Raw genomic sequence first — 352,179 nt, 5'->3', positions numbered from 1 at the left:
ATGGAGTACTGCGAGGCAGACACACTGCGGGTGCTAAGGTCCGTAGTGAAGAGGGAAACAGCCCTGACCGCCAGCTAAGGTCCCTAAGTTATCACTAAGTGGGAAACGATGTGGGAGTGCTTAGACAACCAGGAGGTTGGCTTAGAAGCAGCCATCCTTTAAAGAAAGCGTAACAGCTCACTGGTCAAGCGCTCCTGCGCGGAAAATGTAACGGGGCTTAAGTGATACACCGAAGCTGCGGATTCGATCTTTGATCGAGTGGTAGCGGAGCGTTCCGTAGGCCGATGAAGGTGGACCCGCGAGGGCCGCTGGAGGTATCGGAAGTGAGAATGCTGACATGAGTAGCGATAAAGAGTGTGAGAGACACTCTCGCCGAAAGTCCAAGGGTTCCTGCGCAATGCTAATCAGCGCAGGGTTAGTCGGCCCCTAAGGCGAGGCAGAAATGCGTAGTCGATGGGAAGCAGGTTAATATTCCTGCACCAGTGGGTAGTGACGGATCTCGTGTGTCGTCAGTCCTTATCGGATTGAACTGGCGGCGAAGAGGTCCCTGGAAATAGCTCCCACATTAGACCGTACCCCAAACCGACACAGGTGGACTGGTAGAGCATACCAAGGCGCTTGAGAGAACTATGCTGAAGGAACTCGGCAAATTGCTCCCGTAAGTTCGCGAGAAGGGAGCCTCTGCATTGGGCAACCAGTGTGGAGGGGCACAGACCAGGGGGTGGCGACTGTTTACTAAAAACACAGGGCTCTGCGAAGTCGCAAGACGACGTATAGGGTCTGACGCCTGCCCGGTGCCGGAAGGTTAAAAGGAGGAGTGAGAGCTCCGAATTGAAGCCCCGGTAAACGGCGGCCGTAACTATAACGGTCCTAAGGTAGCGAAATTCCTTGTCGGGTAAGTTCCGACCTGCACGAATGGCGTAACGACTTCCCCGCTGTCTCCAGCATAGACTCAGCGAAATTGAATTCTCCGTGAAGATGCGGAGTTCCCGCGGTCAGACGGAAAGACCCCGTGCACCTTTACTACAGCTTGACAGTGGTATTAGCGATTATTTGTGTAGGATAGGCGGGAGTCTATGAAACCAGGGCGCCAGTTCTGGTGGAGACATCCTTGAAATACCGCCCTGATGATTGTTGATATCTAACCGCGGCCCATGAACCTGGGTCCGGGACCCTGTCTGGTGGGTAGTTTGACTGGGGCGGTCGCCTCCCAAAGAGTAACGGAGGCGCGCGATGGTGGGCTCAGAGCGGTCGGAAATCGCTCGTTGAGTGCAATGGCATAAGCCCGCCTGACTGTGAGACTGACAGGTCGAGCAGAGTCGAAAGACGGCCATAGTGATCCGGTGGTCCCGCATGGAAGGGCCATCGCTCAACGGATAAAAGGTACGCCGGGGATAACAGGCTGATGATGCCCAAGAGTCCATATCGACGGCATTGTTTGGCACCTCGATGTCGGCTCATCGCATCCTGGGGCTGGAGCAGGTCCCAAGGGTTTGGCTGTTCGCCAATTAAAGCGGTACGTGAGCTGGGTTTAGAACGTCGTGAGACAGTTCGGTCCCTATCTGCCGTGGGTGTCGGAAAATTGAGAGGAGCTGCCCCTAGTACGAGAGGACCGGGGTGGACGTATCTCTGGTGGACCTGTTGTTGCGCCAGCAGCATAGCAGGGTAGCTATATACGGAAGGGATAACCGCTGAATGCATCTAAGCGGGAAGCCCCCCTCAAAACCAGTTTTCCCTTGAGAGTCGTGGAAGACCACCACGTTGATAGGCCAGATGTGGAAGTGCGGTGACGCATGAAGCTGACTGGTACTAATTACTCGATTGTCTTGATCTTGAAGATGCTCATGTCCGGCGAACGCTTCGTCGAACAAAGCAACACCTCAATAAATCAGAATGTCTCTTCTTTCCTCGGATCTGTCGCGCTGACCGGGTGGTTATTGCAGGGGGACCGCACACGTTCCCATCCCGAACACGACCGTTAAGACCCCGAGCGCCGATGGTACTGCATCTTAAGGTGTGGGAGAGTAGGTCGCTGCCCGGTCTGCACGATAGATCCAACAGGAAATCCTCCACAAATCTCAAATACAAAACGCCCCCGAGCCAACCAGGCCGGGGGCGTCTTGCTGTCTGAAACTGGCCGGGCGCCGGCCTGTCCGGCACCCCGAACAAGAGCAACCCAATCCGCGCAAAGCCCGGCCCGCCCTAATGGAAATCCCGTGAACGCTGCAGGGCCACGGCACGGCGGGCGGCCGTGTCGGCTTGTCGATTGTGACCGAGGGGCCGCGGATCGGCTTCGGTCCCGGCCCGGAAGTCGTCGCCATGCAACAGGCTGCGGTCGTTCCAGCCATCACCGTCATCCTGAAGCGAGTCGATCCGCCAGCTTTCATCGATCAGGGTCTCGGCGATGATGTGGATCACCCGGCCTTCGCGTTGCAGCCGGCCCTTTACGCGCAGCAGGCGGGCGCCGATGACGGTGCGACGAAAGCGTTCGAAGACCTTGCCCCAGACGATCAGGTTGGCCACCCCGGTTTCGTCTTCCAGGGTGACGAAGACGATTCCGCTCGCCGAGCCGGGCCGCTGACGGATCAGGACCAGGCCGGCGAGATCGATCTGGCTGCCATTGGGCAGGGTCTTCAGGGCGCGTGCCTCAACCAGGCCGCGTTCGGACAGCGCCTGCCGGAAGAAGCCCAGCGGATGGCCTTTCAGGCTGAGGCCGAGGCTGCGATAGTCGCGATAGACCTGTTCGCTGGCCGGCATGTCGGGCAAGGGCGGAGGGGTTTCGCCGTTGGCGGTTTCGGCGCCTTCGCCGGCCGCGAAAAGAGGCAGGGCGGACGTTGCCAGACCGGCCGCTTGCCAGCTCGCCGCCCGTCGGTCCTGTCCGAGCGAGCGCATGGCGTCAGCATTGGCGAGCTGGTCGAGGGCGCGGCGCGACAGGGCGGCCCGCCGCATCAGGCTTTCCACGCAGATGAAGTGTCCGCCCGCCTGGCGCGCCACGACGATGCGCGCGGCGGCGGCGTCGGCAAGGCCCTTTACCTGACGCAGGCCCAGGCGCACCGCATACTGGTGTGCGCCCTTCCGGTTTGGTCTGACATCCGGCCCCGGCTCCGATCCCGCTTCCAGCGTACAGTCCCAGGCAGAGTGGTTGATATCGGGCGGGCGTATGTCGACGCCATGTTCGCGGGCATCGCGGACCAGCTGGGCCGGGGCGTAAAACCCCATGGGCTGGGCGTTCAGGATGGCGGTACAGAAGACGTCCGGGTAATGGCACTTCAGCCAGGCCGAGACATAGACGAGGAGGGCGAAGCTGGCAGCGTGGCTTTCCGGGAATCCGTATTCGCCAAATCCTTCGATCTGCTTGAAACAACGTTCGGCAAATTCCGGGGCATAACCGTTTTTGATCATGCCCTCCAGGAAGCGGTGACGGAATTCGTGGATAATGCCGGCATGACGGAAAGTTGCCATGGCCCGGCGCAACCCGTCCGCCTCGGCCGGCGTGAAGCCGGCCGCGACCACGGCAATCTTCATGGCCTGTTCCTGGAACAGGGGGACGCCCAGCGTGCGCCCGAGAACGGCCTTCAATTCGGGTGACGGGTAGTCGATTCTCTCGCGGCCCTCGCGGCGACGCAGATAGGGGTGGACCATGTCACCCTGGATCGGGCCGGGCCGGACGATGGCGACCTCGATGACCAGATCATAGAATTGGCGCGGTTTCAGCCGCGGCAGCATCGACATCTGGGCCCGGCTTTCGATCTGGAAAACGCCGACCGTGTCGGCCTCGCAGATCATGTCATAGACACGCGGATCCTCGTCCTGCAGGCTGGCCAGGCTTTCGCGACGGCCATAGGCCTCGCGCAGGAGCGCCAATGCCTTGGCGATGACGCTGAGCATGCCGAGGCCCAGCACATCGACCTTCATCAGGCCGAGGGTTTCGATATCGTCCTTGTCCCATTCGATCATGGTACGGTCGGCCATGGCGGCATTCATCACGGGAACGATGTCGTCGAGCCGGTCGCGGGTGATGACGAAGCCGCCGGGATGCTGGGACAGGTGGCGCGGAAAGCCGATCAGTTCGCGCACCAGACGCATGGCCAGCGCCAGGCGCTGCTCGTCCGGATCGAGGGCCATGGCCCGGATATCCGCCTCCGGCACGCCAGCGCTTGACCCGTGCCAGACGGCACGCGCCAGCGCATCGATCAGGTCCGGCGATAGCCCCATTGCCTTGCCGATGTCGCGGATTGCCCCCTTGCTGCGATAGGTGGTCACGGTGGCCGTCATGCCGGCTCGGTGGCGACCGTATTTGCCGTAAATGTACTGGATCACCTCCTCGCGACGTTCATGCTCGAAATCAACGTCGATATCAGGCGGTTCATTGCGTTCGGCCGAGACAAAGCGCTCGAACAGAAGGTCGATCCGGGCTGGATCCACCGAGGTGATGCCGAGGCAGTAGCAGATGGTGGAATTGGCCGCCGACCCGCGTCCCTGACAGAGAATGCCGCGGCTGCGGGCATGGCGGACGATGTCGTAGACGGTGAGAAAATAGGGCGCGTAGTCGAGTTGCCTGATCAGGGTGAGTTCATACTCGATCGCCGCGGCGACCTTGTCGGGAATGCCGTCGGGATAGCGCCAGACCGCCTTTTCCCGGCTCAGCCGGGTCAGGGTCTGCATGGCTGTCTCGCCGGGCTCCATGATTTCGTCGGGATATTGGTAGGCGATCTCGTCGAGGGAAAAGCGCAGGCGTCGGGCCAGATGCATTGTATTGGCCACGGCTTCGGGATGGGCGGCAAACAGCCGCGCCATTTCGGCCGGCGGTTTGAGATGGCGTTCGGCATGGGCCTCCAGCCTGAAACCGGCGGTGTCGATCGTGGTTTTTTCGCGAATGCAGGTCAGGGCATCCTGCAGGGCCCGTCTCTCCGGCGTGTGGTAGAGCGCGTCCGTTGTGGCGATGAGCGGCAGGCCGGTCTGTCCGGCAAACCCGGTCAGCCGGAAGACACGCGCCCCGTCCTGCCCGTCGAACCGTTGTGCCAGGGCCAGATGGCAGGCCCCGTCCGGGGCCGCGGCGCAGAAATGGCGGGCCGTGTCCTGCCAGTCCGGACCCGGATCGGCCGGGGGCAGGAGAATGAAGACCTGGCCTTCGGCATGGTCAAGAACATCCTCGAGGCCCAGATCGCACTTGCCTTTCACGGTCCGGCGCTTGCCCAGGGTCAGCAGGCGGGACAGGCGTGCATAGGCGGCCCGGTCGCGGGGATAGGTCGCGAGTTCGAACCCGCAGCGTGTGACCAGGCGTGTGCCGATGCACAGCGTCATGCCGGCTTTCTTTGCTGCCTTGTGCGCCCGGACCACGCCGGCAAGGGAGTTGCGGTCGCAAAGACCGATGGCTGCAAGACCCAGCGCCTTGGCAGCCAGCACCATTTCATCGGGATGGGATGCGCCGCGCAGGAAGGAAAAATTGCTGGCGGCGACAAGCTCGGCATAGGTTTCGCTCATCTTGCCCTCCTCATGACACGCCGTGGACGAACCAGCAGGGAACGTCCGTCTCCCGCCCGTACAGTCCGGCGCGATAGAGCCAGAAGCGGTGGCCTTCGGCTGTCTCGACATGGAAATAGTCGCGGCTCAGCAATGGCTGACCCGACCGGGCGGGGCGCCACCATTCCGGTGCGATGCGTTCGGGGCCTTCCGCGTGGGCGATGCGATGCCGGACCCGGCGCCAGACGAAGACCCGCGGTGGTCCGTCCGGCACTTCCGCCAACGCTTCGACCGGTTCGGGCCGGTCGAGCAGGAGGAGGGGGCGTTTGAGGGGCAGGCCCGGGCTGGTTGTCACATATATGTCCTGTGCATGATCGGCCGTGCGCCAGCCGCTGGCCCGTTCGGGGGACCAGCTTTCCCGGCTGGCCGCTCGGCGCACACCGGTTTCGCCCAGTCGCAAGCGCAGCCGGTCGACAAGGTGACTGGTTGCTTCCTCACCCGGCGTGCCGTCGAGGCGGGCCTGACGGGCCGTGAACGCGGCGGTGGAGGGAGCGGTAAGGTGCAAGGCTTCGACACCGAGGCCGAAATCGGCTTCCAGCCGGTCGAGGCTTTCACCGAGCAGGCGGATGATGTGGCCGCTGTCCCGTTCCGCCGCAGCCGTACCGATGGCCACCCGGACGGCTCGCCCGTTGCTGCCGACGAGGCTCAGGACCAGGCGCCTTGCCCCCCGCCCGGCGTTGGTAAGCTGGTCGCAGACAGGGCCGACAAGATGGGGCAGGGCGGTTTTTATGGGATCAAGACCCGGGACTGGCTCGGCGAAGCGCAGGCTGGAGCGAAAGGCGCGGGCCGGTCGAATGGGGTCGAGCGGTTCGCTTTCCTGCCCGCGTGCCTGGTCGAGCCGACGCGGCAGGTCGAGGCCGAAACGGCGAGCCAGGGCCGCGCGTGGCTGTTGCAGGAGCAGGCCGGCACGGGTGAGACCCAGCGCCCGCAGGCGCGAACTGACCCCTTCGGCCAGACGCAAGGCTTCCACCGGCAGGGCGGCCAGGCGATCGGCGGCCGTATCGGGATCGATACACAGCGGCCGGTTGCGGCTGTCCGGGTCGAAACGGGCCGCTCCCCAGGCCAGACCGATTGTCGGTGCTGCGGCGAGCCGCACGCTGAACCCCAGCTCGGCAAACCCCTCCATCATGGCATCCAGCAGGGCCGTCTCGCCGCCGAACAGGCGGGTGCAGCCGGTGATGTCGAGGATGAGGCCGTCCAGGCCCGGCCCTGCCGGATCAGGTGCAACGACCGGTGACCAACGGCCCGACCACCGGGCCAGCGCGGTGAGTGCCCGGATGTCCCCCCGGTCATCGGCCGGAGCGGTGACCAGGGCGGGCACGCGGGCGCGGGCATCGGTCAGGGTCAGGCCCGGCGTCAGGCCAAGGCGGGCGGCGGTGCGGTTGACGGCATGCAGCCGCTGTCCGCCGGCGCCGCGGATGACAAGTGCCAGGGCGTCGTCATCCGGCGATCCGCTCTGCCCCTGCCGGCGTGTGTTGCGGTCGTGACGTTGGCTCGGCCACCAGGGCAGGCAGGCGGAAACATAGCGCTTCATCATTCCACTCGATCGTAAAACCGGCCTCCCGGCCGTTTCGCCCCCGTTCCCGACAGACCTGCCAGCGCCGGGCTCCCGGTGCAGGCAGGCCGCGAGCCCCGGTCCAGGGCGCGGCCGGTCCGGGCGCGGCGGCAATGCGCCAGCGCTGCCGGGCGGCACTGGGGGCGATATCGTCGAAAGGGCGCAGGAGCAGCACGGCGGTGTCGTGTTTCTCCGCTGCCAGTTGCAGCCGGCGACTGGGCGTGAGGCCGTAGGCATGACCACTGCCGGTCTCGCCGACAATCGCGGCCAGTTCCGGCGCCCGGGCGCCTTCCTCCATGGCCCAGAGCACGCCAGCCTGATCGCGGGCCAGGGCCAGCAGGATGCGGGAGGGATCGATGCCCCATTGCTGCAGGCCGTGCGGGTAGGGATCGCCGAAATCCTGCCGTGGATCGGCCCGGCGACGGCACCACAGGATCGGCCCCTGTCGCTGATGGCTGGCCATCACCGACATGCCGGCCAGAATGCACAGCGAGGCCGGCGTGTCGAAATAGGTTTGCGGGCGCAGCTCGACGACCTGGCCCGGCCGGGCGCAGGGCAGGTTCGGCCCGTCTTCCGCGCCGGCCTGGCCCGGGTGGCCGGGCTTGGCCGGATCAAGGGTCGCCAGACGCTGGCGCAGGGCGCTGAGAGAGAGGGTTTCAGGACGGGGGGGAGACATCATGTTCTCATTTTGTTCTCACAAAATGAGGGAGTCAAGCGACGCTATCGCCGGGTGACAGGACGCAAGACGACCTTCTGTCTGCCGCTCGACACGGGCCATGACGGCAGCGCCGAGGCTGTACCGGGCAAGGCCCCTGGCGCAGGCGAGATGATGTAAGTGAAAATCCTGGTGCCGGCTGAGGGACTCGAACCCCCGACCCCCTGATTACAAATCAGGTGCTCTACCAGCTGAGCTAAGCCGGCATCCAGAAACGGTCTGATACGCGGGCGGGCGCGTTGCGACAAGTGTTTGCTGCAATTGCGCCCGCCTCAATGTCGGTTGGGCTGGTCAGTCCTTGACGGCGACCTTGTCCAGGGCGGTCAGGATGAGGGCCATGACGATAAAGCCGACCAGGTTGTGTGAGGCGTCCAGCAACAGAAGCATGATGGGTTGCAGGGCATAGATGATGTCATAGGCCATGGTTGTGACCACGAAGCCGGCCCACAGGAAGAGCGCCCATTTGACCGCACTCGTCATGCCGTCCGCCTTGAGCGCTTTCAGCGCGTAACTGAGGAAACCGGCAAATATGATCGACAGCGCGAAGCCTGCTGCCATGGCCGGGCCGGCCACGGCCTCGGCCGCCGCCAGGTCGGCATCGGTGAAGCCCCAAAGACCGATCCACAACTGGGCGAAAAGGACCCCATAGAAAACAAATCCAACCATCCACAACGCAAATCCGGCCACCAGCACGGCAAGCGGATTCAATCCCAAAATTCGCGGCATTTCCTGTTTCCTCCCCAAGGCAGGGCTTGTATGTCTCGCCCTGCAAGGCGATGCCTTGAAGACTCGCCTTTCACGCGAACACATTACTCCGAAATCCGCGCAAGAGAAGAATTCCGATTATGGCCCGTATACTGATCACCAGCGCTCTGCCCTACATCAATGGCGTCAAGCATCTGGGCAATCTGGCCGGGTCGATGCTGCCGGCTGATGTCTATGCGCGCTTTCAGCGCCTGCGTGGCCATGACGTGCTCTATGTCTGTGCCACGGACGAGCACGGTACGCCGGCCGAGCTGGCGGCCGATGCGGCGGGCATGGATGTGCGCGCCTATTGCGACGAGCAGCACGATATCCAGAAGCGCTCCGGTGAAGGGTTTTCGCTGAGCTATGATTATTTCGGTCGCACCTCGAACGCGCCCAATATCCGCCTGACCCAGCATTTTGCCCAGGTGCTGGAAGAGAAGGGGCTGATTGCCGAGCGGGTCGAGGAGCAGGTTTTCTCGATCGATGATGATCGTTTCCTGCCGGATCGCTATGTCGAGGGGACGTGCCCGCATTGCGGCTTCGAGCGCGCGCGCGGCGACCAGTGCGACAATTGCGGGCGCCTGCTCGAGCCGACCGATCTGAAGGAGCCTTATTCCAAAATCTCCGGATCCAAGAATCTGGAAGTGCGTGAGACCAAGCACCTGCACCTGGTGCAGACGCAGATGGAAACAAAGATCCGCGACTGGGTCGATGCCTCGACTGAATGGCCGAGCCTGGCCAAGTCGATCGCCTATAAATGGCTCGATGAGGGACTACGCGACCGTTCGATCACGCGCGACCTGAAATGGGGCGTGCCGGTGGCGCAGGACGGCACCCCGCGTGAGGGCTTCGAAGGCAAGGTCTTCTATGTCTGGTTCGATGCGCCGATCGGCTATATCGGCGCCACTGTCGAGTGGGCCGAAGCCGGCGGCGGTGACTGGGAGAGCTGGTGGCGCACCGACAAGGGCGCCGACGACGTCACCTATGTCCAGTTCATGGGCAAGGACAATGTCGCCTTCCACACCGTTTCCTTCCCGGCCACCATCCTTGGCTCGGAAGAACCCTGGAAGACGGTCGACAAGCTGAAGGCCTTCAACTGGCTGACCTGGTATGGCGGCAAGTTTTCGACCTCGGAAAAGCGCGGCGTTTTCATGGACCAGGCGCTCGACATTCTGCCGGGCGACTACTGGCGCTGGTATCTCACCGCGAACGCGCCGGAAGGCTCGGACGCGGCTTTCACCTGGGAGCATTTCCAGGGGCTGATCAATTCGGACCTCGCCAATGTGCTGGGCAATTTCGTCAACCGGATCACCAAATACACCGTCTCCAAATTTGACGGCACGCTACCGTCGGCGGGAACGCCCGGCGAAAACGAGGCCTGGATGGCCGCCGAGCTGGACCAGCGCCTGCCGGCGCTCGTCGCCAATATGGAAGCAATGGAGTTCCGCAAGGCGGCTGCCGAAGTCCGCGCCATCTGGGCTGCCGGCAATGAGTATCTCACCAAGGCCGAGCCTTGGGTGAAGTACAAGTCGGACGTCGATGCGGCCGCAGTCGGGGTGCGGACCGGGCTCAATCTGGTCGCCCTGTTCGGCATTCTCGCCCAGCCTTTCATCCCGGAAGCGGCGAGCAAGATTCTTGACGCGCTCGGTGTGCCGGACGACCGCCGCAGCTGGGAATTCGACGGCCCGGCCAGCGCGCTGCTTGACGCCTTGCCACATGGCATGGCGATCACGCCGCCGGCCGTTCTCTTTGCCAAGATCGAAGATGCCCAGGTCGCGGAATGGACCGAGCGTTTTGGCGGCGCGCCGGAAGCTTAGGTGACCGTGGTCCCTATTCGCCTGCTGCAGGCGGAAAAGTCCATTGATGTCTTGCCGGGACTTCGCCTCGGTCCATCCGGTTCGTCAAGGCGCCAGCCCGCTTCGCGGCACCGAAGGTGGCCTTGACGAACCGGATGGACCGAGGCCCACTGGCTGACAAGAAAACAATGAGGGAGAGGGCGCGTTTGCGCCCTCGGTGGACGCGATGAAGCTGATGGTTTCGGTAATGGCCTGCCTCGTAGCCTGTACGGCGTGTGACAGCACGACATCCGAGCAGGTTGATGGTATCGTGGAGTATTTTGATGCCGGCAGCATCGTGCCGGTTCAGACCGAGATCCCCGATTTCACCGGCATTCCCGACTGGCGCCCGGTTAATCCTGCTGACCTCCTTCTGCTTGAAGTCGGGGACGGCCTCATCGCCATCGAGCTTGCCGACTGGGTCGCGCCCAACCACGCCAATCGCATGCGCCAGGCCGCTCGCGACGGCTTCTTCGACGGGCGCAGCTTCTATCGCGTGATCGATGGTTTCGTTGCCCAGGGCGGGCGCGGTGAGGAAGCGGACTCGGTCGAGCTGCCGCAATACCCGACGCTGGCCGGTGAATTCACGGTCGCGGCTTCGTCGGTGACCTTCACGCCCATGATCGATGACGACCTCTACGCACCGCAAGTTGGTCATGTCGCCGGTTTCCCGGCCGCCACGAATGAGGCGGGTGATGAAGTCTGGCCGATCCATTGTCCCGGCACGGTGGCCATGGCCCGCGACAATGATCCCGACAGCGGCGACGTGGAATTTTACATCGTGATCGGGCAGGGACCCCGCCATCTCGACCGCATCATGACGGTCTTTGGCCGGGTGATTGACGGGATGGAGCATGTCCAGGCGTTGCGCCGCGGCGACCCGGCGGTGAATTCCGGTGTGATCGCCGACACGGGAGCTCGTGACATCATTGTGTCAGCAAGGATCGCCTCGGACCTTCCCGAGGATGACAGACCGGCTTATGAGGTCATGCGAACGGACGGTCAGGCCTTTCACGACGCCAAGGAAGGCCGCCGCAACCGGACGCATGACTTCTTTTTCGAAACGCCACCGCCGGTGATCGAGGCCTGTCACTTGCCCGGCCCGGTGCGCATCGCTCAAACGCAACTGGATGATTGAATTGCCGACCCGCTACGCCCCTGCCGACATTGTGAAGATCGCGATGGATTGTGAAGACCTGGACGCGCTGGCCGCGCCGCTCGAATTTGCGTCGACTGCCAATGACCCGTGGATGGTCAATGCCGGCATTCTGGCCATCGGCCATGCGGCGCGGCGGTTCAAGGCCTATCCGGCGGCGCTGAAAGACACGCTGTGGGCCCGCATCCATGACTTCCCGCAGGCTGAACAATTGCGTCCGGCCTGCCTGGCCGCCCAGGAAGACATCCGTCACTTCAAGGCGAAACCGGTCTGATCAGCCCCAGTCGCGACGGCTGAGCCAGACAATGGCGAGGGCGAAGACGATCACGCCGCCAATCCCGCCCATCAGGATGGCGAGGTCTCCGCGTCCGCTCTCCGAGGCCAGCACATTGACCGGCATCAGCCAGGGGAAATAGAGGCCCTTCTCGGCGCTTGTCGCGGCCACGGCCACGAAAGTCCCGCCGATGCCGACCGAGACCGGCGCGGCAAAGCTGCGAAACCGCATCGCCATCGTCCACTGGATCGCCATCACCAGAAGTCCGGCAATGAACATCTTGCCGTAGAGCTCGAAGGCGAGGGCCGGGTCGAACCCGCCTTCCATCACGGCATCCTCGCCCAATTGCAGGCCGATCATGGCGCTGGCATAGCCGGCCGCGGCGACGGCAGCGGACACAATCGCCATCAAGCCGAGGCTGACCAGTGCCTTGGCGAGGAAGACCTGCCAGCGCGGGACCGGCAGCGCCAGCGTGTGCGACCAGGTGCCCGGGCCGTGTTCCAGTTGTGCGATCAGGGCGGTGATACCGATGACGCTCATCGGCAGCAGGAAAAAGGCCCAGATGGCCGAGCCGGCCATGGTGTGCATGGCCCAGTTTTCCGGCGCATTGCCGCTGGCCACGACAAGCACGCCCAGGGCGAAGACCATGACCGGTGGGGTGGCCGCGACCAGCAGCACCAGCGAGCGACGCAATTTGGTGGCTTCGGCTATCAGGATATTGATCATGTCCGGGCCTCCCCGTGGCCGGTGAGGGTCATGAAGGTCGTCTCCAGGTCGGCACGGTCGAGGGTCAGTTGGCTGACCTGGCATCCAGCAGCGTGCAGCGCCGCATTGAGCGCGGCGACCCGCTCGGCGGTGATCGCTTCCGGGTCGGTCAGGGTGAATTGGTCCTTGTCGCGGATGACGCCGGCAAAGCCGCTCGCGGTCATCACCTCGTGTGCCGTGTCGGCGGGAGTGGCGGTGACCAGCAGGCGGGGGGCCTGTTGTTCGGACAGGGCAGCAAGAGTGCCGTCAAAGACGACGCGCCCTTGCTGCAGAAGGCCGACATGGCTGGCCAGTTGTTCGACTTCCGACAGCAAGTGGCTCGACATGAAAATGGTGGCGCCTGTCCGTTCGGGCAGGGCGCGGATAAGGGCGCGCATGTCGCGAATTCCGGCCGGGTCGAGCCCGTTGGTCGGTTCATCCAGGATCAAGAGGCGAGGCTCGGCGAGAAGCGCGCGAGCCAGACCCATGCGCTGTTTCATGCCCAGTGAGTATTGGCCAACCCGGCGATCGGCCGCGTCGCGCATGTCGACCAGCTCCAGCGCCCGGTCGATCAGGGCAGGCGGGGCATCGAGCATGCGCCGTGTGATGTCGAGATTTTCCCGACCGGTCAGATTGGGAAACAGCGCCGGTGTCTCAATCACGGCGCCAACACTCGCTAGCGCCTTGCGGCGACTTTGCCTGAGATCATGACCGTCGATCAGCACACGCCCGGACTGCGGCGTCAGAAGTCCCATGGCGCAGCGGATCGCGGTCGTCTTGCCCGCCCCGTTCGGGCCAAGAAAGCCATAGATCGCACCGGCGGGAATCGCCAGGTCGACGGCATCGAGCGCGGTCAGTTTGCCGTAGCGCAGGGTCACGCCCTGCAGGGAGAGAACGGTGTCTGTCATGCCGGACAGTAGACGGTCTGGCGCACGACAGAGGCAAGGCTGCGCTGCCGTCAGGCGTACGGGATTGTGGATATCGCCGTCCCCCGTCTGGCGCCGGAGCGGGTATCCATTGACCTTTGCTCGCGAGCTGGGTCGAATGGCGTCAACTCAATGAGGGGAACTCGATCATGAAACGCCAATTGATGACGGCCGCCGCCGCTCTTGCGCTCACCCTGTCTGCTCAGCCTGCTGCGCTGGCATACCAGGACGTGGCGGGTGATGACGCCCTGCGCACCGCGATCGCTGCCGACTATGAAACCCACCTGGAAGATCTCTACCAGCACTTCCATGCCAATCCGGAACTGTCCTTCCGGGAGGTCGAAACGGCCGCCCGCCTCGCCAGCGAGCTGAGGACATTGGGTTTCGAGGTGACAGAAGGCGTCGGCCAGACCGGCATTGTTGCCGTGATGGAGAATGGCGACGGGCCAACCCTCATGCTGCGCGCCGACATGGATGGTCTGCCCGTGCCCGAACAGACCGGGCTGGACTACGCCTCCCAGGTTACCGGAACGGATCTTCGCGGTGTCGAGAACCCGGTCATGCATGCCTGCGCGCACGATACCCACATGACCGCCCTGGTGGGTGCCGCACGTCAGCTGGTCGAGCGGACCGATGAGTGGTCCGGCACACTGGTGCTGATCGGCCAGCCGGCCGAGGAGTTGGGCGAGGGCGCCGTGGCAATGATCGAGGACGGCCTGTTCGAACGCTTTCCGCTGCCCGACTTCAATGTCTCCTTCCACACCTTCTCTGCCATCCCGACCGGCACCATCACCTATGTGCCGGGCTTTGCCATGGCCAATGTCGATTCGGTCGACATCCATGTGCAGGGACGTGGTGGCCACGGTGCCTATCCGCACACCACGAAGGATCCGATCTATCTGGCCTCGCAGATTGTCGTGTCGTTGCAGTCCCTGGTCTCGCGGGAAGTCTCCCCGCTCGAACCGGCCGTTGTGACGGTCGGTGCCTTCAATGCCGGCACCAAGCACAACATCATCTCCGACGGTGCACACCTGCAGCTGACAGTCCGTTCCTATACCGACGAGGTGCGTGAGCAGCTCCTCACCGGGATCCAGCGCATCGCGGCGAACCAGGCGGCCTCCTACGGTTTGACACCGGAGGAATATCCGCGCGTCGAGATCGAGGAGACCTACACGCCGGCCCTGTTCAACAATCCGGATCTGGCGGCCCGCGCCGTTGAAACCATGCGCGGCCGATTCGGCGCCGAGGCCGTCGTCGAGGCCTCGCCTGTGATGGGCGGCGAGGATTTCTCGCGCTATCATCGCACCGAGCACAATATCCCGACCTTCATGTTCTGGGTCGGCGGCACGACCCAGGCAACGCTGGACGATTACACTGCCCGTGGTCTGGTTCCGCCGTCCAACCACTCGCCCTTCTTTGCGCCGGACGACCCGGAAGGTTCGATCACGCAGGCCACCGAGGCGATGGCCGCGGTCGCGCTCGACATTCTCGCGCCGAGTGGCTCTGAATAGGGTCATGGGCACGGGGACGCAGCGCAGCTTTACCGGCGCCAGCTGGGAAAAACAGGTCGGATATTGCCGCGCGATCCGGCGTGGCGATCTGGTCTGGGTTACCGGCACGGTGTCGCTTGACGACGACGGTCAGCCCTTTGCGGTCGGCGATCCGGAAGGCCAGGCGCGCCGTTGCCTGGACATCATCGCCAAGGCCCTGGCCGAAGTCGGCGCTTCGATGAGCGATGTCGTGCGGACGCGGATGTTCGTCACCGATATCGACCATTGGGAGGCCTTCGGCCGGGCCCATGGTGACGTGTTCCGCGATCACCCGCCCGCAACCACCATGGTCGAGATATCGCGCTTCATCGGTCCGCAATTCCTGATCGAGATTGAGGCGGACGCGTGTGTGGAAGCCGGATGACATTCGCATAGCCTGACCGGGAGCAGGACAGACATGACCGAACTGACACTCTATCACTGCCCGAAAACGCGCGGCTTTCACGCTTTGTGGATGCTGGAGGAGATCGGCGAACCCTTCGAAGTCCGCATCGTCAATATCCGCGATGACATCCAGTCCGAGGCCTATGGTGCGGTCAATCCGATGCGCAAGGTGCCAGCGCTCGATGTCGGCGGTGAGCTGATTACCGAAAGCCCGGCCATCTGCGCCTGGCTGGCCGACCGCTACCCGGAAAAGGGGCTGGCCCCCGCCATCGATGCAACCGGTCGCGGCAGCTATCTGCGATGGCTGTTTTTCACCGGATCGGTGATCGAGCCGTCCTTCATCGACAAGGCCATGTCACGCGAGACACCGCGCCAGATGGCTGGTTGGGGCGACCTGGCTTCGGTCAAGGCGACACTGGCGGATGCGCTGGACGGTCGCGATTTCCTGGTCGGTGACAAGTTCACTGCCGCCGACCTGATGATCGGGTCGACGCTGAACTTCATGATGAATTTCAACCTGCTCGAGCGGGTCGAGCCGTTCGCCGGCTATGTCGGCCAGCTGGTCGAACGCCCGGCCTACAAGCGCGCCATGGCGCGTGAGGCCGCCTTTGCGGGGTGACCTGTTTGCGCGCCGATCATCGCACGGGTAGGTTCGCGGCAATAATTGAGGGGAAGTTTCATGTCATTGATTTCAGCGGATAATCATTTGGCGGTCATGGCGAGCCTTTTCGCCATTGCGGCGGCTGGCTTCCTGATTGAAAAAACTCGTATCGGCGCGCTGCTGACCGGTGCCGTCTGGGCGATTTTTCTGGCGATCATTGCGTCGAATATCGGCCTGATACCGTCCACCGCGCCAGCCTATGATTTTGTCTGGACCTATTTCGTTCCCGTATTGATTCCGCTCTTCCTGATGAAGGCTGACCTCAAGAAGATCTTTTTCGAGACAACGCGAATGGCGGGGGCCTTCCTGCTGGCTGCGGTTGGAACCGTAGTCGGCGCGATCATCGCGTTTTCGCTGATCGATATCGGGGACTATGCGGCCGGTACCGAAGCGGCGACGCTGGGCACACGGCAAGCTGCGGCGGTAGGGGCCTTTACGGCCACCTATATCGGCGGCTCCGTCAATTACGGTGCGTTGATGTCATCTACCGGTCTGGGTGCCGCAGACCCAAGTTGGGCTTCGGCGATGACAGCGGTCGACAATCTGTATTCCGGTTTCTTCCTGGCGCTGCTCGCCTTGATGCCTGGATGGGCTTGGTTGGCCAAGCGTTTCAAGCCTATCGATCATAGCGAGGGCGATGACGAGGTCGAGGAGGCCCGGCCAATCACTGCGGCGTCGCTTTGTTTGTCGGCTGCCTATGCGTTGATTGTCGTCGCGATTGGTTCGGCCCTGGCGGATCAGCTCGACGCCATTTGGGACGACGCTGGCCGGAAGTGGAAATTTGCTATCATTTCCGTCCTGGCGCTCATTCCGGCCACAGCCTTTCCAAAGACAATTGGTGGGCTTCGTGGCGGCTATGAGATGGGAATTGCCTTGAGCTTTGTGTTCTTCGCCATGATTGCGGCGGGCGCGGACGTGATTTCTCTGCTCCAGCAGGCGCCAGTCCTGTTTGGGCTGATCGGGATCATGTTGGCGGTTCATGCGGTGATTGTGTTCGGCGTCGGCAGCGTGCTTCGCTTGTCACTGCCGGAATTAATCACGGCGTCCAATGCCGCAATTTTGGGAGCGACAACCGCGCCTGCGCTGGCTGCCGCGAAAGGTTGGAAGGATCTTGTCACGCCTGGCGTATTGGTCGGCGTTCTGGGCTATGCGATCGGAACGCCGATAGCCACCCTGGTTTTCGAGCTTTGGCCGGGCTGATCGGTTCGCCGAGAATCGCCCTGCATTTTGCCGAACTTACGGACCTGTCATGTTCCGGACAGTGCCCGGCATGTCCGGGGTGCCTATCGTCCGGTCAATCATGCATCCGATCAGGCCGCGACCTGCATCAAGGGATGAAGCCACCAGGAGGGACGCCCCATGACCAAACCGATCTTGCTTGCTACCAGCGCCGCAATTGCCGGCATCGCCCTGTTCTCGATGACAGCCGGCGCCAGCCTGCAGGCCAATGACGTTGGCAACTATGACGCAGAGCGTCTGGAGATCGAGAATTTCGTGGGCCGGATTGAAATCCGCACGGGTTCGTCGGACGCCATTTCGGTTTCGATGACCAATACCGGCGGTCTTGTCGACGATCCGTCCGTGTCGCATTCCGGTTCGACCGTGCGCATCGATGGCGGGCTGCGCCTGCGCAATACCAATTGCAGCACCCGCAACAACACGATGAGCATCGGCCTCAATCGCGGCCGTCGTCACAGCATTGATGAGTATCCCAGCCTTGTGATCACCGCGCCGGCTTCGCTGGCGCTTGGCCTGGACGACAGTGCCTATGTGGGCACGGCGGGTGATCTGGGCAGTGCGGACCTGTCAATGAACAGCTGTGGGCGTCTTGATGTCGGCGATATTGCCGGCGAGGCGCGTATGGCGATCAATGGTTCCGGCGACATCACCACCGGTGCCATCGGCGCAGCCGCGCATATCAGTATCAATGGGTCCGGCGATATCGAGACCGGCACGATCGGTCGCGAAGTCAGTGTTTCCATCAATGGTTCAGGAGATGTGCTGACCGACGATGTGAACGGCGATGCCGACGTCAGCATCAATGGGTCCGGCGATGTCGAATTCGGTCAGGTGGCCGGGCTCGCGGTCGGTATTTCCGGTTCCGGTGATGTCGAGGCCGCCAGCATGAATGGCGCCTTCTCGGCCCGCATCAATGGGTCTGGCGATATTGCGGTTCGTGATGGCCGCGCCCAGCCTTTCGAGGCCTATATCGGTGGCTCCGGTGATATTTCCTTCGGTGGCACGGCCGTCGACCTGGTCGTGCGCGAGAATGGCGGCGGCGACGTGTCGATTTCCGAGATCGAAGGCAGCGTCAACTGGACCCGCAATGGCCGGACCGTCCTGCGCGTCGGCGACGCCAACTAGCCAAGACACTGAAAGCATCCGGCCCCACAGCCTCCCGCAGGAGGGTCGGATCAAGCGGATGGCGTCTCGTCTCTGACGGGGCGCCATTTTGCTGCCTCGTAAAGCGCAATGGCCGCTGCGTTGGAGACGTTCAGGCTTTCGACGGTATCGGTCATCGGGATGCGCACGAGCTGGTCGCAGCACTCGGCCACGCGCTGGCGCAAGCCCTTGTCCTCCGACCCCATCACCAGGACCAGGCCGGGCCCCCAGCCCTTGCCGTCCGGGGCGGCGAGGGCCGTTGCGAGGTCGAGTTCGGCCTCTCCGGCCAGTCCCAGCACATGCCGGCCGGCCTTGCTGAACTCCAGCAGCGTGTCGGCGATATTGGTCACCCGCACATGGGCGACGCGCTCGGCCGCGCCGACCGCGCTCTTGCACACCGTACCGAACAGCGGCGGGGCCTTGCGGTCCTGCATGATGACGGCACGGATCCCGAACGCCGCCGCCGAGCGCAGCACGGCGCCGACATTGTGTGGATCGGTGATCTGGTCGAGCACCAGAAGGGCACCATGGGTCGGGTCGATCACGCCATTGACGGATTCGGAGGGCAGGGCCCGGGCCCGGGCAGCGAAGCCCTGGTGCACGGCGCCTTCCGGCAGCGCATTGTCGATGACCTTGGGTTCGACCTGTTGGTGATCGGTACCGTCGGGCAGGTCCCGAGCGGCATTGCGGGTGACCTTCAGTTCGAGGATTTCGCGGCGCTTGTTGGCCACTGCGGCGAGCACTGCGTGGCGGCCCCAGATCCAGCCTGAATCCCCTGTGCCAGCAGGCTTGGAGCGGCGGCTGTAATCGGGGCGTTTGGAGGTGTTGCGCATGGGAGTCTTCGTCACTATAGTCCGCGCTCCTGTTTTGGGGCGGTCGCTTGATTTGCCGAGGCATAACATGCCTCTCCGCAAGCTGAGACTGTTTCTTGCAGGTTTCCGAAAGGCCGGTTAAGTCGCGGCCTGAAGGCACCCTGTGGAGGGGTGGTCGAGTGGTTAAAGGCACCAGACTGTAAATCTGGCCGCGAGAGCGTACGTTGGTTCGAATCCAACCCCCTCCACCACCCTTCGCCCTGCGGGCTTCGGGTGGCACGCCACCCGCAGCGCGCACCCGGGGCGAAGAGGTGCTCTCCGAAGCCTTGGCGAAGGATAGCGAATACGCCGCCGCGAGCTTTTCCCGAACTTTCATGCCGTGAATTCCGGACGTCCTCCTCGTGCAAGCTCAGTCTATGGTGGCAGACCGCAGTTTATCGCTACGAACACCTTTATGGTTTGCCGTCTGGATTTGCTCGTTGTAATTGTGTGCAATGCGAACGAGGCATCGCCGTGCACGACGTCTACCTCATTGAAAGCTCGGTGGCGGGCGAACGTTATACGGGTTGCACGTCGGACTTGAAGGCACGACTGGCTCGACACAATGCTGGCGGATCGCCACATACCGCGAAATTTCGACCCTGGAAGCTGGTGAGCTATCTCGCATTTCAAAGCAAAGGTGCTGCCTACGCGTTCGAGCGGTACCTCAAGACCGGCTCCGGTAAGGCGTTCGCGAACAAGCGGTTGTGGTAGTCTCACGGCAGTCCGCTTCGCAGACGCTCCGATGGACCGGCCCGCGACCGCGCGGGCAAGCCCGTATGGTTCGACGTTGGTTCGTCCCTTCCGCTAGACCTTTGTCTTGATCGTCCAGAAGATTATTGGGATCGCGTCGATCGGCCTCGCCTTCAGACGCTTTAAACAAATTTGCGCTAGGCTTTCCTTTCGAGTTGGGAGGGAAATCCGTCATGCTGCGACGGTACTGGCCGGCAGATAGCACCGATCAGCACATGGACATCGCGTCGCGTCGATCATTGTCGGCGTTTTGCGTGCTGCCCGGAATCGCAGGTATGACGGTCACCTTGGTCAGCTTGGAATTCCTGGAAGACCAGCCCGGCCTGTTGGTGACGGGGGCGATCGCGTCGCTGATCTGCCTTGTGGCGCCGATCTGGGTCAATGCAGCCAATGACTACAAGATCCGTGCGCGATTGCTCGGGTCGCTCTTGCTGGTCATGCTGGTCGGCATGGCGGCCATGGGCAAGGCCTTGATATCGCCTGCCAATATCATGATGCTCCCGGGTATCATGACGTTTACGTTGGCCGTCGGGTGGCGGACCGGTCTTGCCTATTTGCTGGCGGCGTTGTCGATCTATGTGGGGTGTGTCGTCCAATCTCCCGAAACCGCCGGTTATTCGGTCACCAGCAGCAATGTGACCTTGCTCACGGCGTTGGGTGGGGCCGCCATTTTCATTTTCATCGGGGCGACGATTTTCCGACGTGAGATGGTCAACGCGGCCCATCGCCTTGAGACGGCCAGGAAGGCGGCCGAGATTTCAATGGCCCATTTCCGCGAACGGGCCGCGACGGATGCCCTGACCGGTGCCGCCAATCGCGCGGCAATTGACCAGATCCTGGCCGCGGAAACCGACCGCCATCGCGAAACCGGGATACCGTTCGCTGTTGTTGTCTTCGATCTCGATCATTTCAAGCGGGTCAATGACACATTCGGGCACCTCGCCGGCGACCGGGTCCTGATCGAAACCGTGCGGGTGGTAAAGCAGGCCTTACGGACGTCAGACATGCTCGGCCGTATCGGCGGTGAAGAGTTCGTCGTCGTCCTGCCTGGTGTGTCGGGGCAGCAGGCGCGGCTGATGGCGGAACGCATGCGCAAGATGATCGCCGCGATTTCTATACAAGTGGACGGGCGCGGTTCGGTCTCGCCGACAGCCAGTTTCGGCGTAACCGAGTGCGATGTGAATGCGAGCGCGACAGACCTCCTCGCGCGCGCCGACGAGTATCTTTACCGCGCCAAGCGCGGTGGGCGGAATCGTGTCGAACCCGAGCTCTGCTCGTCTGACAAGACAGTGTCGGCCAGCCGCGCCGGCTGATCGGCTCACCTGTCAGCGCTGCCGGATTGCCCACTTGCAGGCTTCAATGTATCCGCCCCCTCGACGCACCGAAGTGAATTCGCTAAACACATCGCCCGTCCCTTGGGACATGCGGGTATAGCACAATGGTAGTGCAGCAGCCTTCCAAGCTGAGGATGCCGGTTCGATCCCGACTACCCGCTCCATTTTCTTCTCATTGAAAACCTGAGCCTGACGTTTTCGTCGCCCTGTGTTGACGGTCTGCCCATCTGCAGCCGAAACACCCGATCCGCGCTTCGGACTTGCCTTCCACGGCGAGCGACGCTATCCCGCGCCGGTCTGACGGGTATGGCCTCGCCGTATCCAATGAAATCAATACATCCAAGTCTATAGCCCATCTTCTCGATCAAGATCGGCGTTCAAGAGGTAAGATCATGGCGAAGGAAAAGTTTGAGCGCACCAAGCCGCACGCGAACATCGGCACGATTGGTCACGTTGACCACGGCAAGACGACGCTGACGGCTGCGATCACGATGGTACTGGCGGAAGCGTCCGGCGGTACCGCGAAGGGTTATGACGAGATTGACAGTGCGCCTGAAGAGAAGGCACGCGGCATCACGATTTCGACGGCTCACGTTGAGTATGAGACGGCCAACCGTCACTACGCCCACGTTGATTGCCCGGGCCACGCTGACTATGTGAAGAACATGATCACGGGTGCGGCGCAGATGGACGGCGCGATCCTGGTTGTGAACGCCGCTGACGGCCCGATGCCGCAGACGCGCGAGCACATCCTGCTGGCCCGCCAGGTTGGCGTTCCGGCACTGGTGGTTTTCCTGAACAAGGTTGACCAGGTTGACGATGAAGAGCTGCTCGAGCTGGTCGAGATGGAAGTTCGCGAACTTCTGTCCTCCTACGAGTTCCCGGGCGACGATCTGCCGATCGTTGCGGGTTCGGCTCTGGCGGCTGTTGAGGGTCGTGACGATCATATCGGCAAGGACAAGATCCTTGAGCTGATGGCGGCTGTGGATGAGTACATCCCGACGCCTGAGCGTCCGATCGACCAGCCTTTCCTGATGCCGATCGAGGACGTGTTCTCGATCTCGGGCCGCGGCACGGTTGTGACCGGCCGTATCGAGCGCGGTGTCGTCAAGGTTGGTGAAGAAATCGAAATCGTCGGTGTCCGTGACACCACGAAGACGACCTGCACCGGCGTCGAGATGTTCCGCAAGCTGCTCGATCAGGGCCAGGCTGGCGACAATGTCGGCGTGCTGCTTCGCGGCGTGGACCGTGAAGGTGTCGAGCGTGGCCAGGTTCTGGCCAAGCCGGGCTCCATCACGCCGCACCACAAGTTCGTGGCTGAAGCCTACATCCTGACCAAGGAAGAAGGCGGCCGTCATACTCCGTTCTTCACCAATTACCGCCCGCAGTTCTACTTCCGCACCACCGACGTTACCGGTGTTGTGACGCTGAACGAAGGTACGGAAATGGTGATGCCGGGCGACAATATCGAAATGAATGTCGAGCTGATCGTGCCGATCGCCATGGAAGAGAAGCTCCGCTTCGCAATCCGTGAAGGTGGCCGCACCGTCGGCGCCGGCGTCGTCTCGAAGATTATTGAATAGTCTTTGAGACAAACCGGCCGGCCCAACCGTCAACCAGAACGGGCGGCGCCGGCGTCGTCTCGAAAATCATCGAGTAGTCGCACGCGACATCGACACGTGAATGCGGCGCGCTCCATCCGGGGCGCGCCGTTTTCTTTGCGACATCCCCGGGCGCGGCGCTGACCGCTCATCTGGACAGGGTGGGGTGGTCTGGATAGGTGTTTTCGGTCTGTTTGTTGCCGCTGGTGCCCGCCCATGTCCGAATCGCTCAACCTCCGTCTCAATCCGGCCCTGGACGCGGCCCATTGGGCGAGTCTCTACGCGCAAGAGAAGCTGGTCCAGATACCGGACGTATTCGAACCCGAACTGGCCGACCAGATCAGCGCCATCCTGCGTGATACGCTTAACTGGCGCATCGTCTTTCCCGAGCCGACTCCCGGCGGTGACGGCGAGATTGTCGTCCAGCTGACCCAGCAGGATGTGCAGCGCATGGGCCGTGACGCGATCTCGGCCCAGATCGGGGCTGTGATGCAGCGGGCCCAGAAGAATTACGGCTATCTCTACGACGCCTATCCGATGATCCAGGCCTACACTTCGCATTGGGATCCGGGGCATCCTGTCCACCGCATCACCGAGTTCTTGAACTCTCCCGAATTCCTGCAGTTCGGCCGGACCGTCACTGGTGCACCTGTGGTTACCAAGGCAGACGCCCAGGCGACCCGCTATGCCCGGGGGCATTTCCTGACCCGCCATGTTGATGAAGGTCACGACCAGGAACGCGTCGCCGCCTACACGCTCGGTTTCACCCGCAACTGGCAGACCGACTGGGGGGGCTTGCTGATGCTGGTCGAAGACGGGCTGGACGTGTCGCGGGCCTTCCTGCCACGCTTCAACATGTTGTCGATCTTCGATGGCCGCCGCATGCATGCGGTCAGTCCCGTGTCGCCCTTTGCCGGCGAAGGGCGCTACCAGATCACAGGCTGGTTCCGCAATGATGCGCCTGCAGGAGCTGCGGGATGACCCTGGACCCACGCCTGGCCCAGGCGCGAGACCTGCGCCTTCAGGATGCATTCGATCAAGCCCGAGCGCTCTGCCATACGGTTCTGGAGACGCGCCCGGATGACGCTGAAGCGATGGGTCTTTTGGGGATATGTGACATCGAATGCGGCAATGTAGCGGGCGGTCGGGCCTGGCTCGACCGGGCGGAGGCCGCGGATGCCGACAATGCATCGGTCCACCTCTACCGGTCGATCCAGCTGGAAGCCGAAGGCAATGCGGCGGCGGCACTGGATGCTGCGCGTCGCGCCAGTGAGTGCGACACAGGTCGTTTTGATATCTGGGGCCGCCTGGGCGACCTCGCCGGAATTGGCGGCAATCTGCCCTTGGCGGCGTCCTGTTTCAGCAAGGCGCTGAAGGCCGAGGGCAAACACCCCGCCCGTGCCAGCGTGGCGATCCGTCTGGCCGGGCTGGAAATGCAACTTGGTCGCGCTGACGACGCCGAGGCCGCACTGGATATCGCGCAAGCGGCGCTGGGGGGAGGGATGCCGCCTGAGGGCTATGCGATCAAGGCTGCTATCGCGCGAAATCGCGCCGATTGGAGTCTCCTTCGCGAGGTTGCCCAGGCGTGGCTGGATGTTGTCCCGAACGACAATGACGCGCGCGGCGCCCTGGCCCAGGCGCTGTCCCAACTGGGTTATTATCGTCGTGCGATCGAGATTTTCCGGCCGGTTGTGGCGGAGCGCGGGCGCGACCCGGGCTCCCTGGCGGCGCTGGGGCGTTTGTATCTTGGCGCTCGTGACACCGAGACCGCGCGACAGACCTTTGAAGCGGCACTGGAAATCGACCCGAATTCGGCAGACGCCCTGTTCGGGCTGGCCCGGATTGGCAATTTCGCCGGTCGTGTCGAGGAAGTGGAGACCTATTGCCGTCGAATCCTCGCGGCCCATCCCGATCATCTCGACGCCTGCGCTTTCCTCGCCGAGACGACCGGCGGCCGGATCGAGGATAGCGAGCTGGCTGTGCTTGAAACCGCGCGCGACGCCACCGATCTGCCGGCAGATCGGCAGTCGGTCTCATTATTCGCGCTGGGTGATACCTATCATCGCCGCAAGCGTCGCGCTGACGCCTTCGCGACCTGGGAACGGGCCAATAAGGTGAAGTGGCTGCAGCATAATGGCAAGCTGGAGTCGGGCTATGACCGGGACGCCCAGCACCAGCGGGTCGACCGTCTGATGGGCCAGTTCGACGGGCGCGAACCGGCCGGCATTCCCGTGTCCGGGCCGGTCCCCATCTTCATTGTCGGCATGCCGCGCTCGGGCACGACGCTGTTGGAGGCCGCGGTGTCAGCCCATGCCGATATCGAGCCCTCCGGCGAGCTTCCGGCGCTGCCCTATATTTTCGAGCAGTTCGAGCGCTGGGCCGCCGCCAATGGCTGGCGCGGTGGGCCGATACCCGAGGGAGTGCTGGCCGAGTGGCGGGAAATCTATTTCCGCCAGCTGCGTGAATACGGGCTCGATGGTGCCAAATGGGTGACCGACAAGCAGCCCAGCAATTTCCAGGCGGTTGGTCTTATCCGCCAACTCTTCCCGCAATCGCCGGTCATCCATATCCGTCGCCGACCGCTGGAAACGGCCTTTTCCATTTTCCGGCGCAACTTTACCCGGCAGTGGCCCTTCGCCCATTCACTCGACGACATCCGACACTATTATGCCGAGCAGGCGCGCCTGTGCGATTACTGGCAGCGGACCTATCCGCAAACGGTGACGCCGGTTCAGTACGAGACACTGGTTGTCGAGTTCGAGGCGACCTTGCGGTCCCTGTTCGATCGCATGGGGCTTTCTTGGGATGACAACTGCCTGGAGTTCTACAAGCTGGAACGCCAGATCATGACTTTCAGCGCCATGCAGGTCCGCCGTCCCCCGTCCGCGGACCATCTGGACTCCACAACACCCTATCTGGAGTGGCTTGGCGATTTTGATGAGGCTATCGGCGCTTGTGGTGTCGATGCCAAGACCGGTGAGTGGCTGGGCACCGATAATGCCGGGGATGGCGCGGCTCCTGACGTGAAGACAGCAGCGCCTGAAACCGCCCGGGTGCCTGTCGCCAGCGGTGGATTCTGGCAACGCCTGTTTGGTGGTGGCGGAAAGTCCCGCTCATGATGGAGACGCTGCAGCGCGCCGCGGGCCTGCTGCAGGCCGGACGTTTTGGCGAGGCGCTCACGCTCCTCGACGGGGTCCTCAATACGCAGCCTGACCAGCCCGATGCCCTGATGCTTCGGGCCATGGCCCGAAGCCGGACCGGAGATGACAGCGGCGCGGTCAGCGATTTCCTGGCGGCAGGTCTTTGTCACCCCCAGCCGCATGCGGTCCACAATAATCTCGGCAACCATCATCAGCGAGCCGGTCGGCTGGACGCTGCGGTGGCGGCGTATCGTGAGGCTTTGCGATTGGCACCAGGGTTTGCCGATGCCCGCATGAATCTGGCGATTACCCTGTCTCAAGGTGAGGATTTCGAGGCCGCGCGGACGGCGATCAATGCGGTTCTCGATCAGGCTCCCAATCACGCGTTGCTGCTCAACGCACTTGGCAATGTCGAGCGGCGCGCCGGGAATCCGGATGCAGCGAGGCGTGCCTATGACGGCGCGATCGCGGCTGATCCGCAAGCGGTGCAGCCGCGCATCAATCGCGGCGCATTGCGGCGTGAAACGGGGGAGATCGAGGCGTCCTGTGCGGATTTGCGTGACGCTTGTGGCATGGCACCAGGTCTGGCCGAGGCCCATGCCCAGCTGGCACACAGCCTTCGCACCAGTCTCGATATCACCGGGGCCGAGCAGGCCTATCGGCAGGCCCTGGCGCTGGCCCCTGATGACCCGGGATATCACGCTGACCTGGCCGGCCTTTTGGCGGAGGCAGGGCAGGGCGACAAGGCTCTGACCACCTTGCAGGGACGAATCGCGGTGAGCGGCGATCCGCGCCTCTATGAAGTCCTGGCCCGGCTGCAGATGCGCTCAGGGCGGCCGGAAGCGGCACGGGCGGCGGCGGATGCGGCACTGGCCCGTGACGCCAGCGCGGTGAAGGCGGCCATGGTCCGCAGCGAGTTGGGGCTTCGTTGTGGCGATTTGCGAGGTGCGCTGGAGGATGCCCGGTTGGCGTTTGATGCCAGCGGAGGTGAGGACTGGGGCGCCCGCCATGTCCTTGCTGAAGCCCTTCTTGTAAACGCGGATTGGGAAGGCGCGACCGATGTACTGGTTGGCGATCCGCCGGCCGCTCACCTGCAAAAACACCTGGCCCTGCAGTCGGTGGCCTGGCGTCAGACGGGCAATCCTCGCTACGCCGCCCTTTGCGATTATGACCGGTTCGCTCGCAAGATGTGGATTGAGACGCCGCCCGGATATGAGTCTCTGGCTGCCTTCAACGCGGCGCTGTCCGACCGGATCGAGCGACTGCATGCCGATGGCGCAGCGCCTCTCGAGCAGACCCTGTTTGGCGGGACCCAGTCCGCGGGGCGGTTGTGGAACAATGATGACCCGGTGATTCGGGCCCTCGCGACGGCGCTGGAGGGTCTGGCGGCCCGATATCTGGCAGAACTGCCTGTGGATCCGTCTCACCCTTTCCTGGCGCGAAATACCGGCCGTTCCAGATTGGCCGGGGCCTGGTCGGTTCGCCTGAGGTCCGGGGGCGGTCATGTCGACCATGTCCATCCGGCGGGGTGGGTCAGTGCCAGTTACTATGTCAGTGTTCCGGCATCCGTGATGGCCGGCGAGCGGGCCGGCTGGCTGCGCATCGGGGCTCCGGGCCTTCCTGGGCTGGACCTCCCAGTCGAACGATATATTCAGCCAGAACCTGGCTGCGCCATTGTCTTCCCGTCTTATTTTTGGCACGGCGTCGAGCCATTTGAGAGTGACGAGGTTCGGGTGACCGCACCGTTCGATCTGCTCCCGGTCTGACCCTGCCGTTCAATTCACGCACGGCTGGTTCGGCTCTGCCACCGGATAGCGGTATTCGTCTGCGGCAAACCTGCAACAGTGTATCGCAAACACCGTTTGTGACGGTGAGATGTCATTGACCCCCCCGAAATCGCAGACGTACCTTGCAAATATGGAAAGCTTTCGGGCGATCCGATCTGAGGGGGGGCTCGCCAGCTCATTGAGGCGGGGGGGCCGTTCCGTTCCGTATACCTTACTCGGAGGGATTAAGAGTGAGATCCAAGTCCTTGAAGACTTGCCTGATGGCAAGCACGCTTATCAGCGGTATGGCCTTTGCGGCTCCTGCTGTGGCGCAAGACGATGACGTCGTCGTCGTAACCGGTTCGCGCATCCAGCGCACCGATACGGTGGCGCCGAGCCCGATCACGAACGTGTCTGCTGAGCAGCTCGCGGTTGTGAACACGGTCAACACCGAAGACTTCATCAACACGCTGCCGCAAGTTGTTCCGGCGTTCGACTCGACCTCGAACAACCCGGGTAACGGTACGGCAACGGTCAGCCTTCGTGGCCTCGGCACGACTCGTACGCTCGTCCTCGTTGACGGCATGCGCTTCGTCGGCTCTGGTCCGGCTCAGGTCGTCGACCTCAACAGCATCCCGTCCGCGCTTGTCGAGTCTATCGACATCGTCACCGGTGGTGCATCGGCCGTTTACGGTTCGGACGCTGTTGCCGGCGTCGTCAACTTCATGATGAAGGACGACTTCGAAGGCGTCGAGATCAACGCGTCGCACGAGACCACCCTGGGTGACCTCGACGGCGAGATCACGACCCTGTCCATCACGATGGGCGGCAATTTCGACGATGGTCGCGGTAACGCTGTCATCTCGATGGGTTACACCGACCGTCAGGCCGTCTTCCAGGGCGACCGTGACTTCTCGTCCCTGAGCAACTGGGATCCGGGCCCCGGCAATGCCGCCAACGGCTTCATCTCCGGTGGTTCCTCGAACATCCCGGGCACCCGCTTCCGCGGTGCGACGTCGTCGAACTTCGGTGCCTATGGCGCTGGTCTCGTCGCCGCCGATCCTAGCTGTGCAAGCAACATCTGCTCCGGTTTCTTCAACACCGGCAGCAGCATCAACCCGATGCGCTTTGGTTCGCCGAACGACACGTATAACTACGCGCCGTCGAACTACCTGCAGCTCCCGCAAGAGCGTTACAACATCGCGGCTTTCGCCACGTATGATGTCAACGAGCACCTCGAGCTGTACGGTCGCGGCATCTACGCGAACAACGTGGTCGACTCCCAGCTGGCTCCGACGCCGGCCGGTGTGACCCTGAACGTCAACCTGGACAACCCGACGCTCCCGGCTGACCTTCTGGCTCTGTTCACCAACGATCCGGCTTCCAACAATGGCGACGGCACGGCCACGATCCGTACCTCCCGTCGTTACCAGGAAATCGGCACGCGTAACTCGCTCCGCGACACGAGCTCTTTCCAGCTCGTCTTCGGTGCCCGTGGTGACATCAACGAAAACTGGTCGTACGACGTGTTCGCGAACTTCTCGCGTTCGTCGATCTCGCAGATCCAGACTGGTAACATCTCCGTTTCCGCCCTGCAGGCCGGTGTGCTCTGCGACGGTGGCCCGACGGCGATCGCCAGCGGTTGCTCGGCGCCTTACGTTGATATCTTCAACGGCCCGAACTCCATGTCTGCAGCCGGCGCGGAGTCGATCTCTCGTACCGGTGCTCAGATCGACAATGTCGAGATGTTCCAGACGGTTGCTACGGTGAGCGGCGAACTGCCTGCTTTCCAGCTGCCGACGGCAGAATATGCTCCGGCTCTGGTGATGGGTGTCGAGTATCGTGAAGCTTCCGCTGAATCGATCCCTGACTCCGTGCTTGGCCCGGACGTTCGTGGCTTCAACTCCTCCCTGCCTGTTTCGGGTGTGGTTGACGTCTACGAGTTCTTCGCAGAAGCCGAAATTCCGCTCATCACCGGCAAGGCGATGGTGGAATCTCTCAGCGCGAACCTCGCCTTCCGTACGTCTGAGTACAACACGGTCGGCAACACCGAGACCTTCGCTGTTGGTCTTGGCTGGCAGATCAACGATCAGATCCGTCTGCGTGGTAACTTCAACCGCGCTGTTCGTGCTCCGAACGTCAACGATCTGTTCGCACCGTTCACCAACGGCTTCCCGGGCGCAGGCGATCCTTGCTCCGGCGGCGCCAATGGTAGCTACTCGGCCGCCACGATCGATGCCACCTGTCTTGCCGCCGGCGTGCCGGCTGGCCAGCTGGGCGCTCCGTTCCAGGGCAATGCCCAGATGGAAGCCCTGTTCGGTGGTAACACCGGTCTCGGTGCCGAAACGGCTGACACCTACACCATCGGTGCGGTGTTCGAGCCGGCGATGATCGAAGGTCTGACCATCCAGCTCGATTACTACAACATCGAGATCCAGGATGCGATTTCCACGGTTCCGCTTCAGACGCTGCTGAACGAATGTCACCTGACCGGCATTCAGGCATCGTGTGACACGCTGTATCCGGCTGGCGCGGCAACCCCGTCGCGTAACCCGGCTACGGGTGAAATGGGCGCCAACGGCTTCCTGCCGAACCTGTCGCCGATCAACGTGGCAACCCTGACGGCTGTCGGTGTTGACCTCCGCGTCGATTACGGTTTCTCCGCTGACATCATCGGTCTGCCGGGCGACATGGCCATCACCTACTACGGTGGTTTTGTCTCTGAAGCTGACTTCACGACGTCGGCTTCGTCGCCGGTCATCGAATGTGCGGGCCTTTATGGTCTGGACTGTGGTGAGCCGACGCCGGAGTACAAGCACTCCATGCAGACGTCTTGGTACACGGGGCCGTTCACGACCTCGCTGCGCTGGCGTCACATTGGTGCGCTCGATGCGGACCCGACCACGGCTGCGACCGTTTCGGACCTGTCCGACGACATCACCGCGAAGAACTACTTCGACATCACGTTCAACTATGACGTGAACGAAGCCTTCACGGCGACGATCGGTGTGACCAACTTCACCGACACGGCCGTTCCGGAACTCGGTTCGACCGCTTCGGAGCAGGCCAACACCTGGCCGGCAACGTACGACACGCTCGGCCGTCGCCTCTTCGTGGGTGGTCGCCTGCGCTTCTAAGCCTCTGGCTTGATCGCAATTGAGAAGGGCGGGTCTTCGGACCCGCCCTTTTTCTTTGGAATGAGCATTGATCGACGGGCCATGGAATTTCAGTCGAATGACACAAAACGGCTTGCGACTGGGTGACATCACCGCAAAATGCCATGATGACGAGGCAAGCAAATACCGAACGTGATGCTGTCGCTTGGGCGCAGTTCTGGGAGGACGAGGGCAGCGACGCCCATGTCGTCAATTCCGAGGCGGACGCGCAGGCGCTTCGCGCTGTATGGCGTCCCTTCCTTGAAGGCGGCCTGTCGAGCGGCGGCCGCTGTCGCATCCTCGATGTGGCGTGTGGGAATGCAGTTGTTGCAGAGCAGGCTGTCTCGATTGCCGCTGAACATGGGGGCGCTCAGCACGCAATCTGTTGCGACTATTCGGAGGCTGCCGTCCGAGCTGCAGTCAGGCGATTGGACGGCGCTTCGGTGAGTGGAATCGTCGCTGACGCTGCGAGGCTGCCAGTTCCCGATCAGTCCCTGGATATCGTCGTCAGCCAGTATGGTGTCGAATATGCCGGTGCCACGGCATTCGCGGAACTGGCGCGTGTAGTGGCACCTGGCGGCGCTGTACAAGCTATTGTTCACCGGGTGGGGGGCGTCATCGACAGGCGCTGCCAGGATGACGAGGCCCTGTTGCTCGCGACGCTTGATTCCGGCGTGTTCAAGTCATTCATGACGCTGTTGAAGATCAGACACAAGGCGGCACAAGCCGGATTGGAGCCGGCCGCCGCCAAGCCTGCCAGCGCCCGCTTTGCCCGCTCGGTTGAACGGGTAGAAACGGCTCGGGATGCGGCGGGTTTGGGTGCTGCCCGCTCGCATGTCGCCCGCTTGTTGACGGACCTTGGCCGCGTGGCAACAAATCCTTTGGCCTATCGGCTCGATGAAATGGAGCAGTGGGTTGAAGGGCAGCGCCATGCCCTGCGCGGATTTGCCAATCGCATGCAGTCGATGAGCCGTGCAGCCCGGGACGAGGGCCAGGTCGCCATCCTGGCAGATTTTTTCCGTGAGGGTGGTCTGAGCGGGGTTTCGGTCGCGTCATTTGACCCGGCTCACCATCGTTTGAGTGCCGGTTGGATTCTGCGGGGCCACCGTTAATCCGGCCTTTGGGCCAGGGTGAGCGGCACAAATCTGCGTTTAGCCTGTTTTCTTATCACGCTGCCCATTGTAGACACCTGCGCTCTGGATATGACGGCGCGTTGTCCGTTGTGATATCCCGCGCGTGGTCCTAGGGGTGTAGCTCAGTTGGTAGAGCATCGGTCTCCAAAACCGAGGGTCGGGGGTTCGAGTCCCTCCGCCCCTGCCAGGCCATAAGGAATTTCAGGTGGATGTGCATCGTGCCAGCCACCTCTTGAATAGAGGGCCCATGCGGGCCAGATGGACTTGAATGACGCGGAACGCGAAGAATACGACGCCTTCGACGGCCAAGGCTGATACGGCTGCACCCAAGAAAAAGGGTGTCGGTCCGTTCAAATACCTGTCGCAGGTACGCCAGGAAGCACGCAAGGTGACGTGGACGACGCGTCAGGAGACCCTGGTCTCCACCGTTCTTGTGCTGATCCTGAGCGTGATCGCCATGCTGTTCTTCTGGGGGGTCGATTCTCTCATCAGCTGGACCATCCAAACCATTCTGTCCCTGGGCTAAGGAGCGGCTGTATGTCTGCCAAGTGGTATATCGTGCATGCCTATTCGAACTTCGAGAAGAAGGTCGCCGACGCGATCCGTATCGAAGCATCGATCAAGGGCCTTGAGGACAAGTTCGAGGAAATCCTCGTTCCGACCGAAGACGTCGTGGAAGTTCGCAAGGGTCGAAAGATCAATGCCGAGCGCAAGTATTTCCCGGGCTATGTCCTGGTGAAGATGGACATGACCGACCAAGCCTACCACCTCGTCACCTCGACCCCGAAAGTCACCGGCTTTCTCGGTTCGGGGAAGAAGCCGATTCCGGTTTCCGAGAACGAGGTCAAGCGGATCCTCGGCCAGATGGAAGAGGATGCGGAGCGCCCGCGTCCGACCGTCAGCTACGAGATCGGCGAAACCGTCAATGTCATCGACGGCCACTTCCAGAGCTTCAACGGTGTTGTCGAGGAAGTGGACGACGAAAATGGCCGCCTGAAGGTTGCCATCAATATTTTCGGCCGGGCGACCCCGGTCGAGCTCGAATACGCTCAGGTAGAGAAGATCGCCTAGCGTTTATCTTGCGGGAGGTGCCGGCGCCAAGTCCATGCCGGGCCGTACCGCAAACCCCTGAAGGCGCGAGTGGCGCGCCTTTCTAACGGAGTGGGAACATGGCGAAGAAAATTGCCGGTTATATCAAGCTGCAAGTGCCTGCGGGCGCAGCTAACCCGTCCCCGCCGATCGGCCCGGCCCTGGGTCAGCGCGGCGTGAACATCATGGAATTCTGCAAGGCCTTCAACGCGAAGACCCAGGAGATGGAAAAAGGGATGCCGATCCCGACGACCATCACGGTCTTCTCGGACAAATCCTTCACCTTTGCCATCGCGACGCCGCCGGCCAGCTTCTTCCTGAAGAAGGCTGCGAAGATCGCGAAGGGCTCCAGCACGCCGAGCCAGACGACGGCCGGAACTGTCTCGATGGCCCAGTGCCGCGAGATTGCTGAAGCAAAGTTCAACGACCTCAATGCGAACGACCTCGACCAGGCGACCAAGATCATCGCCGGTTCCGCGCGTTCCATGGGCCTGCAGGTGACGGAGTAAGATCATGGCGAATATCGGAAAACGCCTCTCGGCGGCTCGCGAGACCTTTGATCGCGACACGCTGTACACGATCGACGACGCCGTCGCTCATGTGAAATCCAATGCCAAGGCCAAGTTCGATGAGACCATCGAGCTTGCCATCAATCTGGGTGTCGACCCGCGCCACGCTGACCAGATGGTCCGTGGTGTCTGCAACCTCCCGAATGGCACCGGCCGTTCGGTCCGCGTTGCTGTCTTCGCCAAGGGCCCGAAGGCTGAAGAAGCCACCAAGGCCGGCGCCGACGTTGTCGGTGCGGAAGACCTGATGGAGCAGATCCAGGGCGGCAACATCAATTTCGACAAGGTCATCGCGACCCCGGACATGATGCCGCTGGTCGGTCGTCTCGGTAAGGTGCTCGGCCCGCGCGGCATGATGCCGAACCCGAAAGTCGGCACGGTCACGATGGGCGTCACCAAGGCGGTGAATGATTCCAAGGGCGGTGCTGTCGAGTTCCGTGTCGAAAAAGCCGGCATCATCCACGCCGGTGTCGGCAAGGCCAGCTTCACCGAAGCAGCCCTGGCTGAAAACGTTCGCGCGCTTGTCGATGCGATCGTCAAGGCCAAGCCGTCAGGCGCCAAGGGTCTGTATGTACGCCGGATTGCCCTGTCTTCGACGATGGGCCCCGGTGTCAAAATCGATACGTCTGCCGCCGTTTCGGCGTAAAAGACTTGAGTTTCAGCCCGGACCGGATTATCCGGCCGGGCTGATCCGGTCTGATTCACGCGTTTTGTGGGTCCGGCCGACCTGTCCGAGATCACAGGGGGTGGCCCGCAAGGCGTCACCTTAATCCAATCTGGGCCCTGCGTGAGACAGAGCGAGATCGATCTGGCCTTGTTTGAGGTCTGTCGGTTCAAGCCCTGGGACAGGACGCGTCATGATGGCGTCCAACCCGAAAGGGGAAGGTGTCGTGATGGCGTTTTCACCGAGCCATCCACGGTGGATGGCTCAAACAGGGAGTCCGCAAAATGGATCGCATTCAAAAAGAAGCGTCCGTTGAAGAGCTGAATGGCATCTTCTCGGAAGCTGGATCCGTGGTCATGGCCCACTACAATGGCATGACTGTTGCGGAAATGACGGAACTGCGCGCCAAGCTCCGCGAGCTGGGTGGCACGTTCAAGGTGGTGCGTAACCGCCTCGCCAAAATCGCACTGCAAGGCAAGCCGGGTGAGGGCGCTGCCGACCTGTTCACAGGTCCGGTCGCAATCGCTTACTCGGAAGACTTTGTGGCCGCGCCGAAGGTGCTGGTCGAGTACGCCAAAAGCAACGACAAGCTCGTCATTCTCGGCGGCTTCATGGAAGAAGACGTGTTCGACGCCGCCGGCATCGACGCTCTCTCCAAGATGCCGTCCCGTGAAGAGCTTATTGCCACCATCTCTGCCCGCCTCATGGGGCAGGCTTCGCAGGTGGCCCAGCGCCTCATGGCTCCGGCTCAAGGTCTTGCGGGGGCGATCGACGTCATCCGCGAGAAGGCCGACGCCTGATCCCGTCATTCTCCGCTTTCGAACTGACACATTGAACACCGACAAGGAATTGAACAAATGGCTGATGTAGCTAAACTCTGCGACGAACTTCTCGCCCTCACCATCCTTGAAGCCAAGGAACTGAACGATCTTCTGGAAGAAAAAGGCATCAAGGCTGCTGCAGCCGTTGCCGTTGCTGGCCCGGCCGGCGGTGGCGATGCTCCGGCTGCTGAAGAGAAAGACGAGTTTGACGTCGTTCTCACCGGCGCTGGTGACAAGAAGATCAACGTCATCAAGGAAGTCCGTGCCATCACCGGTCTTGGCCTGAAAGAAGCCAAGGACCTGGTCGAAGGTGCGCCGAAGGCCGTCAAGGAAGCTGCTTCGAAGACCGAAGCAGAAGAAATCAAGGCCAAGCTGGAAGCCGCAGGCGCCAGCGTTGAGCTGAAATAGTCTCGCTTCGGCGTGACTTGAAGCGGTGCTACGGGCGCGCGGGGTGATCCTGCGCGTCCGTTAGCCCGTCTTTGGAATACCCGATCCCGCCGCTGTCGTTCCAGGCGGGATTGTCGAACGGTCCGGGGGCTTGCCCCAGGATCAACCGGAGCGGCGCCGCGGGGGCGATCCCCGCATATAATTGCGCAGTGCTGTCTGCGAAGGGAGCCGACATGGGTCTGTCGTTCACCGGCAAAAAGCGGATTCGCAAATCTTTCGGACGTATTCCGGAAACCGTTGCGATGCCGAATCTCATCGAAGTCCAGAAGAGCTCATACGAGCACTTCCTGATGAAAGAGGTGCCTGCCGCCGAGCGCGACGACACCGGCATGCAGGCGGTCTTCAAGTCCGTCTTCCCGGTCAAGGATTTCGCCGAACGGGCTGTCCTCGACTTCGTGTCCTACGAATTCGAGCCCCCCAAGTTCGACGTTGAAGAGTGCCAGCAGCGCGACATGACGTTCGCCGCGCCACTCAAGGTCAAAATGCGTCTCATCGTGTTTGATGTGGACGAGGAAACCGGCGCCCGTTCGGTCAAGGACATCAAGGAGCAGGACGTCTACATGGGCGATATCCCGCTCATGACGGACAAGGGCACCTTCGTCGTCAACGGCACCGAGCGCGTGATCGTTTCCCAGATGCACCGTTCGCCGGGCGTCTTCTTCGATCATGACCGCGGCAAGACCCATGCCTCGGGCAAGTATCTGTTCGCCGCTCGCATCATTCCTTACCGCGGCTCCTGGCTCGACTTCGAGTTTGATGCCAAGGACGTGGTCCACATGCGCCTCGACCGCCGCCGCAAGCTGCCGGCGACGACGCTGCTTTATGCGCTGGGTCTGGACAAGGAAGAGATCCTCTCGACCTTCTACGACACGGTCACCTACAAGGCGTCCAAGAAGGGCTGGACCGTTCCTTACGTGAAGGAACGCTGGCGTGGCGTGAAGCCTGCGCGTGATCTCGTTGATGCCAAGACGGGCGACATCATCGCGCCGGCTGGCAAGAAGATCTCCGCCCGTGCCGCCAACAAGTTTGCCGATGACGGCCTGGCCGCTCTGCTGGTTTCCGACGAGCACCTGCTCGGCGGCTATCTGGCCGACGATATGGTCAATCTGGAAACCGGTGAGATCTTTGCCGAAGCCGGCGACGAGATGAGCGAAGAGATTCTCGAGACGCTGAAGGATACCGGCGTCAAGGAACTCAACCTGCTCGACATCGACCCGGCGACCGGCGTCGGTCCCTACATCCGTGCGACCCTGGCTGCCGACAAGAATGACAGCCGTGAGCAGGCGTTGGTGGACATCTATCGCGTCATGCGTCCCGGTGAGCCGCCGACCCCGGAAACCGCTGAAGCGATGTTCCAGGGCCTGTTCTTCGATTCCGAGCGCTATGACCTCTCGGCTGTCGGCCGGGTGAAAATGAACATGCGCCTGGACCTCGATGCTCCGGACGACATGCGCACCCTGCGCAAGGAAGACATCCTGGCAGTCCTCAAGACGCTGGTCGGCCTGCGTGATGGTCGCGGCGAAATCGACGACATCGACAATCTCGGCAACCGCCGTGTGCGTTCGGTCGGCGAGCTGATGGAAAACCAGTACCGCATCGGCCTGCTGCGCATGGAACGTGCGATCAAGGAGCGGATGTCTTCGGTCGATATCGAGACCGTGATGCCGCACGACCTGGTCAACGCCAAGCCGGCTGCCGCTGCCGTGCGTGAATTCTTCGGCTCCTCGCAGCTGTCGCAATTCATGGACCAGACCAACCCGCTGTCGGAAGTCACCCACAAGCGTCGTCTCTCGGCGCTTGGCCCGGGTGGCCTGACCCGCGAGCGTGCCGGTTTTGAAGTTCGCGACGTGCACCCGACCCATTACGGCCGGATCTGCCCGATTGAGACACCGGAAGGCCCGAATATCGGCCTGATCAACTCGCTGTCGACTTTCGCCCGCGTCAACAAGTACGGTTTCATCGAGAGCCCCTACCGCAAGGTCGAGAATGGCAAGCTGACCGACCAGGTCGACTACCTCTCCGCCATGCAGGAGTCGCGCTACTCGATCGCCCAGGCGAACGCCCATGTCACCGAAAGCGGTGAGCTGGACAATGAGTTCGTCAACTGCCGGGTTGCCGGTGATGTGACGCTCGTGCCGCGCGAAGACGTGGAATATATCGACGTGTCGCCGAAACAGGTTGTTTCGGTCGCCGCGGCGCTCATTCCCTTCCTCGAAAACGATGACGCCAACCGCGCCCTGATGGGCTCGAACATGCAACGCCAGGCCGTTCCGCTCGTGAAGGCGGAAGCGCCGCTCGTCGGCACCGGCATGGAAAGCATTGTGGCGCGCGATTCCGGTGCGGCGATTGCTGCCCGCCGGACCGGTGTGATCGAACAGGTCGACGCGACCCGTATCGTTATCCGTGCAACGGAAGATCTTGATGCCGCCAAGTCAGGCGTCGACATCTACCGCCTGTCCAAATTCCAGCGGTCGAACCAGTCGACCTGTATCAACCAGCGCCCGATCGTGCGCGTGGGTGACCAGGTCCATGCCGGTGACATCATTGCAGATGGCCCGTCCACCGATCTCGGCGAGCTCGCGCTCGGCCGTAATGTTGTCGTCGCCTTCATGCCGTGGAATGGCTACAACTTCGAGGACTCGATCCTGATTTCCGAGCGCATCGTGCGCGACGACGTCTTCACCTCGATCCACCTCGAAGAGTTCGAGATCGCGGCCCGCGACACCAAGCTGGGACCGGAAGAGATCACACGCGATATTCCGAATGTCGGCGAGGAAGCCCTGCGCAATCTCGACGAAGCCGGTATTGTTGCGGTTGGTGCTGAAGTCGCCGCTGGCGATATCCTGGTCGGCAAGGTCACACCGAAGGGCGAGAGCCCGATGACGCCGGAAGAAAAGCTTCTGCGCGCCATCTTCGGTGAGAAAGCCTCCGACGTTCGTGACACCTCGCTTCGCATGCCGTCCGGTGCCACCGGCACGGTGGTCGAAGTCCGCGTCTTCAACCGTCATGGTGTCGACAAGGATGAGCGCGCGATTTCCATCGAGCGTGAAGAGATCGAACGTCTCGGCAAGGACCGGGATGACGAGCTCGCCATCCTCGAGCGCAACATCTATCAGCGTCTCGGCGATCTCCTGCTTGGCAAGACGGCGGTCTCCGGCCCGCGCGGCTTTGCCAAGGGCAAGGTTTCGCAGGACGCGCTGGACGAAACCCCGCGCAGCGGCTGGTGGCGTATCGGCCTCGACGACGAGAAGGCCATGGCCGAAGTCGAAGCCCTGCAAAAGCAGTATGACGACTCGAAGGCTCGCCTCGACCGTCGCTTTGAAGACAAGGTCGACAAGCTCCAGCGCGGCGATGAAATGCCGCCGGGCGTGATGAAGATGGTCAAGGTCTTCGTCGCCGTGAAGCGCAAGCTTCAGCCGGGTGACAAGATGGCCGGCCGTCACGGCAACAAGGGTGTCATCTCCAAGATCAACCCGATCGAGGACATGCCCTTCCTGGCCAATGGCGAAGCGGTGGACATCGTCCTCAACCCGCTCGGCGTGCCGTCGCGAATGAATGTCGGTCAGATCCTGGAAACCCATCTGGGTTGGGCCTGCCGCGGTCTCGGCAAACAGCTCGGCGAAGCCTATGACGCCTACAAGCGTGATGGCAGCACCGCGACGCTGAGATCCGAGCTGGACCGGGTCTATGAAGGAGATGAGCTTCCGGAAACGGATAGCGATATCGCCGAACTGGGCCTGAACCTGTCCAATGGCGTGCCGATCGCGACCCCGGTCTTCGACGGTGCCCGTGAGCCCGATGTGGCGCATTGGCTGACCAAGGCGGGCTTCGATCCGTCCGGCCAGTCGACGCTCTATGACGGTCAGACCGGTGAACCCTTCCGTCGCAAGGTGACGGTCGGTGTGAAGCACCTGCTGAAACTGCACCACCTGGTGGATGACAAGATCCACGCCCGTTCGATCGGACCGTACAGCCTTGTGACCCAGCAGCCGCTGGGTGGTAAGGCCCAGTTCGGTGGTCAGCGCTTCGGTGAGATGGAAGTGTGGGCGCTTGAAGCTTACGGCGCGGCGTACACGCTGCAGGAAATGCTGACGGTGAAGTCGGATGACGTGGCCGGCCGGACCAAGGTCTATGAGGCCATTGTCCGCGGTGACGACACCTTCGAAGCCGGCGTTCCGGAAAGCTTCAACGTGCTGGTCAAGGAAATGCGTTCTCTCGGCCTCAACGTCGAACTGAAGAACGGCTAAGGCTGAACCATATTTTGCGGGGCAGGGCCAACCCTGTCCCGCTTGCCCCTTTTGGGAGACGGCGACATGAATCACGACGTCATGAACATCTTCAATCCGGCTGCCGAAGGCCCGTCCTTCGACCGGATCCGCATTGCCCTGGCCAGCCCGGAGAAAATCCACTCCTGGTCCTTCGGCGAAGTGAAAAAGCCCGAGACGATCAATTACCGGACCTTCAAGCCCGAGCGCGACGGCCTGTTCTGCGCCCGCATCTTCGGACCGGTAAAGGATTACGAGTGCCTGTGCGGCAAGTACAAGCGCATCAAGTACAAGGGTATCGTCTGCGAGAAGTGCGGCGTTGAAGTGACCCTGGCCCGCGTCCGTCGCGAGCGCATGGGTCACATCGAGCTGGCTGCTCCGGTCGCCCACATCTGGTTCCTGAAGTCGCTGCCGTCCCGGATCGCCATGATCCTCGACATGGCGCTGAAGGATGTGGAGCGGGTGCTCTACTTCGAGAACTACGTCGTCATCGAGCCGGGTCTGACCCCGCTCCAGCCGTTCCAGCTGCTCTCTGAAGAAGAGTATATGGAAGCGCAGGACGAATACGGCGAAGACGCCTTCACGGCCGGCATCGGCGCTGAAGCGGTCCGCGAAATCCTCATCAACATGGATCTGGAAGCCGAGTGCGCCAAGGTCCGTGAGGACATGAAGGAAACCGGGTCCGAGCTGAAGCTGAAGAAGTACGCCAAGCGTCTCAAGCTGATGGAAAACTTCCTCACCTCGGGCAACCGCCCGGAGTGGATGATCATGACGGTCATTCCGGTCATTCCGCCGGAACTGCGTCCGCTCGTGCCGCTCGATGGTGGCCGTTTCGCGACGTCGGATCTCAACGATCTCTACCGCCGCGTCATCAACCGCAACAACCGCCTCAAGCGCCTCATCGAGCTGCGCGCGCCGGACATCATCATCCGGAACGAAAAGCGGATGCTGCAGGAATCCGTCGACGCCCTGTTCGACAATGGCCGTCGTGGCCGCGTCATCACCGGTGCCAACAAGCGCCCGCTGAAGTCGCTGTCCGACATGCTGAAGGGCAAGCAGGGCCGGTTCCGCCAGAACCTGCTCGGCAAGCGCGTCGACTATTCGGGCCGTTCGGTCATCGTGGTCGGTCCGGATCTCAAACTGCACGAGTGCGGCCTGCCCAAGAAGATGGCGCTCGAACTGTTCAAGCCCTTCATCTATGCGCGTCTCGACGCCAAGGGTCTGTCCGGCACGGTCAAGCAGTCCAAGAAGCTGGTCGAGAAAGAGCGTCCGGAAGTCTGGGACGTGCTCGACGAGGTCATTCGCGAACATCCGGTCATGCTGAACCGGGCGCCGACCCTGCACCGTCTGGGTATCCAGGCGTTCGAGCCGAAGCTGATCGAGGGCAAGGCCATCCAGCTTCACCCGCTGGTCTGTGCCGCCTTCAACGCCGACTTTGACGGTGACCAGATGGCTGTTCACGTTCCGCTCTCGCTGGAAGCCCAGCTGGAAGCGCGGACGTTGATGATGTCCACCAACAACATCCTCTCGCCGGCCAATGGCAAGCCGATCATCGTGCCGTCGCAGGATATCGTGCTGGGCCTCTACTACCTGTCGATCGAGAAGGATAACGAGCCGGGCGAGGGCATGGCCTTCGGTAGCCGTGCCGAGCTGGAAGCGGCGCTCGAGTCCGATGTCATCACCTTGCACACCAAGATCAAGGCGCGCTGGGAAGGCATTGATGTCGACGGCAACAAGATCACCAAGGTGATCGAGACCACGCCGGGCCGCAAGATGCTGGTCGATCTCCTGCCCAAGCACGCCAAGATGCAGCCGGAAATGATCGGTGAGCTGCTCACAAAGAAAGCCATCGGCGCCCTGATTGATCAGGTCTATCGCCACTGTGGCCAGAAGGCGACGGTCATCTTCTGTGACCAGATCATGGGGCTCGGCTTCAAGGAAGCGGCCAAGGCCGGCATTTCCTTCGGCAAGGACGACATGCTGATCCCGGACGCCAAGGCCGATCTGGTCGGTGCGACCCGCGACATGGTGTCGGATTACGAGCAGCAATATGTCGACGGTCTGATCACCAAGGGTGAGAAGTACAACAAGGTCGTTGATGCCTGGGCCAAGTGTACCGACAACGTCGCTGACGCCATGATGGACGAGATCTCCAAGACCTCGGTCGGCGAAGACGGCCGGACGTCGGAAGTGAACTCGGTCTACATGATGGCCCACTCCGGTGCTCGTGGTTCGAAGAACCAGATGAAGCAGCTGGCCGGCATGCGCGGCCTGATGGCCAAGCCATCGGGCGAGATCATCGAGACGCCGATCATCTCGAACTTCAAGGAGGGCCTGACCGTCCTTGAATACTTCAACTCCACGCACGGTGCCCGTAAGGGTCTGGCCGACACCGCCCTGAAGACGGCCAACTCGGGTTACCTGACCCGTCGTCTCGTCGATGTCGCCCAGGACTGCATCATCACCGAAGAAGACTGTGGCACGTCCGAAGGCTTCGAGATCCAGGCGGTTGTCGATGGCGGTGATGTTGTCGTCTCGCTGGAACAGCGCATTCTCGGCCGCACCCTGGCCGCGGAAGTGAAGGATCCGGCGTCCGGCGAAGTGATCTGCCCGGCCGACACCTATGTCGACGAAGACCTCGCCATGGCGATCGAAATGGCCGGCGTCCAGAGCGTCATCGCACGCTCGCCGCTGACCTGTGAGACCCGTGTCGGTGTCTGTGCGACCTGTTATGGCCGTGATCTGGCGCGCGGTACGCGCGTCAATATCGGTGAGGCTGTCGGCGTCATCGCGGCACAGTCGATCGGTGAGCCGGGTACCCAGCTGACCATGCGGACCTTCCACATTGGTGGTACCGCCCAGGTCTCCGAGCAATCCTTCATCGAGGCCGGTTCGGAAGGCAAGGTGACCTTCAAGAACCCGTCTACCGTGACCAATTCCGACGGCGATCTGATCGCCCTGTCGCGCAATATGCAGCTCGTTATCGTCGATACCGAGGGCAAGGAGCGCGAGAGCTACAAGCTGGGTTACGGCACCAAGCTGAAGGTCAAGGAAGGCGACAAGACCACCCGCGGCCAACGCCTCGGCGAGTGGGACCCGTATACGGCTCCGGTCGTGTCGGAAGTCGGCGGCAAGGTGAAATTCGTCGACATCGCCGAAGGCGTGTCGGTGAAGGAAGAGACAGACGAAGCCACGGGTATCGCCTCCAAGGTGGTCATCGACTGGCGGGGTTCGGCCAAGGCCAATGCGCTGCAGCCGACGATCGTCGTGCAGGACGAGAATGGTGAGCCGATCAAGCTCTCCTCCGGTTCCACCGCCAGCTACATGCTGGCCGTTGGCGCCATTCTCTCGGTTGCCGATGGCGACACGGTCCGTCCGGGTGACATTGTCGCCCGTATCCCGACGGAAGGCGCCAAGACGCGCGACATCACCGGTGGTCTGCCGCGTGTTGCCGAGCTGTTCGAAGCCCGTCGTCCCAAGGATCACGCGGTCATCGCCGAGATCACCGGTCGGGTCGAGTTCGGCCGCGACTACAAGAACAAGCGCCGTATCGCGATTGTTCCGGAAGGTGACGAGGCCGAGAAGGTCGAATACCTGGTGCCGAAGGGCAAACACCTGACCTGTCAGGAAGGCGATGTGATCCAGAAGGGCGAATACCTGCTCGACGGTCACCCGGCGCCGCACGATATCCTGGCGATCCTGGGTGTTCCGGCCCTGGCCAATTACCTGATCGACGAGATCCAGGAGGTCTATCGACTGCAGGGCGTGCCGATCAACGACAAGCACATCGAGACGATCGTTCGTCAGATGCTGCAGAAGATCGAGGTCAAGGATCCGGGCGAGAGCACGTATCTGGCCGCCGAACAGGTCGACAAGATCGAGTTCATCGAGACCAATGAACGGCTCGAGGCCGAAGGCAAGCGCATGGCGACCGGTGACCCGGTCCTGCTGGGCATCACCAAGGCGTCGCTGCAGACGCGCTCCTTCATCTCGGCCGCCTCCTTCCAGGAGACCACCCGCGTCCTCACCGAGGCGGCAGTCCAGGGCAAGGAAGACACGCTCGAGGGCCTGAAGGAAAACGTCATCGTGGGCCGACTGATTCCCGCCGGCACGGGCGCCATCATGCGCCAGTACCAGGTGATCGCTGATGATCTGGATGCGGACATGCTCGCCGAGCGCGAAGCCGCTGTTGAGGCCGAAGGTCTTCCGACCGAGATTGCCGAGGCAGCTGCAGAGGAAATGGCCGCAGAAGAGGGCGCCAGCTAGCCCAATTCGGGGTCGATATCCCTGTAATGACTGAGAAAAGGCCGTCGGGTAACCGGCGGCCTTTTTGTATCGGCTGTTACCGGGCCGGGGCGCCTCAGAAAACCTCTGAACAAGCGCTTGACGAATGCGAGTCGCGTGCGTAGTTTCCGCGCTCGTTTGAAGGACGGGCCGTAACCCACGCGGTTAGACGTCGTCCACGGTAACGGAAAAACCCCAGATGCCGCCGTGCGGGCCTCGTGCCTGAGCGTCGGGATCTTTCTTTGCGTCCATCAGCATTTCAACATGCTGGGGGGCGTGGTTGTTGAGATTAGGAACGGATTAGAGCGGGATGCCAACAATCAACCAGCTCATTCGCAAGCCGCGAAAAGACAAGCCGAAGCGCAACAAGGTGCCGGCCCTACAGGCTTGCCCGCAGCGCCGAGGCGTTTGCACGCGCGTCTATACCACGACCCCGAAAAAGCCGAACTCGGCCTTGCGGAAAGTCGCCAAAGTGCGTCTGACCAACGGGCATGAAGTTGTGAGCTACATCCCGGGTGAGGGTCACAATCTGCAGGAGCACTCAGTTGTCCTTATCCGCGGTGGCCGCGTGAAGGACCTTCCGGGTGTCCGCTATCATATTCTTCGCGGCGTTCTGGATACCCAGGGCGTCAAGGACCGTAAGCAACGCCGTTCCAAGTACGGCGCCAAGCGTCCTAAGTAAGGGAGACGTCCATGTCGCGTCGTCACCGCGCAGAGAAACGCGAGATCTTTCCGGACCCCAAGTTCGGAGATCGCGATCTCACCAAGTTCATGAACTACATCATGCTCGACGGCAAAAAATCCGTCGCCGAGCGCATTGTCTATGGCGCTCTCGAAATTGTCGAAGAGAAGCTGAAGCGCGAGCCGATCCGTGTCTTCCACGATGCCTTGGACAATGTGGCCCCTGAGGTCGAGGTCCGCTCCCGCCGTGTTGGTGGTGCAACCTATCAGGTGCCGGTTGAAGTCCGCGCCGAGCGCAAGAAAGCCCTGGCCATTCGCTGGCTGACGGGTGCTGCGCGCGGTCGCAACGAAAACACCATGCGCGAGCGTCTCGCCGCTGAAATGATGGATGCCTCCGCCAATCGCGGGACCGCCGTCAAGAAGCGCGAAGACACGCACCGGATGGCGGAAGCCAACCGCGCTTTCTCGCACTACCGCTGGTAACCCCTTACAGGCACTGACCCGTACCAAGGACCCTGACAAATGGCCCGCGACTACAAAATCGAGGACTACCGCAATTTCGGCATCATGGCTCACATCGATGCTGGCAAGACGACGACGACCGAGCGGATCCTCTATTACACCGGCAAGTCCCACAAGATTGGTGAAGTGCACGATGGTGCCGCCACCATGGACTGGATGGAGCAGGAGCAGGAGCGTGGCATCACGATCACCTCGGCTGCGACAACCTGTTTCTGGAATGGCAAGCGCCTGAACATCATCGACACGCCCGGCCACGTCGACTTCACCATTGAAGTCGAGCGTTCGCTGCGTGTGCTCGACGGTGCCGTGTGCTGCCTGGATGCCAATGCCGGTGTCGAGCCGCAGACCGAAACGGTCTGGCGTCAGGCTGACCGCTACAAGGTTCCGCGCATGGTGTTCATCAACAAGATGGACAAGCTGGGCGCTGACTTCTTCAACTGTGTCAAAATGATCGAAGATCGCCTGGGCGCCACACCGCTTTGCGTTCAGCTCCCGATCGGCTCGGAAACCGAGTTCGAGGGCGTGATCGACCTGATCAAGATGAAGGAGCTCGTCTGGAAGGGTGAGGGCCTGGGCGCCGAGTGGGAAGAGCGCGACATCCGCGCCGACCTCGCCGACAAGGCTGCCGAGTATCGTGAAGCGCTGGTCGAAACAGCTGTCGAGCAGGACGAGGCGGCGATGGAAGCCTATCTGGAAGGCGAAGAGCCTTCCGAAGAGCTGCTCAAGTCGCTGATCCGCAAGGGCTGCATCGCGCTGGCCTTCAATCCGATCCTGTGTGGCACGGCCTTCAAGAACAAAGGCGTTCAGCCCCTGCTTGACGCGGTTGTCGATTTCCTGCCGAACCCGACCGAGGTTCCGGCCATCAAGGGCATCGATTTCAAGACCGAGGAAGAAGTCGTCCGTCGCGCCAGCGATGACGAGCCGACCTCGCTGCTCGCCTTCAAGATCATGAACGACCCGTTTGTCGGATCGCTCACCTTTGCGCGCATGTATTCCGGTCACCTCGAGACGGGTATTTCCCTGCTCAACACGGTGAAGGACAAGAAAGAGCGTATCGGCCGCATGTTGCTGATGCACTCCAACTCGCGTGAAGACATCAAGGAATGCTTTGCCGGCGACATTGTTGCCATTGCGGGCCTCAAGGACACGACCACGGGCGACACGCTGTGTGACCCGATGAAGCCGGTCATTCTCGAGCGCATGGAGTTCCCGGATCCGGTCATCGAACTGGCTATCGAGCCGAAGTCGAAGGCCGACCAGGAGAAGCTCGGCGTCGCCCTGCAGCGCTTGGCCGCCGAGGATCCGTCCTTCCGCATGAAGACTGACGAAGAATCCGGTCAGACCATCATTGCCGGCATGGGCGAGCTTCACCTCGACATTCTCGTCGATCGGATGAAGCGCGAGTTCAAGGTTGAAGCGAATGTCGGTGCGCCGCAGGTGGCCTATCGTGAATCGCTGAGCCAGAAGGGCCTCGTCGACTACACGCACAAGAAGCAGTCCGGTGGTTCGGGTCAGTTTGCCCGCGTCAAGATCGAATTCGGTCCGGGCGAGCCGGGGTCGGGCTTCGTGTTCGAATCCAAGATCGTCGGCGGTAACGTCCCGAAAGAATACATTCCGGGCGTCGAGAAGGGCCTCAAATCCGTCATGGATGGCGGCCTGATTGCCGGTTTCCCGGTGATCGACGTGCACGCCATGCTGGTTGACGGCGCCTATCACGACGTTGACTCCAGCGTCCTCGCCTTCGAGATCGCGGCTCGCGCCGCCTTCCGTGAAGCCAAGTCGCATTGTGCGCCGAAGCTTCTGGAGCCGATCATGAAGGTCGAAGTGGTGACGCCGGACGAGTACACCGGTGGTGTCATTGGTGACCTGAACTCCCGTCGGGGTCAGATCGCCGGTCAGGAAATGCGCGGCAATGCAACCGTCGTGAATGCGATGGTGCCGCTGGCGAACATGTTCGGCTACGTCAACAACCTGCGGTCTGCGACCCAGGGCCGGGCACAGTTCACCATGCTTTTCGATCACTACGAGGCGGTTCCCAAGGCCGTCGAACAAGAAGTCATCGCCAAGTCCGCCTAAGCGGACCTCTGGTCACAGTATAACAACGAACACACGGATTTCGGAGCGAGATCATGGCGAAGGAAAAGTTTGAGCGCACCAAGCCGCACGCGAACATCGGCACGATTGGTCACGTTGACCACGGCAAGACGACGCTGACGGCTGCGATCACGATGGTACTGGCGGAAGCGTCCGGCGGTACTGCGAAGGGTTATGACGAGATTGACAGTGCGCCTGAAGAAAAGGCACGCGGCATCACCATCTCGACGGCTCACGTTGAGTATGAGACGGCCAACCGTCACTACGCCCACGTTGATTGCCCGGGCCACGCTGACTATGTGAAGAACATGATCACGGGTGCGGCGCAGATGGACGGCGCGATCCTGGTTGTGAACGCCGCTGACGGCCCGATGCCGCAGACGCGCGAGCACATCCTGCTGGCCCGCCAGGTTGGCGTTCCGGCGCTGGTGGTTTTCCTGAACAAGGTTGACCAGGTTGACGATGAAGAGCTGCTCGAGCTGGTCGAGATGGAAGTTCGCGAACTTCTGTCCTCCTACGAGTTCCCGGGCGACGATCTGCCGATCGTTGCGGGTTCGGCTCTGGCGGCTGTTGAAGGTCGTGACGATCATATCGGCAAGGACAAGATCCTTGAGCTGATGGCGGCTGTGGATGAGTACATCCCGACGCCTGAGCGTCCGATCGACCAGCCTTTCCTGATGCCGATCGAGGACGTGTTCTCGATCTCGGGCCGCGGCACGGTCGTGACCGGCCGTATCGAGCGCGGTGTCGTCAAGGTTGGTGAAGAGATCGAAATCGTCGGTGTCCGTGACACCACGAAGACGACCTGCACCGGCGTCGAGATGTTCCGCAAGCTGCTCGATCAGGGCCAGGCTGGCGACAATGTCGGCGTGCTGCTTCGCGGCGTGGACCGTGAAGGTGTCGAGCGTGGCCAGGTCCTGGCCAAGCCGGGCTCCATCACGCCGCACCACAAGTTCGTGGCAGAAGCCTATATCCTGACCAAGGAAGAGGGTGGCCGTCACACGCCGTTCTTCACCAATTACCGCCCGCAGTTCTACTTCCGCACCACCGACGTTACCGGTGTTGTGACGCTGAACGAAGGTACGGAAATGGTGATGCCGGGCGACAATATCGAAATGAATGTCGAGCTGATCGTGCCGATCGCCATGGAAGAGAAGCTCCGCTTCGCAATCCGTGAAGGTGGCCGCACCGTCGGCGCCGGCGTCGTCTCGAAAATCATCGAGTAGACTACCCCATCCGATCGGGGCGGTGCCTGAGGTATCCGCCCCGGTTTGCTCTTTTTGAAAGTTAAGAAACGGGATCGGTTTGATGGAACGTCAAAACATCCGCATTCGCCTGAAGGCGTTCGATCACCGGGTTCTGGATAATTCCACCCGGGAGATCGTTTCGACAGCCAAGCGCACGGGCGCCAACGTCCGTGGTCCGATTCCGCTGCCGACACGCATCGAGAAATTCACGGTGCTGCGTTCGCCGCACATCGACAAGAAGTCGCGCGAGCAGTTCGAAATCCGGACTCACAAACGCCTTCTCGACATCGTCGACCCCACCCCGCAAACCGTGGACGCGCTGATGAAGCTCGACCTGTCGGCCGGCGTGGACGTCGAGATCAAGCTGGGAGCGTAGGATTATGCGCCAGGAAGATCGCAGAACAGGCGTGGTTGCCCGCAAGCTGGGCATGACACGCATTTTCGCCGAAGACGGTTCGCACGTGCCCTGCACGGTGCTGCACATGGACAATGTCCAGGTCGTGTCTCACAAGACCGCCGATCGGGATGGCTATGTTGCACTCCAGCTGGGTGCCGGTGAAGCCAAGGCCAAGCGCACGCCGAAGGCGATGCGCGGTCACTTCGCCAAGGCCAAGGTTGCGCCCAAGCGCAAGCTGGTCGAATTCCGCGTTGCTGAAGACGCGCTGATCGAAGTCGGCTCCGAGCTGACCGCGGACCACTTCGTCCCCGGTCAGAAAGTGGATGTCGCCGGCATCTCGATCGGTAAGGGTTTTGCAGGGGCCATGAAGCGCCACGGTTTTGGCGGCCTTCGTGCCACGCACGGTGTGTCAATCTCGCACCGTTCGCATGGTTCGACCGGTCAGTGTCAAGATCCGGGCAAGGTCTTCAAGGGCAAGAAAATGGCCGGTCACATGGGCGCTGTCCGCGTGACCACGCAGAACATCGAAGTTGTTCGTGTTGACGTCGAGCGCGGCATTGTCCTGGTCAAGGGCGCTGTTCCGGGTTCAGCCGGTGGCTGGGTCGAACTGCGCGACGCGATCAAGGGTCATGGCGGCACCGAGCTTCCCCTGCCGGGCAAGTTCCGCACGCTGGACGAGCTGAACGCGCCGGTCACGGCTGAAGTGGTTGAGAACGAGGCTGCTCCGGCGGACGCTGACAACGCGGCTCCGGAAGCTGCGGCTGACGGTGAAGAAGGAACGCAAGCATGAAGATCGAGGTCAAAACCCTCGCGGCGAAAGACGCCGGTGCGATCGATCTCGACGATGCCGTTTTCGGCATTGAAGAGGTGCGCTCCGACCTCCTGCAGCGCGTTGTGAAGTGGCAGCTGGCAGCTCGCCAGCAAGGCACGCACAAGACGCTCGGCCGCTCTGAAATCAACCGCACCAAGAAGCGCTTCGGCCGCCAAAAGGGCGGTGGTACGGCGCGTCACGGTGCCCGGTCGGCTCCGCAATTCGTCGGTGGTGGCAAGGCGCACGGTCCCCGTGTCCGCAGCCACGCCCACGAATTGCCGAAGAAGGTCCGTGCGCTTGGCCTGCGCCATGCGCTGTCGGCCAAGCTTGGCGCCAAGTCGCTGGTCATCATCGATGACGCGGCACTGGATGCCCCGCAAACCAAGGCACTGCGGACGTCGTTTGAAGGTCTGGGCATTTCCAATGCCCTGGTCATCTCCGGCGCCGAAGTGAACGAGAATTTCGCCAAGGCGGCTCGCAACCTGCCCTGCATCGACGTTCTGCCCGCACAGGGCCTGAATGTTTATGACGTGCTGCGTCGCGACACCCTGGTGCTGACCAAGGCGGCCGTGGAACAGATCCACGCACGCCTCAGCGCGAAGGAGGCTTAAGATGTCGGCTGCTGCGCGCCATTACGACACGATCCTGAGCCCGGTGATCACCGAGAAGTCGACGCTGCTTTCGGAAGAAAGCAAGGTTGTCTTCTTCGTGCCGCTCTCAGCCAACAAGGGTGAGATCGCGGAAGCGGTCGAGGCACTCTTCAAGGTGAAGGTGACGGCTGTGAACACCATCAAGGTTCACGGAAAGACCAAGCGCTTCCGGGGTATTCCCGGTCGCCGCAATGACCAGAAGAAAGCGGTCGTGACTCTCGCAGAGGGTCACTCGATCGACGTGACGACGGGTCTGTAAGATGGCTTTGAAAACATTCAAACCGACTTCTCCGGGCCGTCGCGCCCTGGTGCTGGTGGATCGCTCCGCCCTGCACAAGGGACGTCCCGAGAAGACACTGGTTGAGGGCCTCACCAAAAAGGGTGGCCGCAACAATATGGGTCGGATCACGGCCCGCCGGCGTGGTGGTGGCGCAAAGCGTCTCTATCGCCTGGTGGACTTCAAGCGCCGCAAGTGGGACATGCCCGCAACGGTCGAGCGTCTTGAGTATGACCCGAACCGGACGGCTTTCATCGCCCTCATCAAGTATGAGGACGGCGAGAAGGCCTATATCCTGGCTCCGCAGCGTCTTTCCGAAGGCGATACGGTCATCGCGTCCGCAAAGTGCGACGTGAAGCCGGGCAATGCGATGCCGCTGAAGGCGGTGCCGGTCGGCACCATCCTTCACAATGTCGAGATGAAGCCGGAGAAGGGTGGTCAGATCGCCCGTTCCGCCGGTGCCTATGTCCAGCTTGTCGGCCGTGATGCCGGCTACGCCCAGATCCGTCTGGCTTCGGGCGAGCTGCGCATGGTCTCGGACAAGTGCATGGCGACGGTCGGTGCGGTGTCAAACCCGGACCACCTCAACATCAATCTCGGCAAGGCCGGTCGCAATCGCCATCTCGGCAAGCGTCCGTCTGTTCGCGGTGTTGTCATGAACCCGGTTGATCACCCGCATGGTGGTGGTGAAGGCCGTACCTCTGGTGGTCGCCATCCGGTGACGCCTTGGGGCAAGCCGACCAAGGGTGCCAAGACACGCAAGAACAAGTCGACCGACAAGTTCATCATCCGCTCGCGCCACGAGCGCAAGAAGCGATAGGGAGCAGACGATGCCTCGCTCTGTCTGGAAAGGTCCGTTCGTCGACGGCTATCTGCTGAAAAAAGCGGAGAAGTCGCACGAGGGTGGACGCAAGCAAGCGATCAAGACCTGGTCGCGCCGTTCAACCATCATGCCGCAATTCGTGGGCCTGACATTCCAGGTTCACAACGGCAATAAATTCGTACCGGTGCTGGTGACCGAAGACATGGTCGGCCACAAGCTCGGTGAATTTTCTCCGTCGCGGACCTATTACGGTCACGCTGCGGACAAAAAAGCCAAGCGGAGATAAGCGATGGGACAGTCTACAAATCCCCGTCGCGTCGCCGACAATGAAGCGCGCGCCAAGCTGCGGATGATCCGCACCAGCCCGCAAAAGCTGAACCTTGTTGCCGCGCTCATCCGTGGCAAGAAGGTAGAGCGGGCCCTGGCCGATCTGGAATTCTCGCGCAAGCGGATCTCCAAGGAAGTCAAGAAGACGCTCGAATCCGCGATCGCCAACGCCGAGAACAATCATGGCCTCGACATTGACAGCCTTGTCGTGTCGGAAGCCTTTGTCGGCAAAAACCTGGTCATGAAACGGTTCCGGGCTCGTGCACGCGGTCGCGGCGCAAAGATCCTGAAGCCGTTTTCCGAGCTCACCATCGTGGTGCGCGAAGTCGAGGAGGCCGCCTGATGGGTCAGAAAGTAAATCCGATCGGTCTGCGCCTTGGCGTCAACCGCACCTGGGAATCGCGTTGGTATGCAGGCGCTGGCGAATACGCCAAGCTGCTGCACGAAGACATCAAGATCCGGAAGATGCTCAAAGAGCGTCTGAAGAATGCCAGTGTCTCGAAGATCGTGATCGAGCGCCCGCACAAGAAGTGCCGCGTCACTGTCCACACGGCCCGTCCGGGTGTGGTGATTGGCAAGAAGGGTTCTGACATCGAGACGCTCCGCAAGGAGCTGTCGAAGATGATCGATGGTGAAGTTCACCTGAACCTGGTTGAAGTGCGTAAGCCGGAGATCGACGCGGCCCTGGTGGCCGAGTCCATCGCTCAGCAGCTCGAGCGCCGTGTGGCTTTCCGCCGCGCGATGAAGCGTTCGATGCAGTCGGCCATGCGCATGGGCGCCAAGGGCTGCAAGATCGTCTGCGGCGGTCGTCTCGGTGGTGCGGAAATCGCCCGTACCGAGCAGTATAATGAGGGCTCCGTCCCGCTGCATACGCTGCGCGCCGACATCGATTACGGCACCTGCGAAGCCAAGACCGCGATGGGTATCATCGGTATCAAGGTCTGGATCTACAAGGGTGAGATCATGGAACACGATCCGAACGCCCAGGAGCGCCGTCTCCAGGAGTCCGGTGAACAGCGCGCCCGCTCGGGCCGCCAAGCCGCGTAAGGAATTCAGCCATGCTGCAACCGAAACGCACGAAATTCCGCAAGGCGCACAAAGGCCGTATCAAGGGCGCAGCGAAGGGTGGCTTCACGCTGAACTTCGGCTCCTACGGTCTCAAGGCGCTCCAGCCGGAACGCGTTACCGCGCGCCAGATCGAAGCCACGCGTCGGGCGATCACTCGCCACATGAAGCGTGCAGGTCGCGTGTGGATCCGCATCTTCCCGGATGTGCCGGTTTCCAAGAAACCGACCGAAGTCCGGATGGGTAAAGGTAAGGGCTCGCCCGAGTTTTGGGCGTGCAAGGTCAAGCCCGGCCGCATCATGTTCGAGATCGACGGTGTTCCCGAAAATGTTGCGCGCGAAGCCCTGGAACTGGGCGCCGCGAAGCTGCCGGTGAAAACCAAAATCGTCGCCCGTTTGGGCGAATAGGGAGAACACAACGATGAAACCCGTTGACGTTCGCGCCATGACAGAAGATCAGCTCAAGGATTCACTCCTGAAGCTGAAGGAAGAACAATTCAAACTGCGGTTCCAGCAGGCTTCGGGCCAGATGGAAAACACCGCTCGCTACGGCCAGATTCGCCGCGATATCGCGCGCATTCAGACGGTCCAGACCGAGCGGAATTCGCAAGAAGAGCAAGGGAGCTGACGATGCCGAAGCGTATCCTTCAAGGCGTCGTAGTGAGTGACAAGGGTGCCAAGACCATCGTGGTGCGTGTGGAACGGACTTTCCTCCACCCGCTGCTGCGCAAGACGGTCCGCCGTACCAAGCGTTACCACGCACATGACGAAGCCAATGCTTACAAGGTGGGTGACCAGGTCCAGATCCAGGAATGTGCACCCAAGTCGAAACTGAAGCGGTGGGAGGTGGTCACCGTCGCGGCCTAGGCCCGATGTGAGACCCCACCTTTCCTAAGGAGGATCTGCGATGATCCAGATGCAAACCAATCTGGACGTGGCTGACAATTCTGGCGCCCGCCGTGTGCAGTGCATCAAGGTGCTCGGCGGTGCCAAGCGTCGCTATGCCCACGTCGGCGACATCATTGTCGTCTCGGTCAAGGAAGCCATTCCGCGTGGTCGCGTGAAGAAGGGTGACGTCCGCAAGGCCGTCGTCGTTCGCGTGGCCAAGGACATCCAGCGCAAGGACGGTTCCGTCATTCGCTTCGATGGCAACGCGGCTGTGATTATCAACAACAATAACGAGCCGCTCGGCACGCGTATCTTCGGACCGGTTCCGCGCGAACTTCGCGCCAAGAACCACATGAAGATCGTCTCGCTGGCGCCGGAGGTGCTGTAATGGCTGCCAAGATCAAGAAGGGCGACAAGGTCGTCATTCTCGCCGGCCGTGACAAGGGCAAGACCGGTGAAGTCACCAAAGTGCTGCCGACCGAAGATCGGGTCGTTGTGGCGGGCGTGAATGTGGTCAAGCGCCACACGCGTGCGACGCAGACCGAACAGGGCGGCATCATCGAAAAGGAAGCCTCGATCCACGTTTCCAACGTGGCCGTGGCTGATCCGAAAACCGGCGAGGCAACTCGTGTCGGCTTCAAGACTGAAGACGGCAAGAAAGTCCGCGTCGCCAAGAGCTCGGGCGAGGTTATCGATGTCTGATACCGCCACATACACACCGCGTCTTCGCGCCAAGTACACGGAAACCATCCGTGCGGCGATGAAGGAAAAGTTCGGCTATGCCAATGACATGATGATCCCGCGTCTGGACAAGATCGTGATCAATATGGGCGTCGGCGAGGCCTCCCAGGACTCCAAGAAGATCAAGGGTGCCCTGGAAGACCTGGAAGCCATTACCGGCCAGAAGCCGGTCAAGACGGTCGCCAAGAAGTCCATCGCGGGCTTCAAGCTCCGTGAGGAGCAGGTGATCGGTGCGAAAGTGACCCTGCGCCAGGACCGTATGTACGAATTCCTGGACCGCCTGATCACCATCGCCCTGCCACGCGTGCGTGACTTCCGTGGGCTCAATGGTAAGAGCTTCGACGGTCGCGGAAATTACGCGATGGGTATGAAAGAACATATCGTGTTCCCGGAGATCGACTACGACAAGGTCGAGAAGATCCGGGGTATGGATATCGTTGTCTGCACGACTGCCGGCAATGATGAGGAAGCGAAGGCCCTGCTGGCCGAGTTCGATTTCCCCTTTACGAACTGACGCAGCAGGAACGCAAGGCCACTCGGGCTTTGCACGCAGGAGGACTTAAATGGCGAAAACTTCCGCAATCGAGCGCAATTTGAAGCGTGCTCGCCTGGCCAAGCGTTATGCGGCCAAGCGTGAGCAGCTCAAGGCAATCGCTCGTAATCAGGAGCTTCCGGTCGAGGAGCGTTTTGCTGCTCAGCTGAAGCTGGCTGAATTGCCCCGTAATTCTGCGGTTACCCGCATCCGGAACCGGTGTGAAATCACCGGGCGTCCGCGTGCGTTCTACCGCAAGTTCCGTATGTCGCGTATCGCGATGCGTGACTATGCCAGCCAGGGTATGATCCCGGGCATGGTCAAGTCGAGCTGGTAAGAGAGGAGCCCTAGACATGTCTGTGAATGATCCTCTCGGCGATATGCTGACCCGTATCCGCAATGCGCTCATGCGCAACAAGCGGGCCGTCAACACGCCGGCATCGGCCCTGCGCCGCCGCGTGCTCGACGTTCTCAAGTCGGAAGGCTACATCCGCGATTACGCAGAAGTAGAGCATGCTTCCGGCCTGAAAGAGTTCGAAATCGAACTGAAGTATTTCGAAGGTGACTCGGTCATTTCGGAGATCAAACGTATCTCCAAGCCGGGCCGCCGTGTTTATTCCGGCGTCAAGGACCTTCCGCTCGTCCAAAACGGTCTCGGCATCGCAATCCTGTCCACGCCCAAGGGTGTGATGTCGGATTCGACGGCTCGCGAGTCCAATGTGGGCGGCGAGATCCTGTGTCACGTCAGCTAAGGGAGCGAACCAATGTCACGTATCGGTAAACTCCCGGTAGCCATTCCTGGCGGCGTCACGGCGACGCTTTCCAAGACCGCGCTGACCGTCAAGGGTCCCAAGGGCGAATTGTCCATGACCTTCGTCGATGAAGTGAGCGCCGAGCAGGGTGAAGACGGTATCGTCATCTCCCCGCGCGATGAGACCAAGAAGGCTCGCGCGATGTGGGGCATGCAACGTGCTCTCGTCGCCAACCTGGTCCAGGGTGTCACGGCTGGTTACGAAAAGAATCTCGAGCTGGTCGGTGTTGGTTACCGGGCACAGATGCAGGGCACGTCCCTGAAACTGTCGCTCGGCCTGTCCCATGACGTCGTTTACGACGCGCCTGAGGGCATCACCATCGCCGTCGGCAAGCCGACCGAAGTGAAGATCACGGGCGCTGACAAGCAGCGCGTTGGCCAGGTGGCCGCCGAGATTCGTCGCTTCCGTCCGCCGGAGCCCTACAAGGGCAAGGGCATCAAATATGTCGGCGAGTATATCCGCCGCAAAGAAGGCAAGAAGAAGTAGGGCGAGCGATGAAAACTCAACGCGAAAAATCGGTCCGCCGCGCCCAGCGCAACCGGATCCGTCTGCGCAAGTTCGCCAATGGCCGTCCGCGGCTGTCGGTCTACCGGTCTTCGAAGAACATCTATGCCCAGATCATCGACGATGCATCTGGCAAGACGGTCGTCGCAGCCTCTTCCCTCGAGGAAGCCGCTCAAAAAGAGCATGGCAAGGGCTGGGACACGAAGGCTGCCGAGCTTGTCGGCAAGCTGATCGCCGAGCGCGCAGTCAAGGAAGGCGTCAAGGACGTCGTCTTCGACCGTGGCGGTTACATCTTTCACGGGCGTGTCAAAGCGCTCGCAGAGGCGGCCCGCGAGGGCGGCCTGAACTTCTAAGGGAGCGGACGTATGGCTCATCAGAACGAGCAACGTGGTGGCGGTGACCGTGGCCGGGGCCGCGGCCGTGGCCGGGACCGCGACCAGGAACGCGATGACGAACTTGTCGACAAGCTCGTCCACATCAACCGCGTCGCCAAGACGGTGAAGGGTGGCCGGAACTTCCAGTTCGCAGCCCTCGTCGTTGTCGGTGACACCAAGGGCCGCGTCGGCTTCGGACAGGGCAAGGCACGCGAAGTGCCGGAAGCCATCCGCAAGGCTACCGACGAAGCCAAGAAGAACATGATCCGCGTTCCGCTGCGCGAAGGCCGCACCCTGCACCATGATGGCAAAGGCCGTCACGGCGCCGGCAAGGTCGTCCTGCGGGCGGCGCCTCCGGGTACCGGCGTCATCGCCGGCGGTCCGATGCGCGCCGTGCTGGAAACCCTCGGTATCCAGGACGTGGTCGCAAAGTCGGTTGGCACGTCCAACCCGTACAACATGATCCGCGCCACCATGGATGCGCTGAAACTGCAGTCGAGCCCGCGCTCGGTTGCCGCCAAGCGTGGTCTCAAGGTCGGTGATCTGGTGAACCGCCGCGATGACGGCGCGTCCTCACCGGAAGCGATCGAAGCGTAAGGACCGGATATAATGGCCAAAAAGACCATCCGCGTGCGCCAGACGGGTAGCGCCATCCGCCGCCCGAAAGATCAGCGTGCCACGCTCGTCGGCCTCGGTCTGAACAAGATCGGTCGCGAGCGCGAGCTTGAAGATACACCGTCTGTCCGGGGCATGATTGCCAAGGTCAGCCATATGGTGGAAATCGTCGAGGAGTAGGTCCCGACAAGGGAAACCGCTCCATCGAATGGAGAACGACATGCGTCTCAATGAATTGCGTGACAATGACGGTGCGACCAAGATCCGCACCCGCGTCGGCCGTGGTATCGGTTCCGGCAAGGGCAAGACCGGTGGTCGTGGCGTCAAGGGCCAGAAATCCCGCTCGGGTGTGGCCATCAAGGGTTTCGAAGGCGGGCAGATGCCGCTTCACATGCGTTTGCCGAAGCGGGGCTTCAACAAGCCGAACCGCAAGGCCTGGGCAGAAGTGAATCTCGGCCGTCTTGAGAAGGCCATTGCCGAAGGCAAGATCGACGCGAAAAAGCCGATTGATGCCGACGTCCTGATCGCAGCGGGCCTGGTCCGCCGCGCCCTGGACGGCGTCCGCCTCCTTGCGAAGGGCGAGCTGAAGTCCAAAGTAGAGATCACCCTTGCCGGTGCTTCCAAGGCCGCGATTGCCGCTGTCGAGAAGGCTGGTGGCAAGGTGACCCTCACCGCCGTGGCCGACGACGCCGCGGAATAAGCGACTTTTTGCTGACCTCGTAAGGACGTCTTCATGGCTTCTGCTGCCGAACAGCTTGCCCAGAACATGAATTTCAGTTCCTTCGCGAAAGCGAAGGAACTGCATCAGCGTATTCTGTTCACGATCGGGATCCTGATCGTGTACCGGATCGGTACTTTCGTGCCGATCCCGGGCATCAATCCGGTTCAATATGCTGAGCTTTTCCGCAATCTTGGCGGAGAAGGTCAGGGTATCCTGTCGATGTTCAACATGCTCGGCGGCGGTGCTGTCGAGCGCATGGCGATCTTCGTGCTCAACGTGATGCCGTACATCTCGGCCTCGATCATCATGCAGTTGATGTCTGCCACCATTCCCAGCCTTGAAAAGCTGAAGAAGGAAGGGGGCGAGCAGGGCCGTCAGCAGATCAACCAGTATACCCGTTATCTGACCGTGCTCCTGGCAACCGGTCAGGCCTTCGCCATCGCCATCGGCATGAATACGCCGAACAGTGAAGGCGTGGCGCTGGCTCTCAATCCGGGACCCTTCTTCCTTGCCTCGACCGTGATCACCCTTGTCGGTGCCACCATGCTGTTGTTGTGGCTGGGTGAGCAGATCACCGCTCGCGGCGTTGGTAATGGTGTCTCGCTGATCATTTTCGCCGGCATTATTTCGGCGGTTCCGGGCGTCATCGGTGGCGCCTTGTCGCAAGCCTCCTCGACCGGTGACGGTACCGTTCTGGTTGTCGGTGGTGTGCTGATCCTGGTCGGATTGCTTCTGGTGGTGTTTGTCGAGCGCTCGCAGCGTCGTCTGCTCGTCCAGTACCCCAAGCGTCAGCAGGGCAATCGCATGGTGGGTGGTGATACCTCCTTCCTGCCGCTCAAGCTGAACACGGCCGGTGTGATCCCGCCGATTTTCGCCTCATCCTTGCTGCTCTTGCCGGCGACTGCTGCGAGTTTCCAGGCCCAGTCGGGCCCGGGCTGGCTGCAAAGCGCGGTCGCCATTCTCGGACCGGGATCGCCCTGGTTCATGATGGCCTATGCGGCAATGATCATCTTTTTCTGCTTCTTCTACACCTCGGTCGTCTCCAATCCGGACGACATGGCCGAGAACCTGCGGAAGTATGGCGGTTTCCTGCCGGGCATCCGCCCGGGCAAGCGGACCGCGGAATATATCGACTTCGTCATGTCTCGCCTGACCTTCATCGGTGCCCTCTACCTGGTGCTGATCTGTATGGTGCCGATGATGATGAATCCGAATACGGCTCTCGGCGGTACATCCCTGCTCATCGTGGTTTCGGTGACCATGGACACGGTTTCCCAGATCCAGTCCCATCTGCTGGCACACCAGTATGAAGGCCTGATCAAGAAGTCGAAGCTGCGGGGACGCAAACGATGAATATTGTCCTGTTCGGACCGCCTGGCTGCGGCAAGGGCACCCAGTCCAAGCGTCTCGTAGCCGAGCGCGGATGGGTGCAACTCTCCACTGGAGACATGTTGCGTCACGCCCGTGCGGCGGGAACAGAACTGGGCCGGCGCGTGGCCGCGATCATGGACGGGGGAAATCTGGTCTCCGACGCGATCGTGATCGAGCTGATCGAGGAACGCCTGCCGGAAGCAAAGGCTGCCGGCGGTGCCATCTTCGACGGTTTCCCGCGCACCGTGGCCCAGGCACAGGCACTCGATCAGCTTCTGCTGGATCGCGGAACCCAGGTTGATTCCGTGATCGAGCTGAAGGTGAACGACGAAGAACTGGTTCAGCGGCTGGTAAAGCGCGCTGAGGAGGAAGGTCGCCCGGATGACACAGAAGACGTCATTCGCAAGCGCCTGGAAGTCTACTATGGGCAGACCGCGCCCCTGATCCCTTTCTTTGCCCAACAAGGCAAGGTGAAGGCGGTCGACGGCATGGGTTCCATGGATGAGGTTGCAGCCGGAATAGCTGCAGCACTCGAAGAGAAGTGACACGCACCTGTTGCAACCCCATTGACGGGGTGGCAACGCTGACTGTAGATAGCGCCCTTCGCGAAACGGGCGAGCTGATGCGGCGACCGAAAGGTTGCCTGTTGGGTCGTCCGTGAATGGCGTTCAGAATTTGGGAGATGGAAAGTGGCCCGTATTGCCGGCGTCAATATTCCGACGAATAAGCGCGTAGAGATCGCGCTTCGCTACATCCACGGCATTGGCCCGGCCAAGGCGAAGGAGATCTGCGAGCAGGTTTCCATTTTGCCCGAGCGCCGCGTCAGTGAACTGACGGATGCAGAAGTCCTGCAAATCCGCGAGGTGATCGATCGTGATCATCAAGTGGAGGGGGATCTGCGCCGTGAGGTGGCTGTGAACATCAAGCGTCTCATGGACCTGGGCAACTACCGTGGCCTGCGCCACCGTCGTGGCCTGCCTGTCCGTGGCCAGCGCACTCACACCAATGCGCGTACGCGCAAAGGTCCCGCCAAGCCGATTGCCGGCAAGAAAAAGTAGGGCCCTGACCGATGGCTAAAGATACTGGCCGCGTTAAGCGGCGTGAACGCAAGAACATCACGTCGGGCGTTGCTCACGTGAGTGCTAGCTTCAACAACACCATGGTGACCATCACGGACGCCCAGGGAAATGCAATTTCCTGGTCGTCTGCCGGTCACATGGGCTTCAAGGGGTCGCGCAAGTCGACCCCTTATGCGGCCCAGATGGCGGCTGAAGATGCTGGCAAGAAGGCGATGGAACACGGCATGAAGACCATCGAAGTGAAGGTCTCCGGTCCGGGTTCGGGGCGCGAGAGCGCGCTGCGTGCGTTGCAGTCGGTGGGTTTCACCATCACCACCATCCAGGACGTCACACCGATCCCGCACAACGGTTGTCGTCCGCCGAAGCGCCGCCGCGTCTAGTACGCTGCGCGCATTTCGCCTGTTGAACGCGCCGACGGTGCAAGCCGTACGGCTGATGAAGGGGCAGTAAGAACGTGATCGAGAAGAACTGGCAAGAACTCATCCGCCCGATGAAGCCGGAAATCGAGCCGGGACATGATCCCGCGCGCCAAGCCAAGATCGTCGCCGAGCCGCTGGAGCGTGGCTTCGGCATGACGCTGGGCAATGCGCTGCGTCGTGTCCTGCTGTCCTCGCTTCAGGGTGCAGCAGTGACGAATGTCCACATTGACGGCGTCGTCCACGAGTTTTCGTCGATCGACGGCGTTCGTGAAGACGTCACCGACATTGTGCTGAACATCAAGCAGATCGCCCTGCGCATGCATGGCGAAGGTCCCAAGCGCGTCGTTCTCAAGAAGTCCGGCCCCGGTATCGTCACCGCTGGTGATATCGAGGAAACGGCTGACGTCGAGATCGTCAACAAGGACCTGGCGCTGTGCACGCTGGACGAGGGTGCGGAAATCCGCATGGAGTTCACCATCAACACCGGCAAGGGCTATGTCCCGTCCGAGCGCAACCGCCCGGAAGATGCCCCGATCGGCCTGATCGGCGTTGATGCACTCTACAGCCCGGTCAAGCGCGTCTCCTACAAGGTCGAGAACACCCGTGAGGGCCAGGTTCTGGACTATGACAAGCTGACGCTTGAAGTTGAAACGGACGGAACCGTCACCCCGGAAGATTCCGTGGCTTTTGCCGCGCGCATCCTTCAGGACCAGTTCCAGATCTTCATCAACTTCGAAGAAGCTGTCGAAGCGCGTCCGGCCGAGGACGACAAGCCCGAGCTCGACTTCAACCCGGCGCTGCTGCGCAAGGTTGATGAGCTGGAGCTCTCTGTGCGTTCGGCCAACTGCCTGAAGAACGACAACATCGTCTACATCGGCGACCTGATCCAGAAATCCGAGGCGGAAATGCTCCGCACCCCGAATTTCGGACGCAAGTCGCTTAATGAGATCAAGGAAGTTCTCGCCCAGATGGGTCTGCATCTTGGCATGGAAGCGCCGAACTGGCCGCCGGAGAACATCGAAGATCTCGCCAAACGTTTTGAGGATCACGTCTAGGCAGCCGCCGAGAGGCGCCTGAACCGGACCTGAGGAGATAAAGCCATGCGTCACGGCATCGCACACCGCAAGCTTAACCGCACCCACTCGCACCGCAAGGCGATGCTGGCCAATATGGCTGCCTCGCTGATCGAGCACGAACAAATCGTCACCACCTTGCCGAAAGCCAAGGAATTGGGGCCGTTCGTCGACAAGCTCATCACGCTCGCCAAGCGCGGCGACGTCCATGGGCGCCGTCAGGCGATGTCCAAGGTCCGCAATGAGGACCAGGTCAAGAAGCTGTTCGACACGCTCGGCGGCCGTTATTCCGAGCGCGATGGTGGTTACACCCGCGTTCTCAAGGCCGGCTTCCGTCACGGCGACAATGCGCCGATGGCTGTCATCGAGCTTGTCGATCGCGACCCGTCTGCCAAGGGCGCGGCCGACCGTGCCCGCCTCGAAGAAGAAGGCGGCATGACTGAGGAGTAAGCTTCCAGTCAGCACAAGTTCAGGAAAAGGCGGCTTTGCTTCAGCAGGGCCGCCTTTTTCGTGCCCGCAATCCAGCCTATATGGGTGCCATGATCAGATACGCTTTTATCGCTGTCCTCCTCGCGAGCGCGCCTGCGTTCGCCCAGGAGATCGACCTCGCCGGTTCCGCCGATGACCGGGTCGTTCCGGAGAGCCGGATGGAGATGCAGATGTCCTTCGCGCCGATCGTGCGTGAAGCGACACCGGCCGTGGTGAATGTCTACACACGGCGCGTGGTCCAGAACCGCAGCCCCTTCGCCAATGACCCGATCTTCTCGCGCATGTTCCGCAGTCAGCCACAGGAACAGAACTCGCTCGGGTCCGGGGTCATCGTGGACCCGTCCGGCGTCATCGTGACCAATAACCATGTGGTCGCCGGCGCCACCGAGTTGCGGGTGGTCCTGGCCGACCGCCGCGAGTTCTCTGCCGAGATCCTGCTGACCGACGAGGCCACCGATCTGGCAGTCCTGCGGGTTGAGACCGATGAACCCCTGCCGGTCCTGGCCTTTGACATGAGCGGCGATGTCGAGGTCGGTGATCTTGTCCTGGCGATCGGCAACCCCTTCGGTGTCGGCCAGACCGTGACCTCCGGCATTGTGTCGGCGCTGGCTCGCACCGATGTCGGCCAGACTGATTTTGCCTCCTTCATCCAGACCGACGCGGCCATCAATCCGGGCAATTCCGGCGGCGCGCTGGTCGATATGGACGGAGAGCTGGTCGGTGTGAACACCATGATTTTCTCGCGCTCGGGAGGATCGAACGGGATCGGTTTCGCCATCCCGGTGGAGATGGTCGCCCGGGTCGTCGATACGGCGATGAGCGAGGGCGAACTGATCCGGCCCTGGCTGGGTGCCCGTCTGCAGCCGGTCGACAGTGACATTGCCGATGCATTCGGTCTGGACCGTCCGCGCGGTGCGCTGGTCAATGAGGTCTATCCGCTCGCAGCGGCTGACGATGCTGGTCTGATGCAAGGTGATATCGTGCTGGCGATCGACGGTCAGGCCATCAACAATGAAGCGGGCGCCCGCTTCCGTCTGGCTACCCGCGCTGCGGGAGATGATGCCCGCTTCACGGTCCTCCGGGACGGGGAGGAGTTGTCGCTGGATGTGGCCGTACAGCCGGCCCCCGGCCTCTCCGAACCGGATCCGTTTGCCGTCGATGGCCGAAATCCGCTGGTCGGTGCCGCCCTTGTCACGCTTTCACCGGCCTTCAATGAACGCGTCGGCCTTGACCCGTTCCGCGGCGGCGTGATCATCAGCGCGGTCGGGCGGCGGTCTGTCGCCGCGCGTTTTGGCTTCAGGCCCGGCGACCAGCTGGTCGAACTGATGGGCGAGCCGATCTACTCGCTCGATGATCTTGCTGACGTGCTTGCTGCCCATGATGGCGCCCAGGTCTGGCCGCTGATCGTCGAGCGTCGCGGCCAGCGCTTCGATACCTCGGTCCGCCTCTACTAGGGCGGGCCAGGCATCAAACGGTGTGGGGTTTCAGCGCGACGAAGCTCCACACATGCCCGAACGGGTCGCGAACCTTGCCGTGGCGGCCGAAGAACTCGTCAGTGCAGGGGCGGACCACGTCGGATCCAGCCTTTACCGCCTTGTCGAACCAGGCGTCGGCATCGGTAACATAGAGATTGAGGGTGAATGTGGTGCGGTTGCCGAGGCTGGCCGGCGCGACATTGCCGATCATCGCCTCATGCTGGGGAAACTCGTCCGCCAGCATCACAATGCCTTCATTGATGCGCAGTGTGGCGTGGCCCAGCTTGTCCTCGAAATCATAGCGCTCGAGCAGTTCGGCATCGAAGGCGCGGACATAGAAATCGATAGCGGCGGCACCGTCGCGAACACTGAGATAGGGCGCGACACCGGAGGTCGGCGGCGCGTGGGCGTCCTCGGCCGGGGCTGAACTGCCGGATGTATCACTCATCTCACTCCCCCGTGACTGCGAGCTGCTAGTCTAACATGACCTGCCTTCTACGAAACCGCGAACACGCCTAGGCTTGACCGTGATGACAAGCCTGTTTGAAGCCGCCGGCCTTGATGCCGAAGCCCCGCGACCGCTGGCCGACCGTTTGCGCCCGCAAACGCTGGACGAGGTCGTCGGTCAGGATCATCTGCTGGCCGGCAAGGGCCCGATCGCCCGGATGCGGTCGCAGGGACGGCTCGCCTCGCTGATCCTGTGGGGACCGCCGGGTGTCGGGAAGACCACGATTGCCCGCCTTCTCGCCGAGGACAGCGATCTGGAGTTTGAACCGCTCTCTGCGGTCTTTTCCGGTGTGGCCGACCTCAAGAAGGCCTTCGAACGGGCCCGCGCGCGGCGCCAGCAAGGCCGCGGCACGCTGCTCTTCGTCGACGAAATCCATCGCTTCAACCGGGCCCAGCAGGATGGATTCCTGCCGGTGGTGGAGGAGGGGACGGTGACCCTGGTCGGTGCCACCACCGAAAATCCGTCCTTCGAGCTCAATGCCGCCTTGCTGTCGCGCTGTCAGGTCCTGGTGCTCAAGCGACTCGATGATGACGGGCTCGACCTGCTCATGCAGCGCGCCGAGGCCGAGATGGGCAGGCCCCTGCCACTTGATGCCGCCGCTCGCATCGCCCTGCGCTCGATGGCCGATGGTGACGGCCGCTACATGCTCAACCTGGTCGAGGAGGTTTTTACCTTCGATCAGGATTTCAAGGTGAGCGCCGATGACCTCGCCACGCTGCTCAACAAGCGCGCCACCGCCTACGACAAGGATCGCGACGAGCACTACAATCTCATCTCGGCGCTGCACAAGTCGATCCGGGGATCCGACCCCGATGCGGCGCTATACTGGTTTGCCCGCATGCTGGAAGGCGGAGAGGATCCGCTCTTTCTGGCACGACGGCTGGTCCGGATGGCGTCGGAAGATATCGGCCTCGCCGACCCGACCGGTCTGATGATCGCCAATGAAGCCGCGCGCACCTATGAACGCCTGGGCTCACCCGAAGGTGAGCTGGCACTGGCCCACGCCGTTGTCCACCTGGCCACCGCTGCCAAGTCCAATGCCGTTTACGTCGCCTTCAAGCGGGCCCAGAGAGCCGCGAAAGCAACCGGCTCCCTGATGCCGCCCGCGCACATCCTCAACGCGCCGACGGCCCTGATGAAGGATCAGGGCTATGGCAAGGGCTATGAATACGATCATGACGCCGTCGGCGGCGTCTCCGGGCAGGACTATTTCCCCGACGAGATGCCCGACCGCCCGGTCTTCTACGAGCCGACGGGCAATGGCCGCGAGGCGGCGATCGGCGAGCGACTGGCACGCTGGCGCAAGGTGCGGGACGACCGACGCTCATAACGCTTCTCTTGCCAAATTCGCGCCTTTGCCGAATTCTGGTCCCTCAACCACTCTGGGGGGAGTTTTCATGAAACCGGAACGCATTCACCTGACACTGGGTCTCATCTGGCTGATCGCCGGCATGTTGCTGGGCGAACACATGGGGCGATCGGGCGATCACGGGCAATTGCCGACACATGCGCACATGATGTTGCTGGGCGGGGTGTTGTCGGTGCTCTGGGCCGTGCTCTATCGCGTGTTCGGGCTGGGCGGCGGATTTCTGGCCTGGATCCAGGTCGGGCTGCATCACATCGCCGTTCTGATAATGATCCCGTCGCTCTATCTGATGTTCGGCGCACTGGCCGACGAGGCGACGGTGGGACCCTTGCTGGGTATCAGTGCCATCATGGCAATCGTGTCGGTCGCCCTGATGCTGCTGTTGAGCCTGCGCGCCAAGGACTGACACTCACTCGCTGCAGCTGGATCCGTAAAACTGGTTGGTCCGTGCCTGGTAGACCGCGAGCGGTTCGAGACCCAGTGTCGCCCGCCTCTCATCGACCATGTCCGGGTCCTCGATCGGCGGGTAGACCTGTTCGCCATTCTCGCAGCGAAATTGCGAGCCGTAGCGCTGTGGCCGGTCCTCAGCCACGGCCACGCGGTCATAGAGCAGGGCGTAGCGCCCGCCGTTGAAGCCTCCGGCAAGCGCGAAGGGTTCTACAAGGTCGAGCAAGCGGCGCTGGGCTGAGATGTCGCCATGCTGGATCAGCGCGGCAATGTCAGCGGCGAGTGTGGGCTGTTCGCTGACCAGGGCAGCAAAATCGAACTCATCGAGCAGGCTGATCGCCCACGCGGTATTGCCCTCGTCAACCGCGTTGAAGGTATCGCCAGTGGCCTCGATGATCTCTGTACGGGCGCCGGGGTCAAGATCGGCCCGTGAAATGCGCGACAGCAGCAAGTCGCGGATATAGCGGTCGCGCGCCTTTCGGGCGGCCATTTCGGCAATGAGGTCGCCCCACTGTGCGTAGGCGGTGTCGAACTCTGTGATCAGGGTCGCGGCGTCGGTTGCCAAAGGTGCCGGTGTGACGTCGGCCACAGCCTCTTCGACTAGTGGGATGTCAGTGTCCGCAGTGGCGGGCGGGGCCTCTGCATCCTGCAGGACAAGCATGGCGGCCAGAATGAATACGGACATGACGCGACTCCTGAGGTTGCAGGCAGTCTAACGCGCTGTGTGGCGTATCCAAGGTATGCGTTCAAACAAAAGCGGCAGTCCTTGGGGAGACTGCCGCTTTCGCTTGGGGTCGGGATCGATCGGGACGGGGGACTGTGAGGCCGGTCGCCGGTCCGGATCGTTGGTCGCCTGGTTGAGCCCTTGGGGGCAGCTCAACCTAGGCGAATGCGCCGCCGAGGGCGATCGTCATGGCACCAAACACACCGGCCACGAAAAGTACGTTCACGAGCGTCGAGAGGGAGGTCGAAACACGGTTCATCATTGGTCTTGTCCTTGCGGTCTTGGCGAGCCGGGCCTTCCCGGTTCGCACGTTGGTAAATAAGGACTTAGCGGCGTCACACAATCGTCATTTCACCAAACCACCATTGCGAAAATGCATAGCTAATTCAATATGAAATGAAATTAAGGATTGGTTAGTGTACCGTTAATGTGGCGAGCCCGGATGCGGGAGTGCTTGCCAATTCGGTCGCGGGACCCTATCGAGCCGCCATGATCAATTATCTTCTTGTTGGCGCCGGTGGTGCCTTGGGCGCGGTGTCCCGCTACCAGGTCGGTCGCCTGACGTTTCGTTGGTTCGGACCGGAACAGGTCTGGGGCACATTTGCCGTCAACGTCGCGGGCGGCCTGCTGATGGGCCTTTTGATCGGCTGGTTGGCGGCCACCGGTCGCGCTGACCAGCAATATGTCCGCTTGTTCGGCGCCGTTGGCTTCCTCGGTGGATTCACGACCTTCTCGGCCTTCTCTCTCGAAATCGCCAACATGGTCGAGCGCAAGGCCTTCCTGCCGGCCTTCACCTATGCGGCCAGCTCGGTCGTTGTGGCCCTGGCGGCTGTATTTGTGGGCCTCTGGCTCATGCGAAAGGCTTACTCATGAGCGGTGTCCAGACCATCAAGGTAGAGGCGACCGAAGACGGTTCGCGCGTTGATCGCTGGTTCAAGCGCCGCTTTCCGCATGTCTCGGCGATCATGGTCCAGAAGCTGTGCCGCAAGGGCCAGATCCGGGTTGATGGCGGGCGCGTGAAGGGCGACAGCCGGGTCCATGAGGGCCAGGAAATCCGCATCCCGCCGCTGCCCGAACCCGGTGAACGGCCGCCGGTCAACCGGATGTCGGATGAGGATATTGCCTATGTGAAGTCGCTGGTCATCTATCAGGATGACGAGCTGATCGCCTTCAACAAACCCGCCGGCCTGGCCGTCCAGGGCGGGTCGAAGACGACCCGGCATCTCGACGGCATGCTGGACGCCTTCGGTGAGGGGCTCGACCGTCCCCGCCTCGTCCATCGCCTCGACAAGGACACCTCCGGCATCCTGATTGTCGGCAAGGGACCCAAGGCGACAGCGCGACTGGCCAAGGCCTTCCAGTCGCACAAGACCCGCAAGACCTATTGGGCGATCGCCATCGGCGTACCCAAGCCCAAAATGGGCGAGATCAAGGGCTTCATGCGCAAGGCCGCGGCGTCGGGAGTTGATAGCGAACGCGAGACCATGGTCGCTGCCGGGCATGGCGATGAGGGTGCCCAGCATGCGCTGACCCGCTATGTGGTGATCGGTGAAGCGGGGCAGAAAGCCTCCTGGGTGGCGCTACGTCCGGTGACCGGGCGGACCCATCAGCTGCGCGTTCATCTGGCGGCCATGGGGACGGCGATCCTGGGCGACAAGAAATATACCTGCCACCGCCCGGCGCCGGAAGATCTGGGCCGCCGCCTGTGCCTGCACGCCCGCCGCCTCGAAATCCCGCGTCCGGGCGGCAAGCCGCTGGTACTGACCGCCGACCTGCCGCCGGCCTTGAAGAAGATCTACGACACGCTGGGTTTCTCGGTGAAAGAGATCAGCGAGACGGATATCGAGGAGGATCTGGCCTAGGTCGATCCGGCACGTTCACGCCCTCTCACAACTACGTCAAACCGGGCGAAGGTCTGTCGACAGACCCGACATCCGGTGATGTCCTGCGATAAACGGGGGACATCATATGATGGCACATTTCAACAGAATTCTGGTCGCGGGTCTGGCCCTCGGCCTGACGGGTTTTTCAGCAACGCAGGCGCAGTCAATCGGCGAGCGTGCCAACCGCGCCGAGCTGGTCGGGGGCGGTTTCAATCTCGGCCTCTTCGTCGACGGTGAACGCGACGGTTTCATGCGGTATGGCTGGTATACCGACGAGGAAGGCGTGCATCTGTGGGATCGCTCGATGATCGTCTCACGCAGCGATTATGAGAGCTTCTCGGCCCTGCTGGATCCGGCCGACCTGACGCCTCGCCGGGTCGATCTGCGTTATCACAGCGGCACCCGCTATTATCTGGTCGATGCTGTTTTCGAAGACGGGCAGGTTTCCGGATCACGCAATCTGCATGGTCCGGCCGAACCGACCCAGAGCCAACCAATTGATCATCCGGTCCGCGAGGGCGCGGTGGTGCGCGGCGCTGTATTCATGCTGGTGCCCGTGCTCGACCTGGAACCCGGTGACAGTATCAGTTTCGACTGGTGGATACCGATGCGAGACAGCTTCGAAACGGTGACGCTGACGGCCTTCGAGCCGGAGAGCGTCGAGACCCCGGCAGGCCTGTTCGACGCCGTTCGTATCGAGCTGCGCGGCACCACGCCGGGCAATGATCTTTTCGTCGCTGTCGACAGTGGTCGCTTGGTGCGCCTCGATGTCGTTGGTCAACCAGTCCAGTATCTGGCCCTGCCGGACCAGGACGGGGCCGGTTAGCCTCAGCCTGCGCTTGCGGCCTTCGCCGCCTGCTTGACCTTGAAGGCCTCGATTTTCTCGGCGCTTGCTTCGCCTTGGTATTGCGCTTTCCACTCGGCCGGCGGCATGCCGTAAACGCGCTCGCGAGCCTGGTCCCTTGTCACCTCGATCCCGCGCTCGGCAGCGGCTTCGCGCCACCAGTCACCCAGGCAGTTGCGGCAGAAATCGGCCAGCAGCATGAGGTCGATGTTCTGAACTTCCTTGTGGGCATCCAGATGCGCGACCAGGCGGCGGAAGGCGGCGGCGTCCAGCGCCGTGCGCTCGGTTTCGGTGATGTTTTCAGGCAGGGTCATGGCGTTGGCGCTCCGGCTTTCTTGTCCGGCATGGGTAGCATGAGGCGGGGCGTGCTTGCCAAGCGCAACGCAGCCGCCTATGTCGCGGCCAAGCAGACGGAGCCTTGTGGCGTGAGCACCCCCCTCAAACTTGCCATCTGGGATGTAGACGGCACCATCGTCGACAGTCGCCAGGTGATCCAGAAGGCCATGGACCGTGCCTTCCGCCGCGCCGGGCTGGGCGGGATCGACTATGATCGTACGCGAACGATCGTGGGTCTGGAGCTGACTGAAGCCGTGACCCGCCTCGCGCCGCCGGATTTCGGGCCCGAGCGCGCCGTGCAACTGGCCGGTTTCTACAAGGAAGCTTTCGTCGAGCAGCGTGCCGAAGCCGGCTTCGAAGAGCCGCTCTATGAGGGAGTCCGCGACACGCTGGAGCGTCTGGTCGAACAGGGCTGGCTGATGGGCGTGGCAACCGGCAAGGCCCGCCGCGGTCTGGACATCGTTTTCGAGCATCACGATCTGCACCGCTATTTCGACACGCTGCAGACTGTCGATGGCGGAGCCGGCAAACCGAACCCCCGCATGGTGCTGGACGCTTTGCGCGAGACCGGAACCGAAGCGGCCCATGCGGTGATGATCGGCGATACCGGCTTCGACATGGCGATGGGCCGCAATGCCGGCGTCCATACGCTGGGTGTCAGCTGGGGTTTTCACACCGCCGACGAGATCGCCGACGCCGGCGCGCACAGCATCCATGATGATTTTGACGCCCTTGATCGGGCGCTGGACAGTTTCGCCGAGTCCGTCGGCACAGCTGCGACGCCGGGAGAAAAAGCATGAGCGAGCCCTATCAGACCAAGCCCGGGGTCAAGATCCCCAGTCATGAAAGCTCACTGCCCAAGCGTTTTTACAAGGCCGTTGATGTCGTCGCACTGGATGAGAGCTTTGCCGTCCATCTCGATGGTCGACCCGTGAAGTCTCCTGCCAAGCGGACCCTGGCCCTGCCGACGCGGGCTCTGGCCGAGCTGGTCGCGTCGGAGTGGGAGGCGCAGGGCGAGCGCATCAATGCGCCGACCATGCCGGCCACCCGCCTGTGCTTTGTGGCCCTCGACCTGATCCCGGATGCCCGGTCAGCGACGGTGGCCGAAGTGACCAAATATGCCTCAACCGACCTGGTCTGCTTCCGGGCGCCGGAACCGCCGGAGTTGACCGCTTCGCAGGCGGCGGCCTGGGATCCGGTCCTGGCCTGGGCGGAGGACAGCCTTGGCGCCCATTTCGTGGCCGCCACGGGACTGATGCCGATCCATCAGGACCCGGTCGCCCTGCAACGTGTCATGCAGCGCGCCGGAGAGCTGGATGACTGGCGTCTGACGACACTCGCCCATGTCACTGCGGTCTGTGGTTCGGCGCTGTTGGCGCTGCAGCTGCTGGACGGGGAGATCGATGGCGAACAGGCGTTTGCGTTGTCGACCCTGGACGAGCATTTCCAGATCAGCCAGTGGGGCGAGGATCATGAGGCGGCGGACCGTCTCGCGCGACTGCGCACCGAACTGGTGACCATGGGCGAAGTCCTGCGTGCATTGGACGCGGCGCCGGCGGCTTGATGCCGGGCGCCATGCGGGTAACCTGCGACGCGATACTCTTTCGGAGACTGGATCATGGCTGACACCGCCCCCCAAAAGGATGGATCGACGCAAAGCGGGAAAACCGGCCCCGGCGGTTTGCTGGATTTTGGCGCCCTGCGCCAGGCGAGAGTCCGGACCGAGCCCTATTCCTATTTCGTCGCGGACGGTGCCCTGAGCGGTGATGAGGCGGCGGATGTGCGCCGTGATTATCCGTCCATCGACAAGCCCGGCTACCTGCCGCTTTCCAAGCTGGAAGCTTCCGGCGAGTTCAAGCGCCTGATGGACGATCTCAATTCGGCCGAGCTGGCACAGGTCCTGACCGACAAGTTCGGCGCCGATTTCACCGAGAAACCCCGCATGATCACCGTGCGCAAGGTGTCGCAGCTGTCGGACGGTCCGATCCACAACGACTCCAAGTCGAAAATCCTGACCATGCTGACCTATCTCAATGCCGAGTGGGACGGCACCGGTGCCGGTTGCATCCGGGTGCTCAACGGGCCCAAGGATTTCGAGGACTTTACCGAGGAAGTCCCGCCGCTGGCCGGCTATGTCTTTGCCTTCCTGCGGGCCGACAATTCCTGGCACGGCCATCTGCCCTTCGAGGGCGAGCGCTATGTCGTGCAGACCACCTTCCTGACCTCCCAGCAAGAGCTCGACCGCAAGGAAAACCGCGGTGGGTTGCAGTATTTCCTCAAGAAGCTGAACCCGTTCCAGTAGAGACCAAGGCCGGTCGTCGGTCGCAATCGGGGCGAGCGTCATGACGGTCGATGTCGTTGATTATGATCCAGGCTGGCCGGCACGCTTTACCGACGAGCGGAAACGGTTGCAGCGCGCGCTGGGCGATGCGGCGGCCCGTATCGAACATGTTGGCAGCACCTCGGTGCCGGGCCTGGCCGCCAAACCGGTGATCGACATACTGGTCGGTACGCATGACCTCTCCAGGCTCGATGGCCGGAATGCCGAGATGATCGCTGCCGGTTTTCAGGTTCGAGGTGAGAACGGCATTTGCGGGCGGCGTTACTACCGCCGTCACGCGCCCGACGGGACGCGTCTTGTCCATGTGCATGCCTATCTGGAGGGCAGCGAGGACTTCCGCCGACACCTGGTGTTTCGCGATTATTTGCACGCCCATCCGGTCAGCGCGGCAATCTACGGGCAACACAAGGCTGCAATTGTTGCAGCCGGACCACTTGGCCGGGAAGACTATTCGGCGGCCAAGGCCGGCCTGGTGGCGCAAATCGAGCGTGACGCCCTGGCCTGGGCTGCCGGGCGCCGGAAGGTGCCGTCGTCCTAGATCGCTGCCAGCGCACGCAAGGGCCGGGCGCGAAATTCCAGCCGCCCTTCGTCGAGCCGGTTCCAGATCAGGAAACCGGTGGTGATGACGGCCAGCTCGGCCAGTTCCTGAAAGATGTGGTGGCACATCAGCAAACCGCTCAGCACCAGCAGGGCGCGGAGTGGCAAGAGGGCAGTGTCGCCATTGCGCGCTTCGATCAGCGAGCCGAGACGGGCGCCGGTCACCAGTAGTGCCAGCCCCGCCAGATAGTAGGCGAGCTCCATTGTCCCAGGCGTTATGTAGTTATGCAGGTTGAACTCTTCCTGCAGATTGCTGCTGGCTATCGCTTCCGGCGGCGTGAAGCCGAACCAGTGCTGGCCCCAGCTGATCTCTTCGCCGAATGCCACTACCAGCACAACCGCAACCAGGGTCAGGGCAACCGGGCCGAAGGCGCTGTATTGGCGCCTTTGGCCGATGCGCCCCACCGCCAGGGCGACCGGGAAAAGCATCACGCAGATTGTGAGGTTTTCAACCAATCCACCATCGCCGACCTCGGGCCGGAAGACGCCGTCGAGGCGCTGAACGGCATGATCGAACAGGTTGAGGGGGATCAGCAGGCCCAACGCCAGGATTGCCAGCACGTCAGGGCTGGCACATTGCCGCACGAGGCCGCCGACTCCGCTGGCGGCGACGGTCCGGATGATGACCTTTAGAGCAATCGCGACACCGAGCCCTGCCGCCACCAGAAAGCCCAGCGCCTGGAGTGGCGCGTCGATGCTTCCGTCGGGAGAGAAGAGGGATTCCATGTCAATCTCGCTTTTGCTCAGAAGGCGTGCACGGCCGCCCATTTGTCGAGGCGACGGAAGGCCTTGGCAGGCCAGTTGGAAACCCGGCCAAGCGGCAGGGCCTGGGCAAGCCCGTCAATCATCTGGCCGGTCTGTACCAGTGCATGGGCGATGGAGGGGCGCTCCAGGCGTCCGGTCACCACGCCGAAGCCGGCATTCGACAGGCGGCGTTTGAAGTCATAATCGCCCGGTCCGAGATGGATCTGGTCGACGCCCTGCGTCTCGAGATGACGGGCGATCTCCAGATACAGGGTCAGGCCCGGACCCAGCTTGGAAAATTCCGGCCAATAGACCGGGAACCAGTAGTGCAGCACCCGTTCCGAGCGCATGCCGAAATGGGCGGCGGCGAGGCGGCCATTGATCTCGACCGTGGACAGCATGCCCGACAGCTCGGGCATGTCGCTGTCGAACAGGTCCTCGATGGCCTGCCGGGCCCAACCGGCCGCAAAGACATCAAGGGCCTTGGTCCGGCGGTATTGCTCGCGCTTGGTCTCGATCACCGCGCGGAAGGCGTCCGGCCGACGGTCATCGATGCGGAAGACGACATCATCACCCATCTCGGCGAGCTTGCGTTGACGGGCGCGGATATTGCGCATGGCCTTGGCGTCTTCGCGGGCGCAATCGTCGAGGAAGCTTTCATAGCCGCCAGACAGGTCGGAGACCCAGGAGATCTCCGCCGGTCCGGAACTGGAACGAGCGAAACTGGCCTGGTCGGCAAGGGCGCCATGATAGGCGAACAGGCCGAAACCGGTGCCGGCAAGGGCGGCTTCGACGTCGAGGTCCGGAGTGCTGGTGATCAGCCCGTGATGGTCGCCCAGCGGGCCGCCGATCGGCCGTGCGACACCTGAACGGGACAGGTGCAGCGGCAAAAAGCCGTCAATTGTGCCGTTACGGTGCAGGATGGCGATGCGGGTGTCGCTGCGCCGCCGGGCCATCACTTCGGTGAAGGCCAGGCTGAAATAGGGGGAGGCGAGGGAGGGGGTTTGCGAACGAAAATCGTTCCAGGCCTGGCGTTCCGGGGCGCCAATGCCATCAATCGTCACGATGTCGGTTTGCATGCCATGGCTGCCCATGCGCCAATCCTTGTCCAGGTTCACCGCAAAACCTTGCAATCCCCGCGCCGTCACAGCCGCGATCCGGGTCAAGCTGGCGCACCGGCTTGATTGCACAAGCGTTCGCGGGTCTGCTATCTGGCGCATAACAAGAATCCCGTGGGGAAGGACCTGCCATGAAAGACGTGCTCGAGCAGCTGGAAGCCAAACGCGCAGCGGCCCGTATGGGCGGCGGAGAAGCGCGTATCGCCGCACAGCATGGCAAGGGAAAGCTCTCGGCTCGCGAACGCATCGAACTCCTGCTGGATGACGGCTCGTTTGAAGAGTGGGACATGTTCGTCGAGCATCGCTGCGTCGATTTCGGCATGGCCGAGAAGAAAATCCCCGGCGATGGCGTGGTCACCGGTCACGGCACCATCAATGGCCGCCTGGTCTATCTCTTCTCCAAGGACTTCACCGTCTTCGGCGGCTCCCTGTCCGAGACCCATGCCCAGAAGATCGTCAAGATCCAGAAGGCCGCGATCCAGAATGGCGCGCCGATCATCGGGATTTTCGATGCCGGCGGGGCCCGCATCCAGGAAGGCGTCGCCTCGCTGGGGGGCTATGCTGATATCTTCCTGCAGAACACGCTGGCTTCAGGCGTGGTGCCGCAAATCTCGATGATCATGGGGCCGTGTGCCGGCGGTGATGTCTATTCGCCGGCCATCACCGACTTCATCTTCATGGTGAAGGACACCTCCTACATGTATGTGACCGGCCCGGACGTGGTGAAGACCGTCACCAATGAGACCGTCACCCATGAAGAACTGGGCGGAGCCTCCATCCACGCCAAGAAGTCCGGCGTTGCCGATGGCGCGTTCGAGAATGATATCGAGGCCCTGGTGCAGCTGCGCCGCCTGATCGACTTCCTGCCGCTGTCCAATCGCGAGACCCCGCCCAAGCGTCCCAGCCATGATGTGGCTGACCGTCAGGAGCCCAGCCTCGACACGCTGGTCCCGTCCAATCCGAACAAGCCCTATGACATCAAGGAGCTGATCGAGAAGGTGGCGGATGAGGGTGATTTCTTCGAGATCGCGCCGGACTATGCCGCCAATATCGTCACCGGGTTCGGCCGTCTCGACGGGCAGCCGGTCGGCTTTGTCGCCAACCAGCCGATGTCACTGGCTGGCGTGCTCGACAGCGATGCCAGCCGCAAGGCCGGGCGTTTCGTGCGCTTTTGCGACGCCTTCAACATCCCGATTGTCACCTTCGTCGACGTGCCCGGCTTCCTGCCCGGCACCAAGCAGGAATATGGCGGCCTGATCAAACATGGCGCCAAACTCCTCTTTGCCTATGCCGAGGCGACCGTGCCCAAGCTCACCGTCATCACCCGCAAGGCCTATGGCGGCGCCTATGACGTGATGAGCTCGAAGCATCTGCGCGGCGACGTCAACTACGCCTGGCCGACCGCCGAGATCGCCGTGATGGGCGCCAAGGGCGCCGCCGAGATCATCCACCGCAAGGATGCCGCCGACCCCGACAAAATGGCCGCCCACGCGAAGGAATACGAAGACCGCTTCGCCAACCCCTTCGTCGCCGCCGGCCGCGGCTATATCGACGACGTCATCATGCCCCACAACACCCGCAAACGCCTGATCTCGGCACTAAGAACGCTAAAGAACAAGAAGGCGGAGAACCCGTGGAAAAAGCACGATAATATTCCGCTTTAGGGGTAATCGGCGCCTGGGGCGCCGCCCCTCCGTCTCGCCGCTTTGCGGCGATCCACCTCCCCACGCGGTGGGGAGGAAAAGTTAGACTGTCTTGCTTCCCCACTTGTGGGGAAGTGGGCCGCAGTGCAGCTGCGGGTCGATGGTGTGGCGAAGGCCATATTACCTCAATAATGCCGCCGACACTGCACCACCTCCACCCGCTGCCCATCCCCGGCCCCCACAACCCGATAGACCAGCCTGTGCTTGCTATCGATGCGGCGCGACCACCAGCCTGACAATTCGCCCTTGAGGGGTTCCGGTTTGCCCAGGCCGTCGAACGGGTTGCGGCGGATGTCTTCGATGAGCTGGAGGGCGCGTTTGGCGAGGCGGGTTTCATGGCGGACCAGCCAGGCAAGATCGTCGAGTGCCTGAGGCGTCAGCTCGACATTCATGATGTCCCGTCGGTACCGGTTTCGTCGTCGGCCCAGCCGACGAAGGCGGCCGGATCCTCGGCGAGGCGGCGCAATGTGTCTGGCGTCAGGGAGCGGGTCTCACCGGCCTCGGCGGCGGCGATGCTGTCGCGCAGGCGGCGGGCATTGGCCGGGCTCTCCAGCAGGTAATTAGTTTCCTGCAAGGCTTCCCATTCCGACAGCGCCACCATCACCACCGGCTCACCGCCCTGACGGGTGATGATCGCCGGCGCCTTGTCAGCGGTGACGCGCTCGACCAAGTCTTTCAACGCCGCGCGCGCTTCGGAAATGGAGAGGATGCGGGGAAGTTTGGTCATGGGTTTATTGTACACATATCTGTACATTTATCAAGGTGGCGCCGCGCGCCCACCCAACCATAATTCGCTTGCCGAAAGAAACGGATACGGCCTGCTGGCTGACAAGCGATGTATGGACCGGCCCGCACGCACTCACGCTCACACACCATTTTTCCCGGGCGAAGACCCGGGACCAACCGAACCCGCTTTGAAGCGCTGAGCCGCCTGTTGGTCCCGGATAGCGCTGGCGCGCTTCCGGGAAAAATCTCGTGGAATTGGGTCGAGGCAAGCGCTGTTACGCTGCCCGCACCGCCTTGCCCAGCATCGCCGGATAGCCCTGCGTCACGCAGGCATGGCCGTCATAATAGCCCCGGCTCGCCAGCAGCCTGTGCAGGCGGGGCAGGTTATAGGGCGGGACGGCGGCGAAGATGTGGTGCTCGAGGTGGAAGTTGACATTGTTGGGCGCCACCAGAAGGCGTTCCGGCCAGCTGGCAATTGTGGTGTGGGTGTTGCGGCGCGGCTCGGTGTCGTAGCGATCGGCGGCGACGCCATGCTCGCCGATATTCCGCAGCCGCATGATCGCCGGATAGATGAAGACACGGGCAGCCCACCACAGGGCGATCGCCCAGGGCGCGCCGGCGGCGGTGAGGGTTGTAAGCAGGACCAGCTGGAACACCAGAAAGGGTGTTTTCTGGCGCCAGTCCGGCGTCTTCCAGGCCATGATCAGATCGCGGATGGCGGTCTGTCCGGTCAGGTCGCGGATGAATTTGCGGCGCAGGCTGTCGCGTGTGACCGGATAGGCCTTCACCAGGCCCTGGTCGGGATCCTTGTCGGTACCGGCATGGCGGTGATGGTTGAGATGATAGTCGCGATAGAGCTGCAGCGGCACATCCACCGCCGCGCCGCCGATCCACTGGCCGGTCAATTCATTGAGCCAGGGCGTGCGGAAGAGGGATTTGTGGGCGCAGTCGTGCAGCACGATGGACAGGGCCAGCTGGCGCCCGGCAATCAGCAGGATGGCGGCCAGGAAGGTCAGCGGATTGGGCCAGGCAATGGCGAGCGCGAAGGCGGCGGCCAGCAGGCCGAGATTGCCGGCCAGCATCAACGCGCCCTGCCAGTTCGTGGTGCGCGACAGCTCGCGCAACTCGTCGCGGTTCACGCAATCGGAGAGCTTGCGCGCGGCTTTGCTCTGCGCGGCGCTATCCTGATCGGGTTGGCAGGTGTCGGTCATGTCCGCTCCATCCACAGCCTGATATCCAGTGTCCCGCATTTGGTGCCGGTGGGAAAGGGTGGTCAGTCGGCGGGCCTGCCCGGCCGCGTCGGAATGAAGCCGACGATGAAGGTGACAAGCAGCACACCGCCGAGCGGGTAGAGCGCATGGGCCAGTGCATTGCCCTCGGCCATGCCGACGAGCAGGGCCAGGGAAATCACCAGGCGGCCTCCTCGAACGCGGGCATGGCTCAACGGCTCTCCGCGGGCATCGCAGACACTGGTGGGGCGCGGGCAGAGCAGGGAGCTCAACAGGCCGATCAAGACCAGCCCGCCGATCAGGGCCATCAGGTGCATCGAGGCTGCCTCAGGCCACAACAGGGCCGCAAAATCACCCTCCAGCTCGATCAACTGCCAGACCGTCAGCCCCAGCGCTGCGAGGGCGGCAATGAGGGCCAGGGTGCGCGAGCGGTCCAGATTGACGTCGATGGCGATGGCGATCGCGGCAACCAGGCCCATCAGGGCATAACCGTCGGCAAATACCGAGAAGCCGGCCAGGATCAGCACCATGACCAGATCGCCCGGCTTGGCCGGCTGGCCGACCGTGCGGTTCACCGTTCGCGCCGCCATCAGGACAAAGGCCAGCGTCCATACCGCGACTGGCAGGCCCATGACCAAAGCGTAGATGACCAGCGCGGCCGCCACGAAGGCGGTCAGGTTGCGATCGGGATCAGCCTCGCGGCCCAGCGCCCAGACCAGGAAGGTGACCACCATGGCTTCCAGCCCGGTGATCACGGCATTCACCGCACCGCCACCGGCCGAGAGATAGGCATAGAGGCCGAGGCCCAGTCCGACCAGGGGCAGGGCGATGAGCACGGCACGATTGGTCGGATATTTGGCTTCCAGCGGGCGTGCGATGGAGGACAGGCGGTAAACGGCTTTGCTCATTGATCGATTCCCCTTTGCCATCGACACTAAGCCGAATCGTGCCCGGTGCCAGCTCTGGAGATTGCCGATGACCGCTGCGCTGCTTGTTTCGACCGCCATGGCCGTCTGGACCGTGCTGGTCCACATGGTCGGCCTGGGCTCGCTCCTGGTGCTGGCGCGCGTGCGCTCGACGCGCATCAGCCCGCATGGATCAACCTTGCGGCAGGCCCTGTTCATTCTCTTGATCGTGCTGGGCCTGTTCGTGGTCCACGCTGTGGAGATCTGGAGTTTCGCGATCCTGTACATGGTACTCGACGCCTTTCCCGATTTCGAGACGGCGCTCTATTTTTCCACCTCGACCTTCACCACGCTGGGCTATGGCGAGGTGGTGATGAGCGGCCCCTGGCGGATGGTCTCGGCCATGGAAGGCTTCACCGGCTTCTTGATGATTGGCTGGTCGACCGCCTTCCTGGTGTCGATCGTCGGCAAATTGCGAGCGCTGGAAGCCGATTGGCTGGAGCCACCGCAAACGCGCGACTGAGCCGGGCCGTCGCCACCGCTTGCCGCCCGGCCACAAGCCACGCTAAACCCGTGACAATCGAGCGGTAATCAACCGCTGCCGGATCAAGGGGCCCGCATGTTCAAGAAGATCCTGATCGCCAATCGCGGCGAGATCGCCGTTCGCGTCATCAAGACCTGCAAACGGCTGGGTATTGCCACCGTCGCTGTCTATTCCGAGGCCGATGCCGACAGCCTGGCTGTCGAGATGGCAGACGAAGCCATCTTCATCGGCGCATCGGCACCAGGCGAAAGCTATCTTGTGCTCGACAAGATCCTTGATGCGGTCAAGCAGACCGGCGCCGATGCGGTCCATCCGGGCTTCGGCTTCCTGTCGGAGAATCCGGCCCTGCCCAAGGCGCTGGAAAAGGCTGGCATCGGCTGGATCGGTCCGAATATTCACGCCATCGACGCGATGGGTGACAAGATCCGCTCCAAGCAATTGGCGGCCAAGGCCGGCGTGTCGACCATTCCCGGCGCTGACGGCGAGATCGCCGATGCCGAGACCGCGCTCGCGGCCGCCAAGGCGATCGGCTATCCGGTCATGCTCAAGGCCTCGGCCGGCGGTGGCGGCAAGGGCATGCGGATCGCCCGCAGCGATAGCGAGGTCAAGGAAGGCTTCAAGGCGGCCCGCAACGAGGCCAAGTCCTCCTTTGGTGACGACCGCATCCTGATCGAGAAATTCATCGAGGAGCCGCGCCATATCGAGATCCAGGTGATGGGCGACAAGCACGGCCATGTCATCCATCTCAATGAACGCGAATGCTCGATCCAGCGCCGCAACCAGAAAGTCCTGGAAGAAGCGCCGTCTCCCTTCCTCGACAAGAAGACCCGCGAGGCCATGGGCGCCCAGGCCGTCTCGCTGGCCGCTGCGGTTGATTATGACAGCGCCGGCACGGTTGAATTCATCGTCGACAAGGACAAGAAATTCTACTTCCTCGAGATGAATACCCGCTTGCAGGTGGAGCATCCCGTCACCGAGCTGACGACCGATGTCGACCTGGTCGAGCTGATGATCCGTTCCGCCTTTGGTGAGGAGCTCGGCCTGGCCCAGCGCGATGTGCCGATCAAGGGCTGGGCTGTCGAGGCCCGCCTCTACGCCGAAGACCCCTATCGCGGTTTCCTGCCGTCGATCGGCCGCCTGAAGCGCTTTCAGGAACCGGCCGAGGGCAAGCTGGGTGAGGGGACGCTGCGCATCGATGCCGGTGTGCGCGAGGGCGACGAAATCTCGCTCTTCTATGATCCGATGATCGCCAAGGTGATCGGCTATGGCAAAACCCGCGAGATCGCGATCGACACGCTGTCCGCGGCGCTGGACCGCCTCCATGTCGAAGGCCTGCAATCCAATGCGCCCTTCCTGTCGGCCGTCCTCGACGAGGCCGACTTCCGCGCCGGTCGCATCCATACCGGTTATATCGGCGAACATTATCCGGACGGCTTTCACGGGACCGCGCCGCGCGAGGAGCAATTGGTTGCCATGACCTGCGCCGCGGCCTTCGTCCACGAAACCTTCGTGCGCCGCGCCAGTCAGATCGAGGGGCGGCTGCGCCCGGCAGACGAGCCCACCGTGCGCGAATGGGTGGTCCTGCTCGACAAGCGCCGCATCCCAGTCGAAATCGAAATGACCGGCAATGGCCAGGCGACGATCTGGGCCCCGTCGCTGGCGTCCGAGCGGCTCCAGGTCGAAACAGCCTGGCGTGCCGGCCAGCACCTGTTCGAGGCCCGCATCAATGGCGAGACCATTGCTCTGGAGTTTGCCGACCGGACTGAAGGCTACCAGATGCGTCACCGCGGCTTCTCCGCCGTCGCGCTGGTTTGCACGGCCCGCGCCGCCGAACTGCATGCGCTGCTGCCGGAAAAGGAAAAGCCGGACATGGCCAAGCTGGTCGTCTCGCCGATGCCGGGCCTCGTTGTCTCGCTCGAGGTTGAAGAGGGGCAGGCCGTCAAGACCGGGGAGCCACTCGTCATCGTCGAGGCCATGAAGATGGAAAATGTCCTGCGGGCCGAAACCGATGGCACGATCAAGGCGGTCAAGGTCGAGGCCGGCGCTTCGGTCGCGGCGGATGAATTGCTGGTCGAATTCGAGTGACGACCGACTGAAAGATGCCGGGTCCCGCGACACCGTGCCCGGACAGGCTGCGATTCCCGCCAGAGGCGAAAGAGTCGTGGCCAATTCGCTGAATTCGCGTAGTCTCGTCCTGTCACAAACCGGGGAGGGTCCAACTCATGTCAGTTGACGCATTCATTCTCAAACCTGCTGACGCCACGCGCATCCTGTTCGGCGCCACCGGCAAATTGTCGCCGATGGAGTTCGCGCAGGGCATCATCGCCATCATCGTCGTCAATCTGGTCCTGCAAATCCTGTCGCTCATGCCAGGCTTGGGCGGATTGTTCAGCCTGCTCGGCATCCTTGTTGTCCTGGCCTCGATTTTCGCCTGGGTCTGCGTCTATTCGAAACGCTTTCATGATGCCGGGAGATCCGGGTGGCTGACCCTGGCCGCCATTCTCGCGGTGGTCGTGGTCTCTGTGGTCGTCAACCTGGTGCTGGGACCGGTTCTGGGGGCCAGCCTGACGTCGACCGCTGGCGGCATGCCGGTGGCAACGCCCGCCACAGTGCTGACGTCGAGCCTGACGACGATCATTGCCAATGGGGTGGTCGGTTATTTCGTCTACAAGATGTAGCGCGGCACCCAACTGACCCGGCGCGCGCCTGCCGGTTCGAATCCTGCTTGAATGTGACCGGTTCCCGGGTAGATACGGGGCCGGTCATGTTTTTGACTGCGCCGCTTTGCCCGCTCTTCGTTCCATTGCCGACAGGACAGCTGCCATGAACCCGATTGCCCTTATCCTGCCCAATCACCGCGCCTCGGTTTCGGCCTTTGTGTTGGGGCTTGTCATCCTGATGTCCCTGGACGCCTTGCGGCTGGCTTTCGGGTCAGCTCCGGTTCCGGGCTTTGTACCGCTGTTGGCGATCTGGTTCGTTTGCTACTCGTTGTTCGCCAATCGGCGGCGGCATGCTGGCCGGGATGTTGGGCTGGCCTTCCTGCCGCCTGTTCTGGCCATTCTGGCCAAGGGGGTTGGCGCCGCAGTGGGGTTCGGCATGCAGATTTTCGATGCCATGTTGGAATTCGCGGCAGACCAGGGCGTTGATACATCGGATCAGATCGCGTTCAACGAAGCCTTGGCTGATCCGGGTTTCCAGCCGGCCTTCCAGTCCTGGCTTGAAGCGGACCAGGAACGCCTTATGGCGATGATGCAGGCCGGGGCCTGGCCATCCTTTATCGGTTTCTGGCTGGTGTTGGGCGTGTTCGCCATCTGGTTCGCGACCCTGCAGCGCAACGGGTCCGCTGCCGCTCAGTCCTGAGCAGCATAGGGGCTCAATCCGGCACAAGTTCCGGCGCATCAGCGCGTCTGACCGGGCCGAAAGCCTCTGTCCAGGCCAGATGTAGCGCCGTGTCAAAATCGGCCATGTCGACGGTGTGGCCAAGGTCGGCCAGTGACGTTACGCCAAAACGCGGATCCGATATGCCGCACGGGGTGATGCCGCCAAAATGGCTCAGATCCGGATCGACATTGAAGGCGATGCCGTGAAAGGACACCCAGCGGCGCAGGCGCACACCGATCGCCGCAATCTTGTCCTCGCGCCCGCCTGACCGGTCGACCCAGACCCCGACCCGGCCATCGCGAATGCCGGCTTTGATACCGAATTGGGCCGCCGCGCCGATCAGCCAGTTTTCCAGCGACTGGATGAATTTGCGCACATCGCGACCACGTCGGGTCAGGTCGAGCATGACATAGGCCACACGCTGGCCCGGCCCGTGATAGGTGTATTCGCCGCCGCGCCCGGTCTCGTAGACCGGAAAGCGGTCCGGGGACAGGAGGTCGCCGGCCTTGGCGCTGGTCCCGGCAGTATAAAGTGGCGGATGCTCGAGCAGCCAGACCAGCTCGTTCGCTTCACCCGCTGCAATGGCTGCAGCCCGCGCTTCCATGAAGGCGAGGGCGGGCTGATAAGGCGTCAGACCGGGAGAAACAGCCCATTCGACGTTTGGTAATGTCATATCGTGAGGTCTTAACGCTGCGGAAACCGTATTGGCCAAACATCAGGCCCGCGATGATGATCCGCAAGTCCTGGAGTGCGACGTGAGTCAGATCAGTTCGGTGGAAGTGGAAATTTCAGTCCTGTTGGGCCGGTCGAAGATGCCGATCCAGCAATTCCTCCGCATGGGACGCGGAGCTGTGATCCCGCTTGATTCGGGTGAGGACGACCAGGTGTGGATCCTGGCCAACAACCATCCCATCGCCCGTGGCGACGTCGTCATCCAGGGAGATCGCATTGCCGTGTCCATTACAGGACCGGCCGATGCCAATGAATTCTTCGCAGCTGCATAAACCGTTGCAATACCCTCTTCACAAGGTGCGGGGATGTTGCTATCTCCCGCGCCTCCATGACGTGCGGTCGTGGCGGAATTGGTAGACGCGCAGCGTTGAGGTCGCTGTGGGGTAAAACCCGTGGAAGTTCGAGTCTTCTCGACCGCACCATGTCTCTCCTGGCGAGAGATCCTGTTTTGCGAACATTGTTGGCCTAATGGCCCTGCTCCGGCGCGGTCGGGGGCAGGACGGTGAGCCTGTAGGCTGCCGAAACGCAGGCAATGCTGGCCAGTGAGTAGGCGACCAGCAACAGGTTGAGCGGCAATTCCTCCATCACCAGCCTGAGCCAGAACAGCGGCGTGCCGATATCGTCGGGCAGGTCCCCCGGTGCTGCGGGCAGGGTCGTCGCGATCGACATCACCAGCGCGTCCGACCAGATTGCCAGCGGAATAATGAGCGCGATGGAGGCAAGGGCGACGAGCCACAGGCTGGCGCTGAGCCCCAGGGCGACCGGCGCCGAGCGACCAAGTGCCGTGCCAAACCAGTCGCGACCTCCCAGCACGCTGGAGGGATAGATGAAGGTCAGGCGTGCAAACAGCGTGCTCAGCCAGATCGCGGCGACACCGGCGCCGACACCGGTCACCAGGCGCGGCGCGTCCCCGTCCAGCCCGGCCATTGCAGCCAGAGCCACCAGCAGGGCCGCGAGCACGAAGACCAGGCCGGCTGTCACAAGCACAATCGCTCCGAGCGCGAGGGACCTGAGCAGGATGCGCCAATAGCCGGTCTGGGGCACCTCGATGCCGGCGGCCGACGCCTGGCGCTCCAGCATTGTCTTGTGACCGAGAAAGACCAGCGCCGCTGCCATGGCCGTTTCGAACAGGGTGGTTGTGCGTCCGATCAGGAGGGAAAACAGGGTGACGGTCGTGTAAGCGAGACTGACGCCGATCCACAGAAGGATCAGGGTGCCGGCGCGTCCAGCCAGTGTCGACAGGGCCTCGCCCAGAACCCGTGCCGCCGTGACGCGCTCGGCCCCGCCGATGCGGAAAAACCCGAGCACAAAAAGGACCAGCAGCGACAGTCCGCCGCCAATCGCAAGGCCAACCAGGACCGGCAGGTTTTGCTCGCCTGTTATGCTGAACACATCATTGCCCCCATTTCTCCCGATAAACGTCTTAAAGCGTCGCTATTTCAGGTCAATGCGATTGAGGTTGGCAGGCTGGGCAGCTAAGACATCTGCATCAGTCGTGTCCTCATTTCAAACCCGCACTGATCCCAACCATTTCCCTGCCAGGAGGCCAGCATGGGCGAAGCTGCTTTTGATGACGATGTCCTGATCGATTCGCCTGCACGCGCGGATACCGACCCGGAATTCGTCGCCAATCTGCGGCAAGCCATCGCTGACGCCGATGGCGACCTGGTGCGCCGCATGCTGGTGCCGCTGCACGAGGCTGACATTGCCGACGTGCTCGAACAGCTCTCAGCCAGTCAGCAGGGGGCGTTGGCCGAGCTGGCGCCAGACATCATCACCGGCGAAGTGCTGGCCGAACTCGAACCGGATTCGCGCGAAGTCGTGATGGAATACCTGGACACCGCGCATCTGGCCGCGGCGATCCAGGAACTCGATTCCGATGACGCTACCGAAGTCGTCGAGGAGATGGATGACGCGACTCGCGCCGCCGTTCTCGCCGAATTCTCCGATGTCGACCGTGAAGCGGTCGAGCAGAGCCTGTCCTTCGAGGATGAGACGGCCGGTCGTCTCATGCAGCGCGAATTCGTCGCCGCGCCGGAATTCTGGACCGTCGGGCATGCGCTGGATCACATGCGCGATGCAGCCGACGGCCTGCCTGACAAATTCCACGACCTGTTCGTAATCGACACGGGTTTCCGCCCGGTCGGTGAAATCCCGGTTTGCCGGCTGCTGAGCGCGCGGCGGGACGTGGCGCTGAGCGATCTGATGGAGGCGCCGCGTATTCTGGTCGCGCCGGAGACCGACCAGGAAGAGGTCGCCTACCTGTTCCAGAAATACCACCTCGTGTCCGCTCCGGTGGTCGATGATGCCGGGCGCCTGACGGGTATGCTGACCCTGGACGACATCGTCCACGTCATCCAGGACGAGAACAAGGAAGACCTTCTCGCCCTGGCCGGCGTCAATGAGGCTGGCCTAGCCGACACCGTCTATCGCTCGGTGCGCTCGCGTGCGCCTTGGCTATTGGTCAATCTTGCAACGGCCGTTCTGGCTTCGGGCGTGATTGCCCTGTTCGAGGGGGCCATCTCGCAGATTGTTGCGCTCGCCGTTCTGATGCCGATTGTCGCCTCGATGGGCGGCAATGCCGGGACCCAATCGCTTGCCGTTGCCGTGCGCTCGATCGCCGAGCGTGACCTGACCGCGGCGAATGCGGTCCGGGTGGTCTGGCGCGAGCTTGCGACCGGTCTTGTGAACGGGGTGATCTTTGCAATCGTGATGGGCCTTGTGACCGTGTTGTGGTTCCAGGACTGGAGTCTGGCGGCTGTGATCGCGATCGCCATGGTGCTCAACCTGGCTTGCGCCGGCTTGTCCGGGATTCTGATCCCGCTGGCGATGGTTCGCTCGGGTGCTGACCCGGCGGTGGCATCGTCCGTTTTTGTGACCACAGTGACCGATGTGGTCGGCTTCCTCGCATTTCTGGGGCTGGCGACAATCGTCTTGTTGTGATGATATCGCGGACCGGATTGGCAAGGCCGGGTAATCAAGTGGTGAGAGCGTGCGTTTATCTGTCTTTATCGTGAGCCTGGTGGCAATGCTCGGCAGTCCGGCGGCCGGTCAGGGTGCATGGGAGAGCGCGGCCCGTCTGGACGCCTCCCGCGCCGGTCTGTCGGTTGTGGTCTATGACGGCCGGATTTATGCCGCCGGCGGTTCGGGGCTGACCGATCCGCGCGATGAATTCGAGAGCTATGACCGGGAGCTGGATCGCTGGTTTCCGGAAACACCCTTGCCGCGCGGCCTCGAGCGCTTCGGCATGGCGATGATCAATGACCGCATTTATGTCGCTGGCGGCTATGCCCGGGGTGAAGACGGTGTCGCGCCCAGCGCCGGCGTCTGGTCGTGGTCCTTTGCCGGCAATATCTGGCAAAGTGAAGCCGCCATGCCGGCTGCCAAGGCCGACATGGCCTTGCTGACTGTCGGCACCTCACTCTACGCCTTTGGCGGCCTGACCGATGATGGCAGCGCTTTCGTCTTCGATCCCGAGGAGCGGAGTTGGGAGACCTTGGATGTGCCGGGCGGTGTTACCCGGCGTGGCATGTCTGCCGCCGTCGTGAACGGCCTTATTTACCTGGCCGGCGGACGCCTTGAGAGCGAAACGTCCGCGCGGCTCGATATCTTTGATCCGGTCAGCGGTGCTTGGTCGCGCGGTCCGGACATGCCGGCGCCCCGCTCTGGTGCAGCAGTCGCTGTTCTGGACGGACGTATCCACCTGCTTGGCGGCCGGGGGGCGGACGGCCGGGAGACCCTGCAGACCCATATGTCCTGGCGGCCCGGTGACGACGCCTGGCGTGACGAGACCGCGCTGCCGGCGCCTCGCACCGGCGGCGGGGCTGCGGTCCTGGACGGCGAGATCTACCTGATTGGCGGCGGAGCCGGTGGCGGTTTTCTCGCCCCGTTCACTGCGCTGGATACTACCGATGTCTTTGATCCGGAGCAGGGCTAGGGCCGCGGCGTCAGGCTTGCAGGGGTGGCCGGTATATCTGGCGCGCCGTCCTAAAACGGAACACGCATGAAACCGCGATTGAAAACTTCTCCGGCTGCCCGCGAACTCATCAAGCGGTTTGAGCCATTTCGACCTCAGGCCGTAAAGGGCGATGATGGCCGTTGGGTGGTGGGCTATGGCCACCGCGCCGCAGCCAAGCCCGGCGTGCGCGTCAATGAAGATGAAGCGGCATTGCTGCTGATCTATGACGTCATGCGCGCAGAAGAAGTGGTGGACGACAGCATTACCGGCCCGCTGTCGCGCGGTCAGCGTGATGCCCTGACATCCTTTGTCCATGATGTGGGCGTTGACAGTTTTCGCGGCTCTGAAGTGGCCCGCTACCTGTTCGAGGGACGGGCCCGCGCGGCTGGTGAGGCCCTGGCGGCTTTCGGCGACGGTGTTTCGTCGCGCCGTGAAGCCGAGAGCCGGCTCTTTCTGGACGCTCTGCTGCCGGCCCAGCCCGGCAAGGCACGCAAGTCCGAGCCGGTAGAACTTGTCATCAAGATCGAGCACCCGAGCGAGGAAAGGGTCCTGGAAGGGGCCATTGCGGGCGAGAACGCGTCGCCGCCACCAGCCGGAGCTGACCTGCCGCCGCCACCGCCACCCTTCGACGCCGGCCTGGCCCGGCGCCGGGAGGCGGAAGACGAGATCGCCCGCATCCTGGCGACGGTGGAAGCCTTGCCGCCGGAAGTCCGCCGCGAGTTGGGCGAGACCGAAATGGCACCGGTCGCCGACGCGGTCTCCGAAATGCGGGACGACCCGATCGAGGCGAGCTATCACGCGGTGGACGATGCCGCGGACGTTGACGATGCGAATGATGCTGCACCCGAACTCGTCGACGAGGCGGCGCAGGATGCGCCTTCCGATGCCGCGGACGACGCGCAAGCCGAGATCAAGTCCGCGGACGAAACGGATCCCGAGGCTGCGGCCGACCGGGTGATCGCCCGCATGGCCGAGGATATCGCCGACGTTGGTGGCGAGGACGGGGCGGTTGTCGCGGAAGAGGCACCGACGGAGAACGCGCGGGAGTCGCACGGGACCGCAAGCGATACGCCTGCGACTGCGCCCCTGGCGGCATTTGACCTGCCGGAGAGCATGGGGTTGGGCTTTGTGCTCACAGACAACCAGCCGGTTCAGTCCTCCGAAGCTGAGCAACAGGCAGAACCCGTTGACCAAGCAGTGGCGCCGGCCATTGCCGAGAATTCGCAGGCGGCCAAGGCCGTGCCCGAACACTACGCCCTGGACCTGCCTGCCGGCATGGGGCTGGGATATGCCCTGACCAGTGTGATGCAGGGCAGCTTTCAGATCGATCCTGCCGAAATCGCACCCGAACAGACGGTTGCGGTTGATGACGGTTCAGGCGAGGCCGAGCCCGACGAAACCGCCGAGCCCGACGAAATAGACGATGTGACCGACATGGAGGTCCAGCCGGCCTTGGACGCAGAGGCCGAGGTCGTCGAGCGCGCAATCACCGTGACCGGTGACGACACCCCGCCGCCGCATCCGGCAGAAACACCGGCGGAAGCCGAGGGGGCGGTTGGTGATGTCGAAGGCGAGCCAGTCGCTGGCGAAGACACCGGTTATGTGTCGGCAGATGATGATCTGGGCGATGACCCGATGATGGCCGAACAGGATCCCATGGCTGACGCAGCCGACGATTTCACACCGCGCGATCTGGCTGCCGACATGCATGCAGCCGAGCCGAAACCCGGCCCTCGATCCGATGATGGCATGTGGACTTTCCTCGCCGTGCTGATCGCCGGAGGCCTGTTGGCCGGTATCGGCTCAGTGCTGGCCGCGTCGGAATGGGACTACATCATGGCGCAGCGTGAAATGACGCTGAACTTCGGCATGGCGCTCGCCGGATTTTTCCTCGTCATCGTTGCCGGATGGCAACTCGCGTCCATTTGGCTGTCCAAGTTGAAACAAAAGGGTTCTGACTAACCCTTTTCACGCCAATATGTTCCACGGCCCGCACCGGTCTGACTTGACCCGGTCGCGGGCCGTGTTACATCGCGCGGCATGATACCGAACCAATACCCCTCGCTTGATTTCAATCTCGGTGACACGGCGGAAATGATCCGCGACACCGTCCGTTCCTTTGCCTCCGACGAGATCGCGCCACGCGCTGCCGAGATCGACAAGACCGACGTCTTTCCTGCCGACCTGTGGCAGAAGATGGGGGAGCTTGGCCTGCTTGGCATTACGGTCAGCGAAGACGATGGTGGCACCGGCCTTGGCTATCTCGAGCATGTGATCGCGATGGAGGAAATCTCCCGCGCGTCGGCCTCGGTCGGTCTGTCCTACGGCGCCCACTCGAATCTGTGTGTCAATCAGATGCGGCGCTGGGGCAATGCGGAACAGAAAACGAAATACCTGCCCAAGCTGATCTCCGGCGAACATGTTGGATCGCTGGCCATGTCCGAACCGGGCGCCGGATCCGATGTCGTTTCGATGAAGCTCAAGGCGGAACGCAAGGGCGATCATTTCGTGCTCAATGGCTCGAAAATGTGGATCACCAATGCGCCGGCTGCCAACACGCTGATCGTCTACGCCAAGACCGATACCAGCGCCGGCTCACGCGGTATCTCTGCCTTCATCATCGAGCGCGGCATGAAGGGTTTCTCGGTCGCCCAGAAGCTCGACAAGCTGGGCATGCGCGGCTCGGAGACCGGCGAGCTGGTTTTCGAGGATTGCGAAGTGCCGGTCGAGAACATGATGGGCGACGAGGGCAAGGGGGTCGAAATCCTGATGTCCGGCCTCGACTATGAGCGCGCCGTTCTGGCCTCCGGCCCGGTCGGCATCATGCAGTCCTGCATGGATGTGGTGATGCCCTATATCCGCGAGCGCAAACAGTTCGGAAAATCGATCGGCGAGTTTCAGCTGGTCCAGGGCAAGCTGGCCGACATGTATGTGCGCATGAATGCCACGCGCGCCTATGTCTATGCCGTCGCCCAGGCCTGCGATCGCGGCCAGACCACACGCAAGGACGCCGCCGGCGCCATCCTCTATGCTGCCGAGGGCGCAACCCAGATGGCGCTGGACGCGATCCAGCTGCTGGGCGGCAATGGCTATATCAATGAATTCCCGGCAGGCCGCCTGTTGCGCGATGCCAAGCTCTACGAGATTGGCGCCGGCACGTCGGAAATCCGGCGCTGGCTGATCGGCCGCGAATTGTTCGACGAAACGAACTAGACGCGGATCGACACGGCTGTTTTGATAGAGGCCCCGGCATGTCTGTCGGGGCCTTTTTCACGACCGGATCTCGGTCAGCCCGTCATCTCACCCTGCAGGAGCTTCATATGGTCATCCGCACCATGATCCCCTCGATGGCGGCCCTTGCGATCCTGGTGCTGGCCGGGTGCAACAATGCGTCTGCCGGCGCCCAATCCGGGGCGATGGATCGCTTGTCGGCCTATGACACCATCGACGCCTGCCTCTACCGCAACCCGGCCGCGACAGACCGGACGGCGTGTATCGGCGAGTATGCACAAGCTTGTGAACAATTGGCGGCCGAGGGCGAGACCACGGCCGGCATGCTGGCTTGCCGGGGCGATGAGTATGAGGCTTGGGATCGCTGGCTGAATGAGAGCTATCGCGATTTGCGCGAGAGCCTGTCAGACGAATCCGTGGTCGCACTGCGTGAAGCCCAGCGAAGCTGGATCGCCCATCGTGATCAGGATTGCCTGTTTCTGGCCAGCCTTTATGCCGGTGGCACGCTGGAGCGGGTCGAGCAGGCGAGCTGTCTCACCCGAAAGACAGCCGAACGAGCCATCGAACTCCTGCACTGGCACGCAGACTATCCGCCCTTCTGAGGTGCCGCTTTCAGGCCCAGTCTTACCCGCATAGCGTCATCAATACCGGCCAGCATGCCCTGGGCGGCGTCGTATCCGGCATCGCGCACTTCCTCGAACCGGTCCCAGGAGCGGATATCGACGGAGGTTTCCGGCAGGATCAGCAGGTCCGCCGCTTCCCGGCCCACATCGCGATGGTCAGCGACGCCGATTGTCGCCGCCCGCATCAGCAGCGAGGCGATCGGCGGCGGTGATTTCAGGCCATTCTTGCGAACCCATTCGATAAATCCGGGAGGGTCCTCGAAATCGGACGGATTGAGGCCCTGGGCACGCGTGACATCGACCCCGACTACCGGTCCGCGATGGAAAGCGCGCATTTCGCGGGCCGGGAAATTCGTGAAAACAGCGCCATCGACCAGGATCTGGCCATTCACCACGACCGGTGGCAAAAGGCCCGGAATGGCGATGGAGGCCCGCAGGGCATGCCGGAGCAGGCCGGTTCGGTGGACCTGGGGCCGACCGCTGGCCAGGTTTGATGACAGGCAGAAGAAGGGGCGGACCATTTCCGCGATCTCGACTTCGCCGAAATGCTCCTTCAGACGCGCATCGACTTTCTCACCCTTGGCCAGCGAGACGACGGGCAAGGTCCAGTCATCGAGCGGGTTTGAGTCGACGAAAGCCTTGCGGATCCGCTGCTCCAGCTCGTCATCGGACCAGTCCAGCGCAATCCCGGCCGCGATGATCGCGCCCATGGAGGCACCGCCGACAAAGTCAAACGGCATGCCGGCTTCGCGCAGGGCCCGGATCGCGCCCATATGGGCATAGGCGCGGGCACCGCCGCCGGACACGACCATCCCGACCGAGCGACCGGAGAGGGTGCGGGCCAGCCGGGCGGTATCGGCGACGTGATGGTCCTGGCGCCAGTGGAACACGCGCGATGCCTCGGCCGCATTGGCCCAGTCCTGTGGCCGTGACGCGGCCGTGACCCCACCGGGATGCAGCAAGACCACGTCGAGGAGTTTCAGCTTCATGGCCGGCGACGGGTCATCCGGCAGGAGCGGCGTGGAAGGGCGGGCATCGGCGCGGGCGAATAGCCACATCCGGTCAGCCCGTCCCATGGCCCGCCGGGCCCAGGCCGGGTCCGAAAACCGGGCGGTCAACAGGACAATGTCATGGCCGGCCTCGAACGCGTCGAGTTTCTGGCCACTCCAATCGGAACAGCTTTCGTCGGCGATCCCGCAATTGACGCCCATTCCGGCCAGGGTCGAGGCGATCTCCTTGGACCGATAGTCCAAATCGATCGTCGGCGATGTACTGATCAGGGCGAACACCTTGGGCTCCGACCCGGATGCTCGACGCGGTCCGCGCAAACGAGCCAGCATCATCCGCGATAATTCCCGCATCAGGCTGGCATGCTTGTTGGTGAGGCGTTCGAAACTCGCCTTGGGCAGGCGCACCAGCTCGCTGTCTCGCAGGGCATAGACGCTGGCCGAGTGCGGTGTCTCGTCGAGCATCGACATTTCGCCGACGGGTTCGCCAGTGCGGATGTAGCCGATCAGGTCCGGCCGACCGAGCGCACCACTGCGGAAGGCGGCGAGGGCGCCCGAGCGGACCAGATAGATGGCATCGGCGTCATCACCCTCACGAAACAGCAACTGCCCCGCTGGCAGGCAGAACCATTCAACCTCATGTTCGACCGCGTCGAGCACGGATTTCTCGACCCGGTTGAGGAAGGGCAGGAAGGAGAGGTTGAGGGGCATGGGTCCGCCAGCGATTTGAATCGTCAGGCAGTCTAGGGCCGCAAGTGATGCTTATGAAGGGGGATGGGCGGTTGTTCCGATCCCGTCGTCACGCCGATCAGAACCGTCGGCGCAGGACGAGGTGGGCGACGGGGCGGACCGAACGTGACTGGGTCTCGCCGATGGCGTCGGCGTCAACACGGTCGAGGTCTTCCAGAAGCTGCGTGCGCTCGCCGGTTTCCGGGTCAAACATGATCAGCTGATCCTCGCTTGAGTCCTGGAAATAGGCACCGCCTTCCATGGTGACGCTCCAGGCGTCGACGGTGCGGACGGTGATCCCGGCACCGAAATATCGTGTCAGCGCGTCGATGTTCGAACGGGTCAGCTCTTCCGACAGTTCTGCGTGCGGAAAGGCGTCCGAGGCTGCGCTGCTGGCCTGCCGCATCCAGGTGGGTATGGCGCGGTCACCGCGCGGCGAGATGGTGCCGGCGGACAGGAAGAACTCATCGCCAAACGGGTGAATGTCCACCTGGCCGGAAACCGCTGAAATATCAGACAGGTCTTCGCGACCGTCGGCGAACAGAATCGGCACCGACGAAGCGCTGGAAGTATTAACCCGCCAACGCAACAAAGCGGCGTCCTCGGAGTGGTCGAGTTCGGTCACACCCTCCAGCCAGGCCGTCGAATCGGACACGGGCTGGGCGTCTGAATGCGCCGCACTGCTCGCAAAAAGTGCGGCGGTAACAAATACTTGTACGCGCATATACACCTCCGAAAAGAGACCGGGTCGAGTCTAGCGCAATCCGGCTTCATTCCCTATCAGCCTGCGAGGGAGGACTGAATCATGTCTTAACGGAAAGCCGGACTCATTAAGAATCCGGTGCCCGGTTCAACAATGCAACCTTACGCGGTCGCTTCCTCCCTGCCAAGCACGATAGGGCCTGTTTTGGGCTATTGCGTGGCCGTATCGGCGTCCGTCACGAGATAATCGAGAGGGTCCACCCAGGTGATATTCGGGGCTCCCTGGAAATAATCATCCAGCAGGGCCTTGTGGCCGGAGCCGTACAGGACAAGGACGCGTTCGCCTGGTTCTGCGATGCGAGCCACATTCGCGAAGATATGAATGTTGCGCCCCCACCAATTGGTCATCTCGCGCGCGCCGGCCGGATCCTCCGCGCCGCCCATCTGGGCCAGGAGCAAGTAGAGATTGTGCATCTCCTGCATCTCTTCGGAATTACCCGAAACAAGTCGTTCGAGAACGCTCTTATCCAATGAGTCCGTTTCGGCGATATGTGCCTGGACTTCACCGATATAGCTCTGCCACTCGGCCATGAGCGCCGATTGCCCGGCGGCCTCGGCCGCAGACATCATGGCGTCGAAATCCATGCCGCCCTCGGCGTCGACGGCGTAGAGCCGGTCATGGCCGAGGCGGGCGGCGAGCCGCATGCCGATCTGCTGGCGTTCATTCACGCCAAGCTCGCGTTCGCCAGCAAGGAATTCCGCGTAGCGCGCATTGAAGCCAGCCTCGTGCTCGGGCATCAGCTCGACGGCAATTCGCGTCGGCGCGAAGGCTTCGAGCCGGTCCAGCACCGTGGCGATCTCGGCCTGCCGTGCCGGCGCGAGGAAGTCGTCAACTTCCGGATTGATCATGTCCTCGCCACCACCCGTGAAGTGGAAGGTCCCAAGCACCATGACTTCGGCGGGCGATGGAGCGTCCGAAACCTGGGCGTGGCCAAACGGGGCCAGGCTGAGCCCGGCGGCGATGCTGATGGCTGTCATGATTGCGCGCATGGTTTTCTCCCCTGCATGTGCGTTCAGGGCATCAGGATGCGACCATGGCCCGGTTTGGATGCATGATTGTTTGCTTTCACCGCCATGCGCGGGTTAATCACCCACAACGATTGCTGCTTTCGGGGCCTCCATGACCAAGATCGTTTCCGCGCTCGACACTTCATCCGCGACCTTCCGGGAAAATGCCGCCGCGATGGATGCGCTGGTGGACGATCTCCAGCTGCGCACCGCCGCAGCCGCGGTCGGCGGATCGGAGCGGTCCCGTGAAAAACACCTGTCCCGCGGCAAGTTGCTGCCCCGCGACCGGGTCGAACGCCTCCTCGATCCGGGCTCGCCTTTCCTCGAGATCGGCGCCTTGGCGGCAAACGGCATGTATGAGGGCAATGTCCACGGTGCCGGCATGATCGCCGGCATTGGCCGGGTTTCCGGGCGCGAAGTGATGGTCGTCTGCAATGACCCGACCATCAAGGGCGGTGCCTATTATCCGATGACGGTGAAAAAGCATCTGCGGGCGCAGGAAATTGCCATGCAGAACCGGCTGCCTTGCGTCTATCTGGTCGATAGCGGCGGCGCCAACCTGCCGCACCAGGCCGAGGTCTTCCCGGATCGCGACCATTTCGGCCGCATCTTCTACAATCAGGCCAACATGTCGGCCGAGGGGATTCCCCAGGTCGCGGTCGTGATGGGCTCTTGTACGGCGGGCGGTGCCTATGTGCCGGCCATGTCCGACGAGACCGTGATCGTGCGCAAGCAGGGGACGATCTTCCTGGCCGGCCCGCCCTTGGTAAAGGCCGCGACCGGCGAGGTGATTTCGGCCGAGGACCTGGGCGGGGCCGATGTCCATGCCCGCACCTCCGGCGTTGCGGACCATTATGCCGCCAATGACGAGCATGCCCTGCACACGGCGCGCCGCATCGTCGGCACACTCAACACGGTCAAGCAGACCGATCTCGACATCACCGAGCCGCGCGAGCCGGCCCATGACCCGGCCGAGCTGGGCGGGGTGATTCCAGCCGATATCCGTGCGCCCTATGATGTCCGTGAAGTCATTGCCCGCCTGGTCGACGGTTCCGAATTCGATGAGTTCAAGAAGCTCTATGGCGAGACGCTCGTTACAGGTTTTGCCCGGCTTTACGGCATGCCGGTCGGCATCATCGCCAATAATGGCATCCTGTTTTCCGAGAGTGCCCAGAAGGGTGCCCATTTCATCCAGCTCTGTGCCCAGCGCGGCATTCCGCTGGTTTTCCTGCAGAACATCACCGGCTTCATGGTCGGTTCGAAATATGAGGCAGGCGGTATCGCCAAGGATGGCGCCAAGCTGGTCACGGCCGTGTCGACCTATCGCGGGCCGAAATTCACCGTCATCATCGGTGGCTCCTATGGGGCCGGCAATTACGGCATGTGTGGCCGCGCCTATTCCCCGCGCTTCCTCTTCATGTGGCCCAATGCCCGTATCTCGGTGATGGGCGGCGAACAGGCCGCGGCCGTTCTGGCCACGGTCAAGCGCGACGGCATGGAAGCGCGCGGCGAGGACTGGTCGCTGGAAGACGAGGCGGCCTTCAAGGCGCCGGTGCGCGAGGCCTATGAGGCCGAGGGCAATCCCTATTACTCGACCGCCCGCCTGTGGGATGACGGCATCATCGCGCCGGAAGATACGCGGCGTGTTTTGGGCCTGTCACTTTCGGCGGCTCTGAACGCGCCAATCGAGAAGACCAAGTTCGGCATTTTCAGAATGTAGGTGAGGGCCCGGCCGGGTCTGTGACGCGCTGCCGCGGTGTGCCGGGCCAGACGGCATGGTAAACCACACTGGGAGTGTGGTCATGGCTAGATCTATCTGCATTATTAACGGGCACCCTGACGGCGAGCCGGAACGTTTTGTGGCGGCGCTGTGCGAGGCCTATGCCCATGGCGCGGTCGCGGGCGGGCATGCGGTGTCCCGCATCGATATCGCAGGCCTGCCGATCGACTTCCTGTCGAGCGAGGCTGAATTTGCCGTAGCGCCCGGCGCCGAGATCGTTGCGGCGCAGGAGGCAATCCTCGCGGCGGACCATCTCGTCCTCGCCTATCCCTTGTGGCTGGGCACAATCCCGGCCCGGCTCAAGGCATTTCTGGAGCAGATCGGCCGGGCAGGCTTCCTGCTCGATACCGGCGGCGACAGCCATAAATGGCCGGTACGGCGCATGCGCGGCAAATCGGTCCGCATCATTGTCACCATGGGCATGCCGGGTTTCGCCTACCGCCTCCTGTTCGGCGCCCACAGCCTGAAAGGGCTCGAGGCGGGCATCTTTCGCATGTCGGGTTTCAGCCCGGTCCGCCACACCATTTTTGGCGGTGTCGGCGCCTGCGGGCCGGACGGGCGGCAGGCCATGCTCGACCGGGTCGAGCGGTTGGGACGTCAGGCGCGTTGACCTGGATGCGTGGCCGGGCCCGCCATTTGGTGGCGCTGAACGCCTCGATCCAGCCGTCGAAGTTCGGCATATTCCGCCTGTAGCGCGCGGACAGATCCGGGAGCGGGGCGGCGGCGTATGACTCTCCACAAAGGAGTTTCATCATGGCCCTACGCTTTGCTTTCCTCGCCGCCGTCATTGGCCTCGCCAGCACAATATCGTCACCATCCGGCGCGGCCGACGAGCCGCCGCACGAGGTCGTGTTTCGGGACGGGGCTATCGAGTATCGGGACTATGCACCGCAGATAGCCGCCAGCGTCGAAGTGGATGGCTCAATGGCGCGAGCCGGAAATGCCGGATTCCGGCCGCTTGCGGGCTATATCTTTGGCGGCAACACGGCGCGCAGCGGCGCGGGCTCGGCGGAGATCGCCATGACCACGCCGGTCACCCAGGCGCGGTCCCGGGAAATCGCCATGACGACACCGGTTACACAGTCGAACAGCGGTGATGGTCGTTGGCAGGTTTCCTTTATCATGCCGTCCAGCTGGACGATGGACACCTTGCCGATACCTGATGACCCGCGCGTTGCCCTGGTGGAGGTGCCGGCGCGGCGGCTCGCCGTGATCCGCTTTTCGGGCGGGCCCTCGGATGCCCGTTTCGAAGCCAAGGCAGCCGAGTTGATGGCCTACCTTGCCGATGCGGGACAGGTCGTGATCGGGGCGCCGGTCTATGCCCGATATGATCCGCCATGGGTGCCAACCCCGTTTCGCCGCAATGAAGTGATGATCGAGATCCGGTCCGAACAGCCGGTGGTGCGATAAGACACGAGGCGTGGCACCGTAAAACTCATTTACCGACCGGGGTGACAAAAGGTTAATTCCTGTTAATGCTCCTGTTATCAACCCGCGTTTTCGTGCGGGGAGGAGTGTGTATGCCGGAGTTTCTGGAGCAGGGGCTGAGCTTTGCCCGAGAGGGTTTTGCCGAGGTCAATGCAGTGCTGGGCCTGTTGGTGGCCTTTGTGTCGACTTTTCTGCTCGGAAGTTGGGCGCGATTGCCATTCGTGGCGGTCGGTGCCGTGATCGCGCATATCATCCTGGAACGTCTCGCACCCGTGATTGCAGAGGTCGGAGGCTTTCACCTGCCACCGCTTCTGGAAGCACATTTCTGGCGCGAGGCCGGCGTTCTTTTTGTCGGCTATCTCGTGGTGATCGGAATTTTGTTCGCGATCAAGCGGGTTGTCGTAAAAAGTTGATAAAACTCGCCTCTCAGGAGAACCCGCTTTCCAAGACGAAAAATTCATCAGAACGTTAACACTGCGCACTTGTCTTGGGGTAAGGTGAGCGTGGCGTTAGTGGCGGAAGGGGACCGCGTAATGGAATTTCTCGATCAGATCATGGGCTATATCCAGCCCGCTATTGATTTCTTCATGCCGGGCCTTGTGGCCTATGCCGGCGATGGTGTCGCGGCAGTAAACTGGATGCCGTTGGGAATTCAGCTGGGCGTGATAGCGCTTGTGCTGGCACTTCTGATGCGTGAGTTCGGGGCCATCCTGATCTTCACGGTCGTCGGTGTGATCATTCATGTCATCGTCGATGTGGTGATGCCGATGGTCCGCGGCGGTGGTGCCGGTGATTTCGACATTGCGGCCTTCTTGCAGCAATTCACGACAACACCTTATCTGCTCTATCTCGGCGCTTTGGCGATTGGCTATTTTGTTGCCATCATCATTCTGTCGATGGTCAAGGGCCTGGTTTTCCGCGGCGATTGATCGCCACGGTTGCTCTGGCGCCGTAGGGGCTGCGCCAGGCTGGGGGAAAGAGCGGGCTGCCGGGAAACCGGCAGCCCGTTTTTCTTTGCCGGGTCGGGACAGAGTGTCGCGTTGCCGCTCATTTGTGGTGGCATGGCTTGTTGCGGGGCATTGGGGGGATTAAGCCTAGGGGATTGATTTCATGTGCCCGATGGTTTGGAGACCGCCATGTCCGACGCCCCCGTCCTGCTCGATGTCAGCCCGGCCGGAGTGGCCGTTGTCACATTGAACCGCCCCGACAAGCACAATGCCTTCAACGCTGAGGTCATCAGCCAGCTATCCGATACCTTCGAGACCTTGCGCGCTAATGGCGATGAGGTCCGCATCGTATTCCTGCGCGGCAATGGCGGCAGTTTCTCAGCTGGCGCCGATCTCGACTGGATGAAGGCGGCGGCGCACTACACCGAAGCCGACAATGAAGAGGATGCGTTGGCGCTCGCCACCATGCTCAAGCGTCTTTACGACCTGCCGCAGATGACGGTGGCGCTGGTCCAGGGTGCGGCCATGGGCGGCGGCGCCGGGCTGCTGGCGGCCTGTGATGTCGGTATCGTTATGAAAGATGCCAAGATCCGCTTCTCCGAAGTCCGCCTCGGTCTGACGCCGGCGACCATTTCGCCCTTCGTCATTCGTGCCATCGGCCCGCGTTGGGCTCGGGCCCTGTTCGCATCGGGTGAAGGCTTTGACGGCAATTTCGCTCACCAGATCGGTCTCGCCCAATACGTGGTCGAGAATGAGGATGAGATGGCATTGATGGAAGAGCATCTCGCCAAGCTGGCCTTCTCTGCGGCACCCGGCGCTGTCGCCGAAGCCAAGAAGCTGGTCGATGATGTCACCGGTCGCGAGATCGACCACGGGCTGGCTGTGCATACCGCCAAGGCCATTGCTCGTCGCCGCGCCTCTGACGAGGGCAAGGAAGGCCTGAGCGCCTTCCTGGAGCGCCGCAAACCGGTCTGGGCGGAGTAGCGGACCCTGTCTGCGTCCAACGACCCGCGCGCCTTCCTGCATGCCCGCCGCGCGGCGCTGCGCGCCTGGTTCGTGCGCGGGCCGTGGACATTGGGCGTGTTCGAGTTCATCAGCTTCGGCATCAAGCAGGCCTGGGCCTGCCTGTTTGGCGGGCTGATGCTGGCCATGCTGGTGGTGACCTTTCTCTGGTATCCGGGCGATGCGGCGCTGAGTCGCTATGACGCGATCACGATCTTTGCTGTCGCGATACAGCTGACCCTAATCCTGACCCGCCTGGAAACACTGGAGGAAGCGAAGGTCATCGCCATTTTCCATGTCGTCGGAACGGTGATGGAAATTTTCAAGACCCAGGCCGGCAGCTGGGTCTATCCGGAGGACAGCCTGCTGCGTATTGCGGGTGTGCCGCTATTCTCCGGCTTCATGTATGCAGCGGTCGGGTCCTATATCGCGCGGGTCTGGCGCATTTTCGATTTCCGATTCGACCGATTCCCGAACTTGTGGCTGCAATTCGCTTTGGCAGCAGCGGTTTATATCAATTTCTTCACCCATCACTATGGGCCGGACATCCGGGTATTTCTCTTCCTTGCAACCATGCTGATCTATGGCCGCTGCGTGGTCTGGTTCCGCCCGGACGAGGCGCATCGCCCGATGCCGCTGGTGATTGGCTTCCTGCTGGTCGCGCTTTTCATCTGGTTTGCCGAGAACCTGGGAACCTTCGCGCGTGCCTGGTCATATCCGGGGCAGGAGGTCAGCTGGCACATGGTGTCGCTGGCCAAGCTCGGCTCATGGTATCTTCTGATGATCATCAGTTTCGTGCTGGTCGCCGCTGTGCAATACCGGCGCGAAGATCCTTTACGGGACGATGACTGATTTCGGGACCACACCACGGGGATGACAGGCTCATGATCAAGACCCTTCTGATCGCCAATCGCGGCGAGATTGCCCGCCGCGTCATGCGCACCGCCAAGCGCATGGGTATCCGCACGGTCGCCGTCTATTCCGAAGCCGATGCCGACGCGCCGCATGTGCGCGAGGCGGATGAGTCGATTCTTCTGGGGCCGGCACCGGCGGCTGAAAGCTATCTTCTGGGTGAGAAGATCATCGAGGCGGCCATCGTCACCGGCGCCGACGCCATCCATCCCGGCTATGGTTTCCTGTCGGAGAACGCGGCTTTCGCCGACGCCTGCGCCACCAACAACATCATCTTTGTCGGACCGTCTGCCGATGCGATTCGGGCGATGGGTCTGAAGGACCGCGCCAAGGCCTTGATGGAAGAAGCCGGCGTGCCGGTCACGCCAGGCTATCACGGCGAAAACCAGGACCCGGACCATCTCGCCGCCGAAGCCGGCCGGATCGGTTATCCGGTTCTGATCAAGGCGGTCGCCGGTGGTGGCGGCAAGGGCATGCGCAAGGTCGAGGCGGCTGCGGACTTTCTCGCGGCGCTGGACAGCTGCAAGCGCGAGAGCTCGAAAAGCTTCGGCGATGATCGCGTCCTGATCGAGAAATTCATCACTAATCCGCGTCATATCGAGGTCCAGGTGTTCGGCGACAGCCGCGGCCGGGTGATCCATCTTTACGAGCGCGACTGCTCGCTGCAGCGCCGCCACCAGAAGGTGATCGAGGAAGCGCCGGCGCCGGGCATGACCCCGAATGTGCGCCAGGCCATGTGTTCCGCAGCCATCAATGCCGCCAAGGCCGTCGACTATGTCGGCGCCGGCACGGTCGAATTCATCGTCGACGGCTCCGGCGAGCTGCGCGAGGACGGTTTCTTCTTCATGGAGATGAATACCCGTCTCCAGGTCGAACACCCCGTCACCGAAATGGTCACCGGCCTCGATCTTGTCGAGCTGCAGCTCAAGGTCGCCGCCGGTGGTTCTGTTCCCGAACAGGACACCATCCGTCTCAATGGCCATGCCATGGAAGCGCGCCTTTATGCCGAGGACCCGGTCGCAGGCTTCCTGCCGTCAACGGGGCCGCTGGAACGGCTGGAATTCCCCCAGACCGGCAGCGGGCGTCGTGTCGACACCGGTGTTGAGGAAGGCGGAGAGGTGTCGCTGCATTACGACCCCATGATCGCCAAATTGATCGTGCATGCGGATACGCGCGGCAATGCGGCACAGAGCCTGGCGGCGATGATTGATGAGCTTGTCGTCTATCCGGTTCGCACCAATGCGGCTTTCCTGCGCCGCGCGACGCTGCATGAGGATTTCCTGGCGGCGCGGCTGTCGACCGGCTTTATCGAGGCCAATCTGGAGGCACTCATTCCCGCCACCGTGCATCCTGTGGACGGGGCGTTTGCCCTTTTGGGCGCACTCGACCTGCGACCGATCCTTGGTGGTGCGCTGGATCCGTTCGAAGCGGCTGATGGCTGGCGCCTGAATGCACAGCCCCGGGTCGAGCACCGGTTTGAGGTGGCAGATGAGATCGTCGCGGTCACGCTGTCGAAGACAGGCCGAAGCCTTGTCGTCCGCGTGGGTGACGGGATTGCCGACATCAAGGACCTCGCCATCGAGGACAGCGCGCGGGGGTATGCCTTTGCTGCGCGCGCAGAAGGCGAGGATTTGCGCGCTGTCTGCGAGCCGGTTGGGGAGGGCGTTCTGGTCGCCTGTCAGGGACGGGCCACGGTCTTTGCCTTCGAGAACCCTGAAGCCGCTGCCGACGCGCTGGAAGCAGGCAATGTGATCAAGGCGCCGATGCCGGGCAAGGTCCTGGCCGTCAACGTCAAGGCGGGTGATCGCGTGACCAAGGGCCAGGCGCTGGTCGTGCTGGAAGCCATGAAAATGGAGCATGCCCTGGCGGCGCCACGTGACGGGGTGATCGGCGAGCTGAGCGTCGAAGTGGGCGGTCAGGTCGGCGAAGGCGACGTGCTTGTGGCACTTGAGGCGCTGGAAGACGTGCCGGCCTGATCATCCTTGCAGGGCCTCGCGTGGAAAGAGTGCGTGAGCGCTTTGATCCATTGATGGCTTGTCAGTCAGCCGGCCGGATCGACGCTCGCCACTGACCGATCGTCGACGGGACAGGATGGTTCATAGCCGCACTTATCCCCCCACAGGCGAAAGCGGCACGCGTTTTGCTCTTTCCCGGGTGACATGACGGGAGATGGATCAATGCGTGACACCTATATGGATCAGTTCGGGTCGACATGGTCGGATGACGGCAAGCGGAAATTCCGCCGCGAACCCATAACCGTGCGTCACAACTATCACGAACATCATGCTTTTTCCGATGTGGCCCTGGCGGCCCTGATCGAGCGCCATCCGCGCGACATGATCGATTTTTGCACAATGGGCGACGACGCCACCGATCATGACAGCTGGCGGGCAGGGGATCCCGGCGCTCTGACCGGGCTGGAGCTGATCGAGGCCGTGCGCAAGGGCCGTCTCTGGATCAACCTGCGTCACGCCATGGACCGGGATCCCGAGTATCGCCCGATTTATGCCGCGATGCTGGCCGACATGAAAAAGGCCGACCCGTCCTTCCGGCCGCTGGTGGCCGAGGCCGGCATCCTGATTTCCTCGCCTTCGGCTCAGGTCTTCCTGCACTCCGATGTGTCCGAGACCATGCTGTGGCACATGCGTGGCGTGAAGCGTTTCCGGACTTATCCGCCGCGGCAGCCCTATCTCAACACCGATGATGTCGAGGCAGTGCTGCATCACGACAAGACCGAGGACATTCCCTTTGATCCGGCCTGGGACAAGGACGCCTTCACGGTCGACCTGCATCCCGGCATGGCGGCCAACTGGCCGCTGCACGGACCGCACCGGATCGAGAACCAGTCCGGCGTCAATGTGTCGGTCCCGTTCGAGATTTCGACGCCGCAATCGCGGTTGCAGAACTCCGTTCTCTTCGCCAATGGCATCCTGCGGCGGCAATTCGGCTACGCACCGAAGGAGACGCGGACTGATGGCCTTGGCGCCCTTTTGAAACAGGCGCTGAGTTTTGCCTTCAAGTTGAAGCTTCGCATTTTCGGAGAGCCGGCCAGACCGATGCCGAAATCCGAGCGCACTTTCGACATCGACCCGGATGCTCCGGACGGTCTGGTCAATCGCCAGGCGGCCTGACGGGCCCTTTGCCGGTACCGTTCATCGACGTGACAATGCTGTAAAGCGAAAGGATTCGGGTCCCTTCGCTGTCGCGTTTATGGCAATGTTGAAGCGGGGGTTGATCGTTGAAACATCCAATCTGCCTGGACGCGAAGCCATGATCCGTATTGTCACCCTGTTGTCGGCCGTCACACTGTTTGCCGTGCCACTCGCCCATGCCCAGAACGCAAGCTCACTCCATCCGGTGCTGGAGACGGCCCTGTCGCGGCCGTCCATCACGGTCGATGAGCGCGACTGGCGCTTTATTGTCACCATGACCAATGAGGACGGGGCCATGGTCGGCCAGTTCGACGGGACCCGTCCGGAGGGCGCGCGCTGGGAGCTGGTATCGCCAACGCTGGACGAGCTGTCGGATATGCAGGCGGGCATGTGGACCGGCTTGCAGGAGCCGGACGATGATGATGAAGACAGCGGCCTTTTCTTTTCGGCGGACGATAGCGATATCGCACCGGGCAGCCTGGAACTGGCCGAGGAGACCGCTGACCATCTGGTGTTCAGTTTTCGTCCCGACTTCGAGGGCGAAGAGGCTGCCATGGCCGAGCATGTTCGCGGCGCGCTGACCGTGGCCCGCGAGGACGCTTCGGTTACCCGTTTGCGGATGTGGGCGCCGGAGAGTTTCAAGCCACACTTTGCTGTGCGGCTGACGCAATTCGACATGGTCCAGGAGTACACGGCCATAGATGGCCTGCCGGCACCGGTCCTGACACACCTGCGCCAGTCGATCAGTGGTCGGGCGGCTTTCCAGTCATTCGACCAGAGTTTTGAACTGGCCTTCAGTGAGATTGAATTTCTCGGCGGTGCTGTCGATGTCGAGGTGGACTGAGGTGTCAGGCCCCGGACGTCTTACCGTTGACGGTCGGCGCGCGTAATTCGGGGTAGCGAACAAGCAGGTAGATGCCGCCCGCCTCGAGCGCCAGGGTCAGATAGCCGGTTGGCAGGGTGAAATAGGCATTCGAAAGAATGCTCATCCAGCTGACCAGGTGGATGAGTGTCGCGAGGGCAAAACTGATGCTCGCCCAGCGCGACCGGCGCACCAGAAACAGCAAGGTGAGAATCAGCAGCGGCGCCCTCAGGAAGGGCGCCACAAGCGAGACCGTCGGGGTGTTCTGCAAGACATTCGCGCCGTCAGCCCCGAATGCGTTGAGCTGGTCGAGCCCGAATACAGCGAAGGCCAGCTGGCTGATGAAAAAGAGCGGTGTGACTATCAGCAGGCCGCACACCACGATCATCACGGTTCGAGCGTGTGTCCACGCGCGCGGAGACGGTAGTTGCGACATGCGCCTGATTAGGGGTGGCTTCGGCGCTTCTGTCCAGCCCGCAGGCAGACAGACAGGCAGGCAGGCAGACAGGCAGGCAGGCAGGTCGGCAGGTTGGCCTCGCCAGCGTCGATCCTTTGACCTCATGCCGGAGTCGGCCTAACTGCAGGGGATGGCCATTCATATCGTCAAACTCTGCGTCGGCGTGTCCTCGGTGGACGAGCTGGAAGCGCATCGGGATCGCGAGATGGCCGCGCGCCGGGCTGCCGGTGAGCCGGAAGTCGCCATGCATGTGACCCGCATGTCACCGGCCCGCAAGGACGAGGTCGAAGCTGGCGGCTCGCTGTACTGGGTGATGTCGGGCGCGATCCAGTGCCGCTCGGAAATCATTGCCCTGGAACCGGTTACCGGCGCTGACGGCATCAAGCGGTGCGCCATCATCATGTCACCGCAGATCATCCGCACGGCAGCAGCGCCGCGGCGCCCCTTCCAGGGCTGGCGATATCTCAAACCGGAAGACGCGCCGCGTGACCTGACCGGTGGCGGTGATGGCGGTGATGACATGCCCGGTGAATTGCGCGCGAAACTGCTGGAGCTTGGCGCCTGGTAGCATCCGCTCCCGAGCTGGATCAGCGCCGCCACCGCCAACGCCACCGACACCGACACCGCCACCGCCACCGCGACCCTGACCCAGGGGAATTATCCACCGGGGCTTCACCGGGTTCGGTCGGGACAGGTTTGGGCCCTGGTTTGACTTGCGGGTCAGTCACTCGGTTCGGGAAGCCGGATCTCATACAGGGTCGGCCAAAGTTTGCCGGTGACATAGATCTGACCGGTCCGGGCATTCCAGGCGATGCCGTTGGCGACGGCATCGCGGCGCCCGGCCACCTCGGGCGGCACAAGTGCGGACAGGTCGATCATCGCGTCCACAGCGCCGGTCTCCGGATCAATCCTGACAATGGACCGCGTCTCCCAGATATTGGCCCAGATCATTCCGTCAATCCATTCCAGCTCGTTGAGCCGCCGGATCGGGCGCCCGTTCATCGTGACGTTGATCGTATGGGATAGAGTCATGGTCGCCGGATCGAGAAAGCGCAGCTCCGGTGTGCCATCGGACAGGATCAGGTGCGTTCCGTCGAAAGTCAGGCCCCAGCCTTCGCCGGGATAGGAAAAACTGTTGATCTGCTCGAAGGTTTCCGCATTGAAGATGAAGCCGCGCTCGGACACCCAGCTGAGCATGAAGATCTCATCGCCGATGCGGGCCGAGCCTTCGCCGAAAACCGGCGGGGCAATGGCGACGCTCTGCTCGACCTGACCGGTTTCCAGATCGACCCGGCGCAGGCTCGACTGACCGACACGGCCTGTGCTCTCGAACAGCTCGCCCTCATGGATGAAAAGGCCTTGTGTGAACGCCGCTGGGTCATGTGGATATTCCGCGACCACCTCCGGACGGATGATCTGCGGCGCTTGCGCACAGGCCGCCAGGGGCAGGCCGATCCACAGGGCAGTCAGGGTGAGGATGCGGACGATCATGAGGCGGGCACTCCCGGTAGGCCTGTTCGGCGAGCTTAACCGGAATTCCGGCATCAGGCAGGTGGATTTGCGGCCATGTTATCGATCAGGCGAGTTGAACCCAGCCTGACTGCGGCCAGCACCCGGACGGGCCGGTCGATCGGCCCGTCGCCCAGTTCAGCCAGTGTTGCTGCGCATCGGGCCTCGACATAGTCAACGGCATCAAAGGCGTCACTGGCGGCGGCGAGCGCTGTCGCGGTGGCGTCGGATGTGCTCGCCCCGCCGCTCAATGCCGCGGCAAAGGCCTTGAGGATGAGGTTGAGTTGACCCGCCCGGGTCCGCTGATCGCTGTCCAGATAGGCATTGCGCGAGGACAGGGCCAGGCCATCCCGGTCCCGACCGGTCTCGCCGGCCAGCACATTGATCGGGAAATCGAGGTCTTTCACAAGCTGCCGGATCACCAGCAATTGCTGGTAGTCCTTCTCGCCAAAGAAGGCCATGTCGGGCCGGACCTGGTTGAACAGCTTGGTGACCACGGTGGCGACACCATCGAAAAAGTGCGGGCGGATCGCTGATTCCAGACCGAGAGCCGGGCCCTTCAGGGTCACACCGGCGCTGTAGCCGTCAGGATACATCGCCTCGGGCGTCGGCAGGTAGATCAGGTCGCACTTGGCGTCGGTGAGCTTTTCCGCATCATCGATCAGCGTGCGCGGATAGGCGTCCAGGTCCTCACCGGGCGCAAACTGCTTCGGATTGACGAATACGCTGGCCACCACCCGGTCACATTGGGCCTTGGCCAGCCGGACCAGCGAGACATGTCCGTCATGCAATGCGCCCATGGTCGGTACGAAACCGACGCTCAGCCGGTCCTCCCGCCAGCTGCGGACCCGCGTCCGAAGTGCGGAAATCGTTGTGGCATGCGGTATTTGCTGTGTGATCATGAGGGGGTCCACAAAACGGGTCTCTTGGGGATAATCATAAGCGATGATACAGGCAATTGATGCGATGCCGTCTACAGACAATGACATGAAACGACTGACTGTTTTTATGGCCGCCCTGGCCGTGGCCGGATGTGCGACAACGGCGCCCGAGCCGGCGGCGCAGGATATGGCTGTTGCCGCCGTCGCGCCGACGCGCAATGCCCTGCTGGCCGATGCCATCTCGCGTGAACTGGCACACCTGGCGCGGTTTGATCCGGATGCTGTCGATACCGTTGCGCCGGAACTGCACGCCCTGGCCAATGCGGTTATGGCGCTCAATGCGCCGGGCGATGCGGTCGAATTGCCGGTTGCGCCGGAGCCTGTCCTGACAGACCTGCCGCCGCCGCCGGCGGCCATGGCTGATGCACCCAGCCTCTATCATGGCGTTCACCTGGCCTCTTATCGGCGAGCCGAGACGGCGCAGCGCGGCTGGGACGAATTGGTGCTCGAACATGGCGAAATGCTTGCCGGCCTGCAGGCGCGGCTCAGCGAAACTGACATTGCCGGGCAGGGTACCTATCTGCGCCTGAAGGCCGGCCCCTTCGACAGCGCCGCCGAGGCGCGGGCTGTCTGTCAGCAGCTGATGGCGACCGGTGACTACTGTGCCGTGGTTGACTTCTCCGGGCAGCCCATGGCGGATATGGCAAGGACTGCGGGCGAATAGAATCGCCAAGGGCGCGCCATATGCTGGCGGCTTCGGACGTGGTCGAGATTGGGACGAGATGAGTAGTCAGACCGGTTTTCGCTTGCCTGCCAGACCCTTGGGTCGTGTTCGCGATGGCGTTCAGGCCGCCCATGTCATCGTTGTGGGCAATGAGAAGGGCGGCGCCGGCAAGTCCACCGTCGCCATGCATCTGGCCGTCGCCCTGCTGCGCATGGGCAAGACCGTCGGGGCCATTGACCTTGATCTGCGCCAGCGCAGCTTTGGTCGCTACTTGTCCAATCGTCAGCGCTGGTGCGAGCGCCATGGGGCCTCCCTGCCGCGCCCGGAGGAGATTGTTCTGGCACCGAGCGCCCAGCGCGATCTCGACCTGGTCGAGGAAGAGGAGACCGAGCGTTTTTCCGAGGCCCTGACCCGACTGAAAACCAGTTGCGAATTCATCATTATCGACGCGCCAGGCGCCGACACCCTTTATTCCCGTCTCGCGCACTCCAGCGCCGACACGGTCATCACGCCGGTCAATGACAGCTTTGTCGACTTTGACCTGCTCGCCGAAATCGACCCGGACAGCTATGAGGTTGGCAAGCCAAGCGTCTATTCCGAGATGCTGTGGGAGTGCCGCAAACGCAAGGCCCAGCTGGAGAAACGGTCGATCGACTGGGTCGTGATGCGCAACCGCATCTCGATGCTGGACGCGCGCAACAAGCGACGCGTCGGTGACGGCCTCAAAATGCTGTCGCAACGGATCGGCTTCCGGCTGGCTCCCGGCTTTGCCGAGCGGGTCATCTATCGTGAGCTCTTCCCGCTGGGGCTGACCCTGCTCGATCTGACCGAAAGCGGCTCGACGGTGACGTTCACCATGAGCCATGTCGCCGCCCGCCAGGAACTGCGCGACCTGTTGATCATCCTCAAACTGCCCGGTCTCCAGGGCGCAACCATTCCCTTCTGACATGACGCCATTCGCGCTCGGAATCCTGGCCCTGATGGCCCTGCTGGGCGCGGCCTGGTGGTTTTCCCGGCAAAAGACCGCCAGTGCGGCGCGGATGGTCCGTATCATCCTGGGCGGTGGCGCCCTGCTGGCCGGTGCGATTATCAGCCTGCGTGGTGGGGTCATACTGGGTGGGCCGATCGGCCTGTTCGGGCTGGGCCTGTTGGGCGATGTCCTTCGCCCTGGCCGGTCGGGGTCGGGAGGCGGACGCACCGCTTCCCCGCCATCGGCTAGCCAGTCGATGAGCGTGGCCGAGGCCCGGGAGATACTCGGGGTGGACGCGGATGCCGACGCGGCGGCGATCCGGGCCGCCCACCGCCGTTTGATGAAGAAGCTTCATCCAGATACCGGCGAAGGATCGGCCGCACTGGCGCGTCAGGTGCAAGAGGCGCGCGACCTTTTGCTTGCCAATTTGCCAGGCTGATTACTCAAGGTTGTATTTTGTAGGCTTGTAATTTATCATGGCTTCGACCGTGGAGGGCGATATGCGTCGCAAGCTCAGGCCCGGGCATGATCTGTTCGGGCATCCCTTGCCCGGCGTCCTGCCGCTGACTGAAGAGTCAGACCGCCTGTCCCGCGAGCTCCGTCGCCTGAGCGAAGACGCCTTCCATCACGGTTATGGCCAGAGCGCCTGCCTGATCGAGCTGGCCGCCAATTACATCGAAATGGAATCACACCGGCTCAATCAGCTCTGGCGCCGGCGTTGAACCAGCCCGTCGGGCAGGGTCGCGATCTCTCCACTCATCTCCATCTCCATCAGCATCGCCTGGACTTCGCCGATGGGCAGGTCGGCGGCGCGGGCCAGTTCATCACCCGATACCGGAGCTGGCGACAGGAGGGCGCGCAGGCGTTCCAGGGGGGACAGGGCAGAGGTGTTCGACAAGCCTTCATCAGTCGACAGGCCCGCCTCCTCGTCATCGAACAGGTCCGGCAGGCTCATTGCCGGCAGATCCTCCAGCCCGTGCCCGGGCGGTTCGGGACGGCGGGCCTTCGACAGGATGTCCAGCACATCATCGACGGATTCGATCAGATGGGCGCCATCGCGCAGGAGCTGGTTGGAGCCGCGGGCACGTGGATCGAGCGGCGATCCGGGAACCGCCATCACTTCGCGTCCCTGCTCGGCGGCATAGCGCGCGGTGATGAGGGAGCCCGAGCGAAGCGCGGCCTCGACCACCAGCGTGCCCAGTGCCAGCCCGGAGATGAGGCGGTTGCGGCGCGGAAAATCGCGCGCGGTCGGGGACTGGCCCAACGGGACTTCGGACAGCAGTAGCCCGTCCTCGCCCAGGCGGGCGTGCAGCTCGCCATGTTCGGGCGGATAGATGTGATCAATCCCGCCGGCGAGCACGGCGATGGTTCCGCTTTCCAGAGCGCCGGAATGGGCCGCCCCATCAATACCGCGTGCGAGGCCGGACACGACCACGATATCCTCGCGGCCCAGTCCATTGGCCAGCTCACGGGCAAATCTCAGCCCGACCGCCGAGGCGTTGCGGGCCCCGACCATGGCGCAGGCCGGGCGGTCCAGCAGGGACAGATTGCCGCGCACGATCAGGGTTGGCGGCGGCCCCGGTATCGCGGCGAGCAGGGCGGGATAGTCCGGATCCAGACCGGTGATCAGACGCGCGCCGACACGCTCGATCTGTTCCATTTCGGCTTCGACCGTCTCCGGGCTGGGGATGTCGAGCACCCGCCGACCGGCAGACCGGGCCCGCGCGGGCAGGTCGTCAATGGCGTCGGCGGCATTGCCGTAATGGGCGATCGCCCGGGCAAATCCGATCGCGCCCAACCCTCTTGTCCGCGCGAGGCGCAACCACATCACCCTTTCGGTGTGGCTGGGCCCCGGCTGCGTCATGTCGCCGGAGTGTCGGGGTCGTCCCCGTCGCTGACATCGGCCGACGTTTCGCTCTTCTTGCCACCGATACGGGGCTCTTCGCCCTTGAGCAGGCGGCTGATATTGGCGCGGTGCAGCCAGTAGATCAGCACCGTCAGCAGGCCGGCCATGATCGCCACATCGGGGCGTCCCCAGGCGAGGGCGGCGAACGGCGCGGCGAGCGCTGCAGCCAGCGCGGCGAGGGAGGAGATGCGGAAAATGGCGGCCATGGCCAGCCAGGTGGCGATGACAGTCAGGCCGACCGGCCAGAAGACCACCAGCATGGTGCCGACAAAGGTCGCCACACCCTTGCCGCCCTTGAAGCCGAGCCAGACCGGAAAGCAATGGCCGGCGAAGGCGAAGGCGCCGGCGACCAGCCCGGCGGTGGTGCCGAGGAAATAGCCGAACACCGCCGCCGCGATACCAGCCTTGCCGGCATCGAGAATGAGGGTGAGGGCGGCGAGGTCCTTGCGGCCGGTGCGCAACACATTGGTGGCGCCGATATTGCCGGACCCGATGGCGCGGATATCGCCCAGACCGGCCATGCGCGTCAGCACCAGTCCGAAGGGGATGGAGCCGAAGAGATAGCCACCGGCGGCGGCAGCGAGCGCGATCAGAAGACTGGTCATGTCAATTTGCACCTAAGGGTTGTATAATGTGTCTCCGGCGACGATGGTTTGCAAGACCCGTCCCTGGAAACGACGGCCGGCCCAGGCCGAATTGCCACGCGCCGAGGCGAAGCCATCCGGCTGGCACACCCAGGGCTTGTCGCCATCGATGAGAATGAGATCGGCCGGCGCGCCGACCGCGATACGTCCCTGGGGCAGGCCGAGCAGGTCGGCCGGGCCACAGGTCATGACCCGCAAGGCGTCGATCAGCTCCAGCTCGCCGTCATGAACCAGGCCCAGCATGGCGCCGAGCATGGTCTCGAGACTCAGCGTCCCGGCCATGGCCAGGGCGAACGGGTCGGCCTTGTCGTCGAACGGGGTGGGTCGATGGTCGGAGACCACGGCATCGATCTCGCCCGCAATGACCGCCTCGACCAGCGCCTGGCGGTCCGCTTCGCTGCGCAGGGGCGGGTCCATGCGAAAGGCGCTGTCCAGACCACCGGCATCCACCTCGTTGAGGGTCAGGTGGGCGATGGCCACCGTGGCCGCGATCTCGAGGTCGCGGCTGCGGACATGGCGCAGGGCGTCGAGCCCGGCCGCGGTCGAGAGGCGGTCGATCATCAACTTGCCGCCGGACAATTCAGCCAGGGCAGCATCCCGCTCGATGGCAATCCGTTCGGACACGGTCGGTTCCGACGGCAGTCCCATACGGGCCGACCAGTCGCTTTCCGTGACCACGCTGCCGCTGGACAGGCCGGCATCGGCCGGACGACAGGCCAGCCAGATATCGAACTGGCTGGTGTAGGAGAGGAGGCGGCGCATCAGGCGCGTATCGGCGATCGGTCGATCCCCCTGGCCGGCATAAACAGCCCCGCCGCGCACCATCAGGCCGATCTCGGCCATTTGTTCGCCCGCCAGGCCCTGGGTCGCGCCGCAAGCCGAGAGGATGCGGACGCTGCGCTGGCCAAGCCCCCGCGACATGCCGGCAAAGCCATCGGCCTTGTCCAGCGGCGAACGGGCATTGGGTGCCAGCACGATAGTGCCGAAGCCGCCGCTCATCGCGGCCGCACACAGCGTATCGACGGTTTCGCCGTCGGGCGTCAGGGCTGCTTCCTTGGCACAGCGAAGATCAATCAGGGCGGGGGCGAGTATGCGGCCCTTGGCGTCGATGACCTCGTCAGCGGCATCAAGATCCAGCTCACTGCCCATCTGGGCGATCACGCCGTCCTCGATCAGCACGCCGCCGGGGCCGTCATGGGCGGAGGCCGGGTCGACAAGGCGGGCATTGGTGATGGCCAGGCTCGTACTCATGCCGAGGCCTCCTTGCGGATATTGGCGCCGATCAGTTCAAGGATCGCCATGCGCACCGCAACGCCGCTCTCCACCTGTTCCAGGATCACGCTGCGCTCGGGATCATCGGCCAGCTTGGTATGGATTTCGACGCCGCGATTCATCGGCCCGGGATGCATGACCAGAACGTCCGGCGACGCCACTTCAAGGCGCTCATGGGTGAGGCCGAACAGGTGGAAGAATTCCCGTTCGGACGGCACGAAGCCGCCGGACATGCGCTCGCGCTGCTGGCGCAGGGCCATGACGGCGTCGCAGCCCTTCAACGCCTCGTCGAGATCGTGGAAGACGTCGCAGCCCCACTGGTCGACATCGGAGGGAAGCAGGGTGGGCGGCGCACACAGGCGGATCTCGGCGCCGAGAATGTTCAACAGGCCGATATTCGAGCGGGCCACCCGCGAATGCAGGATGTCGCCGACAATCAGGATGCGGCGGCCACCGACCGAGCCCCAGTGTTGCGACAGGGTGAAGCTGTCGAGCAGGGCCTGGGTCGGGTGTTCATGCATGCCGTCGCCGGCATTGACCACAGCCAGGCCGGTGTGATCGGCGAGGAATTGCGGCGCGCCGGTTGCCGAGTGGCGTACGACCATGATGTCGGGCTTCATGGCCGCGAGAGTCCGCGCCGTGTCCGACAGACTCTCGCCTTTGGAGGCGGAAGAATGGGCCACGGCAAAGTTGACCACATCAGCGCCGAGCCGCTTGCCCGCCATCTCGAACGAGCCTTGCGTTCGCGTCGAGGCCTCGAAGAAGAGGTTGAGCACGGTCAGGCCGCGCAGCACGTCAGAGCGCTTGTCCGGCGTCCGGTTGGTCGCCAGATGATGCGCGGCGCGCTCGAAAATGATCTGGATATCAACGGGGTTGAGGTCGGCCACCGATAAAAGGTGGCGGTGGGGGAAGTCGTAGGAAAATTCCGCGCGGCTCATCCCGTCTCCTGGGTCGCCAAGGGCACACAGATACGTCGTGCGGCGGTATAGGGGGTGTTGGGGGCAGGAGCAAGTGAGGGGTGAATTCTGTGCCGGCCCGGGCGCCTCGGCGCACACCCGCCCATACATCACTTGCCGAGATGGCGCCGCATCCGGGTTTTCAGGTCAAGGGGCGTGCCCGCTCCGCGGCCCTTTGGGCCCTTGACCTGAAAACCCGGATGCGGCCTGCTGGCTGACAAGTGATCTATGGATCAGTCTGCTGGCGCGGCCTCTCGACAGGAAACCATGACCAAACTCCGCCCCATGACGCCAACCGACGCGCCCGCCGTCCTCGCCATCTACGCCGAGGGCATCGCTACCGGTCACGCGACCTTCGAGAGCGCCGCGCCGGACTGGGTTCATTTCGACGAGGGCAAGCTTGCCGCACCGCGGCTGGTCTCACTGGACGGTGAAGGCGGGGTGACCGGCTGGGCCGCGCTCAGCCCGGTTTCTTCGCGCTGCGTCTATGGCGGGGTGGGCGAGGTCTCGGTCTATGTCGCGGAGGCTGCGCGCGGGAAGGGGCTGGGCCGCATCCTGTTGCAGGCCCTGGTTGATGGCTCGGAAGCGGAAGGCCTGTGGACGCTCACCGCCGGGATCTTCGCCGAGAACACGGCGTCCATCCGCATGCATGAGCAATGCGGCTTCGAGCGGCTTGGCGTCAGGTGCGGGCTTGGCAAGATGGGGCATGGCCCCATGGCCGGGCGATGGCGCGATGTGGTCCAGATGGAGCGGCGCAGCACAGTGGTCGGGATTGATTAGCGCTTGACGCCCGCGGCGGGTTCCAGTCTCGTTCTTGGCCATGAAAACACATGCAATAGCGCTCGCCGGCCTGGCATTCGGCGTGACGGTGCCCGCCATCGCGCAACCGGAAAACCCGACATGCTCCATCGAACTCATCGTCCTCGGCGTCGGCCAGGATGGCGGCGCGCCGCAGTTGGGCAATAGCGCGGATCCCGCATGGGAAGATCCGTCGCTGCGACGGCTGGCGACCTCGATCGCGCTGGTCGATCATCAGCTGGACGAGCGCTACCTGTTCGAGGCTACGCCGGACATCCGTGAACAGCTCTACCGCCTCGACCAGATTGCACCGACCGAACGGCGTCCCGGGCTGGACGGTATCTTCCTTACCCATGGCCATATGGGCCATTACACCGGGCTGATGTTCCTCGGGCATGAGAGCATGGGGGCGCAGGGCGTGCCGGTCTTCGCCATGCCGCGTATGGCCGACTATCTGACGAGCAACGGGCCCTGGAGCCAGCTGGTCCGCTATGAGAACATTGCGCTTCAACCCATGCACGATGGCGTTGCGGTCGAGGTTGGCCGCCTGTCCGTGACACCGATCGCCGTGCCGCACCGGCAGGAATTCACCGAGGTTGTCGGCTATCGCATCGACACGCCGGGTCTGAGCGCCTTCTTCCTGCCCGACATCGACAGCTGGGAGGAATGGGAGACCTGGCAAGACGGCACCGCCCTGCGCATCGAGGACGTTATCGCCAGCGTGGATGTCGCCTATCTCGACGCCACCTTCTTCGCCAATGGCGAGATCCTGGGGCGTGACATGTCGGGCTTCCCGCATCCAATGATCTCGCACTCGATGGCACGGTTCGCCGATCTGCCCGCCAGCGAGCGGGCCAAGATCCGCTTCATCCATTTCAACCACACCAACCCGGTCCGCTATCCCGATGCGCCGGAGCGGGATGTGGTGACAGAGGCCGGCTTCAACCTGGCTGACGAGGGCGAGCGGGTCTGTCTGGGGGATTGACCGTCAGGCACCGGGATTCCCCCTCATCCCCCCTTCGGGGACCTTCTCCCGCGAGGGGAGAAGGCGTATGAGCCGGCCGCTGGCAAGAACGCCCTCTCCCCTTGCGGGAGAGGGTGGCCCGAAGGGCCGGGTGAGGGGTCTGTTTGGCCAGAACCCAGGTCGAGGCGACGCGCCGGTGAGAAGCAGGGTGGTGAGCGGGATGCCTTAAATACCCGGCAGGCGCCCAATCCCGAAAAAGACCAGCGGTCCGATCATCAACTGGATAAAGACTGACAGGACCAACAAACGCGGCCGCGCCTTCACGGCGTTGACGTTGAGCCCGGCACCGGCAGCTAGCAGCGGGGGTTGCAGGCCCGCGCCATCCCGTTGTTACGCTGGACTTCGCTTTCGACCGGGCCGTCCGGCTGAGCCGGGCGCGGGGCTGCCGGTCCGCGCCCTCGACCGGCCGGATCTGCCGTCGCCCCGCTGTCGGTGTCGGTATAGCCGGATGCGCCCGTGCCGGAGCGTCCCCCCCGGCCACGTCCTGCCGGGTCCGCCGTAGCACCACTGTCCTGGTCGGTAACGCCCTGTGCGCCGGTGCCGCCTGATCCGCGGCCATTCCCGGCCGGATCAGCGGCGGCGCCGCTGTCACTATCGGTCAAGCCGGAGCTGCCTGCGCGCGCGCCGCCGCTGCGTCCATACCCGGCCGGATCCGCATAGGCCCCGCCATCCGAGTCCGATACGCCGGTATAGGTTTGTGCGGTCGCGCTACCGCTGACCAGTGCGCCGGCACCCGCCGCCAATGCGGTACCGGTCACCTGCATCAGAAACGAGCGGCGAGAGAGTGCGCCCTTGTGTGCCATGATAGTACCCCCGGACGACAAGATCCCGCTCGCCTGAGCAAGCCTGGTCCTTATTCGTAATTCGACCGGGCGAGACCGGCAAGCGGCGTCGATCCGGTCGCCTGGCGCAGTGCCTGCCTAGCCCAGCAACCACAGCCAGAACGGGATCGTGATGAAGCAGAACAGCGCGCTTGCTGTGATGTCACCGGCGGAATAGGGCGCGTCACCGCCCAATTGCTGGGCCAGCACATAGGCCGACGCCGCACCCGGTGAGGCACCGGTGAGGAGCAGGACGGTCAGGGGAATGCCGTCAATGCCGAAGGCGCGGCCGATGCCGTAGAAGACCAGCGGGCCGATCATCAGCTTGACGAAGACTGACAGGCCGAGCAGGCGTGGCCGGGCCCGCATGGCGGTGAAGTTCAGTCCCGCGCCGACCGCCAGCAGGATCAGCGGCAGCGCCGCCTGACCGGTCAGCGCAATGGTGTCGGCCAGCATCGTCGGAACCGGAATGTTGGCCAGGTTGACCACACCACCGGCAGCCGAGCCGAGGATCAGCGGATTGGTCAGAATGCGGTAGAGGATGGAGCGCCACTGCGGCGCTGCGCCGGTGCCCCAAACCGACAGGACGGCGACGCATTCCATATTCACCAGCGGGATCGAGGCGACCATCACCAGGGCTACCAGAACCTCGCCCTCGGCCCCGAACAGGGCGATGGCGATGGCGAGGATCAGCAGGCCATTCCAGCGACTGGTCGCCTGGAACAGCGAGGTGAAGGTCGGGTCGGGAACGCGCAGCACCGGCTTCAACGCCAGTGTCAGCGCCGCCATGGCGACAAAACCCAGCATCGCCGCGGCCATGAAACCGCCGAGCTCGATCTCGGACAGGTCGGCAAAGGCGATCGAGGAAAATAGGAGGGCCGGGGACAGTCCAAGATAGGCCAGCCGCGAAATCGGCCCCCAGCTCGTTTCCGGCAACAGGTTGGAGCGTCGCAATACCCATCCGAGAAAGATCACGCCGAAGACGGGGACGAGGGCGGTGATGATGGGGGTCATGGGCGCAGCATCTCCAGGCGGTCGAGCGCGGATTGCAATATGTTGGCGGCGGCGTGGGCGTCGATGATGTCCTTGCGCTTGTCACGGCGCACGCCCGCGGAAATCAGCTTCTCTTCGGCCTCGAAGGTCGAGAGGCGTTCGTCCTGGAAGGCGATGGGCAGGTCGCGCAGCCGCATCAGATTGCGGGCCATGGCACGCACCGACTGCACGCGCGGGCCTTCCGACCCGTCCATATTGACCGGCAGGCCCATCACGATGGCGACGGCCTGGCGCTCGTCCAGCAGGGCAAAGACACGCTCCGCATCGGCTGTGAACTTGGTCCGCTTGATGGTTTCCACCGGTGTCGAGAGGCCCCGCGAGGCACCGCAGGCCGCCACCCCGATGGTCTTGCTCCCCGGATCAAGGGCGATCAGGGGGCCATCGGGCAGGTCTTCCAGGGTCACAATCGGCATGATGGCGGGATGCGCTTTGCACGCGCGACCGTCAAGCTTTCTTGCACCTGCGAAAGGCGATTGCTACTCAGTCAGCTTCGAATTTCCGGAGTGATTTCCCATGTCCGTCACCGCTGATGATGTGCGCCGCATTGCGCGCCTCGCCCGCATCGCCGAACCAACCGATCGTATCGACACGCTGGTCGGCGAGCTCAATGGCATTCTGAGCTGGATCGAACAGCTCAATGAAGTGGATGTCGACGGCGTCGAGCCGATGACCACGCCGGTGAAATTCCCGCTGCCGCAGCGCGCGGACGAAGTCACCGACGGCAATTGCCGCGACAAGGTCCTGGCCAACGCGCCCAAGTCCGACGAAGGCTTCTTCGTTGTCCCGAAATCGGTGGAGTAGGTCATGAGCGAGCTTTTCAAACTCACCCTGTCCGACATCACCGCCAAGCTGAAGGCGCGTGAGGTCTCTGCTGTTGAACTGGCGACGGAAGGCCTGGCCCTGTGCGAAGCAGCCCAGCCCAAGCTGAATGCCTTCACCGCCTTTGACGCCGACAAGACGCTGGCCATGGCCAAGGCCTCCGACGAGAAACTCGCGCGCGGCGAGGGTGGTCTCATCGAAGGCGCACCGCTGGCGATCAAGGATTTGTTCGCGGTTGAAGGTGTCGAGACGGCAGCCTCCTCGAACATTCTCAAGGGCTTCAAGCCGACTTACGAGTCCAGCGTCACGGCCAAGCTGTGGGAAAACGGCGGCGTCTTCCTGTGCAAGACCTCGATGGACGAATTCGCGATGGGCTCGTCGAACGAGACCTCGAATACCGGTCCGGTCAATAATCCCTGGAAGGGCGCTAACGGCGAAATGCTGACGCCGGGCGGCTCCTCGGGCGGATCTGCGGCGGCTGTGGCGGCCGATCTCTGCTTTGGCGCCACGGGCACGGATACCGGCGGTTCGATCCGCCAGCCGGCCGCCTTTACCGGCACGGTCGGCGTGAAAGCCACCTATGGCCGAACCTCGCGCTGGGGCGCGGTGGCCTTTGCCTCCTCGCTTGATCATCCGGGTCCCTTCGCCAAGACGGTGAAGGATTCGGCGTTGATGCTGCAGGCCATGTCGGGTCATGACCCCAAGGATTCGACCTCGCTGCCGAACGATGTACCGGACTTCGTCGCGGCGGTCGGTCAGTCGGTGAAGGGTTTGCGCATTGGCGTTCCCAAGGAGTACCGGGTCGATGGCATGCCGGCCGAGATCGATGAGGCCTGGCAAAAGGGCATTGACTGGCTCAAGGCCGCCGGCTGCGAGATCGTCGACATCTCCCTGCCGCACACGAAATACGCCCTGCCAGCCTATTACATCGTCGCGCCGGCGGAGGCTTCCTCCAACCTCGCCCGCTATGACGGCATGCGCTATGGCAATCGCGTCGAGGGGACAAACCTCAATGCGACCTATGAAAACACCCGCGGTGCCGGTTTCGGCCATGAGGTCCAGCGCCGCATCATGATCGGCACCTATGTGCTCTCGGCCGGCTATTACGACGCCTATTACCTGCGCGCCCAGAAAGTGCGCACGCGCATCCTGCAGGATTTCGAACAGGCGTTTGAGAAGGTCGACGCCGTGCTGACCCCGTCCGCCCCGTCGGCCGCCTTCGCGCTGGGGTCGAAGTCGGATGATCCGATCGCCATGTATCTCAATGACGTCTTCACCGTCACCGCCAACCTGGCCGGCCTGCCGGCCATGTCGGTGCCGGCCGGTGTCGACAAGGACGGCCTGCCGCTGGGACTTCAGATCATCACCCCGGCGCTGGACGAGGAAACCATGTTCAAGGTCGGCGCGGCGATCGAGGATTCGGCCGGCTTCGTCGCCAAGCCGGAGAATTGGTGGGCGTGATGGACGCGGTGGGGCTTTGACACATGGGGATGCTCGGGCGCTTCATCTTGATTCTGGCTGGCGCAGCATTGGTGCTGGCGCTGATGATCGGATCGATGGCGCTGCTCGGGATCGGTGTCGGTTTCGGCGCCATTTTTGGTATCTGGGCCGTACGGACCGGGTTCGGTACGGCGGCAGGCGGCTCGATAGCCTCGACGCGACTCACCGGGCGGGTCGCAGAGGCCAGGCGGCGCCAGCGCTGGCGCCAGAAAGAGGAAGCGGCGGATGACTGACGAAGAGCGCAAGACCCCGGCCCCGCAAACACCGCCGGCCAAGCCCAATCGTGGCTTCATGATCCTGCTGGCCATACTCGGCCTCGCCTTCGGCCTGCCGACGGTCTATTCCGGCGGCGTGATGGTTGGCGGTGCATTCGGGGCGGGTGAGTTCCCGACCTTCGGTTTCATCGTCCAGCTGGCGCTGGGGCTGATGCTGGCCGGTTTCGGGCTGGCGGCGATGATCGCCGTGGTGAAGTCTTTCATGGGGCCGCGTGATGGCCAAGGCTGAACCTGCCCACCCGGCCATGAAGCTGGCGCGACCGAGTTTTCTGGTCGGCGCGCTCTTGCTGCTGGCCGGGGCGGTGGTGTTTCGCGGCATCGTGCCGCTTGAGCCGGCTGCTCTCTGGACCATCTTTCTGGTGGTGCCGGGGGTTGGCTTTTTGTTTTTCGGCCTGACCGTCACCATGGCGGGTCGGGTTCTGGTTGCGGCGATGAATACGCCGGAAGACGAACGTCCCGGATGGGATGACGACGAGGAAGATCGAGATGAGTGATCACAGCTACATCCTGCCGGGCGCGACCGGTGACTGGGAAGTCGTCATGGGCCTGGAGATCCACGCCCAGGTGGTCTCCAATGCCAAGCTCTTCTCCGGCGCGGCGACAGCCTTTGGCGCGGCGCCCAATACGCAGGTCTCGCTGGTCGATGCGGCGATGCCGGGCATGCTGCCGGTCATCAACAGCCATGTTGTCGAACAGGCGGTGAGGACGGGCCTCGGTCTCAATGCCCAGATCAATCTGATGTCGCGCTTTGACCGCAAGAATTATTTCTATCCCGACCTGCCGCAGGGCTATCAGATCAGCCAGTTCCAATTCCCGATCGTGGGTGAGGGCGAGATCGAGTGCGAACGCGATGATGGCTCGCGCTTCACGGTCGGTATCGAACGCCTGCACCTGGAACAGGATGCCGGCAAGTCGATCCATGATCTCGATCCCAATTCGACCTATGTCGATCTCAACCGCTCCGGCGTGGCGCTGATGGAAATCGTCTCCCGCCCGCATATCCGCTCGCCCGAGGAAGCCTCGGCCTATGTCGCCAAGCTGCGCACAATTTTGCGCTATCTGGGCACGTGTGGCGGTGACATGGAGAAGGGCCAGCTGCGCGCCGATGTGAACGTGTCGGTCTGTCGTCCCGGCCAGTATGAGAAATTCCGTGAGACGGGTGATTTCTCGCATCTGGGCACGCGCTGCGAGATCAAGAATGTCAATTCGCTGCGCTTCATCCGCCAAGCCATCGAATACGAGGCCCAGCGCCAGATCGACATCATCGAGGATGGCGGCAAGATCGACCAGGAAACCCGCCTGTTCGACGCCAATACCGGTGTGACCCGCTCCATGCGCTCGAAGGAAGAAGCCCACGATTATCGCTACTTCCCCGATCCCGACCTGCTGCCGCTTGAACTGCAGCAGTCTTTCGTCGACGAGATCAAGGCCGGCCTGCCCGAACTGCCGGACCAGAAGCGCGCCCGGCTCGTCTCCGAGCTCGGCCTGTCAGATTATGACGCCGCTGTCCTGTCGGCCGACAAGGATCGCGCCGATTACTACGAGATCGTCGCCGAAGGCCGCGACGCCAAGCTGGCCTCCTCCTGGGTCAATAACGAGCTTTATGGCCGCCTCAACAAGGAAGGCCTCGACATCACCGACAGCCCGGTCTCGGCGACACAGCTCGGTGGTCTGATCGCGCTCATCTCCGACGACACCATCTCCGGCAAGATCGCCAAGGACGTGTTCGAGATCCTGTGGAGTGAAGGCGGCGACCCGGCCAAGATCGTCGACGAGAAGGGCCTCAAACAGGTCACCGACACAGGCGCCATCGAAGCCGTCATCGACCAGCTCATCGCCGACAATCCCGACCAGGCCGCCCAAGTGAAAGAAAAGCCCAAGACCATGGGCTGGTTCGTCGGCCAGGTGATGAAAGCCATGCAGGGCAAGGCCAACCCGCAAGCCGTGAACGAGATATTGCGGAAGAAATTGCTGGGGTAGGTTTGCAGGACATGTCGCTGGAAGACGCGATCATGGAGGTCGATCCGACGGTCTTCGTGGATTGCTTGCGGTACGACCAGAACGGTTGCGAGGACATTATATCCTCGGTCGCGGTGCCCCGCGCGGAGCGCGAGGCAGTCATCAAGGCTGTGTCAGGTCATTTCCGTCACCTCGACCTGGCTGAACTCGACGTCCTGCCGCCCGAAACCAGGGGTGAGATTCGTTCAAAGTCTTCGGGTGCGGTGTTCGCCAGCGTGCGGATTTTGAGCTATCCCACGCACACCAATCGCGAACTCACGCTCATGCTGGCCGGGGAAAAACCCTTCGCCACGTTTCATCTCGGTCCCGGAGAGGTGCTGGATGACGCCATGTTCCAGCCACAGCACTTTGAGCAGCACGTCGAGGTCGGGAGAATTGTGCGGTTTGAAAGCCTATTGGGACGTGAGACCAGCGAGCAGGGCCGCTGTATCATGTTCGCGCTCCCCGGCGAGGAGTGGCGCTTCAAAGCCTATGAAATGCTCTACCTCCATGGCTGTCGGTACGGGTTTTCCGTCTATATGGAACCTCTCTTCGGGGCGCTCTATGGCTATACCGAAGCGCAGAACAATGAGTTCGCTCGCCTGGATGCCTGCCTCCGTGGCAGCGACTGGCGGCCTTAGGGGCGTGATTGCCTGGAGGGATCAGGCTGTGAGTGCCGCCGCTTACCCCCTCATCCTCCCTTCGGGGACCTTCTCCCGCGAGGGGAGAAGGCCTATGCGCCCGCCGCTGGCAAGAACGCCCTCTCCCCTTGCGGGAGAGGGTGGCCCGGAGGGCCGGGTGAGGGGTTGGTTCAGCCAGGCTGGCTGTCCTTGTCCGGATGCGTCACCCAGTGCAGCGTCTCGCCAATGACCTCCATCACCGCATCCGTGCGTTTGAGAATGTGCCGGTTCCAGAACCGCAAGACCGTGAAACCTTGCGCTTCCAGCCAAGCGGTTCGCTCGGCGTCTTCCGGCTCAAGGTCGGCATGCTGGCCGCCATCGGCCTCGATGATCAGCCGGGCCTCGAAGCAGACGAAGTCGACGATATAGGGTCCGATCGGAATCTGTCGGCGAAACTTGGCGCCGGTCAGTTTGCGATTGCGCAAGCGTGACCACAGCCGGGCCTCGGCCGGGGTCTGGGCGGTGCGCATGCGGCGCGCAAAACTGCCGAGCCGGTAGTTCATGACTGTGGATTAGCAAATTCTGGCCGGGACCTCGCGTGACCGGCCTCACGCGCCCCCTCATCCTCCCTTCGGGGACCTTCTCCCGCGAGGGGAGAAGGCCTATGCGCCCGCCGCTGGCAAGAACGCCCTCTCCCCTTGCGGGAGAGGGTGGCCCGAAGGGCCGGGTGAGGGGGAAGGGGACTCGCTCCCATCCCCCCAATAATGCTACCTCTTTGAAATCAGGGGGAGGGAGCGTCAGATGACCACACCGCAGGATGACAGTGCGCTGGATGAACTTCTGCCGATGGAAGTTCTCGAGGGCCGCGCGCGTGAGGCCTGGGACTGGCTGTTGGCCAGCCTGCTCAATCTCGATGTCGCCATCCAGATGGGTCTTGTCCTGGCGGCCTTTGTCCCGGCGCTGATTTTCGGGCCGCGCTTGCGTCATGTCGTCGAGGGGCTGGCGGGCGCGCGTATCAAGACCGGTCTGGCGCGGCGCCTTCTGACCGCTGCCATATCGCTGGCGACACCGCTCGCCCTGGTCGCGGTTCTGGCCATTATCCGCATTGTCCTGGGGGCGATCGACCAACCCTTCGCCCTGATCGACGCTGCCATGAGCCTGATGACCGCCTGGCTGGTCATCCGCGCCGTAACCCTGATCATTCGTTCGCGTTTCTGGTCCAAGGTCGCCTTCTATGTCGCCTGGCCGGTGGCGGCGCTGGACGTGTTCGGCCTGCTCGATGATGTCGTGATGCAATTGCAGGCCCTGGCCATTCCGCTCGGCGAAACCGAGGATGGCGAGCCGGTCGACCTGTCCCTGTTCGATGTCCTGCGGACGCTGATCTATTTCGGCGTCCTGTTCTGGCTGGCCTCGCTGGCCGGGCGGACGGTCAATGCGCAGCTCCAGCGCGCCGACGAGATTTCACCGGCCTTGCGGGCGCTCATTGCCAAGATACTGGGCTTCGCCCTGCCGATCATTGCCTTGCTGATCGCGCTGCAGCTGACCGGGTTCAACCTCGCCACGCTGGCGATTTTCTCGGGCGCTGTCGGTATCGGTGTCGGTCTCGGCCTGCAAAAGACCGTCGCCAATTTTGCCGCCGGTTTCACCCTGCTGGCCGACAAGTCGATCAAGCCCGGCGATGCGCTGGAAGTCGACGGCCAGTTCGGCTGGGTGACCGGGATGGAGTCGCGCTATGTCTCGCTGCGCACCCGCGATGGCACCGAGCACCTGATCCCGAACGAGCACTTCATTGCCAATGGCGTGATCAACTGGTCCAAGTCGGACAAGGTCGTGCGCCAGCATGCGCCTTTCGGCGTCTCCTATGACACGCTCGATCTGGAGCGCGTCCAGGCCATTGCCATCGAGGCGGCCAAGACGGTGCCGCGGGTGGTCTCGGACAAGGAACCGGTCTGCAATCTGATGGATTTCGGCGACAGCTCGGTCAATTTCGACCTGCGCTTCTGGATTTCCGACCCGGAGAACGGGCTGGCCAATGTGCGCAGCGACGTCAATGTCGCCGTCTGGAAGGCTTTCCACGAGCACGGTGTGGAATTCCCCTATCCGCAGATCGACATCCATGTCCGCGACATGCCGGCCGGGATGAAAAAGCCGGGCGCGACGAAGGCGGACTGACCGGATCGATCTCTGCGTGCATGATCCACATTCAAATATGTTGGATTAAAAAATCGTCATGGGTGCACGGTCTTAGGGAATGGGTAATGCAACCTGTGGATATTTTTGCAGGTCGAAACGTTGGCGGGGCACAGACCGACCAGCGACCGGCGGATCAGACCTGAAGGGGCACGGTCATGGGGAGCGTGCCCCTTTTTCTTGCCGGGCCCCTTCGCCCCGCACGCCTGGTCTGACAGCTGCCCTGTCCTGGGCGTCGGAGCCGAAGCCTATTTCAACAGGCCGATCTCGCGAAGGCGCTGGTTGAGGAAATCATTGGCGCGCATCGGCTCGGGATATTTGTCCGGATTGTCCGGCCCGGCACAGCCCGGCAGCGTCTCGATCATGTAGTCGGGACGGTAGTGCAGGAAAAACGGCAGGGAATAGCGCGAAAAGCCGGTACGGGCACCGGCCGGATTGATCACCCGGTGCTGGGTCGAGGGCAGGACATCATTGGTCGAGCGCGCCAGCATGTCGCCCATATTGACGACCAGGCAGCCGGGCGGCGGGTTCATGTCGATCCACTCGCCATCCCGGGTCATCACCTGCAGGCCCGGCTCCTCGGCGCCCAGAAGCAGGGTGATGGTGTTGATGTCGCCATGCGCCTCGGCCCGGATTGATCCGCCCGGATCGCCGGTGACCGGCGGATAGTGCAGCAGGCGCATCACCGAATTGCCGTCCTTGACCGTGTCGTCGAAAAAGGTCTCCTCAAGCCCGAGATCCAGTGCGATGGCGCGCAACACCTGGACGCCAAGCGCATCGAACGCGCCGTAAAGACCGTGCACGGTCTCGCGCCAGCCCTCGACTTCGGCCGGAACCAGATTGGGGGCCATGTCGGCCTCATATTTGTGACCGGCGGGCAGGTCGCGACCGACATGCCAGAATTCCTTCAGGTCGACATGTTTGGCGTCCTTGGCGATCTCCTTGCCGAACGGCGTATAACCGCGAGCGCCGCCACCGCCTTCGACCAGATAGGCCAGCTTGGTCTCTTCCGGCAGGGCGAAGAATTGCGCCGCCTTGTCATAGGCCGCCTGGATCAGGGCCGGGTCGAGGCCGTGATCGGAGATCGCGGCAAAGCCGAATTCGCGAAAGCTGCGACCCAGCTCGGCGGCAAAGCGGGCCTTGTCGGTATGGGCCAGCGCCATCGAAACGGGCGCAAAGCGGGAGAGGGTATCGGACGGCATGGTGAGCGGGCTCCTGGCGACGGTTCGATGGAAATAAGCCGCACGGCCCCGCCTGCCAACTCTCCTTTCATTATGACCGCCCCGATCCGGGCCGGCGATGGCGGGGCGTTTTTCTCGCGCCTCACGCGCATATGGTTGCAAGCCTGCGCCTGCTCGGCATAACTGATGCCGGGAACAGGGGGGCATCATGACGGATACCGTCGATGCTGGTGACACGAACCAACCGGGCGCGGACGCCTGGCAGCGGGCCGGTTTGACCCGGGGCGAGGCGATCCGGCGCGAGCGCGTTGATCGCTGGCGCGGCGAGACCCAGTCTCCGTGGGAGGCAGGCCCTGTCGGTCTTACTGTGTGGTTGTTGTGGCGGGCCGTGTTCAAGGGGTTTCAACCGGCCTGGTTGATTGGATCGCTGGTCGTGGCGGCCTGGTTTGCGCTGCAATGGCTGGCGCAGACCGGCGGTATTGCCGGGCATGTGATGCCGCAGCCCGGCGAGAGCGAGCGGCTGTCCCAACTTGTCCGTGAAGCGGTACCGTCGGGGGCAGATGCCCGGACCTTATGGCTCGACCGGCTGAATGATGCCTTGCGCGGGGATCGCCGCCGCCGCGCCGACATGGACCGGTTTCGCAGCTGGGCTGCCCTGGGTCCTGATCTGATCGGCCGTGACCGGCTGGCGCTGGAGCTGCTGGCCGGGGCTGCCGGACCACAGGCGCTGGACGCACGATTGAGGGCCGGTCCGGCCTGGCAGAGACAGGCCCGTCTCGATGCGGCCTATCGGCGCGAGCTGGCCCGGGGCGAGGCGCTCGGGCTCTCGCCGCCGGCGCTGGTCTTTGCACCCGACGCGCTGCAACGTGGCCAGGCTCAGCGTCAGTTTGCCTGGGCGGTCGCCAATACCAGTGCCGACGGTTTTTTCCGGGGAGCCTATCGGGGCCAGTTCGAAATGCGATCGGTTCCGGCGCTGGTTGCGACCGACGCCGGTGATACGCGGCTCTATGGCGGTGTCCGGCATCTGGTGATCCAGTTGTGCGCTGATCCGCGAACGCGCCGGCCGGGCTGTGACAGTGCAATCATTCCTCCCGCAACGGCCGATGATCTGGCCCTGGCGCTCGCCGCAATTGAGGCGGGCATGGTCAGCCTGCCGGGGCGGCAGCACGCCCTGGGTTCTGGAGCCGAAATCCTCACGGCCGCGCGGCGGGCGGGGCGACTTCACCCGCAAATGGAGGCGTGGTTGGCGATAGAGCTTGTGCGCCTGCTGCCCCCTGACCAGATCGGCAATGCCTTCGCCAGTGCCGGGATACGGCCTGATATCGCCTTTGCCGCGCCGTCACGGGCCGAACCGATGATTGCCGCGCGCATCGAGGCGAGCACGGCACCGGGGGCGGTCGGCCTTGCGACCGTCTTCCAGTCAGTCGCCCGATTGCGCACCCGAACGTCGAGCTTTGAGTCTATCCGGCTGATGCAGTTTGCCGGGTCTCCGGACGCCCTGACCGATCTGCAGCGGCTGGCCGAACTGTCCGGACCGGCCACACTCGCGGTTTTCGAATGGTTGGGTGCAGACGCCTTCGCGGCCTTGCAGCCGCTCCCGGATACGCCTGAGGCCGAGCCGCGCGTCCGGCAGGCGCTGATGCTGGCCTTGATATCAGTCGCATTGGTCTTGCTGCTCACGCTGATCCGCCTGGCAACGCCGGACCGCTTGCGCCGGGCCAGCCACACAAGTCTTACCGATGCGTGGATATCGCGTTCACTACTCGGCAAGAAAATCTAACCGATATAAAGACTTAAGGCGCATTTTTTCTGATTCGCCTTAACCTTAATGCAAGTCTCTTTGCTCACTATCCTCCGTGTTCGAAGGCATTCGGACTGGATGGTGGTCGCGGGTCACAGGTCAAAAAGACAGGACCCGCCAGTGTAGAGTAAGGGGAAAGACCCATGGCGTTCACGGACGTAGAAACGGCCCAAGCGCATCAAGCGGCATTTGCTGACCCGACGGGTGAGGATCTGTGCAAGCTTGGTATCTTGTATTCAACTGGCCAGGGTGGCGAGATCGACTATGTCGAAGCGCACAAATGGTTCAACCTGGCAGCCCTGATGGGCTCGGAACCGGCCAAATACTACCGCGCCGAAATTTCCGACCAGATGTCGACCCTCGAAGTGGCCAGCGCCCAGCGCGCCGCCCGCGAATGGCTGTCGACGCGCCACTAGGCGAAACCGACTGACATGATGACAGCCGGCGGATGGGGGCATCTGCCGGCTCCAATACCCACGCGCCCGCATTCCGCAAGGATGGCGGGCGTTTCTTTGGGCAAGGCGTTGGTCTGTGCTGAATCAACCGGTCGCAAAGCGATCTCGCCGCGGATTGACGGGCCAGCCCTAGCTTCCGCGAAGCACGGTCGCCGGACTCACGCGTGAAACCAGCACAAAACTGACCAGAGCGACCAGCAATGCCGGCAGGACGCAAAATGCTGATGCCTTGGCGATGGCCAGGAAGCTGACCATTGGGTCAATTTCGGAAAGCCCGCCCCAGCTCGACCAGGCGCGGTTTATGAACACCGCCAGGAGTGTCGTCGCAATGACACTTGTACTGGCAGACAGAATGACCGGATACAGAAGTCGCGAAACGAGCCGGACTGGCCGGGTCCCGAGTGCCAGGCGAATGGCAATCTGAGCTCGCCCGGCCGCGAGCGCCTGCAGCGACAAGGCAAGCGAAACGGCAAAGAAAACAACCATCAACACATAGGCGGCCAGATTCAGGATGCTCGCGACCCGGCGCTCCCGCTCATAGGCGGCTTGCCCGGTCTCAGCGAGGGACAGAATTTGCGACTCCAGGCCGGCAAGGACCGCCCCGTCAAAAATGTCTGCCGGCATGATCCCGGGTTTGAGGCGCATCAGGAAGATCAGATAGGGATCCCCCGCTCGATTGATGAGTGTTGCCTGGTCTGACCCCACGAGGTGTACGACCGGGTCGCCGTGAGCGGCGAGCTTTCCACGGCGTACTGGCTGCATGATGGCGACTATACGGCAGGCTTCCTGTCCATTTCCCAGCACGAGGGTACGCCCGATCTGGGCCTGGTAATCCAGGGATGAAACCTGATCCGCCGCAGTGCTTTCCAGTACGGCCTCGCAATGTCGGGCCGCTCCCCACAAGCGCTCGGTGACCGAGCCGGCAAGGATGTTTGCATCAACGAAATGCGGCCAACTCGTTTCCCCGGTCAGGACGCTGGATTGAACAAGCGGCCCGCCTTCCAATGCAACAGGCATATTGAGGCTGGTGTCCGAAAAGGGATGCCAGTTCAGCACGGCATATCCCTCAACAAACGGCGAGCGTTCGGCGGCTTCGACAACGCGTCCGATCACTGTCCTGTCATAGCTTCCTATGCGCCATGTGCGATCGTCGTCGAGATCCAGTGCGGCGCCGCGATGCGCCTCCAGGGAAAATTGCGCCGCGACAAAGCCCAGCGATGCTGACCCCGTTGATAGCACGGCAAGACCGATCATCAGGATGATCGTGCTGTCGCGTCGGCGGGTTTGGCCTGACAGCGCCAATCGGGCCGGCGCGTCGGTCGCGAGCGGGATCAGCGAGACCCCGGCAAAAACCGCAATCAGCACCAGTCCCGCACCGAAAGCCGCGGCGATCGGCCTGAGAAGCTCGGCCGGGGCGGGTTTGTTGAGGGCCGCCAGTATCGGCTCTCCGAGCAGGATCGAGATCAGGAAGGCCCCGGCTGCGAGGAGCGTCGCTGCCACACACAACAAAAACAGTATTTTGACGGCGAGTCGCTTCGGTGCCGCTCCCAGCATGACAAGAATGCCGAGCTTTTGCCGGTTTGTTGCGATTGAGCCGGATGTCAGCAGGCTGATCGCCAGGGCGGAGCCCAGGAGTGCCGAAAGCCCACAAAACAGCGCAACGGCAAGTTCCAGCCCCTGACCCGTGACGATAAAGCTCGCATCACCCAATGCGGGGCGGGTGCCCAGTCTCAGCCTCGTTACGGGTTCGAGCCGCGCAGCAATCGCTATCGGGGGGAGTCCGATATCTCCGGCGACATATCCGGAAAGCTGACGCTCCACATTCTCAGGGGATGAGGATTGAACATAGATCACGCCGTCCTGCTCTGGCCTGAACGGCGCACCAACCAGGAGCGCTTCATATTGCAAATGAGAGCCGGCTGGCGGATCCGCCATCACGCCGAGAACCGGATAGTATTGATCAGCGATGACGGCTTCCGCCGGCATGGCGCCGGTCTGGCGTCTGAGGCGATCAACACCGGATTGCGTCAGCCAGACGCCCACTTCATCGCTCTGCATCTCGAGACCGAAAAAGTCAAAAAAGCGGGTGGAGCTCGCGATTGTCCTCAGCTGTACGGCGTGCTCCAGAGCACCGGGAGCCTGCGTGTTCGCACTCTCGGCAACCAGCAAGGCGTCTTCGACGCCGACGACATCCGCGTGGATCCGTTCGAATGTCCGGTTGCTGAACTGATAGACGCTGAAGTCGGGAAGCGTGGTTGAGTTCGCAAAGCCTGGTTCGAAACCCGCACTCAAACGGTAGGTGCTGAAAGCCGCTCGATAGCCGCTGTCGCCCCTGACGTCCGTCCACGCACTGGCGAGCAGGACAGACGAGACACTCAAACCACCCAGCAAGGTGATGATACCTGATATGATCAACACGACGGGTTGCAGGCGAAACGGCATCAACCGGACCATTCTTTGAAGCGCAGTTGCGCAGAGCTTACGCCGAGATCAACCCCGCATTGACCGGGATATCCCGACTGAGACCTATCCGGACTGCGAATCCAGCTCCAGACCTTTCGAAACATATTCCTGCAGGGTCACTTCACCATCGCCACTGACGTCAAACATGTCGAACCAGGCATCGCCGGCGGCCTCGCCGGTCAGGGATTCTCCCGTGTCCTGATTTTGGAACGACATGGATTCCGTAACCAATTCGTCTCTCTCGATCCTGCCATCGCCATTGGCGTCAAGCATGCCGAAGAAGCTCTCCAACTGCCCTTCGAGGTCATCACCGGACCCAGCTTGCGATTCCGCCTGATCGGAGCATGCCGTTGCGAGGACAAGAGAAAATAGCGGGAGAACGACGGACAGTGAGTTTTTCATAGAATTTACCCCTAGGTTGTGCGCGCTTTGCATGTTCTAATTGTTACGTCGACTCGAAGTTGCGCGCAAGCGCATTCATACTAAGGTACTAAAACAGAAGGGGAATAGCGTGATGTCTAAGTTGAAGTATGCAGCCTCAGCGTTGGTGTTTGGGAGCGTGGTTCTATTCGGAACAGCGTCCGCGTACGCGGAAGTTGTGTGCAAACAAGTACAGGTTTGCATCACAACTGGTGGCGTCACCAGTTGCCATGTTCAAGTGGTTTGCTGGGAACAAGATGCATCAATCGGCTAATATTCCTGATTGAACGGGTGCGGTGCGACTTGGACGTCTAGGTCGCGCCGCCCTTTTTTCTTTGGAAGTTTTATTCGTCACGCCTTGCGTTATCCGGCTGAAACCATACTTTGTTTGTCATGAAAAATATCGACCAATCAGGCAGTTAAGATTTGTCATGACGTCCAGCGGACCCGTATCGACCGACAGGGAAACTCGTGCATTTCCCTGGGCAGTTGTCGCCATCATCGCGGCGGTTGGCTTGGTTCTCGCAGGCGCCTTGATCATTTGGCGGTCAGGCCTGTTTGTCGCCACGCTTGATGCGGATCGTGTCGTCCTGGGGCAAGCCAGGAGCGAACTCTTTGCTCCGGAAGTGACAGTGCCTGGCGTCGTCATTGACATGACCAACACGGCGCTGCCTTCGTCGGAGTCCGGTTCAGTATCCGAAATACATTTCCGAAATGGCGATCCGGTCACGTCCGGTGAGGTCGTACTGTTGCTGAGAAATCCGGCTCTGGAACGTGAAATCGCGGACAGTCTTGTTCGGCTTGGCCGGGATTCGCTGGCAATTGAAGCGCAGATCGCCGACCTCAATCGACGCGTCAGTGATGCCAGGTCCCAATTGCGTGAGATCAGCTTCCGCAAACGTCAGGCCGAGACCGAGCTTGAACGAAATCTTGTTCTCGAGCAGAGAGGCTTTGCCTCACCCGCGCGCATGGCACGTTTAAGAGATGAAGTCGCCTTCTATGCGGCCGAGGAATTGGACGCGAGCAATGTGCTGAATGCCGCCCGGCTTGATGCAGATCGACGCTCGGAACGCCTGAATGCGGCTCAGGCGCGCCTCGAACGACTTTCGCAGAGTATCGCAGACCGACTGGACGGGCTCGCCATCCGCGCTCCCGGCGACGGACAGATATCCGGCCTCGCATTGAGTGTCGGCGAGCCGGTAGTGGCAGGGGATGTCCTTTTCACCCTTACCGAGGGGCGGCCGGACCGGGTTACCGCGCAAGTGATGGAGAGCGCGGTGCATAATCTGTCCGTCGGACTCAATGCCAGGCTGCGCGAGCCTCACTCCGGTGAGCTCAGGATCGAAGCCATCGACCCGCAAGCCCGCGACGGCATCGTTGATGTGCGGCTAATCTTCGTCTCTGCCGTGCCCGGCAACCTTCGGGCCGGTCAGATGGTGCAGGTTGCCATTGAGACAGAAGAGCCCCGCATGGCCATTACGGTGCCGTTCGGCGAGCTTGTCGGGCCTGATACCGTTTGGGTCTACAATGATCAAAGCGGTGAGGCGGTGCCGCGAGCCGTCCGGGTGGGCCGGCGAGCCGGGTCCAGGATCGAGATCGTGGACGGCTTGTCCGGTGACGAAACGATACTTGTCAGCGCACCCAGGCCTGTGGACGGGTTGAGCTCGGTACGTATCAGGGCGCGCGCGAACCCATGAGTTACGCGCTCGAGCTCAGCAAGGTTTCAAAGCGTTTTCGGACCAGGAAGGTCGAAACCCTGGCGCTCGATCAAATCGATCTGTCGGTTGAAAGAGGCGAGTTCCTGTCGATCGTGGGCTCGTCCGGCTCTGGCAAGTCCACACTGGTCGCCATCATGGGCCTGCTTGAAAATCCGAGCGAAGGGTCTGTGGTTTTCTTTGGTGAAACGGTCACTCGCGCGGGATCGGGTCGACTTGCCGATTTGAGGCGAAACCATATCGGCTTTGTATTTCAGTCGTTTCAACTCATCAGCGATATGTCAGTCGTCGAGAATGTGATGGCAGGGCTCGACGGGATTGAGCGATCGAAACGTCTGCGCCGGGCGCGGGCATTGGAGACACTGGACGCCTTGGGCATTGCTCACAGGGCAGATCATTTGCCTTCCCAACTCTCCGGCGGCCAACAACAGCGTGCCGCCGTGGCCCGCGCCATGGTTCGCAAACCTCTCCTGCTGATCTGTGATGAACCAACGGGGAATCTGGATCCGGAGTCGGCAGACATTGTCATGGCTCATATCGAAGCGTTTCGTGACGCCGGTGCCACCGTGGTCCTCGTCACCCATGATCCGGCCATTGCCAGACGGGCGGACAGAATCGTCACGCTTGAACACGGGCAGCTGCAGCCCGGGCCTGTCGCGTCTTCCTGACGGGGGATTGCTTCGGGTCAGTTCGTGATGGCGTCGGCGATGGCGTAGGAGAAGGCCTGGTCCAGTGGCAGGATTCCGGAGACATATTGCTCCATGAACACGCTCAGCTCGGCGACCGTGGAGCGCGGTACGAAGATGATGTCGTGACGGCGGATCTGGATGTTGTCGGCACCGGAGCGCCCCCGGAGGGCATCGTGCAGGTTGACCGTCCGCATCATCAGGCCGCCGCCGGGCTGGCGGCGCAGGACGACGACATCGCCACGCGCGGCGGTGTTCTGGAAGCCGCCGGCCATCATCACTGCCTCCAGCGCGCCGACCGGACCGGTCAGCTCAACCAGTCCCGGCGCATTCACCTCGCCACCGACAATTATGTTCTGTGGGCCCAGTGCCGAGCGGCGCACTTCGATGATGGGCGAGACCAGAACATCGCGGGCGTAGGCGTCTGCGAGGGTGTTGGCGATCTCGAAATCGGTCTTCGCGGCGACCATTACATTGCCCAGAAGGGGCAGGGAGACGCGGCCATCCGGGCCGATCAGGGCCGTGCGCGACAATTCGGGCGCCGAGTGGACCGTCACGTCGATGCTGTCGCCCGGGTAGAAACGGTAGGCGGGGTCGCTGTCCTGCCAGGCGGCAAAACGCGGCTGTCCCCAGTCGGCCGTGGCCGGGGCGGACGCCGTGCTGGCACAGGCGCCGACAGCGAGGGGGGCCAGGACGAGGGCGGCGGTGCAAAGCCCGTGTCGGATCGCGCGCATGAATTATCTTTCCGGTCGATTGCTCGGCGCCATTCTCAACGCTGCATGGATAACAAATTTTTAAGCGCGAGCGGGGTCTTATTGGCCCATGACGCGCGCATATCATGAAACAGGCCCCGCTTACCCGGCGGCCGCCCGGCCGGCTGGCGCCCCGAGAGGGGAGTTGGACCTGTTCGACGTGATCGCGCTGGCGTGGTCTCAGAAAGGCTTTATCGCGTTGATTTTCGCGCTTATTTTCGCCGTTGGCGTGGGCGCGTCACTGACCTTGCTGAAGCCGAGTTATACATCCGATACGCGGCTTCTCGTTCTGCTTGATTCGAATCCCACTCCGACAGCGGCCGGTGTCGGTGACGCCTTCATGCTTGATCAGGTCATGCAGTCGGAGAGCGAATTGCTCAGTTCCGAGGCGGTGCGCCGGCTGGCGCTGGAGACGCTGGGCGCCGATGTGGTGCTGGGCGAGCAAGCCGGCCTCAATGCGGACGGGCTGGCATTGCGGGAGTTGCGCGCGAATTTCAGCCTGTCGCGGGAGCCCAATTCATCGGCCATCAATGCCAGCTTCAAATCCCCGTCGGCGGAAAGGTCGGCGCTGATCCTGAACAGTATTGTCGATGCCTATCTGGCCTATCGCGAGCAGGTCCTGTTCGAGACCGGCATTACCGGACTGGAAGTCCGGCGCGCCCAGGCTGATGAAGCGGTCGCGGCGGCCCGGGCGGAATTGAATACCTTCCTGCAAGCCAATGATCTCGCCAATTTCGAGGCCGAACGCCTGACCGCCGACAATCTGGTTGGCAATCTCTCCGAGCGCGCGGCCCAGGCCCGGGCTGAACGGGATTCGGCGATGGCCGGTGCCGCGGCCCTGCGTGAACGACTGGGCCAGATCCCCGAGAGCATCGAGCTCTATGTGGAAAACGGCGTGTCCGGTGTCCTGCTCGACCGCCGGGCCGAGCGGGCGAGCCTGCTGGCGCGCTACCAACCCGCCGCTCCGGCTGTGCAGGCCGTCGAGCGCGAGATCGAGGCCATCGAGGAATTCATCCAGTCCGGCGCCACGGTCGGCGAGGGGCAGCGACGTACCGGTGCCAATCCGGTGCGGCAAGCGCTGGAATCAGAGCTGGCAACCCGTGAGGCCAATGCCGAGGCACAGGCCTCGCTGGCGACGGCCCTGGAGGGCCAGGCGCGCAGCAATCGTGCGCTCGTCTCCCGCCTGCGCCAGTTGGAACCGGAATATACCCGACTGGCCCAGAACATCACCGCTGCCGAAGAAGCTGCCGGCGCCGTTGCCGCGCTTGAGGCCACCGCTTCGGCCCGCCGTTCGCCGAGCCTGGGCGCGGCCGACGCCGTCCGCCTGATCGACCGGGCTGCCGCGCCCATGGAAGGCAGCTCGATGAAGAAGCTCGGCCTGATCGGGTCCTTCGTCGCGGCTGCGGGGATCGCGCTCTTTCTGGGATTGTTGCGCGGCTACTGGCTGACCTATGTGCGTGCCGCTGCCCTGCCACGTTCGCGCCCGGCGGCCCCGGTCGTTGCGGCCCAACCGGCCGGGCCGGTTCAGGACGCGCGGCAGCCTGTTGCCGCCAATGATCCCTTCGACGGACTGCCGATCCTCGCTCATGTCGCGGACCGGTCAATGTAAGCGGGGCGTTAACCTCGTTTCTTGCATCTTCAGGGCAGTCTCGAATCAAATTGGCTGATCCTGCCCCATGAACCTCACTGCTGACCTCTCCCAGCTGATCGACGAACTCGAACCGATTGCCCGTCCGGGCGGTCAGGGTCGGGTATTGATGATCATGGGCGCCAGCCGCGGTGCCGGGGCCTCAACGGTGGCTCGGGAGCTGGCCCGCCTGGCGGCCCGCCGCTCGACGCGCGGGGTCTGGCTGTTTGATCTGGATTTCAACAAGAATGCCCAGGCCGAGGCCGCCCATGTCCAGGGACAGGCCTTCGATGCCGGTTTCGGTCGCGATCCGTTTTGGTCCCTGACGACCCAAGGCAGCGAGCAGGCCCGGATCATTGCCCGCCAGTCCGTCGTGCCCAATCTCTACGTCACCCAATTGCAGGCCCGACCCGGTGCCGTGCGTCAGGCTGGATTGCGCGCTGCGCCGGACTACTGGTCCGCGGTTCGGGGCTCTATCGACCTGGCCATCATCGACGCCCCAGGCGACTCGCGGGCACCGCTGTCGCTGGTCGCCGATGCAGACGGCGTCATCCTCGTCGCCGATTCCCGGTTGAGCCGGGTGGATGGTATCCAGGCCCGAAGGTCAGCCATTGAAGCCCGCGGCGGAGTGGTCGCCGGATTGATCCTGAACCGGATGCGGAGCGGTGCCCGGAGCGCGGCATGAGCCTCGCCGCGCACCATGATCCGGCTTTCCTCGCTGCCTGGCGCCGCGCACCGGCACTACCTTTCACCGGACTGGTTGAAGGTGGGCTGACGCTTCTTTGCCTCTTCCTGTTCTCGCAAGGCCTGATCGGCCCGCTCTTCGCCGATCCCGCTGACCCGGACAGCTCAGTTGTGCTGCGCCTCATCTGGCTGCCAGTCTATGCCATCACGCTGGCGCTCGCGGTGACGCGGCCGGGGGCCGTGATGCGGACGCTGACAGGCAATTGGTTGATGGTGGCGCTGGTCCTGTTGACTGCGGTCTCCGTCATCTGGTCGATCGCGCCAGAGACGACCCTGCGCCGTTCCTTCGCCCTGATCATGACCACCCTGTTCGGCTTCTGGATGGCCGCGCGCTGGTCCTGGCGCGGCCTGATCCTTCTGACTGCGACAACCTTTGTCGGCCTCGCTGTTGTGTCGACACTGATGGCGCTGGCCATGCCGTCCCTGGGTGTTGACCACGAAGTCCATGCCGGCGCCTGGAAGGGCGTGTGGTGGGAGAAGAATACGCTGGGCGCCATGATGGCCTGGGGGGCGGTGGCCTGTTTTGCGGCGCTGCATGTCGATCCCCGACGGCGCTGGATCTGGATGGGCGGGGCGATCCTGTGTTGCGCCCTGGTCCTGCTGTCGACCTCCAAGACCGCGCTTCTCGCGCTGCTACTCGGGATTGGCGGCGCTGTCGGGATCGCGCTGTGCCGGCGCGGCTTCGGCTTTGCCAGCCTGATGCTGTTTCTCGGCCTGACCGGCGCGGTTGGTGGTGCCCTGATCCTGTTAATAGCACCCGTTGAGTTCCTGGAGCTCCTTGGTCGCGATGCCACGTTGACCGGCCGGACGGATATCTGGGCCATCCTGTCGCGCCAGGCCGCGGAAGTTCCGTGGACGGGCTATGGCTATATGGCCTTCTGGGCCGATGAGACAGGGCCGGTTTACTGGGTCAGGCAGGGCACGGACTGGCCGGTCCCGACTGCCCATAATGGCTGGATCGAGACGGCGCTGGCGATCGGCCTGCCGGGTGTCGTGCTGTTGGGTCTGGTCTATGGGCGCGCAGTAATGCGGTCCCTTGGACGTTTGTTCCATGGGCCGGAAACCTATTGGACACTGACTTTTCTGGCCATGCTGGGCCTGGTCAGCATCTCTGAATCCAACTTCCTTCAGCAGAATTCGATCGGCTGGGTCCTGCTCGTCGCGACGGCTGCCAAGTTGGCAGACCGACGGGCCGGCGACTAGTCGGCCGGCGCCGCCTCGCCGTAGAAACGGGGCTCGAACGCTTCAACCCAGAACAGCTTTCCGGCTCCCTGGACAGCGCGGTCAAGCCAGCCGGCTGCGGAGCTTGAGCCGATCAGGCTGGTCACGATCGCCGCTGTGCCGAACACGAACATCTGGCCGAGGCCGACCGCCATCCAGAATGCAATCCCGGCGAGACGGCGCGGTTTGGCATTGGCTGCCGCCTGGGTGGCGCCCTGACCGAATGCAAAACTGCGGGCCAGCAGATATCGCCAGCTTGTGCGACGGGCGTCGACCGTCTCGACCGCGTGGGCCCTGGCGGACCAGCCAAAGACGGCACCCTGGCGGGCCAGTTCGGCGAAGAACAGATCGTCTTCACCGCCGCAGGCATTCATGCGTGGGTCAAACGGGGCATCCGACAGGTCGAACGCCTGCCGGTCGACGAGTGAGTTTCCGCAGCCATAGGGACCATCGAGGATTTCGTCCTCAGGGTTTCCGGGCCGGGAGTAGAGCCGTTGGGCAAGGCTGCCGCGCAGCCCGGTGGCCGCATCCAGCGCCTCACCGCGCAAGGGCCCGAACACCACGCTGGCACCGAGCTTCCCGGCACTGGCCAGGAGTGCTTCGAGCCAGCCGGCCGAGGCGATCTCGTCATCGTCCAGGAAGGCGACATGGCGACCGGTGGCGGCGGCCCAGCCGGCATTGCGGGCATTGGCAACGCCCGGCCGTTCGGCGTGGACATAGACGACCGCGCAGCGGGCAACGGCCTTGGCATTGGCGACGCCGGTACGGGCCGAGCCATCGGGATCATTGTCGACCACGATGATTTCATCCGGCTGGCGGCTCTGGGCCATCAGGCTGGCGAGCGCCGCGCGCAATCCGTCCGGACGGCGAAATGTGGGAAGGATGACAGAGACGCTCATGTGCCGGTCTCCATCTGGTGGACAGCGTCGCGCATGGTGAGAACCTCCGCGCCGCTGTCGGCGATGGCCTGGCAGACGCGCTCCAGCTGGTCCGGCGTGCAACCCCATTGGGTCGGGTTTTCCTGGACGTCATGGGCGTAGAAGGTCAGCCAGCCGGTATGGCGTGAGAGGCTTGCGGCAGCCTCGATGGCGCGTTCGATACCGGCCTCGCCGCCGTCGATGGGCACAGATTTGAGCAAGTTTCGGTCGGCGCCACCGCGATTGATGTCGGCGTGGACGCCGCGCAGGGTTGAGAAACGTTCCGACAGGGCCCGCTTGCTGGCCGGTGTGGCCTCGCCATAGGGAAAGGCGAAGCTGTCGAGCGCGGTTTCCAGGCCCATGGCCCGCAGGGCCCGCTCATTGCGTTCGATATCGGCCAGAAAATCGGCGGTGCGAACCTGCCTGGCATCGAAATGACTATAGGTGTGGCAGGCGATCTCATGGCCGGCAGCGGTCAGGCGTTGCAGGTCGCCGCAATCGAACATCGGGCCGTGATGGGTCACTCCGCCGGCAAAACCGGCCGAGGCGTAATAGGTGCCACGCCAGCCGTGCTGTTCGAGAATTTCGGCGCCGATCCCGGCGGCCGATTTGGGAAAGTCGTCGAAGGTGATCGACACGATTGCCCGGTCCGACGGCAGGTTCAGCGGCTGGCGCGCGGCAAAGCGGGCCCAGCGACGATTGAGACCGGCAAGCAGGCCGGAAGAGGGTATGTAGGGTGCGTTCATCAAATCACCTCCGATGCCCAGCTGGCGCGCCAGAGCTTGAGGGCCAGTGTGCGTGCGCGCACTGGCAGGACCTGGCTGGCCGCCATCCGGGACCACAAGCCCCGCAGCCGGTGCTGGCCCGGTACCGTTTTCAACCAGCGTGCGGCGCGGGCACCGGGCAGATCGACGAGTTCCGGGTGACGGTCCAGAAGGCGCTTGAAATTGGCCGCGCCAGCGCGAAACTTGTCGAGCAGGACCCCGGAGGTCTGCAAACCGCCATGCCGGGCCGGATTGTCGATATGGCGAAGGGTGAAGTCCCTGGCGGCGCTGACGGCCCAGTCGACATCCTCCCACCCCCAGCCGGTATAGCCGTTGTCGTAGGGGCAGGCTTTCATGACCGACGAGCGAACCAGCAGATTGGACGAACAAAAAGCTGTCGCGCCGATCCCGTTCCGGGTCGCTGCGTCGTTCTGGTCGCTGGCGTGGGACAGGGCGGCATGCAGCTGCAGCTCGTGATCCTCCGGCCAGTCAGTCTCATAGCCCCCAAACACCGCATCACAGGCGTCAGCGTTGATCACCTCGCGATAGCGGTTCAGGAAGCCGGAATCGCGCGGGGTCATGTCCGCGTCGAGGTAGAGCAGCCAGGCCCCGTGTGCCTGTTGTGCCAACAAGTTCCGGCCGGCCGCCCGGCCGCGGTTGCGGGCACTGCTCAGGAGCCGGATGGCGATGTCGAGATGGTCGATATGGGCGCTGACCTGGCGGTTGAGGGCCGGGTCCGGTTCGCCGTCATCATAAAGGATCAGCTCGATGTCATCATGGGGTCGGACCAGGGGCGCCAGAGCGTCCAGAAGCGCACCGGGATCATCGCGATAGAAGGGAACGAGGATCGACAGTAGCGGCGCATTCAGCCGGGCCTTGGTCGCGGCATTGGCGTGTTCACGGATCGGAATTTCGCTTATTGCATTCATCGTCATGCCCCCGCCGGTCGAAACAGGAGGCGCGCGTCGCGCAGCCAGCTCCGACAACCGGCAATATCCAGGCAATAGGCTGAAATCACGTAAACAAGCCCGCCGATTCCGGCCTGCAGGATCAGGTCGAGCCAGCTCGTGCCTGTGACCGGAAGGGCAAAAACCGAGGCAGCCATGATCGCGGTCGCGGCACCGGCCTTGATCCAGTCGGACCAGGGCAGGGGCAGGGTGAAGTAGCGTCGGCCGAGCAGGGCACAGGCCAGGAGGGCCAGCGCATAGGCAATCACGGTCGCCATGGCGGCGCCGGCGATGCCGAAGGCCGGGATCAGCAGCAGGTTCAGGGCGAGATTGAGGCCTGCCGAAGCGGCCATCACCAGGGCCATGACACCGGTCCGGCGCATCAGGGTGAAAGCCTCGTGGAAATAATAGGTCATCATGCCCTTCATCAGGCCGGACAGGGCAATCCAGGGCAGGATAGTGGCGGCCTCGGCGCGAACCGACTCGCCGATTATCAGGGTCGTCAATGGACCGGCGACCAGTGCCAGACCGGCGGCAGCGGGAAAGCAGATCAGGCCCATCAGGGCGGCGGCCTTGCCGGCCATGGCCTGGGCCGCGGCGACGCCGTCCTTCTCGAAGGCCTTGATGGTCAACGGCCAGACAGCAGCGCCGAACCAGATGAATATGACGTCCAGCAGCCGGTCAGCCAGACCATAACCGGCAGCATACATGCCGACAGCGCCCTGGCTGATCAGGGCGGCAATCAGGAAGCGGTCGCCAACCGAGAGCAGGTGCTCGAAAATCAGCGACATCGAGACGGGTGCGCCGTAGCGGGCAAAACTGGCAGCGCGGACTTTCTGGCGCCGGCCATTGGCGGCGCGGCGCAGCATGACCGGCAGATCAAAGACCAGCATGATCAGGGCCGCGACCGCGGTGCCGATGAAGACGCCTGCGGCGCCCAGATCGGTGGTCAGGATGACGCCGATGCCGACCATGAAGCCGATCATCAGATAGCTGGCTTCCAGTGCCGAATAGCGACTGACATCGCCGCCGGCCCGGTGTGTTTCCATCCCGATCTGGAGCAGGGCGCGCAGCAGCAGCGAAATCACCGCGAAGCTGAGCGCCGCCTGGAGCTTGGGGTCGAGGGGCAATATGTTCACACCCAGCACAAGCAAGGCACCGGCGCCGGCCGCGATGACCAGATAGAGGCCATAGGCGGTCGCCAGGTGGTCGCGCAGGCGGCCCCGTTGTTCAGCCCTTGCATGGAAGCGCGCGACGGCAGCCTCCAGCCACGTGAATGTGACGATGTGGATCAGGGAAAGCGTTGCGATGGCAATGGCATAGCGGCCATACTCGTCGGCTGGCATTATGCGCGTGAATACGGCGACACCGCCAAACCCGACCAGCATCTGGGCCAGTTGTACGGGCAGATAGCCCAAAAGGTGTCGTCCAAGCATGAAACGCTCCGTTCGCCTGAAAGGGGAAGCTTGCAAGAGCGGTGCCGCTTTTCGGGCGAGGGCGGTTTCGTAAACGGCCTGCTAAGGCGTTGGGCCTAATCTGGGATTCCTGGCGGGGGAAGCGGACGGGACGATGCAGGTCGATCTACGCAAGCCGAGTGAACTGACAGACGCAGAGCGCGGCGCCTGGCGGGCCTTTCTGGCTGCCGAGCCGACCTTGGCGAGTCCCTATTTTGCACTGGAATTTGCCGAGTGTTGTGAAGAGGCACGTGACGATACGCGGGTCCTGGTGGTGCGCGAAGCCGGCGTCATTTCCGGATTCCTGCCGTTTCAGGCCGGGCGGCTGGGCTTTGCCCGGCCGCTGGCCGGGCCGCTGGGAGATGTCCAGGGTGTGATTGCGCCGCGGGTCCAGACCCCCGATCCGGCTCGCTGGCTGGCGCTGGCGCGGGTACCGGTCTTCGAGTTTCACAATGCCCTGGCCAGTCAGGCAGGCTTTGCGCGCGCTGGCGGCATCCCCGACGGCTCCTGGATCATCGATGTCGCGGACGGGTTTGACGCCTGGCAGGCGTCCCGTAAATCGATCAATGCCAAAGCCATGCGCAATATCGCGACCCGGCTGCGACGCCTCGAAGAGGTGGATGGCGGCTATTCCTTCAAGATGGCCGATTACCGTCCTGAAGTCTTCGAAACCATGATCCGTCTCAAGCGCGACCAGTATCGGCGTACCGGCGTGTTTGATGTGTTTTCGGTCGACTGGACGGGCAAACTTCTCAAGGCAATCCTGCGCCGCCAGACCGACCAATTTTCCGGCGTCTGTTCCAGCCTGTCAGTGGGCGGGCAGATCGTCGCCGTCCATGTCGGTATGGCCAGCGACCGGATGTGCCATTACTGGTTCCCCGCCTATGAACCCGATCACAGCCGCCTCAGCCCGGGCGTCCTTCTTCTCGTTGAAATGGCCCGCACGGCCTGCGCTTTCGGACATCTCGGCGTGGAATTGGGAACCGGGGATTATGGCTTCAAGAAAGATCTCGCGACGAGCCAGACCGGGCTCGTGAGCGGGCGTTTCACGACGGGCGGACTGCGCGGCAATCTGGTGCGGGCCGCCCAGGGCCTGTCCCGCGCCTGTCGCAAGGCGCCGATCGGACCGGCCCGGCACTGGCCGGAAAAGGCCCTGCGCAAGGTCGGCCGGTTGACCGGATTCATGGCAATATGACTGGCCTGACCCGCAGGCAGGGCTTGCTCGCCGCAGGCGCTGGCCTGTTGGGCCCCGGCATTGCCTGCGCCCAGCCGGCGCGTCGGGATTTGTGGGACAATACCGCCGGAGTGCGGCTGCGCGGCGCAGTGGTGGCACAGCGGCGGGTCTATCCGGAGATCGACGGGCCGGAATTTCTCGGACCAGGTCCGGTCGGTGCGCCAGTGACCGAGGCCTCTCTGGCGCGATTGTCAGCGCTGGGTGCCAACCTGGTCGTCCTGTCAGTTCCGGGGCCGGTCAGTGAAGCGCCGCCCTATGCGGCGGACCCCGCGATTGAGCGCCATTTGCACGGGCTGGTCCGACAGTGCGGGCGTCATGGCCTCTTCGTCGTGATCGGGTTTCGCAGTGGCCCCGGGCGCAGCGAGTTTACCTTCCACCGCGACCAGGCCGGCAGCTGGTTTCCGGCCAACAAAATTGATGAAAGCGTCTGGGTCTCGCGTGAGGCACAGGATGGTTGGGAGGCGATGTGGCGGCTCACCGCGAGCCGCTTCCGGCATTACGCGAACCTGGCTGGCTACCTCCTGATGGTCGAGCCCAATGCCAACCAGACCGCGCCAGGGCCTGATGGGGGGGATCTGGATATCTGGCAGGCCGACCGGTTGGCGGAGCGCGTCGCCGGGACACCGGCCGATTGGCCGGCCCTTGCTTCCCGACTGGCCCGGGCAGTGCGGGAGGAAGATCCCGAAACGGCCATCCTTGTCAGCCCTGACGGCTATGCGGCAAGCAATTTCGCCGGTCTTCTCGACCTGGACGCTGTGCCCGGACAGGTTCTGGCGGTGCATGATTACGCGCCGCGCGGCTATACGCATCAGGACCGGAATGTCGGCATTGGCTTCAATCCGGACCTGGCCGATTTCGAGCAACCGGTCGCTGGGCCCTGGATGCTGGGGGAGTTTGGTGTATCGCGCTGGGCGCCGGCAGCGGACCGCTTCCTGGCCAGCCGCATAGCCGCTGCCGAAGCGGCGGGTGCGGCCTGGTCGGTCTTTCGCTGGGATAGTGGTTGGCGTGTCTATGAGAATGCCGAGAACCGGTTCAACCCGCTCTATGGAGCGGATCCGCAAGCGCAGCGGCCTGACGCCAACTCGATCCTGCTCGCCCCGCTTTCATGCGCCTGGTCGGCCAATATCGTGCGACCAGCGCCTTTGCTGCGACGCTAGTCCGGCTCAGCGAATATTGGCCTTGTCACCGAGCAGGGCCGGCAGGGTGCGGGCCATGATCCACAGATCGAACCAGAAATTGGCCTTGGCGATATAGGCGACGTCATAGGCCACCCGCTCGCGGGCGGCTTCCGGTGAGTGCAAGGGGCCGCGCGATCCGTTGATCTGGGCCCAGCCTGTGATGCCCGGCTTGACGCGATGGCGATGGGCATATTCGGCAACCAGCTTGGCTGTTTCGGTGCCACCTGTCCGCATGCCCGGCGCGTGTGGGCGCGGACCGACCAGCGACATCTCACCGACCAGGACATTCCACAATTGCGGCAGCTCATCGAGGCTTGTCTTGCGCAGGAAACCGCCGATTCGTGTCACGCGCGGATCATCGAGTTCGACCTGACGCATCGGCTTGGCGGCCGACGCCGGGTCGTGACGCATGGTCCGGAATTTCAGGACCTTGATCGGGCGGCCGTTGAAGCCTTCACGGACCTGGCGGAACAGGACCGGACCGGGGCTGCCCAGACGGACCGCCAGGGCGATCAGTGCCATGACGGGCAGGGCGACGAGGCTCAATCCGAGGGCCAGGACGATATCCTGTGTTCGCTTGGCCAGATCATGTCCGAAGCGTTCCTCGACGCCGCTCATCCGCGCCGCCTGGACGCCGATAATATCATCGAGCGTGGTTTCGGCCGGATCGAAACTGTCGAGGTCAAGCAGGAGACAGACCGTGTGCGGCAGGGCGCGCAGCTTGCCCAGCAGCAAGCGGACACGGTCTTCTGCCTTCGGTGTTACCGTCAGGATGATGCGGTCGACCTCGTGCAGCAGCGACCAGCTCAAAAGGTCGTCGGTTGTTCCCAGATAGGGCGCTCCAGCCAGTGCCTGGGGGCTGCGGGCGGCGCGGTCGTCGAAAATGCCGACAACATTGACGGTCCCAGACCCGGCATTGGCCTTGATCAGCTTGCTGGCATTGGCCGTTGCTCCGACGAGAACAACATTGCGGGCCAGCCGGCCCGACCGGGCCCAGTGCTGGACAAAGCCGGCATAGATGACATGCAGGAGGGTCAGTGCACCCACGGCCGTGAGGGCGAATGTGGCGATCTGCGGTGCCATGTCGGGCGCTGTAATGAGGGACAATGCAGTAATCGCGCTGCCGGTCAGCGCGGTCGCAATGACGGCGCGCAACATGCGAAAGGCGGCGCTTTCTCGCGCTTCCACCTTGTACAACCCCATCAACAGGGTGAAAGCCGGGCAAAGGGCCGCGAAGGCGAGAAGGGGAAACAACTCCCCGGCGGCCACGGCGATGACGTCCCCCCCTGACAGCGCATAGGCGCCGGTCGTGGTCAGGAGCAGCACGGCGAATATGTCGATGCTCTGCCAGATGTGACCGAGCGCCTTTCGATTGACCCGGTTGCGGGGGGCGCGCGCGTCTGCTTTCAGATGGGCGCGCGTCAGGCTGGCTGTGTCCGGATTGGCCGGGCGCAGCGTGTCGGGCATGTCATTGGCCGGCCCCGACGCTTTGCGGGGCGCGTGCTCGGTCTGGCTTGGCTGGTTGGAATAATCCACGGCAGTCCCCATCGGTCTCGCCGACATTGAACCAGCCTGAACGAAATATTTCGTTGAGAAGCGTGGTTAGCAAAGGGTTTCATTTGGCCGCCAGGCAAGGGGCGCTCCCGCCGGGGTGATCCGACCCCCGTGGAAAAGCCCCGACCGGCCGGTCGGCCCGTTTCCTGAAATGTTACAAACTGGTCAGTTTGTGGTGGCGCAGGTTGCGCCCTAGTGTCGAGCCCAAGAATCCATTTTTGGGGGAAAACATGACCAGATTTGTCGCCGTTTTGGCTGCCACCACAATGCTCACCGGCATGCCGGCCTTCGCTGCACAGGACGCAGAATCAGAAGGTTGGGATGTTGCCAATCCACCGCTCGAGACGCGCGCGATCGATATCAATGTCACCGAGGGCACCTGGATGTCGCTGGATGTCAGTCCGGACGGCCAGACCATCGCCTTCGACATGCTGGGCGATATCTACACCATGCCGGTCAGCGGCGGCGCGGCGACTAATGTCTCGTCCGGCCTGCCGTGGGAAATCCAGCCTCGCTTCTCGCCCGATGGCAGCCAGATTGCCTTCACCTCCGACCGTGCCGGTGGTGACAATATCTGGATCATGGATGTCGATGGCGGCAATGTCCGCCAGCTGACCGAGGAGAGCTTCCGCCTGCTCAACAATGCCGCCTGGCACCCGTCCGGGCGCTATATCGCGGCCCGCAAGCACTTCACCACGACCCGTTCGGCCGGCACCGGAGAAATCTGGTTTTACCATGTATTGGGAGGTGGCGGCGTGCAGCTGGTCGAACGTCCCAATGAGAACTTCCAGAAGGAGTTGGGCGAACCGGTTTTCTCGCCGGATGGTCGCTATCTCTACTACACGATGAACGTGACCTCCGGGAATTCCTTCATCTACGCCCAGGACTCCAACACCAACCTGTTCGACATCCGTCGCTACGACATGGAAACCGGTGAAACCGATACCGCCGTGTCCGGGGCGGGCGGGGCTGTGCGCCCGGCGCCGTCACCGGATGGCCGCTACATGGCCTTCATCCGTCGTGACCGCATCCGCTCGGGCCTGTGGATCAAGGACCTCGATACCGGCGAGGAGCGTCGCCTGGTCGAGACCGTCGATCAGGACATGCAGGAAACCTGGGGCGTGACCGGCATGTATCCGAACATGGACTGGATGCCCGACAGCGGCTCTCTGGTCTATTGGGCCGATGGTGGCATCCAGCGTGTCGATATCGAGACCGGTGCGGTCACCAATATTCCGTTCAGCATCACCGATACCCGCGACGTGATCGATCCGCCGCGCCCGTCTGTCGAGGTGGCACCGGACACATTCCAGACCCGCATGCCGCGATTTGCAACCGCATCGCCGGACGGCAGCCAGATCGTCTATGAGACACTCGGGCAATTGTGGGTGAGGGCGGCGGACGGCGGCGAGCCGCGCCGGCTGACCCGCGATGATGGCACGCGCCGCGAAATGATGCCGACCTGGTCGGCTGATGGCCGTACCATTGCCTTTGCGACCTGGGATGATGATGCGCTGGGTTCAATCCGCACGATTTCTGTCCGCGGCGGCCGCGAGCGGGTCCTGACGAGCCAGCCCGGTCACTACCGCAATCCGCGCTTCTCGCCGGACGGCGAGACCGTCGTGTTCGAGAAAGGCTCGGGTGGCTATCTGACGGCACCGGAATGGTCGGAGAATGAAGGTGTCTACCGTGTAGCGGCCGATGGCGGCGACATGGTTCGCGTTACAGACAGCGGCTCTGATCCGCATTTCGGAGCCTCCAATGACCGCATTTTCGTGACCCGCGGCGGTGGCGGTGCGCGACTTGTCTCCATAGACCTGAATGGCAATCAGGAACGCACCCATGTGACGGGCGATCTGGTGACCGGTTATCAGGTGTCGCCGGATGGCAGTCATGTTGCCTTCCGCCAGAATTACGACGTCTTCGTGCAACCGCTCCTGCCCGGACCGCAATCGGTTTCCGGTGGCCGTGGCAGCTCGGCCCTGCCGACGGTCGAGATCTCCGGCAATGGCGGGAACTATTTCCACTGGAGCGGGGCTGGCGACGCCGTTCACTGGTCGATGGGCCCGACCTTCTTTACCGCTACGGTCGACGAGTTCCGCCCCGATCCGAGCGGCGAGCGCGAATACACCCCGCCGACGACAGGCGTTGACCTGTCGATGGCTGCTACCGCAGACCGTCCGACCGGTGTGGTGGCCCTGACCAATGCCCGCATCATCACCATGGCCGGCGAAGACGGCGGTGTGATCGAGAGTGGAACCATCATCATCGACGGCAATCGTATCGCTGCCATTGGTGCCGATGTGGCGGTGCCGGACGGCGCCCGTACGGTCGACATGTCCGGCCGGACGATCACGCCGGGCTTCATCGATGCTCATGCGCACGGACCACAGGGCACGGGCGATATCATCCCCGAGCAGAACTGGTCGGTCATCGCCCATCTGGCGCTTGGTGTGACCACCATCCATGACCCGTCGAGCCGGGCCAGCATGATTTTCCCGGCCTCCGAATACCAGCGTGCCGGCAATCTTCTGGCGCCGCGCATCTATTCGACCGGCGAGATCGTCTACGGCGCTCGCGCGGCGTCGGTCTATGCCCAGATCGACAATTACGAAGACGCGCAGGAGCATGTCTTCCGCCTTGCCTCGCAGGGTGCCCACTCGATCAAGAACTACAATCAGCCGCGGCGCGAGCAGCGCCAGCAGGTGGTGGCGGCGGCCATTGAGGCCGGTGTCGAAGTGGTCGCGGAGGGTGGCTCCAACTATCATATGGACATGGCCATGGTGGCCGACGGCAATACCTCGATCGAGCACAATCTGCCGCTCTCTGCCATCTATGAGGACGTCCTCCAGATGTATGAGCAGACCGAGGTCGCCTATACGCCGACCCTGGTGGTGACGTATGGCGGGCTTGCCGGTGACCCTTATTGGCGCCAGGCGACCGATGTCTGGCTGCATCCGATCCTGTCGCAACATGTGCCGCCGCGCATCCTGCAGGCCGGCACGGTGCGCCGGACCACGGCACCGGAGGAAGACTTCGTCGATGATGACAGTGCCCGAACGGCCCTTCTTCTGCGCAATCGTGGCGTTGAAGTGTCCATCGGCGCCCATGGCCAGCAGGAAGGCCTCGCCGCCCATTGGGAGATGTGGTCTTTCGTCCGCGGTGGCTTTACGCCGCTCCAAGCGCTGGAAACGGCGACCATCGCACCGGCCCGCCATCTGGGCTTCGACAGTGATCTTGGTTCGCTGGAAGTCGGCAAGCTGGCGGACCTGGTCGTCATGACCGCCAACCCGCTGGACGATATCGGCAATACCGACGAGATCGAATACGTCATGCTCAATGGTCGTCTCTATGACGCCGCGACGATGAACGAGACGGTCACCGGTGATCGTCAGCGCCAGCCCTATTTCTGGGAATAGCTGTGTCACGGACCTGAACCCGGGACCGGGAATGAAAAAGAGGGCGCCCCGTCGGGGCGCCCTCAGTCTTTCGGGGGGATCAGTTGTTACCTTGATGCCCGACCGTGCCGAAAAATGCAGCGAATAAAAAAAGCCCCGGGTTTGTACCCGGGGCTTTTCAAGTCTTAACCTTTGTTGTGACGGCCTAGTTCAGGCTGGCACGGAAGGAAGCGCCAACAATGCGCGGCTCGTTGACGAAACCGGTATTGTTATTGAAGTCGATGCCGCCGACGAGGTTTTCCTCATCCGTGATATTGCGGGCGAACAGGGCGATCTCGTAGTCCTGGCCACCGGACAGCTCACCGGCATAACCGACACGCAGGCCGCCTTCGAAATTGCCGTCCGAGTAGAATTCTTCCGACTCATAGAGGAAGAGGTTGGTGCGGCCCTGATAATACCAGTCGGTATAGGCGAACCACTCACCGCCATTGCCGGCCGGGATCGAATAGCGGGCCGTGAAGGACAGGATGTAGTCGGGGGCCTGCGGGAAGGGATTACCATCAACTTCGTGGAAGCCGTCGATATCGGCATCCGGATCCAGCACGGTGCACTGGGCGCAAACGCCGACTTCCAGGTCATTGTCCTGCAGTTCGGTTTCGTTCCAGGAGAAGCCGGCCGTGACGAATAGGTTGTCGGTCACGAAGATTTCGCTGTCGATCTCGAAGCCATAGCCGACGCCGCGATCGGCATTGATCAGCTGGACCAGATTGCCGGCACCGCCGACGGCAGAGAGCTGCAAGTCGTCGACCTGGTAGTAGAAGGCCGTGGCATTGAAACGCGCGCGACCATCCAGCGGTTCGGACTTGTAGCCGAGTTCGAAAGACGTCGAGGTCTCGCTGTCAGCCACTGATGGCTGGCTGAAGAAGGCAACGTCACGGGCCTGGATCGACGGGCCACGGAAGCCGCGGGCAAGGCGGGCAAAGACCGCCTGGCGGTCGTCCAGGTCGTAATAGGCCGACAGGTCCCAGCTGATCTGGTCGTCGGAAACGGACACTGGCGTCACCGGGATCGAGGTCACCACACCGATGAGATCCTTGGCGTCATGCGTGAAGCGGATACCGCCCGACAGTTCCAGATTGTCATTCAGCTGGTGGCTGACCTGACCGAAGGCTGACCACAGCGTGTTGTCGTGACGGACCGTTGTCGACGGCGGGAAACCACCATTCGGGCCGACCGTCGTGATGTCGAACTCGCTCTCGAAATAATAGGCACCGACCTGCCAGGTGGTGGCTTGGCTGTCGTCAGACGCCAGGCGGAATTCCTGGGTGAACTGCTCCAGCGTGTCGATGCCGTCCTGGGTCTCGGACGGGAAGGGGATGAAGCCCGGGCCGGTGACCAGATTGCCGCCGTCAATATCGCCGAGGCTGTAGCCGTCGGCGGACTCGAATGCGGTGATCGAGGTCAGGGTGAGGCCGGAGCCGGTGTAAAAGTTCAACGTCGCCGAGGTGCCCCAATTGTCATAGGCCTGCGGGTTGTTGAACGTGCTGTCATAGTAGACTTCATCGCGCACGAAATTGCCGTTGAGCGAATTGCTGCCAGGCGACAGGATATTGGCGCGGAACACGGCCGAGGTGCCGGTCAGAGAACGGGCATGCACGTTCAGCAGGGCGTCGAAACTGTCATTCGGCGTGAAGAAAAGCTGGGCGCGGCCGGCCATTTCATCATGGCCGCCGAGCGCATTGTTCTCGCCGGTGAAGCCATTGTCGATCCAGTCATCGCGATGCTGCGACAGCAGGGACAGGCGGGCGCTGAGCACGTCTTCGAGGATGGCACCGCCCATGGCGGCTTCCAGGTTCATCGTGCCGTAGGAGCCGGCGGTGACGCTGACATAGCCATCGGTTTCCTGGCTCGGGCGGACACTGTCGAACTTGATCGTGCCGGCTGTGGTGTTGCGACCAAACAGCGTGCCCTGCGGGCCGCGGGCGATCTCGACCTGGGCGACATCAAACAGCGGGAAGGATTTCAGGATCACGTTCTCCATCACCACATTGTCCATGATCACGGACACGGGCTGGGAGGCGGCAAGGTCAAAGTCGGTATTGCCAAGGCCGCGGATGTAGAAACGCGGGGCAACGCGACCATTGGAGCTTTCGGCATAGACCGACGGGATGCGGGCGCCGAGGCTCAGGATGTCGGCGCCACCTTCAGTGAAGGGCGCCAGGGCTTCGCCGGACGAGGCAGTCACCGAGTTGGCGACGTCCTGGATATTCTCTTCCCGGCGGGTCGTCGTCACGATGATGGTTTCGACGGTCGCGCTGGACGGCGCCGTGTCCTGGGCCATCGCGGCTGTGGGAGCCAGGCAGGCAGCCGAGAGCGCAATGGCGCTGGCGCCGGCGAGCTGGAGACGCTTGCGGGTGGAGAGTGTCTTGATCATGAGGGTGTCTTTCGAGCCAATCAAAAGTGGCTGCGACGGGCGAATTGGGGATACTTCGCGCCGCTGCAGCAAGAATGGACGCTCCGATAACGGATATTTCGTTTCTGTGACACAGAAATGTTGCGGCGCAGCAAGAAATGCTCGTGAAGTGTGGGATTGACGCATCACCTCCGGACGACCCGTTGATGGGTGAAATCAACCGGTCCCGGACCAGAGGGGGTGTTTTTCCATGATCCTGGCAAAACGTTCCGATCCGAGGTGGCGGGCCAACCAGGACTTCAGCGCGGCCCATGATTGCGCGTCAAACCAGTCGCGATCGGTGTTGGCGAACTGGCGGATGAAGGGGAAAATTCCGTAATCGGCCAATCGGTCGCGGTCACCGGTGAGGCAGCGATGTTGCTGCAGGCGCTTGTCCAGCACTGTCACAAACTCGCTCGCGGCGGCGCGGTGTTCGAGCGGATCGGCGCCTTCATACCGGGTCGCATACTTGTATCGGTCGAGATGGGGTTTGAACTGGTCGTCACAGGCGGCGATGAGGTCCAGTGATCTCTCCCGCCCTTCCAGCCAGTTCTCGGGGTCATTCTGGCCCAGCGCCCACAACATGACCTCCAGGCTTTCCTCTATGACACGGCCATCATCCAGGACAAGGACCGGAACCGTGCCTTTCGGAGAGGCGTCGAGCATGGCTTGAGGCTTGTCGCGCAGCAGGATTTCCCTGTGCTCGACCCCAAGACCACTGACGTCCAGGGCGAGGCGGCCGCGCATCGCATAGGGACATCGACGGAAGGAGTAGAGGATGGGCAGGCCGGTGCTCATCCATCGGTCTCCCGGACGGCTCCCGGCTGGCCCAGATGCCATTCACCGCGGGCCCGCGCCATTTCCTCCTGGCGATGGCGTTCGGCATAGCGCTCCCTTTGCTCGGGTGTGCGACCCTCTACACAGTGGGGGCAGGAGACGCCGACAACATGGTCCGGCGAGCGCAGGTCTTCCGGGCCCAACGGCTCGCGACAGGCATGGCAGAGCGTGTGCGAGCCCAGCTCCAGCCCGTGTTTCACTGCCACGCGGCGATCGAAAACGAAGCACTCACCGCGCCAGCGGCTCTGCGCTTCCGGTACGGTCTCGAGATATTTCAGGATACCGCCCTTGAGGTGAAAGACATCGTCGACGCCTTCCATGCGGGCAAACGCGGTCGCCTTCTCGCAGCGGATGCCGCCGGTGCAGTACATGGCGATACGGGCATCGGGGCGGGTTTCCCTGAACTGGCGGAACCAGTCGGGAAACTCGCGGAAGGAGACGGTATGCGGATTGATCGCGCCTTCGAACTGGCCGATGCGGACTTCATAGTCATTGCGCGTATCGATGGTGACCACATCCGGTGCGGAGATCAGATCGTTCCAGTCTTCCGGCTCGACATAGGTTCCAACATCATCCACCGGGTCGATATCGGTCACGCCCATGGTCACGATTTCACGCTTCAAGCGCACCTTCATCCGCAAGAAGGGCTGTGTGTCGGCATGGCTTTCCTTGTGCTCGAGCGTGTCGAAGCCAGGCAAGGCGCGCAGCTCTGCCAGAATGACGTGCACACCCGCACTGGGACCAGCAATCGTGCCATTGATTCCTTCCGGCGCCAGCAACAGGGTGCCGAAAACATTATGGTGCTCACAGGCTGACTTCAGATCAGCTTGCAGTTTTCCGTCGGCATCGAGCGGGGCGAATTTGTAGAGGGCGGCGACCAGAAAGCGGGGCATGGGTATCCGTGGATGACAATCTGCCCCGCCTATATCAGCCAAACCGGGGCGTTGTCAGGTCAGCCAACTGTGCGCGTTCGCAAAAACCAGGGGACCTGTCGGTCGTTCCAGGCGGTCCTGTCCTGCTCGCCATCTCTGCCGGCTCACCGCATGGCGTCGGCGCCCCGGCGGATATCGGCGGCCATTGCCGTCAGTGCGGCGCTATCGCCCGCAAGCTCTGCGGGACGTGTCGCGGTCGGGAAGACGCGCCCGATAGCGGAGATCGTCCGGCCCAGGTCAAGCGCCATGTCGGCATCCGCTTCGGCGATCTGTTCCAGATGGTTTCCAGCATAGCGCTGCGCGGCCCGGCTGAATCCATAGCCATCGAGATAGGGTTCCTGTGCATCGGGATTGGTGGCGAGGACTTCGTATTGCAGGACGGCGCGCTCGATCAGGTCGCTCAGGACGCGCGCATGCACACCGGCGGGGGAGATCTGCCCGCGAGGTGCGAATGCCGACGCGGCATCAATCGAGTCGATGACGTTTGTGACGTAGGCGGCAATGGCCTCGTCACTTTCGCCGCTATACGGGGCGACCGAGGCGTCGGTCATGGCGTCGCCGAACAGAGGAGCCCCTTGCGCCTCGAGCACCGGCTCGAAGTCGATGTAGATCTCGGCGATCGGATGGGCGAACATCTCGGCGCCGGCAGTCCGTTCGCCGGCTTCGAGCGCGTCAATCCCGGCGAGATAGTGAGCCCGCATCACTTCCAGAGCGATCAGGTAAACGACCGGATTGCGTTCGGCCTCGGCCGGATCAATGCCAAACTCACCACCAGAGCCGCCGCCTTGGCCTTCACCTTCACCCTCGGAAAACGTCGGGGCCGGGGCGTGGTTGGCGGCCAGATCCTGGTGCCCTTCGGGGCTCGCAGGCGTTTCGGCAGGATTGCTGCACCCGGCCAGCCCGCCCAGCAATGCCGCTGTGCCGACCGACGTCCAGATACGAGTGCGCCGCTTGATGCCCATGATACTTCCCTTCACAGATGGTTTTTGTGCATTTCGATGGCATAAACGGGTATCCGCTTTTTGAGTACATGACAATCAATCGCAGGAACGGCCATGCTCATTCATCTGCAAAAAGTCTGTCCGTCCGAACAGGTAGATCATTTACGCGACCTGATCGGGCAGGGTGGTTTCGTCGATGGGGGCACGACGGCGGGGCAGGTGGCGCGAGCCGTTAAGGCCAATGAACAGCTCGAGGCCGGAGCGCGGGTCGATACGGTCCGCAGCGAGGTCCGCAAGGCTTTGATGGCTCATGCCGGGTTTGTCAGCTTCGCCCGGCCCAAGACCCTGTCGAGGATACTCGTCTCGCGTTACCGGGACGGCATGGCCTACGGACCGCATATCGATGACGCGCTGATGGGCGGACGTCGAGCCGACCTGTCCTTCACACTCTTTCTCAGTGATCCGGACAGCTATGACGGCGGCGAACTGGTCATGGACGGACCCGATGGCGAAACCGAGATCAAGCTCGCGGCTGGCGATGCAGTCGTCTATGCGACATCGGCGATCCATCAGGTCGCGCCGGTGACACGTGGTGAGCGCGTGGCTGTTGTGGGCTGGGTGCGCAGTCTGGTCCGGCGACCGGATCAGCGCGAAATCCTGTTTGACCTCGATCAGGTCTCCGCCGCGCTGTTTGCACGTGATGGCAAGACCCGCGAGCTGGACCTGGTCCTCAAGACGAAGGCCAATCTCTTGCGGCAGTGGGCAGAAGACTGAGGACCTCGCTCCGTCAGTCGAACACCGGGGCCCGCTTTTCCAAATGTGCCATGACCGCTTCGACCTGATCGGCATTGCCCATCAGGGCTGATTGCTCGCGCGACTCGGCCATGAGGACCGTGGCCGGGTCGGCGCTGGCGGCAATGGTCAGCAGTCGTTTCGCCGCCCGCATGGCAGACGGGCTTTGTCCCGCAATACGGGTCGCCAGGGTGAAGGCCTCGGCGACCGGATCATCGGCAATCCGGGTCGCCAACCCAAGCAAGACGGCTTCGCTGCCCGCCACGTCGCGTCCGGTATAGGTCAGCTCCCGGATCTGGTCCTCGCGCATCAGTCCGGGCAGGACAACACATCCGCCCATATCGGGTACCAGGCCCCACCGGATCTCGGCGATCGACAATCGGGCATCCTTTGTCACCAGCCGAATATCGGCGCCCAGGGCGATCTGGAGTCCGCCGCCAAGGGCGCCGCCCTGGATAGCAGCGATGACCGGAACCGGCAGGTCTCGCCATTGCAGGCAGGCCTGTTGTGGCATGTTGGCGAGGCCGTGGGTGCGCTTCTCCAGCGGGTCCAGCGCGCCGGTGTCACCAGCCATGGCGGCGAAACTGCCGAAATCGAGCCCGGCGCAGAACATTCGTCCGCGCCCGCTCAGGACAACGGCCCGCACATCATCGCGCGCGGCGAGGAACTGCCCGGCCTCGTGAAGGCCTTCAAACATGGCTGGGTCGATGGCGTTGAGCTTGTCAGGACGGTCCAGTTCGACATGCGCGACCCGGTCCGTGACTGCGACGGTCACGCGGTCGGAAAATCGTTCGTGCTGCGTCATGTCAGTCTCCCTGTCTGACGGGTGTCTTGGTGCTTGTTGGCCCTGCTTCCCGAATCAATCCGGTCGGGGCGCGGTCAGGCGAGTGGCGATCCAGTCGGCGACGGGCCCGGGCGCTTCCATTGGCGCGAGATGGCCGGCGCCGGCCAGGAGGTCGATGCCGATTCCGCGCCCGGTTAGCGCCCGGCGATTGATAATGGTGGACGCGTGTTCGGCTTTGAGAACATGGATCGGTCCGGAGGCCTGATCCAGCGATGCGCCGATATCATGACCCTGAGCCTCGTAATTGGCGGCCTCCCACATCGGATTGCAGGACAGGCGCACACCGCCCTCACCATCGGACATCAGCCCGTCTTCCAGATAATCATCGAGCACGCCGTCGGCCCAGTTTCGAAAGGTCTTGTGGCGGGCATAGCGTTTGGCGGCGTCGCTGCGGGCGGGCCAGCCGTCATAGCGTTTGCGGGCCGCATTGGCGATTGCGATCCGTCCGCGCATGATGCCGCGAAACGGGCTTCGTGCGGTCAGATAGACGATCGAAGGCATGACCACCGGCTCCACCAGTGCCAGCGATGTCGGCTGGTCCTGGCGTGCAGCGCTCATCATCGCGATGATGGCACCCATGGAATGACCGGCCAGCGCATCGGCCGGACGATCGAGTGCGCCGAGCCAGGCACAAATGTCGCGGACATAAATGTGCCAGTTGTGATGCCGGTCCGGATCAACGGGCAGGCGCGATGTGCCATGACCGCGCAGGTCAGGAGCCAGAATATCGAAATCGGCCGCCAGGCGGGACAGGACCGAGCGGTAGGCGCTGGCGCAGAACCCGTTGGCATGGATGAAGACCAGTCGCGGCTTGTCGGGGGCGGGCCAGGCCAGCCCGGCCAGGTGGCCGTCGGGAAGCGCATGCCGGAAACGTTGGGGCGCTGGTCCGTCCGGTGTTGGGTTCATGGTGACCGGTCCTTTGCTGTGGTCGTCGGCGAGGCTAGCGGCAGGGACTGGCGGGCACGAGGGCGGATGACACTTGTGGCCGCATGGCGGTCATTCGGGCCTGTCGAGATACACCTTCTGCGTGCGAGGGGTTTTGCGCTATACTGGGCATCATGCCTGACCGTATTGGCCTGAACGGATTGGCCGGAACGCATTGGAGAGATACATGTTGAGCCGCAATTTCAAGCTGGACGAGTTTACCCGGTCCGACACGGCCGATGAGCTCGGTGACCCCAATACCCCCGACGAGCCGCACATGAGGGCCCTGCACGGCCTGGCCTGTGGCATGGAGCAGGTTCGACGGATTTTGGGCGACCGGGCCATCACCATCACATCGGGATACCGAAATCCCGTGGTCAACAAGGCGGTGGGCGGCGTCAGCAATTCCGCCCATGCCCTGGGCTATGCTGCGGACTTCTCGGTCAAGGGCATGGAGCCGGTTGATGTGGCGCGCGCGCTTGAGGCCTCGCCCCTGGCCTTTGACCAGCTGATCTATGAGGCCTCGCGCCGTATCAATCATATCAGCTTTGACCCCCGCATGCGGCGGGAGGTAAAAACCCAGAAGGGTGGCGCCGGGACGGCAGTTGTCTGGGGCATTGTTGACTAGTTCGTCGCGTCCCCGATCGTGGCGTCCGGTGCCTCGAAGACGGTAATGCCGTCACGGGCCAGGCCGGACGTCCATAACTCGCCCTGCCAGACCAAGGCCGTTGTCGTACCTTCGGCGCCGTCGGATGGCCCGGTCAGGCCGAAGACTGCCTGGCCGTCAGTATCAACGGCGATCGCCATGGCGGGGGTATCGGGCAATGGCGGCAGACCGGCCAGCTGCAGCCAGCGCCAGACCAGGCGTTTGACCAGGGGGCGGGCATGCAAAGCTTCCAGGTCGACGGCACGCGGCGAAGGCATGGCGGTCCAGATCAGGCCGGTCTCGGCGTCAAATTCCAGATTGTCTGGATAGCCGGGCAGGCCTTCGATCAGAATGTCCAGATCGCCACTGTCCGGATCGAGCTGCCAGATACGGCCGGTCCAGGTTTCATTGATATAGACCAGGCCCGTCAGAGGGTCGTGATCGACCCCGTTGATAAAGCCCAGGCCGCCAACCAGTTCGGACATGTCGTCGGGGCCGGTGACCATCAGGATGCGTCCCGTCTGCTCGCCTTCCAGGAAGGATGTCAGATGGGCGCCATAGCCATGGCGTAGCGAGGCATCGGTGAGGATGATGCGGCCATCGTCCAGCACGGTGAGGTCGTCAGCAAAGACCAGTTCGCCGCCATCCCGGGCTGAAGCGATCCAGGTTTCCCAGCCATCGGGTGTCTGGCGCAACAAGCCACGCAGCGCATCCGCGACAAACAAGGTGCCATCGGGAGCAAAGCTCAGACCCAGCGGCCGCCCGCCGGTGTCGGCGACCTGGGTCCAGTGCCCCTCGACATCCCGCGCCATGATGCGGCCATCGGCCAGCGAAGCGTAAAGTCGGCCATCCGGGCCCGGCTCGAGATCCTCGGCGCCGTGAAGCTCCGGCATTTCCGTCCGCGTCACAGGTCGGGTGGTTTCGAACAGCCCGTCCAGGCGTGGGTCGGGCGGGGGCACGACCATCCGCATGGCGTCGATCGAGCCGGGGCCATAGGTCGCCAGACCCATCACGATGACCAGGCCCGCCAGGACCATCAGGACTATCCGCATTCAACCCTCCTGAAACAGTGCCACAGCTAAACCCATCTTGTCGGCCAGGCCCAGTGTTATCGTAGGGCGTCAGGTCGTCATCACGGCCATCGCTCTTGCACCGGACGCGGGCGTTCGCCGTCGCGGCCATAGAGATTGACCTCAAGCGAAGAGATGGCGTGGACCAGCGTATTCGGCGCGATGGTCTGTCGGCCTGTCCAGGCAATCTTCGGGAAGCGTTCGAAAATCTTGCGGAAAGCCGATTGCAATTGCATCTGGGCAATCCGGCTACCGAGGCATTTGTGGGCGCCATGGCCAAAAGCCAGGTGCTTGTCGCCATTCTCCCGGGTCATGTCGAAACGGTCCGGGTCGGGAAAGACCGACGGGTCCCGATTGGCAGCCGGATACCAAAGGACAACCTTCTCGTCCCTGGCGATGCGCTGACCGTTGAGCTCGGTGTCTTCCATGGCCGTGCGACGCATGTGCTGAACCGGAGAAATCATGCGCAGGGCTTCATTGGTCATCGCCGGGATCAGGGATGGGTCTGACAGGATCGCCTCACGCTGGTCTTCGAATTGGGTCATCAGGCGGATGGTCCCGGACAGCGAGTTTCGCGAGGTGTCATTGCCGGCGAAGATGATGAGCAGCCAGGACCCGTCCAGATACTCCTGGGGCAGGGGCTTGCCGGCCATCTCGGTATTGGCAATCGCGGTCATCAGGTCGCGGCGCGGATTGGCCCGTCGCTCGGCCATGACGCGCTCGCCATAGGCAAACATCGCGTTGACATGGTGATAGAATTTGATCGGGAACCAGGGACGTCGAGACAGCAGGGACCAGGGATTGACGAAATACTGGTTGGCCAGTTCGAGATAATGCATCCACTCAATGATCTTCGGCCGGTCCGCCTCATCGACACCGAGCATCTCGCACAGCGTGAAGAGCGGCAGTTCCTGCGAGAACAGTTTCACGAAATCCACGACCGGGCCGCGTCTTTCCATCTCGTCGAGCAGGTCATCAATCTTCGCATCGACACGCTCTTGCAGTTCAGAGACAAAGCGCGGGATGAAGAAGTCCTTTTGCTGGATCCGCATCTGCATGTGATGCGGCTGATCCAGGTTGATGATCGAGTTGAAGGCGGCGGGGATCAGCTTCTTGGGCTTCCATTCCTTCCGCGGCATCACGAACATGTTGATGCTGCCGCGTTCCGAGGAATAGATCTCTGGTGCCAGTTCGACCGTCTTGATGTCGTCATAGCGTGTAACCGACCAATAGCCGGCCTTCGACTTGTCGGCGCTCTGCCACATCACCGGCGCCTGTTCGCGCATCTTCCTGAAGAAGTCGTGCGGATGGCCCGATGTCCAGGCAGCCGGATCCCACAGTTTGAAGTCGTCAAAGCCCGGATAGGTCGCACCGAAGCCGGGCTCGGTCTGTGGGCGGTCTTCCAGAATGACATCGCTGACGAGTTGCATGAGGTCCAAGCTTTCCTGCGCTCAAGTGAACAGTGTTCGTTTTTTCAGGCTAAGGCGGTGTGGCCGGCCTTGGCAAGCGGCAAACGGGCCAGGCAGAGGAAACCGTCGGGCCTCATGGCCCTGGCTGTTCCATGGCCCTGACCGGTCCGTGGAACGACTTGTCACGTCGTTGAAACGGCGACACCGTGCTCCCGCGTCGATTTCGACCCCACTTCCCGATCCGCTCCAAGGAGGCCGACATGGCTGTTTCCGATCAAATTCCGACTGCCTCGGGCTTTCACGCCAAGAGCACAGGCGACGAGGTCCTCGCAGGTCTCAACTTGTCTGGCAAAACGGCAATCGTCACCGGCGGCTATAGCGGAATCGGCCTTGAAACGGTGCGCAGTCTCGCCGCCAGGGGCGTCTCGGTCATTGTGCCGGTCCGCTCACCCGACAAGGCGGCAGAGGCCCTGGCGGGGATCACGGGAGATGTCTCGACCGCGCCCATGGACCTGGCGGACCTGGCCTCGGTTCGCGGCTTTGCGGACAGCGTGTCTGGTCGGCTGGCCCGGCTTGACCTGTTGATCAACAATGCCGGCATCATGGCCTGTCCTGAAGCACGGGTCGGGCCGGGCTGGGAATCGCAGTTCGGCATCAATCATATGGGGCATTTTGCCCTGACGCTGTCATTGCTGCCTCTGCTGAAAAAGACTGCGGGCGCGCGTGTGGTCGCGCTCTCCTCTACCGCTCACAAACTGTCTGATATCCGCTGGGACGATATCCAGTATCGCGACACGCCCTATGACAAATGGCAGGCCTATGGTCAGGCCAAGACCGCCAATGCGCTGTTTGCCAACGGCTTGTCACGGCGTCTGCAGGACAATGGCGGGCTCGCCTTCTCGGTCCATCCCGGCGGCATCTTCACCCCGCTCCAGCGCCATTTGCCGCAAGAGGAAATGATCGCGCTGGGGTGGCTGGGCGAGGATGGCGAGCCGTCGGAACTGGCCCGTCAGGGCTTCAAGACCCCCGAGCAGGGGTGTTCGACCACGCTGTGGGCGGCGACGGCAGCAGACCTTGCCGGCAAGCCGGGCGTCTATTGCGAGAACGCCGATATCGCCGCTCCGACCGACCCGTCCAGCCCGATGGCCCGCTATGGCGGGGTCGATGCCCATGCCTGCAGCGACGAGTCGGCGGAACGCCTGTGGGCGGTCAGCGAGGCGCTGCTGGCACAGGCTTGAGGCGAAATTTTATCCGCTCGCCTCAGAGCGGATAGTCACGCTCGGCGTCGATGCCGGCTGTCTCGAGGAATTTCCGCACGGCGCGGACTTCATCCTTTGGCAGGCTGTGCTGGGCGTGATGGAAGCTCGCCGTATGTCCGTTGAGGGTGACCGAGAATTTGGCCCCGCTGCGTTCATGCAGTTCCGCTCCCAGGTCCGACAGGACGTGCTCGACATCAGCCGGCGCCAGATTGGCCGGTTCCGGATGGGCGAACAGGGCGTGCAGGATCTTGCGGTGTTTGTGGTTCATGGAGGTCTCCTCTTGTCCGCCTTCACGCTAGGCTTGCAGCCGGCACGATGCGATGCGACCAAACCGCCTGCGACGCTCCGCCTCAGGGGCCTGTCGGACGGTTTGCCCGTCCAGACTTGCTGCCAGAGGCGCATGGGTGCCGTTTGGGCTACCTTTTACGGGCCCGCTGGCCCAAGCTGTGAGCCGGACCGACAGGACATGTCACAATGGACAAGACGCTATACCGCGCGCAATTGCTCGATGCCCAGATCAATCTGGTCGACCTGCAACGTCACATCATCGCCAGGGATTTGCGCCTTCTGATCCTTTTCGAGGGCAGGGACAGTTCTGGCAAGGATGGCGTCATCAAGCGCATCTCGGAGCATCAAAGCCCGCGTGAGACCCGCGTCGTGGCGCTTGGCAAACCCAGTGAGCGCGACCGCAGTTCCTGGTATTTCCAGCGCTGGACCTCCTATCTTCCGGCCCAGGGCGAGACGGCGCTGTTCAACCGCTCCTGGTATAATCGGGCCGGTGTCGAGAAGGTGATGGGGTTCTGCTCTGACGCCCAGTATGAGAGCTTCCTGGCCGATGTCGGCGCGTTCGAGAAGATTCTGATCGACGACGGTCTGATCCTGCTCAAATACTATCTCGACATCTCAAAGGACGAGCAGATATCCCGCCTCGAGGATCGGCGTCAGAACCCGCTCAAGACCTGGAAGATCAGTCCGATCGATGCCGTCGCCGTCGCGAAATGGGACGATTATTCAAAGGCGCGCAATCGCATGCTCACCGACACCTGCCAGCCCCTGCCCTGGCGGGTGGTCAAGGCTGACAACAAGCGCGTCGCACGGTTGACGGTGATCAACGACATTCTCAGGACCATTGATTGTGGCGGCTATTCCAGGCCGGTCCCGGTCCATGACATCGACCAGCTGCAATATTGGGGCAAGCCGGATGCGAGCGGCACATTCCTGGCCCCCTGAGTCAGGGCAGATTGCCCGCTCGACCGGCGCCGACTACTGCTTTGAGGTGATCCGACCGGCATCGATCAATTGCTGGAAATGCTCGGTCAGCGTGGCTTGCAGCGGGCGGTAGGTCATGCCCAGCGCGGTTCGGCTCTTGGCATTGTCAGCAATGAAGGGAATGCCGACATTGCGGCTGACCATTTTGCGCGTCAGTGCCGGATTGATCATCGGTCCGGCCAGCCAGACCAGGAATTTCGGCAGAATGGATTTGCCGAATTTATAGTCTGATCCGAAATGGTCACGCAGGACCGCACTCATTTCGACAAATCCCGTATTATGCGCTGACAGGATGTGACGACCTTCCGCCTGCGGGGTGAAGCCCGCCTTGATATGCGCCGCAGCGACATCGCGGACATCGACGGCCCCGATGCGGAAATCGGGAACGCCCGCGGCCATCGTCCCGTCCCCGATCTGGGTGATCAGCGCATAGCTCTCGCCGGAGGTCATCGGATCAATGCCGGGGCCGAGGATGAGTGACGGGTTGATGGTCACAAGGTCCCAGCGTGACTGGGCACCGGCGATTTCCCAGGCGGCCTTTTCGGCCAGGGTCTTGGAGAAGGAATAGGCCTGGTGGCGAAGGGACGAGCTGGTATTCCACACCGCCTCGGTCAGCTTGCGCTCCGGCATGGCGGCGATATCGGCATTGTCGCCATAGATGGCGGCGCAGCTGGAGGTCAGCACGACGCGTTTCACGCTTTCGGTGGCGTTCGCGGCCGTCAGCACATTGCGTGTCCCCTCAACCGCCGGGTCAACCAGATCGCGCTGCGGATCGGCGACATGGGCGATGAAGGGCGAGGCGGTGTGGATCACCAGCTCGCATCCGGTCATGGCCGGGCCGAACGCCTCCGGATCCCGCAGATCAGCCCGAAAATACCGGATCGAGCCGGGCGAGGTCGCCGCCAGCGCGTCCAGTGCGGCCAGTCGGTCCCGCTTGTCCGGATCGCGGACCGTGGCGTGCACCGTGTGCCCGGCGTCGAGCAATTGCGCGATGATCACTCCGGCCAGATAGCCGGTCCCGCCGGTCACCAGGATCGGGGCGTCAGGATTGATGGCGGTCATGGCAAGGCTCCGGGCGGGTGAGGGCAGACCTTCCGACAGAAGGCGGCTATCGGCAAATGCGGCGTGCGGCGGAGGTGAGGCGGGTCTCGCTCACCTCCCGTTTGCGCATTGCCTGTCGATCTGTCTTTTCAGCGCTGCTGTGGCTCTGTCCTTCACCAGGGCGGCATTGGCGTGCCCGGCGTCCATGGCGCATCGACCGCGGCCAGGTCAGCCTCGAACGCCGGAATGGCCGCCTCGGTCAGATTGGCCAGCCGTTCACGAATGCCGGCCATTTCTTCTTCCGCCATCTGCAATTGTGCTTCATGGGACGGCGAAGGGCCGTAGCTCGAATTGCCGGTTCCCAATTGCGCGAAGGATAGCCGTGCGCCGACCGTGGACGCTTGCGCGCCATGGCGGCCCGCCATGGTCTGATTGCCGCCCAGAGCTTCCTCAATGGCGAACAATTCCTGTCTCAGGGCTTCGTAGCGGTCATCAAGCGTACCCGGCGCCGTACGCGTTCGATAAAGCGCTGATTGCAGGCGTGCGATGCGCGCATGGGTCAACTCGATGGACGCCGAGGCCGCAGAGACCTGACGCTGCATCGAGGCAAGCCGCTCCCAGAAGGCAACCACCTCGTCATCCGGCGAGCCGGGCAGGGCGCCATCGGTGAGGCGTTCAACCTCGATCGTCTGGGCCTCACCCATTACGACGGTTTCGCCATTACTCTGTCGCACCAGCTCGACCGAGTAACGGCCCGGAGCGACGAGATAGCCCGATGTCTCGGAATCTGCCGTATCGGGCGTGGTCACCGCGTCGGAGCTCGGATAGGTGAGATCCCAGGTGACACGGTGGAAGCCGGACGAAACAGGCCCGGGCAGACGCCGCACCACATCACCGGCGCTGTCGCGAATGACCAGCCAGAAACGCGGCGGCGCTTCACGTCGTTCCGATTCGATCACGTCGAAGCCGGGGAAGGGTGTATCCTCGCCCGCTTCGACCAACGGGCTTTCCATCTCCTGGCGCGCCTCTTCGGACGTCTGCAGGCCCTCGCTGACATAATAGGTGATGAGGGCCCCGAAGGCCGGGTTCTCGGCCTGGAAATAGCCGTCGCCCTGAGACGCCCTGAAGCCGAATCCAAGCTCGTGTTGTTCCTGATACCACCAGGCCCGGCGGACCGGGAAAAGTCGCGTGTCGGTCTCGAGCGAGTCGACCGAGAGGTCGCGCAGGGGGGCAATATCGTCGAGGACATAGATGGACCGGCCGAACGTGCCGACTACAAGATCGTCCTCGCGCTCATGGATCAAAAGATCGCGGGCGGGAATGGGCGGCATGCCGGCGGTCAGCTGGGTCCAGTTGTCGCCGCCATCGAGGGTGAAATAGACACCGAATTCCGTACCGATGAAGAGCAGGTCCGGATTCTCGTGGTCCTGGACGATGCGCCAGACAGGGCCATTCTCTGGCAATCCGTCGGTGATCATGCGCCAGCTGCGGCCCTGATTGTCCGAGCGCAGGAGATAGGGGGTGAAATCACCGTATTTGTGGTTGTCGAGCGCCATATAGACCGTGTTGGCGTCAAAACGGGATGGCTCGAAATCATTGATATAGGCGAGGTCGGGCACGCCCGGCAGGTCGCCGGCTTCGGTCCGCCGCCAGTTGTCGCCGCCGTCGACCGTGATCTGGACCAGACCGTCATCGGTACCGGCATAGATCACATTCTCGTCGACAGGCGACTCCGCCAGCGCGCTGATCGTGTTGTAGACCGACATCGCATAGATGTCCCAGCCGGCATCCCAGGACCATTGCCGCCCCATGATCGGCAGCAACATGCGGTCCTGGTCACGGGTCAGGTCACCGGAGAGGGGTGTCCAGCTGTCGCCGCGATCATTCGAGCGCCAGACGCGTTGCGAGGCGTGATAGAGCCGGGTCGGCTGATGCGAGGACACCACCAGCGGCGCATCCCAGTTGAAGCGCTCGGCCGGTTCGCCGGGCTGGGGCTGGGCACGAACATAGACCAGCTCGCCTGTCGTGCGATCGAAGCGGACCAGATTTCCCTGCTGCCAGCTTGAATAGGCAATGTCCGGATTGCCGGGCTCGACATCGGGTTCATGACCATCGCCGAACAGGGTCACGACCCAGTCCGAATTGCGGATGCCGTGCCGGCTGTCCGTTCGCGAGGGGCCCATCTGGGTATTATTGTCCTGGGTGCCGCCATAGACATTGTAGAAGGGCTCGGCGTCGTCCAGGGCGATGTCGTAGAATTGCGTGATCGGCAGGTTGGAGATGAAGCGCCAGGTCGCATCGCCGTCCCAGCTCTCGTACAGACCGCCGTCCGAGCCAACCAGCAGATAGTCCGGATCGGTCGGGTGGAAGCCGATGGCATGGTCATCGACATGCTTGGTCTCATTGTTCAGGCCGCGGAATGTTGCGCCGCCATCCTCGGAGATCTGGGTGGTGTTGGAGACCAGGATGATCCGATCGAAATGATGCGGGTGGGCGTAGAGCTCCTGGTAGTAGTGCGGGCCCGTTCCGCCCGAGACCGTGTCGGACATGCGGGTCCAGCTCTCGCCGCGATTGCTGGACCGGTAGACCCCGCCCGTGCGGCGGTCCTGTTCGATCGCCGCATAGAGCACGTCAGGGTTTTGCGGCGAGATCGCCAGGCCGATCTTGCCCATATTGCCGCTCGGCAATCCGGCGGTGACTTCGCGCCAGGTATCGCCACCATCGTCAGACACGTGCAGCCCGCTCTCCGGACCGGCGCCCATATAGGCGGCCACCGTCCGGTGGCGCTGCCAGGTCGCCGCGACCAGACGGTCGGGATTGCGGGGGTCCATGACGATGTCGGTCACGCCGGTCCATTCGCCCGCCGACAGCACCAGTGTCCAGGTCTCGCCGCCATCGGTCGATTTGAAGAGGCCGCGCTCGCCGCCCGGCGACCAAAGCGGCCCCTGCGAGGCGACCCAGATCGTATCGGGGTCTTCCGGGTGGATCAGGATCTCCGAAATGTGCTCGGAAGATTCAAGCCCCAGATGGGTCCAGCTGTCGCCGCCATCGCGGGAGCGATAGACGCCATTGCCATAGCCGAGGTGCCGGCCGCCGTGATTCTCTCCGGTGCCGACCCAGATCGTATGGGGATTGGACGGGTCGACCGTGACCGTGCCGATGGAATAGACGCCTTCATCATCGAATAATGACGACCAGGTCGTGCCGGCATTGTCCGTGCGCCAGACCCCGCCCGAACCGACGCCGACGATCCAGGTCGAGGGATCATCCGGCATGATTTCGATATCGGCGATACGTCCCGACATGAAAGCGGGCCCGATACTGCGGAACTCGAAGCCTGCGAAGTTCTCGGAGGTCAACGGGCCGGTTTCGGTCTCGCTCTCCGATTGCGCGCACGCGGTTTGTGGCAGCGCAAAGAGCAGGACGGCACAGATGATTCTACGCATGAAATTTCCCCCGAAAATTGAATTGCGCCGACCTTAACAACCCGGAGCCGAAAGAGAAGCCATTCCGGGAATATTCCCGGGCCTTTCCGATCAGCCGGCATCATGACTTGACCGGCGCCTGCCCATGGCAAGGATGCGACGCATGAAAATCGGCAAGCTTCTCCGCGACATCCACCATTGGGCCTCGCCCATTGTCATGCTCCCGCTCGGCATCATGATCATTGCCGGAATATTCTTGATGCTGAAGAAGGACATCGAGTGGATCCAGCCGGCCACGCAGCGCAGTGAGATGGCCTCGGCGCAGGTGCCCGACACGTCCCTGGCAGAGCTTTATGCGGCCGCGGCGGCCATTGAGGAGCTGGAGATCACGAGCTGGGACCAGTTCGACCGGATCGATATCCGTTCGGACCGCGGCATCGCCAAATTCATCGCCTCCAATCGCTGGGAGGCCCAGATCGACCTGGTCACGCTGGACGTATTGTCGCTGGAATATCGCCGCTCCGACCTGTTCGAACAGATTCACGACGGCTCATTCTTCGCCGACTGGATCAAGACATTCGTCTTCCTGCCGGTCGGCGTGGTCCTGCTGGTTCTCTGGGCCACCGGAATTTGGCTGTTCCTGGAGCCCTATCTCAAGCGCTGGCAACGCAAGAAGCAGCGGGCGAGGCGGGCCGGAGTTGCGGACAAGAAATAGGCTCCACACTGGCTGTACAGTCAGGCAAACCCGACCCGGAAATCAATGGCAAGGGCTCCATTGATGCCAGCCGTCATTGCGGCCCTGTCCGCGATTGTTTCAAGCGCTATCCCCACCAAGTCAAAGGACGGGACCGGGCGGCCCTGAAAGACCGCCCGACCGGGCCTGAAACCGCTCCGGGGGTGAAGCCGGCAAGCGTTTATGAGCCGACATCCGGGACGGCCGTGGCCTGCTCCAGCAGATCGGCCATGCGCATGCGCGCCCGGCCCGGATGACGCACGGAGGCGGCCGCTTCCAGGTTTGGCGCTTCGCCATCGCCCACCTTGATCAGCGCGACCATGCCCATGCCGTAGTGCGGCATGCATTTAATGCCGTACAGGCCTTCCTCGGAGGCGGTGAAGGAGATGTCGCTATTCATGTCGCCGACAAATCCCTCAACCCCGTCGGGCAACATGCCGTCAATTGTCTGGGCGTTGTGAACGCCCATGGCGTTGACAAAGGTGACGGTGTCGCCGGGCTCGACTTCGAGATAAGCGGGCTCAAACACCATGGATTGGCGATCGGAACCCATATTACGCATTTCGATCACATGCTCCTCGGCGAAGGCCGCCGGGGCCATCACCATGGCGCCAAGCGCCGCGCAGAGAATGAGTTTTTTCATGTTGTGTCTCCTATCAGCTGCCGGACGCGTAACAGGGAGGATGCGTCCGACCATGACGGAGAACTTAGGCGGGCAGGGCGCCATTTCGCTGCGTCAAAATGGCTGAGACAGGCTGTCGCAGAGAGCGGTTCAGAGCGAGCGAGTTATGGTGGGATTGTCGCCGGTGGCGCAGAGGATTTGCGGCGCATTGGTGCCTGTCGCGGTTTCTCAACGCACGAAAATGGTGTGTGTCCCCATTTGTTCCTGACCAGCCTTGGCGATTACGGCCATGTCCCTGTTTTTTCTCAATGCCCTTTTTATTCCCGGACATTCGCCTCTTGGAAACAGGTTAGCAAAGCACCTTCATCTAGAGAGGCGTGAAATTCGGACCTAGAAATCGATCTTGCGACGGTGGCAGCCCATATTTCAACCGCACTATCTGCGCGGACTTCCAAAATCACAACGCCATGCTCTACTTGGTGAAAGCGAACGAAAATACAACCATTACGCGTTCCAGCACCCCAATATTGCGACGAAGGAGGGTCAAACGATTCCAAACGCACTACGGACGCCAGTGTTTGGTGCGCCATTTCTCGCTCAGCATTGCTCACTTGCTGCTCAACGTTTGACACCGGATCAGAACTACACCCACCAGCAAATATAGCACTAACAACTATCCACAGTGTCGCAGTAAATATCGGCATCTCGAACAACGTTTTCCTCCGAAAAAACAGGGACACACACCCTTTATCCCGCATCCAGTTTCGGTCGCCTGCGCGGTCTGGGATTAGTAGGTGACTGTCATCACTTTTCCCATTCACGACTTTTCATCAACAGACACATAAAGAAAGGACGCCTGACCTATAAATATCTATCAACACTCCATGAGTCAATAATAGATCGAACAAAATCTGCTCTACCCCCCAAAGAAAGAGCGAAATTACACGATTCATCTTTACGAGAAAGAATAAATCGGAGAGTATCTGAAATTTCTATAATTTTGATTTGTGAATCCCAGTATATTTCATCGTTGCTTTCTATGAAAATCTTATCTCCATCGTTGATCAGATCATCTTCTGTGTATTGGATTCCAATCCATAAAGCCCCGTCTTCGGCTCTTGGAGTTTTTATGTCCGTTCGAAAATATAAGCTATCCACACTGAAATCACTTGTTCGAGCAACTTCCAGAACATTTCCAAAAATAGTGTCCATCACTTTACTCCGGTCGCGCGTCAACTTCCCAAGTTCGTGTTCGACCACCATCTCGCCACTAATATCGAATCCGAGCCTGTGCGGCTTCCGCTGAGTGATTGTCATTGTTGGGCAAAAAATAGGGACACACACCATTTATTCCGTGTCCAGTCTGGGGCGGCGAAACAAATGGTGACAGGCACCATTCAATCCAGAAACGTTATAGCTCAGCGTCTAATGGGGCGTTGATCCGCCCACCGTGTGGGCGATGGCGCCATACTGGTTTTGCACGGCTGCCGGAAAGCCGGTGTCCGGCCAGCGCACCTGTGGACCCGGACGGCACGTCGAGTCATTGGGACGCAAAACCGCCCGACACGCTCGGCGTCGCGGAAACTGCTCACATTTCAATAGGATGGGGTGTGGCGGAGAGGATGGGATTCGAACCCACGGTACGCTTTTGGCGCACACTCCCTTAGCAGGGGAGCGCCTTCGACCACTCGGCCACCTCTCCACCGACCGGTTTAATGGCACACCAGCAGGGCTTCAAGTGGCAGTTGCCGCGATTGCGGGATGGATTGCAGGCGGTTGCCGCTCAGGCCTTGGCGCGGGCCATGTCGAGCCAGCGGCGATGGGTGCGTCTGACATGTTTCGGTGCGTGTTTGGAGGCGGTCACGATTTCGCGCCATTGCGCGCTAGCCGCGCCGTGGTCGCCCATGCCCTCCAGCATCATGGCCCAGCGCGCCTTGGCCTCCGGCCCCGGGAAATAGCCGGACACGCTGTCATAGGTGGCGCTGGCCTCGTCGAGGCGGCCCAGCGCTTCCAGTGTCCGGGCGTGGAGCAGATGGGCTTCGGGATGGCGCAGCGTGGGGTGGGCGGCCTGCATGGCGGCGAGCTGGTCGGCGGCCTCGTCGTAACGGCCGGTCTCAAACAGGGCCAGGGCGAGCGTATGCATCATCGCGGCGTCTTCAGCGAAAGCCCCGGTAGCCGCCTCACGCGCCATGATGACTGCGTCATCGGCGCGGTTGGTGGCCAGCAGGGCCATGGCGGCGCGGCGCAGATTGCCCGGTGTGCGGCTGATTTCGACCTGGACGAGGGCCTCGCGCGCTTCCTTCCCGGGGTCGAGCGCCTTGCGGGCCGCGGCCTGGGCCTTGCGGCCAGTTGGCCCGCCTGCCGCCGAGGGCAGGACCTCGGCCAGAAGGTAGACGATCGAGCCCAGCGCCGGAAAGGCGAACAGGATGAAAATCCAGTACATCTGGCGCTGGGTGCGGATCACATGCACCGCGCATCCCAGCGACACCAGAATGTGCAACCCCATCAGAATCGGCATCGTTCCCCCCGCGCCAAGCGTCACTTTCTTAGGCGAGCCGGTTGTGGCGGGCAAGATGTCGCGCAGGACGTGCCGTGGAAACCCGTTTGTGGTGCGCCTAGAAGAAGGCCTGCAGGCCGGTCTGGGCGCGGCCCAGGATCAGGGCGTGCACGTCATGGGCGCCTTCATAGGTGTTGACGGTCTCCAGATTGACCATGTGACGCATGACCTGGAATTCCTCGGAGATGCCATTGCCGCCGTGCATGTCACGCGCCATGCGGGCGATATCGAGCGCCTTGCCGCAATTATTGCGCTTCATGATCGAGATCATTTCCGGCGCTGCTTGCGCCTCGTCCATCAGGCGACCGATGCGCAGGGAGCCTTGCAGGCCCAGCGTGATCTCGGTCTGCATGTCGGCGAGCTTTTTCTGGTAGAGCTGGGTCTGGGCCAGCGGCTTGTCGAACTGGATCCGGTCGAGGCCATACTGGCGCGCCGCATGCCAGCAGAATTCGGCGGCGCCCATGGCGCCCCAGGAAATGCCGTAGCGCGCCCGGTTGAGACAGCCGAACGGGCCTTTCAGTCCGGAGACATGCGGCAGGAGGGCGTCTTCGCCGACTTCCACATTGTCCATCACGATTTCGCCGGTAATCGAGGCGCGCAGCGACAGTTTGCCGCCGATTTTCGGGGCGGAGAGGCCCTTCATGCCCTTGTCGAGCACAAATCCGCGGATCTTGCCGTCATGGGCGTCAGACTTGGCCCAGACCACGAAGACATCGGCGATGGGGGAGTTGGAGATCCACATCTTCGCGCCATTGAGCGTGTAACCGGTCGCCGTTTTGGTGGCGCGGGTCTTCATGCCGGCCGGGTCGGAGCCGGCATCGGGTTCGGTCAGGCCGAAACAGCCGATCCATTCGCCGGATGCCAGCTTGGGCAGATATTTTTGCCGCTGTTCTTCCGAGCCATAGGCATAGATCGGATACATCACCAGCGAGGACTGGACCGACATCATCGAACGATAGCCGCTATCGACTCGCTCGACTTCGCGCGCAACCAGGCCGTAGGCGACATAGCCCAGGCCGGCGCCGCCATATTCTTCCGGAAGCGTACAGCCCAGAAGACCCTGATCACCCATTTCGCGGAAAATGGCCGGATCGGTCTTTTCTTCGCGATAGGCCTCGATCACGCGCGGTTGCAGCTTGTCCTGGGCATAGCTGCGCGCGGTATCGCGCACCATGCGCTCTTCTTCGGTCAGCTGGTCGTCGAGACGGAAAGGGTCCTGCCAGTCAAAACGGCCCAGATCCGGGGCATCCTTGGCTTTCAGCGTCGGCTTGTCGGTCATGATGATATGGCTCCCCGGGGCGGTTTCGAGTTTGGCTTTGATGCCGGATTAGCCGGGCCGGGCATCGGGGGCAAGCTGCCGGAGCGGTTCGGCTTGGCGTGGTATCGCAAACACGCGTAGAGGTGGGGCGAACGCGGCCTTGCGGTCGCCAGGACGTCATTCGGGGAGGGATGGATGTCGCAGGAAAGCCTGATCGTGCTGGCGACCTTGATTGCCTACAAGCTTCTGCTTGTCGGCGTGGGCGTGTGGGTCTCGAAACGCAATCAGACCGAGAGCGATTTCTTTATCGCCGGGCAGGGGCTGGGGCCCTGGGTCGCGGGCCTGTCATATGCCGCCTCGACCTCCTCGGCCTGGGTGCTGCTGGGTTTTTCAGGATTTGTTTATCTCAACGGGTTTTCGGCGCTGTGGATGGTGCCGGGGATCTGGGCCGGCTATGTGGCGATCTGGCTGTGGTTCGGGCGGCGCCTGCGCAGCGAGACTGCCGAACAGGGGCATGTCACCACCGCTGACTTCCTCGCCGGTGGACAGTCAGCCGGCGGCAAAAGGCTCATCGGCGCCGTTGCCGCGGCGATGATCCTGTTCTGCTTCATCTTCTATATCGCCGCCCAGTTTGGCGCGGCCGCTCAGGCCTTCGAGACCCAGTTCGCGCTGCCACGGGTCGAATCGGTGCTGGTCGGCGCTGGCGTGGTCCTGATCTATTCCCTGCTCGGCGGCTTCTGGGCGGTCAGTGTCACCGACATGTTGCAGGGCGCGCTGATGCTGCTGGTCGCGCTCCTGCTGCCGATCGCCGCCCTCATCGCCGCCGGTGGACCGTCCGGCGTGATGGCGACCCTGCAAGCCAATGAAAATGCCGCCTGGCTGAGCCTGACCGGTGACATGCCGGCAATGGTGTTGATCGGTTTCATCGTTGGTGTCTGGGGTGTCGGCCTGGGTGCATTGGGACAGCCGCAACTGATCACCCGCCTGATGGCCGTCAAGGACGAAGCCGCCCGCAAGCGCGGCTTCCAGATCGCCATCATCTGGGCCATCGCGGTCTTTGCCGGGATGACCGTGCTGGGCCTGTCCGGCCGGGCGCTGGTCGGTGCCGGCTCGAATGGTGAGGCCGTCTTCTACCAGGTCGCCCGGGATTATCTGCCACCGATCGTCGGCGGTCTGGTGATCGCCGCCGTCCTCTCCGCCGTCATGTCGACGGTCGACTCCATCCTGCTCGTCGCCGCCTCCGCGGTCAGCCGGGATCTGGGCGTGGCGCGCCGGTTCAGGGGGCAGGAGGTCACCGTCTCGCGGATCGTGATGGTCGCCATTGCCCTGATCGCCGTGTGGATGACGCTGGCCCTGCCATCAACCATTTTCGCCCGCGTCCTCTTCGCCTGGGCCGCGCTGGGCGCCGCCTTCGGCCCGGTCATCGTGATGCGGGTGGTGGGCGTCCAGTCCGGACACTTGGCCGTGCTCGCCGCGATGATCATCGGTTTCGGGCTGACGGTATTCTTCAATGCCATGGGCGCGCTGGACGCCTCAACGCTCAGCGGCCCCGGCGCTGTCGCGGCCCAGTGGGCGCAGTTGCCCGGCGACCCGTTCGAGCGGGTGTTTCCGTGGGTTCCGGCCCTGTTGATCCTGTGGTTCGGGCGGGTGAGGGCGGCTGTGTGACACCCTCCCTGCGACACCTCGCGCCTTGACCTTGGCGCCATCCCGTAACAAGTCGGCGGCATGATTGCTGAACTCGGGCAGTTTGCCCTCATCCTTGCCTTTGTGGTGGCGCTGTTCCAGTCGCTGGCCCTGTTTGCGGGACTGCGCACACGGGACGCGGTGGTGCACGGGTTTGCCCGTGCCGGGGCGATTGCCCAATTCGTGCTGGTGCTGGCCGCCTTTGCCTGTCTGACGGTGTTGTTCGCGACCTCGGACTTTACCGCGCTGGTGGTCGCCGAGAACTCGCACACCGACAAGCCGATGCTGTATAAAATCACCGGCGTCTGGGGCAATCATGAAGGCTCGATGCTTCTGTGGGGGCTGATCCTTACCGGCTATACGGCAGCGCTGGCCTGGTCAGCCAAGCCGGTCGAGGCGCGGCTGATCTCGCTGACCTTTGCCGTGCAATCGCTGATTACGGCGGCCTTTACGGCCTTTTTGCTGTTCACCTCCAACCCGTTCGCTCGCCTGTGGCCGGGGCCGGAGAACGGCCAGGACCTCAATCCGCTGCTGCAGGATCCCGGTCTCGCCTCGCATCCACCGATGCTCTACGCCGGCTATGTCGGCTTCTCGATTACCTTCTCCTTTGCCGTTGCGGCGTTGATCGACGGCCGCGTCGATGCACGCTGGGCGCGGATCGTGCGGCCCTGGGCGCTGACCGCCTGGACCTTCCTCACCATCGGCATCGCGCTGGGCGCCAGCTGGGCCTATTACGAGCTCGGCTGGGGCGGCTGGTGGGCCTGGGATCCGGTCGAGAACGCCTCCCTGATGCCATGGCTGGCAGGAACCGCCTTCATCCACTCGCTGCGGGTGATGGAAAAGCGTGACACGCTGAAGGCCTGGACCATCCTGCTGGCCCTGATGACCTTCGCCCTGTCGATGGCCGGGACCTTCCTGGTGCGCTCCGGCATCATCACCTCGGTGCATGCCTTTGCCGTCGATCCGGAGCGCGGCGTGTTCATCCTCGCCATCCTGGTCGCGCTGATCGGCGGATCTCTGCTGATCTACGGTCTGCGAGCGGGCCTGCTCAAACCGACCGGCGTGTTTTCGGCAGTCAGCCGGGAGAGCCTGTTGCTGATCAACAATCTGGTGTTGGCCGCGGCATGCGGGCTGGTTTTCTTTGGCACCTTCTACCCGCTCTTCATCACCACGGTCAGCAATGAGACCGTGACGGTCGGGGCACCCTTCTACAACAATACCTTCAATCCGATGCTGGGCGCGCTTTTGGTGCTGGTACCGATCTCCGGCCTGCTGGCCTGGAAGCGCGGCAAGCTGATGCCGGTCCTGCGCGATCTCGCGCCCGCCGCCATTGCCGCAATTGCCGGTGGTGTGGCCGCCCTGTGGATCGCCGACCGGGGACTGATTGCGGGGGCTCTGGGAACAGCCTTGGCGGTCTGGGTCGCGGTCGGTGTGGTGATCGACCTGGCCAAGCGTTTCAAGCTGGGCGAGATCGCCTTCGCGGCCTCACTGGCCCGCATGGCGCGTCTGCCGCTGGGCATATGGGGCATGGCGGTCGCCCATTTCGGCCTGGCCGTCGTGGTCTTCGCCATCACCGGCGTCAGTGCCTGGAAGCAGGAGACCAGCGCTTTCCTGATGCCGGGGCAGCATCTCGACATCCGCCAACTCACGATCACGCTGGACCGGGTCGAACAGGTCGAAGGCCGCAATTATGTTGCCGAGCGCGGGTATCTGACGGCGCGGCGCGACCAGCAGGTGGTCAGCCAGCTGACCGCCGAACGTCGCCTCTATCCGGTGCGTGGCATGTCGACGACCGAGTCGGCCATCCATGCGCGGGCCACCGGCGATCTTTACGTCACGATCGGTCAGCCAAGCCCGGAGCACGGCTGGCCGGTTCATGTCTATCTCTACCCCTTTGCCATGTGGCTGTGGATCGGATCGGCGGTGCTGGGACTGGGCGGGCTGTTGTCGATTGCCGATCGGGGGCGTCGGTCGCTGGTTGCCAAGGCTGCGCCGGTTCAAGCGAAGGAGGCTGGCCGATGAACCGCATCCTGCTTTTCGTGCCGCTGGCCATCTTTGCCGTCACCCTGGTCTATTTCGGGATGGGATTGCGACAGGACCCGTCGGCCATTCCCAGCCAGATGATCGACCGGCCATTGCCGGCGTTTGACCTGGCTGGCATTGCCGATGGAGATCCGGGCCTGTCCAACACTGACCTGCTCGGCCAGGTGTCCCTGCTCAATGTGTTCGGCTCCTGGTGTCCGCCCTGTGCGATCGAGCACCCGATGCTGATGCAGATCAGCCGCTCGGGACGGGTGCCGATCTATGGCGTGGACTGGCGCGACGAGCCGGGTGCCGGAGCGGCCTGGCTGACCCGCCATGGCAATCCCTACAGCCGTGTCGGTGACGATGCGCAGGGACGCCTCGCGATTGATCTGGGCATCACCGGCGCGCCGGAAACCTTCCTCGTCGATGCGGACGGCCGCGTCCGCCATCACCATGTCGGGATCATCACCGAAGATGTGTGGCGCAATACCCTTCTGCCGATGATCGAGGAGCTCGAGCGGTCATGATGCGCCTTGTCTCTCTCATTATTCTCGCCCTTTCCATTCTTGTGGTCGCACCCGGACACGCTGTCGCGGCGCCCCAACCGGACGAGCAGATGGAGGATAAGGCTCTGGAAGAGCGCGCCCGCGGACTCTATCGCGACCTGCGCTGCGTGGTCTGCCAGAGCCAGAGCATTGACGAGAGCAATGCGCCGCTGGCCGCCGACATGCGGGCAATTGTCCGTGAGCGTCTGCTCGCCGGCGACAGTGATGTAGAGGTCCGGGCCTGGCTGCAGACCCGCTATGGCGACTATGTCCTGATGTCGCCTCCGGTGCAGGGAAATACGCTTCTTCTCTGGCTGTTCCCGCTGCTGGCGCTGTCCGGTGGCGCGATCGCTATTGTCATTTTCTTTCGCGGCCAGTCGACCCGCGCCGACGGGCCGCTCGATGCCGATGAGGCGGCGGAGCTGGCCCGGCTGCGGGACGAGGAGGGGCAGGCATGATCTGGTTCCTGATCGCCCTGATGGCGTGTCTGGTGGCGCTGGCCCTGATTGCGCCTGTCTTGCGCGGTGTCACGGGGCCGGTCTCGGATGGCCGCGGTGCCTTTGCCGGCCAGTTGGCCGAGCTCAGGCGCGATCACGAGTTGGGCTTTATCGATGAAGAGGCGGCCCGGCAGGCCGAGCTCGATATCCGCCGGCGGATCAGCCAGGCCGGTACAGACCCTGAAGGCGAGGTCGAAATGGCCGGAGCCGGGGCCGGGACGGCGTCGAAGACGCTGCGGCACGGCCTGGTCGCCGGCGCTGGCGCCTGTGCCATGCTGGCTGTTGCCCTCTATATGGCGCTTGGCAGCCCGCATCTGGTCGGGATGACGCCGGCGCGCATGCCGGACGTCCCGGACGAGCTCCGCGAGATCCTGGCGGAGCTGGACAATCTGCGCGCCGACCTCGCAGTCCGGCCGGACAATCCGCAGGGATGGGCCGTGCTGGGTCAGGCCAATGTCCAGCTCGGACGGTATGGCGACGCCGCGACGGCGTTTGAAAATGCGATCAGTTGGGAGCCGGGATCGGCCTTCCTCTTCGCCTCGCTGGGACAGGCACGCCTGTTCGAGGCTGGCGGGATCATGACGCCGGCGGCCCGCGAAGCCTTCGCCCGTGCCCTGGATATCGACCCGGCGGATGTGCGGGCCCGCTTCTTCATGGCGGAAGCGCAATATCAGGGCGGGGAGCGGGCACAGGCCCTCGACGCCTGGCGGGCGATCCTGTCGGACGCGGACGCTGATGCGGCCTATCGGGGCATGGTTGAGGATCGGCTCACTGCAGCTGAAGCCGATGAGGCCTCATCGCCGGAATGACCGGCGCAGCGTTTCAGGACAGATGATGCGTCTGCACACCGGCGCGATCAGGAAACCGCGTCAGAAGTCTCGTTTTCGAATTGCGGGACCGATGCGTCATTGCGCGCCCAGGCGACAAAGACGTCGAGCTGGCGCTCGGCTTCGACATAGACATGTTCAGGGATGCTGGTCCGCTCAACCACGGCGGTCCGGACAGATGCCGGGCACCCGACAGCCAAGGCCGTCACGCCAAGTGCACTTCCCAGAAAAATCGCAATCGCTCTCATCATCAGCTCCCCAGCAGTGAATCGAATAGCCAGTATCCTTACGAAAACGTAAGAATGCGGGCGCGTCCATCCCGAGAAACGATAAGAACCACCATATTTTGGGGTATTTGGGGTCTGGGCTCCGCCGGGCTGCTTGTTGCTGTCGAACCTCTCGCCCATTTTTGGCGCACTGGCGGGGCCGACGACCCGACTTTGATTCGGGCTTCCGGGCATCCCGGCGAAGGCGCAAGTTTTACTGTCACGTTACCGAAGGCCCCGGTTGACCGATATTCGCTTATGACTGGCGCCGGCGACGAGACGCAGCCCATACACTGAGTGTTTGACGCAGGGTGCGTGACAGCTGAAACTCCCGATCAGCTCCGTACCGGTTCTTTTGTTTTTTGCAGAGAGTACCCTTCATGACCCTTGAATCCCGCATTCTGGCGCGCTCCGAAGCGATCCTGAGATCCTGGCGCACCCTCAACTGGGCGAGTGCGTTTTCAGCAATCATCTACCCAGCCCTGGGTGTGGCCTTGCTGACAACCATGATCATCCTCGGTCTGGCGCTTGGCGGCCTGACCCTGCGATGGTGGTATGCGCCACTCTGCTTTGGTGTCACCGCCCTGACGATCTTCCTGTGCAATATGGGAATCGGCCCGCTGCACCGGATCTGGCAGCACCGCGCCGGCGAGATCAAATGGCCCGGCCAGGTCATCATCATGATCAATTGCATCCTCGCCATGCAGGGCACGCTGAAGGATTGGGTGAATTACCACTCGCAGCATCACCGTTTTGCCGACAAGCCGGGTGATCCGCACAACCCGTTCGAATCGAAAGTCTGGGCCTGGGTCGGCTGGATCCTGTGGCGCGACGAGCAGGACCTCGCCCGTCCGATGCCGATGTGGCTGAAGGACAACCCGGTCGTCCATTTCGCTGACCGCTTCCACATCACCCTGTCGCTCGTCATGCATTTCGCCATCCCGGCCGTGATCTATCTGATCGTCGCGCTGAGCGGTGGCTCGCTGATCCTGACGGCCCTGATCCATGCCAGTGTGATCATTGGTCGCGGCTTGCAATTCCACGCCACCACGCTGGGTGTGAACGTCTTCGGTCACATGAAAACGCCGAAATGGTTCGACTATCTCCTGGCCCTGCTCACCGGTGGTGAAGCCCTTCACGACCATCACCACGATTTCCCGCGCTCGGCCCTCCACCTGCCCAAGAAGGGCTTCTGGAACAGGGTTGTGGACTATAACGGCACTGCGCTTCTGGTGATGCGCCGCCTGGGTCTCGCCAAAAATCTCGAGATCGCGCCTCAGTTCGCCTGATCCACCTGGCAGGTTCACCCTGCCTGCTCTGCGAAAGCCCCGGCCCATCGGTCGGGGCTTTTTCATGCGTTCGCGTATGCGGAACTTTCACTGAAATCGCCGCTTCTCCCTCTCGACCTGACCTGCGTTCGGCGTTAGCGTCCTCGCAAGTGCATCATACCGAATGCTCGATAATGTCGATAAAGGGGAGATCATGTCCGATCTGGAAAGCTTCCGGGAAGAGACCCGCGCCTGGCTTGAGGCCAATTGTCCCGTAGAAATGCGCCAACCCATGCGTGGCGAACACGATATTGTCTGGGGCGGTCGCAACTGCCAGCTGAGCGAACCGCAAAAACTGTGGCTCGACCGGATGGCGGGCAAGGGCTGGACTGTCCCGGAATGGCCGGTGGAGTATGGCGGCGGCGGTCTGGACAAGGCTCATGCCAAAGTGCTGCGTGAGGAAATGAAGCGCATCAAGGCGCGCGCGCCGCTGCAGTCCTTCGGTATCTGGATGCTGGGACCGGCGCTCCTGAAATACGGAACGCACGAGCAGAAACTCGAGCATTTGCCACCGATCACACGGGGTGAAATCCGCTGGGCGCAGGGATATTCCGAGCCCAATGCCGGGTCCGACCTGGCCGCGGTGATGACCAAGTGTGAGGACAAGGGCGATCACTATCTGATCAATGGTCAGAAGATCTGGACCTCCTATGCCGATCAGGCCGACTGGATTTTCGCCCTGGTCCGCACGGATTTTGCCGCCAAGAAGCATGAAGGCATTTCCTTCATCCTGGTCGATATGGGCCAGCCGGGTGTGACCACCAAGCCGATCAAGCTGATCTCCGGCAAGTCACCCTTCTGCGAGACCTTCTTCGACGACGCCCGGGCCGAGAAGCACAATGTGGTCGGGGATCTCAACAAGGGCTGGACGGTCGCCAAATACCTGCTGACCCATGAGCGCGAGATGATCGGCGGCATGGGCTCAGGCGCCATGCGTCCGGCCGGCGATGTCGCCGTGCAGATGATCGGCAAGGACGAGCAGGGCCGTCTCGACGATCCGGTCCTTCGTACCGACATCACCCGGCTCGAGATCGATGGCCTGGCCTTCATGTCGACGATGGAACGTGTCGCTGACGAGGCCAAGGCCGGGCAGGGTGTCGGGGCCAATTCCTCGGTCCTGAAATATTACGGGACAGAGCTGAACAAGCGTCGCCTCGAGCTGATGATGGACAGTGTCGGACAGGACGGGCTGGAATGGGGTGCGGATGATGATGCCGCGGCGCACTGGTTGCGCACGAAGGGCAATTCGATCGAGGGCGGGACGTCCGAGGTTCAGCTCAACATCATTTCCAAACGCATTCTCGAATTGCCGACGTCCTAGGGCGGACCACAGGGGAGTTACCACCATGGCCATGGTGCTGAATGAAGAAGCCGGCATGCTCAAGGATGCCGCCCGCGGATTTCTCGCGGACAGCGCGCCGATCGCGCAATTGCGCAAACTGCGCGACACCGACAATGCGGATGGTTTCGACCGCAAGACCTGGGCTGCGATGGCCGAGATGGGCTGGACCAGCGTGCTGGTCCCCGAAGCCCATGGCGGCGTTGAAATGGGTCATGTCGCGGCGGGCGTGATCGCCGAGGAAATGGGCCGCACATTGACGGCATCGCCCTTCCTGTCGACTGCGATCATGGGCGCGACAGCCCTGTCGCGGTTCGGATCGGACGGCCAGAAAGGTGAGTGGCTGCCCCGTATCGCGGCCGGCGAGGCCATCACCGCGATCGCCGTCGACGAAGGTCGCAAGCACAACCCGTCAAGAGTCGCGACCAAGGCGGAGCGCTCGGGCAATGGTTTCAAGCTGAGCGGTCGCAAGAGTTTCGTGGCCGAAGGCCATGTCGCCGACATGATGATCGTCTCGGCCCGCACGGCCGGTGGCGAGGCCGAGGCCGAGGGCGTCTCGCTCTTCCTGGTTCCGATTGATGCTGCCGGCGTTTCGGTCGAGCGTATCAAGACCGTCGACAGCCGCAATTTCGCGACCGTGACCCTGGACGGGGTCGAGGTCACGGCGGATGCGGCGCTCGGCGAGGTCGATGGCGGTCTGACGGCACTCGAGGCCGTGCTGGACGCCGGTCGTGCCGGTCTCTCCGCAGAAATGTCGGGCTCGGCCCAGGAGTGTCTCGCCAGCACGGTGGCCTATCTCAAGGAACGCAAGCAGTTCGGCCAGATCATCGGTACTTTCCAGGCCCTGCAACACCGCGCCGCGCATCTTTACTCGGAAGTGGAGCTGGGCAAGTCGATCGTGATGAAAGCCCTTCAGACCCTTGACGCCGCGCCGGATCATGCCGCGATGATGGTGTCGGCGGCCAAGGCCAAGCTTGGACAGGTTGCCCAGATGGCTGCCCAGGAAGGCGTGCAGATGCATGGCGGCATGGGCATGACCGACGAGTTCGATATCGGCTTCTTCATGAAGCGCGTCCGGGTCGCCGAGGCGCTCTATGGTGATGCGAATTATCATGCCGAAAAGTTCGCCCGGATGCGTCAGTACTGATCTGCGCAGACGGCGCGGGAGGAGATCTCATGGATTATCAGGGCAAGGTGGTCGCGATCACCGGCGGCGCGCGGGGTATCGGCCTCGCCATGGCGCAGGCTTTCCACGCGAAGGGCGCCAAGGTCGCGCTTGCGGACCTGGACGGGGCGGAAGAGGCGGCCAAGGCCTTTGGTGGTATCGGCATGAAGGTCGATGTCACCAAGGAGGCTGAAATTGGCGCCTTCCTCGACAAGGCCGAAGCTGAGCTGGGTCCGATTGCGGTCTACGTCTCGAATGCCGGCATCTTGCGTTCGGACGAGCCGAGCTGGGATGCCGCCGGTGCCGACGACAAGGCCTGGCACGACAGTTTCGAGGTCAATGTGATGGGCGCCGTGCGCGGGGCCCGGCAGGTCTGGCCGCGCATGAAGGCGCAGGGCGGGGGCATCTTTGTCCTGGTGGCTTCGGCGGCCGGCTTGCTGGCCCAGATCGGGGCGTCATCCTATACCGCCTCCAAACATGCCGCCGTGTCCTTTGCCGAGAGCCTGGCGATCGGGCATGGTGATGAAGGCCTGCAGGTTGTGTGCGTGTGTCCGCAGGCGGTGCGTACCGCGATGCTGGGTGACAGCGAAGATGGCGGCATTGCCGGCGCCGACGGTATCGTCGAGCCGTCCGATGTCGCCGCCGAAACGCTGGCGGCCATTGCCGAAAAGCGTTTCCTGGCGCTGCCGCATGCTTCGGTCGCCGGCTATGAAAAGGCCCGAGCCAATGAACGCGACCGCTGGGTTGGCGGAATGCGCAAGTTTCGCCGCATGTTGATGGGCGCTCGCGGGCGCCCGGTCTAGCAGACCGATACAAGAAGCATTCAAAACAGACACAACGGAAAAAAGATAAAGGGGAGAGACATGGATCTGGGTATGTCCGAGCGCGTCAAGCCGCTCATCGAGCAGGTTCGCGCCATGGTGCGTGATGTCGTCATGCCGGTCGAAGAGGAATACCACGCGGAGATCGGCAAGGCCGGCGACCGCTTTGCCTTCACCGACCGTCAGACCGAAATCCTGGAAAGCCTCAAGACCGAGGCGCGCAAACGTGGCCTGTGGAATTTCTGGCTGACCGGTTCCGATCGCGGCTATGGCCTGTCGACGGTCGAATACGCCTATCTGGCCGAGGAAATGGGCTGGTCCCAGCTGGCCGCCGAGACTTTCAACTGTTCGGCGCCGGACACCGGCAATATGGAAGTCATCGAGCGCTATGGTAACGCGGCCCAGAAGAAGAAATATCTCGAGCCGCTGCTCGAGGGCAAAATGCGTTCGGCCTATCTGATGACCGAGCCGGATGTCGCCTCCTCGGACGCCACCAATATTGCCTTCTCGGCCGTCGAGGATGGTGATGAATGGGTCCTCAATGGCGAGAAATACTGGGCCTCGGGCGCTGGCGATCCACGCTGCGCTGTCTATGTGCTGATGACCCGGACCGAGGGTGATGACGCGCCCCGTCATGGCCGCCACTCGCAATTCCTGATCGACAGCGATCTTCCGGGTATCGAGATCCTGCGCCCGATGACCGTGTTCGGTCATGACGATGCGCCGCACGGTCACATGCATATCCGTTTCACCAATGTGCGCGTGCCCAAGGAGTGCCTGATCCTGGGCCGCGGGCGTGGCTTCGAGATATCGCAGGGCCGGCTTGGACCGGGACGTATCCACCACTGCATGCGGGCCATCGGCCAGGCCGAGCGGGCACTGGAGCTGATGTGCCGTCGTTCGTTGACGCGGACCGCTTTCGGCAAGCCGCTGGCCAAGCTGGGTGCCAATTACGACATTATCGCCGAACGCCGCATGGCGATTGAACAGGCGCGCCTGCTCTGCCTCAAGGCTGCCTGGATGATGGATCAGGGCGATCCGCGCGCGGCTGCGCCGTGGATCTCGCAGATCAAGGTCGTTGCCCCGCGCGTGGCGCTGGAGACGGTCGATGAAGCGATGCAGATGCATGGCGGAACCGGCGTGTCGCAGGACACCCCGCTGGCCGCCATGTGGACCGGGCTTCGCACGCTGCGCTTCGCCGACGGGCCGGACGCGGTGCATCGCATGGTCATCGGTCGCAAGGAACTCAAGCCCTACGCCAATGAGGTCTGATCATGGCGCAGCGTAAACCCGCCCCACCGCGGGCTGTACTCGAACAAATCGCCCGGCAGGTTGCCGCCGCCGAGCCGGTGCTCAACATCGCCGAAACCGAAGTGCTCGGCGTGAAGCAGCCGGCTTATGTCAACGCACCGGCCGATCTGCGCTTTCTTCTCCTGAAGGCGATGGAGCATGGCGACAAGACTGCGGTGGTGTTTGAGGACCAGCGCTGGTCTTTCGCCGACCTGGCCGCGCGTTCGGTTGCCGTCGCCAACACGCTGATCGACCGTCATGGCGTCAAGCCGGGGACCCGTGTCGCCCTGGCCTTGCGCAATTGTCCCGAATGGATGGCGTGTTTCCTTGGTGTCCTCGCCGCCGGTGGTGTGATCGTGCCGATCAATGGCTGGTGGACCAGTGAGGAGATGGCCTTCGGTCTGGAGGATTGCGGTGCGAAAATCGTGATCGCCGGGGCCCGCCAGATAGAGCGCGTCCGGCCACACGCCGGACGGCTGGGCCTGACGCTGATTGCCGGGCGCGGTGAGATTGACGGGGTTGCCGATACGTTTGACGCCATGGTTGCGGCCGGCGCTGGCAAGGCGCCGCCTGAACTGGTGATCGACACCGACAGCGATTTCGCGATTTTCTACACATCGGGCTCGACCGGTAAGCCCAAGGGCGCCGTGCTGACCCACCGTGGTGCGGTGACCACCATCCTGTCCTTTGCCCTGCTGGGCGCGGCGCTGAAGCTCGCCAATGGCGATCAGGAATTCGTCGACGGCGATCCGGGCGTTCTGGTCTGTCTGCCGCTGTTTCATTGTACCGGGTCACACGCGGTCTTCATGCTGTCGTTGTTTTCCGGTCGCAAGATGGCGCTGATGCGCAAATGGGATGCCGGCGACGCCGTCGACATCATCCAGGCGGAAAAGCTGACCGACATGGTCGGCGTTCCCACCATGTCGCACGAACTGACCCTGGAGGCCGAGCGCCGCGGGGTTGTCCTGGAGACGCTCCAGTCAATGGGCACGGGCGGCGCCAAACGCCCCGAGGCCCATGTCGAGAAGATCAATGAGGTCTTCCCGCAAGCCTGGTCGTCGTCGGGCTATGGCCTGACCGAGACCAATGCGCTTGGCACTTATAACGGGCTGGGCGAATACCAGGCCAAGCCGGGCTCCTGCGGCGCGCCCCTGCCGGCCGTGACTTTCATCAAGACGGTCGACGAGGCCGGCAATGAGACCCCGACCGGTGAGCCGGGTGAAGTCTGGATCCAGTCTCCGGCGGTGTTCCGCGGCTATCTCAACCAGCCGGAAGCCACCGCCGATGTGCTGACCAAGGATCGCTGGTTCAAGACCGGCGATGTCGGGATCATCGACGAGGACGGTTTCCTGTTCATTGTCGACCGGATCAAGGACATGGTCCTGCGGGGCGGCGAGAATGTCAGCTGTCTGGAAGTTGAGGGCGCTCTGGCGCACCATCCCGACATCCTGGAAGCCGCCGTTATCGGTATTCCGGACGAACGTCTTGGCGAGCGGGTCGGTGCAGCTGTCCTCGCCCGCGACGGGGCGACCCTGACCGATGAGGACATCAAGACTTTTCTCAAACCTCACTTGGCGCCATTCAAGATTCCGGAGCGGTTCTGGCACATGGACGGACCGCTGCCACGCGGCGGGACCAGCAAGATCGACAAGCCGGGCCTGCGCAAAATGCTTTTGACCGAAGGGGAGGCAGGAAGATGACTGCTACCAAACCCAGTGACCTGGCCGCCCTGGTCGGGACCGAGATCGGTGTGTCGGACTGGACCGAGATCACCCAGGACCAGATCAACACATTCGCGGATGTGACCGACGACCACCAATTCATCCATATCGATCCGGAAAAGGCTGCCCAGACGCCTTTCGGTGGCACCATCGCCCACGGTTTCCTGACCCTGTCGATGCTGTCCTCGCTGGCTGGCGGCACGTCCCTGGTGCTCGACGGGATCGTGATGGGGATCAATTACGGCTTCGAGAAAGTCCGTTTCCTGACCCCGGTCCGCGCGGGCCGCAAAATCCGGGGGCGTTTCACCCTGGCCGAGGCGGTGGAACGCAATCCGGGCCAGTGGATGCTCAAATATGATGTGATCGTGGAGATCGACGGCGAGGACAAGCCGGCGCTGATGGCGCAATGGCTGACCCTGCAGATTGTCGGCTGAGTGGTCTTCAGCCACTCCCGACACAACGCAATCAAGGAATGACGACGATATGAGTGATATTCGTTTTGACGGCCGCGTGGCCATTGTCACCGGTTCCGGCCAGGGTCTTGGCCGCACCCATGCCCTGGCATTGGCCTCGCGTGGCGCCAAGCTGGTCATCAATGATCTGGGCGGCTCTCTCGACGGAACGGGCACGGGTTCGGCCGCCGAGGATGTCGCTGCGGAGATCCGTGACGCTGGCGGCGAGGCGATTTCGCATCGCGCCAATGTCACCAAGGCTGACGAAGTCGCCGACATGGTCGCCCAGGCGATGGACAAGTGGGGCCGGGTCGACATCCTGGTCAACAATGCCGGCATCCTGCGCGACAAGTCCTTTGCCAAGATGGAGCTGGATGATTTCCGGGCCGTGGTCGACGTCCATCTCAATGGTTCGGCGGTCTGCACCAAGGCCGTCTGGGACATCATGCGCGAGCAGGAATATGGCCGCATCGCCATGACCACCTCCTCGTCCGGCATGTATGGCAATTTCGGACAGTCCAATTACGGCGCCGCCAAGTTCGGCCTCGTCGGTCTGATGAATACGCTCCATCTGGAAGGCGCAAAGTACAATATCCGCGTCAATGCGCTGTCTCCGACGGCGGCAACGCGGATGACCGAAAACCTCCTGCCGCCCGCCGCGTTGGAGTTGATGACGCCGGAATCGGTGTCGACCGGTCTGGTCTTCCTGGTCAGCGATGAATGCCCCAGCCGCACCATCTTGTGTGCCGGTGCCGGTGGCTATGCCGTCACCAAGATCCATGAGACCGACGGCATCTTCCTGCCGCCCGAGCAGCAGACACCGGAGAATGTCGCCGCGCGCTTCGCCGATATCTGCGACGAGGCCGGCCAGAAAGAGCTGGGCGCTGGCGGCGAGCAGACCATCAAGTTTCTCACCAAGGCGGCGGCAAGTGCCGGCGTCAAGCTGGGCTGACCCCAAAACAGGAGAGGCCAAGGCCATGAAAGCACTTGTCTGCAAGGAATTCGGTCCCGAGGACCAGCTCGTCGTCGAGGATATCGACGCGCCGGCCATCCAGCCGGGCCATGTCCGCATTGACGTGAAGGCCGGGGGGCTGAATTTCCCCGACCTGCTGTGCGTTCGCGGGCAATACCAGTTCAAGCCGCCACTGCCCTTCGTGCCTGGCACGGAAGGCGCGGGAGTGATCTCGGAGCTGGGTGAGGGTGTCGAAGGCCTCGCCGTCGGCGACAAGGTGTTGTTCAACACGCCGGTCGGCGCCTTTGCCGAACAGGCTGTGGTGCCGGCGCCAGCCGTCACGCCAATCCCGGACTCGATGCCGTTTGATGCGGCGGCCGGCCTGACCATTGTTTACGGCACCTCCTATCACGCGCTCAAGCAGCGCGCCGAGATCAAGCCGGGCGAGACCCTGCTGGTCCTGGGTGCGGCCGGCGGTGTCGGCCTGGCCACGGTCGAACTGGGCAAGGCGATGGGCGCCAAGGTGATCGCGGCCGCCTCCAGCGACGAGAAGCTGGCGGTGTGCAAGAGCCACGGCGCCGACGAGCTGATCAATTACTCGACCGAGGACCTCAAGGCGCGGATCAAGGAGTTGACCGGTGGCAAGGGCGTCGACGTGATCTATGATCCGGTCGGCGGCGACTATGCCGAGACGGCCTTTCGCGGCATTGCCGCCGGCGGACGCCACCTGGTGATCGGCTTTGCCGCAGGCGAGATCCCCAAGCTGCCGCTCAACCTGCCGCTCCTGAAGATGGCCAGCGTGGTCGGTGTGTTCTGGGGGGCCTGGGCCGGGTCCGTACCCGGCGGCCACAAGCAGAACATGGACGAGCTGTTCGAGATGTTCGAAGCCGGCAAGATCAAGCCCCACGTCGCCGGAACCTACAGGCTCGAGGATTTCATTGAGGGCTTCAACGCCCTGTCCGGCCGCAAGGCAATCGGCAAGGTAATCCTGACGCCCTGATGGTGTTGAGGGATTGAAGCAAGAGCAACGGCGCGCCTTGGCAGGTGCGCCGTTCTCATTTCCGGACGGACAAAACAGGCGGAGCGCTTGACCCTCAGCCTGTCTGGCCCATCATCCTGTCAGTTGTTTTACCCGTTTCCGGGGAGGGAAGCATGAAGTTCGTGACCGCCGCATCCATGGCCATCCTGTTGGCCACACCGGCACTGGCCCAGCAACACGCGCCGCCGTCTGAAGTCCTCGCCGTCCACGATCATGTCGCGGCCGTTTCGGCCGACCGGATCGAAGCCGATATTCGCACCCTGGCCGAATTCGGGACCCGCCACACCCTGTCAGAGACCGAGAGCGACACCCGCGGTATTGGCGCCGCCCGGCGCTGGATATTCGACGAATTCGAACGCATTTCCGCCGAGTGCGGTGGCTGTCTGGAAGTCATGTATATCTCCGACACGATTTCCGGCACGGCGCGAATTCCTGACCCGGTAGAGGTGGTCTCGGTCGTGGCTATCCAGCGCGGCCGGATTGATCCGGACCGGTATGTGGTGATGTCAGGCGATATCGACAGCCGTGTGACCGACCCTCTGGATGGCACCTCCGACAGCCCAGGCGCCAATGACAATGCGTCCGGCATGGCCGGCGTGATCGAAGCGGCCCGCGTACTCAGCCAGCACCAGTTTGACGGGTCCATCATGTATGCAGGCCTGTCGGGCGAAGAGCAGGGCCTGTTTGGCGGTCAGATCGTGGCCGCTCACGCCATCGAGAATGGCTGGCGGATCAAGGGTGTGCTCAACAACGACATGATCGGCAATATCGCCGGTATCAATGGAGTCATCAACAATACCACCGCCCGTGTTTTCTCCGAGGGCACACGCGCGGTCGAGACGCCTGAGGAAGCGCGCACCCGACGCTTCACCGGTGGTGAGGTCGACAGCCCGTCGCGCAATCTGGCCCGTTTCGTCGACCGGACGGCGGACCAGTACATTCCCAATCTCGATGTGATGATGGTCTACCGGCTCGATCGTTTCGGGCGCGGCGGCCACCACCGCCCGTTCAATGCGGTCGGCTATCCCGGTGTCCGCATCATGGAGACCAATGAGCATTATGACCGCCAGCATCAGGATTTGCGGGTTGAGGATGGTCGTCCCTATGGCGACACGATTGATGGTGTGGACTTTGATCATGCCGCGCGTCTGACGGCCCTCAATGTCGCCGTCATGGCGCAGATGGCGGGCGCGCCGCCATTTCCCGCCAATGTCACGATTGAGGGCGCTGTGCGTCCCTCAACGACGTTAAGCTGGAATGCGGCTGAAGGTGATGCGGCCAGTAATCTGGCCGGCTACCGCGTCTATTGGCGCCTGACCGACCAGCCGCAATGGCAGTGGAGCCGCTTTGTCGGCATCACCGACACGTTCACGCTCGAGAATGTGGTGATCGACAACTATTATTTCGGTGTTTCAGCGGTCGCGCTGGACGGCTCGGAAACACCGGTTGTCTTCCCCGGCGCGGCCGGTTCATTCGGCAATTGATGCCGTCAACCAGGCGCCGTGACGGGCAGGCGCTGAGCCTGCCCGCCGATCCGGACTAGCCGCGCGAGACGATCGTATAGGTCACGGTCTCGCCGGTGGCGGCGTTCTGGCCGGTCCAGGTCGTACCGACTTCCTGGCTGTCGCCGAGCGGCGCGCAGCCGCTTTCGCCAGTGCTGCGCTGGACGCAGAGTTCGTCGCCGTTCACCCACCAGGTGCCGGAAATACCGACATTCGTGGTGTAGGTGCCATCGGCCTCGAAATAGGTGATGTAGCTGCCCGACGGCGAGCTCACTTCAAGCGCATTGGCGACAAGCGTGTCGACCGGTGAGGCCTGGAGCGCGACGGCAAGCAGGATTGAACTGATCAGCATGTTGGTCTTCCCCTGATTGGTGCGTGTTGTTGGCTGGGTTGGGTGGCGCTGAAAGCGCCCATTCGTGCACCGGGTATGAAGATAGAGGGGGATTTCCCGTCTCTCAACACATCTCTTCGCGAAATTCCCGTGACAGGTGATTTATTCGCAGAGGTCGGGGTGCTGCTGGCCTTGAGCTCCCGGGTGGCCGCAATGTCAGGCCAGTTCCGATAGCCGGGCGTGACGAGTCGGCCATGAAATCATCGGCCGGGTATGCCGGCGCTAGCGAGGTGCGGGATCGAACCGGCCAGCCGCTTCCAGTTGGATTGCAGGCAAGGGGGGCAAGGCGCATTCATGCGCCTGGGTAACGATATGCGGTTGCGCGTGTTCGTTGGCGGCGTCGGTGTTGACGATGTCAGCCTCTTCGTCCTCGAGGCAGATCGACCGATGGTCCGTCCCGGCGCCATCGCGCCCGTTTTCGCCATTGCGGTGGCCGTCCCAGAGGATATCCGGCAGGCGGCCGAGTGGTCCGGCGAGGACAAGCCTCAGGCCTTGCAGGTCGAGACCGTCGGGATTGTTGCCACCGTCATAGAAGGTATTGCCGTGAATGTGGATGGCTTCGGGATAGGGATCAAATCCATCCGGCGGGGAGGTCGCTGGCAAGCCGGTCGACTGGCGCGCCGTGATTATCATATTGGCGGTGCGATTGTCGGCGATGACATTGCCGAAGATCTCGACCTGGTCGCTGGCGCTCAGGACAATGCCGGAACCAGCGGGCAGTGCGGCGAGCGGGGATCGGGCAGGGGCGGGGTTGTCGACATTGTTGGCGAAGAGATGATTGTGGAATATCCGCGTCATCCGACCGACCTGCCCCTGTCCCGGCGTGCTCGATACGAGGATGCCGGCCGTGTTCCGGGTGGCCGCGTTGTCATGCAGGTCGGCGCCGATCGTGTTTTCGACCTGTATGCCGACAAGATTGGATTCGGTGCGGTTGCCGCGCACGACGACATTGCGCGACTGGCCGAGATGAAGGCCGGCCACGGCGGCTCCGATGGCAATACTGTCTTCGATGAGGATGTTGCTGGCCTCATCAAGCGCGATCCCGTGAGCGCCATTGTCGGCAGCCGGTCCCCCGGTCCACTCGACGCGGACGCCACGAATTCCGACGCCGTCGCTGCCAAGCACTGAAACACCGTCACCGACCGGGTCTTCAATCGCGAGGCTTTCAAGGGAGACACGGTTCGCGGTGATCCGCACGCCCTGCGATCCCATGACCTGATCCTGGAAGGACAGGATGGTGCGATCAGCGCCCTGACCGCGCAGGATGAGATTGTCGGCTGCGACGACAAGCGTCCGGTCAAAGGCGAACACGCCTTCCGGGATGTCGATGATGTCGCCGGGACTGGCCGCCGCGAGCCGCTCGACCAACTGGCCCGCATAGCGGCGGTCGGCGGTGGTCACATCACGCGTTTGTGGCGCGCCACAGGCTCCGACGGCCATGGCGCACAGTACGATGTGCAAGATCAGTGATTTCAGGGGGCGTCTGGCAGTCAAGTGTCCCTTCCTCCCGCGTGCAACGCTCAAGGTCACACGCGAGGGAAGTGGACAATTTTTGCCCTGATTCGCCAATCGCGAATGGGCCTGGGCGTAATCCGCCGTGTCAGCCAGCTTCGCGGATGGCGCGTCCATTCGGGTCGCGACCGGCAATATCGCGATGGCTGACCTGCTCGCCGCTCTGATTGGCGACGGCCATGGGAGCCAGCTGCTCGCCGGTACGGACGTCATAGACCTCCAGCGGAACTTCCTTCTCGCCATAAACCCACTTATCGCCCCATTGCTGCATCGCCATGAGGATCGGGAACAGCGCTTCACCGCGCTCGGTCAGGACATATTCCTGACGCTGGCCCCGGACACCGACTTCCTCGCGCACCATGATTCCGTTCTCGACAAGCTTGTTGAGACGGTCCGTCAGAATGTTTTTCGCGATACCCGTGCTCTCATGGAAATCACTGAAGCGCCGCGCGCCTTTCATGGCGTCGCGTACAATCAGCAGCGTCCACCAATCGCCCACTTGATTCAGCGTCTGCGCGATTGCGCACGACATTTCATCAAAACGTTTTCGACCCATTACGGTCCCCCAAACACCTGGTCACTGCCCGTGCGACCTGCTCGATAAACAAAAAAATGACCACAGCATCCTGCCCCCAAGGCGAGATATTGTCCCTGCGGTCATCGTGCGCCCCGTCCGGAAAACCGGAAATTGACGCGCACAATACAACCCTATCAGGATACAGGCTGTGATGATTTTGGCGACCCTTATGTTGACATGACAACTGGTTAGCGCCTGATTGGTCAGGCATTTCCGGTTTTCGTGAGTGTGACAAGTTATTGACAGGACATGCCTTTATGGACGCCAGCGCGATCGACCAATTGCAGGTAATAGTTGATGACCAATCGCGGTTGGGGATCGCCGCGATTCTCTTTGTGATGATGTTCTCGGTCGCGTTGACGCTGAGGCTGGAAGACTTCGCATTGATACGGCGCCAACCTGGTCGCGTGCTGGGTGGGGTCGCGGTCCAGCTGGTTGGCCTGCCCCTGCTGACCCTTGGCCTTATCCTCCTCTTGTCGCCGCCGGCCAGCATCGCCCTGGGCATGTTGATCGTGGCGAGCTGTCCGGGCGGGAATGTCTCCAACCTGCTGACCCGCGCGGCCGCCGGGAATACGGCCTACTCGGTCACCTTGACGGCCATTTCCAGCGTCTCTTCAGCGATCATGACCCCGCTTTCAATCCTGTTCTGGTCCGGGCTCTATGCGCCGGCCGGTGCGCTGGTCCGATCGCTGGACGTCGACCCTTTGCCCTTTTTTGCGCAGACGGCGGTTCTGCTCGCAGTTCCCCTGATCCTGGGCATGGCGCTCAATCAGTGGCGTCCAGCCCTGGCGGGTCGCCTGGCAGCGGTCCTCGGTCCCTTGGCGCTGGCCTGTATCGCGCTGCTGGTCGTCGTCGGCATCGTCCAGAACTGGGCCCTGATCCTTGCCACCGGTGCTATCATCATCCCCATCGTCGTTCTCCATAATGGGTCTGCCTTCGCGCTTGGCTGGCTGGGCGGGCGTGCCATGGGCATGGAAGCGGCCCGCCGCCGGGCCCTGACCTTTGAAGTCGGCATCCAGAATTCCGGGCTTGGCCTGGTCATCCTCCTGAGCCAGTTCGAAGGTGTCGGCGGTGCCGCGGCCATTATCGGCACCTGGAGCATCTGGCACCTGGTGGGTGGATCACTGGTTGCGGGGTTGTTCCGCTGGATGGATTCACGGACACTCCTCGCACACGCCAGAGAGCGTGACTCATAACGGGAGGCAGACATGTTTGATCTCAAGATTACGGGCGGTCAGATCCATGACGGCAGCGGCGCTGCGCCGGTTACCGCGGATATCGCCATCAAGGACGGGCGCATTGCCGCCATCGGCCAGGATCTGGGCGAGGCGGCCCGCACCATCGATGCGACCGGCAAGCTGGTCACACCGGGCTTTGTCGACATCCACACCCATTATGACGGCCAGGCGAGCTGGGACGGCATGCTGCGGCCCTCGATCGATCATGGTGTCACCACCGCGGTGATGGGCAATTGCGGCGTCGGGTTTGCACCGGTGCGCGAGGCCGATCACGACAAGCTGATCAAGCTGATGGAAGGCGTCGAGGACATTCCCGGCACCGCGCTTCATGAAGGCCTGACCTGGGACTGGGAAAGCTTCCCCGACTATCTCGACGCCCTGTCGAAAATCCCGCGCACCATCGATATCGCCGCCATGGTCCCGCACGATCCGCTGCGCGTCTATGTGATGGGCGACCGGGCTGTTCATTCCGAGCCGGCCAATGACGCCGACATCGCCGAAATGCGCCGCCTGACCCGCGAAGCGCTGGAAGCGGGCGCCGTCGGTTTCGCGACCGGGCGCTCGGATGTCCACAAGACCGCTGACGGCGAATGGACCCCGTCCTCGGAATCCACCCGCGAGGAGCTGACCGGTATCGCGAAGGCCTTCAACGGCCTCGACTTCGGCGTTGTGCAAGCCGTGTCCGACTTCAATCTGGAGCGCGGCGAGCAGGATTTCGACGATGAGTGGAGCATCATTGCCGACTACGCCAAGGCCTCCGGCCGACCCTTCTCATTCTCGCTCATGCAGCGCGATTTCGCGCCGGATCAGTGGCTCAAGCTGATCGAGCGCACGGAGACACTCAAAGACGAGGGCGTCGACGCCCGCATGCAGGTCGCCCCGCGCGCCATCGGCGTTTTCCTGGGTTTCAACTGCACCTTCCACCCCTTCATGGGCTATCCCAGCTACAAGACCATCGCCGACCTGCCGCTGGACGAGCGCGTGACGCGGATGAAGGACCCGGCCTTCAAGGCGCAGATCCTGTCCGAGACGACCGACAAGCTGTCGGGTCCGGGTTCGTCCGTGCCGCCTTTGGCCGACATGCTGATGGAGCATATTGAGTTCGTCGCCGAGAAATTCTTCCAGCTCGGCAATCCGCCCGACTATGAGCAGTCCGGCGAAAACTCCCTGGCGGCGCGGGCACGGTCGAAAGGCGTCTCGCTGATGGAGATGGTCTATGACACCCTGCTGGAGCGCGATGGTCACGAGCTGATCTATCTGCCGCTCTATAACTATACAGAGCTCAATTACGACAATGTGCTCAAGATGATGGAGCACCCGCAGGCGCTTTATGGCCTGTCCGATGGTGGCGCCCATGTCGGCACGGTCTGCGATGCCTCCATGCCGACCTACATGCTGACCCACTGGACCCGCGACCGCAAACGTGGCCGCAAGCTCGACCTGCCCCGCGTGGTCCGCATGCTGACCGGCGCCCAGGCCGACTATATGGGCATGACCGACCGCGGATATCTACGCGAGGGCCTGAAGGCCGATATCAACATCATCGATCTCGACCGCCTGCAGATGGAACCGCCCCACATGGAACGTGATCTGCCCGCCGGCGGTCAACGCCTGCTGCAAGGCGCGACCGGCTATGTCGCGACCATTGTCGCCGGTGAGGTGGTAATGGAAGAGGGCAAGCTCACCGGCGCCATGCCGGGCACGGTCTATCGGGCTGGGCAACAGGCTGTGGCGGCGGAGTAGGGAGACGTCTTGCCTGCCTCTCCCCGACCGGGGAGAGGTCCCGGCGCGCAAAGCGCGCAGGGGGTGAGGGGCGCGCCGCGGCGCGGCGCAAGAAAGAATCTCGATGGGCGCTGACGCGCCGCCCCTCATCGGCCCTGCGGGCCACTTCTCCCCGGCCGGGGAGAAGAAGCGCCGTCTCGGATCGTTAAAGACTCAGCGCTTGCGGGCCTTGCGGGCGGCGTAGCGCTCGTCGCGGGCGGCCTTTTTGGCGGCTTCTTCGGCCACAAGGGCGTCGGCAGCGGCTTTTTCGGCAGCGAGTTCGGCTGCGGCCTTCTCGGCGAGTTCAGCCTCCTTGCGGGCCTTTTCCTCGGCCTTCACGCGTTCGCGCTCAATGCGGCGCGCTTCGCGGGCCTTGTCGGCGGCTTCGCGTTCGGCGCGACGGGCGGCCAGCTGCGCCTCGTCAGGTTTCGGCGCATTCTTGAATTTTTCCAGAAGCTTCTTCTTGGCCTCGGCGGCATTCTTGTTGCGGTCGGCGAAGCTCGGATTTGCGTAGTTTTTCAAACTAAATCGGTCCCTGGTGAGGTTGAAGGCCGGGATGGCGCGCCGCAAGTCGCGGCGATTGGCCCTTATCTGCCCGTGCTGGGCTGGGAGCACAACCCCGAACAGGGTCATGTCCGATGAGCATGGCTGCAGCATGAGCCATTTTTACGCCCGACAGGCGGGGCGCGCCACGCCCTTACTCCATCGCCTCGGCAGCCCAATCGCGCACCTGCGCCATGGCGCGCCAATAAGGGAAGGGGCCGTGGCTGATGCGGGCGACACCGAGGGCAGCCAGTGTGGTGGTGTCTGGCATGCCCGGCTTGGTCATCAGATTGACCGGCAGGCTTGTCGCCTCGACCACGCGGCCGATCAGGTCGGGGGTGACCAGGCCCGGCACGAAGAAACCGGTGGCGCCGGCTTCGGCATAGGCTTGGCCGCGTTCGATCACGGCACCGATCAATGCAGGGTGTTGGCTGATATCGCCCTGACGCAGGACAAGGTCCGTACGGGCATTGACGAAGAGCGGAACGCCGGCTGCGTCGGCGGCAGCGCGTACGGCACGCAGGCGGGTAACCTGTTCTTCCAGCGGATAGATTGGGTAGAGATCACCCTCCGGCTGGCCGCCGATCAGCTGGTCCTCGAAATTAATGCCGACCGCGTCGGTCTCGAGGAGGCGGGCAACATTGGCGGATATTCGCTCGGGTTCGCGAGCAAAGCCGCTTTCAAAATCGACACTGAGCGGCAGGTCGCTGATTGCGGTAATGCGGGAGACGACGGCCAGCAATATGTCCAGTGGCAGGTGTTCCCCGTCGGGCCAGCCCTGCGCTTCGGCAACCGAATGACTTCCCGTGGCCAGGGCCTTGGCGCCTGCGCCGGCAACGGCCGCGGCACTGCCGGCATCCCAGATATTGTACAGGATGAGAGGGTCGCCGCGGCGGTGTAGGGCGGCAAAGGTCTTGGCTTTTTTGATCCGGGTCATCGCGGCATCTCCTTGCGTGGTTCGCATTGCAATGTGGATGCGTCGTGATGCTTGGCCACCCGCTTCTTGCGCCCGCTGCGACTCAGCACCGTCCGGGGGGCGTGTAGAGCGCCCGGTTTCACCATCCAAATCGGGAAAAGGTGAGATAGTATACTTTATTACCCTGAATTTCGTTCGCAAAATTACCTGCAACAGTATGAATTAAAACAGTTTAGTATTTCGCTTCTGCTCATGCCTGTATTGTGCAATTTTGTCTTAACCATAGTTTCAATCCGGGAAAGGAAGTTGAATTTCACAGCTCATGTCGCCAACCGGGTCGGACTCAGGGAGTGTTTTGATGGTCAAGATGTTGAAACGGATTTTGCTTCTCGAGGATATCGAAGCAAATGCCGATCTCATCAAATTTTCCCTGCAGGCGATTTCCGGCTTCGACGTGGCGCATGCTTCCAATGCTCGCCAGGCCGTCGAAATGTTCCGGACCGGCACCTACGACCTTTGCCTGTTCGATCATTTGATGCCGAAAATGACCGGCCTGGATGCCATGCGCGAAATCCGGGCAACGCCGGAGGGGGAACAGGTTCCCATTGTTTTTCTCACCGCACGCTCGGACACGGCCAACTGGAAGCAGTTGATGGCCAGCGGTGCGCAGGCTGTCATCGCGAAGCCCTTCGACATCATGTTGTTGGGAGCGCAACTCCTTGATGTTTTTCATGCCTGCCAGATTTGCGAAATCAACGGTGGCATCGACGCCGATAGTGGCCCGAGCTGGGCCGATACACCGACCCGATCAGCCCTGTCCCGGCGGTCGGCAGGCGCATACGGCAAATTCTAGGTCGGGCGCCGGTGATAGCCCTGCATCGGGCTGGATGAGGGTGCCGCTGGGCGGTGAAATATCATCCGGATCGCGACGGCTGGCTGTCGATACTCCTGATCGACAATCTGGCGGCTGACCTCGTCGCCGCAGCGTTCAAAATCATACAAGCCGGGCAGTGTGCCGTGTCACCGGACGTAGCTGGCGCCATTGATGTCGATACAGCTACCCGTCGCACTGCGGCAGGCACCGGAGGCGAGGAAGGCGCACATGGCGGCAATCTCGTCGGGATGGGCCAGTTCGCCGATGGGAATCTCGGCCTTGGCGCGGGCGCGGTCTTCCTCGTGCTGCGGTCCCATGCGGGTATCGATCCAGCCCGGCGCCAGTGCATAGGCATAAACACCATCACCGCCCCATTGCCGGGCAATGGTCTTGGTCAATGACAATAGCGCGCCCTTGGAGGCGCCATAGGCCATGTGGTTGCGGTCTTCGCCGCGATAGCCGGCCCGGCTGGCGATATTGATGATCGATCCGCCGCCGGAAGCGACCATTTCGGGTATCGCCGCGCGGCAGAGGTCAGCGACGGCCATCAGATTGACCTGCAGCGTGGTCGCCCAGCTGGTCTCCCAGTCACTGTCGGAACTGTCGAGCGGGCTGGCCCAGTGGATGCCGGCATTGTTGACGATGATGTCGAGCCGGCCCGAGGCCAGGTGCAGGGCAGCGTCATAGAGATCGCGCCCAGCGCCCGGCAGCGCCAGATCTGCCTGCACCGCGCCCAGCGCCGCCGGGCCGATGGCCTGCACGGCCTGGTCGGCATCGGCCATGTTCTGGTTGCCGTGCAGCACGACTTCCGCGCCCTGGGCGGCGAACATATGGGCTGCTGCCAGGCCGACGCCGTGGCTGGAGCCGGTGATCAGGGCGCGTTTGCCCGCCAGTTGTCCCGTCATTTGACGCCTATTTCATCTGCTTCTTGGCGACGGTTTCGTACATCTTGCCATAGGGAGGAGCAAGCAGGCGGGACGGGTGCCATTTACCGGTGCGGAAAACCGAGCGCTCATGCGTGAAGGTCAAGAAGCCATGCTCGCCGTGATAGCTGCCCTGACCGGAGGCGCCGACGCCGCCGAAGGGCAGGTCCGGCACCGACAGGTGGAGCAGGTTGATATTGACCCCGGCACCGCCCGACATGGTGTTGTCGAGCACGCGTTCGGCTTCGGTCTTGTCGGTCGAGTAGACATAGAGCGCCAGCGGATGGTCGCGGTCAGCGACATGATCAGTGGCGGCGTCTAGCTCGGAATAGCCGATGATCGGCAGGACAGGCCCAAAGATTTCCTCGGTCATCAGGCGGCTGTCGGCCGGCGGGTTGATGACGACGGTCGGCGGGATCTTGCGGCCGGCCCTGGCGGCCTCGGCGTCATGCTTGGGCTGCAGGATCTCGGCGCCACCGGTGCGGGCTTCCTCGATCATGCCGTTGAGGCGCTCATAATGACGGTCCGAGACGATCGCGGTGTAGGCGTCGTCGGTGGCGGAATCGTCAAACTGGTGCTGCGCGACCTTGATGATGGCTTCGCCGAGTGATTTTTCCGAACCATTGGGCGCCAGCACATAATCCGGCGCGACACAGGTCTGGCCGGCATTGAAGAATTTGCCCCAGCCGATCGACTTGGCAGCAGCGTCCTGCGGGTAGGACGGTGTGACGATGGCCGGTGACTTGCCGCCCAGTTCCAGCGTGACGGGGACCAGGTTGTCGGCGGCGGCCATGGCCACCAGACGGCCAACCTGGGTCGATCCGGTATAGAAGAGATGGTCGAATTTCAGCTTGGTGAAGGCCTCGCCGACAGCGGGCCCGCCGGTGATCACGGTGACATGGTCTTCCTCGAAGGCCTCGGCGAGCAGCGACTTCATGATCTCGCCCGTCGCCGGTGTGTATTCGGACGGTTTGATCATGACCCGACAACCCGCAGCCAGGGCCGCGACCAAGGGCGCCATCGCCAGCTGGAACGGGTAGTTCCACGGCGAGACGATCCCGACCACGCCCTTTGGTTCGCGGCGGATGCTGGCCGAGCCCGGTGCCAGGGTCAGCGGAACGCCGACCTTTCGGGTCTTCATCCATTTGCCGAGATGCTTCTTGGCATGGCCGGCATCCTGGATGACGAAGGCGAGCTCTGCGATCACGCTTTCCTGCCTCGCCCGGTTGCCGAAGTCCTGGCTGATCGCATCGGCGATGGCATCGGCGTTTTTGCGACACAGATCGGCAAGCCGGTCGAGATCGGCCTTGCGCTTGTCGATCGGGCGGTGCCGCTCGGCCCGGAAGGCCGACTTCTGGCTGGCCAGGAGGGATTTCATGCGTTCGATCTGCTTGGCTTCGGCTTCACTCATGATGGGCTCCTCAGGCGTTGTCTTCGGCGATCATGACGGCCGCGCGGGTGGCGATCATGATCGTGGGTGCATTGGTATTGCCGCCGACCAGTCGGGGCATGACGGAGGCGTCGATGACGCGCAGCCCGTCGACGCCGCGGACCCGGCAGCGACTGTCGGTGACGGCCAGTTCGCCCGATCCCATCGCGCAGGTCGAGGTCGGGTGATAGAGCGTTTCGGCGCGCGCTTTCACATCCTCACGCAGCCCGTCCATGGTGGTAATGTCGGCACCGGGATAACGCTCTTCCTTACGGTCATGGTCAAAGGCCGGCGCATTGAGAATGTCGCGCACCTTGGCCAGCCCGTCGGTCATCACGTCGAGATCGAAGTCTTCGCCGAGATAATTGGGCTGGATGGCCGGATGGTCGGTGGGGTCAGTGGTCTTCAGCCGGATCTCGCCCCGGCTCTTGGGATAGAGCTGGCAGACATGCAGGGTGATGCCGTGACCGCTCGTCTTTTCAACACCGTGCGGGTTCGAGATCGCCGGGATGAAGACCAGTTGCAGGTCGGGCAGGTCGTCAGCATAAGCCGATTTGATGAAGGCACCGCCCTGGACCGGATTGACCGTGAACGGGCCATCGCCGCGCAGCGCCCAGCGCGCCACCATATACATGTGGGTAGGCAGGGACCGCAGGGAATTGCCGATCGATGTCGATGACTTGGTCCAGACCTGGGCCGTGACATCGAGATGGTCCTGCAGATTCTTGCCGACACCGGGCAGGTCGTGCACGACACTGACCCCGGCCTCGCGCAATTCGTCGGCCGGGCCGATGCCCGACAGAAGCAATGTCTGGGGCGAATTGATTGCGCCACCGGACAGGACGACTTCCTTGCGCGCATTGATCAAGCGGACCTCGCCCTCGATCTCGACCTCGACGCCGGTGGCGCGGCCATTCTCGATGACGACGCGATGGACCAGGGCGCCGGTCTGGACGCTGCAATTCTCGCGTTCCAGGGCTGGCCTCAGGAAGGCGTCGGCGGCCGAGCAGCGCTTGTGACCCTTCTGGGTCACCTGGTAGGGGCCAAAACCCTCCTGTTGCGGACCGTTGAAGTCGTCATTGCGCTTGTATTGCAGCTGGTCTGCGGCTTTCAGGAAGTCCTGGGTCAGCGGGTTGAGGGGCGCAATGTCCTGGACCCAGAGCGGGCCGCCCGTGCCATGCAGATCGCTGGCGCCGCGGGTCTGGTTCTGGACTTCCTTGAAGGCGGGCAGGGCGTTCTCCCAGCCCCAACCCTCGGCGCCATAGGCGCTTTCCCACTCGTCGTAATTCTCTTTCGCGCCGCGCATATAGTGCATGGCATTGATCGAGGACGAGCCGCCCAGCGTCTTGCCGCGCGGCCACAGGAGTTTGCGGTCGTTGAGGTGTTTTTGCGGCTCGGTCCAATAGCCCCAGTTGAACTGCTCGCCGGTCACCGCGTATTGCAGCAGCATCGGGGTGCGGATGATCGGGCTGTTGTCGGAGCCGCCGGCCTCCAGCACCAGGACCGATGCCGACGGATCCCGGGACAGGCGTTCGGCGACAGTGCAGCCGGCCGAGCCGGCACCGCAGATGATATAGTCGTAATCAGTCCTGCTCATCTTCGCCTCCAGTCTCGTCCTCTTGCATGACCGGCTCGACCGGGGTCGGTTCTGCCGTCACAGCGTCACCGTAATGGGCGGCGAGGGCGCGCATGGCGATGATCGACTCTTCGGTCCGGCCACCCCATTCGGTGTCGGCCGCGGTGCGGGCTATGACGACATTGCGGCGTTCATCCACCCACACATACTGGCCGTAGACGCCGGCCATGAAGTATTCGCCGTCATGATTTTCCGGGACCCAGAAGTGCAGGCCATAGCCGCGATGGGGGTAGACCGAATTGGGGCCGGCTTCCTGAAACGGGGCGTTCGGGCGTGTGGCCTGGGTGACCCAGCCTTCGGGCAGCAGGCGCTCGCCATCCCAGATACCGTCCTGCAGGTAGAATTGCCCGAAGCGGGCATAATCTTCCAGCGTGGCATTGAGGCAGCAATAGCCGATCGCCATGCCATTCTCGCCAGGGATGTTCTGGTTCCAGTAAGCCTCGCCGGTCATGCCCAGCGGCTGCCATATCCGTTCCTGGACGATATTGGCCAGATTGTCGTTATAGACACCGCGAACCACGGCCGAGAGCACCTGGGTGTTGGCGCTGACATAGTGCAGGTCCTCGCCTGGCGCACGATTGCGCTCGATTTCGCTGACCAGGCCATCAATATTCTGGCCATAGATGTTTGCACCGAGGAAGAGGCGGCGGATGTCCGAATTGGGCGCGTTATAGTCTTCCTCGAAATCCATGCCCGCCGACATCATCAGGAGATGGCGCAGTGTCGTGTCGCCATAGTCGGAGCCGCCATATTGCGGGGCGAACATCTCGGCGCTCTGGTCGAGATTGGCGATGCGTCCGTCCTGCATCGCCATGGCGATGAGGGTGGCCACAAAACTCTTGCCGACGGACCAGGACGTGTGCCGGGTGTCGGCATCGGCGCCGAGGCGGTAGATCTCGTGCACGACCTCGCCATTGTGGATCACCATCAAACCGGTGGTGTCGCTATCGTCCATCCAGTCTTCGACGGTCCGGTCGGCATCGCCCAGGCGGTAGCCGACGGTCGCGGGTTGAAGGTTTCGCTGCAACTCCCGCGCCGATTCGGTTGAATTTATCGCGCGATAGGGGAAGACATCTCCCATGTTTGAAAATGTTTCCACGAGACGTTCAGGCTGCGTGGCCGCCTGGATTTCCGCGGGTGAGTAGTCCGACCAGGGCCGGTAGAACCAGCCTGCGCCAATGATGATGGCGGCGCCCATAATCACCGCTAACCCAATGAATATTTTCTTCATTTCTCTCCCCATGACAGCGATTTGAACGCTGTTCACTCTCTAACGTATCAGAGTTGCGACGGGAGAAAAGAGCCAGATTGTTGACGGAAATTCAAAACACTGGGTGAGGTATCCGTGCATCAGGCCGGGCATGTTTTTTGCGGGACTGGGATAAACCGGCTGACAGAGGTGTCGAGCGGTGTTCATATATTGGACAGATGCGCGGAATGGTTGGCTAATAAAACCGCGCCACAGGGGAGAAATTCCAATGAAACTGTTTTCCAAAGCCGTCGCGATGGGCACGACGGCAATTTTGAGCGGGCTTTTTGCGGGTAGCGCAATGGCCCAGGTCGACGTGATTACCGTGACATCCCAAAAGCGCGAACAGACGCTTCAGGACACGCCGGTTTCTGTCGCCGTCGTCACCGGCGAGCAGCTCGAGCAATCGCAAATCCGCGATGCCGCTGACCTGCAGACCCTCGTTCCGGCGCTTCGCGTGTCCGAGTTCGCCACATCGACCAATACCGAGTTCAATCTTCGCGGTATCGGTACGTCCAGCTTCAACCCCGGCCTCGAGCCGTCCGTCGGCGTCTTCATTGACGGTGTCTACCGCCCGCGTTCGGGCTCTGCGATCAACGACCTGATGTCGGTTGAGCGCATCGAGGTCATTCGTGGCCCGCAGTCCACCATCTTCGGCCGCAACACGCCGGCCGGTGTTGTCAGCGTCATCACGATGGCGCCGGACTTTGATTTCAACTATGCCGGTGAAGTGACGGTCGGCAATTACGGCATGCGCCAGACGCGCGGCACCGTGACCGGTCCGCTGTCCGACAACATGGCTTTCCGCCTCGACGGCAATATCCACCAGAATGACGGCTATATCGACGTCGTTGACGGGCGTGAGGCCAATAACCGCGATCGCATGAGCTTCCGCGGCCAGCTGCTGTTCAACCCGAGCGACAATACCGAAGTCCGCATCATCGCCGACTGGGGTCAGCTTGACGAGAATTGCTGTGCGGCTCCGTTCGCCTTCTATGACCCGATCGACCTTGGCGCTCTCGTCGGCCTCGGCGGCACGGCCGTTCCGGCTGACGTCAATGGCGGCGACACGATTGCCATTGATGGTGACCTGAATACCGATCTGACCACGCAAGGCATCTCGGCCCAGATCGAGCATGACTTTGACGGCTTCACCTTCACCTCGATCACGGCCTACCGCCAGTATGACGAAGACCAGATCTTCGACGCCGATTTCTCGGATCTGGACCTGATCAGCCTGCGTTCGATCCAGAACCAGTATGACAGCTTCACCCAGGAGTTCCGTGTGACCTCCACGGGCGACAATGCGGTCGACTGGATGTTTGGCGGCTTCTACTACAATAACGAGCTGAGCTACGACAACTCGACGCCTTATGGTGCCGATGCGCGGACCTTCTTCGACGCGGCTTCGGCTGGCTCTGTTGCGGACCTCGTCGCGTCCTTCGGTCTTCCGGCCGGCACGGGTGGTGTGTCCCTGCTCGAGATCTTCCTCGACATGAACCAGGCCGCCGGCGTTGGCGGTTTCGTGCCGCTGGCATCGGGCAATGGCGCCCTGCCGACGACCCCGGCGGAAGGCTTCATTTCCACCCAACATGGCCTGATCTCGGAAAGCTACCAGTATGACACGACGGCCTGGTCGGCCTTCGGTACGGTCGACTGGCATCTGACCGACCAGTTCACGGTCACGATCGGTGGTCGTTATTCCGACGAAGACAAGGAAATGGTGACGGCGATCAACCAGCCCGATCCGATGTCGGCCTTCTCCTTTGCCGACCTTGCGCAGGATCTGCGTCTGGTGACGCCAGGCACTTGTGATCCGGGCCTGTTCGGTGTCATCGGCGGTGACGCTTGTGCCTATCTGGTCCCGTCCATCCTGTTCGGTCAGGCTCAGGCGGAAGCCATTGGCGGCGACCCGACCCTGCTGAACACGCTGCTGGCGCTCGGCATCTCGCCGACCTCGCCGCTGACCGCAGCCCAGGCCGCCAATCCGGCCCTGAACCCGCTGCTGGGCTTCACTGCCTTCCAGAACTTCCCGCCGGTCAATGCGGGCAACTTCCCGACCTCGCGCAATGACTCGAACTTCTCGGGCAACATCATCCTGTCCTACGATGTGTCCGACACGTTCAACGTCTATGCGTCCTACGCGACGGGCTACAAGCCGGGTGGCTTCAACGTCTCGACCAATGCCGCCTTCACCGGCGTGTTCGAGTTCGAGGAAGAAACCGCGGAAAACATCGAGTTCGGTGCCAAGGGCTCATTCGATGACGGCCGCTTTGTCTATGCGGCTGCCTACTTCCGCCAGGAAGTGACCGATTTCCAGACCAACAACTTCGTCGGCAACGGCTTTGCTCTGGAAAATGCCGGTTCGATCGAAGTGTCCGGTATCGAGTTCGAAGGTCAGTGGGCTCCGACCGACAATCTCCTGATCACCGGTGGCTTCACCTATCTGTTCGAAAGCAAGTATGGCGAATATCTCTACGCGCCTTGCCCGGACAGCTTCGATGCGACCGATCCGGACTTCGCGCTCTGCGTACCGGGTGCCGAGCGCACCAATGGCGCTGGCGTGACGGCCCTGTTCAACGACCTGTCTGGTCGTGACCGCGGCAATTCCGAGTTCCTCGGCGCGCTGACGGCGACCTACACGCATCAGCTCGGCGAGGGCATGGAAATGTCCTGGCGCGGTGAGATGAACCACGTGTCCGAATTTGGTCACACGACCAGCCAGGACCCGCGTCCCTTCGCCAACCAGGATGCCTTCCAGCTCTACAACGCATCTGTGACGCTGGGCGCCGATGACGGTGCCTGGGCAGTCCAGCTCTGGGGCCGGAACATCTTTGACGAGAACTACACCAAGGGCGGTTTCCCGTCGGTTGGTTATCTCGGCACCAGCTACAACGCCTATCCGGGTGATCCGCAGACCTACGGCATCACCCTGCGTGTTCGCGGCTAGTGAACAACGTTCAAATAAGCGTATGATCGCGGGCGGGACCTTTCGGGTCCCGCCCGTTTTCGTTGGACGCGGAGCTGTGTGATGTCGCTCATTTATCTGTTGGCCGGGTCTGTTCTCGGCGTCAGTGTCATGGTCCTGATCAATGCCTGGCTCGGCATCAGCCGACCTGCACGCCTGGTCGATCTGGACGACGCGGCCCGTCGGCTGGATGCCGACCGGGTTGGTTTCGACGCCGGCGAGGGTGTGCTGGCCGTTGACGGCGCAGCGGCCCTGATCGCCGAGCGCTCCGGCGATTGCCTCGGGCTTCTGGTCGCCCGGGGCAGTGACCTGGTGATCCGTTATCTGGTGCCCGGCAGTGTGCGGGACGCAGTCGTGGAGGAGGGGAGTGCCGTGCGGCTTCGCCTTAATGATTTTGTCTTTGCGCCGGCCAGATTGCGGTTCAGCACGGCCGATGAGGCCTCGCTCTGGGCCGGCCGACTGTCCGACCTCCAGCCAGTTGCGAGGGCCTGATCATGGAGGTCCCTGCCTTCGTCCAGAACTGGAACCCGATCACCCTGGCGATCCCGTTCTTCACCCTTTCGGTCTTTGCCGAGATGGTTCACGCCCGCCTGACCGGCAAGACCCGTTTCGAGACGCGGGATACGGCGGCCAGTCTGATCATGGGGCTGGGCAATAACGTCTCCGGCATCATTTTCGGCCTACTGCTGGGAGGCTGGTCGGTCTTTGTCTACGACAACCGCCTGCTGGATATCTCCTTCGCCTGGTGGGTCTGGGTGATCGCCTTCGTCTTCGATGATTTCCTGTATTACTGGTCGCATCGTTTCGCCCATACAGTGCGCTGGTTCTGGGCCGACCATGTCGTTCACCACTCGTCCCAGCACTACAATCTGACCACCGCTCTGCGTCAGCCCTGGATCAGCCCCTTCACGTTGAAATTCCTGTGGCTCGGCTCGGCCATGGTCTTCCTCGGCTTCCATCCGGCGATGGTCGCCTTTGTCGGGGCGCTAAACCTGATCTACCAGTTCTGGATCCATACCGAGGCCATCAAACGGTGTCCGGCCTGGTTCGAAGCGGTTTTCAACACGCCCTCGCACCACCGCGTCCACCACGCCACCAATCCGATCTATCTTGACCGGAACTATGCCGGCATCTTCATCATCTGGGACAAGATGTTCGGCACCTTCCAGCAAGAACGTGACGACGAACCCTGCCGCTACGGCATCGTCAAGAATCTCGGCACCTTCAACCCGGTCAAGATTTGCCTGCATGAGTGGATGGGTATCGTGAAGGACATGGCCGGCGCGAAATCGCTCAAGGACGCGGCACTCTACCTGCTCGCCCCGCCTGGCTGGTCGCCGGATGGATCGCGGGAGACCTCCAAAACCATCAAGGCCAAATGGCAGGCCCGGCAGGACAAGGCGGCAGAGGCTGAGGCCGAGGCGGCGGAGTAGGGGCGTGGGCCACGCCTCGCCCCCTGCTTGATGCGCGCCACTTATCCCCGCCCTGCACCCCTTTCCTTCTCCCCTGGGAGAAGGTGCGCGTAGCGCGGATGAGGGGAGAAACTCTTGCGGTCACCGGGATTTGCCCCTCACCCTGGCCCTCTCCCAAGGGAGAGGGAACGCATCACCCAGCATAAAATCCAGGAAACTTATCCTCCCCCCTTATCCGCCATGGGACACTGCCCTTGGTTTTCGGGACGGGAGGCGCGAGCTCAGTCACTTGTGCCCGGGAACGAGCGGAGCCTGTCCGCGCTTTGGATGTGACACCCCAAAGCTCCGGCAGGGCGTGCGATCAGGTCCAGGGGCACTAAACGACCGACCCTCAGTACCTGGCGCATTGGAATCGGGGGCGAGAGCGTCCGGGAAATCTCCGAGAACGGGATGTCGAGGACATCACGGACACCGCAGACCACCAACAGGACACCCCGGTGTCCGCCGACATCCCGTTCCCTCCCACCCTTCGGCGCAATCGCGGCCGAAGACGAAGGCGCATGCCCGCACCCCCGGCGGACGCCCGGCGCCACGCGGCCCATCGCGCCAAGGGCTACGGACAGTCGATAAAATATCCCGGCCACGTTTCGTCTCAGGGCTTGCCAAACGGCTCGTTTTGACAGACGTTCGGGTTGTGAACATTGTTCACCAATCCGCATTGTACAAAATATTGGCAATGCAAGACATGTTTGGTCGCTCCTGGGGAGGTAACGCGCCATGGCATCGCTTCGCGATCTATATCCGATGCAGGACATCGACAAGAATTGGTCGATCCCGGAACAGTTCGACGCCACGTTCGACTTCGAGTATGACGAAGGTCGCTCGACCCTTATGCACTTGTACCAGAAGGGCAAGGACATGCAGTGGGATGCGGTCAATCGCATCGACTGGACGCTGGAGCTGGACCCGGAAAACCCGATGCAGCTGCCCGATGAAGGCATCGCGCTGCACGGCTCGCCGATGTGGGACAAGATGACGAAGAAGGAACGTATCGAGTTCCGCCGTCATGCCCAGGCCTGGAATATCTCGCAATTCATGCAGGGCGAGCAGGCGGCCCTGATCTGTGCTGCCAAGATCGTCGAATCGGTGCCCGATCTCGACGCCAAATTCTACGCCGCGACCCAGGTCATGGATGAGGCCCGCCATGTCGAGGCTTACAAGAATCTGATGACCAAGTTCGGCGTCGCCTATCCGATGACCGAACCGCTGCGCCAGCTGGTCGACCAGGCCCTGCGCGACAGCCGCTGGGACTTCACCTATCTGGCCATGCAGGTCGTCATTGAAGGGCTGGCCCTGGCCGCCTTCGGCACGATCCGTGACCTGGCCCAGAACCCGCTGGCCAAAATGGTCAATGCTTATGTGATGGAAGATGAGGCGCGTCATGTCGCTTTCGGTCGCCTGTCACTGCGGGACTATTATCCGCACCTGACCCAGGCCGAGCGCGACGAGCGCGAGGAATTCCTGGTCGAGGCCTGCTATCACATGCGCGACCGTTTCCAGGCGCGGGAAGTCTATGAAGTCATGGGCTTGCCGGTCGAGGAATGTGTCGCCTGGGCCGAGCAGTCAGAAATGAACAAGTTGTTCAAGACCTTGCTCTTCCAGCGCATCGTACCGGTGGTCAAGGATATCGGCCTGTGGGGTCCGAAGATCCAGAAGGCCTATGCCGATATGGGCGTGTTGCACTATGCCGATCAGGACCTCGACGCCCTCGCCAGGCAGGACGAGGAAATCGCCCGCGAGCTCGACACCGTCAAGCACCAGGACGTCCGCACGGCCTATGTGCATGCGGTTGGCGGCATGGCCGAATAGGCCGGACCGGCTCACACACAGTATCCCGGACTTGGGGCCTCGCATTGCGCGGGGCCCTTTTCTTTTGGGGGGAGGGTTGATCAGATGCCGTCGATATCCATGGCGCTGTGCACGACCGCGAGGACGTCAATACCGTCGTCGCGGGTGCGATAAAAAACGATGTGCGCGTTGTGTCGGAATGAACGGGAACTTTCGGCGACGTCGTCGCGCGGTCGCCCGGAGGCCGGATGTTCGGCGAGCCATCTGAAGCGGTCGTCCAGGGACCGCAAATAGCTCTGACACTGCGAATGGCCCCACGTCTGCGTGGTGTAGCGAGCGATGGCCTTGATATCTGCAACGCCGCGCGGCGTAAGCCGCACCCGGAGTGTCATGCCTCTCGCCCGGCCTCGGCTATGATCGTCTCGATATCGTAATCATCAACGAAGGCTTCTTGATCCGCTTCACTGAGGCCTTCGCGGACATGGTGTTGCAGGGCGGCAAGTCGCGCGCCGCGGCCCTCCAGCTCCCGCAGGGCTGCCCGGACAACTTCGCTGGCCGTTCCATAGCGGCCGCTCGCCACCTCATCGCGGATATAGGATTCCCAGTGGGGGCCGAGTGAGAGGCTGGTCGATGCCATGATTGCGCTCCGGGATATTCAAAATGAATATAGGAGGGGTGTGGGGCTGATGCTAGTTCAAAAAGGCCGCCCAGGCGCGGGTCGACCCATAGATCGCTTGTCAGCCAGCGGGCCGTCTCCGCTTCTTCAAGTCAAGGGCGGCGAAGCCGCCGCTGCGCGGGCCTGCCCCTTGAGTTGAAGAAGCGGAGACGGCTTACTCCCGGCAAGCGATTTATGGGGCGATGCGCGCTCGGCGCTTCCGGTCAGGACCTTGCAATGACTGCGGATTCAATCCTGACCAAACGCATAGGGCAACGCCCCTGGTCGTCATGGTCGCGACAAGTCGCGCTGTATTCGGGCTCGGTCGAGGTCCCACGGATGGGCGCGCAAGTTAGCCAGCGCCCGGTCGAATTCGATGCTGCCGCTCTGTGCAATGAATTCATGTTCTGACTCGGATATCGGCACCACAGACAGGATCGACACGTCGTTGATGCGTGTGATTTCATCACCGGTGCTTGGTGAAATTGTCTTCAACTCGCTCAAATAGAAGCGATCGAACCAGGGGGCCGTCGGCAATGGATCGAAAATCATAGATACCCAACCTGGGCCGACTGGGTTAGATCCCCACCCTGGGCCGACCGGGTCTTCGCCGCCAATTACGGATTTGGCCAGACGCTCCAGCATTTGCAGCACCCATGACCCGGCGTGTTTCTGGCTAAGCCCGATAATGAGTTCTGTGCCGATCATTTGGTTCGGGTTCGAGGCGCAAACGCGGAGATTGCTCAGGCCCAATGTCGCAAAAGCCCGATCCGCGACAGGGTCCGGATATGCGACTTCCACGATTTGAAAAGGCTGATGGGTGTTGAACTCCTGCAATCGCCAGCCTCTCTCTATTCGGCCGAGCTTCGCTTCAAATTCATCGGTCGTGTAGTTGCGGTGTTCTTCCATCGTGCTTTCCCTCAACTCTCCCCGAACGCATAAGGCGAGGCCCGCAGCTGGTGCGGGTCCATTGTCAGCTTGCGGTTGAGGGGCGGGAAGGCGCGCTGGGCGCAGTCTTCGCGGTCACACAGGCGGCAGGCGAGACCGATCGCGGCCGGGTTGGCGTCACTCATCCCGTCGGCATGGGCGATCTTGCCGGCATTGTCCCAGTCACAGCCCAGGGCGATCGCGTGCAGGACGGGCGGCTGTCCTGTGGGGCCTTGCGTTGACTGGCCACGGGCGAGCGACAGCATGCGGGTGCCGTCGGGCAGTTCGAAGGACTGGGTCAGGATCCGCTCGGGCATCCGCAGCGCGTCGTAGAGATTCCATTTCGGACAGCCGCCGCCGGCGCGGGCAAAGGGCATGATGCCGCCGCCGAAGCGCTTGGAGACATTGCCCGCCGCATCGACCCGGATCATGAAGAAGGGCAGGCCGCGCGCGCCCGGTCGCTGCAGCGTGGTCAGGCGATGGCAGACCTGTTCATAGCTGGCCTCGAAACGGCGTTGCAGAACGCCGAGATGATAGCGATTGGTCTCGGCGGCCCTGTGGAAAGCGGCATAGGGCATCTGCACCGCGCCGGCGAAATAATTGGCGAGACCGATCCTGAGCAGGCGCCGTCCCTCGGCGCTGGGCAGATCGATCTGGTCACACAGGCTGTCGAGAAGATCGGCCTGTTCCAGGCTCGCCAGCACGACCGCCATGTGAAAGCCGCGTGAGGCGGGGGGCAGGGTCTCCGACAGCAGCAGGCGGCGACCGTGAAAGTCCAGGCGGCGGCGGGCGCCGGCCATCACGTCCTCGTCCAGCACGCGAACGGTAAAGCCGTGCTGGTCCTGCAGATAGGCTGCCAGCGCCTGGTCGCGATTGCGACTGCGCAGACCGGCCCGGTCGCTCAGGGCCTCGGCGGCTTCCTCGAGGTCGGGGAAGTGATTGTGGTGAGCGTCGATGGCGTTGCGGACGGATTCCAGCACCACACCGGGGCCGCCCGTTGTCGCGCCGGGGCCGGACATGCGCGTGGCGAGATCGGCCGTGGCTGTGGCCATTTCCCGATAGGACTGGAACAGGCGGGTCAGGGCCTCGGCGGCGCGCGGCTGGCTGTCGGCGAGCTCGTTGAGTTCCACGCGGTCGAGCTCGAGACCGGCCAGGACCGGGTCGGCAGCCGCCTCGGTGAGGTCGGCGATCAATTGCCGATCGCTCTCATTGGCAAAGCTGCGGACATCCACGTCGAAGGCTTCGGCCAGGGCCAGCAGCACCCGCGCGGTCACCGGGCGCTGATTGCGTTCCAGCAAGTTGAGATAGCTGGCCGACAGGCCCAGGGCTTCGGCCGCCTCGGCCTGGGTCATGCCACGTTCGCGCCTGAGGCGGCGCAGGCGGGCGCCGGCGAAGATCTTCTCGAAAGCCTGGTTGTCGCTCATGTTTTGTACCAAAATTTACAAACTGACATCAACACAATGTAGAGATCATACACGCAAACCTCTTTATAGGAAAAGCCATATCGACAGGTCGCGTTCCGTTTGACAGCTTGGGGTCAATATCAAGCAAGCCAAACCGGCCAAGCCGGAACGGAGACAAAAATGACGACTTTTGCGGAACTGGTCCCCAACACGGCCGATGATCGTTTCAACGGTATCGAGCGTCCCTACTCCCCCGAAGACGTGCAGAAGCTGCGCGGCTCGATCACCATCAGCCAGACCCTGGCCGAGCGCGGTGCCAACAAGCTGTGGGAGCTCCTGAAGACCGAACCCTATATCAACGCGCTGGGCGCGCTGTCAGGCAATCAGGCCATGCAGATGGTCCGCGCCGGGCTGAAGGCCATCTACCTGTCCGGTTGGCAGGTCGCCGCCGACGCCAACACGGCCGGCACCATGTATCCCGACCAGTCGCTCTACCCGGCCAATTCGGCCCCGGAACTGGCCAAGAAGATCAACCGCGCCCTGCAGCGCGCCGACCAGATCGAAGTGTCCGAGACCGGCGAGGCCAGCCGTGACTGGTTTGCCCCGATCGTCGCCGATGCCGAGGCCGGTTTTGGCGGCACGCTGAACTGCTTTGAAATCATGAAGGCCTTCATCGAAGCCGGTGCTGCCGGCGTCCATTTCGAAGACCAGGTCGCAGCCGAAAAGAAATGTGGCCATCTGGGCGGCAAGGTGTTGATCCCGACCAGCCAGCACGAGCGCAATCTCGCTGCGGCCCGTCTCGCCGCCGATGTCATGGGTGTCTCGACGATCACCGTTGCCCGGACCGATGCCGAATCCGCCAACCTGATCAATTCCGACATCGACGAGCGCGACCATGAATTCATCGATTTCGACGCTGGCCGCACGCCGGAAGGCTTCTTCCGCCTGAAGGAAGGCGTTGGCGTTGATCACTGCATCAAGCGTGGCCTGGCCTATGCCAAGATCGCCGACCTGTTGTGGTGGGAAACCTCCAAGCCGAATCTCGACGAAGCCCGCCGCTTCGCTGAGGCGATCCAGAAGGAATTCCCGGGCAAGATGATGGCGTACAACTGCTCGCCGTCCTTCAATTGGGAAGCCAATCTGGACAAGGCCACGATTGAAACCTACCAGCAGGAACTCGGCGCCATGGGCTACAAGTTCCAGTTCGTGACCCTGGCCGGCTTCCACCAGCTCAACCACGGCATGTTCGAACTGGCTCGCGGCTACAAGTCGCGTGGCATGGGTGCCTATTCCGAGCTGCAACAGGCCGAGTTCGCGTCCGAAACCGATGGCTACACCGCAACGCGTCACCAGCGCGAAGTCGGCACCGGCTATTTCGACAAGGTCTCGCTGGCCATTTCCGGCGGCAAGGCCTCGACCACGGCCATGGGCGAATCCACCGAGTCAGCCCAGTTCGCAGCCGAGTAACGCCTCACTCACTGCTCCTTTCCGGGGTGCGGTCCCTCCGAGCGCACCCCGGTCTTCTCTCCGCCCCATCCAGGAGACTGACATGACCCTCATTGCCCCTTCCGGCGTCGAAGTCCTGGGCCATCTCGAGCCCGGCTATCGCGACATTCTCAGCCATGAAGCACTCGGCTTCCTGGCCGGCCTGCACCGTCGTTTCGAAAAGCGACGCCAGTCCTTGCTGCGCTACCGCAAGGAGCGCCAGGCCGAGCTCGACCAGGGCGCGCTGTTGATGTTCCCGCACGAAACCGTCGACATCCGTTCAGGCGAATGGAAGGTCCGTCCGGCCCCCGCCGACCTGCAGGATCGTCGCGTCGAGATCACCGGCCCGGTCGACCGCAAGATGGTCGTCAACGCGCTCAATTCCGGCGCCAAATGCTTCATGGCAGACTTCGAGGACGCGACATCACCGCTGTGGTCGAACCTGATCGAGGGCCAGATCAATCTGCGCGACGCCAATACCCGCGAGATCGATTTCACCGATCCCAAGAACAACAAGCGCTATCAGGTTAAGGATGACGCGGCAGTCCTGATCGTCCGTCCGCGCGGCCTGCATCTCGACGAGCGCCATGTTCATGTCAACGGCCAGGCGATCTCCGGCTCGCTGTTCGATTTCGGCCTCTATGTCTTCCACAATCACGCGGCCCTGAAGGAACGCGGCACGGCGCCGTATTTCTACCTGCCCAAGCTGGAAAGCCGGCTGGAAGCGCGTCTGTGGAGCCTGGTCTTCCAGCATGCCGAGGACGAGCTCGGCCTGGAGCGCGGCACGCTGCGCGCCACGGTTCTCATCGAGACCCTGCCGGCAGCCTTCGAGCTGGACGAGATCCTGTACGAGCTGAAAGACCATATCGTCGGCCTCAATTGCGGCCGCTGGGATTATATCTTCAGCTATATCAAGCGCCTCAAGTCGCGCCCGGAACATGTCCTTCCGGATCGTTCGGCCGTGACCATGAGTTCACCCTTCATGGCGGCTTATTCGCGCCGTGTGGTGGCCGTCTGTCACCGCCGGGGTGCCCACGCCATGGGCGGCATGTCGGCCTTCATCCCGGTCAAGAATGACCCGGCTGCCAATGCGGCAGCGACCGAGAAGGTCCGCGAGGACAAGCTGCGTGAAGTGAAGAATGGCCATGACGGTACCTGGGTCGCTCACCCCGATCTGGTTCCTGTTGCCATGGAAGTCTTCAACGAACGCATGAAGGGCCCCAACCAGCTCGACCGTCCGGCCGACCCGCACGAGCGTCCGGTGACCACGCAGCAATTGCTCGAGGCTCCGGCCGGCGACATCACCGATGCTGGCGTCAACGACAATATCGACGTCGCCATCCGCTATATCGCCGCCTGGCTGGGTGGACGCGGAGCGGTGCCGATCCGCAATCTGATGGAGGATGCCGCGACAGCCGAGATCGCCCGTGCCCAGCTGTGGCAATGGCGCACCTTCGGTCAGTCCACCAAGGAAGGCACCGCGCTCACCGGCCCGATGCTGGAAAACAAGATCGAGGACATCTGCTCGACCATCCAGGATGAAGTGCCGGATCAGACCGAGCTGTGCGATCGCATCCGCGCCGCTGCTGATATCCTGACCGGGCTGGTCCTGTCCGAGGACTTCGCCGAATTCCTGACCTTGCCGGCCTATGACCGCCTCACGGCCGAACTCAAGGCGCCGATGAAGCTGATGGAATTCGAGGACTGACAACAAACAGGCTGATGACGGTTGGTCGTCTCAGGCGCGGGGTCCGGGTGAGGTCGAATGACCGGCCCGGGCCCCGTATTTGTTTGGGGGGCGGCGACCCTCTGCAATTGTCATCCCCGCTGGATGTCCGGCGAAGGCCGGACGCAAGGCGGGGACCCATGTGGCGGCCACAAGTTAGGTCCCTGACTTTCGCCCGGCCTGCGCCGGGCGTCCATCTGGGATGACAAGAGCCGGGAGAAACCTGCGCCTGGCTAGCCTGTCACACCCGTGCCCGGCATCCGGTAACCGCACAGATCCGCCAGCTTCCAGCCCGTTGCCGTCTGTTCAAAGCGGCAAGTCATGTAGTCGCCGCGATAGGTGCCATAAGGCAAGGGCGCGTCGAGGAGTGGCGTTTCCGGGGCCGGTGCGACCCGGTCGTAACGGCGCTGCGGATAGACCAGGATCTGGCGCGAGGCCTCGGTCGCCACAAAGCCCGGATCGTCGAAAATGCACAGTGGCGGCTGGCTCAGCATGCCGGTCACCGTGCCGCGTGTATTGCCCTCACTGCCCCAGACATGGGCGCGGATCATCGGATCGCGCGAAATGAAGGCGTTTTGCACCAGTCCCGGCGCCAGCGCATCGGCGACCGCCGTCTCGTTATGGCTGATGATGGCCGAGAAGGCCGCCATCTCATACCCCAGCGGGGCCCGGCACATGGGCACGGTTTCGGTGGCACAGGCAGACAGCGCGCCAATGGAGGTCAGGGCAAGTAAGGCAAATCGGATACGCACGATAAACTCCGCTCGGCGGGTAGGGACTGTCTTGGCTATAGCGGCTTTTGTCCGGGGCGGCGAGGGGCTGGGCCGACAGAGCGCGGGAAAACCGGTGTGGGCCGGCTTGTGCCCGGCAACCCAAAGTGATTCGCGCTCAGGTCGACTATTGGTATAGTGTGCGCTCGGGTTGAATGGAGGGGCGTGACATGTCGGAGCGCGACGAGGAGCAGGCTGCTGCAGCGAAGGCGCCCGAAGGCGCACCGGAAGAAGGGCCAGGTCAGGCACCGCAAACCGGAAAGGGTGGCCTGATCCGCTGGCGTTTCTGGGAAAGTCCCGACTGGCACAACCTGTTGGAACGATTGGCGATGCGCAGCTTCTGGGTCAGTTTCGCCGTCATTGTCGTGTTCGCCCTTGTCTATGCGCTCAACGCCTTTCCCTTCAATCGGGTGTTCGAAGCGGTCATCGCACTTGCCGGCGCAGCGCTCATCTTTGCCTTTGCTCTGAAGTCCAATGACGGCGTGATGCGGTTCCTGGGCATGATGCTGATCGCCGCGTTGATCATTTCGCCCGACGATATCCTGCGGCTTGCCCGCTCCATCCAGAACCAGGAAGAAGCCGAGTCGGTGTCCGCGCTCGAGGCCGATGTCCATCGCTTCAGTGTCTTTGACACCCGCACTGTCGCGCTCGACCTGCATGCCATGCTGGAAGGGTTTGACGAGGAGTTGCTGGCGCTGGGTACCAATAATGGCGTGTCTCGCCCGGGCGGGAAGTTCGGCAATATCGCCACCATTAATGATGACGCTCTCCGCAATTTCATCGGCTGTGTGCTCGACGATGCGGTGGCGCGCAGCGTGGCGTCCTCAATGCGTTCGTCCGAGCTCTATCAGACCTATCGCACGATCATGCTGGGGCGCTTCCACGAGATCGATTTCAGGCCGCCGGATCGCGACGAGATCGATGCCAATCTGGATGTGCTCAAAGCGTTGGGTGTTCTCGACTACCCGGAAGGCCAGCGCGACGACATGGTTGTGACCCGGCTCGGCTGTCAGGCGATGTGGGAGTATAACTCCCTGCGTCTCGAATACCGGAGACGCGTTCGCACCGGTGCTTCCCTGCCGTGTCAGAGCGAACTCAATTTCAATCACGTCGCGACCGGCCCCTATCCCGGTTTCGAATTGCCGGTCGAGGAGACCGACCGCCTGGCACTGGAAGGCCGGCGGCAGCTTTGCATTGAACGCGGACTGGAGGCGGTTTCGGGCTCAGCTACTCTGGTCAGTGCATCGCTCCTGCCCAGTAATGGTACGACGCAATCCTACAGTAGCCAGGACTTATATCCGGCAGTCGGCGATTTCGCGGACGAGGCCGCGCGTCTGGCGTGGCCGGATGATGGGGAAGTCGGTGAGCGCCTCGAGGTGCCGGTTAATGAATGGGTGCTGGTTGCACTCAGCGGCGCAGAGAGCGGCGATGAGCTGACTGTCATGGGACTCGATGGCATGGACCCGTTCATACGGCTCTATGACGCCGACCGAAATCTGATCGCGACTGTGGATGACAGTCCGGGGCCGGATGGCGCCTATTCCCTCGATCCACGATTCGTGGTCGGCGAGCTCAGCGCCATCCCTGCCTTTGTCGCCATACGCGGATACGCGTTCGCCGGCGGACGGGTTGAAGTCAGGCTCAGCCATTCCACGCCCGCGACCGAGCCCCGGTGAACCCTAACGGTTCTTCCGGTTCTCGATCAGGTCGTCAACAACGCCGGGGTCGGCGAGCGTTGACGTGTCTCCCAGATTGCCAAATTCGTTCTCGGCGATCTTGCGCAGGATGCGGCGCATGATCTTGCCTGAGCGGGTCTTGGGCAGGGCCGGGGCGAACTGGATCAGGTCCGGTGTCGCCACCGGCCCGATTTCCTGGCGTACCCATTTCCTGAGCTGGTCGACATCCTCATCGGCGGCGACACGTCCGCCCATCAGGGTGACATAGCAATAAATGCCCTGACCCTTGAGGTCATGCGGATAACCGACCACGGCCGCTTCGGCGACATCCTTGTGGGCGACCAGTGCGCTCTCGATCTCGGCCGTGCCGAGACGGTGTCCGGAGACGTTGAGCACATCATCGACCCGCCCGGTGATCCACCAATAGCCGTCCTCATCACGCCGGGCCCCGTCGCCGGTGAAATAAAGGCCGGGATAGGTCGAGAAATAGGTCTCGATGAAACGTTGGTGATCGCCGTAAATGGTCCGCATCTGACCGGGCCAGGAGCGGCAGATGACGAGATTGCCCGAGGCCGGTCCGCTATCGGCGATCCGCTGGCCTTCGGCATCCATCAGGGCCGGCTCGACCCCGAAGATCGGCAATGTCGCCGAGCCCGGTTTCAGCGCCGTTGCACCGGGCAGGGGGGTGATCAGCGCGCCACCTGTCTCGGTCTGCCACCAGGTATCGACAATCGGGCAGCGCCCGTCGCCGACCACATTGTAATACCAGTTCCAGGCTTCCGGATTGATCGGCTCGCCAACCGTGCCCAGCAGGCGCAGGGATGAGCGGGAGTGCTTCTTCACCGGCCCATCCCCCTCACGCATCAGGGCCCGGATCGCGGTGGGTGCCGTGTAGAGCGTGTTGACCTGGTGCTTGTCGACCACCTGCCAGAGGCGATCCGGTCCCGGCCAGGTCGGCACGCCCTCGAACATCAGCGTGGTGGCGCCATTGGCCAGCGGTCCGTAGACGATATAGGTGTGCCCGGTGACCCAGCCGACATCGGCGGTGCACCAGTAGATCTCGCCCGGCTTGTAGTCGAACACATATTCATGGGTCATCGAGGCCCAGACCATGTAACCGCCGGTCGTGTGCAACACGCCCTTGGGCTTGCCGGTCGATCCTGAGGTGTAGAGGATAAAGAGCGGGTCCTCGGCATTCATCGGCTCGGGCGGACAGTCGGGGCTGGCCGCCTGGACCAGCGCTTCGTAGGCGACATCGCGGCTGGCGTCCCAGTCAACCGCGCCGCCTGTGCGTTTCACCATGATCACCTTGTCGACAATCCCGGCGGTCGCGACCGCCTTGTCGACATTGGCCTTCAGCGGGATTGGTCTGGAGCCGCGCAGGCCTTCATCGGCGGTAATGACGAAACGGCTTTCGCAATCGATGATACGGCCGGCCAGCGCGTCCGGCGAAAAGCCGCCGAAGACGACCGAGTGAACGGCACCGATGCGGGCACAGGCCAGCATGGCATAGGCCGCTTCCGGGACCATCGGCATGTAGATCGTGACCCTGTCGCCCTTCTTCACGCCGACAGATTTGAGGCCATTGGCCAGGCGGCAGACTTTCTCGTGCAACTGGGCATAGGTGATGGTCGCATCGACGGTCGGATCATCACCCTCCCAGATGATGGCGGGGTCATCGGCTCGCGCGGGCAAGTGCCGGTCGATGCAGTTGGCGCTGGCATTGAGGGTGCCGTCGGCAAACCAGCGGATGTGCAGGTCATCCTTGTTCCAGCTGACATCCGAGACTTCTGTGAAGGGCACTATCCAGTCGATCCGCTGCGCTTCCTCGCGCCAGAATTCATCCGGCGTGTCGAGCGAACGGCGATACATGTCGGCACGGCGGTCGGCATCAATGCCCGCCGCCGCGGCGCGTTCGGCGGCGACCGGGTAGATGGCATTCTGAGCGGATTGGGACATGTCGGCCTCGTCTCGTTTGATCGTGTCTGGTCAGATCCGGGCAGAACGATAGCGATTCAGCCGGAGCAGGCAATCAGGCCGGCCCGGCTTCCGGCAGGCCGCAACCCGTCAATCCGGTGAAACGCCCTCCGCGCGCAAGGTGGTTGCCGGGTCGAGTGTCCGCATGGCGGCGTAGTGGGACAGGAAAACCTCGCCGGACAATTCCTCGTAGAAACCCGCCTCGAGCAGCTTGTCAGCGACCGGGCCCTTGACCTCGGACAGGTGGAGTTTGACCCCGGCATCCCCGAGACGGGCATTGATCACCCGCAGGCTGCCAAGGGCGCTCGCATCAACGAAATTGACGGCGGCAAACAGCAGGACGAGGTCGGTCGGACGGCTTTCACGGGCGATGATCTCGCCGGCGAGGTCTTCCAGAAAGCGCGCATTGGCGAAATAGAGCGCCTCGTCGATCCGCAGCGACACCACATGCGGCGAACAGATCACCTCATGCCGGTTGATATTGCGGAAGTGATGGGTGCGCGGGACCTGTCCGACCTCCGCCCAGTGCGGTCGCATCGTGCGCTGGAGAACGAGCCCGACCGACAGGGCGACGCCCAGGGTCAGACCGATCTCGACCCCGAGGAAAAGCACGCCGACCAAGGTCAGGAAGGCCGCGGCCCCGTCGGCATGGGAGTATTTCCAGGCCAGCCAGGCGTCATGGAAATTCGCCATCCGCCAGATCGCTGCCAGAATCGTCGCGGCGAGGGCCGCTTTCGGGAGATGGTGGAAAAGCGGAGTGAGGAAGGCGGCGACGAGGAGAATGATGAGCGCCGTGAAGACACCGGCGACCGGTGTTTCAGCGCCCGCCGACTCATTCACCACCGAGCGCGCGAACCCGCCGGTGACCGGATAGCCGCCGGTGAAGGCCGCGGCCGCATTGGCTGCGCCCAGACCGAGCAATTCCCGGTTCGGATTGATGGTCTCGCGGCGACGCGCGGCGAGCGATTGTCCAACCGATACGCTCTCGACAAAGCCGACCAGAGAAATCAGCGCCGCCGGTCCGATCAGCGCCCGCCAGGTCTCCAGTGGCACGATCGGAAAGGCGAAAGGTGGCAGGCCGGAGGGCAGTTCGCCGACAATCGACAGGCCGGTCCGCTCCTGCAGTCCGAAGGCCCAGGCCGTCAGCGCCGTCAGCGCGACGAGGGCGGCCGGGGCGATCCGGGTCAGGATGCTGATATGGGATGTCGCCAGTCCGGTCCGCTCCAGCAGGTTGGGCAGGAGTGAGCGCGAGGCCAGGAGAAAGGCCAGGCTAATCACGCCCATTGCCAGCGCCGTGGTATTGATCCCGTCGAACTGGCGGATCAGCGAAACCACCAGTTCCGGGATTGTCGCGCCCTCCATCTCCACACCGAGAAAGTGGCGAAGCTGGCTGGCGATGATGAGTACGGTCGATGCCGTGATGAAGGCTTCCACCACCGGGCGGGACAGGAAATTGGCGACACTGCCCAGCCGGAACACGCCGAACAACAAGAGGAAGACGCTGGACAGCAAAGCGAGGGCGCCGGCGGCGGCCATCAGGTCGGCCGGGTCTGTCAGGCCAAGCGAACCGATCGCGGCTGCGGTCATCAATGAGATCACCGCTACAGGCCCAACCGCCAGCACACGGCTGGACCCGAACAGGGCATAGGCGACCAGGGGCGCGATGGAGGCGTAAAGCCCGGCTTGCGGTGGCAGGCCGGCAAGGAGGGCATAGGCCAGGCTTTGCGGGATCAGCAGGATGGCGGTGACCAGGCTGGCCAGACCGTCCTGGGTCAGTCGATGACCGTCATAGCCGTCGAGCCATTCAAGTCCGGGCAGGAGGCGCCGCAGCCAGGCCATGGCTCAGACCGAATCCAGCGGGATTTTCAAATAGCGTCGGCCATTGTCCTCCGGTTCCGGCAGATTGCCGGCGCGCATATTGACCTGAACCGAAGGCAGGATCAGGCGCGGCATGGCGAGTTCGGCATCGCGCGCGGTGCGCATGGCGACAAATTCGTCCTCGGTCGTACCCGAATGAACATGGATATTGCGCGCCTTCTGGTCAGCGACGGTAGTTTCCCAGGCGAAATGATCCCGACCCGGTGCCTTGTAATCATGACACATGTAGAGCGTCGTGCTGTCGGGCAGGGCGAAGATTTTCTGGATGGACTTGTACAAGGCACGCGCATCGCCGCCGGGGAAGTCACACCGGGCGGTACCGAAATCGGGCATGAACAGCGTGTCGCCGACAAAGGCCACGTCGCCGATATGATAGACCATGCAGGCCGGCGTATGGCCCGGAGTGTAGATGGTTTCAGCTTCGATCGAGCCGATCGAGAAACGCTCGCCATCCTCGAACAAATGCCCGAATTGCGAGCCATCCCGCGCGAAATCCGAGCCAGCATGAAACAGGTCTCCGAATACCGACTGCACATGGGTCACATGGGAGCCGATGCCAATCCGGCCGCCTGTCTCGCGCGCCAGGTAGGGCGCAGCGGAGAGGTGGTCGGCATGAACATGGGTTTCCAGGATCCAGTCGACCGTAAGGCCTTCGCGGCGGACATGGTCGAGCAAGGCGTCGGCGGAGCGTGTCGCCGTGCGTCCCGAGGCCGGATCGAAATCGAGTACCGAGTCGATGATCGCAGCTTTACGGGTTTCTGGATCGGACACGACATAGCTGACGGTGAAGGTGTCTTCATCGAAGAAGGCTTTGACGGTGGGTGTCTGGGTCATGTGCCCGGCCTTTCGGTCTGTCTGTTGAACCGTTGTCTATCCTGCATATAAGTTATTTGCGTAACTATGCAACTACGATAATGCAAGGGGCGGCGGCCCGCTTCGGGCGAATGGTAGAATGGAGGCGCACTATGACAGACCATACGGAATTTGAACCGGCGGAAATACAGGCGGGTCTGAAAGCCGGACGCTATCGGCTGATCGACGTGCGCGAGCCGGGCGAGCATGCGTCGGAGCGCATCCCCGAGGCCTTGCTGGTGCCACTGTCCCGGTTTCGGCCGGGTGAGATTCCTGAAGGCGAGGGCTGTGCGGTGGTGCTTCACTGCCGCTCCGGCGTGCGCTCGGCGCGGGCGCTGGACATGTGCCGATCACAAGGGATCGAGCTTGCCGGCCATATGAGGGGCGGCATCCTCAAATGGAAGGCGGCCGGTCTCCCGACGGAACGGGCTGATCGGGGTGCATCAGGGTTGACGGTTCCACAGGCTGTCGCCGCAAGCGCGACCGTGCTGGTTGTGATTTCGGTCGGCCTGGCAGCGTCGGTCTCGCCCTGGTGGCTGATCCTTGCGGCGGGTGTTGCTGTCCTGCTGTTTCAGGCGAGACTGACCGGCTTTTGTCCGTTCAGCCGCTTCTTCGCCGGGCTGGGTTTGCGGTCCCGTTAGGGCTTTGCGGTCGTCTCCGCGGCGCAATAGGTCGCGTAGAGCGCCGCCATCACTGTTTCGATCCGGGCGTCGGCGAGGCCATAATAGATGGTCTGGCCGTCCCGCCTCGTGGAGACCAGCCCCTTATTGCGCAGGATGGCCAATTGCTGGGACATTGCCTGATCGCGCATGCCAAGCGCCGTCGCAAGCTCGCCGACCGAGCGTTCCTTCTCCATCATCGCACACAGCGCCAGCAGCCGGCTGGGATGGGCGAGCGTCTTCATCAGGTCCGCGATCGTTTCCGCCATGGGCGTCATTTCATCATACTGCATGTCGCGATCCATTAATTGCGTAGCTCTGCACATATAGGATCAGACCGTCCCGATCAGCAATGCCGGCCTGGCGCTGCAGTTCGGTGATATTTGTTATTGTGTTAGCGCGCTAACACGCTATACCCGCCCTCAAGGAGCCAAACCCATGACCGATCCCGCAGCGGGCCGCAGTGACGGACCCACCGATCTCAGCGCCTTGAGCGCCGCCATACTCGCCCTGAAGGACGCCGGGGAGGCCGAGCGCTTTTTGCGCGATCTCCTGACCCCGGGCGAGATGAAGACGCTGACCGAGCGCTGGCGTGTGGCCGGCCTGTTGGCCGAGGGCGGGCATTCCTATCGTGAAATATCCGAAATGACGGGCGCCAGTACCACCACCGTGACCCGTGTTGCCCGTTTTCTCAGCCAGGAACCCTGGCAGGGCTACCGCACCATTCTCAACCGCCTCAAGGAGACCGGATCGTGACGTCCCGTTTGCGCATAGCCGTTCAAAGCAAGGGCCGTCTGGCCGAAGGGGGGATGGACCTCCTCAAGCGTTGCGGACTCCGCTTCGCCTATGGTCGCGACAAGTTGCACCAGCGGGCCGAGAACATGCCGGTCGACCTGATGCTGGTCCGCGATGACGACATCCCCAATTTCGTCGGCAGCGGCGCTTGTGATTACGGAATTGTCGGCGAGAATGTCCTCGCCGAGGAACAGGCGGCCGGTGGCCGAGCCCGCGAACTTGAGGTCGCCTTGCGTCTGGGTTTTGCCGGCTGCACGCTGAAGCTCGCCGCTCCCGATGATGGCTCGATCCGCACGGTTGCCGATCTCGAGGGCAAGGCAGTGGCGACCTCCTATCCGGCATTGACCGCGCAATATATCGCTGACCGCGGCGTCAAGGCCGAGATTGTCGAGATGCGCGGCTCGGTCGAGGTGGCGCCGCGTCTGCGGATCGCCGACGCAATCTGTGACCTGGTGTCCTCCGGTGCGACCTTGCAGGCCAATGGCCTGAAAGCCTTTGAGACCGTCTTGCGAAGTGAGGCGGTCCTGATCCGGCGCAAATCCGGCCGTGCCGATGATACCGATGCAATCGCCAACATCCTGATGCGTCGGTCCGAGGGTGTGATCGCTTCGTCGCAAACCAAATACATCATGCTCAACGCGCCAACTGACAGGCTGGGCGCCATCCGCGCGCTTCTGCCTGGTGCCGACGCTCCGACCATCGCCAAGGTCGCCGGTCGCGAGGATGTCGTCGCCGTCCACGCCGTGTGCCGGGAGCGGGTCTTCTGGGAGACCCTGGAAGCCCTGGAGAAGGAAGGCGCGCGCGCCATCCTTGTCCTGCCGATTGAAAAAATGCTCGCCTGAGGCCCCGACCATGCTCGACATTCTCAACTGGACCGACGCGTCTCCCGAAGCCCGGACGCGAGCCCTGACCCGTCCGGCCAGCAGCAGCTCTGCCGGTCCGGCTGCGCGCGATATCGTCGATGCCATCCGTGATCAGGGCGATGAAGCCGTGAGGGCCTACGCCAAGCGCCTCGACGGGTACGCCCCGGGTGACTTCCGAGTGCCCGAAGGTGTGCTCAAGGCGGCCCGGGCGGCGCTTGATCCACGCGATGCCGAAGCCATCAAGGCCGCGGCCGATGCCGTTCGCCGTTTTCACGTCCAGCAAGGCTATCGCGGCTACAGTGTCGAGACCTGGCCCGGCGTGACGGCCTCGCGTCGGGCGACACCGGTCGACACGGCGGCGCTCTATGTCCCGGCCGGTTCCGCGCCGCTGGTTTCCTCGCTGATCATGCTGGCGATTCCCGCCCAGCTGGCCGGGGTTCCGCGGATTGTGGTAGTTGCCCCGCCGGCCGGAGATGGCGGCGTCAATCCGGCGCTGCTGGCCGCTGCGGACCTGCTGGGCCTGGACGAGGTCTATGCCATCGGCGGTGCGCAAGCGATTGCGGCGCTCTCTTTCGGTGCTGCCGGACTGCCGCGAGCCGACAAGATTTTCGGCCCGGGCAATGCCTATGTCGCCGCGGCGAAAGCCTATGTCAGCAGCCTGCCGGGCGGCCCGGCGGTCGACCTTCCCGCGGGGCCGAGCGAGGTCATGGTGATCGCCGATGAGACCGCCGACCCTGACCTCGTCGCCAGCGATCTGCTGAGCCAGGCCGAGCACGACCCCTCCGCCCAAGTGATGCTGGTCTGTTTTGACGCCGCAACGGCGGATCGGGTGACCGCATCCGTCGCCAAGTTGCTCGAAGACCTGCCCCGCGCGGCGATCGCCCGGGAGGCCCTGGCTGCGTCTGCCATACTGGTTTGCGACAGCGTCGATGACGCCATCGACATCGCCAACATCTACGCCCCGGAACACCTGATCCTGCAGGCGGAGTCCGCCGAGCGTCTTCTCGCGGGAGTGCGGCATGCGGGCTCGATTTTTGTCGGGGCCTGGACGCCTGAAGCGGCCGGTGATTATGCCGCCGGGCCCAACCACACCCTGCCCACAGCCGGTGCGGCCCGGGCGCATGGCGGCGTGTCGGTGGAGAGCTTCCAGAAGACCACAACCATCCTGCGGGCCAGCGAGGCCGGCGCCGTCGCCCTTGCGCCGACGGTCGAACGCCTGGCGGCGCTGGAGCAACTCGACGCGCACGGTCTCGCCATGCGTTTGCGGCGCGAGCGGGCCAATACGGGCGATGTCGCGCCGGATGCCGGCCCGCGTGCCGGGACCAAACGCCGCAAGACCAAGGAGACCGATGTCACGGTCACCGTCAATCTGGACCGCGACGGACCAATCCGCATTGCCACCGGGATCGGCTATTTCGACCACATGTTGGACCAGGTCGCCCGTCATGGCGGATTTGCGCTCGACGTCGCGGTCGAGGGAGATCTGGAGATCGATGGACACCACACCATTGAAGATGTCTGCCTGACCTTCGGTGAGGCTCTGCGCGCTGCCCTGGGTGACAAGCGCGGACTGGGCCGGTTCGGCTTCGAATTGCCGATGGATGAAAGCCGCGCGGCGGCCTGGATCGACCTGTCCGGTCGTCCTTTCGCGAAGTTCGAGGGTGAGATTCCCGGTGAGTTCGTCGGTGAGTTCCCGGTCGAAATGACGGCCCACGCCTTCCGCTCGATCGCGGAAAGCCTCGGTGCGGCGATCCACCTCAAGGTCGAGGGCGAGAATGCCCATCACATGGTCGAGGGCTGTTTCAAGGCTTTCGGGCGCGCCCTGCGTCAGGCCTTGCGGGTCGAGGGCGACGCGCTTCCGTCAACCAAGGGCATGCTGGCGTGATGATTGGCTTGATCGATACCGGTTGCGCCAACCTGGCCTCGGTGCGTTTTGCCCTGGAACGGGCAGGGTTGGCCTATCAGGTTGCGAAAGGCCCGGACGGGCTTGCCGATTGTGACCGCCTCATCCTGCCTGGCGTCGGTGCGGCGAAACCGGCCATGGAACAATTGTGCGCGCGCGGATGGGAGGCGGCATTGAAAGCCGAAACCCGCCCGGTCCTGGGCATTTGTCTGGGCATGCAGCTCCTGTTCGAGCGCTCGGCCGAGGGGGATGTGGACGGTCTGGGCCTGATCCCCGGCCGGATTGAAAAATTGCCGCCGCCGGATGATGGCGTGTGGCCGCACATGGGCTGGAACACGCTGGATTTCACACCGGGAGAAGAGCCGCTTTTGTCCGGTCTGGAGCCCGGTTCCCATGTCTATTTCGTGCACGGGTTTTTTGCGCCGGTGGGGTCCCACACGCGGGCGAGCGCCCGATATGGTCGCGAGATTTCCGCGGTCGTCCGGAAGGGCAATGTCGCCGGCTGCCAGTTCCATCCCGAGCGCTCCGGCATTGTCGGTGCGCGAATTCTGACAAATTTTGCAACGGGTTCGGTATGATTCTTTATCCAGCGATTGACCTTTTGGACGGTCGTGTCGTGCGCCTGCACAAGGGCGCCTTCGATGCCGTGACCGACTATGGTGATGATCCCATGCGCGTTGCTGAACAGTTCGGTGAGGCGGGTGCCGTCTGGGTCCATATCGTCGATCTCAGCGGTGCCCGCGATGGCGCCCGCCGGCAGGGCGCGCTGATCCGCTCGCTCTGCGAGACCGGTCTGCGTGTCCAGACCGGCGGCGGCGTTCGCTCGGCCGAGGATATCGAGGACTTGCTGGCAGCCGGTGTCGAACGCGTGATCATCGGCTCTCTGGCGGTCACGGACACAAACCGGGTGGCCGGCTGGCTGCAGAATTATGGTGGTGACCGGATCACGCTGGCGCTTGATGTACGCCAGATCGGCGGCCAATACCGTCCCGCGCTGAAAGGCTGGACCGACATGGCGGACACAACGCTGGACGATGTGATCTCGGCTTATGAGGGCACCGGACTTGCCCATGCCCTGGTCACCGATATCGGTCGCGATGGCGATTTGTCGGGCCCCAATATCGCCCTCTACAAGCGGCTGGCGACGGACTATCCGAATATCGACTGGCAGGCCTCGGGCGGGGTGTCTTCGCTGGACGATCTTCGCGCAGCGCGGGCGGCCGGTGCGGCGGGCGCGATCACGGGCAAGGCCCTGTATGAAGGCCGTTTCACCGTCGGGGAGGCGATCGCATGCTTGCGCGACGCTTAATTCCCTGTCTCGACGTGCGCGACGGTCGCGTGGTCAAGGGCGTGCGTTTCCGGGACCATGAAGATGTCGGCGATATTGTCGATCTGGCCCGCCGCTATGCCCGCGAGGGGGCCGACGAGCTGGTCTTCTACGACATCGCCGCCAGCGCCCGTGGCCGGACGGTGGAGCCGGAATGGGTCAGCGCCGTGGCTCGCGAGCTGGACATTCCCTTCTGCGTCGCCGGCGGGATTCGCTCGGTTGATGATGCCCGGGCCCGCCTGTTTGCCGGTGCCGACAAGATCTCGGTCAACACGCCAGCGCTCGAGGACCCGACCATCATTGACCGGCTCGCCGCCGAGTTCGGCAGCCAGTGCGTGGTACTGGGCGTCGACAGCCGCATGATCGAGGGCGCCTGGCGGGTCCACCAATACACCGGTGACCCGGACAAGAGTTTTGCCGGTCACCGCCGCACGCTTGACTGGATCGGCGAGGGCGTCGACCGCGGAGCGGGTGAGGTCGTGCTCAACTGCATGGACCAGGACGGTGTCCGCGACGGCTATGATATCGCGCAATTGGAGGCGGCCCGTGCGATGTGTTCCACACCTTTGATCGCCTCGGGCGGCGCCGGACGGAAAGAGCACTTCAAATCCGTGTTCGAACTTGCCAAGGTCGATGGTGCGCTGGCCGCCAGCGTGTTTCACAAGGGGGTCATCGAGATCGGGCAGTTGAAGTCCTGGCTTGATGGTGAAGGAATCAGGGTCAGACCATGATTGATGAAAAGACGCTCGACTGGAAAAAGGGCGATGGCCTGATCCCGGCGATCATCCAGGACGCGGCCACCCGGCAGGTATTGATGCTGGGCTATATGAATGCCGAGGCCTTGGCCACGACGATCAAGAGCGGCAAGGTCCACTTCTTCTCGCGCTCCAAACAGCGCCTTTGGAAGAAGGGCGAAACCTCCGGCAACACGTTCAAACTGGTCAACCTTGCTGCCGATTGCGACAGCGACGCGTTGCTGGTTGAGGTCAAGCCGAAAGGCCCTGCCTGCCATACCGGCACGGTCAGTTGTTTCGGGGATGACCCGGGTCCGGGACTGGGTTTCCTCGCTCATTTGCGCGCCATCATCCGCAAGCGCAAGAAAGACAAGACCAAGGGCTCCTATGTTGGCAGCCTGATGGCCAAAGCGCCCAAGCGCCCGGCCCAGAAAGTCGGCGAAGAGGGCGTGGAAGTGGCGATGGCGGCCGTGTCGGAAAGCAAGGAAGCGCTGGCCGGTGAAGCCGCTGACTTGTTGTTCCACCTGATGGTCCTGCTGGAATCGCGGGAACTGGGTCTGGAAGACGTCGTCGACGTGCTGCGTAACCGCCATGCAGTCCGGGCATCCAAACCGGCCTGATGCGGATGGGTGAACCAGGACTGGCTGGGCTTGCGGCGAGCGTCATGCTGGCTGCCGGCGCGGCTGCCCAGGGCCCGCTGCCGGGCAATAATCGGGATGATGTGTTCAATCGGGATGATGTGATCGTGGTCACCGGCGCGCGCAGCGGCGAGGCGGTCGACGCGACCATCCTGCCGGTCACCCGGATTGACGGCGACACGCTCATCCGGACGGCGGCCCAGCATCCCGCCGAAATTCTGGCCCGTGTGCCCGGTGTGGCGCTGAACCGCGGCAATGGCGCCGAACATCTTGCCGCCATCCGCTCGCCGGTCCTGACCGGCGGGGCAGGGGCCGGATCCTTCCTCTATCTGGAGGACGGCATCCCGCTGCGCGCCGCCGGCTTTGCCAATGTGAATGGCCTGTTCGAGGCCCTGAACGGGCTGTCTGGTGGGATCGAAATTGTGCGTGGACCTGGATCGGCCCTGCAGGGTTCGAACGGGCTTCACGGTGTCATCAACTACCTGACCCCGACCGCCGCGGACACGGCATCGGGGTTCGAGGCTGAGCTGGGGTCTTTCGGGCGGCGACGCGGACAGCTGATCATCTCCCGTCCCGGCGACGGAGCGTCGGCTCTGCTTGCCATAGCGGGGCAGCACGAAGATGGCTGGCGTGACGAAGCCGGCCTCGATCGGGTTGAAACCCTGGTGCGGCTCGATGGCGCGATGCCGCGCTTTGACTGGCGGGCCACGGCGGCTCTGGTGAGCTTGCAGCAGGAAACCGCCGGCTATGTCGGCGGTCTCGACGCCTATCGCAATCTTGATCTGGCGCGCAGGAATGGAGATCCGGAAGCCTTTCGCAACGCGCAGGCCCTGCGTCTGACGCTCAGCCTGAGCGGTCAGGCCGACGCCCTCACGCAATGGCAGGTCACCCCCTATCTGCGCGCCAACGAGATGGATTTCCTGATGCATTTCCTGCCCTCCGAGGCTCTCGAGGAAAGCGGCCATGCCAGCGCGGGCGTGCAAACCTCGCTGACCCGGCAGACCGGATGGGGCGAGTGGGTGCTGGGCGCCGATGTCGAAGCCACGACCGGCACGCTGCGCGAAACCCAGACCCGCCCGACCCTCTTCTCCTTCGTCCAGGGCGAACATTATGACTACACCGTGGATAGCACGCTGACGGCGGTCTACGGGCAGGGGTATTGGGACGCGTCCGATGCCTTGCGCCTGCAAGCCGGATTGCGGCTCGAGCGGGTGCAATATGACTATGATAACCGGCTCGCCGACAACGCCATTGGGCGCTATCTGCGCGTCGCCGACCGAAGCGACGGCTATGATCTCGTCCTGCCTCATGTCGGTGCCAGCTGGCAGATCAATACCTCGAGCCATGTCGTGACCCGCCTCGCACGCGGGGCCCGGGCGCCGCAGACCGCCGAGCTCTACCGGCTGCAGCCAGGTCAGGTGATTGACGGCATCGAGCCGGAAACACTGGACAGTTTCGAGATTGGATACCGGCGCGGCGGCGCGCGCTTCGACTGGTCCGTGACCGCTTTTGCCATGAAAAAGCACAATGTTTTTTTCCGCGATGCCGACGGCTTCAATGTGACGGGTGGCCAGACCCGGCATCACGGGCTGGAACTGGCGCTGGACTGGCTGGCTTCATCGACGCTGACATTCAACCTGGCCGGCAGCTGGGCCCGTCACCTCTATGATTTCGACCGGCCGGTCAGCACTGCCAGCGAGACCATCCGCGCGGGAGCCGAGATCGACACCGCCCCGGAATGGTTGTGGAATGTGCGTGCCCGATGGCAACCCACCGCGCGCTTCAGTGGCGAGCTGGAATGGTCGCACATGGGTCGCTACTTCACCGATGCTGGCAATCTGCACAGCTATGACGGACACGACCTGTTTCACCTGCGCGCCCGCTATCAATGGCGCGAGGGCGCGGAAATTTTCGGCGCTATTAGAAACCTGCTCAACACCCGCTACGCCGAGCGCGCCGACTACGCTTTCGGCTCAGACCGTTACTTTCCGGGCGAGGAGCGGGGAGTGAGCATTGGCGTTCGGGTCGGGTTTTGATGCTGTGGCGCTGTGGCTCAGATCAAGCCTCGCGCCCGGACCAACTCCCGGCGTGACCGACTGACCGGCACATCCGTGCCATCGCTCAGGACAAGCCGCAGGTCACGACCGTCACGCCGGCAGGATTCGATCGCCCGATCTGCGACCCACCAGGACCGATGGGGTGTGAAGCCAAACACGTCACTGCCGGTGCTCAAGTCTGCGAGGCGGCCCCGAATGAAGCGCCGCCCACCTTCGGTGGTTATCTCGAGATAGTGATCCTGCGACCGGACATAGAGTGTTTCCGGTCCGATCGGCCCGCGTGCCGAAGCCGGCTTGTTGGCAGGTCTGGAGAGCTGCGTCTTGTAGTCCAGGTGCCTGCGCTCCCAGGAGAAGCGCAGAAACAGGACGAATCCTGCAACGATCAAAACAGGCGCGCCGATGAAGGGTATGAATTGGATCCACGGGTCGGCCGCTCGCGGCAATAATGGGGTCGACTTCAACAGGTGTATCTCGATCGCCACGACCGGGATCGCCACGAGGACAGCGCCCGTGGCAGCCAGCCAGGCGCCGACCAGGGTGGCGGGTGTGAAGCGGCTGAACAGGCGCTCCAGAATGACCGGCTGGAAAACCACCATGGCGGCTGTGAGCAGCCAGAACGCGATGCGGTGCAACGGGGCAAATTCGTCTGTGTCATAGGCACCACCGACGACGAAGGTCGACGTCATGAACAGCCAAACCCCGCAAAGCAGTCCGGCATCATGATGCCAAAGGCTTGATGGCGTTGCGGTCAGTTTGGGACCATTCGCGTCAATAAGCGACATTTCGCGACGATATCCTGGCTGCGGACAGGCATGCCCGGGCAAGCAGGCACCAGCTGCCGGGACGGCGGCAAACCTAACGCACACCATCAAAGGACATCAAACATGCCCAACACATTCTCCATGATCGCCCTGGCAATCGCCCTGCCCATGCTCGCGACCGAGGCGCAGGCCCAGGAAAGGCGCCAAATTCCCGCCTATCGGGAGATCGGTGTCGAAGCAGGCTCTGACCAGCGCCAGGCCTTGCTGGACTTCCTGCGCTCTTATCGGGACGCGTGGAGCGAAGAGAATACCGATGCTTTCATCGCACTTCACACCGACGACACGGAGTGGATCAATGCCTATGCCCGCATGTTCACCGACGCTCCGTCTCTTGCCGACTTCCTCGAGAACCGGCTCTTCCCGGCCTTCGGTCCCGGGGTTTCGCGGACAGAGGCAGAAAACATGGAATTGATCTCGATGCGTGCGCTCGGTGACGATACGGCCGTGCTGCACCTCTACACGGACGGCAATCGGGGGCCCTCAGCCGTTGCGGGCCGCGAACTGCGCCGAACCCATTTTCATCTCGTCCTGGTTCGGCAGTCCGGCCAATGGAAAGTCGCTCACACTGCGATCATGGATGCTCGGGACTAGGTCCTGAGCTGAACGCCACGCGCCCCCGCATCTGACGCAGACGCCGCCGGCTGACCGTCGGATCAAAGGTGACAGACGATGTCACGAGGTCAGTGTGGGGGCGCTTTTGGCAGGCTGTCGGTCGCCGACGTCTTTAAGGCGCAAAACGCTCGCTCATCACATGGCGGTCGCCCGGGTGGGTGAGGCGGGCGAGGGTGACGACGTCGTCGCCCTGGAAGGTACGGCGTTCAAGGACCAGGCAGGCGGCGCCCGGTTCGATACCGAGGCAGGCGGCGAGGACCGGGTCGGCATTGACAGCCGAGACGGTGTGCTCGGCTTCGGTCCAGGGGGTTTGCCGCAGCAGCCAGCCGCCGGGGCCTTCGGCCGTGAAGTCGGCCTGGGCAACATCCGGAAGCAAGGCGAGATTGATCCAGCGTTCCTCCAGTTCTACCGGCTGGCCGTCAGCAGAATGCAGGCAGCGGACATGTTGCACGCGAGCACCGGGCAAGAGGCGCATCTGGCGCGCCGTGTCCTCGCCCGCCGGGATGGTCGCGCTGCCCAGGCATTGATAGCCATAGCGCTGACCGCGCGCGGGAATGGCGCTGGCCATGTCGATGATTTTCAATAGCGCCGCCGGGGCGTCGGGCTGGGCGACAAAGCTGCCGGCGCGGCGTTTGCGGATCACCAGCCCGTCCTCGGTCAGGGAACGCAGTGCCCGGCTGACTGTCATCCGGGCGGTACCGAAATGATCGCACAGGTCGGCCTCGGATGGCAGGCGGTAGCCTGGTGCCCAGCTGCCGCTGCGGATGCGGGACAGGATGGCTTGGCGGATCTGGTCATAGACCGGACCCTCACCATCAAGCTGAAGCTGATCGCGCCAGTTGGTCATGTCGTCCAGCCCGCCATGATGGATTGCAGGGTCTTTTCATAGCGTCGGGACACTGTCTCACGGCATGTGGCCTGCCCGTCAATGACGCGCGGGATCCCGCCGACATGGACGCTGCGCACCTGCCGCGCGTCGCCGGCGAACAGCCAGCTGTCGATCAGCGCGTCGCCGGAACGCCCTGCGAGGACCGGGTGGCTCTCGTCGAGCTCGACCAGGTCGGCGCGCTGACCGACGGCGATGCGGCCGGTCGCCTGTCCGATCGCCTGTGCGCCGCCCTCGCAGGCTGCATCGAACAGGTGACGACCTGTGCTGACACCGGGCGCGGAGAGCACATTGCGCTCGCGTCGCGTCAGGCGCTGGCCGTATTCCAGCAGGCGCAGCTCTTCGGCCAGGTCGATGCGGATATGACTGTCCGAGCCGATGCCGAAACGACCGCCGGCAGCGAGATAGTCCACCGCCGGAAACAACCCGTCGCCCAGGCTGGCTTCGGTCATGGGACACAGGCCCGCGACCGCGCCGCTGGCGGCCAGGTCGCGGACCTCGCCGGCGTCCATGTGGGTGGCGTGGACCAGGCACCAGCTGTCATTGACCGGTTGTCGGTCCAGGAGATGGCGAACAGGGCGGGCGCCGGTGGCGTCGATACAGGCGTCGACCTCGCCGGTCTGCTCGGCAATGTGGATATGGACCGGTCCGCCGTCCGCCAGTGGCAGGATTGCACGGATATCATCCATCGAGGCCGCTCGCAGCGAGTGCGGCGCGATGCCGACTACAGCGTGCGGAAGCTGGCCGGCATGGTGCCGCGCCCGTTCGACGAGCCTGGCGTAAAGGTCGGGATCGGCGTTGAAGCGGCGCTGGCCCGGTGTAGCCGGTGCCTGTTTGAAACCGGACCAGCGATAGAAGACCGGCAGCATGGTCAACGCCATGCCGGTTGTTGTCGCCGCCGCGCAAATGCGGGCCGCCATCTCGCCGGCATCGTCGTAAGGCGAGCCATCCGGCGCGTGATGCAGATAGTGGAATTCGCCGACCGCGGTGAAGCCCGCCTCCAGCATCTCCACCTGCACCATGGCCGCGATCGCTTCCACGGCGTCGGGGTCGAGCCGGTCGAGAAAGCGGTACATGATCTCGCGCCAGGACCAGAAACTGTCCGTGCCAGACCCGCGCCGTTCTGACAGGCCAGCCATTGCCCGCTGGAAGGCGTGCGAGTGGAGATTGGTCATGCCGGGCAAGATTGTGCCCAGACGGGTGTCGCCGGGCTGGGCGGCTTCGCCGACGGACAGGGCCGTAATGGCACCATCGGGACCGACGCTCAGTCGGACATCCCTGGCCCAGCCATCGGGCAGCAGCGCGCAAGCGAGATGAAAATCAGCGGACACGGTGTCTCCCGGCTGGACAGACTCGAAAAGCGGGATTTATTGTATAGACAATTAGCTGCTTGCAAAGTCCCCGGGAGCCTATGCCGATGCAATTCGATCGCCTGCTGACCGAAGCCCGACTGGCGACCATGGTCGCTGGAGATGACGGCTATGGCGTCATCGAAAAGGCGGCGCTGGGTATCAAGGACGGGCGGATCGCCTGGATCGGCCCGATGTCCGAGATCCCGGGCGAGGCCCGGGAGACCGAACGCCTGGCCAGCCGTTGGGTGACACCCGCGCTGATCGACTGTCACACCCACCTCGTCTTTGCCGGTGACCGCTCGGACGAGTTCGAGCGTCGTCTGGGCGGGGAGAGTTATGAAAGCATTTCGCGCTCCGGCGGCGGCATCGCGCGGTCTGTCGAGGCTACCCGTGCGGCGGGCGCGGCCGAGCTGGCGGCGGGGGCGCTGACTCGGATTGATGCATTGGCACAGGAAGGTGTCGGCACGGTCGAGATCAAGTCCGGCTACGGGCTGACGCGTGAGAGCGAGCGCACCATGTTGCGGGCCGCGCGCGGCGTTGAACGGGCCTCGGGCATGCGGGTCTCGGCGACCCTGCTCGCAGCCCATGCCGTGCCGCCGGAGTACAAGGGTGAGAGTGGTCGCTATATCGACGAGATTTGCATCCCGCTGATCCGCGAAGCCGCCCGCGAAGGTCTCGCCGATGCTGTGGACGCCTATTGCGAAGGCATCGGCTTCTCACCTGAAGAAACCCGACGCCTCTTCATTGCCGCCAAGGCTGCCGGCTTGCCAGTCAAGCTCCATGCCGACCAATTGTCTGATACTGGCGGCGCCAGGCTGGTTGCCGAATTCGGTGGCCTGTCGGCCGACCATATCGAATACACGAATGCTGAGGGCATTGCGGCGATGGCCAAGGCCGGCACGGTCGGTGTGTTGCTGCCGGGCGCCTTCTACGCCTTGAACGAGACGAAAAAACCGCCCGTCGAGGCAATGCGGGCCGCGGGCGTCGACATGGCGGTAGCGACCGACGCCAATCCCGGCACCTCGCCGCTGGTATCCTTGCTGACGGCGGCCAACATGGCCTGCATCCTGTTCGGTCTGACCTTGCCGGAAGCCTTTGCCGGGATGACCCGCAATGCCGCGCGGGCGCTCGGGCTACACGGCGAGATCGGCACGCTGGAGGTTGGCAAGGCCGCCGACCTCGCCATCTGGGACGTCGAACGTCCCGCAGAAATCATTCAATGGATCGGACGCCGGCCACTGCATGGCCGCATCCTCGCAGGAGAGTGGCAGTGACGACTGTGACCATCAAACCCGGCGCCATGGTGCTGGCCGACTGGGCGGACATCTGGCGAGGCGCGACAATCCGGATCGACCCGGAGGCCAAGGCCGGTGTCGATGCTGCGGCTGCCACGGTCGACCGCCTGATTGCTTCGGGCGAGGCGGTTTATGGCCTCAACACCGGTTTCGGCAAGCTGGCCCAGACCCGTATCGCCGATGACGAGCTGGCGACCCTGCAGGAACGGCTCGTCCTGTCCCATGCCGCCGGGATTGGCGAAGCATTGGACAGCCGCATCGTCCGCCTGGTCATGGCTTTGAAGCTGGCCAGCCTGGGGCGCGGCGCATCGGGCGTGCGCTGGACAACGATTGCAGCCATGCAAGCGCTGCTTGATGCCGACGTGCTGCCGGTCATCCCGTCGCAGGGCTCGGTTGGTGCCTCCGGTGATCTGGCACCATTGGCGCACATGTCCGCCGCCCTGATCGGGGCAGGTGAAGCGACGTGGCAGGGGCAGCGCATGCCGGCCTCCGACGCGCTTGCGAAAGCCGGTCTGAAGCCGGTTCAACTCGGCCCGAAAGAGGGTCTTGCCCTGCTCAACGGAACCCAGACCTCGACCGCGCTGGCTCTTGCCGGCCTGTTCGAGGTCGAGGCCGGCTTTCAGGCTGCCCTTGTATCCGGAGCGCTCAGTGTCGACGCCGCCAAGGGCTCGGTCGCGCCCTTTGATCCGCGCATTCACAGCCTGCGCGGCCATCCCGGCCAGATCGATGTCGCGGCGGCGCTGCGGGGCCTGCTCGATGGCTCCGGCATCCTGTCCAGCCATGAAGGCTGCGAGAAAATCCAGGACCCGTACTGCCTGCGTTGCCAGCCCCAGGTCATGGGTGCCGTGCTCGATCTCCTGCGCCAGGCCGGCGCCGTGCTGGAGCGCGAAGCCAATGCGGTCACCGACAATCCGCTGATCTTCACGGACACGGACGAGGCCATTTCCGGCGGCAATTTCCACGCCGAACCGGTCGCCTTCGCCGCCGACCAGATCGCCATGGCAGCCTGCGAAATCGGCTCGATCTGCGAGCGCCGCATCGCGCTTTTGACCGACCCGGCGGTGTCCGGTCTTCCGGCTTTCCTGACACCCAATCCGGGCATCAATTCCGGCTTCATGATCGCCCATGTCACGGCGGCGGCTCTGGTCTCGGAGAACAAGCAGAAAGCCTATCCGGCCTCGGTCGACAGCATTCCCACCTCGGCCAACCAGGAAGATCATGTCTCCATGGCCACCCATGGCGCCTTCCGCCTGCTGAAAATGGCGGAAAACCTCCATGTCGTGGTCGGCATCGAATTGTTGTGCGGGGCGCAAGGGACGGATTTCCATGCCGGGCTGACTTCCTCGCCGACGCTGGAAACGGCCAAGGCGACATTGCGCAAACAGGTTCCCGCCTATGGCGATGATCGCTATTTTGCCACCGATATCGCCAATGCGCGTGATCTGGTGACGGGCAGGGGGCTTGTGGCGGATGCGGGCACGCTTCCCGGGATAGCCTGATGGATGTTTTCACCCTCACGCGCGGCAGCGCGCCGCTTGTCGTTTCCATGCCGCATTCCGGGACGGCCCTGCCGCCGGGCCTGGCGGAACGATTGAGCGAACCGGCGGGCGGCTTGCCGGACACCGACTGGCATATCCCCGAACTCTACGATTTTCTCGAGACACTGGGCGCAACCGTGATTCGCGCCAATTATTCGCGCTATGTGATCGACCTCAATCGTGATCCTACGGGCACGTCGCTCTATCCCGGTCAGGCGACAACCGAGCTGGTCCCGACCACGCTGTTCGACGGAACGCCGATCTATCGCGAGGGTGCGGCCCCAAATGAGGACGAGATCGAGCAGCGCCGGACCGGGTTCTATGATCCCTACCACCGCGCCCTGACCGAGACCTTGATGGCGACCCGGATGGAGCATGGCTATGCGCTCTTGTGGGACGCCCATTCGATAGCATCCGAGGTTCCGCGCCTGTTTGAAGGCGTACTGCCGGATCTCAATCTGGGCACGAATGGCGGTGAGAGCTGTGACCGCATGATCGAACGCTGGGCGGTCAAGGCGATGATGGATCACGAGGACTATGCCTCCATCGTCAATGGCCGTTTCAAGGGCGGTTTCATCACCCGCGCCTTTGGCCGTCCGAGCCAGAATATCCACGCCCTGCAGATGGAAATCGCCCAGTCCGCTTACATGACCGAAGCCCCGCCCTGGGCCTTTGATGGCGACAAGGCCGACCGGTTGCGTTCCGCCCTGACAGACGTGATGAAAGCTGCGCTCGACGCGGCGCGAAATCTCTATTCCGGAGAGGTGAAGTAAATGACCCAGACCCGCCGCGACAATTCCCGCATCATCCGCGCCAAGCATGGCTCAGAGCTCGACGCTACCCATTGGGCCGCCGAGGCGCCCTTGCGCATGCTGATGAATAATCTCGACCCCGACGTGGCGGAGAAGCCGGAAGAGCTGGTTGTCTATGGCGGGATCGGCCGGGCCGCGCGCGACTGGGAGAGCTATGACCGCATCGTCGCGACGCTGAAACGCCTGAAGGAAGACGAGACCCTGCTGGTCCAGTCCGGCAAGCCGGTCGGGGTCTTCCGCACTCACAAGGATGCCCCGCGCGTGCTGATCGCCAATTCCAATCTCGTGCCCAACTGGGCCAATTGGGATCATTTCCGCGAGCTCGATAAGAAGGGCCTGATGATGTACGGCCAGATGACGGCCGGCTCCTGGATCTATATCGGCTCGCAAGGCATCGTTCAGGGCACGTATGAGACTTTCGTTGAGGCCGGTCGCCAGCATTATGACGGTGACCTCACCGGCAAGTGGATCCTGACCGGCGGGCTTGGCGGCATGGGCGGCGCCCAGCCGCTGGCTGCGACGATGGCCGGCGCCTCCATGCTGGCGGTGGAATGCCAGCCGAGCCGGATCGAGATGCGGCTGAAGACCGGCTATCTCGACAAGAGCGCCACCACGCTGGACGAGGCGCTGGAAATCATCAACGCGGCCTGCGCCAAGGGCGAGGCGGTCTCGGTCGGCCTGCTGGGCAATGCGGCCGAGGTCTTCCCGGAACTGGTGAAACGCGGCGTCAAGCCGGACATGGTCACCGACCAGACCTCCGCCCATGACCCCGCAAACGGCTATCTGCCCGCTGGCTGGACCCTCGCCGAATGGGACGAAAAACGCGAGAGCGATCCCGCCGCCGTCGAAGCGGCCGCAAAAGCCTCCATGGCGGAGCAGGTCAAAGCCATGCTGGCCTTTTGGGAGCAGGGCATCCCGACGCTCGATTATGGAAACAATATCCGCCAGATGGCCTTTGACGAGGGCGTTACCAACGCCTTCGATTTTCCCGGCTTCGTGCCGGCCTATATCCGCCCGCTGTTTTGCCGCGGCATTGGCCCTTTCCGCTGGGCGGCGCTGTCGGGTGATCCCGAAGACATCTACAAGACCGACGCCAAGGTGAAGGAACTGATCCCGGACAATCCGCACCTTCACCGCTGGCTCGACATGGCGCGCGAGCGCATCCACTTCCAGGGCCTGCCGGCGCGGATCTGCTGGGTCGGCCTGGGCGAGCGCCACAAGCTGGGCCTCGCCTTCAACGAGATGGTCCGCACGGGCGAGCTCTCCGCCCCCGTCGTAATCGGCCGCGACCATCTCGACTCAGGCTCGGTCGCCAGCCCGAACCGAGAAACCGAAGCGATGATGGACGGCTCAGACGCCGTCGCCGACTGGCCGCTCCTCAACGCGCTCCTCAACACGGCTTCGGGCGCCACCTGGGTCTCGTTGCATCATGGTGGCGGCGTCGGCATGGGCTATTCCCTGCACTCCGGCCAGGTCGTCCTCGCCGACGGCACGGTTGAGGCCGCAGAGCGCGTTGGTCGGGTGTTGTGGAATGATCCGGGCACGGGCGTGATGCGTCACGCCGATGCCGGCTATGAGATCGCGAAGGACTGCGCGAAGGAGCAGGGGCTGGATCTGCCGAGTGTGTAGCGGCTTCCCTCCCCATTTCATGGGGAGGTGTCCCGCAGGGACGGAGGGGCGGCGTAGCCGTTTTTCCTCGCTGCGCTCGGCCCCTTCGACCCGCTGCTGCGCAGCGGCCCACTTCCCCATGGGATGGGGAAGAAAGCGGATGGCCCGCCCATCAATCTTCCGGCGGCTTCGATTGTTAAATTTGCAGTCACTGAGTATTCTGCCGGCATGTTCTATGCCTCGCACTTTGCCGCTTGTGGCGTTGTCCTCATGATCGGATTTTCCCCTCTGCTGGGCGTATCCTTTGGTGAGGAATTTCCACTGATCATGAAGATCGGCATGGCGGCCCTTGGCTGGGGCCTCGCTTTGCGGATCGCGTCGACTGCCAAGTACTCCGAAACCGCCCGGCCGGTGGCACGGGTTATCGGACTGGGTTCGTGGATTTTGGTCTTGATGCCCGCCGTGGTCGTTTTCAACCTTGCCTCGGATAGCCCGACCGGAATGCATCAGCCGGATGCACTGTGGCGCGTGGTGCTGGAGAGTCCGGTTCTGCTGAGTTGGGCGGCGCTGATGTACGCCATGATATCCGTCCAGTTCATGATTTTCCGGAAAAACCTGGCCGTCCAGTTTTTTGGGCGGCACGTTTCAACTGATTGATTTTCAGGCGGACTGGCGGGCGGCTACTTCTGCACAAGTTGATTTTGCCGCCCTCGCTTCCGACTCTCACCCTTCCGGCGGGGCGGTCGCCAGCACCAAGCCGACGATGTAGAGCACATTGATCCCGATCCCGATCAGGGTGGCGGCGGTGATCCTGCGCTGGCTGATCAGGTCGTAAACCGGTCCTGCCAGCAGGAATGCCAGCCCCATGGAATGGGGAAGAAACACTCAACGCCATTTCTCCCGGAAGCGCGTCAGCGCTATCCGGGACCCACGGGAGACTCATCGCCTGCAACGACGTCTCGTCGGTCCCGGCTCTCCAACCGGCTTTCGCCGGTTTGCGGCCGGGAAAAACGGGTTTCGCGTGTCCATATTCACCAGCGAATTGTCATCCCGGCCACCCGCTTTCGCGGGCGCAGGCTCCTGCCCTGCGCAAGCAGGCTGGAGAGCCGGGATCTATACGCCCGTTGGGTCCCAATCGTTCGCAGTGGTGCCGCCGCGTCAGATAATTGCATGTGCTGATGTTTGTAGGTCCCGGCTCTGCGGCCCGCCTGCGCGGGCCATCCGGCCGGGATGACAATAGGGTTGGGGCTTCGCATCGGAGGGAGAAACATGCCCTCTGCGTCCCGCTTACCCTGCTCAAACGTCGCGCCTAGCCTTCCTGCGAACAATGCGAAGGAATGCCCATGCGTGCCGTGTTGACTGCTGCCACCTCTCTTCTCGCCCTGACCGGTTCTGCCCTGGCCCAGCCCGATGGCTGGAGCGAGGCGGAGATCACTGAACTCGACAGCGCGATCCAGTCGCTGATGGCGGAGGAGGAGGTGGTCGGACTGGCCTATGCCCTGATCGATGAGGGCGAGGTCGCCCATGTCGCCGCGTTCGGCTATCGCAATCGCAAGAATGCGGCGCCGCTCGAGACCGACAGCATCATGTATGGCGCCTCGCTGACCAAGGCGGCCTTTGGCTATTATGTCCTGATGCTGGTCGATGAGGGGCTGATCGATCTCGATGCCTCGATCGCCGACTATCTGCCCCGGCCCTTGCCCGAGTATGACGAATGGGCCGATCTCGCCGACCAGCCGCAATGGCGGGACCTGACGGCGCGGATCATCCTGTCCAACGGTACCGGTTTCGCCAATTTCCGCTGGCTGGAAGCGGATGGCCGCCTGCAATTCCATTTCCCGCCGGGCGAGCGCCAGACCTATTCGGCGGAAGGCTTCTACATCCTGCAGCATGTGATCGAGGAAGGCCTTGGTCTCGACCTGAAGGAGGAGATGCAGACCCGTATTTTCGACCGTTTCGGGATGACTGACACCTCGATGCAATGGCGCGAGGATTTTGCTGACCATCTCGCCGACGGCTATGCGATGGACGGCACGTTCGAGCCGCATGACGAGCGCTCCGGTGTATCGGCGGCCGGATCGATGGATACCAGCATCGCCGACCAGGCGCGGATGTGGGCCGGCATGGTTCGCGGCGAGGGGCTGAGCGCCGAGGCGCGTGCCGAATTTGTCTCCGCCTCGCAGGTAATCCGTTCGCCAGGCCAGTTTCCGACAATCACCACCGAGGAAGACCCGCGCGCGGAGGCGATCGGACTGGCGGCCGGACTGGGTGTCATCACCTTCCAGGACGAAACCGGTCACTGGTTCGACAAGGGCGGCCACAATCCCTGGACCGGCAATCGCGCGACCTGTCACGAAGAGACGCAGCGTTGCATCGTCCTGCTCGCTAATTCGGTCCGCGCCGAGCTGATCTATTCGCAGATCGTCGAGCAAGCGATGGGCGAAAACCCGATGCCCTGGTGGTGGGTCTATCCAGAGCAGTTTGTGGAGTAGGGGGAATGCCGTGTTGCGAGGAAGGAGATCCAGGTTTCCATTTTTCCCGGAAGCGCGTCAGCGCTATCCGGGACCGACCGGATACTCATCATTTGTGAAAACGTGCGGTCGGTCCCGGCTCTCCAACCGGCTTTCGCCGGTTTGCGGCCGGGAAAAACGGGTTTTGCTTGGCACAGGGTAGCCCCTCCGTTGTCATCCCGGACGGATGCCCGGCCTTGAGCCGGGCGCAGATCCGGGACCTATAGGCCCGGTAGCTGTCCGAAACTGCGCCGTAAGGCCGCCGCGCCGAAAACTTGCGAACCCGGGTGTTTTTAGGTCCCGGCTCTGCACCCCGCGTCCGCGGGGCTTCCGGCCGGGATGACAAGCGTGAAGCGGGCACATAAAAGCAGGACCAACACAGACTCACCCTTGGGAGCCCTTCATGTCCGACGCCTTTTTCGCCGACCTTAAAGCCGAGCTCGCCCAGATCGACGCTGACGGGCTGTACAAGCGCGAACGCGTCATCACCTCGCAGCAATTCTCCGAGATCGATGTGACGGCGGACGGGACGTCCAGCCATGTCATCAATTTCTGCGCCAATAACTATCTCGGCCTGGCCAATCGTCCCGAGTTGATCGAGGCCGCCAAGACGACGCTCGACAGTCACGGTTTCGGTGTCGCCTCGGTGCGCTTTATCTGTGGCACGCAGGATCTGCACAAGCAGCTGGAAGCCAAGGTCGCGGCCTTTGCCGGCTGCGAGGATGCCATCCTCTATGCCGCCGCCTTTGACGCCAATGGCGGCGTGTTCGAGCCGCTTCTGGGGCCGGAGGATGCGATCATTTCCGACGCGCTCAACCATGCCTCGATCATTGATGGCGTGCGCCTGTGCAAGGCCAAGCGCTATCGCTATGCCAATTCCGACATGGCCGACCTCGAGACCCAGCTGAAACAGGCCCGGGCCGATGGTGCGCGGCACATCCTGATTGTCACCGATGGCGTGTTCTCGATGGATGGCTATATCGCCGACCTCAAATCCATCGTTCGCCTGGCCAAGCAGTATGACGCGCTGACCATGGTCGATGACTGCCATGCCCATGGCTTCATGGGCGCGAAGGGGCGCGGCACGCCGGAACATTGCGGTGTGCTGGGCGAGATCGACATCATCACCGGCACGTTCGGCAAGGCGCTGGGCGGGGCGATGGGTGGCTTCACCGCGGCGCGGCGCGAGATCATCGACATGCTGCGCCAGCGCTCGCGGCCCTATCTGTTCTCCAATTCACTGGCGCCCGCCATTGCCGGTGCCTCGCTCAAGGCGCTCGACATGGTCGCCGAGGGTGATGATCTGCGCGCCCGCCTGTTCGACAATGCCAAACGCTTCCGCACCGGCATGAGCGAGGCCGGTTTCGACCTTTTGCCGGGCGAGCATCCGATCATTCCGGTCATGCTCGGCGATGCCAAACTGGCCCAGGAGATGGCGTCCAGGCTGATGGGTGAGGGCGTCTATGTGATCGGCTTCTTCTTCCCGGTGGTGCCCAAGGGCAAGGCCCGGATCCGCACCCAGATGTCGGCGGCCCACACGCCCGAGCAGATCGACCGCGCGGTGGCGGCGTTCACGAAGGTGGGCCGGGAGCTGGGGGTGATTTAGGCGCGACGCGGCGACGCCCCGGTTTGGACGAAATAAGACCTGTCGGTGGTCTCACCCGACATGCAGATGACAAAAGCAGAGATGAGGAAAGTGTGGCTGTGAAAGTTTGGCTTATTACGACAATTCTTGTGGGCTTCGGACTGACCGCGTGTACGTCGGAGAGCAACGAGCTCCTGATCGAAAATGTCGTGATCGTTTCCGCCGAGCGCGAGACGGCGTCGAACGCCATGAATGTCCTGGTCCGTGACGGTGTCATTGCGGAGATCTCTGCCGAGCCGATTCAGGCCGACCGGTCGGTGATGCGCATCGAGGGCCATGGTCGTTTTCTGACCCCGGGCCTTATGGACAGTCACCACCATGTTGCCTTCGTGCCGGGCATGGGCGCGATCGGGGTTGCACCGGCGCGTGATCATGAGGCGCTGGTTGACGCCTATATGGCGCAACAGCCGCGCAGCCTGCTCTATTACGGCGTGACGCAGATCCTCGATCCGGCGCCGCTCCTGGCCTGGCGCGACTTTGCTGCGAACAGCCCGGGACCGGACCTGTTCCGCTGCGGTGAAATCCCCAATGAAGAAGCCGGCTATCCGATCAATCAGCGCGATGATGCGGACATGGTTTCGCTCTACCCGTATCGCATTACCTCGACCCGGACGCCGGAAATGGTGGTCGAGCGGATCGCGGCGGATGGTGCGATCTGTGTGAAAATCTATCTGGAAGACGGTTTCGGCGCCGAGTCGGAATGGCCATTGTATGACGCCGAAATCCTGGGCCGTATCCGGGACGCGGCACGGGCGCACGAGCTGCCCCTGCTGGCCCATGCCAATGCCATCGACATGTATCAGATCGCGCTTGATGCTGACGTTGATGTGCTGGCACACGGCCTGTGGAACTGGCAATGGCCCGAGGGCGACCCGCCCGTCGCGGACATCCTGCAGCGGGTGCACGAGCAGGGTGTCGGCTATATGCCGACCCACCGCGTCATGGCGGGCCTGGGCGAACACCTGCTACCGGCCCGGATGGATGCCCCTGAATACGCTGACATTGTGCCATCCGACCTGCTCGACTGGTATCGCGCGGGCGGCGCGGACTGGTTTGCCGATGAGCTGGCCGCCGATTTCCCGCCGGACATGCCGCGAGAAGAGATGGCCGCGATTTTCGGCTATGGCGTCGGGCGCGTTCAGCGGGCGACGGCCTTTCTTGAGCAAGCCGGGCATCCGCTGCTTCTGGCCAGCGATTGTCCCGGCAGCCCGACGAGCGCCAATCAACCCGGGCTGTGCACGCGGCTCGAGATCGAGAGCCTGGCGCAAGCCGGCGTGTCGCCCGAGTCCGTGTTCCGGGCAGGGACCATCAATCCGGCACGGCAATTCGGGCTTGAGGCGCGTTACGGCACGGTCGAAGTGGGCAAGGTCGCCAACCTGCTCTTGCTGGAGGCCAATCCCCGCCTTGATATCGCCGCCTGGGACACCATCCAGACCATCATCCTGCATGGCGAGCCGCTTGAGCGCGATGATTTGAAAGCGCGATAGGGCCGGGACGCTGCCCCAACCAGTCCCCCTGACCTTTTCCCCAAACGCGCGTAATGTCCGTCTGTCAGACTCGCTTTTTTGGCGAGTTCTGCATCCGAATGATCGCTTGGGGGCATCACACGGGTAACGTGAACAGGGGACTGCCATGACGGATACCAGCGAACTGAAAGCCAGCAGCGCGCGTCCATCGGACGAGATGCTGCCTTTCCTGAACAATTTCCACGACATATTCACCACGATCGGGGTCTTGATCCTGCTCGGCGGTCTCGCTGTCGGTGCCGGCCAGGTGATGGCCGGGCTCGGCCTGGACGAGGGCGAACAAGCCTTCCAGAACGCGCTGATGGCGCTGATCGGTGGCATCGCCGTCTTTATCTGGTTCCTGTCGGCCCTGCTGGTCGGCAAGCAGCGCCGCATCCTGCCGGGCATTGTGCTCAGTTCGGTGTTCGGCGTGACCACCATGATCGTTCTGGTCTGGGGCTATGCGCAGTTCCTGATCCATGGCGCCGGTATCAGCGAACAGTCGTTTGAAGTTGCGGGTGACAGCGTCGACAATATGGAGTTCGGCCGCGAGGCGGTGATGATGGTGCTGGCGCAATTGCCGGTCTCGATCCGCTTCATGCCGGTCGTGTTCGGCCTCGCCTTCCTTTTGCCAGTGGCGGCCTATTATTTCAGCTATCGCCTGCCCTATGCGGGCGGATTGATGGGGGTCGGCGTGGTGCTGACCGCTGTCATGACGCTGCTGGCCTTTGACCCTTACACGGTGATTGTCTGGGCGCCGACGATCAATGTCGCGGCCGGTGCATCGCTCTTGCTGGCTGGTATTCTCTTCGATGCCCGTGATCCGGGCCGGGAGACGCGGCTGGCCGGTACCGCCTTCTGGCTGCATTTCTTCGCAGCGCCGGTCCTGCTGGGCGCCGTGCTGAACGTCACCCAGACCGGCTGGACCTTTCAGGAAAGTGACTTTGCCAATCCTGAAAACCTGAACCTGTTTGCCGCGATGGCGTCGGACAGTGCCGAAGCGACCCGCCTGGCCATCACGGCCCTGATCGTGATCGGGATTTTCGCCCTGGTCTCGCTGCTCATCAATCGCCGGGCACTGATCGTCTCCGGTCTGGTAACGGCTGGCGTGTCCATCGGCATCATCGTCAACTCGGCTGGCCTCGGTGCCGGCGCGGTTGTCGCCGTCACCCTGCTGGTGCTGGGCGGCGTGGTGGTGGTGCTGGGCGCGGCCTGGAACCCGGTCCGCCGCATCCTGCTGCTGCCAATCCCGCAGGTCGGACCGCTGGGTCGTATCTTCCCGCCGGTGAGTGCCGCTGAGGGCTGATCGTGCCCAAACGCTGAATAAAGAGCCGCCCGGTGCCCTGCGCCGGGCGGTTTTTCTTTTTGCGGCCTGGCCGGATAGCCAGCCTCTTCCCGTGAGCCGGACTCATGCCAGTCTGGTGGTTTCGGCGTGCCGGGCTGGGAGAATGCGCATGGCCTTCGAGACAGATGCCATCATAGTAGGCGGGGGCGCGGTCGGCCTTGCAACGGCGCGGGCCTTTGCGCGGCGCGGCCACGAAACCGTTGTGCTGGAAGCGCAAAAGGCGATCGGGCAGGGCATTTCCTCGCGCAATTCCGAAGTCATCCATGGCGGGCTTTATTATCCGACCGGCTCCCTGAAAGCGCGCCTGTGCGTGGCCGGGCGGTTGATGCTCTACGCCTTCCTCGAACATCACCATCTGCCGCACGAGAAATGCGGCAAGCTGGTTGTCGCCACCCAGCCGCACGAGATCGAACGGCTGGATGCCATCCTTGACCAGGCCAACATCAACCAGGTCGGTGGCATGCGACGCCTCAGCGGCGCCGAGGCGCGGGCGCTCGAGCCTGAACTTCACGCCGAGGCGGCCTTGCTGTCGGAAGAAAGCGGGGTCATGGATGCGCACGCCTATATGGACGCGCTAGCCGGCGAGATTGCCGGCCATGGCGGCGCGATTGCCCTCAACACGCCCTTTGCCGGTGCCGAGGCGCTGCCCGGTGGTGGTTTTCGGGTCCGCACCGGTGGTGAGCATGCGACCGAGGTGACGACCCGCTATCTGGTCATTGCGGCGGGGCTGGGCGCCCAGGCGGCGGCGTCGGGCATTGCCGGCTATCCGGCCGACCAGATCCCGGCGCTGCATTATGGCAAGGGCGTCTATTTCACCCTGTCCGGCAAGGCGCCGTTTTCCCGGCTTGTTTATCCGCTGCCGATACCGGGGGCCCTGGGCACACATTACCGACGTGATCTGGGCGGGCAGGCGCGGTTCGGACCCGATCTCAGCTTTGTCGATGGCGAAGACTACACCGTGGATCCGTCGCGGGCGGCCGCGTTCGAGGCGACTGCCCGGCGATTCTGGCCCGGCCTGCCGGATGGCGCGCTGATGCCGGACTATGCCGGTATCCGCCCGAAGCTGCATGGGCCGGGGCAGCCGCAACCGGATTTTCGTCTGGATGGACCGGATATCCACGGGCAGGCCGGGTTGGTGGCGCTGTTCGGGATTGAGAGCCCGGGACTGACTGCGTCGCTGGCGATCGGGGAGACGGTGGCCGAGCGATTGACCGCTTGATCCCGCCGAGCCGGGGTCCATTATGGCGGCAATCGGGGGATGGGATGACACTTTCACGCTGGGCCTTTGTGGCCACTCTTGTGCTGACGCTGGCCACGCTGGCCTTTCCGCTGGCGCTGTTCGGGAGCCCGCCGAACCTGGGCAGTGCGCCAATGGCGCCCGGTTTCCAGACACCCATACTGGCGCTGGAATTTGCCGAGGATATCGATGACATCGCTTTCCTGCGCGGAGACGACGCGGCCGCGCTGCGGGCCTGGCTGGTCGATGTCCAGTTTCTGGACTGGTTCTTCCCGGTCGCCTATGCCGGCATGGCGGCGGTCTTCTTTCTGGGCATGGCCCTGCGCGGACGTTTTCTGGCGGTGATCGGGGTCGGGCTGGCGCTGGCGACCATTCCGGCCGACTGGCAGGAAAACGCCACCATCAACGGCATTCTCGCCGAGATCGAAAACCCGCTTTGCGGCGAGGACATCGAACCGGCGGACGGTCGCGATGATGTTGTCCTGCGCGATTGTCTTCCGCGCGGCTATTTCGACGAGGCCAGCGCCGAGGCGGAACTGGTCTCCTATGCCTTTGACACATTCCTGCCGGTGCGGATCGAGATGCTGCGCATCGATACCTGGATCAAATGGGGTCTGATCGCTGCCTATGCCGCCTGGCTGGCGGCGATGTTGTGGATGGACCGGCGCCGAATACTGGCCATTCCGGCGGCGGTTGGCGCGCTCTCCATCGCCGCGACCTGGATCAGTGGATCGAACGGACATGTCGCTGAACTGATGGGCATACTGCTCATTCCGATGATGCTGACTTTCCCCGTCGCCGCGGTGATGTATCTTCGCGACAAACCCGCCAAGACGGGGACGCCAACAGGTGAGGATAGCGCATGAAAGCCCTGGTCAAAGCCAAGCCGGAAGAAGGCATCTGGATGGAGGATGTGCCCGAGCCGACGATCGGCCCGGACGATGTGCTCATCAAGATCAAGCGCACGGCGATCTGCGGCACCGACATCCATATCTACAACTGGGATGACTGGGCGGCGAAGAATGTGCCCACCCCGATGGTGGTCGGTCATGAATATGCCGGCGAGATCGTCGATGTCGGCTCGAACGTGACCCGCGTGAAGGCCGGCCAGCGTGTGTCGGGTGAAGGGCATGTCGTTGGCGTCACCAGCCGCGCGGCTCGCGCCGGACGCTTCCATCTCGATCCGGAAACCCGCGGCGTCGGCGTCAATATTCCCGGCGCTTTCGCCGAATTCATGAAACTGCCGGCCTTCAATGTCGTGCCGCTGCCCGAGGACGTGCCTGACGAGATCGGTGCCATTCTCGATCCGCTCGGCAATGCGGTGCACACGGCGCTGCAGTTCGACATGATCGGCGAGGATGTGCTTATCACCGGCGCCGGACCGATCGGCATCATGGCCGCGGCGATCGCGCGTCATGTCGGCGCCCGCCATGTCGTGCTGACCGACATCAACACGCACCGCCTGCACCTGGCCGGCCAGGTCGCGCCGAATATCCGCACCGTGGATGTCTCGAAAGAGAAGATCGAGGATGTCGCGAAAGAACTCGGCATGACCGAGGGCTTTGATGTCGGCCTGGAAATGTCCGGCGCGCCGCAGGCCTTCGGCTCGATGCTCAATAATATGGTGATGGGCGGCAAGGTCGCCATGCTCGGTCTGCCGTCCAGGCCGATCGAGGTCGATTTTGGCCAGCTCGTGCTCAAGGCGATCACGCTGAAAGGCATTTACGGCCGCGAGATGTTCGAGACCTGGTACAAGATGATCGCCATGCTCGAGAGCGGTCTCGACGTCTCGCGCATCATCACCCACCGCTACAAGGCTGACGAATTCCAGAAGGGTTTCGACGCCATGCGGGCCGGCAAGTCCGGCAAGGTAATTCTGGAGTGGGATTGAACGACATGGAAAAGCGCGTACCGCTCGAGAATTACGTCCAGTATCCCGAAGCCGAAATGCGCGATCGGGTCAGCCGCTTCACGCAGAACCTGCTGCGCCGCCGAACGGTCAGGGATTACTCCGACAAACCGGTCGAGCGGGCGGTGATCGAGCAGGCGATCATCGCCGCCGGTTCGGCCCCGTCGGGTGCCAATCACCAGCCCTGGCATTTCGTTGTGCTGACCGATGCCGACAAGCGTCGGGCGTTGCGCGAGGCCGCCGAGGCCGAGGAACGAGCGTTTTACGACGGCAAGGCGCCGCAGGAATGGCTCGACGCGCTGGCGCCTCTGGGCACGGATGCCAGCAAGCCCTTCCTCGAGCACGCGCCGGTCCTGATCGCCGTCTTCGCCCAGAAGCGCGGCGGCGAGGAAATCGGTCAGGACAAGAAGAATTACTACATCCATGAAAGCGTCGGCATTGCCTGCGGCTTCCTGCTGGCAGCCTTGCACGAGGCCGGCCTGGTCACCCTGACCCACACGCCCAATCCGATGCGCTTCCTCAACGAGGTCTGCGAACGCCCGGCCGGGGAAAAACCCTACATGCTGATCGTCGGCGGCTATCCGGCCGAGGATGCGACCGTGCCGGAGCACGCCCTGGTCAAGAAGCGGCTGGACGAGATCACGACCTGGCTTTGAGGCTGTTTGAACTGTCGTTATTTAACTATTTCAGGTGGAATTTTAATTGACTAAGGTTTGGGCTCTGACAGGAAAGCACTATTTTATTGCCACCATCGGCTTCGTTGTATGGTTTATCTCTGCGGTTCTGCTACCTGTTCTGCTCAACTTCCCACACTGGGGTGATATTCAAGACGTTTGGGCGAGATGGCAGACTCTGAATGCTGGTATGCTAGCGCTCGCGGCAAGTATTATCGCGTTTAGAGCGGTGGGGCTTCGTGATGAATCAGAGGCGCGCAGAAATCTCATTGCAACCAAACCATTCCTACCAGAGCAATTAAGTGCTCTTACCACTTACAATCGTCATTGCTTCAAGTCCTTTGCAGCGGCATGGAATTATTTGGACAAGAACAGCTCATCAGGGGTTGTGGAAATCGACGGACTTGTGGTGCCGGAGTTGCCTGATGATTATCGGAGCGTGTTTCGCGATCTAATCAAGTACGCGCCGGAGGGGCTTTCGAATTATTTGTCCGTGATCCTAGCGGAGCTACAAATTCATGATGCTCGACTCCGAAGCTTACCAAAGCAGCTTGCCGATACGAACACGATAGTGTTTCCAATATCTGTTATGGACTACATCAGAAATTTGGGTGTCCTTCAGGCGCGACTGAATGCGCTTTTCCCATTTGCAAGAGGTGAAGTCGCAGAGTTCGGGATCAACCCAATGACTGTGCGCGACTTGAGGGAGGCTATCTCAGTCGGCGGCATCGAGATTGATGAAATCAACCAACTTAAAGAGTACTTAGAGCCAGCCGTCAAAAGAGCGAATCGTAAAGTGCTGCCTGACCCTGCTGATGTGCTTGGTGAGAGCGACTAGTAGGTTGTAAAAACCTCACGAGCCTAATTGGTACGTCTCGCTTAATGCCGTAAAAACGAAGTCCAGCGGGGGACAGGTATGATTATCGCGCTGCCGCGTTGAGCATGCCGGCCCCCACTATCGGCGCCCTCAATCCTGGGAAAAAATAGGGACACACACCATTTATCCCGCCGCAAATAAACGGGGACGGGGACACATATCGTTTTCGCGCGCGCCCCGCGCGTGGCCACCCATAAATCCCATGTCAGCCAGCGGGCCGTATCGGGGTGTTGAGGTCAAGGGCGGCGCAGCCGCCGCTTCGCGGTTTCACCCTTGAGCTCAACACCCCGATACGGCGAACTCCCGGCAAGGGATTTATGGCGCAACAGGCGCAGTGTGCGCCTGTCCTGACGTCGCTCTACCTTGGGCGTGAACCGCGGGGGGCGTGAAGCGCGGGCATGGTCTTTTGCCGGCTCTGGTGCCGCGCTGCGCCAGGACAACGGCGCCGGGTCCAGTCCTGACCCGGCGCCGCCCTGACGTCCTGTTGCGGATCAGTTGCCGAAACGCGCTGCGATCCAGTCCGAGATCAGGTCCAGCGCGTGTGGCGCGAAGGTTTCCTCGATCTCGGCGTATTCGGCGATGGTGCCGGTCTGCGCCGTCTGGAACATGTGGTTGAGACCTTCCAGTTCCATCACCGTGACGTCGGGATTGCCGGACAGGCCAGCTTCCAACCCGGCCAGATTGGGGCCGGGGAGAACCTGAAGGTCCAGCGAACCATTCACGGCCAGGACGGGCTGATCAACACGCGGCAGAAAGTCTGCCGGGTCATGGCGCAGGAAGGTGCGCTGCCAGGCTCGGACATTCTGGCCGATTAGAAGTTCGCGTTGCGCCGGTGCGGCGCCGAGCAGGGCGAGGGTCTCGTCGGTAAACAGGGCGTTCAGGGCCGAGCGGGCCGCCTCTTCATCCGCCGCCGCGCTCACCGTGCCGGTGATTTGCGGGATCAGGCGGGCCAGTACGTCGAGCTCTTCCGGGCTGCGACCACCGGCGCGGGCTGCGGCCAGCGACTGGTCCAGGATGATCTGCTCACCGGTCGTGCCGGGACCGGCCAGCAAGACCAGGAAGGCGACCGCGTCATTGTCGGCAGCGACGACCGGGGCAATCAGCCCGCCTTCGCTGTGTCCGATCAGCCCGATGGCGGAGGCATCGATCTCCGGCCGGGCCCGAAGCCAAGCCAGCGCCGCCTCCGTATCGGAGGCGAAATCCATCGAGGTCGAGGATGCAAAATCGCCGGTCGACTCGGCAAAGCCGCGATCATCATAGCGCAGCACGGCGATGCCATTGCGGGTGAGATGATCGGCCAGAACGGCGAAGGGGCGATGGGTCCACACGGTCTCGTCGCGATCCTGCGGACCCGAGCCGGAGATCAGGATGGCGGCAGGGAAGGGGCCGTCACCGGCCGGGAGGGTCAGGGTGCCGGCCAGGGTTACACCCTCGGCCTCGGGATTGTCGAAGCGGACCGGCTCGACGCGGTAGGGGAAGGGGCCGACCGGTTCCTGCGGCCGGTTGGGACCGGTGACGATCTCGGCCGTGCGTTGAAAGATGACCTCGGCCTCGGGAAAGCCGGGGCGGATCCATTGCCCGGTCAGCCTGTCACCCTGGGCATTCAACTCGCCGCGATAGGTGACATTGGCGGCCGGGATGCGAAAGCCGACTGCGTCACCGTCGCGGGTGACATCCGTGACCGGGATGCCATAGGCCGCCTGGGTGACCGAATCGAGCGTGACCTGTGTGCCGTCCTCGCCTGTTTCGATATTGAGCGTGAAGGCCAGTTCGGTCTCGCCGCGCGTCAACATGCCTTCCCAGACACCATCCATGCCGTCGATGACTGTCACCTCAACCGCCTCGGGCCGGGCGAAGGCCAGTGGCAGGGTCATGCCCTGGCTGAATTCACCTTCATAGCGTTGGGTCTGGTCATTCCATTCGCCGCTGTAGGACGCGCCCATGGCGGTAATGGCGAAGCGCATCGTGTCGGAATCGATCGCAAACTCATTGATCGGAATTTTTTGTCCCGGGGCCTGGTCGAGGCTTTCCAGTTCACCACGATGGCTGCCGTCCGGCTGCTCCGTTGCCGTGATCAGCAGGCGCAACTCTCCGCCCGGGGTTGAAAGGATGCCAAGCCAGTCACCGGATGGCGGGGCATTGGGACTGTCATCGGCAGATGCCTGGGCCAGCGTCGTCACCAGCGCCAGCAAAAGGCCTGTCAGCCAGGCGGAAAAGGTACGGATAATCGGCATGTCGCCCTCCGGAAAATTGGCCAGTCATGTGTGTTCACCCGCAATGGCGCGGTCGGCTGGCTGCGATGAATGTCAGGGCCGTTGGTCGAAGACCGTTGGGCCCGGTCTCAACTAGACAATTAGCTAATGATCAAAATGAATGCAAGCAATAATTCGACATTTATCTAAATGATTGTGGCGGCCGGACCAAAAAAGCGCCCGGATCGTTGGGGCGATCCGGGCGCAGCATTGTCCGGTTTGGGGCCGGTTGGGGTAGGCGCGTATGCCTGGGCTGACCGTTGGGGTGTGAGGCTTGGGGCGGTCAGCCCGAAATGGGAGCTTGGGGAACTCCTAGGCCCGCACGCGCCGGCGGATGGCTGTGAACGACCAGATGAAAGCGATGATCCAGCCGAGGAAGGTCCAACCCAGAAGCAGATTGGTCAGGAAGATCGCGAACGTATTGTCGTGACCGCGCAGGAGGGCGATCAGGGTCGGCACGAAATAGGCCAGCAGGCCAATCACCGCGATTTCTCCACCCATGACGTAAACCTCCATTGTCCTGTCTCCTTTGCCCCGCTGACCACCGGATCTGAGGCTTATCGAATTTCGATATGAATGTAGGAGAGCCCGCGGGGCGGCACAAGGGAGAAGCGGGGGGGATTAAACCGATTTAAGTCCCGGGTCAGGTTCGGCGCACGAAAAAGCCCCGGCCAGGTGGCCGGGGCTTGATCGTTTCAGCGAGGTTGAGGTTTACGCGTCGACTGTCGGGAATTCGTAGTCCTTGTAGATTTCCCGCAATTTGGTCTTCAGCATCTTGCCGGTTGCGCCGATCGGCATTTCGTCGATGAACTCGACGGCGTCGGGCAGCCACCATTTCGGCACTTCACCGCGCAGATATTCGATGATCGAGGCGCCATCCGGCTCGGCGCCCGGCTTGAGTTGCACCACGAGCAGCGGGCGCTCCTGCCATTTCGGGTGCGGCATGCCGACAGCAGCGGCCATGGCCACGGACGGGTGTCCCATGGCGGCGTTTTCCAGATCGATCGAGGAGATCCACTCGCCACCGGTCTTGATGACATCCTTGGAGCGGTCGGTGATGGTCATGAAGCCGCTGCCATCGAGATGGGCGACATCGCCGGTCTGGAACCAGCCATCCTCGGTGAAGCTCTCGGCGCCGGCGCCGCGGTAATAACCCGAAGCGATCCACGGTCCGCGGACCTGGACATGACCGGAGGACTTGCCGTCCCAGGGCAGTTCCTCGCCATTGTCATCGACAATGCGCATGCCGACACCGAAGACGAGGCGGCCCTGTTTGAGTTTGACCTGGATGATCTCTTCGCGGCTGAGCCCTTCATGCTTGGGCAGAAGCACATTGACCGTGCCCAGCGGGCTCATCTCGGTCATGCCCCAGCCTTGCTGCATGACAACGCCATACTTGTCCTCATAGGCGCGCAGCAGCGCTTCCGGCAGGGCCGAACCGCCGATCAGGACGCGTTCGACCGAATCGATGCGCTTGCCCTCGGCTTCCAGATAGTTGAGCAGGCCGAGCCAGACCGTCGGGACGCCGGCGACATAGCTGACGCTTTCATCCTCGATCAGCTGGTGAATGCTGGCCCCGTCCATCTGGGCGCCGGGCATGACGAGCTTGGCGCCATTCATCGGCGCGGCATAGGGAATGCCCCAGGCATTGACGTGGAACATCGGCACCACTGGCAATAGCGTGCCACGCGCGCCGACACCGATCACATCGGCCGCGGCCGATGCCATGGCGTGCAGGACGGTGGAGCGGTGTGAATAAAGGACGCCCTTGGGATCACCCGTCGTGCCCGAAGTGTAGCAGAGCCCGGCTGCCGCATACTCGTCGAACGCCGGCCAATCGAACTCCGCCGGATATTCGGCGATCAGTTCCTCATAGCTCTTGCACTTGGTCTGGACGCCATCGAGATGGCTCTTGTCGGTCATCAGAACCCAGTTCTTGACCGATTTGCACGCTTTCGAGATGGCGTCGATCAGCGGTGCGAACTGCTTGTCGAAGAAGACGGTCTTCGACTGGGCATGGTCGAGCATCCAGATCAGCTGTTTCGGGTCGAGGCGCGGATTGACGGTGTGGACCACGGCGCCAATGCCGGAAATGGCGTAGTAGAGTTCGAAATGCCGATGGGAGTTCCAGGCAATCGTGGCGACCCGGTCGCCTTCGCGGATCTTGAGCTTCTTCTGCAGCGCATTGGCCAGCTGCTGGGTCCGCTCATGGGTCTGGGCATAATTCTGCCGGTGGATCTGACCAGTCTCCGGCAGCCGCGTCACGATCTCCTGATCGCCATGGCATTTTGCCGCGTGAACCAGAATGTCCGAAATCATCAGCGGACAGTCCATCATGTGTGCGCGCAAAGTCATGTTTTTCCCCTGGGTAACAACCGTTGCTTCGTTTTGTGTTTTGCCAATCAAACGGTCTATCGCGCGGCGGCGCAATCCCTTTGCTCAATCGGTTTGAATTGCTTATGCGTTTTTTCACATATGGCGTCTCCGGACGCTGCGTCCAGTCAAGGAGTGAATGTCGTGACCCATCCTGTAGATCTGCCTGTATATGCGGACATTCTTGATGCGGCGAAGCGATTGGAGGGGAAGGCGGTCGAGACGCCCTTGCTCCGCAATGACCGGCTCGACGACAGGCTGGGTGCAAAACTGTTTGTGAAAGCCGAATGCCTGCAGCGCACCGGCTCCTTCAAGTTTCGCGGCGCCTTCAACCGTATCTCCCGCCTGTCCGACGTCGAGAAAGAACGCGGCATTGTTGCCTACTCATCCGGCAATCACGCCCAGGGTGTGGCCGCTGCCGCGCAGCTGAACGGCACGCACGCGAAGATCCTCATGCCGGCCGATGCGCCGCGTTCCAAGGTGGAAGGCGTTCTGTTCTGGGGTGGCGACGTGGTGCCGTTCGACCGTGCGACCGAAAACCGCGAAGCTCTGGGCGCTGCGATATGTGAAGCCGAAGGGCGGATTCTGGTGCCGCCCTATGAAGACCCCCGGATCATAGCCGGACAGGGCACGGCCGGCCTCGAGGCGGCCAATCAGTTGCAGGCCCTGGGCGAGCGTCCCGACATTGTTGTCTGTTGCGCCGGCGGTGGCGGGTTGATCGCCGGTGTCGGCATGGCGATGCGGCATGCCTTCCCCGATGTTGAAATCTGGGCGGCCGAGCCGGCCGGATTTGATGATCACAAGCGATCACTGGCCAGTGGGCGCCGCGAGACCAATGAACGCCTGACCGGTTCGATCTGTGACGCGATCATCACTCCGACCCCCGGCGCCCTGACCTGGGCTCTCAATTCAACCCAGCTCACCGGCGGCGCCGCGATCTCGGACGGTGAAGCCCTCGACGCGATGATCGCGGCCTGGCGTCATCTCAAAATCGTGGTCGAGCCTGGCGGTGTGGCTGCCCTGGCGGCCGTCCTGTCGGGCAAGATCGACATCGCTGGCAAAACGGTCTGCGTGCTGGCGACCGGCGGCAATGTCGACGCGGAGGTTTTCCAGATGGCACTGGCACGGGCGTGACCTGCGTCCCGATGGCGGATGCTGTGCGGATCGCAGTCAGGCGAGTTGTTGTGAAGCCTCGCCCTGATTGGGATTCCAGCCGACTTTTCGACAGGCTTTACGGTGTGCTGGCGGGCCACTGGCGGCATGGTGGCGTGGTGTTGACGCAAGGCTGACGTGGTGGCCTGGCGGCCGGTCTGTTTTTTGGGGCCAATCAGTTTACTCAGGCTTTCCAGGAGACGGGCATGGCTTTCAAGGCAGACGCAGACAAGATCAAACGCTGGCGTGAAGAGCGACACTGGTCGCAGGAACATCTCGCCGAACTGGCCGGTATCGGCCTGCGGACGATTCAGCGGATCGAGACCGGTGAGGCCGCCTCACGCGAGACACTCATGGCCCTGGCTGCGGCCTTCAATGTCGATGTGCTGGCCTTGTGTGTCGATCCCGAGGTCGAGGCCGGCGAGCTTGTCCGCCGGCGCAATGCCAAGGGCAGGGCGGCCTTGCAGCTTTCCTTCTGGATCCATCTCGCCAGCTATCTCTTCGGCATGATCATCTTTGCCGGCATCAGCCTGGGTTCGGGCTGGTTCGTCATGAAATGGCCGATGATCTGGTGGACGGTCGGGATCGCCGGTCACGCCCTGCCGGTCATCTTCATGGAAGTCGTGACGCGGTACCAGGAGCGATACTAGCTCCGTCTTTCAACGGGCCTTGCAAGGCTAGCTGTGCTACCCGGATGGCATGGCTCGTCTTTCCATCATGGACCGGATCGGTCTCATCCTGGCTGGCAGCGCCCTTGTCACAGTCGGCTGGGTGACCCGTGAGGGTGTTGCGGATATCGCGGCGCGCATGCCCTGGCATCACGAGATCGGCACGACCTTCATGGCGATCGGGGTGTTGACGCTGTTGGCCAATGTGAGTGTGCGGGCGAAGTCTCTGGTGATCATCATCATTACCGGGGGGTGGGCTGCCGCCGCCATCTGGGCGGCGATTACCATGGATGATCTGGCCATCCTGCAACGCGGCCTGATCGGTCTGACCGGCGTGTTGGCGGCAATCTTCGCGCTCACCTCGATCCCGAAACTGGTCACCGGGGCGGATGCGGCGGACTGAGTCCGCCGCGTGTTGGCCTCACGCCGAAAAGCATAACTTGTTATTGTCGAGATCGCGGACATAGGCCGAGAACATCGGACCACGATTGCCGGGCGCACCGGCGCACTTGCCGCCCAGCTCAATGACCTTGCTGTGCAGCCGTTGCACCGCGTCCTCGGATTCAAGCGCGAAGCCGACCATGGTCCCGTTTCCATTGGTCGCGGCTTGTTCGTCGAACGGGATGGCGACCGCAAAGGCGAAGTCCTCGCTCTGCCAATAGGTCATCCGGTCATTCGACATCACCTGCTTGATGCCGAATTCCGCGAAAAACGCATCGTAGAACCGGGTCGATGCGTCCTTGTCATTCGTGCCGACGACGAAATAGTTCATTTTCATGGCTTGCGCTCCTGAGTGCCCAGGCACCGTTTTGGTGTCTGGCCCAAGGTGTATCGCCAAATAAGACATTTTATGTCTTATTTGTTGGATGGCGCGCTCGAATTCAAAAGACAGGCTGCGGCGGATGGACATGCTGGCTGTCCAGCTCAAGCAGGATGGGCTGTGCACGGTCAGCGATCTCGCACGGCAACATGATGTCAGCGAGCGCACGATTGCCCGTGATCTTTTGCTCATGCGCGAGCAGGGCTTGCCCATTGATTCCGACCGGGGGCGGGGTGGCGGCGTGCGGCTCGACCGCAATTGGGGGGTGGGCCGGCTGAACCTTTCCTATGCCGAAGCCGTTGACCTGCTGATTAGTATCGAGGTGTCCGAACAGATGCGCTCGCCGATGTTCCTGGCCAGCCTGGGATCGGTGCGGCGACAGCTTGTGGCGTCCTTCTCGCCGGACAAACGCAACAAGGTGACCCGGATGAAGTCCCGGATCCTGATTGGCGACACGGCCTCTACCTATGTCCAGTCGGGTGTCGCTGCGCCGCCGAAACCCGTCGTGCAGGCCTTGCACCAGGCCTTCATGGATCAGGAAATGCTGGCGATCGGATACCGGCGCGAAGACGGCGTGACGTCCGAACGGCAGATCGAGCCGCACTATCTCCTGCTGAAATACCCGGTCTGGTATGTGGTCGCCTTCGATCATCTCCGGGAGGCGACGCGTGTGTTCCGGTGTGACCGGATCCTGTCGGCCAGACGGACTGGCACGCAGTTCCGGCTTTTGCCCAGGGACGCGTTCGCGTCGTCGCTGGATGGCAATGATTTGTTGGTGTGATGCGGGATGGGGACATATCTCCTTGCCTTACCCGCTTGTCATCCCCGCTGGACGTCCGGCGCAGGCCGGACGCAAGGCGGGGACCTCACTCTTCCCGACAGCCTGGCCCCTGATTCTCGCCCGGCCTGCGCCGGGCGGGAACCTGCGCCCGCGTAGGCGGGTGGCAGAGGAGACAAAGGGATACGCGCACGGCTTCTCGTCTTCGCGCGCTTTCACGCCGAAGGATGGGAGGGAACGGGATGCCGGCGGACACCGGGGTGTCCGTTTGGTTGGTAGGCGGTGTCCGTGGTGTCCTCGGCATCCCGCTCTCGGAGATTTCCCGGACGCTCTCGCCCCCGATTCCAATGCGTCAGGTAGATGGGGTCGGTCGTTTAGTGCCCCGCGACCTGGTCGCACGCCCTGCCGGAGCTTTGGAATGTCACATCCAACGCGCGGACAGGCTCCGCTCGTTTCCGGGCATAAGTGACTGAGCTCGTGCCTCCCGTCCCGAAAACCGAGGGCATTATGTGCTGGCGGTCTAGGGGGGAGGATAAGTTTTCGGGATTTTTCTGGCAGAGCGCGTTTTCCCTCTCCCTTGGGAGAGGGCCAGGGTGAGGGGTAAATCCCGGTGAGCGCAGGAGAAATCCCCCTCATCCGGCCTCCGGCCACCTTCTCCCAAGGGAGAAGGAAAGCAGCGCGCAACGGGGATTAGTTGCGCTCAACAGGTCCTTTCCCAGAAATGGGAAAGTGGGGCGAAGGGTCGGATCGGGTGATGCTGAATGAGCGCGGCAATCGCTTGCCGGTGCTACTCTTCCGGATCGACCATGATCCGCACCGGTGCCGCGCCGCGATGCATGTCGTCCTCGATCAGGAGCGGGACAGCGGCGTCGTCATTCAGGCGTGAGCGGTAGACCTGCAGGTTTTCCATCACGCGCTGGACGTAATTGCGGGTCTCCGAGAAGGGGATGCTCTCGACCCAGTCGACCGGATCGACGTCCGGATCGCGCGGGTCGCCATAGTCGCGGATCCAGCGATTGGCGCGGTGCGAACCGGCATTATAGGCGGCCAGGGCGATGACATAGGAGCCGTCATAATCGTCCACCACTTCGGCGAGGTGGTGCATCGCCAGGGTGAGATTGTAGTCGAGATCATCGGTCAGCCAGCTATAGCGGTAGGTCTCGCCCAGATCGCGGGCAGTGGCACGGGCCGTGGCCGGCATCAGCTGCATCATGCCGCGGGCGCCGGCACCGGAAACGGCGTGCTGGCCGAACTCGGTCTCCTGGCGGATGATGGAATGGGTCAGCGCGTCTTCCGGACGCTGGGCGCGGACATTGGTCTGGGCCGGCAGCTGGATCGTCGGATAGGCGCTTTGCGGCAGGATGATACCGCGCAGGCGCGCGGCCTTGGCGGCGCGGACGGCCTGACGCAGATAAAGATAATTGCTGGCCAGGCGAGCCAGCAGGACCGCTTCCTGCGGATCGGTCAGCTGATCGTCGAGCCGGTAGCTGAACAGGCGGAAATAATATTCCTCATTCTGTTCCGCGAGCAGACGCATGGCGCGGACCAGCGGGCGGGCCTCGAAACGGATCACAGCTTCCGGCGTCGGTTCTGGATCACGCTCCAGGGCCAGTTCCCCGACCGTGTCGGTCAGCTGCGTGAGAGCGAGCTGGCCATAATAAGCGGTCGAGTGCTGACCGGCCTCGGCGTAAATCACGGCGGCCTCGTCCGACCGGCCCAGCGCATCAAGCGCGCGGGCCATCCAGTAGGAACCGCGTGACTGGCTGACCGGGGTCGAGACATTGTCCCGAAGGCGCGTGAAATGGGCGAGGGCGTCCTCCGGGCGGTCCAGGTGGACCAGTGCCAGCCATCCGGCCATGAATTCGGCGTCGGCGAAGTCAGCGCCGGACGACATGCCGTGAGCCCGGGCGAGCTGGTAGGCGGTGTCATAGTCCTGGTCGCGCACCAGCGTGAGGATCATTAGCTTGCGTTCGGTCCACATCAATTCCAGCGCAGTCACATCGGTGTGGCTGTCGGGCAGCTGGAGCAGAAGCGGCAGGGTCGAGTCGCGCATCCCTGATCGACGGCGCCAACGGGCACGTTCAAAGACCAGGCCGGGGTCATTCGACAGGCTGGCAGGTATCCGGTCGACGGCCCGGTCAACACCGCTCTGCCGTCCGGCCAGTCGCAGCCGAGCATCGGCCAGATTGCGGTTATTCCCCGACAAGAGCGGCAATACCCGGCGCGCGAGCGTGCGCTGGTTGGACCAGATCAGATAGTCGATCCGCGCCATGTGGTCGTCTTCGGTGAAGACATCCTGGTGGCGCGAATAAGTGTCACTCTGGACCTGGCTGGCGAGGCGACCCGAGCGCCAGGTCTCGCGCAACAGCGCCTCGCCCTCGGCAATCCGGCCAACCCCGATCAGGGCTTCGGCATGGGCAATCCGGCCGCGACCGGTCGTCGGCGGGTTCTCCTCGAACCAGCCGAGAATGAAAGGCGCCGTGAGGCCGGAGCCGTCAATCTTCGACTCGGCCTCGGAGCGGATAAAGCTGTCACGCGGCCAGTTGTCGAGCTCGGTCAATGCCAGGTCGAGTTCAAGGAAGCTGGCGCGGGCATCGTTCAGTGCAATGCGCCACAGCAGGATGTCGCGCGCGGCCGTGTCGGTCAGTTCGAGTCGCAATTCGCGGACCCGGGCCCAGTCTTCGTCGTCAGCGGCATCCAAGCCCTCACGAAACCGGTTGAAGTCGGCATCGGAGAGGTATTGCGAGAAATTGATGGGCTCCGGCCGCATACGGGGCGTGGGAAGCTGCGCCTCGGCGGCGACAGACAGGGCAAGCAATACAAACGCGGAAACGCAACGTGCGATCATGGCAAACGGGACACTTTTCGATCGACTGGAACGCCTATCATCACAGCAAATCTCGCGCCCTGTCCAGACTTGACAAGAACACTTGGCCGTGTGCGACGCGGTCGATATGGTCACGCGCTGATTTGGCCGTATCCGGGAATGAAACATGTTCAAGGGATCCATGACTGCGCTCGTCACCCCATTCAAGAATGGGGCCGTGGACGAAGACGCTGTCGCTGCACTGGCCGAGCGTCAGATCGCCGCCGGTACGCACGGGCTGGTTCCGTGCGGTACGACAGGTGAAAACGCGACGCTGACCTTTGAAGAGCACATGCGCGTCGTCGAGATTGTCGTCGTCACCGCCAAGGGGCGCGTGCCGGTGGTCGCCGGGACCGGTTCCAACAGCACTGCGGTTGCCATTGCCAACCAGCGCCGGGCGAAAGAACTCGGCGCCGATGCCGGTCTTGTCGTCGCGCCCTATTACAACAAGCCAAACGCCGAAGGTCTGTTTCAACACTTCAAGGCCATCCACGACGCCGTCGATTTGCCGATTGTGGTCTACAACGTTCCCGGTCGGACCGTCGTCGACATCCAGGCTGACACCGTCGCCCGGATCGCCGGTCTCGAGCGTGTGGTCGGTATCAAGGATGCAACCGGCGACATGGCACGGGTGTCGGACCATCGCCGTTTGATCGGCACCGATTTTGTATTGCTGTCGGGTGATGATCCGTCGGCGCTCGGATTCAATGCTGCCGGTGGTGTCGGGGCGATCTCGGTCACCTCGAATGTCGCGCCGGACTTGTGCGCGCAGTTCCAGGACGCCACATTGGCAGGTGACTGGGAGACTGCGCGTGAGCTCAACGACAAGCTGATGCCTTTGCATCACGCGCTGTTCTCGTCATCCAGCCCCGGACCTGCCAAATATGCCCTGTCCGTGCTGGGCGTGATGAATACCGAGTTGCGCCTGCCGCTGACCGAGCCGAATGAGGCCTCCAATGCCCAGGTCCGGGCCGCCCTTGTCCATGCCGGCCTGCTTGATCGGGCCTGATAGAAAGTATCATGAGTAAACCCAAATCCGAGACCGCACCTGTTGCCGTCAACCGGCGAGCCCGCTTTGACTACGAGATCGAGGAAACCTTCGAGGCCGGGTTGATGCTGATGGGTTCGGAGGTGAAATCCTTGCGCGAGGGTCGCGCCAATATCGCCGAGAGCTATGTCAGTGCCGAGCGCGAAGGCCTGTGGCTGATCAATGCCGACATCCCGCCCTACGGGCCGGCCAACCGGTTCAATCACGAGCCGAAGCGGCACCGCAAGCTTCTGCTCAAGGCCAAGGAAATTGCCAGGCTGACAGGAGCCTCTACCCAGCAGGGCCGGACGATTGTTGCGCTTCGGCTCTACTTCAATGGTCGGGGGCTGGCCAAGCTCCAGATCGGTCTGGCGACCGGCAAGAAGACGGTCGACAAGCGCCAGACGATCAAGGACCGCGAGTGGAACAAGCAGAAGTCGCGCTTGATGAAGAATTACGGCTGACGTGCCGGCGGATATCTGCTCAGACGCTGGCTGATGTCTCGACCGCGAACCGGTCGCGATAGGCCTGCGGCGTGACGCCCAGCAGGCGGGCAAATGACCGCCGCATGCGCTCGTCATTGCCGAAGCCGGTCTGGCTGGCGACCGTCTTGATCGAGACATTGGGGTTTTCCAGCATGGCCCGGGCCGCATCGACCCGGAACTGCTCCACCGCGCGGGCCGGGGTCATGCCCGTATCATCGGTATAGAGGCGGGCGAAATTGCGCGGACTCATGCCGGAGCGCTCGGCCAGTGACTCGACCTTGAGGTCGGCGACCAGATTGTCCTTCATCCAGAAATGGAGGGCGTCAAAGCGCCCGGTCGCGGACCGCTTTTGCTGTTTCAGCGCCTCGGAAAACTGGGACTGGCCGCCGGGGCGTTTCACATAGACGAGCAGTGACCGGGCCAGCTCGAGCGCCAGCTCGCGGCCATGGTCGCGTTCGACCATGGCGAGGGCTAGATCGATACCGGCGGTGACACCCGCAGAGGTCCACACCCGCCCGTCCTCGACAAAAATGGGATCCGGGTCGACCTCGGTGCCGGGACAGTCTTCGGCGAGACGTTCACAATGGCGCCAATGGGTGACCGCGCGCTTGCCCTCCAGAAGTCCGGCAGCGCCCAGCAGGAAGGCACCGGTGCATGTGGAGGCAATGCGCCCGCTTTTCTCGGCCGATTTCTGGATTGCCTGGACCAGACGGGCGTCGCGGCAGGCGGGAAAGACACCTGCGCCTCCGGCGATCATCAGCGTGTCGTCTTCATCCAGCCCGATCCCGGCGAGACGCCGCGTATTCAGCAGCACACCGGCATCGGTCTCCACAGGGCCGCCATAATAAGAGGCGATCGGGGTCGAATAGGCGGTGCGACCCAGAAAGGTATTGGCATCCTGGAACACCTGCAGCGGACCGGTCACATCCAGCAGCTTGACGCCGGCAAAGGTCACAAAGGCGACGCAGCGTTCGATTTGTTCAGGATTGGCAGAAAAAGGGAGCATGTGGTCATTTATGCCATCTGCACGCCGGTATATCCAGCGGAAACAACGAGAAACGCGGGAATAGGGTTAACGCAATGAAACTAGCGATGGAAGATGTCATCAATGAGACATGCCCGTGGTCGGGCCAGCCGGTGTCCGCAATTGCCCTCACACGCTACCGGGGTGAAGTCGTCGGGTTTTGCAATCCGGAGTGCCGGGACAAGTTCGAGTCCGCGGTCCGTCACTTCGATGCGCGACTGGCGGAAGCAGGTGCAAATCCTGCCAGCCCCGACCGCCCTTGATCTACGCGGCAGGGGCGAATTCCCCTGTCAGGCGAGCGATCGGGTGCTGTCCACACGTGGCAGGATGTCAGGGTGTCCTGTCCAGCCAGGCCCGGATGTCGGCGAAGACGGCGTCGAACATGGCCTCGGTCAGCCGGCCGGTATTGGTGTTGTAGCGGGAGCAATGATAGCTGTCGAACAGGCGCAGCGAGCCGTTCGGGCCGGGGATGTCGGCTGTCGCAGCGTGTCCGAACTTGACCGTCTTGAGCGGCAGGCCGAGGGCTCTCAGCGTGTTGTCGTGCGAGATCTTTCCCAGACATAACACCGCTGTCAGGCGCGGCATCGCTGCGATGCGGCTGGTCAGGAAGGGGCGACAGGCATTGGCCTCGGCGCCGACTGGTTTGTTCTCGGGCGGCACGCAGCGAACGGCATTGGTGATCATGGCGTCGACCAACTCGACGCCGTCTCCGGCATGACTGGCATAGGTGCCGCGGGAAAACCCGAAACGGTCGAGGGTCGCGTACAAAAGGTCGCCGGCCCAGTCACCAGTGAAGGGGCGGCCGGTCCGGTTGGCGCCGCGCAATCCGGGTGCCAGGCCGATGATCAGCAACCGGGCCTGATCTGATCCGAACGACTCGACCGGTGCGTTGTGCCAGTCGGGGTGATCGACTGCGACAGCCTCGCGAAAGGCGACCAGGCGCGGGCAGAGCGGGCAATCCAGTGGCGCTTCGGGTGGAATGGTGACAGTCACGAGCTGGCCGGTGCCCGGCCGATCATGGCTCGCAAGTCGTCCAGTTCGATAAAGGCGTCTGCCTCCCGGCGCAGATCGTCGGAGATCATGGACGGGCTGGTTTTCAACGAAGAGACGACCGAGATCCGGGCGCCCTTGGCGCGTGCCGCGGCGAGGGCGTAGCGGAAATCGCCGTCACCGGTGAACAGGATGATATGGTCCAGATAGGTGGCGGCTTCGAGCATGTCGACCGCCAGTTCGATATCCATGTCACCCTTGATCCGGCGACGGCCATGGTCGTCGGTGTACTCCTTGGCCGGCTTCGTGATCACCGAGAAGCCGTTATAGTCGAGCCAGTCGACCAGCGGGCGCAAGGGATTGTATTCCTCGTGCTCCAGCAGGGCCGTGTAGTAATTGGCGCGGATCAGCTTTCCACGCTTGCGGAACTCCTCGAGAAGGCGTTTGAAATCGATATCGAAATCCAGCGCCTTGGTCGTTGAGAACAGGTTGGCGCCGTCGATGAAAAGACCGATCCGCTCGTCAGGGTAGAATGCCATGGGAATATCCTTGGAAAACGCGATGAATACGGGAAAACAATCTGCGCCGATATATATCGCGCTCGGGGCCAATCTTCCACTGGGCGAGTGGAGCCCGCGTGAGACCCTTGCCCGGGCGCGGATCGCCCTGGCAGAGGCGGGTCTCGGTATCGTGTCGGCGTCCTCGGACTGGCATAGCCCGGCCTGGCCCGACCCGTCCGAGCCGCCCTATGTCAACGCCGTTGCCGAGATTGCCTCGGACCAGTCCGCCCGGGCCATCCTCGAAAGGCTGCACGCCATTGAAGCGACTTTCGGACGCAAGCGCGCCGTGTGCAATGAGCCGCGGCCGCTCGATCTTGATCTCATTGATTGTCGGGGCGAGCGGACAGACGCGCCGGACGGGTTGGTCCTTCCCCATCCCAGGGCCACGTCACGAGCCTTCGTGTTACTGCCACTGGCCGAGATTGCGCCGGGCTGGAGCGACCCGGTGAGCGGACAGTCCATCATTGATCTGATCGCCGCATTGCCGCAGGCGGATCGCAGCGCAACATACAAGCTGCAAGAGAGCGGAAAACTCTCACCCGACCACCTTGCTTTTGAAGGGCGAGGGGATTAGGTAACGCGGTTCCAAAACCTCTAGCGCTGGTTCAAGGAGTTCGCGCGCATGGCTCGCGTCACTGTCGAAGACTGCATCGAAAAAATTCCCAATCGTTTCCGTCTGGTTCTGATGGCGGCACATCGTGCCCGCAACATCTCGGCCGGCTCCGAGCTGACGATTGATCGCGACAATGACAAGAACCCTGTCGTTGCCCTCCGCGAGATCGCGGACGAAACCCTCGACATGGACTCGCTGAAGGACAGCCTGGTCAACGGTCTGCAGCGCGTGCTGCCGAGCGAGGACGAGGAAGATGCGGCGCGCGAAGAGCGTGGCCAGCAGATGGAAGCCCTGCCGGCACCGCCGGTCGAGCTCGACGAAGCCGAGATGCTCAAGGCCCTCCAGAACGACCGGGACGGCGCGCCTGACGGCCGCCTCTAACGCGCCTTGACCTCCGGCGCGACGTCACCCGAACTGGACCCGTCGCCGCCCGCCATACCCAGCGCGGACGAGCTGATAGCGCGTATCCGCCGGTATTTCCCCAAAGTCGATGCCGACTTCGTGCGGCGCGCCTATGACTTTGCCGAGGAAGCACACCGGCCACAGCGCCGCCAGTCGGGCGAGCCCTATTTTGCCCATGTGGCCCAGGTCGCGATGATCCTCGCGGACCTGCGCATGGATGTGGCCACGGTCTGCACCGGCCTGCTCCATGATACGGTCGAGGACACACCGGCAACCCTGGAAGACCTGACCGACGCCTTCTCCGAGGAGGTCGCCAGCCTGGTCAACGGGGTCACCAAGCTGGGCCAGATGGAGCTGCGCTCCAAACGCACCAAACAGGCCGAAAACCTGCAAAAACTGGTGGTGGCGATCTCGGATGATGTCCGGGTCCTGATCGTCAAACTCTGCGACCGGCTGCACAATATGCGCACCCTGGATGCCATTTCCCGCGCCGACAAGCGTGAACGGATCGCGCTCGAAACGCTGGAGATCTATGCCCCGCTGGCGCGCCGTATCGGTATCAACCGTGTCTGTGTCGAGCTTGAGGACCTGGCCTTCGAGCACGTCAATGCGTCGGCCCATGAATCGATCAACACCCGGCTGAAGCGCCTGCGTGATGCCCATGCCGAGGAAGTTTCGGTCGTGTCGGCCGCGATGACCGACAGTCTCGCCAAGGCCGGGATTGAAGGGCGTATTTTCGGGCGTGAGAAGCGGCCTTACTCGATCTGGCGCAAGCTGGAACGCAAGGGGCTGACCTTTGAGGAAATCGCTGACATCTATGCCTTCCGCCTGATCGTCGACACACCGGATGACTGCTATCGGGCGCTGGGCGTGATCCATCAGTCCTGGCGCTGTGTGCCGGAGCGCTTCCGCGATTTCATTTCCCTGCCCAAACCGAACAATTACCGCTCCTTGCACACCACGGTGATGGGCCCGAAAAATGTCCGGGTCGAGCTTCAGATCCGCACCGAGGAGATGGAGTCGGTGGCCGAGAGCGGTGTGGCCGCGCACTGGCGCTACAAGAATTCCTCCTACACCTATGACGCCGATGCGGCTCAAGCCGCCGGCGGGGATCCGCTGGAGCGTTTGCGGCCCTTCGTGGAAATCCTCAACCAGGGTGGCGATCCGGAGGAATTCCTCGAGCACGCCAAGCTCGAGATGTTCGCCGACCAGGTCTACTGTTTCACCCCCAAGGGCGACCTGATCTCGCTGCCGGTTGGCGCAACGCCGCTGGACTTCGCCTACGCGGTCCATACCGAGCTGGGCCACACCACGGTTGCGGCCAAGATCAATGGCCGGGAACGCCCGCTGCGCACCCGGCTGCACAATGGTGATGTCGTCGCGATCGTGAAGGGTGGCGTCCGCCAGCCGCCGGCAGGATGGGAGAATCTCGCCGTCACCGGCCGCGCCCGTGCCGCCATCCGCCGCCTGATCCGCGAGAGCGAGCGCGACGAATTCCATCGCATCGGCAAGATCATGGCCGAGCACGCCTTCCGCCGCGAAGGTCGGACGCTGATCGAGGATGACCTGAAGGACGCGCTGTCGCGGCTTGAGGTGAAAGACGTGCACGAGATGTACGAAACTCTCGGTCGGGGCCGGATTTCTTCGGTCGACATGCTCAATGCGGCCTTCCCGGGACGGCTCGACGAGCGTCCGGATACAACGGGACGCGACCTGATCCAGGATAGCAAAGCCCGGCTTTATGTACGCGGACGTGGCCTGACCCAGGGCGTGACGCTGCATTTTGCCGAATGCTGCTCGCCCTTGCCCGGTGACCGGATTGTCGGCCTGCTGCGCAAGGACAAGGGGATCGAGATCCACACCATCGATTGCGAACGCCTCGCCCAGTACGAGGAAGGCGCGATGGATGAATGGCTCGATCTGGCCTGGACGGCCGAAGCCGAAGGCAATGCCGTCTCGATGGCGCGCATCCAGGCGGTCATGCACAATGAACCGGGCGCCCTGGCCGAGATCGCCAAGACGGTGTCGGAGAACCGCGGCAATATCGCCGCCGTCACCACCCGCAACCGGGCCGCCGATTTCTTTGACATGGAATTCGACGTCGAAGTGTTCGATACCCGGCACCTGGCCAATATCCTGGCCGCCATCCGCATGTGTGAGACCGTCGTCTCTGCCGACCGGGCGAGGGCGGAAATCGAGGAGATAAAGGAAGAATGACACGCGACGAAGTCCTGGCCGAATTCCGGGCCGCCGGCGCCCTGCTCGAGGGCCATTTCATCCTCTCTTCCGGTCTGCGCAGCGGCGTCTTCCTGCAAAAGGCGCGTGTCTTCTCCGAACCGGAACGCACCGAGCGCCTGTGCAAGGCTCTGGCGGCGAAAGTCCGCGCTGAACTTGGCGACGCGCCAACCGTGATCGTCTCGCCAGCCACCGGCGGTATCGTTCCGGGTTATGAGATGGCGCGCCAGATGGGGCTCAAGGGGCTTTATGTCGAGCGCGAGAATGGCGAATTCACCCTGCGTCGCGGTTTCGAACTGACCAAGGATGACAAGGTCCTGGTGGTCGAGGACATTGTCTCGACCGGCCTGTCCTCGCGCGAATGCATTGAAGCGATCAACAAGACCGGCGCCACGGTGATAGCCGAGGCCTGCCTCGTTGACCGGTCTGGCGGTGAGGCCGATGTCGGCGTGCCGCTGATCGCGCTGACCGAATACAAGGTTCCGGCCTATCCGGCCGATCAATTGCCGCCGGAACTGGAAGCCATACCGGCCATCAAGCCGGGCAGTCGCGGTCTCGCCTGAGACCGTTCGGACACGTATAGACAGGAGCAGCCGGTGAGCATTCGTCTCGGCGTCAATATCGATCATGTCGCCACCATCCGGAATGCGCGCGGTGGCGAGCATCCGGACCCGGTGCGCGCGGCACGTCAGGCCTCCGAGGCGGGCGCGGACGGGATTACCGCGCATCTGCGCGAGGACCGTCGCCACATCACCGATACCGATATTGACCGGCTGATGGCCGAGATCGACCTGCCGCTGAACCTGGAAATGGCGGCGACACCGGAAATGCTCGACATCGCCCTGCGTCACAAGCCGCATGCGGTCTGCCTGGTGCCGGAAAAGCGTGAAGAGCGTACCACCGAGGGCGGTCTGGATGTCGCTGCCGGTCACAACACGATCGCGCCCTATGTGCGTCAGCTGCGCGAAGCGGGCAGCCGCGTCTCGCTCTTCATCGAGCCGGATCCGGTCCAGATCGCCGTCGCCGAAGCCATGGGCGCAGCGGTGGTGGAGCTTCATACCGGCGCCTATTGCGAGGCGTTTCTCGCTGGTGACAAAGCCAAGCTCGACCATCATCTCAAACGCCTGCAAGCGGCGTCCACCGTGGCCCATGAGCGCGGGCTGGAAGTCCATGCCGGTCACGGCCTGACCTATGACACCGTCAAGCCGATCGCCGCCATCCCGGAAGTGATCGAGCTCAATATCGGCCATTTCCTGATCGGTGAGGCGATCTTCCGGGGTTTGCGCGAGGCCGTCGGGACGATGCGCGGGCTGATCGAAGAGGCGCGGGCAGCGTCATGATCATCGGTCTCGGCTCCGACCTGATGGATATCCGGCGCATCGAAAAATCGATCGAGCGCTTTGGCGACCGCTTCATCCAGCGTGTCTTCACCGAGATCGAGCAGGCCAAGTCCGACAAGCGCCGCATGCGCGCTGCCAGCTATGCCAAGCGCTTTGCGGCCAAGGAAGCGGGCGCGAAGGCATTGGGCACCGGGATTGCGCGCGGCGTCTCCTGGAAGGAGATCGGCGTGGTCAACCTGCCTAGCGGCAAGCCGACACTGGAATTCAAGGGCCGGGCCCTGGAGCGGGCCCTGGCGCTGACCCCGCACGGGCATGAGCCCTTCGCCCATATCACCATCACCGACGACCATCCCTGGGCCCAGGCCTTCGTGGTGCTCGAAGCGCGGCCGATCGGCCATCATTTCGACGGGCTCGCCCATGGCTGATCCGATTGCCCGGCTGGAACAGCGCATTGGCTATGTCTTCACTGATAAGCGCCTGATCGAGCGCGCCTTGACCCATGGCAGTTTTGCCGAAGGTCGCAAGACCATCCCCACCTATGAACGCCTGGAATTCCTTGGCGACCGGGTGCTGGGCCTGATGACGGCGGAAGCGCTGTTCAAGTCCTTCGACAAGGCCGATGAGGGCGCGCTGGCGCCGCGGCTCAACTCGATGGTGCGCAAGGAAACCTGCGCCGATGTCGCCCGCGCGGTCGATCTGGGTGCCGCGCTGCGGATCGGCAAGTCGGAAGAGAAGGGCGGTGGTCGCAACAAGACTTCCATCCTCGGCGATGCCTGCGAATCCCTGATGGCGGCCATTTATCTCGATGGCGGCCGGGCGGCGGTCCAGGCCTTCTTTGATCATCATTGGGGCCCGCGTATCGAAGCGCTCAAGGCCAAGCCGCTGGACGCCAAGTCGGCGCTGCAGGAATGGGCGGCCAAGACAGGTCGCGGTGTTCCGCGCTATGAACTCACCGAACGTTCCGGCCCGGATCACCGGCCGGTCTTCACCGTGCAGGTCACGGTCACACCCCTTGCGCCCGCTGTGGGCGAGGGCGGTTCCAAGCAGGTCGCCGAACGGGCTGCCGCCGAGGAATTGCTGAAACGCGAAGGACAGCATGTCTGACACTCCCAAACGCTGCGGCTTTGCCGCAGTCATCGGTTCGCCGAACGCCGGTAAATCCACCCTCGTCAACGCGCTGGTCGGCGAGAAGGTCACCATCGTCACCCACAAGGTGCAGACGACCCGTTTCGCCGTGCGCGGCGTGGCCCTGGCCGGCGAGACCCAGATCGTCCTGGTCGACACGCCCGGCGTGTTCGCGCCCAAGACGCGGCTCGACAAGTCGATGGTCGCGGCGGCCTGGTCCGGTGCCGGCGAGGCTGACACGATCATGCATGTCGTCGATGCCGGAGCCCGCGCCCGGATGGAGCATGGCGGTGCCAAGAGCGGCGACAGCCGCATGGTCGAGGATGATGACCGCGTTACCGAAGGTCTGAAGAAGACCGAGCAAAAGGCCATACTGGTCCTCAACAAGGTCGATTTGATGCCGCGCGACCAGCTTCTGGCCATGTCGCAGGAACTCTACGAGACCGGCGTCTATTCCGAGGTCTTCATGATCTCGGCCAAGACCGGATCGGGCGTGCCGCAGCTGCGCGAATTCATCGCCGGCCTCATGCCGGAAGGCGTCTGGCACTATCCCGCCGACCAGGTCGCCGATCTGCCGGCCCGCATCCTCGCCGCCGAAATCACCCGCGAAAAAGTCTATCTGCGCCTGCACGAAGAGCTGCCCTACGCCTCGATGGTCGAGACCGAGGTCTGGAAGAAGTTGCGCGACGGCTCGCTGCGTATCGAACAATCCATCATCGTCGAGCGCGAAACCCAAAAACCCATCGTCCTGGGCAAGGGCGGCAGCGCCGTCAAATCGATCGGCGAAGCCTCCCGCAAGGAGCTGGAAGAAGTGCTGGGCTGCAAGGTCCACCTCTTCCTCAATGTGAAAGTCGACGCCAAATGGATGGCGCGGCGCTCGCACTACAAGGATGTGGGTCTGGATTTCGACGTCTGAGCCAACCCCTCACCCGACCCTTCGGGCCACCCTCTTCCGCAAAGGGAGAGGGCGTTCTTGCCAGCGGCGGGCGCATAGGCCTTCTCCCCTCGCGGGAGAAGGTCCCCGAAGGGAGGATGAGGGGGCGCGTGAGGCCGGTCACGCGAGGTCCCGGCCAGAATTTGCTAATCCACAGTCATGAACTACCGGCTCGGCAGTTTTGCGCGCCGCATGCGCACCGCCCAGACCCCGGCCGAGGCCCGGCTGTGGTCACGCTTGCGCAATCGCAAACTGACCGGCGCCAAGTTTCGCCGACAGATTCCGATCGGACCCTATATCGTCGACTTCGTCTGCTTCGAGGCCCGGCTGATCATCGAGGCCGATGGCGGCCAGCATGCCGACCTTGAGCCGGAAGACGCCGAGCGAACCGCTTGGCTGGAAGCGCAAGGTTTCACGGTCTTGCGGTTCTGGAACCGGCACATTCTCAAACGCACGGATGCGGTGATGGAGGTCATTGGCGAGACGCTGCACTGGGTGACGCATCCGGACAAGGACAGCCAGCCTGGCTGAACCGCCCCCTCACCCGGCCCTCCGGGCCACCCTCTCCCGCAAGGGGAGAGGGCGTTCTTGCCAGCGGCGGGCGCATACGCCTTCTCCCCTCGCGGGAGAAGGTCCCCGAAGGGGGGATGAGGGGGAAATCCCGGTGTCAGCCGCACAAGACTCACATACAACCACCCCATGGAATGGCGTGATCAGGGCATAGTGCTGGCGGTGCGGCCGCATGGTGAGACCTCGGCAATCGTCGAGGTCTTGACGGCGGAGCAGGGGCGTCATGCCGGGCTGGTGCGCGGAGCGCGTTCGCGCTCCATGCGACCCATCCTGCAGCCGGGCAACCAGATCACGGTCAATTGGCGGGCCCGCCTGTCGGAGCATTTGGGCATGTTCCAGATCGAGGCCGATGATCTCACTGCCGGCATGGTGATGGAGGACCGCACCGCGCTGGCCGGTCTCAATTCCGCCTGTGCGATTGCCGTGATGGGTCTGCCCGAACGTGAAGCCCATCCGCGCGTGCATCAGGGTTTTCAGCTCTTGCTGGGCGCTTTCGACAATCCCGACATCTGGCCGGCGCTCTATGTGCGCTGGGAGGCGGGGCTATTGTCCGACCTGGGCTATGGCCTCGACATGTCGGCCTGCGCAGTGACGGGCGTCACCGAGGACCTGACCCATATCTCGCCGCGCACCGGCCGCGCCGTCTGCCGCGAGGAAGCCGCGCCCTACGCCCCCAAACTCCTCGAACTCCCGCCCTTCATGGCCGGCTCCGGCAAGATCGAGGCGGGCGATATCGCACGCGGCTTGGCGCTCACCGGCTATTTCCTCGAACGCCGGGTTTTGTGGCCGATCGACAAACAATTGCCGGAAGCGCGCGGGCGCCTGATGGCGGAACTGGAGCAGGTGGGGCGGTTGTAGATTTTCCTCCCCATGTAATGGGGAGGTGCCCGGCGCAGGCCGGGCGGAGGGGCCGGCGAAGCCGTTTGGCTTGAGCGGGAACCCCTCGCTGCGCTCGGCCCCATCGACCCGATGCTGCGCATCGGCCCACTTCCCCGCATCGCGGGGAAGAAAGCGTACCCCATTCCCCACAGCTAATCCTGCGCGCCACCCCTGCCTTGCTCGCCAGCCCTGCCTATACTGGAACGAACACGAATCAGTCAGGTGGGCTTCATGGGCGATCATTTTGATCCCGACGGCGGGCATATCATCGAGGAGACGTTCAACGAGGCGCTGTCGCGGCGATACCTTGCCTATGCGCTCTCGACGATCACCCAGCGGGCGCTGCCCGATGCCCGTGATGGCCTGAAGCCGGTCCACCGGCGCCTTCTCTACGCCATGCGCGAGCTGAAGCTGAACCCGGACCAGGCGTTCAAGAAATCGGCCCGTGTCGTCGGTGACGTGATCGGTAAATACCACCCGCATGGCGACCAGTCGGTCTATGAGGCGCTGGTCCGCCTGGCCCAGGATTTTGCCTCGCGCTACCCGCTGGTCGAGGGACAGGGCAATTTCGGCAATATCGACGGTGATGGCGCGGCCGCCATGCGTTACACCGAGGCCCGCCTGACCAAGGCGGCGGAACTGCTGCTGCAGGACATCGACCAGGGCACGGTCGATTTCGAGGAGACCTATGACGGCTCCGAGCGCGAACCGCTGGTCCTGCCGGGCGCTTTTCCCAACCTTCTGGCCAATGGCTCGACCGGTATTGCCGTCGGCATGGCGACTTCCGTTCCGCCGCACAATGTGGCCGAGATTTGCGCCGCCGCGCTGGCGCTGATCGACAAGCCGGAGACCGAAACCGAAGCCCTGCTGAAGCATATCAAGGGCCCGGACCTGCCGACCGGTGGCACGATTGTCGAACCGCCTGAAGCGATCCGCTCGGCCTATGAGACCGGGCGTGGCGGCTTCCGGGTGCGGGCCAAATGGGAAAAGGAAGATATCGGCCGCGGCATGTGGCGCATCGTTGTCACCGAGATCCCGTATCTGGTGCAAAAATCCAAGCTGGTCGAACGCATCGCCCAGTTGATGGACGCCAAGAAACTGCCGCTGCTGGATGATGTGCTCGATGAAAGCACCGAGGATATTCGCCTGGTCCTGGAGCCGAAATCCAAACTGGTCGATCCGGACATGCTGATGGAGAGCCTGTTCAAGCTGACCGATCTGGAGACCCGGGTCTCGCTAAACCTCAATGTGCTGGACCCCCGAGGCGTGCCCCGCGTGATGGGTCTGCGTGAAGTGTTGCAGATCTGGCTGGAACACCGCCGCGAGGTCGCCGTGCGCCGCGCCACCACGCGCCTGGCCAAGGTCGAGGATCGGCTCGAAGTCCTGGCCGGCTATCTGATCGTTTATGCCGATCTGGACGAGGTCATCCGCATCATCCGCTTCGAGGATGAGCCCAAGGCCAAGCTGATGGCCCATTTCGAGCTGACCGAGCGTCAGGCCGAAGCCATTCTCAACATGCGCCTGCGCGCCTTGCGCAAGCTGGAAGAGCTGGAAATCCGCAAGGAGGACACCAATCTTCGCGCCGAGCGCAAGACCCTGAAGGAGCTGATCGGGTCGACGGCCCTGCAGTGGGACAAGGTGCGCGGCGAGGTGAAAAGCCTGGGCGAGATCTATGCCGAGACCACGCCGCTGGGCAAACGCCGCACCGTCTTCGACAAGGCACCCGACATTTCCGGCGAAGCGCCGATCGAAGCCTTCGTGGTCCGCGAACCGATCACCGCGGTCCTGTCCGAGCGCGGCTGGGTGCGGGCGCTGAAGGGGCATATCAACGACGTCACCGAGCTGAAGTTCAAGGAAGGCGACAAGTCGGCCTTCGCGGTGAAGTGCGAGACCACCGATCGCCTGTTGATGTTTGCCACCGACGGCAAATTCTACACGCTGGAAGCTTCCAAACTGCCCGGTGGTCGCGGTCATGGCGAACCGGTGCGCCTGCATGTCGACCTGCCTGACGACGCCGCGCCGATCGGGCTGTTCAAATATGATCCGGAGCGCACATTGCTGGTCGCGTCGGATGGCAATTCGGGCTTCCGCATCCAGGAGAAGGATTGCCTGGCGCTGAAAAAGGGCGGCAAGCAGATCCTCAACCTGGCCGAGGGCGACGAGGCCTTCCTGTGTATCCCGGCCACCGGCGACCGGGTCGCCCTGATCGGCGAGAACAAGAAGCTGCTGGTGTTCGAACTGGAAGAAATCCCGGTCATGAGCCGCGGCAAGGGCGTCAAGCTGCTGGGCGGCAAGGGCGCCAAGCTGGCCGACGCCACCGTCTTCAATGCCGAGGACGGGCTGACCTGGCTGGACGGGGCCGGACGTCGCTTTAATCTCGATGACTGGTTGTTGTGGACAGCCAAGCGGGCCCAGGCCGGCAAGATGGCGCCACGCGGTTTCCCGCGCTCGCTGCGCTTTTCGCCGCGCGGATCGGAATTCCTCGCTTCACAGGCGAAAGCGGAATAAGTAGTGAATTGAAAGCACAACGCCCGGTTCGGGGGTTGTGCGCCCTGCAATATTGCCCCTCAAGGAGAGACAGGCATGGATACTGGCGTCATTCTTTTGCTCGTGATCATCGCCCTCGGCGTGTTCCTGGTCATGGTCTACAACCGGCTTGTCGCGCTGCGGCAGACCTGCAACCAGGCTTGGGGCGATATCGATGTCCAGCTGAAACAGCGCCATGATCTCGTGCCCAATCTGGTCAGCACGGTCCAGGGCTATGCCAGTCACGAGAAAGAGACGCTGGAAAACGTCATCAAGGCGCGCCAGACCGCGATTGATGCAACCTCGGTGAAGGATCTGGCCGGCGCCGAGAACATGCTCTCCGGCGCGCTGCGCCAGCTGTTCGCCCTGTCGGAAGCCTATCCCGACCTCAAGGCCAACCAGAACTTCATGCAATTGCAGGCCGAGCTGTCTGATCTGGAAAACAAGATCGCCGCCGCCCGCCGCTTCTTCAACAACGCCGTCAACGAGTACAACACATCGACCGAGCAATTCCCGGCCGTCGTGATTGCCAATTCGATGGGCTTCAAGATGCGTGAGTATTTTGAGGTCGGCGAAGCCGAGCGCGGCGCCCCGAAGGTGCAGTTCTAGGTCATGTTGGGCGGCGCGACAGGGCTCCGCACCCATATCTGGAACAATAATCTGCGCTCGGTTTTCCTGCTGGCAGCCTTTCCGGTCTTGCTGGTCGCGATCGGCTATGCGTTGACCATATTGATGACCGGTTTCGGTGAGCCGTCCTATACCCAGTCGGGCAAGGACGGGGCCGGGCTTGATTTCCTGACATCGGAAGCCTCGCGACTGCCCATTATCGCGGCCTGGTCGCTGGGCATTGCCGGCGTCTGGTTCGTCATCGCCTGGTTCTTCCACCAGTCAATGATCAATGCCGCGACCGGCGCCCGCCCGGTCGACCGGAAGGCCGAGCCGGAACTCTATAATCTGCTGGAAAACCTGTGCATCTCGCGCGGCCTGACCATGCCGAAACTGGCCATTATCGAGACCGGGGCGCTCAATGCCTATGCCTCTGGTGTCCGCGAGGGACAGTACACGGTCACCGTGACCCGCGGCCTCATGCAGCGGCTGGACAAGGCCGAGCTCGAGGCCGTGCTGGCCCATGAACTCTCCCATATCCGTCATCATGACGTGCGGCTGCTGGTCATTTCGATCATTTTTGTCGGCATCATCTCCTTCGTCGCTGAAATCATGTTCCGCCGTATGTTCTGGATGGGATTGAGGGCGGGCGGGGACCGCCGTTCCGGTGGACGTGGCGGCGGGCTGGTGATCGTCATCGCCATCGCCATCATCGCCGTGGCCTATTTCCTGGCCATCATGATCCGCTTCTCGCTGTCGCGCCGGCGCGAATTCATGGCTGATGCGGGCGCGGTTGAGTTGACCCGCAATCCCGACGCCATGATTTCGGCGCTGGAGAAGATTTCCGGCAATTCGGACATTGAGGACTCGCCGGACGAGGTTCGCGAGATGTTCATCGAGAATCCGAAATCCGGTTTCATGGGCGTGTTCGCGACCCATCCGCCGATCGAAAAACGCATCGATATGCTGATCGAACATGCCGGTGGCAAGCGTCGGCTTCGTGGCAGTGCGGTTCCCGAGGTGTAAGGGAAGCTGCGCGCTGGTCGCCTTTCAATGGCGCCGACCGGTGCCAACCGCTAGGCTCCCTTTCGGGAACACGGATTCCCGGGGGGATTACATGAAACACCTACTCAGAACTGCCGCCCTGATCGCATTGGGCGGGCTCTCGGCCTGTTCGACGCCGGGCTATCGCACGCTTAATCCATCCTGCCTGGACATGGCAGCACAGCCCAAATACCAGCGCGACGGACACCAGGACACGACCTATATTGTCGCTGTTCTCGCCGGGCGCAGTCCGCAGGACGCGGCGCGGCTGTCTTTCTTCAACCAGGCGGCCGATGATGTAGCCATGCCATTTGCGGCGCCGCAGGTCAGTGTCTGGGGCAGTTTCGGCGCCTGGGGCTATCGGCACCGGATCAACGCGGTGCTGCACTCATTGCACGGCGGGAATACTGAAGCGGTGGCACAGCGTCGCCTCGATCTGGCCGGTCTGATAGCAGGCCGGGTCGGCGCCGGTGGCGGTGCCGACTGGCAGACCGGCTTCCTGATCCATTCGCTCGGTGACAGCTACGCCCACACCAATGCCGTTGGCGAGGCGTATGGCGGTCTCTATGGCCATGTGTTCGACGGCCACTGGCCCGACCTGGTGGGCAATCGGCAGGCGCTCTATTTCGACTATGTCGACGCCTTGTTCGCGGCCCTCGAGGTGGATGGAGCCAGCGACCGGGAGGGCCTTGCCGCGTTCAAAGCGTCGCTCCGGGCAACACCGGACGGCGATGTCTCGGCTGTCCGCAGCGCCATTCTGGCCATGCGCGACGACATTGCACCGGCACCGCGTCTCGAGTGCGAGGCCCTTGCGGATGAGTTGACGATGAGAAATGTGAGCCGCTTCCTGCGCGAGGTTGAGGCCGGTTTCGGGCGAGGCAGGCCGGTCAGCTGACCGGTTGATCGGGGGGCGCCGCGGGGGCGGGGCCGGGGGCTGGTCCGACATCAGGACCAGCTGTCCCGTCACTTTGCCCGTTTCCTTCCCCGTCCTCGTCCCCGTCGCCGTCCTCGCCTTCGTCCTTGTCCAGCAATCCGGCATAACTCTCCCGGAAGATGAACCAGACCGAGGTAAAGAGCGCGGCAATGACCGGGCCGATAATGATGCCGACGGCACCGAACAGGGTCAGCCCGCCCAGGGTCGAGATCAGCACCATAAGGTCGGACATTTTGGCGTCTTTGCCGACCAGGACCGGACGCAGGATATTGTCCGATGTCGAGACCACGATGGCGCCCCAGGCGGCGAGCCCGCCAGCTGCGACAGGGTGCCCGGTCGCCGCCAGCCAGATCGCGGCAGGTGCCCAGATCAGTGGTGGTCCGATCATCGGGATGATCGAGAGCAGGGCGGCAATGGCGGCCCAGAAGATCGCGCCCGGCACGCCGGCGACGAACAGGCCCACCCCGGTCAGTCCGCCCTGGACCAAGGCGATCAGGAAGGAGCCCTTCACCGTCGCGCGTATGGTGGACAGGGCTCGCTCGGCCAGCAATTCACGGGCCTCCACCGTCATTGGCAGCAGTGTCACCGCCGAACGCGCCGCATCGCGACCGGTCATCAGGAAGAAGAACAGCGCATAGATCAGGATGAAGAGGTTCAGCGTAGCCACCAGGAATCCGCCCGTCCCGGCCCGCAGCGAGTTGACCAGCATTCGCCCGACCGAGCCGGCCAGATTACCGATCTGGGCGGTTAGCGTCGCCTGGTACTCGATCATCTCGTCACGGAAGGGCAGCCAGTCGGGAAGACCGTCGAGGCCATTGGTGCGGATCTCGGAGACCTGCGACTGGACCCAGGGCGTGACCATGCCGGTCACATCGATGGCCTGTTCCGCGACCAGTCCCAGCAGGATTGCGGCAGGAATGACAAAGGCCAGCACCGCGCCGGTAACCAGAAGGCCGGCCGCCAGACCGCGACGCTTGCCCAGTTTGCCGCTGAGCCAGTCATGGGGTTTGGCGAGGAAGAGCGTGATCACGGCGGCCAGGAAGAGGGCGGCGAGATAGTCGCGGATCATCCACAGGAAGACCCAGGAAATAATCAGGGCCAGCGCGGCGATGAAGGCGCGCTGAAGTTCCAGCTTGGGGAGCGGGCTCATGGGCTTGACCTCCTAGCCGTACAGCCATTGCGGCAGGCCGGTCGCCAGCCATGGGAAGGTGGCAACAGCGATGATGGCCAGTATCTGGATGATCACGAAGGGAATGGCGCCGCGATAGATATCGGTGGTCTTGACGGTTTTTGGCGCCACGCCGCGCAGATAGAAGAGGGCGAAGCCGAAAGGCGGCGTCAGGAAGCTGGTCTGCAGGTTCATGGCCATCAAGACCCCCAACCAGACCGGGTCGACGCCCATCATCAACAGGATCGGCGCGACGATCGGCACGACCACGAATGTGATCTCGATGAAGTCGAGGAAGAAGCCGAGGATGAACATCACCAGCATGACCACCGCGACGGCGCCGAAGACCCCGCCCGGAACGGCATGCAGTGCTGCGGCCACGGTGTCGTCGCCGCCGAGCTCGCGGAAGATCAGGGAAAACAGGGAGGCCCCGATCAGGATCACGAACACCATGGCCGAGATCATCGCGGTTGAGTTCATGACCTCGTCGAGAACGCCGGAGCGCTTGAGGCGGATCAGGCTCCAGCCGGCACCCAGCAGGGTGATGGCCACAAACACTCCGGTCAGCACGCCGCCAAGTGCGCCCAGATCGGCGACATACAGGCGGCGCTCTGCACCGATATTGGCAGTGACCACAAGCGCGATCAGGCCGAGCAGGGCCGCCAGTCCCAGATAGCTGACCAGCTGGCCGAGGCGGGGATTGCTGTCGCGACCGGCATTGCGGGCACCGGCGATAAAGGTCGCGCCGACTGCCCCGACACCCGCCGCTTCGGTGGGCGTTGCCAGCCCGGTCAGGATTGAGCCGAGAACGCCGATGATCAGGGCCAGGGGCGGCACCAGTGCGTGCAGGAGGCCGCCCAGCGTGACCTTGCCCTCAGCCGGCGCAGCCGGCGCACTGTCCGGCTTCATGATCGCCATGACAATCTGATAGCCGATATACAGCGTGACCAGGAGAATGCCGGGAATGAGGGCGCCAGCGAACAGGTCGCCGACGGAGACGATGTCGGGCGAGAAAATACCCTGTGCCCGCTGGGCTTCCTGATAGGCGTTGGAAATCTGGTCTCCGAGCAGCACCAGGACGATGGAGGGCGGGATGATCTGGCCGAGCGTGCCAGACGCAGCGATTGTACCGGTGGCCAGGGCCGGGTCGTAGCCGCGCTTGAGCATGGTGGGCAGGGAAAGCAGCCCCATGGTCACAACCGTTGCACCGACAATCCCGGTCGAAGCCGCCAGCAGACCGCCGACAATGACGACCGAAATTCCCAGCCCGCCGCGCATCGAGCCGAACAGGGCGCCCATCGCCTCAAGCAATTCCTCGGCGATCTTCGACTTCTCCAGCATCACGCCCATGAAGACAAACAATGGCACGGCGACCAGGATCTGCCGGTCCATCTCCATCAGATTGCCGTAGATACGCTGCGGGAAAGCACGAAAATGGATCGGGTCAAACTCGCCGATCGCCATGCCGATCAGGGCAAAACCCAGGGCGACACCGGCGAGGGTGAAGGCCACTGGATAGCCGCGAAGAAGGGCAGCAAAGGCTGCCAGGAACATCAGGAAGGGCAGGAGTTCGATAAAGAGTGCCATGGCTCAGACCTCGCCCTCTGCCGCGGCGGGCAGTGCGGGGGGCTTTTGCCCGCCCAGTGTCATCGCCGCCCGGGCAGCCATCGAGAACCCTTGCAGGATCATCAGGATGGCGAATAGCGGAATGGCTGTCTTGAGCAGAAAGACAAAGGCCAGCCCGTCGCTTTCGCGTGAGCTTTCCAGAATGCGCCAGGTGGAATTGAGGTAGCCGGTCGAGGACCACAGGATGAGGAAACTCATCGGGATGAGGGCGAGATAGGTGCCCAGAAGATCGACCCAGGCGCGACCTTGCGGGCTCATTTTGGCAAAGAAGACATCAACCCGCACATGTCCGCCATGCAGCAGGGTACTGCCGGACGAGAGCAGGAAAAGCAGGGCGTGCATGTAGATCACGCTCTCCGCCAGCTTGGTCGACGCATAGCCGAACACATAGCGCTGGATGACGATGATGGCGGTGGCGACGACCAGACCAAGGGCAAACCAGCGCGCAGCGCCGGCAATGATCTCGGTGATCGCGTCGATCCGGTTGACGGCCGCGCGCTGCGCTGCCCAAAGGCGCTCTGGCAGGTCGAGCACGCGTCCAAGCAGGCCACTGATAAGCGGGACAAGGAGGAACGGCGACAGCCAGACGCCCAGCTGTCCAAGCCGGCGTCCGGCAGACTGTGCCATGCCGGGCAGCCGTGCATTGAGAGCAGCACTGACGCCGCCGCCGCTCATCATGTCGGCAATCAGCAGGCCGAGTGACAGCAGTACGACTGACAGGAGAAGCCCGTCTCCCTTGCGCATGACTATCGATCCAGAACGCGTTCGCGTTGAACCATGTAGGGCATTTCGGAGATCCGGCCCCAGCTGCGCATGCTGTCACGGGCCGCAAGATAGCTGTCATAGACACGGCGGGTGAACGGGTCGGCATTGCCGGTATCGGCGACAACCTGTTCCGCGATCGTGCCGATCCGGGTCCAGATCTCGTCGGAGAACTGGCGCAGCTCGACGCCATGTTCATTGACCAGCACATCAAGCGCGATGCCGTTCTGGTACTGGAATTCAGCGATTGAGATATTGTTCGCCGTGCGGCAAGCCGAGGCGATGATCGCCTGGTGGTCGCTGGCCAGCCCGTCCCAGACCGTCTTGTTGATGCCGACACCCAGGCAGGAACCCGGTTCATGGAAACCCGGGCCGTAATAATAGGGCGCTTCACGGTAAAAACCGAAAGCCAGGTCATTCCACGGGCCGACCCATTCCGTGCCGTCGATCGCGCCCGATTGCAGGGCCGGATAGATCTCGCCGCCGGACAGGGTGACCGCCGCGCCGCCGAGCTCGCGCAGTACATTGCCGCCAAGCCCCGGAATCCGCATGCGCAGGCCGCGGAAGTCTTCCAGCGTGTTGATCTCGCGCTTGAACCAGCCACCCATCTGGTGACCGGAATTGCCAGCCTGGAAAGGCTTGATGTTGAACCCGGCTGACAGTTCGTCCCACAGCGCCTGGCCGCCACCGGCTTCGACCCAGCCCATGATTTCATAGGCGGTCATGCCCATCGGAACGGCGGTGAAGAAGTTGAAGGCCGGTGACTTGCCCTGCCAGTAGTATTCGGCACCATGATACATGTCGGCCGTGCCTTCGGAGACCGCGTCAAAGGCTTCGAAAGCCGAGACGATCTCGCCGGCGGCGTAGACGCGCACTTCCAGCGACCCGCCCGACATGCGGTTGATATAGTTGGCGACATTGTTGGCAGCGGTGCCCAGGCCGGGGAAATTGGCCGGCCAGGTGGTGACCATGCGCAGGCGGGTCACACCGCGATTGATGTTCGGAGCGGCCGGCGCACCGGACGTGTCCTGGCCGGTTTCACCGCAGGCCGTGGCAACCGTGGCCGCGGCGACGGCGCCGCCGCTGATGAATGTGCGTCGATCCATGTTCAACTCCCCCGTGATTTCGCCGGGCTCTCCCACTCAGTCGAAATCGTCTTCTTCGTCTTCCATATCATGGTAAGCGAGTTCGGCATGTGGCTGCCAGCCCGAGGGCGTCAGAACTTGCAGCGGCTGGTACTGCGCCTTGTAGCTCATCTTGCGGCTCTGGCGGACCCAATAGCCGAGATAGACAAAGGGCAGGCCGGCCAGTTCGGCCTGTCTCACCGCGTCCAGGATCATGTAGGCGCCCGGGCTGCGGCGCTCCCACTCGGGATCGAAATAGCTGTAAATCAGCGACAGACCGTCCTTGAGGACATCCGTCAGGGCCGCTGCGCGCAGCACCCCATCGCTGTCACGATATTCAGTCACATGGGTGCGCTGGGCACCTTCCTCGACCATCATCACATACTCGCCAAATGACATGCCCGCCATGTCGCCGTCGCCATGACGGCTGTCGAGATAGCGCGACAGCAGGTCAAACTGTTCCATCGTCGCAGTCTGGGCATCGATCGAAACATGGAGGTCGCGATTGCGAGCGGCAATCTTGCGCCAGCGGCGTTTCCACTCGAAGGCTTCTGCATCGATGCGCACGGACTTGCACGCATCGCAGGCTTCACAGGCCGGACGGTAGAGAACGCCCTGGGAGCGACGAAAGCCGGCATGGGTCAGCGCGTCATTGAGGGCAGGGCCTTCGCCGATATCGATCCGCGTGAAGACCTTGCGCTCAAAGCGACCGGGCAGGTAGGGGCACGGCGCTGAGGCCGTGAGAAAAAACGGTATCTGCTTGGTCGCGAACGGGTGAGTCACGCCTTTGGCCTTCTATGGCGCCGGATTTGCCGGATTGGCCCTGTCATCTCGATCAGGCCAATCCGAATGCGTATTGCAGGCTGACATAGACCGTGTAGGCAATCCAGAACAGAACCACCATTGGCGCACCGGCTCGCAGATAGTCGGCAAAGCGATAGTGGCCCGGCCCCATCACCAGAAGATTGGTTTGATACCCGATCGGCGTTGCAAAACAGGTGTTTGCGGCCAACAGAACGGTCATGGCGAACATTGTCGGATCCGCCCCCATCTGGTTGGCCGCGCCCACGGCGATCGGGGTGAACAGGATAGCGGTGGCGCTGTTGGACAGCACATTGGTCAGGATGGCGACCAGCAGGAACAAGGCAGACATCAGCACGATGGGTCCGTAGGGCGCGAACACCGAGACCACACCGGTGGCCAGCAGGTCGGCTCCGCCGGTCACCTGCAGGGCCGTGCCCAGTGCAATCGCCGATCCGATGAGAAGATAAACCCGCATGTCAAACGCCCGCGCGGCCTGCCGTGTGTTCAGGCAGCCGGCCAGGATCATTGCAACAGCTCCCAGGAAAGACGCCAGGATAATCGGAAGCATACCGGTCGCAGCGGTCACCACGACGCCTCCGAATATCACCCGCGCCAGATTGGCGCGGCGGGGGTCAGCCAGCGAGGTGGTTGCCCACTCCATGACCAGCAGGTCCCGGTCGGCCCGCAAACTGCGCAATGAGGCGGAGGCGCCGAACAGCAGCAGGGTATCACCGGCTTCCAGCCGGATTTCGCCCATGCGCGAGCGGATCATGCGCGATCTGCGCTGTATGCCCAGCACGACGCAGCCCGTGGCATGCCGGAACCCGATCTGTGCGATCGTGCGGCCGATGACCCGCGAACCGGGTGCCACGACCGCCTCGGCCATCACGAGGTTTTCGCCGGGTGTCGGGCTTTCGCCGGGGCCCGAGGCTTCCAGCATGCCGCGCATGAAGTCGGCACGCTTGGCCAGCAGGTTGGTCAGGGTCTGGCGGGTAGCCGCGACAATCACCAGATCCCCGGCCTTCAGTTCAATCTGGTCAAAGGGGGGCAGCAGCGCGTGTTCGCCGCGCTGGATCATGCGGACCGTCATGTCGGGCAGGTCGGCAAACATGCCGGCGACCGGCTTTTTGCCGACCAGCGGGTGATCGCTGGTGACCTCGAGCTGGGCGATATACTGCTTGCCACCGGCACCGGCGATCTCACTCTCCATCGAGGCCCGGTCGGGCAGGAGATAGGGCAGGACGAAGACGATGTAGGCGATACCGACGGCAGCAAGGAAAAGGCCGGGAATGGTCGGCGTGAAGAAGCCGAGTTGCTCGCCGGTCACATTGAGCAATGTGTCGGCGACCAGGAGGTTGGTGGAGGAGCCGATCAGCGTCGTCATGCCGGCCAGGATGCACAGGTAGCTCAACGGGATCATCAGCTTGGACGGGCTCTTCTCCATCCGCTTGGCGATGGCAACCAGAATCGGCACGAACATCACAACAACTGGCGTGTTATTGATGAAGGCGCTGATGACGAAGACGAAGGCGAACATGCCGACGAGGGTCATTTTCGGATGCTGGTCGTAGGAATCCAGCAGGCGCTGGGTTGGGCCCTCCATGGCTCCCGTCTGAAATATGCCTTGGCCGACAATCAGCAGGCACAGGATGGTAATCAGGGCCGGATTGGCGAAACCGGCCAGCAGGTCTGCCGTGGTCGGGTTGCTGGTCTCGAGCGGGAAGAGGTGGAAGAAGGCCATCAGGACGGCGACAATCGAGGCCGATACGATCTCGATCGGCACGCGGTCCCAGACGTAAAAGACAATTGCCAGCGTCAACCCGCCCAGAATTGCCCACATTTGCCACACATCAAGTGACGCTGATTCAATCATCGCAAAGTTCAGGAAGCCGCGGATCCGATATATCCGCAGCAAAACGCTACCACGCGGCGGGCCGGCTTGCGAAGCCTTTCATGATCCATTGTACACACCGTTTCAGTGTGGCGGGCGGATTGGAACCCTTCGCCCTCCGCCGGCGTCGTCCGCCTGCATTGCCTGCGGCTTCTCAATCACCTTGAAATAACGGGTTGGTTAAATAACCATTCGGTGTAATAAACAGATATGGCTGAATCACAGCAATTGGACAAAGTGTTCTCCGCGCTCGCGCATCCTGTGCGCCGGCAGCTTCTCGCACGCCTTGCCGAGGCCGATGCGACGGTCAATGAGCTGGCAGAACCGTTCGAGATAAGCCTGCCCGCAATCTCCAAGCATCTGCGCGTACTGGAAGCTGCGGGAATCATTTCCCGCGGGAAGCGGGCCCAATTCCGGCCTTGTCACCTGAATGTGGAATCGCTCGAAGCGGTCGCCCGGTGGAGCGATCAGTACCGACATATCTGGGAGAAGCGGTTCGACGCGATGGACCGGGTCATGAAGACGATCAATGAAAAGGATAGGGATGATGACTGACGTGAAGGACTGGGCGCGCCTCGAACGGAGATTCGACGCGTCGATCGCCGTGGTCTGGCGGATGTGGACCGAGCCAACCCTTTTCAGCGCCTGGTACGGGCCGAAAGGGTTTTCCGTACCGGTCGCGGAAATGGATCTCGAAATTGGTGGCACCCGGAAAATCTGCATGGAAATGCAGACACCGGACCGCACCATGACGATGTGGTTCACGGGCGTTTTCAAGGAAATCTCTGCGCCGCACCGCTTGCGCTATACCGAAAGCATGTGTGACCCGGATGGCAATATCCTGACGCCGCAGGCCATGGGCATGCCGCCGGGGACGCCTGATGTCACCGAGGTGATTGTCGATCTGAGCGAGGACGGTGGCCAGACCGTGATGGTCATGACCCATGTTGGCGTGCCTGCCGGCAGTGCTGGCGAAGGTGGCTGGAGCCAGGCGTTTGAAAAACTGGCAGAGACGCTGGCGAAGGCCTAGAGCTCGTGCCCGTTCGGCAGGACCGGTGCTTCGCGCAGCAAGACAACGGAGATGCGACGATTGCCCGGCATGTAGGGATCATCCGGATAGAGCGGCTCTGATCCCGCCTTGCCGCGTACTTCGTAGATGCGGTCATCGCTGATGCCGGCGCGCTGCAACACGGAACGGGCGGCATTGGCGCGGTCGGCGGACAATTCCCAATTGGTGTAATCAGCGCCCGGCGCGGCCGGAGCGCTATCGGTGTGGCCGGCAACGGACAGTCGGTTGGGCAGGCGCTCGGCGATGCGGGCGACGGCCCGCAGCAGCGTGACAGCCCGCTCGTTCGGCCGGGTCGCGCCCGGATCAAACATGGGCCGGCCTTCCTGGTCGATCAGCTGGATGCGCAGGCCTTCCGGCGTCTCGTCGATCAGGACATGATTGGACAGCTCTGCCAGCTCCGGCATTTCCTGCATCGCCTGACGCAAGGACATGGAGGCGGAGTGCAGCTCTGCCGCGTCGCGGCGCTGCTGGGCCTCGGCCATGGCGGAAGCGGTAATCTCGGTGACCGATTCCACAGCTTCCGGGGAGCCTTCCGGTGTTTGCTGGCGATCGCGGTCATTGAGTTGCGGCGCCGTTGGCGCGAGACGCTGGCGTTGCGAACTGTCACCGGAACCCTGAACGCCGTCATCGCCCGGTGAGGTGCCCGCGAGCGGGGCGCCGGATCCGGAATTGGAAGGCGAGACACTGGCCGGGGCGAAATAGTCGGCGATGCCGCGTTTTTGTTCGGGTGTGGTGGTGTTGATGAGCCACATCAGAAGGAAGAAGGCCATCATCGCGGTGACGAAGTCGGCATAGGCGACTTTCCAGGCGCCACCATGGTGCCCGCCGCCGCCGCCCTTGACGACTTTCTTGATGACAATCGGCTGATCCGAGGCTGCCATGTCCACCCACCTTGTTTACTTACCGTGCCGTCTTGTAGACCGTTATCCTTAAGGTCCGGTTTCAAAACCCGAACCGGCCACAAAACGACGAGGACATGCCTTGGCCGACAATCGCTCCTTCCGCGATGCCCTTGGGCGCTACCCGACCGGGGTCGCCATCGTGACTGCCTTTGTCGATGGCAAGGCGCTCGGGATGACGGTCAATTCCTTCGCCTCGGTTTCACTCGACCCGCCGCTGGTGCTGTGGTCGATCGAGACGACCAGCGAGCGCTACGGGATATTCGACAAGGCGGAGCATTGGGGGGTGAATGTGCTGGCAGCCGATCAGGCCGGGCTGGCGCATGCCTGCGCCCTGGAGGCCGATCTGGCCGCTTGCCATACGGGCTGGAGCGGCGAGACCGTTCCACTCATAGACGGCGCCGTGGCCCGCCTGACCTGCAAGGCCGAGGCGGTTCATGCCGGCGGCGATCACGACATCATGGTCGGCCGTGTGCTGGCGATCGACACGCCGCGTGACGTGCCGTCGCTGGTTTTCTACCGCTCGACCTATTGCGAACCGGGCTGAAGCCGCAGCACTGACAGACCGTCGGGTGCGGCATCCATCGTCCAGCCGGTGGGAATGGCGATATACTCGCCGCGACCCCACATCGGTGCCAGATCATCATAGTGACGCGACATCACATTGCCGGATTGTCCGGTGGTGATCATGAAGCGCGAGGTGTCGGGTGCAGCCATGTCGTAAAGCGCCCGGTAGGACGCACCATGGAACACTTCATAGCCCGGGGTGCGGTAGGAATAATGGGCGACATTCACGGTGGACCCGTCACCCGGCACAGGTGTGGTGATCGAGAACCAGTCCGACAGGACCGGGAAGTCGGAAAACGGCCGATGGGCGTGGCGGGCGTAGTGCACATCGCCCCAGCGCCAGCCCGTGAAGTCGGCGCCATAGGCCGCCATGGTCTCTGCCATGGCCTGGTCGAGGGCAGGGCCGGTCAGTTCCTGGCAGGTCACGGTGCGGGCAATGGCCTCATTGTCGCACCAGTGACCGAGATCACCGGTCAGCACGTCCATCATGAAGACGCGGCGATCGCCATGCCAGGCCGGCAGGAGCTCACCCAGCTCGTCACCATAAATGTCGGCCGAGAGTTGCCGCATCCATGCGGAATAGATGAGGGGCTCGGGCCGGTCGACGGCCATGTTGGCGTCCCAGTCAGCCAGCACGGCAAGGGCATCGCGGCCGGCTTGTGTCTCCGGTTCGGCTTGCAACAGGACCGGCAATAGCCGCAGTGCGGTGTCACTGACCGTGTCGACCTGCAGCGCCTGCATGGTCTCGATGTCGTGGACCGGTGCCGCGCTGATCCCGTCATGGATACGCCGGATGCGCGAGACCCCATACCATTCCGAGGTCAGATAATGCGGATAGTCGTCCGGCACGATCTTGTTGTTGGCAGTGGCAACGAAGCCGCGGTCGGGATTGAGCGTGTGCGGCAATTCCTCGAAGGGAATGGTGGAGACCCAGGCACCGGTCTCGTCGCGGACCGGGATACGCGCCGGCGCGTAAAACCCGATATCGCCGTCGCTGTCGGCGAAGACCATGCTTTGCTGGGGCGCGACAAAGCCCCGGATCGCCGACACGAACCCGTCCCAGTCATCGGCCTCGATAATGTGAAGGCCGACACCGGTCGTCGCATCGTCCGGCTCGTCGAGCATCCATTGCAGGGCAAAGAAATCACTGCCGTCGGGCACCGGATAGTTGAAATGCTTGGGGTCAAGCACCGGGCCGGTTGCCGTTTCGCGGCGGGTGATGATCACGTCCTCGCCGAAGCGGACCGTGATGTGTTCCTCGCGCTGACCGGTGACATCGGCTTCGGTGACGGCATGCAAGTCGCCAACATCGGGACCGGTATTGGTAAAGCCCCAGGCGATCTCGTCGGTGCGGCCCAGCGTGACAAAGGGTGTTCCGGGCAGGGTGGCGCCGACGACCGAGCCCTGCGGGGTGGTCAGCCGAGCCAGATACCAGATCGCCGGCGCGGCGAGACCCAGGTGCGGGTCATTGGCCAGGATCGGCAGGCCGGTCGTCGTCCGCGATCCGGACAGGACCCAATTGTTCGACCCGTCGCGTCCCGTGTCCTCGGGACCCATGACGGGCGCCAATTCCTCGGCCGGGGGCAGGGTGGTTGCCTCGATGCCGATATCGGCCATGGTCAGCGAGCGCGGCGCGTCATCGGGATAACGGCCGATGAATTCGGCGGTGCGCTGCTCGCCCAGCTGGGACACCAGGGCTGCCATGCGCGGTTCCTGGAAGGCATTGCCAAACAGGTCCAGCGCGATTGCCTTGTAGACCACGACCGTATCGGCGGGCTGCCAGGGCTCGGGATCAAACATCAGGATCTGGAATTCCGGCGGCGGCACGAAGCCGGGGGCACTGATGACCGCATTGACGCCGTCGGCATAGGCCTGCAGGGCGGCGCGGACATCATCGGGCAGATTGTCGACCGCAGTATCCGAGGCGGTTCCCAGCCCCATGGTCCGGAAGAAAATATCGGTATCCAGCCCCGGTTCACCGAGAATTTCGGCGAGCCGGCCGCGCAGGGCACGGCGGGTGATTTCCATCTGCCAGAGCCGGTCCTGGGCGTGGGCGACGCCCATTGCGTAAAAACCATCATGCTCGGACTGCGCGAAAATATGGGGAACGCCATGGCTGTCACGGGCGATTGTCGCTTCGGCCTGCAAGCCAGCCACTGTCATCTCGCCAGTCGTTTGCGGCAGCGAGGCATAGAGGCGATTGGCGACAATCAGGGCGCCGACCAGCACCAGCGCAACCAGTCCTCCCACCGCCCATCCGAGATAGCGCAGAACACGTTTGATCATGATGACTTGCTCCCCATTCGCGGCGAGACTAGCAAGGGTCCGAATGATTGGGGAGAGCGCAATGGCACGCTGCACGTTTTTGGGTCTCGGAGTGATGGGCTATCCGATGGCCGGCCATCTGGCAGCCGCCGGCCATGCCGTGACGGTCTGGAACCGCACCGCCAGCAAGGCTGAGGCATGGGCCGACCAGCATGCCGGTACGGCCGCTGAAACCGTCGAAGCCGCCGTCGCCGACGCCGATTTCGTATTGATGTGCCTGGGCGATGATCCCGATGTCCGCCGGGTCGCCGAACAGGCGATTCCCGCCATGAAGCCGGGGGCCGTGCTTGTCGACCACACCACCGCATCGGCAGAACTCGCCCGCGAGCTCGACATCGAGGCCCGCGATGCCGGGATCGGTTTCCTCGATGCGCCGGTCTCGGGCGGTCAGGCCGGCGCCGAAAACGGGCAGCTGGCGATCATGTGTGGCGGCGAGGCAGACACCTTTGCGGCCGCCGAGCCGGTCATGGACAGCTATGCCAAGGCGATCACGCTGATCGGACCCGCGGGCGCCGGCCAATTGTGCAAGATGGTCAACCAGGTCTGCATCGCCGGCATCGTCCAGGGCCTGTCCGAGGGCCTGCATTTTGCCCAGCGCGCAGGGCTCGATCCGGAACTGGTGATCGGCGCCATTTCCAAGGGCGCGGCCCAGTCCTGGCAGATGGAAAACCGCTGGGAGACCATGGTCGCCGGCAAGTTCGACTATGGCTTCGCCATCGACTGGATGCGCAAGGACCTTCGCATCACACTGGATGAAGCCCGGCGCAATGGCTCGACCCTGCCCGTCGCGGCGCTGGTCGACCAATTCTATGCCGACGTGCAGGCCATGGGCGGCAATCGCTGGGATACGTCCTCACTGATCGCGAGGCTGGAGCGGCCGAAGAATGGAGCGGGTTCATGAGTGAGCCTCGGGGCTATATCGCCAATGATCCGGTGGTCATGGATGTCTGGAAACGCCTGACCAAGCTGTTCGCTGTCTGGCGTCTGATCGTGATCGCCTCCTTCACCCGACGGGTCCTCTATCAATTCACCAATGATCAGATGTCGACCCTGATGCGGTCCGGGCATTGGAAAATTGCCTTGGGCCTTCTGGGCGGGCTGAACGATCCACAGCTCGATTTTCTGGCCGAATGGTCGCGCCTCAATGCCGCGCGCAGTGAACGGATTTTCCGGACCACCACGCTGATTTTGGTGAGTATTCCCGTCGCCGCCGTATTCGGGGTCTCCGAGATGGACCCGGAATTCTGGCAACGCATCGGTTTTGCCCGTCCCGAATCATTGATGGTCATAATCGGTCTCTGGTTGTTGGTCAGCGGGATACTGATGGCCGCTGCCTGGCGATCCCGTGACCTTGCCGATCTGATCGCCCTTGAGCAGGCGCGCCGCAAATTGCGGTCGAGCAAGCTTGCAAGTGCAACGCAATGAGTATCGAGCTTCTCTTCATTATCCTCGATTATGCCGGGATCGGTTTCTTCGCCTATTCCGGCGGCATGCTGGCGGCGCGCAAATCGCTCGACCCGTTCGGGGCTGTGATCATTGGCGCCGTCACCGGCATGGGCGGCGGGACGCTGCGCGACATCCTTCTGGGTTCGCTTCCGGTCTACTGGATCGCCGAGCCTAAATACCTCGCCGTCGCCGTCTTCGGAGCGATGTTGGGCTATTTCACCTCGCCCTGGGCGCAAGCCATCGCTACCCGCCGCGCCGCGCTGATCTGGGCCGATGCGATCGGCCTGTCAGTCTTTTGTGTCCTGGGCGCGCAAGCCGGTCTCGCCGCCGGAGCCCATTGGACCATCGCGCTGCTCACCGGAATGATGAGTGCGGCCTTTGGCGGACTGCTGCGGGACATCATCGTCAATGACGTGCCGCTCGTCCTGCGTGAGGACATTTACGCGCTCGCCGCCCTGGCCGGCGCGGCGGCCTATGTCGGCGGCATGACCTTGGGCTTCAATGCGAGCCTGGTCACGCTCGGTTCGGCGCTGCTGGCGCTGGTCCTGCGCGGTTGTGCGATCCAGTTCAAATGGTCGCTGCCGGCGATCAAGCTGTCCGACTAGCTCAGTGCTGCACGGAGATCGGCGAGCAGGTCTTGCGGATCTTCCAGGCCCACGGACAGCCGCACCAGATCATCGGGTGTTGGGCTGTCCGGCCCCTCGATCGGCTTGCGATGCTCGATCAGGCTTTCCACCCCGCCCAGCGAGGTCGCTTGTGTGAAAAGCCGGGTGGAGGCAGCCAGCCTGGCAGCGGCCGCATGACCACCGGACAGGCGCAGGGACAGCATGCCGCCAAAGCCATTGCTCATCTGGCGCGCGGCGATGGCATGACCGGGATGGTCCGCCAGTCCCGGATAGAGAACGGCATCGATCCCGGCCTCGCCCAGCAGTGCCTGGGCGACCATCAGGGCGCTGGCGCTTTGACGCTCGAAACGGACCCAGAGCGTGCGCAGGCCCCGCATCAACAGCCAGGTCTCGAAAGCGCCTGGGACGGCACCTGTCTTGGAATGGATCTCGCCGATCTCGGCCCAGCGATCATTGACCTCACGCGTTGCCAGAACACCGGCCAGCACGTCGGAATGGCCGTTCAGGTATTTGGTCGCCGAATGCATGACAATATCGGCGCCAAGCGCCAGGGCCTGTGTGGTGCAGGGCGGGGCGCAGGTCGAATCGACCCCCAGTGTCGCGCCGACCGCATGGGCAATCTCCGCCGCCCTGGCAATGTCGACGACCGCCCAGGACGGATTGGCCGGGCTCTCGATCCAGACCAGATCGGTATCGGGCCGGGCGGCGGCCGCGAGCGCGTCCAGGTCACCGGGCGCGACGAGATCGAGCCGGATCCGCTGTTTCGCCGCCGCCCGCTGCAGCAGCAATTTGGCGCCGTAATACATCTCGGTCTGGGCGATGACATGCCCGCCCGTCGGCACACTTTCGATCACGGCGGCGATCGCAGCCATCCCGGAGGAAAACAATCTGGCATCCGGCGCGCCCTCCAGCATGGCCAGTACTTTCGCCGCCTGTTTTTCGGTCGGACCGGAGGGGCGGCGATAGTCCTGCTCACCGATCAGCTGGTTGTCCGCGCCACGCGCATAGGTCGTCGCCGGATGGATCGGCGGGATCACCGCGCCTGTCATCTGGTCAATGGCGTGCATGGCCTGGACGGTGAGGGTGGTGCGGGTCGGGGCGTTGGGCATATCGGTCTACCTCGTCGGCGATGATCAGGCTGACTAGGCAGACGCGGTCGCAAGGTCAATCAATCCCCAACGAAAAGAGCCCCGGGCGGCTGGCCCGGAGCTCTGTGGATATCAGATCGGCTGGCAGGTCTCAGTCGCTCGACATGCCCGGAATGAGACGCTCGGCCGTCGCCATTACGATGACCATGAGCGAAGCGGCACCGAGTACGGCACCATAATTGGTGAAGATTGCCGTCAGATAGTCGCCGACCGCCGGAATGGCACCGAGCGCCCCGGCGCCACCAGCCATCAGGAGGATGGCGGCGATCAACAGGCCGCGGCGATGATCCCCTTTCACGAAGAACCCGCAGGCCAGGCCCAGAATGACCAGGATGAGGCCCGTGAATTCAAAGGTGACAAAGGCGAAAATGATCGCGGCGAGCGCGGCGACCGCATAGAGAATCTTGTCCAGTGACATGTGTGTCTCCCCAGAGTGTTTGTTTCAAACAACGCTCGTGAACCACAACACATGACGGACCGTAGGCCTGTGTTACGGGTGACGCAAGCGTCATCCCGCTATATTTTGTGGATTACTGGGGTTCGTCCTACTTTATATTGAGTTCTGGCAAGGGCAGGGACAGCGACCTCTTGGCAATTCGCTCGCCACGGAGTGAGCCCGGCAGGCGCGATCCCTTCGCCTCCGGTACATTTGTCATCCCCGCTGGATGTCCGGCGATTGCCGGACGCAAGGCGGGGACCCAGGTGGTGGCAATCACATAGGTCCCGGACTTCCGCCCCACCTTCGCGGGGCGTCCATCCGGGATGACAACAACTGGAGGTGCGCGATGCGAAAAAATCGGCGCCTCGCGCGGAGTCGACCTTAAATCACTTGTCAGCCAGCGGGCCGTATCCGTTTCTTGAGGTCAAGGGCGCCGAAGGCGCAAACTCTTCGCCCCGGTACGCTTGTCATCCCCGTTGGATGTCCGGCGAAGGCCGGACGCAAGACTGGGAGCTAAATCTTTGCAACCACATAGGTCCCTGACTTTCGCCCCGCATGCACGGGGCGTCCATCAGGGATGACAACCGGTCGGGCTACCCCGCCAACTTCATCGCCGCCCGCCTGGCAAAATACGTAATCACACCCGCAGCCCCGGCGCGCTTGAAGGCCAGCAGGCTTTCCATCATCACGCGGTCACCATCGATCCAGCCATTGGCGGCGGCGGCTTCGATCATCGCGTACTCGCCGGAGACCTGGAAGGCATAGACGGGAACGGGGAAGGTGTCGGAGAGGGCGCGGACGATGTCGAGATAGGGCAGGCCGGGCTTGACCATGACCATGTCGGCACCCTCGGCGATGTCGAGTTCGACCTCGCGCAGACATTCATCACGATTGGACGGGTCCATCTGGTAGGTCTGCTTGTCGCCCTTCAGCGCCGCGGCCGAGCCGATCGCCTCGCGATAGGGGCCGTAAAAGCCCGACGCGTATTTGGCGGCATAGGAGAGGATCATCGTGTCGTGATGACCTTCGCCTTCCAGCGCTTCGCGGATGGCGCCGATGCGGCCATCCATCATGTCCGACGGCGCGACCACATCGCAGCCCGCGTCGGCCTGGACCAGGGCCTGTTCGATCAGGCGTTCGACGGTCTCGTCATTGGCGATCCGGTCGCCCTGCAAAATGCCGTCATGACCGTGCGTGGTGAAAGGATCGAGGGCGACATCGCAGATCACGCCGAGATCGGGGGCGGCATCCTTGATGGTGCGGATGGCGTTGGGGACCAGGCCGTCAGCGTTCAGCGCTTCGGAACCGGCATCGTCTTTCTTGGCCGGATCGATATGCGGGAAGATCGCCATCGCCGGGATGCCCAGGGCCTGCGCTTCCTTCGCCGCCTTCGCCAGTGCAGCGAGGGAGAGGCGTTCCACGCCCGGCATGGCGGCGACCGGCTCGACCGGGTCGGCGGTATCGGAGACCACGACCGACCAGATGAGGTCGTTCACCGACAGGGCATTTTCGCGCACGAGGCGGCGTGACCAGTCAGCCTGGCGGGTGCGGCGAAGTCGGGTATTGGGATACATGTCGGCCTCTGGTCTTCTTCGTCTTCAATGACATATCAAACTTGCCGCCGCGGCAAACCCGCGTTACGGCTCCGGCAAAAGCCGACGGACAAGATTTGTCCGCCAAACAATCGAATAGCAACAGGAGTGCTGCTGTGGATTTCGCTCTCACAGAAGATCAGACCCTGATCCGCGACATGGCGAGAAAATTCGCCGACGACCGCTTGAAGCCCAATGCGGCCAAATGGGACGAGGAAAAATACTTCCCCGTCGAGGTGATGCGCGAAGCCGCCGAGCTCGGATTCGCCGGCATCTATACGCGCGATGACGTCGGCGGTTCCGCCCTGTCGCGCCTTGATGCCGCGATCATCTTTGAAGAGCTGTCGCGCGGCTGTGTGCCGACGGCGGCCTTCCTGTCGATCCACAATATGTGTGCCTGGATGATCGATAGCTGGGGCACTGAAGAACAGCGCCAGCGCTTCCTGCCCGGCATGATGACGATGGAAAAGATCGCCTCCTATTGCCTGACCGAGCCGGGCGCCGGGTCGGACGCGGCCCAGCTGCGCACGAAAGCTGTGCGTGACGGCGATGATTATGTGCTCAACGGCGCCAAGGCCTTCATTTCGGGTGCCGGCACGTCGGATTATTATGTCGTCATGTGCCGCACCGGCGGTGACGGTCCCAAGGGCATCTCGACCATCGTGGTCGAGAAGGACACGCCGGGCCTCTCCTTTGGAGCGAACGAGCGGAAAATGGGTTGGAATGCCCAGCCGACCCGCGTTGTCACCTTCGAGGACTGCCGCGTGCCCGCCGCCAATCTGCTGGCGGAAGAGGGCATGGGCTTCACCCTCGCCATGAAGGGCCTCAATGGTGGCCGCATCAATATCGGCGCCTGCTCGCTGGGCGGCGCCACCGAGGCTTTCGAGCTGGCGAAAGACTATGTCGGCACGCGCAAGCAGTTCGGCCGCGAGATCGGACAGTTCCAGGTCACCCAGTTCAAGCTGGCCGACATGGCCACCGAGCTCGAAGCCTCCCGCATGATGCTCTATCGCGGCGCCGCCGCCATCGATGCCGGCGACCCGTCGGCTGCCAAGTATTGCGCGATGGCCAAGCGCTTCGCCACCGACACCTGTTTCGACGTCGCCAACCAGGCCCTGCAGCTGCATGGCGGCTATGGCTATCTCCAGGACTACCCGCTCGAACGCATCGTCCGCGATCTCCGCGTCCACCAGATCCTGGAAGGCACGAATGAGATCATGCGCGTGATAATTGCAAAGGATGTGATGAGGTAGGCTTTAGCGCCTCTGTTGCGCGGTCTGATTTTGCGCTAGGTTCTGACCATAATTCTGGTCAGAGGCTAGGTTGCATGGAAATCGGTTTGACAGACGCCAAAGCGCACTTCTCGGCCTTGATCGACAAGGTCGAACAAGGTGAGGGGCCATTCGTGATTACGCGACACGGCAAGCCTGTCGCCGTGTTGTCACGCGCCATCGAACACCGGCATTTGGACGCTGACGAACTTGTCGCCAGGCTCCGGAAGCACCGGGAAGGCCAACTGAAGGTCGCGGAATTCGACGGCATGACCTGGGAAGATCTGAAGCCATTGGCGCGGGAATGAAGCCGCTGGTGGTTGATGCCTCTGCCGCCGCGGGCTGGCTGCTACGGCAACAGGGCAATCCGCGCAGTGATGCCTTTCTGGCCCGGAATCTGGCGAGCATGAAAGTCGCGCCGGACATTTTCAACTGGGAGATTATCAACCTGTTGCGCGTGCATGCGGAAAGAAGGGCGATTGATTTTGACGTCACGATGACGGACCTGAATTCACTGGGCATCGAGACGGTGGAGCCGCGAGGGCGCCTGAAAATGCGAGAGCTGGCGCTGTTCGCCCTGCAGACCCGTTTATCACTCTTCGATGCAGCTTATCTTGCGCTGGCGGTTGAACTTGACGGTGAAATCGTTTCAAGGGACGCAAGTCTTCTCAATGCGGCCGCCCGCCTCGGCGTCGCCAACTACGACATTCGAGCGATTCAATGACCGAAACCCAATCCCAAGACCCAGAAATCATCGCCCGCAAGATCGGCCGGATCGGCCGTATCACGCTCAACCGGCCCAAGGCGCTCAATGCGCTGACCCATGGCATGTGCCTCGCCATGATCGAGGCGCTGCAGGCCTGGCGGAATGATGATGAGGTTCAGGTCATCGTCGTTGACGGGGCTGGCGAGAAGGGGTTTTGCGCTGGCGGGGATATTCTCCAGTTGCACAATTCCGGCAAGGCGGGTGACGACAAGGCCTGGCTGTTCTGGCGCGATGAGTACCAGCTCAACACGCTGATCCATCACTATCCCAAACCCTATGTCGCCCTGATTGACGGCATCACCATGGGCGGCGGTGTGGGTGTGTCGGTGCATGGTTCGCACCGGGTTGCCGGCGACCGGACGATGCTGGCCATGCCGGAAACCGGGATCGGCTTTCACCCGGATGTCGGCGGCGCCTATTTCCTGCCGCGCCTGGCTGGCGAGATCGGTACCTGGATGGGCCTGACCGGCGCCCGGCTGAAAGCGCCCGATTGTGTCGCGGCTGGCCTGGCCACGCATTATTGCCCGTCCGGCCAGTATGATGCGCTCATCGAGGCGCTTGAGAGCGCCGACCTGACCGGCGAAGACGCGCTGGAAGTCCTGCTGGAGGAATTCTCCGGCGATCCGGGCGATAGCGACCTTTCCGTGACCGGTGGACTGATTGATGCGGCCTTTGCCGGCGACAGTGTGGACGACATCCTCGCCCGGATCGAAGCGGCGGGTGATCCCTGGTCGGCCAAGCAGGCGAAAATCCTCGGCACCAAGTCGCCGACGGCCCTGAAGCTGACGCTGGCCTGCCTGCGCAAGGGCGCTGATCTTTCCTTCGAGGATGTGATGCGCCAGGACTTGCGGGTCTCCAGCTGGTGCCTGACCGGAACCGATTTCTACGAGGGTGTGCGCGCCGTCATCATCGACAAGGACCAGGCACCGAAATGGGCGCCGGCCGCGGCTGACAGCGAGATCGAAAAGGCCTTCGCGCCACTCGATGCGGCCCATGAGATGAGCTTCCTCGACGAGGCCTGACGGACACCACACAAAGACCACCAACAAGACACCACAAAGAATACCACCATCAACGGGGAAACCAACATGGCCCGCATCGCCTTTATCGGACTTGGAAACATGGGATCCGGCATGGCCGCCAATCTGGTCAAGGCCGGCCACGAGGTTCACGCCTTTGATCTCAGCGCCGATGCCGTCGCCCAAGCGGTTGCGCAGGGCGCTGTGGCCGCTGCCAGCGCGCCGGATGCCGTCACCGGCTCTGACGCGGTGGTCACCATGCTGCCCGCAGGCAAGCATGTGCGCGGTGTCTATGAAGGCCAGATCTTCGACGCGGCCGCTCCGGGTACGCTCTTCCTCGATTGCTCCACCATCGATGTCGACAGCGCCCGCCATGTTGGTGGTCTGGCGGTGGAGAAGGGGTTCCGCTTTGTCGATGCGCCGGTCTCCGGCGGCGTTGCAGCGGCGCAAGCCGGCACGTTGACCTTCATGGTCGGCGGTAGTGAAGCTGACTTCGCGGCGGCCGAACCGATCCTCGACGCCATGGGCAAGGCGGTGATCCGGGCCGGGGATGTCGGTTCGGGTCAGGCGGCCAAGATCTGTAACAACATGCTGCTGGCGATCACCATGATCGGCACCTGTGAGGCCTTTGCCCTGGCCGAGAAGCTGGGTTTGGATGCGCAGAATTTCTACGACATTTCATCCAAGGCGTCCGGCCAGTCCTGGTCGATGACGTCCTATTGTCCGGTGCCGGGCCCGATCCCGACCACGCCGGCCAATAATGGCTACAAGCCGGGTTTTGCCACGGCGATGATGCTGAAGGATCTCAAGCTGGCCCAGGATGCCGCCCAGAGCGCGGGTGCAACCACGCCGCTGGGTGCCCAGGCCGAAGCGCTTTACGCGATGTTCGACAATCTTGGCGGTGGGTCGTCCGACTTCTCGGGCATCTACAAATTGCTGGACGGCAGCTGGGACAAGCGTTGACACCAATTTAACCAAGCCCGTTAAGGGGATTTTCGCGCTTTGCCGCTAACGTCAACTCCGTAAGCAATAAAACGACCATCAAAGGTCGGGTGGAGTATGTGTGATGGCGATGGCAGAAAGCGTGGCACCGGAAGCGGCGCCCAGTTCCGATTATCTTGAGCTTCTCCAGCTTGTGGAGCGCCTCCACCGGCAATTGCTGGATGTGGTCAAGGATGAACTCGACCGGGAAGGTCTCGACGATTTGAACAGCGTACAGGCTCTGTTGCTGTTCAATATCGGTGACCAGGAGCTGACCGCAGGTGAATTGCGCACACGCGGCCACTATCTGGGATCCAATGTCTCCTACAATCTCAAAAAACTCGTCGATGCCGGCTATATCCGCCATCAGCGGTCAGCCGTCGATCGTCGCTCTGTCCGGGTCAGCCTGACCGAGGGTGGGCATGCGGTTTGCAGCCATCTCAATGCCTTGTTCGAGCGTCAGGGCACATCACTGGCCCCGGTCGGCGGTGTTGAAGTCGAGCAATTGCCGGCGATGAATACGGCGCTTGCCCGCATCGAGCGCTTCTGGGCGGATCACATTCGTTTCCGGATGTAATTCCCGGTCAGACGACAACTGAACTTATCCATTGGGTGCGGCGCTTCGTCCATTATACGGATGGCTGTCGAGACGCTATATGTCGACTCATTGTCGTGTCGGCATGTATAGATCGTCGTGAAAGGCCCACCCATGGATTACCAATCCGCGTTCCAGGATGCTGTCCGCCGCGTCAAGGCGGAGGGGCGATATCGCGTCTTTGCCGACCTGCTGCGTCGCAAGGGTGATTTTCCTGTCGCGCGCTGGCGCACCGAAGACGGCAAGGTCCGCGATGTTACGGTCTGGTGCTCCAATGATTATCTCGGCATGGGCCAATTGCCCTGTGTCGTGGAGTCGATGAAGAAAGCCATCGATGATGTCGGATCCGGCGCGGGTGGCACGCGCAATATTTCCGGGACCACACATTATCATGTCGAGCTCGAGCGCTCGCTTGCCGATCTGCACCAGAAAGATTCAGCCCTGCTGTTCACCTCCGGCTATATTGCCAATGAGGCGACGCTCGCGACGCTGGGCAAGATCCTGCCTGGCCTGATCATGTTCTCGGACGAGCTCAATCACGCCTCGATGATCGAAGGTGTGAAGGGCGCGCGCTGCGAGAAGCGGATCTGGCGCCACAACGACGTCGCCCATCTGGAAGAATTGCTCGCCGCAGCACCGAAGGACGCGCCCAAGGTCATTGCGTTTGAGTCGGTCTATTCGATGGACGGCGATATCGGCCCGCTGGAAGCGGTCTGTGATCTCGCCGACAAATACGGTGCGCTGACCTATCTCGACGAAGTCCATGCCGTCGGTCTTTACGGCTTGCGCGGCGCCGGGATCGCCGAACGGGACGGTCTGATGGACCGGATCGACATCATCGAAGGGACGCTGGGCAAGGCATTTGGTGTCATGGGCGGATATATCGCTGCCGATGGCGCGATCGTCGATGCGATCCGCTCGCTTGCGCCGGGTTTCATCTTCACGACGGCATTGCCGCCAGCCCTGGCGGCCGGTGCCCGGGCCAGCGTTGAATACCTCAAGGCAGCGCATCATCTGCGCGAGCAGCACCAGGAGCGGGCCGCCAGCCTGAAGACACAGTTGCTGGCGGCAGGTTATCCTGTGATGCCGTCGGATACCCATATCGTGCCGGTCAAGGTTGGCGACCCGGTGTTGTGCAAACGGATCTCCGACATGCTGCTCGATGAGCACGGGATCTATGTGCAGCCGATCAACTACCCCACCGTGCCGCGTGGAACGGAACGGTTGCGCCTGACGCCCAGCCCGCTGCACACCGACGCAATGTTTGACCAACTCGTCGAGGCGCTGGATGATGTCTGGGAGCGGGCGTCTGAGCAGGCCGGGGTGGCCCGGGGCTGATCTGCAGCGTCCCGGTTCCGAGGTAGGCCGATGCCCGGCGAAATCTTTGTCGAAATCCAGAAAGTAGGGAATGCCCTGCGCGTCGCCGCGATTGACGGTGCGACGGCGGAAGAAGTGGTCTTCCAGGTTCCGGCCCGCACCCCCCGTGCCGATATCGACACGCTGGCGCGAGCCAAGCTGGCCTGGAAGCTCAAGCGTTGCGCGGCCAATGAAAAACGGCCGAGCAAGGGGCCCGGCCGTCGAGGAATTGAAGTCTAGGCAGAGGAGGCGTCAGCCGTCCTTCTTGCCGCGTCCCAGGCCAATATCCTTGGCGAATTGCGACCGCTTGCGCGAATAGGCCGGAGCGACCATCGGATAGTCCGATGGCAGGTTCCATTTGCGGCGGTAATCGTCCGGAGACATGTTGTATTGCGAGCGCAGATAGCGCTTCAGCATTTTCAGTTTCTTGCCGTCTTCCAAACAGACGATGTAATCGTCGGCGACGGACTTGGACAGGGCAACCGCCGGTTTTGTCTTCGGCTCCGGCTTGGCTTCGGATTCGGAGACTTCCTTCATGGTCGCATGAACTGACCGGATCAGGTCAGGAACATTATCGGCGGGCATGGAGTTGTGCGACAGGTAGGACGCGACGACATCGGTCGTCATCCGCAGCAATTCTTCCTTGTCGATGTCGGGGAGCATGTCTTCAGCCATGAGGCAAACCTTTCAGGAAACGCTGACTTGTTTTTGTCACAAATGGTGACTTCATTGATCATTGCAAGATCAGATCGGTATTATGTGTTGAGCATGAGTTCAAGTGTGCATAGTCAAATATATTTAATTTGCAGCAGCACAGTCTGAACTGGCCAAATAAACGCCATCAGGCGCAGGCCCGATATGCCGCTATCTGCGTTGTCGCTAATTGTCGGCTTGCCCCACTCAGAGCAGCGCCTTATCACACAGGTCAAAATACCTGAGGACGCGTCATGCCTGATACCCAGATCGAAGCCGGAAACGAGAGCCCATTCTTCACCCGCTCCATTGTTGAGAGTGATCGCGAGGTGGCTCATGCCATCCACGAGGAAATCAATCGTCAGCAAAACCAGATCGAGTTGATCGCGTCGGAAAACATCGTGTCCCGGGCGGTGCTGGAAGCGCAGGGTTCTCCACTCACCAACAAGTATGCCGAAGGCTATCCCGGTCGTCGTTATTATGGCGGTTGCGAGTATGTCGATGTGGTCGAGACCCTGGCCATCGAGCGGGCCAAGGCGCTGTTCGGCGCCCAGTATGCCAACGTCCAGCCCAATTCCGGTAGTCAGGCCAATCAGGGTGTCTTTCTGGCGCTGTTGAAGCCGGGCGACACGATCCTGGGCATGTCGCTCGACGCCGGCGGTCACCTGACCCACGGTGCCCGGCCGAACATGTCGGGCAAATGGTTCAAGGCCGAGAGCTATGGTGTCCGCGAAAGCGACGCCCGGATCGATTATGATGCTGTTCGGGCCAAGGCGATCGAGGTCAAGCCGCAGCTGATCATTGCCGGCGGGTCGGCCTATCCGCGCGAGATCGATTTTGCCGAATTCCGCAAGATCGCGGATGAGGTCGGCGCGTATCTCATGGTCGACATGGCCCATGTCGCGGGATTGGTGGCGGGGGGTGTCTACCCTAATCCGATGCCACATGCGCATGTTTGCACCACGACCACGCACAAGACCCTGCGTGGGCCGCGCGGCGGCATGATCCTCTCCAATGATCCTGATCTCGGCAAGAAGTTCAATTCAGCCATCTTCCCGGGTCTTCAGGGCGGCCCGCTGATGCATGTGATTGCCGGCAAGGCGGTCGCCTTCGGTGAAGCCCTGCAGCCGGAGTTCAAGGATTACGTCACCCGTGTCGTGGCAAATTGCCAGGCCCTGTCGAAAGCCATCACGGATGGCGGCTATGCCATTGTTTCAGGCGGCACCGACAGTCATCTGGCGCTGGTCGACCTGCGCCCGAAAGGGTTGAAGGGCAATTCGGCGGAACAGGCGCTCGAGCGAGCCTTTATCACCTGCAACAAGAATGGCGTTCCCTTCGATCCGGAAAAGCCGACCGTCACCTCCGGCCTCCGTGTCGGGTCCCCGGCCGCGACAACACGCGGTTTCGGTGTCGCTGAATTTACCCTGGTTGGCGAGCTGATGGTCCGCGTGCTGGATGCTTTGGTGGACCAGCCTGATGGCGATGCAGAAGTGGAGGCCGAAGTGCGCGAGCAGGTGAAGGCGTTAACTGCACGCTTCCCCATCTATCCCGAACTGGCCTAAGATACCGGCATGCGTTGTCCTTTTTGCGGTCATCCCGACACCCAAGTGAAAGATTCCCGTCCTGCCGAGGACGGGAATGCCATCCGGCGTCGGCGGCAATGTCCGTCCTGCGCCGCCCGTTTCACCACGTTCGAGCGCGTGCAACTTCGCGAGCTGACGGTGATGAAGAAATCCGGGCGCCGGGTTCCATTTGACCGCGAAAAGCTCAATCGCTCGATCCAGCTCGCCATGCAAAAGCGCAATATCGAGCCCGACCGGATCGACCAGATGATCTCCGGCATCGTGCGGCGTCTCGAATCGACGGGCGAAACCGATGTCACCTCCGACCGTGTCGGCGAGCTGGTGATGGAGGGGCTGAAGAATCTCGATGCCGTCGCCTATGTCCGGTATGCCTCGGTGTACAAGGACTTCCACAAGGTCGAAGACTTCCGCGAATTCATCACCGATGAAGCTCTGACGGCCCATTTCGGTCCTCGCGAAGACGACGACGGATGAGTGGCGCGGCGCGTCCGCTTGTCACGCTGAAGCTGGCTACCTCGCTCGACGGGAAGATTGCGCTCGCCAATGGCGTGTCGCAATGGATCACCGGGCCGGAGAGCCGTGCTGTTGTCCACCGCATGCGCGCCGCCCATGACGCTGTTTTGACCGGGATCGGCACCATCCTCGCCGATGATCCGCGCCTGACAGCGCGACCCGAGGGCGGCTGCGAGCGCCAACCTGATGTGATCATCATGGACAGTCAGGGCCGCACGCCGGCCACGGCACAGGTGTTCAAGGGCGGAGATCGATCGGTCACCCTGATCCCGCATCGTGATCTGGAACGCGCCATGAAAGGCTGCGAGCGGGTCATGATCGAGGCGGGGGCCAGGATTGCTGCTGCTGCCATCCAGGCTGGGTTGGTCGACCGGATCGAATGGTTCCGCGCCCCGATGGTGCTGGGCGGTGACGGTTTGCCGGCACTTGCAGCGCTGGGCCTTGAGACGCTCGACAAGGCGCCCATCTTCAGACGGGTGGGCGTGATCGAACGGGGCGCCGACCTGCAGGAAACATACGAACGGAACCGCTGATGTTTACCGGAATTGTCACTGCCAAGGGCCGGGTCCGTTCAATCAGCGGCGACAGCCAGCGGCGTTTCGAGATCGAAGCTCCCTATGACCCGGACGGGATCGCTATGGGCGCGTCGATCGCCCATGCTGGCGCCTGTCTTACGGTTGTCGGGAAGGGCCGGACCGGTGAGGGGTGCTGGTTTGCGGTAGACGTCTCGCCGGAAACGCTGTCGCTGACCACGCTGGGCAGCTGGCGCGAAGGTGATGCGATCAATCTTGAGCGCGCCCTGGCATTGGGTGAGGAACTTGGCGGGCACCTGGTCACCGGCCATGTCGACGGCATTGGCGAGCTTGTCGGCCGCCGTGATGACGGCGATTGGATCGTGCTGACGGTGAAGCCACCGGCAACGCTCAACAAATTCATTGCCCGCAAGGGTTCGATCACTGTCGATGGCGTGTCGCTGACGGTCAATGGCGTGACTGACGAGACCTTCGACCTGATGATCATTCCCCATACTGCCGACGTGACGACGCTGGGCGCGCTGCAAATTGGCGCACACGTCAATCTTGAGGTTGACCTCATGGCGCGCTACGCCGCCCGTCTGAGCGAATTCTCGCCGACCTGATTTCTGGAGACGCGCGTGAGCGACATCCCACTTTCCCCCATCGAGGACGTCATCGAGGATGCGCGCAATGGGCGCATGTTCATCCTCGTCGACGCGGAAGACCGCGAGAATGAAGGCGACCTGGTCATCCCGGCCAAGTTCGCCACACCGGATGCAGTCAATTTCATGGCCAAGCATGGCCGTGGCCTGATCTGCCTGGCGATGAGCCAGGAGCGGGTCGAACAGCTCGATCTCAAGCTGATGTCCAGTGACAACCGGTCCCGCCACCAGACCGCTTTCACCACCTCGATCGAAGCCCGTGAAGGCGTCACCACCGGCATTTCCGCCCATGACCGGGCCCGCACCATCGAGGTCGCGACGGATCCGTCCAAGGGCGCTGATGATATCGCGACACCGGGCCATGTCTTCCCGCTGGTCGCCCGCGATGGCGGCGTGCTGGTTCGGGCCGGACACACCGAAGCCTCGGTCGATGTGGCGCGCCTGGCCGGTGCCGGCTCGGCCGGTGTGATCTGCGAGATCATGAATGAGGACGGCTCGATGGCGCGCCTGCCTGATCTGGTCGCCTTTGCCCAGTTGCACGGTCTGAAGATCGGCACGATTGCCGACCTGATCGCCTATCGCCGCAAGAATGACCGCTTCATCGAGCGCCGGATCGAAAGCGAGTTTTCCTCGCAATTCGGGGGGCCGTTCAAGCTCGTCGTCTTCCGCAATACCCTGGACGGGTCCGAGCATGTCGCCCTGGTCAAGGGGCAACCGAACGCGTCCGAGCCAACTACTGTGCGCATGCACAAGGTCAGCTTCGTCGATGATGTCCTGCACGAGAGCGGACCGCGTGGCGCCCTGGTCGAAGCCGGTATACGCGCAATTTCCGACGCGGACGGGCCGGCGGTGATGGTCTTCATTCGCGAGACCTCCCATACCGCCATCATGGAACGCCTTGGCGCTCATCCTGTTCTGGCCCAGGACGAACGGGAAGCTCGCCGCTTGCGCGAATATGGTGTTGGTGCGCAAATCCTGCTGGATCTGGGGGTGCGCGACATGGTGCTCCTGTCTACCAAGCCGCAAACGATTGTTGGCCTGGACGGCTATGGTCTTTCCATCCGCGAAGAGCGGCATTTTCCGGAGGGTGACGCATGAGCGCGCCAAAATATCTCATCATCGCGGGCACTTTCTATCGCGACATCGCCGATGGCCTGATCAAGGGCGCGCGCGAGGCCATTGAGGCCAAGGGCTTTGCTTTTGACATTGTCGAAGTCCCGGGAGCGCTGGAAATTCCGGGCACGATCGCCCAGGCCGAAAAGGCCGGCGCCGGCTATGATGGCTATGTCGCGTTGGGATGTGTCATTCGTGGCGAAACCACGCATTACGACTATGTCTGCGGTGAATCGGCTCGTGGAATCATGGATTTGAACCTGAAGGCCATCCCGGTCGGCAATGGTATCCTCACCGTCGAGAACCGCGCACAGGCCTTGAAGCGGGCGATCGACAAGAATAAGGGCGCGGATGCAGCGAATGCAGCGATGATGCTGATCGAGCTGCGCAACCGGTTCAGGAGCGCATGAGCATGGCCACTGCCAGCAAGGAATCACCATCTGAAAACCGCGCCCGCCTGCGCCGTGCCGCACGGCTGTCGGCGGTCCAGGCCCTCTACCAGATGGAGATTGGTGGTCTCGGCGCCAGCGCGGTCATCCGCGAATTCCGCGAGCACCGTTTCGGTGCCTGCGGCGAGGCTCCCGAATTCGTCGAGGCCGATGAGGATTTCTTCGAGAGCCTGGTCGCCGGAGTCGTCGAACGCCAGGCCGATGTCGATCCGGCGATGGACGCGCTGCTGGCCGACAAGTGGCGGCTCGAGCGTTTGGACGCGACCGTCCGCGCCATCCTGCGGGTTGGCGGCTTTGAGCTTCTTTATCGCAAGGATGTGCCGGCGCGTGTGGTGATCGACGAGTATATCGAGGTCGCCAATGCCTTTTTCGAGGGGGCCGAGCCCAAATTCATCAATGCGGCCTTTGATCGCTGCGCACGTGGCGCCCGTCCGGACGAATTCTAGGCGATGGCCGGGGACGGCGAATTCGAGTTCATCCGGACGCGGCTCCTGCCGCTGACAGAGGGTGATCCCGCCGCGCTCGGCCTTGCCGACGATGCTGCCCTGCTGCAAGCCGAACCGGGACAGGAAACCGTTCTGGCGTGTGACAGCCTGGTCGCCGGCGTCCATTTTCTTGACAGTGACACGCCTGCCGTGGTGGCAGCGCGGGCCTTGCGGTCCAATCTCTCCGATCTCGCTGCCATGGGCGCGCGTCCGCGTGGTTATCTGTCCGCCATCGCCTGGCCGGAGGCGCTCGATGCCGCGTGGCGCGAGGCTTTTGTGCGTGCACTGCATCGTGAGCAATCCAGATACGGTCTGGTGCTGATCGGCGGCGACACCACGTCGACGCCGGGACCTCTGACGGTGACACTGACGCTTGTCGGCCAGATCGAGACCGGCACCGCGCTGCGCCGTTCCGGGGCGCGTCCGGGTGAGGATGTCTGGGTGTCGGGCATGATCGGTGACGGATTGCTCGGGCTGCTTTCGGCAAGGAAAGCCGGAACAGAGCTGGCTGGCGCGCTTGAGCGCTACCAGGCGCCGGATCCGCGACTTGAACTGGGACTTGCCCTGCGGGGACTGGCCAGCGCTGCCATTGACGTGTCCGATGGGTTGCTGGCCGATGCCGGCCACATCGCGGCGGCCAGCGCCTGCTCGCTCAGGGTGGATGTCGATACTGTGCCGGTTTCGCCAACGGCCAGGGACTGGCTGGAGTCGGGGGGGGCGTTGGACGCCCTGCTTGCCGGTGGTGACGATTATGAACTCCTCTTTACGGCACCGGCAGGGTGTCGGGAGCGGATCGCCGCGCTGGGTCTGTCGCTGGACACCAATCTGACGCGCATCGGATCGGTGATGGCGGGGGAGGGCGTGCAGGCGCGATGGGGTGATGGCAGCCTGATGCAGCCGCGGAAATCGGGCTTTACGCATTTTTGAGGCAATGCTGTCAGTCTCTGCTTTGATTGAGAGGCCGTCATGCGTTTTCTGTTCGCTGTCCTGTTGTCCCTGTTGCTGTCGCCGCTCGCAACGGCGCCTGTTTTGGCAAGGGTGTCGCCGCCCGCCGAATCGAGTGGCGGATCGCAGGAAGGTGGTCGTTCGAACCGCATCCTGACCCTGTTCAATCTGGCCGGATCTGAGGATGAGGACGAGGTTGAGGTCGAGGACAATGATGACCCGCGTGCTTTCACAATGCCGACGGTCGTTGCGCCCCTGTCTCGCGACGGTCGCCTGACCGGCTACGCCTATGTGCAGCTTCGGGTCCGATTCGCGGATGGGCAGAACATCTGGGATGCCCGTGAAGCGGCCCACTACGCCCTCGATGCTGCAGTGCGGGCGAGCTTTCGCCATTCGATCTCCAATGAGGACGGCTCCGGTCTCGACAATGAGCTCGCCGTGCAGGTCTGGGAGACAGCCCTGCGTGAGCATTATGGCCAGCGTGCGATTGACCATGTGGAGATTCGCCAGGCCGACACCCGGATTCTCCGTCGCTAGAACTATATTGCACTGCAACAAGTCAATGCCATGACTGGATAAAGAGCGCGTATTGCACCGCTCTGTTCCATTGGGCATAGTCCCCCCAACAATAAAAAGAATAACGGGGGAGGTGTCTAAGGTCGGCGTGATCACACGCGCATGCTTTCCCGTTTTCCTTCCGAGACCATAACGTTGTGAACAAACGGGGCTGGAATCCATGAACATGCTATTATTGGCCATTGCGGCCGCTGTTCTTGCCATCATCTACGGGGTCGTACAGACCCAGCGGCTGATGTCGGCAAGCGCGGGCACTGAAAAGATGCAGGAAATCGCATCGGCCATTCAGGAAGGCGCAAACGCCTACCTCAAACGTCAATACACCACCATCGGTATCGTCGGCATCGCCGTCTGCGTCCTGATCGCTGTCTTCCTTGGCTGGCAGGTTGCACTGGGCTTTGCCATTGGCGCCATCCTGTCGGGAGCTGCGGGCTTCATCGGCATGCTGGTCTCGGTCCGCGCCAATGTGCGCACCACCCAGGCCGCTAGCACCAGCCTGGCTGCCGGTCTTGCGGTCGCGTTCCGCTCGGGTGCCGTCACAGGCATGCTGGTTGCCGGCTTGGCCCTGCTGGGTGTTGCCGGGTATTACTGGGTCCTGACAGGCCCGATGGGCCTCGTTCTGGGAAGCGATGAAACCGGTCGGATCATCATCGATTCGCTGGTTGCACTCGGCTTTGGCGCCTCGTTGATTTCGATCTTTGCCCGTCTCGGCGGCGGTATCTTCACCAAAGGTGCGGATGTCGGTGGTGACATGGTCGGCAAGATTGAAGCCGGTATCCCGGAAGATGATCCCCGCAATGCCGCCACCATCGCCGATAATGTCGGTGACAATGTCGGTGACTGCGCCGGCATGGCCGCGGACCTGTTCGAGACCTATGCCGTGACCGTGGTCGCCACCATGGTGCTGGCTGCGATCTTCTTCACCGGCGAGCTCGCTTCGACGATGGTGCTCTACCCGTTGATGATCGGTGCGGCCTGCATCGTGACCTCGATTGTCGGCACTTTCTTCGTCAGCCTGGGCAAGGGCACCAATGTGATGGGCGCGCTCTACAAGGGCCTCATCGTCGCCGGTGTGTTGTCGATCGGCGCCCTGTGGCTGGTCACGGACTACACCATCGGCATGGGTGACATCGCCGAAGTGAATGGCAAGATGATCACCGGGATGAACCTGTTCTGGTCCGGTATTATCGGGCTTGTGGTCACCGCCGCGATCATCTGGGTCACCGAATACTATACCGGTACCGAATACCGTCCGGTGAAATCGGTCGCCAAGGCGTCCGAGTCCGGACACGGCACCAATGTCATCCAGGGCCTCGCGGTCTCGCTGGAATCGACGGCGCTGCCGGCGCTGATCATCATCGGCGGCATCCTCGGGACCTATACGCTGGCAGGCCTGTTCGGCATCGCCATCTCGGTGACGACCATGCTGGCGCTGGCCGGTCTGATCGTGGCCCTCGATGCCTTCGGTCCGGTCACCGACAATGCGGGCGGTATCGCCGAAATGGCCGGTCTCGATGAGAGCGTCCGCAACACGACGGACACGCTGGACGCGGTGGGTAACACCACCAAGGCCGTCACCAAGGGCTATGCCATCGGCTCTGCCGGCCTGGGTGCCCTGGTCCTGTTCGCGGCCTACACCACCGATGTCGAACACTTGCTGGGGATCGAGCCGAACTTCTCGCTCGAGAACCCGTATGTGATCGTCGGCCTCCTGTTTGGCGGTTTGCTGCCTTACCTGTTCGGCGGCATGTCGATGATGGCGGTGGGCCGCGCGGCCACGGCTGTCGTTGCCGAAGTGCGTCGCCAGTTCAAGGAGATCCCGGGCATCATGGAGTACAAGGCGAAGCCGGATTATGGCCGCGCCGTGGACATCCTGACCAAGGCGGCGATCCGCGAGATGATCGTGCCGTCGCTTCTGCCCGTGCTGTCGCCGATCGTGCTCTACTTCGCCATCAATGCCATTGCCGGTCAGGCGCAGGCGCTGGCGGCTGTCGGTGCGATGCTTCTGGGTGTCATCGTCAACGGTCTCTTCGTCGCGGTCTCCATGACTGTCGGCGGCGGTGCCTGGGACAATGCCAAGAAGTATATCGAAGACGGCAATCACGGCGGCAAGGGCTCGGAAGCCCACAAGGCCTCCGTGACCGGTGACACCGTGGGTGATCCCTACAAGGACACCGCCGGCCCGGCTGTGAACCCGATGATCAAGATCACCAATATCGTGGCCTTGCTGCTGTTGGCCTTCCTGGCCCACTAGTCATCATCATCGAGACGATCTGAGAGCTCCGGCCAGCGGCCGGAGCTCTTTCTTTTTGCCAGGGTCTCGCAGCGCAATTTCCAGGTTTCCTCGGCGTCGGAATAGGCGGCCTGACAGGCCGGCCAGACCGGATGCGGTTCGCTCTCCCAAATCCCCTGGATAACCGGTCCATGGCCCGGGAACGGGAGTGATCATGGGGTGGGCGAAAAGGAGGGCGGACAAGTTTTCTCGATTCTTTGATGTAGCGCACTTTCCCTCTCCCCTGGGAGAGGGCCAGGGTGAGGGGTAAGTCCCGGTGAGCGCAGGAGAAATCCCCCCTCATCCGGCCTCCGGCCACCTTCTCCCAGGGGATAAGGAAAGGGTGCTCAGTGTGGAGTAGGCGCGTCGATGCGGCGCTTGGGACTGGGGCAATCGGCCAATGGTGGTGACGGATCGTCGAGCGGCGAAGATTGCTGGCGGTCGATCGGCTAGCCTTGAATCATGGCCGCGGCACTGGAGCCCGCCGTGGGATCAAGGAGAAAGGTCTTCCATGAAGTATGTTTTGATAAGTGTTCTGGCGGCGGGGCTGGCCGCATGTTCCGGCAATACCGGGTCAGCCCAGGCTGTGCTGGCGCAGGATCAGGCGGTGGACGCGATTGCGCGTGAATGGGTCGAAGCGCATGATTTCAATGGCGTCATCATGTCTAGCGCGCCAGGCCTTCCGCCCTATCAACTGGTCGTAGGCGTGGCGGACCCGGATACGGCGCGGTCGCTCACAGCGGACACGGCATTCCAGACCGGTTCGGTCGAGAAGTATTTCGCAGCCCTCGTGGTTTTCGCCCTGATTGATGAGGGGGTGCTGGACATTGATACCTCGATCTCGGCCTATCTTCCCGACTACCGGAGCGATACCGGCGACCGGCTGACACTGCGCCATATCCTGAGCAATCAGTCAGGTCTTCCCAATGACCTTCTCCAGGCCTTCAGACGGGTCGCCAATGGCGAGATGGAGGCGGTCGAAGCGATCCGTGTCCCCGAAGCTGTTTCGCTCTACGCCAGCGGCGATCTTGCTTTCGAGCCGGGGGAGCAATTCGACTATGCCCTCTCTAATTGGCTTCTGGTTCAATACCTTCTGGAGGAAGTGACTGGCCTGCCTTACCCGCAATTGCGGGCGCGGCATGTCTTCGAACCGGCGCAAATGCGCCAGAGTGGCGGCTATCTCAACGACCTGTCCAATACCGATCCGCGGGTGAATGATGTCGCGATCGGATTCGATCCGGGCGATCCGGCAGGGCAGGGCGATTATTGGTCGCCGAGCTTCTTTCGGGGCAGCTACACGACCGCGGCGGACATGATCGCATTGGAGCGAGCGCTTGCCGATGGGCGGGTGTTGAGCGCGGCGAGCCTGGACCTGTTCCGGACGGTGCAGGCGCCACAGCAAGCCTATGCGTTTGGTGGCCGCTTTCGGGACTGGGAGCTGTGTGGCGAGACCCGCCCGGTCTCCACCCAGTCGGGCTCCAACGGCGCCTCCAACATGACGTCGGCCTACGACATCCAGTCAGGTCATGCCGTGGCCATGCTGACCAATGTGGATGAAAGCCAGGGTGAAATGTTCGCCCTGTCAGCGCGATTGCTGGAAACCATGATGGGATGCGGCGAATAATCCGGAACGCCGTTGCGGCCCGCTTGCCCCGGATATTCAGCAAGCCCGGGCCTTGAGCAAAGAAAAGCCCCGACCGTCCGGTCGGGGCTTTTTCTGGATGTGACGCTGTCGTGTCGACCGACTACTGGTCGCGACGTGGACCACCGGCGCCGCCTGGCAGGTTCTGCTCGCCGCCGAACTGTTCGGTGGGCAGGCGTCCGACATTGCCGAGCAGCTGCTCAAGGAAGGTCAGCTCGCGGCCCCGGGTCGGGGTTTCGCGATCGGCAATGGCAACCACGCGGCCATCTTCCAGCCCGTATTCAGCAACATCGCTGACCAGACCATTCTCGTCGAAAGTCACCGCGATGATGCGGCGGTCACGCGTTGCAGGGCGCAGATAGGCCAGGCTCTCGCGGGTCGCCGAGATATAATACCAGGTGTTCTCTTCGAAGGTGCCGCGGGTCGACGGGTTGCCGAGGCGCGAGAGGACGGAGCTCTCGGTGTCTTCGGCGACGATGATTTCAGGCACGTCCTGGGTGGTGTAGCGATAGCCGTGCGAGCGCAGGACCGGGTTGCAGGCCGATGCGCCGATCGCACAGGCGGCGATCAGGATTGTAAGGCTAACGCGACGCTTCATCAGGAACTCCTGCAAGATGGTACGGCCCCGCGCGACGTGGTGTCGCGTGCGGCCCTGTCTTGACCTAACCGGGGGCGAGCTTAGCTTCAAGCGCCAATTCTTGGGAGTGCGGATCGCATGTTGAACGGTCTTTTCGGCAAGAAGCCGGAAAAAGCTCGCGCCGAAGCGCTTTACCGCCATGTCGTGGCGGCGGCGCGGTCACCTGATCTGTATGCCCGGCTGGGTGTTCCCGACACGGTCGAGGGCCGTTTCGAGATGATCATCCTGCACTGCGCGCTCGTCGTGTTGCAGCTGCAGGCGCTCGGGGATGTCGATGATGCCCGCAAGCTGTCGCAGGCGCTGTTCGACACCATGTTCGACGATTTCGACGCTGGCATGCGCGAGATGGGCGTGGGGGATTCGGGGGTCGGCAAGAAAATCCGCTTCATGGCGGAAGGGTTTTACGGCCGCGCCGAGGCCTTGCGACAGGCCGCGGGCGAAGAGGATCCGGGCCAATTGCAGGCGGTGCTGGCGCGCAATGTCTACAATACGCAGGGCGACGACCCACGGGCGTCCGCCCTTGCCCTATACGTCAACTCGACCATTGCCGGGCTTGATGCGCAGGGCGGGGCCGCCCTGCTGGACGGTGGTCAACCTGATTTCGCGACGCCCTGATCGCCGTCTTGCCGCCTTGCATTGCTTGGGCCATGGGCTAAGTTCCGCGGGCTTTTTTGGCGCTTTGGCGCCTCTGCGAGGGACACGGCACCGCTACTCATGACAGCCATTCCAACGATTTCGGTCGACGCCATGGGCGGCGATCTCGGACCGGCCGCGGTCGTCGAGGGTATCGGCCACGCGCTCAAGCGCTGGCCGGACCGCAAGGCGACCTATCTCCTGCACGGCGACGAAGCCCTGCTCGCGCCGCTTCTGGCCAGGCATCCCAAGGTCGCGGCCGTCTGCGAGCTGCGCCACACGGAGACCCTGGTCCAGATGACCGACAAGCCCAGCGAGGCCGTTCGGCGCGCCCGCGGCTCCTCGATGTGGAATGCGATCCAGAGTGTGAAGTCTGGCGAGGCCGGGGCGATCGTGTCGTCCGGCAATACCGGCGCCCTGATGGCGATCGGCAAGGTCATCCTGCGCATGAAGAAGGGCGTTCACCGCCCGGCGATCTCGGCCAACTGGCCGACCCCGAAGGGTCATACCGTGGTCCTCGATGTTGGCGCCAATGTGCAGTGCAATGCGACCCAGCTGGTCGAATTTGCCATCATGGGTGAGGCCTATCACCGCGCCGTGTTCGGCGGCGAGGCGCCCAGCGTCGGCCTGTTGAATGTCGGCCAGGAAGAGCTCAAGGGCAATGATACCGTGCGTGAGGCCGACCAGCTGATCCGCAAGGCCAATCTGGATATTGCCTATCAGGGCTTCATCGAGGGCAATGACATTTCCGCCGGCGGTATCGATGTCGTCGTCACCGACGGTTTCACCGGCAATATTGCGTTGAAGACCGCCGAAGGCACGGCCCGCCTCGTGGCCGGCTGGGTGCGCGATGCACTGACCAGCTCTTTGCTGGCCAAGCTGGCCGCCGGCCTGTTGTCGCTGGGCGCGCTTGAACGCCTGCGTCAGCGCATGGATCCGCGCTACATCAATGGCGGTGTGCTTTTGGGCCTCAAGGGCATTGTGGTGAAATCGCATGGCGGCGCCGACGGCGAAGGCTTCGCCTCTGCACTCGGTCTGGCCTATGTGATGGCGCAAAGCGATTTCATGGCCCAGATCCGCGCCAATCTCGACAAGTTTGCCAGTTTTGAAGAACAGGAAGTCGCAGCAGCGTCATGACTGAACTGAGTGCGCGTATTGCCGGTATCGGGTCGCATCTGCCCGAGCGGATTCTGAATAATGACGAAATCTCCGCCATGGTGGACACCAGCGATAGCTGGATCCGTGAGCGCACCGGTATCCGCCAGCGCCATATTGCCGGCGAGGGGGTCACCACCTGCGACCTGGCCGAACGCGCCGCCCGTCGTGCGCTCGAGGATGCCGGCATTGCCGCTGAAGAGCTCGACCTGATCGTCGTCGCGACGACCACTCCGGATTTCACCTTCCCCTCGGTTGGCACCATGCTGCAGGCGCGGCTGGGTGCGACACAGGGCGCGGCCTTTGATGTCCAGGCCGTGTGCACCGGTTTTGTCTATGCGCTGTCCATGGCCGACAACATGATTGCGCGTGGACAGGCGAAAACGGCACTCGTCGTCGGTGCCGAGACGATGTCACGAATTCTCGACTGGACTGACCGCTCGACCTGCGTGCTGTTCGGCGATGGCGCCGGCGCCATGGTGTTGCAGGCCGCCGAGCCGGCGGGAGAGGGCACGGACCGGTCCGGTATTCTGGGCACTTATCTGCGCTCGGACGGGCGTTTCAAGGACCTGCTCCATGTCGATGGCGGACCATCCTCGACGGGAACGGTCGGGCATCTGCGCATGGTCGGCAATCAGGTCTTCCGGCACGCCATCACCAATATCGCCGAGTCGATGACCACGATTGCCTCGCGCTGCGGCGTGACGATCGAGGAGGTCGACTGGTTCGTGCCGCATCAGGCCAATCAGCGCATTCTTGAGGGTGTGGCGCGGCGTTTGTCGATCCCGACGGAAAAAGTGATCTCTACGGTTGCAGATCATGGCAACACGTCCGCAGCCTCGGTCCCGCTGGCTTTTGACCGGGCTGTCCAGGACGGAAGGATCAAGCGGGGCGACCTGGTTTTGATGGAAGCGCTGGGTGGCGGATTCACCTGGGGCGCGGCCCTCGCGCGGTATTGATATCTTATTTCACCAGTTTCACGCACCTAACCAAGACCTTGGCGTTGACCTGACAGGGCTTCGAGGCGTAGCCTTGGCTCGTCTTTGTGGGGATGCCTATGTCGGATAAAACCTTGACGCGAGCTGATCTGGCGGAATCGGTCTACCGGGAGGTCGGCTTGTCACGCCAGGAGTCAGCGGATCTGGTCCAGTCGGTCCTGGCCATGGTGTCGGACAATCTGGCCGCCGGCCAGTCGGTGAAACTCTCATCTTTTGGCTCCTTCCTGCTGCGCGACAAGCGCGGGCGGGTCGGTCGCAATCCGAAGACCGGGGTGGAAGTGCCCATTGATGCCCGCCGGGTTCTGGTCTTCAAACCGTCTCAAGTTCTCAAGGAGCGCGTCGACTCGGCTCTGTCCAAGGATTAGGGCGGACCCGCAGACTGACGCGAACAGCGCATGTCGGTCACAACCAAGTCTGCAGACGCGTTTCGGACGATCAGCGAAGCGGCCGAAGAACTCGATATCCAGGCGCATGTCCTGCGCTTCTGGGAAAGCAAATTCCCCCAGATCAGCCCTTTGAAACGGGCCGGCGGTCGACGTTTCTACCGTCCGCAGGACCTGCAATTGCTGCGCGGCGTGAAGCGGCTCCTCTATGAGGATGGCTACACGATCAAGGGCGCCCGCAAATACATCAAGGACCAGGGTGTCGCCGCGGTCATGGCGCTGGGTGATATCAAGGCGGTTGAGCCGCGTGAGCCCATGGCTATTGACGCCGCCGACCTGGAACATCCGATCGCGTCGCGGCCATCACGGACGCGCCCCGCGGATGGTCCGAAGCGCCAGCTCGATGACATTCTCGCCGATCTGGAAAACGCCCAGGCCAAGCTGAAAGCGGCCCTGGAACCCTGATTTCCCACCCCGGTCTGCATTGACCGCAGGACACGCTGACAGCCCTGTTGCCCAGCGGCAAACCTGCCCCTATAAGCGACTTCCCCATCGGACGGGCCTGCCTGTCCAGCAAGTGAGTGTCGGAGCGTGGCGCAGCCCGGTTAGCGCACCGGTCTGGGGGACCGGGGGTCGCGAGTTCGAATCTCGCCGCTCCGACCATTTGCTTGCGATGCCATGGTCCATGGACAATTTTCCCCGCAGGACCCAGGCCGCAGGACCCAGGCCGCAGGACCCAGGCCGCAGGACTCAGGCCAAAGGGACATGATCCTGTGTGCTGTCCTTCGTCATGCCATTCCGGCGCATCGCGCAGGACCATCCATGGTTCGCTTGTCAGCCAGCGGATACAGCGAACTCCCGGCAAGCGGTCTATGGCGGAGTGTGCGCCGCTCGCGCATTGGGGGGCACTGATTCCTGATGCGCCGCTTCAAGCCCCCGCCAGCGCCGCCTTCATCACATCCTTCATCGCCACCTCCGGATCGGCCAGTGCTGCCGGATCCGGCTTGGCGCGTTTGGCGATCATCATCTTGGCGGCCATGAAGCTTTGCGGGTCATTGATGCAGTCCGCCGCGATGAGGACGCCACCTGCTAGGTGGAAGAAGCTGCGCGGGGTTTCGTCGCTGCCGGCGCGGATGATTGTGCTGTCGTGATCGCCGATCAGGCCGGCGGTCTGGAGTTTGAGATCATACTGGTCGGACCAGAACCAGGGCACTTCCGGCTTGGGCGCCGGTGACCCGCAGATCGCGGCGGCGGCACGCTTGGCCTGGTCGAGCGCATTGGGCACGCTTTCAAGGCGCAGGCGTTTGCCGGCCAGCCAGTTGTGCTGTTCGGCGCAATCGCCAATGGCGAAGATGTCCGGGTCGGAGGTGCGGCAGGCCTCATCGATAAGAATGCCATTGCCCGTCTCAAGGCCGCTTTCTGCGGCGAATTCCTGATTGGGAATGACGCCAATGCCCACCAAGGCGCTGTCACAGGCGATGGTTTCACCGCTGCTCAGCTCGACCCCGGTCACCGTCTTGCCGCGCCCGAACAGGCCTGATTTCGGTTTCAGGGCGGCGACCTGGCTGTCGAGGCGGACGGTCACGCCACGGCTTTCATGAGCCTGGCGGTAGAAGTCCGACATTTCCGGCACGGCGACCCGGGCCAGCAGCCGGTCCATGGCCTCGATCACGACAGGCTTCGCGCCCAGCTTCAAGGCCACCGAAGCGGCTTCCAGACCGATATAGCCACCGCCAATGATGGCGATCCGCTTGCCCGGTGCGAAATCGGCTTTCAGCGCGTCGACATCCGCGATCGAGCGCAGATAGCGCACGCCGTCCAGATCGGCGCCGGGAACGGGCAGGGTGCGCACGCGCGAGCCGGTGGCGATCACCAGCTGCGTATAGCTTTCTTCGCTGCCATCCTCGAAGCGGACGGTTTTGGCGGTGCGATCAATGGCGCTGGCGCGACTGGACAGGCGTAGTTCGACCGATTGCTCGGTCCAGGTTTCCGGTGGCTGCAGCCACAAACGGCTCTCGTCGATCTCGCCGGACAGATAGGCCTTGGACAGGGGCGGACGCTGATAGGGCGGGTGTGGCTCGTCGCCGGCGAGGAGGATACGGCCCTCAAAGCCATTGCGCCGCAGCGAGGCGGCGCATTGCCCTCCGGCCTGGCCCGCACCCAGGATGATCACCGTCTGTTCGGTATTGCTCACGCCTTCTCCCCCAAAAGTCACGGCCGGGTTGCGACATGATGGCGCGTCCGTCCCAGTCCTGCGAGTGCAATATCAGCATGGAGGGGCGGCCTGGTGAAGCCCAAGCCTTGCGCCGATGTGTGGATGAGCTACCTAGCCGGTCCGGGAGATTGCATGCCGTATCATTCCAGCACCAAAAGCCGCGCCGTCTCGACCTGGCTGCTCGTTGTCGCCGCGCTTGTCTGCGCCATGATCATCATTGGCGGCACGACGCGGCTGACAGACAGTGGCCTGTCGATCACCGAATGGAAGCCGATCTCCGGCGCCATCCCGCCTTTGAGTCAGCAGGACTGGCAGGACGAGTTCGCGCTCTACCAGCAGACCACCGAATTCCAGGTCCAGAACTCGGCGATGACGCTGGACGAGTTCGAATTCATCTTCTGGTGGGAGTGGGGCCATCGCCAGCTGGGCCGCCTGATCGGTCTCGTTTACTTCGTGCCCTTTGTCTTCTTCTGGATGCGCGGCCATCTCAGCGCCCGGCTCAAATCGCGCCTGTTCGGTCTGTTTCTGCTCGGCGGGGCGCAGGGCGCGATCGGTTGGTGGATGGTGGCGAGCGGTCTGTCTGACCGGCTGGATGTGAGCCAATACCGGCTGGCGACCCATCTGGGCATGGCCTTCGTGATTCTGGGCCTGTCGATCTGGTTCTCGCTGGAAGCCCGCCATGGTCCGCCGCCGCTGCGGCGCGGACGCCTGGCTGGTGTTACGGCAGGACTTCTGGGCCTTGTCTTCGTGCAGATCATCCTGGGGGCGTTCGTGGCCGGTCTTGATGCCGGACGCATCTACAATACCTGGCCGCTGATGAATGGTGATCTCATTCCAGAGGGCTATCTCGGCGGCATGAATTTCTTCCCGGCAATCTTCGAGAGCCATGCAGCCGTGCAGATGCATCACCGCTGGACCGGTTATCTCGTCGCGCTCGGCGTCTTCGCCTATGCGTGGCAGGTCTGGCGTGAGCCGCGGGTTTCGCTGAAACCTTTCATGGTGATCCTGCCGGCCCTGGTGATCGGTCAGATCGCGCTTGGCATTGCCGCACTCCTGGCCGTTGTGCCGCTGTCTCTATCCCTGGCCCATCAAGCCGGAGCCATCCTGCTCTTCATCGCCATGGTCGCTGCCGCCTGGACGGCGCGTCGGGCAGTGTAGGGCCGGGGCGGTCCCTAGAGACCGGCCTTGCGAGCGCGGCGCAGGTAAACCACAGCAATCAGGCTCACCATGATCGGGATCATGAGCCCGTACTCATCCGTCCACATGGCGGTTGAGGCATTGTCCACCGTCAGCGGCGTGAAGATTTTCTGGATGTAGATATTGTGGGCGCCGTGAAACATGATGGCGGGCCAGAGCGAGCGGCTCTTGAAGGTGTAATAGGTCATGATGACGCTCATCGCGATGATCATCACGGTGAAGCACGCCAGCTGAAACAATGTGTTCCCGCCGCCATAGGCGATGATGACGGGGTAGTGCCAGACGGCCCAGATACTGCCGCTGATCAGGCATGTGGCATTGAATGAGAAGAGCTTGCGCAACTCCCAGGCAAAAAAGCCGCGCCAGCCGATCTCCTCGCCGGCAATTGTGCCCAGCGATTTCGCGAACTGCACAACCGCCATCAACAAGCCCATCAATGCGATCACGACAAAGGCCGGCGCGTCTGGCAGGCCGAGCTCCCGGCTCCACTCATTGATCGTTTCCGGATTGCCGAAGCCTCCCAGACCGGTCAGCCAGACAATTCCATAGGCAATCGAGACATAAAGAACCGGAATGAGATAGCCGGCCCAATTGGCTCCATGGCTGCCCCATCGCCAGGGCAGGTCTGAAATCTTGCGGCCGCGGAGTTTGAGGGTCAGGAAGGCAGCCAGCGTCGGCATCATCATCAGCGTCCCGACATAGAGCGAGGTCGGCACCAGGGCGACAATGGCGTAGTGGGCCAGGGCACTCGCGACCGTCAGAATGCCGAGGAAAATCGCCAGCGTGATGATCGTTGTGCGTTTGTCGGTCTGCGCGGCGGTCATGATATGTGACTTTCCTTTACGGGTCGGATCCTCGGGTGTAGTTTATACACTTAATTGTACAATTGATTGCATAAAAGGCAAGTCATGCGCGACAGCAACATCATGGACACCCACCGGCTCAGTGGCGCATTCGTCTCGAACAAGCTGCTCCGCCTCGTCGAAACCATTGCCGATCAGGGTGAGGTGTTGTTGCAGTCGTCCGGGATCATCATTCCACCACGCGCCATCTCCACGGTGTTGATGATCGGAGAGGTGGCGGACGTCACGGCGGCAGATATCGCGACATCGCTGGACCAACCGCACCAGGTGGCAACCCAGCGTGTGGCGGCCCTGATTAAGCTGGGGCTCGTGTCAAAGCGGCCTCATGCCTCCGACAGTCGCCGCAAGGTGCTGGAATTCACTGAATTCGGCCGGAGCCAGTATGAGCTGATGATGGATATGCTCGACAAGATACGCGGCGCCATGGACGCGTTGTTTGACGAGCTGGGCGTTGACCTGGCCGCCAAGGCGGTTGAGGCGGTGCAATCGCTCAAAGCGAGACCGCTGGTCGACCGCATTTCCTGACCCTGTCCAGCCTCGGCAAGCTGAGCCGCTCGCGCGGCTCGGCTTGCTGGCGGGGCGACAGACCGGATGTCTCTAGTCGGCCGCCACGACGGCGCGGGTGAGGGCATCGCGGGAGACGACTTTCAACCGTCCGGCATCGGTATCATAAACCGCCAGGAGACCGTTGGCGTAGGCGGTGTAACCGTAGTCTGCAGAGGTCACGGCGAGAGCGCCGGGCGACTGCACGCCCGGCGTGGACAGACCGTCAACGATGTCGATGGAGATGCCCGCTTCCAGTGTGGCCGCGTCAAAGGTATCGACGGTCTCGCCATTGCCATCGGCGGCCAGGACGAGGCGGGTGCCGTTGAATTCCCCGATGGTGAGGCTGGCAGCCGGATACCGGGCATCGGCCAGCAGCGTGCCGTCAGCGGTCAGCCGGGCCAGGCCGCCGGCCGGGCTGGCGGTGTAGATGTCGCCATCGAAGGCGGCGCATTGCCGCGCCGGTGCTGGCAGGGGGAAGTCGCGAATACGCTCGACGCTGAGTTGGTCCTCGCCGGCATCGCGGACGCGCCAGATCTCGGCATGGGCGCCGGTACTGAGCACCACGAGTTCGACAAATCCCGTTCCCTCACGCATCAGGCAAAGGCCGGAGACCCCGTCGAGCGGCTCGATGGCACCGAGCGGCAGGTCGAGCACCTGGGCGCCATCGCGGACCACCGCAAAGCCGCGCACCGCCTGGCTGTCAGCCGCGGCTCCAAAGATCAGCGGCAGCGATTCGCCGCGCAGCTCGAAATTCGGGGCGGTGGCGAGGCCACTCAGCCGCTCGCCGGTGTGGCGGGTCTTCAGGACGCCGTCGAGGTCATAGAGGTCGAGGCCACCAATGCGCGGTGCCGACAGGACCAGACCCAGCGAGGGCGCTTGCGGGTCGGGCAGGAAGCCGACAGCTCCGCCGCCGCCTTCCACCGCCGTGAACGCTGCAGTTACTAGGAGTTCGACCGGTCCGCCGGTCTCTTCCAGCCCGGCATCCTCGGGCAGTTCGTCTGTTGCCGGTCCGCAGGCGGCCAGCGCCAGCAGCGATACGCCTACAGCGAACGCGCGGGCCAGGGACCACGGACGGCGAAGGTCTGGCCGGGATGGCGTTGAACGTTGAAAAACAGGGTCGAACCGTCGGGACTGAAACATGGACCGCAAATCTCGCTTTTTTGACCATCCGGCCCGGAGGCCGCGTTGCGTCCAATCGTATACACCTCGCCATCAGGCGTCACGCCGCGGATGTACTGGTCTTGCGGTCCGTCCTCGACCACGATCAGATCGCCCCATGGCGCGACACACAGATTGTCACAGCGCTCCATCACTGCATCGTCATGGCTTTCGAAAAAGAGCTGCAGACGCCCGGCCTCAGCGCTTTCGCCAGCTTCGCCTTCGGCCGGGCTGGGCTGATAGCGCCAGATCTGGCCGAGGCGCTCGGCGCCGCCGTCGGTGCAGGTGAAATAGCATTCATTGTCGCCCCACCAGATGCCTTCGCCACGGGTGAACTGGGCAGCGCCGGCGGCAATGCCGCGCAAGGCCAGGTCGGCATTGGGAGCCTCGACATCGTCGAGATCAATCCATTCCACATCCAGCCACTCGCCTTGAGTGACGCCGGCGCCGTCCCAATTGCGGGTGTCCATTGCCGGACGACCCCGAACGGACAGGCCCTGCAATCGACCGCCTTGCGCCAGGTCGCCCGGCACATTGGCGAGGAAGCGATAGAACAGGCACTGCTCATACCGGTCTTCGGTGAGATAGGTGATCAGCGTGCGCGGATCGATCGCAACAGCCTCGTGGCGGAAGCGGCCCATTGCCCTGAGCGGTACCGGCTCAACCAGACCGGTGGCGTCAGCGGGAACTTCGAACACATAGCCGTGCTCGACACCGGCTTCAGGCCCCGCATTGGTTTCATTTTCCTCGCAGGTCAGCCAGCTGCCCCAGGGCGTCGGGCCGCCGGCGCAATTGTTGATGGTGCCGACCAGGGAGAGATACTCATCTTCAACGGCGAGTGTTTCGGGGTTCAGGATCACATGGCTCGTGCCGCCGATATGCGGATTGCCGTTTTCATCCCAGTCATGCACCCGAGAGCGGTCTATCAGGTCCAGCCCGGCATTGTCGACGCCGAACGGGCTCTTGTCGGTCTCGCCGATACGAAGCTCGTGATTGCGGACCAGGACCAGGCGCCCGTCGGCCCGTTCGAAACAGGCCATGCCATCCAGATCACCTGGGACGACGAGGCCGTCGCTCATTGGCTGCCCGGCCGATGAAATGACCTCATAGGTAAAGCCGCGCGGCAGGTCGAACAGCCCGTCCGGATCAACACGCAGGTGCCCGAAGCCTTCGACCTGGTTGAAATAGCCCTGCTCGGCCGGATAGCGGCGCTGACAGGCCGACAGGGCAGCCAGTCCGGAAAAGGCGAGGGTGGTCGCGGCGCTGTTGCGCAGGAAATGACGGCGGGACAGGGGCATGGGTTCTCCAGGGGCGGGCTTGAACGCCCCGTAACTACAACGACTTCGCGACGTAAGCATGACGGTCTAGCAGTGAGCGGTATTATATAACCGTATCGATAGGTGTATAAAATTGCAGTTGAAATTCGACAGCTGCTTGACCGAACTGAAAATCCCTCCTACACGGCGGCCTCGAATTCAACCTGAGCTAATCAGGCCTGAGGCAGGATTATTATGAAAACCATCTCCGTTAAACCGGCGGATGTCGAAAAGAAGTGGGTCGTGATCGACGCAGAAGGTGCCGTTGTCGGTCGCCTCGCTGCCTATGTCGCCACTCGTCTTCGCGGCAAGCACCGTCCGGACTATACGCCCCATGTCGACATGGGCGACAACATCATCATCGTGAACGCCGACAAGGTCGTGTTCACGGGCAAGAAGCGTGACGACAAGCGCTACTACCACCACACCGGTCACCCGGGTGGGATCAAGGAAACCAGCCCGGCCAAGATCCTGGACGGTCGTTTCCCTGAGCGTGTCGTCGAGAAAGCCGTGCTGCGCATGCTGCCGAAAGACAGCCCGCTGGCCCGTCAGCAGTACTCGAACCTGCGCGTCTATGCCGGTCCCGATCACAAGCATGAGGCCCAACAGCCTGAAGTGGTCGATTTCAAGTCCATGAACTCCAAGAATACGCGAGGCTGATATGTCTGAAGAAGCCCGCTCGCTCGAAGACCTCAAGGAAGTCATCAAGGAAGCCGATGCCGGCGCCGTGGTGGCCGAAGAGTCTGCTCCGGCTGAGCCCAAGATTGATGAGCATGGCCGTTCCTACGCCACCGGCAAGCGCAAGAACGCGGTCGCCCGCGTCTGGATCAAGCGCGGCAATGGCAAGATCACGGTCAATGGCCGCGATCAGGAAACCTATTTCGCCCGCCCGGTCCTTCGCATGCTGCTCCAGCAGCCGCTGGAAGCTGCCGAGCGCGTCGATGAATTCGACATCATCGCCACCGTCACCGGTGGTGGTCTGTCCGGCCAGGCCGGTGCTGTGCGTCACGGCATCTCCAAGGCCCTCCAGCTGTTCGAACCGGGCCTGCGCCCGGTCCTGAAAGCCGGTGGCTTCCTGACCCGCGACAGCCGTGTCGTCGAGCGTAAGAAGTACGGCAAGGCCAAGGCCCGTCGTTCCTTCCAGTTCTCGAAGCGCTAAGCTTCACCGAACACGCCGAATGCAAGACGGGCGGTGCCACTGGCACCGCCCGTTTTCGTTTTGGCGGTGGGCAGGCGGCTAGATCGCCGTTACGCGGTTGCGCGTTTCGCGGCGTTGCTGGTCCAGCCCGTCGGCGATCGCGTCGAAGACCAGCCGTATTCGGCGACTGGTATTCAGTTCCCGGTGAGTGACCAGCCAGGTCTGGACGGGAATGGGAGGCAGTGCCGGCCACAATTCTTCCAGCTCTGAATGCTGTTCGATCCAGTCGCGCGTCATCGGGGTGACACCGAGCCCCTGCATTGCCAGCGCATGGTGCACGGTGCTGCTGCCGCAGCTGATGCGGAAATTGTCGGCGGTGAGGTTCAGGCCGATCGCGTTGAGATGTTCGATGACGCGCTCATTCTGCTCGAACCCGATGAAATCCAGCCGGTTGATGTCCTCGATACAGGTCGGACGGCCGACCCGGTCGAGATAATCCGGATGGGCGTAGAGATGGCCGGTTGTTTCGCCGACCAGGCGCGCGATCAGGTCGGGTTGTTCCGGACGCGCATGCCGGATGGCGATGTCGGCCTCGCGCTTTTGCAGGTCCTGCAGCTCGTTCGAGGCGATGATTTCCAGCCGGATGCCCGGCGCTGTCTCGCGGATATGCTTGATGATGGGCGGCAGGTAGTAGGAGGCCATGATATTGGTCGCGGTCACTGTCACCCGACCCTCGATGGCGCTGGACTGGCCGGAGGCGGTCAGGGATATCCGTTGTGCCGCTTCACCCATGGACCGGACATGTTCGACCAGTTCCAGGGCAGCACCCGTCGGCACGGTGGCGCGGCGATTGCGTTCGAACAGGGTGACGCCGAGGTCTGATTCCAGCGCGGCGATCTGCCGGCTCAGTGTAGGCTGGGTCTGGCCCAGGGCGCGGGCGGCACCGGAAAAGGAGCCTTCCTCAATGGTGGCGAGGAGCGCGCGGATCTGATTCCAGTCGAAGGCTATAGCGGACCAATTCATGCGTTTGCGTATATCAGAAACCCGTTTCACCGCAATTCATATTGGGTCTGCGTATGTCTAGATAATTGCCGACCAGATCACGCCGGGTGATCGCGACCGGGAGAGACCGCAGATGACGCAAGCGCAACGCTGGTGGGACAAGATCGCCGAGAAATATTCCAACGACCCGATCGCGGACGTGGAGTCGTGGGAATTCAAGTTGGCGAAAATCCGCGACAAGCTGACCGCCGATTCGCGTCTCCTGGAATTCGGCTGCGGGACGGGCGGCACGGCGCGCCGGCTCGCTAACGCGGCCGGTTCCATCCTGGCGACAGATATCTCCGGCGAAATGCTGCGGATCGCCGAAGCGCGGGGCGATGAGGAGGGCGTGACCAATATACGCTATCAGCGCGGCGACTTTGTTGAGCTTGATCTCCCGGAGGGTGAGTTCGACATGGTGCTCGGGATGAGCATCCTGCACCTGCTGGAGGATCGCCAGGCCGCCATGGACAAGGCGATGCGCCTGCTCAAACCGGGTGGGGTTTTCATCACCAGCACGGCCTGCCTGATGGATGGCATGTGGTTCATGGTTCCGATCCTGCCAATCGGCCGGATGCTGGGGGCCTTCCCGCCGGTAAAGGTGTTTGGCAGCAAGGCGCTGAGGCGGGAGATTGCCGATGCCGGTTTCGAGCTTGACTATGAATGGCGACCGAAGCCGGCAGCAGCGCTGTTCATTGTGGCGCGCAAACCAGCCGACTGACGAAGTGCCAGCACAAGAGATCGGGATCAACAGATGAGCCAACAACAAGCAGCGGCTGATGCCGTCGATGAGGCGCGCGGATCAGGTTTTGCAGCCGAGCTTGAACGCGACCAGGCTCATCGCGACAAGGCCAAGAGCGTGCAACCACTGCGCCGTTTGGTCCCCTATATCACCCGCTATCCCGGCCTGTTGCTGGCCTTTGCGGTATTTCTTGTCCTGGCCTCGAGCCTGACCCTGTTGTTGCCGGCCGCCTTCCGCCTGGTGGTGGATTGTGGTTTTGCCGGCGCGACGCCGCCGGCCGCCTGTCCGTCGCTGGGCGCAGGCGAGGGGTTGGGCGGCTACTTCATCGCCGGCATGGGGGTCGCGATCCTGTTGGGTCTGGCCAGCGCCTTCCGCTTTTATTTCATCAGCCGGCTGGGTGAGCGGGTCGTCGCCGATCTGCGCCGGGACGTGTTCGGACATCTTCTCTCGCTCGATGCCGGCTTTTACGCCACGACCCGGACCGGCGAGGTGTTGTCCCGCCTGACGACTGACACCACGCTAATCCAGACCGTGGTCGGGTCTTCGATTTCCGTGGCCTTGCGAACGGTTGCCACCACAACCGGGGCGCTGGTCCTGATGGTCGTGGTGAGCTGGAAATTGGCCTTGCTTGTACTGGCCCTGGGTCCGCTGATCCTTGGTCCGATCATGCTGTTCGGGCGGCGTATCCAGCGACTGTCCCGGGTCAGCCAGGACAATCTGGCCGATGCTTCGGCGCGGGCCGGTGAAACCCTGCAAGCCATTGATACGGTCCAGGCCTTCACACGCGAGAGCGAGGAGAGCGGTCGATTTGCCGAGGCTGTCGAGATGACATTCGCCTCGGCAATGCGGCGGATTGACGTGCGGTCGATCATGACTGCCCTGATCTTCTCGGTCATTCTCAGCGGCCTCATCGCCGTGCTCTGGTTCGGTGCCTTGCAGGTCCAGGCCGGTGCCATGACGCCCGGCGCAATGACCCAGTTCGTGATGTATGCCTTTGTTGCGGTCAGCGGTGTCGGCATGCTGACCGAGACCTATACCGAGATGATGCGCGCGGCCGGTGCGACCGAGCGACTGATGGAGTTGCTGGCCGCCCGTTCGACCCTGCCGGTCAGCGAGCCGCCAGCGATGCTGGAACAACCGGTGCGCGGTGCCATCAGTTTCGAGGACGTGTCCTTTGCCTATCCGACACGCCCGGATACCCCGGCGCTGCGGGACGTGTCGCTGACCGTCGAGCCGGGCGAGACCGTGGCCATTGTCGGACCGTCGGGGGCCGGCAAGAGCACCTTGTTCCAGTTGATGCTGCGTCTGCATGATCCGGTTTCCGGACGGGTGAGGCTGGACGGGACAGACATCAGCCAGCTCGATCCGCAAGATCTGCGCCGACAACTGGCCATCGTGCAGCAGAATGCGCCGCTGTTTTCGGGAAGCGTCGCCGACAATATCCGTTTCGGCCGCCCCGATGCGAGCGAGGCCGATGTGCGAGCCGCAGCACAGGCTGCGAATGCCGACGGTTTCATCGAGGCGCTGCCGCAGGGCTATCAGACCAGCCTGGGCGAGCGCGCTGCGACGCTGTCAGGCGGCCAGCGGCAACGCTTGGCCATCGCCCGGGCGATCCTGCGTGATGCCCCGGTCCTTCTGCTGGATGAAGCCACCAGCGCGCTCGATTCGGAGAGCGAGCAACTGATCCAGACCGCAGTCGAACGCCTGTCTGAGGGACGAACAACGCTGGTCATTGCGCACCGACTGGCGACGGTGCGTTCAGCCGACCGGATTGTCGTTCTCGAGGATGGCGCAGTTGTGGATATCGGCCGGCATGATGATTTGCTGAAACGAGGCGGGCTCTATGCCCGCTATGTCGAGCTGCAATTCGGCCAGGAGGCCGGGGCCGGCGAGCGCTAGGTCGTCTTCTGCGGCGACTTGCGCGGTTTTCGTGGCGTGGTCTTGCCGGAGGCGGGCTTGCCCGACTTGGTCTTGCCCGCCTTGGTCTTGGCTGACTTGGCACTGGCTGACTTGGTACTGGTTGATTTGGGACTTGCGGGAGCGGAGGGGGCGGCCTCTTGCGTCGCCCCGGCCTTGCCGGCGTCACTGCGGACCAGAACATTGCGGCCTGGCGCCTTGCGCAGGGGCTTCAGCTTGCCGTCGCCGGGTTGCCGGGCCGGGATATCGTCGCCGGAGCGTTCAGCGAGCCAGTCGCGCCAATTGCCCCACCAGGACCCCGGTGTCTCGCTGGCCCCCTCGATCCAGGCCTCCACCGTTTCCGGCAGCTCGTCATTGGTCCAGTACTGGTATTTCTTTGCGTCCGGATGGTTGATCACTCCGGCGATATGTCCGGACCCGGCCATCACGAAGCGCACGGGACCGCCATAGAGCCGCGCCGCCCGGTAAACTGACGGGTAGGGCGCAATATGGTCTTCCTTGGAAGCCTGGATATAGACCGGTGTCTTCACCGCGCCGAGGTCCAGCCTGTGGCCGCCGAGCTCGAGCTCGCCCCTGGCCAGCCGGTTGTTCTTGTAGAAATTGTCGAGATACCAGAGGTGCAGGGCCTTGGGCATGCGGGTCTGGTCGGCATTCCAGAACAGGAGGTCGAAGGCCTGGGGTTGGCGACCGAGCAGGTAATTGTTGACCACAAAGGACCAGACCAGGTCATTGGTCCGCAACAGGTTGAAGGTGTCGGCCATGGACCGGCCATCGAGCACACCGCCCTGGCTGTCCATGATGCGCTCGATTTCCTTCATCCAGACGTCATCGATGAAGATCAGGAGATCGCCGGCTTTCTCGAAATCGGATTGGGCCGCAAAGAAGGTCGCCGAGGCGATGCGGTCGCTCCGGCCTTCAGCCTCGAGCCAGGCGAGAGCGGTCGAAAGCATCGTTCCGGCGACGCAATAGCCAACCGCGTTGACGGAGGTCTCGCCGGTGGCCGCTTCGATGGCATGCAGCGCCGCGAACAGGCCCTCATGCATGTAATCGTTGAAAGTCTTGTCTTTGAGCTCCGGTCCCGGATTGACCCAGGAGATGAGGAAAACCGTGAAACCCTGCGCGGTAAGCCAGCGGATCATCGAGTTCTTCTCGCGAAGATCCATGATGTAGAACTTGTTAATCCAGGGCGGGGCGATCAGGAGTGGGCGCTGCTTCACCGTTTCGGTAGTCGGCGCGTACTGGATCAACTCCATCAGATCGTTTTCGAACACTACCTCACCGGGCGCGGTGGCCATGTCCCGTCCGACCTGAAAACCTTCCATGTCGGTCTGTTTCAAGGCCAGCCGACCGCTGCCGGATGACAGGTCATCAAGCAGGTTCTGCAGCCCGCGTGTCAGATTGACTCCCTGGCTCTCGACCGTTTCACGGATGACGTCGGGATTGGTGAGGGCAAAATTGGTGGGCGACAGCGCGTCGGTCATCATCCGGGTCAGGAATTCGACCTTGCGCTTGGTACGTTCGTCGACCCCGTCGACGCTGCCGACCAGGCCCATGAGAAAATGCTGGTTGAGCAGGTAGGATTGCTTGATCGCATCGAAGACCGGATTCTCGGTCCATTCACTGGACCGCCAGCGCTTGTCACCCGCTTCCGGTTCGATGGCCGAGCTGACCGGCCCATCGTCCCGCATCATGCGCTTGGAGGTATTCGACCACAGGTCGATATAGCCTTTCATCAGATCCGCCTGCGCGCGCATCATCAAATCGGGTTGCCCGACAATTTTCTGCCAGACTTCCTGGAATTCCGGTGCAGAATGGAACGGATCCGCGTTCGGCAGGACAGGGTCGCCGTCGAGCGCCTTGCGCATGACATCGGACATCAATTGCTGAGATTTGAGCGAGGCCTGCATGAGATTGCGCGACAGGGTATCGAGCGTTTCAAGCTCTTTCTCGGACAGGCGACTCCAGTCGGCGCCCGTTGTTCCGGTGCTGCCCTTTCCTGTCGTGTCGCTCATGATGGTGCCTTGTTTTCGACGGGTGACTCACACCCTTATCAGCGTATAGAAAGCGCGACGCGCGTCCAGCGCGAGGAGAGCTCATGCAACACGTCCCGTTCGCCCTGTCCATCACGCTTTTGCTGGGTGGCTGTGCCGTGGTCGAAATGCCGACCGCCGATGTCCGTTATCCGGACTGGGTCGATGAGCGGCTGGACAATGCCGGGGATGGACGGCGCGCACCGGCGGTGGTACCGGTAACATCTTTGCCCAGTGGTGAGGGTGAGGCCATGGACAGGGCCGCACGGCGGCTGTTGGAGGAAAAGGCCGCAATGGAAGCGGCTGCAGCCCGCCAGGCTGAAGGCGACCAGCGCGGTTCGCCCGAAGAATTCGTGACAGACGGGCAGGCGCGTACCGAGCCGCCCCAGCAATAAACAGAGACGATACCTGCCAGACCGAGCTGTGCAGGCATGCAAGGAAGACGACATGAGCGACACGCAAGCCCTGACCAATCTGGCCTTCCAGGCCGTCCGCGCCGCCGAGAGCGCTGCCATTGCCGCATCCGGATGGATCGGACGGGGTGAAAAGGAACTGGCTGACCAGGCCGCGGTTGACGCACTGCGTACCGGCCTCAACGCCATGCCGATGAAAGGCCGGATCGTAATCGGCGAAGGCGAGCGCGACGAAGCCCCGATGCTGTTCATTGGCGAGGAAGTAGGAACCGGCGAGGGCCCGGAAATCGACATTGCGCTCGATCCGCTGGAAGGCACGACCCTGACCGCCAAGGGGCAGGCCAATGCGCTGGTTCTGGTTTCCTTCGCCCTGCGTGGCGGCCTGCTGCATGCACCGGACACCTATATGGACAAGATTGCGGTCGGCCCCGGCCTGCCGGATGGTGTGGTCGATCTCGATGCCTCACCGGCCGACAATGTTCGCAATCTGGCCAAGGCCAAGGGTGTCGAGACCTCCGAAATCACGGTCTGCATCCTCGAGCGCGAGCGTCATCAGCCGATCATCGACGGCGTGAAGGCGGCTGGCGGCCGTATCCGGCTGATCCCGGATGGCGATGTTGCCGGCGGCATGGGAACGGCCGGACTTGGCGCCGGGGTCGACATGTATATCGGCCAGGGTGGCGCCCCCGAGGGCGTGCTGCTGGCATCGGCCCTTCGCTGCATTGGCGGCCAGATGCAGGCGCGCCTGGTCTTCCGCAATGATGACGAGCGGGCCCGTGCGGCCCGGACCGGTGTCACCGATCTGGACCGCAAGTATGACGTTGCCGAGCTGGCCGCCAGCCATTGCCTGTTCGTGGCCGCCGGTGTCACTGACGGTGATCTGGTTGACGGGGTCAGCTTTTCTGATGGCATGGCACACACCCATACGCTTTTGCTCGACTCAGCCGATCATTCGATCCGCCGTATCCGGTCAGCCCGACCGGCGGCCTGAATGATGGTGTGATGCTCGACCAGACGCTGAATGAAACAGACGGCTCATCTCCACTACTGGGGGTGAGCCGTTCGCTTTCCGGCAAGCGCTGGCGCCTGCGTGAAGCCGACGACGGGGCGGTTGCCATGATGGCCCGCCAGCAATCCATCCCGGACGCCCTGGCCCGTGTGATGGCGGCGCGAGGGGTCGCCCCGGATCAGGCTGCAGCCTTTCTGTCTCCGCGCTTGCGCGACAGCTTCCCTGACCCCTCCGACTTCGCCGACATGGACAAGGCGGCGGGGCTTGTCTGGGATGCAATCGAAGCCGAGCGCCCCATGGCGGTGTTCGCTGACTATGATGTCGACGGCGCCACCTCAGCCGCCCAGCTGATCCGCTATTTTCGCCATTTCGACCGGACGGCCGAGATTTACGTGCCGGACCGGGTGGAGGAGGGCTACGGCCCGTCAGGCACCGCTTTCGATACCTTGAAGGCACGTGGCGCCGAGCTGGTCATCACGGTGGATTGCGGCGCGGCGGCCAGGATTGCACTGACCCACGCGGCCTCCATCGGTCTCGACGTGATTGTGATCGACCATCACCTGATGGACGATGACATGCCGCCCGCCGCCGCGCTCGTGAACCCCAATCGGCCCGACGACCGTTCGGGCTGTGGCCATCTGGCGGCTGCCGGCGTGACCTTCGTCTTCCTCGCTGCGCTGAACCGTGAGGGGCGCCGGCGGGGTACAATCACACCAGACAATGAACCCAGCCTGCTCGACTGGATCGATCTGGCGGCCCTCGGTACGATCTGCGACGTGGTGCCCTTGACCGGGGTCAACCGGGCGATCACCGCCCAGGGCCTCAAGGCCATGAGTGGCTGGCGCCATCTCGGGCTGCGTTGTCTCGCCGAAACCTCGGGTGTTGACGGTGAAGCCAGCACCTATCATGCCGGCTTTCTGATCGGGCCGCGTATCAATGCCGGTGGCCGGGTCGGTCGGGCCGATCTTGGCGCGACCTTGCTGACAACCGAAGATGAGACGCTCGCCAGGCGCATTGCCGGTGAACTGGACGGCCTCAATTCCGAACGCCGGGCGATCGAAGCCGACGTCCTGGAAGCCGCCTCGGCCCAGCTCGACGGGCAATCGGCGGACCGCGCCATCCTGATTGCCGCAGGCGAGGGGTGGCACCCCGGCGTGATTGGCGTTGTCGCCGGCCGCCTCAAGGAACGCTTCGACAAGCCGGTTATCGTGATCGGCATCGATCGCGAAGCCCGGCCGCCTGTTGGCAAGGGGTCAGGCCGGTCGGTGCCTGGCGTCAATCTGGGCGGCGCCATTGCGGCGGCCCGGGAAGCCGGATTGCTGACGTCCGGCGGGGGTCACGCCATGGCGGGCGGGTTGAGCATGGACCCGGACCGGATTACCGAACTGGTCGCTTTTCTCGATGAGCGCCTGGCGCCAGAATTGGCCGCCGCTGCTGATGACATGGCGCTGAAGGCCGACGGGGTCCTGACCGCGTCCGGTGTCTCGCTTGACCTCGCACGCATGCTCGAGCGCGCCGCGCCATTCGGTCAGGGCAATGCCGAGCCGCGGTTTGCGCTGCCAGACATGCGGGTCAGTTTCGCCAAGCGGGTCGGCACCGACCATGTCCGCTTCACCTTGAGTGATCCGGACGGCCGACGCGTTGACGGGATTTGTTTTCGCTGTGCTGACACGCCAATCGGGGAGGCCCTGCTGGCCGCCGGCCCGGGCTTGTTCCATGCCTTTGGACGTCTTAAGCTTGATGCTTGGCAGGGCCGTGAGCGCGTCCAGCTGCACCTTGAAGATCTTTCTACTGCAGCTCGATGACATTTTGCGGAAATCCCGCTTGCAAGGTCGCTCAGGCTTTTCTATACGACGGCCCTCACATCGCTGCGGTCCCTTCGTCTATCGGTTAGGACGCCAGGTTTTCAACCTGGAAAGAGGGGTTCGATTCCCCTAGGGACTGCCACGATGTTTGAGTTCAATAAAATCAATATGTTACGCGCGCGCTGTTGAATGTTTTTCAACGGCGCTTTCAGCGTTTTTATTCACCTAGTGAGAGCTGGTGATGGAGGCAGTCCCGTCGCTATTGGAGAAATTATTGAAGCGACGGTACCGACGAATGAATTACGTGTACGCACGATCCGACTCAGGGATTTTTGAACTCCGCTACCCAATCCCTAAAGACCTTCGAGCGTTCTATCCCAAGCCCAATGGCAAAGGGGCTAGGGCACAAATCATTCGGTCTTTGGGAACAAAGGATGCCGCTGAAGCCAATCGACTTGCGTCGACGTTGATCGTTGAAGCGGAAACCCAATTCTCCGCACTCCGAGATCAAGAAAGCGCGAGCGATTTCCAGAAGTTTCTGCGAGATCTATTCGAGCAGGAGATAGCTGATGATCTAGCGGTTCGCTCCGGACCAGCGGACAAAAAGTCAGCGAGCTATGGAGCGGCATTTCTGGACCCGATGCTTCGTGCACTAGAGTCAGACGATATCGCAGAGCAGGAAGCAGCGGTATCGTGGGTTATAGACGCGTACTTCGAGCAATCTAATGGCGGGGTATGTTCCATTCCGGGTGATTGCCCGTTGCGTGCTCGTCTATGTAGGCTTGCTGCAGAGGTCTACGCAGATCTATATCGGGTTAAGAATGCTCGGGAGCGTGGACTCGGCGCTGAACCTCAACCCAAAAGCGCAGTTCTCCAAGAGCCACCGGTGAGTTCGTCATCGAATACAGCGCTTTCGCCGAATGGATCGGTGACAGTGTCAGAGTACTTCGACATCTATGAACGCCAACGGCAAGGGGCGGGCGCGCCACTTGCTGAAGCAACGCTGAGACGGCAGCGAGTTGCCTGGGGGGAGTTTTGCTCCACCGTCGGTGAGACAACTCCGCTGGTTTCGATTGCCAAATCGGACGTGTGGCAACACCACGACATGTTGAATAGGTACCCTCAACGTGCGGGTTCGACCAACGCCCTCAGGAGCTTATCGTTCGTCGAGCGCGTTGAATGGGCCGACAAAAACCCCGGTAACTTTGCCAATCTCGATCAAGATACAATCGGCGACCGGTTGCGGATGATTAATACCGTATTCAATCATGCTGTGAAGCGTGGCGATTTAGCCAACAACCCAGCTGCAGGTGTGACAGCGTCGAAGAAGGGCGGCGAGCCAGCGCGAGTAGCCTACACTCCAGAGGAGCTACAAGCGATATTCCGGATGCCGGGTTTCTATGACGTTAGGCTCGCTATTGCGACCGAAACGTCGGAGTTCTGGGTGCCTTTGGTGTGCTTATTTTCTGGCGCGCGCTCAAGCGAGCTTTATGTACCTATGGTTGATGTCCATGAAAGTGCCGACATACCGCACTTGCGCCTCGTGCCAGTTGAGGAACGCACGCTTAAAAACCCACCGTCTGCCAGGAATATTCCTATCCACTCAGAACTAATACGACTTGGGTTCTTAGATTACTGCGCTCGAATGCGCGCCAGGCGCGAGGAGTTCTTGTTTCCGGAGTGGACTTTCAGGCCAGGCGAAAAGCCATCGTCGGGCGCAGAGCGTCGCAGGTTCAATGGCGCTCTGAAGAGACTGCTGCGTTACCGAGGCGGCGCTAGAATGGATACACATACATTCAGGCATACTTTTGAAACCGTGGTGAGCACTCTGTCCGATGTGCCGGAACGCGTTTTGCTGAGGTTTCTAGGGAGGAAAATACCTGGCAGTGCTGGGATATACGTTAAGGAGATCCCGCTTGAGAGCCTTAAGGACGCTGTCGATAAACTAAGCTATCGCGATCTCGAGTTGAGCCATCTTTATCCGTAAGTCTCACGCTCACCGCCACTTTTCTTTAGAGCCTTTAATTTCAGTAGGTTAAGCAATTCGCCCCAGCAATTGTGTGACGTCGGGAATTGATTGGTTGGAAGCCGTCCGCCCTAGCCCGCATAGGGTGATCTGCGAATTAGAGATCGAAGACCGGCCTCAACACGTCAAAAGCCACGACAATCCTTCTCGCTACCTTAGCCGCTTAGAGGTCTAGGGACAGCCGCCAGCCAAGAGGCTCAACAAGCTGAACAACGCCTTGAGAATAGACATTTAGAGCCAGTGATCTTCGAAAAATGGCGCCCAAGCATAAGGGTTTGCATCGACATCTGTCTGGTCTGTCCACTCGATTGGTGGCGGGGCCTCAAAAGTTGACGTCCCGTCGATCACAAGCACTAAGTCGTTTGCAGTCGGCCGGGGAAAAGAACCGAGTGGGAGATTATCTTTGTCTTCGGTCAGCTGTTCAAATCCGTTGGTTTCCGTAGGCACAGTGATTTCGAACCATCGGTTATCGTACTGGTGAATGTTCGAGGTAAATGAACCTGAGCTGTTTTCAGGATTGTATCCATCGAAGTTGTTTGTGGTGAAGGTGGAGGCGGTTGTGTTCTGGAAGGTGATGAGGTCGCTCCAGTTGTCGCCGCCGCCATTGGTGTCGATCTGGAGGATGGTGTCAGAACCGCTCTGGACCAGTCTGAGGTGTCCGGAAGCGAAGGGATTGCCACCATCCCATGAGGACAGGGTGCGACCGAGATAGTCGTTGATCTGCAGCGTGTCGCCGGTGGACCCGGTTTCGAAGTCGGTGATCGTCGTCGAGCTTGGCGCGTTGGCGAAGATCACGGTGTCCTGGCCTGCACCCAAGGTCAGTGTGACATTACCGCCGATGCCCCCGTCGAACCCTCTCCAGCGTCCCAGCTCCACCGTGTCGGCACCGGCTCCCATGTCCAATGTGATCGTCTGGGCGCGGCCCGCTCGGATTTCCGCATGGTCGTCCCCGTCTCCGGCATCGAAGCTGACCCCGTTCAGGTGCGTAGCCAGAACCTCCAGATGATCATTTCCGGTGCCGCCGGTGATGGTGAGGAAGGCAGCGCCGCCCGGTGCATCCGGATTGATGATGGAGAAGGTGTCGTCTCCAGAGCCGCCGTGCATGGCATCAGCACCGTCGCCGCTGGCGCCAGAGTACACGAAGGTGTCGTGGCCATTGCCACCATTCAGCGTGTCACTACCGAGACCGCCATCGAGCCGGTCGTCTCCGCTGCCGCCATTGAGAATGTCGGAGCCGGAACCGCCGTCGAGTGTGTCATTGCCGCCATCGCCGTTGAGCGTGTCATTGCCGCCCAGACCGTTGAGCGTGTCATCCCCCTCCAGGCCGTGGATCGTGTCCGAGCCGTTCGTGCCGTCAAGCGTATCCGCACCAGCCGTACCTGTGATCGTCTGCCCTGCAATCGGCGATCCGTCAGGATTGTATCCATCGAAGTTGTTTGTGGTGAAGGTGGAGGCGGTTGTGTTCTGGAAGGTGATGAGGTCGCTCCAGTTGTCGCCGCCGCCATTGGTGTCGATCTGGAGGATGGTGTCAGAACCGCTCTGGACCAGTCTGAGGTGTCCGGAAGCGAAGGGATTGCCACCATCCCATGAGGACAGGGTGCGACCGAGATAGTCGTTGATCTGCAGCGTGTCGCCGGTGGACCCGGTTTCGAAGTCGGTGATCGTCGTCGAGCTTGGCGCGTTGGCGAAGATCACGGTGTCCTGGCCTGCACCCAAGGTCAGTGTGACATTACCGCCGATGCCCCCGTCGAACCCTCTCCAGCGTCCCAGCTCCACCGTGTCGGCACCGGCTCCCATGTCCAATGTGATCGTCTGGGCGCGGCCCGCTCGGATTTCCGCATGGTCGTCCCCGTCTCCGGCATCGAAGCTGACCCCGTTCAGGTGCGTAGCCAGAACCTCCAGATGATCATTTCCGGTGCCGCCGGTGATGGTGAGGAAGGCAGCGCCGCCCGGTGCATCCGGATTGATGATGGAGAAGGTGTCGTCTCCAGAGCCGCCGTGCATGGCATCAGCACCGTCGCCGCTGGCGCCAGAGTACACGAAGGTGTCGTGGCCATTGCCACCATTCAGCGTGTCACTACCGAGACCGCCATCGAGCCGGTCGTCTCCGCTGCCGCCATTGAGAATGTCGGAGCCGGAACCGCCGTCGAGTGTGTCATTGCCGCCATCGCCGTTGAGCGTGTCATTGCCGCCCAGACCGTTGAGCGTGTCATCCCCCTCCAGGCCGTGGATCGTGTCCGAGCCGTTCGTGCCGTCAAGCGTATCCGCACCAGCCGTACCTGTGATCGTCTGCCCTGCAATCGGCGATCCGTCAGGATTGTATCCATCGAAGTTGTTTGTGGTGAAGGTGGAGGCGGTTGTGTTCTGGAAGGTGATGAGGTCGCTCCAGTTGTCGCCGCCGCCATTGGTGTCGATCTGGAGGATGGTGTCAGAACCGCTCTGGACCAGTCTGAGGTGTCCGGAAGCGAAGGGATTGCCACCATCCCATGAGGACAGGGTGCGACCGAGATAGTCGTTGATCTGCAGCGTGTCGCCGGTGGACCCGGTTTCGAAGTCGGTGATCGTCGTCGAGCTTGGCGCGTTGGCGAAGATCACGGTGTCCTGGCCTGCACCCAAGGTCAGTGTGACATTACCGCCGATGCCCCCGTCGAACCCTCTCCAGCGTCCCAGCTCCACCGTGTCGGCACCGGCTCCCATGTCCAATGTGATCGTCTGGGCGCGGCCCGCTCGGATTTCCGCATGGTCGTCCCCGTCTCCGGCATCGAAGCTGACCCCGTTCAGGTGCGTAGCCAGAACCTCCAGATGATCATTTCCGGTGCCGCCGGTGATGGTGAGGAAGGCAGCGCCGCCCGGTGCATCCGGATTGATGATGGAGAAGGTGTCGTCTCCAGAGCCGCCGTGCATGGCATCAGCACCGTCGCCGCTGGCGCCAGAGTACACGAAGGTGTCGTGGCCATTGCCACCATTCAGCGTGTCACTACCGAGACCGCCATCGAGCCGGTCGTCTCCGCTGCCGCCATTGAGAATGTCGGAGCCGGAACCGCCGTCGAGTGTGTCATTGCCGCCATCGCCGTTGAGCGTGTCATTGCCGCCCAGACCGTTGAGCGTGTCATCCCCGTCCAGGCCGTGGATCGTGTCCGAGCCGTTCGTGCCGTCAAGCGTATCCGCACCAGCCGTACCTGTGATGACATCATTCTCATTGGTGACGGTGATGGTTACGACGTGGCTGGATGTCTGGGTTCCGTCAGAGGCGAGGATGGTGATGTCGTAGGTGTTATCGCCATCAGCATCGGCTGGAGCCTCATAATCCGGTGCGGTGTGGAAGCTGACTTCACCTGTGGCCGGGTCGATAGTGAAGAGGTTGGCGTCGGTCCCTGACAGGCTGAAGGTGACAGTGTCCCCGTCTGCGTCCGAGGCGGTGGCTGTGTAGACCGTTCCGGTCACATTCTCAGCGACGCTGATCTGGCTGGCTGATGAGACCACTGGCGCGTTGTCATTCTCATTGGTGACGGTGATGGTTACGACGTGGCTGGATGTCTGGGTTCCGTCAGAGGCGAGGATGGTGATGTCGTAGGTGTTATCGCCATCAGCATCGGCTGGAGCCTCATAATCCGGTGCGGTGTGGAAGCTGACTTCACCTGTGGCCGGGTCGATAGTGAAGAGGTTGGCGTCGGTCCCTGACAGGCTGAAGGTGACAGTGTCCCCGTCTGCGTCCGAGGCGGTGGCTGTGTAGACCGTTCCGGTCACATTCTCAGCGACGCTGATCTGGCTGGCTGATGAGACCACTGGCGCGTTGTCATTCTCATTGGTGACGGTGATGGTTACGACGTGGCTGGATGTCTGGGTTCCGTCAGAGGCGAGGATGGTGATGTCGTAGGTGTTATCGCCATCAGCATCGGCTGGAGCCTCATAATCCGGTGCGGTGTGGAAGCTGACTTCACCTGTGGCCGGGTCGATAGTGAAGAGGTTGGCGTCGGTCCCTGACAGGCTGAAGGTGACAGTGTCCCCATCTGCGTCCGAGGCGGTGGCTGTGTAGACCGTTCCGGTCACATTCTCAGCGACGCTGATCTGGCTGGCTGATGAGACCACTGGCGCGTTGTTCTGGAGAGTAGAAGTTTCATCTGTAGTGCTTTCTGCCTCTGCAAGGCTCAAAGCCCCTACTCCAGCCGCAGCCAAAAGCGCGGTAGTGCCAGATGTCGCAGCCAAACCCAGCTCGGTGAAGGCGAACTCAGAGATGAAGACATTGCCTTGTTCGATCCGCACCCAATCTGCAGGCACAAGCAAGTGAGAGCCATCGACAAGAGTTAAGCGCACTGAGCCATCTGGCATGACCTCGTAGGCGCTAACGCTGTCCAAACTCTTCAATGCTCGAAAACCGTCGGGAATTTGCGAATTCGACTGGGCGCTGGATGGCACGCTAATTCCCAGAATGGCCAGCGCGCCGGCGCCGATTGCAGCAAATGGTCTCTTTTGCAAGGAACTGAATTTCGACAACATTTTAACCACTTATGATCAAGATCGCGAATAGGTTGCACTACATGGATTGCTCGTCAAGGTGAAGGTGTGCGGTGATGCCGTGAAAGAAGAACTGAAAGGAAAGCCAGGCCACGACATCATGCATCAATATAAAGCGTGTAGCTCTTGTGATTGCCCGGAGCAGACGGGCGATAAGCTGGTGGCCTTATGCGTGGCGCTGACCGCGCTCACCGGGCTTTGAGCCAAGAACTAAACAGGAAAGAGAGGCGAACAAACTCTATTAAAAAACGGCCCGGATCTCGGGGCTGGATCAGCCTGATTTAAGAGCCGGGAAACGGTCCCTTTTGAGCTGCGGAAACCCGGTTCGGTCCGCGGAGGCGACGGGCTCTACTGGGCGGCCCAAGTGCCCGTAAACGAACGTTTTTGAGGCGCGAGCGCATCGCTCGAACCGGGTGCGGAAACTCTTATCGCGCCGTCTCAAAAAACGTCTTGAAAAGGCCAGGCGTCTCGATAGTCTTGAAGGGTGTTTTTGAGACGGAGTTCGAGATGAAAATTGGATACGCGCGAGTTTCCACCGCCGAGCAGACCACTGGATTGCAAACCGACGCGTTGGGGCAGGCGGGTTGCGAGCGGGTATTTGATGAAACCGCTTCAGGTGCTCAGCGAGATCGCCCGGAGCTGGCTAAAGCGATCGAATTTCTGCGTCCCGGTGACGTGCTGGTTGTCTGGAAGCTGGACCGCCTCGCGCGCTCATTGCGCCAGCTCATTGAGACCGTCGAAGACCTTCAGGCTCGCGGCATTGGGTTTATCTCAATCACAGAAGGTATCGACACAACTTCAGCCGGTGGAAAGCTGGTGTTTCATATTTTCGGTGCACTCGCTGAGTTCGAGCGGGAGATGATCCGTGAGCGCACTGTCGCGGGGTTGAAATCAGCCAAAGGCCGGGGCGTAAAGTTGGGCCGCCCCAGCGCCTTGACGGATGAGCAAATTGCTATGGCTCGTAGTTTGAAGGCGTCAGGGGAGCTGACGTCCAAGCAGATTGCAACGCAGCTAGGAGTGTCCAGAGCGACCCTTTATAGGTGCTTGTCAGAGTGACAGCACGTTAATCTGACAGATATTGTCTGTATCCACCTTCGCACCAAAAAACTGGAGGGCCAGCCGCTCGGTGCGCCTGAACTGACGTTGTGCATTCGAGAACTCTACCATCCCTCATTGTGTAATAGTCCCTAGGGTCACCGTAGGCATCTATGCTGAAGCGGTGTGAGACCGCTATGGCTCTGAGGCGCCTCTTTATTGCACCTATCTCGTCTATCTGTTCGCGGCGCCTTATTTCACTTTCACGCTCTGCGCGAGAATGGAGTTCTCCGCGCTCATACCTGCACTGGTAGTTTTCCCGCCTGATCCCCGAGCTTGAAGTGGCGGTAAAGCGTACAACGACTTGCCCTCCATCATCTACTTCGGTTGTGGGCAAATGCCCAGGCGCATACAGGTTTTGTGCCCGTCCAACGTTTCGAAACGTTCGCCGGATTGAGCTTTCACAATTCTGCTTGAGATCGTTCAATAGCGCTTGGCGTGGTGACCCTCCACGCGCCCAAGATGACCATTCGTCAGATTGAAAAACGGATTGGACAAGAAAATGAACGCCTTCGTCCTGTACGAGGCGTCCGCGCAGAACGACAAAGCGCCCAATGTTGTTGGAGGTAAGGGTGCTGGTGTTTCCGCTGAGTGAAATGTCCGAGTTGGTAAAAACGGAATACTCGTTTCGCATGTCTTCGAAGTTCGAGGGGTTTGATTGGGACGCACCAAATCTCAGCCCATACTCATCCCCGTGAGGGCCCTCGACAATTACTAGTCTCCCTGTCGCGTTAATCGTTCGGTCTGGACATGTTGTCCTGATGCAATTTTCAAGCGTGACTTCTCTGGTGGTACTGCTGCTCTCTTGTTGAGTTTGCCCGCCACAAGCGCACATGAAAGTTAATGTAAAAATCGTGCTCAAGGCTTGTGGAAGCGCTCGGGTGGGAAGGTTGATGATCAATTTCTGGCCCCTCTGGATTGCAAGTTTAGGTTAAATCAGCCAGGCTATACCCGTCAAACTGCAAGCGCTTCCGCCGCGCTAACGAGGCCTTCAATGGTTCCGACCCGGACCATAATTGCTTCGATAATCAACCGATGAACATTTGGAATGCGGGCTGTTGGGCCACCAGTTTCCTCTACAAATCGATCAACATGTCGGCGCTCGCTTGCGCGTCGGCAGGATCGAGTTCTGTCTAAGCCAAGAGGCACTTGGGGAGCGTTTCGGTGTCAGTTTTCACCAAATTCAGAAATATGAGCGAGGCGCATACCGGATCAGCGCCAGTCGCCTATTCGTTTTGGCGAATGCGCTCTTGGTGCCAGTGCAATTCTTTTTCGATGGACTAGATGATGATGGACCGCAATCCGCCGGTTCGGAAGACACCGATTTGTACCGATTTATTGCCAGTTCAGCTGGCGTGACCTTAGCCTTGGCATTCTCAAGAATAGGCAATCACGAAATCCGTCAAAGGGTAATAGATTTGGTGCACGCCCTTGCTAAACAGGATGGGCTTTGAGCCAATGTCTGAGCGAGTAGGTTAAGGCTCAGGCCTGATCGCCGCCCCCTTACCTCAAAAGTCATCGAAATTCTCTTAGTCTGCCAAGTCGCGCTAGAAGCTCAGAGATTTCCGCCTCCGGATCAAATTTCACCACTACACCGTGGCGTTTTGACTGCATCCCTGCAACACGATTGACGCTGCGCCGTAGCACCATTGAATACTTGCTTGCTGCGCGATGGTGAGGGCAATTATTGATGAGTAAGAGGGCGGGTCACCACAACCATAATTAAGATCGCCTGCGCTGCGACATTGGAAGCAGGATCGAGCCTTGAATAAACGCATATCTACCTCGCTAGAACTGATAGCGCCCCACATTCTCGGAAAACGCCTCTATGTTCTCTCGAAACAATCTATTGCGCATTATCCGTGATCTAGAATTGCCTTGTGTAGCATCGTCAAAGCTTCTTAGGCCCCTGGTTGAGATAGTTGTTTCGTAAACTGTCCGGTTCGTGATTTCATCTACCAAGCGATATCTCACCACAAGCACGCTTTCGCTCATCAAGTTCTCTTGCAACTGAAGTACAGTCACTCTCAGACTTGCGTTATTGTCGCTCTCGCCGCTAAATAGTCGCTCAGATCGAACTAGTACCCAAAGCGCATCTTCCAGCTCGTCCAACATTGGCGCGCTGTACTGGTTGTACCCCTCCCATGCGAACGTCGAGGAGGTGGGGTCAAACAAGTCGAGTCGCCCAACTGCTTCTTGTTCGGTCGCTACGGAGGCTGAGATATCAATAATATCGAAATCAATCGGCATCTCAGGTTGGAAGAAATTTCGCGTCTCGTAGTCGATTGGAGGAGGGGCGCCGAGCGTCGGTACGGCGCATGCCGACAAGGCCGCCGGGATGATAAAGATGCCAATCAATCTCAAAGGCGTAGCTCCTTCTTACCGCATAACCAACGCTGAGTTATGCTCGCCAAACGAGCTTCAATGTCAACGCTAAAAGATACGCGTGGCCATCTACTTCCGATAGAGGCAGCCGGGTTTTTTACGTCAATCCAATCGGGGTTGTCGTCGATTCCAATCGGCGACACGGTCGGTGGTATGATCCGGCGCGCTCTCAGCGCGGCCGCCCCAGATTCGTCAGTGGTGCCGGAGCCTATTTTATTTGCGGTTTGGATGAACTGGAAGAGCGCGCGGACTTTACCAAAGTGGAAGCGATCAACGCTTTCGTGTGTAGCCCGATGGCCCGGCAATCGCGCTCGCATTCTCCAAAGTCGAATGCGCAGCCATACGCAACAGTATCCTAGAGCTGGTGCGCGTTCTCAGCCGCAACGGTGGGTGAAAACGCGTAGGCACTTTCCGGCGTAGGCTCTGTATAGAGCCGGTCGCCGACCTCTTCATCCAAGCCCCAAAATCTTATAGTCCGCCAAATCGCGCCAGAAGCTCACTGGCGAGCATATGCTTGCTGGTATGGTAGCGTATATGCCCACCTACCGGCGCTCCCCTATGACACGTCTATGCGCTCCGGTGATTCATTCGACGCGCTAGATGAAATGGTGAGAGCGGGATAAACCCGGAAGGAAGGGGGAAGAAACCCCAATTCCGACCGCTTTCGATTTGATTTCGCGTGTCTTAGCAACATGATTGAACCGGTTAGACGCAAACCAACTGCCTACCGAGCACAACGTTCTTCCATCTAGCTTCCGAAAACGGATGTGTCTCTAAGCCGTAGGGAAGAAACCGTGGTTCAGACACCTCGAACGGATCAAATCAACTTGGCCGCGGCGCGAGCATCGCGTTGCTGAAGCCGCATGTCCTCCCACTCATCCTTCGCCTGACGTGCAACACCGTTCGTTTTGCCGATGAGGTTTGACACACCGGTCCTCTGTTGCCCCACGATTAGGTGCTTGATTGCATATGCCCCCCAGCGACCTGGAGTTCTTAGGCGCTCAATTCGAATGAGGCTGCTGTTGCGTGGTCTCGGTTTGAGGCGGGCGAGCCTGTAAAAGACCCGACGCAAGCGCTTCTTGTTGGCGTTGGTCGGCTGTAGAGCTACCGCTCCATGAAGGTGTGGTTTCTGACCAATTCCGCGTTCGTAAGCGAAGAAAAAGTCCACGGTTTCTCCAAACTCCGAGTGGAGCAGAACTCTAATTTTATTCTGGAGAACCGACTGGGAGGCCCGACGCTCACCATCCGCCTGTAGAGCTACGCTAAGGGGAATGTTGACGGTGAATGCACAAGCGTCTCCCGAAAGGCTTTTAACAGCTCGGCTGTAGGCAACCGCTTTCGCTGCTTGCCCGGCTCTGGCCCATGAACCGAGTGTCGGGAGTTTCGTCATGTCTTTGACGAACCCACGAACTTCCGGAAGGCTCAGAACAGATCCAGAGGCAGTTCGCACCAAGATGTCATCATCTTCATAGCTCTCCCCCTTACTCTCGTAGTCTTCTACTTCTTTATTTAATTCTATTATTAATGCTACTAGCGACACACCGCGTAGACGTTGGCTTGTGTCCTCGTGTTTCCTGTACGCCTTGGCGATGGAAACCTGCTTCCGATATCTAGCTTCGTCGAAGTTTTCCGCAAAACCTGTCGATTTCCCACTCAATATCGCGAGGATTTCTTCGTATTCCTTGTTGCGGTCAAAATGAGCCTTCTCTAGGCAGGCTTCGTCGTATGCGGTCGCGAGCTGGATCGCCGTTTCGTTGATGAAGCGGTCAACAAAGTCATCGTCTGAAACTTGTGGGTGGTAGCGCTTGCCCAGAGAGCTGAGATCCCGTCGATCTTTGGGTGAGAGCCGGAGTTCGTATTCCTCCTCCCACCAATCGAGTTTTGCGGAGGCTAGCTTGGCTCGCAATGACCCGGTCTTGGTCTTTGGTTTCTGGTAGCGGTTTCGCAACCGAGCTAGATGCAATAGCGATAACTCTATGATCTGGGCCGCTAGCTCATTTTCATCCTCATCATCGAGTTTCTGTGCTGCAACCAACCCTTCTGAACCGTAGTAGGTTTTGAGCGCATCAATCTCCGCGACGATGCGATCTTTAAATTGGAATGGGGCGGCGACGAGTGTCTTGCGTATGCGCCGGGAGATTGTGCCGATGTTCATTGGTGGAGCAGTTTTCTTATATGGGTTTCGGGCTGCTAGATCCGGATTTTAGTGGGATGAGCAGGGTCTAATAAGGCGAAAATTATCTAAGACTTCGACTTGTGCGGTGCTGGATCACAATTCCTAAATTTGACGGAGGTGAGGGGTTCTCGTGGGCGTCCCAGACCGGGGTCTAGTATACCGCATTCATTGAATTATGGGAGCGTCGACCAGGGCACAATTCGAGAGATCTGAGCAACACATTTTCAACGGGAATTTCAACGGTTTCTCATTTTCTTTTGGCGATAAATCAATTAGTTATGAGATATCAATTGGGAAATGCGCGTTCGCCTTTTCCTCCCCTAGGGACTGCCACGATGTTCTTCCCCACACAGATGGCTTTCAGACGGTCTGCACCGGGTGCTCGAGCGCACGGGTTTGCCTCGCTGCATGTCGCAGGCTATAGGCGCACACCGATTACGAAACGGGAGTTCCGGCATGGCCCATTTGTCGACCAAGTCCTATGGCAATGAGCGCGGACTGACCTGTTGCTCCCGGCAATGGGCGGCCGACAGTCATTGCGCCCTGTTGCACGGTTATTCCTTTGGCTTCAATTTCGTCTTTGCGGCCGAACAGCTCGACAAGCGCGGCTGGGTCCTGGATTTCGGCAAGGGCGGCTTTGGTCCGATCAAGGATTGGCTGCACGAGATGTTCGACCATACGCTTCTGATTGCTGAAGACGATCCGGAGCGCCCCGTTCTGGAAGCGCTCGGCGAGCGTGGCCTGGCCCGCGTGAAGGTCGTGCCCGGCACCAGTTGTGAGCGGATGGCCGAGATGGCGTTCCACAAGGCGTCGCAGGTCGTGAAGGCCGCAACCGGCGGGCGGTGCTGGGTTGAATCGGTGGAGTGTTCAGAACACGCGTCCAATTCTGCGATCTATCGATCGGCCACTGCGATGACTCGTCTGGTCGATGTCGAGCGTATGCAGGATGCCCTGACGCAGGACTGATTCGTATTTGACCGTCCACGGACGGTATCCCGGTTGACGGGATCGCGACCGGTCCGCCGCAGACTTCGCCAACACGGGCCGGATTTCGCCTGTCAGGCGAAAAAATGCAGGTGATGAATATGTTATCACAACCGCATCAGGTAGCGTTTAGAAATTTGAAAAACCACTACATCTTGTAGGTATTGCCGTGAGAATGGATTTCACTATCAATATTTGGAAGAACCGTAAAGCAACCATATGTCCGATTCACCTTCTCTTAAGTTAATGTTCTGTGTAACAATCTTTCACTCGAGGGTTGTTTAAGCGAGTGACATTATGGTTTTGGCTCACGAAGTCTTTGAAGATACGGAGATGCTTGAGCTCGAAGGCCGGGTAAAGTGGTACGATCCAGCTCGGGGCTACGGGTTCATTGATGCAAGCGACGGCGAGGGGGACATTCTCCTTCATGCGAGTTGCCTGCGACGGTTCGGACAGGGTCCGGCCCTTCCCAATGCAAAAATTGTCTGCAAGGCGGTCCAGGGAGACAAGGGACGCCAGGCGGTGGAGCTGGTCGAAATGACTGGCGGTGACAATGAGGCCGAGGCACGGCCGCGTCGCTTCCACCCCTATGCGGTCGTCAACGCGCCGTTCAGCGATGCCGTTGTGAAATGGTTTGACGCCCTGCGCGGATATGGTTTCGTCACGTGCGACAATGTCGAAGGCGATGTCTTCCTGCATGCGGCAACCCTGCGCCGCGCCGGGTTCGAGGACATCCAACCGGGTGACCGGATCGAGGTCCGGTGCGTCGAGGGGCCCAAGGGGGCGCTGGCCGCCGAAATCAAGGTCGCCGGCCAGGCATGAAGGCTGGAATAGGGGCCGGCCGGCATGGTCTGGTCAGCCCCTTTCCGCTTGCGTTTGGTCGTTGCGCCGGATGGGCCGCGCGGCTAGGTTTCAGCCATGCGAACCCTGATCTTTTCCAGCCTTTTGGCTCTCGGTGTTGCTGCGGCCGCAATGGCGCAGGAACCCTCCTCACAATCCGATATTGATCCGACGGCGCAGGACGCCATGATCGATTTTGGCGGGCCCGAAGAGGTCGTCATCCTGACGACCGATGGCACCCGGCACGTTATCCAGGCCGAGATCGCAACCACCCCGGCCCAAAAGCAACGCGGGTTGATGTGGCGCGAAACTGTCGAGCCGGGCACAGGCATGCTGTTCCAGTATTCGCCACCCGAATCGGCCTCGATGTGGATGCGCAATA

339 protein-coding genes, 8 tRNA genes, 2 rRNA genes and 1 pseudogene (2 of these 350 cut by a window edge) are annotated in these 352,179 nt (G+C 62.5%); 239 read left to right on the top strand and 111 right to left on the bottom strand.

The window, feature by feature from the left end:
- Positions 1-1,834, top strand: a 23S ribosomal RNA gene (locus tag MMAR10_RS09505); it begins 904 nt to the left of the window's first position.
- Positions 1,835-1,926: 92 nt separating this feature from the next.
- Positions 1,927-2,041, top strand: a 5S ribosomal RNA gene (gene rrf / locus MMAR10_RS09500).
- Between the two features lie 161 nt (positions 2,042-2,202).
- Here the strand turns inward: rrf and MMAR10_RS09495 are convergent.
- The 5 genes from MMAR10_RS09495 to MMAR10_RS09475 form a co-directional block, all read right to left on the bottom strand.
- Entirely contained in the window at positions 2,203-5,484 is a 3,282-nt protein-coding gene (locus MMAR10_RS09495) for an error-prone DNA polymerase (RefSeq protein WP_011643768.1), read from the bottom strand.
- A 10-nt stretch (positions 5,485-5,494) separates the two neighbouring features.
- A complete protein-coding gene (locus MMAR10_RS09490) occupies positions 5,495-7,060 on the bottom strand; it encodes a DNA polymerase Y family protein (RefSeq protein ID WP_150099753.1) in 1,566 nt (521 codons plus the stop codon).
- The gene (locus MMAR10_RS16210; RefSeq protein WP_049755705.1) at positions 6,963-7,757 is read right to left on the bottom strand and encodes an ImuA family protein; all 795 of its coding nucleotides are present in this window, start codon (positions 7,755-7,757) and stop codon (positions 6,963-6,965) included. The genes MMAR10_RS09490 and MMAR10_RS16210 overlap by 98 nt, the downstream gene beginning before the upstream one ends.
- A gap of 166 nt (positions 7,758-7,923) precedes the next feature.
- A tRNA-Thr gene (locus MMAR10_RS09480) sits at positions 7,924-7,999 on the bottom strand.
- Between the two features lie 85 nt (positions 8,000-8,084).
- Positions 8,085-8,519: a DUF1761 domain-containing protein gene (locus MMAR10_RS09475; protein ID WP_011643765.1), complete on the bottom strand. Its 435-nt coding sequence runs from the start codon at positions 8,517-8,519 to the stop codon at positions 8,085-8,087.
- A 119-nt stretch (positions 8,520-8,638) separates the two neighbouring features.
- Here MMAR10_RS09475 and metG point away from each other — a divergent pair, with 119 nt between their 5' ends.
- The 3 genes from metG to MMAR10_RS09460 all read left to right on the top strand — a co-directional run bounded on the left by metG (position 8,639) and on the right by MMAR10_RS09460 (position 11,805).
- Positions 8,639-10,357: a methionine--tRNA ligase gene (gene metG / locus MMAR10_RS09470; protein WP_011643764.1), complete on the top strand. Its 1,719-nt coding sequence runs from the start codon at positions 8,639-8,641 to the stop codon at positions 10,355-10,357.
- Between the two features lie 205 nt (positions 10,358-10,562).
- Positions 10,563-11,513: a peptidylprolyl isomerase gene (locus MMAR10_RS09465; RefSeq protein ID WP_011643763.1), complete on the top strand. Its 951-nt coding sequence runs from the start codon at positions 10,563-10,565 to the stop codon at positions 11,511-11,513.
- On the top strand, positions 11,506-11,805 hold the full coding sequence (locus MMAR10_RS09460; protein ID WP_011643762.1) for a hypothetical protein: 300 nt from the start codon (positions 11,506-11,508) through the stop codon (positions 11,803-11,805). Before MMAR10_RS09465 ends, MMAR10_RS09460 begins: the two co-directional genes overlap by 8 nt.
- Here MMAR10_RS09460 and MMAR10_RS09455 read toward each other — a convergent pair whose 3' ends face one another.
- Positions 11,806-12,531 (bottom strand): ABC transporter permease, encoded by a 726-nt coding sequence (locus MMAR10_RS09455; RefSeq protein ID WP_011643761.1) that lies wholly within the window; start codon positions 12,529-12,531, stop codon positions 11,806-11,808.
- Positions 12,528-13,457 carry an ABC transporter ATP-binding protein gene (locus tag MMAR10_RS09450; RefSeq protein WP_011643760.1) on the bottom strand — a complete coding sequence of 310 codons (930 nt, stop codon included), beginning with the start codon at positions 13,455-13,457 and terminating at the stop codon, positions 12,528-12,530. The genes MMAR10_RS09455 and MMAR10_RS09450 overlap by 4 nt, the downstream gene beginning before the upstream one ends.
- 167 nt (positions 13,458-13,624) lie before the next feature.
- On the opposite strand from MMAR10_RS09450, the gene MMAR10_RS09445 reads away from it, so the two are divergent.
- The 5 genes from MMAR10_RS09445 to MMAR10_RS16205 all read left to right on the top strand — a co-directional run bounded on the left by MMAR10_RS09445 (position 13,625) and on the right by MMAR10_RS16205 (position 18,434).
- Positions 13,625-14,986 (top strand): M20 metallopeptidase family protein, encoded by a 1,362-nt coding sequence (locus tag MMAR10_RS09445; protein WP_011643759.1) that lies wholly within the window; start codon positions 13,625-13,627, stop codon positions 14,984-14,986.
- A gap of 4 nt (positions 14,987-14,990) precedes the next feature.
- The gene (locus MMAR10_RS09440; RefSeq protein WP_011643758.1) at positions 14,991-15,389 is read left to right on the top strand and encodes a RidA family protein; all 399 of its coding nucleotides are present in this window, start codon (positions 14,991-14,993) and stop codon (positions 15,387-15,389) included.
- 33 nt (positions 15,390-15,422) lie between these two features.
- A complete protein-coding gene (locus tag MMAR10_RS09435) occupies positions 15,423-16,028 on the top strand; it encodes a glutathione S-transferase family protein (RefSeq protein WP_011643757.1) in 606 nt (201 codons plus the stop codon).
- Between the two features lie 60 nt (positions 16,029-16,088).
- Positions 16,089-17,270 (top strand): DUF819 domain-containing protein, encoded by a 1,182-nt coding sequence (locus MMAR10_RS09430; protein WP_011643756.1) that lies wholly within the window; start codon positions 16,089-16,091, stop codon positions 17,268-17,270.
- Positions 17,271-17,429: 159 nt separating this feature from the next.
- The gene (locus tag MMAR10_RS16205; RefSeq protein WP_011643755.1) at positions 17,430-18,434 is read left to right on the top strand and encodes a GIN domain-containing protein; all 1,005 of its coding nucleotides are present in this window, start codon (positions 17,430-17,432) and stop codon (positions 18,432-18,434) included.
- A 50-nt stretch (positions 18,435-18,484) separates the two neighbouring features.
- Here the strand turns inward: MMAR10_RS16205 and rlmB are convergent, their stop codons facing one another.
- The gene (gene rlmB / locus MMAR10_RS09420) at positions 18,485-19,285 is read right to left on the bottom strand and encodes a 23S rRNA (guanosine(2251)-2'-O)-methyltransferase RlmB (RefSeq protein ID WP_150099751.1); all 801 of its coding nucleotides are present in this window, start codon (positions 19,283-19,285) and stop codon (positions 18,485-18,487) included.
- 144 nt (positions 19,286-19,429) lie between these two features.
- On the opposite strand from rlmB, the gene MMAR10_RS09415 reads away from it, so the two are divergent.
- The 51 genes from MMAR10_RS09415 to MMAR10_RS09165 all read left to right on the top strand — a co-directional run bounded on the left by MMAR10_RS09415 (position 19,430) and on the right by MMAR10_RS09165 (position 64,286).
- A tRNA-Tyr gene (locus tag MMAR10_RS09415) sits at positions 19,430-19,515 on the top strand.
- Positions 19,516-19,777: 262 nt separating this feature from the next.
- A complete protein-coding gene (locus MMAR10_RS17295) occupies positions 19,778-20,017 on the top strand; it encodes a GIY-YIG nuclease family protein (protein ID WP_011643753.1) in 240 nt (79 codons plus the stop codon).
- 314 nt (positions 20,018-20,331) lie between these two features.
- On the top strand, positions 20,332-21,369 hold the full coding sequence (locus tag MMAR10_RS09410) for a GGDEF domain-containing protein (RefSeq protein WP_049755704.1): 1,038 nt from the start codon (positions 20,332-20,334) through the stop codon (positions 21,367-21,369).
- 111 nt (positions 21,370-21,480) lie between these two features.
- A tRNA-Gly gene (locus MMAR10_RS09405) sits at positions 21,481-21,554 on the top strand.
- Between the two features lie 228 nt (positions 21,555-21,782).
- Positions 21,783-22,973, top strand: a complete 1,191-nt coding sequence (gene tuf / locus MMAR10_RS09400) for an elongation factor Tu (RefSeq protein WP_011643735.1) — start codon at positions 21,783-21,785, stop codon at positions 22,971-22,973.
- Positions 22,974-23,207: 234 nt separating this feature from the next.
- Positions 23,208-23,972 (top strand): 2OG-Fe(II) oxygenase, encoded by a 765-nt coding sequence (locus MMAR10_RS09395; protein ID WP_011643751.1) that lies wholly within the window; start codon positions 23,208-23,210, stop codon positions 23,970-23,972.
- Entirely contained in the window at positions 23,969-26,110 is a 2,142-nt protein-coding gene (locus tag MMAR10_RS09390; protein WP_011643750.1) for a tetratricopeptide repeat-containing sulfotransferase family protein, read from the top strand. The genes MMAR10_RS09395 and MMAR10_RS09390 overlap by 4 nt, the downstream gene beginning before the upstream one ends.
- Positions 26,107-27,897, top strand: coding sequence for a tetratricopeptide repeat protein (locus MMAR10_RS09385; protein ID WP_011643749.1), 1,791 nt, complete (start codon positions 26,107-26,109; stop codon positions 27,895-27,897). The genes MMAR10_RS09390 and MMAR10_RS09385 overlap by 4 nt, the downstream gene beginning before the upstream one ends.
- Before the next feature lie 281 nt (positions 27,898-28,178).
- A complete protein-coding gene (locus tag MMAR10_RS09380; RefSeq protein WP_041636901.1) occupies positions 28,179-31,034 on the top strand; it encodes a TonB-dependent receptor domain-containing protein in 2,856 nt (951 codons plus the stop codon).
- 143 nt (positions 31,035-31,177) lie between these two features.
- Positions 31,178-32,164, top strand: coding sequence for a class I SAM-dependent methyltransferase (locus MMAR10_RS09375; RefSeq protein ID WP_011643747.1), 987 nt, complete (start codon positions 31,178-31,180; stop codon positions 32,162-32,164).
- Between the two features lie 132 nt (positions 32,165-32,296).
- Positions 32,297-32,372 (top strand) — tRNA-Trp (locus MMAR10_RS09370).
- An 81-nt stretch (positions 32,373-32,453) separates the two neighbouring features.
- Positions 32,454-32,711, top strand: a complete 258-nt coding sequence (gene secE / locus MMAR10_RS09365; protein WP_011643746.1) for a preprotein translocase subunit SecE — start codon at positions 32,454-32,456, stop codon at positions 32,709-32,711.
- Between the two features lie 11 nt (positions 32,712-32,722).
- The gene (nusG, locus tag MMAR10_RS09360; RefSeq protein WP_011643745.1) at positions 32,723-33,256 is read left to right on the top strand and encodes a transcription termination/antitermination protein NusG; all 534 of its coding nucleotides are present in this window, start codon (positions 32,723-32,725) and stop codon (positions 33,254-33,256) included.
- A 98-nt stretch (positions 33,257-33,354) separates the two neighbouring features.
- Positions 33,355-33,783: a 50S ribosomal protein L11 gene (rplK, locus tag MMAR10_RS09355; RefSeq protein ID WP_011643744.1), complete on the top strand. Its 429-nt coding sequence runs from the start codon at positions 33,355-33,357 to the stop codon at positions 33,781-33,783.
- 4 nt (positions 33,784-33,787) lie between these two features.
- Entirely contained in the window at positions 33,788-34,486 is a 699-nt protein-coding gene (rplA, locus tag MMAR10_RS09350) for a 50S ribosomal protein L1 (RefSeq protein ID WP_011643743.1), read from the top strand.
- 302 nt (positions 34,487-34,788) lie between these two features.
- Entirely contained in the window at positions 34,789-35,304 is a 516-nt protein-coding gene (gene rplJ / locus MMAR10_RS09345) for a 50S ribosomal protein L10 (protein ID WP_011643742.1), read from the top strand.
- 57 nt (positions 35,305-35,361) lie between these two features.
- The gene (gene rplL / locus MMAR10_RS09340) at positions 35,362-35,733 is read left to right on the top strand and encodes a 50S ribosomal protein L7/L12 (protein WP_011643741.1); all 372 of its coding nucleotides are present in this window, start codon (positions 35,362-35,364) and stop codon (positions 35,731-35,733) included.
- A 212-nt stretch (positions 35,734-35,945) separates the two neighbouring features.
- A complete protein-coding gene (gene rpoB, locus MMAR10_RS09330) occupies positions 35,946-40,019 on the top strand; it encodes a DNA-directed RNA polymerase subunit beta (RefSeq protein ID WP_011643740.1) in 4,074 nt (1,357 codons plus the stop codon).
- A 66-nt stretch (positions 40,020-40,085) separates the two neighbouring features.
- On the top strand, positions 40,086-44,303 hold the full coding sequence (gene rpoC / locus MMAR10_RS09325; protein ID WP_011643739.1) for a DNA-directed RNA polymerase subunit beta': 4,218 nt from the start codon (positions 40,086-40,088) through the stop codon (positions 44,301-44,303).
- Positions 44,304-44,631: 328 nt separating this feature from the next.
- Positions 44,632-45,003 carry a 30S ribosomal protein S12 gene (gene rpsL / locus MMAR10_RS09320; RefSeq protein WP_011643738.1) on the top strand — a complete coding sequence of 124 codons (372 nt, stop codon included), beginning with the start codon at positions 44,632-44,634 and terminating at the stop codon, positions 45,001-45,003.
- Between the two features lie 11 nt (positions 45,004-45,014).
- A complete protein-coding gene (gene rpsG, locus MMAR10_RS09315) occupies positions 45,015-45,485 on the top strand; it encodes a 30S ribosomal protein S7 (protein ID WP_011643737.1) in 471 nt (156 codons plus the stop codon).
- 39 nt (positions 45,486-45,524) lie between these two features.
- Positions 45,525-47,600, top strand: coding sequence for an elongation factor G (fusA, locus tag MMAR10_RS09310; RefSeq protein ID WP_011643736.1), 2,076 nt, complete (start codon positions 45,525-45,527; stop codon positions 47,598-47,600).
- Between the two features lie 53 nt (positions 47,601-47,653).
- Positions 47,654-48,844, top strand: a complete 1,191-nt coding sequence (gene tuf / locus MMAR10_RS09305) for an elongation factor Tu (RefSeq protein WP_011643735.1) — start codon at positions 47,654-47,656, stop codon at positions 48,842-48,844.
- 82 nt (positions 48,845-48,926) lie between these two features.
- Positions 48,927-49,241: a 30S ribosomal protein S10 gene (rpsJ, locus tag MMAR10_RS09300; protein WP_011643734.1), complete on the top strand. Its 315-nt coding sequence runs from the start codon at positions 48,927-48,929 to the stop codon at positions 49,239-49,241.
- 4 nt (positions 49,242-49,245) lie between these two features.
- On the top strand, positions 49,246-50,052 hold the full coding sequence (rplC, locus tag MMAR10_RS09295) for a 50S ribosomal protein L3 (RefSeq protein ID WP_011643733.1): 807 nt from the start codon (positions 49,246-49,248) through the stop codon (positions 50,050-50,052).
- The gene (gene rplD, locus MMAR10_RS09290; protein ID WP_011643732.1) at positions 50,049-50,684 is read left to right on the top strand and encodes a 50S ribosomal protein L4; all 636 of its coding nucleotides are present in this window, start codon (positions 50,049-50,051) and stop codon (positions 50,682-50,684) included. Before rplC ends, rplD begins: the two co-directional genes overlap by 4 nt.
- A gap of 1 nt (position 50,685) precedes the next feature.
- On the top strand, positions 50,686-50,982 hold the full coding sequence (locus MMAR10_RS09285; RefSeq protein WP_011643731.1) for a 50S ribosomal protein L23: 297 nt from the start codon (positions 50,686-50,688) through the stop codon (positions 50,980-50,982).
- Position 50,983: 1 nt separating this feature from the next.
- Positions 50,984-51,820, top strand: a complete 837-nt coding sequence (gene rplB, locus MMAR10_RS09280; protein ID WP_011643730.1) for a 50S ribosomal protein L2 — start codon at positions 50,984-50,986, stop codon at positions 51,818-51,820.
- Between the two features lie 10 nt (positions 51,821-51,830).
- A complete protein-coding gene (rpsS, locus tag MMAR10_RS09275) occupies positions 51,831-52,109 on the top strand; it encodes a 30S ribosomal protein S19 (protein ID WP_011643729.1) in 279 nt (92 codons plus the stop codon).
- A gap of 3 nt (positions 52,110-52,112) precedes the next feature.
- The gene (gene rplV, locus MMAR10_RS09270) at positions 52,113-52,493 is read left to right on the top strand and encodes a 50S ribosomal protein L22 (RefSeq protein ID WP_011643728.1); all 381 of its coding nucleotides are present in this window, start codon (positions 52,113-52,115) and stop codon (positions 52,491-52,493) included.
- Positions 52,493-53,197 carry a 30S ribosomal protein S3 gene (gene rpsC / locus MMAR10_RS09265; RefSeq protein ID WP_011643727.1) on the top strand — a complete coding sequence of 235 codons (705 nt, stop codon included), beginning with the start codon at positions 52,493-52,495 and terminating at the stop codon, positions 53,195-53,197. The genes rplV and rpsC overlap by 1 nt, the downstream gene beginning before the upstream one ends.
- Before the next feature lie 11 nt (positions 53,198-53,208).
- On the top strand, positions 53,209-53,622 hold the full coding sequence (rplP, locus tag MMAR10_RS09260) for a 50S ribosomal protein L16 (protein WP_011643726.1): 414 nt from the start codon (positions 53,209-53,211) through the stop codon (positions 53,620-53,622).
- Between the two features lie 13 nt (positions 53,623-53,635).
- A complete protein-coding gene (gene rpmC, locus MMAR10_RS09255; RefSeq protein ID WP_011643725.1) occupies positions 53,636-53,842 on the top strand; it encodes a 50S ribosomal protein L29 in 207 nt (68 codons plus the stop codon).
- 2 nt (positions 53,843-53,844) lie between these two features.
- Positions 53,845-54,081 carry a 30S ribosomal protein S17 gene (rpsQ, locus tag MMAR10_RS09250; protein WP_011643724.1) on the top strand — a complete coding sequence of 79 codons (237 nt, stop codon included), beginning with the start codon at positions 53,845-53,847 and terminating at the stop codon, positions 54,079-54,081.
- 40 nt (positions 54,082-54,121) lie between these two features.
- On the top strand, positions 54,122-54,490 hold the full coding sequence (rplN, locus tag MMAR10_RS09245) for a 50S ribosomal protein L14 (protein WP_011643723.1): 369 nt from the start codon (positions 54,122-54,124) through the stop codon (positions 54,488-54,490).
- Entirely contained in the window at positions 54,490-54,804 is a 315-nt protein-coding gene (gene rplX, locus MMAR10_RS09240) for a 50S ribosomal protein L24 (RefSeq protein ID WP_011643722.1), read from the top strand. The genes rplN and rplX overlap by 1 nt, the downstream gene beginning before the upstream one ends.
- Positions 54,797-55,357 carry a 50S ribosomal protein L5 gene (gene rplE, locus MMAR10_RS09235; RefSeq protein WP_011643721.1) on the top strand — a complete coding sequence of 187 codons (561 nt, stop codon included), beginning with the start codon at positions 54,797-54,799 and terminating at the stop codon, positions 55,355-55,357. Before rplX ends, rplE begins: the two co-directional genes overlap by 8 nt.
- Before the next feature lie 49 nt (positions 55,358-55,406).
- Positions 55,407-55,712, top strand: coding sequence for a 30S ribosomal protein S14 (rpsN, locus tag MMAR10_RS09230; RefSeq protein WP_011643720.1), 306 nt, complete (start codon positions 55,407-55,409; stop codon positions 55,710-55,712).
- Positions 55,713-55,728: 16 nt separating this feature from the next.
- Entirely contained in the window at positions 55,729-56,127 is a 399-nt protein-coding gene (gene rpsH / locus MMAR10_RS09225; protein ID WP_011643719.1) for a 30S ribosomal protein S8, read from the top strand.
- Between the two features lie 12 nt (positions 56,128-56,139).
- Complete coding sequence (gene rplF, locus MMAR10_RS09220; protein ID WP_011643718.1) at positions 56,140-56,673, top strand: 50S ribosomal protein L6; 534 nt, start codon at positions 56,140-56,142, stop codon at positions 56,671-56,673.
- Positions 56,674-56,681: 8 nt separating this feature from the next.
- Positions 56,682-57,044: a 50S ribosomal protein L18 gene (gene rplR / locus MMAR10_RS09215; RefSeq protein ID WP_011643717.1), complete on the top strand. Its 363-nt coding sequence runs from the start codon at positions 56,682-56,684 to the stop codon at positions 57,042-57,044.
- Positions 57,045-57,056: 12 nt separating this feature from the next.
- Positions 57,057-57,662 (top strand): 30S ribosomal protein S5, encoded by a 606-nt coding sequence (gene rpsE, locus MMAR10_RS09210; RefSeq protein ID WP_011643716.1) that lies wholly within the window; start codon positions 57,057-57,059, stop codon positions 57,660-57,662.
- 12 nt (positions 57,663-57,674) lie between these two features.
- A complete protein-coding gene (gene rpmD, locus MMAR10_RS09205) occupies positions 57,675-57,860 on the top strand; it encodes a 50S ribosomal protein L30 (RefSeq protein ID WP_011643715.1) in 186 nt (61 codons plus the stop codon).
- 40 nt (positions 57,861-57,900) lie between these two features.
- The gene (gene rplO, locus MMAR10_RS09200; protein WP_011643714.1) at positions 57,901-58,380 is read left to right on the top strand and encodes a 50S ribosomal protein L15; all 480 of its coding nucleotides are present in this window, start codon (positions 57,901-57,903) and stop codon (positions 58,378-58,380) included.
- Between the two features lie 33 nt (positions 58,381-58,413).
- Entirely contained in the window at positions 58,414-59,754 is a 1,341-nt protein-coding gene (gene secY / locus MMAR10_RS09195; protein ID WP_011643713.1) for a preprotein translocase subunit SecY, read from the top strand.
- Positions 59,751-60,317: an adenylate kinase gene (locus MMAR10_RS09190; protein ID WP_011643712.1), complete on the top strand. Its 567-nt coding sequence runs from the start codon at positions 59,751-59,753 to the stop codon at positions 60,315-60,317. Before secY ends, MMAR10_RS09190 begins: the two co-directional genes overlap by 4 nt.
- A 144-nt stretch (positions 60,318-60,461) precedes the next feature.
- Positions 60,462-60,830, top strand: coding sequence for a 30S ribosomal protein S13 (gene rpsM / locus MMAR10_RS09185; RefSeq protein ID WP_011643711.1), 369 nt, complete (start codon positions 60,462-60,464; stop codon positions 60,828-60,830).
- Between the two features lie 11 nt (positions 60,831-60,841).
- Positions 60,842-61,231, top strand: a complete 390-nt coding sequence (gene rpsK / locus MMAR10_RS09180; protein ID WP_011643710.1) for a 30S ribosomal protein S11 — start codon at positions 60,842-60,844, stop codon at positions 61,229-61,231.
- 74 nt (positions 61,232-61,305) lie between these two features.
- Positions 61,306-62,325 carry a DNA-directed RNA polymerase subunit alpha gene (locus MMAR10_RS09175; RefSeq protein WP_011643709.1) on the top strand — a complete coding sequence of 340 codons (1,020 nt, stop codon included), beginning with the start codon at positions 61,306-61,308 and terminating at the stop codon, positions 62,323-62,325.
- Between the two features lie 45 nt (positions 62,326-62,370).
- Positions 62,371-62,793, top strand: a complete 423-nt coding sequence (gene rplQ, locus MMAR10_RS09170) for a 50S ribosomal protein L17 (protein WP_011643708.1) — start codon at positions 62,371-62,373, stop codon at positions 62,791-62,793.
- Between the two features lie 89 nt (positions 62,794-62,882).
- On the top strand, positions 62,883-64,286 hold the full coding sequence (locus tag MMAR10_RS09165; RefSeq protein ID WP_041637487.1) for a Do family serine endopeptidase: 1,404 nt from the start codon (positions 62,883-62,885) through the stop codon (positions 64,284-64,286).
- A 13-nt stretch (positions 64,287-64,299) separates the two neighbouring features.
- On the opposite strand, the gene MMAR10_RS09160 is transcribed toward MMAR10_RS09165, so the two are convergent.
- Positions 64,300-64,755, bottom strand: a complete 456-nt coding sequence (locus tag MMAR10_RS09160; RefSeq protein WP_011643706.1) for a VOC family protein — start codon at positions 64,753-64,755, stop codon at positions 64,300-64,302.
- Positions 64,756-64,837: 82 nt separating this feature from the next.
- On the opposite strand from MMAR10_RS09160, the gene MMAR10_RS09155 reads away from it, so the two are divergent.
- Complete coding sequence (locus tag MMAR10_RS09155) at positions 64,838-66,145, top strand: replication-associated recombination protein A (protein WP_011643705.1); 1,308 nt, start codon at positions 64,838-64,840, stop codon at positions 66,143-66,145.
- A gap of 67 nt (positions 66,146-66,212) precedes the next feature.
- Positions 66,213-66,587 (top strand): hypothetical protein, encoded by a 375-nt coding sequence (locus MMAR10_RS09150; RefSeq protein WP_011643704.1) that lies wholly within the window; start codon positions 66,213-66,215, stop codon positions 66,585-66,587.
- 3 nt (positions 66,588-66,590) lie between these two features.
- Here MMAR10_RS09150 and MMAR10_RS16200 read toward each other — a convergent pair whose 3' ends face one another.
- A complete protein-coding gene (locus MMAR10_RS16200) occupies positions 66,591-67,313 on the bottom strand; it encodes a DUF6624 domain-containing protein (protein WP_011643703.1) in 723 nt (240 codons plus the stop codon).
- 528 nt (positions 67,314-67,841) lie between these two features.
- On the opposite strand from MMAR10_RS16200, the gene crcB reads away from it, so the two are divergent.
- From crcB to MMAR10_RS09130, 3 genes are all read left to right on the top strand, one after another.
- Entirely contained in the window at positions 67,842-68,225 is a 384-nt protein-coding gene (gene crcB, locus MMAR10_RS09140) for a fluoride efflux transporter CrcB (RefSeq protein WP_041637482.1), read from the top strand.
- A complete protein-coding gene (locus MMAR10_RS09135; RefSeq protein ID WP_011643701.1) occupies positions 68,222-69,214 on the top strand; it encodes an RluA family pseudouridine synthase in 993 nt (330 codons plus the stop codon). The genes crcB and MMAR10_RS09135 overlap by 4 nt, the downstream gene beginning before the upstream one ends.
- Positions 69,215-69,320: 106 nt before the next feature.
- On the top strand, positions 69,321-70,061 hold the full coding sequence (locus MMAR10_RS09130) for a hypothetical protein (RefSeq protein ID WP_011643700.1): 741 nt from the start codon (positions 69,321-69,323) through the stop codon (positions 70,059-70,061).
- 2 nt (positions 70,062-70,063) lie between these two features.
- Here MMAR10_RS09130 and MMAR10_RS09125 read toward each other — a convergent pair whose 3' ends face one another.
- A complete protein-coding gene (locus MMAR10_RS09125) occupies positions 70,064-70,393 on the bottom strand; it encodes a DUF1244 domain-containing protein (protein ID WP_011643699.1) in 330 nt (109 codons plus the stop codon).
- 111 nt (positions 70,394-70,504) lie between these two features.
- Between MMAR10_RS09125 and MMAR10_RS09120 the strand changes: the two genes are divergently transcribed.
- The 4 genes from MMAR10_RS09120 to MMAR10_RS09105 are packed head-to-tail and all read left to right on the top strand — an operon-like array spanning position 70,505 to position 73,294.
- On the top strand, positions 70,505-71,215 hold the full coding sequence (locus tag MMAR10_RS09120; RefSeq protein WP_041637480.1) for an HAD-IA family hydrolase: 711 nt from the start codon (positions 70,505-70,507) through the stop codon (positions 71,213-71,215).
- Positions 71,212-71,979, top strand: coding sequence for an ATP12 family chaperone protein (locus MMAR10_RS09115; protein WP_011643697.1), 768 nt, complete (start codon positions 71,212-71,214; stop codon positions 71,977-71,979). The genes MMAR10_RS09120 and MMAR10_RS09115 overlap by 4 nt, the downstream gene beginning before the upstream one ends.
- Positions 71,980-72,033: 54 nt before the next feature.
- Positions 72,034-72,717 carry a 2OG-Fe(II) oxygenase family protein gene (locus MMAR10_RS09110; RefSeq protein WP_011643696.1) on the top strand — a complete coding sequence of 228 codons (684 nt, stop codon included), beginning with the start codon at positions 72,034-72,036 and terminating at the stop codon, positions 72,715-72,717.
- A gap of 40 nt (positions 72,718-72,757) precedes the next feature.
- On the top strand, positions 72,758-73,294 hold the full coding sequence (locus MMAR10_RS09105) for a GrpB family protein (RefSeq protein WP_011643695.1): 537 nt from the start codon (positions 72,758-72,760) through the stop codon (positions 73,292-73,294).
- Here MMAR10_RS09105 and MMAR10_RS09100 read toward each other — a convergent pair.
- Complete coding sequence (locus MMAR10_RS09100; RefSeq protein WP_011643694.1) at positions 73,291-74,079, bottom strand: hypothetical protein; 789 nt, start codon at positions 74,077-74,079, stop codon at positions 73,291-73,293. The genes MMAR10_RS09105 and MMAR10_RS09100 overlap by 4 nt on opposite strands.
- A gap of 17 nt (positions 74,080-74,096) precedes the next feature.
- Positions 74,097-75,176 (bottom strand): GNAT family N-acetyltransferase, encoded by a 1,080-nt coding sequence (locus MMAR10_RS09095; RefSeq protein WP_011643693.1) that lies wholly within the window; start codon positions 75,174-75,176, stop codon positions 74,097-74,099.
- 170 nt (positions 75,177-75,346) lie between these two features.
- Here MMAR10_RS09095 and MMAR10_RS09090 point away from each other — a divergent pair, with 170 nt between their 5' ends.
- Positions 75,347-76,879: an acyl-CoA carboxylase subunit beta gene (locus MMAR10_RS09090; protein ID WP_011643692.1), complete on the top strand. Its 1,533-nt coding sequence runs from the start codon at positions 75,347-75,349 to the stop codon at positions 76,877-76,879.
- Positions 76,880-77,043: 164 nt separating this feature from the next.
- On the opposite strand, the gene MMAR10_RS09085 is transcribed toward MMAR10_RS09090, so the two are convergent.
- The 4 genes from MMAR10_RS09085 to MMAR10_RS09070 all read right to left on the bottom strand — a co-directional run bounded on the left by MMAR10_RS09085 (position 77,044) and on the right by MMAR10_RS09070 (position 79,781).
- Positions 77,044-77,310 carry a Txe/YoeB family addiction module toxin gene (locus MMAR10_RS09085; RefSeq protein ID WP_011643691.1) on the bottom strand — a complete coding sequence of 89 codons (267 nt, stop codon included), beginning with the start codon at positions 77,308-77,310 and terminating at the stop codon, positions 77,044-77,046.
- On the bottom strand, positions 77,307-77,645 hold the full coding sequence (locus MMAR10_RS09080; RefSeq protein ID WP_083759540.1) for a type II toxin-antitoxin system Phd/YefM family antitoxin: 339 nt from the start codon (positions 77,643-77,645) through the stop codon (positions 77,307-77,309). Before MMAR10_RS09080 ends, MMAR10_RS09085 begins: the two co-directional genes overlap by 4 nt.
- Before the next feature lie 274 nt (positions 77,646-77,919).
- A complete protein-coding gene (locus MMAR10_RS09075) occupies positions 77,920-78,855 on the bottom strand; it encodes a fatty acid desaturase family protein (RefSeq protein WP_011643689.1) in 936 nt (311 codons plus the stop codon).
- A gap of 62 nt (positions 78,856-78,917) precedes the next feature.
- Positions 78,918-79,781 (bottom strand): hypothetical protein, encoded by an 864-nt coding sequence (locus MMAR10_RS09070; RefSeq protein ID WP_011643688.1) that lies wholly within the window; start codon positions 79,779-79,781, stop codon positions 78,918-78,920.
- A gap of 67 nt (positions 79,782-79,848) precedes the next feature.
- Here MMAR10_RS09070 and MMAR10_RS09065 point away from each other — a divergent pair, with 67 nt between their 5' ends.
- The 4 genes from MMAR10_RS09065 (at position 79,849) to MMAR10_RS09050 (ending at position 83,682) form a co-directional block, all read left to right on the top strand.
- The gene (locus tag MMAR10_RS09065) at positions 79,849-80,301 is read left to right on the top strand and encodes a potassium channel family protein (protein WP_011643687.1); all 453 of its coding nucleotides are present in this window, start codon (positions 79,849-79,851) and stop codon (positions 80,299-80,301) included.
- Between the two features lie 96 nt (positions 80,302-80,397).
- Entirely contained in the window at positions 80,398-82,407 is a 2,010-nt protein-coding gene (locus MMAR10_RS09060; RefSeq protein ID WP_011643686.1) for an acetyl-CoA carboxylase biotin carboxylase subunit, read from the top strand.
- A 137-nt stretch (positions 82,408-82,544) separates the two neighbouring features.
- Positions 82,545-83,000: a DUF805 domain-containing protein gene (locus MMAR10_RS16195; protein ID WP_011643685.1), complete on the top strand. Its 456-nt coding sequence runs from the start codon at positions 82,545-82,547 to the stop codon at positions 82,998-83,000.
- 145 nt (positions 83,001-83,145) lie between these two features.
- Positions 83,146-83,682, top strand: a complete 537-nt coding sequence (locus MMAR10_RS09050; RefSeq protein WP_011643684.1) for a hypothetical protein — start codon at positions 83,146-83,148, stop codon at positions 83,680-83,682.
- A gap of 13 nt (positions 83,683-83,695) precedes the next feature.
- Here MMAR10_RS09050 and lipB read toward each other — a convergent pair whose 3' ends face one another.
- Positions 83,696-84,376 carry a lipoyl(octanoyl) transferase LipB gene (lipB, locus tag MMAR10_RS09045; protein WP_011643683.1) on the bottom strand — a complete coding sequence of 227 codons (681 nt, stop codon included), beginning with the start codon at positions 84,374-84,376 and terminating at the stop codon, positions 83,696-83,698.
- 82 nt (positions 84,377-84,458) lie between these two features.
- Here lipB and MMAR10_RS09040 point away from each other — a divergent pair, with 82 nt between their 5' ends.
- A complete protein-coding gene (locus tag MMAR10_RS09040; RefSeq protein WP_041637474.1) occupies positions 84,459-84,707 on the top strand; it encodes a FliM/FliN family flagellar motor switch protein in 249 nt (82 codons plus the stop codon).
- A 63-nt stretch (positions 84,708-84,770) separates the two neighbouring features.
- Positions 84,771-84,857: transfer RNA gene (locus MMAR10_RS09035), tRNA-Leu, on the top strand.
- Between the two features lie 43 nt (positions 84,858-84,900).
- Here the strand turns inward: MMAR10_RS09035 and MMAR10_RS09030 are convergent.
- A complete protein-coding gene (locus MMAR10_RS09030) occupies positions 84,901-85,827 on the bottom strand; it encodes a hypothetical protein (protein WP_011643681.1) in 927 nt (308 codons plus the stop codon).
- A 159-nt stretch (positions 85,828-85,986) separates the two neighbouring features.
- On the opposite strand from MMAR10_RS09030, the gene mgtE reads away from it, so the two are divergent.
- The 5 genes from mgtE to MMAR10_RS16185 all read left to right on the top strand — a co-directional run bounded on the left by mgtE (position 85,987) and on the right by MMAR10_RS16185 (position 92,226).
- Positions 85,987-87,378, top strand: coding sequence for a magnesium transporter (mgtE, locus tag MMAR10_RS09025; protein ID WP_011643680.1), 1,392 nt, complete (start codon positions 85,987-85,989; stop codon positions 87,376-87,378).
- Between the two features lie 49 nt (positions 87,379-87,427).
- Positions 87,428-88,372 (top strand): Kelch repeat-containing protein, encoded by a 945-nt coding sequence (locus tag MMAR10_RS09020; protein ID WP_011643679.1) that lies wholly within the window; start codon positions 87,428-87,430, stop codon positions 88,370-88,372.
- 66 nt (positions 88,373-88,438) lie between these two features.
- Positions 88,439-90,355 (top strand): lysozyme, encoded by a 1,917-nt coding sequence (locus MMAR10_RS16190; protein ID WP_011643678.1) that lies wholly within the window; start codon positions 88,439-88,441, stop codon positions 90,353-90,355.
- Positions 90,356-90,433: 78 nt separating this feature from the next.
- Positions 90,434-91,606 carry an isovaleryl-CoA dehydrogenase gene (locus tag MMAR10_RS09010; RefSeq protein ID WP_011643677.1) on the top strand — a complete coding sequence of 391 codons (1,173 nt, stop codon included), beginning with the start codon at positions 90,434-90,436 and terminating at the stop codon, positions 91,604-91,606.
- A gap of 107 nt (positions 91,607-91,713) precedes the next feature.
- A complete protein-coding gene (locus MMAR10_RS16185; RefSeq protein ID WP_011643676.1) occupies positions 91,714-92,226 on the top strand; it encodes a lysozyme inhibitor LprI family protein in 513 nt (170 codons plus the stop codon).
- Here MMAR10_RS16185 and MMAR10_RS09000 read toward each other — a convergent pair.
- The 3 genes from MMAR10_RS09000 to MMAR10_RS16180 all read right to left on the bottom strand — a co-directional run bounded on the left by MMAR10_RS09000 (position 92,211) and on the right by MMAR10_RS16180 (position 95,735).
- On the bottom strand, positions 92,211-93,965 hold the full coding sequence (locus tag MMAR10_RS09000) for a patatin-like phospholipase family protein (protein ID WP_011643675.1): 1,755 nt from the start codon (positions 93,963-93,965) through the stop codon (positions 92,211-92,213). The two genes, MMAR10_RS16185 and MMAR10_RS09000, sit on opposite strands and share 16 nt — an antisense overlap.
- A 97-nt stretch (positions 93,966-94,062) precedes the next feature.
- Entirely contained in the window at positions 94,063-94,707 is a 645-nt protein-coding gene (locus MMAR10_RS08995) for a hypothetical protein (RefSeq protein ID WP_011643674.1), read from the bottom strand.
- 188 nt (positions 94,708-94,895) lie between these two features.
- A complete protein-coding gene (locus MMAR10_RS16180) occupies positions 94,896-95,735 on the bottom strand; it encodes a DUF5694 domain-containing protein (RefSeq protein ID WP_011643673.1) in 840 nt (279 codons plus the stop codon).
- A 130-nt stretch (positions 95,736-95,865) separates the two neighbouring features.
- Between MMAR10_RS16180 and MMAR10_RS08985 the strand changes: the two genes are divergently transcribed.
- The 10 genes from MMAR10_RS08985 to MMAR10_RS08940 all read left to right on the top strand — a co-directional run bounded on the left by MMAR10_RS08985 (position 95,866) and on the right by MMAR10_RS08940 (position 105,818).
- Positions 95,866-97,473, top strand: a complete 1,608-nt coding sequence (locus MMAR10_RS08985; protein WP_011643672.1) for a carboxyl transferase domain-containing protein — start codon at positions 95,866-95,868, stop codon at positions 97,471-97,473.
- A gap of 82 nt (positions 97,474-97,555) precedes the next feature.
- On the top strand, positions 97,556-98,143 hold the full coding sequence (locus MMAR10_RS08980) for an NAD(P)H-dependent oxidoreductase (protein ID WP_011643671.1): 588 nt from the start codon (positions 97,556-97,558) through the stop codon (positions 98,141-98,143).
- Between the two features lie 143 nt (positions 98,144-98,286).
- Complete coding sequence (locus tag MMAR10_RS08975) at positions 98,287-98,943, top strand: SOUL family heme-binding protein (protein WP_011643670.1); 657 nt, start codon at positions 98,287-98,289, stop codon at positions 98,941-98,943.
- A 110-nt stretch (positions 98,944-99,053) separates the two neighbouring features.
- A complete protein-coding gene (locus MMAR10_RS08970) occupies positions 99,054-99,374 on the top strand; it encodes a hypothetical protein (protein WP_011643669.1) in 321 nt (106 codons plus the stop codon).
- Positions 99,375-99,494: 120 nt separating this feature from the next.
- The gene (locus MMAR10_RS08965; protein ID WP_011643668.1) at positions 99,495-99,890 is read left to right on the top strand and encodes a hypothetical protein; all 396 of its coding nucleotides are present in this window, start codon (positions 99,495-99,497) and stop codon (positions 99,888-99,890) included.
- 207 nt (positions 99,891-100,097) lie between these two features.
- Complete coding sequence (locus tag MMAR10_RS08960) at positions 100,098-100,892, top strand: enoyl-CoA hydratase-related protein (protein WP_011643667.1); 795 nt, start codon at positions 100,098-100,100, stop codon at positions 100,890-100,892.
- Between the two features lie 72 nt (positions 100,893-100,964).
- The gene (locus MMAR10_RS08955) at positions 100,965-101,762 is read left to right on the top strand and encodes a DUF817 domain-containing protein (protein ID WP_011643666.1); all 798 of its coding nucleotides are present in this window, start codon (positions 100,965-100,967) and stop codon (positions 101,760-101,762) included.
- A gap of 32 nt (positions 101,763-101,794) precedes the next feature.
- The gene (locus MMAR10_RS08950) at positions 101,795-103,798 is read left to right on the top strand and encodes a biotin carboxylase N-terminal domain-containing protein (RefSeq protein ID WP_011643665.1); all 2,004 of its coding nucleotides are present in this window, start codon (positions 101,795-101,797) and stop codon (positions 103,796-103,798) included.
- Positions 103,799-103,999: 201 nt separating this feature from the next.
- A complete protein-coding gene (locus MMAR10_RS08945) occupies positions 104,000-104,953 on the top strand; it encodes a hypothetical protein (RefSeq protein ID WP_011643664.1) in 954 nt (317 codons plus the stop codon).
- Between the two features lie 139 nt (positions 104,954-105,092).
- Positions 105,093-105,818 (top strand): hypothetical protein, encoded by a 726-nt coding sequence (locus MMAR10_RS08940; protein WP_011643663.1) that lies wholly within the window; start codon positions 105,093-105,095, stop codon positions 105,816-105,818.
- Positions 105,819-105,822: 4 nt separating this feature from the next.
- On the opposite strand, the gene MMAR10_RS08935 is transcribed toward MMAR10_RS08940, so the two are convergent.
- Positions 105,823-106,227 (bottom strand): hypothetical protein, encoded by a 405-nt coding sequence (locus MMAR10_RS08935; RefSeq protein WP_190273909.1) that lies wholly within the window; start codon positions 106,225-106,227, stop codon positions 105,823-105,825.
- A 196-nt stretch (positions 106,228-106,423) separates the two neighbouring features.
- Here MMAR10_RS08935 and MMAR10_RS08930 point away from each other — a divergent pair, with 196 nt between their 5' ends.
- Positions 106,424-106,861, top strand: a complete 438-nt coding sequence (locus MMAR10_RS08930; RefSeq protein WP_011643661.1) for a DUF1489 family protein — start codon at positions 106,424-106,426, stop codon at positions 106,859-106,861.
- Positions 106,862-107,013: 152 nt separating this feature from the next.
- Here the strand turns inward: MMAR10_RS08930 and MMAR10_RS08925 are convergent, their stop codons facing one another.
- Both MMAR10_RS08925 and panC read right to left on the bottom strand, forming a co-directional pair.
- The gene (locus MMAR10_RS08925) at positions 107,014-107,784 is read right to left on the bottom strand and encodes a glutaminyl-peptide cyclotransferase (RefSeq protein ID WP_011643660.1); all 771 of its coding nucleotides are present in this window, start codon (positions 107,782-107,784) and stop codon (positions 107,014-107,016) included.
- 53 nt (positions 107,785-107,837) lie between these two features.
- Positions 107,838-108,704: a pantoate--beta-alanine ligase gene (panC, locus tag MMAR10_RS08920; RefSeq protein ID WP_011643659.1), complete on the bottom strand. Its 867-nt coding sequence runs from the start codon at positions 108,702-108,704 to the stop codon at positions 107,838-107,840.
- 85 nt (positions 108,705-108,789) lie between these two features.
- Here panC and MMAR10_RS08915 point away from each other — a divergent pair, with 85 nt between their 5' ends.
- The 4 genes from MMAR10_RS08915 (at position 108,790) to MMAR10_RS08900 (ending at position 111,099) form a co-directional block, all read left to right on the top strand.
- On the top strand, positions 108,790-109,407 hold the full coding sequence (locus MMAR10_RS08915) for an SPOR domain-containing protein (protein WP_041636891.1): 618 nt from the start codon (positions 108,790-108,792) through the stop codon (positions 109,405-109,407).
- A 58-nt stretch (positions 109,408-109,465) separates the two neighbouring features.
- Positions 109,466-110,353: a division plane positioning ATPase MipZ gene (locus tag MMAR10_RS08910; protein ID WP_011643657.1), complete on the top strand. Its 888-nt coding sequence runs from the start codon at positions 109,466-109,468 to the stop codon at positions 110,351-110,353.
- 1 nt (position 110,354) lies between these two features.
- On the top strand, positions 110,355-110,816 hold the full coding sequence (locus MMAR10_RS08905; RefSeq protein WP_011643656.1) for a DnaJ domain-containing protein: 462 nt from the start codon (positions 110,355-110,357) through the stop codon (positions 110,814-110,816).
- Positions 110,817-110,877: 61 nt separating this feature from the next.
- The gene (locus MMAR10_RS08900; RefSeq protein ID WP_011643655.1) at positions 110,878-111,099 is read left to right on the top strand and encodes a hypothetical protein; all 222 of its coding nucleotides are present in this window, start codon (positions 110,878-110,880) and stop codon (positions 111,097-111,099) included.
- Here MMAR10_RS08900 and dprA read toward each other — a convergent pair.
- Genes dprA through MMAR10_RS08880 form a run of 4 tightly spaced genes read right to left on the bottom strand, consistent with a single transcriptional unit; the run spans position 111,078 to position 115,137 of the window.
- Positions 111,078-112,205, bottom strand: a complete 1,128-nt coding sequence (gene dprA, locus MMAR10_RS08895) for a DNA-processing protein DprA (RefSeq protein WP_233353815.1) — start codon at positions 112,203-112,205, stop codon at positions 111,078-111,080. The genes MMAR10_RS08900 and dprA overlap by 22 nt on opposite strands.
- A 32-nt stretch (positions 112,206-112,237) precedes the next feature.
- Positions 112,238-112,888 (bottom strand): glycerol-3-phosphate 1-O-acyltransferase PlsY, encoded by a 651-nt coding sequence (plsY, locus tag MMAR10_RS08890; protein WP_011643653.1) that lies wholly within the window; start codon positions 112,886-112,888, stop codon positions 112,238-112,240.
- Between the two features lie 12 nt (positions 112,889-112,900).
- The gene (locus MMAR10_RS08885) at positions 112,901-114,178 is read right to left on the bottom strand and encodes a dihydroorotase (RefSeq protein ID WP_011643652.1); all 1,278 of its coding nucleotides are present in this window, start codon (positions 114,176-114,178) and stop codon (positions 112,901-112,903) included.
- Positions 114,175-115,137, bottom strand: a complete 963-nt coding sequence (locus tag MMAR10_RS08880) for an aspartate carbamoyltransferase catalytic subunit (protein WP_011643651.1) — start codon at positions 115,135-115,137, stop codon at positions 114,175-114,177. Before MMAR10_RS08880 ends, MMAR10_RS08885 begins: the two co-directional genes overlap by 4 nt.
- A 285-nt stretch (positions 115,138-115,422) precedes the next feature.
- Here MMAR10_RS08880 and MMAR10_RS08875 point away from each other — a divergent pair, with 285 nt between their 5' ends.
- The gene (locus MMAR10_RS08875) at positions 115,423-115,935 is read left to right on the top strand and encodes a GNAT family N-acetyltransferase (protein WP_011643650.1); all 513 of its coding nucleotides are present in this window, start codon (positions 115,423-115,425) and stop codon (positions 115,933-115,935) included.
- 40 nt (positions 115,936-115,975) lie between these two features.
- On the top strand, positions 115,976-116,938 hold the full coding sequence (locus MMAR10_RS08870) for an MBL fold metallo-hydrolase (protein ID WP_011643649.1): 963 nt from the start codon (positions 115,976-115,978) through the stop codon (positions 116,936-116,938).
- A 332-nt stretch (positions 116,939-117,270) separates the two neighbouring features.
- On the opposite strand, the gene MMAR10_RS08865 is transcribed toward MMAR10_RS08870, so the two are convergent.
- The 3 genes from MMAR10_RS08865 to ruvX all read right to left on the bottom strand — a co-directional run bounded on the left by MMAR10_RS08865 (position 117,271) and on the right by ruvX (position 119,264).
- Complete coding sequence (locus MMAR10_RS08865; RefSeq protein ID WP_011643648.1) at positions 117,271-117,780, bottom strand: hypothetical protein; 510 nt, start codon at positions 117,778-117,780, stop codon at positions 117,271-117,273.
- A gap of 117 nt (positions 117,781-117,897) precedes the next feature.
- Complete coding sequence (locus MMAR10_RS08860) at positions 117,898-118,812, bottom strand: AEC family transporter (protein WP_011643647.1); 915 nt, start codon at positions 118,810-118,812, stop codon at positions 117,898-117,900.
- Positions 118,809-119,264 (bottom strand): Holliday junction resolvase RuvX, encoded by a 456-nt coding sequence (gene ruvX / locus MMAR10_RS08855; RefSeq protein ID WP_011643646.1) that lies wholly within the window; start codon positions 119,262-119,264, stop codon positions 118,809-118,811. The genes MMAR10_RS08860 and ruvX overlap by 4 nt, the downstream gene beginning before the upstream one ends.
- 100 nt (positions 119,265-119,364) lie before the next feature.
- On the opposite strand from ruvX, the gene gatC reads away from it, so the two are divergent.
- Genes gatC through MMAR10_RS16175 form a run of 7 tightly spaced genes read left to right on the top strand, consistent with a single transcriptional unit; the run spans position 119,365 to position 124,084 of the window.
- Complete coding sequence (gene gatC, locus MMAR10_RS08850) at positions 119,365-119,652, top strand: Asp-tRNA(Asn)/Glu-tRNA(Gln) amidotransferase subunit GatC (RefSeq protein WP_011643645.1); 288 nt, start codon at positions 119,365-119,367, stop codon at positions 119,650-119,652.
- 3 nt (positions 119,653-119,655) lie between these two features.
- Positions 119,656-121,131 carry an Asp-tRNA(Asn)/Glu-tRNA(Gln) amidotransferase subunit GatA gene (gatA, locus tag MMAR10_RS08845; protein ID WP_011643644.1) on the top strand — a complete coding sequence of 492 codons (1,476 nt, stop codon included), beginning with the start codon at positions 119,656-119,658 and terminating at the stop codon, positions 121,129-121,131.
- Between the two features lie 23 nt (positions 121,132-121,154).
- Positions 121,155-121,403 carry a hypothetical protein gene (locus MMAR10_RS08840; protein ID WP_011643643.1) on the top strand — a complete coding sequence of 83 codons (249 nt, stop codon included), beginning with the start codon at positions 121,155-121,157 and terminating at the stop codon, positions 121,401-121,403.
- Positions 121,396-121,674 carry a hypothetical protein gene (locus tag MMAR10_RS08835; protein WP_011643642.1) on the top strand — a complete coding sequence of 93 codons (279 nt, stop codon included), beginning with the start codon at positions 121,396-121,398 and terminating at the stop codon, positions 121,672-121,674. The genes MMAR10_RS08840 and MMAR10_RS08835 overlap by 8 nt, the downstream gene beginning before the upstream one ends.
- Complete coding sequence (locus MMAR10_RS08830) at positions 121,661-121,939, top strand: hypothetical protein (protein WP_011643641.1); 279 nt, start codon at positions 121,661-121,663, stop codon at positions 121,937-121,939. The genes MMAR10_RS08835 and MMAR10_RS08830 overlap by 14 nt, the downstream gene beginning before the upstream one ends.
- Positions 121,932-123,425, top strand: a complete 1,494-nt coding sequence (gene gatB, locus MMAR10_RS08825; protein WP_011643640.1) for an Asp-tRNA(Asn)/Glu-tRNA(Gln) amidotransferase subunit GatB — start codon at positions 121,932-121,934, stop codon at positions 123,423-123,425. The genes MMAR10_RS08830 and gatB overlap by 8 nt, the downstream gene beginning before the upstream one ends.
- A gap of 11 nt (positions 123,426-123,436) precedes the next feature.
- Positions 123,437-124,084, top strand: a complete 648-nt coding sequence (locus MMAR10_RS16175) for a hypothetical protein (protein ID WP_011643639.1) — start codon at positions 123,437-123,439, stop codon at positions 124,082-124,084.
- Between the two features lie 170 nt (positions 124,085-124,254).
- Here MMAR10_RS16175 and MMAR10_RS08815 read toward each other — a convergent pair whose 3' ends face one another.
- Positions 124,255-124,626 (bottom strand): endonuclease domain-containing protein, encoded by a 372-nt coding sequence (locus tag MMAR10_RS08815; protein ID WP_011643508.1) that lies wholly within the window; start codon positions 124,624-124,626, stop codon positions 124,255-124,257.
- 238 nt (positions 124,627-124,864) lie between these two features.
- On the opposite strand from MMAR10_RS08815, the gene MMAR10_RS08810 reads away from it, so the two are divergent.
- Positions 124,865-126,235 carry a mechanosensitive ion channel family protein gene (locus MMAR10_RS08810; RefSeq protein WP_011643638.1) on the top strand — a complete coding sequence of 457 codons (1,371 nt, stop codon included), beginning with the start codon at positions 124,865-124,867 and terminating at the stop codon, positions 126,233-126,235.
- A gap of 266 nt (positions 126,236-126,501) precedes the next feature.
- On the opposite strand, the gene MMAR10_RS08805 is transcribed toward MMAR10_RS08810, so the two are convergent.
- Complete coding sequence (locus MMAR10_RS08805; RefSeq protein ID WP_011643637.1) at positions 126,502-127,455, bottom strand: isopenicillin N synthase family dioxygenase; 954 nt, start codon at positions 127,453-127,455, stop codon at positions 126,502-126,504.
- A 187-nt stretch (positions 127,456-127,642) separates the two neighbouring features.
- Here MMAR10_RS08805 and MMAR10_RS08800 point away from each other — a divergent pair, with 187 nt between their 5' ends.
- Positions 127,643-129,214, top strand: coding sequence for a hypothetical protein (locus tag MMAR10_RS08800; RefSeq protein ID WP_011643636.1), 1,572 nt, complete (start codon positions 127,643-127,645; stop codon positions 129,212-129,214).
- 164 nt (positions 129,215-129,378) lie between these two features.
- Complete coding sequence (locus MMAR10_RS08795; RefSeq protein ID WP_011643635.1) at positions 129,379-129,651, top strand: sel1 repeat family protein; 273 nt, start codon at positions 129,379-129,381, stop codon at positions 129,649-129,651.
- A 168-nt stretch (positions 129,652-129,819) separates the two neighbouring features.
- On the opposite strand, the gene MMAR10_RS08790 is transcribed toward MMAR10_RS08795, so the two are convergent.
- A complete protein-coding gene (locus MMAR10_RS08790; RefSeq protein ID WP_150099749.1) occupies positions 129,820-132,108 on the bottom strand; it encodes a hypothetical protein in 2,289 nt (762 codons plus the stop codon).
- 108 nt (positions 132,109-132,216) lie between these two features.
- Positions 132,217-132,555 carry an EF-hand domain-containing protein gene (locus tag MMAR10_RS08785; protein WP_011643633.1) on the bottom strand — a complete coding sequence of 113 codons (339 nt, stop codon included), beginning with the start codon at positions 132,553-132,555 and terminating at the stop codon, positions 132,217-132,219.
- A 449-nt stretch (positions 132,556-133,004) separates the two neighbouring features.
- Here MMAR10_RS08785 and MMAR10_RS08780 point away from each other — a divergent pair, with 449 nt between their 5' ends.
- Both MMAR10_RS08780 and MMAR10_RS08775 read left to right on the top strand, forming a co-directional pair.
- The gene (locus MMAR10_RS08780) at positions 133,005-134,270 is read left to right on the top strand and encodes an efflux RND transporter periplasmic adaptor subunit (RefSeq protein ID WP_011643632.1); all 1,266 of its coding nucleotides are present in this window, start codon (positions 133,005-133,007) and stop codon (positions 134,268-134,270) included.
- Entirely contained in the window at positions 134,267-134,956 is a 690-nt protein-coding gene (locus MMAR10_RS08775) for an ABC transporter ATP-binding protein (RefSeq protein WP_011643631.1), read from the top strand. The genes MMAR10_RS08780 and MMAR10_RS08775 overlap by 4 nt, the downstream gene beginning before the upstream one ends.
- A 17-nt stretch (positions 134,957-134,973) precedes the next feature.
- On the opposite strand, the gene MMAR10_RS08770 is transcribed toward MMAR10_RS08775, so the two are convergent.
- Positions 134,974-135,708 (bottom strand): polysaccharide biosynthesis/export family protein, encoded by a 735-nt coding sequence (locus MMAR10_RS08770; RefSeq protein ID WP_011643630.1) that lies wholly within the window; start codon positions 135,706-135,708, stop codon positions 134,974-134,976.
- 163 nt (positions 135,709-135,871) lie between these two features.
- Here MMAR10_RS08770 and MMAR10_RS08765 point away from each other — a divergent pair, with 163 nt between their 5' ends.
- From MMAR10_RS08765 to MMAR10_RS08755, 3 genes are all read left to right on the top strand, one after another.
- Positions 135,872-137,335 carry a GumC family protein gene (locus MMAR10_RS08765; RefSeq protein ID WP_190273908.1) on the top strand — a complete coding sequence of 488 codons (1,464 nt, stop codon included), beginning with the start codon at positions 135,872-135,874 and terminating at the stop codon, positions 137,333-137,335.
- Positions 137,336-137,402: 67 nt separating this feature from the next.
- Positions 137,403-138,038: a tyrosine-protein kinase family protein gene (locus MMAR10_RS08760; RefSeq protein WP_011643628.1), complete on the top strand. Its 636-nt coding sequence runs from the start codon at positions 137,403-137,405 to the stop codon at positions 138,036-138,038.
- Positions 138,035-139,300, top strand: coding sequence for an O-antigen ligase family protein (locus tag MMAR10_RS08755; RefSeq protein ID WP_011643627.1), 1,266 nt, complete (start codon positions 138,035-138,037; stop codon positions 139,298-139,300). The genes MMAR10_RS08760 and MMAR10_RS08755 overlap by 4 nt, the downstream gene beginning before the upstream one ends.
- On the opposite strand, the gene MMAR10_RS08750 is transcribed toward MMAR10_RS08755, so the two are convergent.
- The 4 genes from MMAR10_RS08750 to MMAR10_RS08735 are packed head-to-tail and all read right to left on the bottom strand — an operon-like array spanning position 139,297 to position 143,382.
- Positions 139,297-140,217, bottom strand: coding sequence for a glycosyltransferase family 2 protein (locus MMAR10_RS08750; RefSeq protein WP_011643626.1), 921 nt, complete (start codon positions 140,215-140,217; stop codon positions 139,297-139,299). The genes MMAR10_RS08755 and MMAR10_RS08750 overlap by 4 nt on opposite strands.
- Positions 140,214-140,981 carry a polysaccharide deacetylase family protein gene (locus MMAR10_RS08745; protein WP_011643625.1) on the bottom strand — a complete coding sequence of 256 codons (768 nt, stop codon included), beginning with the start codon at positions 140,979-140,981 and terminating at the stop codon, positions 140,214-140,216. The genes MMAR10_RS08750 and MMAR10_RS08745 overlap by 4 nt, the downstream gene beginning before the upstream one ends.
- A complete protein-coding gene (locus MMAR10_RS08740; protein ID WP_083759537.1) occupies positions 140,981-141,934 on the bottom strand; it encodes a glycosyltransferase family 2 protein in 954 nt (317 codons plus the stop codon). The genes MMAR10_RS08745 and MMAR10_RS08740 overlap by 1 nt, the downstream gene beginning before the upstream one ends.
- On the bottom strand, positions 141,931-143,382 hold the full coding sequence (locus MMAR10_RS08735; protein ID WP_011643623.1) for a lipopolysaccharide biosynthesis protein: 1,452 nt from the start codon (positions 143,380-143,382) through the stop codon (positions 141,931-141,933). Before MMAR10_RS08735 ends, MMAR10_RS08740 begins: the two co-directional genes overlap by 4 nt.
- 133 nt (positions 143,383-143,515) lie before the next feature.
- Here MMAR10_RS08735 and MMAR10_RS08730 point away from each other — a divergent pair, with 133 nt between their 5' ends.
- A complete protein-coding gene (locus tag MMAR10_RS08730; protein WP_011643622.1) occupies positions 143,516-144,595 on the top strand; it encodes a GNAT family N-acetyltransferase in 1,080 nt (359 codons plus the stop codon).
- Positions 144,592-145,791: a glycoside hydrolase family 5 protein gene (locus MMAR10_RS08725; RefSeq protein WP_011643621.1), complete on the top strand. Its 1,200-nt coding sequence runs from the start codon at positions 144,592-144,594 to the stop codon at positions 145,789-145,791. The genes MMAR10_RS08730 and MMAR10_RS08725 overlap by 4 nt, the downstream gene beginning before the upstream one ends.
- A 6-nt stretch (positions 145,792-145,797) precedes the next feature.
- Here MMAR10_RS08725 and MMAR10_RS08720 read toward each other — a convergent pair whose 3' ends face one another.
- Positions 145,798-147,360, bottom strand: coding sequence for an exopolysaccharide biosynthesis polyprenyl glycosylphosphotransferase (locus tag MMAR10_RS08720; protein WP_049755691.1), 1,563 nt, complete (start codon positions 147,358-147,360; stop codon positions 145,798-145,800).
- Between the two features lie 236 nt (positions 147,361-147,596).
- Here MMAR10_RS08720 and MMAR10_RS08715 point away from each other — a divergent pair, with 236 nt between their 5' ends.
- Positions 147,597-150,785, top strand: a complete 3,189-nt coding sequence (locus MMAR10_RS08715) for an amidohydrolase family protein (RefSeq protein ID WP_011643619.1) — start codon at positions 147,597-147,599, stop codon at positions 150,783-150,785.
- A gap of 184 nt (positions 150,786-150,969) precedes the next feature.
- Here MMAR10_RS08715 and MMAR10_RS08710 read toward each other — a convergent pair whose 3' ends face one another.
- The 4 genes from MMAR10_RS08710 to MMAR10_RS08695 all read right to left on the bottom strand — a co-directional run bounded on the left by MMAR10_RS08710 (position 150,970) and on the right by MMAR10_RS08695 (position 155,947).
- Entirely contained in the window at positions 150,970-153,198 is a 2,229-nt protein-coding gene (locus tag MMAR10_RS08710) for a TonB-dependent receptor (RefSeq protein WP_011643618.1), read from the bottom strand.
- 195 nt (positions 153,199-153,393) lie between these two features.
- Complete coding sequence (locus MMAR10_RS08705) at positions 153,394-154,014, bottom strand: glutathione S-transferase (protein ID WP_011643617.1); 621 nt, start codon at positions 154,012-154,014, stop codon at positions 153,394-153,396.
- Entirely contained in the window at positions 154,011-154,946 is a 936-nt protein-coding gene (locus MMAR10_RS08700; protein ID WP_011643616.1) for a rhodanese-related sulfurtransferase, read from the bottom strand. The genes MMAR10_RS08705 and MMAR10_RS08700 overlap by 4 nt, the downstream gene beginning before the upstream one ends.
- A 143-nt stretch (positions 154,947-155,089) precedes the next feature.
- Positions 155,090-155,947: a hypothetical protein gene (locus MMAR10_RS08695; RefSeq protein ID WP_011643615.1), complete on the bottom strand. Its 858-nt coding sequence runs from the start codon at positions 155,945-155,947 to the stop codon at positions 155,090-155,092.
- A 93-nt stretch (positions 155,948-156,040) separates the two neighbouring features.
- Between MMAR10_RS08695 and MMAR10_RS08690 the strand changes: the two genes are divergently transcribed.
- Entirely contained in the window at positions 156,041-156,700 is a 660-nt protein-coding gene (locus MMAR10_RS08690; RefSeq protein ID WP_011643614.1) for a Fe2+-dependent dioxygenase, read from the top strand.
- A gap of 13 nt (positions 156,701-156,713) precedes the next feature.
- Here MMAR10_RS08690 and MMAR10_RS08685 read toward each other — a convergent pair whose 3' ends face one another.
- Together MMAR10_RS08685 and MMAR10_RS08680 are read right to left on the bottom strand one after the other, a co-directional pair.
- The gene (locus MMAR10_RS08685; RefSeq protein WP_011643613.1) at positions 156,714-157,523 is read right to left on the bottom strand and encodes a crotonase/enoyl-CoA hydratase family protein; all 810 of its coding nucleotides are present in this window, start codon (positions 157,521-157,523) and stop codon (positions 156,714-156,716) included.
- 54 nt (positions 157,524-157,577) lie between these two features.
- Positions 157,578-158,468, bottom strand: a complete 891-nt coding sequence (locus MMAR10_RS08680; protein ID WP_011643612.1) for an alpha/beta hydrolase — start codon at positions 158,466-158,468, stop codon at positions 157,578-157,580.
- Between the two features lie 205 nt (positions 158,469-158,673).
- Between MMAR10_RS08680 and MMAR10_RS08675 the strand changes: the two genes are divergently transcribed.
- On the top strand, positions 158,674-159,114 hold the full coding sequence (locus tag MMAR10_RS08675; protein ID WP_011643611.1) for a D-Ala-D-Ala carboxypeptidase family metallohydrolase: 441 nt from the start codon (positions 158,674-158,676) through the stop codon (positions 159,112-159,114).
- Here the strand turns inward: MMAR10_RS08675 and MMAR10_RS08670 are convergent.
- Both MMAR10_RS08670 and MMAR10_RS08665 read right to left on the bottom strand, forming a co-directional pair.
- Positions 159,111-160,184 carry an SMP-30/gluconolactonase/LRE family protein gene (locus tag MMAR10_RS08670; RefSeq protein ID WP_011643610.1) on the bottom strand — a complete coding sequence of 358 codons (1,074 nt, stop codon included), beginning with the start codon at positions 160,182-160,184 and terminating at the stop codon, positions 159,111-159,113. The two genes, MMAR10_RS08675 and MMAR10_RS08670, sit on opposite strands and share 4 nt — an antisense overlap.
- Positions 160,185-160,264: 80 nt before the next feature.
- Complete coding sequence (locus MMAR10_RS08665) at positions 160,265-161,632, bottom strand: cytochrome P450 (RefSeq protein ID WP_011643609.1); 1,368 nt, start codon at positions 161,630-161,632, stop codon at positions 160,265-160,267.
- Positions 161,633-161,871: 239 nt separating this feature from the next.
- On the opposite strand from MMAR10_RS08665, the gene MMAR10_RS08660 reads away from it, so the two are divergent.
- Entirely contained in the window at positions 161,872-162,849 is a 978-nt protein-coding gene (locus MMAR10_RS08660; protein ID WP_011643608.1) for an oxidoreductase, read from the top strand.
- 22 nt (positions 162,850-162,871) lie between these two features.
- Here the strand turns inward: MMAR10_RS08660 and MMAR10_RS08655 are convergent, their stop codons facing one another.
- Positions 162,872-163,138: a hypothetical protein gene (locus MMAR10_RS08655; protein ID WP_011643607.1), complete on the bottom strand. Its 267-nt coding sequence runs from the start codon at positions 163,136-163,138 to the stop codon at positions 162,872-162,874.
- Positions 163,139-163,344: 206 nt separating this feature from the next.
- Here MMAR10_RS08655 and ppk2 point away from each other — a divergent pair, with 206 nt between their 5' ends.
- Positions 163,345-164,100, top strand: coding sequence for a polyphosphate kinase 2 (gene ppk2, locus MMAR10_RS08650; RefSeq protein WP_011643606.1), 756 nt, complete (start codon positions 163,345-163,347; stop codon positions 164,098-164,100).
- Positions 164,101-164,133: 33 nt separating this feature from the next.
- Here ppk2 and MMAR10_RS08645 read toward each other — a convergent pair whose 3' ends face one another.
- Together MMAR10_RS08645 and MMAR10_RS08640 are read right to left on the bottom strand one after the other, a co-directional pair.
- Positions 164,134-165,201: an NAD-dependent epimerase/dehydratase family protein gene (locus MMAR10_RS08645; RefSeq protein WP_011643605.1), complete on the bottom strand. Its 1,068-nt coding sequence runs from the start codon at positions 165,199-165,201 to the stop codon at positions 164,134-164,136.
- Between the two features lie 152 nt (positions 165,202-165,353).
- Entirely contained in the window at positions 165,354-168,626 is a 3,273-nt protein-coding gene (locus MMAR10_RS08640) for a VPS10 domain-containing protein (RefSeq protein WP_011643604.1), read from the bottom strand.
- 142 nt (positions 168,627-168,768) lie between these two features.
- Here MMAR10_RS08640 and MMAR10_RS08635 point away from each other — a divergent pair, with 142 nt between their 5' ends.
- Positions 168,769-169,320, top strand: a complete 552-nt coding sequence (locus MMAR10_RS08635; RefSeq protein ID WP_011643603.1) for a PepSY domain-containing protein — start codon at positions 168,769-168,771, stop codon at positions 169,318-169,320.
- 199 nt (positions 169,321-169,519) lie between these two features.
- Here the strand turns inward: MMAR10_RS08635 and MMAR10_RS08630 are convergent, their stop codons facing one another.
- From MMAR10_RS08630 to MMAR10_RS08615, 5 genes are all read right to left on the bottom strand, one after another.
- Positions 169,520-169,981: a pseudoazurin gene (locus MMAR10_RS08630; protein WP_011643602.1), complete on the bottom strand. Its 462-nt coding sequence runs from the start codon at positions 169,979-169,981 to the stop codon at positions 169,520-169,522.
- Positions 169,982-170,821: 840 nt separating this feature from the next.
- On the bottom strand, positions 170,822-171,172 hold the full coding sequence (locus MMAR10_RS16905; RefSeq protein ID WP_150099748.1) for a hypothetical protein: 351 nt from the start codon (positions 171,170-171,172) through the stop codon (positions 170,822-170,824).
- Between the two features lie 399 nt (positions 171,173-171,571).
- Positions 171,572-171,662: transfer RNA gene (locus MMAR10_RS08625), tRNA-Ser, on the bottom strand.
- 81 nt (positions 171,663-171,743) lie between these two features.
- Complete coding sequence (locus MMAR10_RS08620) at positions 171,744-172,478, bottom strand: tetratricopeptide repeat protein (protein WP_011643601.1); 735 nt, start codon at positions 172,476-172,478, stop codon at positions 171,744-171,746.
- Positions 172,479-172,575: 97 nt separating this feature from the next.
- Positions 172,576-173,796: an acyl-CoA dehydrogenase gene (locus MMAR10_RS08615; protein ID WP_011643600.1), complete on the bottom strand. Its 1,221-nt coding sequence runs from the start codon at positions 173,794-173,796 to the stop codon at positions 172,576-172,578.
- A 174-nt stretch (positions 173,797-173,970) separates the two neighbouring features.
- On the opposite strand from MMAR10_RS08615, the gene MMAR10_RS08610 reads away from it, so the two are divergent.
- From MMAR10_RS08610 to ccmI, 5 genes are read left to right on the top strand one after another with little or no spacing between them, the layout of a single operon-like run.
- Positions 173,971-175,440, top strand: a complete 1,470-nt coding sequence (locus tag MMAR10_RS08610; protein ID WP_011643599.1) for a sodium/proline symporter — start codon at positions 173,971-173,973, stop codon at positions 175,438-175,440.
- Between the two features lie 60 nt (positions 175,441-175,500).
- Positions 175,501-177,480: a heme lyase CcmF/NrfE family subunit gene (locus MMAR10_RS08605; protein ID WP_011643598.1), complete on the top strand. Its 1,980-nt coding sequence runs from the start codon at positions 175,501-175,503 to the stop codon at positions 177,478-177,480.
- Positions 177,477-178,010, top strand: coding sequence for a DsbE family thiol:disulfide interchange protein (locus tag MMAR10_RS08600; RefSeq protein WP_011643597.1), 534 nt, complete (start codon positions 177,477-177,479; stop codon positions 178,008-178,010). The genes MMAR10_RS08605 and MMAR10_RS08600 overlap by 4 nt, the downstream gene beginning before the upstream one ends.
- The gene (locus tag MMAR10_RS08595) at positions 178,007-178,486 is read left to right on the top strand and encodes a cytochrome c-type biogenesis protein (protein WP_011643596.1); all 480 of its coding nucleotides are present in this window, start codon (positions 178,007-178,009) and stop codon (positions 178,484-178,486) included. Before MMAR10_RS08600 ends, MMAR10_RS08595 begins: the two co-directional genes overlap by 4 nt.
- Positions 178,483-179,334 (top strand): c-type cytochrome biogenesis protein CcmI, encoded by an 852-nt coding sequence (gene ccmI, locus MMAR10_RS08590; RefSeq protein WP_011643595.1) that lies wholly within the window; start codon positions 178,483-178,485, stop codon positions 179,332-179,334. Before MMAR10_RS08595 ends, ccmI begins: the two co-directional genes overlap by 4 nt.
- A 47-nt stretch (positions 179,335-179,381) precedes the next feature.
- Here the strand turns inward: ccmI and MMAR10_RS08585 are convergent, their stop codons facing one another.
- On the bottom strand, positions 179,382-179,603 hold the full coding sequence (locus MMAR10_RS08585) for a hypothetical protein (RefSeq protein WP_041636887.1): 222 nt from the start codon (positions 179,601-179,603) through the stop codon (positions 179,382-179,384).
- Positions 179,604-179,998: 395 nt separating this feature from the next.
- Here MMAR10_RS08585 and MMAR10_RS08580 point away from each other — a divergent pair, with 395 nt between their 5' ends.
- From MMAR10_RS08580 to MMAR10_RS08535, 10 genes are all read left to right on the top strand, one after another.
- Complete coding sequence (locus tag MMAR10_RS08580) at positions 179,999-180,907, top strand: stearoyl-CoA 9-desaturase (protein WP_011643594.1); 909 nt, start codon at positions 179,999-180,001, stop codon at positions 180,905-180,907.
- Positions 180,908-181,100: 193 nt separating this feature from the next.
- Positions 181,101-182,267 (top strand): acyl-CoA dehydrogenase family protein, encoded by a 1,167-nt coding sequence (locus MMAR10_RS08575; protein WP_011643593.1) that lies wholly within the window; start codon positions 181,101-181,103, stop codon positions 182,265-182,267.
- A gap of 25 nt (positions 182,268-182,292) precedes the next feature.
- Complete coding sequence (locus tag MMAR10_RS08570) at positions 182,293-183,432, top strand: acyl-CoA dehydrogenase family protein (RefSeq protein ID WP_011643592.1); 1,140 nt, start codon at positions 182,293-182,295, stop codon at positions 183,430-183,432.
- Between the two features lie 29 nt (positions 183,433-183,461).
- Positions 183,462-184,253 (top strand): SDR family oxidoreductase, encoded by a 792-nt coding sequence (locus MMAR10_RS08565; RefSeq protein WP_011643591.1) that lies wholly within the window; start codon positions 183,462-183,464, stop codon positions 184,251-184,253.
- A gap of 60 nt (positions 184,254-184,313) precedes the next feature.
- Entirely contained in the window at positions 184,314-185,543 is a 1,230-nt protein-coding gene (locus MMAR10_RS08560) for an acyl-CoA dehydrogenase family protein (RefSeq protein WP_011643590.1), read from the top strand.
- Between the two features lie 2 nt (positions 185,544-185,545).
- Positions 185,546-187,261 carry a class I adenylate-forming enzyme family protein gene (locus tag MMAR10_RS08555; protein ID WP_011643589.1) on the top strand — a complete coding sequence of 572 codons (1,716 nt, stop codon included), beginning with the start codon at positions 185,546-185,548 and terminating at the stop codon, positions 187,259-187,261.
- Positions 187,258-187,716 (top strand): MaoC family dehydratase, encoded by a 459-nt coding sequence (locus tag MMAR10_RS08550; RefSeq protein WP_011643588.1) that lies wholly within the window; start codon positions 187,258-187,260, stop codon positions 187,714-187,716. Before MMAR10_RS08555 ends, MMAR10_RS08550 begins: the two co-directional genes overlap by 4 nt.
- A gap of 49 nt (positions 187,717-187,765) precedes the next feature.
- The gene (locus MMAR10_RS08545; protein ID WP_041636886.1) at positions 187,766-188,686 is read left to right on the top strand and encodes an SDR family NAD(P)-dependent oxidoreductase; all 921 of its coding nucleotides are present in this window, start codon (positions 187,766-187,768) and stop codon (positions 188,684-188,686) included.
- 25 nt (positions 188,687-188,711) lie between these two features.
- Positions 188,712-189,686: an NADPH:quinone oxidoreductase family protein gene (locus tag MMAR10_RS08540; RefSeq protein WP_011643586.1), complete on the top strand. Its 975-nt coding sequence runs from the start codon at positions 188,712-188,714 to the stop codon at positions 189,684-189,686.
- A 152-nt stretch (positions 189,687-189,838) separates the two neighbouring features.
- A complete protein-coding gene (locus tag MMAR10_RS08535) occupies positions 189,839-191,209 on the top strand; it encodes a M28 family metallopeptidase (RefSeq protein ID WP_011643585.1) in 1,371 nt (456 codons plus the stop codon).
- A gap of 55 nt (positions 191,210-191,264) precedes the next feature.
- On the opposite strand, the gene MMAR10_RS08530 is transcribed toward MMAR10_RS08535, so the two are convergent.
- From MMAR10_RS08530 to MMAR10_RS08520, 3 genes are all read right to left on the bottom strand, one after another.
- Positions 191,265-191,579 (bottom strand): hypothetical protein, encoded by a 315-nt coding sequence (locus MMAR10_RS08530; RefSeq protein WP_011643584.1) that lies wholly within the window; start codon positions 191,577-191,579, stop codon positions 191,265-191,267.
- A 261-nt stretch (positions 191,580-191,840) separates the two neighbouring features.
- Complete coding sequence (locus tag MMAR10_RS08525; RefSeq protein WP_011643583.1) at positions 191,841-193,112, bottom strand: parallel beta-helix domain-containing protein; 1,272 nt, start codon at positions 193,110-193,112, stop codon at positions 191,841-191,843.
- A gap of 106 nt (positions 193,113-193,218) precedes the next feature.
- Positions 193,219-193,686, bottom strand: a complete 468-nt coding sequence (locus MMAR10_RS08520) for a winged helix-turn-helix transcriptional regulator (protein WP_011643582.1) — start codon at positions 193,684-193,686, stop codon at positions 193,219-193,221.
- A gap of 278 nt (positions 193,687-193,964) precedes the next feature.
- Between MMAR10_RS08520 and MMAR10_RS08515 the strand changes: the two genes are divergently transcribed.
- The gene (locus MMAR10_RS08515; RefSeq protein WP_011643581.1) at positions 193,965-194,903 is read left to right on the top strand and encodes a bile acid:sodium symporter family protein; all 939 of its coding nucleotides are present in this window, start codon (positions 193,965-193,967) and stop codon (positions 194,901-194,903) included.
- A 12-nt stretch (positions 194,904-194,915) separates the two neighbouring features.
- A complete protein-coding gene (locus MMAR10_RS08510; protein WP_011643580.1) occupies positions 194,916-196,688 on the top strand; it encodes an N-acyl-D-amino-acid deacylase family protein in 1,773 nt (590 codons plus the stop codon).
- A gap of 192 nt (positions 196,689-196,880) precedes the next feature.
- On the opposite strand, the gene MMAR10_RS08505 is transcribed toward MMAR10_RS08510, so the two are convergent.
- Together MMAR10_RS08505 and MMAR10_RS08500 are read right to left on the bottom strand one after the other, a co-directional pair.
- Complete coding sequence (locus MMAR10_RS08505) at positions 196,881-197,228, bottom strand: DUF6481 family protein (RefSeq protein ID WP_041637457.1); 348 nt, start codon at positions 197,226-197,228, stop codon at positions 196,881-196,883.
- A 175-nt stretch (positions 197,229-197,403) separates the two neighbouring features.
- A complete protein-coding gene (locus tag MMAR10_RS08500) occupies positions 197,404-198,186 on the bottom strand; it encodes an isocitrate lyase/PEP mutase family protein (RefSeq protein ID WP_011643578.1) in 783 nt (260 codons plus the stop codon).
- Between the two features lie 337 nt (positions 198,187-198,523).
- On the opposite strand from MMAR10_RS08500, the gene MMAR10_RS08495 reads away from it, so the two are divergent.
- Positions 198,524-199,018: a response regulator gene (locus MMAR10_RS08495; RefSeq protein WP_011643577.1), complete on the top strand. Its 495-nt coding sequence runs from the start codon at positions 198,524-198,526 to the stop codon at positions 199,016-199,018.
- A gap of 167 nt (positions 199,019-199,185) precedes the next feature.
- Here MMAR10_RS08495 and MMAR10_RS08490 read toward each other — a convergent pair whose 3' ends face one another.
- Genes MMAR10_RS08490 through MMAR10_RS08475 form a run of 4 tightly spaced genes read right to left on the bottom strand, consistent with a single transcriptional unit; the run spans position 199,186 to position 204,258 of the window.
- The gene (locus MMAR10_RS08490) at positions 199,186-199,944 is read right to left on the bottom strand and encodes an SDR family NAD(P)-dependent oxidoreductase (protein WP_011643576.1); all 759 of its coding nucleotides are present in this window, start codon (positions 199,942-199,944) and stop codon (positions 199,186-199,188) included.
- A gap of 7 nt (positions 199,945-199,951) precedes the next feature.
- A complete protein-coding gene (locus tag MMAR10_RS08485) occupies positions 199,952-201,373 on the bottom strand; it encodes a coniferyl aldehyde dehydrogenase (RefSeq protein WP_011643575.1) in 1,422 nt (473 codons plus the stop codon).
- Between the two features lie 10 nt (positions 201,374-201,383).
- Positions 201,384-202,988 (bottom strand): GMC family oxidoreductase, encoded by a 1,605-nt coding sequence (locus MMAR10_RS08480; RefSeq protein ID WP_011643574.1) that lies wholly within the window; start codon positions 202,986-202,988, stop codon positions 201,384-201,386.
- Positions 202,975-204,258 carry a serine hydrolase domain-containing protein gene (locus tag MMAR10_RS08475; RefSeq protein ID WP_190273907.1) on the bottom strand — a complete coding sequence of 428 codons (1,284 nt, stop codon included), beginning with the start codon at positions 204,256-204,258 and terminating at the stop codon, positions 202,975-202,977. Before MMAR10_RS08475 ends, MMAR10_RS08480 begins: the two co-directional genes overlap by 14 nt.
- Before the next feature lie 247 nt (positions 204,259-204,505).
- Between MMAR10_RS08475 and MMAR10_RS08470 the strand changes: the two genes are divergently transcribed.
- The 4 genes from MMAR10_RS08470 (at position 204,506) to MMAR10_RS08455 (ending at position 210,525) form a co-directional block, all read left to right on the top strand.
- Complete coding sequence (locus MMAR10_RS08470) at positions 204,506-207,226, top strand: TonB-dependent receptor (RefSeq protein WP_011643572.1); 2,721 nt, start codon at positions 204,506-204,508, stop codon at positions 207,224-207,226.
- 81 nt (positions 207,227-207,307) lie between these two features.
- Positions 207,308-207,736, top strand: a complete 429-nt coding sequence (locus MMAR10_RS08465) for a hypothetical protein (protein WP_011643571.1) — start codon at positions 207,308-207,310, stop codon at positions 207,734-207,736.
- Between the two features lie 2 nt (positions 207,737-207,738).
- On the top strand, positions 207,739-208,677 hold the full coding sequence (locus tag MMAR10_RS08460; RefSeq protein WP_011643570.1) for a sterol desaturase family protein: 939 nt from the start codon (positions 207,739-207,741) through the stop codon (positions 208,675-208,677).
- Between the two features lie 756 nt (positions 208,678-209,433).
- Complete coding sequence (locus MMAR10_RS08455; RefSeq protein WP_011643569.1) at positions 209,434-210,525, top strand: ferritin-like domain-containing protein; 1,092 nt, start codon at positions 209,434-209,436, stop codon at positions 210,523-210,525.
- A gap of 80 nt (positions 210,526-210,605) precedes the next feature.
- Here the strand turns inward: MMAR10_RS08455 and MMAR10_RS08450 are convergent, their stop codons facing one another.
- The 4 genes from MMAR10_RS08450 to MMAR10_RS08435 all read right to left on the bottom strand — a co-directional run bounded on the left by MMAR10_RS08450 (position 210,606) and on the right by MMAR10_RS08435 (position 213,510).
- Positions 210,606-210,896, bottom strand: a complete 291-nt coding sequence (locus MMAR10_RS08450) for a type II toxin-antitoxin system RelE/ParE family toxin (RefSeq protein ID WP_011643568.1) — start codon at positions 210,894-210,896, stop codon at positions 210,606-210,608.
- Positions 210,893-211,141, bottom strand: coding sequence for a type II toxin-antitoxin system ParD family antitoxin (locus MMAR10_RS08445; RefSeq protein ID WP_011643567.1), 249 nt, complete (start codon positions 211,139-211,141; stop codon positions 210,893-210,895). Before MMAR10_RS08445 ends, MMAR10_RS08450 begins: the two co-directional genes overlap by 4 nt.
- A gap of 306 nt (positions 211,142-211,447) precedes the next feature.
- The gene (locus MMAR10_RS08440; protein WP_041636884.1) at positions 211,448-212,068 is read right to left on the bottom strand and encodes a suppressor of fused domain protein; all 621 of its coding nucleotides are present in this window, start codon (positions 212,066-212,068) and stop codon (positions 211,448-211,450) included.
- Between the two features lie 11 nt (positions 212,069-212,079).
- Entirely contained in the window at positions 212,080-213,510 is a 1,431-nt protein-coding gene (locus tag MMAR10_RS08435; protein WP_011643565.1) for a helix-turn-helix domain-containing protein, read from the bottom strand.
- Positions 213,511-213,669: 159 nt separating this feature from the next.
- Here MMAR10_RS08435 and aceA point away from each other — a divergent pair, with 159 nt between their 5' ends.
- Both aceA and aceB read left to right on the top strand, forming a co-directional pair.
- On the top strand, positions 213,670-214,956 hold the full coding sequence (gene aceA, locus MMAR10_RS08430; protein WP_011643564.1) for an isocitrate lyase: 1,287 nt from the start codon (positions 213,670-213,672) through the stop codon (positions 214,954-214,956).
- 82 nt (positions 214,957-215,038) lie between these two features.
- Complete coding sequence (aceB, locus tag MMAR10_RS08425; protein WP_011643563.1) at positions 215,039-216,682, top strand: malate synthase A; 1,644 nt, start codon at positions 215,039-215,041, stop codon at positions 216,680-216,682.
- Positions 216,683-216,933: 251 nt separating this feature from the next.
- Here aceB and MMAR10_RS08420 read toward each other — a convergent pair whose 3' ends face one another.
- Complete coding sequence (locus tag MMAR10_RS08420; RefSeq protein ID WP_011643562.1) at positions 216,934-217,452, bottom strand: hypothetical protein; 519 nt, start codon at positions 217,450-217,452, stop codon at positions 216,934-216,936.
- Between the two features lie 188 nt (positions 217,453-217,640).
- On the opposite strand from MMAR10_RS08420, the gene MMAR10_RS08415 reads away from it, so the two are divergent.
- On the top strand, positions 217,641-219,146 hold the full coding sequence (locus tag MMAR10_RS08415) for a hypothetical protein (protein ID WP_011643561.1): 1,506 nt from the start codon (positions 217,641-217,643) through the stop codon (positions 219,144-219,146).
- A gap of 3 nt (positions 219,147-219,149) precedes the next feature.
- On the opposite strand, the gene acs is transcribed toward MMAR10_RS08415, so the two are convergent.
- From acs to MMAR10_RS08400, 3 genes are all read right to left on the bottom strand, one after another.
- A complete protein-coding gene (acs, locus tag MMAR10_RS08410) occupies positions 219,150-221,105 on the bottom strand; it encodes an acetate--CoA ligase (RefSeq protein ID WP_011643560.1) in 1,956 nt (651 codons plus the stop codon).
- Between the two features lie 108 nt (positions 221,106-221,213).
- Positions 221,214-222,962, bottom strand: a complete 1,749-nt coding sequence (locus MMAR10_RS08405) for a SulP family inorganic anion transporter (protein WP_011643559.1) — start codon at positions 222,960-222,962, stop codon at positions 221,214-221,216.
- A gap of 3 nt (positions 222,963-222,965) precedes the next feature.
- A complete protein-coding gene (locus MMAR10_RS08400; protein WP_011643558.1) occupies positions 222,966-223,835 on the bottom strand; it encodes an MBL fold metallo-hydrolase in 870 nt (289 codons plus the stop codon).
- 131 nt (positions 223,836-223,966) lie between these two features.
- Here MMAR10_RS08400 and MMAR10_RS16680 point away from each other — a divergent pair, with 131 nt between their 5' ends.
- A complete protein-coding gene (locus tag MMAR10_RS16680; RefSeq protein ID WP_011643557.1) occupies positions 223,967-224,494 on the top strand; it encodes a rhodanese-like domain-containing protein in 528 nt (175 codons plus the stop codon).
- On the opposite strand, the gene MMAR10_RS08390 is transcribed toward MMAR10_RS16680, so the two are convergent.
- Positions 224,491-224,805: an ArsR/SmtB family transcription factor gene (locus MMAR10_RS08390; protein ID WP_041637451.1), complete on the bottom strand. Its 315-nt coding sequence runs from the start codon at positions 224,803-224,805 to the stop codon at positions 224,491-224,493. The two genes, MMAR10_RS16680 and MMAR10_RS08390, sit on opposite strands and share 4 nt — an antisense overlap.
- Before the next feature lie 145 nt (positions 224,806-224,950).
- On the opposite strand from MMAR10_RS08390, the gene MMAR10_RS08385 reads away from it, so the two are divergent.
- Genes MMAR10_RS08385 through MMAR10_RS08350 form a run of 8 tightly spaced genes read left to right on the top strand, consistent with a single transcriptional unit; the run spans position 224,951 to position 232,808 of the window.
- On the top strand, positions 224,951-225,268 hold the full coding sequence (locus tag MMAR10_RS08385; protein ID WP_011643555.1) for a YerC/YecD family TrpR-related protein: 318 nt from the start codon (positions 224,951-224,953) through the stop codon (positions 225,266-225,268).
- A complete protein-coding gene (hisG, locus tag MMAR10_RS08380) occupies positions 225,265-226,149 on the top strand; it encodes an ATP phosphoribosyltransferase (protein WP_011643554.1) in 885 nt (294 codons plus the stop codon). Before MMAR10_RS08385 ends, hisG begins: the two co-directional genes overlap by 4 nt.
- Before the next feature lie 10 nt (positions 226,150-226,159).
- A complete protein-coding gene (gene hisD / locus MMAR10_RS08375; RefSeq protein ID WP_011643553.1) occupies positions 226,160-228,055 on the top strand; it encodes a histidinol dehydrogenase in 1,896 nt (631 codons plus the stop codon).
- Positions 228,055-228,651: an imidazole glycerol phosphate synthase subunit HisH gene (gene hisH, locus MMAR10_RS08370; protein ID WP_011643552.1), complete on the top strand. Its 597-nt coding sequence runs from the start codon at positions 228,055-228,057 to the stop codon at positions 228,649-228,651. Before hisD ends, hisH begins: the two co-directional genes overlap by 1 nt.
- Entirely contained in the window at positions 228,648-229,382 is a 735-nt protein-coding gene (gene hisA, locus MMAR10_RS08365) for a 1-(5-phosphoribosyl)-5-[(5-phosphoribosylamino)methylideneamino]imidazole-4-carboxamide isomerase (protein WP_011643551.1), read from the top strand. The genes hisH and hisA overlap by 4 nt, the downstream gene beginning before the upstream one ends.
- Positions 229,364-230,131: an imidazole glycerol phosphate synthase subunit HisF gene (gene hisF / locus MMAR10_RS08360; RefSeq protein WP_011643550.1), complete on the top strand. Its 768-nt coding sequence runs from the start codon at positions 229,364-229,366 to the stop codon at positions 230,129-230,131. Before hisA ends, hisF begins: the two co-directional genes overlap by 19 nt.
- A complete protein-coding gene (gene hisIE, locus MMAR10_RS08355) occupies positions 230,128-230,754 on the top strand; it encodes a bifunctional phosphoribosyl-AMP cyclohydrolase/phosphoribosyl-ATP diphosphatase HisIE (protein WP_011643549.1) in 627 nt (208 codons plus the stop codon). Before hisF ends, hisIE begins: the two co-directional genes overlap by 4 nt.
- Before the next feature lie 44 nt (positions 230,755-230,798).
- Positions 230,799-232,808: a TonB-dependent receptor gene (locus MMAR10_RS08350; RefSeq protein WP_190273906.1), complete on the top strand. Its 2,010-nt coding sequence runs from the start codon at positions 230,799-230,801 to the stop codon at positions 232,806-232,808.
- A 17-nt stretch (positions 232,809-232,825) separates the two neighbouring features.
- Here the strand turns inward: MMAR10_RS08350 and MMAR10_RS16170 are convergent, their stop codons facing one another.
- On the bottom strand, positions 232,826-233,611 hold the full coding sequence (locus MMAR10_RS16170; protein WP_011643547.1) for a LytTR family DNA-binding domain-containing protein: 786 nt from the start codon (positions 233,609-233,611) through the stop codon (positions 232,826-232,828).
- Between the two features lie 102 nt (positions 233,612-233,713).
- Here MMAR10_RS16170 and MMAR10_RS08340 point away from each other — a divergent pair, with 102 nt between their 5' ends.
- Positions 233,714-234,241, top strand: coding sequence for a DUF4440 domain-containing protein (locus tag MMAR10_RS08340; RefSeq protein WP_011643546.1), 528 nt, complete (start codon positions 233,714-233,716; stop codon positions 234,239-234,241).
- Between the two features lie 133 nt (positions 234,242-234,374).
- Here MMAR10_RS08340 and hutC read toward each other — a convergent pair whose 3' ends face one another.
- On the bottom strand, positions 234,375-235,109 hold the full coding sequence (gene hutC / locus MMAR10_RS08335; protein ID WP_011643545.1) for a histidine utilization repressor: 735 nt from the start codon (positions 235,107-235,109) through the stop codon (positions 234,375-234,377).
- Positions 235,106-236,479 carry a formimidoylglutamate deiminase gene (locus tag MMAR10_RS08330; protein ID WP_011643544.1) on the bottom strand — a complete coding sequence of 458 codons (1,374 nt, stop codon included), beginning with the start codon at positions 236,477-236,479 and terminating at the stop codon, positions 235,106-235,108. Before MMAR10_RS08330 ends, hutC begins: the two co-directional genes overlap by 4 nt.
- An 86-nt stretch (positions 236,480-236,565) precedes the next feature.
- Here MMAR10_RS08330 and hutI point away from each other — a divergent pair, with 86 nt between their 5' ends.
- The 5 genes from hutI (at position 236,566) to MMAR10_RS08305 (ending at position 242,410) form a co-directional block, all read left to right on the top strand.
- The gene (gene hutI, locus MMAR10_RS08325) at positions 236,566-237,774 is read left to right on the top strand and encodes an imidazolonepropionase (RefSeq protein WP_011643543.1); all 1,209 of its coding nucleotides are present in this window, start codon (positions 236,566-236,568) and stop codon (positions 237,772-237,774) included.
- Positions 237,720-239,294, top strand: a complete 1,575-nt coding sequence (gene hutH, locus MMAR10_RS08320) for a histidine ammonia-lyase (RefSeq protein WP_049755687.1) — start codon at positions 237,720-237,722, stop codon at positions 239,292-239,294. The genes hutI and hutH overlap by 55 nt, the downstream gene beginning before the upstream one ends.
- On the top strand, positions 239,294-240,106 hold the full coding sequence (hutG, locus tag MMAR10_RS08315) for an N-formylglutamate deformylase (protein ID WP_011643541.1): 813 nt from the start codon (positions 239,294-239,296) through the stop codon (positions 240,104-240,106). The genes hutH and hutG overlap by 1 nt, the downstream gene beginning before the upstream one ends.
- Positions 240,107-241,774, top strand: a complete 1,668-nt coding sequence (hutU, locus tag MMAR10_RS08310) for a urocanate hydratase (RefSeq protein ID WP_011643540.1) — start codon at positions 240,107-240,109, stop codon at positions 241,772-241,774.
- Between the two features lie 249 nt (positions 241,775-242,023).
- Positions 242,024-242,410 (top strand): hypothetical protein, encoded by a 387-nt coding sequence (locus MMAR10_RS08305; RefSeq protein ID WP_150099744.1) that lies wholly within the window; start codon positions 242,024-242,026, stop codon positions 242,408-242,410.
- 66 nt (positions 242,411-242,476) lie between these two features.
- Here the strand turns inward: MMAR10_RS08305 and MMAR10_RS17055 are convergent, their stop codons facing one another.
- Entirely contained in the window at positions 242,477-242,638 is a 162-nt protein-coding gene (locus MMAR10_RS17055) for a hypothetical protein (protein WP_190273905.1), read from the bottom strand.
- A gap of 458 nt (positions 242,639-243,096) precedes the next feature.
- Between MMAR10_RS17055 and MMAR10_RS08300 the strand changes: the two genes are divergently transcribed.
- The 9 genes from MMAR10_RS08300 (at position 243,097) to MMAR10_RS08260 (ending at position 253,416) form a co-directional block, all read left to right on the top strand.
- Positions 243,097-244,245: a serine hydrolase domain-containing protein gene (locus tag MMAR10_RS08300; RefSeq protein WP_011643538.1), complete on the top strand. Its 1,149-nt coding sequence runs from the start codon at positions 243,097-243,099 to the stop codon at positions 244,243-244,245.
- Between the two features lie 421 nt (positions 244,246-244,666).
- Positions 244,667-245,869, top strand: coding sequence for a glycine C-acetyltransferase (locus tag MMAR10_RS08295; RefSeq protein ID WP_011643537.1), 1,203 nt, complete (start codon positions 244,667-244,669; stop codon positions 245,867-245,869).
- A 92-nt stretch (positions 245,870-245,961) separates the two neighbouring features.
- Positions 245,962-247,395, top strand: coding sequence for an amidohydrolase family protein (locus MMAR10_RS08290; protein ID WP_011643536.1), 1,434 nt, complete (start codon positions 245,962-245,964; stop codon positions 247,393-247,395).
- A gap of 145 nt (positions 247,396-247,540) precedes the next feature.
- Positions 247,541-248,719, top strand: a complete 1,179-nt coding sequence (locus MMAR10_RS08285) for a hypothetical protein (RefSeq protein WP_011643535.1) — start codon at positions 247,541-247,543, stop codon at positions 248,717-248,719.
- Positions 248,720-248,867: 148 nt separating this feature from the next.
- Complete coding sequence (locus MMAR10_RS08280; RefSeq protein ID WP_011643534.1) at positions 248,868-249,977, top strand: NAD(P)/FAD-dependent oxidoreductase; 1,110 nt, start codon at positions 248,868-248,870, stop codon at positions 249,975-249,977.
- A 44-nt stretch (positions 249,978-250,021) separates the two neighbouring features.
- The gene (locus MMAR10_RS08275; protein ID WP_041636881.1) at positions 250,022-250,861 is read left to right on the top strand and encodes a hypothetical protein; all 840 of its coding nucleotides are present in this window, start codon (positions 250,022-250,024) and stop codon (positions 250,859-250,861) included.
- The gene (gene tdh, locus MMAR10_RS08270) at positions 250,858-251,886 is read left to right on the top strand and encodes an L-threonine 3-dehydrogenase (protein WP_011643533.1); all 1,029 of its coding nucleotides are present in this window, start codon (positions 250,858-250,860) and stop codon (positions 251,884-251,886) included. The genes MMAR10_RS08275 and tdh overlap by 4 nt, the downstream gene beginning before the upstream one ends.
- A 5-nt stretch (positions 251,887-251,891) precedes the next feature.
- A complete protein-coding gene (locus MMAR10_RS08265) occupies positions 251,892-252,560 on the top strand; it encodes a nitroreductase family protein (protein ID WP_011643532.1) in 669 nt (222 codons plus the stop codon).
- A 46-nt stretch (positions 252,561-252,606) separates the two neighbouring features.
- On the top strand, positions 252,607-253,416 hold the full coding sequence (locus MMAR10_RS08260) for a hypothetical protein (RefSeq protein ID WP_041636880.1): 810 nt from the start codon (positions 252,607-252,609) through the stop codon (positions 253,414-253,416).
- Between the two features lie 530 nt (positions 253,417-253,946).
- Here MMAR10_RS08260 and MMAR10_RS08255 read toward each other — a convergent pair.
- The 3 genes from MMAR10_RS08255 to MMAR10_RS08245 form a co-directional block, all read right to left on the bottom strand.
- Positions 253,947-255,689, bottom strand: coding sequence for an alpha/beta hydrolase family protein (locus MMAR10_RS08255; RefSeq protein ID WP_011643531.1), 1,743 nt, complete (start codon positions 255,687-255,689; stop codon positions 253,947-253,949).
- Between the two features lie 330 nt (positions 255,690-256,019).
- A complete protein-coding gene (locus MMAR10_RS08250; RefSeq protein WP_011643530.1) occupies positions 256,020-256,223 on the bottom strand; it encodes a superinfection immunity protein in 204 nt (67 codons plus the stop codon).
- A 195-nt stretch (positions 256,224-256,418) separates the two neighbouring features.
- Positions 256,419-258,062 carry a long-chain-fatty-acid--CoA ligase gene (locus tag MMAR10_RS08245; RefSeq protein WP_011643529.1) on the bottom strand — a complete coding sequence of 548 codons (1,644 nt, stop codon included), beginning with the start codon at positions 258,060-258,062 and terminating at the stop codon, positions 256,419-256,421.
- A 162-nt stretch (positions 258,063-258,224) separates the two neighbouring features.
- Here MMAR10_RS08245 and MMAR10_RS08240 point away from each other — a divergent pair, with 162 nt between their 5' ends.
- The 3 genes from MMAR10_RS08240 to MMAR10_RS08230 all read left to right on the top strand — a co-directional run bounded on the left by MMAR10_RS08240 (position 258,225) and on the right by MMAR10_RS08230 (position 260,303).
- Positions 258,225-259,214 carry a threonine ammonia-lyase gene (locus MMAR10_RS08240; protein WP_011643528.1) on the top strand — a complete coding sequence of 330 codons (990 nt, stop codon included), beginning with the start codon at positions 258,225-258,227 and terminating at the stop codon, positions 259,212-259,214.
- 224 nt (positions 259,215-259,438) lie between these two features.
- Positions 259,439-259,882, top strand: a complete 444-nt coding sequence (locus MMAR10_RS08235; RefSeq protein WP_011643527.1) for a helix-turn-helix domain-containing protein — start codon at positions 259,439-259,441, stop codon at positions 259,880-259,882.
- Positions 259,883-259,931: 49 nt separating this feature from the next.
- Complete coding sequence (locus MMAR10_RS08230) at positions 259,932-260,303, top strand: hypothetical protein (RefSeq protein ID WP_011643526.1); 372 nt, start codon at positions 259,932-259,934, stop codon at positions 260,301-260,303.
- A gap of 18 nt (positions 260,304-260,321) precedes the next feature.
- Here the strand turns inward: MMAR10_RS08230 and MMAR10_RS08225 are convergent, their stop codons facing one another.
- Positions 260,322-260,678 carry a VOC family protein gene (locus tag MMAR10_RS08225; protein WP_011643525.1) on the bottom strand — a complete coding sequence of 119 codons (357 nt, stop codon included), beginning with the start codon at positions 260,676-260,678 and terminating at the stop codon, positions 260,322-260,324.
- 124 nt (positions 260,679-260,802) lie between these two features.
- On the opposite strand from MMAR10_RS08225, the gene MMAR10_RS08220 reads away from it, so the two are divergent.
- A complete protein-coding gene (locus tag MMAR10_RS08220; RefSeq protein ID WP_041637442.1) occupies positions 260,803-261,501 on the top strand; it encodes a helix-turn-helix transcriptional regulator in 699 nt (232 codons plus the stop codon).
- Positions 261,502-262,285: 784 nt separating this feature from the next.
- On the opposite strand, the gene MMAR10_RS08215 is transcribed toward MMAR10_RS08220, so the two are convergent.
- Positions 262,286-264,346: a lytic transglycosylase domain-containing protein gene (locus MMAR10_RS08215; protein ID WP_011643523.1), complete on the bottom strand. Its 2,061-nt coding sequence runs from the start codon at positions 264,344-264,346 to the stop codon at positions 262,286-262,288.
- Positions 264,347-264,491: 145 nt separating this feature from the next.
- Between MMAR10_RS08215 and dapA the strand changes: the two genes are divergently transcribed.
- The gene (gene dapA / locus MMAR10_RS08210; RefSeq protein WP_011643522.1) at positions 264,492-265,373 is read left to right on the top strand and encodes a 4-hydroxy-tetrahydrodipicolinate synthase; all 882 of its coding nucleotides are present in this window, start codon (positions 264,492-264,494) and stop codon (positions 265,371-265,373) included.
- An 11-nt stretch (positions 265,374-265,384) separates the two neighbouring features.
- Positions 265,385-265,855, top strand: coding sequence for an SsrA-binding protein SmpB (gene smpB, locus MMAR10_RS08205; RefSeq protein WP_011643521.1), 471 nt, complete (start codon positions 265,385-265,387; stop codon positions 265,853-265,855).
- A gap of 19 nt (positions 265,856-265,874) precedes the next feature.
- Here the strand turns inward: smpB and MMAR10_RS08200 are convergent, their stop codons facing one another.
- From MMAR10_RS08200 to MMAR10_RS08185, 3 genes are all read right to left on the bottom strand, one after another.
- Complete coding sequence (locus tag MMAR10_RS08200) at positions 265,875-266,882, bottom strand: GlxA family transcriptional regulator (protein ID WP_011643520.1); 1,008 nt, start codon at positions 266,880-266,882, stop codon at positions 265,875-265,877.
- Positions 266,883-267,230: 348 nt separating this feature from the next.
- Positions 267,231-267,893 (bottom strand): uracil-DNA glycosylase, encoded by a 663-nt coding sequence (locus MMAR10_RS08190; RefSeq protein WP_011643518.1) that lies wholly within the window; start codon positions 267,891-267,893, stop codon positions 267,231-267,233.
- Positions 267,890-268,429, bottom strand: coding sequence for an NYN domain-containing protein (locus MMAR10_RS08185; RefSeq protein WP_011643517.1), 540 nt, complete (start codon positions 268,427-268,429; stop codon positions 267,890-267,892). The genes MMAR10_RS08190 and MMAR10_RS08185 overlap by 4 nt, the downstream gene beginning before the upstream one ends.
- Before the next feature lie 22 nt (positions 268,430-268,451).
- On the opposite strand from MMAR10_RS08185, the gene folK reads away from it, so the two are divergent.
- The 14 genes from folK (at position 268,452) to MMAR10_RS08115 (ending at position 281,619) form a co-directional block, all read left to right on the top strand.
- A complete protein-coding gene (folK, locus tag MMAR10_RS08180) occupies positions 268,452-269,024 on the top strand; it encodes a 2-amino-4-hydroxy-6-hydroxymethyldihydropteridine diphosphokinase (protein WP_011643516.1) in 573 nt (190 codons plus the stop codon).
- 48 nt (positions 269,025-269,072) lie between these two features.
- Positions 269,073-269,444 carry a DNA-directed RNA polymerase subunit omega gene (gene rpoZ, locus MMAR10_RS08175; RefSeq protein WP_011643515.1) on the top strand — a complete coding sequence of 124 codons (372 nt, stop codon included), beginning with the start codon at positions 269,073-269,075 and terminating at the stop codon, positions 269,442-269,444.
- A 6-nt stretch (positions 269,445-269,450) separates the two neighbouring features.
- On the top strand, positions 269,451-271,682 hold the full coding sequence (locus MMAR10_RS08170; RefSeq protein WP_011643514.1) for a RelA/SpoT family protein: 2,232 nt from the start codon (positions 269,451-269,453) through the stop codon (positions 271,680-271,682).
- A complete protein-coding gene (gene pyrE / locus MMAR10_RS08165; RefSeq protein ID WP_011643513.1) occupies positions 271,679-272,263 on the top strand; it encodes an orotate phosphoribosyltransferase in 585 nt (194 codons plus the stop codon). The genes MMAR10_RS08170 and pyrE overlap by 4 nt, the downstream gene beginning before the upstream one ends.
- A gap of 33 nt (positions 272,264-272,296) precedes the next feature.
- Positions 272,297-273,040: a pyridoxine 5'-phosphate synthase gene (locus tag MMAR10_RS08160; RefSeq protein WP_011643512.1), complete on the top strand. Its 744-nt coding sequence runs from the start codon at positions 272,297-272,299 to the stop codon at positions 273,038-273,040.
- Positions 273,037-273,465 carry a holo-ACP synthase gene (gene acpS, locus MMAR10_RS08155; protein WP_011643511.1) on the top strand — a complete coding sequence of 143 codons (429 nt, stop codon included), beginning with the start codon at positions 273,037-273,039 and terminating at the stop codon, positions 273,463-273,465. Before MMAR10_RS08160 ends, acpS begins: the two co-directional genes overlap by 4 nt.
- The gene (gene rnc, locus MMAR10_RS08150) at positions 273,458-274,144 is read left to right on the top strand and encodes a ribonuclease III (protein WP_011643510.1); all 687 of its coding nucleotides are present in this window, start codon (positions 273,458-273,460) and stop codon (positions 274,142-274,144) included. Before acpS ends, rnc begins: the two co-directional genes overlap by 8 nt.
- Positions 274,137-275,081, top strand: a complete 945-nt coding sequence (era, locus tag MMAR10_RS08145) for a GTPase Era (RefSeq protein WP_011643509.1) — start codon at positions 274,137-274,139, stop codon at positions 275,079-275,081. The genes rnc and era overlap by 8 nt, the downstream gene beginning before the upstream one ends.
- A gap of 177 nt (positions 275,082-275,258) precedes the next feature.
- A complete protein-coding gene (locus MMAR10_RS08140) occupies positions 275,259-275,630 on the top strand; it encodes an endonuclease domain-containing protein (protein WP_011643508.1) in 372 nt (123 codons plus the stop codon).
- Between the two features lie 168 nt (positions 275,631-275,798).
- Positions 275,799-276,527, top strand: a complete 729-nt coding sequence (gene recO / locus MMAR10_RS08135) for a DNA repair protein RecO (protein ID WP_041636879.1) — start codon at positions 275,799-275,801, stop codon at positions 276,525-276,527.
- A gap of 252 nt (positions 276,528-276,779) precedes the next feature.
- Complete coding sequence (gene parC, locus MMAR10_RS08130; RefSeq protein WP_011643506.1) at positions 276,780-279,056, top strand: DNA topoisomerase IV subunit A; 2,277 nt, start codon at positions 276,780-276,782, stop codon at positions 279,054-279,056.
- A gap of 75 nt (positions 279,057-279,131) precedes the next feature.
- Positions 279,132-279,683, top strand: coding sequence for a LemA family protein (locus MMAR10_RS08125; RefSeq protein ID WP_011643505.1), 552 nt, complete (start codon positions 279,132-279,134; stop codon positions 279,681-279,683).
- A gap of 3 nt (positions 279,684-279,686) precedes the next feature.
- Positions 279,687-280,706, top strand: a complete 1,020-nt coding sequence (locus MMAR10_RS08120) for a M48 family metallopeptidase (protein ID WP_011643504.1) — start codon at positions 279,687-279,689, stop codon at positions 280,704-280,706.
- Between the two features lie 91 nt (positions 280,707-280,797).
- Positions 280,798-281,619, top strand: coding sequence for a hypothetical protein (locus tag MMAR10_RS08115; protein WP_011643503.1), 822 nt, complete (start codon positions 280,798-280,800; stop codon positions 281,617-281,619).
- On the opposite strand, the gene MMAR10_RS08110 is transcribed toward MMAR10_RS08115, so the two are convergent.
- Genes MMAR10_RS08110 through MMAR10_RS08085 form a run of 6 tightly spaced genes read right to left on the bottom strand, consistent with a single transcriptional unit; the run spans position 281,612 to position 288,982 of the window.
- Positions 281,612-282,808 (bottom strand): AI-2E family transporter, encoded by a 1,197-nt coding sequence (locus MMAR10_RS08110; protein WP_011643502.1) that lies wholly within the window; start codon positions 282,806-282,808, stop codon positions 281,612-281,614. The two genes, MMAR10_RS08115 and MMAR10_RS08110, sit on opposite strands and share 8 nt — an antisense overlap.
- A gap of 12 nt (positions 282,809-282,820) precedes the next feature.
- Entirely contained in the window at positions 282,821-284,413 is a 1,593-nt protein-coding gene (locus MMAR10_RS08105) for a TRAP transporter large permease (RefSeq protein ID WP_011643501.1), read from the bottom strand.
- Positions 284,414-284,416: 3 nt separating this feature from the next.
- Entirely contained in the window at positions 284,417-285,196 is a 780-nt protein-coding gene (locus MMAR10_RS08100) for a TRAP transporter small permease subunit (protein WP_011643500.1), read from the bottom strand.
- Positions 285,197-285,198: 2 nt separating this feature from the next.
- A complete protein-coding gene (locus tag MMAR10_RS08095; protein WP_011643499.1) occupies positions 285,199-286,320 on the bottom strand; it encodes a TRAP transporter substrate-binding protein in 1,122 nt (373 codons plus the stop codon).
- A 36-nt stretch (positions 286,321-286,356) separates the two neighbouring features.
- Positions 286,357-287,121 (bottom strand): arginyltransferase, encoded by a 765-nt coding sequence (locus tag MMAR10_RS08090; protein ID WP_011643498.1) that lies wholly within the window; start codon positions 287,119-287,121, stop codon positions 286,357-286,359.
- Between the two features lie 52 nt (positions 287,122-287,173).
- Positions 287,174-288,982: an SLC13 family permease gene (locus tag MMAR10_RS08085; RefSeq protein WP_233353814.1), complete on the bottom strand. Its 1,809-nt coding sequence runs from the start codon at positions 288,980-288,982 to the stop codon at positions 287,174-287,176.
- A 261-nt stretch (positions 288,983-289,243) separates the two neighbouring features.
- Between MMAR10_RS08085 and MMAR10_RS08080 the strand changes: the two genes are divergently transcribed.
- Positions 289,244-289,588, top strand: coding sequence for an ArsR/SmtB family transcription factor (locus MMAR10_RS08080; protein WP_011643496.1), 345 nt, complete (start codon positions 289,244-289,246; stop codon positions 289,586-289,588).
- Positions 289,581-290,063 carry an SRPBCC family protein gene (locus MMAR10_RS08075; protein WP_041637436.1) on the top strand — a complete coding sequence of 161 codons (483 nt, stop codon included), beginning with the start codon at positions 289,581-289,583 and terminating at the stop codon, positions 290,061-290,063. Before MMAR10_RS08080 ends, MMAR10_RS08075 begins: the two co-directional genes overlap by 8 nt.
- Here MMAR10_RS08075 and MMAR10_RS08070 read toward each other — a convergent pair.
- The gene (locus MMAR10_RS08070) at positions 290,060-290,983 is read right to left on the bottom strand and encodes a flagellar motor protein MotB (protein ID WP_011643494.1); all 924 of its coding nucleotides are present in this window, start codon (positions 290,981-290,983) and stop codon (positions 290,060-290,062) included. The two genes, MMAR10_RS08075 and MMAR10_RS08070, sit on opposite strands and share 4 nt — an antisense overlap.
- Positions 290,984-291,083: 100 nt before the next feature.
- On the opposite strand from MMAR10_RS08070, the gene MMAR10_RS08065 reads away from it, so the two are divergent.
- On the top strand, positions 291,084-291,548 hold the full coding sequence (locus MMAR10_RS08065) for a flavin reductase family protein (protein ID WP_011643493.1): 465 nt from the start codon (positions 291,084-291,086) through the stop codon (positions 291,546-291,548).
- Here MMAR10_RS08065 and MMAR10_RS08060 read toward each other — a convergent pair.
- Positions 291,530-293,854 carry a penicillin acylase family protein gene (locus MMAR10_RS08060; protein ID WP_011643492.1) on the bottom strand — a complete coding sequence of 775 codons (2,325 nt, stop codon included), beginning with the start codon at positions 293,852-293,854 and terminating at the stop codon, positions 291,530-291,532. The two genes, MMAR10_RS08065 and MMAR10_RS08060, sit on opposite strands and share 19 nt — an antisense overlap.
- A gap of 61 nt (positions 293,855-293,915) precedes the next feature.
- Between MMAR10_RS08060 and MMAR10_RS08055 the strand changes: the two genes are divergently transcribed.
- Genes MMAR10_RS08055 through MMAR10_RS08045 form a run of 3 tightly spaced genes read left to right on the top strand, consistent with a single transcriptional unit; the run spans position 293,916 to position 295,944 of the window.
- Complete coding sequence (locus MMAR10_RS08055) at positions 293,916-294,794, top strand: NAD(P)-dependent oxidoreductase (protein ID WP_041637434.1); 879 nt, start codon at positions 293,916-293,918, stop codon at positions 294,792-294,794.
- The gene (locus MMAR10_RS08050) at positions 294,791-295,318 is read left to right on the top strand and encodes a hypothetical protein (protein WP_011643490.1); all 528 of its coding nucleotides are present in this window, start codon (positions 294,791-294,793) and stop codon (positions 295,316-295,318) included. Before MMAR10_RS08055 ends, MMAR10_RS08050 begins: the two co-directional genes overlap by 4 nt.
- A complete protein-coding gene (locus MMAR10_RS08045) occupies positions 295,315-295,944 on the top strand; it encodes a trimeric intracellular cation channel family protein (protein WP_011643489.1) in 630 nt (209 codons plus the stop codon). Before MMAR10_RS08050 ends, MMAR10_RS08045 begins: the two co-directional genes overlap by 4 nt.
- Here MMAR10_RS08045 and MMAR10_RS08040 read toward each other — a convergent pair.
- The 3 genes from MMAR10_RS08040 to hemB form a co-directional block, all read right to left on the bottom strand.
- Complete coding sequence (locus MMAR10_RS08040) at positions 295,941-297,074, bottom strand: trans-sulfuration enzyme family protein (RefSeq protein ID WP_011643488.1); 1,134 nt, start codon at positions 297,072-297,074, stop codon at positions 295,941-295,943. The two genes, MMAR10_RS08045 and MMAR10_RS08040, sit on opposite strands and share 4 nt — an antisense overlap.
- Positions 297,075-297,204: 130 nt before the next feature.
- Positions 297,205-297,531, bottom strand: a complete 327-nt coding sequence (locus MMAR10_RS08035) for a hypothetical protein (RefSeq protein WP_011643487.1) — start codon at positions 297,529-297,531, stop codon at positions 297,205-297,207.
- 614 nt (positions 297,532-298,145) lie between these two features.
- Entirely contained in the window at positions 298,146-299,126 is a 981-nt protein-coding gene (gene hemB, locus MMAR10_RS08030) for a porphobilinogen synthase (protein WP_011643486.1), read from the bottom strand.
- A 134-nt stretch (positions 299,127-299,260) separates the two neighbouring features.
- Between hemB and MMAR10_RS08025 the strand changes: the two genes are divergently transcribed.
- The 8 genes and pseudogenes from MMAR10_RS08025 to MMAR10_RS07990 all read left to right on the top strand — a co-directional run bounded on the left by MMAR10_RS08025 (position 299,261) and on the right by MMAR10_RS07990 (position 305,372).
- On the top strand, positions 299,261-300,397 hold the full coding sequence (locus MMAR10_RS08025; RefSeq protein WP_011643485.1) for an isobutyryl-CoA dehydrogenase: 1,137 nt from the start codon (positions 299,261-299,263) through the stop codon (positions 300,395-300,397).
- Positions 300,398-300,483: 86 nt separating this feature from the next.
- Positions 300,484-300,723 carry a type II toxin-antitoxin system Phd/YefM family antitoxin gene (locus MMAR10_RS08020; RefSeq protein ID WP_233353813.1) on the top strand — a complete coding sequence of 80 codons (240 nt, stop codon included), beginning with the start codon at positions 300,484-300,486 and terminating at the stop codon, positions 300,721-300,723.
- Positions 300,720-301,139, top strand: a complete 420-nt coding sequence (locus MMAR10_RS08015; RefSeq protein ID WP_011643483.1) for a type II toxin-antitoxin system VapC family toxin — start codon at positions 300,720-300,722, stop codon at positions 301,137-301,139. The genes MMAR10_RS08020 and MMAR10_RS08015 overlap by 4 nt, the downstream gene beginning before the upstream one ends.
- Entirely contained in the window at positions 301,136-302,203 is a 1,068-nt protein-coding gene (locus tag MMAR10_RS08010; protein ID WP_011643482.1) for an enoyl-CoA hydratase/isomerase family protein, read from the top strand. Before MMAR10_RS08015 ends, MMAR10_RS08010 begins: the two co-directional genes overlap by 4 nt.
- Before the next feature lie 45 nt (positions 302,204-302,248).
- Positions 302,249-303,163: pseudogene (gene mmsB / locus MMAR10_RS08005) on the top strand (3-hydroxyisobutyrate dehydrogenase); the annotation flags it as partial.
- 103 nt (positions 303,164-303,266) lie between these two features.
- Positions 303,267-303,758: a transcriptional regulator LdtR gene (ldtR, locus tag MMAR10_RS08000; RefSeq protein ID WP_011643480.1), complete on the top strand. Its 492-nt coding sequence runs from the start codon at positions 303,267-303,269 to the stop codon at positions 303,756-303,758.
- A gap of 132 nt (positions 303,759-303,890) precedes the next feature.
- Entirely contained in the window at positions 303,891-305,114 is a 1,224-nt protein-coding gene (gene hemA / locus MMAR10_RS07995; RefSeq protein WP_011643479.1) for a 5-aminolevulinate synthase, read from the top strand.
- 30 nt (positions 305,115-305,144) lie between these two features.
- Positions 305,145-305,372, top strand: a complete 228-nt coding sequence (locus MMAR10_RS07990; RefSeq protein WP_011643478.1) for a DUF6898 family protein — start codon at positions 305,145-305,147, stop codon at positions 305,370-305,372.
- A 12-nt stretch (positions 305,373-305,384) separates the two neighbouring features.
- Here the strand turns inward: MMAR10_RS07990 and MMAR10_RS07985 are convergent, their stop codons facing one another.
- Complete coding sequence (locus MMAR10_RS07985; RefSeq protein ID WP_011643477.1) at positions 305,385-305,807, bottom strand: MucR family transcriptional regulator; 423 nt, start codon at positions 305,805-305,807, stop codon at positions 305,385-305,387.
- Between the two features lie 272 nt (positions 305,808-306,079).
- On the opposite strand from MMAR10_RS07985, the gene glyA reads away from it, so the two are divergent.
- The 11 genes from glyA (at position 306,080) to MMAR10_RS07930 (ending at position 316,562) form a co-directional block, all read left to right on the top strand.
- Positions 306,080-307,387: a serine hydroxymethyltransferase gene (gene glyA, locus MMAR10_RS07980; RefSeq protein WP_011643476.1), complete on the top strand. Its 1,308-nt coding sequence runs from the start codon at positions 306,080-306,082 to the stop codon at positions 307,385-307,387.
- A gap of 9 nt (positions 307,388-307,396) precedes the next feature.
- Complete coding sequence (gene nrdR, locus MMAR10_RS07975) at positions 307,397-307,882, top strand: transcriptional regulator NrdR (protein WP_011643475.1); 486 nt, start codon at positions 307,397-307,399, stop codon at positions 307,880-307,882.
- Positions 307,879-308,454, top strand: a complete 576-nt coding sequence (locus MMAR10_RS07970; protein WP_011643474.1) for a RibD family protein — start codon at positions 307,879-307,881, stop codon at positions 308,452-308,454. The genes nrdR and MMAR10_RS07970 overlap by 4 nt, the downstream gene beginning before the upstream one ends.
- Positions 308,454-309,059: a riboflavin synthase gene (locus MMAR10_RS07965; RefSeq protein ID WP_011643473.1), complete on the top strand. Its 606-nt coding sequence runs from the start codon at positions 308,454-308,456 to the stop codon at positions 309,057-309,059. Before MMAR10_RS07970 ends, MMAR10_RS07965 begins: the two co-directional genes overlap by 1 nt.
- A 15-nt stretch (positions 309,060-309,074) precedes the next feature.
- Entirely contained in the window at positions 309,075-310,196 is a 1,122-nt protein-coding gene (ribB, locus tag MMAR10_RS07960) for a 3,4-dihydroxy-2-butanone-4-phosphate synthase (RefSeq protein WP_011643472.1), read from the top strand.
- Complete coding sequence (gene ribH / locus MMAR10_RS07955; RefSeq protein WP_011643471.1) at positions 310,193-310,621, top strand: 6,7-dimethyl-8-ribityllumazine synthase; 429 nt, start codon at positions 310,193-310,195, stop codon at positions 310,619-310,621. Before ribB ends, ribH begins: the two co-directional genes overlap by 4 nt.
- Positions 310,622-310,623: 2 nt before the next feature.
- Entirely contained in the window at positions 310,624-311,106 is a 483-nt protein-coding gene (gene nusB, locus MMAR10_RS07950; RefSeq protein ID WP_011643470.1) for a transcription antitermination factor NusB, read from the top strand.
- A gap of 3 nt (positions 311,107-311,109) precedes the next feature.
- Positions 311,110-312,072 (top strand): thiamine-phosphate kinase, encoded by a 963-nt coding sequence (gene thiL / locus MMAR10_RS07945; protein WP_011643469.1) that lies wholly within the window; start codon positions 311,110-311,112, stop codon positions 312,070-312,072.
- 39 nt (positions 312,073-312,111) lie between these two features.
- Positions 312,112-312,627, top strand: coding sequence for a hypothetical protein (locus MMAR10_RS16165; RefSeq protein WP_011643468.1), 516 nt, complete (start codon positions 312,112-312,114; stop codon positions 312,625-312,627).
- Positions 312,628-312,826: 199 nt separating this feature from the next.
- Complete coding sequence (locus MMAR10_RS07935) at positions 312,827-314,920, top strand: sodium-translocating pyrophosphatase (protein ID WP_011643467.1); 2,094 nt, start codon at positions 312,827-312,829, stop codon at positions 314,918-314,920.
- A 529-nt stretch (positions 314,921-315,449) separates the two neighbouring features.
- Positions 315,450-316,562: a serine hydrolase domain-containing protein gene (locus MMAR10_RS07930; protein WP_011643466.1), complete on the top strand. Its 1,113-nt coding sequence runs from the start codon at positions 315,450-315,452 to the stop codon at positions 316,560-316,562.
- A gap of 121 nt (positions 316,563-316,683) precedes the next feature.
- On the opposite strand, the gene MMAR10_RS07925 is transcribed toward MMAR10_RS07930, so the two are convergent.
- Positions 316,684-317,178, bottom strand: coding sequence for an outer membrane protein assembly factor BamE (locus MMAR10_RS07925; RefSeq protein WP_011643465.1), 495 nt, complete (start codon positions 317,176-317,178; stop codon positions 316,684-316,686).
- Positions 317,179-317,295: 117 nt separating this feature from the next.
- On the opposite strand from MMAR10_RS07925, the gene MMAR10_RS07920 reads away from it, so the two are divergent.
- The 6 genes from MMAR10_RS07920 (at position 317,296) to MMAR10_RS07895 (ending at position 321,049) form a co-directional block, all read left to right on the top strand.
- The gene (locus MMAR10_RS07920) at positions 317,296-317,832 is read left to right on the top strand and encodes a ubiquinol-cytochrome C chaperone family protein (protein ID WP_011643464.1); all 537 of its coding nucleotides are present in this window, start codon (positions 317,296-317,298) and stop codon (positions 317,830-317,832) included.
- Positions 317,833-317,931: 99 nt separating this feature from the next.
- The gene (plsX, locus tag MMAR10_RS07915; protein WP_011643463.1) at positions 317,932-318,987 is read left to right on the top strand and encodes a phosphate acyltransferase PlsX; all 1,056 of its coding nucleotides are present in this window, start codon (positions 317,932-317,934) and stop codon (positions 318,985-318,987) included.
- Positions 318,984-319,964, top strand: coding sequence for a beta-ketoacyl-ACP synthase III (locus MMAR10_RS07910; protein ID WP_011643462.1), 981 nt, complete (start codon positions 318,984-318,986; stop codon positions 319,962-319,964). The genes plsX and MMAR10_RS07910 overlap by 4 nt, the downstream gene beginning before the upstream one ends.
- A 98-nt stretch (positions 319,965-320,062) precedes the next feature.
- Entirely contained in the window at positions 320,063-320,368 is a 306-nt protein-coding gene (locus MMAR10_RS07905) for an integration host factor subunit alpha (protein ID WP_011643461.1), read from the top strand.
- Positions 320,369-320,398: 30 nt separating this feature from the next.
- Positions 320,399-320,851 (top strand): MerR family transcriptional regulator, encoded by a 453-nt coding sequence (locus tag MMAR10_RS07900; RefSeq protein WP_011643460.1) that lies wholly within the window; start codon positions 320,399-320,401, stop codon positions 320,849-320,851.
- Between the two features lie 120 nt (positions 320,852-320,971).
- Positions 320,972-321,049, top strand: a tRNA-Pro gene (locus MMAR10_RS07895).
- A gap of 265 nt (positions 321,050-321,314) precedes the next feature.
- On the opposite strand, the gene MMAR10_RS07890 is transcribed toward MMAR10_RS07895, so the two are convergent.
- The gene (locus tag MMAR10_RS07890) at positions 321,315-322,580 is read right to left on the bottom strand and encodes an NAD(P)/FAD-dependent oxidoreductase (protein ID WP_011643459.1); all 1,266 of its coding nucleotides are present in this window, start codon (positions 322,578-322,580) and stop codon (positions 321,315-321,317) included.
- Between the two features lie 153 nt (positions 322,581-322,733).
- On the opposite strand from MMAR10_RS07890, the gene MMAR10_RS07885 reads away from it, so the two are divergent.
- A complete protein-coding gene (locus MMAR10_RS07885; RefSeq protein WP_011643458.1) occupies positions 322,734-323,759 on the top strand; it encodes a COX15/CtaA family protein in 1,026 nt (341 codons plus the stop codon).
- A 14-nt stretch (positions 323,760-323,773) separates the two neighbouring features.
- Here MMAR10_RS07885 and MMAR10_RS07880 read toward each other — a convergent pair whose 3' ends face one another.
- Complete coding sequence (locus MMAR10_RS07880; protein WP_011643457.1) at positions 323,774-324,622, bottom strand: CPBP family intramembrane glutamic endopeptidase; 849 nt, start codon at positions 324,620-324,622, stop codon at positions 323,774-323,776.
- A gap of 84 nt (positions 324,623-324,706) precedes the next feature.
- On the opposite strand from MMAR10_RS07880, the gene MMAR10_RS07875 reads away from it, so the two are divergent.
- Complete coding sequence (locus MMAR10_RS07875) at positions 324,707-325,186, top strand: MarR family winged helix-turn-helix transcriptional regulator (protein ID WP_011643456.1); 480 nt, start codon at positions 324,707-324,709, stop codon at positions 325,184-325,186.
- Between the two features lie 72 nt (positions 325,187-325,258).
- Here the strand turns inward: MMAR10_RS07875 and MMAR10_RS07870 are convergent, their stop codons facing one another.
- Positions 325,259-326,347 carry a hypothetical protein gene (locus MMAR10_RS07870; RefSeq protein WP_150099742.1) on the bottom strand — a complete coding sequence of 363 codons (1,089 nt, stop codon included), beginning with the start codon at positions 326,345-326,347 and terminating at the stop codon, positions 325,259-325,261.
- Positions 326,248-327,663 carry an alkaline phosphatase PhoX gene (locus MMAR10_RS07865; protein ID WP_011643454.1) on the bottom strand — a complete coding sequence of 472 codons (1,416 nt, stop codon included), beginning with the start codon at positions 327,661-327,663 and terminating at the stop codon, positions 326,248-326,250. Before MMAR10_RS07865 ends, MMAR10_RS07870 begins: the two co-directional genes overlap by 100 nt.
- Positions 327,664-327,876: 213 nt before the next feature.
- Between MMAR10_RS07865 and rplM the strand changes: the two genes are divergently transcribed.
- Positions 327,877-328,341 (top strand): 50S ribosomal protein L13, encoded by a 465-nt coding sequence (rplM, locus tag MMAR10_RS07860; protein ID WP_011643453.1) that lies wholly within the window; start codon positions 327,877-327,879, stop codon positions 328,339-328,341.
- A gap of 1 nt (position 328,342) precedes the next feature.
- Positions 328,343-328,840 carry a 30S ribosomal protein S9 gene (gene rpsI, locus MMAR10_RS07855; RefSeq protein ID WP_011643452.1) on the top strand — a complete coding sequence of 166 codons (498 nt, stop codon included), beginning with the start codon at positions 328,343-328,345 and terminating at the stop codon, positions 328,838-328,840.
- Positions 328,841-328,918: 78 nt separating this feature from the next.
- Here rpsI and MMAR10_RS07850 read toward each other — a convergent pair whose 3' ends face one another.
- Positions 328,919-329,842 (bottom strand): LysR family transcriptional regulator, encoded by a 924-nt coding sequence (locus MMAR10_RS07850; protein ID WP_011643451.1) that lies wholly within the window; start codon positions 329,840-329,842, stop codon positions 328,919-328,921.
- A gap of 112 nt (positions 329,843-329,954) precedes the next feature.
- On the opposite strand from MMAR10_RS07850, the gene MMAR10_RS07845 reads away from it, so the two are divergent.
- Both MMAR10_RS07845 and MMAR10_RS07840 read left to right on the top strand, forming a co-directional pair.
- The gene (locus MMAR10_RS07845; RefSeq protein WP_011643450.1) at positions 329,955-330,581 is read left to right on the top strand and encodes a class I SAM-dependent methyltransferase; all 627 of its coding nucleotides are present in this window, start codon (positions 329,955-329,957) and stop codon (positions 330,579-330,581) included.
- A 33-nt stretch (positions 330,582-330,614) separates the two neighbouring features.
- Entirely contained in the window at positions 330,615-332,501 is a 1,887-nt protein-coding gene (locus MMAR10_RS07840; RefSeq protein WP_011643449.1) for an ABC transporter transmembrane domain-containing protein, read from the top strand.
- On the opposite strand, the gene phaC is transcribed toward MMAR10_RS07840, so the two are convergent.
- Entirely contained in the window at positions 332,498-334,531 is a 2,034-nt protein-coding gene (gene phaC / locus MMAR10_RS07835; protein WP_011643448.1) for a class I poly(R)-hydroxyalkanoic acid synthase, read from the bottom strand. The genes MMAR10_RS07840 and phaC overlap by 4 nt on opposite strands.
- Positions 334,532-334,614: 83 nt before the next feature.
- Here phaC and MMAR10_RS07830 point away from each other — a divergent pair, with 83 nt between their 5' ends.
- The 5 genes from MMAR10_RS07830 to MMAR10_RS16900 all read left to right on the top strand — a co-directional run bounded on the left by MMAR10_RS07830 (position 334,615) and on the right by MMAR10_RS16900 (position 339,763).
- Positions 334,615-334,944 carry a hypothetical protein gene (locus tag MMAR10_RS07830; protein WP_011643447.1) on the top strand — a complete coding sequence of 110 codons (330 nt, stop codon included), beginning with the start codon at positions 334,615-334,617 and terminating at the stop codon, positions 334,942-334,944.
- 52 nt (positions 334,945-334,996) lie between these two features.
- Complete coding sequence (glpX, locus tag MMAR10_RS07825; protein ID WP_011643446.1) at positions 334,997-335,953, top strand: class II fructose-bisphosphatase; 957 nt, start codon at positions 334,997-334,999, stop codon at positions 335,951-335,953.
- A gap of 11 nt (positions 335,954-335,964) precedes the next feature.
- Positions 335,965-337,776 carry a single-stranded-DNA-specific exonuclease RecJ gene (gene recJ / locus MMAR10_RS07820; protein ID WP_011643445.1) on the top strand — a complete coding sequence of 604 codons (1,812 nt, stop codon included), beginning with the start codon at positions 335,965-335,967 and terminating at the stop codon, positions 337,774-337,776.
- A gap of 67 nt (positions 337,777-337,843) precedes the next feature.
- Positions 337,844-337,918: transfer RNA gene (locus tag MMAR10_RS07815), tRNA-Glu, on the top strand.
- Positions 337,919-338,071: 153 nt separating this feature from the next.
- Positions 338,072-339,763 carry a site-specific integrase gene (locus MMAR10_RS16900; protein ID WP_150099741.1) on the top strand — a complete coding sequence of 564 codons (1,692 nt, stop codon included), beginning with the start codon at positions 338,072-338,074 and terminating at the stop codon, positions 339,761-339,763.
- A gap of 270 nt (positions 339,764-340,033) precedes the next feature.
- Here the strand turns inward: MMAR10_RS16900 and MMAR10_RS07805 are convergent, their stop codons facing one another.
- Complete coding sequence (locus MMAR10_RS07805) at positions 340,034-344,065, bottom strand: beta strand repeat-containing protein (RefSeq protein WP_190273967.1); 4,032 nt, start codon at positions 344,063-344,065, stop codon at positions 340,034-340,036.
- Positions 344,066-344,378: 313 nt separating this feature from the next.
- Here MMAR10_RS07805 and MMAR10_RS17050 point away from each other — a divergent pair, with 313 nt between their 5' ends.
- From MMAR10_RS17050 to MMAR10_RS07795, 3 genes are all read left to right on the top strand, one after another.
- Positions 344,379-344,519 carry a hypothetical protein gene (locus MMAR10_RS17050; RefSeq protein WP_190273966.1) on the top strand — a complete coding sequence of 47 codons (141 nt, stop codon included), beginning with the start codon at positions 344,379-344,381 and terminating at the stop codon, positions 344,517-344,519.
- A gap of 305 nt (positions 344,520-344,824) precedes the next feature.
- Positions 344,825-345,373, top strand: a complete 549-nt coding sequence (locus MMAR10_RS07800) for a recombinase family protein (RefSeq protein WP_011643442.1) — start codon at positions 344,825-344,827, stop codon at positions 345,371-345,373.
- A 1,097-nt stretch (positions 345,374-346,470) separates the two neighbouring features.
- Positions 346,471-346,866, top strand: a complete 396-nt coding sequence (locus tag MMAR10_RS07795; protein ID WP_049755685.1) for a helix-turn-helix domain-containing protein — start codon at positions 346,471-346,473, stop codon at positions 346,864-346,866.
- 334 nt (positions 346,867-347,200) lie between these two features.
- Here the strand turns inward: MMAR10_RS07795 and MMAR10_RS07790 are convergent, their stop codons facing one another.
- Both MMAR10_RS07790 and MMAR10_RS07785 read right to left on the bottom strand, forming a co-directional pair.
- Positions 347,201-347,776 (bottom strand): hypothetical protein, encoded by a 576-nt coding sequence (locus MMAR10_RS07790; protein ID WP_011643440.1) that lies wholly within the window; start codon positions 347,774-347,776, stop codon positions 347,201-347,203.
- Between the two features lie 838 nt (positions 347,777-348,614).
- Positions 348,615-349,952, bottom strand: coding sequence for a hypothetical protein (locus MMAR10_RS07785; RefSeq protein WP_041636872.1), 1,338 nt, complete (start codon positions 349,950-349,952; stop codon positions 348,615-348,617).
- 477 nt (positions 349,953-350,429) lie between these two features.
- Between MMAR10_RS07785 and MMAR10_RS07780 the strand changes: the two genes are divergently transcribed.
- From MMAR10_RS07780 to MMAR10_RS16160, 3 genes are all read left to right on the top strand, one after another.
- Positions 350,430-350,939: a 6-pyruvoyl trahydropterin synthase family protein gene (locus tag MMAR10_RS07780; RefSeq protein ID WP_041636871.1), complete on the top strand. Its 510-nt coding sequence runs from the start codon at positions 350,430-350,432 to the stop codon at positions 350,937-350,939.
- Positions 350,940-351,290: 351 nt separating this feature from the next.
- Positions 351,291-351,779, top strand: coding sequence for a cold-shock protein (locus MMAR10_RS07775; RefSeq protein ID WP_190273965.1), 489 nt, complete (start codon positions 351,291-351,293; stop codon positions 351,777-351,779).
- Between the two features lie 96 nt (positions 351,780-351,875).
- Positions 351,876-352,179: the 5' portion of a DUF192 domain-containing protein gene (locus tag MMAR10_RS16160; RefSeq protein WP_011643436.1), read on the top strand. 266 nt of this gene lie beyond the right edge of the window; only the first 304 of its 570 coding nucleotides appear in the window; the start codon lies at positions 351,876-351,878; the stop codon falls past the right edge of the window.

Origin of the sequence: Maricaulis maris MCS10 (assembly GCF_000014745.1) — a bacterium.
In the GTDB taxonomy this organism is placed as follows: domain Bacteria; phylum Pseudomonadota; class Alphaproteobacteria; order Caulobacterales; family Maricaulaceae; genus Maricaulis; species Maricaulis maris_A.
Note: the sequence above shows the minus strand (reverse complement) of the source record. Positions and strands in the feature narration are given on the sequence as shown.

Coding starts and splice junctions, on each gene's coding strand:
- MMAR10_RS09495 (WP_011643768.1), bottom strand. CDS start 5,484: ATGAGCGAAACCTATGCCGAGCTTGTCGCCGCCAGCAATTTTTCCTTC.
- MMAR10_RS09490 (WP_150099753.1), bottom strand. CDS start 7,060: ATGATGAAGCGCTATGTTTCCGCCTGCCTGCCCTGGTGGCCGAGCCAA.
- MMAR10_RS16210 (WP_049755705.1), bottom strand. CDS start 7,757: ATGATGTCTCCCCCCCGTCCTGAAACCCTCTCTCTCAGCGCCCTGCGC.
- MMAR10_RS09475 (WP_011643765.1), bottom strand. CDS start 8,519: ATGCCGCGAATTTTGGGATTGAATCCGCTTGCCGTGCTGGTGGCCGGA.
- metG (WP_011643764.1), top strand. CDS start 8,639: ATGGCCCGTATACTGATCACCAGCGCTCTGCCCTACATCAATGGCGTC.
- MMAR10_RS09465 (WP_011643763.1), top strand. CDS start 10,563: ATGAAGCTGATGGTTTCGGTAATGGCCTGCCTCGTAGCCTGTACGGCG.
- MMAR10_RS09460 (WP_011643762.1), top strand. CDS start 11,506: ATGATTGAATTGCCGACCCGCTACGCCCCTGCCGACATTGTGAAGATC.
- MMAR10_RS09455 (WP_011643761.1), bottom strand. CDS start 12,531: ATGATCAATATCCTGATAGCCGAAGCCACCAAATTGCGTCGCTCGCTG.
- MMAR10_RS09450 (WP_011643760.1), bottom strand. CDS start 13,457: ATGACAGACACCGTTCTCTCCCTGCAGGGCGTGACCCTGCGCTACGGC.
- MMAR10_RS09445 (WP_011643759.1), top strand. CDS start 13,625: ATGAAACGCCAATTGATGACGGCCGCCGCCGCTCTTGCGCTCACCCTG.
- MMAR10_RS09440 (WP_011643758.1), top strand. CDS start 14,991: ATGGGCACGGGGACGCAGCGCAGCTTTACCGGCGCCAGCTGGGAAAAA.
- MMAR10_RS09435 (WP_011643757.1), top strand. CDS start 15,423: ATGACCGAACTGACACTCTATCACTGCCCGAAAACGCGCGGCTTTCAC.
- MMAR10_RS09430 (WP_011643756.1), top strand. CDS start 16,089: ATGTCATTGATTTCAGCGGATAATCATTTGGCGGTCATGGCGAGCCTT.
- MMAR10_RS16205 (WP_011643755.1), top strand. CDS start 17,430: ATGACCAAACCGATCTTGCTTGCTACCAGCGCCGCAATTGCCGGCATC.
- rlmB (WP_150099751.1), bottom strand. CDS start 19,285: ATGCGCAACACCTCCAAACGCCCCGATTACAGCCGCCGCTCCAAGCCT.
- MMAR10_RS09410 (WP_049755704.1), top strand. CDS start 20,332: ATGACGGTCACCTTGGTCAGCTTGGAATTCCTGGAAGACCAGCCCGGC.
- tuf (WP_011643735.1), top strand. CDS start 21,783: ATGGCGAAGGAAAAGTTTGAGCGCACCAAGCCGCACGCGAACATCGGC.
- MMAR10_RS09395 (WP_011643751.1), top strand. CDS start 23,208: ATGTCCGAATCGCTCAACCTCCGTCTCAATCCGGCCCTGGACGCGGCC.
- MMAR10_RS09390 (WP_011643750.1), top strand. CDS start 23,969: ATGACCCTGGACCCACGCCTGGCCCAGGCGCGAGACCTGCGCCTTCAG.
- MMAR10_RS09385 (WP_011643749.1), top strand. CDS start 26,107: ATGATGGAGACGCTGCAGCGCGCCGCGGGCCTGCTGCAGGCCGGACGT.
- MMAR10_RS09380 (WP_041636901.1), top strand. CDS start 28,179: ATGGCAAGCACGCTTATCAGCGGTATGGCCTTTGCGGCTCCTGCTGTG.
- MMAR10_RS09375 (WP_011643747.1), top strand. CDS start 31,178: ATGATGACGAGGCAAGCAAATACCGAACGTGATGCTGTCGCTTGGGCG.
- secE (WP_011643746.1), top strand. CDS start 32,454: ATGACGCGGAACGCGAAGAATACGACGCCTTCGACGGCCAAGGCTGAT.
- nusG (WP_011643745.1), top strand. CDS start 32,723: ATGTCTGCCAAGTGGTATATCGTGCATGCCTATTCGAACTTCGAGAAG.
- rplK (WP_011643744.1), top strand. CDS start 33,355: ATGGCGAAGAAAATTGCCGGTTATATCAAGCTGCAAGTGCCTGCGGGC.
- rplA (WP_011643743.1), top strand. CDS start 33,788: ATGGCGAATATCGGAAAACGCCTCTCGGCGGCTCGCGAGACCTTTGAT.
- rplJ (WP_011643742.1), top strand. CDS start 34,789: ATGGATCGCATTCAAAAAGAAGCGTCCGTTGAAGAGCTGAATGGCATC.
- rplL (WP_011643741.1), top strand. CDS start 35,362: ATGGCTGATGTAGCTAAACTCTGCGACGAACTTCTCGCCCTCACCATC.
- rpoB (WP_011643740.1), top strand. CDS start 35,946: ATGGGTCTGTCGTTCACCGGCAAAAAGCGGATTCGCAAATCTTTCGGA.
- rpoC (WP_011643739.1), top strand. CDS start 40,086: ATGAATCACGACGTCATGAACATCTTCAATCCGGCTGCCGAAGGCCCG.
- rpsL (WP_011643738.1), top strand. CDS start 44,632: ATGCCAACAATCAACCAGCTCATTCGCAAGCCGCGAAAAGACAAGCCG.
- rpsG (WP_011643737.1), top strand. CDS start 45,015: ATGTCGCGTCGTCACCGCGCAGAGAAACGCGAGATCTTTCCGGACCCC.
- fusA (WP_011643736.1), top strand. CDS start 45,525: ATGGCCCGCGACTACAAAATCGAGGACTACCGCAATTTCGGCATCATG.
- tuf (WP_011643735.1), top strand. CDS start 47,654: ATGGCGAAGGAAAAGTTTGAGCGCACCAAGCCGCACGCGAACATCGGC.
- rpsJ (WP_011643734.1), top strand. CDS start 48,927: ATGGAACGTCAAAACATCCGCATTCGCCTGAAGGCGTTCGATCACCGG.
- rplC (WP_011643733.1), top strand. CDS start 49,246: ATGCGCCAGGAAGATCGCAGAACAGGCGTGGTTGCCCGCAAGCTGGGC.
- rplD (WP_011643732.1), top strand. CDS start 50,049: ATGAAGATCGAGGTCAAAACCCTCGCGGCGAAAGACGCCGGTGCGATC.
- MMAR10_RS09285 (WP_011643731.1), top strand. CDS start 50,686: ATGTCGGCTGCTGCGCGCCATTACGACACGATCCTGAGCCCGGTGATC.
- rplB (WP_011643730.1), top strand. CDS start 50,984: ATGGCTTTGAAAACATTCAAACCGACTTCTCCGGGCCGTCGCGCCCTG.
- rpsS (WP_011643729.1), top strand. CDS start 51,831: ATGCCTCGCTCTGTCTGGAAAGGTCCGTTCGTCGACGGCTATCTGCTG.
- rplV (WP_011643728.1), top strand. CDS start 52,113: ATGGGACAGTCTACAAATCCCCGTCGCGTCGCCGACAATGAAGCGCGC.
- rpsC (WP_011643727.1), top strand. CDS start 52,493: ATGGGTCAGAAAGTAAATCCGATCGGTCTGCGCCTTGGCGTCAACCGC.
- rplP (WP_011643726.1), top strand. CDS start 53,209: ATGCTGCAACCGAAACGCACGAAATTCCGCAAGGCGCACAAAGGCCGT.
- rpmC (WP_011643725.1), top strand. CDS start 53,636: ATGAAACCCGTTGACGTTCGCGCCATGACAGAAGATCAGCTCAAGGAT.
- rpsQ (WP_011643724.1), top strand. CDS start 53,845: ATGCCGAAGCGTATCCTTCAAGGCGTCGTAGTGAGTGACAAGGGTGCC.
- rplN (WP_011643723.1), top strand. CDS start 54,122: ATGATCCAGATGCAAACCAATCTGGACGTGGCTGACAATTCTGGCGCC.
- rplX (WP_011643722.1), top strand. CDS start 54,490: ATGGCTGCCAAGATCAAGAAGGGCGACAAGGTCGTCATTCTCGCCGGC.
- rplE (WP_011643721.1), top strand. CDS start 54,797: ATGTCTGATACCGCCACATACACACCGCGTCTTCGCGCCAAGTACACG.
- rpsN (WP_011643720.1), top strand. CDS start 55,407: ATGGCGAAAACTTCCGCAATCGAGCGCAATTTGAAGCGTGCTCGCCTG.
- rpsH (WP_011643719.1), top strand. CDS start 55,729: ATGTCTGTGAATGATCCTCTCGGCGATATGCTGACCCGTATCCGCAAT.
- rplF (WP_011643718.1), top strand. CDS start 56,140: ATGTCACGTATCGGTAAACTCCCGGTAGCCATTCCTGGCGGCGTCACG.
- rplR (WP_011643717.1), top strand. CDS start 56,682: ATGAAAACTCAACGCGAAAAATCGGTCCGCCGCGCCCAGCGCAACCGG.
- rpsE (WP_011643716.1), top strand. CDS start 57,057: ATGGCTCATCAGAACGAGCAACGTGGTGGCGGTGACCGTGGCCGGGGC.
- rpmD (WP_011643715.1), top strand. CDS start 57,675: ATGGCCAAAAAGACCATCCGCGTGCGCCAGACGGGTAGCGCCATCCGC.
- rplO (WP_011643714.1), top strand. CDS start 57,901: ATGCGTCTCAATGAATTGCGTGACAATGACGGTGCGACCAAGATCCGC.
- secY (WP_011643713.1), top strand. CDS start 58,414: ATGGCTTCTGCTGCCGAACAGCTTGCCCAGAACATGAATTTCAGTTCC.
- MMAR10_RS09190 (WP_011643712.1), top strand. CDS start 59,751: ATGAATATTGTCCTGTTCGGACCGCCTGGCTGCGGCAAGGGCACCCAG.
- rpsK (WP_011643710.1), top strand. CDS start 60,842: ATGGCTAAAGATACTGGCCGCGTTAAGCGGCGTGAACGCAAGAACATC.
- rplQ (WP_011643708.1), top strand. CDS start 62,371: ATGCGTCACGGCATCGCACACCGCAAGCTTAACCGCACCCACTCGCAC.
- MMAR10_RS09165 (WP_041637487.1), top strand. CDS start 62,883: ATGATCAGATACGCTTTTATCGCTGTCCTCCTCGCGAGCGCGCCTGCG.
- MMAR10_RS09160 (WP_011643706.1), bottom strand. CDS start 64,755: ATGAGTGATACATCCGGCAGTTCAGCCCCGGCCGAGGACGCCCACGCG.
- MMAR10_RS09155 (WP_011643705.1), top strand. CDS start 64,838: ATGACAAGCCTGTTTGAAGCCGCCGGCCTTGATGCCGAAGCCCCGCGA.
- MMAR10_RS09150 (WP_011643704.1), top strand. CDS start 66,213: ATGAAACCGGAACGCATTCACCTGACACTGGGTCTCATCTGGCTGATC.
- MMAR10_RS16200 (WP_011643703.1), bottom strand. CDS start 67,313: ATGTCCGTATTCATTCTGGCCGCCATGCTTGTCCTGCAGGATGCAGAG.
- crcB (WP_041637482.1), top strand. CDS start 67,842: ATGATCAATTATCTTCTTGTTGGCGCCGGTGGTGCCTTGGGCGCGGTG.
- MMAR10_RS09135 (WP_011643701.1), top strand. CDS start 68,222: ATGAGCGGTGTCCAGACCATCAAGGTAGAGGCGACCGAAGACGGTTCG.
- MMAR10_RS09130 (WP_011643700.1), top strand. CDS start 69,321: ATGATGGCACATTTCAACAGAATTCTGGTCGCGGGTCTGGCCCTCGGC.
- MMAR10_RS09125 (WP_011643699.1), bottom strand. CDS start 70,393: ATGACCCTGCCTGAAAACATCACCGAAACCGAGCGCACGGCGCTGGAC.
- MMAR10_RS09115 (WP_011643697.1), top strand. CDS start 71,212: ATGAGCGAGCCCTATCAGACCAAGCCCGGGGTCAAGATCCCCAGTCAT.
- MMAR10_RS09110 (WP_011643696.1), top strand. CDS start 72,034: ATGGCTGACACCGCCCCCCAAAAGGATGGATCGACGCAAAGCGGGAAA.
- MMAR10_RS09105 (WP_011643695.1), top strand. CDS start 72,758: ATGACGGTCGATGTCGTTGATTATGATCCAGGCTGGCCGGCACGCTTT.
- MMAR10_RS09100 (WP_011643694.1), bottom strand. CDS start 74,079: ATGGAATCCCTCTTCTCTCCCGACGGAAGCATCGACGCGCCACTCCAG.
- MMAR10_RS09095 (WP_011643693.1), bottom strand. CDS start 75,176: ATGCAAACCGACATCGTGACGATTGATGGCATTGGCGCCCCGGAACGC.
- MMAR10_RS09090 (WP_011643692.1), top strand. CDS start 75,347: ATGAAAGACGTGCTCGAGCAGCTGGAAGCCAAACGCGCAGCGGCCCGT.
- MMAR10_RS09085 (WP_011643691.1), bottom strand. CDS start 77,310: ATGAATGTCGAGCTGACGCCTCAGGCACTCGACGATCTTGCCTGGCTG.
- MMAR10_RS09080 (WP_083759540.1), bottom strand. CDS start 77,645: ATGACCAAACTTCCCCGCATCCTCTCCATTTCCGAAGCGCGCGCGGCG.
- MMAR10_RS09075 (WP_011643689.1), bottom strand. CDS start 78,855: ATGACCGACACCTGCCAACCCGATCAGGATAGCGCCGCGCAGAGCAAA.
- MMAR10_RS09070 (WP_011643688.1), bottom strand. CDS start 79,781: ATGAGCAAAGCCGTTTACCGCCTGTCCTCCATCGCACGCCCGCTGGAA.
- MMAR10_RS09065 (WP_011643687.1), top strand. CDS start 79,849: ATGACCGCTGCGCTGCTTGTTTCGACCGCCATGGCCGTCTGGACCGTG.
- MMAR10_RS09060 (WP_011643686.1), top strand. CDS start 80,398: ATGTTCAAGAAGATCCTGATCGCCAATCGCGGCGAGATCGCCGTTCGC.
- MMAR10_RS16195 (WP_011643685.1), top strand. CDS start 82,545: ATGTCAGTTGACGCATTCATTCTCAAACCTGCTGACGCCACGCGCATC.
- MMAR10_RS09050 (WP_011643684.1), top strand. CDS start 83,146: ATGAACCCGATTGCCCTTATCCTGCCCAATCACCGCGCCTCGGTTTCG.
- lipB (WP_011643683.1), bottom strand. CDS start 84,376: ATGACATTACCAAACGTCGAATGGGCTGTTTCTCCCGGTCTGACGCCT.
- mgtE (WP_011643680.1), top strand. CDS start 85,987: ATGGGCGAAGCTGCTTTTGATGACGATGTCCTGATCGATTCGCCTGCA.
- MMAR10_RS16190 (WP_011643678.1), top strand. CDS start 88,439: ATGAAACCGCGATTGAAAACTTCTCCGGCTGCCCGCGAACTCATCAAG.
- MMAR10_RS09010 (WP_011643677.1), top strand. CDS start 90,434: ATGATACCGAACCAATACCCCTCGCTTGATTTCAATCTCGGTGACACG.
- MMAR10_RS16185 (WP_011643676.1), top strand. CDS start 91,714: ATGGTCATCCGCACCATGATCCCCTCGATGGCGGCCCTTGCGATCCTG.
- MMAR10_RS09000 (WP_011643675.1), bottom strand. CDS start 93,965: ATGCCCCTCAACCTCTCCTTCCTGCCCTTCCTCAACCGGGTCGAGAAA.
- MMAR10_RS08995 (WP_011643674.1), bottom strand. CDS start 94,707: ATGCGCGTACAAGTATTTGTTACCGCCGCACTTTTTGCGAGCAGTGCG.
- MMAR10_RS16180 (WP_011643673.1), bottom strand. CDS start 95,735: ATGCGCGCAATCATGACAGCCATCAGCATCGCCGCCGGGCTCAGCCTG.
- MMAR10_RS08985 (WP_011643672.1), top strand. CDS start 95,866: ATGACCAAGATCGTTTCCGCGCTCGACACTTCATCCGCGACCTTCCGG.
- MMAR10_RS08980 (WP_011643671.1), top strand. CDS start 97,556: ATGGCTAGATCTATCTGCATTATTAACGGGCACCCTGACGGCGAGCCG.
- MMAR10_RS08975 (WP_011643670.1), top strand. CDS start 98,287: ATGGCCCTACGCTTTGCTTTCCTCGCCGCCGTCATTGGCCTCGCCAGC.
- MMAR10_RS08970 (WP_011643669.1), top strand. CDS start 99,054: ATGCCGGAGTTTCTGGAGCAGGGGCTGAGCTTTGCCCGAGAGGGTTTT.
- MMAR10_RS08965 (WP_011643668.1), top strand. CDS start 99,495: ATGGAATTTCTCGATCAGATCATGGGCTATATCCAGCCCGCTATTGAT.
- MMAR10_RS08960 (WP_011643667.1), top strand. CDS start 100,098: ATGTCCGACGCCCCCGTCCTGCTCGATGTCAGCCCGGCCGGAGTGGCC.
- MMAR10_RS08950 (WP_011643665.1), top strand. CDS start 101,795: ATGATCAAGACCCTTCTGATCGCCAATCGCGGCGAGATTGCCCGCCGC.
- MMAR10_RS08945 (WP_011643664.1), top strand. CDS start 104,000: ATGCGTGACACCTATATGGATCAGTTCGGGTCGACATGGTCGGATGAC.
- MMAR10_RS08940 (WP_011643663.1), top strand. CDS start 105,093: ATGATCCGTATTGTCACCCTGTTGTCGGCCGTCACACTGTTTGCCGTG.
- MMAR10_RS08930 (WP_011643661.1), top strand. CDS start 106,424: ATGGCCATTCATATCGTCAAACTCTGCGTCGGCGTGTCCTCGGTGGAC.
- MMAR10_RS08925 (WP_011643660.1), bottom strand. CDS start 107,784: ATGATCGTCCGCATCCTCACCCTGACTGCCCTGTGGATCGGCCTGCCC.
- panC (WP_011643659.1), bottom strand. CDS start 108,704: ATGATCACACAGCAAATACCGCATGCCACAACGATTTCCGCACTTCGG.
- MMAR10_RS08915 (WP_041636891.1), top strand. CDS start 108,790: ATGAAACGACTGACTGTTTTTATGGCCGCCCTGGCCGTGGCCGGATGT.
- MMAR10_RS08910 (WP_011643657.1), top strand. CDS start 109,466: ATGAGTAGTCAGACCGGTTTTCGCTTGCCTGCCAGACCCTTGGGTCGT.
- MMAR10_RS08905 (WP_011643656.1), top strand. CDS start 110,355: ATGACGCCATTCGCGCTCGGAATCCTGGCCCTGATGGCCCTGCTGGGC.
- MMAR10_RS08900 (WP_011643655.1), top strand. CDS start 110,878: ATGCGTCGCAAGCTCAGGCCCGGGCATGATCTGTTCGGGCATCCCTTG.
- dprA (WP_233353815.1), bottom strand. CDS start 112,205: ATGTGGTTGCGCCTCGCGCGGACAAGAGGGTTGGGCGCGATCGGATTT.
- plsY (WP_011643653.1), bottom strand. CDS start 112,888: ATGACCAGTCTTCTGATCGCGCTCGCTGCCGCCGCCGGTGGCTATCTC.
- MMAR10_RS08885 (WP_011643652.1), bottom strand. CDS start 114,178: ATGAGTACGAGCCTGGCCATCACCAATGCCCGCCTTGTCGACCCGGCC.
- MMAR10_RS08880 (WP_011643651.1), bottom strand. CDS start 115,137: ATGAGCCGCGCGGAATTTTCCTACGACTTCCCCCACCGCCACCTTTTA.
- MMAR10_RS08875 (WP_011643650.1), top strand. CDS start 115,423: ATGACCAAACTCCGCCCCATGACGCCAACCGACGCGCCCGCCGTCCTC.
- MMAR10_RS08870 (WP_011643649.1), top strand. CDS start 115,976: ATGAAAACACATGCAATAGCGCTCGCCGGCCTGGCATTCGGCGTGACG.
- MMAR10_RS08865 (WP_011643648.1), bottom strand. CDS start 117,780: ATGGCACACAAGGGCGCACTCTCTCGCCGCTCGTTTCTGATGCAGGTG.
- MMAR10_RS08860 (WP_011643647.1), bottom strand. CDS start 118,812: ATGACCCCCATCATCACCGCCCTCGTCCCCGTCTTCGGCGTGATCTTT.
- ruvX (WP_011643646.1), bottom strand. CDS start 119,264: ATGCCGATTGTGACCCTGGAAGACCTGCCCGATGGCCCCCTGATCGCC.
- gatC (WP_011643645.1), top strand. CDS start 119,365: ATGTCCGTCACCGCTGATGATGTGCGCCGCATTGCGCGCCTCGCCCGC.
- gatA (WP_011643644.1), top strand. CDS start 119,656: ATGAGCGAGCTTTTCAAACTCACCCTGTCCGACATCACCGCCAAGCTG.
- MMAR10_RS08840 (WP_011643643.1), top strand. CDS start 121,155: ATGGGGATGCTCGGGCGCTTCATCTTGATTCTGGCTGGCGCAGCATTG.
- MMAR10_RS08835 (WP_011643642.1), top strand. CDS start 121,396: ATGACTGACGAAGAGCGCAAGACCCCGGCCCCGCAAACACCGCCGGCC.
- MMAR10_RS08830 (WP_011643641.1), top strand. CDS start 121,661: ATGGCCAAGGCTGAACCTGCCCACCCGGCCATGAAGCTGGCGCGACCG.
- gatB (WP_011643640.1), top strand. CDS start 121,932: ATGAGTGATCACAGCTACATCCTGCCGGGCGCGACCGGTGACTGGGAA.
- MMAR10_RS16175 (WP_011643639.1), top strand. CDS start 123,437: ATGTCGCTGGAAGACGCGATCATGGAGGTCGATCCGACGGTCTTCGTG.
- MMAR10_RS08815 (WP_011643508.1), bottom strand. CDS start 124,626: ATGAACTACCGGCTCGGCAGTTTTGCGCGCCGCATGCGCACCGCCCAG.
- MMAR10_RS08810 (WP_011643638.1), top strand. CDS start 124,865: ATGACCACACCGCAGGATGACAGTGCGCTGGATGAACTTCTGCCGATG.
- MMAR10_RS08805 (WP_011643637.1), bottom strand. CDS start 127,455: ATGCCGTCCGATACCCTCTCCCGCTTTGCGCCCGTTTCGATGGCGCTG.
- MMAR10_RS08800 (WP_011643636.1), top strand. CDS start 127,643: ATGACGGATACCGTCGATGCTGGTGACACGAACCAACCGGGCGCGGAC.
- MMAR10_RS08795 (WP_011643635.1), top strand. CDS start 129,379: ATGGCGTTCACGGACGTAGAAACGGCCCAAGCGCATCAAGCGGCATTT.
- MMAR10_RS08785 (WP_011643633.1), bottom strand. CDS start 132,555: ATGAAAAACTCACTGTCCGTCGTTCTCCCGCTATTTTCTCTTGTCCTC.
- MMAR10_RS08780 (WP_011643632.1), top strand. CDS start 133,005: ATGACGTCCAGCGGACCCGTATCGACCGACAGGGAAACTCGTGCATTT.
- MMAR10_RS08775 (WP_011643631.1), top strand. CDS start 134,267: ATGAGTTACGCGCTCGAGCTCAGCAAGGTTTCAAAGCGTTTTCGGACC.
- MMAR10_RS08770 (WP_011643630.1), bottom strand. CDS start 135,708: ATGCGCGCGATCCGACACGGGCTTTGCACCGCCGCCCTCGTCCTGGCC.
- MMAR10_RS08760 (WP_011643628.1), top strand. CDS start 137,403: ATGAACCTCACTGCTGACCTCTCCCAGCTGATCGACGAACTCGAACCG.
- MMAR10_RS08755 (WP_011643627.1), top strand. CDS start 138,035: ATGAGCCTCGCCGCGCACCATGATCCGGCTTTCCTCGCTGCCTGGCGC.
- MMAR10_RS08750 (WP_011643626.1), bottom strand. CDS start 140,217: ATGAGCGTCTCTGTCATCCTTCCCACATTTCGCCGTCCGGACGGATTG.
- MMAR10_RS08745 (WP_011643625.1), bottom strand. CDS start 140,981: ATGAACGCACCCTACATACCCTCTTCCGGCCTGCTTGCCGGTCTCAAT.
- MMAR10_RS08740 (WP_083759537.1), bottom strand. CDS start 141,934: ATGACGATGAATGCAATAAGCGAAATTCCGATCCGTGAACACGCCAAT.
- MMAR10_RS08735 (WP_011643623.1), bottom strand. CDS start 143,382: ATGCTTGGACGACACCTTTTGGGCTATCTGCCCGTACAACTGGCCCAG.
- MMAR10_RS08730 (WP_011643622.1), top strand. CDS start 143,516: ATGCAGGTCGATCTACGCAAGCCGAGTGAACTGACAGACGCAGAGCGC.
- MMAR10_RS08725 (WP_011643621.1), top strand. CDS start 144,592: ATGACTGGCCTGACCCGCAGGCAGGGCTTGCTCGCCGCAGGCGCTGGC.
- MMAR10_RS08720 (WP_049755691.1), bottom strand. CDS start 147,360: ATGGGGACTGCCGTGGATTATTCCAACCAGCCAAGCCAGACCGAGCAC.
- MMAR10_RS08715 (WP_011643619.1), top strand. CDS start 147,597: ATGACCAGATTTGTCGCCGTTTTGGCTGCCACCACAATGCTCACCGGC.
- MMAR10_RS08710 (WP_011643618.1), bottom strand. CDS start 153,198: ATGATCAAGACACTCTCCACCCGCAAGCGTCTCCAGCTCGCCGGCGCC.
- MMAR10_RS08705 (WP_011643617.1), bottom strand. CDS start 154,014: ATGAGCACCGGCCTGCCCATCCTCTACTCCTTCCGTCGATGTCCCTAT.
- MMAR10_RS08700 (WP_011643616.1), bottom strand. CDS start 154,946: ATGCCCCGCTTTCTGGTCGCCGCCCTCTACAAATTCGCCCCGCTCGAT.
- MMAR10_RS08695 (WP_011643615.1), bottom strand. CDS start 155,947: ATGGGCATCAAGCGGCGCACTCGTATCTGGACGTCGGTCGGCACAGCG.
- MMAR10_RS08690 (WP_011643614.1), top strand. CDS start 156,041: ATGCTCATTCATCTGCAAAAAGTCTGTCCGTCCGAACAGGTAGATCAT.
- MMAR10_RS08685 (WP_011643613.1), bottom strand. CDS start 157,523: ATGACGCAGCACGAACGATTTTCCGACCGCGTGACCGTCGCAGTCACG.
- MMAR10_RS08680 (WP_011643612.1), bottom strand. CDS start 158,468: ATGAACCCAACACCGGACGGACCAGCGCCCCAACGTTTCCGGCATGCG.
- MMAR10_RS08675 (WP_011643611.1), top strand. CDS start 158,674: ATGTTGAGCCGCAATTTCAAGCTGGACGAGTTTACCCGGTCCGACACG.
- MMAR10_RS08670 (WP_011643610.1), bottom strand. CDS start 160,184: ATGCGGATAGTCCTGATGGTCCTGGCGGGCCTGGTCATCGTGATGGGT.
- MMAR10_RS08665 (WP_011643609.1), bottom strand. CDS start 161,632: ATGCAACTCGTCAGCGATGTCATTCTGGAAGACCGCCCACAGACCGAG.
- MMAR10_RS08660 (WP_011643608.1), top strand. CDS start 161,872: ATGGCTGTTTCCGATCAAATTCCGACTGCCTCGGGCTTTCACGCCAAG.
- MMAR10_RS08655 (WP_011643607.1), bottom strand. CDS start 163,138: ATGAACCACAAACACCGCAAGATCCTGCACGCCCTGTTCGCCCATCCG.
- ppk2 (WP_011643606.1), top strand. CDS start 163,345: ATGGACAAGACGCTATACCGCGCGCAATTGCTCGATGCCCAGATCAAT.
- MMAR10_RS08645 (WP_011643605.1), bottom strand. CDS start 165,201: ATGACCGCCATCAATCCTGACGCCCCGATCCTGGTGACCGGCGGGACC.
- MMAR10_RS08640 (WP_011643604.1), bottom strand. CDS start 168,626: ATGCGTAGAATCATCTGTGCCGTCCTGCTCTTTGCGCTGCCACAAACC.
- MMAR10_RS08635 (WP_011643603.1), top strand. CDS start 168,769: ATGAAAATCGGCAAGCTTCTCCGCGACATCCACCATTGGGCCTCGCCC.
- MMAR10_RS08630 (WP_011643602.1), bottom strand. CDS start 169,981: ATGAAAAAACTCATTCTCTGCGCGGCGCTTGGCGCCATGGTGATGGCC.
- MMAR10_RS16905 (WP_150099748.1), bottom strand. CDS start 171,172: ATGGACACTATTTTTGGAAATGTTCTGGAAGTTGCTCGAACAAGTGAT.
- MMAR10_RS08620 (WP_011643601.1), bottom strand. CDS start 172,478: ATGCCGATTCTGATGGGGTTGCACATTCTGGTGTCGCTGGGATGCGCG.
- MMAR10_RS08615 (WP_011643600.1), bottom strand. CDS start 173,796: ATGACCGACAAGCCGACGCTGAAAGCCAAGGATGCCCCGGATCTGGGC.
- MMAR10_RS08610 (WP_011643599.1), top strand. CDS start 173,971: ATGTCGCAGGAAAGCCTGATCGTGCTGGCGACCTTGATTGCCTACAAG.
- MMAR10_RS08605 (WP_011643598.1), top strand. CDS start 175,501: ATGATTGCTGAACTCGGGCAGTTTGCCCTCATCCTTGCCTTTGTGGTG.
- MMAR10_RS08600 (WP_011643597.1), top strand. CDS start 177,477: ATGAACCGCATCCTGCTTTTCGTGCCGCTGGCCATCTTTGCCGTCACC.
- MMAR10_RS08595 (WP_011643596.1), top strand. CDS start 178,007: ATGATGCGCCTTGTCTCTCTCATTATTCTCGCCCTTTCCATTCTTGTG.
- ccmI (WP_011643595.1), top strand. CDS start 178,483: ATGATCTGGTTCCTGATCGCCCTGATGGCGTGTCTGGTGGCGCTGGCC.
- MMAR10_RS08585 (WP_041636887.1), bottom strand. CDS start 179,603: ATGATGAGAGCGATTGCGATTTTTCTGGGAAGTGCACTTGGCGTGACG.
- MMAR10_RS08580 (WP_011643594.1), top strand. CDS start 179,999: ATGACCCTTGAATCCCGCATTCTGGCGCGCTCCGAAGCGATCCTGAGA.
- MMAR10_RS08575 (WP_011643593.1), top strand. CDS start 181,101: ATGTCCGATCTGGAAAGCTTCCGGGAAGAGACCCGCGCCTGGCTTGAG.
- MMAR10_RS08570 (WP_011643592.1), top strand. CDS start 182,293: ATGGCCATGGTGCTGAATGAAGAAGCCGGCATGCTCAAGGATGCCGCC.
- MMAR10_RS08565 (WP_011643591.1), top strand. CDS start 183,462: ATGGATTATCAGGGCAAGGTGGTCGCGATCACCGGCGGCGCGCGGGGT.
- MMAR10_RS08560 (WP_011643590.1), top strand. CDS start 184,314: ATGGATCTGGGTATGTCCGAGCGCGTCAAGCCGCTCATCGAGCAGGTT.
- MMAR10_RS08555 (WP_011643589.1), top strand. CDS start 185,546: ATGGCGCAGCGTAAACCCGCCCCACCGCGGGCTGTACTCGAACAAATC.
- MMAR10_RS08550 (WP_011643588.1), top strand. CDS start 187,258: ATGACTGCTACCAAACCCAGTGACCTGGCCGCCCTGGTCGGGACCGAG.
- MMAR10_RS08545 (WP_041636886.1), top strand. CDS start 187,766: ATGAGTGATATTCGTTTTGACGGCCGCGTGGCCATTGTCACCGGTTCC.
- MMAR10_RS08540 (WP_011643586.1), top strand. CDS start 188,712: ATGAAAGCACTTGTCTGCAAGGAATTCGGTCCCGAGGACCAGCTCGTC.
- MMAR10_RS08535 (WP_011643585.1), top strand. CDS start 189,839: ATGAAGTTCGTGACCGCCGCATCCATGGCCATCCTGTTGGCCACACCG.
- MMAR10_RS08530 (WP_011643584.1), bottom strand. CDS start 191,579: ATGCTGATCAGTTCAATCCTGCTTGCCGTCGCGCTCCAGGCCTCACCG.
- MMAR10_RS08520 (WP_011643582.1), bottom strand. CDS start 193,686: ATGGGTCGAAAACGTTTTGATGAAATGTCGTGCGCAATCGCGCAGACG.
- MMAR10_RS08515 (WP_011643581.1), top strand. CDS start 193,965: ATGGACGCCAGCGCGATCGACCAATTGCAGGTAATAGTTGATGACCAA.
- MMAR10_RS08510 (WP_011643580.1), top strand. CDS start 194,916: ATGTTTGATCTCAAGATTACGGGCGGTCAGATCCATGACGGCAGCGGC.
- MMAR10_RS08500 (WP_011643578.1), bottom strand. CDS start 198,186: ATGACCCGGATCAAAAAAGCCAAGACCTTTGCCGCCCTACACCGCCGC.
- MMAR10_RS08495 (WP_011643577.1), top strand. CDS start 198,524: ATGGTCAAGATGTTGAAACGGATTTTGCTTCTCGAGGATATCGAAGCA.
- MMAR10_RS08490 (WP_011643576.1), bottom strand. CDS start 199,944: ATGACGGGACAACTGGCGGGCAAACGCGCCCTGATCACCGGCTCCAGC.
- MMAR10_RS08485 (WP_011643575.1), bottom strand. CDS start 201,373: ATGAGTGAAGCCGAAGCCAAGCAGATCGAACGCATGAAATCCCTCCTG.
- MMAR10_RS08480 (WP_011643574.1), bottom strand. CDS start 202,988: ATGAGCAGGACTGATTACGACTATATCATCTGCGGTGCCGGCTCGGCC.
- MMAR10_RS08475 (WP_190273907.1), bottom strand. CDS start 204,258: ATGAAGAAAATATTCATTGGGTTAGCGGTGATTATGGGCGCCGCCATC.
- MMAR10_RS08470 (WP_011643572.1), top strand. CDS start 204,506: ATGAAACTGTTTTCCAAAGCCGTCGCGATGGGCACGACGGCAATTTTG.
- MMAR10_RS08465 (WP_011643571.1), top strand. CDS start 207,308: ATGTCGCTCATTTATCTGTTGGCCGGGTCTGTTCTCGGCGTCAGTGTC.
- MMAR10_RS08460 (WP_011643570.1), top strand. CDS start 207,739: ATGGAGGTCCCTGCCTTCGTCCAGAACTGGAACCCGATCACCCTGGCG.
- MMAR10_RS08455 (WP_011643569.1), top strand. CDS start 209,434: ATGGCATCGCTTCGCGATCTATATCCGATGCAGGACATCGACAAGAAT.
- MMAR10_RS08450 (WP_011643568.1), bottom strand. CDS start 210,896: ATGACACTCCGGGTGCGGCTTACGCCGCGCGGCGTTGCAGATATCAAG.
- MMAR10_RS08445 (WP_011643567.1), bottom strand. CDS start 211,141: ATGGCATCGACCAGCCTCTCACTCGGCCCCCACTGGGAATCCTATATC.
- MMAR10_RS08440 (WP_041636884.1), bottom strand. CDS start 212,068: ATGGAAGAACACCGCAACTACACGACCGATGAATTTGAAGCGAAGCTC.
- MMAR10_RS08435 (WP_011643565.1), bottom strand. CDS start 213,510: ATGAGCGACAACCAGGCTTTCGAGAAGATCTTCGCCGGCGCCCGCCTG.
- aceA (WP_011643564.1), top strand. CDS start 213,670: ATGACGACTTTTGCGGAACTGGTCCCCAACACGGCCGATGATCGTTTC.
- aceB (WP_011643563.1), top strand. CDS start 215,039: ATGACCCTCATTGCCCCTTCCGGCGTCGAAGTCCTGGGCCATCTCGAG.
- MMAR10_RS08415 (WP_011643561.1), top strand. CDS start 217,641: ATGTCGGAGCGCGACGAGGAGCAGGCTGCTGCAGCGAAGGCGCCCGAA.
- acs (WP_011643560.1), bottom strand. CDS start 221,105: ATGTCCCAATCCGCTCAGAATGCCATCTACCCGGTCGCCGCCGAACGC.
- MMAR10_RS08405 (WP_011643559.1), bottom strand. CDS start 222,962: ATGGCCTGGCTGCGGCGCCTCCTGCCCGGACTTGAATGGCTCGACGGC.
- MMAR10_RS08400 (WP_011643558.1), bottom strand. CDS start 223,835: ATGACCCAGACACCCACCGTCAAAGCCTTCTTCGATGAAGACACCTTC.
- MMAR10_RS16680 (WP_011643557.1), top strand. CDS start 223,967: ATGACAGACCATACGGAATTTGAACCGGCGGAAATACAGGCGGGTCTG.
- MMAR10_RS08390 (WP_041637451.1), bottom strand. CDS start 224,805: ATGCAGTATGATGAAATGACGCCCATGGCGGAAACGATCGCGGACCTG.
- MMAR10_RS08385 (WP_011643555.1), top strand. CDS start 224,951: ATGACCGATCCCGCAGCGGGCCGCAGTGACGGACCCACCGATCTCAGC.
- hisD (WP_011643553.1), top strand. CDS start 226,160: ATGCTCGACATTCTCAACTGGACCGACGCGTCTCCCGAAGCCCGGACG.
- hisH (WP_011643552.1), top strand. CDS start 228,055: ATGATTGGCTTGATCGATACCGGTTGCGCCAACCTGGCCTCGGTGCGT.
- hisA (WP_011643551.1), top strand. CDS start 228,648: ATGATTCTTTATCCAGCGATTGACCTTTTGGACGGTCGTGTCGTGCGC.
- hisF (WP_011643550.1), top strand. CDS start 229,364: ATGCTTGCGCGACGCTTAATTCCCTGTCTCGACGTGCGCGACGGTCGC.
- hisIE (WP_011643549.1), top strand. CDS start 230,128: ATGATTGATGAAAAGACGCTCGACTGGAAAAAGGGCGATGGCCTGATC.
- MMAR10_RS08350 (WP_190273906.1), top strand. CDS start 230,799: ATGCTGGCTGCCGGCGCGGCTGCCCAGGGCCCGCTGCCGGGCAATAAT.
- MMAR10_RS16170 (WP_011643547.1), bottom strand. CDS start 233,611: ATGTCGCTTATTGACGCGAATGGTCCCAAACTGACCGCAACGCCATCA.
- MMAR10_RS08340 (WP_011643546.1), top strand. CDS start 233,714: ATGCCCAACACATTCTCCATGATCGCCCTGGCAATCGCCCTGCCCATG.
- hutC (WP_011643545.1), bottom strand. CDS start 235,109: ATGACCAACTGGCGCGATCAGCTTCAGCTTGATGGTGAGGGTCCGGTC.
- hutI (WP_011643543.1), top strand. CDS start 236,566: ATGCAATTCGATCGCCTGCTGACCGAAGCCCGACTGGCGACCATGGTC.
- hutH (WP_049755687.1), top strand. CDS start 237,720: ATGGATCGGACGCCGGCCACTGCATGGCCGCATCCTCGCAGGAGAGTG.
- hutG (WP_011643541.1), top strand. CDS start 239,294: ATGGATGTTTTCACCCTCACGCGCGGCAGCGCGCCGCTTGTCGTTTCC.
- hutU (WP_011643540.1), top strand. CDS start 240,107: ATGACCCAGACCCGCCGCGACAATTCCCGCATCATCCGCGCCAAGCAT.
- MMAR10_RS08305 (WP_150099744.1), top strand. CDS start 242,024: ATGATCGGATTTTCCCCTCTGCTGGGCGTATCCTTTGGTGAGGAATTT.
- MMAR10_RS08300 (WP_011643538.1), top strand. CDS start 243,097: ATGCGTGCCGTGTTGACTGCTGCCACCTCTCTTCTCGCCCTGACCGGT.
- MMAR10_RS08295 (WP_011643537.1), top strand. CDS start 244,667: ATGTCCGACGCCTTTTTCGCCGACCTTAAAGCCGAGCTCGCCCAGATC.
- MMAR10_RS08285 (WP_011643535.1), top strand. CDS start 247,541: ATGACGGATACCAGCGAACTGAAAGCCAGCAGCGCGCGTCCATCGGAC.
- MMAR10_RS08280 (WP_011643534.1), top strand. CDS start 248,868: ATGGCCTTCGAGACAGATGCCATCATAGTAGGCGGGGGCGCGGTCGGC.
- MMAR10_RS08275 (WP_041636881.1), top strand. CDS start 250,022: ATGACACTTTCACGCTGGGCCTTTGTGGCCACTCTTGTGCTGACGCTG.
- tdh (WP_011643533.1), top strand. CDS start 250,858: ATGAAAGCCCTGGTCAAAGCCAAGCCGGAAGAAGGCATCTGGATGGAG.
- MMAR10_RS08265 (WP_011643532.1), top strand. CDS start 251,892: ATGGAAAAGCGCGTACCGCTCGAGAATTACGTCCAGTATCCCGAAGCC.
- MMAR10_RS08255 (WP_011643531.1), bottom strand. CDS start 255,689: ATGCCGATTATCCGTACCTTTTCCGCCTGGCTGACAGGCCTTTTGCTG.
- MMAR10_RS08250 (WP_011643530.1), bottom strand. CDS start 256,223: ATGGAGGTTTACGTCATGGGTGGAGAAATCGCGGTGATTGGCCTGCTG.
- MMAR10_RS08245 (WP_011643529.1), bottom strand. CDS start 258,062: ATGACTTTGCGCGCACACATGATGGACTGTCCGCTGATGATTTCGGAC.
- MMAR10_RS08235 (WP_011643527.1), top strand. CDS start 259,439: ATGGCTTTCAAGGCAGACGCAGACAAGATCAAACGCTGGCGTGAAGAG.
- MMAR10_RS08230 (WP_011643526.1), top strand. CDS start 259,932: ATGGCTCGTCTTTCCATCATGGACCGGATCGGTCTCATCCTGGCTGGC.
- MMAR10_RS08225 (WP_011643525.1), bottom strand. CDS start 260,678: ATGAAAATGAACTATTTCGTCGTCGGCACGAATGACAAGGACGCATCG.
- MMAR10_RS08220 (WP_041637442.1), top strand. CDS start 260,803: ATGGACATGCTGGCTGTCCAGCTCAAGCAGGATGGGCTGTGCACGGTC.
- MMAR10_RS08215 (WP_011643523.1), bottom strand. CDS start 264,346: ATGATCGCACGTTGCGTTTCCGCGTTTGTATTGCTTGCCCTGTCTGTC.
- dapA (WP_011643522.1), top strand. CDS start 264,492: ATGTTCAAGGGATCCATGACTGCGCTCGTCACCCCATTCAAGAATGGG.
- smpB (WP_011643521.1), top strand. CDS start 265,385: ATGAGTAAACCCAAATCCGAGACCGCACCTGTTGCCGTCAACCGGCGA.
- MMAR10_RS08200 (WP_011643520.1), bottom strand. CDS start 266,882: ATGCTCCCTTTTTCTGCCAATCCTGAACAAATCGAACGCTGCGTCGCC.
- MMAR10_RS08185 (WP_011643517.1), bottom strand. CDS start 268,429: ATGGCATTCTACCCTGACGAGCGGATCGGTCTTTTCATCGACGGCGCC.
- folK (WP_011643516.1), top strand. CDS start 268,452: ATGAATACGGGAAAACAATCTGCGCCGATATATATCGCGCTCGGGGCC.
- rpoZ (WP_011643515.1), top strand. CDS start 269,073: ATGGCTCGCGTCACTGTCGAAGACTGCATCGAAAAAATTCCCAATCGT.
- pyrE (WP_011643513.1), top strand. CDS start 271,679: ATGACACGCGACGAAGTCCTGGCCGAATTCCGGGCCGCCGGCGCCCTG.
- acpS (WP_011643511.1), top strand. CDS start 273,037: ATGATCATCGGTCTCGGCTCCGACCTGATGGATATCCGGCGCATCGAA.
- rnc (WP_011643510.1), top strand. CDS start 273,458: ATGGCTGATCCGATTGCCCGGCTGGAACAGCGCATTGGCTATGTCTTC.
- era (WP_011643509.1), top strand. CDS start 274,137: ATGTCTGACACTCCCAAACGCTGCGGCTTTGCCGCAGTCATCGGTTCG.
- MMAR10_RS08140 (WP_011643508.1), top strand. CDS start 275,259: ATGAACTACCGGCTCGGCAGTTTTGCGCGCCGCATGCGCACCGCCCAG.
- recO (WP_041636879.1), top strand. CDS start 275,799: ATGGAATGGCGTGATCAGGGCATAGTGCTGGCGGTGCGGCCGCATGGT.
- parC (WP_011643506.1), top strand. CDS start 276,780: ATGGGCGATCATTTTGATCCCGACGGCGGGCATATCATCGAGGAGACG.
- MMAR10_RS08125 (WP_011643505.1), top strand. CDS start 279,132: ATGGATACTGGCGTCATTCTTTTGCTCGTGATCATCGCCCTCGGCGTG.
- MMAR10_RS08120 (WP_011643504.1), top strand. CDS start 279,687: ATGTTGGGCGGCGCGACAGGGCTCCGCACCCATATCTGGAACAATAAT.
- MMAR10_RS08115 (WP_011643503.1), top strand. CDS start 280,798: ATGAAACACCTACTCAGAACTGCCGCCCTGATCGCATTGGGCGGGCTC.
- MMAR10_RS08110 (WP_011643502.1), bottom strand. CDS start 282,808: ATGAGCCCGCTCCCCAAGCTGGAACTTCAGCGCGCCTTCATCGCCGCG.
- MMAR10_RS08105 (WP_011643501.1), bottom strand. CDS start 284,413: ATGGCACTCTTTATCGAACTCCTGCCCTTCCTGATGTTCCTGGCAGCC.
- MMAR10_RS08100 (WP_011643500.1), bottom strand. CDS start 285,196: ATGCGCAAGGGAGACGGGCTTCTCCTGTCAGTCGTACTGCTGTCACTC.
- MMAR10_RS08095 (WP_011643499.1), bottom strand. CDS start 286,320: ATGGATCGACGCACATTCATCAGCGGCGGCGCCGTCGCCGCGGCCACG.
- MMAR10_RS08085 (WP_233353814.1), bottom strand. CDS start 288,982: ATGTGGGCAATTCTGGGCGGGTTGACGCTGGCAATTGTCTTTTACGTC.
- MMAR10_RS08080 (WP_011643496.1), top strand. CDS start 289,244: ATGGCTGAATCACAGCAATTGGACAAAGTGTTCTCCGCGCTCGCGCAT.
- MMAR10_RS08075 (WP_041637436.1), top strand. CDS start 289,581: ATGACTGACGTGAAGGACTGGGCGCGCCTCGAACGGAGATTCGACGCG.
- MMAR10_RS08070 (WP_011643494.1), bottom strand. CDS start 290,983: ATGGCAGCCTCGGATCAGCCGATTGTCATCAAGAAAGTCGTCAAGGGC.
- MMAR10_RS08060 (WP_011643492.1), bottom strand. CDS start 293,854: ATGATCAAACGTGTTCTGCGCTATCTCGGATGGGCGGTGGGAGGACTG.
- MMAR10_RS08055 (WP_041637434.1), top strand. CDS start 293,916: ATGGCACGCTGCACGTTTTTGGGTCTCGGAGTGATGGGCTATCCGATG.
- MMAR10_RS08050 (WP_011643490.1), top strand. CDS start 294,791: ATGAGTGAGCCTCGGGGCTATATCGCCAATGATCCGGTGGTCATGGAT.
- MMAR10_RS08045 (WP_011643489.1), top strand. CDS start 295,315: ATGAGTATCGAGCTTCTCTTCATTATCCTCGATTATGCCGGGATCGGT.
- MMAR10_RS08040 (WP_011643488.1), bottom strand. CDS start 297,074: ATGCCCAACGCCCCGACCCGCACCACCCTCACCGTCCAGGCCATGCAC.
- MMAR10_RS08035 (WP_011643487.1), bottom strand. CDS start 297,531: ATGTCACTGGACAAGATTCTCTATGCGGTCGCCGCGCTCGCCGCGATC.
- hemB (WP_011643486.1), bottom strand. CDS start 299,126: ATGTATCCCAATACCCGACTTCGCCGCACCCGCCAGGCTGACTGGTCA.
- MMAR10_RS08015 (WP_011643483.1), top strand. CDS start 300,720: ATGAAGCCGCTGGTGGTTGATGCCTCTGCCGCCGCGGGCTGGCTGCTA.
- MMAR10_RS08010 (WP_011643482.1), top strand. CDS start 301,136: ATGACCGAAACCCAATCCCAAGACCCAGAAATCATCGCCCGCAAGATC.
- ldtR (WP_011643480.1), top strand. CDS start 303,267: ATGGCGATGGCAGAAAGCGTGGCACCGGAAGCGGCGCCCAGTTCCGAT.
- hemA (WP_011643479.1), top strand. CDS start 303,891: ATGGATTACCAATCCGCGTTCCAGGATGCTGTCCGCCGCGTCAAGGCG.
- MMAR10_RS07990 (WP_011643478.1), top strand. CDS start 305,145: ATGCCCGGCGAAATCTTTGTCGAAATCCAGAAAGTAGGGAATGCCCTG.
- MMAR10_RS07985 (WP_011643477.1), bottom strand. CDS start 305,807: ATGGCTGAAGACATGCTCCCCGACATCGACAAGGAAGAATTGCTGCGG.
- glyA (WP_011643476.1), top strand. CDS start 306,080: ATGCCTGATACCCAGATCGAAGCCGGAAACGAGAGCCCATTCTTCACC.
- nrdR (WP_011643475.1), top strand. CDS start 307,397: ATGCGTTGTCCTTTTTGCGGTCATCCCGACACCCAAGTGAAAGATTCC.
- MMAR10_RS07970 (WP_011643474.1), top strand. CDS start 307,879: ATGAGTGGCGCGGCGCGTCCGCTTGTCACGCTGAAGCTGGCTACCTCG.
- MMAR10_RS07965 (WP_011643473.1), top strand. CDS start 308,454: ATGTTTACCGGAATTGTCACTGCCAAGGGCCGGGTCCGTTCAATCAGC.
- ribH (WP_011643471.1), top strand. CDS start 310,193: ATGAGCGCGCCAAAATATCTCATCATCGCGGGCACTTTCTATCGCGAC.
- nusB (WP_011643470.1), top strand. CDS start 310,624: ATGGCCACTGCCAGCAAGGAATCACCATCTGAAAACCGCGCCCGCCTG.
- thiL (WP_011643469.1), top strand. CDS start 311,110: ATGGCCGGGGACGGCGAATTCGAGTTCATCCGGACGCGGCTCCTGCCG.
- MMAR10_RS16165 (WP_011643468.1), top strand. CDS start 312,112: ATGCGTTTTCTGTTCGCTGTCCTGTTGTCCCTGTTGCTGTCGCCGCTC.
- MMAR10_RS07935 (WP_011643467.1), top strand. CDS start 312,827: ATGAACATGCTATTATTGGCCATTGCGGCCGCTGTTCTTGCCATCATC.
- MMAR10_RS07930 (WP_011643466.1), top strand. CDS start 315,450: ATGAAGTATGTTTTGATAAGTGTTCTGGCGGCGGGGCTGGCCGCATGT.
- MMAR10_RS07925 (WP_011643465.1), bottom strand. CDS start 317,178: ATGAAGCGTCGCGTTAGCCTTACAATCCTGATCGCCGCCTGTGCGATC.
- MMAR10_RS07920 (WP_011643464.1), top strand. CDS start 317,296: ATGTTGAACGGTCTTTTCGGCAAGAAGCCGGAAAAAGCTCGCGCCGAA.
- plsX (WP_011643463.1), top strand. CDS start 317,932: ATGACAGCCATTCCAACGATTTCGGTCGACGCCATGGGCGGCGATCTC.
- MMAR10_RS07910 (WP_011643462.1), top strand. CDS start 318,984: ATGACTGAACTGAGTGCGCGTATTGCCGGTATCGGGTCGCATCTGCCC.
- MMAR10_RS07905 (WP_011643461.1), top strand. CDS start 320,063: ATGTCGGATAAAACCTTGACGCGAGCTGATCTGGCGGAATCGGTCTAC.
- MMAR10_RS07900 (WP_011643460.1), top strand. CDS start 320,399: ATGTCGGTCACAACCAAGTCTGCAGACGCGTTTCGGACGATCAGCGAA.
- MMAR10_RS07885 (WP_011643458.1), top strand. CDS start 322,734: ATGCCGTATCATTCCAGCACCAAAAGCCGCGCCGTCTCGACCTGGCTG.
- MMAR10_RS07880 (WP_011643457.1), bottom strand. CDS start 324,622: ATGACCGCCGCGCAGACCGACAAACGCACAACGATCATCACGCTGGCG.
- MMAR10_RS07875 (WP_011643456.1), top strand. CDS start 324,707: ATGCGCGACAGCAACATCATGGACACCCACCGGCTCAGTGGCGCATTC.
- MMAR10_RS07870 (WP_150099742.1), bottom strand. CDS start 326,347: ATGTTTCAGTCCCGACGGTTCGACCCTGTTTTTCAACGTTCAACGCCA.
- MMAR10_RS07865 (WP_011643454.1), bottom strand. CDS start 327,663: ATGCCCCTGTCCCGCCGTCATTTCCTGCGCAACAGCGCCGCGACCACC.
- rplM (WP_011643453.1), top strand. CDS start 327,877: ATGAAAACCATCTCCGTTAAACCGGCGGATGTCGAAAAGAAGTGGGTC.
- rpsI (WP_011643452.1), top strand. CDS start 328,343: ATGTCTGAAGAAGCCCGCTCGCTCGAAGACCTCAAGGAAGTCATCAAG.
- MMAR10_RS07850 (WP_011643451.1), bottom strand. CDS start 329,842: ATGAATTGGTCCGCTATAGCCTTCGACTGGAATCAGATCCGCGCGCTC.
- MMAR10_RS07845 (WP_011643450.1), top strand. CDS start 329,955: ATGACGCAAGCGCAACGCTGGTGGGACAAGATCGCCGAGAAATATTCC.
- MMAR10_RS07840 (WP_011643449.1), top strand. CDS start 330,615: ATGAGCCAACAACAAGCAGCGGCTGATGCCGTCGATGAGGCGCGCGGA.
- phaC (WP_011643448.1), bottom strand. CDS start 334,531: ATGAGCGACACGACAGGAAAGGGCAGCACCGGAACAACGGGCGCCGAC.
- MMAR10_RS07830 (WP_011643447.1), top strand. CDS start 334,615: ATGCAACACGTCCCGTTCGCCCTGTCCATCACGCTTTTGCTGGGTGGC.
- glpX (WP_011643446.1), top strand. CDS start 334,997: ATGAGCGACACGCAAGCCCTGACCAATCTGGCCTTCCAGGCCGTCCGC.
- recJ (WP_011643445.1), top strand. CDS start 335,965: ATGCTCGACCAGACGCTGAATGAAACAGACGGCTCATCTCCACTACTG.
- MMAR10_RS16900 (WP_150099741.1), top strand. CDS start 338,072: ATGAATTACGTGTACGCACGATCCGACTCAGGGATTTTTGAACTCCGC.
- MMAR10_RS07800 (WP_011643442.1), top strand. CDS start 344,825: ATGAAAATTGGATACGCGCGAGTTTCCACCGCCGAGCAGACCACTGGA.
- MMAR10_RS07785 (WP_041636872.1), bottom strand. CDS start 349,952: ATGAACATCGGCACAATCTCCCGGCGCATACGCAAGACACTCGTCGCC.
- MMAR10_RS07780 (WP_041636871.1), top strand. CDS start 350,430: ATGGCCCATTTGTCGACCAAGTCCTATGGCAATGAGCGCGGACTGACC.
- MMAR10_RS07775 (WP_190273965.1), top strand. CDS start 351,291: ATGCTTGAGCTCGAAGGCCGGGTAAAGTGGTACGATCCAGCTCGGGGC.